258 protein-coding genes, 2 tRNA genes and 1 other RNA gene are annotated in these 343,669 nt (G+C 48.1%); 108 read left to right on the top strand and 153 right to left on the bottom strand.

Going from position 1 to position 343,669, the window contains the following annotated elements:
* Positions 1–44 precede the first annotated feature (44 nt).
* From IC229_RS06395 to IC229_RS06410, 4 genes are all read left to right on the top strand, one after another.
* Positions 45–656, top strand: coding sequence for a transposase (locus IC229_RS06395; protein WP_190886120.1), 612 nt, complete (start codon positions 45–47; stop codon positions 654–656).
* 427 nt (positions 657–1,083) lie between these two features.
* A tRNA-Gln gene (locus IC229_RS06400) sits at positions 1,084–1,157 on the top strand.
* 6 nt (positions 1,158–1,163) lie between these two features.
* Positions 1,164–1,238, top strand: a tRNA-His gene (locus tag IC229_RS06405).
* Between the two features lie 833 nt (positions 1,239–2,071).
* Positions 2,072–2,422 (top strand): hypothetical protein, encoded by a 351-nt coding sequence (locus tag IC229_RS06410; RefSeq protein WP_190886121.1) that lies wholly within the window; start codon positions 2,072–2,074, stop codon positions 2,420–2,422.
* A gap of 23 nt (positions 2,423–2,445) precedes the next feature.
* Here IC229_RS06410 and IC229_RS06415 read toward each other — a convergent pair whose 3' ends face one another.
* Entirely contained in the window at positions 2,446–2,604 is a 159-nt protein-coding gene (locus IC229_RS06415) for a hypothetical protein (protein ID WP_190886122.1), read from the bottom strand.
* A gap of 112 nt (positions 2,605–2,716) precedes the next feature.
* On the opposite strand from IC229_RS06415, the gene hisS reads away from it, so the two are divergent.
* The gene (gene hisS / locus IC229_RS06420) at positions 2,717–4,084 is read left to right on the top strand and encodes a histidine--tRNA ligase (RefSeq protein WP_190886123.1); all 1,368 of its coding nucleotides are present in this window, start codon (positions 2,717–2,719) and stop codon (positions 4,082–4,084) included.
* Positions 4,085–4,127: 43 nt separating this feature from the next.
* On the opposite strand, the gene IC229_RS06425 is transcribed toward hisS, so the two are convergent.
* From IC229_RS06425 to IC229_RS06440, 4 genes are all read right to left on the bottom strand, one after another.
* Positions 4,128–4,886, bottom strand: a complete 759-nt coding sequence (locus IC229_RS06425) for an IS5 family transposase (protein WP_190886124.1) — start codon at positions 4,884–4,886, stop codon at positions 4,128–4,130.
* 117 nt (positions 4,887–5,003) lie between these two features.
* Positions 5,004–5,405, bottom strand: coding sequence for an ester cyclase (locus IC229_RS06430; RefSeq protein WP_190886125.1), 402 nt, complete (start codon positions 5,403–5,405; stop codon positions 5,004–5,006).
* A 247-nt stretch (positions 5,406–5,652) separates the two neighbouring features.
* A complete protein-coding gene (cobA, locus tag IC229_RS06435) occupies positions 5,653–6,417 on the bottom strand; it encodes a uroporphyrinogen-III C-methyltransferase (RefSeq protein WP_190886126.1) in 765 nt (254 codons plus the stop codon).
* Between the two features lie 76 nt (positions 6,418–6,493).
* Positions 6,494–8,644: a nitrite/sulfite reductase gene (locus IC229_RS06440; protein WP_190886127.1), complete on the bottom strand. Its 2,151-nt coding sequence runs from the start codon at positions 8,642–8,644 to the stop codon at positions 6,494–6,496.
* 519 nt (positions 8,645–9,163) lie between these two features.
* Between IC229_RS06440 and IC229_RS06445 the strand changes: the two genes are divergently transcribed.
* The gene (locus tag IC229_RS06445; RefSeq protein ID WP_190886128.1) at positions 9,164–10,840 is read left to right on the top strand and encodes a GEVED domain-containing protein; all 1,677 of its coding nucleotides are present in this window, start codon (positions 9,164–9,166) and stop codon (positions 10,838–10,840) included.
* Positions 10,841–10,910: 70 nt separating this feature from the next.
* On the opposite strand, the gene IC229_RS06450 is transcribed toward IC229_RS06445, so the two are convergent.
* Positions 10,911–11,159 carry a hypothetical protein gene (locus IC229_RS06450; protein WP_190886129.1) on the bottom strand — a complete coding sequence of 83 codons (249 nt, stop codon included), beginning with the start codon at positions 11,157–11,159 and terminating at the stop codon, positions 10,911–10,913.
* Between the two features lie 8 nt (positions 11,160–11,167).
* Between IC229_RS06450 and IC229_RS06455 the strand changes: the two genes are divergently transcribed.
* Together IC229_RS06455 and IC229_RS06460 are read left to right on the top strand one after the other, a co-directional pair.
* Complete coding sequence (locus IC229_RS06455) at positions 11,168–12,142, top strand: tetratricopeptide repeat protein (RefSeq protein ID WP_394355927.1); 975 nt, start codon at positions 11,168–11,170, stop codon at positions 12,140–12,142.
* A 158-nt stretch (positions 12,143–12,300) separates the two neighbouring features.
* Positions 12,301–13,233: an ROK family protein gene (locus tag IC229_RS06460; protein WP_190886130.1), complete on the top strand. Its 933-nt coding sequence runs from the start codon at positions 12,301–12,303 to the stop codon at positions 13,231–13,233.
* Between the two features lie 74 nt (positions 13,234–13,307).
* Here the strand turns inward: IC229_RS06460 and IC229_RS06465 are convergent, their stop codons facing one another.
* The 5 genes from IC229_RS06465 to IC229_RS06485 all read right to left on the bottom strand — a co-directional run bounded on the left by IC229_RS06465 (position 13,308) and on the right by IC229_RS06485 (position 16,318).
* Positions 13,308–14,051 carry an SOS response-associated peptidase gene (locus tag IC229_RS06465; RefSeq protein ID WP_190886131.1) on the bottom strand — a complete coding sequence of 248 codons (744 nt, stop codon included), beginning with the start codon at positions 14,049–14,051 and terminating at the stop codon, positions 13,308–13,310.
* A gap of 69 nt (positions 14,052–14,120) precedes the next feature.
* Entirely contained in the window at positions 14,121–14,756 is a 636-nt protein-coding gene (locus tag IC229_RS06470; protein WP_190886132.1) for a hypothetical protein, read from the bottom strand.
* A 5-nt stretch (positions 14,757–14,761) separates the two neighbouring features.
* The gene (locus IC229_RS06475; RefSeq protein WP_190886133.1) at positions 14,762–15,253 is read right to left on the bottom strand and encodes an RNA polymerase sigma factor; all 492 of its coding nucleotides are present in this window, start codon (positions 15,251–15,253) and stop codon (positions 14,762–14,764) included.
* Positions 15,254–15,345: 92 nt separating this feature from the next.
* Complete coding sequence (locus tag IC229_RS06480; RefSeq protein WP_223833891.1) at positions 15,346–15,963, bottom strand: hypothetical protein; 618 nt, start codon at positions 15,961–15,963, stop codon at positions 15,346–15,348.
* 7 nt (positions 15,964–15,970) lie between these two features.
* On the bottom strand, positions 15,971–16,318 hold the full coding sequence (locus tag IC229_RS06485; RefSeq protein ID WP_190886135.1) for a DUF6249 domain-containing protein: 348 nt from the start codon (positions 16,316–16,318) through the stop codon (positions 15,971–15,973).
* 111 nt (positions 16,319–16,429) lie between these two features.
* Here IC229_RS06485 and IC229_RS06490 point away from each other — a divergent pair, with 111 nt between their 5' ends.
* The 6 genes from IC229_RS06490 (at position 16,430) to IC229_RS06515 (ending at position 21,043) form a co-directional block, all read left to right on the top strand.
* A complete protein-coding gene (locus IC229_RS06490) occupies positions 16,430–16,999 on the top strand; it encodes an RNA polymerase sigma factor (RefSeq protein WP_190886136.1) in 570 nt (189 codons plus the stop codon).
* Positions 16,992–17,414, top strand: a complete 423-nt coding sequence (locus tag IC229_RS06495; RefSeq protein ID WP_190886137.1) for a hypothetical protein — start codon at positions 16,992–16,994, stop codon at positions 17,412–17,414. The genes IC229_RS06490 and IC229_RS06495 overlap by 8 nt, the downstream gene beginning before the upstream one ends.
* Positions 17,415–17,490: 76 nt before the next feature.
* Positions 17,491–17,991: a DUF4385 domain-containing protein gene (locus tag IC229_RS06500; protein ID WP_190886138.1), complete on the top strand. Its 501-nt coding sequence runs from the start codon at positions 17,491–17,493 to the stop codon at positions 17,989–17,991.
* 161 nt (positions 17,992–18,152) lie between these two features.
* The gene (locus tag IC229_RS06505; RefSeq protein ID WP_190886139.1) at positions 18,153–18,845 is read left to right on the top strand and encodes an RNA ligase family protein; all 693 of its coding nucleotides are present in this window, start codon (positions 18,153–18,155) and stop codon (positions 18,843–18,845) included.
* 33 nt (positions 18,846–18,878) lie between these two features.
* Positions 18,879–20,024, top strand: coding sequence for an AAA family ATPase (locus IC229_RS06510; RefSeq protein ID WP_190886140.1), 1,146 nt, complete (start codon positions 18,879–18,881; stop codon positions 20,022–20,024).
* Positions 20,025–20,158: 134 nt separating this feature from the next.
* Entirely contained in the window at positions 20,159–21,043 is an 885-nt protein-coding gene (locus tag IC229_RS06515; protein WP_190886141.1) for a bifunctional 5,10-methylenetetrahydrofolate dehydrogenase/5,10-methenyltetrahydrofolate cyclohydrolase, read from the top strand.
* 187 nt (positions 21,044–21,230) lie between these two features.
* On the opposite strand, the gene IC229_RS06520 is transcribed toward IC229_RS06515, so the two are convergent.
* Both IC229_RS06520 and IC229_RS06525 read right to left on the bottom strand, forming a co-directional pair.
* A complete protein-coding gene (locus IC229_RS06520; RefSeq protein ID WP_190886142.1) occupies positions 21,231–21,866 on the bottom strand; it encodes a hypothetical protein in 636 nt (211 codons plus the stop codon).
* A 523-nt stretch (positions 21,867–22,389) separates the two neighbouring features.
* Positions 22,390–23,142 carry a cation:proton antiporter gene (locus IC229_RS06525; protein ID WP_190886143.1) on the bottom strand — a complete coding sequence of 251 codons (753 nt, stop codon included), beginning with the start codon at positions 23,140–23,142 and terminating at the stop codon, positions 22,390–22,392.
* A gap of 300 nt (positions 23,143–23,442) precedes the next feature.
* Here IC229_RS06525 and IC229_RS06530 point away from each other — a divergent pair, with 300 nt between their 5' ends.
* A complete protein-coding gene (locus IC229_RS06530) occupies positions 23,443–26,400 on the top strand; it encodes a DUF2723 domain-containing protein (protein WP_190886144.1) in 2,958 nt (985 codons plus the stop codon).
* Positions 26,401–26,515: 115 nt separating this feature from the next.
* Here the strand turns inward: IC229_RS06530 and IC229_RS06535 are convergent, their stop codons facing one another.
* Together IC229_RS06535 and IC229_RS06540 are read right to left on the bottom strand one after the other, a co-directional pair.
* A complete protein-coding gene (locus tag IC229_RS06535; protein ID WP_190886145.1) occupies positions 26,516–28,114 on the bottom strand; it encodes a Na+/H+ antiporter in 1,599 nt (532 codons plus the stop codon).
* Between the two features lie 231 nt (positions 28,115–28,345).
* Entirely contained in the window at positions 28,346–29,527 is a 1,182-nt protein-coding gene (locus IC229_RS06540) for an SGNH/GDSL hydrolase family protein (RefSeq protein WP_190886146.1), read from the bottom strand.
* A gap of 322 nt (positions 29,528–29,849) precedes the next feature.
* On the opposite strand from IC229_RS06540, the gene IC229_RS06545 reads away from it, so the two are divergent.
* Positions 29,850–31,076 carry a PQQ-dependent sugar dehydrogenase gene (locus IC229_RS06545; RefSeq protein ID WP_190886147.1) on the top strand — a complete coding sequence of 409 codons (1,227 nt, stop codon included), beginning with the start codon at positions 29,850–29,852 and terminating at the stop codon, positions 31,074–31,076.
* 146 nt (positions 31,077–31,222) lie between these two features.
* On the opposite strand, the gene dnaK is transcribed toward IC229_RS06545, so the two are convergent.
* Positions 31,223–33,151 carry a molecular chaperone DnaK gene (dnaK, locus tag IC229_RS06550; protein ID WP_190886148.1) on the bottom strand — a complete coding sequence of 643 codons (1,929 nt, stop codon included), beginning with the start codon at positions 33,149–33,151 and terminating at the stop codon, positions 31,223–31,225.
* Positions 33,152–33,477: 326 nt separating this feature from the next.
* Between dnaK and IC229_RS06555 the strand changes: the two genes are divergently transcribed.
* A complete protein-coding gene (locus IC229_RS06555; protein ID WP_190886149.1) occupies positions 33,478–35,190 on the top strand; it encodes a hypothetical protein in 1,713 nt (570 codons plus the stop codon).
* 115 nt (positions 35,191–35,305) lie between these two features.
* Here IC229_RS06555 and IC229_RS06560 read toward each other — a convergent pair whose 3' ends face one another.
* Positions 35,306–35,845 carry a hypothetical protein gene (locus tag IC229_RS06560; RefSeq protein ID WP_190886150.1) on the bottom strand — a complete coding sequence of 180 codons (540 nt, stop codon included), beginning with the start codon at positions 35,843–35,845 and terminating at the stop codon, positions 35,306–35,308.
* A 118-nt stretch (positions 35,846–35,963) separates the two neighbouring features.
* Between IC229_RS06560 and IC229_RS06565 the strand changes: the two genes are divergently transcribed.
* Positions 35,964–36,422 carry a nuclease A inhibitor family protein gene (locus IC229_RS06565; protein WP_190886151.1) on the top strand — a complete coding sequence of 153 codons (459 nt, stop codon included), beginning with the start codon at positions 35,964–35,966 and terminating at the stop codon, positions 36,420–36,422.
* A gap of 72 nt (positions 36,423–36,494) precedes the next feature.
* Here the strand turns inward: IC229_RS06565 and rplT are convergent, their stop codons facing one another.
* The 8 genes from rplT to IC229_RS06605 form a co-directional block, all read right to left on the bottom strand.
* On the bottom strand, positions 36,495–36,839 hold the full coding sequence (rplT, locus tag IC229_RS06570) for a 50S ribosomal protein L20 (RefSeq protein WP_190886152.1): 345 nt from the start codon (positions 36,837–36,839) through the stop codon (positions 36,495–36,497).
* Between the two features lie 217 nt (positions 36,840–37,056).
* Positions 37,057–37,251 (bottom strand): 50S ribosomal protein L35, encoded by a 195-nt coding sequence (rpmI, locus tag IC229_RS06575; protein ID WP_190886153.1) that lies wholly within the window; start codon positions 37,249–37,251, stop codon positions 37,057–37,059.
* Positions 37,252–37,377: 126 nt separating this feature from the next.
* Positions 37,378–37,932 (bottom strand): translation initiation factor IF-3, encoded by a 555-nt coding sequence (gene infC, locus IC229_RS06580; protein ID WP_190886154.1) that lies wholly within the window; start codon positions 37,930–37,932, stop codon positions 37,378–37,380.
* Between the two features lie 303 nt (positions 37,933–38,235).
* Positions 38,236–40,179 carry a threonine--tRNA ligase gene (gene thrS, locus IC229_RS06585; RefSeq protein ID WP_190886155.1) on the bottom strand — a complete coding sequence of 648 codons (1,944 nt, stop codon included), beginning with the start codon at positions 40,177–40,179 and terminating at the stop codon, positions 38,236–38,238.
* A gap of 166 nt (positions 40,180–40,345) precedes the next feature.
* Positions 40,346–41,662, bottom strand: coding sequence for a tetratricopeptide repeat protein (locus IC229_RS06590; RefSeq protein ID WP_190886156.1), 1,317 nt, complete (start codon positions 41,660–41,662; stop codon positions 40,346–40,348).
* Complete coding sequence (locus IC229_RS06595; RefSeq protein ID WP_190886157.1) at positions 41,659–42,552, bottom strand: class I SAM-dependent methyltransferase; 894 nt, start codon at positions 42,550–42,552, stop codon at positions 41,659–41,661. Before IC229_RS06595 ends, IC229_RS06590 begins: the two co-directional genes overlap by 4 nt.
* A gap of 51 nt (positions 42,553–42,603) precedes the next feature.
* Positions 42,604–43,035, bottom strand: a complete 432-nt coding sequence (locus tag IC229_RS06600) for an EVE domain-containing protein (RefSeq protein ID WP_190886158.1) — start codon at positions 43,033–43,035, stop codon at positions 42,604–42,606.
* A gap of 93 nt (positions 43,036–43,128) precedes the next feature.
* Positions 43,129–43,710: a DinB family protein gene (locus tag IC229_RS06605; protein WP_190886159.1), complete on the bottom strand. Its 582-nt coding sequence runs from the start codon at positions 43,708–43,710 to the stop codon at positions 43,129–43,131.
* A gap of 377 nt (positions 43,711–44,087) precedes the next feature.
* Between IC229_RS06605 and IC229_RS06610 the strand changes: the two genes are divergently transcribed.
* The gene (locus IC229_RS06610; protein ID WP_190886160.1) at positions 44,088–45,584 is read left to right on the top strand and encodes a capsule assembly Wzi family protein; all 1,497 of its coding nucleotides are present in this window, start codon (positions 44,088–44,090) and stop codon (positions 45,582–45,584) included.
* Between the two features lie 85 nt (positions 45,585–45,669).
* On the opposite strand, the gene IC229_RS06615 is transcribed toward IC229_RS06610, so the two are convergent.
* The 10 genes from IC229_RS06615 to IC229_RS06660 form a co-directional block, all read right to left on the bottom strand.
* A complete protein-coding gene (locus tag IC229_RS06615) occupies positions 45,670–46,272 on the bottom strand; it encodes a CAP domain-containing protein (RefSeq protein ID WP_190886161.1) in 603 nt (200 codons plus the stop codon).
* Positions 46,273–46,468: 196 nt separating this feature from the next.
* On the bottom strand, positions 46,469–47,170 hold the full coding sequence (locus IC229_RS06620) for a SanA/YdcF family protein (RefSeq protein WP_190886162.1): 702 nt from the start codon (positions 47,168–47,170) through the stop codon (positions 46,469–46,471).
* Positions 47,171–47,539, bottom strand: coding sequence for a VOC family protein (locus IC229_RS06625; RefSeq protein ID WP_190886163.1), 369 nt, complete (start codon positions 47,537–47,539; stop codon positions 47,171–47,173).
* Between the two features lie 69 nt (positions 47,540–47,608).
* Positions 47,609–50,323: a DNA gyrase/topoisomerase IV subunit A gene (locus IC229_RS06630; RefSeq protein ID WP_190886164.1), complete on the bottom strand. Its 2,715-nt coding sequence runs from the start codon at positions 50,321–50,323 to the stop codon at positions 47,609–47,611.
* 170 nt (positions 50,324–50,493) lie between these two features.
* The gene (locus IC229_RS06635; RefSeq protein WP_190886165.1) at positions 50,494–51,912 is read right to left on the bottom strand and encodes an enolase C-terminal domain-like protein; all 1,419 of its coding nucleotides are present in this window, start codon (positions 51,910–51,912) and stop codon (positions 50,494–50,496) included.
* 7 nt (positions 51,913–51,919) lie between these two features.
* Positions 51,920–52,852, bottom strand: a complete 933-nt coding sequence (locus tag IC229_RS06640) for a D-2-hydroxyacid dehydrogenase (RefSeq protein ID WP_190886166.1) — start codon at positions 52,850–52,852, stop codon at positions 51,920–51,922.
* An 89-nt stretch (positions 52,853–52,941) separates the two neighbouring features.
* Positions 52,942–54,234, bottom strand: coding sequence for an acetylxylan esterase (locus IC229_RS06645; protein ID WP_190886167.1), 1,293 nt, complete (start codon positions 54,232–54,234; stop codon positions 52,942–52,944).
* A gap of 112 nt (positions 54,235–54,346) precedes the next feature.
* Positions 54,347–55,570: a lipoprotein N-acyltransferase Lnb domain-containing protein gene (locus IC229_RS06650; protein WP_223833892.1), complete on the bottom strand. Its 1,224-nt coding sequence runs from the start codon at positions 55,568–55,570 to the stop codon at positions 54,347–54,349.
* 19 nt (positions 55,571–55,589) lie between these two features.
* Positions 55,590–56,309 carry a 16S rRNA (cytidine(1402)-2'-O)-methyltransferase gene (gene rsmI, locus IC229_RS06655; RefSeq protein ID WP_190886169.1) on the bottom strand — a complete coding sequence of 240 codons (720 nt, stop codon included), beginning with the start codon at positions 56,307–56,309 and terminating at the stop codon, positions 55,590–55,592.
* A gap of 104 nt (positions 56,310–56,413) precedes the next feature.
* Positions 56,414–56,641, bottom strand: a complete 228-nt coding sequence (locus IC229_RS06660; RefSeq protein ID WP_190886170.1) for a 4a-hydroxytetrahydrobiopterin dehydratase — start codon at positions 56,639–56,641, stop codon at positions 56,414–56,416.
* Between the two features lie 148 nt (positions 56,642–56,789).
* Here IC229_RS06660 and IC229_RS06665 point away from each other — a divergent pair, with 148 nt between their 5' ends.
* Positions 56,790–59,732, top strand: coding sequence for a TolB-like translocation protein (locus tag IC229_RS06665; protein WP_190886171.1), 2,943 nt, complete (start codon positions 56,790–56,792; stop codon positions 59,730–59,732).
* 72 nt (positions 59,733–59,804) lie between these two features.
* Here the strand turns inward: IC229_RS06665 and IC229_RS06670 are convergent, their stop codons facing one another.
* The 6 genes from IC229_RS06670 to IC229_RS06695 form a co-directional block, all read right to left on the bottom strand.
* Entirely contained in the window at positions 59,805–61,127 is a 1,323-nt protein-coding gene (locus IC229_RS06670) for an ABC transporter permease (protein WP_190886172.1), read from the bottom strand.
* A gap of 103 nt (positions 61,128–61,230) precedes the next feature.
* Positions 61,231–62,145, bottom strand: coding sequence for an ABC transporter ATP-binding protein (locus tag IC229_RS06675; RefSeq protein ID WP_190886173.1), 915 nt, complete (start codon positions 62,143–62,145; stop codon positions 61,231–61,233).
* 219 nt (positions 62,146–62,364) lie between these two features.
* Positions 62,365–62,784, bottom strand: coding sequence for an RDD family protein (locus tag IC229_RS06680; protein ID WP_190886174.1), 420 nt, complete (start codon positions 62,782–62,784; stop codon positions 62,365–62,367).
* Between the two features lie 104 nt (positions 62,785–62,888).
* The gene (locus IC229_RS06685) at positions 62,889–64,133 is read right to left on the bottom strand and encodes a dicarboxylate/amino acid:cation symporter (protein WP_190886175.1); all 1,245 of its coding nucleotides are present in this window, start codon (positions 64,131–64,133) and stop codon (positions 62,889–62,891) included.
* 227 nt (positions 64,134–64,360) lie between these two features.
* Entirely contained in the window at positions 64,361–64,957 is a 597-nt protein-coding gene (locus IC229_RS06690; protein WP_190886176.1) for a DUF2238 domain-containing protein, read from the bottom strand.
* Positions 64,958–65,220: 263 nt separating this feature from the next.
* The gene (locus tag IC229_RS06695) at positions 65,221–65,676 is read right to left on the bottom strand and encodes an SRPBCC family protein (RefSeq protein ID WP_190886177.1); all 456 of its coding nucleotides are present in this window, start codon (positions 65,674–65,676) and stop codon (positions 65,221–65,223) included.
* Between IC229_RS06695 and IC229_RS06700 the strand changes: the two genes are divergently transcribed.
* Together IC229_RS06700 and IC229_RS06705 are read left to right on the top strand one after the other, a co-directional pair.
* Entirely contained in the window at positions 65,675–69,814 is a 4,140-nt protein-coding gene (locus IC229_RS06700) for a hybrid sensor histidine kinase/response regulator transcription factor (RefSeq protein ID WP_223833893.1), read from the top strand. The two genes, IC229_RS06695 and IC229_RS06700, sit on opposite strands and share 2 nt — an antisense overlap.
* A gap of 186 nt (positions 69,815–70,000) precedes the next feature.
* Positions 70,001–70,390, top strand: coding sequence for a LytR/AlgR family response regulator transcription factor (locus IC229_RS06705; protein ID WP_190886178.1), 390 nt, complete (start codon positions 70,001–70,003; stop codon positions 70,388–70,390).
* Between the two features lie 112 nt (positions 70,391–70,502).
* Here the strand turns inward: IC229_RS06705 and IC229_RS06710 are convergent, their stop codons facing one another.
* The gene (locus tag IC229_RS06710) at positions 70,503–71,996 is read right to left on the bottom strand and encodes a glycine--tRNA ligase (protein WP_190886179.1); all 1,494 of its coding nucleotides are present in this window, start codon (positions 71,994–71,996) and stop codon (positions 70,503–70,505) included.
* A 130-nt stretch (positions 71,997–72,126) separates the two neighbouring features.
* Between IC229_RS06710 and IC229_RS06715 the strand changes: the two genes are divergently transcribed.
* Both IC229_RS06715 and IC229_RS06720 read left to right on the top strand, forming a co-directional pair.
* The gene (locus tag IC229_RS06715; RefSeq protein WP_190886180.1) at positions 72,127–73,125 is read left to right on the top strand and encodes a ComEA family DNA-binding protein; all 999 of its coding nucleotides are present in this window, start codon (positions 72,127–72,129) and stop codon (positions 73,123–73,125) included.
* 55 nt (positions 73,126–73,180) lie between these two features.
* Positions 73,181–73,942 (top strand): polysaccharide deacetylase family protein, encoded by a 762-nt coding sequence (locus tag IC229_RS06720; protein ID WP_190886181.1) that lies wholly within the window; start codon positions 73,181–73,183, stop codon positions 73,940–73,942.
* A 183-nt stretch (positions 73,943–74,125) separates the two neighbouring features.
* Here the strand turns inward: IC229_RS06720 and rlmD are convergent, their stop codons facing one another.
* Positions 74,126–75,574: a 23S rRNA (uracil(1939)-C(5))-methyltransferase RlmD gene (gene rlmD, locus IC229_RS06725; protein ID WP_190886182.1), complete on the bottom strand. Its 1,449-nt coding sequence runs from the start codon at positions 75,572–75,574 to the stop codon at positions 74,126–74,128.
* 68 nt (positions 75,575–75,642) lie between these two features.
* Here rlmD and IC229_RS06730 point away from each other — a divergent pair, with 68 nt between their 5' ends.
* Positions 75,643–77,898: a T9SS type B sorting domain-containing protein gene (locus IC229_RS06730; RefSeq protein WP_190886183.1), complete on the top strand. Its 2,256-nt coding sequence runs from the start codon at positions 75,643–75,645 to the stop codon at positions 77,896–77,898.
* A gap of 36 nt (positions 77,899–77,934) precedes the next feature.
* On the opposite strand, the gene IC229_RS06735 is transcribed toward IC229_RS06730, so the two are convergent.
* Positions 77,935–78,465, bottom strand: coding sequence for a hypothetical protein (locus IC229_RS06735; RefSeq protein WP_190886184.1), 531 nt, complete (start codon positions 78,463–78,465; stop codon positions 77,935–77,937).
* Between the two features lie 152 nt (positions 78,466–78,617).
* Here IC229_RS06735 and IC229_RS06740 point away from each other — a divergent pair, with 152 nt between their 5' ends.
* Both IC229_RS06740 and IC229_RS06745 read left to right on the top strand, forming a co-directional pair.
* Positions 78,618–79,292 carry a TetR/AcrR family transcriptional regulator gene (locus IC229_RS06740; RefSeq protein WP_190886185.1) on the top strand — a complete coding sequence of 225 codons (675 nt, stop codon included), beginning with the start codon at positions 78,618–78,620 and terminating at the stop codon, positions 79,290–79,292.
* 64 nt (positions 79,293–79,356) lie between these two features.
* Positions 79,357–80,688, top strand: coding sequence for an ABC1 kinase family protein (locus IC229_RS06745; protein ID WP_190886186.1), 1,332 nt, complete (start codon positions 79,357–79,359; stop codon positions 80,686–80,688).
* Positions 80,689–80,818: 130 nt separating this feature from the next.
* Here the strand turns inward: IC229_RS06745 and IC229_RS06750 are convergent, their stop codons facing one another.
* Positions 80,819–81,733: a pirin family protein gene (locus IC229_RS06750; protein WP_190886187.1), complete on the bottom strand. Its 915-nt coding sequence runs from the start codon at positions 81,731–81,733 to the stop codon at positions 80,819–80,821.
* 146 nt (positions 81,734–81,879) lie between these two features.
* The gene (locus tag IC229_RS06755) at positions 81,880–82,902 is read right to left on the bottom strand and encodes a Gfo/Idh/MocA family protein (RefSeq protein WP_190886188.1); all 1,023 of its coding nucleotides are present in this window, start codon (positions 82,900–82,902) and stop codon (positions 81,880–81,882) included.
* A gap of 72 nt (positions 82,903–82,974) precedes the next feature.
* Between IC229_RS06755 and IC229_RS06760 the strand changes: the two genes are divergently transcribed.
* Positions 82,975–84,105 (top strand): glycerate kinase, encoded by a 1,131-nt coding sequence (locus tag IC229_RS06760; protein WP_190886189.1) that lies wholly within the window; start codon positions 82,975–82,977, stop codon positions 84,103–84,105.
* Positions 84,106–84,133: 28 nt separating this feature from the next.
* On the opposite strand, the gene IC229_RS06765 is transcribed toward IC229_RS06760, so the two are convergent.
* The 3 genes from IC229_RS06765 to IC229_RS35705 all read right to left on the bottom strand — a co-directional run bounded on the left by IC229_RS06765 (position 84,134) and on the right by IC229_RS35705 (position 86,337).
* Positions 84,134–85,126, bottom strand: a complete 993-nt coding sequence (locus IC229_RS06765; RefSeq protein WP_190886190.1) for a DUF5018 domain-containing protein — start codon at positions 85,124–85,126, stop codon at positions 84,134–84,136.
* 240 nt (positions 85,127–85,366) lie between these two features.
* Complete coding sequence (locus tag IC229_RS06770; RefSeq protein ID WP_190886191.1) at positions 85,367–86,179, bottom strand: LytR/AlgR family response regulator transcription factor; 813 nt, start codon at positions 86,177–86,179, stop codon at positions 85,367–85,369.
* A gap of 35 nt (positions 86,180–86,214) precedes the next feature.
* Entirely contained in the window at positions 86,215–86,337 is a 123-nt protein-coding gene (locus IC229_RS35705) for a hypothetical protein (protein ID WP_262893386.1), read from the bottom strand.
* 195 nt (positions 86,338–86,532) lie between these two features.
* On the opposite strand from IC229_RS35705, the gene IC229_RS06775 reads away from it, so the two are divergent.
* The 3 genes from IC229_RS06775 to IC229_RS06785 are packed head-to-tail and all read left to right on the top strand — an operon-like array spanning position 86,533 to position 89,092.
* Positions 86,533–87,513 carry a c-type cytochrome gene (locus IC229_RS06775; RefSeq protein ID WP_190886192.1) on the top strand — a complete coding sequence of 327 codons (981 nt, stop codon included), beginning with the start codon at positions 86,533–86,535 and terminating at the stop codon, positions 87,511–87,513.
* Between the two features lie 34 nt (positions 87,514–87,547).
* The gene (locus IC229_RS06780) at positions 87,548–88,510 is read left to right on the top strand and encodes a hypothetical protein (RefSeq protein ID WP_190886193.1); all 963 of its coding nucleotides are present in this window, start codon (positions 87,548–87,550) and stop codon (positions 88,508–88,510) included.
* A gap of 30 nt (positions 88,511–88,540) precedes the next feature.
* Positions 88,541–89,092 (top strand): cupin domain-containing protein, encoded by a 552-nt coding sequence (locus IC229_RS06785; protein WP_190886194.1) that lies wholly within the window; start codon positions 88,541–88,543, stop codon positions 89,090–89,092.
* A gap of 267 nt (positions 89,093–89,359) precedes the next feature.
* On the opposite strand, the gene IC229_RS06790 is transcribed toward IC229_RS06785, so the two are convergent.
* Together IC229_RS06790 and IC229_RS06795 are read right to left on the bottom strand one after the other, a co-directional pair.
* On the bottom strand, positions 89,360–89,719 hold the full coding sequence (locus IC229_RS06790) for a hypothetical protein (protein ID WP_190886195.1): 360 nt from the start codon (positions 89,717–89,719) through the stop codon (positions 89,360–89,362).
* A gap of 64 nt (positions 89,720–89,783) precedes the next feature.
* Entirely contained in the window at positions 89,784–89,921 is a 138-nt protein-coding gene (locus IC229_RS06795; protein ID WP_190886196.1) for a hypothetical protein, read from the bottom strand.
* 65 nt (positions 89,922–89,986) lie between these two features.
* Between IC229_RS06795 and IC229_RS06800 the strand changes: the two genes are divergently transcribed.
* Positions 89,987–91,507, top strand: coding sequence for a right-handed parallel beta-helix repeat-containing protein (locus IC229_RS06800; protein WP_190886197.1), 1,521 nt, complete (start codon positions 89,987–89,989; stop codon positions 91,505–91,507).
* A gap of 219 nt (positions 91,508–91,726) precedes the next feature.
* Positions 91,727–93,070 (top strand): sensor histidine kinase, encoded by a 1,344-nt coding sequence (locus IC229_RS06805; RefSeq protein ID WP_190886198.1) that lies wholly within the window; start codon positions 91,727–91,729, stop codon positions 93,068–93,070.
* A 24-nt stretch (positions 93,071–93,094) separates the two neighbouring features.
* Here IC229_RS06805 and IC229_RS06810 read toward each other — a convergent pair whose 3' ends face one another.
* Complete coding sequence (locus IC229_RS06810; protein WP_190886199.1) at positions 93,095–93,769, bottom strand: T9SS type A sorting domain-containing protein; 675 nt, start codon at positions 93,767–93,769, stop codon at positions 93,095–93,097.
* 380 nt (positions 93,770–94,149) lie between these two features.
* Here IC229_RS06810 and IC229_RS06815 point away from each other — a divergent pair, with 380 nt between their 5' ends.
* The 6 genes from IC229_RS06815 (at position 94,150) to IC229_RS06840 (ending at position 100,018) form a co-directional block, all read left to right on the top strand.
* Positions 94,150–95,256 (top strand): sensor histidine kinase, encoded by a 1,107-nt coding sequence (locus IC229_RS06815; RefSeq protein WP_223833894.1) that lies wholly within the window; start codon positions 94,150–94,152, stop codon positions 95,254–95,256.
* 67 nt (positions 95,257–95,323) lie between these two features.
* Positions 95,324–96,373, top strand: a complete 1,050-nt coding sequence (locus IC229_RS06820; RefSeq protein WP_190886200.1) for a sensor histidine kinase — start codon at positions 95,324–95,326, stop codon at positions 96,371–96,373.
* Positions 96,370–97,419, top strand: coding sequence for a sensor histidine kinase (locus IC229_RS06825; RefSeq protein ID WP_190886201.1), 1,050 nt, complete (start codon positions 96,370–96,372; stop codon positions 97,417–97,419). The genes IC229_RS06820 and IC229_RS06825 overlap by 4 nt, the downstream gene beginning before the upstream one ends.
* Before the next feature lie 78 nt (positions 97,420–97,497).
* A complete protein-coding gene (locus IC229_RS06830) occupies positions 97,498–98,682 on the top strand; it encodes an ATP-binding protein (RefSeq protein WP_190886202.1) in 1,185 nt (394 codons plus the stop codon).
* Between the two features lie 57 nt (positions 98,683–98,739).
* The gene (locus tag IC229_RS06835) at positions 98,740–99,084 is read left to right on the top strand and encodes a hypothetical protein (protein WP_190886203.1); all 345 of its coding nucleotides are present in this window, start codon (positions 98,740–98,742) and stop codon (positions 99,082–99,084) included.
* 196 nt (positions 99,085–99,280) lie between these two features.
* Positions 99,281–100,018, top strand: coding sequence for a VOC family protein (locus IC229_RS06840; RefSeq protein WP_190886204.1), 738 nt, complete (start codon positions 99,281–99,283; stop codon positions 100,016–100,018).
* A 55-nt stretch (positions 100,019–100,073) separates the two neighbouring features.
* Here IC229_RS06840 and rnpB read toward each other — a convergent pair.
* The 8 genes from rnpB to eat form a co-directional block, all read right to left on the bottom strand.
* An RNA gene (rnpB, locus tag IC229_RS06845) (RNase P RNA component class A) lies at positions 100,074–100,553 on the bottom strand.
* Between the two features lie 138 nt (positions 100,554–100,691).
* Positions 100,692–102,341, bottom strand: coding sequence for a RagB/SusD family nutrient uptake outer membrane protein (locus tag IC229_RS06850; RefSeq protein WP_190886205.1), 1,650 nt, complete (start codon positions 102,339–102,341; stop codon positions 100,692–100,694).
* Positions 102,342–102,362: 21 nt separating this feature from the next.
* Entirely contained in the window at positions 102,363–105,554 is a 3,192-nt protein-coding gene (locus IC229_RS06855) for a SusC/RagA family TonB-linked outer membrane protein (protein ID WP_190886206.1), read from the bottom strand.
* Positions 105,555–106,182: 628 nt separating this feature from the next.
* A complete protein-coding gene (locus IC229_RS06860) occupies positions 106,183–107,679 on the bottom strand; it encodes a DUF4403 family protein (protein ID WP_190886207.1) in 1,497 nt (498 codons plus the stop codon).
* On the bottom strand, positions 107,651–108,679 hold the full coding sequence (locus IC229_RS06865) for a Smr/MutS family protein (protein WP_190886208.1): 1,029 nt from the start codon (positions 108,677–108,679) through the stop codon (positions 107,651–107,653). The genes IC229_RS06860 and IC229_RS06865 overlap by 29 nt, the downstream gene beginning before the upstream one ends.
* 167 nt (positions 108,680–108,846) lie before the next feature.
* Positions 108,847–109,638: an ethanolamine ammonia-lyase subunit EutC gene (gene eutC / locus IC229_RS06870; RefSeq protein ID WP_190886209.1), complete on the bottom strand. Its 792-nt coding sequence runs from the start codon at positions 109,636–109,638 to the stop codon at positions 108,847–108,849.
* Complete coding sequence (locus tag IC229_RS06875) at positions 109,635–111,017, bottom strand: ethanolamine ammonia-lyase subunit EutB (RefSeq protein ID WP_190886210.1); 1,383 nt, start codon at positions 111,015–111,017, stop codon at positions 109,635–109,637. Before IC229_RS06875 ends, eutC begins: the two co-directional genes overlap by 4 nt.
* A 77-nt stretch (positions 111,018–111,094) precedes the next feature.
* A complete protein-coding gene (gene eat / locus IC229_RS06880; protein WP_190886211.1) occupies positions 111,095–112,399 on the bottom strand; it encodes an ethanolamine permease in 1,305 nt (434 codons plus the stop codon).
* A gap of 220 nt (positions 112,400–112,619) precedes the next feature.
* Here eat and IC229_RS06885 point away from each other — a divergent pair, with 220 nt between their 5' ends.
* Positions 112,620–115,073: a helix-turn-helix domain-containing protein gene (locus tag IC229_RS06885; RefSeq protein ID WP_190886212.1), complete on the top strand. Its 2,454-nt coding sequence runs from the start codon at positions 112,620–112,622 to the stop codon at positions 115,071–115,073.
* Positions 115,074–115,177: 104 nt separating this feature from the next.
* Here IC229_RS06885 and IC229_RS06890 read toward each other — a convergent pair whose 3' ends face one another.
* The gene (locus IC229_RS06890; RefSeq protein ID WP_190886213.1) at positions 115,178–117,298 is read right to left on the bottom strand and encodes a VWA domain-containing protein; all 2,121 of its coding nucleotides are present in this window, start codon (positions 117,296–117,298) and stop codon (positions 115,178–115,180) included.
* 94 nt (positions 117,299–117,392) lie between these two features.
* The gene (gene fabG / locus IC229_RS06895) at positions 117,393–118,139 is read right to left on the bottom strand and encodes a 3-oxoacyl-[acyl-carrier-protein] reductase (protein ID WP_190886214.1); all 747 of its coding nucleotides are present in this window, start codon (positions 118,137–118,139) and stop codon (positions 117,393–117,395) included.
* 205 nt (positions 118,140–118,344) lie between these two features.
* On the opposite strand from fabG, the gene IC229_RS06900 reads away from it, so the two are divergent.
* The 3 genes from IC229_RS06900 to IC229_RS06910 are packed head-to-tail and all read left to right on the top strand — an operon-like array spanning position 118,345 to position 120,882.
* Complete coding sequence (locus IC229_RS06900) at positions 118,345–119,094, top strand: phosphatidylinositol-specific phospholipase C/glycerophosphodiester phosphodiesterase family protein (protein WP_190886215.1); 750 nt, start codon at positions 118,345–118,347, stop codon at positions 119,092–119,094.
* 45 nt (positions 119,095–119,139) lie between these two features.
* Positions 119,140–119,832, top strand: coding sequence for a hypothetical protein (locus IC229_RS06905; protein WP_190886216.1), 693 nt, complete (start codon positions 119,140–119,142; stop codon positions 119,830–119,832).
* Between the two features lie 27 nt (positions 119,833–119,859).
* Entirely contained in the window at positions 119,860–120,882 is a 1,023-nt protein-coding gene (locus IC229_RS06910) for a serine hydrolase domain-containing protein (protein WP_190886217.1), read from the top strand.
* A 92-nt stretch (positions 120,883–120,974) separates the two neighbouring features.
* On the opposite strand, the gene IC229_RS06915 is transcribed toward IC229_RS06910, so the two are convergent.
* The 4 genes from IC229_RS06915 to IC229_RS06930 all read right to left on the bottom strand — a co-directional run bounded on the left by IC229_RS06915 (position 120,975) and on the right by IC229_RS06930 (position 124,388).
* Entirely contained in the window at positions 120,975–121,361 is a 387-nt protein-coding gene (locus tag IC229_RS06915; protein ID WP_190886218.1) for a putative quinol monooxygenase, read from the bottom strand.
* A 99-nt stretch (positions 121,362–121,460) separates the two neighbouring features.
* Positions 121,461–122,453: an ankyrin repeat domain-containing protein gene (locus tag IC229_RS06920; RefSeq protein ID WP_190886219.1), complete on the bottom strand. Its 993-nt coding sequence runs from the start codon at positions 122,451–122,453 to the stop codon at positions 121,461–121,463.
* An 81-nt stretch (positions 122,454–122,534) separates the two neighbouring features.
* Entirely contained in the window at positions 122,535–122,969 is a 435-nt protein-coding gene (locus IC229_RS06925; protein ID WP_190886220.1) for a DUF3592 domain-containing protein, read from the bottom strand.
* Between the two features lie 255 nt (positions 122,970–123,224).
* The gene (locus IC229_RS06930) at positions 123,225–124,388 is read right to left on the bottom strand and encodes a spore photoproduct lyase family protein (RefSeq protein ID WP_223833895.1); all 1,164 of its coding nucleotides are present in this window, start codon (positions 124,386–124,388) and stop codon (positions 123,225–123,227) included.
* Positions 124,389–124,916: 528 nt separating this feature from the next.
* Between IC229_RS06930 and IC229_RS06935 the strand changes: the two genes are divergently transcribed.
* Both IC229_RS06935 and IC229_RS06940 read left to right on the top strand, forming a co-directional pair.
* Complete coding sequence (locus IC229_RS06935; protein ID WP_223833896.1) at positions 124,917–125,903, top strand: hypothetical protein; 987 nt, start codon at positions 124,917–124,919, stop codon at positions 125,901–125,903.
* A 143-nt stretch (positions 125,904–126,046) separates the two neighbouring features.
* Complete coding sequence (locus tag IC229_RS06940; protein WP_190886221.1) at positions 126,047–127,429, top strand: AAA family ATPase; 1,383 nt, start codon at positions 126,047–126,049, stop codon at positions 127,427–127,429.
* Positions 127,430–127,617: 188 nt separating this feature from the next.
* On the opposite strand, the gene IC229_RS06945 is transcribed toward IC229_RS06940, so the two are convergent.
* From IC229_RS06945 to IC229_RS06970, 6 genes are all read right to left on the bottom strand, one after another.
* A complete protein-coding gene (locus IC229_RS06945) occupies positions 127,618–128,643 on the bottom strand; it encodes a sensor histidine kinase (protein WP_190886222.1) in 1,026 nt (341 codons plus the stop codon).
* A 211-nt stretch (positions 128,644–128,854) separates the two neighbouring features.
* Entirely contained in the window at positions 128,855–130,060 is a 1,206-nt protein-coding gene (gene chrA / locus IC229_RS06950; protein ID WP_190886223.1) for a chromate efflux transporter, read from the bottom strand.
* Positions 130,061–130,174: 114 nt separating this feature from the next.
* The gene (locus IC229_RS06955; protein ID WP_190886224.1) at positions 130,175–131,134 is read right to left on the bottom strand and encodes an isopenicillin N synthase family dioxygenase; all 960 of its coding nucleotides are present in this window, start codon (positions 131,132–131,134) and stop codon (positions 130,175–130,177) included.
* A 185-nt stretch (positions 131,135–131,319) separates the two neighbouring features.
* Entirely contained in the window at positions 131,320–132,009 is a 690-nt protein-coding gene (locus IC229_RS06960) for a superoxide dismutase (protein WP_223833897.1), read from the bottom strand.
* 182 nt (positions 132,010–132,191) lie between these two features.
* On the bottom strand, positions 132,192–132,803 hold the full coding sequence (gene recR / locus IC229_RS06965) for a recombination mediator RecR (protein WP_190886225.1): 612 nt from the start codon (positions 132,801–132,803) through the stop codon (positions 132,192–132,194).
* A gap of 85 nt (positions 132,804–132,888) precedes the next feature.
* The gene (locus IC229_RS06970) at positions 132,889–133,179 is read right to left on the bottom strand and encodes an ATP-dependent Clp protease adaptor ClpS (RefSeq protein WP_190886226.1); all 291 of its coding nucleotides are present in this window, start codon (positions 133,177–133,179) and stop codon (positions 132,889–132,891) included.
* Between the two features lie 156 nt (positions 133,180–133,335).
* Between IC229_RS06970 and IC229_RS06975 the strand changes: the two genes are divergently transcribed.
* From IC229_RS06975 to IC229_RS07010, 8 genes are all read left to right on the top strand, one after another.
* Complete coding sequence (locus IC229_RS06975) at positions 133,336–134,799, top strand: sodium:solute symporter (RefSeq protein WP_190886227.1); 1,464 nt, start codon at positions 133,336–133,338, stop codon at positions 134,797–134,799.
* 116 nt (positions 134,800–134,915) lie between these two features.
* A complete protein-coding gene (locus IC229_RS06980; RefSeq protein WP_190886228.1) occupies positions 134,916–136,811 on the top strand; it encodes a TlpA disulfide reductase family protein in 1,896 nt (631 codons plus the stop codon).
* Positions 136,812–136,853: 42 nt separating this feature from the next.
* Positions 136,854–137,213 carry a cupin domain-containing protein gene (locus IC229_RS06985; RefSeq protein ID WP_190886229.1) on the top strand — a complete coding sequence of 120 codons (360 nt, stop codon included), beginning with the start codon at positions 136,854–136,856 and terminating at the stop codon, positions 137,211–137,213.
* 223 nt (positions 137,214–137,436) lie between these two features.
* The gene (locus tag IC229_RS06990; protein WP_190886230.1) at positions 137,437–137,937 is read left to right on the top strand and encodes a GNAT family N-acetyltransferase; all 501 of its coding nucleotides are present in this window, start codon (positions 137,437–137,439) and stop codon (positions 137,935–137,937) included.
* Positions 137,938–138,014: 77 nt separating this feature from the next.
* On the top strand, positions 138,015–138,746 hold the full coding sequence (locus IC229_RS06995) for an OmpA family protein (RefSeq protein WP_190886231.1): 732 nt from the start codon (positions 138,015–138,017) through the stop codon (positions 138,744–138,746).
* Positions 138,747–138,828: 82 nt separating this feature from the next.
* Complete coding sequence (locus IC229_RS07000) at positions 138,829–139,584, top strand: oxygenase MpaB family protein (protein ID WP_190886232.1); 756 nt, start codon at positions 138,829–138,831, stop codon at positions 139,582–139,584.
* Between the two features lie 205 nt (positions 139,585–139,789).
* Complete coding sequence (locus tag IC229_RS07005; RefSeq protein ID WP_190886233.1) at positions 139,790–141,172, top strand: L-serine ammonia-lyase; 1,383 nt, start codon at positions 139,790–139,792, stop codon at positions 141,170–141,172.
* Between the two features lie 475 nt (positions 141,173–141,647).
* Positions 141,648–142,727: an AI-2E family transporter gene (locus IC229_RS07010; protein ID WP_190886234.1), complete on the top strand. Its 1,080-nt coding sequence runs from the start codon at positions 141,648–141,650 to the stop codon at positions 142,725–142,727.
* Positions 142,728–142,785: 58 nt separating this feature from the next.
* Here IC229_RS07010 and IC229_RS07015 read toward each other — a convergent pair whose 3' ends face one another.
* Both IC229_RS07015 and IC229_RS07020 read right to left on the bottom strand, forming a co-directional pair.
* Positions 142,786–145,290: a PspC domain-containing protein gene (locus IC229_RS07015; RefSeq protein WP_190886235.1), complete on the bottom strand. Its 2,505-nt coding sequence runs from the start codon at positions 145,288–145,290 to the stop codon at positions 142,786–142,788.
* Between the two features lie 21 nt (positions 145,291–145,311).
* The gene (locus IC229_RS07020; RefSeq protein ID WP_190886236.1) at positions 145,312–145,719 is read right to left on the bottom strand and encodes a PadR family transcriptional regulator; all 408 of its coding nucleotides are present in this window, start codon (positions 145,717–145,719) and stop codon (positions 145,312–145,314) included.
* Between the two features lie 266 nt (positions 145,720–145,985).
* Here IC229_RS07020 and IC229_RS07025 point away from each other — a divergent pair, with 266 nt between their 5' ends.
* Complete coding sequence (locus IC229_RS07025; protein WP_190886237.1) at positions 145,986–147,206, top strand: PQQ-dependent sugar dehydrogenase; 1,221 nt, start codon at positions 145,986–145,988, stop codon at positions 147,204–147,206.
* 185 nt (positions 147,207–147,391) lie between these two features.
* On the opposite strand, the gene IC229_RS07030 is transcribed toward IC229_RS07025, so the two are convergent.
* Entirely contained in the window at positions 147,392–149,836 is a 2,445-nt protein-coding gene (locus tag IC229_RS07030; protein ID WP_190886238.1) for a TonB-dependent receptor, read from the bottom strand.
* A 241-nt stretch (positions 149,837–150,077) separates the two neighbouring features.
* Between IC229_RS07030 and IC229_RS07035 the strand changes: the two genes are divergently transcribed.
* The 5 genes from IC229_RS07035 (at position 150,078) to IC229_RS07055 (ending at position 157,339) form a co-directional block, all read left to right on the top strand.
* On the top strand, positions 150,078–151,103 hold the full coding sequence (locus IC229_RS07035) for a sensor histidine kinase (RefSeq protein WP_190886239.1): 1,026 nt from the start codon (positions 150,078–150,080) through the stop codon (positions 151,101–151,103).
* Positions 151,100–151,810, top strand: a complete 711-nt coding sequence (locus tag IC229_RS07040; protein ID WP_190886240.1) for a LytR/AlgR family response regulator transcription factor — start codon at positions 151,100–151,102, stop codon at positions 151,808–151,810. Before IC229_RS07035 ends, IC229_RS07040 begins: the two co-directional genes overlap by 4 nt.
* Positions 151,811–151,986: 176 nt before the next feature.
* Complete coding sequence (porU2, locus tag IC229_RS07045; protein WP_190886241.1) at positions 151,987–155,397, top strand: putative type IX secretion system sortase PorU2; 3,411 nt, start codon at positions 151,987–151,989, stop codon at positions 155,395–155,397.
* On the top strand, positions 155,394–156,635 hold the full coding sequence (locus IC229_RS07050) for a hypothetical protein (protein ID WP_190886242.1): 1,242 nt from the start codon (positions 155,394–155,396) through the stop codon (positions 156,633–156,635). Before porU2 ends, IC229_RS07050 begins: the two co-directional genes overlap by 4 nt.
* A gap of 71 nt (positions 156,636–156,706) precedes the next feature.
* Positions 156,707–157,339 (top strand): HAD-IA family hydrolase, encoded by a 633-nt coding sequence (locus tag IC229_RS07055; protein ID WP_190886243.1) that lies wholly within the window; start codon positions 156,707–156,709, stop codon positions 157,337–157,339.
* Between the two features lie 34 nt (positions 157,340–157,373).
* Here IC229_RS07055 and IC229_RS07060 read toward each other — a convergent pair whose 3' ends face one another.
* From IC229_RS07060 to IC229_RS07070, 3 genes are all read right to left on the bottom strand, one after another.
* Entirely contained in the window at positions 157,374–158,036 is a 663-nt protein-coding gene (locus IC229_RS07060; RefSeq protein ID WP_190886244.1) for a thiamine diphosphokinase, read from the bottom strand.
* 27 nt (positions 158,037–158,063) lie between these two features.
* Entirely contained in the window at positions 158,064–158,540 is a 477-nt protein-coding gene (locus IC229_RS07065) for a nucleoside deaminase (RefSeq protein ID WP_190886245.1), read from the bottom strand.
* Between the two features lie 123 nt (positions 158,541–158,663).
* Positions 158,664–159,449 carry a nucleotidyltransferase domain-containing protein gene (locus IC229_RS07070; protein ID WP_190886246.1) on the bottom strand — a complete coding sequence of 262 codons (786 nt, stop codon included), beginning with the start codon at positions 159,447–159,449 and terminating at the stop codon, positions 158,664–158,666.
* Between the two features lie 132 nt (positions 159,450–159,581).
* Between IC229_RS07070 and IC229_RS07075 the strand changes: the two genes are divergently transcribed.
* Positions 159,582–160,286, top strand: coding sequence for an ABC transporter ATP-binding protein (locus IC229_RS07075; RefSeq protein ID WP_223833898.1), 705 nt, complete (start codon positions 159,582–159,584; stop codon positions 160,284–160,286).
* Positions 160,286–161,368 (top strand): hypothetical protein, encoded by a 1,083-nt coding sequence (locus IC229_RS07080; RefSeq protein WP_190886247.1) that lies wholly within the window; start codon positions 160,286–160,288, stop codon positions 161,366–161,368. Before IC229_RS07075 ends, IC229_RS07080 begins: the two co-directional genes overlap by 1 nt.
* Before the next feature lie 37 nt (positions 161,369–161,405).
* Here IC229_RS07080 and IC229_RS07085 read toward each other — a convergent pair whose 3' ends face one another.
* The 5 genes from IC229_RS07085 to bla all read right to left on the bottom strand — a co-directional run bounded on the left by IC229_RS07085 (position 161,406) and on the right by bla (position 167,565).
* Positions 161,406–161,891 carry a hypothetical protein gene (locus IC229_RS07085; RefSeq protein ID WP_190886248.1) on the bottom strand — a complete coding sequence of 162 codons (486 nt, stop codon included), beginning with the start codon at positions 161,889–161,891 and terminating at the stop codon, positions 161,406–161,408.
* Between the two features lie 22 nt (positions 161,892–161,913).
* The gene (locus IC229_RS07090) at positions 161,914–164,583 is read right to left on the bottom strand and encodes an ABC transporter permease (RefSeq protein WP_223833899.1); all 2,670 of its coding nucleotides are present in this window, start codon (positions 164,581–164,583) and stop codon (positions 161,914–161,916) included.
* On the bottom strand, positions 164,580–164,915 hold the full coding sequence (locus tag IC229_RS07095; protein WP_190886249.1) for a PadR family transcriptional regulator: 336 nt from the start codon (positions 164,913–164,915) through the stop codon (positions 164,580–164,582). The genes IC229_RS07090 and IC229_RS07095 overlap by 4 nt, the downstream gene beginning before the upstream one ends.
* 290 nt (positions 164,916–165,205) lie before the next feature.
* Positions 165,206–166,516 (bottom strand): aminotransferase class V-fold PLP-dependent enzyme, encoded by a 1,311-nt coding sequence (locus IC229_RS07100; protein WP_190886250.1) that lies wholly within the window; start codon positions 166,514–166,516, stop codon positions 165,206–165,208.
* Between the two features lie 134 nt (positions 166,517–166,650).
* On the bottom strand, positions 166,651–167,565 hold the full coding sequence (bla, locus tag IC229_RS07105; protein ID WP_190886251.1) for a class A beta-lactamase: 915 nt from the start codon (positions 167,563–167,565) through the stop codon (positions 166,651–166,653).
* Positions 167,566–167,628: 63 nt separating this feature from the next.
* On the opposite strand from bla, the gene sigJ reads away from it, so the two are divergent.
* The 3 genes from sigJ (at position 167,629) to IC229_RS07120 (ending at position 169,783) form a co-directional block, all read left to right on the top strand.
* Positions 167,629–168,480 (top strand): RNA polymerase sigma factor SigJ, encoded by an 852-nt coding sequence (gene sigJ, locus IC229_RS07110; protein ID WP_223833900.1) that lies wholly within the window; start codon positions 167,629–167,631, stop codon positions 168,478–168,480.
* 68 nt (positions 168,481–168,548) lie between these two features.
* Complete coding sequence (locus tag IC229_RS07115; RefSeq protein WP_190886252.1) at positions 168,549–168,971, top strand: hypothetical protein; 423 nt, start codon at positions 168,549–168,551, stop codon at positions 168,969–168,971.
* A gap of 5 nt (positions 168,972–168,976) precedes the next feature.
* On the top strand, positions 168,977–169,783 hold the full coding sequence (locus IC229_RS07120; protein WP_190886253.1) for an SDR family oxidoreductase: 807 nt from the start codon (positions 168,977–168,979) through the stop codon (positions 169,781–169,783).
* An 86-nt stretch (positions 169,784–169,869) separates the two neighbouring features.
* Here the strand turns inward: IC229_RS07120 and IC229_RS07125 are convergent, their stop codons facing one another.
* From IC229_RS07125 to IC229_RS07145, 5 genes are all read right to left on the bottom strand, one after another.
* Positions 169,870–171,186, bottom strand: coding sequence for a gluconate:H+ symporter (locus IC229_RS07125; RefSeq protein WP_190886254.1), 1,317 nt, complete (start codon positions 171,184–171,186; stop codon positions 169,870–169,872).
* Between the two features lie 88 nt (positions 171,187–171,274).
* Positions 171,275–172,567 (bottom strand): McrC family protein, encoded by a 1,293-nt coding sequence (locus IC229_RS07130; protein ID WP_190886255.1) that lies wholly within the window; start codon positions 172,565–172,567, stop codon positions 171,275–171,277.
* Between the two features lie 7 nt (positions 172,568–172,574).
* Positions 172,575–173,228, bottom strand: a complete 654-nt coding sequence (locus IC229_RS07135) for an OmpA family protein (protein WP_190886256.1) — start codon at positions 173,226–173,228, stop codon at positions 172,575–172,577.
* Positions 173,229–173,327: 99 nt separating this feature from the next.
* A complete protein-coding gene (locus IC229_RS07140) occupies positions 173,328–174,134 on the bottom strand; it encodes a class I SAM-dependent methyltransferase (protein ID WP_190886257.1) in 807 nt (268 codons plus the stop codon).
* Positions 174,135–174,201: 67 nt separating this feature from the next.
* Positions 174,202–175,320, bottom strand: coding sequence for a glycoside hydrolase family 88/105 protein (locus IC229_RS07145; RefSeq protein WP_190886258.1), 1,119 nt, complete (start codon positions 175,318–175,320; stop codon positions 174,202–174,204).
* A 188-nt stretch (positions 175,321–175,508) separates the two neighbouring features.
* On the opposite strand from IC229_RS07145, the gene kduI reads away from it, so the two are divergent.
* The 7 genes from kduI (at position 175,509) to IC229_RS07180 (ending at position 182,976) form a co-directional block, all read left to right on the top strand.
* Entirely contained in the window at positions 175,509–176,354 is an 846-nt protein-coding gene (gene kduI, locus IC229_RS07150; RefSeq protein WP_190886259.1) for a 5-dehydro-4-deoxy-D-glucuronate isomerase, read from the top strand.
* Positions 176,355–176,496: 142 nt separating this feature from the next.
* A complete protein-coding gene (locus IC229_RS07155; protein ID WP_190886260.1) occupies positions 176,497–177,231 on the top strand; it encodes a (Fe-S)-binding protein in 735 nt (244 codons plus the stop codon).
* An 80-nt stretch (positions 177,232–177,311) separates the two neighbouring features.
* Positions 177,312–178,688, top strand: coding sequence for a lactate utilization protein B (locus tag IC229_RS07160; RefSeq protein WP_190886261.1), 1,377 nt, complete (start codon positions 177,312–177,314; stop codon positions 178,686–178,688).
* A complete protein-coding gene (locus IC229_RS07165) occupies positions 178,685–179,269 on the top strand; it encodes a LutC/YkgG family protein (protein ID WP_190886262.1) in 585 nt (194 codons plus the stop codon). The genes IC229_RS07160 and IC229_RS07165 overlap by 4 nt, the downstream gene beginning before the upstream one ends.
* Before the next feature lie 286 nt (positions 179,270–179,555).
* Positions 179,556–181,982 carry a TonB-dependent receptor domain-containing protein gene (locus IC229_RS07170; protein ID WP_190886263.1) on the top strand — a complete coding sequence of 809 codons (2,427 nt, stop codon included), beginning with the start codon at positions 179,556–179,558 and terminating at the stop codon, positions 181,980–181,982.
* Positions 181,983–182,082: 100 nt separating this feature from the next.
* On the top strand, positions 182,083–182,394 hold the full coding sequence (locus IC229_RS07175; protein WP_190886264.1) for a hypothetical protein: 312 nt from the start codon (positions 182,083–182,085) through the stop codon (positions 182,392–182,394).
* Between the two features lie 141 nt (positions 182,395–182,535).
* A complete protein-coding gene (locus IC229_RS07180) occupies positions 182,536–182,976 on the top strand; it encodes a nuclear transport factor 2 family protein (RefSeq protein WP_190886265.1) in 441 nt (146 codons plus the stop codon).
* A gap of 418 nt (positions 182,977–183,394) precedes the next feature.
* On the opposite strand, the gene IC229_RS07185 is transcribed toward IC229_RS07180, so the two are convergent.
* Positions 183,395–185,077 (bottom strand): GH39 family glycosyl hydrolase, encoded by a 1,683-nt coding sequence (locus IC229_RS07185; protein ID WP_190886266.1) that lies wholly within the window; start codon positions 185,075–185,077, stop codon positions 183,395–183,397.
* A 133-nt stretch (positions 185,078–185,210) separates the two neighbouring features.
* Here IC229_RS07185 and IC229_RS07190 point away from each other — a divergent pair, with 133 nt between their 5' ends.
* Positions 185,211–186,770, top strand: coding sequence for a glycoside hydrolase family 43 protein (locus tag IC229_RS07190; RefSeq protein WP_190886267.1), 1,560 nt, complete (start codon positions 185,211–185,213; stop codon positions 186,768–186,770).
* Positions 186,771–186,913: 143 nt separating this feature from the next.
* Here IC229_RS07190 and IC229_RS07195 read toward each other — a convergent pair whose 3' ends face one another.
* From IC229_RS07195 to IC229_RS07220, 6 genes are all read right to left on the bottom strand, one after another.
* On the bottom strand, positions 186,914–188,293 hold the full coding sequence (locus tag IC229_RS07195) for a glycoside hydrolase family 88/105 protein (protein WP_190886268.1): 1,380 nt from the start codon (positions 188,291–188,293) through the stop codon (positions 186,914–186,916).
* Positions 188,294–188,628: 335 nt separating this feature from the next.
* Entirely contained in the window at positions 188,629–191,229 is a 2,601-nt protein-coding gene (locus IC229_RS07200) for a carbohydrate-binding domain-containing protein (RefSeq protein ID WP_190886269.1), read from the bottom strand.
* Between the two features lie 186 nt (positions 191,230–191,415).
* Entirely contained in the window at positions 191,416–192,159 is a 744-nt protein-coding gene (locus IC229_RS07205) for a collagen-like triple helix repeat-containing protein (protein WP_190886270.1), read from the bottom strand.
* A 250-nt stretch (positions 192,160–192,409) separates the two neighbouring features.
* A complete protein-coding gene (locus IC229_RS07210) occupies positions 192,410–192,967 on the bottom strand; it encodes a hypothetical protein (protein WP_190886271.1) in 558 nt (185 codons plus the stop codon).
* 120 nt (positions 192,968–193,087) lie between these two features.
* Complete coding sequence (locus IC229_RS07215; RefSeq protein ID WP_223833901.1) at positions 193,088–195,499, bottom strand: TonB-dependent receptor; 2,412 nt, start codon at positions 195,497–195,499, stop codon at positions 193,088–193,090.
* 210 nt (positions 195,500–195,709) lie between these two features.
* The gene (locus IC229_RS07220; RefSeq protein WP_190886272.1) at positions 195,710–196,864 is read right to left on the bottom strand and encodes an SGNH/GDSL hydrolase family protein; all 1,155 of its coding nucleotides are present in this window, start codon (positions 196,862–196,864) and stop codon (positions 195,710–195,712) included.
* A gap of 426 nt (positions 196,865–197,290) precedes the next feature.
* Between IC229_RS07220 and IC229_RS07225 the strand changes: the two genes are divergently transcribed.
* The gene (locus IC229_RS07225; protein ID WP_190886273.1) at positions 197,291–197,710 is read left to right on the top strand and encodes a LytTR family DNA-binding domain-containing protein; all 420 of its coding nucleotides are present in this window, start codon (positions 197,291–197,293) and stop codon (positions 197,708–197,710) included.
* A gap of 237 nt (positions 197,711–197,947) precedes the next feature.
* Here the strand turns inward: IC229_RS07225 and IC229_RS07230 are convergent, their stop codons facing one another.
* Together IC229_RS07230 and IC229_RS07235 are read right to left on the bottom strand one after the other, a co-directional pair.
* The gene (locus tag IC229_RS07230) at positions 197,948–199,303 is read right to left on the bottom strand and encodes a sensor histidine kinase (protein ID WP_190886274.1); all 1,356 of its coding nucleotides are present in this window, start codon (positions 199,301–199,303) and stop codon (positions 197,948–197,950) included.
* 97 nt (positions 199,304–199,400) lie between these two features.
* On the bottom strand, positions 199,401–200,072 hold the full coding sequence (locus IC229_RS07235) for a response regulator (RefSeq protein WP_190886275.1): 672 nt from the start codon (positions 200,070–200,072) through the stop codon (positions 199,401–199,403).
* A gap of 162 nt (positions 200,073–200,234) precedes the next feature.
* Here IC229_RS07235 and IC229_RS07240 point away from each other — a divergent pair, with 162 nt between their 5' ends.
* Both IC229_RS07240 and IC229_RS07245 read left to right on the top strand, forming a co-directional pair.
* The gene (locus IC229_RS07240) at positions 200,235–201,218 is read left to right on the top strand and encodes a helix-turn-helix transcriptional regulator (protein WP_190886276.1); all 984 of its coding nucleotides are present in this window, start codon (positions 200,235–200,237) and stop codon (positions 201,216–201,218) included.
* A gap of 103 nt (positions 201,219–201,321) precedes the next feature.
* Entirely contained in the window at positions 201,322–201,753 is a 432-nt protein-coding gene (locus tag IC229_RS07245; RefSeq protein WP_190886277.1) for an SRPBCC family protein, read from the top strand.
* Positions 201,754–201,816: 63 nt separating this feature from the next.
* On the opposite strand, the gene IC229_RS07250 is transcribed toward IC229_RS07245, so the two are convergent.
* The 3 genes from IC229_RS07250 to IC229_RS07260 all read right to left on the bottom strand — a co-directional run bounded on the left by IC229_RS07250 (position 201,817) and on the right by IC229_RS07260 (position 208,203).
* Positions 201,817–203,025, bottom strand: a complete 1,209-nt coding sequence (locus IC229_RS07250; RefSeq protein ID WP_190886278.1) for an acyl-CoA dehydrogenase family protein — start codon at positions 203,023–203,025, stop codon at positions 201,817–201,819.
* Between the two features lie 150 nt (positions 203,026–203,175).
* Positions 203,176–205,008, bottom strand: coding sequence for a RagB/SusD family nutrient uptake outer membrane protein (locus IC229_RS07255; RefSeq protein ID WP_190886279.1), 1,833 nt, complete (start codon positions 205,006–205,008; stop codon positions 203,176–203,178).
* A gap of 30 nt (positions 205,009–205,038) precedes the next feature.
* Positions 205,039–208,203: a SusC/RagA family TonB-linked outer membrane protein gene (locus tag IC229_RS07260; RefSeq protein WP_190886280.1), complete on the bottom strand. Its 3,165-nt coding sequence runs from the start codon at positions 208,201–208,203 to the stop codon at positions 205,039–205,041.
* A gap of 428 nt (positions 208,204–208,631) precedes the next feature.
* Here IC229_RS07260 and IC229_RS07265 point away from each other — a divergent pair, with 428 nt between their 5' ends.
* Together IC229_RS07265 and IC229_RS07270 are read left to right on the top strand one after the other, a co-directional pair.
* Positions 208,632–211,694, top strand: coding sequence for a SusC/RagA family TonB-linked outer membrane protein (locus IC229_RS07265; protein WP_190886281.1), 3,063 nt, complete (start codon positions 208,632–208,634; stop codon positions 211,692–211,694).
* An 11-nt stretch (positions 211,695–211,705) separates the two neighbouring features.
* The gene (locus tag IC229_RS07270; RefSeq protein ID WP_190886282.1) at positions 211,706–213,391 is read left to right on the top strand and encodes a RagB/SusD family nutrient uptake outer membrane protein; all 1,686 of its coding nucleotides are present in this window, start codon (positions 211,706–211,708) and stop codon (positions 213,389–213,391) included.
* 79 nt (positions 213,392–213,470) lie between these two features.
* Here the strand turns inward: IC229_RS07270 and IC229_RS07275 are convergent, their stop codons facing one another.
* Positions 213,471–214,457: a GlxA family transcriptional regulator gene (locus tag IC229_RS07275; protein ID WP_190886283.1), complete on the bottom strand. Its 987-nt coding sequence runs from the start codon at positions 214,455–214,457 to the stop codon at positions 213,471–213,473.
* A 184-nt stretch (positions 214,458–214,641) separates the two neighbouring features.
* On the opposite strand from IC229_RS07275, the gene IC229_RS07280 reads away from it, so the two are divergent.
* On the top strand, positions 214,642–215,055 hold the full coding sequence (locus IC229_RS07280; RefSeq protein ID WP_190886284.1) for a VOC family protein: 414 nt from the start codon (positions 214,642–214,644) through the stop codon (positions 215,053–215,055).
* Positions 215,056–215,245: 190 nt separating this feature from the next.
* Here IC229_RS07280 and IC229_RS07285 read toward each other — a convergent pair whose 3' ends face one another.
* The 5 genes from IC229_RS07285 to IC229_RS07305 all read right to left on the bottom strand — a co-directional run bounded on the left by IC229_RS07285 (position 215,246) and on the right by IC229_RS07305 (position 222,194).
* The gene (locus IC229_RS07285) at positions 215,246–216,145 is read right to left on the bottom strand and encodes an SDR family oxidoreductase (protein WP_223833902.1); all 900 of its coding nucleotides are present in this window, start codon (positions 216,143–216,145) and stop codon (positions 215,246–215,248) included.
* Positions 216,146–216,232: 87 nt separating this feature from the next.
* Entirely contained in the window at positions 216,233–217,072 is an 840-nt protein-coding gene (locus tag IC229_RS07290; RefSeq protein WP_190886373.1) for a crotonase/enoyl-CoA hydratase family protein, read from the bottom strand.
* A gap of 81 nt (positions 217,073–217,153) precedes the next feature.
* Positions 217,154–218,662 (bottom strand): DUF1501 domain-containing protein, encoded by a 1,509-nt coding sequence (locus IC229_RS07295; RefSeq protein ID WP_190886285.1) that lies wholly within the window; start codon positions 218,660–218,662, stop codon positions 217,154–217,156.
* A 21-nt stretch (positions 218,663–218,683) separates the two neighbouring features.
* Entirely contained in the window at positions 218,684–220,321 is a 1,638-nt protein-coding gene (locus tag IC229_RS07300; protein ID WP_190886286.1) for a DUF1800 domain-containing protein, read from the bottom strand.
* 226 nt (positions 220,322–220,547) lie between these two features.
* Positions 220,548–222,194, bottom strand: coding sequence for a DUF1800 domain-containing protein (locus IC229_RS07305; protein WP_190886287.1), 1,647 nt, complete (start codon positions 222,192–222,194; stop codon positions 220,548–220,550).
* 139 nt (positions 222,195–222,333) lie between these two features.
* On the opposite strand from IC229_RS07305, the gene IC229_RS07310 reads away from it, so the two are divergent.
* Entirely contained in the window at positions 222,334–223,482 is a 1,149-nt protein-coding gene (locus IC229_RS07310; RefSeq protein WP_190886288.1) for a trans-sulfuration enzyme family protein, read from the top strand.
* Positions 223,483–223,632: 150 nt separating this feature from the next.
* Here IC229_RS07310 and IC229_RS07315 read toward each other — a convergent pair whose 3' ends face one another.
* Entirely contained in the window at positions 223,633–223,968 is a 336-nt protein-coding gene (locus IC229_RS07315) for a hypothetical protein (RefSeq protein ID WP_190886289.1), read from the bottom strand.
* Between the two features lie 139 nt (positions 223,969–224,107).
* Between IC229_RS07315 and IC229_RS07320 the strand changes: the two genes are divergently transcribed.
* On the top strand, positions 224,108–224,704 hold the full coding sequence (locus IC229_RS07320; RefSeq protein WP_190886290.1) for an NAD(P)H-dependent oxidoreductase: 597 nt from the start codon (positions 224,108–224,110) through the stop codon (positions 224,702–224,704).
* 35 nt (positions 224,705–224,739) lie between these two features.
* On the opposite strand, the gene IC229_RS07325 is transcribed toward IC229_RS07320, so the two are convergent.
* Both IC229_RS07325 and gldC read right to left on the bottom strand, forming a co-directional pair.
* Positions 224,740–225,927 (bottom strand): thioredoxin domain-containing protein, encoded by a 1,188-nt coding sequence (locus IC229_RS07325; RefSeq protein WP_190886291.1) that lies wholly within the window; start codon positions 225,925–225,927, stop codon positions 224,740–224,742.
* Between the two features lie 170 nt (positions 225,928–226,097).
* Complete coding sequence (gene gldC, locus IC229_RS07330; RefSeq protein ID WP_190886292.1) at positions 226,098–226,448, bottom strand: gliding motility protein GldC; 351 nt, start codon at positions 226,446–226,448, stop codon at positions 226,098–226,100.
* A 120-nt stretch (positions 226,449–226,568) separates the two neighbouring features.
* Between gldC and IC229_RS07335 the strand changes: the two genes are divergently transcribed.
* From IC229_RS07335 to IC229_RS07345, 3 genes are all read left to right on the top strand, one after another.
* On the top strand, positions 226,569–227,774 hold the full coding sequence (locus IC229_RS07335; protein ID WP_190886293.1) for an NAD(P)/FAD-dependent oxidoreductase: 1,206 nt from the start codon (positions 226,569–226,571) through the stop codon (positions 227,772–227,774).
* Positions 227,775–227,843: 69 nt separating this feature from the next.
* Entirely contained in the window at positions 227,844–228,185 is a 342-nt protein-coding gene (locus IC229_RS07340) for an arsenate reductase (RefSeq protein WP_190886294.1), read from the top strand.
* 35 nt (positions 228,186–228,220) lie between these two features.
* Entirely contained in the window at positions 228,221–228,607 is a 387-nt protein-coding gene (locus IC229_RS07345) for a group III truncated hemoglobin (RefSeq protein ID WP_190886295.1), read from the top strand.
* A 67-nt stretch (positions 228,608–228,674) separates the two neighbouring features.
* Here IC229_RS07345 and IC229_RS07350 read toward each other — a convergent pair whose 3' ends face one another.
* The gene (locus IC229_RS07350; protein WP_190886296.1) at positions 228,675–229,436 is read right to left on the bottom strand and encodes a DUF4197 domain-containing protein; all 762 of its coding nucleotides are present in this window, start codon (positions 229,434–229,436) and stop codon (positions 228,675–228,677) included.
* Positions 229,437–229,662: 226 nt separating this feature from the next.
* Between IC229_RS07350 and IC229_RS07355 the strand changes: the two genes are divergently transcribed.
* From IC229_RS07355 to IC229_RS07365, 3 genes are all read left to right on the top strand, one after another.
* Positions 229,663–230,919, top strand: a complete 1,257-nt coding sequence (locus IC229_RS07355; protein WP_190886297.1) for a competence/damage-inducible protein A — start codon at positions 229,663–229,665, stop codon at positions 230,917–230,919.
* Between the two features lie 72 nt (positions 230,920–230,991).
* Positions 230,992–232,452 carry a dihydrolipoamide acetyltransferase family protein gene (locus IC229_RS07360; RefSeq protein WP_190886298.1) on the top strand — a complete coding sequence of 487 codons (1,461 nt, stop codon included), beginning with the start codon at positions 230,992–230,994 and terminating at the stop codon, positions 232,450–232,452.
* Positions 232,453–232,613: 161 nt separating this feature from the next.
* Positions 232,614–233,141: a 5' nucleotidase, NT5C type gene (locus IC229_RS07365; RefSeq protein ID WP_190886299.1), complete on the top strand. Its 528-nt coding sequence runs from the start codon at positions 232,614–232,616 to the stop codon at positions 233,139–233,141.
* A 56-nt stretch (positions 233,142–233,197) separates the two neighbouring features.
* Here the strand turns inward: IC229_RS07365 and IC229_RS07370 are convergent, their stop codons facing one another.
* The 6 genes from IC229_RS07370 to aroQ all read right to left on the bottom strand — a co-directional run bounded on the left by IC229_RS07370 (position 233,198) and on the right by aroQ (position 237,604).
* Entirely contained in the window at positions 233,198–234,010 is an 813-nt protein-coding gene (locus IC229_RS07370) for an acyl-CoA desaturase (protein ID WP_190886374.1), read from the bottom strand.
* A gap of 108 nt (positions 234,011–234,118) precedes the next feature.
* Positions 234,119–234,778 carry a DUF4159 domain-containing protein gene (locus tag IC229_RS07375; RefSeq protein WP_190886300.1) on the bottom strand — a complete coding sequence of 220 codons (660 nt, stop codon included), beginning with the start codon at positions 234,776–234,778 and terminating at the stop codon, positions 234,119–234,121.
* A complete protein-coding gene (locus IC229_RS07380) occupies positions 234,775–235,470 on the bottom strand; it encodes a 16S rRNA (uracil(1498)-N(3))-methyltransferase (RefSeq protein ID WP_190886301.1) in 696 nt (231 codons plus the stop codon). The genes IC229_RS07375 and IC229_RS07380 overlap by 4 nt, the downstream gene beginning before the upstream one ends.
* 82 nt (positions 235,471–235,552) lie before the next feature.
* A complete protein-coding gene (locus IC229_RS07385) occupies positions 235,553–236,128 on the bottom strand; it encodes a MarC family protein (protein WP_190886302.1) in 576 nt (191 codons plus the stop codon).
* Between the two features lie 19 nt (positions 236,129–236,147).
* On the bottom strand, positions 236,148–237,170 hold the full coding sequence (locus tag IC229_RS07390; RefSeq protein WP_190886303.1) for an aminotransferase class V-fold PLP-dependent enzyme: 1,023 nt from the start codon (positions 237,168–237,170) through the stop codon (positions 236,148–236,150).
* 5 nt (positions 237,171–237,175) lie between these two features.
* Complete coding sequence (gene aroQ, locus IC229_RS07395; protein WP_190886304.1) at positions 237,176–237,604, bottom strand: type II 3-dehydroquinate dehydratase; 429 nt, start codon at positions 237,602–237,604, stop codon at positions 237,176–237,178.
* A 76-nt stretch (positions 237,605–237,680) separates the two neighbouring features.
* Between aroQ and xerD the strand changes: the two genes are divergently transcribed.
* Complete coding sequence (xerD, locus tag IC229_RS07400) at positions 237,681–238,586, top strand: site-specific tyrosine recombinase XerD (protein WP_190886305.1); 906 nt, start codon at positions 237,681–237,683, stop codon at positions 238,584–238,586.
* Between the two features lie 85 nt (positions 238,587–238,671).
* Here the strand turns inward: xerD and IC229_RS07405 are convergent, their stop codons facing one another.
* From IC229_RS07405 to IC229_RS07425, 5 genes are all read right to left on the bottom strand, one after another.
* Entirely contained in the window at positions 238,672–239,310 is a 639-nt protein-coding gene (locus IC229_RS07405) for an outer membrane beta-barrel protein (RefSeq protein WP_190886306.1), read from the bottom strand.
* Positions 239,311–239,448: 138 nt separating this feature from the next.
* Positions 239,449–241,251, bottom strand: coding sequence for a serine/threonine protein kinase (locus tag IC229_RS07410; protein WP_190886307.1), 1,803 nt, complete (start codon positions 241,249–241,251; stop codon positions 239,449–239,451).
* A gap of 8 nt (positions 241,252–241,259) precedes the next feature.
* Entirely contained in the window at positions 241,260–242,204 is a 945-nt protein-coding gene (locus tag IC229_RS07415; RefSeq protein ID WP_190886308.1) for a Stp1/IreP family PP2C-type Ser/Thr phosphatase, read from the bottom strand.
* A gap of 13 nt (positions 242,205–242,217) precedes the next feature.
* Entirely contained in the window at positions 242,218–243,435 is a 1,218-nt protein-coding gene (locus tag IC229_RS07420; RefSeq protein ID WP_190886309.1) for a serine/threonine-protein kinase, read from the bottom strand.
* Between the two features lie 138 nt (positions 243,436–243,573).
* Positions 243,574–245,271 (bottom strand): trypsin-like peptidase domain-containing protein, encoded by a 1,698-nt coding sequence (locus IC229_RS07425; protein WP_190886310.1) that lies wholly within the window; start codon positions 245,269–245,271, stop codon positions 243,574–243,576.
* A 345-nt stretch (positions 245,272–245,616) separates the two neighbouring features.
* On the opposite strand from IC229_RS07425, the gene IC229_RS07430 reads away from it, so the two are divergent.
* Positions 245,617–247,686, top strand: coding sequence for a tetratricopeptide repeat-containing sensor histidine kinase (locus tag IC229_RS07430; protein ID WP_190886311.1), 2,070 nt, complete (start codon positions 245,617–245,619; stop codon positions 247,684–247,686).
* 203 nt (positions 247,687–247,889) lie between these two features.
* On the opposite strand, the gene IC229_RS07435 is transcribed toward IC229_RS07430, so the two are convergent.
* Positions 247,890–248,543, bottom strand: coding sequence for a response regulator (locus tag IC229_RS07435; RefSeq protein ID WP_190886312.1), 654 nt, complete (start codon positions 248,541–248,543; stop codon positions 247,890–247,892).
* 174 nt (positions 248,544–248,717) lie between these two features.
* Here IC229_RS07435 and IC229_RS07440 point away from each other — a divergent pair, with 174 nt between their 5' ends.
* Positions 248,718–249,758 (top strand): MBL fold metallo-hydrolase, encoded by a 1,041-nt coding sequence (locus tag IC229_RS07440; protein ID WP_190886313.1) that lies wholly within the window; start codon positions 248,718–248,720, stop codon positions 249,756–249,758.
* A gap of 2 nt (positions 249,759–249,760) precedes the next feature.
* Here the strand turns inward: IC229_RS07440 and IC229_RS07445 are convergent, their stop codons facing one another.
* On the bottom strand, positions 249,761–250,387 hold the full coding sequence (locus IC229_RS07445) for an isochorismatase family cysteine hydrolase (RefSeq protein WP_190886314.1): 627 nt from the start codon (positions 250,385–250,387) through the stop codon (positions 249,761–249,763).
* 89 nt (positions 250,388–250,476) lie between these two features.
* Here IC229_RS07445 and IC229_RS07450 point away from each other — a divergent pair, with 89 nt between their 5' ends.
* Positions 250,477–250,845, top strand: a complete 369-nt coding sequence (locus IC229_RS07450; protein ID WP_190886315.1) for a hypothetical protein — start codon at positions 250,477–250,479, stop codon at positions 250,843–250,845.
* 123 nt (positions 250,846–250,968) lie between these two features.
* On the opposite strand, the gene IC229_RS07455 is transcribed toward IC229_RS07450, so the two are convergent.
* Entirely contained in the window at positions 250,969–251,466 is a 498-nt protein-coding gene (locus tag IC229_RS07455) for a methylated-DNA--[protein]-cysteine S-methyltransferase (RefSeq protein ID WP_190886316.1), read from the bottom strand.
* Positions 251,467–251,552: 86 nt separating this feature from the next.
* Positions 251,553–252,785 (bottom strand): PQQ-dependent sugar dehydrogenase, encoded by a 1,233-nt coding sequence (locus IC229_RS07460; RefSeq protein ID WP_190886317.1) that lies wholly within the window; start codon positions 252,783–252,785, stop codon positions 251,553–251,555.
* A gap of 231 nt (positions 252,786–253,016) precedes the next feature.
* Here IC229_RS07460 and epsC point away from each other — a divergent pair, with 231 nt between their 5' ends.
* From epsC to IC229_RS07475, 3 genes are all read left to right on the top strand, one after another.
* On the top strand, positions 253,017–253,862 hold the full coding sequence (gene epsC, locus IC229_RS07465) for a serine O-acetyltransferase EpsC (protein ID WP_190886318.1): 846 nt from the start codon (positions 253,017–253,019) through the stop codon (positions 253,860–253,862).
* 54 nt (positions 253,863–253,916) lie between these two features.
* Positions 253,917–254,825 (top strand): cysteine synthase A, encoded by a 909-nt coding sequence (cysK, locus tag IC229_RS07470; RefSeq protein ID WP_190886319.1) that lies wholly within the window; start codon positions 253,917–253,919, stop codon positions 254,823–254,825.
* A gap of 98 nt (positions 254,826–254,923) precedes the next feature.
* Entirely contained in the window at positions 254,924–255,793 is an 870-nt protein-coding gene (locus IC229_RS07475; protein ID WP_190886320.1) for a YitT family protein, read from the top strand.
* Between the two features lie 102 nt (positions 255,794–255,895).
* Here IC229_RS07475 and IC229_RS07480 read toward each other — a convergent pair whose 3' ends face one another.
* Positions 255,896–256,198 carry a winged helix-turn-helix transcriptional regulator gene (locus IC229_RS07480; RefSeq protein ID WP_190886321.1) on the bottom strand — a complete coding sequence of 101 codons (303 nt, stop codon included), beginning with the start codon at positions 256,196–256,198 and terminating at the stop codon, positions 255,896–255,898.
* Between the two features lie 191 nt (positions 256,199–256,389).
* On the opposite strand from IC229_RS07480, the gene IC229_RS07485 reads away from it, so the two are divergent.
* Both IC229_RS07485 and IC229_RS07490 read left to right on the top strand, forming a co-directional pair.
* Positions 256,390–257,298 carry a ClpXP adapter SpxH family protein gene (locus IC229_RS07485; protein WP_190886322.1) on the top strand — a complete coding sequence of 303 codons (909 nt, stop codon included), beginning with the start codon at positions 256,390–256,392 and terminating at the stop codon, positions 257,296–257,298.
* Positions 257,299–257,473: 175 nt separating this feature from the next.
* Positions 257,474–259,912 (top strand): TonB-dependent receptor, encoded by a 2,439-nt coding sequence (locus tag IC229_RS07490; RefSeq protein WP_190886323.1) that lies wholly within the window; start codon positions 257,474–257,476, stop codon positions 259,910–259,912.
* Positions 259,913–259,974: 62 nt separating this feature from the next.
* On the opposite strand, the gene IC229_RS07495 is transcribed toward IC229_RS07490, so the two are convergent.
* The 4 genes from IC229_RS07495 to IC229_RS07510 form a co-directional block, all read right to left on the bottom strand.
* Positions 259,975–260,841 carry an SDR family oxidoreductase gene (locus tag IC229_RS07495; protein ID WP_190886324.1) on the bottom strand — a complete coding sequence of 289 codons (867 nt, stop codon included), beginning with the start codon at positions 260,839–260,841 and terminating at the stop codon, positions 259,975–259,977.
* A 22-nt stretch (positions 260,842–260,863) separates the two neighbouring features.
* Positions 260,864–261,457 (bottom strand): TetR/AcrR family transcriptional regulator, encoded by a 594-nt coding sequence (locus tag IC229_RS07500; protein ID WP_190886325.1) that lies wholly within the window; start codon positions 261,455–261,457, stop codon positions 260,864–260,866.
* A 183-nt stretch (positions 261,458–261,640) separates the two neighbouring features.
* Positions 261,641–262,399, bottom strand: a complete 759-nt coding sequence (locus tag IC229_RS07505) for an SAM-dependent methyltransferase (RefSeq protein WP_190886326.1) — start codon at positions 262,397–262,399, stop codon at positions 261,641–261,643.
* Between the two features lie 112 nt (positions 262,400–262,511).
* Positions 262,512–263,423, bottom strand: a complete 912-nt coding sequence (locus IC229_RS07510) for an EamA/RhaT family transporter (protein WP_190886327.1) — start codon at positions 263,421–263,423, stop codon at positions 262,512–262,514.
* A gap of 144 nt (positions 263,424–263,567) precedes the next feature.
* On the opposite strand from IC229_RS07510, the gene IC229_RS07515 reads away from it, so the two are divergent.
* On the top strand, positions 263,568–264,239 hold the full coding sequence (locus tag IC229_RS07515; RefSeq protein ID WP_190886328.1) for a PorT family protein: 672 nt from the start codon (positions 263,568–263,570) through the stop codon (positions 264,237–264,239).
* Between the two features lie 55 nt (positions 264,240–264,294).
* Here the strand turns inward: IC229_RS07515 and IC229_RS07520 are convergent, their stop codons facing one another.
* Positions 264,295–266,001, bottom strand: a complete 1,707-nt coding sequence (locus IC229_RS07520) for a tetratricopeptide repeat protein (RefSeq protein ID WP_190886329.1) — start codon at positions 265,999–266,001, stop codon at positions 264,295–264,297.
* Positions 266,002–266,181: 180 nt separating this feature from the next.
* Between IC229_RS07520 and IC229_RS07525 the strand changes: the two genes are divergently transcribed.
* A complete protein-coding gene (locus IC229_RS07525; protein ID WP_190886330.1) occupies positions 266,182–267,390 on the top strand; it encodes a DUF6371 domain-containing protein in 1,209 nt (402 codons plus the stop codon).
* A gap of 30 nt (positions 267,391–267,420) precedes the next feature.
* Here IC229_RS07525 and IC229_RS07530 read toward each other — a convergent pair whose 3' ends face one another.
* From IC229_RS07530 to IC229_RS07540, 3 genes are all read right to left on the bottom strand, one after another.
* Positions 267,421–268,842, bottom strand: coding sequence for a DUF1593 domain-containing protein (locus tag IC229_RS07530; RefSeq protein WP_190886331.1), 1,422 nt, complete (start codon positions 268,840–268,842; stop codon positions 267,421–267,423).
* A 70-nt stretch (positions 268,843–268,912) separates the two neighbouring features.
* The gene (locus IC229_RS07535) at positions 268,913–269,620 is read right to left on the bottom strand and encodes a GDSL-type esterase/lipase family protein (protein ID WP_190886332.1); all 708 of its coding nucleotides are present in this window, start codon (positions 269,618–269,620) and stop codon (positions 268,913–268,915) included.
* A gap of 130 nt (positions 269,621–269,750) precedes the next feature.
* Entirely contained in the window at positions 269,751–270,755 is a 1,005-nt protein-coding gene (locus IC229_RS07540; protein WP_190886333.1) for a helix-turn-helix transcriptional regulator, read from the bottom strand.
* A gap of 94 nt (positions 270,756–270,849) precedes the next feature.
* Here IC229_RS07540 and IC229_RS07545 point away from each other — a divergent pair, with 94 nt between their 5' ends.
* Together IC229_RS07545 and IC229_RS07550 are read left to right on the top strand one after the other, a co-directional pair.
* On the top strand, positions 270,850–271,350 hold the full coding sequence (locus IC229_RS07545) for a hypothetical protein (RefSeq protein WP_190886334.1): 501 nt from the start codon (positions 270,850–270,852) through the stop codon (positions 271,348–271,350).
* A 155-nt stretch (positions 271,351–271,505) separates the two neighbouring features.
* Complete coding sequence (locus IC229_RS07550) at positions 271,506–271,814, top strand: hypothetical protein (RefSeq protein WP_190886335.1); 309 nt, start codon at positions 271,506–271,508, stop codon at positions 271,812–271,814.
* A 303-nt stretch (positions 271,815–272,117) separates the two neighbouring features.
* Here IC229_RS07550 and IC229_RS07555 read toward each other — a convergent pair whose 3' ends face one another.
* The gene (locus tag IC229_RS07555) at positions 272,118–283,022 is read right to left on the bottom strand and encodes an FG-GAP-like repeat-containing protein (RefSeq protein WP_190886336.1); all 10,905 of its coding nucleotides are present in this window, start codon (positions 283,020–283,022) and stop codon (positions 272,118–272,120) included.
* 343 nt (positions 283,023–283,365) lie between these two features.
* Between IC229_RS07555 and IC229_RS07560 the strand changes: the two genes are divergently transcribed.
* The 7 genes from IC229_RS07560 (at position 283,366) to IC229_RS07590 (ending at position 293,132) form a co-directional block, all read left to right on the top strand.
* Complete coding sequence (locus tag IC229_RS07560) at positions 283,366–283,509, top strand: hypothetical protein (RefSeq protein WP_190886337.1); 144 nt, start codon at positions 283,366–283,368, stop codon at positions 283,507–283,509.
* A 275-nt stretch (positions 283,510–283,784) separates the two neighbouring features.
* Complete coding sequence (locus IC229_RS07565) at positions 283,785–284,405, top strand: RNA polymerase sigma factor (protein WP_190886338.1); 621 nt, start codon at positions 283,785–283,787, stop codon at positions 284,403–284,405.
* A gap of 83 nt (positions 284,406–284,488) precedes the next feature.
* Positions 284,489–285,574, top strand: coding sequence for a FecR family protein (locus IC229_RS07570; RefSeq protein ID WP_190886339.1), 1,086 nt, complete (start codon positions 284,489–284,491; stop codon positions 285,572–285,574).
* A gap of 166 nt (positions 285,575–285,740) precedes the next feature.
* Entirely contained in the window at positions 285,741–289,073 is a 3,333-nt protein-coding gene (locus IC229_RS07575) for a TonB-dependent receptor (RefSeq protein ID WP_190886340.1), read from the top strand.
* A 23-nt stretch (positions 289,074–289,096) separates the two neighbouring features.
* Positions 289,097–290,734, top strand: a complete 1,638-nt coding sequence (locus IC229_RS07580) for a RagB/SusD family nutrient uptake outer membrane protein (protein WP_190886341.1) — start codon at positions 289,097–289,099, stop codon at positions 290,732–290,734.
* 24 nt (positions 290,735–290,758) lie between these two features.
* Positions 290,759–291,715 carry a glycerophosphodiester phosphodiesterase family protein gene (locus IC229_RS07585; protein WP_190886342.1) on the top strand — a complete coding sequence of 319 codons (957 nt, stop codon included), beginning with the start codon at positions 290,759–290,761 and terminating at the stop codon, positions 291,713–291,715.
* A 1-nt stretch (position 291,716) separates the two neighbouring features.
* Positions 291,717–293,132, top strand: coding sequence for an arylsulfatase (locus IC229_RS07590; protein ID WP_190886343.1), 1,416 nt, complete (start codon positions 291,717–291,719; stop codon positions 293,130–293,132).
* Positions 293,133–293,212: 80 nt separating this feature from the next.
* Here IC229_RS07590 and IC229_RS07595 read toward each other — a convergent pair whose 3' ends face one another.
* Entirely contained in the window at positions 293,213–298,897 is a 5,685-nt protein-coding gene (locus IC229_RS07595) for an RHS repeat-associated core domain-containing protein (protein WP_190886344.1), read from the bottom strand.
* 17 nt (positions 298,898–298,914) lie between these two features.
* A complete protein-coding gene (locus IC229_RS07600) occupies positions 298,915–308,202 on the bottom strand; it encodes a CARDB domain-containing protein (protein ID WP_190886345.1) in 9,288 nt (3,095 codons plus the stop codon).
* A 719-nt stretch (positions 308,203–308,921) separates the two neighbouring features.
* Between IC229_RS07600 and IC229_RS07605 the strand changes: the two genes are divergently transcribed.
* Both IC229_RS07605 and IC229_RS07610 read left to right on the top strand, forming a co-directional pair.
* Positions 308,922–309,248, top strand: a complete 327-nt coding sequence (locus tag IC229_RS07605; RefSeq protein WP_190886346.1) for a PadR family transcriptional regulator — start codon at positions 308,922–308,924, stop codon at positions 309,246–309,248.
* A gap of 3 nt (positions 309,249–309,251) precedes the next feature.
* Positions 309,252–311,921 (top strand): ABC transporter permease, encoded by a 2,670-nt coding sequence (locus tag IC229_RS07610; protein WP_223833904.1) that lies wholly within the window; start codon positions 309,252–309,254, stop codon positions 311,919–311,921.
* A gap of 36 nt (positions 311,922–311,957) precedes the next feature.
* Here IC229_RS07610 and IC229_RS36055 read toward each other — a convergent pair whose 3' ends face one another.
* The 16 genes from IC229_RS36055 to IC229_RS07690 all read right to left on the bottom strand — a co-directional run.
* The gene (locus IC229_RS36055) at positions 311,958–312,719 is read right to left on the bottom strand and encodes a CPBP family intramembrane glutamic endopeptidase (protein WP_190886347.1); all 762 of its coding nucleotides are present in this window, start codon (positions 312,717–312,719) and stop codon (positions 311,958–311,960) included.
* 450 nt (positions 312,720–313,169) lie between these two features.
* Positions 313,170–315,482: a DUF7619 domain-containing protein gene (locus IC229_RS07620; protein WP_190886348.1), complete on the bottom strand. Its 2,313-nt coding sequence runs from the start codon at positions 315,480–315,482 to the stop codon at positions 313,170–313,172.
* Positions 315,483–315,590: 108 nt separating this feature from the next.
* Complete coding sequence (locus IC229_RS07625; RefSeq protein WP_190886349.1) at positions 315,591–316,010, bottom strand: hypothetical protein; 420 nt, start codon at positions 316,008–316,010, stop codon at positions 315,591–315,593.
* On the bottom strand, positions 316,007–320,782 hold the full coding sequence (locus tag IC229_RS07630) for an RHS repeat-associated core domain-containing protein (RefSeq protein WP_190886350.1): 4,776 nt from the start codon (positions 320,780–320,782) through the stop codon (positions 316,007–316,009). The genes IC229_RS07625 and IC229_RS07630 overlap by 4 nt, the downstream gene beginning before the upstream one ends.
* A 23-nt stretch (positions 320,783–320,805) precedes the next feature.
* Positions 320,806–326,952 carry a CARDB domain-containing protein gene (locus IC229_RS07635; protein ID WP_190886351.1) on the bottom strand — a complete coding sequence of 2,049 codons (6,147 nt, stop codon included), beginning with the start codon at positions 326,950–326,952 and terminating at the stop codon, positions 320,806–320,808.
* Between the two features lie 53 nt (positions 326,953–327,005).
* Entirely contained in the window at positions 327,006–328,058 is a 1,053-nt protein-coding gene (locus IC229_RS07640; RefSeq protein ID WP_190886352.1) for a right-handed parallel beta-helix repeat-containing protein, read from the bottom strand.
* A gap of 274 nt (positions 328,059–328,332) precedes the next feature.
* The gene (locus IC229_RS07645) at positions 328,333–329,703 is read right to left on the bottom strand and encodes a glycoside hydrolase family 28 protein (RefSeq protein WP_190886353.1); all 1,371 of its coding nucleotides are present in this window, start codon (positions 329,701–329,703) and stop codon (positions 328,333–328,335) included.
* Positions 329,704–329,887: 184 nt separating this feature from the next.
* Positions 329,888–331,300, bottom strand: coding sequence for a family 43 glycosylhydrolase (locus IC229_RS07650; RefSeq protein WP_190886354.1), 1,413 nt, complete (start codon positions 331,298–331,300; stop codon positions 329,888–329,890).
* Positions 331,301–331,348: 48 nt separating this feature from the next.
* Complete coding sequence (locus IC229_RS07655; RefSeq protein ID WP_190886355.1) at positions 331,349–334,255, bottom strand: glycosyl hydrolase 115 family protein; 2,907 nt, start codon at positions 334,253–334,255, stop codon at positions 331,349–331,351.
* Positions 334,256–334,423: 168 nt separating this feature from the next.
* Positions 334,424–336,106, bottom strand: coding sequence for a RagB/SusD family nutrient uptake outer membrane protein (locus tag IC229_RS07660; RefSeq protein WP_190886356.1), 1,683 nt, complete (start codon positions 336,104–336,106; stop codon positions 334,424–334,426).
* Between the two features lie 17 nt (positions 336,107–336,123).
* The gene (locus IC229_RS07665; RefSeq protein WP_190886357.1) at positions 336,124–339,432 is read right to left on the bottom strand and encodes a TonB-dependent receptor; all 3,309 of its coding nucleotides are present in this window, start codon (positions 339,430–339,432) and stop codon (positions 336,124–336,126) included.
* Between the two features lie 259 nt (positions 339,433–339,691).
* Positions 339,692–340,771 carry a FecR family protein gene (locus IC229_RS07670; protein WP_190886358.1) on the bottom strand — a complete coding sequence of 360 codons (1,080 nt, stop codon included), beginning with the start codon at positions 340,769–340,771 and terminating at the stop codon, positions 339,692–339,694.
* A 132-nt stretch (positions 340,772–340,903) separates the two neighbouring features.
* Entirely contained in the window at positions 340,904–341,482 is a 579-nt protein-coding gene (locus IC229_RS07675) for an RNA polymerase sigma factor (RefSeq protein WP_190886359.1), read from the bottom strand.
* A gap of 393 nt (positions 341,483–341,875) precedes the next feature.
* Positions 341,876–342,049, bottom strand: a complete 174-nt coding sequence (locus IC229_RS35275; protein ID WP_223833906.1) for a hypothetical protein — start codon at positions 342,047–342,049, stop codon at positions 341,876–341,878.
* Positions 342,050–342,165: 116 nt separating this feature from the next.
* Positions 342,166–343,113, bottom strand: coding sequence for a D-erythronate dehydrogenase (gene denD, locus IC229_RS07685; protein WP_190886360.1), 948 nt, complete (start codon positions 343,111–343,113; stop codon positions 342,166–342,168).
* A gap of 131 nt (positions 343,114–343,244) precedes the next feature.
* Positions 343,245–343,669, bottom strand: a 425-nt coding sequence (locus tag IC229_RS07690) for a transposase (RefSeq protein ID WP_190886361.1), incomplete at its 5' end; no start/stop codon positions are given.

Genomic DNA, 343,669 nt, shown 5'->3' on the forward strand with positions numbered 1-343,669 from the left:
AGCTGGGTAATTGCCCCTAAACAAAGGCTGATTTCGTGTAGCATATGGAGCAAGTTCTAGCGGTTTACCAGCGGCCCTACAATGAACAGTTTCCGGTCGTTTGTGTGGATGAGTCGCCCAAACAGCTCATTGAAATCAGACAATATCGGTCAGCCGATGGTACACGCATTGAAGATTCGGAATACATTCGACACGGCCTAGGAGAGATTTATATGGCTTTCGAGGCTTTGGCAGGTCAGCGTTTTGTGGAAGTCAAAGACGACCATACCGCCATCAGTTGGGTGAGCGTAATGGCAAATTTACTGGATGGACCCAATGAAACATGTGTCAGGATGAGGGTAGTTGGCGATAATTTAAGTGCCCACAAACCAAGTGCTTTTTACCGGGTGTTTAGCGCAGAAAAAGCCAAAAACTATTTGGATCGGTTGGAGTTTGTGTATACCCCTAAGCATGGCTCATGGCTGGACATGGCTGAAATCGACTTGTCTATTTTGCAGCGTGATTGCCTAAATCGACACATCGCCACCAAAGAGCTGTTGGCTGCTGAAATCAGTGTTTGGCAAACGAAACGGAATCAAAAGCAAGCCAAGGCCAACTGGCAATTTACCACCAAAGAGGCCCGAGTCAGGCTGCACAAGTTATACCCCACTACTTAGTCTTTAAGAAACACTAGCAGTGTCTTTTAACACAAATCGGGCCTTGTCGGTATTGGTCTGCATACAAATATTGATCGGTGGCCGTGGTCGCGGCACTGGTTTGAACTTAACGTAAATATATAATGGGGGGACGGATTAGGGGACGGTTTTACTTAATTTCTTTTAATTATTTTTGACTAAATTTGATAAAGTAAATTAAACAATTATCTGAATATCATAATACTTAAGGTCTATTAGTATAGATATTATAAATAGTTGGGTGGTCCTTGCAGGGCCACTTAAGGGTGTCGTAGGTATGAGTTACTTCGTAGGAAAAAGCCTCATGCTGTTAGTTACCCCTTTTATTGAGGTTTCGTACATCGGTAGTACGTCAGGTTTTGGTCCTGAAAAGGGTGGTTCGATTCAATCAACCTCAACTATAATATATTGGGATATCGTTCAGAGGCAGGACGGTGGGATCTGGCCCCGCAGACGGTAGTTCGATTCTATCTATCCCAACCATTATATGGTGATTGTAGCTCAATCGGGAGAGCGGCTGATTGTGGGTCAGCAGGTAGTCGGATCGAAACCGACCTTTCACCCTTATTGGAGAATCCTTCTGATAAAAAAAAGTCAGAAGGATTTTATATTTTTAAGTAATGCAAGACCTAGCTTATGGCATCTGATAAAGGATATAAAACAAAGTGGACAAAAGAGTTTCTATAAAAAAACTGTCTATGTGGCTAAAGATATTTTTCAGGCAATAAAATTTATCGGCTCTTTAGCAATATTAGGAACTGTGTACTTTTTATTTCTCTTCAAAAGAAAGCAACAGTGATGGTATGGCATTTTTGAAACATTTTTTGCACTAATATCATGTTACATAGCTTTTGAGATTATTGAAAAGACGCTCTTTGAAATGTATATAAAACTTGCAACTTTTGCAGCTATCGGTTCAACAATATATTTGGTAGTTAAAGGGATTTCAAACATTAATGTGGTCGTAAAGCTCACTTCTGCCTAAAAAGGTATTTATAAAGTGAAAATCTAGAAAAAAGCCGCTTTACTTAAAATTTCATTTTTTAGATTTATAATTGTTGTATCGGCTATGGTGTTATTATATTGAGTATCAAATTATTAAAGGTTCAATATTATCCTGCTTGTTAATATATGTGTTTATTGAGGAGATGAAAGATATATTTAATGAACCCAAAAAGTAATAGTCAATTTATTAACTACAGTTTTCATATCAAATGTCTGCGTTAAAGAATTCCTCACTGGCAAATTGAACAGCGTTTCTCATATGCATTAGATAAATCTGTTCAATTAAATGATTTACTTTCACAAGTTTGCCCAGGTAAATTATGCCAGTATTAACGAAATAGACCAGCTAAACGTTATGTTTGTAGATAAACCTATTGACAGACACAAACAACATGGCCAAGCTTGCAAAACCACCCGGTCAGCGATTAGTGAAACGAATGAGCACACGTACCAAAGGGCTTATTGTGGCTCCACTGGGCTTGCTGATTTTTAGCGTGGGATTGTGGGTGCTCAGCGAGGCTGCTTTTATTAAACATTCGGGGGCTCCGTTTCGGCAGTGGTTTTTATGGGTTATTTACAGTCTGATTCTGGTCAATGGCGGAATGCTCCTGTTCGGGCAGGCTGTCCGGTACCGTGTCCAATTAGATTACCGTCGGTTTGTTCGTCGCGAACTCAAGAAGCGCGAACATGACTGGCGTCGGATGCTCCAAAAACGAAAAGCCTCACCCAAAGGCGAGGCTTGATTTTTCACGGCCAATCAAACAGCTTATTTCGCAGCTTTTTTCTCAGCAAACGAAGCTTTGATGGCTTCTACATCTACATTCTTGATGGTTGGTTTGCGCAGCAATTGCTTGATTGCGGACGTTTTGTTGTTAGCGACAGCCCGGTTCCGGCGAGCTTTACGCTTTAATTCTGTTACTGCCATGAGTATATCTTATTAACGTATCGATTCGATTTTGGTCCGCAAAAGTAGCGTTTTTTAACGACAAAGTAAATGCGAAGACCTTCTTTTCTTATCAGGTTCGTATTTTTGCACCATGCAAAAACCGAATTTACCGAAAGGCACCCGCGATTTCGGGCCGGAGCAAATGCGCAAACGGCTCTTTATTTTCGATACCATTCGCCGGACATTCCAGCGATTTGGTTTTCAGCCCCTTGAAACGCCATCTATGGAAAACCTCACTACGTTGATGGGGAAATACGGCGACGAAGGCGACCAACTCCTGTTTAAAATTCTGAATTCCGGCGACTTTGCCGCCAGCCTGTCCGAGCTAGATCTGGCAACCGGCTCTAAAAAACTTACGCCAAAAATTTCTGAAAAAGGCTTACGCTACGACCTCACGGTCCCTTTTGCGCGCTACGTTGTTATGAACCGCAACGCGCTGGTAATGCCCTTCAAGCGCTACCAGATGCAGCCAGTCTGGCGAGCCGACCGTCCACAAAAAGGCCGTTACCGGGAGTTTTATCAGTGCGACGCCGACGTAGTAGGCACCGATTCGCTTCTGTGCGAAGCCGAAATTGTGCTAATGATTCACGAAGTTTTTCGCAATCTGGGAATTCAGGACTTTACACTAAAAATAAATAACCGTAAAATTTTGGCGGGGATTGCCGAACGTATTGGCATACCAGGTCAGGAAGGAACGCTGAGTGTAGCAATTGATAAACTAGATAAAATTGGTCAGGACAACGTATTGATTGAATTACGGGAGCGAGGTTTTTCGGATGATTCCATCGCCAGTCTTACCCCTTTATTTTCTTTTACCCAAAACAACACGACTAACGTACTGACCGAACTGAAACAGTGGCTTCACGACTCCATCACCGCTCAACAGGGCATCAAAGAACTGGATGAAACCCTGCGACTCGTTAATCAATATGGTTTAATTGATAGTCAGGTAGAGGTCGATCCGACGCTGGCAAGGGGCCTCTCCTATTATACCGGAGCTATTTTTGAAGTAAAAGCCAACGCCGTTAATATTGGTAGCGTGAGTGGCGGAGGCCGCTACGACAATCTGACGGGAGCTTTTGGTATGCCCGGTTTGTCGGGTGTGGGCATCTCGTTCGGTGTCGACCGGATTTATGACGTAATGGAAGAGCTAAATCTGTTTCCAACGGCTACTGGTCAAGGAACACAAGTACTCATTATTCCTTTCGATGCAGAAGCACGTAGCGTCGCCCTTCCATTGCTGAATCAACTACGTAGCGCTGGCATTACTGCCGAAACGTATCCGGATTTAGCTAAAGTGAAAAAGATGCTCGATTACGCCAATTCAAAAGCGATTCCGTTTGTCGTGCTGATTGGCTCTGAAGAAGTCCAGACGGGCCAGTTGTCCGTTAAGAACATGCTAACAGGCGAGCAACAGAAAATGAGCGCAGATTCGGTGATAGAGCTAATAAAAAAATAAAAAAGGAGTCTGCTGATTTTAGAGTATGTTTTGAAATAGGTTTTCAATTTCTTGCCAAGATTAAATCCACATAAGCTACCCGTAAGAAAGCTTCCGAGGAAGCACTTGTTTTCTCATAATCCCGACTTAGACGACGGTATACGTTCAACCAGGCAAAACTACGCTCCACCTGCCAACGACCTCGTTGTGGAACAAACCCTTGAGCAGATTCGGGGCGCTGACTGATCTCAACTCGATACCCACACCAGCTAGCGGCTTCTTCAAACTCCCCGCGGTACGCTTTGTCAGCCATAATTAAGGCCAACCGCTGGTCCAGCCCATCAAGCTGCCAAAGCAGTTCTTTCCCGGCCTGGCCATCGGCTAGATTGGCCGCTGACACATAGATCGCTACGGGCAAGCCCAAGCTGTCGACGGCTAGGTGACGCTTTCGCCCATTGACCCGTTTGTTGCCATCCAAACCCGTCTCCTCGCTCACCCACAAGCCTTTGCGCACACTCTGACTGTCGACGGCCAACCGGCTAGGTTGGGCTTCTCGCCCCTGCCGTTCTCGTTCCAGTGCCACTAACTGGAGCAAAAGCTGTTGCCATCGACCATCCTGCTGCCACTGGCGGAAGTAATAATACACGGTCTGCCAGGGTGGATAGTTGGCTGTCATATTGCGCCACTGGCAACCGGTGTGGGTTAGCCACCGAATCGCATTGACGACGGTGCGTAAATTGACTCGCCGTTTGCGGCCCGAGTCAATACAGTTTTTAATAACTTGCCAATGGGCATCGGGCAACTCAACAAACTGAGTTCGCATGGTATCAAGATTAGACACCTTAATATACCACCGATGCTCTTTTTTTCAGGCAGGCGGTATAAAACTGGTAAAACTCGCTTAAACCAATCCCAAACAAGCTCTTATGGATCAGGAATTTTAAGCGGGCGTCAACTTTTGTCCTAGTTGCTGATACAGATCCAGAAAATCGTAATTATTCCAGGCTTCCGCAATTTTTCCGTCTTTAGTCCGGACCATACATAGCCCGGAGAAAGATACGGGTTTACCTGTTTCGGTGTGAATGGCGTTTACAGTTGTCCTCGCCGATTCCATGTCGTCCTGACAAATTACGTCGTCAACGTCGACTCTAACCTGGGAGAACTGTTGCCTGAAATCTCGAAAAAAAAGTTTAAAACCTTCTGCTCCTTTCGGCTGATCTTCTGTCAGTATTCCGTGCGCGAAAGAATCTGATGTCATTAGCTTATCGATAGCGGCTTCATCATCGTCATTCCAGACCTTATTAAACCACTGGTGAAGAACTGTTGCGGTAGTATTTCTCATGGTATTGATAGTAAAATGAAATTGAATAATAGATTATAGAAGGTGCAATTAATAATGAGATTTGACCATTTAGAAGCTACTTAGGCATTGGTAATTCTAATTGACCTGAATGATTAGTCGAATATATTACAAAAATTGAAAAGATAAATTATAGCTGATGCTACGTTCAAATCCATATTTATACTAAAAAGGCAGTGCCATCATCTGCTTTTAGATGATGGCACTGCCTTCCCTTGTGATGAACTAATTATCTTGACTGAACAAACTGCTGCTCAATTGCTTCCGTTATTGCTGACATCTGACCATTTGGCAAGGCTGCTACGTCGCCAACAACAATAATGGCTGGATTGTCGATACCTTGCTGATTGACACGTTCAACAATATTGTCGACGCGCCCGAAAACGCTACGTTGTTCCGGTAACGTACCATTCTGGATGATAGCAACTGGCGTTTCATTCTTGCCGTAATCGGCGAACACCTCCATAATCTGCGGCAGTTTGTGCATCCCCATCAATATCACCACCGTAGCCGACGATTGAGCGGCCAATTGCAAATCTTTGGAAAATTGCCCCGCTTTGGTCGTGCCTGTAACGACCCAGAAACTCTCCGAAATACCACGTGTCGTCAGCGGAATATTAGCCGAAGCTGGCACGGCATAACTGCTCGACAGTCCAGGTACTACGTACGTATCAATGCCGTGCTGACGGGCGTATTCAATTTCTTCATACCCCCGACCAAACACAAACGAATCGCCACCTTTCAGCCGCACTACGTGTCCGTACTGTTGAGCGTAGTGAACAATCAACGGATTGATGTCTTCCTGAACGCAGGAGTAAGCACCACGACGCTTGCCCACATAAACCTGCAAAGCATCGGGGCGGCAATAGTTCAGTAAATCAGGATGAACGAGCGCGTCATACATGACCACATCGGCCTGCTGCAACGCCCGAATTCCTTTCACAGTTATCAGGTCAGGGTCTCCAGGCCCCGCCCCTACGAGAGTAAGTTTCATGATGATGTATGAAGTATGATATAGAATATATTGGATGCGTCAGAAATACTTCATACATCCTATATCATACATAAAATTAACTATCCTTGGCCTGCACCAATTCCCGAAGTTCAGGTGCGCCTTCCAGTAGAATCTGGGTTTCGCGATAGGCTTGTACGGCTTGCAGGAAACCTTCAGCTTCTGCCATAAACCGGCGGGCGAAATCTTCAGAAGGTTCCTGCTTGTTAATGCTGAATACTAAGGCTTTAAAGTCTCCCTCGTTCTGGTGAAAATCTGGCTCACCAACGAAGTTTTTATCAAAGTCGCTGACAATGCCGTGCTGCGTATTCGTTGGTACGTCGCGACTCATTAATGCCGCTCGAGCACCCGTAATGAATACATTATACGAGTGATAAAGCGCATCCGACCAGCGGCCGTCAGCGAACGCTTCCTGTGCCCATCCAAGTTTGTCGGTGGCCTCGGTCAACGTAGTAGCCACGAGATCTATCAATACGCTGGCGCATTCGCCGATACCAACCTCCGTTACGTATTGTTCGGTATGGTCCCAATCGATGTAGTCGCTGTCGTTCAGCGTTTTCAAATCGGCGAGCGGCTTCAGGAGCTGGTAAAAATAGTTTTTCCCCTGACGAGCGTAGTAATCGCTGTAATATTCGCCGTCGAAGGCGTTTGCTTCGAAATCACGTAGCAGAAAACGTAGTGAATCCGGTCCTCGTTTGGCCGGAATCTTAATTACCTTGTCGGCAATTAAACCTTCGCCTTTACCGTTAAAACCGCCACCCAGCAACACCTGCAAAGCCGGTAATACGTAGGCGCCATTTTTCAGCGACGAACCATGATAACCAATATTCGCTACCGAGTGCTGACCGCAGCCGTTCATACACCCCGAAATCTTGATTTTGATATCGTCATTGAAAATCAGGTCAGGAAATTCGTCGTGCATCATCCGCTCGAGCGCACGAGTAATACCGTAACTGCTCGAAATGGCCAGATTACACGTATCAGTACCGGGGCAGGTGGTAATATCGGCTGTAGTATCGAAACCCGGTTCAGCCAGGCCCAACGTATCGAGCGCTTCGTAAATGGCTGTCAAATCGCTGGGTTTGACGTAACGTAGCAAATACCCCTGATTCACCGTTACCCGAATATCGTCGGCAGCGTATTTTTTCACGATTTGAGCTAATGCCCGCGCTGTGTCCGAATGCATATCACCCAGTAATACGCGCAATTGCACTGCATACCAGCCTTTTTGTTTTTGCTCGAATACGTTGGTCTTGAACCATGCCTGTTGTTTTGAACTCCAGGTTGCAGGTTCTATACTCGTATTCTCAGTCGGTTCTGCCGGGATCTGAAACTTATAATCGACGCGTGACTCCGCTGGCACCTGAAACTCCTTCACCCGAAGTGCCGGCGTTTCTTCCTCAATCCGACGTAGCAACTCCTCCAGACCGATGTCGTTGAGGAGATATTTCATGCGGGCTTTGTGGCGTTTCTGACGTTCACCGTAGCGATCAAAAACACGAATTACACCCTCGGTAAATGGAATGATACGTTCTTCTTCCAGGAATTCGAACGCCGTTTGTGCCGAGAAAGGCTGAGCCCCAAGGCCGCCACCGAGCATTACTTTAAAGCCCCGTTTGCCATCCTGAACCCGTGCCACTAGCCCCACATCATGCATGTAGCCATAGGCCGAATCCTTCTCACTCGACGACAACGAAATTTTAAATTTTCGACCCATGTCCTGACAAATCGGATTGCGCAGGAAATAGTCGAAAATGCTATAGGCATAAGGCGTAATATCGAACGGCTCTTCAGGGTCGATACCGGCTCTAGCTGAGCCCGTTACGTTACGCACCGTATTACCGCAGGCTTCTTTTAACGTAATGCCCGCGTCTTCAAGCTCAGCCCAGAGTTGGGGTGAATCAGCCAGTTTTACGAAATGAAGTTGAATATCCTGTCGGGTGGTGGCGTGAAGGTTGCCCGTGGCGTATTTGTCCGACAAATCAGCAATTCGGACGAGCTGGTCGGCCGTGATACGCCCGTGAGGCAGCTTGATACGTATCATCTGCACACCCGGTTGCCGCTGGCCGTAGACACCCCGAGTCAGTCGAAATTTACGGAACGCTTCTTCAGCAATGTCGCCTTGTTGAAAGGAACTGATTTTCGTCTGCAAGTCCAGAATATCGCGTCGGGCAGCTGCGCTTACGTTGTCGGTCAAGTAAATAGACATAGTGAGTATTGTCTATAGGATAAATCAACTAATATTTTAAAACGAAACGCCGGAACATACCGGCGTCTTATTCATTACACAAAGATAAAGCCATTCACGGCCCATTTAGTTCGCGAAGTGCCCAACTTCTGATTATGGTCGATAATAATAAGTTATGAAATGGGCTGCCTCCGGTGATCAGAAGGAGAAGTGCTCGTAAAAGCTGAACAACTGTTTGAAACGCTATCAATAATTTAACAAAAGGAGGATAACAGGGGCCAATTACGACCTCCATTCGCGGCTAAAGAAAGTGTATAGCGAACCTGGAGATACCGAGTACTATAAATTATATATCGCGCAATTTTCATATAATTAAACTTCTCACAATCAATAAGTTGTATAAAATTATACTCACTACTACTCATCCAATTAAGCTAATACTTTGAGTAGAATCGCCTAACGTTTTCATTTTCTTTACTGAAACCGCAGTGGCAGCTGGCCAAAACTGTCGTATTTCCCAAATTGAATCAACCTTCCTCTATGTCTCACATCTTCTTCCAGACGCGTACGTTAATACGCTTTTTATTACTCATTACGTCCATTTTAGCCAGTTATCTGGCAAGCTATGCCCAAAAACCAGTTCCAGTCTGCGGCACTGATTATCTGGGTCTGGTCAGGACATTACGTCAGGCCAGTACCACACCTGACAAAGCCCAAACCTCTTCCGCTCCGGCTAGTGCTACGTATACGATTCCTGTAGTTTTTGTAGTATATCACACCGGCGAAGAGGTTGGTGTTGGTTCGAACGTATCGCAGGCTAACATTCAGGGCGCACTTGATGAGATGAACCGAAAGTTCGCTGGTACGAATTCTGGCGGAAGTGGCATCGATACCAAAATCCGTTTTGTTCTGGCGAAGCGTATGCCTAATTGCACGGAATTCAATGGTATATATCGAATAAATGCCAGTTCTTTTCCTGATTATAGCAGCCAAGGAGTTACCAGCTTCGATAATGCATTTGCTTTGGCAAAGGCATTTCCACCCTTTCAGCGTTCACAACCAAATGATTTTCTCACTATCCGAGTCGTACGCGCAATGCCCTTTGCGGCTGGATTTGCACAAATGGGTGGGGGCGACATTTTTGTGGTGAGTGATGGCGTCGACGGTTCACCAGGGAATGGGCTACTTGCGCACGAAATGGGCCACGTTTTATCGCTCTATCACACGTTTGAAGGTTCCTCCCTTGTATCTGGCCAGTATACCTGCCCCCCAAATGCCAATCCGTTAACTCAGGGGGATAGAGTGGCAGATACTGATCCGCATAAAAATAACGATTTTACCTGTACCCCGACCGACCCTAACACCTGCACAGGCACTAATTATGGCGCAACACTGGCCGATAACCTAATGAATTATACTTGTTTTCGGAAATTCACGCAGGGGCAGATAACGAAAATGCGTGATTTTCTGGCCGACCAGCTCCCTGGCTTAACAACCTCGGTTTTTACCCAACCGCCTACGTCCGCAGACGTTCTGGTAACAGCCAGTTGCAGTATTTCGTTAGGCTATCCGCCGACTAATTATGTCACTGGCATCAGCCGCGTGAAATTCAACACCATCGATCGTTTCTCGGAAACCTTCCCAACCGGTAACAACACAGGAAACTACAGCGATTTTTCGTGTGGGGCCAAAACGACAGTACTTCCCAATACCAGCTATCCGTTTAGTCTAACGACCAATAGTAACCAGCAAAAAATCTACATCGATTTTAATAACGATGGCAACTTCAACGAAACGAACGAACTGGTTTTCAGTACGTCATCGAGCGTTTCATCAGGAAATATTCTAATTCCGGCTACGGCCGTAACAAATGTATATTTACGCATGCGGGTGGTGGTCGATCCTGGCTCTACGGCACCAACTGCCTGTAATCTGCCGGGTGCGCCTACTGTGGGATGTGGTGAAATCGAAGATTACGGTATACTGATTTCGGCACCCTGTACGCAAATGTATACCCTCAAATCAGGCCAATGGAATGACCCAACAGTCTGGTCCTGCAATCGCGTACCGACGCAAACCGACGTAACGAGAGTTTCAACGGGTCATACTATCTCCGTTTCAACGTCAACAGCAACTGCCCGGCGCGTTATTTATCAAACAGGCGGACGCGTTACGTTCAGCGCAGCCGGTCGTCTATCAATTGTCAATACGTTGTAAATCAACCTTAAGTAACTGATCTCAAACGGCAACGTAGCGTTTTTCGAAAAACGCTACGTTGCCGTTTGCATTAGAAGACGTCGTTACGTTCGCCGGTCTCCTGCCAGTCGATAGCCATCTCCCGAAATCGCTGTGTTACCTTTTCTAAAAACGCTACGTCGAGCAGGCTGGGCACAGCATCTGGCTGGAGCAAATCCATTTCGTTTACTTTATATGTCTGCTCATACGGCCCGGCTTCAATTTTGACAATATATTTGCCGTTCCAGGCGTACAGCCCAATTCGAAACTGAGGGTGAGGAATCTCCTGAACGAAACGCATAACTACGAATGAAAAATGAAGAATGGATAATGAAAAGTCAACGCTACGTTGCAAAGGTAATTCGCAGCCGGAATCACTCACTCGGGTGGTTATTATTCATTAGTCATTTTACAGTATTCATGACCAGTTGCACATCCAGCACCGACGAAGCGGCACAGTTTTTTCTGCGGGGGAATGTGCAGTTGCAGAAACGGGAATATAAAGAAGCCATCCGATTTTATACGGAAGCGCTAACTAAAAAGCCAGATTTTGCGGATGCTTATAATAATCGCGGTTTGGCCCGGTTCCGCAATGGTGATCGCGAAGGTGCACTGGCCGATTATACCCGCGCTATTCAGGCTGACCCCGATTTTGCTACGGCCTATCTAAATCGAGCTGAATTACAGTTGGAATTGGGGGAACCCACGGGTAGCCTGGCCGACCTGGAACGGATCAGTAAAACGTATCGCGACTCAACGTATTACCAATCTCGCCTGGGAGATGCCTATACGCAACTCAATCGGCTCGCCGAAGCCAAAACCGCCTATGACCTTGCGCTGCGTCTTGATCCCAGCAATGTCGATGCGCTGACCAATCGGGGCGCTTTGTATTTCCAGCAGAAAGAGTTCAAAAAAGCCCAGAATGACATTCAGAAAGCATTACAGCTGAACCCCAAACAGGATGCCGCACTAAATAACCAAAGTTTATTGCTGGCCCAGGCTGGGCGCTACGCTGAGGCTCTGTCCTTCATTGACCAGGCGTTACTGACTCAACCCCGCCAACCGTATTACCAGAATAATAAAGCGTATTTCTTGCTCAAGCTGAATCGAGCGACCGAGGTATTACCGCTAATTCAGGAATCGCTGCAACTCGACAACCAAAATGGCTGGGCGCACCGAACGCTGGGGCAATATTATTTAAAAATGAATCAACCCGCTCAGGCGAAAGTGGAGTTTAACAAAGCTCTAAAGCTAGGTGTGCCGGCTGATGAACTGACTAAATAGACTAAGGCTGCGCGAATAGCAAAACGTCATTTTGTTAAGTAACTTTTAATCCAATTCATGACGAACTATTGAGGTTTAATAAATTGGGTTATTTATATTTCCGCAAAAATCATAATTCCTGACCGCGACGGCAGACCGTTTGTAAATCGGTAATAAGTATGAAAACGTATTGGGGTATCGACTTGGGTGGCACTAAAATCGAGGGTATTGTCTTGTCAGCGCCTTCACCTGACGCCGTCCTTATTCGGAAACGTATTGATACAGAGGCCAAAGCTGGTTATGAGCACATTCTAAATCAGATTGTTGGGTTAATAGACACTCTTAAAGCCGAAACTGGACAGCAGCCCGAACGTATCGGTTTCAGCACGCCCGGTACGTTCGACCCCGCCCGACAGGCCATGAAAAACTGCAACACGACCGTACTGAACGGCAAACCCATGAAGCAGGATTTAAAAGAGCGACTGGCGCTACCCGTCGAGATTGCCAATGATGCCAACTGCCTGGCCCTGGCCGAAGCGACTATGGGTATCGTGCCCGATGAAGTGCCTAATTACCAGAGCGTTTTTGGCGTCATCATGGGTACTGGCGTAGGGGGTGGCATGGTAGTACGTAGTAAACATTCTAAACCTTACGGACGCCCTTTCGTGCTGAATGGACTACAGGGACTTGGGGGCGAATGGGGGCATAACGTACTGGAAGATAAGGGGAATGTCTGTTATTGTGGCAAAAAAGGCTGTGTGGAGCAGGTCATTTCGGGGCCCGCTCTGCAACGATATTACAAGCAACTCAGTGGTGAAGACCGTACGATGGAAGAAATTGCAGAACGGTATCAGCAGGGAAACGATCTGGTAGCCAGCCAAACCATCAACCGACTACTCGAATCGTTCGGCAGATCCATCTCCGTGATTATCAACATCTTCGACCCCGACGCCATCGTTATCGGTGGAGGGCTTGGTAACATCGATTTACTCTACACTGATGGCGCCGAACGAGCCCGGAAATACGTCTTCAACAGTGGCGAAATGAACACTCGTTTCCTGAAACCCAAACTTGGCGACAGCGCCGGTATTTTCGGGGCAGCGATGTTGTAGGGGTAGGGATTGCAGGGTAGGCTAAGGTACCACGATCCTTATTTACCATGCCATCCCTGAAACCCCCGCCAACTTCACGCAAACAGTTCGGATTTCTTGCTTAATTCAGGATATTCTGAAGGTTTCAGCACGTCGGCCACGTCGTTGGGTTCTGTCCGTGACGTAATGCGTTTGCTGATGCTGTAGCTGTGCAGCTTGCTAACGGGATATTGATGATTGACCAAAGCAAGGGCATCTTTTTCACTCAGATTGTCGTGCAGCCATGCCTTCTCCGCTTTAGCTGACAGCAGACAAGGCATCCTTTTTTTTGAATTATGGATGGCCGCCAGCAGCGAATTAGCGTCGGTTGTCAACAATGTGTATGTTTTGACTAACTCGCCCGTTTCAGGGTCTGGCCATTCGTCCCAAAGGCCCGCAATAGATGTGATTTTCTGATCGGTAGCACTAATATAGAACGGAAATTTCTTGCTGCCTATCGTGTGCCATTCGTAGAAGCCGGTCACGGGTATTACGCAACGTTTACCCGACTGTGCAGCACCACGAAATGAAGGTTTTTCGTAGATAGTTTCGGCACGTGCGTTGATGGTTCTCGTCCGAATTTCGTCGGCAGCATCCTGACTTTTTGTCCAGTTCGGAATCAGCCCCCAGCGAATCATCTGCAACTTGTTGGGTTCCTGATGAGTTACGATTGGCCAGGCCGGAAATGTGTAGGCGTTGGCGTGATAAACGGGCTGAAAATCGCCTGAATCCGGAAACGCTGCGTTGTAGCGCTCTTCCAGCTCAGACGCTTTGACATTGAGGGATTTATGATAACACATACGTCAGCAAAGCAAGTCGTTCGACTGCTGATTGGTCTATATAGTTAACCCATAAATACCCCCTCTGGTTTATCTATTTTGGGGTGATTCATCCAGCTCATCAACCTGTGCCCGCAACTCAACCAGATACCGATCTTTAAACATTCCAGCCAGCGATGCTAATCCAACTGAGAGCGACGTAATGACAATCGGAACGCCAACAATCAGTCCAGTATATAACCAACCATTACTGGCAAATCGACGTACTACAGTCGGCAGCATAATCATCGAACCTGCCAGCATGGCCAATATCCAGACCCACTTCATGAGCGTTGAATGGCGAATACGCAGTTGAATCAACGTAATAAGCGCCTGCCGCAGATCATGGGTCGGCAACGTAGTACGACGTAACGTAGCAAGATGCTTCATCAAAAAATAAAACCCTGTAGCAGCAATCAGAACGTAGCACCCGGCCGGAACGTACTGAATGGTATCGGTGTAATCGAACGCGTTTCCGGCGATAACGGCGACAAAAAACCAGACAAGTATGAACAGAATAACGCCCGGCAAACGTATCTCCCGAATCATTTTGTCGAGTGTGCTCCGCGACCGATTTCGCTGAACGATAGCCAGTATATGGTGCATTGATTGCTGGTTTGCGTCAAGTTTCTGTTCGTATTTCTGCCAGGCGGCTTTAAAGTCATCCAAATTCAGTTCCATATCCATGCTAATTATTGGTTGGTCAATGCGACGATACGTTTTAGTTTTCCTTTAATCCGGTTCAGTTTCACACCTACGTTCGATGGTGAAATACCCATAATCCGAGCAATTTCTTCGTATGAATTATCGTCAACGTAGAGAAAGACGAGTGCTTTTTCAATCGGCGATAAGTGGTCGACGGCGGCATAAAATTGCTCGATACGTTCATCCGGTTCCGACGTAGCAGGCGACTGTGGCTCAGTCAGAAAATTATCTTCCAGCTTAACAGGAGCAATACGTCGCCCTTCGTGCCGATACAGCGAAATAGCCGTATTCAGAGCAATTCGATACATCCAGGTACTTATCTGAGATTCACGCCGGTACGTCGGAAAAGCACGCCAGAGTTGAAGAACGATTTCCTGATACAAGTCTTTCCAGCCTTCTTCATCCCGGCCGTATAGCCGACAAACTTTCTGTATGATTCGGGGATGTGCACTGATAAATTGAATAAAGTCGGCTTCCATTCCTGATTTTCTTTCCCCGTTAGTCGCTCAACTGGTCGAAAAACTTACATCGCTCTACCAAATAATTTAGCAAAGGCACTACGTTATTTTAATTACGTCTTCACAGCAAGTGTAGACTGATCTGCTACGTAGCGTTTCGCCAAAAGTTGCCAGCCAATGTAAGCAATTGGAATCAGCAGTAGTGCGTCAGCTATATGGGCAATCAGTTCAATTCGGGAAATACGGCTGGCCGGGAAGGCAATGGCACCCAGGCAAATCAGGTAACCAACCCAGCCTGGAACCACCTTTTTCCGGAGAAAATTAATGCCCAGCACCAATAAACTCAGCGGAAAAAGCGGCCCTGACATAAATAACGTAATGTTAAAACTCACCGAATGAATGGCTGCTTCACGTAGCAGCGTTTCTTTGGAAATCCCGAAAACGTTGGCATAAATGCCCCGCATCCCGAAATTGCTGCCGCTAATACAGCCACAAATGGCTATCAACAACCCCCAACTGGCATAATTAGGTAGTTTATCTTTCAACAGACTAAAAAGGCCAAGCAAAGCCGGAATCCAGAAAGCAGTTGCCACCACCAGCAACGTACCGCCAACGACAGTGTATTCACCACGTTCCCAGTAGAACGTAGAAACGAAAAATAAGAGCGGAGCCACGATCATGGAAACACCCCATAACCGCCGTTCGGAGGACGTAGCATTCGAATAATTCATGGTCTGATCAGTTTGCATTCGGACGGGAAGAAACCAGTAGATAATACAACAGAAAGCCGATAGCCGCCGATACCATAATGACGCCATAAGCCAGGCTCGAATCGAACGTAACATCCAGAAAATGAACCACAATGAAGCCAATTCCCGTGAAAAATAAAATCAACCCCCATTTCAAACTTTCTCTCGGCGACTGGTTTTCCTCTTTCATTTGCCGATGTGCTTCGTGGCTCCACTGGCCTAATTCGAGCAGACGTCGACGTAGCAGATACGTAGTGAGTGGTCGCATGGTCAGGTAAATGCCAAAGGAGATCGACAAAATCACGTAAGCCCCCTGAATACCATATTGTTCTTCCATAGAATTGTTTCGTTTTTTGCGATGAGACAGTAGCCGACCGATGAATGTTGCAGGGCACAAAAAATTTCTGATAACTGCAACATCCCTCCTTGCTGGATTGTCTCATGAGCGATGAATGATGAGCAGGCACTGGTACGTCAGATTGTGCAGGGTAACGTTCGGGCGTATCAGACGCTGGTCGAGCGGTACCAGCGGCTGGTGCTGCACATGATTCGACGTATCGTGCAACAGCCCGCCGACGTAGAGGATGTTTGTCAGGATGTGTTTATGAAAGTGTATCAGCAACTGCCGACGTATCAGTTCGAAGCAAAACTGTCGACCTGGATAGCCACGATTGCCTACCGAACGGGTATCAACTACGTAAAGAAGCATCATCGGGAGTCGTTTCATCACTCTTTCGACCAACTGGATGATACGGATATTTTATCACAGCTACCGAATCCAGAGGACGTAGTACAACAGGATGACTGGCACGCTTTTCTGCATCGTCAGATTGATCGGTTACCCATTCACTATCGCACCGTACTTACGTTATATCATTTGGAAGAGTTGTCGTACGAAGAAATTGGACAGATTACTTCCATGCCCGAAGGCACTGTGAAGAATTACCTGTTTCGTGCGAGAAGACTCCTGAAAAACGCGCTGGAAGCGCATCAAACCCGAGAAAAAAACTATGAATAACTCAACCGACCAGCAGCTTCAGGAATTTCTGGATGCCCAGCAACGTAACGAGCAGGCTCAGCTCCCGACTACTTTCAACCAGGAAGACGTAGCAACTTACAAACGACTGTTTGAAGAACTAACTCACGAGCCACCTGATACTTATCTGAGTTTTTCGTTTTCGAATAAGGTTACGCGACAGATTCAAAGGCAAACTATGGATCGCAGTGAACGTAACGCTTTTTTGATTTACGGAATGAGTGTTCTGTTCATGATTTTTGTAGCGGGTTTTGTGCTTATCAATGCCCCCGGTGCTACGTTCGAAAAAAGTATATCTCGATTGGCACTACCAGTAGTGTTATTATTGTTCGGGCTGGGCTTTATTCAATGGGCGGATTATCGACTTTTGAAACGTAGCAGACGGCAAAAATTTTAGAATACCTCCTTCAAGTGTGCTTTTGGTGAACAAAATCGTTACGTATTCGTCAATATAACGTAGCAACGATACGTTCATGGCCCAAAATAACCGCGCTTTCAACTACGACCTGGATTACCGCCACTTAGACCTGCGTGTACAACCTGAACTCTATCGCGTAGGAAAAGGTGAGATGGGCGTTCTGTTAGTACGTCCGTATAAAGACGAAATTCTGCCGCACTGGCGATTCAAAACGCCGGAAATTGCCCGCGAATCGTCGGAGAAAATCTACCAACTCTTTCTTGATTATAAAGCAAAAGGCGATTTTATCGGTATGGACATGGCTCGTAAGTTTCTGCAAATGGGCTATACACGGTCACGGCGCTACGCCAATCACCGAACTGGCAAAAAATATGACGGCCCCGTTCCCGACGATAAAAAAGGGCAGTCGGGCGCTCATGGACGCGACCAATTACCGCGCGAAGAAGACCCAGTGAAAGCCGAATCCGCACGGATTTTTTACGGAAAATATCTGGAAGCTCGGGAAGATGATGAGTACAAAAAACTAAAAAAAGAATGGCAGCAGAAATACGGTTGAATTTCTTTTACTGAATAGCTGTATCTTTGCCCCGTTAACGTATCACTAACCGTCTAACACACTGAATGTCATGTAATCGCGCACAGGTTCCACTTCAAGGATAGCCTTCACCGCCTGGTGAAGTGCCTGTGTTTTTATTGTTCACTCAAACGCGATTTACTATGATTTCCCGCAAATACGGTCGAACGTATCATTACCCCTTTTCGCCGGGTACAACCAGCGACGACCGCATCAATCACTACGTTGACGATGACATTTCCCGCATCCAGACACTCGTCCATACCGAAAAATTGGATGGCGAAAATAACTGTTTAAACCGCTATGGCGTGTTTGCCCGCTCGCATGCGGCTCCCACGGACTCTCCCTGGACGCGCCACCTTCGCGACCGTTGGGCCATCTTAAAATACGATCTGGGCGACTTGGAGGTGTTTGGCGAAAACCTGTATGCAGTGCATTCCATCGTTTATCCCAACATCGACGCTTATTTCTACGTTTTTGCCATCCGCGAAATCGACCAATGGCTCTCCTGGGAAGAAACCCAATTTTATGCCCAACTGCTCGATTTCCCGACGGTGCCAGTGCTGGCTTTGCAATCACAGCCGTTCAATGTTAACGCGCTCGAAACGGATGTCAGGCAATGGGCCAGCGAACCTGGCGTATTTGGGTCGTATGATGCCCTGACGGGCGAACCCTGCACCCGCGAAGGTGTAGTTAGCCGCAACGCCGATAGTTTTTCGCTAGACGCTCACCGACATAACGTATTCAAATACGTTCGGAAAGGACATGTGAAGACGGATGAACACTGGACCCGGGATTGGAAACGCGCCCGTCTGCTCAATGAACAGCCTGAGTGATAACAAGCTCAGTCATTAACTTATTTGCTTATTATGTGGACATTCACCAACGATAAACAATGGGCTGCCATGGCGCGTCGCTTTCCCGAAATTCGGGATATGGCGGGCGTCGTGCAGGACCCGCGTCACCACGCCGAAGGCGACGTAGCTATTCATACTCAGTTAGTATTATCGGCTCTGACTAACTATACGTCCTATCAATCGTTACCGGTTGATTCTCAGGAATTGGTCTGGACGGCCGCCCTATTGCACGACGTAGAAAAACGCTCGACAACGGTGGTTGAGCCAGATGGCAGTGTTACGTCACGAGGTCACGCCCGCAAAGGGGAACGTACCGTTCGGGAATTGCTATACACCGGCTACCGGCTTGATACGTCGCCATCTTTTGTGGAGCGGGAGCAGATTTGCAAACTGGTCCGGTATCACGGATTACCACTCTGGATTTTCGAGAAGCCCGATCCGCTAAAAACGCTATTACAGGCAAGTCTGGAGGTTAATACGGAATGGCTCACGATGCTGGCGCGCGCCGATGTGCTGGGCCGTATCTGCACCGACCAGGCCGATTTGCTGTACCGAATCGATTTATTCGAAGAGTTTTGCCGTGATAATCAGTGTTGGGGCCAGCCTTACCCGTTTGTAAGCGACGAGGCTCGTTATTACTACTTCACGCACGAAACAGCGTATCCGGATTACGTACCGTTTCCGGAAGCGGGTTCTGAGGTTGTGCTATTATCAGGTTTGCCGGGTGTTGGGAAAGATACGTTCATCGCTCAGCATCTATCTGATTGGCCAGTAATTAGCCTGGATACGTATCGACGAAAGTTAAAAATCAGTCCGACGGATAAACAGGGTACCAGCTACGTAGTGCACCTGGCAAAGGAAGAGGCTAAGACAATGCTACGTAGTAAAACTTCGTTTGTCTGGAACGCTACAAACCTGACTCGTCAGCTTCGGCAGCAACTGATTGACCTGTTTACTACGTATAAGGCGCAAGTCCGGTTGGTATATCTTGAAGTACCTCATCAGCAGTTGGTTCGGCAAAATGAAACCCGCGAACACGTAGTGCCTGGCGACGTACTGGACCGGATGTTTCAGCGATTGGAAATCCCTGCTTTGTGGGAAGCACACGACGTACAGTATTTCGTGCCCGAACGTATCGAATCCACAATTTCGTCCTAGGGAAGCCATTTCTTTGCGTAGTTTTGCGCCACGTTCAATGAGCGAAAGAATGAACGAGTGAAACCGGGCCGCCGGAGCGGAGCGAAATATTGCTAAATCACATTTTGTTCTTTCGCCTTTTCAAACTTTCATTCATGCAACTCCTTGACGGTAAACTCCTTTCTTCTCAAATCAAACAGGAAATTGCGGCCGAAGTCACGCAGATACGTGAACAGGGCGGCAAAATTCCGCATCTGGTCGCGATTCTGGTAGGCAACAATGGGGCATCAGAAACCTACGTAGCATCGAAAATGAAGAACTGCGAGGAAGTGGGAATGCATTCCACACTCATCCGGTTTGATACGTCGGTTACCGAAGATGAACTGCTGGCTAGAGTTCGCGAAGTCAACGACAATCCAGATATGGACGGCCTGATTGTGCAGCTCCCCCTCCCCGCTCATATCAACCCTGACAAGATTATGGAAACCATCAATCCAGCTAAAGACGTGGATGGTTTTCACCCAATTAATATTGGTAGGATGGCGAAAGGATTGCCCGCCTACGTATCGGCTACTCCGCAGGGCGTACTTGATATGATAAAACGGTACGGTATCGAAACGTCTGGCAAACATTGCGTGGTGGTCGGACGCAGCCAGATTGTTGGCCTGCCCATGTCGATTCTGATGCAACGCAATACGTATCCGGGCAACTGCACCGTTACGCTCACCCACAGCCGCACCCGAAACCTGGCCGAAATCTGCCGAACAGCCGACATTCTGGTAGCGGCTTTAGGCAAGCCAGAGTTCGTAACCGCCGACATGGTAAAAGAAGGCGCTGTAGTGATTGACGTAGGTCTGGAACGCGTTCCCGACGCTACTAAAAAAAGCGGTTTTGCCTTAAAAGGGGACGTAAAATTCAGCGAGGTAGCCCCAAAAACCAGCTTCATTACGCCTGTGCCTGGTGGCGTTGGCCTGATGACGATTTGCTCGCTGATGCAGAATACGCTGAAAGCCGCCCGGGGCGAGGTTTATGGCAAATAGTGCTTTTAAATAGCCAATCTGCATTTACGTGATTTGTTTCGTTGTTTGTCATAAACCTAAGTCATGTAATACTAACTCCTTTGTACCTTCTCTGGCTGCATTTATTAATAGAATCGCGGCACTATTGAAATGCCGCGATTCTATTAATACACAATAATTAATTTGTAAAACTCACAATCAATGTTTATTAGTTTTGTGAAATCGCTGCAACTGTTGTCTGTTGATAGGCTCCAACACCTAACTGGTAGGATTGAACAACGGTTTGTGTTTCAACGCCTAACCCGCCACCGCTCATCCCAGTTGTTGTGTAGGAATAGGTTAATGTTCCACTGACATAGTAGCCACCGTTTGCCATCTGTGTCCCCTGGTTAGCGTCTCCGTAAAAGCCAATGGAATTGCCATGTTCGCCTGTTGCCTGGACAGTTACTTGCACTCCCACTACCTGGCCATTTGGCCCAGTATTCCAATCAGTAATAACATAAACAGTTCCATCTCCACCAGCAGAAAATGACTGAGTACTATGATAGCTATACCCATTTGATCCCGGAGATGCGCCAAACTGTTTAGATGGAGACGTATCACCTTCGTCAGGATTATCTGGATCACACTCTATCTCGGGATCCTGACAATTTTCTGAAGATTGAGTCATTCTTCCTGTTCCAAGGGGTTCATTAAATGGTTTAGCAGCAGTTCTGGCACCTAATTCAGTTGCTTCGTTCTTTTTACCTAAACGATACTTCTTCTTTGCTTCTAATTGTTGTTGAAGTTTGTTCGCATCTAGTTTTATTAAATTTTCAAAAGCTGCTTTGACATCAGTTGGCATAGCGTCGCCACCCTTTATCTCAGTCTTAACTTGAATGGTTTGATTAGTTAGTAATAGCTTACTTCTTGCGTCAATACCAGCTTTAAACTCTTCAATTGAATTGAGCGGTATAACTTCATTGCTTTTAAGTTGCGAAACAGGCTTTAGAATTATACCTCGATCACTAGCATATTTTATTAGATCTTCGTTTACTTTGCTTTAGTAATCCCTTTGAAAATTGTTGACACTTGAGTTACACCCGACCAAAAGTCCAACCATCATTGCAGGCAAGATTAGCGTTTTCATTTATTAGTCGTTTAAAGTGAAAGAATAACATACAAATAGCGCTACATTTTCTTAACTTTACTCGATCAAAAATGTTATGAAAAGTATCTATATTATTCTATTTACGATTTTCGTTTTTTTGCTGCTTCAGCAGCTGCACTACTGATCTTACTTGTGCTGCAAGGTCGAAAGGAAGCGAAAATGTTTTCGGTAGTTTGTATAGTTTTTACGCTCCTATCTATCCTAGTAGGCTATAAACTTAGAAAACTGAAGTAGAATCACATAAGGATACCACCGCAATAACGCCTGATACGTGAACTGCTTCGGCCAGTGAATAAGCGATAAAAGGCATTAGCAACGTAAGACTGATCGCCACCAGATTATTCTTAGGGATTCGTTTCAGAATAAACCCGACAATTCTCACCAGCACTACCCCCACCACGATTCCCCCGGCGATCAAGCCAATAAACTGCAACCCCGCTTTCCAGAAAACAAACGACCTACCAGCCACAGCCGCTACTGAAAGGCGGTAAGCAATCAGTCCAGACGCGTCGTTGATGAGGCTCTCCCCTTCCAGAATGGTCAGTGTTTTGTGCGACAAGCCAAGCCCTTTGGTGATGCTCATGGCGGCCACCGCATCCGTAGCCGACAAAATTGATCCGAGTACGAAAGCTAGTGGCCAGGTCATGCCCGGAATTAAAAAATAGGCCAGTACGGCAATACCAACCGTCGTAATAAACACCAGTGCAAAGGCCAATCCGGAAATCGTACTCATATTAGTCCTGAATTCGGTCATTGAAATATTATAGGCTGCATCGTAGAGCATTGGCGGCAAAAAAATCAGGAAAACAATCTCAGGATCAAGCTCGATTTTGGGCGTTCCTGGAATAAAACCTACAGCAATACCAGCCGTTATCAGCAGAATTGGATACGGGAGCTTGATTTTATCGGCCACCGCCGACAAGCCAATCATCACGGCCAATAGGAACAAAACGATGCTGTAATTTTCCATAGAAAGACGAACTAATTTACAGTCTTGTAGCCTCGTATGAAGGATGCGACAAGTGAAACTCGGTGCAAAAATGACAGTTTGTCGGGAATGTAAGGCAACAACTACGGTAGTAAACATTGAGCGATAACGTAGCACCATCCTGTTGTGGGCAATTACGCTTAACAAACTTTAACAGCACGTACTGGGGCGTTCGGGCTTCTTTTTGCGTATTTTTGGACCGGTTTGGAGTGACCTGGTCTGGATTGACCCGACCTGAATCGGCCGTACTTACACAAAAGCACTACGTTAATCTTCTATTGTATGCAATCATTTAAACGCCTGAACACCATTGCGGGCTGGGTTGTTTTCGTCATCGCGCTCTTTACGTACGCGAGCACCGTTGAGCGAACCGCCAGCTTCTGGGATTGTGGCGAGTTCATTGCGTGTTCGTTTAAATTACAGGTTCCGCACCCACCCGGTGCCCCTTTTTTCCTGCTTTTAGGACGTATTTTCTCCATGTTCTCGTTTGGTGATCTGACCAACGTAGCGTATTGGGTCAATATGGGGTCGGTGCTGGCGAGTGCGTTTACTATCGCCTTTCTGTTCTGGACCATCACCATGCTGGCTCAGAAGTTGTTAGGTAAGTCAGAAAGTGAGTACAGCTTCGGCGATACGTTGCTGCTTCTGGGAACCAGTGCTGTTGGCGCACTAACTTACACCTTCTCCGATACGTTCTGGTTCTCGGCGGTCGAGGCAGAAGTTTATGGCATGTCGTCATTTTTTACGGCCATTGTCGTGTGGGCAGCTTTCAAGTGGGAACGTATCGAAAATCAGGCAGCCGCCAATCGCTGGCTCATTTTGATCGCTTATCTGACGGGCTTATCCATTGGCGTTCACTTACTTAACCTCGTTACGTTGCCGGCGCTGGCTTTAATCTATTATTTCAAGAAACAGTCGAAACCAACCTTTTGGGGTGGTGTAATTGCTGCTGGTATCGGGCTGGTTATTCTGGCTATTATCAACGCTGGTATTATTCCCGGATTACCGGGTATGGCCTTTGCCGTTGAACGTTTCTTCGTCAATACGTTGGGGATGCCATTCAACACAGGCGTAATTATCTTCACCGTTGTCTTCCTGGGCGCAATTGTTTACGGAGTTATCTGGTCGACACGTACCAATCGGGTTGTCTGGAATACGTCGCTGCTATCGCTGGCGTTTGTGTTGATCGGGTACGCATCATATATGCAGGTGCTGGTACGTGCCGATTTTAACCCGCCGATCAACGAAAACGATCCGAGCGATGCGCTGAACTTCTTATCGTATTTGCGTCGGGAACAATATGGCAGCCGTTCGCTGCTGTATGGTCCCGTTTTCACCTCGCGCCCTATCGATCAGAAACAGGGAGCTGCTATCTGGAAAAAAGAGGGTAACAAATACGTAGTGTTCGATCACCAGCCTGAATACGTCTACGCACCAGGCGATGAAATGTTGTTTCCTCGGGTATACAGCAGTCAGCAGAACCACCCGGCTTTGTATCGTCAGATGCTGGGGCTAGCCGAAGGGCAGAAGCCAACGATGGGTGATAACATTAAGTTTTTGTTTAGCTATCAGTTGGGACACATGTGGTGGCGCTACCTGATGTGGAACTTCGCCGGTCGTGAGAGCGACGAAGAGGGCGCAGGCTACCTCCTCCCCTGGTCGTCAGACAACGGCGTTCCTGACTTGCTGAAGAACAACAAGGCTCGTGACAATTTCTATATGCTACCTTTTGCGCTGGGATTATTTGGGATTGCGTTCCAATATTTCCGGCGTCGGCGCGATTTCCTGATTGTGGGATTGCTATTTCTGTTTACCGGTATCGCGCTGCAAGTCTTCCTGAACTCACCCCCGTCTGAACCCCGCGAACGGGATTACATCTACGTGGGTTCGTTCTATTTCTTTGCTATCTGGCTGGGTCTGGGCGTTATGGCGCTGGCCGAAGGTTTGCGGACGTACCTTAAAGCAGACGTAGCACGTAATGGTCTGGTAGCTGGACTTTGCCTGCTGGTGCCGGTGATGATGGGCGCGAAAAGCTGGGATAATCACAACCGCGACAATCGCTACCAATCTGTCGACTTTGCGAAGAATTTGCTCAACTCCTGTGCCCCCAATGCCGTGCTCTTTACCGGTGGTGATAACGATACGTTCCCACTTTGGTACGTTCAGGAAGTAGAAGGTTTCCGACGTGATGTGCGCGTGTGTAACCTGAGTCTGTTGGGTACGGAATGGTATATCCAGCAGATGAAACGTAAAACGTATGAGTCGGAAGCGTTGCCGATTTCGCTGGAGTTCGACAATTTCAACAAAGGCAAAAATGATATTGTGCCGTTCTACGAAGTGCCGGGTGTTAAAAATGGTATCGATCTCAAGCAGTACATCAACCTGATCAAAACGAACAATCCGGCTGTGCAGGTGCCCCTGACCAGTGGCGATATGACCAGCATACTGCCATCGTCGGTGCTGTTCCTGCCCATTGATAAAGCGTCGGTCGATAAGGCGAATTTTGTGCCGCCCATGCTACGTCCGTTGATGAAAGATACGTTGCAGTGGACCATCGGGAAGAAAGATCTTTACAAGCCCGACCTGATCATGCTCGATATTATTGCCACTAACAACTGGCAACGGCCGATTTACTTCTCGAGCACACTGGCCAGCGATAATTATCTGAGTCTGAAGAATTATATGCAACTGGAAGGCTACGCTTATCGGTTGATGCCGGTGGCCGTACCGGGTGCAACGGATGGCTACGTTAATTCTGATATTATGTTCACGAACATGACGAAGAAAACGTTCTGGCGCGAGTTCGACAACCCGGATGTGTATTATGACGAAACCTACAAAGGGCCACCGGTTATTTCGGCACGTATCGCGTTCTTCCGATTAGCCGACCAGTTTATTCGTGAAGGCAACAAAGCAAAAGCTCGTGAAGTACTTGATTACTCCTTGAAGGTAATTCCCGACAAGAGCATTCCGTACGACCAGATTTCGTCGAACTACGTCCGGTTCCTCTTCGAAGTGGGCGACACTAAAAAAGCGCTCGAAATTGCCGATACAATGGCAACCCGCGCCGACCAGAATCTGACATACGATAAGAGCAGCAGTGGCAACCGCTTCGGCAGTCCAGACTCGGATTTATATATTCTGCAAACTATCGTAGAAGCCTGTAAAGAAGCCAAACAGACGGCAGCCGCTAATAAATACGACGCTATTTTCCAGAAGCATATTAACGCATTCGGTTGATTTTAGGCAGTTAAAAGTTGAAGGGTTGTAAGGTTTTAAAATTGGCTGGCGCGAAAGCAATTCACGCGCCAGTCAATTTTAAAACCTTACAACCCTTCAACTTTTAACTGCCTTTTTAATGAATTGGGTGGTTGAATTTTTCTTCTTCTAAATCAATCCGGGCTTCCTCTTTTCGGATTACTTCGTCGTCAAATTCCTGCTTTCTACGAAAATGCTGCAATGCAGTCCGTTTCACACCTAAAATGTCGGCTCTTATCTGATTGTATTGCGCCAGAATTTCACCATCACTTTCGATTGACTCCAGATGTCGTGATGTCTGGCGTAAATCACTCTCAATCCGGCTCTTCATATCCCCAACTAATTCATTCGTTCTGATTTCCTTATCATACTTTTCCTGGAGATGATTCAAGGCAGCTTTCTGTAATTTCAGACGTATTCTGGTTTCCTGTTCCTCTTCCGGTATCTGCTCATCGGGGTCTCGAAAGTTTACCAGCCGAATCACATAGGGCAAGGTTAGTCCCTGAAACACCAGCGTAACAAGGATTACTATAAATGTAATGAACAGAATCAGATTACGGTGGGGAAAAGCTTCGCCGTTTTTGAGCGTAAGCGGAACAGCCAGCGCCGACGCCAGCGATACAACACCACGCATACCCGCCCAACCTAACACAACAGGTGCCCTCCATCCAACATTTCGACGAGCCACGGTAATGTATTTACCAATAAACTGCGTGAATACTGCCGAAAACATTGAAAAGGCCATTCGGGTAACAATAAGCACTGCCGTTATGAGCAAAGCATACAAAATGGCGTCAGTTTTAGAATAGCCATCCAGTCCATTCATAATCACCGGCAATTCCAGTCCAATCAGGATAAATACGAGTCCATTTAACGCAAAAACGACGGTTGCCCACATGCCCGTTCCCTGAATTCGTGAACTGTGGTTGAGAATAACATGACTTTGGTTGGAAAGAAACAGGCCGCCACTGACAACGGCCATCACCCCAGATACGTCAAACTCTTCGGCCGCCAGATACATGATATAAGGCGCCATAAATGTCAGCAGGATACTGATTCGGGTTGATGTAGGTAGCCAACGGTGGATGGCATAAAAAACGCAGGCAACGGCCAACCCGACTACTACGCCCATCACCGTAACCATTAAAAAACTAAGGGACGCTTCCTGCCAAACGAATGAACCCGACATAACGGCAGCCACTGCGAACCGGAACACAACCAGGCTTGCGGCATCGTTAACTAGACTTTCGCCTTCCAGAATGCTGATGGCGCCTTTCGATACGTTAACCCCCTTCAGCACCGACGTAGCAGCAACGGCGTCGGGGGGCGAAACAATGCCACCTAGTACAAATCCGAGTGCGAGTGTAAAGCCAGGCATTACCGCACTCGATACGTAAGCGACAGCAGATGCGGTAACGATAACCAAACCAAAGGCCAGAACTACAATGATACGTCGCCATCGCCAGAATTCCTTCCAGGATGTAAACCAGGCGGCTTCGTACAACAATGGCGGTAAAAATATCAGGAAGATAAGTTCGGGATCTACCTCGATTTTGGGTATTCCCGGAACCAGGCTAATCGCTAAACCGCTTACCACTAAGAAAATAGGCGTTGGAATACGTAATCTCTGGCCTATCATTACCAGAAGCGAGACAATCAGCATCAAAGACAGGCAAAGAAGCAGAGTTTGGTGCATAAGTGAGCTGAAACAGTGGTGAGCGAAATTACGTAGCGAAGCCAGTTTTCCAATTCAGTTTCTGCTAACTACTCAATTATGACGTAGTACAAATAACGCATCTCTGTTTTTAGTAAAGCTTACTTCAATTATCAGCCGAGCATTATCCATCACTACGTTGGCGCTATTATAAAGTCGCAGGCCCATTCCAATTCCTAGAATCGGGATGGGCCTGCGTAAATTTCTGTAGGTTTATCGGGTGGTCTGTGATACGTAGTATTTAGCATGAAAATACGGGCCCAAATCTTCCGATACTATCTCGCTTACCTTACCGGCACCTGCCTCTGTAAAGTGCATATCGTCGTAAAAATATTCGCTGCTCTTCGGCATCTTTCGGGCCAAATCAATCAAATGTACGTGCTGGTCAGCCGCTAGGGCTCTGGTTACGTCGTTATATGATTCAAGACGTTTCCAGAATAATTCTCCATTTTCGCGTTCATTCACTCGAAATTTAGCAAGATCGGTATGGCTAACAGGGTCATTACCAAATCCAACTAGTAGCGGCTGTGTAATCAGGATGGGCTCGATTCCTTTCTGACGGCACGTACTGACCAGCTTCATCACCCGTTCGCGATACGCTGGCAGAAAGGGTTTCACCTGTGCCAGTTCTTTCTGCATGTCGGTTGGTGCTATGGCTAACGTATCACTGGGATGCACTGCCCGGTAAATGTTGTCGTGAAAATTCAGTTTCTGGGTGGTAATGCCCCGGCTCACCAGTCGAATTAATCCTACAACTTCGCTGTTCTGTGCGATGGTACGTCCCAGATTTTTCCACCAGGCGTCGCCCAAATCGACGTAGGTATTTTTCAGCATCGTATTATCGAAACCATCCATTTTGTCTTTGCCCACATCGTTGATTCCAATTAAAAATAGAATCACGTTTGGATGAAGTTTAATCAGGTAATCATCAAGCAATACCTGATGGCCAAACGTTGAATGTCCATTTAGTCCAGCGTTATTAACCCATAGATCAGGCACTTGGGAGTGGATGCGTTGCGACATGCGAGCTGGCCAGTCAGTCCCATCACCCAGAAAGAAACATTCGGTTGTACTGCCGCCAACGGTTAATACGGTCAGGTGCTTCGACCAGTCTTTAGGCGGTTCTTCGCCCCTAAAACCAAGCGAATTTTTTGTATGAATAGCTTTCCGGTCAACAGAGGGTAACCCGTCCATTGTTAGCTCATACGTTTTACTGACGGGTAGGATTATTTTTTCATTTTTAATCCTGGGATTCAATGGGTTATATATACGAAGGCAAACTTCCAGTAGAATAGCCACAACAACGGCCAGATATAACACGTACAGCCCACGGCGCAGAACTAACCGCAGAAAATTATGGCCCGAATAATTCTGTATACGCGCCAGCTTAAGCATACATAATCTGTTAAAGAAATTATTGGACAATTATAGGCAAACCACATGTCTTAACGACAATTAATCCTAAAAATTATCTAGTTAAGCAACGAATTTATGTCTAGGTTACTCTCAACTATAAAATAGATCTTAATTCAATTTAGGTCATTTTAATACCATAAGCCACTTGTAATAATAGATTAGTTAACTGTAAAAGGCCCATATTCTCATTTATCACCACTACATAAAACCTGTTCAGGGATATAGGGTATTTATTGAGCCATTACATTGTGCTTTCTATGGCATGTGTGGCGTATTTTTTCACTCAACGTTATTCAACTCAATGAAAAATCTACGAATAACGGCCTTTCTATCGGTCGTCGTTGCTACGTTATTGCTAGTCTCCTGCAAGAAGGATGACATTCTGGAAATCAATATTCCAGAAACAAATAAGAATCCTACTACGTCGGGAATTCAGGGGAATGTTTTTGAACCGGCTCTGGTAGAAGCCACCGACGCCCGAATCGCCCTACTAAAAGTGCCCTCTGGTTTTACCATTCGGAAATATGCTGATCAGCTTGGCAAACCGCGTATGCTGGCTGTTGGTACGTCGGGTAATGTATACGTAACAGACCGGGCCGCTGGAATAGTAACGCTTTTGCAGGATACCAATAACGATGGGAAATCTGACACAAAGCGAGTCGTCGCCACCATCAAAGATGTTCATGGGATAACCATTTATGCTGGTAAAATGTATCTGGTAGCGATTCGTGAGGTTTACAGGACTGATATAAACGCCGATGGTACGTTGGGACAGCCTCAAATGCTGATTAACAACCTACCCGATGGCGGTCAGCACCCTAATCGTACTATTGGTTTCGGTCCGGATGGGCTCATGTACATTACGGTTGGAAGTACCTGCAATGCCTGTGCTGAACCAAACCCCGAACACGCGACAATACTACGTGCCAATCCAGACGGTACAGGTCGCAAAATTTTCGCCAAAGGACTACGTAACACCATCGGTTTTGGCTGGCATCCACAAACCAAAGAACTCTATGGTTTCGACCACGGAATTGACTGGTTGGGCGATGAACAACAATCAGAAGAGCTGAACATCATTAAGGAAGGCGCTTTTTACGGCTGGCCTTATATCTACGGAGACGGCAACTACAACCCGCATCCACGTCCGATGGGAGACACTACGTATGCTCAGATTCTGGCTAAAACCACACTGCCCGTATTTCAGTATGACCCTCACGCGGCTCCGTTAGGTATGATTTTTTATACCAGTACCGGAGCAACCGGCAGCTTTCCGGCAGAGTACCAAAACGATGCATTCGTTACTATGCGAGGCTCATGGAACCGGACGCAACCTTCTGGTTATAAAGTGATACGTGTCCATTTTGAAAACAACAAACCCGTTCGGGCAGAGGATTTTGTATCGGGCTTTCTGGTAGACAACAACCAGGCTCAGTTTGGCCGCCCGGTCGGCATCGCTACGTTGCCCGATGGATCGTTAATTTTCACTGACGATACAAACGGGGTTATTTACCGGGTGAGCCGGTAGGGAATTCGTTTATTGTTTTATTTCAAACTCAATCAACAAAACTACTTCAAGAAAAAGCCCCTACCGTCACCGATAGGGGCTTTTTTACAAAATCTGTCTAATCCTTAAATCCGTTAAATCCGGGCCGCGTCGGCGGTCCGATCAGATTACTTAACTTCTTCGTATGGTACGTCCGATACGTTGTCGCCGGTAGGTTGGCCTTGTCCGGCACTACCGTCGGGGTTACCGGCGAAACCAGCTCCATCGGTTGGGTTAGCACCCGCACCACCAGTCGCATTGTACAATTCCTGCGAAGCCGTAGCCCAGGCTGCGTTCAGACCTTCCAATGCGGTATCGATGGCCGCTGCGTCGCGTGAGCCGTGCGCTGTGCGCAGGTTCGCCAATGCACCTTCGATGGCTGTTTTATTGCCTTCCGACAGTTTGTCGCCGTACTCTTTCAATTGTTTCTCGGTTTGGAAAATCATCGAGTCGGCCTGGTTGACTTTCTCAATTTTCTCCCGCTCAGCCTTATCAGCGGCTTCGTTGGCTTTGGCTTCTTCACGCATCCGGTTGATTTCGGTTTCGGTCAGACCGCTCGATGCTTCGATCCGGATTTTTTGCTCTTTACCCGTACCTTTATCTTTCGCCGTTACGTGCAGAATACCGTTGGCATCTACGTCGAACGTAACTTCAATTTGCGGTACGCCACGTGGTGCTGGTGGAATATCGGACAGGATAAACCGACCTAGCTGACGGTTCTGAGCCGCCATTGGACGCTCGCCCTGCAATACGTTGATTTCCACACTCGGCTGGTTGTCCGACGCCGTCGAATACGTTTCCACTTTCTTGCTCGGAATCGTAGTGTTGGCTTCCACCATTTTGGTGAACACACCACCCATCGTTTCAATACCAAGCGACAGCGGAATAACGTCGAGCAGCAGTACGTCTTTCACTTCACCCGTCAGTACACCACCCTGAATTGCAGCGCCAATCGCTACAGCTTCGTCGGGGTTAACAGCTTTCGACGGCTTTTTGCCAAATAGTTTTTCAACTTCTTCCTGCACTTTCGGAATCCGGGTCGAACCACCAACCAGAATTACTTCGTCGATCTGACCGGCCGACAAAGCAGCATTTTTCAGGGCACGACGGCAAGGCTCCAGGCTACGTTGAATCAGCGAATCAGCTAATTGCTCGAATTTCGCGCGGCTCAGTGTACGTACTAAGTGCTTCGGAATACCGTTCACCGGCATGATGTACGGCAGGTTGATTTCCGTTGAGTTCGAACTCGACAGCTCGATTTTGGCTTTCTCAGCGGCTTCTTTCAACCGTTGCAGCGCCATCGGGTCCTGGCGAAGGTCGATGTTTTCGTCTTTCTTGAACTCATCGGCCAGCCAGTTGATAATCACCTGGTCGAAGTCGTCACCACCGAGGTGTGTATCACCATCAGTCGATTTTACCTCGAAAACGCCATCACCAAGTTCAAGAATCGAGATATCGAACGTACCGCCACCGAGGTCGAATACAGCAATTTTCTGATCATGGTTGGTTTTATCCAGACCATACGCCAGAGCGGCCGCAGTTGGCTCGTTGATAATCCGTTTTACGTCGAGACCAGCGATCTGTCCGGCTTCTTTCGTAGCCTGACGCTCAGCATCGTTAAAGTAAGCCGGTACCGTAATAACGGCTTCCGTTACTGTTTGACCGAGGTAGTCTTCGGCCGTCTGCTTCATTTTTTGAAGAATCAGGGCCGAAAGTTCCTGTGGCGTATATTGACGATCGCCGATTTTAACGCGGGGCGTACCATTTGGGCCGTTCTCTACGTCATAAGCGATTGTTTTCGTTTCGTTGGTTACCTCACTATAACGTTTACCCATGAAACGTTTAATCGAGGAAATCGTATTTTTCGGGTTGGTGATGGCCTGGCGTTTGGCGGGAGCGCCTACTTTGCGTTCGCCGTTGCCGTTGTCCATAAACGCCACTACCGAGGGGGTTGTCCGGGCGCCTTCGGAATTGGGGATTACAACCGGCTCGTTGCCTTCCATCACGGCCACGCACGAGTTCGTGGTGCCTAAGTCAATACCAATAATTTTTCCCATAACTGGTTTAGTTTCTTTAATTGCTGTGTTAAAACTGACAGACATGTACCTATCTAACAATACAAATGCCAGCCAGAAAAAATGTTTGATTTGCTGTCAGATTGGCAGATTCATGTGTCTATCTGGGCCAGAATGTCGCTTTTAACGTACCATTACCTTTACTACGTGGCAGACAGTCAGGAATGTTACATTGGTTTTCAGTATAAATTCCATTCTCTTCTTTTTAGTAAGCGTATTGCAGGCCCCGACAGGCTCCGGCTGTCGGCTACGTAGTATTTATTAGATTAGACGACAGCCGGAGCCTGTCGGGCCTGAACCGGTTATCCATGAATCGACGCACGTTTGTACGTAACGGGGCTACAGCTCTTTGTTTATTACCTGTTTTCGAATCGCCCGTTTTTGCTCGGTTAAAGCGAGTAGCACCGGCCGACAAACCCACATGGCTCCTCGAACTAATTAAAGGGAATGATCAGCAACTCATTACCGTTCGAGCGCTACGTATCACCGACACTGCTAATCTGGCCTTCGGTGGTTTAAAAGACAACGACGATATTCCAAACCCGCAGACTACCGCCGATTTTGTCAGGCGAGCATCCTGCGCTATGTCGTGTCCAGAATCTGAGCATTACCGTTCGAAGGCTTTGCTGGAAGAAATAGACGTAGCATTGAAGTACTTACTGAAAGTGCAGCATTTCGATGGTACGTTGGATTTGCCTGCTACTAATTTCCACTCGACGCCCGATACCGGATTCATTGTGAAGCGATTAACAACGGGCTACTCATTACTGTCCAAATCTGGGACGCCTGCAATGGATGGGGTGCTTGCTACGTTTAAATCCTTTCTGCTCAAGGCGGGCGAAGCGCTGGTGGTTGGGGGCATTCATACGCCCAATCATCGCTGGGTGGTGTCGGCGGCACTAGCCAAACTCAATACGCTCTGGCCCGATGCCCGCTACGTTGCCCGCGTTGACCAGTGGCTATCGGAGCACATCGATATGGATGTTGATGGTCAATACAACGAACGTAGTACGTTAATTTATTCGCCACTGACCAATCGCCTGCTCATTACCATTGCCAAAAACCTGAATAAACCATATCTGCTCGACTACGTTCGTCGAAATTTGGCCATGACACTGCATTACGTCCATCCGAACGGCGAACTAGTTACAGAAGCCTCGGGACGGCAGGATAAGGCGGGAATTGGTACGCCAGAAGGGTATTGGTATGCTTATCGGTATATAGCTCTCCTCGATAAAAATGGCGAAATGGCAGCTATGTGCCGCCAGATTGAGAAAACGCTTCTTCCAAAATCGATTTACTACGTTGATTATTTTTTGGACGATCCAGCGATTTGGCGTGAGTTACCACCGAGCCAACCTCTGCCTACGAATTACGTAAGAGCTTTTCCTAAATCAGGGTTGGTACGTATCAGGCGAGGGGATTGGGACAGCACTATCTTGCAAGCAAATCCGGTTTGGTTAACGTTTCACAAGGGGAACGCTATTTTACAGGGACTACGGATAGCAGCTTCCTTTTTTGGCAAAGGTCAGTTCCAAACCGAAACAATTGACAAGCAAGGTGATACGTGGATTCTGACACAATCCCTGGATGGGCCTTATTACCAAACCTATCCACCAGAAACCGTCCCTGCCGATGGCGATTGGGAGAAAATGCTACGTTCGAATCGCAAACAAAGCGAAATTCAACGGCTTCAGACACGTATCACGATTCGCGAGGTACAACGAGGTATTGAAGCAACCATTCAGATGACCGGCACCAATAACGTACCAGTTGCTCTTGAGTTGATTTTTCGACCCGGCGGAAATTTCACTGGCGTAACAAAACATCCCAATCGCGACAATGCTTATCTAGTTTCAAATTCAGGAAGCTATACCGTTCAGAGTGATACCATTACATTTGGACCAGGATTACAGCAACACAAAAATGTTCAGTTGCGGGGCTCATTACCAGCGATGGACGCGCCGACAGTCTATCTTACTGGCTTTACACCATTCCAGCATACGATTACGTTAACATAAAAAGGCTAAATAGCAAAACATTGATTATCAGCCATATTAACAGTGTTAACTTATTGTTAAACATAAAGGACAGTTCATGTGAACTGTCCTTTATGTTTAGGCTGATATCATTGGATTAACGGCCGCCTAATAAGCCACCCAGCATACCACCTAAACCTCCGCCACCTCCCTGTTGTGAGGCTACCCGCATCAGGTCGTTCATATCGAGTTTACCATCGGCCATTGCTGATCCAGCCATACCCATCCAATCGACACCCTGCTGACCTGTGGCTGCACCCAAAATCGAGTTTCCATCAACGCTTGAGTCGTTCGGGTCCGATGCCTTATGCATCAATTTGCTCAGCACAATCGGAACAAGAGCACCTGCTACCGACATAGCAACCTGGGGCGAAATACCCAGTTTTTGCATCAGGCTTTCCTGAACGTGTTCTTGAACACCGTGCGTTACAGGGCTATTCTGCACATTTGCTCCGTTCACAACCATACCCAGCAAATTACCCAGACCACCGCCCTGCGCCTGCTGACCTAAGCCGCTCATAATGCTGCCGGCCACGGTTTCCATGACGCTATCATTCTGACTGTTCGGGATAGCGGGGTTGTTAATCACCGCCTGACCCGACTGCTGCTTTACCAGATTCATCAATGTTTCTAACATGACTGCTTGTTTTTAAAGGGTTAAGCGGGAATGGGTTTAGCCCGCGCGTTAAAATTAGACATATTCACGCTGCAAATTTCCATTGAAAAGATTAATTTGCCCGCAATCCATAACATCTATGACGAACGAAGAGCCAAAAAGTTTCGATTCGGTTGCCGATAATTCGGATAAATTAAATACGCTATCATTTGCCGATAAGATAAATCCGTTGCTGTCTAATTTACTATATCCTAGTGAGTCGGATGAACCTGTTGAAACCGTTACGTGCTATCTGAAACAGGAAGAACCGCTGACAGTGAGCCAGATTAAAGACTGGCAGATGTTTCCTCCCGAAATTTACGTAGAGGAAATAGCAGAAGCGGATTTCTGGGAGCCAGTTATTATCGATCAGGAATGGTATGGCGATGAAGAAAAAGCTCGCACAGAGAAATTTCAGCAGTTAAAACAGGCACTCGAAACAGACTTGTCGGTCCGGCAGGTGTTTCGTGTAGGCGATAGCGAAATAGAGGTTTATCTGCTGGGTCGGCTGATCGACGGGACGCGGGCAGGAATCAAAACGAAAGTTATTGAGACGTAACGTTTTTAGTTTACTGTCTTAACAAAACGGAAAACCCGGCTCATCGCCGGGTTTTCCTATTTTCAAATCTGTTTACTTCACTTGTTCTACAACAGCGGCAAATGCTTCCGGGTGGTTCATGGCCAAATCAGCCAGAACTTTACGGTTAAGTTCGATACCGGACTTGTTGAGGGCTCCCATCAGTGCTGAATAAGAAAGTCCATTGATACGCGCACCGGCGTTGATACGTTGAATCCAGAGAGCACGGAAATCCCGTTTCTTCGCACGGCGGTCGCGGTATGCGTATCCTAATCCTTTTTCGACAGCGTTCTTAGCAACTGTCCAAACATTTTTACGCCGACCGAAATAACCTTTGGCCAGCTTCATTACTTTTTTCCGACGCGCCCGTGAGGCAACGTGATTGACGGAACGTGGCATTGTATTATTAGTTGTTTTTTGACAACAGGCGGAAGGCAACTTAATGAATAATGTTGAATGAATAATGTAAAATGACCATTGTCACCTACCTATTCATTGTTAATTAACCATTATACATTCTCTTGATTTGCCTGGCATCGGGTGAAACGTGAACCAGGAACGACTTCGTTCCTTTTCGTAGACTGCTGTTGTTAAGCAGTTTACATTTTCATTCTGACTAGACGTTCAGCAACATTTTGATACGTCGCTCATCCGGACCAGCTACCAACGTATCGTGTACCAGATTACGTTTCTGCTTGGTGGTTTTTTTCGTCAGAATGTGACTGTGGAAGGCGTGCTTCCGCTTGATTTTGCCGGAACCCGTCAGCTTGAAACGCTTCTTGGCAGCCGAATTGGTTTTTACTTTTGGCATTGGAGTAACCGCTTTTTTGAGAACTTTTTCGTAAACAGGCCGCAAAGGTACAAAAAAAAGCCGATAGTCAACAGCCGTTAGTAGTTTATTCACAAGCTACTAACGGCTGTTGACTATCGGCTTTTTTTATTTCTTAGCAACCACTTTAGGCGATACGAACATACTCATTCGCTTGCCTTCGAGTTTGGGTTCGGCTTCGATTTTGCCGTAGTCTTCCAGACCTTTGGCAAACCGGTCAAGCAAATTCGAGCCCCGGTCTTTAAAGACAATGGCCCGACCTACAAACTGCACATACGCTTTCACTTTTGCACCTTCTTTCAGGAAATTGATAGCGTGTTTCAGTTTGAAATCGAAATCGTGGTCATCCGTATTCGGGCCGAATCGGATTTCCTTGATAACCACTTTGGTTGCGTTTGCCTTGATTTCTTTCTGCTTTTTCTTCTGCTCGTATTTAAATTTCGAATAATCGACAATACGGCAGACGGGCGGCACGGCATTGGGCGATACTTCCACGAGATCGAGTCCCTGGGCTTTCGCCATTGCCTGAGCCTTACTAATTTCGTGGATTCCCTGTTCCACATTTTCACCGACCACCCGTACTTCACGGGCCAGAATGCGCTCATTTACTTTGTAGGGTTCTTCAACCACGCGACGGGGTGGTCTGCGCTGGGGTAATGCCATAGATTATATTTAAGGTAACAAATGATTAAAGTGGAGCTTTTTAAGCCGTTTGGATAACATAACAGTTGTTAAAAAGTTCGGGAAACTATTGAAAATACCTATTCGGCGCAAGCAGAAATTTGTTTTTGGTTTTAGATAATGAATCTCCTTATACTTTTATTTACTAACAGTTTTGTCATGTTGAGGAACGAAGCATCTTAAAACCTCCTAACAATGTGTAAGACTACCTTAAGATACTTCGTTCCTCAACATGACAAAAGCACTCATTTTAGACTTACGCTTGAAAGTCTAATTTGAACAAACTTACACTTTCACTTCTGCTTGGAAAACCTTCACAAATTCATCAACGCTCATGCTGCCTAGATCGCCCTGCCCTTTCCGACGTACTGAAACTTTCCCTTCCGCCGATTCTTTTTCACCGACAATAAGCATGTAAGGTACTTTAGCTACTTCTGCATCACGAATTTTACGACCAATTTTTTCATCGCGCAGATCAACGAATCCTCGAATGTCATTTTCCTGAAGGGTAAAAAACAGGTCGTTGGCGTACTCTTCGTATTTCTCAGAAATGGGCAGAATCGCAATCTGGTCAGGCGAAAGCCAGAGCGGGAAATTACCGCCTGAGTTTTCGATCAGAATAGCAATAAAACGTTCCATCGAGCCAAACGGCGCCCGGTGAATCATTACGGGCCGATGTTTCTGGTTATCAGCGCCAATATATTCCAGTTCAAAGCGATTTGGCAGGTTATAATCAACCTGAATCGTACCTAACTGCCACTTACGTCCTAGCGCATCACGAACCATGAAATCGAGTTTTGGTCCGTAGAAAGCCGCTTCGCCCAGTTCTGTTACAGTAGACAAACCTTTCTCAGCCGCCGACTCAATAATAGCAGCTTCTGCTTTTTCCCAAAGGTCGTCCGATCCAATATATTTGGTTTTATTCTCCGGATCACGTAGTGAAATCTGGGCACTATAATCACTGAAGCCTAATGATCCGAAGACGTACATCACTAGATCAATCACCTTCATGAATTCGTCTTTCACCTGGTCGGGCCGACAGAAAATGTGGGCGTCATCCTGTGTAAATCCGCGCACTCGGGTTAGACCATGCAACTCACCCGATTGTTCGTAGCGATACACCGTTCCGAACTCGGCCAGACGTAGCGGCAATTCGCGGTACGACCGGGGGCGGGTTTTGTAAATTTCGCAGTGGTGCGGGCAGTTCATGGGTTTCAGCAAAAACTCCTCGTTCGGATCGGGGGTTCTGATTGGCTGAAACGAGTCTTCGCCGTATTTTTCCCAGTGACCCGACGTTACGTATAATTGCTTACTACCAATGTGTGGCGTTACTACCGGCGAGTAACCTGCCCGCAACTGCGCTTTCCGAAGGAAATTTTCGAGCCGTTCACGTAGCATCGTTCCTTTCGGCAACCAAAGCGGAAGCCCCGCCCCTACTTTCTCCGAAAAGGCGAACAGTTCCAGCTCTTTACCCAACTTGCGGTGGTCACGTTTTTTTGCTTCTTCGAGCAAATACAGGTAATCGTCAAGCTCTTTTTGCTTCGGATACGTAACGGCATAGATGCGGGTGAGTTGCTTATTTTTTTCATTCCCGCGCCAGTACGCACCCGCTACGTTCATCAGCTTGGCAGCTTTGATAAAACCTGTATTCGGGATGTGCGGTCCCCGGCAAAGGTCCGTAAAATCACCCTGCGTATAGAACGTAATGGTTCCATCGTCCAGTCCTTCGAGCAGGTCGAGTTTATAAGGGTCGCCTTTTTCCTCGAAATAGGCAATGGCATCGGCCTTACTCATGGGTTTGCGGATATAAGCCTGCTTCTGGCGAGCTAGTTCCAGCATCTTATCCTCTACTTTCTTAAAATCCTCCTGCGAAAAAGGTTGCCCACCGAGGTCAACGTCGTAATAAAATCCGGTCTCCACAGCGGGGCCAATACCAAATTTCACGCCTGGATATAGACTTTCCAGGGCTTCGGCCAGCAAGTGCGCCGACGAATGCCAGAACGTAGCTTTGCCTTCAGCGTCGTTCCACGTCAACAACTGCACGGTAGCATCCTGATCGATGGGTCGCGTGGCATCCTGCACAATGCCATTTACTTTGGCAGCCAGTACGTTACGGGCCAGGCCTTCGCTAATTTGAGCGGCAATTTCCAATCCGGTACTTCCTTTGGGATATTGCCGAACGCTACCGTCGGGTAACGTAACGCGGATTTGTTCGTCCTGCGCAATCATAATTACACGTATTTATTTGTGGTACCCGCAGCTTACCTACAACTGTAAGCCACTTAATTTAATGTATGACGTAAGATATATAATGTATGAAGTATTCGCCAGCAGAAAAAGTGCCAGTTGGCCGCAATACATCATATATCTTACGTCATACATTATACATATTAACTCAATTTATCGGTTTCACGGTTCGCTGAAGCGAATCGCTGGTTCTACTTTCCATTTGCATTCTCGGTTGAATTGTCATCACTCGAACGCGGGTCGTATCAAGGCCAGGGCGAACCCGCGAGGATACAATAGGTTTGTCGATGGTATCCGGCAAAAATAAAGAGTTATACGGGTTTTGTACATGCTGTGATCGCCATAACCCAGCCGCAGCCTGCTGATCGGTGGCATTTAACTGAGTGGCCTTGGTATAAGCCGCAATCGCCAGATCGTATTGTCCCATCTGCTCATGACAGTAACCAATATACGTATCGATACGTGGAAACTGTGGCCGGAGTTGTTGTACACGTTGATAATTGGCTAAAGCTGTATAATAGTTCCGGTATTTCTGGTTAATAAGACCCATCTGAAAATAAGCCTGATAATACCCAGCCTGTAGCTTTGCCGTCTGCTGATAATAAATCATGGCGCTATCCAGCTTACCTTCCGTATGGTAAATCAGGCCACGGCCGTAGGCCAGCCGGGGATTATTTGGAAAATAACGTAGTGCCTGTTCATTATATACCAGAGCCGAATTCAGGTCGCCTGTGGTGCGATAGATGGAAGAGAGTTGATTATAGGTTTCCAGATAGCGTGGCTTCAACTGGAGAGAATGTCGATACAGTTCCAAAGCCCGTGTGGTATCGCCCTGACGTGCTGCTATCAAGCCGTTAAAAAAATAGGCTTCTCCATCGTAGGGAGCCATTTGTAGTGCCTTCGCCAGGTAGAGTCTTGCTTTATCAAACTCGTTCTGTTGCTGTAGTAAATCGCCCTGAAGCGTATAAAGCTCTGGTGTATCAACGCCTAAAATTTCGGCTCGCTCCGCGTTCTGAAATGCTTTCGACGGCTGATTCAGCGCACGTAGTATCTGTGCACGGGTCAGATAAAACGTACCCGCATTGTCATTCCGGTCAATGGCTTCGTTAATATCGGCCAATGCCTCATTTACTCGGCCCATTACCATCAATATGGCAGCTCGTTTGGCATATGCCGACGCTGGCGACGACTGATTGATGGCTCCAGTCAGTGCCCGCAACGCACCTTCCGTACGACTACTATCACCAGGCTTCGGAAAGTCAGGAATATAGGCCGTCTGCCGGTCTTCGCTGTCGCAGGAGAAAAGAAAGAGCGAAAGAGCAATGATTAAAGAGCGAAAGAGTGAACGAGTGGCGCCATGGAGGTTGAATGAGCGAAAACCATTCGGCAGAAAACCGTCTGGCAGGCTCTTTCGCTCTTTCAACCTCCGTTGCGGCACTCGTTCACTCTTTCGCTCTTTAATCATGACGCAAACCGATAAAATACACCTAAAGGTAGACGTTTCTGGAATTGGTCCATCATGGCCAATTCGCCCCACTCGGGGTTTGGTACGTTCCCAAATAACTGACGTATCAGATTGTCTACCAATAACGATGAAAAGCCAAGCGAATACAGGTTGATGATGAAGAAAAAATTGTCGTTATCCAGCAAATCGGCGCAGGATTTGAGCAGGTCGTTCAGATGCTCTTCCAATACCCATTTTTCGCCATCGGGCCCGCGTCCGTAAGCTGGGGGGTCAAGAATGATACCATTGTACCGATTCCCGCGCCGGACTTCACGCCGAACGAACTTAACCACGTCTTCAACCATCCAGCGAATGTTTGTCAGGCCACTGTAGTCCATGTTTTCACGCGCCCACGTAATGACTGGCTTCACAGCATCAACGTGTGTTACGTCGGCACCCGCCTGTCGGGCTGCTAACGTAGCACCGCCCGTATAAGCAAACAGATTCAGTACGTTCGGGCGTGCTACGTTGGGCAACATTCCCTTGATTTTCGCAGAAATGTAGGCCCAGTTATCAGCCTGTTCGGGAAAAAGGCCTACGTGTTTGAACGTAGTGAGCGCAAGCTTAAACTTAAGGTTCAGCCCGCCCTGCCGGAACGTAACAAACCACGGGTCACGCATGTCGGGCCTGGTTTGCCAGTCGCCCCGTTCCGGCGATTGACGGTCGCGTCGAAAAACCGCATGGGCTTGCCTTTCCCAATTGCTGTCTTTCAGCGATTTGTCCCAAATGGCCTGTGGCTCTGGTCGCGACAGAATGAAGTTACCAAAACGCTCCAGTTTCTGAAAATTCCCCGAATCAATCAGTTCATATTCGGCCCAGGGTTCTGGTATTACAAGTTGGATGGCGGACATATTAATGAGTGAACGTGCCAATGAGCGAATGAGTGAATATTATCCGATAGGCTATTCGCTGGTTCGCTCATTATTTCCCTGTCCCATTTTTAAAATCAATTCAAATTCATCGGCACTGACGGGCATGACCGACAGGCGCGAATGCCGAACGAGGAGCAGGTTTGCTAACATCGGTTCAGCTTTAATTTGCGCAAGCGAAACTGGAATTTCCAGCGCCAGCATCGGTTCCAGTTCTATGGCTACCCAGCGAATATCATCAGGAACAGTGGGGTCTGGATAGGCTTCCCGTACTACCTGTGCTAAACCCACCACTGACGGACTGGTAACGCTGTGATAGAATAATACCTGGTCGCCAACCTGCATGGCTTTCAGATTGTTACGTGCCTGGTAATTTCGTACTCCGTCCCAGACGGCGCGTCCCTGTTCAATAAAGTGATGCCACCCGTACGTATCGGGTTCTGATTTTACAAGCCAGAAGTTCAAGGGAGGAAAAAGTTAAAGAGCGAACGAGTGAATGAGTAAAAGAGCGATTGGCTGCCGCTAGCTTTTCTCACTCATTCACTCGTTCGCTCTTTGTCAATAATAATCATCATGCTCGTGGCTGCTACCGAAAGGAGATCCGTACTCATCAGCGCCCGCATCTTCATCGGCATAACGAGAGCCCGCATTTTTGAAAGCAAGCGCTTTGCGGAGAATCATAATCTGGCCGGTATGATACATGTCGTGGTTAATAATTCCATGCAGCATATCGTAATACGTGTAATCACGACCGGGAACTATATCTTCCAGAAATTCATCATCGTCGCGCTTATCCAGTTCATTAATTAGCTCTTCCTGACTCAGGCTCAACTCCATTTCAAGGGCTTCCCACTCAAAATCGTCGATTTTATCAGGCAGGGCGCCGAAGTTTTTATCAGGTGTTGTAATATCGAATGTAGCATCGCCCTGCATTTTTTTGACACAGAAAATGCGCCAGCTCGTCATGTGAAATACAAGTTCGGCAATGCTATGCGTGTTGGGTGAAATGCGTCGTCCGGCGATATCGGGCGTAACGTCTCGCAACACCTCAACCACCGAGGGGCCATGCCAGGCTTCTTCCCCTTCATAGGTTGTGTTAAGTAAGTCAATGATGCGGATTAGTTCGTCATTAGGGACCATACGCAGTTAAATAAGTTTATCAAATTTATGGTTAATAGAGAAAAAGTTCGTTTTTGAAGCTATGAAAAGTTCAGTTGCTTTTCATGTATAAACAGTTATATTTCAAACTGGTTTTGCCGGTTTTCAGAAAACCGGCTATTTACTGGAATGATTGTAGATAGTCGGCCTTTTCGCAATCCATAACAAATTACAAAGGTAAGCCATTATTCATGCTCTTCCGAAAAAAACCAACGAAACATACTGACGATATCACTTTTACTACGTCTATAAGGAGTCACTATAGAGCATGGCATATTTTATGCAGGTCGTCTATCATCGCCCGTTTCTAACACACTCAGCGGTGATAAAACCCGCTTAAAATAGAATTAAAAAAGTATATGGGGTATGCTATCCGGCTTCTTGCTGGTCTGCTTGTAACAATCGGGTGTTCGGCGCAAACAACAAAACCGCTTCGTTATCATACGGAAGTAGGCGGTTATTTTTCTACACCTAACCAAACTCCTTTCTGGTTGCGAGCGAATCAGTATGGTATCGTACCTCAGGAATCCGCATTCATGACGTTACGTCACGCCATGCGGGTCGATTATCATGACAAACCCAGAACCCGGCTTGACAGTTTGCGGGCTGTGAACCGACGTATCGACTGGGGCTGGGGGGCAGAAGCCGTCCTAAATGCAGGTACTACGTATAACGTACTGATACCGGAAGCTTACGTCAAAGTTCGGTTTGGGAAAAACCTGGAAGTTTGGACAGGGCGTCGGCGGGAAATTATCGGAATAGTCGATTCAACGCTGAGTTCAGGATCGTATGCGTGGTCGGGTAATACGTTGCCGATGCTGAAGATTCAGATTGCCGCACCTGATTATTTCCCAAGAAATGCGCTCTTTGGCTTTAAGGGTTTTTATGCGCACGGGTGGTTTGAAGAAGTACGGTTCGTAAAGAACGTAATGCTCCACCAGAAGGCTCTGTATGGCCGTTTCGGTAAACCCCACTGGCGGCTGAAGCTGTATGGCGGTTTCAATCATCAGGTAATGTGGGGCGGCAATACGGAGAGTTTACCGGGGGGAGTTATCAAAAACAATCAGTTACCCAATCGATTCAGCGATTATGTCGACGTAATAACGGGTTCAACACTGGGTAATCGCACCGACGTAGATACAAACCGTATCAGCCGTTTCGACCGCGAAAACCGAATTGGTAATCACTTGGGTAGCATCGACTTAGGCCTTGAATTTCGTGCCCGTTCGTTTTCAATATTCGCCTATCGTCAGAGTATTTATGAAGACGGTTCGCTGTTTTACCTGATCAATATCAGCGATGGACTCAATGGATTACGCATTCGGAACAGACGGCAACCTAATCCCAGAGGGCTTCAGATTCAGGACATTCTGCTGGAGTATCTGTACACAGAAAGTCAGGGCGGTGCCTTATTTCTTGAAAAAACCGGGCAACAAGGTCGCGATAACTATTTCAATCACTCTCAATATCGGGATGGCTGGTCGCGGTTTGGTTTGACGATGGGCACTCCGTTCATTTCGCCTTCCAACGACAGTCAGTCTACATTACCCCGCTACGCGTTCACGAACAACAACCGCGTATCAGTCATGCACGTAGGTCTGTCGGGGCAAGTGCTCGACGTTTTACGATTTCAGATTAAGGCGTCGTACAGTCAGAATCTGGGTACGTATGAAGTACCTTTTCCGGCGCCAGTACAGCAATTTTCTTCGGTGTTCTCGTTTTCTGTCCCCCTTCCAATTCTACAGGGCATAACGGCTAATCTGGCCGTTGCCAACGATACGGGCGATTTATACCCCAACAGCACCGGATTTTATCTGGGCTTCAGGAAAGAAGGCCAAAGTCGCAAACGCGATTAACGTATCAGATTGGCAGACGTAGCACTACGTTTAATACGTTTACTACGTCTGACTATGATTGCCAAACGTAGTAAACGCCTGATACTTATCTTCTTGTGCCAAACAGAGTTACCCAGTAATAATCGTAGTTACTGTTAATATTATAGCCACACCCGACACCGAGATTCTGAAAATTGGGATTCATAATATTGGCGCAGTGACCAGGTGAGTTAAGCCACGCATTCACAACCGACCGGGAGGCAGTAAATCCGGCGGCAATATTCTCACCTGCCGCAATCCATTGATAGCCTTCCCGCGTCATGCGATCCCAGGGTTGCGATCCGTCTCGGCCGGTATGGCTGAAGTAGTTGTAATCAGCCATATCCACGGCATGTTTGTTCGAAGCTCCGTTCAGGCGAGAGTTCAAACTAAGCGCAGGAGCAGGTGGATAGTATTGGGAACCGCAGTTACAACCCTGCGCACGTGCTTCATTAATATATTGAAGTACTTCCTGCTGCGTACCAAACGAGGCATCTGCCTCACGGGCTCCGGCCGTCTCAGGCACAGTTATTTCGAGTTCCTCATTTCCACCTTCTTTATATATCGATGACATTACGGGACTAGGCGGAGGGGCACTTTCCTGTTTCGGTTGGCAGGCATTCATTACCCCTACGAGCATAGCCATACCAATTAAATAAGTGGTTTTCATAAGAATCCATATTAGGTTAGTTATTTACTGTATAATTAAACTATCTAATTGCATTATTGATATAATAATCAACAACTAATTATTGATATTTATTTATCGGTAACATTTTTTATAATGAAAATCGCTCTCACACAAATAGCTAGTATCTATTTGCTCTTCGTTGATAGTCTAAAAGAGGGGAATTTGACTAGCCGAATTAATTCCGTTTACGCTCCCAATTGCCTTTTTGGGGCTGCGGACGTATTACATATATGTCGAGCAACGCATATGGGCGAGCCAGGTACTCGCGGATGAGGGTACGGAATGAATACCCATCGGGAACATCCTGAGCGGCAAACGCGATGGCTTCTATGCCCTCGTGATTGCCGATATACAGAGCCCGGGCATTGTGGAAATTCTGAGAAATAATGGTGATTTTTTCCTGATTAAAGTAATCCTTACAACGTACCACCGAATCGAATGTGCGGTAACCGGCGTAATCCAGCGTCATCACCGAGGCCGGAACGCCAAGCTTCACAAGTGCCCGCTGCATATCGACAGGTTCGTTGTAATATTCTGAATCATTATTACCACTCAGAATCAGGTATTTGACTTTACCTTCTTTCCACAATCGGGCAGTTGCTTCCATCCGATACCGAAAAAAAAGGTTTTCCTTACCCGACCTGACGAATTTGCTGGTTCCCAGCACCAGACCAACATCATTGGTGGGTAATTCGTCGATATCGAAGTAAATCTGACTACGCGTGTTATACACCACCCACCAATTACTGATCAATACGGTAGTAGCTCCAAGAAAACTAACCGCGATCAGAACTTTTATGAAGCGCTTGGCTACACGAACACCAGCCGTCTCGGGCGGAGATTCATTACTGTAGTTGGTAGCCAAGGTTGTGTCCATTTACGCCAGACTAAAATGCGGATTTTCAATCAATCCCACTACGTTATTAAAGGGGTCCCGAACGGCCGCTACTTTAATACCTTCGCCAACATCCTGAATACTATCCCGTAACGTAGCACCTGAGTCAAGAAAATGCTGCAAACTCGTTCCAATATTCGTTACTCCCCAGTAGGTTAACGTACTACCTTCGGCAGGCTGCGCATTGGGATCGAGTCCTAGTTCGTAACCACCCACGTTGAAACCAACATAAAACGGTTCGTCAAAATAGGGCGCAGTACCTAATGCCTTCGTATACCATTCCTTGGCAGAAGCCAGATCAGGAGCGGCATAAATCACGGTCCGTAATCCTAATAACGATGTCGCTGTCATAGCATTTCACGCTGATTTCACTATTTTGTCACATGTAATACTGACATCAATTAGCTGATTATCAGATACTCAGGAGAACAAACCTAACTGCACCGAATCCTTCTCATCAACCTCCTCGGTTTCGAGCGCCAAAGGGCTAGCAGTGATCACAGGTTTAGCAGGTTCCTTCACGACTTTCGGAGCCAGCAATTTTACATCTTTAACCTTTGCAAATGGTAATTTATTGCCTAACGCTTTCCAACCGCGTACGTCGATGAATCCTTCTGGCTCAAGCACCATTTTCTCCTGTGGACCACGGTCTTTTACCTGATGCACAATTTCGATACGTGGGTAACGGTCGACCGTGACAGCCAGGGCTTTCGAACCTTTAGTATCGCCTATGAAGCTGAATTTCTTATCAATTGATGTCGTTTCGACTTTAAACCGCTTAACGTACCACGCCTTCTGATTCGCTTCGTAATACACTGCCGAAACCACAGTTTCCGGATCGAATTTTTGTAGCGAGGCAATATCGTTGGGTTCGTAGCGATTCGTCAGGTCAAAGCTGGTTAGCTCGTACTGACCATCTTTATAAACAACCAGAATATTGTCTTTAGCTTCAAAATTGCCCAGTAAGCGGCCACGTTCGTCGCGATTGAGTCGGCCCAGATGTTCGTCATACCAGATATCGACCCCGCCGAGTGTCGACGTACCGGCTGTTTTCTGCGTGATTTTCCGAACCGGATATTTCGTCAGAATATTACCTTGTGCAGCCCGGTTTTTGATCAAAATCGAGGCAAAATCAAAATCGAACTGTTTGATTTTCGCTGAACTCTGCGCCGTCAAATTCACCGTAATCACTTCCGCTTCCCCGTTATCATTCGCACTGAAATACGTTAGCTTCGACTTTGGATTTCCCATTGTCAGATCGTATTCACGATCACGTGTCACACCCGTTACCGGGAACCGTTTGGCCATTGAAATACCGGACTTACCATCCAGGTAAATCAGATTATAAATTTTCCGCTCGTCGGCCTTCTTGAACACCGAAACATATACAATATCCTTGCCGACGAACACTTTTTCCTGAATTTTCGTGACCATACATTTGCCATCCCGCCGGAACACGATGACGTCATCAATGTCGGAGCAGTCGCTTACATATTCGTCTTTCTTCAGGCCATAGCCTACAAATCCACCTTCACGGTCAACGTAGAGCTTCTGGTTAGCAGCCGCCACTACGTTCGCAGAAATGGTATTGAACGCCCGGATTTCGGTTTTACGCTCTCGCCCTTTGCCGTATTTTTTCTGCAACTCTTTGTAGTACGCAATGGCGTACCGGGTAATGTTCGCCAGATTATCTTCGGTTTCAGCCAGTTCCTGCTCCAGCCGGCGCATGAGTTCTTCGGCCTTGAACCCGTCGTATTTCGAGATGCGTTTGATTTTAATCTCTGTCAGACGTATCAGATCGTCTTCGGTTATCTCACGATAAAACTGTTTCTTGAACGGTTTCAGTGCTTTATCGATCGTTTGAAGTACGGCTTCGAACGTTTCGCACTCTTCTATTTTCCGATAAATCCGGTTTTCAATGAAAATCTTTTCAAGCGAACTATACAGTAGCCGCTCCATCAACTCACTACGTCGAATTTCGAGTTCGCGTTGCAACAAATGCACCGTCTGATGCGTGTTAACCCGCAAAATATCCGTTACGCTCACGAAATGCGGCTTATCGCCGATAATGACGCAGGCGTTAGGCGAAATGCTTACCTCGCAATCGGTAAAAGCATAAAGCGCGTCAATCGTTACGTCGGGTGAAACCCCGGGTTGCAGGTGAACCAGAATTTCAACGTCTTTGGCCGTATTGTCGACCACGGCCGCTACGTTCCGGCTGGGCGCTTTGATACGTATCTTGCCTAATTCGGCCGCTTTCACAATCGAATCGATCAATTGCGAGGTCGTTACGCCAAACGGTACGTCGCGAATAGCCAGCGTTTTCTTGTCAACTTCTTCGATACGTGCCCGTACCCGTACTTTGCCCCCCCTATGTCCATCGTTATAATTGGTAACATCAATATGGCCACCAGTCTGGAAATCAGGGAAAAGCGAAACCGGTTTATCCTTCAACATCAGGATCGAAGCTTCAACCAGTTCATTAAAGTTATGGGGCAAAATCTTGGTCGACAGACCTACAGCAATTCCTTCAACACCCTGCGCCAGCAGTAGCGGAAACTTCACCGGCAACGTAACGGGCTCTTTTTTACGCCCGTCGTAGCTCAGTTGCCACTCCGTTGTTTTGTCGTTATAAACCGTATCGAGGCCAAATTTCGACAGCCGAACTTCAATATAACGCGGAGCAGCGGCTCCATCGCCCGTACGGACATCACCCCAGCTTCCCTGGGTATCGAACAGCAATTCTTTCTGACCAATATTGACCAGCGCTTCCCCAATAGAAGCATCGCCGTGCGGGTGAAACTGCATGGTCTGCCCGATCACATTGGCGACTTTATTGAAACGACCATCGTCCATTTCTTTCAGGGCGTGCAGGATCCGGCGCTGAACAGGTTTTAAACCATCTTCAACTGCCGGAACGGCCCGTTCCAGAATAACGTAGGAAGCGTAATCGAGGAAGTAATTTTCATAAAGGCCCGACACAACCGTTTGGTCGTGAAGGACTTCTTCAGCATTTTCAATGGGTTGTTCATTCACATCAGAGACGTCCGTCAGCGCCGTTTCATCGGCCGATGCCTCGGCTTCAGGCTGCTGATTATCGTCGTCCAGGATGGGTTCATTTTCATCGTTTATCATTGACTTTCGCTCAGGGATATTCCAGTGGATGGGTAGCGGATTTGGAAGAACATAGTACGTTCGTTCGATTCCTTAAATATACGAAAATTTTTTCAAAAAACGGCTTTAGGCGTCGTTTTGCGGCAAAATTATGACTAACGTTTCCTCAAAACGACCGGCCGATATTTCAATTAAGGTTGAGTAAATAAATTTTCGTAATGGGTAGATGGCAGGAAAATTCCACCACTTTCGGCATAAAACGAATTATCTGTAGGATAGACGCCCCGTTGTGTTTTCGTCCAGCTTGCGCCTGCTTTTGGGTGATACGTTACGAGCCGGTCCCAATTCTTGAAATACTGATGCCCATTCGTTTCCTGAAGCCCGACAGTCATGCCGGGGAAAGGAGAAAGACGGGCCGCTACGTTCTTGTTCCAGTCGACCAGAATCGGATTCACAGTCAGGTCGGCGCAGAAACAGGGGACTTTTTTCTCGTAGGCCAATTGCGTGATTTTCATGGTCATACTCAGCGTTTTGGCAATCGCTTTGACTGCAATAGCTGAGTAGCCCTGCTGAATCCGAACGGCGGCATCTTCAACGGTATGCGCACTTTCGTCGGCAGCCACACGAACGCCCAGTCCACCGACAAACTCTTCGTTACGTTCTTCAAACGGCTCTTCAATCACCGCAATCTGGTCGAAAGCGCCAATTTTTTTTGCATGATCCAGGAAACGTAGCAGCGTTTCCTTTTTCTCGTAGCGACCGTTGGCGTCGAAATAATACGGTATCTTCCCGTCTTTGGTATGCGGGGTTTCGTAGCTACCAATCGCCTTATGTACCGCCGTCAGAAAAGCGATATCTTTCTCCAGCATTTCGGACTGAGTTCCAGGGGCTCCAGTTTTTAGCTTCAGTATAAAATACCCTTCATCGGCAGCCGCTTTGATACGTTCGGCGGTGGTGCCGACGCTGAACGAAGGAATACTCGCTACGTTCTTGTGACGGTAGGATAAACCAGGTCGATAGGTTTCCGGGATGATGTCGTCGAATTTAGTCAGTCCGTTTTCCTGCGCGTATAACAACCAGGCGGCATTATCGACGCTTACCAGCGCATTTAGGGCAAACGTTTTGCGAAGGTCGGGGTTACGCGTGATCGTTTTCGCATAGGTATATACGTCAGGCAAAAGTTCGTCAAGCAACGTAATCGGACTGGTGAACGACTGGCTTTTCAGCATCTGCAATGCGCGATCGCTGATGGCGTACATGAGCGCATTGCCAACCCGCTCGGAATGAGCCGAAAATACAGTTGCATCGGACCATAAAACACCCTGCGTACAAAGCCCCACTTTACGAATGCCAGACTCGCTCTCCAGCAGCGATGCGACCTGCCAGCTCTCGGTTATGGCGCTTCCCTTGAACCGATAAGGATTTAGCGGCTCCCGTTCAAAATTGGAGTCTACCTGTTTGATACGTATCGTTTTCGCTACGTTCGGTTTCTCGATACGACTAGCCACGGCGGGTAAGGACTCCCCTACTCCCAACGCAACCAACGTACCGGCAGTCTGCATAAACGTCCGGCGATTGATGCCATTCTCTTGGCTTGGTAGGTTATCCATACTTACGTCAATATCCTCGGCTCAATTCTACTACGTTTTCGAGCGGCTCTCCAGCTATAAAATGGTTTAGGTTGCGCAGAAAATGAACAACTTTCCCAGCATCTTCATCAGGTTGTCCTCCACCGGTGTGCTGCGTGAGTAATACGTTCGGTAATGTCCAAAGCGGGCTATCGGTTGGCAGTGGCTCTTGCGCCGTTACGTCCAGTACGGCTCCGCTCAACTGACCCGATTGCAACGCCTGAATCAACGCGGGCTCATCGGTGGTGCTACCCCGTCCAACATTAGCGTAAATGCTTCCGGGTTTCATGGCTGCAATCACCTCCGCCGATACAAAGCCAGTTGCCGTACCGGGCAGGCAGTTAATCAGAATATCCGTTTGCGATAGCTCCTGTTTCAGTTCTTCGACCGAGTGTAAGTCAGCCTGGGGATCGGTTCGGGCGAGCATTTTTGTCTGACACTCAAATCCCGTCAGCATCTGGCGGACAGCCTGCCCAATGGTACCGGTTCCCAGAATAACGACGCGCTGCCGACGTAGCAGTCCAGTTCGGTCGCGGATGGGTGCCCCTACCCACTCAGAACGATTCTGTAACGTGACCAATTCTGGAATACGACGGTATAAAGCGAGAATGCCTGCAACCATCGTTTCGGCGCAGGGCCACGCAAAATAATCACCCATGTTTGCGACCTGTGCGGTCAATTGGGCTTGTTTATACCCATCAAAACCGGCAGAATCCAACTGCCAGAATTTCAGATTTGGCAGCGATTTGCCAAACCAGGCCGCCGGTGGATTACCCATGACAATTTTAGACAACCGAAAAGCGGCTTCTTGCTCTTCTTTTGGCAAGTCTTGCCGAAAAATCGGCGTTACCTTGGTCGGTAGTTGCTGAAGAAGCTGATTTTTAAACGTATCGTTGAGGTTCGTATTGACAAAAAGTTGCATAGATTAATTGATAATGATTAATGCAAAATGATTAATGAATAATGAGAAATTCCACCCGCATTACTCATTTTACATTTTCCATTATTTGTTTATTTGCCCCCCTTCAACTGCCCTAGCAGCCAGGTGGTCATTTTTTCGGTTTGTTCGGGATACGTCCAGTGACCGGTATCCTTGAACGACGTGTCGAGCATTTTCTGGCCGGGTATTACGTTGTAGGCGGCATACATCGACGTTGGCGGGCAGGTTTCGTCGTTGAAACCCCACGAATAATAGCCCGGTACGTTCACCATACGAGCGAAATTCACTACGTCATAATAACCTGTGGTTTTGATGCGATCGGGTTTGTTATTGTAGGCCAGATTATCGCCCGTAAACAGATGCGGCCAACCACCAGCCCGACCGTTCAGGTAACCCGTTACGTCGGCTATAGCCGGGTAATATGCTCCCAGCCACTTGATACGGGTATCCAGTCCGGCAGTAACGATGCTCAGTGCTCCACCCTGACTTCCACCGGTAACAGCTATATTCTGCCCATCATACTGCGACATACTTACCAGAAAATCGACAGCCCGCACGCAGCCCAGATACACTCGTTTGTAGTAATACCGGTCGCGGTCGTCGAGGTTAGCAGCCTGATAACCATTAAGTGGTCCACGCGCTAAATCAACATAAACACCCGGATCCATCGTAACGGGTACGCCATGAATACCAACTTCAAGCGTAATAAAGCCTTTTTCGGCTTCGGCGATCATACCCGCGTAAGGACGTACACCCGCGCCCGGTACGCGCAGAATGGCCGGATATTTTCCTTCCTTTTTGGGAACACACAAAATTCCGTAAAATCGGGAGCTGTTGATATTCTGCAAACTCAGATGATACACGTTCGTCAACTCGGTGCAGCGTTCGGGCAAAAGCGTCATACGGGCATCGATCGGAATCTTGGCCAGATCCGCTTTGGCGTTATCCCAGAACGCTTTGAAATCGGCGGGATTGGCTACGGTTGGTTTGATTGTCAATGGTTCGAAGCCCGCTGTCGTCAGGCCCTTATAATCCTTTCCATCAAGTTCTACGATAGCGATGCACCGCAGAAAACCGGCTGTTTTCATCGTGCCACCGTCCAGTGCCAACGTTCCATTTGCCAACGTAACGGTTTCTTTTTTGGTCGGCTCCATTTTTTCCGGACCGATCTCGTAGCGCATTTTCGCCCCTTTGAACAATACGTTGTTGCGATAGACTGTTACGTTGAATTTTACAGGTTCACCCACTTTATACAACCAGTCTTCATGGTCGGGAGTGATGATAACTTTAACAAACTTCTCGGAGGGCTGGGCTACTACGTCGGCAAGCCGAATTAGGAAGAGGAGGAGAATTAGCCGTTTCATGAATGGAATAATGCTTTTAGGGCATAAAGGAAAAACGTAACGGAACTTACCTGCAACAGGTAGAACATAAGTACGATTGTAGCCGTCCAGGCTACATTACACTAGGACAACCCTACACTTCCTCAACTCGCGCGGGCGTGTGGTAGCCTCGACGAACTACCTGAATGTTGACAACGCACCGAATAAGCAGCATCAGCGGGTACACTACGTCGACGCCACCCGGTACGTTCGACAAGATCATGCCCAGAAGTATCAGGATGGACGTAACGCTGAAATATACCGTCCGCCGACGGGCTGTTGCCGATGGTCTGGTAGCCCAATAAATTAAGGGTAAATGAAGCGGCATCAGGTACAGCAGCGTTGGATTCCAGGCCGTTACGCCATGATCGGTACCAACCCAGAGCAGGTACAGAAACCAACCCAGAAAACCCGATACGCCGAACAACAACCGGTCGAGCCAGCGGTCGACTTTGCCAGCCAGCATATACCGCCGAATGGTGTACACGGCCACGGCCAGAGCCAGTAAACCAAACACTACGTTCGGATCGAGTATAAATGGAAGCTGCTGACGTATTGTCTGGCGGGCTTCGAAAAGTGTTTGATCGCTGGCAACCAATGGTACAACTCGTCCATCGCCCTGACGCAGAGTCGATTTCGCCATTTGGTCGTGTACGTTATCGGGCAGATACATGGCGTGCCAGCCGTCTGTCTGTTCATCGGCTGGATTACCAATGGCTAAATTCATGCCCAGTTTGGCCCAGGTCTTTCCACTCTTATCCAGATAATCGTTCATCCAGTCGCGATACGACTTTCCGGTCATTTTTGCCTTCGTTGGTATGGTCAAACTATCGCCACAGGCTTCGGCAATTTTGTCGCGGGGACGACTGGCGCAGTTGTCGTAGAAGAATTTGTACTGATACGTCCGGTTTTCGGGCAGCATGTTCGTCTGTAAAACGGCAAACAGCTTCTCTTTCTGTGCTTGTGACAGGTTCAATATTTGTTCGCGCACCGTACGGTTTTCGGCCTGATACGCGTACAGAAAGGGATACATGTCGTAAGCGTCGATGTAGTATGGCAGTGTTCCACGCAAAAACTTCACGTAAAAGTTATTCTCAGCAAATCGAAACCCGCCCCAGCCAAACGTTACGTCTATATTGCGAGCCGGATCATTCACTCGAATGGCCGTATGCCCAAACACCGAGTACAGGTCTTCACCCGGTCCCACGGTCAGCAAACTCATTTTGGCTGAAGGAGAAAGGTTTTGGGCAAATGATGAATGATGAATGATAAATGATAAATGCAGGATGAGCAGAATCATCCAAACCCTCTGCCCCATGCCTTTTGCCCTATGCAACTTATTCATCTTCCTTATCTGTATCAAACGTGCGCTTAGCTTTTCCACGAACAGGTTCTTTTCCTTGTACGCAAACGACAATCTCACCTTTTATAGTTTTTTGGGCAAAATACGGAATAAGTTCGGATAAGGGGCCGCGTTGAGTTTCTTCAAATAGCTTGGTGAGTTCGCGCGAGACGCTGGCTGGCCGGTCGGCTCCGAATACATCGGCAAATTGCTGAAGCGTTTTCAACAGGCGGTGGGGCGATTCGTAGAAAACCATGGTCCGCTCCTCCCCCGCCAGTTCGCCCAGACGCGTCTGTCGGCCTTTTTTATGCGGTAAAAATCCTTCGAACGTAAAGCGTACACTTGGAAGTCCTGAATTGACCAGAGCAGGCACAAAGGCTGTTGGACCGGGAAGGCACTCAACCGGTACGTCGTTTTTGATGCATTCACGCACCAGCAGAAAACCAGGGTCGGAGATGCCCGGCGTACCGGCGTCAGATACCAGTGCCAGCGTTTTGCCTTCTTTTAGTTGGCTAATCAGGCGCTGAACGGTCTGATGCTCATTGAAAATATGGTAGCTATGAAGCGGTTTGCTGATATTGAGATGACGTAACAAAACACCCGACGTACGTGTATCTTCGGCCAGAATCGCGTCGGCGCTTTTCAGTACGTTGATGGCACGTAGCGTAATATCGTCTAAGTTACCGATAGGTGTCGGCACGAGGAATAATTTCATAAAGAGTGAAAGAGCGAAAGAATGAAAGAATGAAAGAGCGAAAATAGCTTGCGCCAGTCGGAATGCCGCACCACCACTCTTTCATTCTTTCACACTTTCGCTCTTTAAATTTTATCTATCGCAGCTGCCAACTTCCGGTCTTTGTCGGTCACTACGTTACCGGCATCATGGGTCGAGAGTTTGATGGTGATTTCGTTATAAACATTTGACCACCAGGGATGATGGTCCATTTTCTCAGCAATCAGGGCCACGCGGGTCATGAAACCGAACGCTTCGTTGAAATCAGCGAATTTAAAATCGCGGACCAGTTGGTTATCTTTTTCCTGCCACATACAAGTCGAAAATTGTTAGTCTATAAGTCAACAGGAAAGTGCTGTGCTCTGTTCATTTGAATTGGGCGATAAGGTTGTGGCCTGGTCGGACTAACGTACTACGTCGTGCGAATCATTTTTCGGAAAAACTGCGTATCATTGATACTCCATGTTACGTAGCAAATTTCTCGCGGCTCAATGTCTGCTGATGGCCATTACGGCTACAGCTCAGACGCTTCCTGTTCTCGACCAGAATCCTCCGCAGTTGCGGTGGTACCAACTGAAAACACCACATTTTCGGGTACTTTATCCGCTCGGACTCGATTCGACCGCCCAACGAACAGCTCAGCGTCTCGAAAGTCTTTATGAACCGGTTAGTGCGTCGCTGGAGAAACGTCCGCGCCCGATTTCGGTATTGCTACAAAATCAGACAACCAACAGCAACGGATTCGTTACGTTGTTTCCGCGCCGGTCGGAGCTTTTTGCGGTTCCTCCACAAGACCCCGCCCTGCTCGGTACGTTCGACTGGCTCGATTTGCTGGCCGTTCACGAGTATCGTCACGTAGTACAGAATGAAAAAGCGTTGCAGGGATACGGTCGCTGGTTGTATACGCTGCTGGGGAGCGCTGGAATCTCATTGCCCCTACTGACCGTTCCCAGTTGGTTTGCCGAAGGGGATGCCGTGAGTACGGAAACCCTGTTCAGTTATTCAGGTCGGGGACGTATTCCTAATTTCGGTCTGGGTATGCGGGCGAATCTACTGGCGGAACCTCCTTTCGACTACGCCAAAGCCGTCAGCGGATCGTACCGCGACAACGTACCGAATCACTACGTATTGGGTTATTTTATGACGACCTACCTGAAACGTACGTACGGTCCTGACGTTTGGAGCCGCGTGCTGAACCGGAATTACCGCCGGTTTCCGTGGCCGTTTGCATTCTCGGCGAGTATCAAAGCAGAAACAGGTTTGCGAACGGATGATCTATACCGTAAAACAATGGACGATCTGATCGACACCTGGAAAAAACAGCAGGAAAAACTCAGTATTACGTCCGCTACGTCCTTTTTGATCAACCCCGAAAAAAAGACCGCTCGCCATCCTGTTTTCACGAACTACCAACATCCGCAGTTCCTAACCGACTCGACAGTTTTATGCGTCAAAAGTGGATTGGGTGATACACCCCGGCTGGTGATTTTGAGTAAACAGCAACGCGAGCGAACCTTGTTTGTGCAAGGGTTTCCGAACGATCCAGCCATGCTTTCGGCAACACCTTCAAGGGTTTGCTGGATTGAGTTTAGTTTCGACCCACGCTGGCGGCAACGGGTATTTTCGACCATCCGACTGCTGGATATAAACACCCGAAAGCACACTCGTCTGACGCATCGCACGCGGTATCTGGCCGTTGCGCTATCTCCCGACGGTCGAAAGTTGATTGTAGTTGAAAGCACCGAGCGTTACCAGAATCGGCTGGTTGTGCTCGATGTAAAGACCGGCCAACGTTTACGCGAAATTCCTAATTCGTCGCAGGAGCTATATCAGCATCCGCGCTGGATGGCCGATAACCAAACTATCATTAGCGTTACGTTGAAAGACGGAAAGAAAACGCTTCAGCAAATCAATACTGAGACTGATAATCGCGTCGATCTGCTGCCCCGCGTAAACGAAAATATTAGCAATCCCCAACCCTGGAGTCACTACGTTCTGTACAATTCACCACGTTCGGGAATCGACAATCTGTTTGCGGTAGATATTCAATCGAAGCAGGTTTTTCAGGTAACATCGCGACCGCTGGCGGCTTACCACGCGGCTGTGTCGCCGTCGGGAACACGGCTGGCTTTCGAGGATTTCTCGGCAACGGGATCGCGCATTTTGGATATGCCGCTCAACCCAGTCGACTGGAAACCTGCTACGTCCGATGCCGAATCCGCAGCCAGCCCGTTACGTTATTTCGGTAAATTACCCACCCTTGAACCCGGCGCAGCAAACGGACGCCGTATTCTCACTGACTCGGTATCGACACCCACTACGTATCAGCCAAGCCGATTCCGTCGATTAGCCAATGCCATCAATATTTACAGTTGGGGTCCAACGGTTGCCAGTACCGGGCAGGCATTGTCGGTCGGGATTAGTTCGCAGAATTTATTGAGTACAACGCAGGTAGAAGTTGGCTACACGTACAATCAGGCCGAGCGAGTCGGAAATGCGTTTGCCTTACTTAGTTATCAGGGTCTTTATCCGGTTTTCGACCTAAGTTTTCAGCATGGTAACCGCCGAACGTCGCTTTACGTCGATAGAGTGATTCCCGCCGATAGTTTGCGAACGGATGAATGGCAGTATAATCAGTTAACGGCTGGTGTACGCATCCCGCTCCAACTGACGCATTCCAAATACACAGAATCGGCCAGTTTGTCAGCCTATTACAATTACCTACAGGTTACGGGTTATGATTTACCCCTCCGATCTGTTACGGAAGTAGGTTCGTCGGGGGCGCTTCAGGCCATGACATATAGCCTGGGTTATACGCGCCTGTTACGTCAAAGTAAACGCGACGTAGCACCCCGTTGGGGACAATCTCTATCGATCAACTACCGGAATACACCGTTTGGTGGCAAACTGACAGCGGAGCAATGGGGTGTGCAGGCCAATCTGTATTTTCCGGGTTTAGGTCGTCATCACTCGTTACGTCTGCGTGGAGGTTATCAGCAGCAGGCGCGGGGGGAAACGTATCGTTTCAATCCTGTCGTATTTTTCACACGCGGTCAACTCTATGTCAGCGACGATCAAATTGGCGCTGGCAGTGTTGAGTATCGTCTCCCGGTAGTCGATATGCACTGGTCGATAGGGCGTTTGCTTTACGTCCAACGTATCAAAGCGGCTGGTTTTTACGACCGCGCTCAAGGGCAGAGTATAGTCGATATCCGCGATATATACGGTCGATTACGGGGCTCTGAAACTCAGCAGCATACGTATCAGACCACCGGCCTCGACGTATCGTTTGTCTTTAATGTACTACGTCTGCAAACACCTTTCGAAGCCGGTTTCCGTACAATCTTTAACCTCGGCACCCGCGAGTGGCTTATACAGCCGCTGGTGGTGGATATTGGGTTTTAGGGCAGAGGGGTAAGGGCTTGGGGCATGGGGTAGGTTGAAAGCAAATTTACCCTATGCTCCAAGCCCAATACCCTATCCCTTATAAAACACCCATTTCGACAGCTCGCGGTAGGAGACTTTTTTGCCGTACATCAGGATACCGACGCGGTAAATCCGGGCGGCTACCCAGGTGGTACCTATAAAACCAAGTATTAGTAATACCATAGATAAGGCTAACTGCCAGGCCGGTACGCCAAACGGAACACGTACCATCATGACCACGGGCGAAGTGAAGGGAAAAATGGATGTCCAGAAGCCAAGTGCGCCATCGGGTTCGCGGATTACGAACTGAGCAACGGCTATGGCCCCAATGATGGGCAAGGTAATAGGAAACATAAATTGCTGCGTCTCAGTCTCGTTGTCGACGGCAGCACCAATCGCGCCGAAGAGCGCACTATACAGCAGATAACCACCCAGAAAATAGAAGAGAAAACAGGCTACAATCAGCGGTATATTCAACGTATCGACCGCCTTAATCACGCTTGCGACTACTCCATCCTTGGCTTTACCAGTGTCGATACGTTGCCCCGGTTGGGCCATCGTTCCCGATGTCTGCATAGCCTCCCGACCTCGTTGTACTTTGTCGCCAACCAACGTACCACCTACTGTAAAGAGTCCGATAGTCAGCAGAATCCAGAGCATAAACTGAGTGAGCCCAACCAGCGCTACGCCCATAATTTTGCCCAGCATCAGTTGAAATGGCTTCACCGACGAGATAATCACTTCGACGATGCGGTTATTTTTTTCTTCCATCACCCCACGCATCACCTGCGTGCCGTAAATGAATACCGAGATGTAAATCATGAAGGCGCAGAAATAACCGATAATGGTCATGGCGATGGAATTGCTGCTCTTTTCGCCTTCGTCGCCCAGGCTGATGGTCTGCGCGTCGACGTTCACTTTGGCATCTTCGATAATTTTCTGTGTAATGCCGGCCTGCTGAAGTTTGATGGTCTCAATTTCTTTAGAAATGGCTCGTTCGATGTTGTTTTGCAGGGCCATACTGACCCCTTTTTCGGCAAAAATCTGCACAGTTTTGGGCTTATCAATTACGTCCTTAGGAACGAATACCAGGGCATCATAACCTTGCTTAATAAACTTCTTTTTGGCTTCGCTAAGTGATTCTTTCGGATACGAAAAAACGGTTTCGTTATCGCTCTTGAATTGGTCGACAAAGTGGCCACTCTCATCGACAACGGCTACTTTTTTCTGATTGATCGAACTCACTGCTGCCCAGCCAATAATAGCATAAAACCCAAAAATGAGCAATGGTCCCAGAATCGTCATAATAACAAACGACTTCTTACGCACCCGCACCAGGTATTCACGCTTGATAATGAGAAAGATAGTATGCATAACTTTAATGAGTGATTGAGCGAAAGAAATAAAGAGTGAAAGAGTGAATGAGTGAAAGAACGAATATCATCCGGCAGATTCGCTCTTTCACTCATTCACTCTTTCACTCATTGTTCTCGCCGACTGTCTGAATGAAGATGTCGTTCATGCTGGGGATATTCTCTCCAAACGATCGGATGGTAATTCGGTCGATCAGATAACGTATCAATTCGTTTACAGACGCATCGGTTGGAATCCTAATATTAGACCGAATGAAACCGTCGTCCTGTTGGGTTGTGTCCAGTATCGTAAAAGCGTCGGGCAACGTACCGATTTCGCCCTGGTAATCAATATGATACGTATGCGTCTTGAATTGCTCCTTAATGGCCCGCTTTGCTCCGTCGAGTACCTTATGCGACCGGTTTAACAGCGCAATGTAATCGCAGAGTTCTTCGACGGATTCCATCCGGTGCGTTGAGAAGATAATCGTCTTTCCTTTATCGCGAAGCTCCAGAATTTCGTCTTTAATCAGGTTGGCGTTGATCGGGTCGAAACCCGAAAAGGGTTCATCCAGAATAATCAGGTCGGGCTCGTGCATGACGGTTGCCACAAACTGCACTTTCTGCTGCATGCCCTTCGACAGGTCTTCGATGTGCTTATTCCACCAGGTTTTGATGTCGAATTTAATGAACCAGGTTTTTAGCTTATCCATCGCCTGCTTTTCGGTCAACCCCTTTAGTTGGGCCAGGTAAAGCAGTTGTTCACCAACCTTCATTTTTTTATACAGCCCCCGCTCTTCAGGAAGATAGCCGATACGTCGGATGTGGTCGGGTTTGAGGTGTTCACCCCCCAGAATAACCTCACCGGCATCGGGAGCCGTAATCTGGTTGATGATACGTATCAGTGATGTTTTGCCGGCCCCGTTCGGCCCTAGTAAGCCAAAAATGCTGCCCTGGGGCACCGACAGACTTACATCGTCCAATGCCCGGTGTTCGGCATACTGTTTAACAATGTGGTGGACTTCGAGAATATTAGTCACGTGAGTAAGTTGAAGGCGGTCGTTTCACCCATGTAAATGACGGATGATGGTCAAAGGTAAGTGCGAACGGCAAAAGTCGTGTATACCGGCGTAAACTTCGACTTACAAATCCACATTTTTTACCTCAACAGGGATAATCGGCTACTCAACCCCAGCAATGGCTATAAAAAAGCCACAACCTGCGCAGGTTGTGGCTTGATTTTTTAAGATACGTATTGATTATGCTTTCACTACGATGGTTTTTGCCCATTTATCACCAAACCGTTTGCGGTCATCGCTAAATACCATCAGGGCATCGATAATACCAAATAGGGGGATAATCAACGACACCTGGCGGGTGATGGCCGTTCCGTAATCGCCAACGAGGGTGGCCCCTGAATCTTCTTTAATGGCTTTGATACCCATCAGTTTTTTTCCGATACTTTGTCCGCCTAAAAAGCCACCCGTTGCTGGAAGCGCATCTTTGGTCAGCTGATACGCAATCGCTACAGCATAACCTACCATGGCCAGATTGTAGGATATAAGAATAAATATGTAAGCGGGAATGTAAGCGATAACGCCATCGATAAAGGCGGCAATAAAACGTTGTACTGGAGTAGCCTTAACGTAGGTACTCAGCGGAGAATAAGAGGGTTGCACAAGCGTAGAGGGTTTAGTGTTAAACAATTGATAAACATTACCCCCTAACCTACGAAATCAGGGGCAAATCCCAATGTAATCCTTCCCAAACGACAAACGATTTATTAAACGGTAACTTCGTCTGTCTCAACCGGCTGCGTCCGAAACTCGCCTTCCCATTTCGAAATGACGCAGGTAGCCACGGCATTCCCTGCTACGCTCGTTGCTGAACGACCCATATCGAGCACCTGGTCGATTCCCAGCAACAGCGCCAGTCCTTCGATGGGCAGGTTGAACAGCGACATGGTTCCGGCAATAACCACCAGTGAAGCCCGTGGCACACCCGCAATTCCCTTCGACGTAATCATCAGGGTCAGCATCATGGTAATCTGCTGCTCGATGCTAAGCGGTACGTGGTAAGCCTGAGCAATGAACGCCGTAGCAAACGTCATGTACAACATCGAGCCATCGAGATTGAAGGAATAACCCAGCGGTAACACGAACGAAATGATACGTTCAGAACAGCCAAACCGACGTAGTGCTTCAATTGTCTGCGGAAATGAAGCTTCCGAACTCGCCGTACTGAACGACAGAATAATGGCCGAACGGACTTCCCGAAGTAAAGCAAAATACGGAATCCGGGCTACCAGACAAATGGCGAACAAAATAACGAAAATGAAAAACAACAACCCCCCGAAAAAGCAGACAATCAGGTAAACATAGCCCGACAGAATACCTAATCCCTGTTTCGCTACCACGGCCGCAATAGCACCCAGTACGCCAAACGGAGCAAACGACATAACGTAGCTCGTAATTTTGAACATGATGTGCGACAGCGCGTCGAGAGCCTTAATCATGATTTTACCCTGCTCACCGACTGCACCCACGGCAATGCCGAAGAAAATACTGAAGACTACGATCTGAAGGATTTCGTTCGTGGCCAATGCATCAATAAAACTTGTTGGTACAATGTGCGTAATGAAGTTATCGAACGTTAGTTTCTGCACTTCCACGCCCGTATCGGTGCCTTTTGCGGGGAGCGGGAGGTTCATTACCTCACCTGGCTTCATAATGTTGACGACCAGCAGCCCGACTACCAGCGACAGAATGGTAGCGAAGTAAAAATAAGCCAGTGTTTTCAGGCCAATACGTCCAACTGTACCAAAATCGCCTAGTTTGGCAATGCCGACAACCAACGTAGCAAAAACAAGCGGCCCAATAATCATTTTGATGAGCCGAAGGAAAATTTTAGAGAGGATGTTCAGGTCGCTTCCTGAAAAACCGGATCCCGTGTCGGGAAAAAAATAACCAATGGCAATCCCGAACACCATGCCGAGAAAAATACGCGTAGTCAGGTTGGGTAGCTTCATGCAGTCTGTTGAAATGAACCGTAGTGAACAAATGTAACGGAATCCGGCCACATCCGAAAGTGGCAATATATACGTATCAAGGCTTTTTTAGTATGTCAAAAGCTGATTTGGCCAAAAGAAAATGGGTGATATCCTTGTGTCACTACGTTTGTAAATGGTGGCTCAAGTTCTAATCCGCTCTGGTTTTACTACGTCAAGATCTTCCTAGACCGGACTTTCGGCTTTACCTAGTTCGACTGAATTTGTTTGTCCTGAATTTTTGAGAGAAAAAGAATAAAACAGATTGCTCCTATGGTGGCGTACAACATATCAGACTGGGTATCCCAAACATAACCCTGTGTTCCTAGAAACGATTCAGCCGATTCGCCAGAGAGTTCGGCTACCAGCCATTCCAGAAATTCGTACAATACGCTGATCGTAACACATACGCAGACAGTCAGAAACGCAAGCCAGCCACCCGGACGAACAACTTTTTTCCGAATCAGCAACTCTCGGGTAATACTCGCCGGAATAAAACCCTGAGCAAAGTGACCTACTTTATCATAATTGTTCCGGCTCTGATGAAAAGCCTCCTTAATCCAGTCAAAAAGTGGCACCTCGGCATAAGTATAGTGTCCCCCGATAAAAAGAATGTAGCAATGAATGAGTATCAGTATGTAAACCAGATCGGTAAATCTAAATTTACGAAACGTAAGAGCTAAGGTCAGAAAGCCAATAATGGCCGGGGCTACTTCCAGTATCCACGTAAAATAGTCGTGAGGTTGAATCGCCGAAACAATTAATCCCAGAATAAATAAGGTAATCAGAACGTAGTACTTTTTCATACTTCTATGGTATTGCCTGTTAAATCACAGCTATCACTAAGAACACGTAGTAGCTCTATTTTTCGATACGTCGGCGACCTCTGTGTTTACTACGTTATAGGTCAATTTGACTAAAAGTCAACCCGAATCCTGAAAGCGTTACGTAGCCCTGTGAGGTAAAGTGCAAATCCTATACAGTCGAAATAAAATCAATTCTTTGTAAATTACACAGATCCGACGTAGTATGTGGTTAAATCTACCAACGTAGCAGACAAAACGGAAACTTACGTACGCTTAAAAACACGCTTGTAAACCGGTTTCCGGCACGCAAATTGTAACCAAAGAATCGGGTATACTAAATAATCCGTTAATCGGAAGGGAGTTCTGAACGTAACGTCGTCTACGATAAGCGTCTGAAGACCAGTTGCATCGTTCGGAAGCGAAATTAACCTGTGACGGTGATGCCAATACGTCAGGAAGAAAGGAAGTTTTGCCCCGTGGTCGATAAAGTAGATTTCCTGTTCGGTGGAATTCTGGTCAACAATGTGGCTTATCCAGTCCTGACGGAGCAGGAAAAAGTTTAGTTGCAGGTGAACTATATCGCCCCGTAAGCAGCCATCGAAACGTACCACCTTGACGGGCGGAAACGTGGGCGTCAGTTGCTCAAAGAGCTTGCGGTTAAATCCTGCCCAAACCTGAGTCAATTGCTGCTCAACGGGAGTTTTATGAATAAGGTGCATGAACGGTGAACGAATGGCTGAGCGAAGTACGCGAATACAAAAACATCCTTTTTCAGAAAACGGCCGCGCTACGTTGGTACAGATAGCTAAACGTAGTGTCCAATCGTTTCGTTATCAATTTCATAAAAATTCGCTACGTAATGGCCTGCGCTACATATTGCCCACTTTCCGAACAATTTTTCTAATTATCTGGCTGTTAAGCCCACTGTCCCAGGTGCGTGGAGCCTTGCCGGAACCTGAGTATCTGACCGTACGCAACGGGCTGCCACAGGGCTACATCAGTTCGTTGATTCAGGATCGCCGTGGTTTTATCTGGATGGCTACCCGCGATGGGCTTTGCCGCTACGATGGCGTTCGATTTCGCATTTACGCACACGATCCGCAGGAAGCCAGTTCCTTAATTTTCAGCAGTATTGCCGAAATCAAAGAAGACAAACGCGGATTTCTCTGGATTCGCACCGAAAACGAAAATATCGACCGTTTCGACCCGACCACTGGTCAGGCCTTACATGTTTCCAGTTCATCCGCTTTCAGTAAAGCTTTAGGTCAGGATCAACTGGTTGGTATTCAGCCCGATCCGATGGGTTCGGTTTGGGTAGCCACACGTACTGGCGGCTTTTTCCTGCTGAACTCAAACGGCACTGTAACCCACAGACACGCGACCCTTCCCGATAACCCAGACAAGCCTCTGATCAACAGCCTGTTGATCGACAAACGACACCGCTTATGGCTGGCGACTCAGGCTGGGCTTTATTCGTACGAACCATCTTCAGGGCAGTTTACTACGTTTCGAGCCGCGCAGGGATTACCGCGTGCCGATGTTTATCGGCTTCACGAACGCCGGAATGGAGAGTTGATGCTAGGATTTCCGGGCCAGTTTGCCTTATTCGACCCATTAGGTGGCCGCGTTCGGAAACTAATCAAGTTAGCAAACGCGACCGGTCTGCCACTCTTCGGCAGTGATTATCGGGGAATCGACTATGTGAATCAGAACCGCTTTAATGACGAAAGTGGTGTAGTACCGCTATTGGCTGATCCGGCTGAGGAATCGCCAAAACTAGCTCGATTCGCGGTAGTATCGCTTCTGGTCGACCGAACCAATGTATTATGGCTGGGGCTAAATGGCGACGGCATTATCAAGTACGATTTAATTAAACGGCCGTTTCAGCCCATTCCTTACACGGCCAATTTCCAGACTGACTGGTTAACTCAGCAATTAAGGATACCGCGAGATGCTATTCCAGCTCCGATCAGACTACAATCGTCGGCCCGGATCCGGTACGGGTTTGATGGACAGCGAACGCTCTGGATTAGTAGTCCGGAAACGCCACCGTACCGATATAATGCTGCCGCACAGACATTTACCACGGTTTTGCCGACTGGTATTGAAAGTCGCTGGCTGACGAATGGCCAGTTCCGGCTCACGGCTCTCTCGACCGGTGCACAGGGTGAAATCTGGGGGTTACTGGGTCCGACGAATCAGGCAGTGGTTCGTCATAATCCAGTTCAGGAAACGTTTACAGCTTTCCCGCTACCCTTACCTGCCAATCACCCTTACGTGATTACAGCTATGGTGGTCGACGGAGGGCGTGTGTATCTGGCCACCCAAAATTACGGCTTACTCCGGGCCGACCTGTCGAATAAACGACTCATTCACTGGAAGAATGCGCCCGACGACCCCAAGTCACTCCCTGGAAATTCGCTGTTGTGCCTGGCTCAGGACCCTAAACAATACAACTTTCTCTGGATTGGTACGTTCGGCGATGGCCTTTGCCGGCTCGATAAAATGACGGGACGGATTCAACGGTTTACCATCGGGCAGGGTTTATCGAATAACGTTATCTACGCCATCCGCCCCGACCGCAACGGGTATCTCTGGTTGAGTACTAACCGGGGTCTGTGCCGATTCGACGCCCGAAAACAGGAAGTGAGAACCTACATGGCCGACGACGGACTCCCCAGCGAAGAATTTCGGCAGTTTCACGACGTAACACTACCCGACGGGCGGCTCATTTTTGGAGGTATCGGCGGCTACACCGCTTTTAATCCGCTACGTATCCGGGAGGACGTAGTGAAACCCACCATAGCCCTAACGGCACTACGTATCAATAACCAGCTTGTCCGTCCGAATACGCCCGATTCGCCCCTTCAGAAAGACATTAACGAAACGCGTGAAATTGTCCTGAACCATCAGCAGAACTTTTTATCCATCGATTTTACGGCTCTGGAATTTAATCAGAGTTATAAAAATCAGTATCGCCATAAGTTAACCGGGCTTGAAGACGACTGGGTATACAGTCAGAATCTGTCGACTGCTACATATACAAATCTGCCGCCTGCTACGTATACGTTCTATGTCAATGCGTCTAATACGTCGGGAGTCTGGAGTCCTTATACGCATACGTTACGAATTGTTATTGAACCACCGCTCTGGGCAACATGGTGGGCGTATACAGGCTACGTATTGCTCGTTCTGTGCGGACTGATTCTATTTTTTCGGGTTCGTATCCACCGGATTCGTCTGAAAAGTCGCATGGAGCTACGGGAGCAGGAATCGCGTCAACTTAAGCATCTCGATGAGGTAAAATCGCGGTTCTTTTCGAACATTACCCACGAATTTCGGACACCACTCACCCTAATTCTAACACCGTTAGAAGAAGTTCTTAATGAAAGTGTCAACTCGCCCTATCACGGAAGGCTTCGACTTATCTATCAGAATGCCAACCGATTACTACGTTTAATTAATGAATTACTTGACTTAGCGAAACTTGATGCCGGTAGTCTTACCGTTACACCTACCCCTGCTGATTTGCCGGAATTTATTAAACGTACATTGGGCGTTTTTTCGGAAGAGGCCCAACGTAAACGAATTCAGTTGCGGCTTAACCAGCAATTTGATCAGCCTTACTACTGGTTTGACCCCGATAAACTCGAAAAGATACTGACCAATCTGCTGTCTAATGCCCTGAAATTCACCGATGAATCGGGCCTAATCGACGTATCGATACAGGTCGACCCGATCGATGGTAATTCAGCCAATACCGACTTAATCCAGTTGACCGTACATAACACGGGAACAAGCATTCCCGGCGATAAGATACCGCATATTTTCAATCGGTTTTACCAGGCTGATTCCATAGCCAATACGATGGTCAACGGTTCAGGAATTGGGCTGGCCCTTGTGAAAGAATTAGTGGAACTGCTCAAAGGGAAAATTTCGGTCGAGAGCCACCGCACAATGGGTACTACGTTCCAGGTCGAATTACCCTTTAGACAGGCCCACCCCCAATTGGCTAACGAGTCCAACTCACTAACTTCGCCTGACTCGTCGATGACGTCTGAAGCTCAGCAGGCAACGTTTACGGAAAATGCGCCCCGGCTTCTGCTCGTAGAAGACAATGATGGCATCGCCGACTACCTCATTTCCATTCTTACACCTGAGTGGCGAATTCGACGTGTAAATAATGGTCAGGCCGGTTTGGATGCCGCCATAGCCGACGGCCCTGATTTTATCATCAGCGACGTATTAATGCCTGAAATGGATGGTCTGATGCTTTGCCGCCAGCTTAAACAGAATCCGGTCACAAGCCATATTCCTATTCTGCTGCTCACGGCCAAAGCATCGGTCGAAAGTCGGCTGGAGGGCATTGCTGCGGGTGCCGATGATTACGTGGCGAAGCCTTTTCAGGTAGACGAATTACGAGGTCGAATTCGGAACCGGCTCGATCAGCAGCAGCGGATTCGACACCATCACCGTACACAACTCGTACGGGAAGGTTATTTGCCTGTAGCAGGTGAGAATCCGGAAGATGAGTTCATGAATCGGATTTATGCAGTGCTCGAAGCCCGGTTGGACGATCCTACGTTTGGAGTCGAGCCATTAGCCGATGCCATTGGGATGAGTCGGATGCACCTGAACCGCAAAGTGAAGGCTATGACCGATATGACGCCCAATGAATTGATACGTATCGTCCGGCTAAACCGGGCGGCTGCTCTGCTGGTTACTGGTGTTTCGGTATCGGAAGTGGCCGACCGGGTGGGTTTCGATACGCCCGCTTACTTCTCTAAAGTGTTCAAAGACCACTATCACGTAACCCCTTCTGAGTACGTTGATAAAAATCGGCATGAACTCGCCTGATTGTGATGTAAATACACGAAATCCCCGGGCCTGACTACATGACGTATTATTGATTTGAAAAACATCTAAGTATGTTACAAATTTTATAGTGCTTGTTACGAATGAGCAAGAGCAAAGAAAGTAACGGTTATAGTATTGTGTCATCAATGCTTAGCCAACTTTTAAAAACTCCCTACTCAGATGCTCATGTCTTCCTTTTCTTCGTCGACACGCACGACCACCACGGAATGGCCCCCACTCAAACTATATCTACGCGACGCCGGACGGCAGTCCTTTTCCGTAACAGATTTAGTTTATCTCCAGGCCGTTGCTAATTATAGCTGGTTAAATTGGGTAGACGGCAGCCGTATGCTGATGCCCCGAACGCTCAAATATTACTCACCTAAATTACCGTCCGAACTGTTTATCCGGCTTCATCGCAATTGCGTAGTGAATCGGCGGTTTGTTGAACGGCTGGAACGTACCGAAACCGGTGGTCTGGTTCACCTGAGTACCGGTGAAACCTTACCCGTATCACGTCGGCGATGGAGCACTGTCCGTCGACAGTTGGCCGGCGCCCGCTCTTTTATGAATTAATTGTTTGGTTTATACTTCTATCTTACATGTCTGTAACAATAATGCCCCGATCAGGCTGACGGGGCATTATTGTTATAAGTACTATGGAAAATCGCCGGTACGTTGATCTGGATTACATTTGCTCCAGCACACGCTCCATCGAAACTTCCTGACCGATATACGCTTTGAGGTCGCGTATGGGAATACGAATTTGCTCGGTTGTGTCGCGGTGCCGAATGGTAACGGTATCGTCTTCAAGCGTTTGGTAATCTACCGCAATGCAGAATGGCGTACCGATCAAATCCTGGCGGGTATACCGTTTCCCGATGGCGTCGCGCTCTTCGTAAATAACCCTGAATTCCGAACGTAAGCTCTTTATTATTTCTTCTGCTTTTTCAGGCAGACCATCCTTACGTACCAGCGGGAATACGGCTGCTTTCACAGGAGCCAACGCTGGGTGAAGTTTCAGGTAGGTACGTTCTTTCTGCTGCTCGCCCTCCCCTACAGTCTCTTTGGTGAACGCATTACAGAACACTGCCAGAAACAGCCGATCGGCACCGACAGACGTTTCTACTACGTAGGGAATGTAATTTCCGTATGGCTTTCCGGTAGCCTCGTCAATGTCATTATCGAAATATTGCTGTTTCTTTTTGCTCAGTTCCTGGTGTGATTTCAGGTCGAAATCGGTACGCGAGTGGATACCTTCCATTTCCCGGAAACCAAACGGAAACTGAAACTCAATATCAACAGCCGCGTTGGCGTAGTGTGCCAGCTTTTCGTGGATATGAAACTTCAGCTTTTCGGCGGGCAAACCTACTGCTTGATGGAATTTCAACCGCGCATCACGCCAGCGCTCGTACCATTCCATTTCGGTTCCGGGACGGACAAAAAACTGCATTTCCATCTGTTCAAATTCGCGCATCCGAAACGTGAACTGCCGGGCTACGATCTCGTTACGGAATGCTTTACCAATCTGGGCAATACCAAACGGAATCTTCATCCGGCCAGTTTTCTGCACATTCAGGAAGTTGACGAAAATACCCTGCGCCGTTTCGGGACGAAGGTAAATCAGGCTGGCATCTTCTGCCACCGAACCCACCTGCGTTGAGAACATGAGATTAAACTGCCGGACCTCGGTCCAGTTGTCAGTTCCCGAAATTGGGTCTTTAATGCCTTCGGCTATGATGAGGTTACGAAGGCCATCCATATCTTCAGCGCCTTGTAGCCGGCCGAGTTCATCACGTAACGCCTGCCCACGTGCTACGTCGCCGGCTTTTTCGTATTCTTCCGCTTTGAGTTCAAGCAGTTGATCGGCGCGATACCGCTTTTTCGAATCGCGGTTATCGATCATCGGGTCATTAAACGAATCGACGTGTCCCGATGCTTTCCAGGTAAGCGGGTGCATGAAAATGGAGGCATCGATGCCCACTACGTTGTCGTGGAGTTGGGTCATAGCCTTCCACCACAGCGTTTTGAGGTTATTTTTCAGTTCGACACCATTCTGCCCATAATCGTAAACAGCCTGTAGACCATCGTAAATTTCAGACGACGGAAAAACGAAGCCATATTCTTTGGCGTGGGCAATAATGTCTTGTAAAGATGTAGCAGGAGCTTGTGTAGTATTCATACGTGGGGGCAAAAATACGTTTTTATGCGCAAGTGCCTACTTCCTTGTTCTATTTCATGAATCCGCGCCCATAATTAGACATTTACCCGAATCCAAGTTACTTTCTCTACCTATCTTGCGTCTAAGACGCATGTTTACCCGCTTCCAAGCCCTTATCCGAGACTACTTCGGATTTTCCCATAAAGAAACCCGAGGATTTCTGGTACTGCTTTTCCTGACAATCCTTTGTCTGCTAGCTCCATTTCTATATCGGATAATCGTCAAATCAGACGTTCCTGATACGTCGGTTGCCGACCAACGAAAGCTGGACAGTCTGGTAACATTGATGCAGGCTGAAGAAGCTAAACAACCCCAATTTAACCGCCGGATTGACAATGATAAAACGACATCCGAGCGATACAGCGAACCGAAGCTTTTCCCTTTCGACCCAAATACAATCAACGTAGCAGACTGGCAACAGTTGGGACTTCCACGCTGGCTGGCTGAACGTATCGACAAGTACCGTAGCAAAGGCGGTCAGTTTCGCAAAAAAGAAGATTTGCTACGTATCTACGACTTCCCACCTGACCTGTATGACCAATTAGAACCGTATATTACGTTGAAAGAAAAAGCTGAAACGAAGAACGTAGCAGGCGATTTTGATCAGAAGGAACGTAACGAATTTACCAATAAACAACCAGTCTCTCCTGAACGTAACGGACGCTACGTTTCCGAACGTCCGGCGAAACCAGCCCTACAACCGTTCGATATTAATACGGCTGACACGTCGCAATTGATAGCGTTAAAAGGTATCGGTGCTACGTTGGCCGGGCGAATTATCAAATTTCGGGATGCGCTCGGCGGTTTTGTTTCCCCCGAGCAGTTTCGCGATATTTATGGAATTGATTCGCTGGCGCTGGACGAATTAGTCAAATTCGGCAAAATCCGCTCGGGCGTTCGTAAGATTCCGGTTAATACGGCTTCGGCTGAAGAACTTGACCGATTGCCATTTTTGTCGAGTCGGCAGGCACAGGTGATTGTGAACTACCGCGAACAGCACGGAGCATATACGTCAGCCGAGTCGTTGAAACCGATTCGAATTCTGGATGCTAAAACCATTGAGAAAATTGCGCCTTATCTTGAATTTTAACTACTGGCTATTCATGGCTCCTTTCGCTTACCGGTACACATCAATACTTCTACTTTTGTTTTTTATACGCTTTACAGGCCATGCGCAACCTATTGAGTGGCCCAACGGTGCCAAAGCGGCTATTATTTTGACGTACGACGATGGGATGTACAGCCAGGTCGAACAGGCTATTCCCGTACTGAACGCGTCGGGGCTACACGGTACGTTCTTTCTCAACTCCATCACCGAAACCCGTCTGGCTGACCAGTGGCGACAAGCCGCAAAACAAGGGCATGAGTTGGCTAATCATACATTATTCCACCCTTGCCTGGCCGCCAAAGGTTGGAAAGGCGAATGGGCGCTGGAAAATTATACTATGAGTCGCATGCTTCGGGAAATTCAATCGATGAATAGCCAGCTTTACTTACTGGATGGCCGAACTGAAAGCCGGACTTTTGCCTTTCCCTGCGTCGACGTAATGGTCGGTGGCGTTTCCTGCGTTGATACGCTTCGCAAGTCGGGACTAGTCAGTTTTGCCCGAATGGGGGGTGACGCCAACGCGATTGTCACAAATTTTTCCACCCTCGACCCAATGCAGGTACCAGCCTGGGGTGTGCAACCCAGTAATACCGCTGCCGACCTAATTGGGTTTGCCGAAAAAGCGGCTCAGCAGGGTGGGATGGGCGTTTATATGTTTCATGGTATTGGTAACCAATGGATCGCCGTACCGACTGCGGAGCACAAAAAACTGGTTGACTATCTCTCCAAAAACAAGCAGAAATTCTGGGTCACTACGTTCCGGGAAGCCATGACGTATCTTAATCAACGCAGTAAATGAATGTGAATAATGACTATTGTATCAATATGATTTATTGATAATCAGTAGTTTGGGTAAAGCTATTTTGTCATCCTGAGGTACGAAGTATCTTGAAGCGTTCTTACCTGAGAATAAAGACACTTTAAGATACTTCGTACCTCAGGATGACAAAATAGCACAAATCAATCATCCATTAAACATTGCTCATTTTTTAACCAGCAGTGCTACGTTCTCGACGTGATGTGTATGTGGGAACATGTCTACCGGCTGCACATCTGCGATCCGATATCCTTCATCCAGAATACCCAGATCACGAGCTTGCGTAGCAGTGTTGCAGCTTACATAAACAATACGTTCTGGGGCGGATTTAAGTAACTGCCGCGTAACGGCTTCGTCCATACCCGCACGCGGTGGGTCGGTAATCACTACGTCGGGGCGACCGTGCTCCTCGAAAAAACTGTCGGTTAGAATGTTGCGCATATCGCCGGCAAAAAAATTGGCGTTGGTAATTCCGTTTACCTCCGCATTGATACGCGCATCCGCTACCGATGCTTCAACGTACTCAACGCCAATAACTTCGCGGGCTTGTCGGGCTACAAAAAGGGCAATAGTACCCGTACCAGTATAAAGGTCATAAACCCGTTCATTACCTGTCAGGCCCGCCCAGTCACGAGCTACTTTATACAGGTTGTGCGCTTGTTCAGCATTAGTCTGATAAAACGATTTGGGGCCAATCCGGAAGGTTAGTGGCGGGAAATTTCCACCCGTTTCCATACGCTCCTCAATGTACGGTTTGCCCCCCCAATTAATCACTTGCTGGTCCTGATAACTATCGTTCTTCTTGGTATTCAGGATGTAATTCAATGATGTAATCTGCGGAAACTGCTGCATGAGATGACGTAGCAGCCCGTCACGCAGCTCCGGGTTATCCTGCGCCACCTGCAACGTTACCATAACCTGTTGCGTAGTATCGGCAGTGCGGATAATGAGCGTCCGCAGGAAACCTGTATGCAGTTTCAGGTTATACAACGTTAAATCATGCTCAAAAACGTAATCGGTTATGGCTTTTCGAATGGCGTTAGAGGGGTCGGGTTGAAGGTAGCAATGGCGAATGGGCAGCACCTTATCGAATCGACCGGGAACGTGAAACCCGACGGCGCGAGGGTCCAATGGTGCATCGGTACGTACTTCGGCCTGGGTCATCCAGCGTCCTTCGGCGCAGGTAAATTCTAGTTTGTTCCGATAATATTGCGTAGGGTGAGCCGCCAGAATCGGGCGGATGGGCGGCAAGTCTACTTTGCCGATACGTGTCAGGTGATCAACTACCTGCTGATGTTTAAAATTCAGTTGTTCTGCATACTCAATATGTTGCCATTTACAGCCCCCACACGTACCAAAATGTTCGCAGAAAGGCTCGGTACGTACCGTCGACCATTCGTGCACCTGTTCGGCAACGGCCTCGCGATACTGTTTTTTGCGGTTGGTGATACGTAGGTCTACTACGTCGCCCGGCGCCACACCCGGCCCACCAGTTGGATTGTCGACAAAAATGACGCCCTCGTCGGTACGTACCACGCATTTTCCCTCGGCAGCAACGGTATCAATACGAACGCGCTCCAACCGTTCGGGTATTTTATGAATCTTCCTACGCATAAGTCCTAAAAAGGTGCTAATTTAAGCAGCCGTTTTCGGACGGTCTTAATACCGAACTGTTTCAGTGTATGTGGAATGTGTACCGGACGTGGTGGTTTAGCTTATTTTTAACGGGTCTGTTACTGGTTCTGAGCCATTTGGCTGTAGCCACGCACATTGTAGGTGGCGAGTTGGAACTTCGTTATCTGGGAACGCAGAGCCGTTATACCCATCGCATCAATTTAAATCTCTATTTCGACGATATCAACGGCGACCCAGGCGCGAATGATGGGCTGGTTTCGGTCGGCATCTTTGTCAAACGAACGAATCAGTTGGTCGGCTTCGTGGCGCTTCAACGCATAAGTGAACAGATGGTTACCTATACTAATCAGACCTGTTCCAGCGGCAATCTGCGCACCCGTTTGATTCGTCATAGCCTCGATTTAACGCTCGACCCTAACATGTTTAATGACCCTGGAGGGTATTACATGTCCTGGGAGCGCTGCTGCCGAAACGGTACCATTGCTAATATTCAGAATCCTGGAGCAGCCGGTTCTACCTTCTATCTCGAATTTCCGGCCCTTATCAACGGCTCGGCCCGCGTCAATAATTCGTCGCCGGTATTTGCCATACCTAAAGGTGACTACGCCTGTATTGGCCAGCCTTTTACGCTCGATTTCAGTGCGACTGACCCAGATGGTGACAGTCTTTCTTACCAGATGGTTACGCCTTTTAATGGATACAGTACGTCAGCCGTTCCAAATCCAGGTGCTATAAATCGTCCTGTAGACCCCGTATTTTATCCCGGTCCTTATCCTGATATTCGCTGGAACAGCGGTATTGCTATTTCAAACCAGATACCCGGCCCAGACCCGCTGCACGTAAACCCAAAGACGGGCTTGCTAAGCGTAACCCCCAATCGGCAGGGTTTATACGTATTTTCTGTGGAGGTGAGTGAATATCGGGCGGGTAAGGTTATTGGAAAGGTTCGGCGCGATTTTCAGGTGCTGGTCATCGACTGTCCACGTAACGATGCGCCCCAACTCCTATTTCGTCCCGCCGGACAAGCGACTTTTTATCGGGAAGGCACAGTGATTTCCATTGCCGAAAAAGATACGAATTGCCTGAATCTATATATTACCGACATCAACCCAAATCAACGTATCACAGTCACCAACATGAGTGGTTCGCTTCCCGGACTGACCCTTGCCCCTACCGACCTCTTCACGCGAACGGCCCGTGATACGTTGCAGGCCAGATTCTGCTTTGGGCGGTGCGTTGGGGGCAATGGTACGCCTGTTACGCTCATCATTCGCGCAACAGACGATGGTTGTCCGCAGGGACTCAGCGATACGATCACGGTTCGGTTAAATATCATTCCTTCGGATAACAATAAACCGGCGGCAAGTACAAATCTGCCCAACAACAAGGCCAGTATAACGGTCGGTACGTCGATGTCGTTTACGGCATTCGGGAATGATATCGATAACGATAACATTACAATTCAGGCGGTTGGTCGTGGCTTTACGCTCGCGCAGGCGGGCATGACGTTTGGCTCAGCATCGGGCGTGGGAAAAGTTGCTCAGCCTTTTACGTGGAAGCCAACCTGCGCCCAGGCCACAAAGTCGGACTACGTCGTTGATTTCATTGTGACCGATACACGCTGTAGCCGTAACCTGCGCGATACGGTTACGGTCAATCTGGCGGCTACGGGTATACCCAGCCAGCCGCCCAGCGTTCGAACTACCCTCCCCCAACCTGTTGTTGAGATTACAGTTAGTCCGGGTGAAGCGGGTGGTCAGGCCATCTTCGACGTACTGGGAAATGATCCGGACCGTGATACGTTATTGATGACAGGTACAGGACGAGGATTCGATATGAAGACCGTTGGTATGAGCTTCACCAATAAAAATGGAGTACCAACCCTTCAATCCCCTTTCACCTGGAAGCCGACCTGCGAGCTGATGGCCGGAAAAACGGAAGCTACGTTTGTGGTTGATTTTGTGGTTGATGATCGGTCATGTCAGCCGCAACATACAGATATGACTACCGTTACGTTCGTACTTAAAAATCCGACAGCCAACGTCGATATTAAGATTCCAAACGTATTTACGCCCAACGGAGACGGCTTCAACGATTATTTCGCCATCAGTGATTTCCCGGAAAATTCGTGCGACGAGCAGTTTGTTTCTATCGAAATCACGAATCGCTGGGGGCAGGTGGTCTATAAGTCCAACGATCCGAAATTCCGTTGGTATGGTACCGATGCCTCGGTTGGTACGTATTATTATCTCTTACAAACAACGAAGCGAACCCTGAAAGGCCCGCTCACGCTGATCCGGTAAATTAGGCTCCGGCTGGCTATAACTGTCGGAGTCTGCTTAAGGCTGGCTTTTGCTCAGAGAGTCTTTTTTAGGTGCAGGTGGCCGGAATCCGCCCACTTCTTTCTGCATATCCTCTTTTTTGGACTGATACGTTTCCCATTGCTCTGGAGTGAGAATGGTTTTGAGCTTATCTTCTTTTTCTTCGTTCAGCATCAGCATCATGTCCTGAATTTGCTTGCGCGTTTCAGGGCCGGGCTTGCCGCTTGAGCCGACAATATCTTTGATGGCATCCTGCTGCTGGCTGGCGTACTCGTTGTTCAGGGTTTTCACCGCTTTCAACTGATCTTTCGTCAGCGACAGGTTTTCCTTCAGCCACTTGGTTTCTTTCTGAGCGATATCACCCGCAATATTGGGAATATTAGCCCGAGGACTGCTCGACATGGTGGGGTCCATACCACCCATCCGGCGTCCATACCCACCGCCACCATAGCCCATGCCACCTCCCGGATAATATTGACTAAATACCTGATTGACAGACAAAAGACACAGAATAATAAAAAAGAACGTACTGGTTAAAATCGATTTCATGATTTCTGAGTGGTCAGTATGCTTGCTGAACGTAACAACTGCAAAGGTACGTATAAACAGCATTTTCTCGAAGCCCCCTTTTTACCGAAATGTTTCTGGTGCTACGTTGCCAAAACCAAACTTTTCAGTCATACAGACCGTTAGCTGAGTATATGGAAACGCTCGAAAAAATCCGTAAAGCGTACACGGAATACGTTCTTGAACACGGAAAACAACCGGTTTCTGTGTTCCAGTTTGCCAAAAAACTGAAACTTTCCGAACCTGAATTTTATACCCACTACCCTTCGTTCGACGGTATTGAAGCTGATATCTGGCTGACTTTTTTTGAAGAAGCCAAAAACACAGTCGAAACTGATCCTACCTCGCAGCATTACTCGGTACGGGAAAAATTGCTGGCATTTTATTATACCTGGATCGAATTGCTGAAATCACAGCGCAGTTTTGTTGTCTACAGCTTTGGGCGATTGAAGGGCATGGAGCAGGGAGTACGGGGCAGAAGGTTGCATGGAGAATGGCGGGTTATCCAGAACACACAGGTAGTTAAGCCGTTTAAGGAAGCCTTTTTCGATTACGCCCGCGACCTGCTGGCCGAAGGTCGGGAAAGTAAAGAAGTGGAACCTCGTCCATTTATCACCGACCGCTACCCGGATGCTCTTTGGGGACAGACGCTCTATCTACTCGATTTCTGGGTACGTGATGTGAGCAAAAATTTCGAGAAAACCGATACGGCTATCGAAAAATCCGTCAACACCGCGTTCGATCTTATTGGCCGCTCCCCACTGGACACCCTCTTCGATTTCGCCAAGTTTATGTACCAAAATAAATAGCATAGGGCGGCTGTTAACGCTAGTTTTACCCTCTTCCCTTAGCCCTCTACCCCATGCATACGCTATGAAAACACAAACCTCCGTTCCGACCAGTAAAGTTGCCCGCGCCAGCCAGTTTGTGAAGGCGGGGGTGAAAGTTGGCGGAAACTATATAAAGCATTACAGTAAAAAGCTCATCGACCCAGACCTGTCGAAAGAGGAGTTGCACAGGGATAACGCAGCCGACATTTATGACGCCTTGAGCGAATTGAAAGGCTCGGCACTGAAAATGGCGCAAATGCTTAGCATGGATCGGGGGCTTTTGCCGGTAGCATACTCCGATAAATTCACAATGGCCCAATATTCGGCACCACCGCTTTCGGGGCCGCTTGTTGTGAAAACCTTTAAGACGTATTTCGGAAAATCCCCAGCGCAGTTATTTGATACGTTTGATATGGAGGCTGTCAATGCGGCCAGTATCGGGCAGGTACACCAGGCCTGGAAGGATGGCAAAAAGCTGGCAGTGAAGGTGCAGTATCCAGGCGTCGCCGATGCCGTTAGTTCAGACCTGAAAATTGCCAAACCATTGGCGGTACGTCTGCTGAACCTGAATGAGCGCGATATTGATCGCTACATGGGCGAAGTGGAATCAAAACTATTGGAAGAAACTGATTATGAGCTTGAGTTACGTCGTTCTATCGAAATTTCGCAGGCTTGCGCTCATCTGGACGGATTGGTTTTCCCGAAATATTACCCAGAATTTTCCTCGAAACGCATCCTGACAATGGATTGGCTTGACGGGCTGCATCTGCGGGAGTTTCTGAAAACAAGTCCCTCGCAGGAAGTGCGCGACCGTATTGGACAATCGCTCTGGGATTTCTATGATTTTCAGATTCATACGCTACGTCAGGTTCACGCTGATCCACATCCTGGTAACTTTCTGATGAACGCTGACGGCACGATGGGCGTAATCGATTTCGGTTGTGTGAAAGTAATTCCCGATTTCTACTACGACAATTACTTCCTGCTCGTCAATCCCGATACGCTCGACGACCCGAAGCTGACGGCTGAAATCTTCAATAATCTGGAGTTTTTAACCCCTGAAGATTCGGCAAAAGATCGGACGTTTTTCACCGATTTATTCAAGGAAATGACGCTTATGCTCGCCGAACCGTTCGCCGTTGACACGTTCGACTTTGGTGACGATTCATACTTTACAAAAGTGTACGCGTTTGCCGAAGGTCTGTCTGCGCTTCCCGAACTAAAAAATTCGAAAGTAGCGCGGGGGTCGCAGGATGGGCTTTATGTAAACCGAACGTATTATGGCCTCTACGCCATGCTCAACGAATTGAAAGCTAAAGTTGTAACGACTAAACCCGAGTGGCTACGTTCGAAGAAGCTGGCTGCTGTAACGTAGTGATTTAATTTGCTCGCGTATTGCTTTCGCGTGGGACTTCGACAGGCTCAGCCTGAAAGTCAACTTAAAATCCTAGACTCATGCTTACTGTCAGGCTGAGCCTGTCGAAGCCCCACGCGAAAGCAACCTATCATGACAACGGCTGCGGTGGTGGCATTCCCGCTGGTTTTGATTTATCCTGAGGTAGCGGCACAAATTCCTCATTATCATTAGGTGGCAAGGCGATACGTCCAGCTTCCCAATCAGCTTTAGCCTGTTCGATACGTTCCTTACGTGACGAAACGAAGTTCCACCAGATGAACCGTTCTCCCAGCGGTTCGCCACCAAGCAACATGATAGTTGACGTTTCGATAGCCGTGATTACGGGGTCAATACCCGGCGTAAAGACAAGCAACTGGCCTGCTCCATACCGATTTCCATTCACCTCCACAGTCCCTTTTGCTACGTAGGCTCCCCGCTCGGGATAGCCTAATGGGAGTCCAAAACGAGTGCTCGCTTGCAACACTACGTGGGCGTAAAACAAAGGCGAATGCGTTTTGACTTCATTCCGTAACCCAAACGCATTACCAGCGATGAGCCTCATCCAGACGCCTTTATCCGTAAAAATGGGAAGTTCGTGCGGTTGATAATTATCGAACGCTGGGGACGATTCTTCGTCGGCCTCGGGAAGAGCTACCCAGGTTTGAATCATTTCCAACGTACCACCCGCCAACGTAGCAGGGTCCTCGAATCGCTCCGAGTGCGCGATACCGCTACCGGCTGTCATCCAGTTCACTTCACCCGGCCGAATAATTTGCTGCACACCCAAACTATCACGATGCGTTACCTGACCGTCAAATAGATAACTCACCGTCGAAAGTCCAATGTGCGGATGCGGAAGTACATCCATACTTGAGATTTTTTCAGGCACCAGACTAACTGGCCCGCCATGATCCATGAAAATAAACGGCCCCAACATCCGGCGCAATCGGTATGGCAGAATACGCCGAACGTTGAATCCGTTACCTAACGAAGCCGGTCGAGCATCAATAACGAGGTCAAGCATGGAGTGATCAGATAGATTTTATAAATGAGCGAATTTGTCATGCTGACGCAGGAAGCATCTTAGTGTTTCCTGATTCACTTGTAAGGCGAGTTAAAGATGCTTCCTGCGTCAGCATGACAAAAAATAACTTCACAAGGGAACTTGATTTATCGCTCAGCCGATTGATAAATCTGTTCCACAATAGCCTGGAGTTTTACCCCTTGCTCCGCTGTACAGACATTCGATGGTTTACCGTCACAGGCATCCAGAAAAGCGGCTGTATTTTTTAATTGAATATCGGTTTCTTCGAGAAACGGAAATTGAACGTCGGCCAATTCACCCGCTAATTCGGTGTGCAGCAAGAACGGAAACAACGTAGCACCACCTTTGCTACCAAAAATTTCCAGATTTCGCTCTTTCTCGGCTTTCATATTCAGCGCAAAAGACGCCGAAAGCATAATCGAAGCTTTGTTCGGAAATGAAAGATAAGCCGTCGCCCCATCTTCAACCTCGAACGTAGCTGGATTCCAATCGCCCAGCAGCCCTTTGCCGCCGTTTTTTCCGATAAAATCATACGTATTACCAAGCACCTGATCGGGCATAGCATAATCGAGCGCGTGCAAAGCCAGGTCCAGTACGTGTACGCCAATATCCATAAGGGCACCCCCACCCTGCATTGCTTTGTTCGTAAAATAACCCCATCCGGGAATTCCCCGCCGACGCAGAAAATTCGCCTTGATGTGGTAAATATCACCGATCAAGCCATCAGCTTTACAGCGCATGAGCAAATTCCACTCGCTGACCTGACGAAGCTGGAAATTATAAGCGAGCGTTAAGCCCTTCTGAGCAGCCAGATCGGCCATTTCGCGGGCGTGTTGGGCATTCAGTGCCGGTGGTTTTTCGCAGAAAACGTGGCAACCGTTTGTCAGGGCTTCCATGGTCTGCGGGTAATGGAAGTTGTTAGGCGTACAGATAACCACTACGTCGGGTGCGGCTTGTCGATACAGTTCGCTGGTGTTATCGAAGGCTTGTGGGATGTCATATTTATCAGCCAGGGCGCGGGCTTTGGTAAGATCACGGCCGCAGACGGCTACGATCTCGACCTGTTCAGAAAGTTGTTTGAGGGCGGGAATGTGGTTTTTATCGGCAATATTGCCCCCGCCAATGATGGCTGCTTTACGTTTAGACATGCTGTAAAGAAAGCGAAAATTTAATTTCTCCTGACCACCGGAGCGATACAATTGCTTACTTGCAGCATCGCTATGAAAATTTTACTTGCTCCCGATAAATTCAAAGGCTCACTGACGGCCTCCGATGTGTGCGCAGCCATGACCCGTGGCATTCTACACGTCAACCCCACAGCTCAAATTGTGTCCGTTCCAATGGCCGACGGGGGCGAAGGTACCTCCGACGTACTAACGAAAGCTACCAATGGCCAATGGAAAACGATACGTGTTCAGGACCCGCTGGGGCGACCCATCGAAGCAGGTTACGGCATCTCTGGCGATGGAGAAACGGCCTTCATTGAGATGGCACAGGCATCGGGGCTTCGTTTGTTAAAGAATTCTGAACTTAATCCGTTTCAGGCCAATACGTATGGAACTGGCAAATTGATTCGTCATGCAATCCAGGCGGGTGTTCGGCGAATTGTGCTGGGCATTGGCGGAAGCGCTACCAACGACGCCGGCACCGGTATGGCTTCAGCGCTTGGCTGGGAGTTTAGGGACAAATCTGGTCAGTTGCTACGTCCCTGCGGGGGTAATCTGAGTCAAATTCATACGATTATTCCACCAAACGATCCCTGGAAATGGCCCGTCGACGTAGCGTGCGATGTAACAAATCCGCTGATAGGACCGCAGGGTGCTACGTATATCTATGGTCCGCAAAAGGGCGCTCAACCTGTCGATTTACCCATACTTGATGCCGGTATGAAGCACTTTGCCGACGTAGTAAAAAGCGCATTTGGCGTTAATTTGGCCGATGTGCCGGGGGCGGGTGCGGCTGGTGGGCTGGGCGCAGGTTCGCTGTTTTTTTTAGGTGGAAAACTTACCGAAGGCGTCAATCTGGTAATACGCCACACTCGGTTAGCCGAGCTGTTGCCCAACGTTGATCTGGTCTTAACCGGCGAAGGACGTATTGATAATCAAACACTTCAGGGCAAATTGATTGCGGGGATCGTTCAACTGGCCCGGGTGCAGAAGATTCCGGTTGTGGCTTTATGTGGCTCGTTGCAGCTTACGCCTGATGAACTGGATGAACTCGGTTTAACCAGCGCCTTTTCCATTATGCCGAGTCCTGTTACGTTAGATGATGCGCTGGCCAATGCCGCTACGTATCTCGAACGTAGTACGTTTCAGGTTTTCCGATTATTAACTAATCAATTTGGTAAATAATGGTTGCTCGAAACAACGTTTTATAAATTCATTTGCAAAGCGTAGCCATAAATTTTCCTTCCATATACATATCGCCGTATTTACCGTTTGATATATCTCCACCTTTAACTTTTCCCTCAACAGTTGTAGCCGTAATTTTTGTAATAAGAATTGAAGATCCAAAAAATGAAGTAGATCCTTTTATATCAGACTCATAGAAAAAAGGACCGTCGCCCGTGAATGCACCAAGTTCAAGTTTTGTCATGAAAAAAGAAGCGGGCGGTGTTCGATTTGCGCTACAGCTCATGTCAGTATCATAAAATTCAAAGCTGTAGCCCACTTCACCAAAACGTGTTTCGCGTTTGCACAAAATTGTTTTAGGACTAAATAATTTTGTGGCAGACATTTTCACCTGAATTGGCTGCTCACTAATTGTAGCAACATTTACTCTATAATTCTGGCTACTTCCATTTTCAGCGGTAACCGTATATATTACAAACTCATTAAAATTTTTGGGTACGCCTGAGGCTGGCGAAAGGCTGGCCCTATCTGATGTGACAACACTTGGGGCAAGTTTTGACAAATCGGTCCCAAGTGGTAAAATGGCTGTAATTACCTGTTTTGACGTATCGATTGAGGCTGTTACAGCAGGCGATACGCTATTGAATGTGAAGCTATTAATCGATTTAGCTGCACTTTTCAGGACACTAATGTTCACTGTATAGGTCCTACTACTCCCATCTTCAGCGGTTACTTTGTACTGTACAGGCTTTCGAAAATCCTGTGCCACACCCGTTGCAGGCGTAATAGTGGCTCTTCCCGAAATTGTAATTGTCGGTACTAGATTGATAATATCCGTAGCAACGGGCAACGTAGCTTTTATTACTCCTTGAGTGCTATCAATTGAAGCAATGACTGGTGGATTTAACGTATTAAATACATACGTAATAATACTTTTCGCCGAGCTTTTTACAGGTTCTGGATTCTCCTTCGAGCACGAAATTAGTAGTAAAATCAGACAGCAGTAATAATATTTTCTCACAAGACCCCTTAAGATTTATTGTTATTAAATTAAATATCTCAAAACATTTTTACAAATATGAATCTAAAATTTCAACTTTTAAATAGTCAATCTTCTTACAATAATTTTTAACAAAACGTATTTACAAAAATAAATTCAACTGAAATCTTTAGCTATTTATAAACTTAAAACGGGTTTCACTATTTACTAATCATAATAAATAGTGAAACCCGTTTATCTAAATATTTTTTCTAACTGCAATTATTTCCCCATCCACTTCTTGAATTCAGTGGCCCGTTCACGGCTGACCAGTACTTCGTCGTCGGCGGCTGGTTTCAGGGTCAGTTTTAATTTGTTGTTGAAATATGGGTGAATCTGCTGCACAGAATTGATGTGTACGATAAACTGGCGGTTGGCTCGGAAAAACTGGCTGGGGTCCAGCATATTTTCCAGTTCGTCGAGGGGATAATCGAGCGAGAATTTCTGATTGGTGGTTGTGCGGAACAGACTGACGCCCTCTTCCGAATAGAAAAACGCAATATCACTTACTTCCACTGGCACCCACTGTTGAAGGTGTTTCACCAGAAAACGACGTCGATAATCGGCGGGTTGAATCTGTTGACGAAGCTGCTGCACCAATGCGTCTATATCTACAGGCCCTACGTCGTTACTACGTGTTTCCACCGAATCGCCATTGCTGCCTCCTTTCGTCCGTTTGTATTTAGCCAGACTTGCTTCGAGTTCGTGGCGTTTGATGGGCTTCAGAAGGTAGTCGATACTATTGACCTTAAAGGCTTTCAGGGCGTATTCATCGTACGACGTAGTGAAAATCACCGGAGCGCCGACTGTAGTCTGCTCAAAAATCTCAAAACTCTGGCCGTCAGCCAGTTCAATATCCATCAAAATCAGGTCGGGCGCCAGCGGTTTCCCTGGACCGTTTGCCGTGAGCCAGGCCACTGACCCCCGCACACTGGCCTCCGTCCCAACAATCTGAACGGTTGGATCGACATCCTGCAGGAGTTTTGTCAATTTACGAACCGCCAGTTCTTCATCTTCAATCAGTAATACGTTCATCGGGGCAAGAGGTTAAGGCCATTTTTTGATTTCACTTACCAAAGTAATACGTATACGAGCGCATCTGCAATGCCTAACCGGCATAAATCGGCAAAATAAACCGCCGAAACGGTACGAACGTAGGATGAATTGTCATAGGGTTTTCCGTCACCAGGCATCTTAAAAAAAGCCTAGAACGGCTTGAATCAAGGTTTTAACCCTCAAATCTTTCGTTCCGGTTGATAACGCTCTTTATTCATTTCAACAGCCTGGAATGCCGTTTCAGCTATAACACAACTGGTATGGAAGACTAGCCCTATCAGTTTTGTGCCAGTTAGCAAACGCTACCATTCTCTTTTCAACCAACAAATACAATGAAAAAATTTGCTAAAATTCTTGGTCTCGTGCTGGCAGGCGTGGTACTGCTGCTGGCAGGTTTCTGTACCTATGTAGCCATAGTAGGCGCTCCCACCTACGACCCGCCAACCATCCCTGAAGTGACGGTCGAACATACACCAGCCCGCGTGGCTCGCGGTGAGGTAATCGCCCAGATTCAATGTATGTCGTGCCATGCCAACAAAGACAATCGTCTGACTGGCAAATACTTAGCAGAGGTTCCCGCCATGTTCGGGAAACTGTATTCCAAAAATATCACTCAGGACAAAGAAAAAGGCATTGGCAAATGGACCGATGCCGAACTGGTTTACTTTCTACGTACCGGACTGCGCCGTGATGGTACGTCGGGCGGTATTATGCCGCAGTATCCCAATATGGCCGATGAGGATCTGAAATCGGTTATTGCCTGGCTACGCTCCGACCGTTTGCCGGTGCAGCCTATCAACGAAGAAGCACCCGCTTCCGAATTCAGTTTTGTGTCGAAGTTGCTGATGAACACGCTGATAAAGCCTATTCCGTTTCCCGAAAAGTTCATTCCCCTACCCGACAGTGCCGATCAGATCGCGTTGGGCCGTTATACGGCGAACGCCATTGGCGATTGCTACGGTTGCCATTCGGGTGATCTCATCGATCAGGATAAAATAATCCCTGAAAAGTCTAAAGGATTTTACGGCGGTGGCATCGAGATGATCGGTGAAGGGGGTGAGAAAATCATAACGGCGAACCTGACTTTCGATGACAAAACCGGGATTGGCCGCAAATACACCAAAGAACAGTTTATTAAGGCCGTAAAAGGTGGGGTTCGTCCGGATGGTAGTATCCTGAAATACCCGATGGAACCCAAACTCTCGCTGTCAGATCAGGAAGTGGGTGCCATTTACGAGTACCTAAAAACGGTACCGAAAATCCAGAACGACATCGAGCAGAAGAAAGCCGAACTCCAGCTGGCTAACAAATAAACGTATCATTCACTCACTCTTCCTTGTTTCTATCATGAAAACGCTATTTCAATCACTCCTCCAGGCAATGTTCCTGGTTGGCCTTCTGGTCGCTACGTTAATTTGGCTGGCTGCCCGCCCCACCGACGTAATGACGGATCTGCAACTGACGACCGAACATCTTCAGAATCAGGTCATGAATCAGCTTACAACGAACGACGCTACGTTCGATCTGCCCTATAAAACTCGCCGGATTGGTCGGCAACTCTCGGCCGAAGCCCGGACATCGGCCGTAAAAGCAATGGGAGCGGTGCTACGTGCTTATGTAAAATCGGCGGATTTCCGGAGCCGTTACGACCAGCAAATGCGCGACAGGTACCACGTCAGCGATGCTCAGACCAAAGAAGCCGAACAAACTGAAAAAACCACGATGAACGACGTACAGGCGATTGCTAATCAGCAGATTGCACAAACGTCTACAGTGTTTACTCAGATGCCTCCTGCTACGTTGGCGATGATGCTTCAGCAACAGATGTTGCAGTTTCAACAGCAGATGGCAACGGCCAGTGCTCCAGAAAAAGCGGCCCTCGCCCGCGATCTGGCGGTACTACGTCAGTTACAGCCGATGGCCAGCTCGAAACCTGCCGAATTTAAAACGCAGTATCTGGCTTTTATGAATCGGTACATGGCTCAGCAGATGAACAAAGGGCTTGAGAATGAGGAAGAAAACCTGGCCGATAACAAAGCCAAAGCGGCTGATTACCGTACTCGACTGGCCGAATACAATGCGAATGCAAAACCAGAAACAGCCATTAAAAAACGACTTCAGGCATTTATCACGCTGGCTGAATCCGTTGATTTCGACGCGAAAGTTGTACCACAGGGAAGTAAAATGGAGTTCGTTCGGGCCGATTACCGCAGCCAGTCCGACGAGTGGAAATTAATGTATCGCATTGGCCGTGAACCCGTTCTAGCCGCTCGGGATGTAGCACGCACCTGGCTGAGTGAATTAAAGTAAACGTACCGGAAAATCGTTCCACGTAACGCGATGGCATTTGCTAATAAAATCATTCAAAATCCGAAAACCGGGCAACAACTTCGATTCATTCGGACCAGTAAGGACACAAACGGTGAGGTTCTCGAAATGGAATCAACGTATCGGTCACGTAGCATAGAACCAGCCCCTCATTATCACCCAAATCAGGTCGAAGATTTTAGGGTAGTTGCGGGCGAACTGACAGTTACTATAAATGGCCAGACCAACGTACTACGTCCGGGGGATACGTTGCATGTTCCTGCCAATACGATTCATTCGATGTGGAATGCATCGGACGCCAATACGGTTGTAAACTGGCAGGTTCGTCCGGCGCTGAACACCGAAGCCTTTTTTGAAACGACGTTCGGTTTGGCTAGTGATGGTAAAGTCAAAGAAAACGGTATGCCGCCTTTTCTACAGACCGTTACGTTAGCGCGCCATTTTTCGAATGTCTTTCGACTGGCCAAGCCACCTAAAGTTATTCAACAGGTTATTTTTGGTCTGCTGTCGCCTATAGCGCGTCTGGTGGGTTATCGACCCGTTTACCAAAAGTATCTGGATTAGTTACGGATAACTAGCTTACTTAACGTGAATAACGGATTGAATAGGTTGTTAACCCATTCGTTTACAGTGTATTGCTAACGCCAGGGCTTCGACAGGCTCAGCCTGACAGTCAAGCTTGACTCAGGGGAATTAAGTTGGCTGTCAGGCTGAGCCTGTCGAAGCCCTGGCGTCAGCAATACGTTGAATTAACTATTATTCACGTTAAGTATTACTCGTGTCCCTGCTTTCTCCGTATATAGAAAAGGCGGGGACACTAGCATTATTTGACTACCGTACCGTAACTGACTCCAGAGATAAATAAAAATATTTGTTACCAGCTATCCCGAAAACGGCCTTATCGTACTCATAATAGCTACCGCTAAAAGCTACCTTTAAACCCGCTTGCTGGAAATTATTGGCTAGATTACAGGCAAACCCAATGTCGTGCGAATCGAAACTATTTGGCACACGAATGAACCAGCTAACCTGCGATGAATCATAAAAGACCTCACCCCTGGCATCCCGAACACGCTTGACATACGCCCCCGCGTTGGGGCAGTTAGCCGACGGCGTTTCCTCCCGACGGCAGGACGAAACAGCGACACTTACCAGCAGGAAAGTAGACGCTATCAGTTTCTGAATGTTCATTATTGAGTGCTTTGCTGTACTACCGACTCGTTTCGTTACCGAATGGTTGTAAAACCGGGACAGATCAGTCCGACGATGATTTACCGAAGTTGAGTTGGTAGTCCGCTGGCGTAGAAATCAGGTTTAATTCCGAAATCAATTGCCCAACCAGAAAAGCCACTTCATCAGTGGCTTTTACCGTTTCAGGCACGATGCCCTTCATGGCCCGCTGCGGGGCTGATAATTTTGCCAGCGTAAACAACAAACCCCGCAGCAGCGGACCTCTTTATGAAACCAACAACATACACCCTCAATCTCCGCGTACAACCTATTTTCGATGTCGTCATTACTAAATGGCTCATTCTGTTCGCGATGGCGAGCCTGTTTTTTCTAACGGGCTGTAAAAAAGAAAACGACGTAACGCCAGTCGGCACCATTACGGCCAACGCTGGTCCAGATCAACAGGTGCAGGTCGGTCAGGCTGTTACGCTCGATGGCTCGGCTTCGGTCGACAACCAGGGAAAGCCGCTCTCTTTCCAGTGGAACATTTTGCGTAAGCCCGCGAAAAGTACCGTTACGTTAGGCGGATCTACTACGTTCAAACCGACTTTCAAACCGGATGAAGTTGGCGAATATGAAATGGAACTGACCGTAACGAGCGCTACAGGCAAAAGCTCTGACAAAGTCATTGTTGCGGCATCCGTTGCCGAACCACTCGCTATTACGGCCAGCATCACTGTAAAAACCAACCTCATCGACCGGGTTTTGAATCCCGAACTGCCTGATTACATCGTCACGAAAGGTATCGACGTAACGAATGAACTAACCATCAACCCCGGCGTGGTGATTGCCTTCGAGCGCGACGTACGTATGAATGTGAACGACAATGGAGGTATCATCATCGCGAAAGGCACTCCTGAACAGAAAATCAAATTTGTAGGCGTACAGAAAACCAAAGGCTACTGGGTTGGTATGGCCTTATATTCGGGCAGTAACGTCAACGTACTGGAAAACGTCGAGGTGATGCACGCGGGAAGCCGTCCTATCTTCAGCACCACCAAATCGGCCCTGTTTGTTAGCGGAAGCAAAGCACAGATTTCGCTAAAAAACACGCTGTTTTCCCAGAACGATGGTTATGGCATATACGTTTATGAAGGCGGTCTGCTGAACGAATTTTCGAAAAACGCATTCACAAACAATACCGAAGCCGGCCTGATGATCGACGCAGCGAACGTACCGAAACTCGACGCAACCTCTACGTTCGGTGGTGGTAACGGCCGCAACGTAGTGGAAGTAACGGCATCGGCCATCGCTAAAAACGCTAACGAAATTGTCTGGACCAATTTTACCGACAAAACAGCCTACCGGATCAATGGTGAACTGACGGTAAATGCAGGCTGGAAACTCAATCCCGGTGTTACGTTGGAAATGAACCGCGATGCCGTTATCCGTATCAACACCGACGGCTACATAAGCGCGAAAGGCACGACCACCGAGAAAGTTGTCTTTACCGGTGCGACTCGTTCGGCGGGTTTCTGGCGAGGATTGATCTGCTACTCGCAGGATAGCAAAAACCTACTTGAAAACGCTGAAGTGAGTTACGCGGGCAGCAACGTTATCGTATCGGGGAAGAAAGCCAACGTAGCAATCTACGGCACCCGGGCTGCCATGACTATCAAAAATACACGTATCAGCGGCAGCGGTGGCTACGGGGTTTATGTCGCCTACGGCGCATCGGCCAACACCGACCTCAATACCGCCAATACGTTCGAAACCAACGCGCAGACCAACGTAATGATTGAAAAGTAACCAGTCAGTAACTATTTTTTGTCATGCTGACGAAGGAAGCATCTTAAGATTTCCTCACCCATAAGTCAGGAGGTTCTAAGATGCTTCCTTCGTCAGCATGACAAAAAAGTAAAGCAAACAAATTTATAAGCAGTAAATTTTTATTCTCATATTCTACTGATCGTCAACTGCTTACTAGCGCCGAAGTTTCAGCAGAATCATTCACTACCCAATACGCCAATGACGTTCCAGTTGTGGGGAGCCGTTTTTACTGGTATGGTCCTGTCCATTATGCTGCTGAACGTAGTGCAGTGGACAACGTACCGCGACCGTAGCTACGGCCTGTACACGCTCTATATGTTCGCCTGGCTTTTTTATTTTGGCCTACGCGTTTCAGAATTCCGGGAGTGGTTTTCCGATGAAACCAATTATTTCGTTCGGGGGGCGGCTCCGATGGGGGCTTACTACGTCTATTTCGACTTTGCTGATGCTATTCTGGATTTACGCCGTCGACTGCCCCGCTTTTACCGACACTTGCAGTACGTTAAAATTGGCCTTGTCGCTTACGTTGTCTGGCAGGTAGCGCTTTGCTACGTTCTGCCTTGGTCGCCAACAGTTTACGAAATCTGGTTCATCGTTATGCGACTGGCGATGGCTGTTGTGGGCGTATATGGAATCCGACAGATGATGAGTTTAGGCGACCCGGTATCCCGCGCTTTTGCCACAGGCACGATTTTTCTGCTTATAGGCGGACTGGCGTCCATGTTTATGTCTTTTATATGGTCCGACGGAGATTGGTCGGGGCCATTCTGGAAAGTATCGCCTACCTACATGCAGATTGGCATTATTGCCGAACTGGTCTGTTTTACGCTGGGATTGAGCTACCGACAGCGGCAGGCGGCCATACGTAGCGCAATGGTTGAGCAGGAACTTACCCACGAACGCGCTCAACATCACCGCAACCAACTCGAAGCGGAACTGGCGGTGCAACGGCTCGAAAAAGAAAAAACAGAAGTACAGATCCGGGCGCTACAGGCACAGGTGAATCCGCATTTTCTGTTCAACAGCCTCAACTCGCTCAGCGCGTTGATCGACGATGACAGGCAACAGGCCAGCCTGTTTCTGGACGAGCTGAGTTCCGTATATCGGTACTTACTACGTGCGAACGATCAGGTACTGACCACCCTCGGGACCGAACTGGTATTTATTCAATCTTACTGCCATCTGTTAAAAACCCGGCATGGCGAGGCACTCCGCATTCTCCTGCATGTTTCTCCGGAACTCATAACCAGGCAGCTACCTCCCCTGACGCTCCAGCTTTTAGTCGAAAATGCGGTGAAGCACAACGTAGCACTACCGAACCAGCCGCTGACCATTTGCATCGGAACGAACAGTTATGGACAGTTGCAGGTACGTAATAACGTGCAGCGAAAAGTAGTTCGGGTTAATTCGCCCGGTGTAGGGCTGGCCAACATCTGGTCGAAATATGAAATGCTCAGTCAGCCTTCACCCAGCATCAGTGAAGAAAACGAACAATTTGTCGTAACGCTACCCCTGATCGACGACCACAAAACGATTTTTTAAGGCTGAAACCTAGTACGTTATAGGCTATTCAATCATTTGTAAGGCAAAACGCTGAACAGGATGGTCGATTACCAGACGGTATGTAAACGTGTGAGCGGGATGGCCAATCTTTAGGGTGTAATTCCCACTTTGTAACTCCTGAAGATTCAACGAAAATTTGTAGCTCAGATCGGCAAACGCTCCCTGATAATAGGTTTTTCTATTTTCGTCTTCCAGCGTTATCTGACTGATACGTTTCTTCGACTGAGCGCAGTGAATAGTTAATTTACCAGCCTGATCTATCGTCGGATCAACAAAAAAAATGGCCTTCCCTCCTTTTATAAACGATTGTTTAAGGCTTTTCCCGCTTGCGGGCATCAGATAAGCAACCGAATTTTCTGATAAATCGGTTTGATTTTCGGGCAGATAGGCCGTAGCCAGAATGCGATTATTGACCAGATTAGCTAACAATACGTCCAAAGCCCGCTGCGTCTGTCGGTTCAGATGTCGGACGTTTTGCGGAAGCTGCTCCTGATAAAGCAGTTGATGACGGGCATTATAGAACTGGACCAACGGGGTCTGGTCGGTAAAGTCGGCACTTAATTTCCAGTAAGCCCGTGCCGAATCAGGGCGGGCATAAGCCTCGGTCGACTGCGCTTTTGCTGAATAACCAACCGTCAGAAAGCCAATCATCGATAACGCAAACAGGATAGTTCTCATCGTATTTATTGTTTACAGCGTGTGCATGCTTATCGTGTTACGTTCAACTGCTGTGCCATCTTGCAAAAACGGCCTCTAAAGCCAGGAAATGGGCTTTTCACTACGTAACACTGTCCACAATCGGACGTAGCGGTGTCCGGTTTGACCGGATTCTTTATTCATGCTACGTTGGTTCATCCCTATTTTTTACCGTTTCATGGAATTTCTGATTGGGTGATACGTTTTCCATTACTTACTTGAAGGTTGCTTTCTTAATCACTACATCAAACGGCTGTTAGAAACCCTGTATCGGGTCAATTTTTGAACGTACCAGAATTTATAAGCTACTTTTCATATATAGTTCGTTGACGCTTATCTTTACTAAAAATGCCTTCCTCGTCTTGACTAACGTAAATGATAAATGGCTGCGCATCGTCGGCATTACGATGCTACTGGCGGTTAGCATCGTCAGCAATGGGTTTCATCACAAGCCGCTGACGGTTGAAATTCTGTTGCGGATTCTCATCAGCTTTGTCTCCATTACCGTTACCTGGCATGTCATCCGGGCGCTCATTTTTCATTTCCGGCGGAAGTACTTTTCCCGTCATGATATCCTCAAACGGCTATTTTTTACATTTCTGACAGGCAGCATCGCCACCACCATAATCATCTGGATTACGGCCGCATTCCGATACCTGGCCATTTACGGAAATCTGGACAATTTCCGAAGTACCGGCCACAGCGCCAGTGTTACGGTCAATAACATGACCATTTCCCTCAATATGTTTGGCTTCGACTTTGTGCAGGCCGCCACTAATTTTATTTTCTTTCAGGTCATTTACGAAGCGCTGTTTTTTGCCCGCGATTCAAGGCAGTACCAGCAAAAACTCAAGGTGGCCGAACAGGAACAGGAAAAATTACGAATGGCCAATCTGCAAAGCCAGCTCGACACGCTCAAGCAGCAGGTGAATCCACATTTTCTGTTCAACAGCCTGAACGTACTGGATTCACTCATCGAAGATGACCCCAAACAGGCCCGCGTTTTTCTGGAAGAACTCAGTACGGTATATCGGTACTTACTCCGCGCCAACGAGCAGCACCTGACCGACCTCGGCACCGAGCTTGATTTTATTCACTCGTATTACCATTTGCTGAAAACCCGTCATGGTCCGGCACTTCAACTTAATGTTACCATCGATGAGCGGTATCAATCGCACCGTATACCGCCTTTAACGTTGCAGTTACTCATTGAGAATGCGGTGAAACATAACATCATTTTGCCCGACCAACCGCTGCAAATTGATATTATAACCGATCAGGATTCCCGGTTGCAGGTACGTAACAACGTGCAGCGCAAAACGATGCGGGTTGTTTCCAACGGTGTTGGGCTCACGAATATTCTGACGAAATACAAGATGCTAGCCCAACCAGCGCCCATTATCAGTGAAAACGACGGCCAGTTTATAGTAACATTGCCCCTGATCGAAACGGCGGTTCACCAGACGTAACGTGATAATTCAGTAACTTACCAGACCAGAAATTTATTTATAACCGCCCGAACAAGACCGTTGCGCTGTGAGAACCTTCAACGACAAGACGATACGTATCATCGGCCCGTTCATCCTGTTTCTGGTAGGTACCCTGTTCTTTCGAATGAACTGGTACCTGGAGCTTTCGTCGAACAGTATCGTACGTTCCGATATTATCGCGCTGGCGGCTGGCTATACGTGCTGGAACGTAGCACGATGGATTACGATACGTTTGCAGAAACGATATCCCGGTCTGGCCAATACCCGATACCGCCTTATCTGGATGGGGGCTTTGCTGCCGGTACTAGTCAATTTCGCCTGGACGATTCGGCAGGTGGGGCATATGGTACTGAACAACACGCCCCAGCTTTCGCACACCCTGTCCAACTATACCTACGCCATTGGCATCCAGATTTTTTACCACTGCGTTTATTTTGTGATTTATGAAGGTAGTTACGTGCTACGTGCCTGGCAATACACATACGAGCAAAATGAGCACCTGAAAAAGAACAAACTGAAGCACCAGCTCGATACGTTGAAGGCACAAATTAACCCGCATTTTCTGTTCAACAGCCTCAACTCACTGTCGATGCTTATCCACGATAACCCGAAACAGGCCGAAGCGTTTGTCGATGAAATCAGTAGTGTGTATCGGTATTTGCTACGTGCCAATGATCAGGCGCTCACTACGTTATCGCAGGAATTACAGTTTATCAAATCGTATTTTCAGTTACTCAAAACCCGCTACGGGGCCAGCATTGATCTTCTGGTCGACGTAGCAGATCGTTTTTTAGAGTGCCGAATTCCACCCCTTACGCTGCAACTGTTAGTCGAAAATGCAGTAAAACACAACGTAATGCTGCCCGACCGTCCGTTAGTAGTTGAGATTTCGATACGAGGTCAATCGCTGGTGGTGCAGAACAATTTACAGCGAAAAAACACGCCTGTTTTATCGAATCAGGTAGGTTTATCGAATATTTCGACAAAATACCGATTGCTGGGGCAGCCCGACATCAGTATTCGGGAAGATAACGGCCGATTCACGGTTGTTCTTCCACTTCTTAGTGCCCAACCCGAAACCAACGTACTCTCATGAAGCCCATGAACGACGCCCGCCTTCGCGTGTTAGGGCCCATTGGGCTCTACGTGTTTGTGAGCGTATTTTTCCGGCTCGAACTCTATCAGGAACTTCCGATACGTGCCTTGCTAGTGAATTTTCTGGTGGCCCTACCTTCCGGAATTCTATGCTGGAATGTATCGCGTTGGGTGGTAATACGTTTGCAGAAGCAGTATCCGGGACTGGCCAATTCGCGGGTGCGGCTGTTGTGGTTATCGGCCCTGCTACCGGTGTTGGTCGGGTTTGCCTGGTTGATTCGTCACGTTGTCCGTTACCTCATCGAAGGTACGTTCGTTCCCTACACCACCGCCGTCGAACTGAGCCGCAATCTCGGCATCCAGATTTTTTACCACTTTATTTACTTCGTGGTGTATGAAGGCTGGTACATTATGCGGCAGTGGCAGCAGGAAACCATCGAAACGAGCACATTGGAAAAAATTTCGCTGCAAAGTCAGCTTACATCCCTTCAGCATCAGGTCAATCCGCACTTTCTGTTCAACAGTCTCAATTCACTTTCGTCGCTGATTGGGGAGAATCCGGTGCGTGCCGATGCTTTTCTGGACGAACTGACGGCGGTTTTTCGGTACCTGCTCCAGGCCAGCGAGCACCGGTTGGTTCCGCTACGTAATGAAGTTGATTTTATTAAGTCGTACTTTCACCTGCTCCAGACCCGATATCAGGCCGGACTGAAACTTGAATTAGGCATCGATGCATCGATGGAGTCATTGTTATTACCGCCACTTGCCTTACAGGTGCTGGTCGAAAATGCGGTACGTTACAACATCATTCTCGCCGACCAGCCGTTGCACATACGTATCTATACAACTCCCGATCAGCGGTTGTACGTAGCGAATACATTGCAGCGTAAAAACCTCCGTGTAGAAGCAGACGGCGCAGGGTTGACGAATCTGGCCGCCCGCTACAAACTCCTGAACGAAGGCGACGTACTCATCGAAGAAACCGGCGACTGGTTTATCATCAGCCTTCCTCTGTTGAGCGAAGGAAAACTGGCCGAAGTGGTTTAAAAGCAGTCTACCACGAAATCTAATTCTTAATTTTACTCAATATTTCCATTAATTTCACTCAATATATTGAGTAAAATTATGTTCGAACGAAGTGAGTTAAGTGTACTTAAGGCAAGGATTAATGAGCCTCGCCGGTTTGTGCAAGCGCTTATTGGTCCCCGTCAGATTGGCAAAACAACCCTGGTGCGTCAATTAATACCGCAATTATCTTTTCCGGCTAAGTACGTCTCTGCCGATGCTGTTGGTGCAGCAAACTCCGCCTGGATTGCTCAGCAGTGGGAAGCCACCCGTTTTCAACTCCGTACAAGTGGTGCCAGTGAAGGGCTACTTATCATTGATGAAATACAAAAAATTGATAACTGGGCTGAGCAGGTTAAGGCACAGTGGGACCAGGATAGTTTCGATCAAATTCATCTTAAAGTCATCTTATTAGGGTCTGCACGACTATTAATTCAGCGAGGTCTAAGTGAGTCACTAGCTGGCCGCTTTGAATTGATGCCGCTAACCCATTGGAACTTGGTTGAAATGCAGGAAGCCTTCGGTATTTCGGCTGATGAGTTCGTCTGGTTCGGTGGCTATCCGGGAGCCGCTCCTTTAATTCATGAACCGGATCGATGGCGCGATTACATACTGAACAGTCTGGTAGAAACGACCGTCTCGAAAGACATCCTGATGATGACGCGAGTGGATAAACCCGCTCTGTTGCGACAGTTGTTCGAGTTAGGTTGTAGCTACTCAGGGCAAATTCTGTCGTACACTAAATTGCTGGGCCAGCTTCAGGATGCGGGCAATACGACGACCTTATCTCATTACATTCAACTATTGGATTCGGCCGGGCTGTTGAGCAGTTTGGAGAAATATGCCGTAGATAAAGCACGACAACGTGGGTCGATTCCTAAATGGCAGGTGCAGAGCAGCGCGTTATTTAGTATTTTCTCACCTTATAATTTTGAACAGGTGCGAGCAAATCCAGTCGAGTGGGGCCGTTGGGTAGAAACAGCCGTTGGAGTTCATCTAAGCCGGGCGGCACAGACAGGCAAACTAAACTTATTTTATTGGCGGGAAGGAAATGATGAAATTGATTTTGTTCTTCAGCGCGGGAATCATGTGGTAGGACTAGAAGTAAAAAGTGGTAGACGGCAAAGCGCCCCTGGCATGACTGTCTTTAAGCATAAAATGCATCCAACTAAAGTCATGCTGGTTGGACAAAGCGGTATTCCCTGGGTTGACTTCCTACAAGCCGATCCACTTACTCTATTTTAACCTTTGGCACACATTAGCTAATCGCATTGAATTCTTTCAACCAGACATTATACCAAAATGGTAAAACGAACACTCCTACTATTGTCGCTCGTAGTGATATACACCGGTTGTGGCGATACGAGTTGTGAAGATGAGGCAGATAGCTACCGCTACCGGAAATGTTCCATTAAAGTGACAAAGAAACAGTTTAACGGGCGCTGGTTCATGATCGAAGGAACGAACGTAACGAACGGGCATCAAAATAAATTCGCGGGATTGGGCAGATGGTATCCTTTGTTTAGCCAATACATTGAGATTGGCGATACGGTTGTAAAGCACAAAGACGAGCTCGTGTTTTACGTTCACAAAAAAGATACGCTTTTAACTTTCCCGTATAAATGCGGAGGGCAGATTATCGAGTAAGCAACGTAGTATTTCCAAAAATACACTACGCACCAATCGCCCATTTACTACGTATTAAGGCGCATAAGCGCACTTCATCCCCCGCTTTTGACAGTTCATCGGATTTACCTTGATAGACGTAGCATTTTCCACGAATTTTGACTTCGTAAACAACATAATCATACGTATCGGCCGGCCGGTAAACTCTCCTCTACTAATGAAAATTCTTGACATTGAACTTCACACAACCGACCTCGACGCCACGCGCCTTTTCTACGTTCGTCGCCTGGGCTTACCCATGCTGTCACAGTCTACGAACCATCTGACTGTGTTGATTGGCTGGACACGCCTGACGTTCCGGTTGGTGCATCATCCAGTGGCGCCTTACCACCTGGCAATCAACGTACCACGCGAATCGCTGGAAGTGGTGATGTATTATTTCGACCTCGCGTACTTGTCGACCCAGGCTCCCGGCAAAACCATCGCTGACTTTACCGACTGGCGGGCCAAAGCCTGTTACTTTTACGATAGTACCGGCAACCTGCTCGAATTTATCGCCCGCACGGATCTCAGTCTGGACGACCCCAATCTGACTTTCACCGATTTGTTTCAGGGCGTGAGCGAAGTGGGAATGGCCTCAGAAGACGTAGCGTACACGGCAGAACAAATTCACCGTCGGTTTGGGGTAATGCAGTTCACCAAATCGCAACCGCAAGCCGATTTCAATGCGATTGGCGACGATAACGGATTATTTATTCTGTCGAAAGTTGGGCGAAAATGGCTCTTTTCCGATACGTCCGCCGGTCTGAACCACTGCCGGATTCAGTTCATCAGCAAGCCAGGTGGGGCGGTTCAGGAATTGTATTCGTACGAAGTCAATCGGTTGCCAATAGGCAGAACAACGGCTGGATTCACGTCCACTACGTCCAGCCCTGTCGGAACCGTTACGTATTAACGTAGCAAGCTATATAAGATTTTTAACCACCCAGCTTCATTGTTCAAAATTCCCTAGTCAACTCAGGCCTATAAGCCGGGTTCTGTCCTCCCACTACTACAGTGGAATGGCTTATCATTTATCTGGGATGCCGGTCACCCGACACCTCGTTCGACCTACCCGCGTTGGGTCCGCTCTTGCAAGCTTCTGGCAGCGAGCAGCCACGCTCCAACGCTTATTTGGTCTTTCAGCCCCTAAGGGTTACCGTGCCCCGTTGGTCGCCCAACGAGCGGTAGGCTCTTACCCCACCGGTTCGCCCTTACCAAGTTTAAAGGCGAAAGAGTGAAAGAGTGAAAGAGTGAGTTGGCTACGGTAGCCTTTCGCTCTTTCTCTCTCTCGCCCTTTCACTCGTTAAATTTTGGCGGTATATTTTCTGTTGCCCTGTCTGTCGAACGGCCGTTCCCAGCCGCCCGCCTTCCCGTTAGGAAGTAGGATGCTCTGCGCTGCCCGGACTTTCCTCATCCGATTACTCGGACGCGATAAGCCAGCCTGAGTTGTTTAGGGACGACAAAGGTACGTTTGTTCAAGCGGTTTCTCACGTTTTATCAGAATTTACAGCAACAAAAAACTCCCGGTTCAGCTGCAATGCCAATACCGGGAGTTTTGGATTCACTCAGGTAATCAATTCAGGTTGTTATTGTTTCGGATTTTTGGTTGGGGCGCTACCTGCCGCTGGCGCGTTATAAGCAATCTCGTTATCAGGCACGTCCCAATAATCCAGATAGCCGTAAGTGATGGTTGCGTTTCGGCTGACAGCCCCCGTCCGACTTAAGGCAACGGCGCCCGTCCGACCCGTTTCCAGCAAGCCCCAACGACGTGCATCGTAGAACGGCAATCCTCGGAACAATAAGCCAATACGTCGTTCGCGACGGAGTTCTTCTTTTGCGGCATCAAGCGTCAGGCTTATTCCGGCAACGGCTGCCAGACCAGCGCCCTGTGCTTTACGTACTTCGTCGATCAGAGCCAGACCGTCTTCGATTTTCCCGGTGTAAATGGATGCTTCGGCTTTCATCAACTGGTTTTCTTCGTAGGAACTGGCCAGGAATAATTCGTAACCTCCCGCATTCGTGTTTGAGAACGTAATGACCGACGCGCTACCTTCCGAACCAGCCGCGCCCCGGTTAACCAGATCAAACCGAGTAAAGAACGCATTCCCCCGCGACGTTTCGCCGATATAGGCCGACGTACGCTGTTTGAAATTATTGGTAAAACGCAGGTCTCCTGCTTTGAAATCCTGAATCAGCCGTTCCGAAATTTTGTAGGTGTTATTGGCACCCGTCGTTTTAGCCGAAACAGTTCCGGTAGTTGGCGAAAGGAAGTCGCCAGTAGCGTTCGAGCGACCTGTAAATACAAAATCCGCTGCCTGAATACCCGCATTGGTAAGCGTTAGAATCTCAGCCCATTGTGCTGCTGTCATAGCACTAACACGCGTGTTTACCAAGATATTACGAGCTTTCATGGTGTTGATGTTTCGTATCCACATGGCAGGCGTTATAACACCACCTTTACCAACCCGGTTGAAGCTCGGAATCAACCCCTGCATACTCGCCGTATAGTCGGCGTTGGCAGTCAGGCCAACCAGAATTTTAGAAGCTGCGTCGAAGTTTTTATTGGCTTCTGCAATCATCGCTTCTTTCGCTATGTAAGTCCCATTAGTGCCATTCAGGACTTCTCCGTTGGCTTTGTCATTGATAATGCCAGCGTAATACATAGACCCAATGTGCGAATACGCATATCCTTTCCACCAGTAAGCCCAGGCTTTCAGCACGCCTTTTTTCGTCTCTGCATCACCCGTGAACGTAACACCGTCGACGTTGGTCAGAATCGTATTGGACGCGTTGTTAATGTTATACATATACGCCCACTCGTAATACGTTGAGTTCTGAAAACCAGTCGAGTTTACGTTGGCCGTAATCCGGATAAAATCTATCTGTTTGTTCGGCGCATTTGGGTTGAGCAGCACCGTACCGTCGTCGAGCGTAACCTGATTGGGGCAACCAATCTGATTGATAAAGACGTTGGCAATGTCCGTTCCGATTACGTCGCCCATCAATTCGTGGTTAGCGATAGTACCCGACCAGAAATAGCCCGGAACGCCATCGTAGTATTTTACATCTCTAAAACCGGTAAGGTAAACGCCCTGACCAAAAGAGATCAATCCGCTCTCCGTTTTCAGAGCCGGAGAAGAAGGCTGGTTTGGGTTCTGAACCTCAAGCTGTTCTTTACAGGAGGCCATCAACCCGGAGAAAACCAGCGTTAACGCATATATTTTTAAGGTATTCATGTTATCTGTTTTGAAGTTCGATTAAAAACCAATGTTTAAAGCAGCCTGATACGATTTGAAGTTCGGCATCGTGCTGTGGTCAGTTCCGCGATCCCAGGCCGAGTTCGACGTTCCCGAACTGATTTCCGGATCAAAGCCCGTATACTTGGTTAAGGTCCAGATGTTACGTCCCGACAGGATAAGCTGAAGCCGCTTTACGCCCGGAATTCTGAACATGCGACCGAAATCAAGGCCAACCGAGATGTTACGTAGGCGCAGGAACGACGCATCTTCGTAGAAATAATCTTTCGTACCATTGGCCGTACGTTGCGCGTAAACACCCCGGTAGAAAGCCGTCCAGGCACCCGTTTGTCCGTCAATCGTGAATGGATTGGCGTAATCGCTGTGAATACCATCGCGGTACATCCATTCTTTCGTCTGGTTATAAAGGTGATTACCGTTTACCCAGTCGAGCTGTACGTTGAACGTCAGGAAGTTTCTGTAGGTAAAGTCGTTGATGAACGACATGTTGAACTTCGGATTTGGATCGCCAAAGCTGAATTTGTCCGCCGTAAAATAGGGCTGTTTGGTTGCCTTGTTTACTACGTATCCATTGCTGGCAACGGTGTATAACTCCTGTTCAGCCTGCGTAATAAATAAGTTTCCGTTCGGGTCTCTGGCATCCACCGCACCAATGGTTTTGTAACCGTAGAGCTGCCCGATTTTCTCACCAGCTTTCAGTACGTAGTTGGTGCTACCCGCATTCGACGTAACAACAATCGGCGCATCGCCCCGAACCGCAATGATTTTTGACGATTGCTTGCCGAAATTGACGGTTGTATTCCACTTGAAGTTCGATCCACTATATACCGTTGAATTCAACGACATCTGAAGCCCGTTCGATCCCAGCGTAAAGGCGTTGTCTGTCAATTTACCCAAACCAACCGAAGGCGCTACGTCGACCTGATATATGGCGTCTTTCGTTTTCCGATCCCAGTACGTAGCAGACAGTGCAACCGCGTTCAACCAGCTAGATCCTTTCAACAGGCTGAATACCATGTCGGTACCTACTTCAAGCTCTTCCGATACTTCCACACCCAGTGCCGGATTGCTTTGCTGGTTAGCGTAGTAAAAAGCGGTGGTTGTACCAACGGTTGTTGGGGTAATGGTAACGTAGCGGTCAAACGGCTGTGGCTGAATACCAGCCTGACCATAGGCGGCCCGCAATTTCAGCTCAGGCAAAAACCCGTTTACGGTACCGTTCTGCCAGAATCCGAGCGATGACAGACGCACATACGCGTCTCCGCGTGGGAACGTAAAGGGCTTAGCGCCCTGGCCAAATGCCGACGAATAATCGCTGCGAAAACCGCCCGATACGCCCAACCATTCACCGTACTCAAGCCGCTGGTTGACCAGATATCCATACGTAATGAATGGCTCGGCGTAATCGCGATAAACCCGCCACGATGATGCGTTCGTCGAATTGTATGGAGAGAAAGCAGCCGGCAACCCAAGTGCTACGTTGGTGTATTCGGTGTTTTTGCTGTTCCGATAATCAAAGGCAACCTGCGTAACCGCCTTGATGGGCAGGTTTGACGCAAAATCATCTTTAAAATCAAAAACTGCCGTAGCGGTTGCCAGGAAATTCTGGAACAATTTGGTGTTCAGATACTTAGTCAGATCACCATTGGCGTTCGTGTTATAATTCGAAATATAGCTCGTCGAACCCTGCGTCAGCCAGTACTTGATATTGGCATTATTCGACTGATTAAAGAACTCCAGATCACGGTTCTGAAACTGGTAGTTCAGACCATATTTCGCGTCCAGTTCGACGAACTTTGGAAATTTGTAGTTCAGGTTCAGGTTCTGAATAATGTCGACTTTGTTATCATTATTCCGCGTATAAGCCTGCCGATAGGATGTGTTCGATGCGTTGATACCAATCGTCTGGTTCATATTCAGCGGGATAGAACCGTCGGTCGTGGTCAACGAGAAATCGGCCAGTGGGTACGCGTTCAGCATGTTGTACAGAATCGTCCGGTCAACCGATTTCAGCGTGTTTTTGGTATAGGCCAACTGCGTAATGGAACGTAGCGTAAGCCCTTTCGCCAATTGCATACCGATGTTTGCCGACAGGTTGCTCCGATCCCAGTAACCATTGTTGAGAATGTTACTTTCCTGATGGCTGTTCGATACCGAAATACCAAAATCCGCTTTCTGACTTCCGCCCGAAATCGAGATACTGTTATTGAACGTATTAGCCGGTTTGAAAAAATAATTGAAGTGATCGTGGTATTGCAGGTTCGCGTTATACGGTTTGCTGTTGGTAGCAGTCGGATCGGTCGAGTTGTACTGCACGTTTTCCGTGTAAATACCATTTACGGCATCATACGTAATGGGTTTGCCTGACGAACCGATGATGTTATTGCTGGCGTCCGTAGCAAATGCGTGATACATCGCCTTACTTACGCCCCCGTTATTTAAATAGGTGTTTTGCGCGATGCTGGACGAAACATCGATGCTCAACTGGCCGTTTTTGCCTTTTTTGGTAAATAGCTGAATAACCCCGTTTGCACCCTGCGCACCATAAATTGTAGCAGCGGCAGCACCCTGCACAACTTCAACACGTTCGATAGAATTCAAGTCAATAGTTTGCAGGCTGGTAGCGCCCATCTGTATCCCATCGATCAGAATCATCGGCGACGTACCCCGGTTGATGGTGTTGATCCCACGTAGCAGAATGTTTACGTCGGCGCCAGGCGTGCCGCTGCGGCTGGTAATCTGCGCACCTGGAATTTTTCCAATAAGTGCCTGATCTACAGAAGCGGAAGGCGTTTGAGGCAATTCTTTCGAGGAAACCGATTCAACTGAGATGGCCAGTTTTCGTTTATCAGTAGCCACCCCGACCCCGGTCACGACGATTTCCGAAAGTTGTTTGATATCGGATACCAGTTGAACATTTATGGTTGAGTTGTTCCCCAATTCAACCTCTTTCGTTTGCATCCCAATAAAGGAATAAATCAACGTGCCTTTCCCCGGAACTGACAGCAAATAGTTACCCTCGCTATCCGTGACCGACCCCACCGTAGTGCCTTTCAATACGACCGATACGCCCGGCAAAGAACTGCCATCATCGACAAGCGTCACCTTGCCCGAAATTTTCCGCTCCTGCGCCCAGCTATAGGCGCAAATTGAGCATACACATAGTAAGCTCAATAGTAATTTTTGCCTCATAAGTAATTAAGCTTATTTAAGTTAAGAAAGAAGTATTTCTACAAAAGTATATTTGGCAAAATGCACATCAAAGCGAATTATTAAAAAAATTATATAATAGTTGGTATTATACAAGAACTGTATGCTTAAAATATAATTTCGTGTTTCCTTTAATTTACATTTATATTATAACGTTATTCCATAAACCATAAAATTATATATCATATTAACCTCAATTGCTAATAATATAATTTATTATTTGTCCCCATATTAAAATAATTAATATTATTTATATCCTATTTAATTTGATCGATAATGGCAATTTTACAGAACAAATTTTTAGGTATTTATAGCTATAAATTAAGCCAAAAACATGCGAAACCAAATAATAAATTTCATTTTATCCATACTTATATAGTTAATATCGGCTATATCCATCTTAATAATATTTCATTTCCATTTTTTTCATATTCACGAAATAATATAATTTAAAAATTGCATTAATGTATGTGAAAATAATGCGGCATATACGGGCTGAATTCTAGACTTGTTCTTAATCGCAAAAGACGTTGAGCCACCATAAACAAGCTCCAATTCTGCTTATGGTGGCTCAACGTCTTTTGCGGTTATCTATAGATTATAGATGTTGCTACAATCCCTCTACTCTCACATCAATTCGTCCACGAGCATTCACGACGGCCAGCAGAGCAGTAGGTGTCAGGTACACCTGGTCGGGTTTGATTTCGTCGATTTGACCGTTGATAGTCACGCCCTTGGCTAACTGGTTATTTTTAAGTTGCTGCTGTAACATCTTCTGCATATCGGCAATCTGAGAGCCAACCGGAATGGTTAGCTGCTTTTCCAGCGTTCGGGCAAACGTACCTTTTAGCAGCCAGTTCGCCGATTGAGCCAGTACGTTCCGGGTGTCCAGATCATATTCCAGATCTTTCAGCGAAATAGTCTGATTACGAGGGTCATAATATGGGCGTCCACGCAGGTAGATGTCGCCGTTAATTGTTCCTTTCAACCCTGCTTTCACGATCAAATTTTCGTTCTGGCCGTACAAATCCATGTTTGTGATGGTTATTTGATAGCGATTTTCGGCAAACGAAAACGACTTTCCGACAAACTCATCGGCGGCAATCCGGGCCACTTCGGGGTACGTAGCTTCGCTCAGGAGACCAATCTGAAAATCATCCCGAACCGTCGACACCACCGTTAAATCCGGCAACGATACTGCCGGTCTTACGTCAGGTTTGGCACCAGTTGTTGTAAGCGTATATCCTTCGATACCAATGGTTGAACGTATCAGGCGGCCCTCGAAACGTAACGGCGTGATAAGTACTCGTTTGGGGACAATCTGCAAATACGTTCGGTACTTTTCCGACAATAGATACGGCTCCCGCAACGTATTCCAGGCTTTCAGAACCGGCGTTTTCAGGTCTACATTTCGTCGAATTTGCGTATCGAGAGCTTTGGTGATGGTCCCCAAATTTTTGTCAATAGCACGCGAGACCAGACTCGTGACCGGTACGTTCATACCAACAATGTTCACGGTAGGTTTTCGCACCCAGCCGTAGCCATCGGGTTGCGTCTGCGTATGAACTGACCAATCCGGGTCCAGATCAAATTTAGTTTTAAAGCGCAAATCAATCTCGAACTCTGTTTCCTTATACTGCATAAAGCCCAGCACCGAAACGCCAGCTTTAGCCCAGATTTTCAGCGGAACGACAAGGTGAAACAGGCTATCCTGAGCACTCAGCAGAATCGCGCCACGCTTCCAGACTTTCACCATAAACTGGTCGTTATGATTGTCTTCCAGGCTGTTATCTTCATAAATAAGGCCGTTCACCTGCGCATTGATTTGCCGTTCTATATCACTCAGTGCGATGGAGACTGGTATGTGTACCGTCGACAAAAAGCGTTCATTACGAACTTCCATTTCGGTAGTAGAATAGGCTTCTTTAGGCGCTTTCGTGGTTAAGCGCGTGCCGGTTAGTTGACCGCAACTTAAGAGAAAAAAATTGGAACACAGAGCCACATAGACTAAAAGTGGAGTTACCCGAAAAAACGCTGTGAAACTCCACTTTTCTCCGTATTCCTCTGCGAAATAACGCTTACCGAATTGTAACCTTTGTGGCACCATAGCCAAACTTCTGTTTCTGGGCGTCTTCAAAAAATTTAACGTTTGAATGCTGACCTAATCGTTTATGCAATTCCGTCCGCAGGGCACCGCTTCCGACGCCGTGAATGAACGTAATATCGTTCATACCGCTGGCAATGGCGTTTTCGAGAGTGCGTTCGAACGTAGTGAGTTGCAGTTTCAGCAAATCAGCCGGACTTCGATTGCCGACGCCATTGGGTAAAAGTGCCTCAACGTGCAAATCGACCACCGCACTTGGACGATCAACCGAAACCGGCTCCTGATCTGATTTCGAACGTAGCATTTCGGCTTTTAACTCATCGGGACGTAACGTAACGGATTTTGGCTGCACCGGCCGATTACTATTCGGCAACGTAGCATCTGATTCCGACGTATCAGCATCCAGTTGTGTCAGAAAACCCGGCTGATTAAGAACCGGAACAGTTGTTTTACTCTTGAAGAACGTAGCGGTACGTGCCTTGAACCGTTTCACGAGGGGTTGCCGTAACGACGATTTCCCCGCCCGGAACCATAAGCCCTGCACCACAAACGTGGGCCAGCCTTCGAAGGAAGCGTGAAGGTAGTGGTCGTTAAATTTCTGCTGCGATCTGGCTTTCAGTACTCCGCTCTGCAATCCCCGAAACTGTGTTCCGCCCCCCGGAGCCGCTGATTCTTCGCCCACTACGTAAGGAAATTCCCAATCCGTGTTATTGATAAGATGCAACGTATATTCGCGGTCGTTGACGGCCACAAACGCCAGATAAACGCCCTGATTCGCCAGAATGGACGGCGTTGCTGGAGCAACTGTTTTCTGGGCTGCATACGGATTATTTTTCAACAGGCGTTCAGCTTCCAGTGGTGATACCGGCACCAGTTCAGAGCGCATTACCGGCACTCGAAAGCCATCTTCAATCTCAATTTCAATCATGCCATTCGGTAAAAACCGTGACACAACACCCTGCTCTTTTGCCCGGAGCAGCCGGACTTTATCGCCAATATTCATAATAAAAATTAGTCGTCAGTCGGTAGTCATTAGGCCCCGACAGGCTCTGTCTGTTGGAGTCGCAATAGCGACTAACTCCAAGCCGTCCGGCAATTCCGACAGCCAGAGCCTGTCGGGGCCTAACGCGAACTTTTAACGTATCGTTCGAGAAAATGTGTTCCGCTACGTCATGCTTCTTCAATTTCGCGATACGTATCGGCTCCGTCCAACCCGTCGTCTTCTTTCAGGGCAATACCGGTTAGTTGAAGTCGAAAGGCAGCCTGAATCAAGTGCATAATTTTATCGGCAGCCTGACTCGGTTTAAGGCCTTCTTCCCGAATATTCGATATGCAGTTTCGGCGTTCGTCGGTAAGGCCCGATTTAGGTGCATACGTAAGATAAGCCCCCAGGCTATCGAACGAGCTGAGGCCCGGACGTTCGCCGATGAGTATCACCGCCAGTTTGGGACGTAACAAATCGCCGATGGCATCTGTAATGGCTACCCGCCCCTGTTCTACCAGCAAAATCGGCGCGAGTGAATAACTAGCCAATTGCGCTTTTTCAATCAGACGACGTACCACCAAACCAGCGTTACGCATCACGGCAGTTGCCGATAAACCGTCGGCCACAATGATGCAAATATCAGCAGATGGGCTTTGTAATTGGTTAAGTAATTTAACGGACGTATCGTCCAACCGTCGGCCGAAGTCTGGGCGTTGCAGATAAATGTCACGCGATGAAGCCTGACTATGCAGTACGTGAATCGGCAAACCGGCCGGCGCTAGTTTGGCCTGTAAATCATCTATTTGCAGTTGCGAATAAACAGCATCTTTAGCGTGAGCATGAGCCAGCTTAAACGCCAGCGATTCCTTGAGCGGAACTGAAACACCCGTTTTTCCCAAAGCAATTCGAGCTTTCGTATACGTCCGAAGTGAGGCCCATTCGTCGGGTTCTACACCTGATTTTTGAGGCTCGTTCATGCCGGAAGTAACGCTGTGTATAATTTTTTGGCCGCTCCGCCCGACAATCGGTTTCCCTGGTTGTCGATAATCCCCTGCCGAACCAGCCATTCTTCAAATTCAGGGGCAGAACGAAGTCCAAGAGCTCTTCGTACATACAGGGCATCGTGAAAAGACGTTGACTGATAGTTGAGCATGATATCATCAGCGCCAGGAACGCCCATAATGAAGTTGACACCAGCCACACCTAACAGTGTTAGCAACGTATCCATATCGTCCTGATCGGCCTGCGCGTGGTTGGTATAGCAGATGTCCATGCCCATTGGCAACCCCATTAATTTTCCACAGAAATGATCTTCCAGCCCAGCCCGAATAATCTGCTTGCCATCGAATAAATATTCCGGCCCAATAAATCCAACGACTGAATTCACCAGAAAGGGCTTAAACTGACGGGCAACCGCATAGGCGCGAACTTCGCAGGTTTGTTGGTCGACGCCGTGGTGGGCATTGGCCGATAACGCACTCCCCTGCCCCGTTTCAAAATACATCAGATTCTGACCGAGCGTCCCACGTTTTAGCGAAAGTCCGGCTTCGTACGCTTCCTGCAACAGCGAACAGGTTATCCCAAAACTCGCATTGGCTTTCTCTGTCCCGGCAATGGACTGAAAAACAAGGTCGACCGGCATCTGTCGTTCCATCAATTGCAACGTAGTGGTAATATGACTCAGTACGCAACTTTGGGTAGGAATGGCAAAACGTTCGCGCAAATCATTCAGCATGAGGAGCAGTCGCGACGTAGCAGCGGGGCTATCGGTGGCTGGATTGATACCAATCATAGCGTCGCCACTGCCATACAGCAGTCCGTCGATAACGCTGGCCGCAATTCCCTTCGCTTCGTCGGTGGGATGGTTGGGTTGCAGACGTACCGACAGGTGGCCGCGCAACCCCTGCGTATTCCGAAACCGGGTCACCACTTCGCACTTTTTCGCAACCAGAATTAAGTCCTGATTCCGCATCAGTTTCGAAACAGCCGCTACCATTTCGGGCGTAAGGCCAGGCGATACTTGCCGCAGTCGTTCAGACGTAGCATGGTCGCTCAGCAGCCAGTCACGGAGTTCGCCAACTGTAAATGACTTGACGGGTGAAAAGGCCGCTACGTCGTGCGTATCAATAATCAGGCGGGTTACTTCGTCGGTTTCGTAGGGGATAACGGCTTCATTCAGAAACGTAGTGAGTGGTACGTCGGCCAGTGCCATTTGAGCAGCCACCCGTTCCTCGTAACTATGCGCCGTAATCCCCGCCAACGTATCGCCCGAACGTAGCGGACTCGCTTTCGCCAGCAACTGCTTAAGGTCATCGAAGCGATACGTAAAACCACCGACTGTGAATAAATGAGCCATAGTTTTTATATGTATGAGATAGGATGTATGAAGCATAGATTAGACGTAGCATTTTTAAATACAGCATACCCCATACTTCATATATCTTTCTTCCTGTACCATCTTGCTCCCAGAAAAACGCCCATTACAACAACTAATCCCCCGAAGAAGAGAAGACTCAGATTGCTATAAAAATAAATCATCGCGGCCAGTGCTACAACGGCAATCAGTAGTGCAACCGCCGGAAAAACTGGGTAAAAAGGCGCTCTAAACGAACGAGGCAAAGCGGGCTGTATTTTCCGTAGCTGAAATAACGACAGCATACTGATGATATAAACGACAACAGCGCCAATCGTAGAAAGAATTACCAACTTACTGGTATCCAGCAATGCCAGTGCCCCGATGCCAAACAAGGCTCCAACCAGCAACGCCCAAACCGGCACCTGTCTACTACTATTTACCACTGATAATCCCCGTGGTAAATAACCCTCTCTGGCCAGCGCAAAAATCTGCCGGGAATAGCTGATAATGATCCCATGAAACGACGCAATCAGGCCAAACAGACCAACGCTGGTAAAAAATTTCGTCAGTGGATTTTGACGACCTAACACAATAGCAATCGCTTCGGGCATGGGATAATCGAGGTGATCGAGGTTTTCCCAGTGCGTAATACCCCCCACGCTAATCATCACCGTTATGGCTAGGAAAGCCAGCGTCAACACGGCTGATATATAGCCTTTTGCAATGGCGTTTTTACTATCTTCCACTTCCTCAGCTACCATTGCAATGCCTTCGAGACAGACAAACAGCCAGATGGCAAATGGCAAGGCCGCAAAAACGCCCGACCAGCCAAACGGCATTGGATTGTGCAGGAACGTATCGAGGCTGGTATGTGGATAAACAACGCCGATGAAAAGCAGCAATTCCCCAATAGCAATAATGGTCATAATCAACGAAAACCAGGCTGCTTCCTTGATTCCCAGTAGATTAATACCTGTGAACACCACAAACGCTCCCACCGAACACCACATTACCGGCACCGATGGGTACAGAAAGTGAATATAACTTCCCAGTGCCAGCGCGATGGCGGGCGTAGCAAATAAAAACTCAATTAACGTAGCATAACCAGCTACCAGCGCTCCTACTGGCCCAAACGCCCGGAACGCATACGCAAATGGCCCACCTGCATTCGGGATGGCCGTTGTTAGTTCCGTAAAGCTGAAAATGAACGTGATGTAGAGCACCGTAATGAGCAGAGCCGCCATCAGAAGTCCTACGCTACCTGCAACACCCCAGCCGTAGTTCCAGCCGAAATACTCACCTGATATTACCAGACCAACGCCGATGGCCCAGAGGTGAACGGGACCCAATGCTTTTTTGAGTACGGGAGATTTATCCGCCATGAAATCAGGAAGTTATCGACAGGTGGTACGTTCTGGTCAAAAATACAAGCAATACGTTGTTAAAATGGCTGGATATAGACGTTAAATCTTGAGAAATTTGTTACGTTGATAAATCATCTCAAAAAACGAGCCCAATCAACGTAAAGCTACTCGTTAGTAGCTCCGACATGTAAATTATTTACACGAAAATGCTTACATTTGACCCTTTGTACGCCTTATCATGATTGCCCCCGTCAACGAAAAACTTGAACTTGCTCATCAGTTTGTACTCCACACCAACCGAAACATTTTCCTGACCGGCAAAGCGGGCACAGGCAAAACTACGTTTCTGCACCAGGTTAAACAGATAAGCGCCAAACGACTGGCGGTCGTGGCCCCCACGGGCGTAGCAGCCATTAACGCCGGAGGTGTCACGATTCACTCATTATTTCAACTTCCTTTCGGTCCACTGGTTCCAGGTTCGACGCTACGTGAAAGCCGCAAGTTTAACAAAGAGAAAATACGACTCCTACGTACGCTCGACCTGCTGATCATCGACGAAATCAGCATGGTTCGGGCCGACGTGCTTGATGGAATTGATGAAGTGCTACGTCGGTATCGAAACAACGGACAGCCTTTTGGTGGCGTGCAACTGCTGCTCATTGGCGACATGCAGCAATTACCCCCCGTTATTCGGGATGAAGAGTGGTCGTTGCTGAAACCACACTACGAAACGGGTTATTTTTTCGGGAGCAAAGCGCTACGTCAAATCCCTTACATATCGATCGAGCTGACCCATATTTACCGCCAGGCCGATGCACGATTTATCAGTCTGCTCAATAGCATCCGTGAAAAAACGGTCACGCGCGATCAGTTGGCCGACCTCAACCAGCGCCATATTCCCAATTTTGCGCCCCACGATAAAGAAGGTTACATTACGCTTTCGACGCACAATACTACTGCACAGCAAATCAACAGCAACAAACTTGCTGGTCTCCCAACTGGTTTACACACGTTCGAAGCCATTGTGGAAGGTGATTTCCCGACCAGCATTTACCCAACGGAAGCTAGTCTGGAACTGAAAGTTGGAGCGCAGGTTATGTTCATCAAAAATGACATCACCCGCGAAAAACGGTACTACAACGGCAAAATCGGACAGATAGTCGACATCGACGATGACATTATCTACGTCCAGTGTGGTGACAACGAAGACGTAATTGATGTACTTCCCGTTGACTGGACAAACTTGAAGTACACGCTAGATCCGGCTACCAAAGAAATTAAGGCTGAAGCAATTGGTACGTTCCGACAGTTTCCGCTTAAGCTTGCCTGGGCCATTACGATTCATAAAAGCCAGGGCTTAACCTTCGAAAAAGCAATTATTGATGCGTCGGCGGCTTTCGCGCATGGGCAGGTATACGTAGCGTTGAGCCGTTGCAAAACACTCGACGGCCTGGTGCTACGTTCACCGATTCCATCGCACAGTATCAAAACCGAGCAGACGCTGGAGGATTTTCACGACGAAGTACAACAGCAAACACCCACCGAGCAGCACCTGCGCGACTCTCGACGTAGCAATCAGCAGGTACTACTTCAGGAGCTATTTTCGTTCGAACGTGCCAGTTCACTAACGTATCGTTGCCGCCGTGTCGTGAATGAACATACGAATAGTTTAGATGCTGAATGTTTCCCTATCCTTACTGAGTTACGTGATTTGTTGCAGAATAAAGCCCGCAATGTAACGAATCGTTTTCAGCAGCAACTACCTGTTTATTTCGAAGAAGAGACGTTACCCGAAGAAAACGATACGTTACAAGAGCGAATTCGTAAGGCAACTGCTTATTTCCAGGCAGTGCTCGGTGACGAACTCCTACCCCTCCTCCACCGCTGTCCTACCGACTCCGACAACAAGCAGGTGCGCGAATCACTGCTGGAAGTGCTGGATGAACTGGAAAAAGAGTTGTTCGTAAAACTTCGCTCGTTTGAGAGCTGCCGGGATGGTTTTGACGCATTGTCTTATTTAAAAGCCCGTAACCACGCCGAATTAGACTTCCAGCCCGAACGTAAAAAACTTGAAAAAGAGGCAGCTACAACCACAGACAGCCCCGGTCGCGGAGGGTTATATGGCGCGTTAATGAAATGGCGTAACGATCTGGCGGGCGAACATGATACGTCGGGATACATGGTACTGCCCCAGAAAACCATCGCCGAACTGGCAAAACTTCGACCTACTACCCTTGATGAACTTTTGGCCATTAAAGGTTTTGGTAAAACAAAAGTGAAGCAGATTGGCCAGGACGTATTGGCCGTCATTAAAGACTTCCTTGAACGGCCGAAACCCACGAAAGAAACAAAAGAGAAGAAGGTAAAAGAACCGAAAGAAGCCAAAATTCCGTCTACTACGCAGACATTAGCGCTATTTCAGGCGGGTAAAACCATTGCCGAAATTGCTACCGAGCGCGGTTTCGCGGTTTCGACCATCGAAGGCCATCTGGCACAGTGCATTGGTCAGGGTGAATTATCCGTTGAAGCTGTTTTACCACCCGAGCGAATAAAACTCATTCGCTCCCACCTCGAAACGGCTCCATCTACTACGTTCACTGAACTCATTCAGACTATTGGCAACGGCGTTACGTACAGCGAAATCCGTTTTGTCAATAGCGCGATACGGGCGGAGTTGGGAGAGGCTGAATAAAAGTTGTGACGCAGCGATGCCCGGAGGGTAAAGGAGATTCACAGAGAAAAATAAAACCTTTGTGAATCTCCTTTACCCTCCGGGCATCGCTGCGTCACAACACCTTAATATCCACCATAAAACTTCCTTAACCCCCACTCAACTGATGCCAGTGTGAGCACGAGGAAAAAGAGCCAGCGCCAGTTGATTAGCTCGTTCATTTCTTCGGTGCTGGTCAGGCGTGCCGGGTGCGGGCGAGAACCCAGATTACGTACCAGATCATCAATACGATTGGCGGTGTAAAACTGGCCGCCTGATTGTTGCGCCAATTGACGTAGCATTCCGTGGTCGGCGGTGGTGTTGATGGCTTCGAGCTGGAGATCACGTACCACAAACTGCCCCGCCGACTGTTCGGAACGGTTGTTTACATTTGCCGTAGCCCTGAACCGATATGCGCCCTGAGGCAGTCGGCTGATTTCGAATCGACGATTAGCCGCAGTGGGTGTATAATTGAAAGAACGAGTTACGCCTTTTTCATCACTGATTTCCAGACGAACGGGTTTGTCGAATACTTCTTCGTAAATGTCATTGTACATTTCCGTTTCGAAGATCACCTTCTCACCGGCCACAAACTCATTTCGAATCGGATACACGCGAAGTTTCCGGCGGTCTTCCTTTACCGAAATCAACTGAATTACTTTCTGAAGCAACTCATCGACCACTTCCTGCTTATCAGTCAGCGCGTATTCTTCGAGTCGCCAACCCCAGAGTCCTTCCCCGGCCAGCACTGCCGTTTTTCGGGGACTTGTTACGTTCAGGGCTAGCAATGGCTTGGTAGTACGTACGCTACCAACTTGCTGCCATAGCACCACTTCACTGCCCGGTTGAAGTCTAAATTCGCCGTAAGGAGCCAACAGGGGCGGCAATTTGGAAAGAATATCGAGCTTAGCCGCATCCAGATTCAACTGCTTAAACTCCGGGTTGAATACGCCCGTTACTTTATCACTCTGATTCGCCTGAGCGGCAATTTGTAATACCGAATTCGACGTATTGAACGGCCCCAGCGCCGACTGGTTGCCCAGCACGAACAACGTTGGCGTATTTCTGACTAAATATTTCTGAACCAATTGATTGCCGACTCCACCATTATCCGGAATCTGGTGCAGAATAAGCAAATCGTACACTTTGTCGGGAAGTGGAGGTGCTTCGGCAGGAGTGCCTGTTAGAATACGGATATCGAGTTCGTAGTTCTGGTTTCGTTCCAGAATATTGCGGATGGCTTTTATATCGGGATGCGGGGCCAGCGCCAGCAAAAGCACTTTTTCTTTTCCATCAATTACGTCCAGATAGACGTCCTGCCGGTTGTTACGTGTGCTGAACTCGCCCGGTTGCGGCAACACTTCCACTACATAGTGCTGTACGCCTTTTTGCGTGGCCGTTGTCGTAAACGTGACCTGGTTGAATGTATCGCTCTTGCCAAAACTGATCGACTGTCGCCCTAATTCACGACCGTTCTGGCGAAGTACCACCGTAGCGCTACGTCCCTGAAAGCCGTTGCTGACAATTTCGGCCTGCACCGGAAACTGGTTACCGAGGTACGCAATTCGGTTCGCTATCACACCACGAAGCTGCACATCACGTTTCGCAACGGTATCACCCAACCCCACGGTCTGTACCGTAAATGGATACTGCCCAAAGGTTGGCGAAAGCCCCTGATTGAAAATTCCATCCGAAACCAGTACTACGTCGGTCAGGTTACGCCCTTCATAATCAGAGCGAATACGCGACAAAAGGCCCGACAAATCAGTGGTACGTTGAGTGAATGGAATCTGCGTGAGGTCGCTTTCGGTAACGGTATCGCCAAACGTACGCACGGCTACGTCCAATCCTTTATCGGCCAATTGCTGACGTAACGTTTGCAAACCCGTCAGAGCCTGATTCAGCGCCGGTCGACCGGCAGCGGCTACCGACTCGGAGTTATCGACGGCCAATACCACTTTCGGCTTTTCGGTCAGTGTGCGCAGGCTGCGAATGAGGGGATTTAACAGCAGAAAACACAGAAAGCTGACGATGACAAACCGTAATGCTGCCAATCCATACGTAGTTCGCTTATCGAACCCACCCACGGTTGTAGACCCGCCCGCCATCAGCCGCGGCAAGGGTTGATACATAGCAAAAGCGTACGCGGCACCAACCAGCAGGCACACCAGAATCCACCAGGGAGAGGTCTGAAAGATGAAATTCATGAAAAGTCGTTAGTATTCGTCAGTCAATAGTGGTTAGTCGTCAGCCGCAATAACACTTTGCTATTGACTAACGACTGATAACTAACGACTAGTATTAAGTTAACATTCCCCCATCCACTTGCAGCACCTGACCGGTGATGTAGCGCGAAAGGTCAGAAGCCAGAAAAACGGCACAATCAGCCACCTCGTCGGGCTGGCCACCCCGTTTCATGGGAATCTGTTGTTTCCAGTCTTCGAGGGCTTTCTCGTTGATTTCGCCCGTCATTTCCGTTTCGATAAAACCCGGCGCAATGGCGTTGGAGCGAATATTTCTCGACCCCAGTTCCAACGCAACCGACTTGGTAAATCCGATAATTCCCGCTTTCGAAGCCGCATAGTTGGCCTGTCCGGCGTTACCCCGAATACCGACCACCGACGTCAGATTAATGATTGACCCGGCCTTAGCTTTCATCATGGGTTTGATGGCGGCTTTGGTGAGGTTGAAGACTGATTTTAAATTAACGGTAATAACGCTGTCCCATTGTTCTTCGGACATCCGCATCAGCAGACCATCTTTCGTAATACCAGCATTATTAATCAATACGTCGAGTTTGCCGAAATCAGCAATTACCTGATTAATAAGCTCTTCAGCAGCCTGGAAGTCTGACGCATCGGAACGGTAACCTTTCACCTGACCACCAAACGTCCGAAGTTCTTCTTCCAATGCCTGCCCTTTTTCAACGCTCGACAGATAAGTAAAGGCAACTGTGGCACCCTCCTTTGCAAATTTCTGAGCCATAGCCCGGCCAATTCCGCGCGAGGCACCTGTAATTAAAGCAACTTTTCCCTGTAGTAAACCCATTTCAATGAATAAGTGAAATTAATAATGAATACTGTCATAAAAGGGTAAAGAACACGGCTGCTAGGCATTATTCATCATCCATTATACAGTATTCATTCGTAGCAGGTCAAAATTAGTGCTTTGGTCGGAAACGGCAAGGTGCCATCCGGGTTTTGGTTTCGTGAATAAGCTACGTTACTTTGTCAAAAATTAGTTGCCTACCGACATGCGCTACTACCTACTCTCTACCTTACTGTGGTTTACTTTGTCAAACAGCCTGGCGCAGAAAATCCACGCCCATAATGATTACGAAAAACCACGGCCTTTGCTGACTGCCTACGAACAACGGGCCGATTATATCGAAGCCGACGTCTGGCTTCAGAATGGCAAGCTGGTAGTCTCGCACGAACAGCCAAAAGCCGGCGCGCCAACGCTCGACTCACTTTATCTGAAACCTATTGCTGCTTTTTTTAAGCAATATAAAGATCGGCCCAGTCAGGAACGTGATTATACCTTTTCGCTGGTCGTCGACATTAAAGATAATCCGACTGATGTTCTGCCGAAACTCCTTGCCCTGTTACAGGAAAACCTGCCTTCCTTTAACCGAGCGGCTAATCTGAGGGCCATACAGGTCGTCATTAGTGGCAACCGGCCTAAAATTCCGGTTTATTTCGATTATCCGCTACTACAATTTGATGGACGGCCGAGCGAAGTTTACGATGAAGAAACACTTCAGCATATCGCACTCATTAGCGACAATTTTCGGTTATATTCACAGTGGAATGGAGAAGGAGAAATGTCGGATGTCGACAAGGAAAAGCTAAAACGCGTTATCAAACGGGCACATAGCGACAAAAAACCAATTCGATTCTGGGGCATTCCCGATACGCCCAACGCCTGGAAACAACTCAAAAAGTTGGGCGTTGACGTACTGAACACCGATAAAGTAGTCGAATGTGTGGAGGCTATGCGCTAACGTAACACCCGGACGTCGCTCAGCACGAACGTAACATCTGAATTAATGTCAGCGAAGAATTTTTACCAGACGCTTTACCAAACTGATCAGCTTTTCCGAATCGCCGACGAATCGTGGGGAATCGAAGTCGTTGACGACGTAGCACCCGCCACTACGTCCGTTTCTTCCGACTTACCCGGCGATCTGGAAGCCATCGCTCTCAACGTAGCACCCGTTACGTCGGAACCCGTTCACGTTACGTTGGTTTCTGACGTAGCAGTTACCGCCGAGCCAGCCGCAACGGTTTCAACCAACGTACCGGAACCCCTGCCCGAACCCGCACCTCGCCCGGTTGTTCCGTCGATTTTGCCGCCCATTCAACCCAAGCCCCGGATGCCGCAACTGAATCATAAAGTATTGTTGCTGGCCGACGAAGAACTGGACCCGAGCAACCTGCTCTTTCTGGAAAAAATCCTAAAAGCCGTCAATCTCAATATCGAAGGGGTCGACCTATTGAATTTGCATGGCGTGAAGGATATCAATTTTGCCGAACTGCTACGTGGCAAATACATCAACCATTTCATTACGTTCGGCGTCCCCTTCGAACGGCTTCATCTCGATATCATGATGGACCGTTATTCGCCGGTACGTTTCGAGGGCATTACGTTCCTGATGGCCGATTCACTGCCGACTATCGAAGCCGACCAGAATCTCAAAAAGCGGCTCTGGGGCGCGTTACAGCGTATTTTCCTTCGGTAGAAACTACATTTGTAGAAATGAATTCATATGCATATCCCCAAAAACGTACTTATCTACACTACTATTCTTTGTCTTTTTTTGGCATTCGCACAGGCACAACAAACAGGCACAAAAAAATCACAAATAGAAACTTATCTGTTAAATGCTAACCAGAATGGTTTGTTCAATGGTAATGTGCTGGTCATTGAAAACGGGGAAATTCTTTTTCGTAAATCCATAGGTTTCGCAGATGCGAGCAAGCAAGTTCCTCTGACGCCAGAATACCGGTTTCACATTGGTTCAATTGCAAAGGAATTTGATGCAGTGGGCGTCATGATGCTTGTAGAGCAGAGCAAACTGTCGCTCGATGACAAATTAGCCACGTTTTTCCCTGATTTACCTGAATGGTCGAAACTGATCAGCGTTCGTAACCTCCTGCAATACACCAGTGGTTTGCCAGAAATAAAGTATCAGACAGTGCATAATGATGCGGATAACTGGAAAGATTTGATGACGCTCAGGCAGTTAGACTTTGCCCCGGGTAGCCAATACGCTTACAACAACAACAATACGTTCCTGCGTCGGAAGCTGATCGAAAAGGTTAGTGGAGTGAGTTTTAAAGAGTTTGCGGAGCAAACGATGCTGAAAAAAGTCGGTATTAAAAACGGTATCGCTGACCCTACGGATGCTGATCCGCTCATGGCCAAATCCTTCAACAACGACTTTAAACAGGATAAACTACAAGCGCCAATCTCTGGCTGGACCTGCGTCAATCTGGATGATTTATATAAATGGTCGGAAAGTATCAATGCATTCACCCTGATCAGTCCCAAGTCGACAAAATTTATTCTGACGCCTTTTATGCCTGATAAACAGGCTGGACTAGGCAAAGGAACGATGGAGAATGAGCGGGTTCTTACCCACATACACGATGGAGCAGCGTTACGTTATCAGGCACTTCTGATGGTAGATAATTCCAAACGAAGAACGATTATTCTACTCACCAACCAGAAACACGATAACGTTTACGATCTGGGCAACGGTATTACAGCAATTTTGGATAAGCCTTAATTGGATGTAAGCTATGGTTTTGGTTAGGTATTAATCTCCAGTACGTCAACTGTAAGCATCTGACGTTGAGGACTATGAATGTACCAGTCTACTTATTTTATCTTCATTCCAGGTACTAGAGGCACAGTATCGACTAGTTCAAGAGCTTGGACCATATCCTTGGTCGTCGTTTTATATTTTAGAAAATGCGGTGTCTGGATGTGCGCTTTGTAGGCAGCAGTATCTGCGTAAATCTCCAGAATTGTGATGTGTGTCGGTTTCTCTTTCTCCGAAACCGCATATAACGTTAATACACCTGGCTCAACCCGCACAGACGTTTCAATTTCTTCTTTAAGCGCAGTTTTATAGCTTTCCAACTGTTTCGGATCGATCTGGAGTTTTGCCAGACGTACCATTTGCTTTTTTTGTTGGGCAGTCGCCTTGTCGCAGCAAAAAAAAGTCAGTATTGCGATAACAGAAATAAAAAATTTAGTCACCATTCGTCAGGTATTCAGTTCCAGAAATACACGCTTAACTAAGATATCTCATTAAAGTTATCACGTAGGAGCGTTTCTTCTGCAAAAAGGCATTCAGAATGGTCAGGGCTGAACAGAAGCTTTTATATGATAAAAGGTGGCCGGAAGTTGTTCGTTACGTTCTTTATACTCCTTTTCGAAATACTGTACGTAAGATTTTACTGAAGAGCCATTGGGGGCAACGTAGTGTTTATCCGCCCCACGCTGAATCAGCAGCCAGCAAACATCCCAATACCCAAACGATGACGCAAAAATGACTGGGGAGAAGTTTTCAGTATAGCGGTCATACGTTTCCACTACGTTACAATCCGCCCCGTAATCGAGCAATAACTTTACTTTATCGATAGAATCTTCGCCACCGGCCCGAATTGCATGGTAAAGTATTGGTACGTGGTTTTCCCCAATGGCGTTGGGATCGGCCCCGCGTTTGAGAAAAAATTCCAGCATATACGGAGGTGCATTCCAGACCGACGTAGTATGGGTAGCAGTCCGTTTGGGATTGGTACTGTTGATGGTTGCCCCAGCTTTGATGAGCAATTCCATGATACGTCGCGTCTTTTTCCAACCCTGTTTATAGGGGCTGTAATGACTGGCTGTGTAATCAAGAATCGTCATTTCGCCCTGTATGTCCAGGTCGTTGATGTGCGGAACGGGCTCACGTAGCAACGTTTCTACGTTCACTACGTCCTCATCGTAAATAGCCGATAGAATGGCTTTGCACTGTTTATCTGAAAAATAATCAGATCCATCGTAGTCGGATTTGGAATACGTAATGGCACTGACAATATCTTTTACAGGTTTCGCAACGCCATTCAGTACTAAAAAGGCGACTGGCAGCATCAACAGTGAAAAGGCCGAATATCTCGCCCAGTTAAATGGTAACAGATTGAGGATCAATAATACACCGAACGCAATGGAGGCAAATAGCAGAATAGCCTCCCCCATTCCGCGCCCTGCTGCATCGCCCCCTTTTGTTGGAAATACATAAGATATAGCCAGCAGAACGCCAAGAATGGCAATAGCCAACCAGTTTACAATCGTAACGATTTTAAGCATGGACGTAACGCGGATGGAAATTCGCGATTTGAGCCAATAATCGTGAGTTTCTTCCCACGTTACGTAATTCTATTCTTAGTATCAGGAAACAACCATCCATTTCCAGATGGCTGAAATTGCGCTTCCGACACCCCAGACTGAGATCAGCATGAAGACAAATCCCATGCCTCCAAATACGTATACCAGCAGGTAATCTCCTTCTAATACTACGTCATCGGGTTGCGAAGGGTTGTAATAAAGGGTTACTTCCTCGCCAATCTGGTAAGCTGGGGGATTCCGGCCCTCCGAACTGTGAAAAACCCGTTCAATCCCATCGAGTGTCCGGTAACGTATCGACGGTGCTACGGGGTATTCGCGGGGTTTTATACGATGCATACCAATGACAATACCTTTGGTAGATATGCCATTTTTTACCAATTCCTGATGACTCCGGTAGATGTACCAGGCAATGCCAGCCAGCGAAAGGCCAATCAAAAAGAAGAAAAGAACAAATAAATCGCCAGTAGGAAATTTCATAAAATGATAGTGAAGGTGGGTTTGTGGCCTAATTTTCAATCATTAAAGCCCTGAAATCCAGCATAAGTCAATAACGGGTCCGGTTGAGCCAATAACAGGCTGGTTTTTTGCGTCAATCCGCAATTGGTTCACTATCAGACAACTCAGTTAGTTATAGCAGATACTCCTGGGTTGATAGGCAAATAGCGCATTGCCTGCAAGGGTTACCCTAAAGTAATATCTTGCAGGCAATGCGCTATTTAGGAGACAGTCAGCTTACGTCCAATACAGGATTGGTGCATTTGGGAAACGATGCTGCCACTCGGCATAAAAGAAGTTTTTCATTTCCTTCATCTCCTCGGGCCGATAAACATACTTGGTGCCACCAAACTTATTGCGTTTCTGGGCGCGTGTCGCTTCGTCCATCTCCAGCGACGTGTTCGGATACCACTGCAACAGCACTTCCTTCGAACCGGGCGTAAAGCGGTGGCTGATAAATTCTACGTTCATGTCCACCAGACCGGCGTTCCGGGGAAAGTCAATAACCTCGGCGATACGGTCGAGCAGGGCGGTGTAATGCTCGCGCCAACCGGGAATGGGCATAATCGGCGCGATGACCACACCAACGGGATATCCGCCACCACCCAGTTCTTTTGGAAGAGCCAGTTTACGGAGCGCCTGCAAACGAGCTTCTACCGAAGCTGTGCCGCCCTCTAAACGACGGGCCACAATGTCGGCATTGATACTAAAACGGGCGCGGGTTTGCCCGTTGTGAGGCAGATCGAGCAGGCTGTCTACCTGATCGTACTTGGAAACAAACCGCAGCTGGCCGTGTCCACGGTGGCCCATTTGCCGTTCACCAAAATGGCGGATACACTCGGCTAAGCTACCCGTCAGGTGCTCGATGCCCAGTACGTCGGTGTAACAGCTCACTTCAAACGTAGTTGGTCGGCTGGCGTCGTTGCCCTGCCAGCTCCGGTTGGGGGGGTAAGTGCCTTCGTAAGTGGCCGTGTGGGCCAGCATTTCAGGAAGATTGGCGTAGGCCCGCACCACTGGCGGACCAGCCAAACTACCCGCTAAATAGCAGTAGTGGCAATGAGCCGGACAACCTTCAGCCAGGTTCATCTGCCAGTCGGCCGAAGGGGGAATGGGCTGAAGTTTGAAGGCACTCGGTGGAGCATTCACAATCGCTAACGTATTCTTAGCCAGGCGATACGTCTCACGCTCATCTGCTCCACGCAGACCGGTGATGCGATTATTTTTGGCAATTTCGATAGGCAGATCAAGGGCCGATATACGTTCGTAGATGGCTTGACCAAAAGGTTCGTTAATGGCATCGGCTGTAAAAACGACCCGTTTGGGCATCCAAAGGCGAGGTGATTTAACAAGAGATCGAGTAGCCGGTTTAGCCGACGTAACGGGGATTGGTTGAAGCGTCATAACGTAGTAGAAGAACGGGTAATACCAAGCAGAATAGCCCGCCACCCGTACACATTAATAACATATTTATCCCTTGGATAGCTCCCATATTATTTATATATTTTAACAATTAAACATCTGACTATCAATAATATAACCTCAGCTCCAAATAACTTTATTAGTAGATTAAAACCCCTTTATAAGCTCAACTCCAACATGCCTTTTTTGTCATGATAAAGAAGTCAGGCCGCTGGAGCGGAAGCATGACAAAAAACGCAAGCTGGTATTACGTCGGTTAGTTTAAATAGCTGCGGACAGTTTCGATACGTAGCAGAAATTTTCCTAAAAATAATTGCCCTTCATCACATTGTATTTGCATTAGTGAAGCACTATTTACGTATTTACAGCCGTTTTCTGTTAACAACCTGTGCCGATGATCGGACGTATTGTCCGAAGCTGATAATGACGCTAACCCAACGCTTTCGTGCTTTTTTTTCACGGCCTACGCCCATAAGTTCCTCATTGCCTACTCCTACAGTTCGTAGTACTATGCCAACGGACGTAGCGCCAGTTAAACAGGATGTTGCTGCTACGTTCCTGCCCGCTCTCCCTGTTACGTTGGCGCCTTCCGAACCTCTACCCGACTGGCTAGCTGATGAAGAATCTCTCCGCGACGAAGGTGTGCTGTTCGGTTTGTCAGACGCACGTCCAGACGGTAAGGTTGCCCAAATTCGGGCTTTTTTCGGGCAGCAGTCGGCTCCGCTGGAAGAATCCATCCACCAATACACCGAGCAAATTGGCGAAATCAATCAATTCATCAACGAACGAGAAACACGTATCGCCACACTACGTCATCAGTTGGACGAGTTGAGAAACGCTCAACCCGCTTCAACCAATTTGATTCGAACGGCTGCCAGTCTGCTGTTGTTGGAGGTCATGTGTGTTGGTACGTTCTTCCTGGTCGATGAAACGCTACGTCCTGCCTTCCCCAATCGCTGGGTGGCTGTAGGCGTATTTCTGGCGGGCATGTTCAATTTAGCGGGCCGGACGTCGTTTTTTTATGAGACAGGCACGCGTTTGACCGCCCGTCGTCTGATCGAAGAAGTAGGGTTGCCATTAGCGGCATCGGTGTTTATACTGGTTCAAGCGCTGGAAACCAAGTCGACAGTGCAGGCAGTTGGCTTGTTTCTATTTGTATTTTTTCTGTTTCTGCTGGGTGGGAAACTTCTGCTTACTACGTTGACTTCCCTTCAAAACGACATTAACGTAGTGCTTGCGAATCGTCGGTTACTAGTGCGTAAACAGGAAGACGTACCACGGTTAGAAGCCGAAATAAATCAGCTTGTTCGCGAAGTGGATGGCTTGCGGACTCAGAAATGGCCGTTTGTTACGTCGCTGAATCAGACCGAAGCCAGACGGGTTCAATTGAACACTCAGCGCGATAGACTTGTTAATCTATTTATAAGTGAGTTTGAACTTGCCAGAAGCCTTCGCGAACGACTTCCTGAGTCCCAACGCGAAGCCATGTTTAAATAAGAGTTGTATGATGTAGAGTTGTAGAGTTGTAAGGTTATAGGGTTGTAAAGTTGTAGAGGCATGAAACTCTGTAACCTTATAACGCTACAACTTTACAACTCTATAATTTTATAACCCTGCAACTCCATAACAATACAACCTTTATGGAGCCAACAAACAGTCCCGATTTCCAGCACGGCTACAACAGCGGAATGGAAGGTGTAAATCGGGAAACATACGAAGGATATCTCTCCAGCCAGATCAACACAGACTGGCTCACCGAGCGGATTCAGGAAAAGCGGACGGAACTGACAAATATAGATCGTCAGTTAGCCGACGCTACCGAAAACAACCGTTCCGCTTTTGCCGATTTGCAGAACCATGTGCTTCAGGTCGAGCGATTGTCGAAACAGGTAAAACAGAAAGAGGACGACCGGCAGGCTGTAGAAGCCGAACGCGATGCATTGAAAGAACGCCGGGCTAAACATGCGCCGGATTATTCATTGCTGGCTGGTTTGCTGTTTCTAATTGCGGGGATTGCCTTTCTGGCGGGTGATTTAATCATCTCGCACGAAATCGTAGCCTACGCCCTCAACATACGTAACACCAACGAAGCCTGGGCGTTTGCCTTTGGTTTGGCCATGGTTTCCATTCTGCTGAAACCTGCTTATGACCGACTGATTGAAAAACCGTATCAGGAAAATCCAGAACAGAATCGCTCGAAATACGAGAAATTCAAGATAGCGCTGGCCGTCTTCTCGGTACTGACGCTGGCAGTTCTGGGCTGGTTTCGTTACGAAGCCTACCGTACCGACCAGTTGAAAGCAGCCATTAACAAATCGGTGAAGCAACTTCAACTTAACACCGACCCATCGGCCGCGACGCAGGTGCTCACCCCGTCGACAATGAACAAGATTGAGAAACAACTCAGCGAATCCAGCGAGTTGAATCTGGCACTGGTTAACAGCCCGTGGGCGTTGCTGTCATTTGTGTTGAGTGGTATTCTCTTCGCGCTGGCGGGAGCCGTTTGTCTGGGTATTGCGTTGCCCGTACTATCGGCATTCTGGTTCCGCTGGTTGCAGGCCGATATTAAGCTGGGGAAACTACGTCGTCGGCTGAAACGTATCAATAAAGAAATCGAACCGCTCGAAGCGCAACTGGCCGAACAACGTTCGCGTCAGGAAGTGTTGCAGCATAACTTCGATCTGATCCCTTCTCTTGATGATCTGCGTGAACAGCGCCAGGCTATTCAAAACGAAATCAGCGACCTTTTGGCAGAACTGAAACTCGCTCAAACCGACAGCCGCATCAGCAATTTCAACGATGGCTACGGACAAGGCGAAGCAACGCGCCATGGCATGAGCGACGGCGAAAAACGTCAGGCGCAGAAAGAGATGGGTAACCTTCAGAACAATGGTCGCAAACGTAGCGAAGAGCAACGGCCGGCAGGGAGTACTTCCCCTACGAATGGAACTAATGGCAAAACGAACGGAAACGGATTACGCCCTTATCAAAATGTCCGCAAGTTTCTATCTGACGGACTATAAAAACGAGTGAATTCAAAGGAGAGTTTTACGAATGCCATTATTCTTGAGGAATGGCATTAATAATGTGCATAATGGTTTTTTTGTCATCCTGAGGCACGAAGGATCTTAAAGCTTCCTTAGTTGTGTGTAAAGACACTTTAAGATCCTTCGTGCCTCAGGATGACAAAAAAACCATCCACAAATCACATTTAGTTAAGCAGAGGTAACAACACCGTAAAATGGCCATCTTCGTCCCGAATGACAATATCGGTTTGTGCCAGCATCTGATATTTAGCCGCGATGTTCGCCAGACCAATGCCGTTGCTGGAACCCCGCCCATTTTTACGTTGCAGGTTGTTACGTACCTGTAGGTGCCCGTCATTCGTTGTCGCAATCTCAATCAGCAGCGGATGATCCGACAAAACTACGTTATGTTTCACGGCATTCTCAACCAGCAGTTGCAGCGTCAGCGGTGGAATCGTATAATTCATATATTCCTCTGCTACGTGCATCTGAACGTCAAGACCAGCGCCGTGACGCGTTTGCAAAAGATGCGCATACGATTCGATAAATTTCAGTTCAGTACCCAGCTGAATCAGTTCACGATCATTGGAACGTAGCAGATAACGATACATAGTCGACAACTCATCGACAAATACACTCGCCTGTGCAGGCGCTTCATCGATAAGGGCTGACAGGGAATTCAGCGAGTTAAACAGAAAATGGGGATTTACCTGACTCTTGAGCGAGTCGAAACGGGTTTGCCAATGCGCCTTAGCCAGTTCTTCTTTTTCTCGATACGTCTGCCGCCATTGCCGTACCACGTACCACCCTTCGTAAATACTAAAATAGACAGCGTAATAAAATAACTGTATCCCCAGCGATGTTACGTAATCAACCAAATCTATCCAAAGTCTTTCCCGCGAACCCAGCAGCATATGCAGTACGTAACGAAAAAAAACGGCGGCATTCACCAATAGTAGACTAAGCAAGAGCATTTGCCAAAGCCTTTTCTGAGTACGTTCCAGACCAGGAAATCGCTCCTGCAACGCGAGAATAACGTAACGGTTCAGTTCCCAGAACGTATAGCCAGCAATCAGACCAACCAGTGTAGAGTCGAAGAGGGCTTTGGGACTGGCCTCCAGCCAAAAGGAAAGGCGAAAGAAGATATTCCCAAACAGAAACAGACCAATCGGGCCAAGCCAGCGCAGGCGGGTATCATTGATACGTATCATGGCCGACGAACTTCGGGAATAAATTGAGTAAGCGTAACAAATAATTCCCAAACAGGCTGCAAACCGTATTTACGCATAGGTAGTACTACGATGTCGGGACGGTTGTGAAGTCTACTGCTTTTTGACGAAAACAACGTATTTCCTCTATTTTATTTAAATCAACAGCTACATTAATGCGACCTGTCTCTCACAACAACGCAATATATTAAAATTATTTGATAAGTAAGCCTAGGACTAATCCACCCAGAATCAGCGCATAAGGTGGAATTTTGGTATATAAAAGCATGAAGATGGTTAGGAGAACCATTCCCACCGATGGCCAGTAAGGTGCCATTGGCTCAAACAGAGCGAGTGCGGCAGCCGCCGTTAGTCCGGTGCTGGCGGCATTGATGCCTCCCAGCGAAGCCCGCACGACCCGATAGCGTTTTAGTTGCTCCCAAAAGCGGTAGACAAAAAAGATAAGGAACGTACCGGGCAGAAAAATACCAGCTGTGGCTACGCAACTCCCCCATAACTGCCCGGATACGCCCGCGTCGCGCATTGACAAAGCGCCTATGTAAGGCGCAATAGCAAATACGGGTCCCGGTATAGCCTGCGCCAGTCCCAGTCCCGACAAAAACTCTTCTCGATTGAGGTAATGTTTAAAAGCAACGAACTCGTTGTACAGCATGGGGGTAAGAACCTGCCCTCCGCCAAACACAAAGCTCCCGTTGCGGTAAAAATTTTCAAACAGACGTACCGGCAACGAGCGCGTAACTGCGCCAAGACCAGCAGCCGCCACAAAAACGCCCAGCCATAGAAAAAAATTAGCCCACTGTATACGCAGGGGCTCTTTCGGCATTCGTTGTTGTTTCTCGTAGGTTAGGGCTGTTGTGAGGCCGCCAAGGGCTATTACGATTGGTGTCATCACGGGCGACCGGAACAGATAACCGGCCAAAGCGGCAGTTAGAGCCAATGCGAGACTGATTTTGTCTTTAATCACGATTCGCCCGATTCGATAGCCAGCCACTACCAGAAATCCGACGGCCATTGGCTGAATGAAACGGGTAAATTGCAGTGACAGGTTGTGTCGTTCGAGGTAATAAATGCCGATTCCAGCGGCCGTCATAATACTGACGGCGGGCATTACCCACACAAAAAGTGTAAGATAAGCCAGATTCGGGCCACCAATTTTAAACCCAATAGCGGTAATGGTCTGAGTCGATGTTGGACCGGGCAGAACTTGTCCGAGTGCGTTCAACTCCATCAATTCACTTTCAGTAACGTAGCGTCGTTTGCGGACAAAAAGGTCGTGAAGCATGGCCAGATGTACCTGCGGACCGCCAAACGTTGTCAGCGCCAGAATCAGTACATCTTTCAAAAAGATGAAATAGCGGATTCGACGGACAGGTTTAACTGTGGTCAGATAGGGCAACATGCGTTAAGGGTCAGGTATTGTTAGGGTTAGTCAATAGCCGTTAGTCATCAGTAGTAGTCAGGCAGTATGGTTGTTGAGCAGTACCAGAAACTGACGACTAACGACTATTTTTGACTACTTTTTCTTTAATCCCAATTCCATCAGGCGTTCGTCCAGAAACTCGCCTGCCGTCATGTCAACGTAGAGTTTCGGGTGCTCAGTGTCGATACAGCTTTCCAGACTCGTTAAATCCATATCGCCACGGGGGTGCATGAAGAACGGAATCGAATAGCGCGACTGATTCATCTTTTCGCGGGGCGGATTCACAACCTGATGAATGGTCGATTTCAGTTTGTGATTCGTAAGCCGGTCTAGCATGTCGCCTACGTTCACGACCACCTGATCGGGCAGGGCTGTAATACCAATCCATTTGCCATCCCGACGTAGCACTTCAAGACCATCGGCCGAAGCGCCCATCAGCAACGTAATAAGGTTGATATCGCCGTGTGCGGCTGCCCGTACAGCGCCATCGGGAGTAGTATCAGGATCGAGGGGGAAATAGTGAAGTGCCCGTAAGATGCTGTCGCCGTTACGTACTTTATCGTCGAAATAATTTTCGGGCAAATTCAGGTAAATAGCGATGGCACGTAGCAGTTGCTTACCCGCGTTTTCGAGCGTCCGATACGCTTCCAGTGTGGATTCGCTGAACTCAGGAAATTCTTCGGGATAAACGTTGCCGGGCATATCGCCTTCAGGTTCAGGCTGGCCGATGTGGTAAAACTCTTTCAGGTCGGCCACTTTAAAACCTTTGGCGGTTTCTTTACCCTTACCAATATAACCCCGCTGGCCGTTCAGTTCAGGATGTTCGTATTTCTGTTTTATGCTGTCAGGTGACGAGAAAAACTGTTTAGCTGAATCGTACAGTTTCCTGGTCAGTTCGTCGTTCAGACCATGATTGCGGATGGCTACGAATCCAATCTGATTAAAAGCACGACCCAAATCCTGCACAAAACGGGCTTTCCGCTCAGGGTCTCCGGAGGTGAAATCAGCCAGATCGAGTGACGGGATTTCGTTGTATAATTCTTCGTTTATCATAGACGAAAGCTATTTTGACAAAAATAAGGGAAAGTTGGGTTATAAAGCTATAAAGTTGTAGGGCTATAGGGTTGTAAAGTTCATGCATGCGTATGATTTACGTCAGCCAACTTTACAACCCTATAACCCTACAACCGCACGGGCGGCCCCGCGCAACGGCGGACCGTTTTATAACTCAATACGTTCTATCCGAAATTCTTACCGACTTTGTTCCAGTCTACTACGTTCCAGAAGGCCGTTACGTATTCAGGACGGCGGTTTTGGTATTTTAGATAATACGCGTGTTCCCAAACATCGAGGCCGAGTACGGGTGTACCTTTTTTCTCGGCAAGGGCCATCAGCGGATTGTCCTGATTAGGCGTCGACGTGATTTCGATGTCGTTACCGTTTTTGATGAGCCACACCCAACCCGATCCAAAACGGGCCGTAGCAGCTTTTCCCCACTCCGTTTTGAAATTATCAAATGAGCCGAATTTCTTGTTGATGGCATCTGCCAACGCTCCTTTAGGCGCACCACCGCTGGGGCCGAGGATATTCCAGAAGAATGTATGATTCCAATGTCCACCGGCATTGTTACGTACGGCGGCTGGCGTACCGGCATTCACGCTTTTCACTAAAGCCTCGATATCCATCTTGGCCATGTCGGTTCCGGCAACGGCTTTGTTGAGATTATCGACGTAGGCTTTATGGTGTTTACCGTGGTGAATTTCCATCGTCATTTTATCGATGTGCGGTTCGAGCGCACCCGCGTCGAAGGGCAGCGGAGCCAGCTTAAACGGACCTTCGGCCTGAGACGGCGAAAATCCAAACGAGCGGAAGGCAACTATACCAGCCGAAGCACCGAAGGCCAGTTTTAAAAACTCGGAGCGATTCATGCGAATGTTGATTTTGGGAAAGAACAAAAAAGCGTCTGTGACGTACCGTCTGCCCTATAAGGGATTGAACAAAAAACCCATCTGTTGGGTAAATGTTCATCAGACGAAAAGTCACAGACACAAATAAACGAGTTTTTTGTACCCAAGCGCACGTAGCATCGCCCTATTTGGGCAATTCTGGGCTATTCGTAAGCAATTCGGCTCAGGATGCTACGTCCGAGCGTAACTTCATCGGCATATTCAAGATCACCGCCGATAGGCACACCCCGCGCAATAGTCGAGATTTTCAGATTGAAAGGCTTCAGCTTTTTTTGCAGGTAAAACGCCGTGGTATCGCCTTCCATCGTGGGGCTAATGGCCAGAATAATTTCCCGAACCTGCTCACCTTCCTGCCCCTGTAAACGAGCAATAAGCGAGTCGATCTGGAGATCGCTGGGGCCGATGCCTTCAACAGGTGAAATAATGCCACCCAGAACGTGATAAAGCCCTTTGAACTGAGCTGTGTTTTCGATAGCCAATACGTCGCGCGTATCCTCAACCACGCAAATCAGCGACTGATCGCGTTTATGACTGGCGCAAATGCTGCACAGGTCATGGTCGGAAAGATTATGGCATTTGCGGCAATATTTGACTCTCGTCCGCATGGCTGTCAGACTCTGAGCCAACAGTTCGGTTTGATCTTCGTCGCGTTTCAACAGGTGGAGTACCAGCCGGAGCGCCGTTTTCTTGCCAATCCCCGGCAGCTTCGACACCTCATTGACCGCATCTTCTATAAGTTTGGAGGGGTATTCCAAGATAATGATGAATTATGAATGATGAATTATGAATGATAGAGTACTAATTCGGCAGATCCGAACATTCATCATTCATAATTCATCATTAGTTTAAGACTTCCGCCGAGATACCCCGACGGCAGATTTCGTTACGCATCGGCACGAGTTCGTCCCAGGAGCCGTTTTTAACCGTGCACTTGCCTTTGTAGTGAATCAGCAGAGTGCATTGCTCGGCCTGTTCGGGGGTATGTTTGCATACGTCGATGAGTGTTTCGATCACATGGTCGAACGTATTGACATCGTCGTTGAAAACCACGAGGTTATGTACGTCGGTGTCCACAACTTCGTCGAGTATATCCACCTCAGTCGACCAGTCGTTTTTTTCAAAAGGTTGCATGGGAGCGAAAAGCGTGTTTACTTAGCAAATTTACGAAAAATTGACCACATAAGCGAATCACGTATGATGATTTACGTAGTAAGAATCAGAATTTTGGTCGCCCGGAAATCATTGATTTAACTTCGAAAATCGTAACCGTAACTCGTAAATTCTTACATGAATACAACACTTGCGTTAGTCATTTTAGTTGCCTACTTCGGCATGTTGATTGCCGTTTCGTTTTATACCGCTCGCGGTGCCGATACCACTACGTTCTTCACCGCTAATCGACAGTCGCCCTGGTGGTTAGTTGCTTTTGGCATGATTGGTACGTCGCTGTCGGGCGTTACGTTCATTTCGGTGCCGGGCGCTGTCGGGAAAATAGGTTTCTCTTACTTTCAGGTCGTGCTCGGGTACATAATCGGTTATTTTGTGATTGGCTCGGTACTGATGCCACTCTATTACCGACTGAACCTGATTTCCATTTACGGCTACCTCGAAAAACGCTTCGGATTCTGGTCCTATAAAACGGGGGCGGGCTTCTTTCTGCTATCGCGAACAGTCGGTTCGGCGGTACGTCTCTATGTAGCAGCGGGCGTCTTGCAACTGGCTTTATTTACACCGTTAGGGATTCCGTTCGAGGTAGCCGTACTCATCACGATTGGACTCATCTGGATTTATACGTTCAAAGGGGGCGTCAAAACCATCATCGTGACCGATACGTTACAGACAGTCTTTCTAATAACGGCGGTGATTTTGACCATTTTCCTGATTGCTAAAGAGTTAAATCTGTCGTTTGGGGGATTGGTAAATACGGTGGCGGATAGTCCGATGTCGCAGGTTTTCTACTGGGATGGTAACGATTCGAAAAACTTCTTCAAGCAGTTTATTTCTGGCGCGTTTATCGCCATCGTGATGACGGGTCTGGATCAGGATCTGATGCAGAAAAACCTGACGTGCAAAAACATCGGTGAGGCTCAGAAAAACATGTTCTGGTTCACTGTTACGTTGGTGTTCGTCAATTTTATGTTCCTTTCGTTGGGAGTACTCCTGTACGCTTATGCCCAACGCGAAGGCATCGCTATTCCCGAACGTACCGATGATCTGTACCCCATGCTGGCGTTGAATCACCTCGGACTGGTGGTAGGCATTACGTTTCTACTGGGTATTACAGCCGCTACGTACGCCAGCGCCGACTCCGCCCTGACTGCGTTAACGACTTCATTCTGCATCGATTTCATGAACGTAGAAAAACGTCCTGAGGCCGCACGGGCACGTATCAAGCATATTGTACACATTGGTTTTTCGCTGTTGTTCTACGTAGTTATCATTGTTTTCCGTCAGTTGAACAGCAAGGAAGTCATTACCGCCGTTTTCGATATTGCGGGGTATACGTACGGGCCACTACTTGGGCTATATGCGTTTGGAATTTTCAGCAAACGGCCGGTTATCGACGGTGCAGTGCCATTTATTTGCCTCGCGTCGCCAGTGCTGACGTACATTGTGAATCAGAATTCTGCGGCCTGGTTTGGCGGGTATCAATTCGGCTTCGAACGGCTTTTGCTAAACGGTCTCTTTACGTTTGTCGGGCTTCTGGCGGTGTCGAAATCCGTTAAGCAGGAGAATTCGGTATCAGTTTAATTATGGGTTTTCAGCCCACACCTAAAGCCGTGGGCTGATATTGTCGGGAATTTATAAATTCAAATAAATAATGACCGACGCATTAAAGACATTACACATTCTTGTTTAGCTCTGTTATGAAATTTACCCCTTACCTCTTCCTCTTTTCATTAATTATTTTACGTACCGCCAAAGCGCAGTTCTGCTTTACGCCGGAACGACCTCAGACTGGACAGATGGTGTCGTTTACGTACACCCCCCAATGTACACCCTTAGATGCCGATACTACGCTCGAAGGGCGCTACGTTCGTTACGGAACTCCCGCCAAAATGCACATCAGCCTCCCCACCACCGTTACGTTGGTACGTCAGGGGGGTGATTACATCGGGCAGCTCTATATCCCCAAAAAAGACGTAATGGGAACAATGTTATTCTTTCGAAACAGCGTCCAAACGCGACGTACCGATCTGAATAATGGACTGCTCTACGTCATTCCGGTTTATGATGCCGACGGCAAAATTGTACCGCACGCCGTTGGCGGTCAGGCGTCAGTGTTTACGCGAAGCCATTTTCTGAACGAGACTGGCACTCGTTTCGACCCCAATTGGGTAGTGACGCTCTATCAACACGAGTTGCTCATGAATCCTGATTTGCAACCGCATTACTGGTCTGATCTGCTGGCGGCTCAAATTAAACAACGGAAACCTGGCTATGGCCCAGTTGCGAAAGCAGGGATCGAATCATACATCGCTTCGCGGCCCGCTCCTACTGCCAATGAATTCACCTCGGCCGCCCTACTTTACGAAAGCCTGGGTGATTTCCCAAAAGCCACTGCCATGCGCGAACGGATGAAATCGCTCGACCCAGCCGGTTCACTGGTGCAGAAAGATCGGGCCAATTCCGTACGTAACGAACCCGACTGGACTCGCCGAAAAGCAGCTTATCAGGCTTTTATACAGGAATTTCCGAATTCGCCCCACCTTCAGGGGTTGGCAGTGGTCATGACCGACGGCTATTTTAAAAACAACGACATTGCGGGATTAGTTAAGTTTATTGAGCCACTTCCAGTTGCCCAAACCGACCTGTCAGTACTGAATACGATTGCGTTTCAACTGGCCGACGAAAAACGTTCACTGACCGAAGCTGAGTTTTTGATCAAACGGGCGATCTCTGTTTTTAAAGGACAACCCAAACCGCAACGCCCCGGCAGTACCTGGGAAAAAGATCAGCAAACCCGTTCTCGGCAACTCATGAATACGTATGCCAGAGCGTTGGAACAGCAGGATAAATTCGCGGAAGCGTTTCCCATTTATAAAGATGTTATTCCGACTGACGACGTCGACAATAGCGACGCCCGTACGAATGAGCGTTACCTGATTTGTGCGATACGTACCAATCAGGTGGAAGCAGTACGTCCGTATATCGAATCAGCGGTACAGATTGGCAAAGCCAACATCGGACTGAAAACCGCCCTACGCGACTGGTACGCCAAACAACCGGGAAATAACCTCGCCAAAGCTGATGCCTACGTAGCGGAACTGGAAGCAGACATCCGCGCCGATAAACGCGACGAACTGGCGCAACAACTCATCAACGAGCCAGCGCCCGCTTTTTCCCTTACCGATCTGAAAGGACGTACCATTTCATCGTCGGCATTTAAGGGGAAAGTAATTGTACTTGATTTCTGGGCTACCTGGTGTGGACCTTGCGTTGCTTCATTTCCGGCCATGCAGCAGGCGCAGAACAAGTTTCAGAGTGATCCGAACGTCAAGTTTTTGTTCGTCAATACGCGCGAAGGAGGCCCGATGCAACGTATCTATAATTTTATGGATAAGCACCCTTATAATTTTGTGGTACCCGTTGATACACAGCAGAAAGTGGCCAACGCCTACAAAGTGAAAGGAATCCCGACCAAAGTAGTGATTGGCCCCGACGGTCGGGTACGTTATCGAACAATCGGTTTCTCCGGCGACCCCGAAGCTACCGTCGAAGAGTTGGCTCTTGTTGTTGAGATGCTAAAGGAAGGGAAATAATTTTTGTCATGCTGAGACACGAATCGGGAAAGGTAGAAACGAATGGATGACAAATTGATTAGCCCCATCAGCACTCAAACCGCCGAGCATTACACGTGGGGCAATCAGTGCGATGGCTGGCATCTGGTAAAGTCAGATTCGCTCAGTATCATTCAGGAACGAATGCCGCCTGGCACCTCCGAAATAAAGCATTACCACCGGCAATCACGTCAGTTTTTCTTTATTCTGTCGGGGGAAGCAACGATGGAAATTGGCGGAAAAACACTAGTACTACGTATGCACGAAGGCGTAGAGATTCCTCCGTTCGTTGCTCACCAGATGCGAAACGAATCTGAAAACGACCTATGGTTCACTGTTACGTCTACGCCCAAAAGTCACGGCGACCGTGTCAGTTTACCTTAATAATGACGTGAAAAATGATTTAACGAAGCGCTTAACTCATTCGCTTACAACGTATTGCTGACGCTTAGGGCTTCGACAGGCTCAGCCTGACAAGCCAGCTTGAGTCAACAACTTTAAGTGGACTGTCAGGCTGAGCCTGTCGAAACCCTAAGCGTCAGCAATACGTTGATTAAGCCAGTAGTCATGTTAATAATATTTCTTAAAAAAGCACATACTACGTAGCATGACTATTCGCCAGGCCACCAACGACGATATTCCCGCCCTGTTAACCCTCCTTCAGAACGTAGTACCGCTGATGCACGCTTCCGGTAATTTTCAATGGGATGCGCATTATCCAAACGAGACGGTTTTTCGACAAGACATTACCCGCAATCAGTTATGGGTGGCCGACATCGACGGGAAAATTGCCGGTGTAGCGGCACTTACCGAAGATCAGGAACCAGAATATGCTCAGGTTGGCTTCGATTTGAGCCAACGCGCCGTGGTTACGCACCGGCTGGCCGTTGACCCTGCGTTTCAGGGAAAAGGCGTAGCAGTCGCTTTATTGAAACAGGCCGAACTACTCGCTCTTGAACGTAGTATTGCTTTCCTGCGTATCGACACAAATTCTGAAAATCAGGCCACTCAGAAGCTTTTCCCTAAACTGGGGTATCGTTACGCTGGAGAAATTACGCTTGGTTTCCGACCCGGTTTGCGGTTTCTAGCCTACGAAAAACGACTTTGAGCACGTAGTAAAATCCTCATTTCAAAAACCGGCACTTCTTTTGCGGTAAGGTTTATCTAAAGAAATAACCTACGATTATGATACGTGTTGTACTTCTCCTCCTTCTCGGTTGGCTGATGACGACTTCGCTGTTTGCGCAGCAGTTGATTAAGAAATCGCAGCAAACGGTGTTCACCATTTCGGCGGTCGACGATAAGACCTCGATTGAGTTGCCGGCCCAGTTCACCATTGAAGCGAAAAAAGCGAAGAAGACCTTCAAGGGAAAAAGCGAGCCAGGCGGCAAAACCTTTTCGTTTGTTCTCACACAGGCTGATACGTTAAACGTAATAACCAGTTCGCCAGGCTATTACGAAGTTGAAGAACTGATGACCGTTACGTGTGATACGTGTCCTGATTATGGGTACACGGTACGGTTGGAAAAGCTGGACCCAAAAGCCGATACGGTATTCCGAAATTTGCAGGTTAATCAGGCATTCCGGCTCGACAACGTGTATTTCGACCAGAGCAGCTACGTATTACGTCCCGAGTCGTATCCGCAGTTGAATAAACTCGTGAAAACACTGGCAACTACGCCAAAATTAGTTATTGAAATTGGCGGTCATACTGATAATGTCGGCGACCGACGCCTGAATCAGCTCCTGTCGGAAAACAGGGCAAAGGTTATCCGAAATTACCTCACGCGAAGTGGCATTATCGAAGACAGGCTGAAGGCATCGGGCTATGGCGACAGCCATCCGGCAGCACCTAATGATTCAGAAGAGAACAAACGAAAGAACCGACGCGTTGAATTCGTTGTATTAGCACTATAAGTCATTAGTCGATAGTTAGTAGCCTTTTGTACTGACGACAATTGACTAACGACTAGTAGCTATTGACTGACGACTTTCAACAATGTCTTTTTTTGTCAAACCCGGCTCCATTGTCCGGCAGATTTGGGGTGATGCCGATGTTATTTTGCTGGTTTTTGCGGGTTCGGCGGCTGAATTTGCGCTGAACAAGGCGGTCGACTGGCTTTTTTTTACGGGTAAACTTCCCGCCGATCCAATTGGTCGACTATTTTCAACAGTTCGGTACGCTCAGGAAATCGTTTTTCAGCCCGACGACAAAGCCCGACAAGCCATCGCACGGATGGGTAGTATTCATACCGGTGTAGAACAAAAACGTGGCTATTCGATTCCAGATTGGGCCTATCGGGATGTGCTGTACATGCTGATCGATTATTCGGAACGGGCATTCGAAACGCTGCATCGTCCGCTGACAGATGCCGAAAGAGGTGAGCTGTTCCATACGTTTCAGCAAGTTGGGGCCGGCATGCATGTTCCTGATTTGCCAACTACCTATGCCGAATGGCGTATCGACCGAGAAACTCACCTCAACCGAGATTTAGTCCATAGCGAGTTCACCGATAAGTTGTTTCGGCGATACCGGGAGGAATTAGGGAATTGGCGATATGATTTGCTACGTCAGGTGCAGGCCATTCTGGTTCCTAAACAGGTTAGTCAATTACTCGATCTACCCAAAAAACCGTTGCTGACGTATTCGCTCAGTTTATATTCCTTACTCAACGCCCTCGGACTACGTTCCTTTGTACAGCGCGTCTTACTACCCACTGAATATTTACAACAGATTCGTAGTTTAGACCGGTAATAATTGTTTCACTTAGAATATTTCAGGTTTTAAAATTGTGGGTAGTTGTTTTTGTCATCCTGAGGAACGAAGGATCTTAAAGTGTCCTTACCAAAGTGCCAAGAAACCTTGAGATCCTTCGTTCCTCAGGATGACAAAAACAACTACCCAGTTTAAGGATTACAGGTCAGCCTACATGGGACCTGGTACAACATTTCACTTCATCATGACTTCTTCGCCCATCACTACGTCTGTCTCCGACCTTTTTAAGGTGGGGCCGGGACCATCGAGTTCGCATACCATTGGCCCCATGAAAGCCGCTTTCGATTTTCGGCAGCGGCTGGCACAGCTTCAGGCCGACGTTCAACAACAGGCTGATAGCCTTCATGTTCACCTGTATGGTTCGTTAAGCGCTACCGGGAAAGGGCACGGCACCGACCGAGCTGTAGTAGCTGGCCTGCTCGGTTGGCAACCCGAAACCACCGACCCCGATGAGTTGCTAAAACTCCTGCGCGATGCCTCAGTTACGTATCCGGTTCCGGTGGGCGAACGTATCATTCAAGTTGGCGTGCCGGAGATTCATTTTGAGCGAAAACGCTATGATTCGCCTTACGCCAATACGATGGTACTGAAACTGCAATCAGGCGAACAGACGCTGGCCGAAGAAGAATATTACTCGATTGGCGGTGGCTTCATCATCCGAAAAGGCGAACCAGAAACGGCCGCCGACCCACGTAGCGTTCCGTATCCGTACAGCACAATGACCGAGTTGAAAGCTCAACTCACTATGTATAACCTATCGCTGGACGACGTATTGATGGCGAACGAAATGGCCATCACCAGACGCAGCAGAGCCGAAGTAAACCAACGTATCGACCAGATTCTGGAGTTCATGCACAAGGCTGTCCGGCGTGGATTGCGCCATAAAGGCATACTTCCTGGCTCCATTAAATTGAGTCGTAAAGCACCGATTCTGTTTCAGCAGGCTAAAGGCATGAGCCAGTCGTCCGATAGTTTTCTGATATTTCTAAATGCCTATTGTTTAGCCGCTTCGGAAGAAAATGCAGCCGGAGGAATTGTCGTAACGGCCCCTACATCGGGGGCATCAGGGGTGATTCCGGGACTAACATTTCTGGCTAAACATCATTTCCATTACGACCGCGCGACGTTACGTGCCGGCATGCTGGCAGCAGCCGCTATTGGCTTTCTGGTAAAGCATAACGCAAGCATTTCTGGCGCCGAAATGGGCTGTATGGGTGAAGTAGGGACGGCTTCTGCTATGGGGGCAGCTTTCCTGACGCGCTGTTCGCAAGGCATAGTTGACATCAGTCCGATTGAAGCGTCGGCGGAAATTGCTATCGAACACCACCTGGGCATGACCTGCGACCCAATTGGCGGATACGTCCAGATTCCTTGTATCGAACGTAACGCCATGGGAGCCGTGAAAGCCTATAATGCGTATTTGCTGGCTACGTCAGGAGCGGCTTCATTCCAAAAAATTTCGCTTGATGCGGTGATAAAAGTTATGAAAGCTACCGGCCGCGACATGTCGACCAAATACAAGGAAACCTCAGAAGCTGGTCTTGCACTTAGTGCAACAGAATGCTAAAAAATGAGCAAGCGGGAACAAAAAATTTATGCCCCTCTAAGTATACCGTTCTGAACCATCAATTACCTAGTATCATTTTTATCCCACAAAATTCACACCAAACAGCATTTATCAGAACATGATTCTGCTCTTCAGGAAACGTATACCGAGATAGGTATACAAAATCAGAAAGGTTGTTTCCAGTACTGATTCTGAATTATTTTGCGGATAAAAGCCCGTTTTAAGGCTCTGTACCCAATGAATGAGGGCAACCCAGTACCAGATAAATGAAACAAGTCCCCCTACTGTAAAGAGTAAAATAAGAAGAAATTGACGCATAGGCACCGCCCGTTTAAAGTATAGTTGGAATACGGTAAAATAAATTCGATAATCATGCCGAACGTAACGAGCGATCAGGATGAGGGTTTGCACCTGAATCAAACAATTCAGGGGTTTAATCGCGTTTTAACGTATATACCAGCTACAATTTCCAAGTATGACTAATATTTATACACCTCAGCAACAGCGTGTCCTGCTCATTACCAGTCTGCTGGTTATTGCCGGTTTTATTCTTTTCGGCCTTAGCGGATATATTTCGGCGTTTCTGGGGGCAGGAATTCTCTACGTTGTTTTTCGGCCCTGGTTTACGGCATTGGCGATCAAGCGTAAATGGAATCGATCGCTGGTGACCAGCCTATTGATTGTTTTCGCGCTGGTGGTCATTATCATGCCTTTTCTGACGCTCAGTCTGCTGCTTATCGGGCGTATTCAGTACTATAGCCAGCACACCGACGATATTATGAAACTGGTGAAGCACGCTGAAGACCTCATTGGCTATCAGATAACCAGCCCGCAAAATGTCCGCACCATTGCCCAACAGGCGGGTTCGTATGCCAGTAAGCTTCTACCGTCGATTGCGGGTGGAGCACTCGATTTTATTGTCATTATCGGCCTGATGTTCTTCGCCATGTATTTCATGTTTGTGGACCAGGAATCGTTTACAAAAGGCTTACAGAAATACTTACCCTTTAAACGCGATACGCAGAAAGAACTGGCCGAATCCCTCAAAAACAACGTCAATGCCAACGTATTAGGTCAAGCACTGGTGAGTCTGGTTCAGGGCGTATTAACTGGACTCACGCTCTGGATTTTTGGCGTACCCGATGCGGGGTTCTGGGGAACAGTCGCCTTTTTTCTGGCCTTCATCCCGATTCTTGGTACTCCCCTCGTCTGGGGGCCAGCCGGGCTGATTCAACTATCGCAGGGGAATACGTCGCAGGGGGTTGGCATTTTGTTGGTTGGCGTTATCGTGATTATCAATATCGACAATCTGCTACGTATCATGCTTGCCCGACGTATGGGCAACATTCACCCGCTCATTACGTTGGCCGGAATTGTACTGGGCGTACCCATTTTTGGAATCCTTGGCCTTGTCGTCGGACCACTCCTCCTCTCTTACTTCATCGTACTGATTCACGTATTTGAGCAGGAAAACAAAAAGCTCGAAAAAGAAGCCGCCGTGGCGGAGGAGAAGATCGAGACGGAAGCAGAACATTCAAAAAGAGCGAAAAAGTGAATGAGCGAAAGAGCGATTTGCCGGATGGTATTCGCTCTTTCGCTCATTCACTCTTTTACTACTGCCGCGTTACCTTACTGGCACCAGACGTTTCGGAATCGAGCGTGCCAACGTGGCCTAAATCGGCGTGGCTGGCTCCGGTAGCATCGACTGATGCATTGTCAATGCTCATCGACGTAGCTTCAAGTTTGGAAGCGCCGTTCAGTTCAGCATCGAGCTTATTGGCGTGACCACGTAACACGATGTTCGAAGCGCCTGACAAATCAAGTTTTAGTTGATCGGCTTCCCCATCGAAGACTGTCCGGCACGCACCGCTCATACTGATATTCAAGTTAGTATATCGTTCAAAGCCGGTTAGGCTAGCTTTCGAAGCACCTGACAGTTGAAGTTCTTCGATGGTGTTCGGAACCGTGATGGTCAGGCCAACCCGTTTGCGGTTGCGCCAGTCGAACAGGCCGCCCCGACGGTCGATTTTCACTTCCAGCGTACTGCCATTTACCCGAACGTCCATATCGCTCATGTCTTTTTCGCGTCCGTCGGCCACAACTTTATACGTATCACCTTTGCGGAAACGTACCACGAATGCGCCTGCTACGTCCACTTTCGAGAAATTAGTGACATTAAACTGACGAGTGTGATCGCCGATCCGGTCGAAATCATCACCGAGCTCGTGGGCCAGTGCATCCTGTACGTCGTCAGTCAGGTCCGTTACGTCGTTATCTTCATCATTGTCGTCGCGGTTCTTTTCGCGGGGGAAATTGATGCAGACCAACCCATCGGCACGGGTAAACTGCCAGATACTGGCTTCCATACGATCGAATTCTTTGCTACCAAACTCATTCCGAACGAAGTAGGCAAACTCTCGCGTCATGCGGAATGGCTTTTCATAAGGAATCATCAGGTCCATATCCAGTTCCTGTCCCCGGAACGGAGAGCCCGGCTTTAATTCAATCGTGTTGTCGAAACGTACCGTCGAATCCTTAATGGTGTATACGTATTTGATGTTACGGGCATTGTCCTGTGCATTGGCCCGGTTGCGGCCCTGCGCCTTGAATCGCTGCACCAGATTCATTGTGGTACCATCATAACCCACCATCTCAATATCGGGCTGCCAGGAATCATCCTGATTATTAAGCGCAAACGTCGGAATTCGGGCTGCTACGTTCAGCGTTTTCGTTTCTTCTACGATGCCCCGTCGCTGGAAACTAGTCATTAAGGGGGTAGCAGTTCCGCCAAAAATCAACAGACTGATGAGCCATACGCCAGCCAGTGTGAGGGCCGTACGGCTGCTCAGCACATTACGCATCGTAATGAGCATGACACCTAGAATGGCCAGACCAAAAGCGGGTAGAAAACCGGCCAGAAAAGCCGCCAGCACCATAGGGAACGTAATATCTTCCATGAAATAACGTATTGGCAGATCGATATCCATAAAGGCCCCACCAACAATTCCCGTACCGGCACCCAACAGAGCAAGGCAGGCAACCATCAGGCTAAAGGCAACCACCAGCATCAGTACACCCGCAAATACCCGAATCACCGCAACGACACCCGTCATCAATGGGCCAAGCGCTCGTCCTAAACCGCCAATGATGGTGGCAATAGCCCGGAAAGGAAACAGAAGAATGCGGGTCAGGGTGCTTTCGTTATTAGGCGAATCGTTGATGTTCAGGTTCTGCTTAATGCTGTTTTCGATGTTAGACAGCGTAATAGGCTGCCCCTGCATTTCCATTTTTTCGGTGAGTGTATTGGCCTGAGGGGCAATCATCCAGAGAACGATGTACAACAGAAAACCAACACCGAAAAGCACAATACCCAGTACGAACAACAGTCGGATAACCCCTGTATCGACGCCGAAATAAGCGGCAATCCCAGAAGCAACACCACCCAGTACTTTATCTTCAGGGTTGCGGAAGAATTTTTTAACCGTTTTATCATCTTCGATGGTCATGACGCCCGGCAGCGAAATCCACATGGCAATGTACACGATGAACGTGAAGCCAGAGATACTTGCGCCAAAGCCATCACCAACCGGTGGCAATGCCAGGAACAGCACGAGGAAAATCAGCCGTACCCACACTACGTCCATGTTGAAGTAATGAGCCAGCCCGGCACACACGCCACCGAGGGTTTTCCGACGCAGGTCGCGCACCAGTCGACGAGGTTCGAGGGAAGGGCCCTGGCCATAGGGCGTAGGGTTACCTGTTACGTTCTCAGTCCCTCTGCCCCGTGCCCCGTGCCCTTTGCCATTTGCCGAATTCCGTCCACCGCTGGTCACAAGAACTTCTTCTTCTTCAACGGCTTCGAAATCAGCTACGGTACCCATGGCGGCCGTCAGTTCGTTGACATCATCCAGCGAAATCGCCTGTTTATCAGCCGATTTCAATTTAGCCAGCAGTTTTTCGGCAATACGGTTTTCGATGTCGGTTACAATCTCCTGACTGTCTTCGTAGGTCGAGAAATACTGCTGGACCGTAGTCAGGTAGTTTTTCAGTTTGTCGTAGCCATCCTCTTCGATATGGAAGATGACGCCACTAATATTTATGCTTATGGTCTTTTTCATGGCTATTGGGAAGCGTCTAGGTTAAGCGTTGGCCGATGGATTGGTTGGATCAGATAATGGCGTAACGGGCGTTTTTCCGTTGGCCGGTTTTTTATGTTGCCCGGTTTTGCCAACAATGGCATTCACTGACTCGGCCAGTTCCTGCCAGGTTTCGTTGAGCGCATCCAGCGAGTCGCGCCCCAGTTCGGTGAGGATATAATACTTGCGTGGTGGCCCGGAGGTCGATTCAACCCACTTATAATCGAGCAGACCGGCATTTTTCAATCGTGTTAATAGTGGGTACAAAGTACCTTCTACCACCATGATTCGGGCGGAGGTCAGCTCGTCGAGCATATCGGAGGCATATACTTCGCCCCGCGATATGATGTGCAGAATGCAGAATTCCAGAATGCCCTTCCGCATTTGCACTTGAGCGTTTTCAATATTCATCGGTATATACGAGTTCGTTAATTTCTTAAGACAAAGGTAGCATAAGGTACTATGCGATGCAAGGTACCCTGTTTGTTTTATATCAATTTCCGTATAGATGGTAAAAATTTGAGGATGAGCGGTCGTTTATCGACTATCAAAAATTTTTCAGCGCGTTGCCTAACACCACTTGCCAACGTAACAACTGTGGTTCAATCCATTGTACCGAAATAATTGCTACTTTTCCACCTGAGAAAATAGCGAAAACCCGCCAAGCCTTTTGTACGATGAAGAAACCGGTTTTATATGTCCGCATTTTGACGAAACCCGTACGAACAGCATCCATTGTCCTGGTATTTTCGGTGATTTCGTTCGTCATAGCCGCTCTGGTTCCGGCTGTCGACCGTCCAGCAGCGCCTAAAAAAAAGCCAGCTGACTGGAAATTAGAAAATGCGTTTCCCAACCTGACGTTTCAGCGGCCAGTCGAATTTACGTACCCAAACGACGGCAGCAACCCGATTTTTGTGCTGGAGCAGGAAGGCAAGATTCGCGTTTTTGATAACAAATCCGACGTTAAGACAGCTCCGGTTTTTCTGGACGTAACGAAGAAAGTATCCGATGAAGGCGAAATGGGTCTTCTCGGATTAGCTTTTCACCCGGATTTTCGGAAGAACGGTTACTTGTACATTTACTACACGAAGCGGAAACCATTAGAAACGGTTATCGCTCGCTATCAGGCAAGTGGGTCTGGTTTAAACGTAGTAAATCCATCCACCGAAACAGTAATTCTCCGATTTGATCAGCCCTACGATAATCACAACGGCGGCAAAATCGCCTTCGGGCCCGACGGGTATCTCTACATCGCGACTGGTGATGGCGGTGCCTGGGGGGATCAGCACAATAACGCTCAGAATCTTTCTGCCTGGCTAGGGAAAATACTACGTATTGACATAAACAAGACTACGAAAGGAACTTACGGCATTCCAGCCGACAACCCGTTTGCCGGTAATAAGGAAGGTCATCGAGAGGAAATCTATGCGTATGGACTTCGCAATCCGTGGCGCTTCAGTTTTGATCGAAAAACCGGTCAGATGTGGGCTGGCGATGTAGGACAGAACGAGTTCGAAGAGATCGATATTATTACCAAAGGTGGCAATTATGGCTGGCGGTTAAAAGAAGCAACCCGATGTTATAATCCACGTAATGATTGTGAAACAGGTAAGCTGATTGACCCGATTCATCACTATGTACGTAGTGAAGGCACTTCGATTACCGGCGGTGTGGTCTACCGGGGCACTCGTAATACGTTGTTACAGGGAAAATACCTCTACGCAGATTACGCCAGCGGTAAAGTTTGGGTATTGACTTTCGAAAACGACAAAAAAACCGACAATCAATTACTGGTCAGCAACGCAGGTACTATTTCCGCTTTTGGAGAAGATGCCGCCGGAGAAGCCTATCTACTTGATCATCAGGGCACCATCAAGCGACTCAGCCTGGCGAAATGAAAAACCGGGATCTGTTCTGGTAATCTGTCAAACTAAGTAGTCAGGCGCGGAAGCTTTTTGTCAAGACTACAGGATTTATGTACCAGACTACCATTTTCAGCAACTATCGATCTGAATTATACATTCGGAAAACTCAGGGAAGTGATCAAAAAGAATAAACGCTCAATACGTAACGATGATATCGATTAATCTACCCGGTTCTTTTCGGCGTCAGCGGCATTGTCGGAATGATTTCGCTTTCGTGCAAACGTCTCTTTTCCAAATCGATACGTGAAAGTTAAGCCGATACGTTGCGTATCTGTTACATTCGTATGGAAAGCTTCAATTTGCTTCAGACTGACGGTTCGGTCGGTTGTTTTCCAGGAATGAAAAATGTCTTCGAGCGTTAATCGAATACTGCCTTTATCCTGCCAGATTTTCTTCTGCACCGCTGCGGCAATTCGGTAACGTGCGCTGGTTATCGTTTGCCCCGACAAATCGTTGGACGAATAATAGCCACTAAGCTCACCGTTCCAGCCTTTATTTAATCGAAACTGATTGAGCAGGTTTATTCGGGCGTGGTAAATTTCGGGATCAAGTTTTTGTGCATACGCGGTTCCGTTGAGCTTTAAGTGCGCCAGCATTACGTTGGCGTTCACATTCCACCATTTGGCGGGTGCAACCGATACGTTGGTGCTGAGCGCGAGAATATTCCCACTTGCTACGTTATTCGGACGGGTGATGAAAATGTCATCAATAGTCTCGGTCAATTGAAAAATTATATCTGTAAACCGACTGTATTGCAGGGAGATACCAACGTAGTGTTTGTGCTGATATTTAAGCTCTATCTGGTTGTTATACTGAGGCTTCAGATACGGATTGCCCATCGTAAACGAGTATTGATCGCGGTATGCCAGAAAAGGATTGAGCAGTTGATAATTAGGACGACTGATACGTCGGGAGAAGCTGGCCGTCAACGTATTGGCTCCAGCGCTATCGAGTTTATAACTTACAAATGCAGTTGGAAACAATCCTGCGTAGTTTCTGAAAAACGAGGTTTCCGCCACTTCAGTATTACCCAACTGTCGTCCGGCAATCTGCGTATTCTCTAACCGGAAACCACTCTGAACTGCCAGTCGTCTCCAGTCTTTCCGGAAATTCAGGTAAGCTGCGTGAATGCTTTCGCGGTAGATGAAGTGATTGGATTTACCGTAATCCGGCGATAAACTAGTACCGTTCTGGTTGAAATATTGCGCGTTATTATCATTTGTCACAATACTCGATTTTGCTCCCATTTCCAGTTTCGCCTTGTTTGGTAACGGGTGCGAATAATCAGCCTTAGCCGAGTATATCGTAATCGAATAGGGTAGTTTATACAAAAAAATACGGTTGTTGAGTAACGTACCGTCTGGCCTATTCACACTATTTTGTAGGGACTGCTCACCTTCCGAACCATACGTAATGTAGTTCAAATCGGCAGAGAACTCACGACCCGTTTTTCCGAAACTATGCTGTACGTTGCCATTCACTCCGACATTCGTCCAACGATACGTACCATTCGTAAAACCTGTACCAATGGAATCGATAACGTAGCGATTATCAAGACTTCGGCTGACGTAATTCAGCCGATCCCGTCGGGGGCTATGCTGCAAGTTGACGACAAATCCATACGTAGTATTGGGCGATGCGGCATAATCCATCCCTAGTCTGGACATTATACCATGGCTCGTAGTGTTGTACTGATTAGTAAGTTGCACCGACGAGGCTACTAACGAATTGGAAGTATAAAATCGCCGGTCATATACATCGGTTGCATAGTTTCCGTCTTTCGAATAACCAAGGCTGCCGAATAGATTGATCTTTTTATGGTTGTAATTCAGGTTGATAACGTTGTTGCTACGTCCTATCCTACCCTGATTATAACCCAACGCTACGTTCCCGGTAAAACCCTGAATCCGGTTCCGTTTCAGTCGAATATTAATGATTGAGTTGCCAGCCGCATCATATTTGGCGGGAGGATTTGTCATCAGTTCGAGCTTATCCAGCGATCCACCGGGAAGCGATTTCAGATAGGTCGCCAAATCCTGCCCCGACATGTACGTGGGTCGACCATCAACCAGTACCAAAACGTTCGCTTTGCCGTTCAAACTGATTTCTCCATTCGTTCCGATAGTCACACCCGGTGTTTTTTCCAGCATTTCCAATGTATTGCTTCCAGCACTACCAATCATCGCTTCTACGTTCACGATGGTTCGGTCGACCTCTTGCTCAATCAGCGGCTTTTTCGCCACAACTTTTACTTCGTTCAGCGTTGTTTTTGAAGGAGTTATGATAAATACGGGCAACGTAACAGTTGTATGCAGCTCATCAATCAGGATGTTTCCGCTTCGGTAATCGGTATTGCCTACGCTCGTTACGTGAATTCGATACGTATCAGCGGTCAGATCGGTGAAGGTGAACGTACCGTTATTTTTGGTCAGTTCGCCACGTACCAACGTTGAGTCAGTTGCGCGGAGAAGACGTACCGTAGCGCCGGGTAACGGTTCATTTTGGGTATCTTTCAATAGCCCGGAAATGCGTGCTGAAGGAATTTGTGCAAAACCAGAAAAACTCAGACTAAAAAGAAAAATAACTAAGAAAACAGGTCGCATGATGTGTCGTTTAAGCGTTCGATTCACTACGTTCGGGTCAAAGATTGACGTAGTGATTCGGCACTTAAAAGAATCATGGCGGATCAGCCAACCGGCCTGACAGAATGCCGATTTGAGGTGTCAAACGTATTAGTCAGCCATTTTCTTTAGTTCATCAGCCATTTTTACGTGTCTGCCACGTAGGTTTACAGGCGTCGATCTGGTTAATGAATTTTGACAGGATCAATTAGTCAGGAAATCAATGATACCCAGTAATTCCCGTTTCAAATTGTCAGGTCAGCACTTTGTCTGGGGGCTGGCTCTGATTGTGCTCTACTTTATGTTCCGCAACTATATCAAAAACATTACCACTATCTACGACGAAGAAGCGGCTCTTGTTGCTACGTTCGGCTGTTTCGTTGGTGTGTATGGAGGGCGGTCGCTGGCTAAATTATGGATATATCCGTACAAACCGATTTCCGATTGGTGGTTGGGTTTGTTACTAATTTTGTTGATAAGCTGTGCGTTCTATTGTGCGCTTTTCGCCACTAGCCTGATCCGTCAGCAGACGTTTATGTATGGCTTATTTCTGGCGTTACCTTTATTTATTTTTTGCGTTGCGTCTGGTTTGTTGGTTAGGCTGATTCAGGCGCGCATTGATAATCAGATTCAGGAAGCCAAAGTCCAGGCCGAGCACAGTCAGAGCGAACTACACCTCCTACAATCTCAGTTAAGTCCTCATTTTCTGTTCAATACGTTGAATAATCTGTACGGCATTTCTATTTCGCAACCTGACAAAACGCCAACGTTGCTGCTGAAACTTTCAGAATTATTACGGTACTCCGTGTACGATGCCAAAGAACTGTTCGTGCCTTTGACTGATGAATTGGCGTACATCAATAACTATATTGAATTCGAGAAACTACGTATCGGCGGCAAACTTGCGTTGACAACAGCCATCGACAACGTAACGGGGAGCCACATACGAATTGCGCCGATGCTGCTGATTGTCTTTGTTGAAAATGCATTTAAACACGCGAAGAATACGACCGAACAAAAAATCAGGATTGACATTTCTCTGAAATTATGGGGAAATTCGATTCTGTTTTCAACAAAAAACTCGTTTTCCAGACTGGAAGAAACGAACAACGAATTGAACAAAAACAGTGGTTTGGGTTTGGCTAACGTGCAAAAACGGCTTGATTTGTTGTACCCAAACACGTATGATTTAGCGATTCGGGAAGCCGATGGATTTTATACGGTAGAGTTACAACTTCGGATCAAATGAAAAAAGTAGCCTGTCTGATTGTGGACGATGAGCCAATTGCGCGGGAAATTATTGAAACGTATTGCCGACATTTGCCGCAACTGACCGTGGTTGCTTCCTGCGACACTACCCTCGACGCCAAAACGATGCTACAGAAACAGCCCATCGACATTCTGTTTTTAGATATCAACATGCCCGTTCTGAATGGTATTGCGTTTCTAAAAACCCTCAAAAATCAGCCTCAGGTTATTTTTACAACCGCCTATAAAGAATACGCTGTTGACGCTTTTGATTTATCCGCCTGCGATTATCTGCTCAAACCCTTTTCGCTCGAGCGTTTCATTGTCGCCATCGATAAAGCGCTGGAACGATTGCATCCCGCGCAAACACCCATCAACGTAGCAAACGACGCCAAACCGGATGACTTCACCTTTGTAAAAGCTGATGGAAAGATCTACAAAATCCGGCATGAAGAATTACTCTTCGCTGAAGCCAACGGGAATTATACCAGGATTAACACAACAAACGGTACGTTGACACCAGGTATGACCTTTTCGAGTTTTATCAGCTTGTTACCTGTAAATCAGTTCATTCAGGTTCATCGCTCGTTTGTGGTCAACAAAGCTAAAATCAGCCATATTGAAGGAAATCGGGTATTTATTGGTTCAACCGAAATCCCTATCGGCAGCAACTACCGCGACGGTTTTTTTAAAGAATTAGGTGTGTAGTAAAGGAAGCCAGTCCAACAGTTAATGAACCCAGTCTGGAAATAAATTCTGCCACTTTAGTTGCAATAGTGATACTATCGATGGTCCACTACGTCTTAGGTAAATACATGTTTGAGTCGACAGATTCAAGAGTATTATGAGCTGTAACGTCGGCTCTTACCTCCTGCGCTTAGTTTATGACCGTTCCGTTTATTAGAAGCTATCATCCTTGTTATCAGCTATTTTACCTGTTCTCATTACCTGTCTTATTGGTAAAAGGACAATCAGTAAACAACGACCCTGACCCAACGCACTGGATTAATTATGCGCAGACCTATTACAAAATTCCGATTGCCAAAGCTGGACTGTATCGCGTTTCAGTTGCCGAACTCCAGAAAGCAGGTTTTCCAGCCAGCCAGGTAAATCCGACCACGGTTCAGCTATTTCACCGGGGTATCGAGCAGTCAATTTACGTAGCCGGTGAAACCGATAAACGATTTGATCCAGCTGATTTTCTGGAGTTTTACGGACGCGGCAACGATGGTGCCCAAGACTCAGTGCTCTACCGACCTGCATCAGCCCAGCCACATACGTATTACAGCCTTTTCAGTGACACCACCGCCTATTTTCTGACCTGGCGACTCGATGGCAAACCCGGTAAGCGAATGGCTACGTATACCGATACTACGTTCGCCAGTTTATTACCAGAAACTTACCATTGGGAAGAAGAACTACGACTTTTTACCGATACGTATCCAGCAGGTACTATTTATCCGCTTGGTGCAGGTTATGATAATGGTGCCATTTTGACGAGTTACGATGCAGGTGAAGGCTGGACCGGGCCGATAGTGTCTGCCAATACGCGATTCAATCAGTCGTTTACGCTAACAAATTTTGTGGCCGATGTACATGCAAAAAATGGTACGCCTGTTCAACCAAAAGCGATATTTCTGCTAGTCGGACGTAACGCTTCCCCTCATCGCGTAAACTATTTGGCAGGAGGAACGACCAATACGTTACAATCACTCGGTACGGCAGTTTTTGACCAGTATAATTCGATACGCATCGACGCAGAATTGGGAGCCAATGCGATTTCTCCTACGGGGAACGTACTGTTTTCAGTTCAACCGAACGTAGCGGGAGAAGAAATTTCGGTTTCCTATCTGAAATTACAGTATCCACAACGTATCGATATGGGTGGTACGTCGCTGAAAGTATTTCGTTTACGGGCTAATCCAGATGGCCGCTCGCTACTCGAGTTAACTAACGTACCGGCCAACACCCGTCTATTCGACATCAGTGACCCAATTAACCCCGTTCAGATACAGGGGCGACAAACCGATGGGCAATGGCAGGGAGTCGTGCAGAATTGTCAATTGAGTCGAACAATTCTGACGACGCAGATTCCAATGAACGTACCGCCAATACGAGCTGTTACGTTCCGCTTCATCGATCCTCAGAAACCAAATTACATCATCATTACCCACCCTTCCCTGCAGCAACCGACTGGTAGTGAGGCTGATCCGGTTCGGGCTTATGCAACGTACCGGGCGTCGGAAGCGGGTGGTAGCTATGATACGTCGACGGTGTCGATTCAGCGGTTGTACGATCAATTTAGCTATGGTGAACGTCATCCGCTGGCCATCCGGCGATTCGCTGATTACATGCTACATAATGATAATAAACGAGCGAAGTTTCTGTTTCTGATTGGCCAATCGCGCGATCCCCAGGGCATTCGTAAACTAGCCAACGGCCCTCTTCTTGATCTGGTCCCGAATGCGGGCTGGCCGGGTTCAGACATAGCGCTTGTGGAAGGTTTGGCTGGCGAGCGTGCGAACGTACCAGCCATAGCTATCGGCCGACTCAACGCCAGCCGGCCGCAGCAGGTGCTGGATTATCTGAACAAGGTAAAAGCGCATGAAAACACGACTGAACCGGCACTCTGGCACAAAAACGTATTGCATCTGAGCGGTGGCCGGAGTGCCGCAGAACTGGGCCAGTTTCGTCGGTTTATTGATGATTTTACGAAGACAATCGAAACAGGCTACGCTGGTGGCCGAGTTACTACTTTGTCGAAGCAAACGGATAATCCTGTCGAAACGCTCCCCCTGGCCGAACCTGTGAATCAGGGGGTTGGAATGATCAATCTCTTTGGTCATTCGAGTCTGGATGTGTCCGATGTGGATTTGGGATTTGTCAGTAACGATCTGTTAAACTACCGAAATAAAGGCCGCTATCCGTTCGTGCTGGTAAATGGCTGTGCATCAGGCAACGTCTTTTTTGGTCGACCGACATTCGGCAACGATTGGATTCTAACACCCGACCGGGGCGCGGTACTCTTTCTGGCGCATACCTATACAGGGTTTATCGACCCGTTAAAACGATACTCCGATCAGCTTTATGCCCTACTGGCCGACAGCCAATACGTAGCGCAGCCCATCGGCCTGCTTCAACAGGAAACCATCCGGCGTTTCCTGCAAAATGCCCCTTCTGTTTTTGATATTACTACCGCTCAGCAAATGACCCTCCAGGGCGACCCAGCTATCCGTGTGTTTCCTTTTCCCAGCGCCGACGTAGCATTTGCGTCTGAAAGTCTACAGATACGTATCGATTCGCTTTCCGCCCGGCCAGATTCAGTACGTATATTGGGGGTCGTTATCAATTACGGGCGCGTTACGTATAAACCGCTTACGGTGCGTATCCGCCAGTTCAAAATTAATGGCCAGCTTCTTCAGGAGCAGTATTTTACCAGCAAGACACCCCACTACGCTGATACGTTGCAATGGGTACTTCCCCTGGTAGAGGCCGACAGTGGCACTACGTATTTTGAGTTATTCCTGGACGCTGACAATCGGATTACGGAAACCCTGGAAACAAATAATCTGGCTGTAATCAGTTCGTTGAAGACAATTGAAAAACCACCTTTTTCCGCCGACGTAACGCCACCGATTCTTGAAGTAGCGTTCGATGGAAAACAGATTGGTGATGGTGATCTTGTCTCGACCCGGCCCGTTATCGATGTATTGCTTCAGGACGAAAACCTACACTTGCTACGTACCGACACCACCGGGTTAGACCTGTACCTGCAATCGCCCTGTGCTACGTTGCCATGTCCATTTATCCGGCAGTCGCTACGTAGCAATAACGTTCGCTGGACACCGGCCGGCGCTGATAACGCCTTCCGGTTGAGTTTCCAGCCCGATACGCCTTTGGCCGATGGCCTGTATACGTTCGTCGTAACAGGCCGAGACCTGAGCGGAAATCTGGCAGCCTCTTATCAGATTCACTTCTCAGTAAAAAATTCCGATGAACTAATCTCAGTCGGTGTCTATCCAAACCCGTTCAGCCAACAGACTCGGTTCTATGCTACGTTATCGGGGCTCACTCCACCAACGCAAATGACCATCCGTATCACCGATCTTACTGGTCGACTGGTCCGAACGCTACAGGCTCCAACACGCATCGGCACCAACGAGTGGAGTTGGGATGGTACGTCCGAAACAGGCCACTCTTTACCGACCGGGTTTTATTTGTACACACTTTCTGGGGTCGATGTGCCGCTATCGGAACAAGTGCATCTGAGTGGCCGCATATTTCTTTATCGATGAATAGGGGCTGTTTGTTCTGCGCAGCTTTTGTGGCTATTTGCCTCTTACTGACGGGTTTATCATGGATACATTCAACGCATTGCACCAGCGTCGATTCGAGCTACTACCTGCAATCAGCCGCGAATATATTGACTGGCCGTGGGTACGTCGTGAATGCCAACGGTCAGTTAGTTTGGAATAGTACATTCCCAATGGGTTACCCATTTCTGATAGTCATGATAGCGGGGCTGTTTGGTATTCCGGTTTTGGTAGCATCCAAACTGGTAAACCTGATCGCTTTGTGTTTCTTTGCCTGGGTTTGGGCGCGCCGTTTGGGTATAAGTCGTGCGTTCTGGCTACTTTCCATCTGGGTATTGGGCGGGTTTCTGAAGATTGCCGCCTTTACCTGGTCCGAAACCGTTTTTCTGGTTTTACTGGCTGAATGGGTTTGGGCGCTTCATCGGTTATTGAACGTATCGTCACTACGTTGGGCTGCACGACTAATGGCACTGAGTCTCAGTTTATTTCTGGTCCGTTACGTTGGCGGCTTTGTATTTGGATTACTGCTACTTCTAGTCTTGCTACGTCAGATTTTTCCAAACTTGTTTCAAAAACGATACGTTGAAAGTCATCAAGGTTTGTTTACAAGCTGGGGGACGGATATCGCGCTGGCGGGTTTTGTATTGATGGGCGTTTATTTTTGGATTAACCACCACTTTTCCGGTACGTTTTCAGGTGGTGAACGTTTTCTCCCTACCGAATCACCTGGTGAACTGGCACTATTGTTTGGTCGCTCGCTGCTAAATGAATTCCTGCTGATTCGGGATTTTTCACCGTCGGCTCCCAACGTATTAGCGTGGATTGGACTGGGGTTACAAACAATATTGATGGGTGTTTTCTATCGACGGCACCGGTTTTTACTACCACGTAGCGTTATGTTGTTACGTAGTCATCTCCTCAGTAACTTGTTCATACTGACGGGGATTACCTACGTAGTGGTTTTGTTCACGCTACGTACCATCAGTCCATTCAGTGAGCCAAATCTTCGGCTCATGGCTCCGTTTTCGTTCTGTCTATTTTCTGCTTTTTTCCTGAATGTCGGACGTTGGCCAGTTTATTGGCAACGACGATTATTGCCGTACTGGTTAGTATTGCTGCTACTGTCCTGGCTTCAATTGCTGCCACAGAATAATCTAAGCAGTGTCATTTTATACAGAAAATTGCTCAATTCAACCGTTGACTCTTCGGTTTGGCGATGATTATGTTCTTCCGGCCAACTCATTTCGCCAACTTTGCTTCATAATTAGCCTATCCGAAGGCCTTTTCTAGTATGAACTACAAGCTGATTATTTTCGATTTCGACGGGACGCTCGCTGACTCATTTCCGTATTTTCTGCGAACCATTAATACGCTGGCTGAAACCTATAATTTCCCGAAAATCAACCTCGAAGACGTAGATCGACTGCGTGGCTTAGATGCCCGGCAAATGATGAAACGAGCTAAACTACCTGCCTGGAAAATTCCGCTCATTGCCCGGTCGTTTATTCAGCTAATGGCGCGAGATATTGCTCAAATTCAACTGTTTGATGGCATAGCTGAGCTACTGAAAAAGTTAGCCAATCAGGGAGTTAAACTGGCAATTGTCAGCTCTAACAGCGAAGAAAATATTCGTCGGGTACTCGGCCCTGAAAATGCCTCATTGATTACCTATTATGGATGTGGTACGTCGCTTTTTAGTAAGCGACATAAATTCAGGCGAGCGATGACCAGGAATAGGGTTAAACCGCAGGAAACGCTTTGTGTGGGCGATGAAGTGCGTGATATTGAAGCGGCTCAGGAAGCGGCTGTAGACTTTGGCGCAGTTGCCTGGGGCTATACCCGGCCTGATGTATTGGAAGCCTATCCAGGTATTGCTCTTTTCTATACGCCCGACGATATTGTAAAGTCAGTACTCGGGGATTAACCGTAGCTTATCTGCCCTTTCGACCGACCTCTAATCAATCCCAGCATTCCATAATCAGCAAATCGCCGGTCTCAACTTCGATCCGCACGAAACCATCCTGAGCAGCTTCATTGCTGCTGCTGGTTCGATAGCCAATGGTCAGGGTTTCGTTGTTCAGATTGTATCTCAAACCTTCTGTTTTCATTCCCGTTACGGTGCCTACGGGAATGAGTGAAAGAATCGTTCCTGCTTCGTACCATTTCTCGTAACGCCCCACCAACGGAAAGAATTTTGAGTGATCGTCGAACATGACGATACGAATCTGGTCTTTGTACCGGACAATATTGGTCATATTCGTCAGGCTGTGATCGGCACGGCGTCCGGTTGCCCAAACGATGTTAACGGCGGGGTAACCCCGTTCAATCAGGTATTCGATACCTTTTTCGAGGTCGGTTTTGTCCTGGTCGGGTGTATGCAAAATTTCAAGTGGATACTGCTGTGCCCGTACAGCTTCCACGTCAAAGTCCCGGTCAAAATCGCCCAGTAATACATCTACTTTGATACCCAATTCGAACACGCGCCAGATCGCCCGGTCGAGCACGACAACCGTCGGGCTCCATTCGAGCAATTGCCCGATTAGCTCAGGCTGGCAAGCCTCGCCGTTAGCAATGAGCAACGCAGGCTCCTGTTTTTCGCGAATAATATGATGAGACGACATGCTATAATCAGGTGTACTCAAGAATACTCAATACCGCTTTTTATCCTCCATCGAAATCCACTCCCGAAATACGGCATCGGCTTCGTCGCGGAGCAATTGGTACATGGGAATATGGCGCTGATCGCGGGCTTTTTCCAGCTCTTCATAAATAAACTGGTCGTCGAAACCGGCGCCAGCGGCATCCGAGTGAAAGGCCCCGTAAACAATCCGACTCGGTCGAGCCCAGTAAATAGCCCCCAGACACATCGGACAAGGTTCGCAGGAAGCGTACAACACGCAGCCATCTAACTGAAAGGTTTCCAGATTTCGGCAGGCATCACGAATGGCCACTACTTCAGCATGGGCGGTCGGATCGTTGGTCGACGTTACCTGATTGCAGCCTTTCCCCACGATTTCACCATCACGAACAATTACCGCCCCAAAAGGGCCGCCCTGGCCGGTCGTCATGCCTTCACGCGCCAGTCGAATGGCTTCCCGCAAAAAATATTCGTCCTGATTTGTCATTGATTCTGGTAATGTGTTTGCCATCACTTTGTCATGCTGAGGCAGGAAGCATCTTAAACTTTCATTATTTGAAGATTAGGATGCCTAAAGCTGCTTCCTGCCTCAGCATGACAAAAAGTTAAACTAAAGTGCCTGCACATAAGCTGTAACGGCTTGTTGCGCTTCCGTATTTTTCAGCAACGTAGCAGGGGCCAACGTATCGCGCAGGTTTTCATACAGACGTATCACTTCGCCCAAACTACTCAACAGAGCCTCCCGGTCGGGCGTGGCGACGGTTTGACGTAGCTGTGTCAGTTCGGGCTCCCCAAAGGTAGTCTCTGCCCGCCGAACTCCCCGCGGTAATCCGCCATTTTTGAGATGAAACATGGGTCCCAGCACTACGTTACGTACGAAACCGAAAAAATCGAAGGCTTCGAAATACTCACCCCGACCAATTTTTAGAGCCGCATAATGAATCCATATCCAGATGCGATCTTCTGTCCATTGAAAATCGAAAGGGGGATACATTGCTTCTGACTCCTGAATAATGCGTGTCAAAGTCAGATCACGCTCCCAGAGAATGACCGGATTTTCGACCCGTTCTTTAAACTCTTCAGGTGTCACAAACTTAATATCGACGTGTAACAGCGGGTCTTCATAAAGGGCAATCAGCAGACGAAGCTCACCCACATGATCGCCCCTGAACGACGCAATCATGGGTCCTAATGTAGCGGCATACGCCCGCATTTGCTCCACATCAGGCGCGATACGTTGGGTACGAACCAGCACCAGATCCAGGTCGGAGTAAGCGTCCATGCCACCCGTAGCCCACGAACCACCAGCGGCAACACCTACTGCCTCGGAATCCTGCCTGATACGTTCGACAGCCTTGTCGATAAACGATTGAAAAGGTTGTAAATGAGTTTGCATTTGTAAACCAACGTAGCGCCGTTGCGATTAGTAAATTATCGCAGAACGACACTCCATGCTGAATAGTTCGCCAATACGTCCAAAGTCTATTAAGTAAACCGTTGATCGTAATTCTCGTCCGTTGATAGAGACATGGTCCGCGCAATTCGCTACGTTGCTTATCTTGCCAACTGTATTTATTTCTGTTTACCTGTGCTGACTATTACCAATTTGACCAAAGCGTATTCGGGACGTACCGTTTTGAGGGTACCGCAACTGCATCTTGAATCGGGGGTGCACTATTTCCGGGGTAGCAACGGATCGGGAAAGACCACATTTTTCAGGACAGTGGCGGGATTACTACCTTTTTCAGGCGCGATTCTGTTGGATGAACGCTATGAAATCAATCGCGATCCGGTAGCGTATCGGATGCGGGTCAATTACGCCGAAGCCGAACCATTGTATCCATCGTTTCTGACTCCGCGCGATTTGGTTGGATTTGTCGGTAAAGCGAAACAGGCGCCCGTAGAACAAATCGACGTAGTGGCTGAACTACTGGGAGTTAATACGTTCTGGACTCAGCCAACGGGTACGTTCTCAAGCGGTATGCTTAAGAAGCTATCGCTGCTGCTGGCTTTGCTTGGCAGTCCTAAACTCGTCCTCCTCGATGAACCCCTCACTACGTTGGACGTAGCGACGGCGGCTAAACTGTTTACGTACATCCGGCAACTTCGCAGCGATAGAAACGTTACGTTCCTGCTTACCTCACATCAGGACGTTAGCCTCACTGGCCTTGAACTAACAGCAACGTGGCAGGTAGGTGACGGCAGCATTACTCCTGTAGCCCTTCCCCACTGATGCTGACCTTCCTGAACCGAATTTTTGTTGGACCGTTTTACGCCCGAAACGCCGGTACGTTTCTGGTTCTCATTCTTCTGGCATTTGGTTTTCTGAGTGGCCGTGAGCATAAAGCCCTTATTACAGCGGCCATCGGTTCACCGTTTTTACTGAGCCTGGTGTTTGTTTTATGGGGGCTTTATCTCCTGAAAACCATCTCGTTTGTTTGGCAGGAGCTGACTGCTATCGAACACTTATTTCTGCAAACATTCTGGCTGGTACCCGTTCCAGCACGAGGGCTGCTTTGGCTGGCTATCCAGTCGGCCTTACTGGCACCTGTGATTGCCTACGCGGGATGGATGGTGCAAATAGCGACACTTTACCAGAAATGGGATTCGCTCGGGGCGATTTGTGGATACGTAGCAGTTTTGACGTTGGTGGGGGCCTGGTTCAACGATTATCGGTTACGACATCCGAATCCCGATACAATCCGGCTTCCCTCGCTACGTATTAAACTGCCTTACGAATTATTTTTCCCGACGTACTGGCTTCGGCATGAACCGATTTCGCTGGTACTGACGAAAGCCTTTTCGGGATTGCTCCTGGCAGGCGTTTGCCGGCTCTACCCCACCGACGATTACGACCAGCGCCTGTTGCTCATTGGGCTGCTGATGGCGATTCTGGGACACTCGCAAGTGAGCGGGCAGGTCAAAGCGTTTGAACAACGGTATTTATTGATACTTCCCAATTTGCCCTTCAACTGGTGGCAACGATTTGGTCGATACGCGCTTACTTACGGCCTGATCTGGACTCCTGAACTGCTGATTCTGCTACGTAATTGTCCGGTTGAAGTTTCTATTTACTACGTAGTCGCGCTCTGGCTAACGGGCTGGGGTTGGTTGCTCGTCATGCACAGCCTCAACTATTGGCAAAACATACTACCCGACCGATGGCTTTCGGGCGCTTTTGTCAGTTTCATCGTTGGTTTGCTCGCTATTATGTTTGGATTACCCATAGGAGCATGGCTGATTTTTGGTTGGATAACGGCCTGGGGTTATTGGTATCGGTGTTTTACCTTATCTGGTTCTGCGGGGAATAGTTGATTAATTAACTAATACGTTAGCCGGGATATTATTCTCGTTAATTCGATTGCCAGCTTCCAATTACTTCCCGGCTGCCACTACCCTCGATTAGTAGCCCAACCAGGTTTTCGTTCACGATCCGCTTTTCTGATCTGGTCATATCTTCCCCAACTCCCTTAACAAATCCAGTCCGTTCGCCATCAGATAGCGAATAAAAAACCAACGGCTTAAATGACTCAGCCTGACTCGTTTCTTCCAGTGCGTAGGTTCTTATCGGCTTTCCAGGGGTGGCCACTTCAATTCTTGCTTTAATTGACATTAACTGACCCGATTTGAATATAAGCTGTTGATACGTAACACGTATATTTTTCTCCTTAAGCCGATTAGCTACTGTATTAAGCACTTCTTTTGAAATCGATGGCTTAATGACAAAGTAGATCGCTTCACTTGACTTAGCTGATTTCCCAAGCGAGAAAGACGCAGCTGCTAGCAACGCAGCAAGCAACAGAAAATAGGGTTGACGGATGGTTTTGGCAGTGTTCATTTGGTAGTACTTGTTTTATGGTTTATTCACTTTTTAATACGTTAGCCGGGTTTTTCCGGGCGGCTTTTATTGTCTGCCATCCGATTAGCAAACAGGCAGGGAGCATCACAATGAGTACGCACATCAATAGTTCGCTCAGGCCAATTGGCTGGTGATAAGCGAAGTTCGTCAGGACAAATTGATCGAAGAAAAGATACGTAGCGGGCAAGGCTATGATGGCCGCCAATAACAGTAATCCCAGAAATCCTTTGCTTAACAAATAAATCAGACCTTCTTCGCTGGCTCCCAGCACCTTTCGAATGCCGATTTCTTTCAGGCGGGTTTCAGTGGTGAATACCACCATTCCCAGCAAGCCCAGAAACGCAATACATATCGCCAGAAACGCCACGAAGCCCACAATTTTGATCATCACCGAAAACTGGCTATACGCTTCCTCAATCTGGTCGTCGTAGAATTTAGCTTCCAGCGGATGCACTTTGTCTATTTTCTGCCAGGCGTCTTCAATTTTTGCCATGGTAGCCGGCAAATCGGTGGAGGTTATTCCAACATTCACATACCCGAAGTCCGGCTCGGCAGTATAGCGAAACATGACGGGTTCAATCTTATTTTCCATCGTACCGTAATGAAAATCCTTGAGCACGCCGACAATATCGAGTTTTTTCCCATCTACCGTTACGATTTCGCCTAACGCTTTTTCGGGATTCTGTTTGGCAATGTTGAATCGTTTCAGAACCTGCTGATTCACGATAATTTCACTTTCCTCACCCTGTTTTGGCCGTAACCGAAAATTACTCCCGGCCAATAATTTGTGTTTATGCAGTGGCAAATACTGTTCATCAACCATGTTCAGCCATACCATTGTCGAATCATTTGGGTCTTTATATTTTATGTTGGTACCATGCGCGCTGCCCAGACTGGTAATCATCAGCGATTTGGAAATCCCTCTTATCTCCGGAATTTGGGCCAGTTCTTTCGCCAGCAGACTACCCTTATTACCCTGCAACTTGATATTCAGAATGTTTTCTGTATTATAACCCAGATCAAAAGTCAGAAAACCCCGGTATTGCGAGTAGCCGATCAACGTAGTGGCAATAAAGATGAGCGAGAAGGTATACTGAATCACAATCAGCACTTTACGCATGGTAACACGTTTGAAAACTTTCAGCACCGATACGTCCTTGATTACCTGAATCGCGTTGATTCGTGAGAAAAACAAAGCCGGGAAAAACCCAGCCAACAACCCGACAATTACGGCTAACGTAACAAAGTACAACATCAATTCCGGAGCGAGTTCCAGCGAAAATATATCGCTGATATGCGGATCCAGAGCGGTAAACTGGTTCCGAAGAACGAGAAATAGTGCAAACGAAAATACCAGCGCCAGAAGTGCAACCATTACCGATTCGGCCATAAACTGGCCTAATACATGGCCTTTCAGCGCACCAATTACTTTCCGAATGCCCACTTCACGCGAGCGACGTAGCGAACGCGCAATCGATAGGTTCGTGTAATTAAAACAGGCCGATAAAATAATGATAAATGCCAGACCGATTAATACCCAGGCAATTAGTGGTTCTGTAGTTGGCCCAATCTGGTTCGAATGTTTTGGTCCGAGCGCAATTTCCTTGAGGGGCTGCAACGATACGTTCATGGTTACATGCTCCAGTTTTGCATTTTCCTGCCGATTTAGGTTATCCAGATTAGCCTGTAACGTTTGCGGATTGGTATTCTTTGGTAACACCAGATATACGTAGTTCTGCCAGATGTTATTCCAGTTGTAAAAATTGGGGTCGCCCTTTCCAAATTTTATGTCAGCGGTGGCGAATGAAATCAACGCACTAAACTTTATATGCGAGAGTTTCGGCACATCTTTGAGCAGCCCCGTAACTTTATATTGTAACGTATCGAACCGGACCGTTTTACCGACCGGATTAACATCGCCAAAGAGTTTTTTCGCCGTTTTCTCCGTCAGGACCAGTGAATAAGGCTCTTTCAGCGCTGTAGTGGGATCACCATCAAGCATTGGGAAATTAAAGACCTTGAAAAAAGACGCATCGGCCCACATGGCATCGAGTGGAAGTGTCGTTTCGCCTACGGTAGCATCTCCTGAGAATCCGGTACGTAGCACCGTTACGTCCTCCACCCCTGCTACGTTCTTGCGCATCATATTGCCAATTTTAACCGATGTGGAAGCCATCTTCATCGGCGATTGTCCAGCGGGTTGATACGTAGTGACTACCCGATAAAGGCGGTCCTTTTTCTCGTGAAAATCATCGTAGGAACGTAAATCCGTTACGATAGCGATGACCAGTAATCCCACCGACATACTGACGGCCAGTCCAATAATGTTGATGAACGAAAACAGTTTGTTACGTACCAGGCTCCGTCGGGATGTTTTGAAATAGCTGCCAATCATGATCCAGTGAATGAAAAGGTTAATAAAATCGGGTTTACGGATGGTATATAACCGAAAGAATTTCAGCACATCGAGCCAGTAAATCAGCCGCGCCCGCCGAACGCTTTTCGTTTTCAGATTGCGTTCAAAGTATTCGTTCAGGTCGCCCTGTAAATCTTCCGCAATCGCCGGCCGACAGTACCAGTTCAGCAGTTGCTGCGCCAATTTGGGCGGTTGTGGCTCACGGTCTTTGCGCTCTGCTTCTGGCGGGTCGGTTTCGGAAGAAAATTGTTTCATATTGAGCCTTCCAGGTTAAAACCGGGAATCATGTTCCAAAGTGTTTCGCGGGCTTCGCGGGCTTTCGTCAGACCTACTTTACCGGCATGGGTAACTTCGTAATAGCGTTTGCGTTTGCCACCACGAGCGCTGGTGGCATCGCCCAGCCGACTTTTTACCAAGCCTTTCTCTTCCAGCCGGTTCAATACGGCATGTACCACACCCAGTTTAGTGGCTCGGCCGGTATGTTTTTCCAGTTCGTCGCAAACGGCAACGCTATATGCGTCATTCACCAATGCAGCAATTGTCAGTAACACCAGTTCTTCAAATTCACCCAGATTTGCTCCTTTCATAAGTTGATTTACAGGACATTGACAGTGGATAATGACTATTCAACAAATTCTTATAGTCCATACATCCCCTATCATACATTCTTCTTTAGTTTAGGTCATTCAATTTATTCATCAAATGTATGTAAAATATGTTTTATTAATTCAGTATTTGTATGTAAAATTTATTTTTATCGATTTTCGGTCTTGTTTTTCTACCGGAGCAATAGCATTGATCTTGCTCATTCTAGCTGAAAAAGAAAAGCCTGGCTGCATAGCCAGGCTTATAAGTCATTGCTCATCTGTAGTTCTAATTAACTCTTCTTTTTGCTGGCAGTAGTCTGTTTCTCAGCCATTGCCGTGATAGCAACTACCAGTCGATCAAGGTCTTTGGGTGAATGGTATACGTGTGGTGTTACGCGCACACCGTGGATGTTTTCCCACTCGATGCCTACTGTATGAATCTTGTATTTGTTGAGCAATTGTCCGTCAATTTCACTCGGCTTCATGCCATCGATGGAAAATAGTCCGACGGCTCCGGCGTATTGTGGTTTGAGAGAAGTATGAATTTTCACACCCGGTACGTCTTTGACGCGCTCCATCCAGTAGTTTTTGAGGTAGTGAGCACGGGCAAACTTACGGGCCGAACCAATACTATTGTGAAAATCGACCGCCGTACCAATCGCCATTTCCGATGCAAACGAACGAGTGCCCAGGCTCTCAAACTTACGAATGTCTGGGCCGTCGGGCTCATTGTTGGAGAGTAGCGCCCATACGTTTTTGATTTTAGGCTGACGGATATACAACATGCCACTTCCAAACGGAGCGCAAAGCCATTTGTGCAAACTTGTTGCGTAGTAATCAGCGCCGAGGTCTGGAATTTTGAAGTCGAACAGCGCGAATGAGTGAGCGCCATCGGCAATGACTTCAATGCCGCGTTTGTGCGCTTCGTCGGCGATTTTACGTACCGGCAGCACCTGCCCTATCCAATTGATCATGTGCGTTACGTGCACCACCTTGGTTTTGGGCGTGAAAGCCTTCACAAACTGCTCTACAATCGCGTCTTCATTCTCGCTGGGTAGCTCCAGATTCAGGAAAACAAGTTTGATGCCGTCACGTTTTTCGCGTTGTTTCCAGGCATTCAGCATGTTTGGGTAATCCTGTTTCGTCAGCACAATCTCGTCGCCCGGTTTCAGATTCAGACCGAAAATAACGGTGTTCAGTCCTTCCGTAGCGTTGCGGTTAATGGCCAGTTCTTCGGGCGAGCAACCCGCCATATCGGCCAGTTTCTCACGTAGCGATTCGCGGCCCTGATCCAGAATCCGCCACATGTAATACGATGGAGCCTCGTTGCAGTATTGATAAAACCGAATGTGCGCATCCTGCACCACTTTTGGTTGTGGGCAAACTCCTCCGTTATTGAGATTCAACAAGTTAGGTGAGACTGTATATTCCGATTTCACCCACGACCAGAAGTCCTCATCTTGCGCCCATTGTGCAGCCGATTTTAACGTAGCATCAGCATTGGGAATAGAATTGGCGAACGTATCAGGCAAAAATGAGGGAAGCGTGAGGGCTCCGGCGGCCGCTGCGGATTGGCGGAAGAAGTTTCTGCGCGTAGACATAGTTTAGAATGCAGGCGAAGGAATGAAACGAGATATGGTAAAACTACTGGTTTTCTTAGGTAAAGCAAAGAGGTAAGGGAAGAGGGCAAAAGGCATGTGGCAAAGGGCGTAGGGTATTTTCGACACCACTGCCCTTACCCCTTTGCCCATTCCCACACGGCTTTGGCGATTCGGGCAATGACAGCTTCTCGCGTTACATCGTCCGCTTTGGAATCGGAAACAAACACGGCAATGGCCAGATGTTGTCCGCTGGGCAACGTAATGAGTCCAATATCGTTAGTGGCAGCCGCTACGTTGTTGACCGTGCCGGAAGAACCCGTTTTATGGGCGACGGACGTCCCTTTTGGTAGAAGCCCTTTTAATCGCTTCAAACCCGTTGGCGTATCGGTCATGAGACGTAGCAGAAGTGCTCGACTTTCTGTCGACAAACCACGCCCTATTTGTAACGAGGTTAGCAATGATACAGCTTCCGTTGGCGTAGCCCAATTGCGGTATTGAACAGTATTATCGCTGCCGATTTCTTTCTCAGTATTCGCAACGTTGATACCCGTTACGTTCAATGTTTTTAGGTACGTCATAATTACCTGCGCTCCTCCGGCAATACGCATCAGTACGTCGCTGGCGGAGCCGTCACTCTCAGAAACAGCTAATCGGAGTAATTCGGCAACCGTTACGTTGGTCCCGTTCGGGAATTCGTCACGTAGTGGACTACGCTGCCCTTTTGATACGTATTCGGCAGGTTCAACACGAATCGATTGGGTGAGCTTTACTTTACCTTCATCGACCAGATGCAGTACGGCCATGCCAATCGGCATTTTATAGACACTCTGCATAGGATATTGCTCCTTACCGTGCCATTCAACCAATTCGCCCGTTTCGACAATCGCGGCCGCAACTCCTACCCTACCTTGTACATCCTGAGCGATTTTGCCAATCTGATTACGGAGTATGGTTATTGATTTATGACTGGCCTCCTGATTCAGAGGGAGTTGAGCATATAACGCAATTGGCAGCAGATAAAGTGAAGTAAAAAAAGTGAATCGGTTCATAGTACAGCATTGATTTTCCACGAAATTACCGCCGAATCGTACCGAACAAAATCTTTTGCAGCCTTGACCACCACTCAGATCGCCACTACGTTCCGCCCCACCCTACTGTCGATTGCCTACCGAATGACGGGTGAAATAATGGTGAGTGAGGATATCGTTCAGGACGTACTATTAAGTTGGATCAACGATACGCCCGAAGGTGTTCAGAATATCAAAGCCTGGTTAGCCAGAAGCGTGATGAATGCGTCGCTCAACCATCTGGCTCGGGTAAAGCGCCAACGGGAGACCTATAAAGGTACGTGGCTCCCGGAGCCGGTTTTGGCAGGTCAGCATGCCGTCGATGCCCGACTCGATATTTCCTACGGTTTCATGCTGTTGCTGGGCAAGCTCTCTCCCCTGGAGCGGGCTGTTTTTGTACTTAAAGAAAGCTTCGACGTTACGTATGCTGAAATTACCCAGGCATTCGATACTACCGAAGCGAATTGTCGGCAGCTCTATAAACGGGCCAAAGAAAAACTAGCGGGTTCCAAACGTCGATTCTCTCCAGATCCTCAACAGCAGCAGGCGCTTTTGACAGCTTTTACCTCAGCGAGTGAAACGGGAGACATTAACGAATTTATCCGGTTGCTTAAAAACGACGTAGTGCTTTATTCTGACGGAGGTGGCAAGGTTGTTGCTGCTATGAATACACTAGTCGGCCTGGATGTTGTCGGTAATTTCCTGCGCTCCGTGGAGCAAAAATTTGGGCAGAACCTGGTTGTAAAGCCAGCCCTGATCAATGGTCAGGTTGCTCTGCTGTTTACTGAAAAAGACACACAGCAATTGAACACCATTATGGTTATGGAGATGGATGATAGCGGAATACATCAGCTTTTTTCGGTTCGTAACCCCGACAAATTGGCCCACCTGCACTAAAAATTTCAGCCCGCCTGTCACAAAAGTCAAGCGGTGTTTGTCTAGCAGAAAATCGTAAAATGTTTCTTATGCAGACTAAACAACCGCGTTGGGTACAGACCCTCTTGCTGTACTTTCTGTTAACAAACAGTGTACCGGGTATCTGGGCCTTGTTCATGCCCGATGCTTTCTATAATTATTTTCCGGGTTTTGGCCACACCTGGGTTTCTGTGGATGGCCCTTATAATGAACACCTTATTCGGGATGTGGGCGCATTTTTTATGGCCCTGACTACACTTTCTTTAGTGGCTTTATTGCAACCTGGATTGGTTGACGCACGGGTAGTTGCTGTTTGTTTACTGGTATTCAACGTACCGCATTTGTGGTATCATTTGCAACATCTTCACATGCTTCTATTCGTCGATCAGGTGGGCAACGTAGTGGTTTTATCGGCTGCGGTACTCCTGGGCATTCCGCTTCTGTTTTATCGTTCTTCATCAACCGTTCGCTGATCGTCATGAAAAAAGTATTGGTAATTGGCGGCACTGGCGTACTAGGTACTTCGGTCGTTAATACATTGCAGCAACAACAAATTGAGTTTGTTATCGGCAGTCGAAGCCAGGTTAAAAAAGGTTCGTATAGTATTGTAAATCAATCAACAGACTTCCCTTGGAAACGCGTCGATCTGGCCACTGGCGAAGGGCTGGCAGAAGCATTGATAGGTATCGATACAGTCATACATTTAGCGAGTGCTCCAACTAAAATTGGCGGTGAACCGTTTGAAGTCGTAACCACCCGAAATTTGCTGAAAGCACTCAACCAATCAAAAGCTAAACACTTGATTTATAGCTCAATTGTTGGAGTTGACAAAGTCCCTTTCAGTTACTACCGAGCCAAATTAGCCGCCGAAAAACTGATTCAGCAGCAGGGAATACCTTACTCCATTCTGCGGGCTACGCAGTTTCATGATCTGATTAATTTTTTGATCCGAAAATTGCTGTTTCTGCCCATTGGCTTCGTCCCAAAGCAATTAAAATTTCAGCCGATTCATGTGGATGCGGTTTCTAGCGAATTATCCCGATTGGCGCAGGCTGGGCCGCAGCAGACTGTACTGAATCTGGGTGGGCCACAATTATTCACGCTGGAAACGATGACCCGGCTTTGGATGAAAATCCACGGAAAATTGAAACCACTCGTACCCATACCCACTATTGGTGGGCTAATGAAAAGCTTCGAAAAAGGAGAAAATACGTGTCCTGAAAAAGCTGTAGGATCAAAAACCTGGGAAGAGTACTTATTGGAAAATCAAGAAAGACTGAGTTAAACGCCTGATTTTTAACGTATTGCTGACGCGCTGGGTTTCGACACGCCCAGCGCGTCAGCAATACGTAATATTAACCCAAACCTAGCTCACACCACCAAATTCAACGCCAGTACCCCAAACAGACCTACAATCGACACGATAGTTTCCATGAGCGACCAGGTTCGGATGGTTTGCCCGATGGTGAGGTTAAAATATTCCTTGAACAGCCAGAAGCCTCCGTCGTTGATGTGCGAGAACATCAAACTTCCCGATCCGATTGCCAGCACCATTAGTTCGGGTTTGATGGGTTGATTCTGAATCAGCGGATAGATGATTCCCGACGTAGTAAGACCAGCCACTGTGGCCGAACCCACGCATACGCGGATGAAAGCGGCAATTCCCCAGGCCAGTACCAATGGCGGAATAGCGACATCGGCCAGCAGACTTCCAATGTATTTACTGGTGCCACTATCGGTGAAAATCTGTTTCAGCGCACCCGCTCCGGCAATCACCAGCAGAATCGGGGCCACAGCTTTTACGGCTTCCTCCAGATCTTTGGTCACGGCTTTCATCGACTGCCCTCGGCGGATTCCCAGAAAATAAATGGCTACCAGAACCGAAATCATCATCCCGATATACGGTTCAGCCAGCATCACAACAGTGGTTTTCAGCGGTGAACCATCAGGCAAAGCGCCCTTTAGCGGACCAAACGTAGTGAGCAGTATCACCGGCAGCAACGATACCAGAAAACTGATACCCGCTCCCGGCAGATCTTTGTTTGGTACGTCGCGAATGTCGAATAGCTCCTTATCAGGCGAAATTTTCATATTCACCAGCGTCTTACCAAACATTGGCCCCGCAATAATAATGGCCGGAATCGCAATGATAATGCCGTAAAGGAGCGTCTGGCCAATATCGGCATTCAACTGAGCAGCTACGGCCGAAGGAGACGGATGCGGTGGCAGATAACCATGCGCCACCGACAATGCCGACAGCATCGGTACCGCAACCGACAACAAGGGCAGCCGCGACGAAGCCGCGATGGTGAAAATCAGCGGTGCGACAATGATAAAACCGGCATTATAAAACAGCGGAATCCCAACAACGAAACCTGCCAGAGCCAGTCCCCAATGAATGTTTTTAATCCCGAACAGGCCGATCAGTACGTTGGTGATACGTCGGGCGGCACCGCTTTCGGCCACTAACCGGCCAAGCATGGCTCCAAAACCAATAATCAGCACCAAATCGCCGAGTGTGCTGCCGATACCCGTCTGAATGGATTTCCCCACAGCCATTACGTCCATTCCTGAGGCCAGGCCGATACCCAGTGAGACAATGACAAACGAAATAAAGGTATCTAACCGGACGAAGGCAACTAATAAAACGAGCGTCAGAATGCCGATTAATGTCAGAAAAAGTGGCATGTAGGGAGGGGCAAGTACGGTTGGCGATGAACGATGATACGTATACGACTACAACGTGGGTCTTCAGCATGACCGCAATAATAGCCGATTACTGATACGACAAAGCGTACCGGGCCAGTTTTTCTACTTCATGCACCAGCGAATTGGTCAGGTCGAAGGGTACTACGTGCAGGCGAGTGGTAGCATCGTAACCGAACACCGACAACGGTTCACGGAACGTAGCATTAGCTGGATAAATCAGAAACAGGTTATTGGCATCGTATTTTTTACCGTAAGCATAAAGTTGATATAAATCGGCTTGTTCGATACCATACGTACCGACCGTTGACGTACCACTTGCTACGTTGCCACTGATTTCTTTCCACTTCGTATCGAGCACAAACGTCTGGGTTTCATGCCGGACAATGATATCAGGGCGGAGTTTGAAGCGAGGCTCTCCTACATGTTCATCAACCAGATGAGCTGAAGATTCCTGAATCCGTACCTCATGGGTTTCAGGCCAATACGTTCGGATGCCGTATGCTACGTAATCTTCAAACACGCGCTCCATCGGAAACAACAGCGACAAACTCATTTTGCGACCCATTTCCACTCCCATTCCCTGCCCACTCAACAAGGCTTCGGCCCAGATCAATGCCTGTTCATAACGACTGAATAACCGCCCGGCGCGTTGGACAGCTTTCAGGTCAGCAGTTATCGATTCGGAAGGAGGCACTTCGTCGAGCAGGCTTAGTAATAACTGGATACGCCGTTGGTTAGCAAGTGAAATCGTCGTTTTTTTCAGATAAACTAACGTGGTTTTCAGAATTCGGTTGGACGCTACGTTCGCTGTTAACGTATCATAGACGACGGCCAGCCGTTCAGCGTGAAAGGCATTTTCGAGCAATTGGCGGGCTATCTGTAATTTACCCCGCAGGAATCGTTCATTACCTTCTTGTGCCACGTAGGCACGCTGTACACCCTGTTGTAGAACGACTTCAGCATTAGTAAGAAACGCCCCGACAAAGACCTCCCAGAGCGGTAGGGACGTAGCACCAGTATGTGTATCACGGATCATCCGAAATGGACTGTTTCGTAGGCGACGTAGCATCTTCAGCAGTACCGTTCGGGACGTAGCAACGCCCTCAATTTTAGGCAGTATTTCGAGGTAAGCGCGATTTGACAGGGGTAACAACCCCACATAATTCCGTACTCGAATCAACTCCCGATTTTTCTGCACTGAATACGTCAGCAGCGCGTCGGCCTGTTCCACCTCGAAGGCGAACCGACGTAGTGTCTGGAAAACTTCATCGGGCACCTGAATGCCATCAGGCGGTGGTTCGTGCCATTGCTGTATGCTGCCAATCAGTCCGTTTTCGGAGACAGTGTAGGTTATTGGCATTTGCGATTTAGGAGTTTTTGCCGGCGTTTGCTTTGGCGTCCTTCAGCATTTTACCAGCATCCGGGTAGTTGACAACGGAGAGAGTTACCCGACGGTTCTTCTGGCGATTTACCGGATTATCACTGCCATCCGAATTTGTGTTTGGCACTAACGGCTCTTTTTCACCTTTGCCAATTGACATGATTAAACCCTTCACTTTAATCTGCTTCTTTAGCCAGTCGGCCACCGCAACCGCCCGTTTCTGACTTAATACTGCATTATATTGATCGCTACCCTTAGAGTCGGTGTGCCCTAAAACATGCAGTTGATCGGCTCCATGCTCCGCAAAATGTTGCTTCACTTTAGTGAGTAGCGCGATGCCATCGGGGCGCAGATTTGATTTATCGAAATCAAACAGTACGTCGGTTGGCAGGATAATATCGTATTGATTTTCGTTACCGACTATCTGCAAGGAATCGCCGGAGGACGTGAATGCATAATTCTGACCTGAATCAGTTCTGACGGTTTCTGTTTGGGCAGCGGTATCCTGAACAGATGCAGATTCCGATGATGTGGCAGACGTAGTAGCTTCCGTGGTTTTCTCCTGAGACTGATTGCTTTCATTATTACAGGCTACAGAAAGACTATATATCAACGATATAATTATGGCTTTACGTAACATAGACCTATATAGTTTGTCCAGACAAAAGGGTATTAAACCATTTTACATAAAGCTCTGTACGTCAACTTATGTTTAGAATCCACAAGTTTTTATACCTTCTTATTCCTGCTGCGCTTCAACAGCCAGTAGGTAGACTGTCATGGTTTCGCCAACCGTAGCAATCCATTGGTCGTAATCGATGATGGCCTGTAGTCGCTGATCTTCAGTAACGTATCCATCCGATACCAGTTGAGGGCCACGTAGTTCGGCCACTTCGGCCCATAAACGACTGCTTGTCGCGAAAGTCGGTTCATTACGTCGGGAGATTTCGTGCTGTATTTCCGTTTGAACCGTCATGAAACCAACCTGATGCATGAGTTCGTCCAGGTGATCAGCGATGGCGTTGTCGAAACCGGCTTCCTGCCGCCATTTGAGAAATGCATCGTAAAAGAGCCGCATCGACGCGGGTGGTTCAGGCTGCCAGTTAAGTTTTTCGTGGTTATAATCGAGAATGGCTAACCAGCCACCAGGCTTCAGCAGTCGTTTCATGTTAACAAGTGCCCGTTCAGGCTCCCGCAGCCACTGAAGCGTTCGTGCACACGTAATGAGATCGAATCGTTCGGACGTATCAAACGTATAAACATCAGCCTGCTCGAACGCTACCCCCAACGTATCACCGGCATTCTGACGCGCCTGCTCAATCAAACCCGCGTTCGGGTCGATACCCAGTACCCGACCAGTCGGACCGATACGTTCGGCGAGGTCACGAGTGATGGCCCCAGAACCGCAACCAACGTCCATCACCGATAGACCGGGACGCAGGTATTTCAACAAATTCTGATTTCCGTTCGCTACAGTTCTACGTTCCAGAACGGGGTTGTGCGCAGCAGGCATGGTGGCGCGTTGCGTCAGTGTTTGATTTTCCATGTATCCAATAATTCCCTGAAAATTCCTTCGAATGAGGGGCAACAACGTAGCGAAGCAGATCTCTACGTTATTTCTTTACTAAATCCTTAAGCTTTATAACTTCGGAACCAGCCAGCAAATAAGCGCCAGATCCGTAGACTTCCCAACTGTCGGCGGAGAAATTTCGTCGTGGGTCGGCGCCAATTGGCTGCACCCACCCTACCCGTCCTTCCGGCGACACCAACGTATTGAGGCCCGTCCAGGCTTTTTCGACAAATGGCAGATACGTTTTTTTGTCCAGAATTCCCTGATTGATACCCCATGCCAGGGCGTAACAATCGAAACCAGAGCCACTTGCTTCCCCGCCCGGATACGCATCCGGATCGAGCAGGCTCGACCGCCACAAACCATCGGTCTGCTGCAAGACCACCAGTCTCGCACTCATTTCCCGATATAACTCAACGTACCAGTTATAGCTACGGTGATTTTTGGGCATTTCCTGAAGCAGAAGAGCCAATCCGCCCATCACCCAGCCATTCCCCCTCGACCAGAATAGCTTTTTACCGTTACTTTCTTTTTTGCCTTCACCTGCTGCATTCCAGAGGTAGCTGGCATCGCGCGCAAACAAGTGTTCTTCCTTATTGTATAACAGTTTGTAAGTCTGCTGAAACAGCGAATCGTTCAGCGTAAAATACGAGGGATCTTTCAACTCGTTGCCGAGTTTTGCCAGAACCGGAGGAGCCATAAACAGGGCATCGCACCACCACCACGTAATGCCGTGATTTTTGACTTCGCGGCCCGGTACACGACTCATTTTCTGCACCGTATCAATGGTCGCCTGAATCATCCGACGGTCTTTCTTGATCCTGTAAAGGTTAATATACGTCTGGCAGATGGTAATATCGTCGGCGTGGTCGTATCGGTCGCCGGGCTGCCAGTTGGTACGTTGTCCCATCGCCATCAGCGAATCGAGTACAATCGGTGATTTGGTTGTTTCGTAGGCCGCAAAGACACCCGCGTAAAAAGCGCCATTGGTCCAGTCGGTTGTTTTATGTTTGGGATTTTTGAGCTGCCAATCCACCACTTTCAGCATGGTGCTTTTGATGTATTCAGTGGTGAACACGTTGGTATCAGCCGCCGTAAAACTGGCAACGACAATACTCAAACCCAGAATAACCGACGTAGTGATTCGATATGAAGTAGTCATGAAAATTAGCACCGGTACGTTGTATCGTTTTATGAAACAAGGCTTTGTCTTCGGGAATCTACCGAGTGTAAGGTCTCCGTAAGCTTTATTTCCGATTAAATTTAGAAAGAACATTATACTACAGGAGACTTGCATAGGTACAATCCTGCGATATTGTGCTTTTGTTTACGATTACCTAATTAAGCCTCATGAGCCAACCCGCATTCTCAAGTCGATTTACGAGTTCTCCTACCGAAGTTAAGGGCATGGATACCGCCCAGTTACGCCAGCATTTTCTCATCGAAACGCTTTTCATTGCCGGCCAATGTCCGTGGGTTCTTTCATTTTATGACCGTTACATGACAGGTGGCGCCATGCCCGTAAATGGCCCCGTTACGTTAGAAACGCCCGAAAATCTTAAAGCCGCTTATTTTCTGGAACGGCGCGAATTGGGTATCATTAACGTAGGAGGCTCCGGGCAGGTTGTGGCCGACGGACAAACCTATTCGCTGGCTCGTAAAGAAGCGCTTTACTTAGGGAAAGGAACTCAACAGGTCGAATTTCGGTCGGATGACGCTGCCAATCCAGCTAAATTTTATCTCAACTCGGCCCCCGCTCACATGACTTATCCCAGCCGGAAGGTTTCGCGCGAAGACGCCGACGTAGTGGTTTTGGGCAGTCAGGAAACGGCGAATCACCGGACTATCAATAAACTATTGGTTAACAGCGTATTACCTACCTGCCAGCTTCAGATGGGCATGACTGAATTGAAACCGGGTAGCGTCTGGAACACCATGCCAGCCCATACGCACGACCGGCGTATGGAGGTTTATTTTTATTTCGATATTCCCGACGGGCAGAGCGTCTGTCATTTTATGGGTGAGCCACAGGAAACCCGGCATATCTGGATTCAAAATGAGCAGGCTGTTATTTCACCTAACTGGTCGATTCACTCGGGAGCCGGTACGTCGAACTATACGTTTATCTGGGGAATGGCGGGCGAAAACCTCGATTACGGGGATATGGACGTTTGTCCGATTCCAGAGTTACGATAATGGAGTTTGTATAGGAAAGTACAGGATGGCTTAAGCCAATGTTACCTATACATTTGTAAGCAAGGTTTAGCGTTATAATAAAGTCATGATAACGAACGTATCAGTACGTTTTTCGAGCCGTATTGATGCTGAATGATTTACTATGAAAGTCGGTTTATTTATTCCCTGCTACATCGATCAGTTTTATCCGCACGTAGCAATTGCTACGTTGAAATTGCTGGAAAGCGTTGGCTGTGAGGTCGATTACCCGCTGCAACAAACCTGCTGCGGCCAGCCTATGGCCAACTCCGGTTTTGAAAATCTGGCCGGAGGCTGTAACGAGAACTTCGTACGTAACTTTTCGGGCTACGATTACATTGTATCGCCATCGGGGAGTTGTACGCTGCACATCAAAGACCACCTGCACGCTACAAATGAATCCGAAGCAACGACCATCCGTTCCCGGATGTACGAACTGACGGAGTTTCTGACCGACGTAGTGAACGTGTCTTCGCTGAATGCTACGTTTCCCTACCGCGTCGGCCTGCACCAGAGTTGCCACGGTCAGCGTGGACTTGGATTGGCGCAGATGACGGAACGGATGCTCCCGCCTTTTTCGAAGCCGGTGCAGTTACTCAATCTGGTCGACGGCCTCGAACTCGTTCAGCTAGATCGCCGGGACGAGTGTTGCGGCTTTGGTGGTACGTTCTGCGTAACGGAGGAAGCGGTATCGGCAAAAATGGGCAAAGATCGTGTGGCCGACCATCTTCGTCACGGCGTTAATTATATCACCGGCGTCGACGTATCGTGCCTGATGCATATGGAAGGGATACTGAAACGTAGCAATAGTAACGTACAGATTAAGCACATTGCCGAAATCTTAACAGCAACGGTATAAAGCAGTCGTCAGTCGATAGTCGTCAGTCCTTAGTCATAAACTGACGGCCATCGACTAACGCCTATCGACAATAAACAACCATGAACCAGCTCAATTTAGACCACGCTACGGCCTCTGCCGTGTTCAACAAAAACGAACCCCGGGTTGACTGGCACGACGAGACGCTTTGGTTTGTACGGGCCAAACGCGACCGCGCGGCAGCCCTGATACCTGAATGGGAAGATCTACGGGAAGCTGCTTCGCAGATAAAAAACCACGTTCTGTCGAATATGCACGACTTGCTGGTGCAGTTCGAAGAAAACGCCAGGAAGAATGGTATACATGTTCACTGGGCCGCCAATGCCGACGAACATAACGACATCGTTCTGGGCATTATTCAGAAGACTGGGGCGAATCGCATGGTGAAGTCGAAGTCGATGCTCACCGAGGAATGTCACATGAACAATTTCCTCACCAGCCACGGCATTGAAGTGATTGACAGCGACTTAGGCGAACGTATCGTGCAAATGCGAAAAGAACCGCCTTCGCATATCGTGCTACCCGCCATCCACCTCACCCGGGCCGATGTAGGCGAAACATTTCATGAGCATCTTGGTACGGAGAAAGGCGCTACCGATCCGCAATACCTGACCGAAGCGGCCCGGCAACACCTGCGTGATACGTTCCTGACTCGCAAAGTGGCCCTCACGGGCGTCAATTTCGCTATTGCCGAGACCGGCGGATTTGTGGTTTGCACCAATGAAGGCAATGCCGACATGGGCGCCCACCTGGCCGACGTACACATTGCAGCCATGGGTTTCGAAAAAATCATTCCCCGCGCTGAACATTTGGGTGTTTTTCTGCGACTGTTGGCGCGGTCAGCAACCGGGCAGCCTATTACAGCATTCTCCAGCCATTTTCACAAGCCGCGTCCCGGTCAGGAAATGCACCTGATAATTGTCGACAATGGTCGTAGCCGCCAGTTGGGTAGAACTGAATTTCGGAACTCGCTCAAGTGCATTCGCTGTGCCGCCTGCATGAACACGTGTCCTGTGTATCGGCGGTCGGGCGGACACAGTTACCACAGTGCAGTAGCTGGCCCGATTGGCTCCATTCTGGCCCCCAATCTGGACATGAAACTCAACGCCGATCTGCCTTTTGCATCAACACTTTGCGGCTCCTGCTCAAACGTTTGTCCGGTTAAAATCGACATTCACGACCAGCTTTATAAGTGGCGGCAGGTGCTCATGCGCGAAGGGTATGGAACGACTGGCAAAGGAGCCGCCATGAAAGCCATGGCTACTGTGCTCGAATCGCCACGATTGTATCGGATGGCGGGTAAAATTGGGCGCGGGGTACTACGTTTCTCTCCTGCTGTGGCCGAAAATCGTTTTAATCCCTGGTTCAATCAGCGGGAAATGCCTGCTCCCCCGTCCGAAAGTTTCCGTGACTGGTACGTTAAAAACAAAAAATCATGACATCCCGCGAACAAATTCTGGCTAATGTTAAGGCCAATCAGCCCGCACTACATCCATTGCCGGAGCAGTTTAGGTTTACATCGGTTTTCCCTGACATTGTGCAGCAGTTCATGGATATACTGGCTTTTGTGGGCGGGAAAGCTGAACGTGTATCTGACTACGAAGCTATTAAAAAGCATATTCAGGAGTACTATCCCGGCATGACCAACGTAGCAACGACCATCCCGGAACTGGCTTCGCTGGCCGACACTACGTTAGCCGTTACCGACCCGCACGACCTAGCAAGCCTGAATCTGGCTATCATCGAAGGCCAACTGGCTGTAGCTGAAAACGGAGCTATCTGGCTCGATGAACGTCAGTTACCCCAGCGCGTAACGCCCATGATTACGCAATATCTGGCGATTGTTATTCGGGAATCGACTCTCGTGCCGAACATGCACGATGCCTACCAACGTATCACGGTTAATACAACGGGGTTTGGTACGTTCCTTTCTGGCCCTTCCAAAACCGCCGACATTGAACAGAGTTTAGTTATCGGCGCCCACGGCGCACGTTCGCTAATTGTGTACATGTTACCTTGATTGTTATAGGCTCCGACAGCCAGAGCCTGTCGGAGCCATATTGCTTTGGTACTACGTTGTACGATAAAAGCAGACGATGGTGGCACACTCGTATTATTTTTTTGCAATTTCGACTGGTAGATAAGCAGCTGCTAATTCTTTACCTGATAACTACACTTCATTACGTCTTTCAATCGATTCAGGCGCTTTTCAACTGTTTCCGTTAAGTTATGACTGAACCAGTTGAACGTAACGCGACAATTTCCATTCTTTTTCATCTATTGCCCCAACGAGAACCTACTCAACCATGAAGGGAATTTTTACTACGTTAAACTTATTCTTTTGTCTCCTTTTTTCAGTTTCTGTTTTTGCTCAACCCAACGCCAGTACGCGACAGACCTGGATTCGTGGTACGTTTGTCGATGAAGAAAATAAACCCGTTCCGTTTGCTTCGATTGCCCTGTATCAGAACGGAGGCTCAAAACCACTTTCGGGCGTTGTAACTGACGAAACAGGTAAGTTTGAGCTGGCGGCCAAACCAGGACATTATTCCCTTAAAATCAGTGCGGTATCTTATCAGGAGAAAACCATTTCTGACATCCACGTAACGAATCAAGATATTCAGCTTGGCGCATCTGTACTGAAAAGCAGCACCAAACGTCTGGACGAAGTAGTGGTTGTCGGCGAAAAAAGTCAGATGGAACTGTCGCTCGACAAACGCATTTTCAACGTTGGGAAAGATTTGGCTAATGCCGGTGGAACGGCTTCTGATATTCTGAAAAATATCCCTTCGGTAGCCGTCGATGGCGAAGGAAATGTAAGTCTGCGGGGCAGTAACAGCGTTCGGATTTTGATCGATGGCAAACCGTCGGGGCTGGTCAGTATTAAAGGAGCAGCCGGATTGCAGCAATTGCAGGGCAGCATGGTCGAGCGGGTTGAGGTCATTACAAATCCTTCAGCCCGTTACGAAGCGGAGGGCATGGGTGGCGTCATTAACATTGTGCTGAAAAAAGAGCGTAAAGAAGGTTTCAATGGCTCATTCGACGTAATAACAGGTTATCCAACAAACTTTGGTGCTGCGGCTAATGTCAATTATCGTCGCAAAAACCTGAATTTCTTCATCAATTATACGGCCTCGTTCCGCAATACGCCCGGCCGAAATTCGCTGTATCAGGAGACGTACCGAAACGATACTACGTTCGCCTATCGTCAAACGTCGACGAGCCAATTGAAAGGACAGAACAACAATGCCCGCGCCGGTCTCGATTATTTCTTTTCGCCTAAAAGCATTCTGACAGCGTCATATACGTGGCGAATCAGCAAAGGCAAGCGATTCTCCGATATTCAGTATCTGGATTATAGACCCAATAGCAACGTACTGCAATCGTTCACCAACCGAACTCAGGACGAAACCGAAACAGAGCCTAACTCTGAATATGCCGTGAGTTACAAGAAAACCTTCGCCCGCGAAGGCCACGAACTGACCGCCGACGTTCGCTACCTGGACAACTGGGAAAAATCGGACCAGATTTTCGCGCAACAAACGTTTTTGCCAGACGGCGCACCATCGACAACTGTTCCCAGTACGTTGCAACGGGCTATAAATGACGAAACGGAAAAGCAGTTTCTGGTGCAGGTCGATTACGTTCGTCCGTTCAAAAAAGATGGTAAGCTGGAAGGTGGACTACGTAGCAGTACGCGGAACATGACCAACGACTACGTAGTGACGCAGCAAAATCCCGATGGTACGTCGTTTCCGTTACCCGGTTTGACCAACGATTTTCTGTACGAAGAGAGCATCAACGCCCTCTACGGGATTGTCGGGAATAAGATGCGCAAATTCTCGTATCAACTCGGTTTGCGTGCCGAGTGGACCGGCGTAACTACTACGTTAAAGCAAACGAACGATGTAAATCCACGTAGCTATGCCAACCTGTTTCCAAGTGTTCATGCTACGTATGATCTGCCTAAACAACACGCGATTCAGGCCAGTTACAGTCGCCGGGTTCGTCGGCCGCAATACAACGATTTGAGCCCGTTCATGACGTTCAGCGATAACCGGAACTTCTTCAGCGGCAACCCCGACTTGAATCCTGAATTCACCGACGCTTACGAATTGGGTCACATCAAATACGTTGAGCGCGGTTCGTTCAGTTCGTCGGTGTATTACCGATATACTACAGGTAAAATTATCCGGATTCGGCGCGTCGACGCACTGGGCAATTCGACTACCCGACCGGAGAATCTGGCTACCGAAGATTCGTACGGTGCGGAAGTTACGGGGTCGTACACGTTATATAAGTGGTGGAAACTCGATGGCAGTGCCAACTTTTTCCGGGCCATTACCAACGGCGGCAATCTGGATGCCAGTTACCAGAGTGATACGTATAGCTGGTTCACACGATTGACTTCTCGTATTACGTTCTGGAATAAGACTGATTTTCAGATGCGTGGCAATTATGAAGCTCCACAAAAAACACCTCAGGGCACTCGGCAGGCGATTGCTACGCTGGATTTATCGTTCAGCAAAGACGTACTGAATAACAACGGAACCATTGTGCTCAACGTACTCGATGTGTTCAATTCGCGTCGATATCGTAGCATTACGGAGGGAGCAAATTTTTACACCGAAAGCAATTCACAAGGACGCCTTCGTCAGATTAATCTGACATTCAATTACCGGCTGCATCAGGCCAAAAAGAAAACCAAAGAGCCAACTGATGGTGAGTTCTAATAACGTAACGCGTTAAACAAACTTTGCTCCAAATCCGTTATTTCGTCAATACGATAAACGTATTCGGAGCATTGCTCTGTTAGCACTATACTCATCTGTCATGAAAACGAATTGGCTTTTAACCATAGCACTTTGCGCGGCATTGACAACCGGCGCATTTGCTCAGGACAACGCGGCTGTCCGCGCAGAACGTAAAGAAAAAACACGCGAAGATGTAAAGCGCGTGGGCGATAAAGTTGAAACGGGGGTTGCCGATGGCGCACACGCTGTTGGAACTGCCGGCAGAGCGACCGGAAAAGCCGTCGCCAAAGGCGCGAAAGCAACCGGACGAGCCGTCAAAAAAGGCGCGAAAGCAACCGGGCGAGCCGTTAGTACAGAAGCGAAAAAAGTTGAAAAGAAAATCGAAAGCTGATACGTCGGCCTTTTATACCAGCTTGAGAGCGATAACTTTACAAGGTTATCGCTCTTTTTTTGAGTATAGATTACGGTAAAAAATGAACGTTTATTCTTTTCCAAAAGGAAATGTTATACCAAATTCTTAGCACGCACGTCCATGAAAACAGTTGCGCTTACCCTTATCGCCATTTATAGTATGCTGACAACAACCAGTTTTGCCCAAAAAGATTCAAAGGATCAGTCCGATGTCGAACAGGCCGTTGAACAGTTTCGGATGTTACTGGTCGACCCCGATAAAGCGAAATTAGAAGCGATTACAGCTAAAGAATTAAGTTATGGTCACTCGAACGGCAAACTGGAAACGCAGAATGAGTTAATTGAAGCGTACGTAACAGGTGTGTACGATTTCAAATCGATTACGAACGCCGATCAGACCGTTACGGTTGTTGGCAATACCGCCATCGTTCGTAATAAGTTGATGGGCGAATCGCAGGATAAAGGCAAAGACCCGGCACAGGTAAAACTAAGTGTTTTAACGGTATGGGTGAAACAGCAGGGAGGCTGGAAGTTACTGGCCCGTCAGGCTGTAAAAATCTAACGTATCGCTACGTAACGTAACAAAAATAAGCCCATCAGAAGTCTGGTGGGCTTATCCTGCAAAACCTATGATAAAACGTATTGCCTAAAATACGTTATTGTTTCTGAACCAACTCTCCTGAACTCACCTGCTTGATTCTCAACAGTTAGTTTTTCTTAGAATCGGCTCCGTCTGTCGGGGTCGCGATAGCGGCTAATTCAACTTGAATAATTTTACATTGTATTGCTGACGCGTGGGGCTTCGACAGGCTCAGCCTGACAGTCCATGTAAATTCCTTAAATCAAGCTGGTTTGTCAGGCTGAGCCTGTCGAAGCCCCACGCGTCAGCAATACGTTGGTTAACTCATTAGTATTCAGTAGTATCCACATAAAAGACAGCCGGAGCCTGTCGGGGCCGATCACTTGACGTAACACCTCCCCTACCAATCCATTTTTAGCAAAGCAACCCCTTGTCGGGGCAAGTCAATACGTATGTCGGTAGTGCCTGACGCTACGTTCAGTTTTTGCGATTTTCCGATAGTTTCGAGTTGCCCGGCTTTTTCCAGTTGCGCTATCTGTGCGGATGTAGGCTGCTGCGGTGAACCCATTTTTTTCCAGACTTCATACGAGTTACTACGTTCGTTATCAATGCGATACTGCGTTAGTGTTACGTTGCCGTTGGGTAATCCGGTGACAGTGACCTGTATTGGTTCGGCTGGAGCCTGACGGTCTTCGTCGTGATAATTCCAGACCATAACAGCCGCTGATTTTTTGTCTTTGGTAGCAAATCCACCTACATCAGTTGAGCGGCTTCGGATACTGGAATCGACTGCCATTTTCAGTTCATACATTCGGTTACTCTCTACTTTCACCCGTTGTCCCGTCATCTTACCGAACATCCGAAACACGTTTAGCACCGGTTTATCGACGCCATTGGTAGCCAAATCGCGAAAACCGGCAAACCAGAGCTGGTTCTCAAACTCAAACGACCACGAAACGGCACCGATCAGGTTCAGCCCAAGCTGGTCCATCAACGCATATTTACGAGCAAACGAAGCAGCCGTGTAACTCGAATACATCGTACCGTTTCGATACGCATTTTCAGGATTCGTCATCATACCACAAGCGGCACACCCCTCCGGGTCCGATTCACCGATGACGATTGGAATCTGTTTCAGTTGGGGATATTTGGCAATAATCTGAAGATGGTTGGCGATGTTACGTAGCTGGGTACCCATATTCATCACTACTCTCCCATCGACCACTTTCGGTGAGCCTTTGGCGTGGAAAAGTATGAGGTCGAGCGGGGAGCCGATCTTTTTCGTTACGTAGTTGGTATCCTGTAGACAGTGTTTTAGAAAGGCATCCAGAAATTTCTGAGCGCCACCGGTTGCATCACAGCCACCCATCCGGGCTGTAGGCAATGCCCGCTTTACTGCATCGGCGGTGTAATCGTAAAGCTTTAGATATTCGGGCAACGTGCCTCGCCAGTAGCTGATATCTGGTTCATTCCAGAGTTCCCAGTACCAGCTTTCCACTTCTTTGTTACCATATCGTTCGGTGCAGTGCTTCACCCACTGGTAAACGAGTTCGGCCCATTTTTCGTAGTCTTTCGGCGGATAAGCCCAACCCGTCCAGACTTTACTGTAAGGAGCGCCGGGTTTCCATTCGTGTTTATAAGGCTGCGGGTGTGTCGATAAAGCTTCGGGCATAAACCCGATTTGTGCCAACGGCTTCATGCCCCGCTGCACATACGTATCAAAAATCCGGTCGACAATCGTCCAGTCATAAACCGGCTTTCCTGATGCATCTTCTGTATAAGCGTTGGTCGACCCCCATTTGAGGGCTGGCGTACCGTCGCCCGTTGTCAGCAAATTATGCGCCCTTACAAAAACGGGCACCGGACTCAGCGCGGCCAGTTCGGTAAGCAGCTTTTTGCCATCTTTCATGTACGTATAATTCGGTTCATCATAGCCAAACCACGCATAAATCGGTTTCATGGGGCCAATTTCCGTATTCAGGTCGACGCGCAGGTGAGCGGGTGACGTAGCGGTTTGCGCCTTAGCAATAGACGTAACCAGTAATCCAATCAGGCAGGTAATTAGTAGACGTGTATACTGCATCAGGAATTGAGTTCTTGTTCAAGATGGGAGGATTGTTACGTTGAACTTCTCAAGTACAAAATCTGGCTGGCCTACTCTTTCCATGTTTCCTGAGTTGCCACAAAACCGGCTATCTTCGCGAAACTTCAATCGAATGCGTCATATTCCTTTCCTTCTATTTGCTCTTTTACTAACGCTACCCAGTCTGGCGCAGTTGCCTAAATCAGCCGCTACGTACCAGAATCCAGTTATAGCCGGTGACTTTGCCGACCCTTCGATTATCCGTGTGGGCAACGTTTACTATGCAGCCGGTACGTCGTCTGAATGGGGGCCACCTTACCCAATATATTCCTCAACCGATCTGGTCAACTGGCAGTACGTTGGTCCAGTTTTTAAGGATCTGCCTGAGTGGACAATGGGGAGTTTCTGGGCACCCGAACTGTTTTATCATAAAGGACTGTACTACGTTTATTACACCGCCCGACGAAAATCTGACAAGCATTCCTACATCGGTGTGGCAACAACCCGCGACCTTCGACAAGGTTTTACCGATCATGGTTTGCTAATCGAATGGACTAGTGAAGCCATTGATGCTTACGTACTTGAAGACAAGGGCAAACTGTTTATTACCTGGAAAGCGTACGGCCTTGACAAAGGGAAAGACATTGAACTTTTAGGAGCTGAACTGTCGGCAGATGGATTGAAAGTGACGGGTAAAGCCTTCACCCTGATTAAAGCGGACCGCAATACGTGGGAAGCGGGCGGGGCCGAAGGGCAGGCCATTTTCAAACGAGGGCGCTATTATTACATGGTTTACTCAGGCAATGCCTGTTGCGGCTCCCGGTGTAATTATCAGGTAGGGTTTGCTCGTGCGGAAAAGCTCGAAGGGCCGTGGGAGAAATATGCCCAAAATCCAGTGATGATCGGTAGTGATAGCTGGAAATGTCCGGGTCATGGTACAGTGGTCACGACGCCCGACAATCGCTATTTTTATTTGCACCATGCCTACAGTGGTGTCGATTTTACAAATATTGGTCGTCAGGGTTTATTGAGCGAAATGGTCTGGGATGAGAAAGCGCAATGGCCTTCATTTCGATACGGAACCACTGCACCGGCTCAGGCCGAATCTCCTTTGGGAGTCGTTCAGAAAAAGGATGAGGGTATAAGCGTGGATTTCGCCAAAAAGACACCTGAGGTTCGCTGGGTGTGGGATGTAAATTCTCCTAAACCTACCTATAGCGTTAAAGATGGTCAGTTGCAATTGATCAATAACGCTACACAGTCAATTGGTACTTTTCTGGGGCTGGTTCTCCATAAAGGCACCTTCACGTTCTCCGTCGATTTCACCAATACCCAAAGCGATCTGCTGCAAAGTATTTGCGTGTATGGCGATGCCAACAATGCAACGGGATTGGGGGTACGGAAAAACTCGCTGGAACTCTGGCAGGTCAAGGAGGGGGTGAAAAACGTATTGAAAACGCAATCACTACCGGAAAACGTATCGAACGTTACGTTGCAGTTAAACAGTCGCACTGGCAAACTTCTGGATTTCGGCTGGCTTGACAAAGGCGGCAAATTCAACCCAATAATAGAAACATCCATCGAAGGTTCACAACTGCCCCGCTGGGATCGTGCACCACGGCTTGGCATCACGGTGTCTGGGCCTCAGGGAAAGACCGGCCATATTCGTTCTGTTCAACTGGAATACAAGTAGCGTAGTGTTTTGATTAACGGACAAGTATTATTTGTCATGCTGACGAAGGAAGCATCTTATAAGTATCCTTATTTGAGAAGTAGGAAATCTTAAGATGTTTCCTTCGTCAGCTTGACAAATAATACTGATTAAAACGCGTTCATTTATTTCTTCTGCAAAAGCTGTAGCGAACTGTCGTTGATTTCAAATGCATGTTTTTTGAGCATGTTAATCACCTCAGCGCCAGCCAGCAACGCCGGACCATACCCGTGAGCCGCATACGGATTAATTGGTCGGTGGTAGTAGAAAGCCGGGTCGAAGCCCATGCCTGTACCTACACAAACGCCTTCAACCTGGCCTTTGTCGTTCACTTTGGTAGCGAGGGCATTCCAGCCTAGTACCGTAGCAGGTGCATAGGCCAGCGGGTCGAGCCAGCCTTTATTGATGGCTCTGGCGAACGAATACACATAAATCGCCGTGGCCGAGGTTTCCAGATACGAATCGTGTTTATCAAGTAGTTGGTGCCAGAATCCAGAACCCGACTGCTGAGCTGCCAGCCCTTTGGCATGGGAACGTAACATGTCCAGAATGGCTGGTCGGCCGGGGTGATCTTCGGGCAATACGTCGAGAAGTTCAACGGCTGTCAGGATACCCCAGCCGTTGGCCCTCGCCCAGTGGAATTCCGGGTGTACGGTCATACCTTCGACCCAGCCGTGCATGTATAATCCTTTTTGCTGGTTGAACATGCGTTTGGAAAACTGCGTCATCTGTTTCACGGCTTCGTCGTAGTACTTGCGTTCGCCAGTGAGTTTGCCCATCTGCGCCAGCGCCGGTACGCTCATGAACAGATCATCGAGCCAGAGCGTATTGGGTTGCGGTCGGTTACGGGCCAACGTACCATCGGAAAAACGAAATTCTTTGTTCTGGATGTAATCGATGTAATGATCGATAAGTGGACGTAGTTCAGCTTTTACGCCCCCTGCTCTGCTCGCTTTAATCATGGCGGCACACATAGCCCCGGCATCGTCGAGCGCATGGGGCGCCATCACCGACCGCATAGGCGTATTGGCATTGGGGTCGGCCTGCACCTGTGCCCGAAAATACGGTACGTGTTCGGCAATGAAACGGAGTCGTTTGTTGGTATAATCGGCGTAACGGGCATCACCGGTTGCTTCACTAGCCTGTAACATACCCATGTACGTAACGCCCCATTCGTAACTAATCAGCCGAAAATCTCCGGGTTTGAAAATGGCGTTCGGATTGAACGTAGCACCTGCCGTAATATCTTTTTTCGTCTCTTTGTCAATTAGTTGCGTGGGCGTATTGGCATCCAGATACGTATGGATACGACGTAGTACCGCCGTTACGTCGGCAACACTCGGCTGACCATACGGCACAGGATAATCAGGCTTTAGCAAATGAAGGGGTGTTGTCGAATCATTCGTTTTGGCTGGCTGCGCCTGTGCTAAACTACCCGTTAGTAAACAGACCAGCAGCGCAACGTAACGAATTCGGGAGACAGAGAGACGTAGTAAATTCAACATAATGAAATTCTGAAGTTAGGTGAGTTGCTACGTACCGATGCGTCGGGTGTGCTGATCGAAATATATTACGTAGTAAATCTAAAGTTGATACGCTCGGGATTATCCTCTATCCTGTACCTTCCTGCTCCAATGTTTTTGCCGGTAGCATCATCGTTGTTACCCTTTACCACTTAACAAAAAACCGGCAAAAGTTTTACTCATGCCGGTTTTGTCATTCTGAGGAACGAAGAATCTTAATGTTTCTTAATTAGAGAGTAGGATGCTTTAGGATTATTCATTCCTCCGAATGACAAAAAGCCCGTTTTTAACCTCTTTTTAAAACCTTAAACAAATTTTCAGAAAGAAATAGTATTAATGGTACTGCTAGCCGATGTTGTTGGGCTGGATTTTAAAGTTGCGCCCACATTTGAATAGGTCCCGCCTGTATACAATCCCCATCCAGAAGAATTTCCTACAAAACTGCCACCGGTATAACTTCCGCCAACGTATATTTTATAGGCTGCACCTTTGGCTAAGCCCGGATTAGAGATATGAAAGTATGCAGAAGAACTTTTAGGCTTAAATGTTCCTAAATCCTTCCCGGAAGCATCTTCGATATGAATCATCGAAGATGTGGCCACCTGAGCACTCGATTTGATAAACAAACCGACCTGCGCAGAAGCGGTTCCCATCGCTTTGGTCATATTATTACCGGGTTCTGCTCCAAATAAAACGCCACCATTAACCAGGAAATTACCGTTAACATCAATGTCTTCATTACCGTTTGAAATGACAATTCCGCCTTTTATAGTGAAATTACCATTACTATCTATGGCATCAGAACCGGTAACTATCAATACGCCACCGCTTACAATCAGACTACTATTATCGTTTGATTCCGTACCCCCGGAAACCGTGCCATAAGAGGTATTAATCCCATCATTTGAAGCCGTTAGGTTCGTTATACCACCATTTATAGTAATGAAGACTGACTCCATCCCTTCATACGATTTCGTTACGTTTATGGTGCCATCATTTACGGTTATCGACGCGTTGGACTTCAGGCCATCATCGGTTGCAGCGATGTTGAGTTCGCCATTGTTCATGACAAACGCCCCGTCGCTTTTAAAGCCTTTTGCTTCACTGTTTAGCGTACTGCTATACGTATACGTCGCTCCAGAAGCCGTAATATTGGTTACTCCGCCAGTAACGGTAGCCGTGCCATCAACAGTGATACCTTTTCCACCAATTCCGGTGCTGGTGATGGTTAAATTTCCGCCTTTAATGGCTAGATTTTTATCACAATTGATACCCGCCGGAGCCGCAATGTCCGTATCGGCCGCTACGTAGTACGCAGCGCCTGAAGTCGAAATCTTTATCGTTCCAGCGTTTAAGGTGAAGTCTCCGGATGTTTTAATTCCTTTTGCCCCTTTGCCACTTACAGCCAGGGTTATGGCATCGGCGGTACCAATAGTGGTGTAACTTTCACTCTTGAGAGCGTTCCCTTTATCGCCCGTTGTCGTTACGTTTATTTTTCCGCCTTTGATTAAAAGATAAGGTGTAATTGTGGCGTCCGTGCCTTCGTAGGATGCCGTTATGCCATCATCAACACTATTTACGGTTAGCGTACCACCGCTTATGGTGATATAGCCTTCTTCAGCCTCGATTCCGTTGCTGGATGCGGTAATCGTAACGGTTCCGTTATCCATCATGAAATAATCGTTGGCGTGAATGCCATCTTTTGTTGCCGACTTTACGTTGATCGTTGATTCACTCACGTAGATATAATCGTCGGCCACAATGCCATGCTTGTTATTTCCCGTTACGTTCAGCGTTCCGGCGCCCATAAAACTGAGTTGGCCTTCACTGAAAAAAGTCCCCTTCTGATCTTCGGAACTTGTGGCATAAGCCGCCCCATCGACCAACGTATTGGTGGTGCCACTCACTACGTTAATAGTTCCTTTTTTGCTGGATTGGCTATTGATGGCAGGTCCATTGCTGTTCGTCAGGCTCACTCCTTTCAGAGTAATATTATACTTGTATTCGCTGTAAATCTTGAAACTACCTTTTGTGGCTGTTCCCGATAAGGCGTAGACAATTTCTTTACTGGTATTTGTCGATTTTACCGTTACGTCAGCGCCACTAACGGACACACTTACACCTGCATCCTGAAACGCATTGTTTACGCTAGCCGTTGTTCCTGAGTAAACAATCACAACCGTATCCTTGGCCGCTGTAGCTGTGCCCGTTCCCGAAGGGGCGATTACTATGGTTACTGTGACGCTTTGACCGCCCAAACTTATATTGAACGTAGCAGTACCCGATGAAGTTGGCGTTCCAGAAATCGCATAAACTAACGTACTAGCCCCATTAGCGAGTGTTCCGGCTGATACAGTTGCGGTTAGTCCTTCAACTCCTGTTGAGGTAGCCATTGACATATCGTACGTACCGCCATTTCCGCCTGTGTATGCCAACGTAACAGAACTTGAATAAGCCACGCCGACGGTTCCACTGGCCGGCGTACTCGAAGCCACTAATGTTGACATACTGGCTTTAGACACAGCTACGGGCAGCGCCAACGTACAGGATTGTCCGCCTAAACTTATTAAAAAACTGGCTGTACCTGCTGCTGCAGGAGTACCGGTAATGACAAAACTGGCATCGCCATTTCCGCTGGACAAATTCCCTGCCGATAAAGTGGCGGTCAGGCCCGTTACTCCCGATGATGAAACTGGATTTCCTTCGGCATACGCCATGCCATTTCCGCCCGTATAAGATACTGTGGCTTTAGCGGTGTAAGACGCTCCACTCGTTGCAGATGCCGAAAATGTGGCAGAAGAGCAATTCAGGGATGTAATCGTTGGGGTATTCGTTACAATTTCGTCTGTCTTACACGAAAGAGAAATTAAAACAATTGTCAGCAGTATACTTAGTACTGAGAGGATTTTACTATTCATTCTATAAGTTACAATAGGGTGTCATTTATAGTACGAGAATAGTATATAGAATGTGGCACGAGCCGCCCAAAAAGAGGTGAATCGGGCGATTTTATCGGTTAATAAGAAATTCACATAAGCCAGAAAAGCAAAAAGGCCATCGGGAAATCCCGATGGCCTGTTAAGTTATGGTGGGAATGTAGAATCTTAATCGGGCAGGTTAAACGCTTGTTTTACCGATGCATAGTTGCTAAAATCAACCGCGCCACTACGTCCGCCCGGCGTGCTTCCGTTTACGATGACGATACGGTACTGAGGCAATGTTGTAAATAAAGCCCGGAAATCGGCTGCGGTTTTTCCAACAAACTCAGGAACGACTACACCAAGTGAGTTTGTCGTAAAGGCATGCACCGTAAACCGAAGGTAATTCACACCCAGATAGTCATGCGAGATTTCATAAAGGATGTAATCGTCTTCCAGATTGGTAGTACGTCCGGGGATTTTTACATGACCCAGTGCATTTTCCTGATGAATCAGCTCCTGTAACGTAATGGTTGAGCCGTTATTCAGCTTCCGGTTCACCTTGAAATAAATGTAAACCACTGACTTGTCAAGTATGTCTTTTGTCAACGTAGCATTCGCCGTGGTGTTATCGTTGCCGATATAGAAATCCTTGTTGTCAGGGTTACGGTAATAACTGCTGCTCAGATCAACCGTTTTCCAGGCTGTATACACTACGTTCGCATTACCCGTTGCACCAGTTGCACCAGCAACCCCACTAGCTCCAGCAGGGCCAGTAGCTCCGGCAGGGCCCGTTGCCCCAGTTGCTCCTGTCGGACCGGCAGGACCAGCTGGCCCCTGTGGCCCCTCAGGCCCTTTGCAGGAAAAAACAAGCATCAGCATTCCAGCCACTACACCCAGTGCCGTCTGCGAAAAAAGGGAATTAGGCATTTTCATCATGTTAAAAATGTTAATACGCCTTATTGAGACGTCCAACTTATCAATAGGTCATTTTTAACAAGTGAGTTCGGTTACATCTAAGTCAAAATCCCAAAGTTTTAGCAACAATCAAGTTGTTTAATATGTAAAAAAATATACCGGATATTAAGTGATGAGCGATAAACGATGAGTGATGATTGGGCTGACACGTCAGCAATAATCTTGCGCCAGCCCACTCATCAATCATCTTATTACTCTTTCACTACTGAATCACAACAGAAAAATCAGTATTCAAATCGTCGGTGCCGGGCGTTTGCGTACCGTTTTTAGCGCCCGGCTGATGCCGAAGGCGTACGTTGAGCTTTCCGGTGGCTACGGCATTGGTTTTCAGGTCGAATGTAAGGCCAACCGGGTAAGGGCCAGGCGACGGATTGGTGTCTTTATCAGTAATCGTAACCGTTAGCAACGTAGCAACCGAAGGCGTGTAAACCAGCAGGTGTTCGTTCTGCTCTGATTTAATTTCGGCACTTACATCGATCGTGGGCGTTTTCGTTTTGTTAACCAATTGAATAGTGCCCGAATACGTAGTGTTTGCCTTCAGAGTAAGCGTTGCTTTGCTGAAATCAGCGCTGGTGTTCAGATTTTCGATGGTTGCTGTAACCACTTCGCTGGCGTTGGCTTTGTTAACAAGCTGCAACGTAGCAGTGGTAATCGCTTCGTTGTCATCAGTGGGCGTTACGTTCTGTTCGTCTTTTTTACAGGCTCCCGCTAATACAGACATAGCTAAAACGGCCCAGAGCGATTGTTTGATGGATTTCATAACACTTGGATTATTGATTATGTGAATTAGGATTTGCGATGGGCAACGTAGCATCCTACCCCAGCCCTGATTTCAGGGGAGGAATTTTGCATGGAATACTACGTTGATTCCCGGCATAGGTCAACTACGCTGGCTGATTGAAAAAGGGAGTTTTACTTTCAGGCTGATGTTACGTCCCGGTTCATCGGCGAAGTAGCGGAAACGATTGAGGTAATCGCGGTATGCTACGTTCATCAGATTCGAGCCGGTAAGAATTACGTTCATGGTTTGTTTTCCGACCTGCGTTGTGAAACCGAACTCAGCCCCTACCAGAAAATAAGCAGGCGGTGGCGGGGCAAAATCGCCGGTGAAAATGAGCTGACCATTCTCCTGACGAGCCATTACTTCCGGGACTCGTCGTTGCTGTGCTACGTATAAGCCACTTACTGAAACATATAGGTTCGATAAACGTGTCTGATTGGTCGTATTCCAATCGTAACGCAGGCTGTTGTCGGAACGATTCGGCGGAATAAAAACGAGGTAATCGTTATCAGTCTGGTTACGGGCAAAGAGCAATGAATTTTTGGTCGTTATTGTCAGGCGATTGCTTAGTTTATAGGTCAGGCTGGCATCGATACCCCGGAACGTAGCACGCACCTGCGTATAACTGTAGGCAGGGAAAGCGCCCCGCTGTCGTATCAGCGGAACGGAATCAGGTTTTAGATAGATATAGTTGTGTATGAGGTTATTATACGCCCCAATTTCTCCACTGAGCCGTTTTCCAGCATAAGCCAGCACCAGATTGCCGTTATAAGCCTGCTCAGGTTTTAGGTTCGGATTCCCCCGTTCATAAGCGACCGCACTCTGGTGCAATCCATTCGAATACAAATCGGCTACGTTCGGTGCCCGCCAGGCGGTACTCAGGTTAGCCGTCAACGTTAAGTCATCGCGAATTTGATACGCTGCCCCCAACGAGCCATTAACATTTTGCCAGACATGCGTTGTGTTGTAGGGCTGTTTGGTAGCTTCGTCGAGGAAGTACGCCCGTAGCCATCGGTAATCGTAGCGAATTCCACCTTCGAGCGTCCAGGGGCCGATGGCGTAGCGTTCGATGGCAAACACACCGGCACCGTAGTTCCGAAAGTTGGGAATTAGAAACAGATATTGCCGCACATTTCCCTGCGTGATGCCATTGAAACCAGCACTCCCCGACCAGTTTCCATTTCTGGCTGTTTTTATCGTTCGATGCTCCCATACCAAATCAGCCGTATGCGTAATCAGTTGCAGGTATAACTCGGGATTGAGCGAGCCGCTGAACGACACAAAATCATACTCCCGTCGCGTATTCTGCTGCCGCGCAACTGTCGCGGTCAACGTACCACCGCCCTGGGAGTGCCAATACGTTCGCAACTTCAGTAATTCGTGCTGGACATCCTGATACGGGCGTTGGAGATCGTATGAAAATTCGGGCTGGCTAAGTGGTTCAGGGCGACCAATGGCGGTATACAAATCGGCTAGACTGCCGACCTGCGCCCCTGTAAACAAGCCCACTTTTGTATCGACCCGACTATAAAACAATTCGACACCCAGACTCTTGTGCTCGTAGTGAATATCGCCCGATACGTTGTTTTCGTGGTAGCTGGTATTTTCCAGAAAATAATGGGGCGTCTGAACGTAGCCAGAACGCTTTATGGTTCCCTGAATCCGCCAGCTCAGTCCAGCTAATTTCCGGCCAAAAGCGCCTTCCAGCAGTCCCGACGTAACGCCCATTCGCCCGTTGGTAGCGCCCACTACGTTCACTTCGCCCTGTATGCCCGGTTCAGAAGGCATAGCCCTGGGTTCAATTAAAATAACGCCCCCAATGGCATCGGAGCCAAATCGAATGCTGGCTGCCCCTTTGATAACCGTCAGTCGGGACGCCAGGAACTGATCGACCTGGGGCGCGTGTTCCGTTCCCCACTGCTGATCTTCCTGCCGAACGCCATTGTTAAGTACAATTATGCGGTTGCTGTAAAGCCCATGAATGACGGGTTTTGAAATACTGGGCCCTGTCTGAATGGAATACATTCCCGCCAGGGCTTTCAAACTCTCGCCCAGTGATTGCCCGCGCGTCTGGTCCAGCGCCGAGCCTGACAAACTAACCTGGTTCTGAAGGAGTTGCTGCGCTTCGGAGCGGTGTTCCGTTACGTTGACAGGATTCAGACTAATGCTCTCCGAAGTTAGTGTTACGTTACGTACCGAATCGGCGGGAAGCTGAATGCGCTGCACGAACGTAGTGAAACTAACGTAACGGTATTCAACGGTGTACCGACCGGGGCACAAGTACGTTAATTGGTACTGTCCAAGTGAGTCGGTAACGGTACCATGGCCTGTTTCGCGGATGAAAACGGTGGCTCCCGGCAGCGGTAGCTGTTCGACTCCGCTTGTAAGGATGCCTTTCAACGTAGCACCACAGCCAGGCTGCTGCGCCCTGACCGAGTGGCTTATCAGGATCATGCAGAGTGCTACGTATCGCAATGAATAAATACTCGATAAAAAATAGTGAAAACGCATTTGACGCCAGCAACGCATCTTCTGTAATTGGCGGTTTGATCTAGTCCGGCAAAAGGAGTAGCGAGCTTTCTGGAAGCAAAACTATATTTTTTGCAACATTGTTGCAATTTTATTGACACATAAAAGAAGTCAGCCCGATAATTTCGGACTGACTTCTTTACCGAGCGAATTGAGATTGGCTCACAGGAAGCCTTCAATACCTTTTTATTGTCACTTGTTTTGAACCACTACATGTCTGAATAGTGAATCGGATTGGATCAGTTTAAAAAGATTTTCGCCTACGCGCTGATTCACCAAAGCACTGGCATGACCATCGTTCTTCCCAACAACCCGTTCAGCGGGAGACAAATCGCCGATAAATTTACTAACCTCAAGCACGGGAATATTTTTCTCACGAAAAAAGTTGGCAACTGGCGCGGTGTATTCAGCCGATTTCTCTACGTTGTTCATAAACGGAAACATCACTACGTACAAAGGCGAATTGTACTTGTGAGCGTAATCAATAAACTGATTGAGCTCGGCAAGATGTGCCTTCGTGATGGCATCGGTGCCATAGGCTTTACGTGCGTAGTTATCAAACGGTTTAAAATTTCCGTGTGGAAATTGCCAATAGATAAAATTGAGCAGATACGATTTGCGGAAAAACGGCTGTACCACACGCGGAAGGTCGGTATAAGGTGCGAATGCCGCCGGAATAACACCATAATCGCGTGCTACCTTTTCGATATCATTGGGAAAATATTGAAGCACCAATACGTTGGGTTTCACTTTAAATTCAGCCAATCGTCGGAATTCGTCGCCTGTTTCGGAGCCCAGTCTACCCAGGTTGTACGTTACGTACTGCTTGCCCAGTTTATGCCCCAGAATATCGCCAAACCGCTGATCTACCGTCTCTATTCCGTGGCCGGCCGCAAATGAGTCGCCAACAACCAGCACTTTTTTCTTACCTGCTGTATCTGTACGTATTGAATCTCGGTAGTTATCAGGTGTCACTGGCTTCCAATGCCTTTCGAACCAGATGTGAGAAGCCAGGGTAAGCCCTCCCTCCTGGCTCTGTTCGATAAACATAAAAGCCATCTCCAGAGCGAACGTCAGCAGCACCAACGGCAGAAACAATGTAAGTACGTTGGTGACGATTTTCGGCGATTTAGGGTTCTTGACAATCCCGTAATAGTACAATCGGGTTAACTCAATGGCCAGTAAAATAAGCAGACTACATTTGATGAGTCTGACATAGATGTTATCAAGCAGAGTTTTGGTTGGGTAATCGAGGCTAACGCTAAAATGATCACCGAAATACAGCATGAATGTCAGGAAACCCAGCAGAACAAGCCGGATAGTTCCTGAAGTTAATTTGGCACGCATCAGAATTGTAATAGATTAAAAATGATTCAGAGTTGATTGAATACCGGATTGATTACGTATTAAATCCACTACGTGCCTCGGATGCAGGATGGGCGATATGATGAATGAGAAGTGGGAGAAATACCGGTTCGGTTGAATTTGTAAAGTGGGAAACCAAATGGCTGCGGATACGTACAATACCATATTTAAATTATGCTACGGTCGAAAAGAAGGCACCAAATTACTGGAAATCGTGCAATTTTTCGTCTTCCTAATTTTATATTTTATATCAAATCACCCATCCTTCATGGTAAATGCAGCTTTACTTTAGTAAACGGTCGATATCTAAACAGGTTACGATGGAAAAGCTGAAAACTTAATCGATCCCCCGAAATCTAAATCGTCGATTTGTTCGTATACAACATACCCGTAACAACTCGACGAACAATGACTTTTTATTTCGAACAGCCAGCAAAGCCGTCGGCTGAGTTACTTACTTTTCCGCCCATCCGTCTTGGCCGCGCACTTTTCCCCATTGCCGACCTGATTTATATTGAAGCCCAAGTCAGTTATTCCCAATTCTACTGGCTTGACGACCAGTCGTTTCAGTTGGGTCGCTCCCTAAAATACCATCACGACAAGTTGCCTTCTTTCTGGTTCATACGGATTCACCGCAACTACGTAGTGAATCGCCGGTTTGTTGAGCGGTTAGAAAGCAGAGACGACGGCTATTGGGCGCATCTTTCCACTGATCTTACACTGCCCATAGCCCGCCGTCGCTGGCACGACGTATGTGAGCAGATGATGGGCGAAGGTCCTGTAAGTACCAGGGCTTTACGAGCCATCTTTTACGCGCCCCAGAAGTAGGAAGTAGTCAGGAAATGCCAAAAGCAGACAGAATAGCTTATTCGGAGCGGATGCGACTGCCGTCCTGCAAATCAACCCGTTTCATGAGCCATTTGAATAGGCTTCCCACTGGCTGACGTATGCCACTTACGTAGCACGAATAGAGCTTATCTGCCACGTCAAGCCGAGCTTAATCTTTAGCTTTTTTGACTGGTGTCCATAACTGTTGTTGGCTCATTAAACGGGGTAAGGACATGATTACACCTGGCTGGGCAAGCTGATTGTAACCAGAGTACCCTGATTCAGAGTAGAGACGATCTGGATAACACCCTGATGCAGGTCGATAATTTTTTGCGTTACGGTCAGGCCGATGCCATAGCCAGGCACACCCTCTACGTTTTTTCCCCGGTAAAGCGGATCAAGTATGTGAACAGCATCAGCTTCGGCAATTCCTCGCCCCTGATCTGATACGTTCACGGTGATCTGTTCTCCCTTCGCCAGCAACTGTATCGAAACTGCTTCACTCGAATATTTACAGGCGTTATCCAGTACGTTCAGAAAAGCCGTCGTGAGTAACGTAGCATTCCCTTTCACCGTGAATGACTCTTCTTCACCTGTTTTAAATCGAAGTGGCAGGTTACGGCCCGGATATTTCGTCTGCACCTGGCTAATCGCGTTGAGGAGGCAATCATCTACCTGAATCGTGGTCAGCGAAACGGTTCCGTCCGTCACTTTGGCTAAGCCAAGCAAACCGTTCGTCAGGGCAATTACTTTTTTAAGTTCATCTACAGCAACTTCCATACTATCGCGCCAATCGGTCGGATTCTGATCGTAACGTAACGATGTTTCCAGCGTTCCCAACGTATTGGTAAGCGGAGTCCGTAGTTCGTGCGATGCGTGCGAGACAAAGCTACGTTGGGAAACGAACGCGTCTTCCAGCCGAAACAGCATCTGATTGAACGTCATGGCAAGTTGGGCAATTTCATCCCGGCGATTGCCTTCATTGACCCGCTTATGCAGGTGGGTGGCAGTAATCTGCTCCACTTCATCCACAATCTGGGAAATGGGCTTCAGCACCCGCCCGGAAAAATACCAGCCAGCCAGCACAATCAACGCAAACCCCAGCAGATTGGCCAGCAACAGGATTTGCTGCAACGTACCAAGTTTAGCCAGACCAATTCGATCGTAGCCCGAGGCAAAAATGTAAAACAATTGCCCCCGGTCGCGGTATGGTAACGAGATTGACTCAAGATGGCCACTTCTGAATTCCGACAGCGACGTAGTGTCGAGCAGCGGTATTTTTTCTTTGTAATATTCGGATTCTTTTAAGTTTCGGTTCGTAAATACCAGATTGTGTTGGTCATCATAAATACTGATCTGCTCTTCCACAATGGTGAGCAAATCGGTACGTACCATATTCTTAAAAAAGTCATCGTGCAGATGCCGTCGGGAAATCAGCACCCGCCCTGCCACGCGAGCTTTTGAGAGGAGTCGGCTGTAAAATTCTTCCTGCCGATACAGCGAATAAAAATACCACACCAGCAACGACAACGTAATCTGGATGGCCGTAGCCAACAGCGTGAAAATGAGAGTTATTCGATTTCGAATGAGCATGGTAAGAGATGTAGGATGTATACTATATGAAATATGCGCCACTACGTTCAGTACATCATCTATACATCATATATCCTATTTCATATATTGTACATATTCAGCCTTCCCGTAATACATACCCCATCCCCACCATGGTATGAAGCAATTTGGGAGAGAAGTCTTTGTCTATCTTCTTACGCAGGTAGCTGATATACACGTCGATTACGTTGGTATTACTGTCAAAATTCAGGTTCCAGACTCGTTCACTGATATCTACCCGCGAAATGATTTTTCCTCGGTTCAACATCAGATATTCCATCAGCGCATACTCACGAGTAGTCAGGTCAATACGTTTGCCAGCGCGTGTTACGGTTTGCGTACCCAGATTCAGTTCCAAATCAGCCAGCCGGAGAATCTGTGTATGTTTGGGGCTATTCCGGCGGGTCAACGCCCGGACACGTAGCAGTAGCTCCTGAAACTCAAACGGTTTAGCCAGATAATCGTCGGCTCCGGCGTTGAAACCATCGGACTTGTCGGCCAGACTATCCAGCGCGGTGAGCATCAGTACAGGAACGCCTTCATTTTCCGAGCGAATTATCTGACACAACTCAAACCCGTTCATTTGCGGCAGATTAACGTCCAGTATAATAATGTCATACGTATCCTGACGGAACAGTGACAAGCCAGTACGTCCATCATAAGCCACTTCGACTTCGTAGCCCTCGGCTGACATGCCTTTACGGATAAACGACGCCAACCGTTCTTCGTCTTCAACTAAAAGGAGTTTCATGGAAAAGCTGTTGATTCGTTGATACTTTTTTTGTCATGCTTCCTGCGTCAGCATGACAAAAAGAGCCTGTCTTGAAAGGCTCTTACCCCCTTTACGTAAAAAAAGGGATGCTTGTTCAACTCTACCGTTGTAATTTGCAGCGCGTCTTTCTTTATCCTGTTTATGAATCGCCTTGATCGCCTGACAGCTATTTTGATCCATCTGCAAACCAAACGGGTTGTTCGCGCCCAGGAACTAGCTAATCGCTTCAAAATCAGCCTACGAACGGTTTATCGGGATGTTCGTTCGCTCGAAGAAGCGGGCGTTCCCGTCGGCGCCGAAGCTGGACTAGGTTATTTCTTAACGGACTATCACTTACCACCCGTCATGTTCTCTACGGCCGAAGCCAGCGCCCTGCTGCTAGGCGGCAAGTTGATCGACCAGTGGGCCGATGAATCGGTACGTACCGAGTTCGAGTCGGCGCTTTTCAAGATAAAATCCGTATTGAAAAAAGTCGATCAGGAATATTTAGACAATCTCGACGCCCACATCAACGTAGCAAAACCCCGTTTTCTGCAACCTTATTCTGACGAATTATTGAGTCATATTCAGCACGCCATTGCCCAAAATCACGTACTGGAACTTCAATATCATTCGCTCTACAAAGACGCCGAAACCCAGCGCGAAGTTGAACCCGTTGGCCTGTATCATTACCGGATGAGCTGGCATCTGATTGCGTTTTGCCGAACACGCCAGGATTACCGCGATTTCCGCATCGACCGAATTCGCCAACTCACTGATACCCAACAAAGATTTACACGCCGGGAACGATTATCGCTTCAGGAATACCTCGACCGATTGGGTGTTGAAATGCCCGTTACCGACGTAGCAGTTACCCTTCCTAAGTCGATAAGTCGGCACATGCTGGGCGAAAAATACAGCTATGGTTTTCAGCGGGAAGATGACCTGGGCGATTCCGTTCGGGTGCATTTTCAGACGCCTTACGTCGAAGGAATCGCCCGCTGGCTCCTGATGTTCGGGAGTTCCGTAACCATCGAGCAACCCGATACGTTACGTAGCATCATGCGGCAACTGGCCAACGAAATTCAGGCGCACTATGGAATGAGCGAAAGAGCGGTTGCAAAGAGCGAAAGCGTGAAGGAGTGAAAGAGCGAAAGTACCTGCCGGATGGCTTTCGCTCTTTGGAAGCCTACTGACATACGGTTGTCAGTACGTTGCCCGAATTTTGACGTAGCAAAACTCTTTAATTATGCGTCACGATCTCATTGTATCTCAGTCCATCAACATCAACGCCAGCCCCAACAAAGTCTGGAACGTATTGACCAACCCGGTCCTCATCAGCGAATATCTGTACGGCACCGAAACAGTAACGGATTGGAAACCCGGCAGCGAAGTCATTTTTCAGGGTGAATATGCGCATCAGACGTATCGCGACAAAGGTGTCGTTCTGGAAAATGTTCCGAATCAGATACTTAGCTATAGCTACTGGAGTGGCTTCTCCGGAGCCGAAGACAAACCTGAAAATTACTCGACGATTACGTATACCCTAAAACCCATCGACGACAAGCAAACCGAGTTCACCTGGACGCAGCAAGGGTTCGCCACCGAAGACGGATACAACCATTCGCTGAATGGTATGGAAGCCCTGCTTAATCAGATAAAAGGAATTGCGGAGAGGTAGAATTTTAAAGAGCGAAAGAGCGATTAACTGCCGGATGGCTTCACTCTTTCACGCTTTCGGTCTTTATTTAAACGCCGGTATACCTGTAATCTCAGCCCCTAAAATTAAAAGTTGAATATCATGAGTGCCTTCGTAGGTACTGACTGATTCGAGGTTCATCAGGTGACGCATGATGGGGTATTCTCCCGAAATGCCCATTGCGCCCAGAATCTGGCGGGCTTCTCGTGCAATACGTAGCGCGATCTCGACATTGTTACGTTTGGCCATCGAAATCTGCGCATTTGTAGCTCGATCTTCGTTTTTCAATGTACCGAGTCGCCAGCAGAGCAGTTGAGCCTGCGTTATATCGGTCAGCATTTCGGCCAGTTTTTTCTGCACCAACTGAAAACTGGCGATGGGTTTATTGAACTGAATACGTTCGAGAGCATAGCGACGGGCTATTTCATAACACTCCATGGCGGCTCCAAGCGCCCCCCAGCAGATGCCGTAACGAGCCTGTTCCAGACATTTCAAGGCGCTTTTCAGACCAAACGCATTGGGCAGCAAATTCTTTTTGGGCACCTGCACATCCCTGAAAATCAGTTCACCCGTGCTGCTGGCACGTAGCGACCACTTGTTTTTGATTTCATTCGTAGTGAACCCTTCCATGCCTCGTTCAACAATCAGTGCCCTCACTTTGCCCTGATCGTTACGTGCCCATACAATGGCAATATCGGCGATGTTGGCGTTTGTAATCCAGAGTTTCGAACCGTTCAGTAGGTAGTAATCGCTACGTTCGATGAAGTTGGCTTCCATACCACCGGGGTCGGAGCCGTGATTGGGTTCAGTGAGGCCAAAACATCCCAGCAGTTCACCTTTTGCCAGTTTCGGTAGGTATTTTTTCTTCTGTTCCTCGCTGCCAAACGTAAAAATAGGAAACATCACCAGCGAACTTTGCACCGATACGCACGAGCGCATCCCTGAATCGCCCCGTTCGATTTCCTGCGTCATCAGCCCATACGAAATCTGGTCCAGCCCTCCCCCGCCATATTCAGTCGGAAGCGTCGACCCAAATACACCGATTTTCCCAAATTTTCGGACAATATGTTCCGGAAATTCGCCCCGTTGCGCATACTCTTCGGCAATGGGCGTAATCTCTCGTTTCACAAAATCGCGCACGGCTGACCGAACCAGTTTGTGTTCAGCCGTTAAAAGATCGTCAAGACAGTAGAAATCGGGCGATTCGAACAGGTCGGCCCTATTCCGGGGAGGGGTGAGAGATTGGGTTTGCATAGTAAAGACAACTCAAAATGGGTCAGCTTGTTGGTTCAAACGCCAAAAAATCACCCGTACGTCGCCATTTTTTACGTAGCGAAATACGGGTGAATAGATTGAACGACAAGATACGTTTTTTTGATTGCGATACGTGTCGCAAACGCCCTATTATTTAGGCAATTCGGTCAGAGCCGGTACGTTCAGTTCGTAGCCAGCGTACCCCTTGTTCTGATTGATCCGGCCTTTCGAATTTCCGTCGATGGCACTTTGTGGAATCGGCCACAATACGTGGTATGGGCTCAGTTTGTATTCATCGCCGTGCCGCGTAATTACGCCCTTGTTGTAGAAATTGCTCTTCTCCATGATGCGGTCATAGAAAAAGTTATTATCCGAAAAATTCGTCAGGCTGTAAGTTTTCCCGTTGTAAGCCGGTTTGCCCGTCTGCGCCAGAATGTAGGCGATACGTGTCAACTCGGTTTTGCGGGGTTCCTCAAAATATAGCTCACGGGCACGTTCGTCCAGAATGGTACCGATGTTGATTTTATCCGACGTCAGTGGACTACAACCCGCGCGGGTTCTCACCTGATTCAGATCGTTGGCGGCATTGGCTAAATCGCCTTTCCAGAAATAGGCTTCGGCACGTAGCAGATACGTTTCGGCCAATCGGAAAACGTACCAGTCCGTATGCCCACCCGTTGCCTGAACGCGCTCTGGATCAGGAATATACAGTTTGTAATGAGGCCAGTCGAACCAGCAACGTATCGTATCGATGGTGAGCAGGGCACCGGCGTCGGTACGTAGCTGAAGTTTTTTGCCGTAATACGTATCCTTCCCTTTGATGGCCGGATTGTTATATACTAAATCCTCCATACGCATCCAGTTGCCGGGCGCGTGACGCAAATCTTTCGGATCGTCCCAAACGCTATGCGTCGAATACCGGGTCGGCCGTACCCGACCAATACCCCGGCCAAATTGATTAACCTGGTCAATTTCAATGGCATACGTATCGATGGTCCCCCGGTTTCCGTTTGGCGTATTGATGTTATTGAACCAGAACGGTACGGTGTTACGCATCAACTGAATGCCTCCATCAGCATTGCCGTCAATCAATAGTCGGTCGATCACCATCATAATTCCTTCGCGGTTGGTTGGTATCGACTTGTTTTCCGGGCGGTGCAAATCCCAGATCACGTTCCTGGTTGCATCACCACCGGTAGCCCCAAAACGAGCTTTCATCAGGCTATGCGTTCCGCCGTCGATCACGTTACTAGCCGATTTGATCGCGTCGTCGAACAGGCCGAGCGCCAGGTTTATTTTCGTAAGCAGATGACTCACAGCGCCTTTGTTCACCGTTCCTTTGTCGGCATTGGCCGGAACCCACTTTTCGGCGAACTCCAGGTCTTCCTTCATTTTTTTCAGAATAACCTCCCGCTTGGTCGATTGATAATCCAGTTTTGGCTCGGTAGCTTCGTTCAGAATCAGTGGTACGTCGCCAAACTGGTTCGTGAGCCGATAGTAGCGGGCCGCGCGGTGGAAATAGGCCGATCCCAGAATTTCGTTACGTTCCTGCTCCGACTTGTATTTAGGCTGGTCGATACGTGAAATGGCCGTGTTTGCATACTTGATTCCCTTATAGCCTTCAGTCCAGTAGAAACCAATTTTGTTGTAATCGCCACTGTTGAGCTGCGCGGTTGGCGTAATCTGCAAATCCATATTCTGCGCCGGCCCCGATTTGTCAGTAGTTCCTTCCACAGCGATGTCAGAGAAAATAGCTTCCGTTACCATCGGTGGCGCGTCACCATACCATTCGATACGCATGTTCCGCTCGCAGGCAACCAACGTAGCACGCAATCCGGCGGCATCGTTGAAGCTGTTTTCGGGGGCAAAAAAGGACAGCGGTTTCGGTTCGAGCCAGGATTTATCGCAGCTTGTCAGCGTTGTTACCAGTAACAATGCGCTCAGGCGAAAACCCCGTTTTATATTGTTTTTATCTGTTTTCATGATGTTGATTAATTCCGTTTGGAAAAAGGCTTACAGCGTAATATCGAGGCCAAGTGTCAGGATACGCGGAGCCGGTACGTTGGTTAGCGTTCCATCTTTATCTTCGGGTTCTGCATCCCAGTAATTCCAGTTAGGTGCGTAGTACCCCAGATTCCGGCACGAAGCAAACACTTTCAGGTTCTGAATGTGCGCTTTTTGAACCAGGGTTTTTGGCAGTGTGTAACCCATCGAAATGTTGTCGAAACGGATGAACGAACGGTCCCGATATACCGAAAACCCGGTAGCACCGCCTTCGCTGGAGTACAGCCGGGCGTAGTCGTTGATCGGGTTGGCTTCGGTCCAGTAGGGCAATACGTATGAACTGGTCCGATCGAGGAAACCGTCGATGTTTTTCGCCTGATTATAAGCCGCTTTGTGTCCCCAGTACGAATACAGCACGAACGATACGTCGAAATTCTGGAAGAATTTAAATTCATTACGTAGCGTCCAGCGGTAACGTGGGTTTGTATATCCCTGGAAAACCTTGTCGGCGTTGGTGTATTTTCCGTCGTTGTCTACGTCTCTGATTTTGAAATCGCCCGGGCGCACACCGTATTTGGCAGCCTGCTCTTTTTCGGCCACCTGCCATACGCCATCAACCTGGAAATTCCAGATTTCATCGATGGAATGACCAATGAACCAGCGATTTGTTACGTCGTCGATTTCTTTCCCATTCTTGTCGTAATCGCCATATAGGTGCACAATTTTATTCCGGTTCAACTGGAAGCTGGCACTGGTACGCCAGGCAAAATTCGGTTTGTTAATATTGACCGAGTTCAACTGAAACTCGACCCCGCGATTCTGCACTTCGCCCAGGTTGTCCATCACAAAACTGAAACCCACTACGTCGGGCAGCAGTCGCCGAACCAGCAAATCGGTAGTGGACGAGCTATACACCTCAACCGACCCATCGATCCGGTTGTTGAGCAGGCCAAAATCCAGACCCAGGTTCAGCGACGCGGTACGTTCCCATTTCAGGTTTTTGTTCTGCATCCGGTCAACGTACAACTGGTTCACCTGATACACCGAACCGTCGGGTTTCACGTAGAGATATTTGCCAGTCGTCAGGTTAGACAGGGCAACGTAACGACCGTCTGAACCCAGGTCGCGGTTACCGTTGCTGCCCCACGACAGACGTAGTTTACCGTAGTTGAGCCAGCTGCTTTTTAAGAATTTTTCATCCGTAAACACCCAGCCCAAAGCCGCCGACGAGAACGTAGCACGCGGATTCGCCTGACCAAACGCCGAGTAACCATCGCGCCGGGACGACAGGGTAACCATGTACCGATCTTTGAACGAGTAGAACAAACGCGCCATCAAACCGTCGCCGGTGCTGTATTCGTCATTACTGGTCACCGTTGGAGCCGTTCCTGTGCTGATACCGTGCCAACTCAGTACGTCGCTGGGCAGAAAACCCTTGTTGGTCATGGTGTTATCCCATTTCTGAAACTTCTCGGCATTCGCCAGCAGCGTTACGTCGAAATTATGCGAACCAATGTTTTTGTTCCATTTCAGGATGTTGTCGATCTGCCAGTAGTACGTTTTGGCCTGCTGACGGCTGGCGGTTCCACCCGTGGCAGCATAATCGGCGTGTTTCGACGAGATGGCGTTGTACTTCTCGTAAAACTCGAAACGGGGCGTAAAATTCATCCGATACGTAATGCCCAACGGAAGCGTTACGTTACCGAACAACGTAGTGTTCAAGGTCGTAATTTTGATACGTTGGTCAGTGAGGCTTGGCGCATAGTAGGGGTGGTTACCGCCACTGGCTTCATTGTTTGGGCGCCATTTATACGTACCATCGTCGTTCAACGGCGAACCCCAGGGCGAGAGCGTGCGAGCCAGGTTAAAATCGGCTACTACCGGACTTTCGTCACGGTCGGCAAATTGGGTCGTCATCCCAACCGACAGGTAATTAGTCAGTTTACTTTCCAGATTCACGCGGCCCCGAACGGTTTTGAAGCGGTCGCCCCAGATAATTCCGTTATTGTCCAGATAACCAAGCGACATGTAATACGACGTACCATCTTTTCGTTCCGAAATGCTCACCGTGTGGTCCTGGCGCATCCCGTTCTGGAAAATCATATCATACCAGTTTGTGCTTTTTCCCGCCTTGTAGTTTTCGATTTCAATAGGCTGCATCCCTAAACGTTGCAGCCAGATCGTCGTAGGATCGCCTTTCGAACCGTCATACGCCAGCCATTGGTCGACGGTAACGCCAGCGGGAAGGCTGTTTGGATTGTCAAACTGCCCCGGTTTATACGTAGAGTTGATGTTTTTCATTACATCACTCCGCCAGGCTACAAACTCATTCGGACCCAAAACCGGCTGATTCCGCGATACGCTGGCCGACCCGATGTTGGTATTGATGTTAATAATTGGCTTACCTTCTTTTCCTTTTTTGGTGGTAATCAGGATAACGCCACTGGCCGCTTTAGCCCCAAATACAGCCGCCGAACTCGCATCTTTCAGTACGTCGATGGTTTCAATATCATTGGGGTTGATATCCGACAATTCGCCGTAATAAATCGCCCCATCGACAACGAGCAACGGGCTGGTGGCGGCATTCAATGAGTTACGTCCCCGCACGAGCAGGCTCCCCCCACCCTTTGCCGACGGCGACATACCGACGTTCAGGCCGGCGATGTTTCCCCGAAGCATATCCTGAACCGAGTTCGGATTCTCGTTATCGAGCTTGGCACCGCTAATTTGCGACACGGCTCCCGTCAAATCGCGTTTCTTCTGCGTACCATACCCCACCACTACTACTTCGTTCAGCATTTTCTGGTCGCTGGCGAGCGAAATGTTGAACGTACTTTGATTGCCGACCGTCACTTCCTGCGCTATGTATCCCACCGCCGAGAAGACCAGAATTGTATTGTCGTCGGCCACATTGAGCTTAAATCGCCCTTCGGCATCAGTCGTCGTTCCGTTTGTCGTGTTCTTCACGACAACCGTTACCCCTGGCACAGGTGTGTTGTCTTCCTTCGAGAGAACCTGGCCTGAAACGGGTTTATCAGCAAACCACCCCGTAGTCGGATGCAAACCGAAAGTTGGGGATGTGGTAGCCCAGATGGGAAATGAAGGCAGTAACCAGCCCGCCAGCACACCACATACCAGAACCTGCCTGATAGACAAGGTAGATTGTATGTTCATAACTTATCTGAAAAATTGTGTTTGGATTAATCGGTATTAAATCACTGTTAACTCAGTTGTTGAAGAAAGGCGTTTAGTACCCATAGATCTTAGTATGATACATATAAAAGCGGTATTAATTATATACCTACTTCTATTTTTCGCCAAAATCAACGACGTAATAGTAAAGAAATGTTAACGCTGTTAGGTAATTTTTCTAAGTGAACTCCGCCGATCTTTGCCAGCAGTTTTTTGGAATTAGGTATACGCTATGTTTACTAGTGAACTACCCTGAAATTTATATTCCTTGATAATGAGGTTACAATCCATACGCAAAAATTCTCACATATTAAAAAGAATAATATTAATATTTTGTTATTAAATATACCATAGCTAAGTTGTAATTTTGTAACGTTGAGTAATTTTCCTTTTAATTTAACCAACCTATCATGCAGTTTATCTACCATTTTTCCCCTCCTCTTTTCAGGATGTGGATGCTGGTGGTCAGCCTTTTTTGGGCTTCATCAGTTTTCGCGGGCAACCCTCCATTGCCAGTTGCACCAATCAATTTACTACGTAGCGACAAAGCGCCGGCAGAGGTAACCGTCAGTGGGCGCGTTACCGATGCAGCCACCAACGAAGCTTTGGCGGGCTGTAGTGTCGTGATCAAAGGCACACAGCGGGGGACGACAGCCGATGCCAACGGAAGCTACAAAATCGTGGTGCCCGACGGTAACGCAACACTGGTTTTTGGTTTCATTGGCTTCGTTTCGCAGGAAATAGCCGTTAACGGACGGACTACAATCAACGTAGCACTTAGCGCGTCGGCTAATGAACTTTCGCAGGTAGTGGTTATCGGCTACGGCAGCGCGTCGAAAAAAGACATGACCGGCGCAGTGAAATCCATCAAAAGCGCCGATTTTAACCGGGGTATCATCAATTCGCCTGAGCAGCTATTACAGGGAAAAGTAGCGGGCGTAAACGTTACGTCGGCGAGTGGCGAACCGGGTGGTACTCAAAATATTACGATACGTGGTCCGGGTGGCGTTCGGACGGGTAGTACGCCCCTTTTTGTACTCGACGGTATTGCACTGGACAATTCGAGTACGGGTGGTGCTACGAACCCGCTTAACTTCCTGAATCCGCAGGATATTGAGAGTATAGACGTATTGAAAGATGCCTCAGCTACAGCCATTTACGGATCGCGGGGAGCCAACGGTGTGGTGCTGATTACCACTAAAAAAGGCAAATCCGGTTTCTCGACGGTCAATCTTTCATCCAGTCTTGGGATTTCTAACTTGTCCCGTCCACTGCCAATTTTTTCAGCCGATGAGTATCGCAAGCAGGTTCCGGCGGTGGGTGGTGTTCTGGAAGATTTCAAAGCATCGACTGACTGGCAGAAAGAAATTTCGCGGACGGCCTACACCTGGAATCACAATCTATCATTCAGTGGCGGTGGCGACAAGCTAACGTATTACGGGTCGTTTGGTGTTCAGAATCAGGAAGGTGTCTTAAAAGGCAGCAACCTGAAACGCTATACAGGGCGTATCAACGTATCACAGAAATTTCTGGAAGATAGGCTCAATATTGACGTTAATTTGACCGCATCATCTACGCTGAACAACCGCCCGCCCACTGATAACCCTACAAGCAGTGCCGTCACGATTGTGGGGGGTGCGATTTCGGCTAATCCCACATTGCCTGCCTACGATGCAGATGGGAATCCATTCAAATACCAGAGTGGTACAAACCCGCTCATTACGTTGGCGCTGGCCCAGGATATTACAACAATTAGCCGGGTTGTTGGTAACATTTCGCCTTCTTTTAAAATCACGAAGGATTTGGTGTACAAACTCAATCTCGGCGTCGATAATTCGAGTTCGGTACGTGATTTACAATCATTACCCAGCGCGGTTCCACAGCAAGATGGGCGACTCGAAACTATCTATCGCACCAATCGCAATACGTTGATTGAGAACTATTTCACCTACACATTAGCCAAACAGGATCACAACCTTTCGGCTTTACTAGGACATTCCTACCAGAAAATTTTTGTGCAGGAACGTAGCTACAGCATCAACAAATTCCCGATTTCGCCCATTGAGCCGATTTACAATCCGGGACTGGGTCAGGACCTGACGCTGGCGAACAACAAACCCGGCGGTTTTGCTGTTGAAAACGAGCTACAATCGTTCTTCTCGCGGGTAAATTATAATTACAAAGACAGGTATCTGGCTACTGCTACGGTACGTGCCGACGGCTCTTCTAAATTCGGAGCCAACAACAAATACGGTATTTTCCCGTCGTTCTCGGTGGGCTGGCGTTTGAGCGAAGAAGGGTTCCTGAAATCGGGACCATTCACCGATTTGAAACTTCGGGCTGGCTGGGGACAAACTGGTAATCAGGAGATTCCGTCGAAGATTACCCAGGCGCTGTTTACCTCGCAGGTGTCGGCAGCAACCAGCTATCCGTTAACGGCTACTGGTCCTTATCCCGCTGGTACGTCTTATTCGCGACTGGCAAACCCGGATATTCAGTGGGAAGTATCGTCGCAAACTGACCTCGGTATCGATTTCGCCTTGTTCAAGGGAGCACTTTCGGGATCGGTGGATTACTTCAACAAATTCTCCAACAACATTCTGCTTGAGGTGATTCCTTCAGATCCGGTGCAGCCCGCCGGTACGTTCTGGACCAACGTACCAGATATGACGATTACCAACAAAGGCGTTGAACTGGACTTAAACTACCGCTACGCTAGTCTGAGCGGTTTCCGATTCGATATTGGCGGTAACATTACGTTTATCGACAACGTAGTGAAAAATTCGCCCTACACGGTGATTCCGTCAGGGTCGGCTTCGGGTTCGGGATTGACGTCGGCAACGATAAACGGCTATATCAACGGGCAGCCGATTGGTACGTTCTTCCTCAAAGAATTTACGGGGCTCGACGAAAAAGGTATCAGTAAGTTCCGCGACACTGACGGCGACGGTATCGTGACCGACAAAGACCGGATTGCTGCGGGCAGTGCGCTACCGACAAAACAGTTTAACCTCAATACCAATTTGGCCTATAAGGGTTTCGATCTGGCTATCAATTTCAATGGCGTATCAGGTAACAAACTGTACGACAACACAGCCAACGCCAATTTCTACAAACTGCGGCTTTCGAAAGGGTTGAATACGACCCCAGAAGCCATTCAATACTCAACTGAGTCGATTAATAACTCGGCGCCCGTATCGACCCGGTATCTTAAAAATGGTTCGTTTTTCCGGCTCAACAACATGTCGCTGGGCTATAATCTCAATCCGAAAAGCATTGGTATCAAACGCTTTATCTCGGGCATTCGTCTGACGGCTACAGGTCAAAACCTGTTCGTTATCACGAAATATGACGGTTATGACCCAGAGGTCAACATCGACCGTACGATTAATGGGGTTTCGTCTTACGGCATCGATTACCTCAGCTATCCCAAAGCCCGTACGTTTGTGTTTGGCCTGAACCTCACTTTCTAGCATTAAAACCTATGAATAAGAAACTCATATCAATATTGGCGCTGGCTGGCCTGTTTGTCATAAACGGCTGTACGAATCTGGCCGAACACGTACTGGATGAAGCCTCTGTGCAGGGGCTTTCGGATCGGCAGGCGGCCGATGGTATTATCGCTCCGGTTTATGCCCGGCTGCCAGATATTTTCCAACATACGAACTACTTCGCGATTCAGGAAATCTCAACCGACGAAGCCATTCTGCCCTATCGGGGTGGCACCGACTGGGGCGATAATGGTATTTATCTGGCCATGCACCAGCACACGCATACCAGCACTGACCCCAATATTCGAAACACCTGGCAATTTATCCTTCAAGGGCTCTCGCGGGCTATTATCGCAACCAATACGTTGCCAACCCTGAACGATCCGGTTACGAAGACGTATCTGGCCGAAGCGCGGGGAATGCGGGCTTATTATAATCTGCTGACGCTGGATTTGTTTGGGTTGGTGTTTGTAAAAGATGACCTGGGTGCTACGTCCAGCATCTTGCGCGGTGAGCAAGCTGTTGACTACCTGAAAAATGAATTTCTGGCTGTAGAACCCAATCTGGAGACCACCGTTGGCCCCGGCCGATTGACGAAAGGGGCTGTTTGGGGATTGCTGGCACGCCTGTATCTGAACGCGGCCGTTTACCGCGATCGTTACGCAGCTCAGTTCACGTTCAAGTCGGAAGACATGGACAAAGTGGTGGAATACTGCGATAAAATTATCAGTTCGGGTCAGTATCAGCTTTCGAAAGATTACTTCGCTATTTTCAATTCGGATAATCATGACAACAAAGAGTTGATTTTCGCCGTCGATCAACGCGCCGACCTGAATGGACACAACCGGATGGCGTATTTCTCGCTCTCTGGCGACCAGTTCCCGATTCCGGCTTATCCAAACGCGAACGGCACCGACGGACCGGGTATTACGCCCGATTATTACCGGACCTGGGTCAACGCCTACGCGCCGGCTGACCCATCGGTAGACCCTCGTTTTTACAAGCAAAATCTACGGATTTACTCCAACCCCGCCGATTCGTGCGTAGCTGAAGCCGATTTCAATATCAACCGGGGCATTCTGCGAGGTCAGCAATACGGGCTTATTCGTCGGAACGGGGTTTTCTTAAAATGCCCTGATGGTAAATTCAAAGTGGCGAAACTTTACCACGATACACGTAACAGACCAACACAGGCTGTTGATTTCACCGAGCAAATCGACTTCACGGTTGCGGGCAGCAATTACAACACGGGCTACCGGGTAGAAAAGTATGAATTCAGTAAAAAGTCGGTGAGTGGTCGGAACTTCGGAGAAGCGGACATCATCATTCTACGATTGGCTGATATTTACATGATGCGGGCCGAAGCTAAACTACGTAAAAGCAACGATGCCGCCAGTGCGCTGGCCGACGTAAACGTAGTACGAGCGGCACGTAACGTAACGACGCCCCCACCGGCTTTATCGTCAATGTCACTGGATTTACTGTTCCGGGAACGTGGATTTGAGTTTTACTGGGAAATGCTACGTCGTACGGACATGATACGTTTTGGTAAATACGAAGGCACCTGGACCGAGAAAACGAATACAGACAAGTTCAAGCGCATTTTCCCGATTCCACAAACAGCCGTTGATGGAGCTTCGAACCTACCTGGTTATTTGAAGCAGAACGACAGTTATTAACGACTAACGTAGCACAAAAAATAGGGTGGCTTTTTCGAAAAAGCCACCCTATTTTTTGTGCTACGTTATGAAACATCTATTACGCCATTACCAACCCTTCTTTATTGTATTTATTTCGGTATTCAATGGGCGACAAGCCAGTAATTTTTTTGAATGTCGTTCTAAATGCTTTATTATCAGTGTAACCAACATCGTACATTACTTCATTGATATTTTTCCGATTGGTTTCAAAGCTTTTTTTAGCCACTTCCACTTTCACGCGCTGTATATATTCAACTACCGTATTGGCAGTTGCTTTTTTAAAGCGACGTTCCAGATTTCGGCGACCGAGTGCCAGCATATCGGCCAGCTGATCAACCGATATTCTATCCTGAAAATTCGCTTCAATAAATTCCTGCGCTTTTTTCACGGGTTCATCTTCGTGTTCCTTCTGGCCCTGGAAAATAATGAACGGCGATTGACTATGCCGATCAATATCAATCATAAACGCTTTCGCGATAATAATCGCGACGTCGCGACCGGCAAATTTTTCTATCAGATATAAAATTAAATTCAGATAGGAATAGGCTCCACCACTTGTATAAATTCCATCCTCTTCGGTCATTATTTTATCATCGACCAGATTTACATCAGGAAAAATGCTCCTGAATTCACTGGCCATCCGCCAGTGCGTAGCACATTGTTTTCCCTTTAATAATCCCGTCGAAGCCAACAAAAAAGCACCTATGCAAAAACTGGCCACTTCTGCGCCATTCTTGTAATGTTGAACGATCCAGGGAATAAATTTTCGATTTTGTGCCAATGTATTTGAATGTTCTCCGTGAATAGCCGGAATCACAATAAGATCTGTCTTTTTAATATCCTGAATTAGTGCATCGGGCGTTACAGAAAATAATCCATTTTGCTGCTTAATTTTTTTGGAAATTCCGACCAGCTGAATTGAGAACAAGGGAGGTTTCCCCATACTCATCAGGAGTTTATTTACTTCGGAAAAAATCTGGTGCGTTCCTTCAATATTCGTGAGGCTGGTATGCCCGATGGGAGTAAGAATAGATACATGTTTCATGGGTTAAAAATAACAAAATATGCTGTCGGAATCAACCCTGATTTTGGCGGATTTGCCCTTATTTTAGTCTGTGGACTAAGTTATTTTTGCATCGGTGAATAGCCTGATTTTTTGCTTCATTATCAACGAATGTAGTATTAATTATTGCCCATAAATAAAAAACAACTATACTAAAACACGTACCATGACACAAATCAATCCTTACCTAAACTTCAATGGAAACTGCCGCGAAGCCATGACCTTTTATCAGCAATGTCTGGGTGGTAAATTAAGCCTCCAGACTGTTGGGCACTCGGCAATGGCGGCTCAGGTACTGACTGAACCGAAAGAGTGCATTTTGCACGCCAGCCTGACGAGAGGTGATTTGCTTCTGATGGCATCGGATATGATTGGCCCAAGCCTGGTGAAAGGCAATTCCGTTACGTTAACCATCAATTTCAGCAGCGAAACCGAAATAAAACAGACATTCGCCAATCTGGCCAACGGTGGTCAGGTTATCGAGCCGCTTACAGATATGTCCTGGGGTGCCCTATTTGGTACGTTGACTGATAAATTCGGTATAAGCTGGATGTTCAACTACGATAAAAACCAGATGTAATACCTAACAACGACGTAAACAATAGATTAATTAATGTATTGCTGACGCGTGAGGCTTCGACAGGCTCAGCCTGACAAGCAAGCTTGAGTCAACACATTCAAGTAGACTATCAGGCTGAGCCTGTCGAAGCCTCACGCGTCAGCAATCTACTTTCATTAGTCACATTAACAAAGCGCTGGCTACATCTGGCTCAAGCTGACTCACCGCCTTCTTTTTTACTTGCCCGATTCGCTTGTTTAATGGTTTGCTCAACTGCGTCCCATTGCTCTGACGTAACGCTTTCCAGGTGACTGAATTCGCCTGCCATTAGTACCTCGCCCCCGTCAATTGTGATGGTTTCACCGGTGATAAATCCCGAATAATCAGAAAGAAGAAAAGCCGCCAGATTTGCAAGTTCGCCATGTTCGCCCACACGCTTGAGCGGGATGCGACTAACCGGATCCATGAGCTTTATTAGCGGTTCGGGAAAGAGCCGATCCCAGGCCCCCTTCGTCGGAAACGGGCCGGGTGCAATTGCGTTGAGCCGAATACCGTATTTGCCCCACTCGCCCGCCAGCGATTTCGTCATAATCAACGCCCCGCCTTTAGCAACGGCCGACGGCACTACGTAGCCAGAACCCGTAGTCGCATACGTAGTAGAAATGTTCAGTACTGTACCCGGAATTTTATTTTCAATCCAGTATTTACCGACCGCCAGCGTAAAGTAATACGTTCCTCGCAGCACAATATCTACGATGGTATCAAACGCCTTGTACGACAAGCGCTCGGTTGGGCTGATGAAATTACCCGCTGAGTTATTCAGAAGCCCGTCAATACGTCCGAAACGATCGATGGTCTGCGCAATAACGGCTTCAATCTCTTCCGGCTTTCGCACGTCGCAGGGAACAGCCAGTACCTGTCCACCCGTTTCATCCATCAACTCCTTTGCTGTAGCTTCAATAACAGCCAACCGACGACTACAAATCGTTACGTTTGCCCCAAGTTCCAGCAGGTATCGGCTGATGGATTTCCCAAGGCCCGTTCCGCCCCCGGTTACAATAATGGTTTTTCCTTTCAGCGCATCATCGCGCAACATTCCGGTAGCGTTCATAATTAAAGAGTGAAAGAATGAAAGAGCGAAAGAGTGAATTTTTCGAGAACAACGCTCATTCACTTTTTCGCTCTTTCATTCTTTAATTTAATAACCTCGATCTGACTTCTTGTTGAATTCGGCTTTGCGTTTTTCGAGTGTGGCCTGCATGGCTTCCGAGAAATCGTCGGACTGGAGTTGGCTTGAGTTCCAGACTGCTACGTATTGCAGGCCATCTTCGATGGATTTGTTCAGACTGTAGTTGAGCACTCGTTTGGCGCCCTGTACGGCTGTTGCGGGATTGTCGGCAATCTGACGGGCCAACGTAGCAGCAGCTTCGAAGAGTTGATCGGGCGTATCGTAGACATGGTTAACCAGACCGATACGTTCGGCAAAAGCGGAATCGTAATCAGCTCCCGTAAAAGCCATCTCACGTGTAAATCCCTGACCAATAATGTGTGGAAGGAACTGAAGGCCGCCAATGTCTGGTGTAATGGCCAGTTTCGCTTCGCGCAGACTAAACTTGGCTTCACGCGAACAAAGCCGAATATCGGCCGCAGCAATCATGTTTAGCCCGCCCCCGACGCACCAGCCATGCACGGCGGCAATGATTGGCTTGGGGGATTCGTGCATTTTCTGAAAACCTGACTGCATCTGGCGAATCTGCGCCATTAATTCGACCCGGGTATGCGCCAGCACCGTACCAGTGGTCATGCTACTCAGACGAGGCATCATCTGTGCTACGTGCAGTCCATAGCTGAAGTGGTCGCCACTGCCCCGGAAAATAACACAGCGGACATCGGACATTCGGTTGATTTCGTCCATGGCCAGCGGAATTTCTTCCCAGAACTCCGGCCCCATGGCATTGCCTTTGCCCGGTCCCAGCAACGTAACGGTCAGTACGCCCTGGTCGGTGGTGAATTCTAGCGATTGATACGCTTGCTTCATAACGTAGTATGCTTGCATACGGTTTGGCGTAAAGGTAGCAGAATTACCAAATACGATGCAACAGTACTACGTCCGTGTTACTTAACCCACAATTCTAACTTTATATGGTCCCGTAAATTTCAATTTACCATTCAGCTTGATATTTTTCACCATAATATTCTGCCCGACCGTGATGGTATGACCAGCATTCACTTTTACGTATTCGTTCGCAAAAGGCATCCGGCCAACCGTCCAGGTGGAACGATCCTGCCAGTTGCCTGAAGTGACAGTTTCAACGGTATCGGAGAAGAGAGAAACTGTGGGGAATTCGTGGAAGAGTAGTGAATTGGTGGTTGTGCGGTTGGTGCCGAACCAGTCGTTCAATATATCGGTATACACTCGCCGAAAATCGATTTGCATTGGGATTTCCTTGTTACCGTTCGTACCCGGTAAAGTGGCCAGATCAGGATTCTGTCCGATAGTGCGGTGTTTTACACTACTCCCAAACACAAACATAGGAGCGGCAGTCCCGTGATCGGTGCCTTTCGAGTTGTTGGAGTTGGCTCGGCGACCAAACTCCGAAAAAGTCATGCCTACCACTCGATCTTCCTTGCCCATGAGATTTAAATCCTGCTGAAAAGCGGCAATAGCATCCGAGAGTTTCCCAAGCAGTAAAGCGTGTGCGCCAATTGTTACGTCGGTATCGACCTGAGTTGAGTGCGTATCGAAACCACTGAGTGACACAAAATAAATTTTCGTATTCAACCCACCATCAATAAGGCGGGCCACAATTTTAAGTTGGTCGGCCAGGTAGTTTTTATCAGCGGCAGGCGGGTATGTGGCCCGGTTCACACCGATACCGGCAGCGTCTTTGATTTCCTTAGCATAGCCTACTGACAGCGCCTGTTGCCGCCGGATGTACGCAATCAGTTCACCAGCCTCACAGCACGGCAAATCGGCGGGTGGGGTATTATTATTTGGCCCACCAACAAGTTGATAAAAACTATTCGGGTCGCTAAGGGCTATACCCATCGATTGTTGGCTACCCAGCAGTGTTGTTGATGTCAGATACCCGATTTGAATGGCCAGTGGGTCTTTCATCTGGGTGTTGGGGTATCCTACCGGATAACCTGGAAAGCGGTTCTCCAGGTACCGACCAGCCCAACCCGAATCCGATGTCTGGTTAGCATCGACGGCGGTCATCCAAATGTCGGTGGCCCGGTAATGCGACTGGTCGGGGTTAGGGTACGAAACCGAATGGACAATTGACAACTTCCCATTGTTGTACAGATTCTTAAGCCCAGTCATAGCCGGATGCAGGCCCGTAGCCGCATTCCCGTCTAAAGTCAGCACGGAGTTTTGCGGGATAGCAATATTGCTACGTAACCCGTTATACAATGAATACTGGTCGAGTGGAATTACGGTGTTGAGGCCATCGTTACCGCCGTTCAGATAAATAATGACCAGTGCCCGATCGCTGGCGAGGGCGGTGGTTCCCAACAAAGACTGCACCAGTGCAGACTGCCCCGACATGGCTTTCAGCCCAAATCCATTCAGCATTACTGGCAATACCGATGCCGAAGCAGCCGCTAAAAAGTCTCTACGTTTCATAAGTCAAGGACTCATTCACAATTAAAACAGGTGATACTCTGCCATGCGTAGCATGTATTTCATTAGATTTTGGAAACGGTATAGCACTGCATTTTTGTAGTCTTCATTCGTGGGCGTTTTACGATAGCGATTCCATTCAAATTGCCAGGAAGAGCACTGAAGACCGTTCATCATGATGGTATTGATCAGAAAATCTTTCTGCGATTGAAACAGATCGGTCGCAAACAGATTATTGGCAAACGAATCCAGCACCTGCGTACAGGAAATAGAAGGTGTATTGGTCGTATCAGAAAAATTGGGCTGTAATGCGGTAACCCACGCCACCAAATCTATACCCATTTTATAACCGGGTTTCACCTGAAGCCAACGCCAAATATACGCATCCGTGTAATCGCTACGTAGTGCAATGGTAGTCGTATTCATCCAGATTCGTGTATAACCCGTCTGATAATACGGTTCGTAACCAAACACCGATGGCTGGTCGATGAGTGCCATCTGCAAATCACGCATCCGCCAGAACATGAAATCGAAATACATCTTAAAAGCGGCATAATCAGTAGTCATGTCAGGAACTGGCTGGTTGAAAAACCGCATCGCTCCCACCGCCAGATCCGCCGGTGATTTAACCATCGAACCAATGTTGGACGTATCAAAGAAAATCTGGCTGGTAAGCAGTTTGACGATGACGGGTCGGATGGCAAAATTGTTGGTCGGGCTGGCAAAGAAATTAGCCAGGGGAATGATGACGTTATCTTCGATGGTCTGGTCGACGTTGGGATTAACGTACCATCGATACAGTTTGCGGCAGATGAAGCGGGGGCACTGCGGATGATTCAGCAGCATGGTCACCAGATCGGTCAATTCCTCATCGCCCGCCGTAGATGTTGTGCGGCCAGTTATTTTGTTGTTTGGAGGAGAGCCATAATTTGCCGAAAACTGCTTATCGGTCTTGTCATGCTTGCTGATGTAGAACGTAGTACCAATCGATTGAGAGCCCTGGACCCAATAATTGTTGTATTTCCAGCCAGTTAGCACACGGGCAGCAGCTTTTACATCATCTTCCGTATAATTTTTGTTACCCGCAAAGTCGAAAGCACCCACCGTAAATAACTCCTGAAGCTCCCGCGCGTAGTTTTCATTCGGCTTACCTACCTCATTCTCATTGCCATTGAGGTAACGTAACATGGCTGGGTCCTTACTGATTTGCGTTACCAGCGTGCGGAAATTCCCCAGCGCGTTATTACGTAGCAGCAACAGATATTGGTTCACGAATCGGTAGTCGTCGACAACTTCGCGGGTTGTGACGAAGTGATTCTGCCAGAAAAGAGTCAGTTTATCAAGCAAACTGGGCGGAGCCGTCTGGGAAGTCATCAGCCCTAGCCACCAATAGCGCAGATAATGACCGAAATCGAAATTACGATCACCATTGAACGCCTTATCCAGATACGTCTGACCCGCCGTTGGTTTGGTACTGTCGAGGTCAACCGGTGGAGGGGGTGAGTAGTTGGCGTTGTTGATAAGCTGCTGAACAGCCACATCGGCCGTCAGTCCGGTAAAGTTGGCAATTTCGGTTTGCGTTGGACCAAACGTAGCGCGACGCAGGAGGTGAGCGGCTGTTTTAGCCGTCAAAGGTTGAGTATACTGATCCAGGTATGGCATTAATCAGTACGTTACGTTAGATAAAGCTGATTCGATACTAAGTTACTTCCGGGGAGGTACCGTTTAATCAATAAAACTACATTAAAAAAACTATCTATGCCAACATTAAATCTATTTTAATAAAAAAAAGTTTACGATTATTCAAATTTGTAAACAAATAATCCAGAGCAGAGGAGTAAGGTGACACAATTTTATCTCGTGTCCTTACCCCTCTGCCCTATGCTTCTTAGCAGATATGAAACTCAGCCATACGTAGTATGAACTTCACCAGTTTCTGCATACGATCCAGAACCGCGTAGCGATAACCACCGTTGGTTGGCTCAGACCGATACGCATTCCATTCGAAATTCCAGGAGGTTCTCGGCAACCCACCCATCATAATTGTGTCAATCAGGAAATCAACCTGCGTTGTGAATAATTCGACGGCAAAAAGATTTTTGATGAACGTATTGACAATCACCGTACACGTAACGGCAGGCGTAACAGGTACATCGGAGAAATCGCCGGTGGGTGAAGCAGCTCGCTGTAGCTGCGTAGCCCACGCCACTACGTCGATACCCATCTGGTACGTCGGGCTAACCATAAGGAAAGGTTCTGCGTAGGCGTCGGTATATTGATAGCGATAACCGATTGTTGTTGTATTTATCCAGACTCGGGAGAAACCAGTCTGATAATAAGGCTCATAGCCAAACACCGACGGCTGGTCCATGAGGGGCTGAAGCATATCCTGCATTCGGTAATACAGGAAATCGCCATAGATTTTGAAAGCCGCATAGTCAGTCGGTAAAGTGGGCACCGGCTGGTTGAAAAACCGCATCATGCCTACCGCCAGATCGACCGGTGCCTTAACCATGGAGCCAATCGTTGCATTATCAAAGAAAATCTGGCTGGTGAGCAGCTTGACAATGACGGGTTGGATAGCAAAGTTGTTGGTCGGGCTGGCAAAGAAATTGGCCAGGGGGATGATGACATTATCTTCGATGGTCTGGTCGACGTTGGGGTTAACGTACCACCGATATAATTTGCGGCAGATGAAGCGAGCGCACTGCGGATGATTCAGCAACATGTCAACCAGATCGGCCAGTTCATCATCGCCCGCCGTCGCTGTCGAGCGACCTGTTATGATCGTATTTCCGTAATGACTCGAAAACGTTTTGTTAGTTGTATCGTGTTTGTCGAGCGCAAAGTGGGTAGTGAATTCCGTTGAACCGTCTTCTTCAAAATTGGTATACTGCCAGCCGGTGAGCACGCGGGCAGCGGCCTTTACGTCGTCTTCGGTATAGTTTTTATTACCCGCAAAGTCAATTACGCCTACCGTAAGTAACTCCTGCAACTCACGGCCATAATTCTCATTCGGTGAACCAACAACATTCTCATTACCATTGAGGTAACGTAGCATAGCCGGGTCTTTCGTTATCTCAATAACCAGCGTGCGAAAGTTCGTAAGGGCGCCGTTACGTAGTAAAAGCAGGTATTGATGCAGGAATCGATAATCGCCGACCCCTTCGCGTGTGGTAACGAAGTGGTTCTGCCAAAATAGGGTAAGCTTATCGAGCAAACTGGGCGGAGCCGTCTGGGAAGCCATCAACCCCAGCCACCAGCAACGTAGGTAATGACCAAGCTCAAAATTACGGCCGTGGTCGAAGGGTTTATCCATGTAGGTCTCCCCCGCCCCAGGCTGATTACTGTCGAGATCGATGGGCGGTGGGGGTGAATAATTGGCGTTACTAATCAGCAACTGAACAGCCGCAGCGGCCGTCATCCCGGTGAAGTTGGTGATTTCGGTTTGGGTGGGTCCAAACGTAGCCCGACGCAGGAGATGCGCGGCTGTTCTAGCCGTCAATACAGATGTATACGGTTCTAAGTAAGCCATTAACAGGTAGTTTACCCCAAAAATAGTAAGAAATATGGCCTCTACAGACAATTCTGAGCCCTCACTGCCAAAATAACCGGGAGAAACCCTGAACTTGGGATGCCAAAAAATGCGCCGTTCATGCGGCAGTATACCGTCTATGCATTTTGATACACTTGCCCTCCGGGCTACACACCAGCCCGACACGACCACTGGTGCTGTCGTCCCTCCGATTCACTTATCGACAACTTACGCACGTAACGAAGCGAACGAACTGCCTGCCAACTACATCTACACCCGAACCAATAATCCTACCCGCGAAGCCCTCGAAAAGGCATTAGCCGTCCTAGAAGGCGGTGCAATAGGCATGGCATTTGGGTCAGGACAGGCGGCAACCATGACGCTACTCCAGGCACTACGTCCCGGTGACCACGTACTAGTATCAACCGATGCTTATTTCGGGACACCCGCGCTGCTCGAACAGGTTTTTCATCCCTGGGGTCTTACCTATACACGAGTAGATCTGAGCGATCTGTCGGCTGTTCAGGCATCTATTCACGAAAATACCCGGTTGATCTGGTGTGAAACTCCATCGAATCCCCGACTGACGATTCAGGATTTAGCAGCGATTAGCGAGATGGCTCACGCAGTAGGCGCGTTATGCGTCTGCGACAACACCTGGGCCACACCTGTTATTCAACGCCCTCTTTCTATAGGCTGCGACGTAGTAATGCACTCGACCACCAAGTATCTGAGCGGACATAGTGACGTATTGGGAGGTGCGTTAATTTTTAAGGAAGATAACGATTTCACTCAGCGCGTCCGGCAGATTCAGGGGCTTTCGGGCGCGGTTCCATCCCCGTTCGACTGCTGGCTGGTAAGCCGGGGAATTAAAACGCTATCCGTACGGGTTCGTGCGCAGAGTGCAACCGCGCAACGTATCGCTGAGTTTTTAGACGGCCATCCGGCAGTGGAGATAGTGCATTATCCCGGTCTGAGTCACCACCCCGATCGGGCGCTCATTGATCGGCAAATGTCTGGCACTGGCGCTATGTTATCCGTACGGGTAAAAGGTGGTGCTGCCGAAGCCCTCCAATTCATTGGCAAACTGAAGCTTTTAATCCGCGCCACCAGTCTGGGTGGAGTTGAAAGTTTAATCGAACATCGGGCCAGCGCCGAAGGACCTAATTCTACATCTCCCGTCAATTTGCTACGTATTTCGGTAGGTTTGGAACACCCCGACGATTTAATTGATGATCTCCGGCAGGCGCTGGATTGGATAATCAATCCAGCTAATAAAGCTGCTTGATCTCACTAAAAAAGTCAAAAATGAGCATTTTGTCATGCTGAGGTACGAAGCATCTTAAAGATTCATTACTCTCAAGTTTGGATACTTTAAGATGCTTCGTATCTCAGCATGACAAAAAATTGCCGAAGGAAAGCTTAGAGTACGTAGTACCTACTTCCGAAACCGACGTGGCAATATGTTAGGCATAGGTTTTATAAGCGGTGGCAAATCCTCTTTGCGAAAATGCTGTTGAAAGTGACGATAAGGACGTAGTGCGCTGTAGTACGTCGACGTATCGGGGACTTTTACCGGCATATTATCCAACGTAGCACGCACTACGTTGTTCGGATCGGAATGATAACGGTAGAAAGAGTTATTTGATCGGGCATTCGGCATTACGTCCGGCGGGAAAACCGACGGTACTGAATCACGTCGGATAAATGACGAAGACACCTGCGCATGGGCAAAACCCGACAGGAAAAGAAGTAACAACGTAACGCACTTCATAGGATTATAACCGTTTGATAAACCACTATATCAACAGACCCGCTCTACGGTTAAAACGTTGCAAAATGGGCACAATGCACGCTACGAACTAAAGATAATAGGCCGGGGTTTTGTAACCGTATTGAATAGACCTACGAAAATGAAAATTGCGCTTATTTCTACTTCATCGCGTCCAAACAGTAATTCACTACGTTTCGTGAATTACCTACTGCACGTACTGGCCGAAGAGGGTCAGCATGAAGTTTCGATTGTTTCTTTTGAGAAGTACGATATACCTTACGTTGGGCAGGGAACGCTTCAGGCGGATAAACTGACTCCGTTTCAGCAAGAATTGATTAGCACGTGGGAAGCTGCTGACCTGATCATTTTTGCCATGCCCGAGTACAACTGGACGGCTCCACCGCAAGCCACAAACACTGTTCATCAACTGGGAGGGCCTGTTTTCAAGCACCTCTTCGACAACAAAGTATTTGCGATGGTTGGTATTTCGAACGGAAGGGGTGGTCGTCAGCCCGCACTGGATATGACTACGGTAGTGAATAAACTCATCAGCTTCACCAACAGCTATTCCATTGTTTCGCCCAAACTTTACGAATCACACGAAACAGCCGTCAATCTGGACGCCGAAGGCCATTTTATCGGCCATGAGGTTTACGAACGTACCGCCCGCGCCTTCCTCAACTATACGCTCAACGTAGCACAACGCTGGATGAGCGTTAATTTGGTTGAGAAGTAGAGACAAGGCATGCCTTGTCTCTACTTCTCAACCAATCACTTCAACTTTCCCATCTGCTCTACGTTCCGGCGCGTATCGATGTGGCTGGCCTGCGCCATTTCCATTGATTTCTGAGCGGCTTTCTGTGCATCAGACGTTTTACCCGCGCGACGATAAGCTTCAGCCTGTTCGTAGTACAAATCGGCCTGCTCTTTTGGCGTTGGTTTCAACGCTATACCTTTGTTGATCCATTTTACCACCGTTGGTACGTCGGAAACATCAGGGCTACTCCGATTAAAAAGTCGCGAAATATACAGGTATTCGGGCACCGTTAACTGGTTCGAATTGACCTGGTTATCCATCCGTTCGGTTGCTTTGGCCGTTTGCCTAGCGCGGAAATACGCATTCACTTCTGGAAGAAGCGTCCGGTTTGCGGCAATTTTTGGGTCGATACCAATTTTGGCTAATCCCTGCCGAATTTCAAGAATTTTGGCCGCTGGAAACTGTGCGCCCCGACTGCTATACAATGACGACATAAGAATATTTTCGCCCACGTTCTGGACTTCCTGTGCGCCGTAGTTTTTGCGGAATGCATCCATATGGCCAAGCATATACTCGAACATTGGATTTTCATAATCGAGTACGAGTTTCTGCAAAGCCAGCCAGTTGGTCTGATTGGTATACGTAGCGGAAGATTGTTGTTTGGCGTATTCATTCATTGCCGCCATATTAGCTACGGTGTCGCGGGTGACACGGGCGAACATGGCATAATCGATTAGAAAACTAGCCGATCGTTCGCCCTGCTGAAAGCGCGATTTCATGGTCTGGCTACGTGCCTGCGGGTCCAGCGCATTGGTACCATGACGTATCACCTCATCGGTTGAGTTGTTGCTCATGGCAAAATGCACCATATTTTGCTGCGGATCGAAGTAGAGAAACAACGGCAGCGATGGCACAAACAGATGCCGACTCTCTAAAAATTGACGTGTTGTTGGCTGGCCGATGTCCAGTTTCGTGCTCACGAATTTGCTGTTGTAAAACTTCCCAACCCGACCATCTTCCAGTGTTGGAATAAAGCTCTGACAAACGTGGCAGGTCGGCGAGAAGACTTCGATAAAAACCGGTTTCCCAGCCCGACGCGCTTCCTGAAATACAGCACTAATCGGTATTTGCCGGAAGTTGACACCTCCCTTTTGCCCAAGAGCGATGTTTGCTACGAACAATAGCAGAATAACTTTTTTCATGAATAGAGAAGAATCATTATAAGCAGCCAACAGCAAATTAACGGCCAACCTGTTGACTTCGTGTTTTCTACCTGAGTGAATAATGAGAAATGTAGAATGAACAATGAGTTAGTCGCTTATAAATCAAAGATTTACTATTGCACATTACTTATGTTTCATTACTAACTCTCTTACGGCTGTTTTTCCTGTTGCTTAATTTCTTCTTCAAGCCGTTTGCTTAGCATCCGGCAGGTGTTTTCAATGTCGTTGGCCATACGTTGGTCACCGGTTGCGTTTACCGCCGTATCGGCAATACCGCTCATCATTTCAATCAGGAAGCGCTTCATATCCACCACTTCCATTTCCTTGGTCCAAAGGTCAATTTTGAGCGTACTGTTGTGGTAATGATCCCAAAGCGCAATGGCAATCGCACGCGTATCGCTTAGTCCCTCGTTCGGGTTATCGGTAGCTTCCCAATAGATTTTATCGGGGATATTCTGGTCGTCTAATTCAACCGCAAAATGAATGTCTGATTTTTTCATAGGCGCAAATTTACGGACTATGCCTCGAAACCCCTGCGTCAAATTTATCGGGATGCGCATCAAACACCTGCCTCCACTTTCTGTTATATGGGCTGGCAACCTACCATTTAGCCGTACACTATGGATTTACTGAGCGGTCAACCCTATTGGTTTTATAAAAACGGTGTTCTACACGCCTATCCATTTTTAACAGAAAATATTGACGAAGAGGTAGTTATCATGGGCGGAGGGATCACCGGCGCTCTTCTTGCCTGGTCGCTGACCGAAGCGGGCTTTCCGGTGGTTGTGCTCGAAAAACGGCATATTGGCATGGGTAGTACGTCGGGCAGCACAGCCCTGCTCCAGTACGAAATTGATACTACGTTGACGGAATTGATCGATTTAATCGGTGAAAAACAGGCCGTCCGAAGTTATAAGTTGTGCGTCGATGCAATTTACAAGGCACAGGAAATTACGCAGTCGCTGGCCGTTGATACGCATTTTTCGCTACGTAAGAGTGTGTATTATGCGTCCAAAAAAGACGATCTGGAAATGCTACGTAACGAATTTGACACACGACGGAAGCACGGTATCAACGTTGACTGGTGGGATGCCCCAACACTACGTGAACACTTTCCGCATCTGAAAAAAAGTGGCGCTATCCTCTCGCACGATGGTGCACAGGTCGATGCTTACCGACTTGCCCACGCCCTATTTCAGCACTGTATCAAAAAAGGAGCAAAGATTTATGATACTGTAGAAGTCATTGATATTCAGCACCACCAACGTAACGTAACGCTCATTTTGGAGAATGGCTTTAAGATTCGGACAAAGAAGCTGGTGATTGCCTGTGGGTATGAATCCCAGAATTATCTCTCAAAACGCGTCGTGGATTTAAACTCGACCTATGCGCTGGTCAGTAAACCCATTCCGCAATCTACACTCTGGTATCAGAACGCATTACTCTGGGAAAGTGCCAGGCCCTATCTCTATTTACGTACAACCGACGATAAGCGGGTGCTGATTGGTGGAAAAGATGAGAAATTTCAGAGTGCAATAAAACGTGACAAACTGCTACGTAGCAAAAGCCGCCTGCTTGAGCAGATTGTCCGAAAACTATTTCCTGAGCTGCCGTTTACCGTTGATTATGAGTGGTGTGGTACGTTCGCCGAAACCAAAGACGGCCTGCCGTATATTGGTACCGTTCACGAACATCCTGATACGTATTTCGCACTCGGTTTTGGCGGTAACGGTATTCTATTCAGCGTAATAGCAGCCGATATTATTACCGATTTGCTACGTGGTCGCAGGAATCAGGATGCACCCATTTTCCGGTTCGACCGCTGACAAGGTTTTATAATTTGCGGCAAAAACAGTATCATTTCTATTAATTTCACACCGAAAGAAACTGAAACGATGTATACGCTATACGCCATTCCTAACTGCGATACCGTTAAGAAAGCCCGCACCTGGCTGGCCGATCACGGAGTTGAGTATCAATTTCACGACTATAAAAAACAGGGCATCGACCAGAAAACGATTGAACACTGGCTTACCCAAAAGCCTTGGGAAGAACTCGTAAATCGGTCTGGGCAAACCTGGAAAAAACTACCTGATGCTGAAAAACCCACGGACGAAGCAGGGGCAATCGCTCTTATGCTTGACAAAACTTCCGTCATCCGCCGTCCGCTGATTGAAGAAGATGGAAAAATTGTGGCGCTGGGTTTCAATCCCGACCAATACACGGAAACGTTTTAGGTCTGAATTGAGGTTTTCTGGTAAAACGTACCGTTATGGAAAAGCGAACGCTGGATTCGCCGGAAGCCATTAAATTTCTGGTGGATTCGTTCTATGAAAAAGTGCAGGCAGATCCGTTCATCGGGCCGGTGTTTACCGACGTAGCACAGGTCGATTGGGGTGCGCACCTGCCCAAAATGTACGCGTTCTGGGAGACAATTATTCTGGGAAACAACCGCTACGACGGCCACCCGTTCCGCCCGCATTTATTGGTCAATCAGAGTTATACACTCACCACCAGTCATTTTGAACGCTGGCTACAGTTATTTTATAAAACGCTGGACGAAAAATTCACCGGAGAAACAGCCGAACAGGTTCGCCAGCGCGCTACTCAAATTGCAATCGTCTGGAGCAAAAAGCTGGGCTATATAAATAATGGATAATCAACAATGAATAGTACGTGGGTAATGCATTATTCATTGTTGATTATCCGTTGTTTTTCCTGTTGCGTTACTGTTTCGAAAATACCCGCTTCAAAATATCAGTAACACGGGCAGCCGGGTTTTCCCGGATTTTCTTCTCTTCCTGCGCTACCAGAACAAACAACCCATCGACAGCTTTATTGGTGGCGTATTCGGTCAAATTTGGGTTAGCTTTCTGCACGAACGGTATTTTGTTGTACGTATTGACCAAATCAGCGTAGTACTTCGTAGCGTTGTTTTTCTTCAACGTACTGTCAATAATTGGCGTAAATTCTGTCACCAGTTGCTGTCCCGATGTCCGGCGAAGATAAACCGTAGCGGCATCGTCGGTACCACGTAAAATACCGACCGCATCCTGAATGGTCATCGACGTAATGGCTTTTACAAACACAGGAGCCGCTTTTTTTGCCGCATCCTCAGCCGCCCGGTTGAGCGACAACTCAAACTGATCGACCTGCTTGCTGAACCCAATTTGCCGAAGCTTATTCGCTACGTTCTGCGCTTCGGGCGGAAATGCAATTTTCAAGAGTGGGTTTTTGAAATAGCCGTCCAATTGCGAAGCCTGGGTTGAGCCATTGGTCACCCCGATACGTAGCGCTTCTTTTAGTCCGGAAGCAATATCAGTACTAGTCAGGCTTCCCGACGTACCGGCCGATGGCTGCGTAACCGCGTCCAGAATCTTACCAAAAACGCTTCCACCCGACGATTTCTGACGGGTAGAATCTTGCGCAAAACTGGGTTGGCTTAATACAAAAGCCAATAGGCCGGCAGTAATTATGTGTTTCTTCATTTTCCAATTAATCAGGTTGCCATCTCATAACGGTCAATGGCCCTAAATCGTTTTTTCGTACTTTTGACAAGAATAAATGTATAATGTATAATGGTTAATGAAAATTTATTTTCACCTATCTGATTATCAGATAAATAAATTTTTCACAAACCATTAGAGAGCATCCAGCAGGCCATTATTCATTGTGTCGCACGAGCGGCCCCGATTACTCATTATTCATTAACGAATGACCAACATGATACGTGCCGAGGTCATTACCATCGGCGACGAAATTCTCTTCGGTCAAATCACCGATACCAATACGCAATGGATTGGTACTGAATTGACAAATATCGGCATCCGTCCGGTCCGAAAAACCTCGGTTGGGGACCAGGCCGACGCCATCTTAAACGTCTTACAGGAAGCCCACCAACGAGCTGATGTCATCATCATTACGGGCGGGCTTGGACCAACCAAAGACGATATCACCAAGAAAACGCTCTGCACCTATTTTGGTGTCGGTATGGTACGTAACGAAGTGGCACTGGCACTGGTAACGGGCTTTTTTGAGAAAAGAGGCCGCGCCATGACCGACATCAACCGCGCACAGGCTGACCTACCCGCCAATGCCGTCTATATGCAGAACGACTGGGGTACGGCTCCCGGCATGTGGTTCGAACATGAAGGCCGGGTCTACGTATCGTTGCCGGGCGTTCCGTTTGAGATGAAGCATCTGATGACGAACCGCATCCTGCCTAAACTTGGTTCGCACTTCCAGACACCCATTATCAAGCACAAGATAATTCGGACGGTGGCCCTTGGCGAATCGTTCCTGGCCGAACGTATCGAAGCCTGGGAAGACGCCTTACCCAATCATATCAGACTAGCTTACCTGCCTAGTTTCGGCGGGGTACGATTACGTCTGACGGCTACTGGCGATGACAACGCCCAACTCAACCGTGAACTGGCGGAGCAGGTCGAAAAAGTATTGCCTCTCATCGAAAAAAACGTATTTGGTTACGATGACGATGAACTCGAAACTGTCGTTGGCCGGTTATTAAGTGAGAAAAACCTGACGCTGGGTGTGGCCGAAAGCTGCACAGGCGGATACGTATCGTCGCAGATCACAAAAGTACCCGGTTCCTCGGCATATTTCTGGGGCGGTGTCGTCAGCTACAGCAACGTAGTAAAAGTGAACCAGTTGGGCGTACAGGCTGCTACGTTGGAGCAGTTCGGAGCTGTCAGTGAAGAAACCGTCCGGCAAATGGCGGAGGGCGTTCGGCAGGCGCTCGGTACCAATGTTGGCATCGCTACCAGTGGTATTGCTGGCCCCGACGGCGGCACACCCGACAAACCCGTTGGCACCATCTGGATTGCTTGCGCTACCGCCAACCGAACGATTGCACGCTTGCTCAAACTCGGTCAGTACCGCGACCAGAATATTCAGCTAACCACAACGTACGTGCTGAATTTGCTGCGGGAAGAGTTACTTAGTGATAAGTAATGAACGATAAGTGATGAGTTGCAGTCATTCATCACTCATCGTTCATTACTTATCACTCATCACTAAAAGAATATGGCTCTCATCGACATGGTGATGCCCAAAATGGGCGAAAGTATAATGGAATGTACGGTCATTAGCTGGCTAAAAAAGCCTGGCGACCGAATTGAAGCGGACGAGTCGGTGCTGGAAGTCGCTACAGATAAAGTAGATACAGAAGTACCCGCTTCGGAAAGTGGCATTCTAAAAGAGATTTTAGTGAACGATGGGGACGTAGTGGCTGTTGGCGCACCCATCGCCCGTATCGAAACCGAAGCGAGTATCAGTGGAGAGGATACTCCGGTTGATGCTGATCCTACAAACGAATCTACCGAAACCAGCGAGACACCTAAAGGCATCGGTGATGTTGCGAACGTAACGGCTCAGTCGAAAACAAGCGACGTAGCAGAAAGTGAAGTTGCCACTGCGGTTAACGAACTGGAATCCAATATTGCCGCACTCAGTAGTCCGGCCTCTGCCGGAAAAACCAGCCCGGCATCTGGCGGTGTTACGTTACTGGATAACCCCGTATTTGCGAATCGATTCTATTCGCCTTTGGTCCTGAGTATTGCCAAGGAAGAAAACGTTTCGCGCGACGAACTCGAACGAATTCCAGGTTCAGGTGCTGAAAATCGGGTTACTAAAAAAGATATTCTGGCTTACGTACTTGACAGGGCCGAAGAGCGTGGATTCGGGGCTAAAACGACAGCTTCTAAAACGGCCAATGGCCAGACCACCGTATCAGCTACGTTCCCGGTGGCCAAAAATCCGGTTCCTGCTACGTCGGTAAATGGTCAGACCGACATCATTCAGATGGATCGAATGCGCAAGATGATTGCGCAGCGCATGGTAGAATCGAAGCAGATTTCACCTCACGTCAGTTCGTTTGTAGAAGCCGATATGACATCGGTGGTGGATTGGCGAACCAGCGTAAAAGACCGCTTTAAACAGCAAACCGGCGAAAATCTGACGTTTACGCCCATCCTGGTCGAAGCTGTGGTGAAAGCCATCAAAGATTTCCCGATGATTAACGTATCGGTGGAAAGCGACAAGATTCTGGTCAAAAAAGCAGTTAACATTGGCATGGCGGTGGCCTTACCCAGTGGTAATCTGATTGTGCCCGTCATCCACAATGCTGATCAATACAACTTGGTCGGGCTTGCTACAAAAGTGAACGACCTGACCCGTCGCGCCCGTGAGAACAAACTCACTGCCGACGATCTGGCTGGTGGTACGTATACCATCTCTAACATCGGTACGTTCGGGAATCTCATGGGCACGCCTATTATCGTTCAACCCCAGGTTGCGATCATGGCTTTTGGCGCTATTGTCAAAAAGCCCGCCGTCATCGAAACTCCTCAGGGTGATTTCATTGGTATCCGGCAGTTAATGTTCCTATCCCACTCCTATGACCACCGCATTGTCGATGGGTCATTGGGTGGTCAATTTGTCCGGCGCGTAGCTGATTATCTCGAACAATTCAAACCGGGCTTCTGAACCGGGATTTAGCAGATTGAAGGATTCTCAAGATTTTGTTTTCGGTTCTTCGAAGCGCTTAATCAATTAGCAAAATCGTAAAAATCCTTAAATCTGCTAAATCCCGGTTCAGACAAAATCCAGTAAATCCATCAATCAGCTAAATCCCGGTTCAGAAATATATGAAACAACGAATTGCCATTGACATGGATGATGTCATGGCCGACACACACGCTAAGTTTATTAAGTTGTATCTGGAAGGCGAAATGCCCCGCTACACGCTTGAAGAGTTAAAAGAAAAATCATTCCACGAACTGTTCGACGAGCACGAATATCGGGCAATATCAAAACGGGTTTACGAGCCGGGCTTCTTCGCTGACATTCCAGTTATGGAAGGAGCGCAGGACGTAATAGCTGATCTGATGGAAAAATACGAGATTTTCGTGGCATCGGCGGCACAGGAATTTCCAAACTCATTACGTGAAAAATGGGATTGGCTTCAACAACATTTTCCAGCAATTTCCTGGCGCCATTACATTTTCATGGGAGACAAAAGTGTATTGAACACAGCTTACCTTATCGACGATATGCCCCGTAATCTCCGCACGTTTCAGGGCGAGGGCTTGCTGTTCGATGCGCTCCATAACCGCGATGAAACAGGGTTTAAACGAATGAAATCCTGGCAGGAAGTAGCAAAGCTCTTACTGTAACGCACAAAAAAGGCTCCGAATGTTCGGAGCCTTTTCTTATAAAGCTATTGCGTTTATTACGCTTCAATCTTTTCTCTCTCTTCAACGTGCCGGTCGTGACCGACTTCGTTCTGTGCCTTTTTAGCTTCTGCCGACGGTCGGAGCCGGACGATATGCAACTTGTGCAGAATGCCAATCATCGGATAGGTCGGATCGAACTCGAACCATTTTGCGCCAAAATTAGCCGAATTGGGGCGCTTATGGTGGTTATTCTGGAACAATTCACCCATCATCACTACGTCCAGAATGAGCGAGTTTTTTGATTTATCCTGGTTATCGAAGTTTGAGTAACCGTATTTGTGACCGCTCCAGTTAATGATAGCGCCGTGTACAGGCCCCATCACGAAATGAACCGGTAGCAGGAAGAAAAACGCCCAGTGCATATCCAGATAAAAGAATGCGAAGACGTAGAACAGGCTATACACCACGCCCCATCCGAGCCGCGATGCCCAGGAATCGCCTAATTTTTCAATGAAGTTCCACTCTGGATAGTTCCGGTCAAACTGGCGTTCTACAGTGTATTTACGGTGAAGAACGGCGTTATAAATATTTTTCGTCTGCCACATCATCGTGAAGATGTTTTTGGTATGATGGGGCGAGTGAGGGTCTCTTTCGGTATCGCTAAACGCGTGGTGCATCCGGTGAAGCACTGCATACGCACGTGGACTCAAATAAGATGAACCTTGTGATAAGTAAGTCAATGCATAAAAGAATCGCTCCCAGAATTTGCTCATCGAGAACATCTTGTGGGCTGAATAACGGTGCAGAAAAAACGTTTGGCAGAACAGGGACAGGTACCAATGTCCAACAAACGCGGCCAATACAAAAATCACAGTATTTCTGATTAAAGGGTGAAATGACGAGTCACTAAGAATATTACTACAAAACTAACGAATTCTTAACAGATTTGACGCTCTGTCCCCAAATAATACTTTAAATTAGTTGGTAGTTGTCGCGTATTGAAGCAGGTTGGCGCCCATACGTAACGCCTGCTGACGTAACGGCTCGGGATCATTATAAACACTCTGATCTTCCCAGCCATTGCCCAAATCGCACTCATAACTGTAAAAGCAAATCAGACGGCCCTGGTAAATCAGGCCAAAACCCTGCGGAGCCTTACCATCGTGTTCGTGTACTTTGGGCAACCCGGCAGCAAACTTGAACTTTTGCTGATACACTGGATGATTAAATGGTAGTTCAACAAAGTTGAGTTCAGGGAACACCTTTTTCATTTCACGCCGGATAAACTTGTCCAGCCCATAGTTATCGTCGATGTGCAGAAACCCTCCCGACATCAGGTATCGACGCATGTTATGTACGTCGGCATCGCTGAACGTAATGTTGCCGTGCCCAGTCATGTGCACAAACGGATAGCCAAATATGTCTGGGCTACCGGGCTCCACGATGTCCTCTTCGGGGAAGATATTCATGCGGAGATTGGCATTAGCAAACTTAATCAGATTGGGCAGTGATGTTTTGTTGGCGTACCAGTCGCCCCCGCCGTTGTATTTCAGCTTGGCAATTTTGTAGGCGTACTGCCCGTTGGCTACAAAAACCGACGACTGAAGCAGAAACAATACAATCAGTAACTTTTTCATGTATTTATAAAATTCAAAATCTGGCAGGCTGTCAGGGCAGCCGTTTCGGTACGTAGCCGATTAGGCCCAAGCGTCACCATCTGAAAATCAGCACCTACCGCCTGATCTATTTCCTTTTCCGAAAAATCACCTTCCGGACCAATCAGCACTACGTAGCGCCCTCCTAAAGTAGCCTTTTTTGCTACGTTGACTGGCGGGTCGTGGTCGGGCAGATGAGCTATAAATCGTTGCTCCTCCCCTACCGACGTCAGCAATTTCTCGAATGGCAACGCATTGTCCAATATAGGCAAAAATGATTGTAACGACTGTTTCATGGCCGATACGGCAATTTTTTCCAGTCGCTCCAGCTTCAGTATCCGACGCTCAGAGTGTTGCCCGAAAAAGAAACTGATACGTTCAATACCAATCTCAACTGCCTTCTCCACAAACCACTCAATGCGGTCGATGTTTTTTGTGGGTGCTACGCAAATTCGGATGGAAAAAGGGCGCGGCTGGGTAGTTTGGGTGGCCAGTATCCGAAATTCACAGCGCCGGGCATTGGCTACCGTAATAACGGCTAAATGCCGGTTTCCGTGCCCGTCAGTTACGGCAATTTCATCGCCTATCGACAGACGTAATGTTTTGATGGCATGACGTGAATCGTCTTCTGTCAGGAATTGTGAATCAACACCCGGCTGATAAAATAAATGCATACGTAGCAAATGTACGCGTTACATTATTTCGCCAACACATCAGTCCATAAACAACGTAGTGATTCCGGATAGACGCACTACGTTAAAAATCAGCAATCAGGTTCGTCTTGAACAGCTTAATGGCTATTGCCAGTAGAATAATGCCGAAAATTTTACGTAGCACAGCCAGTCCACCTGATCCAAGCCGCGTTTCGAGCCAACCCGACGATTTCAGCACCATATAAATCAGTATCAGGTTGAGAACAATGCCAATAATGATGTTAACGATCTGATACTCGGCACGTAACGAAATAATGGTGGTTAACGTACCAGCTCCAGCGATAAGCGGAAACGCAATCGGTACAATATGCGTTGCTCCGCCTGTATCGATCTCTGACTTAAAAATGGTACGTCCCAAAATCATTTCCAGACCAATCAGAAAAATAATCAGGGCGCCAGCTACCGCAAACGACGCTACGTCGACACCGAATAACTTCAACAGTCGTTCGCCCACGAACAGAAACGACACCATTAGCGCGCCCGATGCGAACGTAGCACGTTCAGCTTCAATTTTACCGGACTTTCGACGTAAATCGATAATAACCGGCAACGATCCTACTACGTCGATAACCGAAAACAGAATGAGCGTAACTGAGATAATTTCTTTGAAATCAAGCATAATCGTTAACGTAGCGTAGCTAATCCTGTGGTCCGGATGACCACGTTACCAAAAAGTTTTTCAACTGCTCTATTTCTTCATCAGTAATAGCCGGGAAATTGGCGATACGGAACGTAGTGTTTTTCCAGTCGCCGTAGCCATTGCCGAGCGTAATACCTGCTTGGTGGGCGGCTGTTTTTATCGCTTTGATTGCCGGCTCGCTTCCCTCAACTGCAATTACCGTATCTGACCGGGTAGCGCGGTCGTTGATGAGCAGTTTGAAACCGGTACTACGTGTATCGAAAAAAGTGTACCAGTCAGAAGACCGTTTTTTGGTCATACGGTCAATTTCTACTATGGGTTTTATCTGCTGGAGTACGCGCATGAGCAGATAGATGCCCAATCCATTAGGTGTATAAGGCGTCTGAAATTTTTCGAAATTTTCGTGAATAAACAGGAGGCTATTGTAATGTGTGTTCTCGCCAATACTATGTGCCCGTTCGAGAGCGGCTGGCGAATAAATCAAGACAGCTAATCCTGCCGGTAAACCAAAGCATTTTTGCACCGATGCAAACCAGACATCCGCCAGGTCCCAGTTAAAACGAATCCCCGCCATTGACGAAACGGCATCCACAGCAATCAAACCCGAAAAATCGCGTCGAAACTGAGCCATCGTCTGTTCACTCACCTGTGTTCCGTTCGATGTTTCATTCTGGACAAGACATAGTACGTCGGCTTCGCTCAGATTCATCGGCGGCTTAATCCGATAGGCATATTCAGCCCATTTTTTGCCAAATGCCCCACTAAAGGGGTGCAAACTAGCTTCTGCGGTTAAAGACTGCGCTACAATTTCCCAGCACTCCGTTGCCGACGATACAAACGCTACGTGGTAATCAGCCGGAACATCGAGTTTTTCATGGATGAGACGTATCGTTTCTTTCACGATGTCCATGAAACCTGCGCTCCTGTGGTTCATGCTCACAATTCCCTGACGTACCGCATCAGTCGCGTACTCAGCCACCTGCGGATATACTTTCGACGGACCTGGATAGAAGGTTATCATAGTGATCACTTATCGTTCATCACTAAATACTGTATTGCCAGTTCGTAGCCTTTTAATCCAAGGCCGACGATGACCCCTTTACATTTTGCAGATAAATAACTGTGATGCCGGAACGACTCGCGGGCGTGTACGTTAGAAATGTGTACCTCCACGGCCGGAGCAGTAACCGCGCTCAGGGCGTCGGCGATAGCGATGGATGTATGCGTGTAAGCCCCCGCATTAATGACAATCCCATCGATGTCAAAACCCAGTTCGTGAATTTTATCAATCAGTTCGCCTTCGTGATTCGATTGAAAATAGCGAAGTTGCACCTCTGGAAACAGTTCTTCGATGGTTTTGAGGTAGTCGACAAATGAGCGGTTGCCATAAATAGTGGGTTCTCGCTTGCCCAGCAGGTTTAGGTTCGGGCCGTTGATAATCAGAATCTGTTTCATGCCAGTAACCTGGACGTCTACGTCCGGGTATCGATTAATTTAGTTATGCCCAGACGTAGTCGTCCAGGTTACCATTATGTGGCAAAGTTATATAAACGCCTTTAAGAATTACCTGAAGCTGGAGCGGTCACTGGCCGAAAATTCAGTAGAAGCGTACCTACACGACGCCGAAAAACTTCACGAATACATACTCCTCACCGACCCCGCCCGGACGCCCATGCAGGTAACCGAAAAGGAGTTGATGAACTTTCTAAAATACCTGGGTGAATTAGGTTTAACGGCCACGAGTCAGGCCCGGATGCTGTCGGGATTAAAATCGTTTTTTAAGTATTTGCTGCTCGAAAACCTGATTCAGAAAGACCCAACTCAACAGCTTGAAGCCCCTAAATTGGGACGTAAATTACCCGACACGCTTAGTTTCCCGGAAATTGAAGCAATCCTGGATGCCATCGACCTTTCGACTCCCGGCGGCACCCGCGACCGGGCCATGCTGGAAGTTCTTTATAGTTCGGGATTACGTGTAACGGAGCTTCTGAATCTGCGATTGACGAACTGTTTTTTCACAGAGGGATTTATTCGCGTGCTGGGCAAAGGCGATAAAGTTCGACTGGTGCCCATTGGCGAAGACGCCATGCACTATACCCGAATTTACGTTGAACACGTCCGGGGTCATTTGCCCGTTCAGAAAGGCGACGAGGATACTATTTTTTTAAATCTACGTGGGAGTCAGTTGTCGCGTATTTCGGTGTTTACGACCATTAAAAAATTGGCTTCTGAGGTCGGTATTCAGAAAACCATCAGTCCGCATACGTTTCGGCATTCGTTTGCCACGCACCTCATCGAAGGCGGGGCCGACCTACGGGCCGTTCAGCAGATGCTTGGTCATGAGTCCATCACCACTACCGAAATTTACACCCACCTCGACCGGGATTATTTACAGCAGACCTTACGGGAGTATCATCCGAGGAGTAGTAAGAGATGAAGTTTTGGAGTTAAAAAGTTGTAAGGTTATAAGATCATAAAGTTGACTGAAGCGAACGCTGCCTGGGTTACTCGAATACTACGTACTAAAACAACTCACTCACATACACAATCACACCCAACGAAATGCGGAAGGCTGCTACGTCGGCTTTGGCAGTTTGTTCAACCCCATTGAACGTAACGGGTGATTTAGCACCGGCCTGAATACTACCGTTCAACGTAATGGCCACGGGCAACGCCACAAAATAGTTAAGGCCTGCGCCAACATGTAAAGCTCCGCCCTTAAAGATGATATTGTCGCGTCGGCCAGCGTTGTTGAGCACCTGATCTACTTTGCCCGTCTGATACGTATAACCCAGTTCGGCAAAGGGACGTAGCGCGCGGGTGGTGGCCGAAAAATTAAAGCGTAGCCCACCTGTTACGTGCGAAAACTGAAAAGCTTTAGCCTGTATATTGTCGGCATTCAGTATCGACTGATCGTATTGGGCGAAGACCTCGTACCGCTGGGTGAAACCGTAGCCAGCCCGTACACCGAAACCGGGACCACCACCGGAATTTTCGTCCAGAAATTGAAAATAATCAGACGACCAGCCCAAGTAATGACCTGAAAGCCCAAGACTAAAGCCTTCCGTTGTCGATTGCTGTCGGATGGTCTGCGCCCAGGTAGCTGTTGACAACAGAAAACCAGCGGCTAACGTCAGGAAGAAAAATCGAGAATGGATCATGGCAGTGCTTTTTAAATAGGGTGCTGTTAGTTAAATAATAAGTTTTTTGTCATTCTGACGAAGGAAGAACCTTAATGTTGCTTTATTCGCTAGTAAGGATACCGTAAGATTCTTCCTTCGTCAGAATGACAAAAATGATCAGAACGTAATGACATCGTCGCCGGTACGTACTTCGAAGGTTTGTCCGGAACGGAACTGAACCGGCTGCCCCTTGGCTTCTTCACTGATGGTGGCCGAACGTAACGGAATCCGTTTGCCATTCACCGCTTCCACTGAGTTGATTCGAAATTCGAGCAGGCTTCGTTTGCGAAACACATCGCCATCGGCCTGTTTAATACGACTGACCTCGCCGTATGCCGTAGCGCCACTTTGAATCACTACTTCGCCATCACTCATCACCGGTTCAGTAACTCGGAAACGTATCGACTGCCCTTCCCGAGCAGCATCAGATGATAGGCCGTCGACCAGACTTAGATTTACCCGTAACCGACGGATTGCGACAGATTTGTGGGCAACCGTGCGGGGTGTAACCACTTCGGGAGCCGGTTCAGACTTTGTGATTGGAGCAACTGGGTTGTTAGGCGTTTCGGCTGGTGGAGTTGTTGGAGCTGGGTCCGTTTTCTTGACAATCCCTGGAGTACTGCTATACGGTTTTTCGGTCTTGGGCTGTCTGACGACCGGCTCTGATTTCTTCTCAACAGGAACGATAGGCTCCGGACTTGATTCCCGACCTTGCGGAGTTGATACGGGCGTATTTTTTTCTTCAGTTAACGTAGTAGCTGGTTCTGGCTCTTTTACAGCCGGTTCGCTACGTTCCGTTTTTGGCGCATTCTGATTGGCCATGTAAACGGGTTCCTTGTTTTCAACGGGAGTCTCTTTTTTATCATCGATCAGAATCAGACCAATAAATAGCAGAGCAAGGAGCATTAGTCCGCCAGCTAAAAGGGTTTGCCAGTTTTCAGTAGCCCACCGTTTTATGGGATTGATACGTCCCAATTGGGTATCTGCTGAAATTACTTTCGTCTCTAAAAGCACCGTTTGCCGAACGGGCTGAATATTCATAATGTCGGCGGCTGGTGCTGCAGGCGTCAGGCTGGCCGGGTCAAGAACAGCTAGTTGCGAATAATAAGGTTGTAACGCTTTCTGAAATTCTTTGGCATCGGCAAACCGTTTTTCTGGTTTTTTATCAAGCGCCTTATGCACAATGGCTTCCAGTTCTTTCGGGATGTCACTGTTTAGTTTACGGAGCGCAATCGGTTTTTCCTGAATAATGGCCTGCATCAGGGCAAAATCCGTACGGCTGGCGAAAGGCAGTTTACCCGAAAGCAGTTCATACAGCAGAATACCGATGGCATAAATATCTGAAGACGTCGAAGGTGCTTCGCCCTGTACAAGCTCAGGAGCCATGTATTCAAGCGTGCCCACCAACCGATTCGCCTGCGTCATACGCTGATTTCCGATAACGCGGGCAATCCCGAAATCCATCAGTTTAACCTGGCCTTCGGGTGTCAGCATCAGGTTGGCAGGTTTGATGTCACGATGCAGAACTCCTTTACGGTGAGCGTGCGCTAAACCTTCCAGCGCCTGCCGAACCACCTCGGCTGCTACAGGAACTGATAAAGGGCCCGTTTTGCGGACAAGCGATTCCAGACTGTCGCCTGCTACGTATTCCATCGCCATGAAATAGTCGCTGCCATCCTGCAAAAAGTTGTAAACAACCGCAATGTTGGGGTGATTGAGCCGGGCCAGAATCATGGCTTCGTTGCGGAAACGCTCCGTGAAAGACGCCTGATTGACGAGGTGCGTATGGAGCATTTTCATCGCTACGGGGCGTTCCAGGTGCGTATCGGTGGCCTGATAAACAGTGCCCATCCCGCCCTCACCCAGCAGCGATTCAACACGGTAATGATGAATGAGTCGGCCTCGCATTGGTGGTTGCATGGTAGTAGTCATTGAGGAAGTTCAATATCACGGGTGAAGGGCACATCAATTTCGCGGGTTTCCTTTGGCAACGGGTTCTCATCAGCCATGATACGTTCGGCCAGCACAATCGTAATGTTATCGTGGCCACCACGACTTTTAGCCAGGTTAACCAACTCAGTAGCAGCATCGTGCAGGCTTTGCTGCTGTAATATGCGAACAAAATCGGCTTCCAGGCAATATTCGTACAGACCATCCGAACATAACATCAGCCGGTCACCGTTGTCGAACGGTAAAATGCAGCGGCCCAGGTCGATCTGAACGCTGGCTTTCGTACCCATCGCCTGGGTCAATACGTTCCGTTCGGGGTGACTGGCGGCTGCTTCCGGGCTTATGTCTCCCTTACGTAGCAATTCCTGAATGTAGGTGTGATCCTGTGTTATCTGAATTAACTGGCCAGCCTTGAACAAATACGCCCGACTATCGCCGACATGCGCAAAATACAATTGCTGCTCATGCACCACGATGGCCGTACACGTAGTACCCATGCCCCGGAACGTATCGTGCAAACGGGCTTCTTCAAAAATCTGGCGGTTTGCGATCTGAAACGCCCGCGAAAGGCTCTTTTCGATGTTTTCGTTATGCTGGAAATACTCCCGATTCACGAGTTCGGCGGCCATCTGACTGGCTACTTCTCCGGCCAGATGCCCACCCATGCCATCGGCTACCAGCAACAGATACCCTTTTGTCCGACGAACACCTTCATCCGCCAGACGCACAAACAGACCGGTATCTTCATTATTCTGGCGAACATTACCCAAATCGGAAACAACAATGGCATTTACTTCACCCGTAAAAATCGATTCCCCTGAGGGCGTTGGCGTCAAAACCGTTGGCTCGATAACTGATTCGGCAGTTTCGGGAAGTGCTGCGGGGTTGTTTTGCCCGAATAGCCGTTTAATGAAATTTTTCATGTGTTAGTAGTTGCTATCGGTCAAAATAACACTGATATAAATTCTGTACTTCGGGATCAATCGTAAACTGCTGCTCAACGCCCTGATGCCGAATGGTAATCGGCAAAGCTTCTCCGGGTGTCCGTTTAACCATGAAAGGCTCCTTGGTTTGCACCGTACCATCAGGCGAAACCAACTCGATATCATAGTCGGCGTTGAGTACTTCCACCTGAATCTGCTCAAATTGGGCTACAGGTGTTCCGGTTGTTACGTCTTCTTTAGTGTCATTCTTCGAGTCTGCTGTTCCCTGATTCGCTAAAAAAGTAAGTAGGCCAATACCCAGAACAAGGCCAACCAGCCAGTAACGGAATGTGTGAATAGAATCGGAAAGTTCACTCAAAGGGATTGCAAATAACGCAAAAGCATTTTGAACAAGTTGCTGTGAGTCAGCGGGTTTTCCAAGTAGTGCTGTCATGTCGGCAGCAGCGGGCCGTTTAATTGGATTAGCGTTCAGGCAACTGCTGATCAACGTAGCAAGTTCCTGAGAAAGCGCTGGATTCAGCATTTGGGGGCGGGTAAACTGGCCCCGTTCTATTTGGTGGCGTAGAAGAAGCGGATTAGCCGCATCAAAAGGTAAATGGCCCGTCGTCATTTCGTAGAGAAGGACACCGAGCGCCCATACATCTGATTTTGCATCAACCTGTCCGCGAAACTGTTCAGGAGCCATAAATTCGGTTGTTCCAACGGCGTGCCCAACTTTTGTCAGTTGAGGAGTAAAGCGTCCTTTTGCGATACCAAAATCCACCAATTTCACCTGACCGTTGGGCTGAATTCGAATGTTTGATGGTTTCAAATCGCGGTGGATAATGCCCATCTGGTGCAGGTGAGCCATGGCGTTGGCCAGTTGTTTGATGATCCGGGTAGCCTCGTCGTTGCTCAGGCGATCCCGCCGACGTATCACTTCATCAAGCGACTGACCTTCAACCCATTCAATGACTAAGGCTGGCCGTTCGTCAAGTAAATTAAATTCGTAAAGAGCGGCAATATTTGGGTGCGAAACCGAAGCCTGAACGGATGCTTCGTTACGAAACCGGGCGGTAAACTCTGGCCGGTACAACACTTTCACCGCTGCCAGTCTTCCCGTTTCGAGGTGGGTTGCCTTGAACACCTCCCCCATTCCTCCTGCTCCGACGTAGTCGGTCAGGCGATAGCCAGCAACAACACGGTAGAGAAGTGGATGAGAAGGTGACATGAGGTTATTACGTTTACAGATTTAAGTCGTTAGTCTTTAGCTTTTTAGTCAATAGTCTTCAGTTTGTGATTGATTATCAGCCAAGAGAACTATGTGTTAGCTAACTGAAACCTGTTGACTGAAGACTGTTGACTCATTTTATTCTACCACTTGCCGACGGCCCATCAGTTCCAGGCCGTATTTGATGGGGATGGCGAACGTAATGCGGGTGGCGTCATCGCGGCTCGTGCTGGCGGAGAAAATCCCGATAGCGTTGCCTTCGTTGTCGAACACCGGTCCTCCGCTGTTGCCAGCCCCCGTTGCGTTGGCCGTAAGTTGGTAGTAATCACCAAATTCGCTGTAGTAAGCTGCTGCTTTGCCCATCGTCTGACCACGTAGTATTTTACCGATGTTACCAGGTGTTACCGTTACGTCAGGCACTTTTACGATCTGCGGATTCCGATTTGAAAAGTCCGACGAATATTCACCTACATAGACGTCTGGCGAAATACCGGGGTAACCCATAACCGTGATTGGCTGACCTGGGGCAATCGTTTTGTCGGCGTCACGTAGTTTAACCGGAGTCAGTGTTTCGGCGAGGCCAATTTTGATGAGTGCTACGTCGTGTTTGCTCGATACGATGGGTTTGCCTTCGGCTGGGAAGCGTTGTTCGTTTTTATTGAACGTTACGTCCATATAGGTATTCACACCCTCGATGAGCTTACCCGACATTGGTTTTTTGCCAAAAAACTGCGTTTCAGAAGGCACCCAGCGGAATTCCTGAACAGGCTGAGCGCTGATTTCCCAGCCTTTTGCTCCTTCCACCAATAGTATTCCAGGGAACGCATCCTGCGGGAAGCTGTAGTAAGAATTCCAGGCGGCTGCTACGTGGCGGTTGGTCATGATATGCCCTTGTGGCGACACAACGAAGCCGGTTCCGCTGGCACCTGCCATCGCGATAGGCTTGCCAACTGCTACGTTACGTTTCAGACCTAGCAGCGGTTCGATTTTACCCTGGGCGGTTTCGATGTAGATCGCTTTGTTCACGATACGTCCGTCGGGCAGTTTAATCGGCATGTATTCATGGTAGATATCGTCGCCAGTGTTGGTGTGGATGAGTTTGTAGCCAAATTCGATGAACACAATTTTGCTGGTGTTGGTCGAGGCAATTTGTTCAGCCGATAAGCCATTGTTGGCAGCTTTGACTACTTCCGTTTTTTCGTGGTGATGCACATGCACCGTTTCAGGTTTGATTTTATCCTTTAACATAAATGCCAGACCAGACAGGAGCACCAACAGGGCCGATACACTTAGGAATACCGATTTGTTGGTTTTCCGACGTTCCGTATTCATCATCCGTTCTACCGTCTGCTTACCCAAACCAACTTTAGGCGGCATAGCCAGATCGTTCTCCTGCGATCCGCCAACCGGCTCGGTCAGCATCAGTTCGGTGGTAGGTTTAAACGATTCCGGAATATCGACAACGCGGGTGCTCATCATCAGTTCGGCCGGACGTGGGTTCAAATCGAACTGGAATACCGGTCCGCCCTGACCTAATTGAATTTCGTCGCCGGGCTGAATTTGAGTCGAACCAGCGATGCGGCTTTTGTTGACGAAAATTCCGTTGCGGGAATTGTTGTCGACCAACGTAAAGACAAATTGTTTACCCGACTCACGAACGATTTTACCATGTTCGCGGGAAACGGCTGAGTCGCGCTCGGGATCGAAACGTACTACGTTGGTAGCAGCCCGTCCGAAGGTCAGTTCATTGTGTTTTTTGTAATCGAACTCTTCGACTTGATTTGCTTTGGTACCGGTAAGGTGACGAATGACGTAGCGGTTAACGAGGGTTGCCATGATTTCTTATATGTTTTTGAGGTGATAAGTTGTTGTCGTTTTGACTGATACAAAGTTGGCAGATGCTACGTCGGTGGGAAATCGGGGAATGCCCGGATTTGCGGGTCGGAAAACCTATATTTTGCGTCTATAGGTTTTCCTATAGGCGTATTAAAGAGCGAAAAAGTGAGTGAGTGAAAGAGCGGTCGGAGTAGCCATAATAGAGTGATTAATAGCGGATGAGAATTTAGGTTATATCTTGCTTTTGAGGCAGTTAAATACGAATTTTAGAGTCACAAACGAGCGAAAAATAAAGCTAGCTAACCGCTCTTTCACTCATTCACTCTTTCGCTCTTTAAAACCTTCATGCGTTACGTCCTCCTCCTCTGCCTGACCTGTACGTTGGCTTCGGCGCAAAACCCAATTATTGATTCGTTACGTAATCAGCTCACCAAACTGCCCGTCGACTCCAACCGGGTGAAAATGATGCATGAGCTGGCGACTAACTTGTGGTGGAACGGATATGACTCACTGGCGCGGCAAACGCTTTATCAGGCGATGGCAGTGGCGAAGAAAGCAAAGTACCCCGCTGGCGAAATTCGTGCACGACTGGCCCTCGCCCGTATTGAAGCCGATTACTTATCCGATACAAAATCGGCGCATGCGCAACTCGATACGGCTCAGAATGAAGCGATTGCCATTAAGGATTTATCGTTGCAGGGGCAGGTGTTTCTCCGCCGGGCGCAGCTCTACGAAAATATAATGAGTAAGTTGCCCGAAGCCCGGACGCTGCTGGAAAAGGCACTGCAAAAATTTCAGCAGGCCCCCGACCGCAAATGGGAGGCCCAGGCTTACAATGAAATGGCTATTATGAAAATGGGCGAAGGTAACTACGTAGCAGCCATCAATTTATGGCTCAATGCCCGACGCATACAGGAGTCGATTCAGGACGTAAAGGGTCTACGGGCTTCTCTCCCCAATCTGGGTATGGCCTACCTAAAACTGAATCGATATGACGAAGCCATGGCTTGTTTTACTCAAGCCAAAAAGTTGGCCGACCAGATGAATGATGAAATGGTTAAAATGTTTCTGGTAGGTCGACAGGCCGAAATTCTGGAGAAAAAAGGGCAGTATACGCAGGCGTTGGCACTCTATCAGGCCCAGATAAAGGCTTACTCCAATCCGTATCAACCCGGTTCACTGGCACGCGCTTATGGGGCTTTGGGTCGGATATATATTCAGTTAAAACAATACGACAAGGCACTAGTTAACAGTCGTTTATCAGATGAAACGTACCGAAAAACTGTCGAAAAATCGCAGGATGTTATTGAACACAACGCACAGGCGAATTTCGGAAAGATTTATCTGGCACTGAAGCAGTACGACAAAGCCGTTACGTCGGCGCAGGAGGGGCTCAACTGGACTAAAGACGTGAAAGAGATGCGTCCCGAACGTACTGAGTATATACGTCAGTTGGCCGATGCCTACGACCATCTGGGTCAACCGACCAAAGCGCTGTATTATTATAAATGGTACAAAGCCGAAGCCGATACCATGCTTAACGAAGAAGCTTTGCAAAAGGCAACAGTAGCCAGCATGACCTATGATTTCGAGAAAAAACAACAGGTTACCCGGTTGAAACAGGTTGAGCAGGAAGCCCGCATCCAATCATTAGAAAATGACAAACTTGAACAACTCCGTAATTTTCTGATTGCGCTGCTTGTGGTTGGAGCAGGAATTCTGGGCTATGTATTCTGGAGCAATCGACGACTAAAAAGTAAGAACGTAGAGTTATCGCAGAAGAACGCCGAAATTGAAGCAGCCCTTTATCGGGGTCAGACGATTGAACGAAAACGGGTAGCCAGTGAATTGCACGATAGCGTAGCGGCTAAAGTATCGGCCTTAAAATGGCGATTCGAAGCCTTTGATACGGCCCGATTCGACGACGATCAGATGAAAGAACATGGCCGCCTGCTCGAACACATGGGCGAAGTCTACGACGATATACGTACCATCTCGCACAACCTGATGCCCGAAATTCTGGAGAAACAAGGTTTGCAGGCCGCACTTATTAAACTGACTGATACGTTGAACGTACAAAACCGCATAAAATTCATGCTCGAAGTCGATCAGTCAGGTGAAGATGTGCGAGGGAAAACAGCTTACGAACTATACGCCATTACGTTAGAGCTTGTCAACAACATTCTTAAACACGCCAAAGCGCGTCAGGCTGATATTGCTTTGCTACGTCAGAATGGCTTTCTAACCTTAACCGTACAGGACAACGGGCAGGGCATACCCAGCGGAAGACCACAAAACGGCATTGGTTTACAGAATATTCAATCGAGACTGGAACGGCTTGGCGGTACGTGCCAAATTTCGAACCGTGAGCAAGGAGGCACGCAGGTTAATGTACGGATTCCGTTTGCTGCGTAACATTTTCTCGAGATTGTAGCGAATGCCATTATTCTATAAATAATGCCGTTCAACGTTTAGAGCACAAGTCCACAACTGAGTGTTTTTGTCATGCTGACGCAGGAAGCATCTTAAAGCATTGAAACAAGTTAGTTAGGAAACGTTAAGATGCTTCCTGCGTCAGCATGACAAAAATCCTGTCAAAGAAAACTCTATACGGTTCTTCACAATAACCCATGTTTCACGGCATATTTAATAATGCCAATTGAGTTTTTCACACCCAGTTTCCGCAGGATATTATGCCGGTGTGTTTCAACGGTTCCGGGACTGATGAATAACTTATCAGCAATGGCGTTGGTCGATAATTCCTGCGCTACCAGCTTGATAATTTCAATTTCGCGGTCGGTGAGCGGAACCAGCGGTGCCGGGGCTTCATCCGTAGGACGGACCGACTCAACAGGCAACGCCATCAATTGACTCATTACCGATTCAGAAAAATATTTTTCACCCCTGGCCAGGGTCTTCAGTGCCCGTTCCAGTTCGGCTTTTCCGGCTTTCTTCATCACATAGCCCGAAATACCAGCCCGAAAAGCTTCCCGAATTTTATCGGCATCTTCCGACACCGTCAGCATCAACACCTTGAGCTGTGGAAACAGTTGACGTACTTGTAGCGTCAGATTAATGCCATTCAGGTCGGGCATGTCCATATCGGTTAGCAGGATATCGACTTCATTTTCCTCTATGAAACCAGCAACATCGCGGCTGTCGTTGAACGTACCAACAACCTCAACGCCATCGATACGGCTCAGGAGCAAGGATAAACTATCTAAAATAATTTCGTGGTCATCGGTTAAAACGACACGGATTGGAGCAGACATAACACGTATGGGTCAGTGTAGAGGAACAGGATTAGCCAAAGATAAGCTCTGTTTAGACGATTGACAATCCTCATGGTCAGTCTAAACCGGTAGAAACCAGCAAAAGGAGCAAACTTTCGGCGTTACGTTCCCGACTAATTTGAATTCTGTACGTCTGCTTTGTGTTTCAACGTCATGTACGCTCTTGTTCCCCTGCTTGTAATTACCGGTTTTCTGCTGACAATGTCGGCTTGCGCCCCGCACTACAAAGGTCCTGTTACGGACCATTTCGACGGAAAGAAATTCTTTAATCCAGGTATGCCAGAGCGAACGTCAGGGGGTTTGCTGAAATGGCTCTTCAATCGGGATAAAGGCCCCTGGCCCGATCAGCCCGATGCCTATGTCGGTGCGAAACCCGCCACCCGTGTTGAAGGTGATAGTCTGGTGCTTACGTTCGTGAACCATTCTACGTTCCTGATTCAGACGAGCGGCCTGAACATTCTGACTGACCCCGTCTGGTCGAATCGAGTTGGACCAACGTCGTGGCTGGGTATCAAACGGAAACGGCCGCCGGGGCTTCGGTTCGAGGAACTCCCTCCTATCGACGTCGTACTGCTGAGCCACAATCACTACGACCATCTCGATTTACCGACGCTCAAAAAGCTGGTAAAAATGCATAACCCTTTGTTTGTTACGCCGTTGGGTGTATCGTACTTACCCAAATCCGTAGACGGACGTACCACGCGCGAACTGGACTGGAACGATACCCTTACGATAAACCCAAAACTCTCGCTGAGCTGTACGCAAGCCCAGCACTTCAGCAACCGGGGGATGGGCGACCGCGACGAAACCCTTTGGTGTGGGTATCTGCTCCATACGAGTTTCGGCACTACGTATTTCTGCGGAGACAGTGGCTACGGGCCTCATTTTAAACACATTGCCACGCAGGCCGAACGTAGCAAAACCGGCCCGATAAAACTAGCCCTGTTGCCCATCGGCTCCTATCGACCGGAATGGTTTATGGCTCCCGTACACGTATCACCTGCGGGCGCTGTGCAGGCTTTTATCGATATTAACGCTAAACAGGCTGTAGGCATCCACTTTGGTACGTTCCAACAGGGAGACGATGGCCTGTTCGAACCCGCCGACGACTTAAAAAAAGCGCTTCAGGAAAAGAACGTACCACACCAGCAGTTTCTGGTTCCCAAAGAAGGTCACCCGATGGTGTTTAAATGAGATCAGTCTTCTTGAGAAACCAGGCCATATTTGCTCAATAGTTCCTCCAGATTAAGCGCATCAGCAGGCGTGGTATCGGCTTGTAGAACCCGTCTCATATATGCCAGCGCATCCTCTGAATGAGTAGTTTTTATAGCCGTTACACAGTCGGAAGGTATGCTGAGTTTCAGATCGCGCAGGAAGGCGTCGTTGGCAGTAAACAAAACACACGAATCGGTACTCATGCCTGTCAGAATCAAGTGCTTCGCTTTCAGGTAGGTCAGAAGTGTATCTAACGTAGTGGCGTAAAAAGCGGAATTCTTTGGTTTGAGCACGAAATAATCATCCGTTTCAGGTTTCAGCACTTCCGCCAGATATTGGCCCAAAACGCCATCACTCAGAACGTGGTCGATTACCTCCCGAAAATCGGACCGCCAGCGACCAAAGTTATCGTTGACGTAGACGACAGGTATACGTAGTGTTTTTGCCTTCTGTTTCAACGTAGCAATCTGGTCGGCGATACGTCGGGCGGTTTCCAGCAACTCATCCCCACCCGGAAATTCCAAGTCATTAATCATATCAATAATCAACAGCACGATCGGCGAGGAATCCGGTACGTTACCGTGCAGGTCGCCTTCTTTATTTTTCATATACGTTAGGTTTACTACGGTTCACAGCTACGAAAGTGCCCCGAACATATAACCAAAAAATATAGCATTCGGCTAAACACGGCTAGCAAATGTTAGGGAAGGTTTCTCATCTCAATGAAGATAGTGTTGACCCTGACCCAGCTGCTACAGCAGGAATCTACGTAGTAAATAGCTTAACTCATTCAGCAACAGCCGTTGCCCTACCATCCAGTGCAAATTTTGCAATGACTGTAAACCGAATTAGTACTAACGTAGTGGATATGGTATTAAAAACTGCAGCAACCGGTTCCGGCACTATACCAAACGTAACACTGACAGGAACACCTGCTGCAATTACTTTTCAAAAATCATATTCCATCACTGCTACTGGAAATGCAAATGGAGACATTACGAATGGGACACTAACCCTCAATACTGTCGAAGGTGGAGTGACTTATAAAATTGTTGCCAAAACGTGACAATTGCCTGGTTCAAACAAGTTGGACGGGTGGTTTTCAACACGACGAACGTCCTAACGTAGCAATGAGCTATCATAATCTATCAAGCCTTATAATCTTCAAACACGCTGGATCTTAATCGCTTTAAAACAACGAAAGCTGGCCCGTTCGGGTGAAAGCGCCTTCGTGTTCAAGCAACCATTTTTTTCGCCACAGACCACCCGCATAGCCCGTCAACGACCCGTCTGAACCGATAATCCGGTGACAGGGCACAACAATCCAGAGTGGGTTCCGCCCGTTGGCCGCAGCCACCGCCCGAATTGCTTTCTCATCGCCGATACGTCGGGTGAGGGTCAGGTATGACAACGTAGTGCCGAATGGTACGTTCAATAACGCCTGCCACACTGTTTGCTGGAACGCTGTTCCACTTGGGTTGAGTAAGAAATCGAACGTCTGGCGCGTAGTGGCAAAATACTCATGAAGTTGCTGAACAGCTTGTTGAACGGGTTCCGGCAACGTATCGGTTGGCCCATCTGCGGGCATTGATTCAGGAACATCGATGCAGGAAATGGATGAAACACCCTGCTCATCACCAGTGATACGTACCAGACCAAGAGGAGACTCAAATACTACAGTTGCCATACGACTCGTTACTACGTGCCGAAGATACAGAAAGCCCACTGCGTCTGCAATGGGCTTTCTGTTTGTAGCCTGGCCAAGCTACCTATCTACTGGTTCGTCGACAGTTTCAGAATCTTGCCGGAACTAAGGTCGCACAGGTATAATTCTTTCTTCTGGTCTTCACCAAAAGCAGAAATAGAACCTGCACTCCTGATTATTTCCTGATTGCCAGCCGCTTGATTGCCGTTCATCGTCAACGCCCAGACACGGCCGCTGGCGTAGTCGGCATATATGTATTTGCCCGTTAAACCTGGATTATTGGGCCCTCGGTAGACCAAACCACCAGTAATCGATACGTCGCCCTGGCTACGTCCGTATTCAAAAACGGGCGGAATAAGCTCTGCTACATTTGTGGTGCTGCCGCTGGCGTTAAAGTCTTTGCTGCCCTCCCTGATTCGCCAACCATAATTCCCTCCTTTGGTAACAATATCAATTTCTTCAAGAGACCCCTGACCAACATCGCCCACCCAAAGTCGCCCCTGATCATCGAAGCTCATACGCCAGGGATTTCGTAAGCCGTAAGCAAAAATCTCTTCGAGATAACGGCTTGTATTTCCTTTGAAAGGATTATCGGCTGGAATGCCATACTGACCTTTTTCCGTACTATTTACGTCTACACGTAGCACTTTACCAAGCCAACTCGCCCGATTCTGGCTGTTGTTTTGCGGGTCGCCCCCACTGCCGCCATCGCCAGTTGCTACGTATAAATAGCCATCTGTTCCAAATAGAATTTTTCCGCCATTGTGGTTCGTATACGGCTGTTCAAAACGAAACAGAATAACTTCCGAACCTGGGTCAACCTGCGCAGCGCTGGCCGACGACGCTTTGAAACGGCTCACAATGGTTTCGCGGGGGTTGTCTTTGGTATAATTGACGTAGAAGAAACCGTTTTGCTGAAAATTGGGATGGAAGGCCAGGCCAAGCAATCCCATTTCGCCACCCGATGCTACTTTCGAACTAATATCGAGATACGTTCCAGCCGAAGCTGCATTTATGTCGTTGTCGAAAACGCGGATACGTCCGACCTGTTCAACCACAAAAACCCGGTTGGTACCGTCGTTAGCAAACGTATATTCTACCGGCGAATTGAAGGTCAGTTTTGGGTAGGCATTAACGGTCGTAATTTTTGCCGTGCCTGTGTTTGTTGAATCGGTTATAGTAACGTCGTCCTTGCTGGTCGGTTTACAGGCCGACGCCACAAACCACGAAACTACCGACGTAGCCACCAGCGAAATGACAAAGGTGACTATAGTTTTGGTTATCATGACAATTTGGCTCATTTGACTACCTATTTTGTCTGCAAATCAGAATCCAATTGTACTTGGCGAACTTTGCGGCCTACTTTTTGTTCCAAAATCAAGGAGTTAGGCAACAGAGAAGCTGTATTTATTCGTTAAACGAATGAACGGCAGGGTGTAGTGTTTCCCCAGAACGGGGCGTGGTTTCCACGAAAAAACGTTCATCCGTTGTCTAAATTCCGTTTTTCCTGATGCCATACATTCGCTAAACGTATGACCACCGATACCAGCAGTTTTCTAGAACACCTGCAAACCCAGCGGGCCCGCTACCGTTACCGACTCCCATCGCGGCCTGATGCCGGCCGTTTTATCGACCAGCTTATGCGGCTGTTGTTCCCGGTTACGCAGGACTGTAAATCGGTTTCGCAGCATGTCGAAGAAACGTATCAGGCCCTTCACGATCAATTGACCAACCTGATTTGTCCGCTCGAAAAAAACCTGACCGAAAGTCCGGCGATAATTACTGAGCGTTTTTTCGAACGGCTTCCAGCCATTTATGACAGTCTGCTGCTCGACGCGCACTCGATTGCGGATAATGACCCCGCTTCGATTGGTGTTGAGGAAGTTGTTGCTGTGTATCCGGGTTTTTACGCCATTGCAGTTTACCGCTTCGCTCACGAGTTATTGCAACAGGGAGTTCCGCTCCTACCCCGTATGCTAACCGAATATGCCCACGGCCAAACGGGTATCGATATACACCCCGGCGCTACGATTGGCCGATCCTTCTTCATCGATCACGGGACGGGTGTGGTCATCGGCGAAACCACGATTATTGGCAACAATGTCAAGATTTACCAGGGCGTTACGTTGGGAGCTACCTACGTAGCGAAATCGATGGCGCAGAAAAAACGTCATCCAACCATCGAAAACAACGTAGTGATCTACGCCAACGCGACCATTCTGGGAGGTCATACCGTTGTCGGTCATGATTCAGTAATTGGTGGTAACGTCTGGCTCACCAGCAGCGTAGAGCCGCATTCACTCGTATTTCATCAGCACCAAACCGACGTTCGGTTGAAGTCGCTAGAGTCTCTCGAACCGATCAATTTTGTGATTTAAAACTGGAAGGCGCCGGCAGCCGGCGCTTTCCAGTTTTGACAAACGACTCATTTTATGAAAGCCTCCTCCATTCTCGCTACTATTGGCCAAACTCCTCACGTACGTATCAATCGGCTGTTTCCGGGCTATGAAGTCTGGACGAAACTGGAACGGGCTAATCCCGGTGCCAGCATTAAAGACCGGATTGCGCTGTCGATGATCGAGGACGCTGAAGACAAGGGGTTGCTCAGAACAGGAAGCGTAATTATTGAGCCGACTTCTGGCAATACCGGTATTGGTCTGGCGATGGTAGCGGCTGTGAAAGGCTACAAAATCGTGCTGGTGATGCCCGAATCCATGAGCATTGAACGGCGGAAAATCATGGCGGCTTACGGGGCCGAATTTGATCTGACACCACGCGAAAAGGGTATGAAAGGAGCCATTGAACGAGCGCATGATTTGGTAGCTTTAACCCCTGGTGCCTGGATGCCCCAACAGTTTGAAAATCAGGCCAACATCGATGTACACATACGTACTACGGCTCAGGAAATTCTGGCCGACTTCCCCGAAGGTTTCGACGTATTGATTACAGGCGTTGGTACGGGTGGTCATATTACGGGGGTGGGTAAGGTTTTGAAGGAAAAATTTCCGGCGCTGAAAGTCTTCGCCGTTGAACCCGAACTATCAGCTGTACTGAGCGGTGGCGCACCGGGACCGCACCCCATTCAGGGCATTGGCGCGGGATTTATTCCTCAGATTATGCATACTGAAATACTGGACGGCGTAATTCAGGTGAGTAAAGACGAAGCCTACGACATGGCACGCCGGTCGGCTCGTGAAGAAGGTGTTTTCGTCGGCGTATCGTCAGGAGCGTCGCTGGCGGCTGTCGCAAAGAAATTACCCGATATTACGCCCGGTGGTCGGATCTTAACATTCTGTTATGACACCGGTGAGCGGTATTTATCGATAGAAGGTTTATATTAGGCAATCTGTCTCGTAAGCAATTCAGCTTATACCTATTCCTTTATTCATCAAAGCATAAGGCCGACACCCTTCGTATCGACTTTTAATCAACGTTATTTATGTATAGACAAACAAATACCTATCGAATCATAAAAGATACAATTTTTATTGTAGCCGGTGTGTTCAGTGCAGGGCTGGGCATTAAGGGCTTTCTGACATCCAGCAATTTCATCGACGGGGGTGTCACGGGCATTTCCATGTTGCTGGCTAATCTCTTCAAAATTCCGCTGCCTTTCTGGTTATTGATGATAAACCTGCCGTTTATTGGCCTGGGGTACCGGCAATTTGGTCGTCAGTTTGCCCTGAAAAGTACGCTGGCCATCGCTGGACTTTCGATCAGTCTGGCCGTTGTTCCCTACCCAGACGTAACACCCGATTTTCTGTTGACGGCGGTTTTCGGTGGTTTTTTCATTGGCGCCGGTATTGGTCTGACCATCCGCGGTGGTGCTGTTTTAGACGGTACAGAAATTGCCGCCCTGCTCATCAGCCGGAGCAACCACACGCTCAAAGTCAGCGACGTGATTCTGGGCCTGAACGTAGCAATTTTTGGTGCTGCGGCATTTTTCCTGGGCGTCGGCCCAGCACTTTATTCGATGATTACGTACTTCGCAGCCTCCAAAACGGTCGATTTTGTGATTCATGGTATTGAAGAATATACGGCCATTCTGATTATTTCGAAAAACCCTGAACCCATTCAGAAACAAATTATTGAGCAAGGCTGGGGTATCACCATTCTTAGTGGCCAGGGTGGGTACGGCAAACACGGTAGCCACCAGGAAATAGAAAGTGTGCTGTACACTGTCATCACGCGACTGGAAATCAGCCGAATGCGTTCAATGGTCACTGAGTTAGACCCAAACGCGTTTATCATCCAGCACAGCGTAGACGACGTAGCGGGTGGCAAAGTGAAGAGCTTGCCGATGCACTAGGTGAGTCGAAGGTCAATTGTAAAATCGCTTTTCAGAACCGATTTGTTGCTTCCAAACGTAGCGAGGGCGGGTTGAACGTAGTGGCCAGTCTGACTACGATCCCTACAATGTCTCTAATTGAACAAAGACGGGTATTAACATTTTCCCTTTCTCAGACAATGTATATTCGATGTGTAAAGGCTTTTGTTTAACTACCACCCTATCCAGGTAACCCTCATCCACTAATTCTTTAAGGGCCGAAGCGAGCGACTGCTTGTTCGCTCCCTCGATTTGACGTAATAATGAGTTGAATCGGAGAGGACCGTTCAAAGCCATCCGAAAAATTTGCGGTTTCCATTTCCCCGAAAGCAACCTTAATAACTCCTCGGCAGGGCAGCCATTATCGTTTATTTGTATCTTTTCCATAGTCAACTTTTTTTGACTAATTGACTGTATGCCATAACCTGTACCAACTTTGCTGGAAAGTTATAGGCGAAAGCGAAGAACAGGCTTTTGACAAAGTTAATTCAGAATTCCTGACGAAGGCTTTTTCGAAAAATACAAAATGGATTTATCATGGATTTAACAAAATCCATTTTAAAGTAACTCAGATTAACATGGAAAATCAGAACATCAATCCGCTTCTATGCGATCTGGAAACGGGTCAGTGCCAAATCCCAGATTTCTCAACGTTCGACGAAAACAATAAACCGAACAAATTAGTAAAAGTCATTTACTATACCGATCCAATCTGTTCGACCTGTTGGGGCATCGAGCCACAATTGAGAAAACTAAAACTCGAATATGGCAACGACCTGGAAATAGAATATCGGATGGGTGGTTTACTGCCAGACTGGAGTTACAACAGCGGAGGAATCAGTAAGCCTTCCGACGTAGCACACCATTGGGACGAGGTCAGTCAATACTACGATATGCCTATCGACGGTGATATCTGGCTGGAAGATCCGCTGCCTTCTTCGTATCCGCCTTCGATTGCCTTCAAGGCCGCTCAGTTACAGGATCATGCGAAAGCGGTCAAATTCCTGCGCAGAATACGGGAGATGGTTTTTCTGCAAAAGAAAAACATTACGAAGTGGGCGCATCTGGCAGAAGCGGCTCAGGCTGTCGGGCTAGATAGTACGCAATTGAGAGTCGACTACGATGGCAAAGCCAGAACGTTATTTAAGGAAGATTTAGAACTCGGCCGACAACTAGGAGTGCGCGGGTTCCCAACGCTGTTCTTTAAGGATAATTTGGGAAGACAGGAAATTGTCTATGGATTTAAGCCTTACGATTTATACGAGAAAGCGGTTCAGAATCTGCACCCATTAGCAACGAAGGAAGTAATTGATACAAAGTGGCAAAGCCTATTCTCAACGTATCCTTCACTCACTGCTCGTGAATTTGCAGAACTGTCGGGCATCTCCCGGCAAGACAGTGAGGCTTATTTACAGAAATTGACCATCCAGGGACATCTGAATCAGCTCGACACGAAGAACGGTAGTTTGTGGAGCAATAAGAATTGAAGTAAGATGTATGAGGTATGATGTATAGAGAGAGACATCATACTTCATACCGCATTTATCGTTTTCCCCGTTGATACGCGTTTTAGGCCGCTTGTGGAGAAGTGCCGCGTTACGTTGGGTACGGTTCGTCTTTTGAACGAAATTCGTGTTTTCATCAACCTAAACGTTACTCCACATGGCGTTTTTTCTACGCGCTGGCCTACTATTTTGTGTCCTTCTCCTCCGTTTTACGACCACATTTGCCATAAAAGACCCGATTGTTTCGGGCTCTGTGCGTGACGAACATGGTGCCAAAGTCGAATTTGCAACCGTAGCACTGCACCGGGCGGCTGATTCAGTTGTCGTGAAAACCGAGTTCAGCGACGAAAGTGGTACGTTCCGATTCGATAAACTTCCGGCAGGGGAATATTTTGTGTCGGCTTCGCAGGTTGGTTTTGAACGTAGTCAGACAGCCCGTTTTGCGATTTCTTCCATCGACCAGACACTGGCCCCCATCCAACTAAGGCCCAGTCAAAAGATGCAGTTGAAGGAAGTGACCGTACAGGCTAGAAAGCCCCTTTTCGAGCGCGAAATCGACCGGATTGTAGTCAATGTAGAGGGCAGTCCGCTCAGTGCCGGTGCTACGTCGCTGGAAGTACTGAGTCGCGCACCGGGCGTTACGGTCGATCAGAACGATAACCTGGCACTACGTGGCAAACAGGGTGTATTGGTACTCATTGATGGTAAACGCGTTCCGATGACAGGCACCGAACTCGGCGATATGCTGCGGGCGTTACCAGCCAATTCGGTCGAGAAAATTGAACTCATCACCAATCCGCCCGCCCAATACGATGCGGCCGGTGGCGCAGGCATCATTTCGATTAAACTCAAAAAAGATGGTCGGCAAGGTACCAACGGCAGTGCTAACGTGAGTTATGGCTATGGCCGCTACGGTAAATTCTCGACGGGTCTTTCTTTGAATCATCGCCATAAAAAACTCAATCTGTTCGGGAGCTATAACCACAGTGACCGCAACGTATACACGCAACTGGATCTGCATCGGAATTTCTACCAGAATAATCAGTTTGCCGGCAGCAGCGATCAGGCGAATTCGGGCAAAACCAATTACGTTACGCATACGTACCGCGCAGGGCTGGATTATAGCCTCTCGAGACGAACCTTACTCGGATTCGTGGTCAATGGTCTAGCGATGGATGCCGAAGCGAAGCTTACCAACGCTACCCGGACATTCGATGAGCAGAACGCGTTACAGTCTGACTATCAATCAGCTAACCGCCGAACGCTCTCAATACCCAACCGGGCACTTAACGTCAATTTCAAACACAGTTTCGACTCGACCGGACGTAGTGAATTGACCGTCGATGGCGACATCGCCCACTACGAAACCCACCGGCTCCAGACGCTGGCCACTACGTTCGTGCTTCCGGTTCGAACACCTACTACGTTAGATGGCAACCTGAACGGTGCGCTGGACATTCGTTCGGGAAAAGCTGATTTCACGCACACGTTTTCCAACAAATTGCGGCTCGACGCGGGCGTGAAAATGAGTTGGGTTCATTCAGACAATAACGTACTGTTCAAGAACATTAGCGAAGGCATAAGCGTCATTGATACGGGAAAAAGCAACCAGTTTCGGTACGACGAAAACATTAATGCGCTCTACGTTAATCTGAACAAAACGTTCAAAAAATTAACCATTCAGGCAGGTCTGCGGGGTGAACAAACCAACGTAACGGGTTATCAGATAAGTGGGAACACAGGTTTCGAGCGGAATTATTTCCAGTTATTTCCGAGCATTTTTTTCAAACAATCGGTATCAAAACTACACGATCTGAGCCTGTCGCTAAGCCGACGTATTGACCGACCGACATACAACCAGTTGAACCCATTCCGTGCTTATATCGACGCCACTACGTACTTCACTGGCAACCCATCGCTTTTCCCGCAGTCGAGCTATAACATCGAACTGACGCATACATTCAGGCAGAAATTCGTTACGTCGTTTATTTACACCCGCACTGACCAGCCCATTGTCGACGTAATACAACCCGCTCCCGAAGGAAACCGCCAGGCCGTATCGACCTTTCAGAACTTAACTCGTTCAGATTATTTCGGGATAACACTGGCCGTTCCCGTACAACCGACTTCGTGGTGGACAATTGATAACAACGTAGTGGCCTACTACAACCGGTTTATTGGTAATCTGGCTGGTACGTCGATCAACCGGGGCATCCCTACTTACACACTCAACAGCACCAGTACGTTTACGCTGGGTCGTGGCTGGACGGCCGATTTGTCGGGGCGGTATCAATCGCGAGAGTTGTATGGGTTTCTTGATATTCGACCATTGGGGCAATTGAATGTAGCCGTTCAAAAATCCATGTGGGGTAAGAAAGGCACGCTACGTATGAACGTGACCGATATTTTCTACACGAATCCGGTACACGCTACGGCAGCTTATGCGAATTACGTCGAGCGGTTCAATCAACGGCAGGATACTCGCATTGCCACGGCTTCGTTCACGTATCGGTTCGGCAGTGATACCATAGCCCCGTCGCGCCGTCGGACGGGTGGTGCAGAAGACGAAAAACGCCGGGCTGGAGGTGCGTCGTAAACTTATAGTCTATTCGTCGTTCGTGGTCAGTTTATACTTCTTGCTAACCAATCGACTAACGACTATTGACTCAGTTTCGCAAACCGCTCAATATTGATTTCAGGTTTTCCTAAGTCAGTCCAGGTTTGAGCGGCCTCGAAGGTTTCTGGATATTTATTAATGGCCTCGGTAATGTGCCAGCCATAATTCGCCATGGCGGTGAACCATCCCGCAAATTTCATCAGCAAGGCAGGAGCCGTCAGCACACGTAGTTTTCCGTTCGGATAAGCTGCTACAAAACGTTCAGCAGCCTCGTGTTGGGTTACTGGTTCTGGCCCCTGAATTACATATTCCTGAGGCTCGCCTTCCTTCGCTATGGACAGCGCTTTAGCAACCTGCTGCCCATAATCCTGTGCTGCTACATACCACTGTTTTATGGCTGATCGACCAATCAGCAATATCGATTTGCCGGCACGTTGGGGGCCGCTGATCGTTTCCATAAAACAGGATGGATAGAAAATACTGTACGGAATACCCGATTCTTTCAAAAGACGAACGGCGCTCTGTTTGACGTCAAATGCCCACCAGTGGAATCCCTTCGTTCCCTGATAACGCATAACGATGGATGAAAGGTAAGCAATCCGGCGAATCCTCGCCTGATGAGCAGCCTGAATCAGGTTTGTAAGCCCTTCACGCTCAGTATGAAAATCGCTCTGTTTCTCCGTTTGTTTGACAGATAGGTTCAGGTAGACGGCATCCATTCCCTGCAAAGCATCGGTCAGGCTGGTTGCGTTTTCAATATCGCCTGGTACGACTTCAGTTTGCGGAAAGAGGGCTTTCGCCTTCGCTACGTCTCTGGCTATGATACGAATAGTATGCCCTGCCCGGATGAGTTCAAGCGTAACAGGATGGCCGAGCATACCCGTTGCGCCAATAATGGCGACACGCATAAAGACCCAGAATTTTTGCGCCCTAGCTTAATTGACGTACAAATCGACGCATCGTTTCGCAATAGATCTGCTCTGACTGCTCAACAGGCTGCTCATCTTTAAGCAGCATGGCCAGCGTAATCATCCCGTGAGACAACGCCCACCATTGGAAATAAAGCCGCTTTATACTCTCCTTCGACTTAGGAATGAACGAGAAAAGTGTTTGGCAGACAATATCGCTAACCGCCTGCATCATCTCAGATCGACAAACCGGCATTGTGCAATAGGCACCGGCCAGATTATACATTACCTGATAAATTTCGGGTTGTTGGCGAGCGAACTCCCACTGTACCACGGAGATTTCGTAAAGGCGTTTTTCGGGGTCGCGGTAGAGCTTGAGGATGCGGTCGTATTCCTGGTAGAGGTGGCGGAAACCTTCGTTGCGGATCTCGTCCAACAGCACATCTTTGCTGTCGAAATATTCATAAACTATGGGCGCACTGTACTCGATGGCATCGGCGATTTTACGAATCGAGACGGCCTGCCAGCCTTCTCGTCGGGCAATCGACTTCGCCGTTTTTACGATGCCTGAGCGGGTCTGCTCGCGGCTTCGCGGCTTACGTTCGATTATTTCCATAAGTAATAGGTACTCAGTCTTCAGTTAACGGTGTTAAATTGAGTGTAAACTACATATTATGTCAATATTGTCCAAAGTATCTGGAAGAATTTCAAAAAAAAACTACTTAACTACCAAATACGGGCCAAAAATTTCCATACGTATCTATTTTGTAGACAACCAGCCTAACCGATGGTCACTCCATCAGTAACTTTCTTTTTCGGCAAGTATCCAAACTGCTTCATCACCCAACTGATACGTATCACCATCAACCGTTCCGTAACAACCGATCACTGTTAGGCCAGCCTCTGAAAACAGGTGAACCAACTCAGCCAGCGTGTACACGTAGTACTGAGCACTACGTTGCTGGATCTCGCCCTCACGCACATAGGTAAGCTGGGCATCTATCCGGCTGGCAAGCGGATCGTACTGATGCTCAGCTAGAAATAATATATCATCACCTACAGGCTGCCAGTTACGTGCCTGATAATCGGGTAGAATGGACTCGGCAATCATTTCGGAATGGGCCAGAAAACGGCCTCCCGGCTTCAATAAATCGGCAATTCGACTCAGGAAAGATAGCATTTGGGGCCGGGGAAAGAAGCTAAAACTATTGCCTAAACAATACGCAGCATCGGACGAACCCGTTTTGCCAAGGTCAGTAAGCGGCACTGTCAGAAAATCACCAGCAATGGAATTAACCGCCAGTTTATCTGCCTTGGCCACCGACTCCAGTTCGGTGATGTATTCCGGCGAGATATCGATAGCTGTTAGTCGGGCCCCCATTCGGGCGAGCGGTATCGCATGACGGCCATACCCGCAGAACACATCCAGCAATCGGTCGCCGGGACCAAATTCCAGCGTTTCGACCAACAGTTCGAGGTCAAGCTGCGTCTGTTCGTCTGTTTGGGCGGCCTTCCAGGCTTCCTGCGGCAAACCGTAAAAAAAATCGTGATACCACATAAGTGAGTAATTTACAGTTTACAGTCGTCAGTTTACAGTTGTCTGTATTAAGCAATTTATCATTGACGATAAACAACTGATAACAGTAAACAGCAAACTGTAAACTCTATTTTTATCGCCACGAAATGAGTCCGATGGCAAGGATAGCGAGTACCAGACCAATTTTGTTGATGAGTGATAGTTTCTCCCGAAATAACAGGATCCCTAACAAGGCAGCCAGTAAAATGACGCCGATGTTATAAAGTGGATACACAAGAGCGCCGTTGCTCCCAAATTCCGATAAAGCCAGCAGGAGTGTATAAAAACTCAGAAAATTCGGCACACCCAACGTAACAGCCGCCAGCAGATTTTTCGCCTGAATGGTTTCTTTCCCCTGAATACTACGTACCACGAGCATCAACAGACCCGCCCCAACAGCGCCTAACACCATCGTCAACATAACCTGAATCGTCTTGTCGGTCGACGGAATGTATCGGAGATTCATGTAGTTAATCAACGTATTGGTGATGCCGTACAGCAGAAATACGGCTACCGGAAGTAATACGTTCAGATTCACTTTCCTTTGGCCGGAACGTACCGCCGTCGATTCATTTCCACTATCCGGTTCCTTTTTATACGTACTTAAGCCCACCGCCACAACGGCCAGCAACAGACCCAGGTAATTCAACGTATCGAACGTAGCAGTTCCCGTTTTAAATACGAACAGACTGAAACAGACCGGAATGACCAGCGACAGGTTATTGGCCAGCGACGTAGCAGTGATGCCGACCCGCTGTGTCGATGCGCCCGACAGCAGAAACGTAATGATAAATCCTACGCCCAGCCCCAACGCCAGCCAGGTCCAGTCTAGCGCGAAATCGATGGAAAACGTTTGACCCGCAGGCAACAGGAACCAGCCAACCAGAAAACAGACCGGATAATTGAAAACTATGGCCTGAAACGTATTGACTTCGTAACGCGGAAACAGCCGGAAATTGAGGAGTAACAGAACCGATAGAACAATGCTAAGCACTAGAAAGAGCATGGCAAATAGCAATTTTCGGGCGAAGTTAACAGCACGAACGGCTTGTCCGCGTATTTTTAGCTGGTTCCGTAACGCTTTCGACGTAGTAATACGTTCGTATCGATCGAATAGACCTTACTTTTGCGACAAGCTTATTCTCACGTTATGCGGATTTGGATACTGGTCTGGTTACTTCTCCTGTCGTTTCGGGCAATGTCAGTTTTCGGTCAGCACAAGCTAACCCTGTCGGTAGCTGGTGCGCCCACATTTGTACGTACCGACTTTAGTTACCGATACCTTTTCCCTGACAGCGATGGCCAGGTTGTTGAACCTATATTTATGAATGGAGAACGTTGGTTGCCGGGTTATCTGACCGGTCTGACTGCTACGTATACCTGGGCACCGGGCTGGTCGGTTTCGTCGGGAATCTGGTATCAACAACTCACGACGCGTCAGCCACGACTAGCCATTGCAGGTGACGGACGTAGCACTATTCGATACCGAACCATTCGCGTACCGGCGTTACTCCATTTCCGGATGAATCAGAAGCGGCTATCCCCTTATTTTTCGTTCGGCACGTTCCTCGATTTCCCGATACCCTCGCGGGTTATTGCTGAGCGGGAAGGGCTTCCTACGCAGTATCTCCGGCTCAGTGCCGATACAGGGCCAATCTTTCACATCATACTGGGAGCTGGTGGCCAGTATCGACTCAATGACCGAATCTCCCTCACTCTACAGCCGCTGGCGTCCTACAAACTTGGGCGGTTTGGTGGTGCTGGTATGCACGACCCGTCGTATGAAATCAGTATGCTGGCACAGGTAGGTTATACGTTCTGAGTTCGCTACGTTCGCTAGAGTATACGAACCATTTTCAACTTGATACGTAGTGATTTTAGTAAACAGAAGAGACAGGTATTTGCTCGGCCTTTGAGAATGCAGCCCGATAACCGGCTTCAATCGACACTAATTCTGTCGTTTTCTTTTGCCCGGCTAACGCCTGATGAAGTCCCACCATCGACCAGCCATTTCCCGGATTATGCGCTAAATCCTGGCGATAAACGGCTTCGGCTTCGGACCAGTTGCGCATCTCCAGCAAATAAGCTCCTAAAAATTGCCGGGCGGGTAATGGCCAGTCAGCCGGTTCGGTGTAAATCAATACGTCTTCAATAGCAATCGCTTTTTGTAGGGTTGCCAAAGCCTGTTCCTGCTTTTTCGCATGAAACAGAATAGAGGCATCCAGAATGTGCTCCGCAAGCTGAGCCGACGGTAAAAAGGCATTGAAGGGAATGCGTCGCTTTTTCAGTACCGGGTCTTTCAGCCGTTCCCGAAGCAGTTGCAACTGTTGCTCCGCTTCAGCCGGTTTGTTGGTACGTACTAAAGCCATTCCCCGCGCAAAATGGTCCAGCAGAGCCGCATACGTCCAGGACTGATCCGGTTTATCAGTAGCTAATACGTCGTTCCATTTCCCCAACCTGACCAGCGTGAGCGAAGGCAGCATGTACAAATACTGATCATACGGATTATCAGCAACGGGCGACACAGATCGGCGGCAACGTAGCGCATCGTTGATCCCTGTTTTGTACATGCCTCCCGTCAGTGCGCAATACGTCTGCACCGCGAAATAATGGGGCGAGTGTTTTACTAATCCCAGGTTAGCCGCCAACGAATCATATTTTAAGAGATTGTCATCGGCCAGGTCGTTGACTACCACCCCCTGCGCAAAATAGCCGTTACGTTGGTATTCATGACTCGACATGTGAACCATATGCGCCACACCCGGAAACAGCGTTTTAAGCCGATCTGCATTTGGATACGCTACTTCCGGATGCTTGGAAGCCTCGGTAAGATGGATGTAATAATGCAGGGCACCGGGATGATCAGGACTGTTTTCCAGTACGTTTTTACTAATATCAACAACCTCCTGCGTCCATGCTTTTGGCGAACCATCACCGTTCCAGAAGTCCCAGGCATGCATCAACATGACGGCGTCGACGTAGAGCATTTTGCTATCCGGATCATTAAATTCGGTAATTAGTTGCCGGGACGCATCCGCATACGCCTGATTCAATTGTTTACGCTGCGCATCCGACGGGTCAGTATTGTACCGGGCGTTCATCACCTCTATCAGCCTTTTTTCCTTTGGGCTGGCCGAAGCCGCCAACTCGTTCATACGCGCCAGAATCGTCGGCATGTCGGCGGGGACTTTATACAAATGAGCCGCATTATAGAAAGGCCCACCCGCCAACGCTTGTCCCCACCAGGCCATCGCTGATGTGGAATCGAGTCGAGCGGACTCCTTAAACGAGGCCATAGCTTCCTTCATGTGGTAGCTGTAATACATGGTCAGTCCCTGGTCAAAATAAAACTGGGCGCTATCCACGCGGGTCGAAATGGGGTAGGAATACGAACCCCAACCAGGCAGCGGTACGATGAACTTTCCGTTTCCCATTGGATAAATAAAGCCATCCGAACCCGCTCCACACACGACGATAGTATTGCTCTTTTTGCTTGTTTCGTCAGAAAAACTACGAACGTCGGTAAACGTAAAGAAGCCCCCAACAAGGAAGGGAATTATCAACACCAGTAGCACGTATTTCATATCCGTATTCTTTATGCGTTATCAGGTAGACCTTATCTCCCCGCTGAATTTACTTCGTTTCTGGCCAATGCCTCAATAAAAGTAAAAAAACATTCTGTGCAAATACGCACGTATTGAGTTTACGGCAACAAGCAGCAAATGCAGGAGACGTATTAAAAACAAATACTTATTTTTATCCCCATGCCACAGTCTACGTTTCGGTACCAATTACCTAAAAAAGCGATCAAAGGCGATTGCCCGAATTGCAGCCCGAAACACCGAAAAACGCTTAGCCGCTACGTCGACACACTAACCGGGGAACCCTTGCCCGACATCTACGGGCGCTGCGACCGGGAGAGTAACTGCGGTTACCATCTTAATCCATACCAAAAAGGCCCATCCGGATTATCCTACTATGAAGAAATAAAAGCACACTTTAGCCGTCAGCCAATACCGAAAGGATGGTTTAAAATAGCCGCAAAACAAAAACATAAAGGCGTCACAAAACAAGGCATTATCACTTTTCTGATTCAGACTGAGGGCGCTACGCTCGAACAAGCCGAACGAGTGGTGGACTATCTGTTTGAGGAGTCAACCACCAAACAGACGGCTATTGTTACGCAGTCCGAGCCTGGTCAGGTTTTCGCCATTCCGCAGGAGGTACTTGAGCAGTCGCTAGGGCATTATGAACGTAACCAGTTCGCCTATTTACTACGTCGTCATTTTGGAGTTGAAGTCGCTGATACGTTGCTGAAACAGTTTAGCATTGGTACGTCTGGATTGTGGCCGGGGGCCTGCGTGTTCTGGTACGTCGATGAGCAACAGCGCGTTCGCGGAGGGCAGATCAAATTATTCGATGATACGTTCCATACGGTTAAATACGTAGTAAAAGATGGCGAGAAACGTAGTCGAACTTCCTGGGTGCATTCAGCGTACGCGCTACGTTGCGATAGGCTGAATCTGCCCTATCCGGCCTGGCTAATGGATTATCTGGATGAGCGAAACGACGTGCAGAAATCGCCCTGTCTGTTTGGATTACCCCAATTACGTAGCGCCCCGGTTGATCAGCCGGTGGCTATTGTTGAAGCACCCAAAACGGCGGTTATCAGTACGTATTATTTTCCTGATTTTATCTGGCTGGCCGTAGGTGCCTTGTCCTATCTGAATGCCGAACGCTTAGCCCCGCTACGTGGGCGCAGAATTGAATTATTCCCCGACTTATCGAAAGATGGCAGTGCTTTTGATCGCTGGAACCGCGTGGCGAATGAACTACTTGGCCAGGGATTTCAGATTACAGTATCTACCTATCTGGAGGATAACGCCACTGAGGATGAAAAAGCGGCCGGGCTCGATTTGGCCGATTTTCTATTGGAGCAGTGGATTGAGTACCCACCTGACTGGGATAGTTAATACGGAGTTTACTCGAAACAATCTGCCATCTCATTTGATCCGTAGTAGAATGCGTCGATATTGCCGCAGTGCTGGCTGTCCACTGTCGGTCACGGTAAGCAATAAAGGGATAGTTTGACGAGCGGCTTTGGAGTGAATCTGAACAGTCAGCTGGGACGTATCGGTGCCCTGCAACTGGACAGAATTCCTTGTTGACGACGGATAGATTTGCCACTGGAAATGAAGCGCTTGCCTATCAGGATCAGTGGATTGGCGGGCATCGAAACGAACCGTTTTCCCTGGATGAACGACCTGTTCAATGAGTTGCCCGGAATTGTCGCCATTGACCACTACGTTCGGGTAATGATTTGCCTGATTGTATGGCTTTATACACCAGTCCAGCCGTGCCAGAAAATCGTCCTGCCAGGCGTCTCGCCATCGATACACCGAAGCCATGTATGGCGTTTGGTCGGTAACATAGGCTGCTGTCGAATCTATTTTATCCAGATAAAGACTCGCTCTTGTTTTAGTGAAAAGGCCACCCCAGCCACCCAATTCCGGCTGCTCTGCTACGTTCAGCCCATTCGGAATTAAGCTCAAATAAGAGGGCGTATCGCCTTCTTTGACCTCTTTCACGGGGCCAAGTTGCCGGGTCCAAATATCGCCACCCTGATAGTTTGGATATAGCATGCCCAGCGGGTTGGCCGGATTGTGAACCTGGGTAGCAACCCACAGTGAGTCATTTAATTTTGTGTTACCGCCCCGGTACGTTCCCCGATAAACGTATCGGGAATGAATAAAAAATAGCTCCGGGAATTGTTGCCGAATCCAGCCACCTGTTGAGTCCTGATCCGAAATGGCCCGAACTCTAAGCTTTCGCACAAACGTCCGCACAGCTTCTTTTGAGCGGGTTTGCTGAATTTTCCATAACGCCTGGGCCAGATCGGCGCTTCCACCCCATATACATACCCAAACCGGGCGCGAATCAGGTTGATCTACTACGTGGATAATCCAGTTTGAGGCTTCCGTATCGAGCTCCTCGCCAACACTGGTTGTTACCGGCAATTTAGGACTTGCCTTCGGTTGGCCGTCTTTGACCAACGCATGAAGTCTGGCCGCTGTTGGATACGTCGGATCATGCTGAATCAAATTTGGCTGAACCCTGGCGTATGCATCGATGACTTCATGAACAAGTTCAGGTTGGACCCGTTGACCATGCCCCAGATTGGAAGAGGCAATCAATCCTTCGACATCTAAAGAATTGGTATACAGCATCAACCGCACCATCGACTGCCCATCGTCAGGCTCCAGATGGCGAGCTTTCAAACTTGAAATATCAGTCAGAATCAGAACGCGAGGCTTTTGTTGGCGGGGAGCTAATGTATCAAACGATGCTACGTCAAAACCGAAAACAAGAAACAACCCCGCACAAATCAGGCTGATTGAGAACAAGTTAAGTACGCCATAAAACATGATTCAGTAACGTATAACATCCGAACGCCAATGGCTATAAACGTACTACTGTCCTGTTAACTAGCAGCTTTCATAATTTAGCTTTCGCGATTTCGGCCAGCACAGGTTCGATTAATTTCCTTGATCCTACAGCATCCAGGTGCAAACCATCGGGCGTCATGGTATCGATATCGAAGCCCGGTGTTTTAAAGCCATTCACAAACAGACAGCCGTTACGTTCCGCTACTTTTTTGAAGGTTTCGCTCATGGCTTTGACCCGCTTATCTCCGCCTGCGTATTTGGCGGTAGCCACTGCTTTGGTGCCGTAAGGCGGTGGCGAAATGATGACGATTTTTGCTTTATTGATCGCTGGAAAATCGCAGTTCTTAATTTTCTGAACCAGTTTCTCCAAATTGACCGATACTTCGCTCTGTCGGTCGGCAAAAACCGCTTTGGCGTCGTTGGTTCCCAGTTCAAGCACAATAAAATCAAAAGGACGGTCTTTGGTGAACTCAGTCGCTTTCCTGAGATTCTCGTCGATGACCAGTAGCGAATTCAGGGTACTGTCGCCGTTATTTACAAAACCGATTGTTCTGCCCGACTTACTGATGTTGAACACGTCTGCATTCGGTAAAGCAGTCTTGAGTTGCTGCGGCCAACTAAATGGGAACGTACCATTACTATCGCCTAACGTAAAAATGTTTAGTGGTTTATCCGACGACGTAGCAGCTTGAGAATAAGCCAAAAACGGCAAAAGCAATGCACCAATTACTACGTAACGAAGAATTATTTTACTCATTGACGATACGTTTATCAAGCGAAACAAAATTCCCTGTATTACCACAGTGCAAGCCGCGGTAGTATGCATCAAAGCAAGTAATTCCAACTCCATTTACCTACTTAGTTGAGTTGGTTCATCCCATCAGGTCCTACGTTTTTTTCTTTACGGTTTTGGGCGAATATCCAAATTTTTTCTTGAACGCATGGCTAAAATGCTGTAGGGATGAATAACCAAGATCGGAAGCAATTTCAATGGCCTTTTTATTCGTTTCCACTAAATCATTTCTGGCTATTTCCAACCTTGCCTCGGCCAGATAGCCAAAAACGGTATTATTATAGAATTCCTTGAACCCCCTTTTTAATTTATACTCGTTGATGCCGACAATCCGGGAAAGTTGAGTAAGACTGGGCGGAGCATCTAAATTTTTCATTATATACTCCTGCGCATACATGATTCTCTCCCGGTCCTGGCTGGTTTTGAGGTATTTATAGGCTGGAAGTAGGACGGCGTTACTGGCTTCAGCCTGGATAACCAGAAACTCAATGGCCTTGGCTAACAGAAACATTTTTTTCAGGCCTTCCGAATACCCACAATGAAGAATGTTGTGAATAACATTTCTCAACGAAGCTTCCAATGGGAGGTTTACAGGGGAAAGAGCCGCTGGCTTTCCGTTCAGCACATTCTCACCAAATCGGTTCAGGGCTTCATTGGCGCCCTGGGTTAAAGCCAGAAATTTTTCTTTTGTAAACTGAACGATAAACACCGTAATCCGGCTGTTCGTAGGTTTCAGCACTCCGCTCTGTTCCAGACCCGTGTTGGAATAGAACAAATTATGGTGGTGTTCCTGAAGCAGAAACGGGCAATGGGTCTTCTTATCTTCTATCAGTAAACAGCCGTTCAGATTGAGTTGTAAGGTGACCAGTTCTACGCTGATATCATAGTGCCAGTATACGTTGGTAGGTTTAGCGAACGTCCAGTCCGAATAACACATTCGGATTCCTTCAAAATACCATTCTTTAAAAAATACTTGTCCGTCAGGAAGTTGAACGTGCTGAGCGTGTTCAAGTAGGGCTGGATTACGGGTTTCGGTTAAGAAAAAATGATTCACATGCTGAAAATTGAAATCAGTCATGCCCTGAACAACGAAAGCCATAATTCCCTCTTTTGTAAGTGAAACTACTTTTTCTGTAATAACGTGGCTGCAAATCTCCCGAGTATTGTCATCACTTTAACATTCCAAGAATCCGATGACTAACACCTCTGTCTGGAAACAAATCTGTTTCCTGGTTCCTATTTGTCTGAGTTATTTTGCTGTTTTTGCCGCCAGCCAGAGCTTCGATACGTACAGAATCAGCTATGTCTGTACCCCACCATTTAACAACCAGTTAAAGGCTGCTGGCAATACCCCAAAAAAGGATGGCCTATACAGTCCTGGCCGCCATGTTCATGATTTGACCGACAGTAAAGAAATGCAGCTTCCGGATTCTTTACTGACTGAATTTTGCGGAGACTTCGATTTTGTTGATTTCCCAAGTATGCAAATCTACCTGTCGAACGGCAATCTATACGCAGAAACCAGTCAGGGGAAATCAATTTTAAAGAAACTGCCTCAAAAAGATTCATTTGAAATTGTGGATTATCAGGCCAGGTTAAAATTTAATCGCAACGACAAGGGAGCTATCCTAAACGTAGAATTAGACGCCCACGGATTCACGTCCACCGGTCAGAAACGAAAACGTTCCGAATGATGGAAGTGCCAAAATCCCTGATACGCTTTCGGAACAGCAATTAATTTTGCACCTTTCAATGGGCAGATCAATCTGGTTTCGTTGTCGAGAAGTTGGTCGGCAACGTAGCGAAACGTAAGCGTTTTTCCATCGTTACTGAATAAACAGCAATCTCCGTGAAAACCGCCTTCTACTTTGGTCTTTTACTCTGCCTTATCGGTACAGCCAACCTAATTCTGTGGATTGGTTTATCGACAAAAGACCTGTCCTTCGAGCAGACGAAAGCTTTATACCTGAGTTATTTCCCCGTTTTCTTTAGAAATGTCACCCTGATCACTCTACTCGGAATTGCTTTTGGTTGCTTTTCCGCTTACCTATTGATTCGTTCGCAAGGGTTGACAGACATTGGCTACCGGCGAGTTGGCCAACTGTTCATTGGCCTAAACACCCTGTTAATTATGTGGCAGGCGTTTAGTTTGATGTAAACCTCTCTGCCCCAAACTAAAACAACGTGAAGTATGGGTAGCTACTTTCTGTCATCCTGACGCAGCCGGGCGGCTGGTGCCGAAGGATGACAAAACCCCTCTATAAGACACTTGTAGTAAGGTAATTAGTATGAACCTGTTTAAACTTTTATTTTCTACATGTCCTTACCCCTAAAAACTAGCGTACTTATTCACTCAACGAGAAAGTGTAAACTAATTCTATATAAAATTCCCATAACTCACCTTAAAGCAACAAAGCCGAGTCTTTTAGACTCGGCTTTGAAAACTAAGCTGTTACTGATCTTAATTACCGCTCAATCTCAACCGACTGCTGGCACCAAACAGCAACCGACCACCAGCTCCGTAGCTCACGCGCAAGGCCTGCCCCTGATAACTGGCTGGTAAACTTACCGCATGATTCAGTGTCACCACATCGGTAATGAGCGGCACCCGGCCGCAGGACCATACACTGGCATCATTCCAGTCCCCGGTTTTTAACGTAAACATACTTCCGCAACCGCCTGGATTCACGACACTCAGGGGCAGAATCGTTGATACGGACCCACCTGTCGGATCGGTAGCGATTACCGTCACACTATAAAAGGCGCTGGCTGAAGCCGAAGCCATACCTCTAATGGTAGCCGGAGCGACAAAACTGAGTCCAGCAGGCAACCCAATCACCGACAGGGAGAGACTACCCGGCGTCTCAGCATCGGTGAAGGTGTTGGCCGGAATCGTATAACTAAACGCCTGACCTATCGTAGCTGACTGGGGCGGAATGGCGTTTTCTACCCTCGGATTTCCATTGGCGCAGTTAGCCAGCCAGTTATAACTAAACGTAGCTTCTCCCGGTGTCCCCAGCTGAGTGGCTTTGAAGACAATCACCGGATTGTCGGTAAATAGATTCAACTGATACGGCTCATTGATGGTGATCGTCGTGGCCTCATTGAGCACCGAAAGGCTGATAGGTTGCCCATTGGTGCCACTGTAGCTGACTATAAAGTTGATCCGCCGTTCAAAATAACTGATATGATTACAGTCCAGCATGGTTACTCCAGTGATGCCAAAGCCAAAAGGCCGCACGTTCAGCGAAAAGCTGGTGCTAGCGGATAAACCACCCGGATCAGTGACCACCACCGTTACGTTAAAGGGAGAGCCTATCGTCGTCGAGGGGGTACCAGTGATGGTGTTGGGAGCGACAAAACTCAATCCAGCGGGTAGACCAACCACTGACAGCGTGAGGCTGTTGGGCGTTTCGGCATCAGTGAACGTAGCTGAGGGAATCGTGTAGCTGAAAGACGTTCCCACCGTGGCGAATTGAGGGGGAATGGCATTGACCAAATAGGGTGCACAGTTCTGATACGTAACGCTGACACTGGCCGAAGCCGTACAGCCGTTACTAGCCGTCAGCGTCACCGAGTAGGGTCCCGCCGACGTAGCATTGATAGCTTGGGTAGTAGCTCCGTTGTTCCAGCGATACGTCCCACTACCCACCGCGCTCAGACTCACCGAAGTGGTGGTACAACTCAATATAGCCGAGCTGGGTGTAATGCTCACCGTGGGTGCCGAGGTATCCTGGAGAACCTGCACCGACGTAGTGGCGGTACACCCGTTTATCCCTGTCAGCGTCACCGAATAGGGTCCTACTGACGTAGCACTGACGACCGACGTAGTAGCCCCCGTACTCCATCGATACGTTCCTGTACCTACCGCACTCAGACTTACTGAGGAGGTAGTACAACTTAACGTAGCACTGGCAGGATTAACGCTCACCATCGGCAGAGAGTTATCCTGAAAAATCTGCACGGAGGCCGTAGCTGTGCAGCCGTTGATTGAGGTTAGGATCACCGAGTAAGTACCCGACGACGTAGCGCTGATGATAGGCGACGTAGCACCCGTGTTCCAGCGATACGTACCACTGCCCACCGCGCTCAGACTCACCGCCGGACTGCTACAAGTAAACGTAGCACCGGTCGGCGTTCCGATTGAGGGATTGATACTCACGGTGGGTACTGCGTTATCTTGACTTACCTGAATCGACGTAGTGGCGGTACACCCGTTAGCACCTGTTACCGTAACGGAATAAGGTCCCGCCGACGTAGCACTAATGGCCGACGTAGTGGCTCCTGTACTCCACCGATACGTTCCTGCACCCACTACCGACAAACTCACGGTTGGGCTAGCACAAGTTAACGTAACACCGGCAGGTGTTCCGGTGCCTGGGATAATGCTCACCGTAGGAACGCTGCTGTCCTGATAAATCGATAGACTCGTGGCACTCATACAGCCTGACGCGTTCACACTCACCGAATACACACCACTCGCATTCACCAACGCCGTACCCGAACTCGCATCCTGACTTACTACGCTCGGCCCGCCAAAGCTATAACTTGTACCTCCCATTGCCGTCAGTGTCAGCGAGGTTTGGGCGCAGGTCAGCGTTCCTCCAAAATTGGCCGACAATATAGCTGTGGGTGGAGTGCTCACCGTTACGTTGGTGACAGCCGTAACCGGCTGCCCCTGGCTGCTCACCGTTAACGTAAAGCTCTGATTGCCGGAGCCAGCCGCCGTCAGGTTCTGGCTAAAACCTGAATTAGACGTAGTACCGGTGGTGCTGACGGTCGGCGTTCCGGTACTGCCGTTGGTGAGGGTGTAGGAGTAATTACCCGTTACGTTGCCTACAGTGGCCGTGAAGCTGATTACACTCCCTACACAAACCGTACTGGTGCTGGCCGCGAAGTTCGTGATGATGGGCCGGTTGTCGACAATCGTTAGCACATACGAAACACCTGTTCCCGAACAGCCATTGGCATCAGTCGCTTGTACCGTAATAGAGAAACTACCGCTCTGGGTAGGCGTACCCGACAATACACCTGTGGGTGATAAATCCAACCCTGTAAGTAACGTACCACTGACAATACTGAAACTATAAGGACCCGCGCCCCCTGTTGCCGTAAAGGTCTGGCTGAAAGGTGTATTCAGTATTCCGTTGGTGACCACCGGACTGCTTACCGTTATCAGAGCGGTGGCACTGGTGATGGTAGTCGTGGCGCTGGCCGAGCAACCGTTGCTGGTGGAGACGGTCAACGAATAGGTACCAGCGGCATTCACAAGAGCGGTCTCACTGCTGGGGCTAGATGTCAGAATGCCGGGACCACTAAACCTATACGATGTACCGGGAGCGCCGGTCGTTCCACTAACGGAGAGGACAGCGGTGGGGCTAGCGCAGGTGAGTAGGGTGTTACTGGCCATCATCGTTACCGTCGACGAGCTATTTACCGTCAGGCTAAATGCAGTGCTTGTCAAACTGAAACAATTATCACTACTAACCACCGAATAACTGCCTGTGTCTGTGGTCTGCACATTGGTTAGCGTCAGGCTGGCGGTCGTTGCCGAGGCAATGCCCGTTAAGGCAGTACCGTTCCTGTACCATTGATACGTAGAGGCAACCCCCGTCACACTCACACTGACCACCACTGTACTTCCCGCGCACACGACCGAGCCTGCCACCGGCTGTTGGACAATAGCCAGCGTTTCCGACTGATACTCAACGGCTCCCATATCCACCCGACCACCTACGATACGTGCATTACCCGCCAGATCGGTTGGAGGGAGAGCCGTTTGGGAGTAAGGCCCCATAGCGGAAGTGAGGCTGGCTGGGTTTCCCGCGTTAATGGCCGGTGAGCATGGATTCAGGGCTACACTTGCGGTTGACGCAAAGGGTGATGTGGCGGTTGTCAGGTTGGTAGGGTCACTAGTATACCCCGTCACGCTGTTGTCGAAAAGGCTGTAGGTGGCTTTAGTCGTAGCGCCATTTTCGTTGAAAAGGGTGTTGCTGCCGCCGTTGTCGAACAGCACGCAGTTGGTCAGGGTGATGCTGGATTGGTTGGTGGCAATGGCTCCACCCTGTGGCGCCGTATTATTCTGGAAGCTACAGTTTAGTAATAGCGGATTGCTATTGCTGTCTCCATAAAAAATCCCTATAGCCCCACCGCTAACCGAGGCTGTGTTTCTTTGGAAAACGCAATTAATCAGCATCGAGTTACTGCTGGCGTTCACCAGAGCTCCGCCTTGAGAAGCCGTATTGTCCTGAAAAACACAGTTGATCACCACCGGGCTACTGGCAATATTGATCATGGCCCCGCCGAAGCTACCCGTGTTGCCCTGAAATAGACAATTAATCAGGGTAGGGCTACTATAATCATTGAGGATGCCACCACCAAAATTTTCTCCTTGATCGGCATTGCCGCCCGTAATAACAAAACCATCCAGCACAGCTGAGTTCTCGAGATACAAACCGAATGGGTTATAGATAACGTGATAGCTGTTGTCGGTGTTATCGCCCAACTTACCGATGTCGCCACTAAGAGTGGTACTGCTGGGTTGCGATGCCCCGCCGGGACCGTTAACGAGGCTGATTGGTGGCCGTTGGCTCAGGCTGGTTTCATTGCCTACAAAGCCTCCATAGATCGTCACCCCGTTCCGCATTTTAAAACCGGCGTTGCGGTCGGTTGTGGAGGTGGGTTTATAAAGACCCTGTGCCACCCAGATTTCGGTTAGGCTCTGGGCACAGACACCGCCATAGGTAAGGGCCGTTTGCAGATCGGAGAAGGCATCATCCCATGACAGGCCCGTGCCTGCTCCCGTCGCGTTGGCTCGCACGTACAGGCGGTTGGGAGGGGGCACCAACGTAACACTTGTTGTGGCCGTCGCCGTGCAACCATTGGGAGTGCTGACTGTCACGGTGAACGTTTGCACACCTGTCGGAAAACTACCTCCAGGTAAAACAAACACCCCATTTGTATTGCTGGTACCGAGGAGGGTGTAGCTGGAACCGCCTGTCGCGGTCATTACTAAGTCCGACTGGTTGCAGGTTAGGGCCGTATTGGCACGTAACGTCGCTGTGGGCGGGGTAGTGTTGCTCGTTACCAGCACCGTAAGCGAACTCTCACAACCCACCAAATTCGTGACAGTAACTGAGTACACGCCTGCTACGTTGACCACTGCCATGCCGTTTGTTACGTCCTGACTAACAATTCCTGCTGACCCACCACCCGGCCCAGCAAAGGCATACTGGATACCGCCCGTTGCGACGAGTGTCAGACTGGTCTGCGCGCAGGTGAGTATGCTACCATTGGGGCTGATACTTAAAGTTGGTGTACTTTGATAAGCAGTTACACTTACGGAAGTCGTAGCTGTACAGCCGTTGGCGGAGGTAAGGGTTACCGAGTAGGTACCGGATGCACTCACACTTCGAATAGGGCTGATCGAGTTATCGTCCCAGCGCACACTACCAGTGCCGATGGCTGTCAGGCTCACCGTAGGATTGGCGCAACTTACTGTCGCACTGGACGGGCTAATGCTTACGATTGGAGCCCCCTGGTCAGCTGTGATTGAGACTGACGTAGTAGCTGTGCAGCCATTGGCTCCTGTCAGGGTCACTGAGTACGTACCGGCCGAGTTTACTGTGCGGATAGCGTTGGTCGAGTTGTCGTCCCAGCGCACACTTCCCTCACCGCTAACTGTCAGACTTACTGAAGGGCTAGCGCAAGTGAGTGTCGCAGATGAAGGACTGATGCTCCCAGCTGATGCACCCTGATCAGCCGTGACGGAGACTGACGTAGTAGCTGTGCAACCATTTGTCCCTGTCAGGGTTACCGAGTACGTACCGGCTTCACTCACACTTCGACTAGCGTTGGTCGAGTTGTCGTCCCAGCGAATCGCCCCTGCCCCAACGACCGTTAGACTCACCGATGGGTTGGCACAGGTAATCGTGGGGGCACTGGCACTGATACTTACCGAAGGTGGATTGACGTCCTGAGTAATGGTGACACTAGTCGTACTGAAACAGCCCGTTTCGGTATTGGTTACCGTTACTGAGTATACCCCGGCTGCATTCACTACGGCTGTATTGCCTGTCTGGCCCACCACGCCCGTTCCACTAAACGTATACGTACTGCCACCTCCAGCAGTCAGCGTCAGACTCGTCTGGCTACAGGTCAGTGTACCTCCATTGCTGGCCGAGATCGTCGCTGTAGGCACAATGATATTCCGATCAATGATCAGATTTGTTGTACTGGAACAACCCGAACTAATGGTCGTCACAGTCACCGAATACGTACCGGCGACATTCACTACCGCGCTGTTGCCACTTTGGCTCGCTACTCCAGGGCCACCGAATCTATACTGATCTCCTCCACCCGCTGTCAGTATTAAACTGGTCTGTCCACAGGTTAACGTACCACCATTACTGGCGGATAACGTTGGGATTGGGAGTGGATTAACCGTTAACTCTGCTGTGGTGGTGACTGACTGGCCAGTACGGCTCACCGTTAGCGTGAAGGTTTGCGCGCCCAAGTCGCCAGCGATGATCGTCTGACTAAAGCTGGCATTACTGCTACTACCTGTGGTGGTCGAACTACCATTGGTGAGCGTATAGGTATAGCTACCCGTTACGTTGCCAAGCGTGGCGGTGAAAGTTACGGGGGCGCCTACACATATCGCACTGGAACTGGCTGAAAAATTAGACAGGGTGAGCGCTCGGACCAGTAGAATATAAGGTGAACTGGCCACTCCGATACACCCTTCGGCATCCTGAGCCTGTACGGTAATGGTGAAACTACCACTCTGAGTAGGGATGCCCGACAATACGCCCTCAGGGGATAAACTCAACCCCGTGGGCAACGTACCACTGACTAAGCTAAAACTATAGGGAGTAACTCCACCCGACGCAGTGAAACTCTGGCTAAAACTCTCGCCGAAGCTGGCTGTGGTCGTAGTTGGATTACTCACCGTTATCAGAACGGTCGTGATGGTTGTAGTTGCACTGACTAAGCAGCCGTTGCTAGTGGTCGCAGTGACCGAATAAGTACCAGCCGCATTCACCAGCGCCGTTCCACTGTCGGGGCTTGAGGATAGAATACCGGGGCCAGCGAAGGTGTAGGAAGTTCCTCCAGTAGCTGTCAGGGTTGCCGTGAGTCTATTGCAGTTCAAGGCTGTTGTAGAAGCTGTAAGGCTGGCCTGGACGGTCTTATCCACCAAAATGCTTAGGCTCTGCGTACCCGTACATCCGTTTGCATCTGTCGCTGTTACGGAATACGTAGTCGTAACTGTTGGCGTTACGTTAATCGCCGATGTAGTAACTCCGGTGCTCCATCGATACGTAGCGCCACCACTGGCCGTGAGTGTGGCTGAGGGTGTAGCACAGGAGGAATTGACATTACTGAGCGTGATAGTAACTATCGGTACGTTGCCCGTCAGCGAGAAACTTTGGGTGAGCTGTCCACCTACTGATAATTGCAGTTGACCAGTGGCAAAACCAGCACTGGTTGGGTTGTAGCGCACATAAAGTGCCTGTCTGGGCAGGTTGCCGTTAGGGGTAGCGAGCGTCAGGCTGTGGCCAAAGCCGGTGGTGGCATTCAACGATACTTCAAACTGATCGGATACACTCACTGATACGGGCTCCGATAGGCAAGGACCTCCCCACACCAAAATGGACTGAGCAGTCGAAGGAACTCCTACTGCTCCGCAGAATGTGGCCAATTTTCCGGGTGTCTGCTCATAGTGGTCAAACGTACCATTGCTTTTCCCAATGATGAGGTCTTTCCAGCCATCATTGTCTAGATCGGTTACGGTCGGAGCCGAATACGTACTTGTAACAGATATCGAAGGCAATTGGTTGAAATTGCGGGACCCTGGACCTAGTTGTTCATACCGCGCCAGCGATGCATTGCTACCGCCGATCAGCATTTCCAGTAACCCATTATTATCTAAGTCAGTAATGGTCGGGGTCGATGAAAACCCTACATCAACGCCAGCAAAGGATGGCAGACCGTCACTGACAAATCGGGCGACAGTAGGGCCTGCCTGCTCGTAGCGCAGCAATCTGCCGTCGGTTTTACCCAGGATCAGTTCGATCAAGCCATCCCCGTCAAAGTCGGCAAATGCCGGAGCAGGCTCGTCAGTAGTAATAAGTTCATTCAGAAAACCACCCCCCGTATTCCCTGGAGCCGTGAACGACAATGACCGAGGGGCCGTCTGGATGTAGTGCCCTAACCGTGGAATACCCCGCGGAAGTGGATCGTAGCTACCTACCACTAAGTCGAATCGCCCATCGTGGTCAATATCAGTCAGCGTGGGTCGCACGCTAAGGGACGTTCGTACCGAGTCAAAGTGGGTCGTAACCAACGAAAAGGAGAGGGCATTTGTCGCAGTTTGTCGGTAGTGATGCATGTACCCCCCAAACGGAATATTACCCACCGCCAGCATGTCTAATAATCCATCATTATCCAGATCGCCGAAGGTCGCCCCAGCGTTTACGCCTTCCTGTATGCCACTGAAGTTGGTACTGATTAATGAGAAATTGCCTGGATTAGAGGTAGCTATGAGTTGCGGATTCTGCACAGTTACGGTAGCGCCCGTAGCCGTTACACTGGTTCCACAGTCGGTTACTTCAAACACATAATAGCCCGTTTGCGCAGGTAGTACGTTGGTCAGCGTCAAGGTTGCACTGGATGGTGAGGCTGGCAGTGCAACTCCGTTCTGATACCAGCGATACTGCATATTGTCTGTGCCCGTAACACTAACTGAAAGCGAAACCGTATTTCCCAAACAGGTCAGCAGTTTGCCGGTGGTTTGTGCGGTAATGTCGGGGGGCAGGTTCGCCCGTACTCTGGCCGAAGCAACACCGTTGAAGGCACCTATTACACAGCTTGCCGACACAACGGTATTGGTGTTGGGCGATGGTGTGTAATTGATCGTGCGAACGTTGGTGGCTCCGGTGCTCCAGTTGACTGTGCCATTCGCACACCCCAGTGCCGACAGAGAAACCGCTCCTCCGCATATGGAGCTTAGTTCGGGCGTGATCGTGAGCGAAGGTGCGTTGCCTACTACGGGCACCGTTCGCACCAGGCCACCCGACGAAAAGGTCAGATTACCAGAAGCATTCCCGCCTGTAGCCGATACGAAACGAACAAACACCTGATCGTTCAATACTCGCCCGTTGGTTGCTGGTAGAACCACGCTGCCACCAAAGCCAGTGGTAGCACTGAGCGATACCTGAAATTGAGCTGGGGCCGCTACGGTCAAATCACCCGGCAGGCAACCATCTCCTGCCCATACTTGTACTGACTGAACGGCTGACGGCGCGTTGGCTCCACCTACAAAGCTCAACGTACCGGGCCCCTGTTGCTCCATATGTAAAATCGTTCCTGTTCCACGCCCCCACAAAAAATCGAGCAAGCCGTCATCGTCGATATCGGTGAAAACGGGCACAGTGTTGCCTGGCGCTACACTCGTATTTAGAAAATTTGTCGTGATCTGCGAAAACGTAAGCGCGTTTGGAGTTGTTTGCCTGTATTGCGCTATCGTTCCATTGCCGCGTCCGATCATCAAATCGAGCAAGCCGTCGCTATCAAAATCCGTGATCGTGGGCACCACTTGTCCTCCCGTTAAGGCAATACTGTTAAAGCTTGCGGTCACGAGTGTAAATAGTCGCGAATTGGCCGTATTCTGTTCGTAATGAGCAATGGTACCGGTTTGTGTACCGACCAGTAGATCGAGCAAGTTGTCGCCATCAAGGTCCGTTACAAACGGGGCCGATCCGTTGCCTACATCGATATTGTTGAACGTATCAGTCACAAGCGTAAAGCTGGTCGACTGTGGGGCCGACTGCTGGTAGTGGCTGATGCTACCTGCTGCTTTACCAACCAGTAAATCGAGCAGACCGTTTCCGTCCAGGTCGGTCATCGTCGGTATGGCATTACTGCCGACATTGATCCCGTTAAAATTAGTCGCTACGAGTGTTACGGTGGAGGCATTGACAGTTGCTTGTCGATAGTGGGTAATAGTCCCGTTCTGCGTACCTATCAACATGTCTTTTCGTTCGTCGCCTTCCAAGTCAGTAAACAATGGAGCGGAGTTAGCCCCGGGATTGATGCCGCTAAAAGTAAGGTTAAGCGTAGAAAAGGAAAGTGGATCTGGCAAGATGGTAAGGCCTGGGGATTGCCCTTGCAGGGGTAGAGCCAAAGTTGCCCCGGTGCCCGCCGAAAGGCTCATTACTCCCGTAACCGTACCGCTACGTGTTGGATTAAACCGTACGTAAACAAGCCCACCGCTAACCGAACCATTCGACTGCCCCAGCACCAGACTACTACTGAACGTACCATTGGTACTCGTCGACAATTCGAATGACGCTGGCACCTGGATGGTTACGTCATTTGTCAGGCAACCTCCCCGCACCCATATCTGTTGCGTTGCACTCGGAGTTCCTGGCACTCCGCAAAATGGACTAAAGTCAGCCGGATTCTGTTCATATCGGGCAATAGTACCCCCATTTGTTCCAACTAACAGATCGAGAAGCCCATCATTGTCTAAGTCGGCTGTGGCAGGACCAGCTTCATCGCCAACATCATAGGCCGGAAACGTCCATATAGGGTAGTAATTACTCGTAGGAGCATCTTGGGAAGAAAGTGTCAACGTACCGTCTGCTTTGCCTATCAGCAAGTCCCGCAGGCCATCCCCGTTCAGATCGGTCACGTATGGTACCAGATGAGTACCATAATCAAAGGGTAGAATATTAAATCGCTCCAATGAAAACGAACCCGTGTTTGATCGGCCAAAACGGCTGATGTAGAAACTATCACTCCCAGTTAACATAAACACTAATGGGAGTCCGCCGAAATACGGAAGCACCTGCTCAATAGTTATTGACGAATTAGTTGTGGCCTGGTATACAGTAGTCGATATAAACGTATCGGTCTGTAAAACGAACGTATTGCTGCTATATTCGTAGTGGTAAAAATTACCGCTGGCTTTGCCAATAAGCAGGTCTGCATTACCGTCGAGGTCAATATCTGCAAGCGTTGGAGCCGCATTGTCGCCCACATCAATTCCCTGAAAATTGGCAGCGATCACCTGATACGTCCCTCCGCCTACCTGGGCTTGTTCCAGGTACGTGATTGTTCCGTCGGACTTCCCAATCAGTACGTCCAGTTTTCCATTTTTATTAAAATCACCCGTAGTGAGTCTGGTACGGGTACCACTACTGATGCTGCCAAACTGGTTCGTGACTAAATGAAAATCGTTGGTATTGGAAATGGCTCCCAAACTTGGCTGGCATGTTTGTGCAGTTACGAACGTAGCGTGTCCGGCTAGCCGAACAAATAAAAGCAACAGAGCAAGTCGGATAAGGGTAGACGGTTGTATCATACGGAGAAGCATCGGCTAAATCGATGAAAAGCGTATCATTAATTGTCAACGGTTACTTTGTGTGCGGAATGCTTAGGTTGATACGTTGCCGATAGGATGAAATTTCTGCCTGCTGGATCTTAGGCCGGAAGTGAAGCGCCAGATGCCCTGAAACAATTAGTTCTCCCTCCCGATCCCCCTAGAGGAGCATCGTCATCTACTTTCTGGATGGGATAGAATGCTTAGGGCAAAGGTCGGTCTTTGAAACCCTAATGAACTATAACGGATGTTCCAAATACTATAACGGATGTTCCAGAACAGAAAAAAGTAGGTAGATTATGCCTGAGATGAATAGTGCAAAAGCGTGTTCAACGTAGTGTCCGACTTCCGGGATGAAACGCATGAGAACGCCTACTTTCTGGCCGAAACAACGTATTACCAGTATACATATCGGAACGTCCCGGTACGTATTGAACTGCATTATCCCATGCAGCTACTACCCGATTGATAGCCCAATATCACCGATCGACTATGCGTAAAGGCAGGCCGGATTGTATGCGGATTTTTTGCCCAGCCTGAACCCGAATGCCTACGTAGGTCTGAACACCTTTCGGACAGCGGTATTATTCAATCCCGCTTCCAGTGCGGCTGGCAGAAGTGGTTGCGGTGATACAGGCATTCTCAGGCGAGCCATTTTTTAAGTTTGTTTTATCATTTTAGCAACCATCTCTTTTTCTGGGAAAGATTTCCTAACTATGTGCCCATACTAACAGGCTATGAGCCATGTCATTGACGCAACTACCCGAAGCTATTGTTTCTGAAGAAGCGCAGCTGTGGAAATCGTTTACGGCTGACGATGAGACTGCCCTGCGTAAACTCATGGAAGGTTTCTACGCTACGTTAATGAATTATGGCAGTAAGTACACTAAAGACAAAGAGATTGCAAAAGACTGTATTCAGGAGTTATTTATTGACCTCTGGTATCAGCGTCATCAAGTTATTCAGCCCAATTCAGTTAAAGCGTATTTACTCACTTCACTACGTCGACGGCTATTCCGACAGCTTCGCAAAACTGTGTTTCTGGCGGAGCCAATTTTCTCGGGAGATGACGAGTCCTTCCGGTTTGAAAGCTCGCCCGACCTCATTTTAATCGAGCACGAAAGTATTGTCCGGCAGGCGCAGCAAATCGCTCACTACCTCAATGAACTGCCCCGAAGGCAACGTGAAATCATTTACCTGAAATACTATCAGGGCCTGAATCGGAATGAAATTGCGGAGGTGATGAGTATCACTCAGCAATCGGTTTCGAATCTTTTGCAGAAAGCACTTGTGACGCTACGTCAGGTTATCCCCTTCAATCTGAGCTCCTTTCTGCTTGTTTTTCTGATGCCGCATAGTAATTAACAAGTACCTTTTAAGGTTTTTTTCAAGAAATAGGGTATCTGATTGACCGCCGTTGCATCTCTGAATAAAGGCATAGCGGCACCATGTTCAATTACGAATTATATACCCTTGACGAATTTCTGGAAGATAGCTGGTTCCGCGAGTGGGTTTTACACCCGACGCCACCCACCGAAGCGTTCTGGAATGACTGGATGCAGCTTCATCCCGACAAAAAACCACTGATCGATCAGGCGAGGGCGGTGCTTCGGGCGCTGGAAATGCCCCACCAATCCGTTTCCAGAACAGAAATCACCGACGCCGTTGATGCTACGTTCCGTCGACTTCATCAGGAGCCACGCTACGTTGTTCGTACGTTGCCGCAACAACAGTGGGGCTGGGCCGCGGCCGCTGTGCTGTTGTTAATTGGGCTGGGTAGCTACGTCTTTTTCTACGTCAATACGTCAACAAAAAACGCTACGTCCGTTGCTGCTACGTCTGTCCCTTCAACTGATTTACTGACGCAACGTAACGATACGAAGCAGCCAAAACGATTAACCTTACCCGATGGCAGCGAAGTGGTGTTGTCGCCCAGGTCTAGTTTGTCGTATCCGGGTAAGTTCAACGGAAACGAGCGCAGGACGTATCTGAAAGGGGACGCTTTTTTTGAGATAACCCGAAATCCGGCCAAGCCTTTTCTGGTCGTGACCGATAAACTGGTAACCAGAGTGTTGGGTACTAGTTTCTGGGTACGTACAAATTCTGGCAATGCAGAAAGCCGCGTTGTGGTCAGAACTGGAAAAGTGTCCGTTTTTAAAACGGACGATCTGGCGCAGACAACTAAAAAACCAGAAGGCGTTGTGTTGCTGCCAAATCAGCAGGTTGTTTTTTTCGACGAAACAAACCGACTGACCAAGTCGATTGTGGAACAGCCCGTGCCAATTCAGAAACCCGTTCATAATCAGGAATTCAGTTATTCGGAAGCGCCCGCCAGTCAGATTTTTGGGGATTTAGCGAAAGCGTACGGGATTCTGATCGTCTACGACGAAGACGTATTGAAACACTGTCAGATTACGGCAACCCTGGGCGAGGAACCGCTTTTCGATACGTTGACATTACTCTGCAACTCCATTCACGCGTCGTATGAAGTAATTGATACACAGATAGTTATTTACAGCAAAGGATGTAAGTAAAAAGTAGAGTCGGCGATGGTACCAGCATCACCGACTCGGAAAGTGCCCGCCTTGACGACTACTTCTCCGGGTGGAGATGGCGGGATTGTTTTGCCAGTTGCGAACTAACTAAACAGTCAAAAGTATGAAAAAAAGAATACCCCGACACTCTCTTATCTATCAAATTATGCGTGTTGGTTTCCTCCAAATCATGCTCATTACGGTCCTTGCCAGTATGGCTTATGCTGGCCCCGTTACCGCACAGGAACTGCTGAATCGCAAGGTATCGGTTCAGGCCAATGAGCAGGAAATAAAACTGGTGCTACGTCAGCTTGAAAAACAGGCCGATATCCGGTTTATGTATAGTCCACAAGTGATACCATCCAGCCGGAAGGTATCACTGAACGTAACGAATCAGCCGCTGGCGGAGGTTTTGGCGATCTTACTTAAACCGATTCACGTAGTATATGAAGTGACAGGCAAACAGATTTTGCTCGATAAAGCACCGTCAACGGGGCAGATTGAGCCGCTGGCCGCTCCCAAAATAACCGAAGATCTGACGGTACGTACCATTGCGGGGCAGGTTACCGATGCTGAAAACAAACAGCCTATTCCGGGGGTAACAGTGATTGTAAAAGGTACGTCGAAAGGTACGGCTACGGACGTAAGCGGGCATTATTCGCTACGTATCGACGATGCCGACCAAACGCTGGTTTTCAGCTTTGTCGGTTACGAATCGCAGGACGTAACGATCGGGAATCAGTCTCAGGTGGCCGTTTCGCTCAAACCCGACGTAAAGGCGCTGAGTGAAGTCGTTGTTGTGGGATACGGTACCAAGAAAAAAACGTCGGTAACGGCTGCGGTTGCTACGTTGGAAGGAAACCAGTTGGTAAAATCACCCATTGCCAACGTCAGCAACGGACTCTCGGGACGTATCGCCGGTGTTACGTCGAAGCAGTCGAGCGGAGAACCGGGTAAGGATGGCGACGACATTAAAATACGGGGTATCGGTACCATCGGCAACTCGAATCCACTGGTGGTAGTGGATGGTATTCAGCGGAGTCTGAGCCAGTTGAACAGTCAGGAAATCGAAACCATTACCGTGCTGAAAGATGCGGCAGCGGTTGCTCCCTACGGTCTGGCTGGTGCAAACGGCGTTATTCTGGTGACGACCAAACGGGGCAAAGAAGGAGCTATGTCCCTGACATACAACGGCTGGGTTGGTATGCAGCGACCGACGCAGTATCCGAATTATCTCGATTCCTATGGCTATGCGAAACTGCTTAATGAAGCCAATAAAAATGTGGGCGTAGCACCGACGTACACCGACGAGCAGCTTCAGAAATTTAAAGATGGTAGCGACCCCAACCATTACCCCAACACCGACTGGGTTCGGGAAGTACTGAGTTTCAACGCGCCCATCACGAATCATAACCTTTCGCTGTCGGGTGGCTCACAAAAAGTGCGTTTTTTTACCTCGCTGGGGTATATGTACCAGGAAGGTGTTGTCCGCAACATCAACATGAACCGGTACAATCTGGCCGTCAATGTCGACGCCGATGCGACGGCAACCACTACCGTATCGCTGGATATCAAAGGAACGCTTCAGAAAAATACGGAACCAGCTGGCTTTAATGGTACGTCTATTTTTACCGACGTAACAAAAAACGCACCCATTCTGCCGCTACGTTACGACAACGGATTACCGGGCACTAATACGTTGCCGATGATTTATGAAAGCGGCTATAACCGCACGAACAGCGATATATTGTACTCGCAGATCACGGTTCGCCAGCAGCTTCCATTCATTCCCGGACTGGCGCTGAAAGGAGTAGCTGCTTATGACCGGTTCAACGATTTTAACAAACGCTGGACCCTGCCCATCACTTATTATTTGCTAAACGCCAAGGATGAATTCACTCCACTGAAGGGCGGCCCCGCTACACCGACGTTATCGGAGAGTTATGAACAACGGCAAATCCTAACCCTGCAAGGTTATATTACGTACGCTCATAGTTTCGGAAAACATACTATTGATGCGCTTGGTGTACTCGAAAAACGTACTGGCAATTCGCTGTCGTTTGCGGCCTCACGCCTGAGCTACGCCGTGCCGATGGACGAACTCTCGTTGGGTAGTACTGACAAAACGACCTTCGATAACAGTGGCGGTTCGTCCAGCAACGCACAAACGGGTCTGGTGTATCGGGTGGGTTATACCTACGCTGACAAGTATCTGCTGGAACTGGGTGGGCGCTATGACGGTCATTATTATTTCGCGCCGGGAAAGCGATTCGAGTTTTTCCCGGCGGTGTCGGTCGGTTGGCGGTTGTCTGAAGAGCCGTTTTTGCGTAATAATGCGAACTGGATCGATAACCTGAAAGTGCGGGCGTCTTACGGTAAATCGGGAAATCTGGCCGGTAATCCCTTTCAGTTCCTGAGTTCGTATGGTCTGAACAACAGCTACGTATTCGGTGGAACGAGTCCGTATCAGGTGCAGGGTGTATTTGAACGTAGCGAACCCAATCGAAATATTACCTGGGAAACGGCCTTCAAAACCGATATCGGCCTGGAAGGTTCGTTATGGCACGGAAAACTCGGCTTCGAACTGGATTATTTCTGGGAAAATCGGTCGAATATGCTCCTGCCTCCGTCAGCGTCTGTACCACTTGAGTACGGCATTGGTATTTCGCAGGAAAACGCGGGTATCATGAAAAATCACGGTGTGGACATCAACCTGACCACTGCACACCGTTTGGGGAAAGACCTGCGCCTAAATGTGGGCCTTAACTTCTCCTACGCTCAGAACAAACTGATTCAGACGTTCGAGAGTCCAGCCACTTACGACAACCCCAACCGACGCCGAACCGGCCGACCCTGGAATACGCAGTTTGGCTACCGGGCCATTGGCTATTTCCAGTCGGCGGAAGAGGTTAAAAGTTCACCGACTCAATTCGGTACGTTGCTCCCAGGCGACATTAAATACGAGGACGTGAACGGCGACGGCAAGATTGATTTGAACGATGAGGTTGTGATCGGGAATCCCTCATTCCCAGCTATTATTTTCGGATTGACACCCTCGATTAGCTGGAAAGGATTCGACGTGAACATGCTCTGGCAAGGAGCAACCAAGGTGAGCTTTTACCTCGGCGACGATGCTGCCTTCCCATTCTTCAACGGCGCGAAAGTACAGGACATTCACCTGAATTACTGGACCCCTGAAAATCGGGATGCGCCCAACCCACGTCTGACGCCTTCGCCAACGACCAACAATTCCCAGATTTCATCATTCTGGCTGCGCGATGCCAGTTACGTGCGGCTGAAAACCCTCGAAGTAGGCTACACGCTGCCTAAGACCTTACTCAACAAAGCGAAAATCGGCTCAGTACGCATTTTCGCATCCGGTCAGAACCTGCTGACATTAGCGAAGATCAAGAATTTTGACCCCGAAGTCAGTAACCTGAAAGGCCGCTATTATTTCCAGCAGCGCGTCCTTACTGCCGGACTTAACATAGGATTTTAATACCTCATTATCAGGAGTTACTCATGAAAAAGATACTTATTCTCATACTGCTTACTACCTTCTTTACGGCCTGCTCTGAAGCTGTACTGGACGTAGCACCCACCGACCAGTTGACGGAAGAAACCACCTGGGCCAGCCCGCAAACCGCCGGTTTGTTTCTGAACGATATTTACAACAGCCTCAATGCCGGTCCCTGGTCGGCGGTGTATCAGAACCTGCCCACCGAACTAAGTGTTGATCCGCTGGATAATTTCTCGGATAACGCAACCTATGGACCGCTCGGTGGGGCGCTTTCCGCTTCCTTATTCGATACGGGTTCATATGGCCCATCCAATGATATTTTCAAGCCGAACTGGGCCAAAATGTACGCCAATATTCGCAAATGTAATCTGTTCATAAGCCGGATTACGGCCTCTACGTTCGACGACGCGACGAAAAAATCGCTGGTGGCGCAGGCGCGTTTTTTACGGGCTTATTTCTACAAATCGCTGATTGATTTATACGGGGGAGTGCCGCTGATCACCAAAGTGCTGGACCGAAATAGCGGTGAAGACATTCAGTATCCCCGCAATAGCTATGCTGAATGCGTCGCGTTCATTCAGAAAGAATGTACCGAAGCTACCATTGATTTGCCTGCGAAAATTGCCGATAAAAAAGACTTGGGCCGAGCCACAAAAGGAGCAGCTTTGGCGCTGAAAGGAGAGCTTGAATTATACGCCGGAAAATGGGCCGACGCCGTGGCGACTCATACTGAAATCATGCAATCGAAACAGTACGATCTATTCCCTGATTACGCTGGACTGTTTTATTCGCAGAATGAAAACAATCAGGAAGTGCTGTTCGATATTCAGTTCGCGCCGATTGTTAAACAACGGAATATCAATCAGTACTGGGGTGTTGTCGAAGCCGCTTCCGGTGCGGGCTGGGGTGCTGTAGACCCAACGCAAAACCTGATCGATGACTATGAGTTTGCCGACGGCAAAACTTCCGCCGAAGGTTCTCCGCTGTACGACCCGCAGAATCCGTACAAAAACCGGACGAAACGTTTCTACGCATCTATTATTTACGACGGCTCGATCTGGCGGGGCAAACCCGTTTATACCCGGTTGGGCATCGCTAATAATGCCAACCAGATCAACGTAGTGGGGAAAGCCGGTAATACCGGTCGGACGGGTTATTTTACCAAAAAATTACAGGACTCTACGTTCCAGTCGACGCCTACCAATCTGGATGGCACGAATGTCATCATTTTCCGCTACGCCGAAGTGCTGCTGAACTATGCCGAGGCTAAGAATGAACTGAGTGGCCCCGACCAAACCGTATACGACGCTATCAACAAAGTTCGAAATCGAGCCGGTTTGCCCAATTTACCCACAGGATTGACTCAGGAGCAAATGCGCCAACGTATCAGACGGGAGCGCCGGGTCGAACTAGCATTTGAAGGAAAACGATTATTTGATCTGCTACGTTGGCGCATTGCCGAACAAGTGTTTAGCCAGCCCATCTACGGAATGAAAATTGAGGAAAAAGCGGGCAAGCTGGTCTATGAACGAGTGGAAGTTCGGAAGGTTAAATTCGTAGCCTCGAAGAATTACCTGATGCCGATTCCGCAGGACGTTATCGCTCAGAACCCCAAAATCACCCAAAATCCTGGTTACTAATTTCTGATCCTAAATCCATTTCTTATGAACGTATCGAATAGACAGGCTATGGGCATTTACCTGATTTTTAGTGTAGTAAGTCTCATTTCGCTGGCCGGATTTAACGTAGCACCGAAGCTCAATACCATTCAGATTAACAAGGGCAAAACGGTAAAAGATTTCTTCGCCTATTCACCCGACCGGCTGCCGTTTGTGAGCGCACACCGGGGCGGAGCCCGGAAAGGATTCCCGGAAAATTGCCTTGCTACGTTTGAGAATACGCTCGGGCAGGTGCATGCCATCCTGGAAATCGACCCGCATTATACCAAGGACAGCGCGATTGTGTTGATGCATGACCCGACGCTCAACCGAACGAGTGAAGGGCAGGGGAAAATCTCGGATTATACGCTCAAAGAATTACAAAATCTGAAGTTGAAAGATACCGAAGGCAACGTAACGCCCTACCACATGCCAACGCTCGACGAAGCGCTGGAGTGGGCAAAAGGCAAAACCATTCTGGTGCTCGATATGAAAGACGTACCGATGGAAGCCCGTGTCCGGAAAATTGAAGAACACCACGCCGAAGCCAGTGCGATTGTAATGGCATACAGCCATGCCGATGCGCAAAAGTGCTACCAGTTGAACAAAAATATTCTGATGGAAGTCATGCTCGGTACGATGGATAAAGTGCGTGAATTCGACAAAACGGGTGTGCCCTGGCAGAACGTAGTGGTTTTTGTGAGTCATACATTGGGCAAAGAGCGGGAAATTTTCGATGAGATTCACAAACGGGGCGCCATGTGCATGATTGGCAGTTCGCGGAATTACGACATCCGGTATGCCAAAGGGGAAATAAAGTCCGATGAGTTGCTGAAAGGCTACACCGGGATCATTAACGATGGCGCTGATATCATTGAAGCCGACCTCGCCATCGAAGCCGGAACGGCGTTGAAACCGCTTCAGCAGGTACGTTCGTCATCAAAAGCCTTGTATTTTCACTGATATGAAGCGATTGAAAAATGTTCTGGTAACGGTTACTGCTGCCACTATTCTGCTCCTTTTCGGATTGGCGTTACGTCCGATGGAGACGACCAAAGCCAAGAAGCCGAATATCATCTTCATTCTGGCCGATGACTTAGGCTATGGTGATGTCGGGTTCAACGGACAAACGAAAATCAAAACGCCGAATATCGATCAGTTGGCCCGCGAAGGCATGGTTTTTCGACAGCACTACTGCGGAACGGCCGTTTGTGGTCCATCGCGGGCTGCATTAATGACCGGCATTCATACGGCGCATGCTACCGTCCGCGAATTATCGGAATGGGGTCTGAACGGTAAACCCGCCGACCTAACGCCAAGCGACGTAACGGTTGCTAAAGAGTTGAAACGAGCCGGATATACAACCGGAATTATCGGCAAATGGGGACTTGACGAGGGCGGCACAACCGGCAATACGTTGACGCAGGGGTTCGATTATTTCTACGGATTCAAAACCCATCGCGAAGCTCATCATTACTACCCGGAATATATCTGGAAAAACAAGGACAAAATTCCCCTACCCAATAACAATTGTGCCGAGAAGCGGGGTACGTACTCCAACGATACGTTCGCGGAGGAAGCCCAGACATTTATTCAGCAACACCGTAGTGAGCCTTTTTTTCTCTATTTGCCGTTTACACTGCCGCATAATGAGCTGACCGTACCCGCCGACTCCAGACAGCCTTACGAAAACCTGGGTTGGCCCAAGCAACCCATGCAGGTCGCGCACTACCACCATGACCCCGACGGAAATCTGGCCTACGCGGGTATGGTTTCTCGACTGGATCGCTACGTTGGGCAACTCATGGCTGAGTTGATAAAGCAACATCTTGACGAGAACACGCTGGTAATTTTCAGCAGCGATAACGGCCCCGGTTACGACAAAGGTTTTTTTGATAGCAATGGTCCGTTTCGGGGTGGAAAGCTGCAACTGTACGAAGGTGGCATTCGTGCTCCTTTTGTCGCGCGTTGGTCAGGTACGATCAAACCCGGAACCGTTTCCGACCACGCCAGCGCTTTCTGGGATTTTCTGCCCACTGCCTGCGAACTTGCTGGCGTTCAACCCTCGGCTAAAATTGATGGCATCTCCTATGTATCGGCACTGCTTGGGAAACCGAAATCGCAGAAAGAACACGATTATTTTTATTGGGAAATCAATGAGCGCGAAGGCCCGATTCAAGCCGTTCGGATGGGTCCGTGGAAAGGCATAAAACTGTACGAAAAGCCATTTGAGCTCTATAATCTTCAGGATGACATAGCCGAGAAAAACAACGTAGCAGATAAGCATCCTGATGTAGTGGCCAAAATCCGGACGATGATGACGCAAATCCGTACGGATAATCCCGAATTTCCATTGACCAAACGTAAAGCTTTATATTAATACGACGTAGTGGTGTCGGGTTTGAGAATCACACGGGCGCCCCCACCGACACCACTACGTTCAGCTAATTCAAATTGGTATTAAGGGACTAATCGAATTTTACTTCCTGCCCCATAGATCACTTTCCCTCCAGCGCTGTATCGGATGATCAGTGCCGAACCCGTGTAACTCGCCGGAACAGTTACAAGGTGTTGAATCACCGCTATATCACCTGCCACCGGGATGCGACCACAAGACCAGGTTGTGGGGTCATTCCAGTTTCCATTTTTAACGGTGTTCAGTATGGGCCTGGAGGATGTCGCTACAGTAGCACTAGCGGTGGTGGTACAGCCACTGGCGTTTGTTAGAGTCACCGAGTACGTACCGGCTATACTTACACTGATAGTGGATGTAGTGGCTCCTGTGGACCAGCGAACAGTACCTGCCCCAACCGCTGTAAGGCTTGCCGCCGGAGTAGCACAAGTCAGCGTTGCACTGGATGGGTTAATGCTCACGGATGACACATTCCCACTCACCATTGTACTCGCCGTAGCTGAACACCCACTAGCATTCGTTAAGGTCACGGAATAAGTTCCTGCTGTACTCACGCTAATACTGGCTGTGGTGGCTCCCGTCGACCAACGAACGCTCCCCGTCCCGATGGCTGACAGACTCGCTGTTGGAGAGGCACAGGATAAAGTAGCGCTCGAAGGGCTGATACTCACCGTAGGAGGAGCCTGAGTCGAACCCACTACCGTACTAGTTGTGGCTGTACAGCCATTGGCATTCGTTAACGTTACCGAGTAAGTTCCCGCTACACTTACACTGATAGTGGACGTAGTAGCTCCTGTGGACCAGCGAACAGTACCTACCCCAACCGTTGTAAGGCTTACCGCTGGGGTGGCACAAGTTAGGGTTGAACTCGAAGGACTAATGCTCACCGTAGGAGGAGCCTGAGCAGCGCTCACTACTATACTAGCGGTAGCGGTGCAGCCATTGGCATTGGTCAGGGTTACTGAGTAGGTGCCCGCCACGCTCACACTGATACTGGACGTAGTGGCTCCTGTACTCCACCGCACACTTCCCGTCCCAACGGCTGACAGACTTGCCGTCGGAGAGAAACAGGTGAGCGTCGTGCTCGAGGGATTAATACTGACCGCAGGGGCCGTTTGGGCAGCGCTCACTGCTATACTAGCCGTGGCTGTACAGCCGTTGACAGTTGTTAAAGTCACCGAATAAGCGCCTGCTGTGCTCACACTAATACTGGTTGTGGTGGCTCCCGTCGACCATTGAAAACTACCTGACCCTACCGCCGATAAACTTGCCGTCGGAGAAGTACAGGTGAGTGTTGCGCTCGTCGGTGTAATACTTACTGTAGGCGTGACACAACCGATGGTAATTTGCGCATCGGCATTTATGGGTGGTATCTCCTTGTTGCCAACGTTATCGGAGGCCAGGGTATAGAATCGGTAATTACTTCCTGTATTCCCAACATAGGAAGTTGACAAACCTGTTAAATCAGCCTGATACAACGTAAATGGGCCATTGTTCTCCGAAACATACAGATCGTATGTCCGAAGTCCTGAACCACCTGAGTCCTCTTGTCCCTCCCATGACAAGGCAATAGCCGTTGATGTTGAGGTGGGTGGAAGAGCTGTAATTTGGCTGGAAGGAGCCCGAGCATCAACCGTATTAACCCATTTGTTCGTCTTGATGGTCTCCTCCGAATCGAAGATAATACTGGCCTGAGCCGTTACCGTATCTCTGGTTTGCGCCAGGGCTGAAGCTTGCAGCGTGAACGTTACGTATCCTTCGCCGTTATGACGTGTGGTGTCATTAACGGGCAGAAAACCGCTGTTAGCCGGCAAAGTTGCCGACAAGCCAGTAGCCGGGTCTATACTCTGAAATATCCAGAAAGCCCGTCGATTCGCAATATCCACCCCCGCCGTTACGTCGACAAAAACACCCAGACTATCGCGAACATCCAGCCGATTCGTGTAAACACTTGTGTTGGGTGGTACGCTGAAATTAAATGACCCAAACCCAAAATCGCCGATACGTAGTGACGCCGGATTCAGTTTAGGATGAATCGGCACATAGACCGTTACGTTCTGGGCAGGAGCCGTAGCAAAATCCGGGTCGTTTTCGAATAAAACTTTGTACGGTAAATTCTGCTTCAACGCCACCCACCGATACGTACTGTCATACCCAGCAGGCCCTACAATTTCGTTTGGATCAGAGGGGTTGATTTGCGGGATTCGGGTCGGATCACCGTTTGGAGAATTGGGAAGAGGGTCTTTTGATCCTTCAGGGTCTTTGGGTTTGCAGGGATCAGAAGAAGGTGCAATGGGATCAACGAATGGAATAAGCCCATAAAACAAATTCCCGGCGTAACCCAACACAGCATGTGCATCGCGAACATGTCCATAGTCCTTATTCTTATCAATGTAATCGCGAAGTGCCTGATCTGGATTATTACGCCAAAGCTCATCCGGCACATCTCTGTCTTTCTGATTATTGAATGCACAGTTGATTGCTTTTCCGAGGTCATACGCGTCTTTTGCATCGCTAGCGTAACCGGCCCATTTTCCTGCTTTTTTTGCATTGTCCCAAGTGCCCCATTTTTTTGCTTTGTCCAGGAGTGGTGAATCTTTCAGTCTGTCCCAGCGCGATGGTGGAGAGAATTTATCCGATGGTGCATCAACAATTCGTCGATTGGGTGCATCGCTAAGGTCTATGTTGTTGGTCGGATTATCATCAACATATTTATACAAGTTTGTCCAGCTACCCGGGGCCACCACTCCCACATCTTCATGGTCGCGGCTTTGAAACCGACCTGTTTCAGGGTTATATACACGCGGTCCATGATCAATTTGTTTAGTTTGGCTATCCTGGAGCCGACCACCATATAATCGCTGATTAGGTACCGATTCGCTACTATTCTTTACATTACCATATGCATCATAGGCATACTGATTCAGCACCGTTCCATTAGCACTGGTAATTTCGGTTACACTGTTCACTCCGTCCTGATTGTAGAAGAACGTGGATCCGCCAGTATTGACATGCAGCCAACTGTTTAGGCCTATTCCGGGCGTATATCGATTTTGAGTAACGTTGGTATTCGAAAGCTCACTAAGCAATCGACCTTCGTCGTAGATTAGTTTCGTAACAACTGACAGCGTATCCTCGCGCTCAATTCGATCACCGAATGGATCATATCTGTAGGCGATTTTCCGTTGTGGACTAAACTGAGTCTCAATCAATCTATTTTCGCCATCATATCGATAAACTTTATCGCGGCTATTCTGCTCCCGAGTGGTATTTCCGTTTGCATCGTAAGAGAAACTGCTGGGACCCGCCGTTTGCATCTGGTCTGCAGCGTTGTAGCTGTAGGTAATTATCGAACTGTTTTTGGTTTGCTGAAGTCGGTTGCCAACAGCATCGAGTACATAACTTTCGGTGTCTCCATTGCCATATACTACACTGGTTAACTGATTCATGGCATCATAAGTATAGGTAGTAAGCCCACGCTTATCCTGCATTGTCTTACGATTACCGACTTTATCAAATGTGTAATAGAAATACGACAGTTTCACCGTATTGTTTGCCCAGTTGATTAAACTGTCCAAACGCCCGGCGGCATCATAATGGTAGGTAGTGAAGGTAGCATTTCCATTGGTTTGTTTGGTAATACGCCCTGCATTGTCGTAGGTAAAATTGGCGGTCAGGTTAGCAGGATCGGTGAGTTGGCTAAGCCGGTTGTTCGCATCGTAAGCGTACGTTGTTACTCCACCATCCTGATTGGTCATAGTGGCCCGATTGCCCGCGGCATCATACGTATAAGCTAGTGATTTACCCCAGGTAAGAATATTCTTTCTAACTAACCGATTTTGGTTATCATATTGAAAAGTATAGGCAATGTTATTGTTGTATGCACTAATGACATTACCAGCGTCATCGTAGCTGTATTTATCTGTATTGCCGGGGTATACTTTCTCAATCAGTCGGCCAATCTTATCGTACGCATACGTCACGGTATTTCCATTAGGGTCAATCCGTTTTATAAGGTTACCACCCGAATCATACTCATACCTCACATTGTTGCTTAGCGGGTCGGTTTCCTGTATTAATCGGTTTTTCTTGTCGTATTTATACAGCATGGTGTTTCCTCTGGCATCTTTAGTGGCACTCAGCTTACCCTGCGAATTGTAATCGAATGTCCAAGCTGCGCTACCTTTCGTTATGCCGGTCAATCGACTCAGCCCGTCATACTGATAGTTGCGTTCATTTCCATTGGCATCCGTCTCCCTGGTCACATTGCCAACAGGGTCGTAATCATATTTTTTTATATTATTCAGCGGATCTTTTATCTCTTTCAACCGGTTCATCAGGTCGTAATTCATTTCCAGCGTTCGACCAGTAGCATCGATTACTTTGCTGACGCCACAACAGCTTCCACTGTAGTCGTATTGCATGGTGCCGATGGGAAACAACGTTTTCACCAAGTCTCCACTGGTGTTATATGAAAACGAAATGGGATTGTTTGTGGCCGTTTTGGCCATTAACTGTCTACCGGCAACATCATATGTATAGTTTTCAACCGCGCCACCTGGCTTTGTAAGTGAACTCACATTGCCCCGGGTGTCATAACTAATTGCTGAAAAGTTACCTCGCTTATCTTTTATAACAGCTGGCTTTTTATGAACGGCCTCATAAGTAAACTCGGTTGTACTACCGATTGGGTCAGTCTTCTTTACTACATCGCCCTGACTGTTGTACGAAATGAGGGTCGTAAAACCGTCGAAATCTTTCTGCGACACTAAGTTATTATTCGCATCATAACCTAACTCAGCCTTATTACCATCAGGGTCAGTAATACCGGATAGCCGCCCGGCCGCATCAAATGAATAGCCCGTAATCACGTTCCCCGATTCGGCTTTCTGCGTTACGTAGGTTTTTCTTGGATTGTTGAGATAGGAGAAGCGCTGCTCGGTATTGCAGGAAGTTATCTGCTTCACTTTACCCCCGTTGCCATAATAATTAATGACTACCGGGCTGTTGTTCTCGTCGTTCAGGCGGATCAGGTAATGCTTCGAGTAAACAAACGTCTTTCGTCCCTGTAGCGGGTCCAACACGGTTACTAAGTCTTTCGCTGCACTGTACTGATACGTGAATTTTTTGGTCGGTTCGCTGCTGTCTTTAGCCTCTGTCAGCAAGCCATTCGTCCAGGTCAATAGTAAACTGCGTCCGGATGAATTCGTGATCTGTGTCGGATTACCGCTCGTATAACTGATCGTTACAAAATTGCCATTGGCGTCCTGCATTCGGGTGATTTTCTTGTGAGAGGCATCGGCAAAAATGTATTGTTGACCATCTTTCATGGTCAATGTAAACTGGCTTCCCGTTTTGGTCAGTACGTCAAATACGCCTGCTGGCGAATGATACGTGTTTCCGCTAAGCAGAAAGGTATCTTTCTTAGCATCTGCGCGGTAAATAATGACCTGACTGGCTGCTTCCTGATAAAAAATATTATAGTAAAACGACCAGCCATGACCGTAGCCGTAGTTGAGCGTATCCTGAGCGGCATTGTAATAAAACGATTGATAGATACGGTATCCCGTTCCCCGAAGACTTTGTTCGTTACGTTGAACGAAAAGATTTCCGGTGTAACTATTAACAGCCAAACCTTGCGGAGCGGCAATGTTAGGGCGCGGAATGGTCTGAGCCTCAGCCAAAAGTAGCCAGCCCAATGACATGAATACGGTAAGAAAAAATAGGCGCATGGAGTAGGCGTGGATAATTACTGAGAAATAAGTAAGGCAATTGGCGCTATGGCATGGGTATAGAAATCGATATACCCGGATGTACCCGCCCGGAGAATACCCGGCGGACCATCTGTTTCTTTAAATTCCAGCATCAGTTCCTGGAGTTTCGCCGTGAAATCGGGAGTGAAACTGATCGGTGCGCCTTCTAAGCTGAGCAGCATGCGCGTTTGCGCCGGAATATCGACGTTACCCACATTAGCATAAGCCACAGTCAGCTTCACTTTCTGATTCCGACGTACCGAAGCCGGGTGAATCAGATCAAGCTGGACGTTTTCATCGAAACCAATGTTCTGGATCGTACATACGAATAATTGGGCCGCTCCTTCAGCTCCGCCGGGCGTACCCGTCACCACGGAAAACCCATTCGGTAACTGTGTCGTTGCGCCACCTGCTTTCTGTAGCTTAACTGTATACGTATCAGTAGGTGCTCCCGCCAGATTGAACGTAGCGAAAAGTTTTGACGGATCGACGTAGTAAACGGAGGTGGCTACGTGCGTTGCCGAACCGACCAGCGAAACGGTCATGCCTGGCTCAAATTTGGCACCTAGTATTTTCACCGTAACCAGTCCGGTGTTTCCTCCTTTGTTGGCATCTACGTTGCTGATACCAAACGGCACGGTCCGGGCCAGCAACGTAACGGGCTGCGCTACTTTAGCCGTGTCGGTACCCAGAGCGAGCAGGTAATACGTTCCCGCCAGTAGCGACGGCACCACAACTTCCTGATTGGCCTTGAATGCAATGGTAGCGGCAAAATCATACCGGTTAGCTGTAGGAATACTGTCTTTACGCAGGAACAATCGGTTGATTGCGTTGTTGGTCGAATCGCCCTTTAAGGTTACGGATAAGGTTTCCGCGGTCAGACTGGACGGGATTGTAATCTTGTAGTATAGAGGCTTATCTCGTATTAATTCCGTTGCGGTTGGTATATTCAAAACCAGTTCGCGCACACTAACTGTTAACTTCGGACCCGATACAGCCAGATTATTGTCGTCGTTCTGCTCCAGTATGTTATTCAGAATATCCGTTCGGACGATTACGTAATAATCTCCCATCGTTACGTTCGCCAGCAAGCCCGTCAAACTTCTGGTTAGAGTAGCCTGTGCTGGCAGGAACAAACTGTTTTCGAGCGTACCAAATAATACGTCCGACGCGTCGAACTGAGCGTCTTTTGATAAGTAAACGGCCTCCCGCAGAAATCCATTTGCAGCGTTGGCGCCCTGGTTCGAAAGCGTCCAGCCAATCGTGACCGGGCTGCCGGCGTATTGTTCTCCGGCAGGTACTGTCACCTGCGATACAGTTAAATCGCTGGGTTGCTGTGGATTGATAAAGATGTTGGCGAAGGCAGTGTTATTATCTTCTCCGTTCCGTTCAAATACTTCGTTATTGCCATCGGACTTCAGCACCAGCACATAATTACCCGATACGTTGGGCGGCATAAATAATCGATCCTGTACTGTATACGTACTGCCGGGGGCCACTGCGCCCGAATGAGCGATGCTTCCCACGAAAATGCCATTCGTCAATTGGGTATCGGTGGCCAGATAAAAATGGTCGGTCCAGTTGGCGGCTGGCGTTATACCCGTACCGTTATTTTTAACCGTATACGTAATGTTAATCGGCTGCGATACGGTGGCCTGCGTCGGTCCGAGCAGTGACTGCGGAACCAGGTCGGCGGGCGGTGGAACCGTAATAACGATGGCCTGGCTGTTGCCTGACGAATTGGTTAACGGCAACGTATTATTGCCCCGCTGGTCATCATTGTTCTGATTGTCTCTGTCGGCCGTAACCAGAATATACAAAGTTCCCTGTGCCGAAGCCGGAATAGGAATGGTAAGTGTCCGGTTATACGTAGCACCGGCAGCTAAGGGTCCGCTGACAGGCTGGGTGGCCAGCAATACGTCGCTGGCGTCCAGAACCGGATTATTACTGAGGTAAACTGCATCCAGCCACGACGGCACCAACGTAGCATAAGCACTATTGTTACGTACCGTCCATTGGATGTTGATCGACTGACCCGCAGTCACTGTTTGACTCAGTACAGCCCCGGCGGTAGTACTCAGGTCAATTACTGGTAAACTTGTAATATTCGTTGCCGAAGCAGCAATCCTGTTGTTGTTACCCTCTGCATTGTTTTCGAAAATCGAATTCGTTACGTCGGAATTGACCACAACGTAGTAATTACCCGGCGTTAAACTGGTTGGCAGCAGGAAGGCAGCTGTCTGCGTGTAAGACTGACCGCTGCTCAACGACCGGTTTTGACTGGTTGTACCCAGCAGCAATAAGGTAGCCGGATTGATGGTCGGCGTCGGAGATAGATAGATATAATCCTGCCAGCTTTTATTGACGATGGCCCCTGCTCCACTGTTAGCAGCAACGTAACGTACTGAAAGCGAAGTACCAACGGTGTCGACGGCGGGCGCCACGATACTCGTTACCTGCAAGTCTGCCCAGGGAGCCAGCGTAATTGCCAGCGGTGCTGCCTGAAGATTGTTGGTTTCATTTTTCTCGAAAACACCATTGGTGTTATCAGTAACAAGCAGTACGTAATAGTTACCCGAAATACCAACTGGTAGAGTAGCCGTTGCCTGTCGGCTATATTCTCCTCCGGCGGCAAGTAGCTGGTTCGATGATACGTTGGTCAGCTGGATATCCGTTCCTGGTTCAAACGTATTGTTGGTCGACAGATAGAGTTGATCACTCCAGCTTGCATTGTAGATACTCGCCAGACCATCATTTTTCACCGTCCATTGAAGCGTAATCGTCTGCTCAGAAGTGGCCGTGGCTGGAACCGATAAAGCCAGTGGGCGTAAATCGGGATTCTGCACCTGAATCATCGGCGAAGCGGGCGATACGTTATCCGCTTCATCTGGATTCTCGTAGATGCTATTCCCTGAATCCGTTCGAACGAATAAGTAGTAATTACCCTCTGCGGTTGTTGCTGGCAGGGTGACCGCATGTTGAATCGTACTACTGGCCAGTGAGGCTAAAGGGTCCGTGCGCTGGAAACTGTTGATAGGATAAGTAGTACCCGCTCCGAACGTAGCACTCGTCGACAGATAAACCGTTTCGCCCCACATCGGTTGGGCGGTTATGGCCCCATCATTGTTTGTCGTCCATTGCAAAGTCACCGACTGATTATTCGCCAGTAACGTACTGCTAACTGCCAATGAACTGACCGTCAGATTCGGCGTAGGTCGCTGAATGATGCTCATGGCCAAACCGGTACGAGTGTTATTGTCATCCCGCGTATACTCGTACACCTGACTGAAACGGTCGGTTATGACATGGATGAAATAGGTACCGCTGATACGTTCGGGAAGTTTTACTTTTCGCGTAACCGTATACGTACCATTCACTAATAGAACCTGAGTTCGGTTGAACGTATATAAAACCTGACCATTAGCCGGGTTGGCCTGATCCTGTCCCAGTATAATCTGATCATTCCAGTTGGCCGACGTAGTTGGGCCCGTACCCGCATTGCGGACGGTATACGTAACGGTGATGGAATCCTCCGAGAAAGCATTTAACGGGTTAACAACCAGATCAGTCACCTGCAAATCGGGCGGTGGTGCCAACGCAATGCTAATGGGAGTACTGGACGTAGTATTGTTTGTACCCGTCACTTCGGGCAGACTCCCAGATGAATTCGTTTGTACAATAACGTAGTACTGCCCCTGTACACCCTGTGGTATACGGAACGTAACATTGTTGGTTTGGTACGACTGACCCGCGTTCAGCGCACTGAAATTGGGTTGACTGATGACGTAAAAATTATCAGTTCCCGAAAAAAGCGTTGGCTGATCGCTGAGATAGACCAGGTCATTCCAACCCTGACTCTGGGTGTTACCAGTTCCCTGATTTTTTATCCGCCAGTTAATCACCATGTCCGTTTCGGACGTGGCCGTAGTCGGTACGTTTATGGCGTCGACAATCAGGTCGGGAAGCTGACGAACGGTGAAATTGAGGACAGCTGATGAAGCCCGGCAACTGGTACGTTTGGCAGCGACTTTCCATTTATAGGACGTACCATACTGAAGTTGTCCACTTGATAGCGTATAAGCGATCTGCGTCAAATTCGCAACGAGCGGCTGGGTCGGCACCGGATCAGTCGACTTCCAGACGTAAAGCTCATAACCGACAGCGCCGGCAACAGCTCCCCAACTCAGCGTCAAGGCCACATCAACGTTATTGCTGTTATCGATGGGGAGTAAATTACCGGGAGCCGCAATGCCCGGCAGATGCTGGAACGTACTCCGCAACGTATCGTTCGTGTGAAGCGAATCGAGCGGGAGATTGGTAAGTACAGTGAGAGTATACGTTCCCGTTGCCGACAGGTCGATTCGGTTCGTAAACGTATAATCCAGGCTACGTCCGGGTAATAAAGCCGCTGACGTAACAGTCTCGCTTACGACAGGGCTATTGTTCAGGCGATAGGAAACTGTGAAATTACTTTGGCTCACATTGCCGTAGTTGCTGATACGTACGCGCACGCTGTCTGTGGCGGTATGGTTGCAGTCGGTTAGGGGAGCCAGTATGGCACTAATGCCAATATCAGAGATTTGTCCGTTTTGAGGTTGCTGCTTAAAGGGGAGGAATTTGACCTTATTCGACACATTGTCGCCCGTACCCGTCGGGTTCAGGGTTGAATGATAGGGACCAGATGGTGTGCCCCAGTAACTGTTACGCGCATCTACCGTATCCGCAACGGCCGAGCCGACATTATTTATGCCATAGTCAGCGTTCGCGTAAATGTTACAGCGATTAAAAGTGGGATTTCCGCCGTTTACGTAGATCCCCGTTTTATTGCTATAGAAGTTGGAACTGGCAATAACAGCTCCTCCCACATTAGTTAACTGTAAACCAATGTTTTGAGAATTAGCAATCGATATATTGGCTACCGAGAACGTAGGGGTCGCGATATGCAGAGCAGGGAGTGCGTAGGCCGTACTGCCCATCTGGTCGAACGTAACGTAATTTAATTCAGAACCATTACTGGTTGAATGCAGGTATACCCGACCACCCGGCGTTGATGTAGTTGGCGTTTGCAGGCGAAGAAACTGAATGGGAGCCGTTTCCGTACCAATGGCCCGTAACGCACCGGCCACATACAGGTCACTATTTCCAAAGTCGACTAACGAACCAGCCTCAATCGTGAGTGTATAGGTTGGTTGTACGTAAAGCTGCCCTTCAAGGACGTAGTACGAATTTTGCCCTGGAAAAGGTAAGGTGGTATTGATCGACAGGTTTTCGTCGCGTAGCGCTATACGGGCATTGGTATTGTTCAGTACGCCCCCACAACTGCTCGGATACGTCCGAATAGCCGTTGTTCCTCCAAAAAATCGCGTGGCTGTAACGGTTGGCGTAATACCTGAACCGGTGATGTGTACACCGATAGACTCGCTGTTTCGTATGGTCGAGCGGGTAACGGTCAACGAAGACGTAAAAGTCTCTATAGCAGCACCGTATGTCTGCGTATCGCCCATCTGGTCAACACTAACGTAGTCCAGTACCGAGTTCGCACTACCGCTGGCAAAGTAGATCTGTCCTCCATGCGATGAACCGCTAACCGCCGTAGTGGAGAAGCCCCGGAAACGTATCGTGTCAGCTACGGTACCTCGCGCAATGAGCGTACCATACACCAACAGGCGGTCAGCATAGAAGGCCGAACGCAGCTCAACTCCGGACTGAATAATAGCTGTGGTGTTGGCGGCAATTGAAATGTTGGTTCCTGGCTGAAACTGATAATACGATCCAGGGCCCGGTTTTGGCACTACCATCGAATTGTTAACCGTTTCTGCACGCAACCCGATCGATACGTTGGTCAGGCTACTGATGCCGCCAACACTGGAGAGATAAGTGAGAATATCCTGACTGTTGCCCGAAAAACGGATACCGCTGATCATCGGGTTAAGCCCTGCTGATAACAAATCAAGACCTGTTCCACCAGTGGTGTGAATCCGGGAATTGATCAGGCTCACCGACGAAGCATACGTACTGACACCCGTAACTTCACTGTTGCGGATGGATGAATTCGTAATCATGGCCGTAACTGAGTTGCCTATACCGATGGCGGCACCGTAAGTATCCCGGTCGCCCCACTGGTCCATTGCTACGTAGCTCAGTTGTGAATTAGCGCTGCCGCTGGCAAAATAAAGCTGTCCCCCATGCGACGAACCATTGACGGCCGGATTGGCAAAGCCCCGGAAACGTATTGAATCGGCCGATGTTCCCTGAGCCAGTAACGTACCATTCACCATAATACGATCACCATAATTAGCTGATCGGAACTCAACGCCCGGCTGAATAGTGGTGCTGGTGCCGGCAGTGATGATTAACGTACCAGGTTGCATCTGGTAGAATGAACCCGGGCCGGGCTTAGGAATCACGCAGGATACGTTCGTATTTTCAGCCCGCAGACCAATGGCTACGTTGGTCAGGCTACTGATGCCACCCACTCCCGATGGTGGAGCGCTGATATCGATTGGGTTATTTGCAAAACGAGTTTGCGTAATGGTGGGGTTGACGCCAGCCGTGGCGATATTTATACCATTATTCTCACTATTGCGAATGGTAGTATGCGTAATCGTCAGTGATGAGGTGCGAACCTGAATAGCATTGCTGTAAGCCTGAGTGTCCCCCATCTGATCGATGCTTACGTAGTCCAATATGGAGTTCGTACTTGAGCCATCAACATAGATTTCACCTCCATGTGTAGACCCACTGACGGTCGTGTTTGAAAATCCCCGAAAACGAATCGAATCAGCCGCAGTGCCTTGAGCCAGTAATGTACCTGAAACAGTAAGATGGTCAGTGTATGACGTTGAACGTAGTTCCACCCCAGGCTGAATAATGGCCGTGGTGTTGGCAGTAATGGTAATAGTCGCTCCGGGCTGAAACTGATAGTATGAGCCGGGTCCGGGCTTTGGTACTACCGATGTGTTGATAACATTTTCCGACCGCAATCCGATTGCTACGTTGGTCAGGCTGCTGACACCACCGATACTGGACAGATAAGTGAGAATATCCTGACTGTTTCCCGAAAACCGTACTTCACTGATAGTAGGGTTTGTGCCAGCAGTCATAATGGAAATACCAGTTCCACCGTTTGTATGAATCAATGAATTGATTACACTCATTGAGGACCCATACGCAGTGATAGCCGTAGACTCGCAGTGACGGATAGACGAGTTGGTGATCATCGCCGTAACGGAGTTACCTATTCCGATTGCTGTGCCATAACTATCCCGGTCGCCCCACTGGTCCATCGCTACGTAGTCTAACACCGAATTAGCGCTACCACCGGAAAAATAAATCTGACCACTATGCGAGGAACCGCTCACAGCAGTATTGGAGATGCCCTGAAAACGAATGGAATCTGACACTGTTCCCTGCGCCATCAACGTACCATACACCATAATCTGGTCAGTATAATTAGCCGACCGGAATTCGACTCCCGGCTGGATGGTGGTCGTGGTGCTGGCAGAAATGGTTATCGTACCCGGCTGCATCTGGTAGAATGAACCGGGCCCCGGTTTGGGAATTACACAACTTACACCGGTACCTTCCTGCCGTAAGTTGATAGCCACATTGGTCAGGCTGCTGATCCCTCCTACCCCCGACGGTGGAGCGCTGATCGATATGAAATTATTCGTAAACCGACTCGCCGTGATAACTGGACTGATACCGACGGGAACAATGTAAACACCCATATTTTCACTATTGCGAATCATTGAGTGCGCGATGGTCAACGACGATGTGTACGCCCGAATCGCATGTGGGTAAGAATCTTTGTCGCCCATCTGATCGACGACTACGTAGTCCAGCACCGAGTTTATACTTGAACCGGTAAAATAAATTTCACCACCGTGTGAAGAACCGCTGGCCATGGTACTGGAGTACCCCCGGAAATAAACGGAGTCAGCCGCCGTACCCTGAGCCAGCAGGGTACCACTTATGTCGAGACGATCCAGATAGGTCGGAAAGCGCAATTCGGCACCCGCCTGAATCGTAGTGGTCGTGCTGGCCGAAACCGTAACGACACCGCCTTCAAGTTGATAATAAGACGAAGGACCCGGTTTGGGAATAATACATGAAACGCTGGTGGGCTCTGAGCGTAAATTAATAGCGGTAGCAGTCAGGCTGCTAATACCACCAACGCTTGACGGAGACGCACTGATGGCTTTTGCATTGTTAATGAAACGAGTGGTTGTGATAACAGGGCTAATACCTGTTAAGGTTATGTATATACCTACATTTTCACTATTCTGAATGGTAGAGTGGACAATAGTTAACGAAGAAGTACGGGTCTGAAGCGCATTTCCATAATACTGAGCATCGCCCAACTGATCGAAACGAACATAGTCCAGCACCGAGTTCACGCTGCTGGCGTCGAAGTAGACTTCGCCACCGTGCGAGGAACCGCTCACGGCGGTATTGGAGAAGCCCTGAAAACGAATGGAATCGGCGCCGGTTCCCTGAGCCAGTAACGTACCACTTACAGTAATACGATCTGAAAAGGATAGAAAACGTACTTCTACCCCAGGTTGAATTGTCGTGGTAGTACTGGCTGAAATGGTGACCGTTCCACCTTCAAGCTCATAAAAGGAAGCTGGTCCTGGTTTGGGAATAATGCAGGAGGATGAAGTCGCTTCAGAACGTAACCGGATAGCTGCGTTCGTTAAGTTACTAATACCACCAACGCTTGACGGGGACGAGCTGATCGCTTTGGGATTGTTAATAAACCGAGTCGCAGTGATAACAGGATTGATGCCCGTCGAAGCAATGTATATACCTACGTTTTCACTGTTCTGAATGGTAGAGCGGGAAATAGTTAACGAGGACGAACGGGTTTGAACGGCATTTCCATAGTACTGCGCATCGCCCAACTGATCGAAACGAACATAGTCCAGCACCGAGTTCACGCTGCTGGCGTCGAAGTAAACTTCACCACCGTGCGAGGAACCGCTCACGGCAGTGCTGGAGAAGCCCTGAAAACGAATGGAATCTGACACCGTTCCCTGAGCCAGTAACGTACCATAGACAGCCAGACGGTCTGAGTATGTTGTTGACTGCACCTCTACCCCCGCTTGTATTGTGAGTGTTTGCCCATTCGGAACACTAACAGATCCGTTAAGAATATATGGGCTGTTGGCTTTGGTCCATATGCCGGATACACTTCCGCTTACATTAACCTGTGCATAACAGCTTGTATATACTAATAAACATACCCAAATAGTCAAGGATAACGCACGTATCGCAGGCATTTCTATACAAATTAGATGTGGATATATAAGTACTGATATTTAACTGCTGAAATTTACTCGGAATCACATTTACATATTTACCAATCTAGAAAAATATTATCTTAAATTTATTAAACGTTACTTTACTAAGTTTCTGTAAACAATTATCTGTCAAGAAACAACGGAAAGCAATCACCTAGTTACTTATATTTCATCTTGTTTAATTATATTTAGTGACGTTTCCTACAAAACTGGGCAACTTAAGTGCAAACGATTCAGGATTTCGGTTATAGCTCAATTCCATCCTGATACAGCTTTAAGTCACGTTGAAGCAAAGAAGAATTATCTTATTAGGTACGCTATCGTAACCCTTTTCATTCAGTATTCTTACCGTGCAAGGTTCTACCGCTAATGTATATACGTTCTCCGAATAAACTCATTACTATCTGGAATCATTACATTAGTACGGTTTCTTCCCTTTTATACGTGTTCATCTGACTCCCTAATTCCAGTGCGACTGTATTCTGTTCCGATCAATTGGCTGCGTGAGGGTTTGAGGAAAATTGTTTGACTAAGGAACAGATAGTCAACCATGTCCGCTAATGAACGCAGGTTGTACGATTCCGGACATACTCTCTCCCCTATCACCCTTAAGACGCTCTGTTTAAGCCTATTTAAGGTATTGGCATTTTATTTGTTTAGCAAATAACAATCAAATCGAATCAACGTAGCAACTATTCATGGGCAGGGCTTATTTAGGAGAATTCGAGGAGTTGGTCTTATTGACAGTGGCCGTCCTGTCAGGTGCTGCTTACGGGGTAACTATAGCGGCTGAACTCAAGCAACGTACCAGCCGAACCATCAGTCTAAGTGGGGTACATATTGCCCTGTACCGGCTGGAAGAAAAAGGGTTTGTTCGCTCCGAATTAGGAGGAGCAACAACAGCTCGAGGGGGTCGGCGGAAACGACTATTCACCATTACTGCAGCCGGTAAGTCTACTCTAGCTGAGATGCGCCAGCTTCGCAACGAGCTATGGAATGCAATTCCAAATCTTTCTCTGTCGTAAGTCATGGCAAATCGGCAACTCAGGGCAACTCCGCCTACTTGGGCTGGTCGGCTGTTGAAGTGGTTCTGTCCACCTCACATGCTCGAAGAACTATTGGGCGATCTGCATGAGCAGTTTGACCAGCACGTAGCGGAATTCGGTGAAGCTAAAGCCCGGCAATTGTACTTCTGGGAAGTTATTCGATTCTGTCGGCCATATTTTATCCAACGCCGAATAACTACTGATTATCAGACACGTAACGAATACCCCCAACCTACAATGATCAGTCTTGTCATGATTCAGAACTATCTCAAAATCGCCTGGCGCAACCTCACTCGCCATAAAACCTTTGCCTCGATCAACATCCTGGGGCTTGTATTAGGAATGGCTAGTAGCTTACTGATTCTGTTGTGGGTGCAGCACGAACGTAGCATCGATCATTTTCATGCCAATGGGTCACGGCTGTATCAGATACTGGAGAATCAGCAGACAACCGGAAACGACCTGAGTACTACGCCCACAACGCCCCATTTATTGGCTCCGGCCCTGGTGGCCGAATTGCCCGAAGTGGAACGTAGCGTACATATGACACCGGGAAATATGCTCCTGCTAGCCGTAGGCACGAATTCGTACCGTGAGCGGGGTTGTTATGCCAGTCCGGATCTGTTTCAGATTTTTTCGTTTCCGATGGTACAGGGTAATCCTAAAACAGCACTGGTTGGCCCATCCTCACTTGTCATTTCTGAAGCGGTAGCCCGTAAACTCTTCGGTCGAACCGATGTGGTTGGGCGCTCGGTTCGGATCGGAAACAAAGACGACCGGCAGGTAACGGGTGTCTTTCAAGACATCCCTACGAACTCGTCGCTGAAGTTCGACTTCGTTTTGCCCTCAAAACCCTACATCAAACAAAATCCCCAGGCACCCCGGTGGTCCAGGAACGGCTGGCGGACATTTGCGCTACTACGTCCAAACGTCGATATAGCGGCCCTCAACGCAAAAATGCTCGATTTTATCCATCGTCACGATTCGACTCTGACGATGGTTACTACGTTTATGTTTCGGTTCGAGGATACGTATCTGCATTCAAAATTCACGAAAGGTCAGCCAGATGGTGGACGTATCGAATACGTTCGGCTGTTTACGATTGTAGCTGTTTTCCTGCTGCTGATTGCCTGCATTAACTTTATGAACCTGGCTACGGCTCGTTCAGCGAAGCGTGCCAAAGAAGTAGGTATTCGTAAAGTCGTCGGTGCCGAGCGGGCTTATCTAATTGGGCAGTTTACGGGCGAGGCAGTGCTGCTGACCATCGTATCCGCCATGATTGCGCTAGTGCTGGTTCAGTGCCTGATTCCCTTGTTTAACCAGTTAACCGAAAAACAAATGGCTATTCCCTACGACAATCCCATTTTCTGGGCAGGACTGTTGGGATTGGCGCTCATAACCGGTCTGCTGGCGGGCATCTATCCCGCATTTTTTCTATCGTCGCTTCAACCGGTAAAAGTGCTCAAAGGCAATAGTCCGACCGCTTTATTACGCTTTAAAGCCGGAGCTGTACTGCTGCGACAAGGCTTAGTCGTGTTTCAGTTTGCGCTGTCGTTACTGTTAATTATTGGTACGTTAATCGTTAGTCGGCAGATGCATTTCATCCGCACCAAAAACCTTGGTATTGACCGCGAGAATGTCATTTACATGCGGGTAGATGGCGAACTGACCAGGCATTTTGAACCGTTTCGTCAGGCTTTACTACAGGCTCCCGGCATTCGGTCGGTGTCATCGTCGGCTGAAGACCCCTTATATACAAACAATTCCACAACGGGTGTTTCCTGGAAAGGCAAGCCTCAGACCGACAATACGATGTTTTTTGAATTGCCCGTCAGCTATGATTTTGTGAAGACCATGAACATCCAGTTAGTTGCCGGACGGGAGTTTTCAAAGGCGTTTCCAGCCGACAGCACGAACTATATCATCAACGAAGAAGCTGCCCGGCGTATGGGCATGAATAACCGGAACCGCACCGGCGGACCGGCCGGATCGCCCGTTGGGCAGACAATGTCCTTTGAGGACGTACCGGGGACGATTGTTGGCGTGGTGAAAAATTTCCATCTGAACTCCCTGCGTGTGGCCATTGAACCACTGGTTATTCATTTCGGCACGACAAATAATACGTTGCTAGTACGCACTCAGCCTGGCCAGACCGAGCAGGCACTTGCCAGTCTGGAAAAGCTGGCGAAACAGTTTAATCCAGCCTATCCCTTCACCTATACGTTCGCCGACGAAAACTTTGAAAAACTGTACAAAAGTGAGACGCTAGTCGGCAAGTTAACCAGCTATTTCGCACTAATTGCAATTGGTATTGCCTGTTTAGGTCTTTTTGGGCTGGCTATGTTCATGGCGGAGCAGCGAACGAAAGAAATCGGCGTTCGGAAAGTGATGGGGGCCAGTGTTGGAAGTATTATAGCATTGCTTTCGGGCGACTTTTTGAAATTAGTCGCTGTGGCTATTGTGATTGCCTCTCCGCTGGCCTGGTGGGCCATGCATGAGTGGCTACAGACGTTCGCTTACCGTATCGACATAGCCTGGTGGATGTTTACACTGGCGGGAGGACTGGTGACTGGCGTAGCGCTACTGACCGTTAGCTATCAGAGCATCAAAGCAGCGCTGGTGAATCCCGTGAAATCACTACGTAGTGAATGAAATTGTGGATTTACAAAGACTGGTTAACTCTTCAAATTAAAGTAGATAAAAGATACTATATGTCATTCCCAGGTTAAAACCAGAATGACACAGAACTGCCCCTAGTATCGAACCAGAATACGTTTTGAAACGGAAAAACAACATACTTACCAAAAACATACTCACGACCCAAAGCAGGGCGGGTATTGGTAGAAAAAGCCATTGATGGTTCACAAACACTAAACCGAAATGGGCGATATGTGTTAGGGCAAAGGCTAAACTATCAACGAGTGATCCTGCTTTTGTACCGAACGATTGAGCAAAACTTGAATGGACAATTCCCCTAAAAAAGAATTCTTCGCCAATAGGGCTAAATACCATACTCGTTAGGGCTATAATGCTAAATATGACCGCTTTATCAGACTCGTTTATGGAGGCTGGTATTTTATAGGACTTACCAATATAGACGTACCAATTGCTCTCTGTATGATTGTACAAGCTAATCCCTAAATAATAAAGCAGTAAACTGAATATGATACCTGCCAATAACGCCAATACAAGTACGCTATAGCGCGTGGGTTTTGTTAACCCTATCTTTCGACGTCCATACCGAGTAAGGAAGATGAATGGACAGCTGGCGGAAATAAGCATGATAAGGCCAATGGAACCATAATTGGCAGACGAGTTGGCTTGCAGGACCAATAGGAATCGAGGTATGCATAGTACGAACAGTAATAAAATGCCAAATTTCCAGTTGAAAGCGAACAGTCTGTTCCAAACTGGCTTCAACTCACTTTGTAAACTCTGTTGATTTGGCATAAAAGCATAACTAGCATACGCTGCATTTTATATATCTAAAAATCTGCAATACGTTATCTGTCAGCCCAGCATTTTAACCAGTGCAATTACAGTGAGGCCAATTGCCAGAAAGATTATCCGCCAATAATTGTAAAACAGTGAGTTAGGTACACGAGGTATCCGAAATTTATCTTTCATCGTCGTAGTTTTAGATTACCACTAAAGTAAACGAGCTTTTACCGGAATGCAATAGGCAAAGCCAAAAGCCCTGCTTCTACCATTAACTAAACGCAACCTGACATTTAAGGAAGCTATTCATACCTTTCGAGAATAGGTCAAAAATGGGCGTTTTTGTCATTCTGACGAAGGAAGAATCTTTAAGATTCCTAGCACTCCAGTAAGGAATCTTAAAGATTCTTCCTTCGTCAGAATGACACAAGTCTCCTCTAAACAAAAGTTTAAACAGGTTCCTTAATTCCTTAATCGTATTCTACTACCTGTCCCATAAATCACTTTCCCTCCAGTCCTGTACCGGATGTTCAGTGCCGAACCCGTGTAACTCGCCGGAACTGTTACTACGTGCTGAATCACCGCTATATCACCTGCCACCGGAACACGACCACAGGACCAGGTCGTTGGGTCGTCCCAGCTACCATTTTTAACGGTGATTAGGAGAGGATTAGGCGAGGTTACCACCGTAGCGCTAGCAGTAGCGGTACATCCAGAAGTATTGGTCAGGGTTACTGAGTAGGTTCCTGCTATATTTACACTGATAGTTGACGTAGTGGCTCCTGTAGACCAGCGAACAGTACCTGCTCCAACCGCCGTAAGGCTTGCCGATGGCGGAGAACAAGTCAACGTAGCACTGGATGGGCTGATGCTCACGGAAGGCAGATTCGGAGCCGCATTCACGACAACACTGGTTGTAGCCGTACAGCCGCTGGCATTGGTTAACGTCACTGAGTAGGTTCCGGTGGAACTTACACTGATAGCGGACGTAATGGCTCCTGTCGACCAACGAACACTCCCCGTACCAACGGCCGACAGACTTGCGGTGGGAGAAGCACAAGTTAAGGTCGCACTGGACGGACTGATGCTTACTGAAGGAGCCGCCTGCGCCGAGCTCACTACTGCACTAGCTGTGGACGTACAGCCGTTGGCATTGGTTAACGTCACCGAATACGTACCCGCTACGTTTACACTGATGGCGGACGTAGTGGCCCCTGTCGACCAACGAACGCTACCAACTCCCGTCACAGATAAACTAGATGTTGGGGAAGCGCAGGTCAGCGTCGCACTGGAAGGACTGATGCTTACTGAAGGAGCCACCTGAGCCGCACTCACTACTGCACTGGCCGTGGCGATGCATCCATTGGCATTCGTCAGCGTTACAGAATAAATGCCTGCTGTATTCACACTAATACTGGACGTAGTGACTCCCGTAGACCAACGAACACCCCCTACCCCAACCGCTGACAAACTGGCCGTCGGAGAAACACAGGTGAGTGTCGTACTCGAAGGGCTAATGCTAACCGAAGGAACAGTTTGTGCCGCATTAACCACCACACTAGCTGTGGCCGTGCAGCCATTGGCATTGGTCAGGGTTACGGAGTAAGTGCCCGCGACACTTACACTGATAGTGGACGTAGTAGCTCCCGTCGACCACCGGGCACTTCCCGTCCCAACCACCGACAGACTCACTGTTGGAGAAGCACAGGTCAGCGTTGCACTTGAAGGACTGATGCTCATCGCAGGCTCAACACAGCCGACCGTGACTTGCGCATCGGCGTTTGCGGGAGGTTCCTCTTTGTTGCCAACGTTATCGGTTGCCAGCGTATAAAAGCGATAGTTATTTCCTAATGTTCCCGTAAACGGAATGGACCTATCAGTCAGCCCGGTTTTAAAAACAGAAAAGGGCGCATTGTTCTCCGATACGTACAAATCAAAATCGCGGATACCAGAGCCACCAGCATCGTCCTGGCCCTCCCACTCAACGTTGAATGTGGGCGAACTTGCCTGAGCAGGAAGGGGCTTAACGTGGCTGGAAGGAGCACCAGCATCGATAGTATTCTTCCATAAATTAGTAGCAATTGTTTCTTCAATATCAAAAATAATACTGGCTCGGGCCGACGTAGTGTCTTTGGTCACGCTCCGACTTGAAGGGATAATGGTGAACGTAACATACCCTTCGCCATTATGTTTCAGGCTATCGTTAACTGGCAGAAAACCGCTATTTGGGGGTAACGTAGCAGCTAAACCCGTGGCCGGATCGATGCTTTGAAAAATCCAGAACGCCCGTCGTTTGGCAATATCCAGCCCCGCCGTGACATCGACATAAATCCCTAAACTATCCCGGACATCCAGTCGGTTTGTATAAACGCTGGTGTTCGGTGGAACGGAAAAATTAAAACTACCAAAGCCGAAATCGCTGATACGTAATGATGATGGATTAAATTTTTCGTGAATCGGTACATAAATCGTTACGTTCTGAGCAGGAGCCGTCGCAAAATCCGGATCGTTTTCAAACAGAACTTTATACTCCAGATTCTGCTTGACCGATACCCAGCGTATCAGACTGTCATACCCCGTCCGACCAATAATTTCGTTCGGGTCCGAAGCTCTGACAACCGGGATGGAAATTGTAGGTTTAGGATTATTTGAGCAGCCTCCATTTGGACAGCCAGGTTCACCATCCTGATCGCCTGGATTGCAATTACTCGACGTTTGAGCAAAGCTCAACGACGTAGAAAAGAGTATGAATAGTATCCAATGGATATGTTTCATTTGTATTTATTATTAAACATTCGCATGATATTCATTACCCTATTAATCAAAAAATTACTAGTCTAACCTTGCATTTCTTGATAAACTAGCTGAACAGAATTAAACTTATTAGTACAGCGGCCATTCACTTAAATGTATCAAGCAAAGACGTAGAGTTTTCGCTAATTTCAGTAATTTTCTTTCTAGAGTATTTTCTGCCAAACAATTCGAAAAAAATTCATTATTCGCATTAAACTCACTGTTATTAATCTTTGGAATAATAAAAGCACTAATCCTATTCAAATTTATTGTTTTTGTGCTATCGTCGTAATTTGGCAATTCGCCATTTTGAAGTAAAAAAATATTTACCAATAAATAATCTTCTATATTCTCATAGGAAATTGATATAACCTTTGCCATATTTCGATATTGAACATCATAAAATGTATTACCTCTTATTTCTTTATTTACTAAATCAAAATCGAATTCAAGTATTAAAAATTCAAAATAATTACTTACCCTTTCTATGTAGAGTGCACCTTCAATCATGGTCTAACAATATTTAATGAGCCAGGGTGTAATTTTTGATAGTTTTTTAACATATTTTGTTCCATCTGGTAAAAAATACTTGGATTAACTCTATTCACATCTTTTCCAATGTCTAATATTGTACGACCGCTCCGCATTTCATTTAGTATCCATTTACGATTATATTGCATCATTTGGCTTGTTATTTGGTCCTTTGAACCAATAAAATCAGGCATATCATTTAGAGTTTTCGCCCCTGGGATTTTTGATGCAGCAACCTTGACCCGTTCCATAGTTTCTCCAATTATTGTTACTCCTTTTTTAGGTATAAAATTTATTTCATTTTTAGAGATTGAATTCACTCCGTTTTTAGCAAATCCACTAGGACCTACAAAACCTTTCAGAAAATCAAAAGCTTCAGCTGCTAATTGGTAATTGCCATTACATGGATCAACCGCTTTAGCGATGTCCTTTGCCAAGGAGCCTGTACTACTGACATCCAGATCATTTAAGGACTTCAAAAGGTTATCAAGATTCGCAAAAAGTTCATAGCTTGAAATACCCGCTAAAGGAATCCCAATTGTAGCGCCTAGTCCGGTACTGCTTAAAGCTATCCCTCCAGCAATGCCAAATCCACTTTGAACTAGTCCGCCAATTGCACTCCCAACTCCGCCCCAATTCACTAACCCCAACGGATCAGTTGCATTCGTTACGTTGTTATTGACATAAGCATAATTATTAAGTCCATCTATATATTCTAACGGGTCTCTTTGGGCAAAACGACCCAGAATTGGGCTCAGCTCCCGGTTGCGGTAGTGATACGATTCGAACGTAAACTCGTACGGTCTGCCGGTGTATAAAAGATTGTTAAGTGTAGAAGCGGCTAGCTCAACATCTGCCGGACTAAAAATGTGAGGTGTACCAAAGGGATCGTATGTGTAATATTCCAGTACGTTGCCAGAAGCATTGGTAATATTCTGTACCGAATTCAGATCATCGGTCTGGTAGTAATAGTCATTGGCGCCAGCGTTGGCATAGAGAATTTGATCAAAGTCCGAGCCGTAAACGAAGCTCTTAATTGTGCTGTTGGTAGTTTCTTCAATGACATTGTCCAGATCGTAGTAATAGCGGGTGGTCGTTCCGTCCTGTGTTCGGCTGACCCGGCGGCCTAAGGCATCGTAGGCATACGTAACTCTGGCTGTACCATTCTGAATGGCGAGTAAACGGTTATCAGGGTCATATTCGTACGTATTGCTGCAATCAGTAAGTAAGTTACCATTGCGATCATAGGTAGGGAGCGCATTGCTACCGTTGATTGTAATGGCGGTGTACTGATTGACGTAATTGGAAGCATAGGTTTTCTCCGTAGCGCCTTCTTTTGCAATGGTCCGGTTACCCAGTGCATCATAGGTATATTGATGCGATACAGAAGGAGTTAGCTGGTTATTACTGTATTGGCCCGAAGCAAAATCCTTGAGCTGAAACGTAGCATCATACGTATACGTCTCCGAGCGTGTCGGCTTGTGCAGCCGTTCGGTCAGTGTGCGCTGGTCTGAAGGATCGTATTGATAGCGGATATTTAGCTGCGATGCGGGAGTGGCAGTCAGACTGAGCAGGTTGCTCATGGCGTCGTAGCCGTAATTTGCCGTCGTACCGTTTGAGAACGTCTTTTTCGTGAGCCGGTCCGCGCCATCATATTGCAGCCCGGCCAACGTAGTATTGTTGCGCTTGACTTCAATCAATCGGCTACGGTTGTCCATCTGCCACACGATCTTTGTACCGCCCGGATAATCAATGGATTTGGTTCTGGCCGACGTATTATATGAATAGCTCGTTGGCTTGCCATTATTGTCTTCCCTGATCAATCGGCCCAACGCATCGTAGGAAAGTGTAATCGTAGCGTTGGCGTTTATCGCTTTCACCAGATAGCCAGCCGCATCATATTCAAGCGTTTCCTTTACGTTGGCCGGATATTGTCGCTCAGTTAGCCGATTAAGCGCATCGTATTTATACTGGATTTTCGTTCCTGTTCCAGTCGTTTTTTCGGCTAAACTTCCCTGCGCATCATAGGCAAACCGCTTGGTCGACCCGTCGGCATAGGTTTGCAACGTGAGTTTATTCCGGTTGTCGTAGGTGTAAGAAGTGGTATTGTTCTTGGCGTCAATGATATTGATGAGATTCCCTTTGGCGTCGTAAGTAAACCGGTTATTCTGTCCAAGCTGATCGGTAATGGTATTTGTCCGATTCAGCTTATCATACGCAAGGAGCATTACGTTACCTTTCTGATCGGTTTCCTTGATTTTATTCCCATTGGCATCATAGGCAATCTGAATCGTAGTCTGATTAGGGAAGGTCGTTTTGATAAGCTGGTTACGAGCATCATACTGGAAGGACGTAGTATTGCCAGCTCCATCCTTTTCCGTGCTTACATTTCCATTACCATCATAGGTATACGTAACGACGGTTCCGATCTGATCCGTCGTTGTCAGCAACTGACTATTATCGTCGTACGTATGGGTTTCTAACTTGCCATTGGGGTGGGTAACTGTTTTTTCATTACCAATCGCATCGTAGGTATACGTAGTGACCTCATTAAGCGCATTAGTCGCTGTAACCAGCCGGCTATTGTTATCATAAGCATACGTAGTGATTCGATTTAAGGGGTCTTTTTCGGACGTAAGTCGGCCATTGGCATTATACGTGAAGCTGGTTACACCACCCAACGCATTGCTAACCGTTTTCCGGCGATTCAGCTTATCGAAAGTTGTGGTCGTTACGTTAGTATTCTTGTCTTTAACGGTCAGTCGATTACCGGCTGCGTCGTAGGTGTATTGTTCCGAATAATTGAGTGGATCGGTGGTTTTGGTCAATCGCTGCAACGCATCGTAGGTATAGGTGGTCGTGTTGCCGTTGGGATCGATTTCGGCAGTACGGTTACCCATCGCGTCATAGCTATAGGTGGTTATGCCTCCCAGCGCATCCGTAACTTTAACCAGGCGATACAGATCGTCGTAGGCAAACCGGGTCGTATTTCCGTTTTTGTCTGTCTCACTTAACTTGTTCCCGGCATCATCATACTCGTAAAAGACCGTTTTTCCCAGCGCGTCCGTAACAGACAGTGGTTGCTTCCGACTGTTGTACGTATAGGTTGTTACGTTACCATTTCCATCCGTCTCCTTAACAATATTTCCCTGTCCATCGTATTCCATAGACATGGTATTACCAAGCGGAAGTGTCGTTTTGATACGTCGTCCCAAGCCGTCATACGCATAGCTCGTCACCTTGCCTAGTGCATTGGTTTCCGAAGCCAGTAGTTTGAGTTTATTGTAGGTGTAATTCGTTATTTGCCCCAACGCATCCGTCATTTTGGTACGTTGGTTCAAGGCATTGTATTGATACGTTGTCGTATGGCTTTCAGGATCGGTTTCTGTGAGCTGGTTCCCAAAACAATCATAGGTAAACGTGCGTATACCAGCCTCCGGATCGGTTATTCTGGTGAGATTCCCATTGCTATTGTACTCATAACTCGTCGTAAAATTGTTAGCGTTGGTATAGGTAATGCGATTCCCTTTCGTGTCATACGTCGATTTCTCGATTACGCCCAGCGGCTTATCGATTTCCGTGAGATTACCCTTGGCATCGTATTTAAACGTAGTGGTATTTCCTCTTTTATCGATTAAACTCGTGACTTTATTAAAAGTCGATTCATACGTATAGGTTGTTACGTTGCCAGCCGGATCGGTTTCTTTTAGTACGTTACCATTGCTGTCGTACGTATAAACCGTCGATTTCCTGTTACCATCGGTCAGACGGGTAATGTTGTTGTTTGCATCGTAGTTATATTCCAGATTGTAGCCGCAGCAATTCCCGCGTTTTGAAATAACTCGCCCTTTATCATCGAATGTATAGGTCGTCACCACCGTCTGACCGTTCACCTGTTCGGCCACAAATGTTTTCAACTGCCGTGATACGTAGCTGAATACATGGCTGGTAGCGCAGGAAACGACTTTAGAAACGGCCCCATTCCGATTATAAAAAATACTCATGTTGTTGCCGCCTTCGTCCGTATAGCCGACGATACGTGCCGTTGTGTCAGCGTAGTACTTCACAAAATCACCGATGGGGTTCGTGACCTGGGAGGGGTTACCTTGGGCGTCGTATTGATACGTGATTTTGCGCTCCGGCAAACAACTGTTATCCTTGATTTCGGTCAGACGTCCGCTCGTCCAGCTAAAGTTCACCGTATGGCCAGAACTGTGCGTCAAGGTAGTCAGCAACGTATCGGTATATGCCAAACTGATCTGATTTCCGTTGGCGTCCTGCATACGGGTCAGGCGCTTGTGGCTGGCATTTTCAAAGTAATACCGCAGACCGTCTTTCGTCTGAACATAGAATTTGCCGGATTCATACTCTTTCAGGGCATCAAAGACGCCCGTTGCGGGTATGTAATTCGCGCCTGATTTTTGATAAAGCTCCCGACGCCCATCGGCCCGTTCGACCCAGACGCCCGAGTTGTCGGCATAATAGGCCATATTATAGGTAAAGGTCCAGCCCTTACCCATGCCCCAGTTTCGACTCCTACGGGTTGCATTGTAGGAGAATGTAATGTCAATAGGTAACCCCTGGCTCGGAATCATTAAATCCGTTCGCCGATGATAGAGGTTACCCGTATAACTGTTGATTTCAAAACCATTAGGTACAGGTACGGTAGGCCGGGTCCTGTTCTGGGCGAAGAGGAACTGACCTGACGATCCCAGAAAAATGAGTATCGAAAAAAACAGTAGGCGAAACATAGTCGTGGTGTGGTAAAAGATAATCAATCAGTAATCACAATGTCGATCGTTGGAACTGCCCGGTTTGTAGATACCGTATAGATTTTAAAGTACCCACTGGCTCCGGGACGTAAAATTCCGGGCGGGCCACCCTCTTCCTTACATTCGAGCACGAGGTCACTTTTGTTGTCTTTCAGTTCGGGGATTGAAAACGCAACCGGGACGTTTTCGCTGAGCGAGAGCAGGTATTTTGTCGGTACGGGAATATCGACCGTTCCATTATTCTGGTAACTGACAATGAAGGACGTAATAGCCGAGAGCCTTACGTTGGCTGGGGCTACTACGTCGGTTGTGAATTGATCTTCAAAACCGACATTCGTAATCTGGCAGACAAACCCTGAACTGCCAGGTTCACCCGTATTTCCGGAGACAAACACGCTACCGGTTCCCTGACGAATCGTAAAACTCTGTGGAAGCACGGCGGTGGCCCCGCCCGGATTTGTGGCTTCTACGTCGTAAGCCCCTAATGGTTTGTTCAGCAGATCGAACGTAACAAAGACGACCGTCTGGTTAACGTATTGAATGCGATACGGTTGTATAGTTTCAGTGCCTGTTTTTTTCAGCCGGAAAACCGTACTGGCTTCAAATCGGGCTCCCGTTATTTTTAACGTAGCGAGGCCAGTATTACCGCCCTGCGACGCGTTCACACTTTTGACGCCAAACGGAATAACTTTTGCCAGCAAGGTAATCGGCAGGGACGGTGTTGTTAAATTTCCACCCGTTACCATCAGGTAATACGTTCCGGTCTGTAAGGAAGGAAGTACGATCTCCTGATTCGCCTGAAATGGCAGATTTCCTACATAATCATATTGGTTAACGGTCGGCACCAATCCTTTACGGATAAAAATACGATTGACGGCGTTGTTGGTAGAATCTCCTTTTAAGGTAACAGCCAGCGTTTCACCCGTTAAACCAGCAGGAACTTCAATGCGATAATACAGAGGGTTATCTTTTTTTAACGTAGCGGAAGTCAGTACGTTAATAGGAAGTTCCCGAAACGTCACAACAAGCTTACTAACTGATATAGCCTGGTTATTCCCTTCGTTGTGTTCGACAATGTTGTTCAGGATATCCGTTTTGATGATAACGTAGTACTCGCCAATTGACAGGTTGGCCAGTGGTTTTTCCAGCGTCTGGATGGCCGTTGCCTGAATCGGCAAATTAACGGTACCTTCCAGCGTACCGAGTAATACGTCGGTTGCATCTAAGGTCGTGTCAGCCGATAGGTATACGGCATCGCGTCGAAACGCATTGGTTGCATTCGTGCCTATATTGGCGAGTACCCAACTGATAAGTGCGGTTTCGCCAGCGTACTGGGGAGTGGCAGGAACTGTAATCTCTTTTATAACCAGATCGCTGGGTTGCTGGGGCGAAATGAAAAGACTTGCGACGGCGATGTTGTTCCCCTCGTTTCCGCGCTCGAAAACAGTATTCGTAGCGTCGGTCTGCTGAAGCAGGTAATAATTACCCGATACGTTTGGCGGCAGCATGAGTTGAAGGGTATCGGTATATTCTGCGCCAGCAGCAAGTGCACCGTTGTGCGCATGGCTACCTAGCGACACATCATTACCTAGCTGTAAATCGGTCGATAAATAGAATTGATCAATCCATGAACTGGCCGGGGTAGGCCCAGTACCATTGTTTTTGACTTTCGCGCGAACCGTAATGGGTTGCGAGGCAACAGCCTGGGTCGGCAACGAAACCAGCGAAGGAACCAGATCGGCGGGCGGAAGTGTAACAACCTGTACGCTTGTCCCCCCTCCGCTGAGTGTCATCGCCAGCGTATTATTGGCTCGATTCGGGTCATTATGCTGACTGAAGCGATCCACGTTCACAATAAAAAATACGGTTCCTTCGGCTTCCTGAGGAACGGTAACGGTCAGACTTCGGGTGTACGTATTGCCCGGCCCTAGTGGCGAATTAATGGCTGTACTGCCAATTAACTGATCGCTGAAATCGAGAACAGGATTCGTACTCAGGAATACTGCATCTGTCCAGGATGGGATTACCGTTGACTGCGTACTGTTATTTTTAACCGTCCATTGCAGGCTAACCGGCTGACCAGCGGTTACGGTACCGCTTAAAATCTGACCGGTCACTACCGACAAATCTGTCTGTGGTAAAGCAACCAGATTTACCGTACTGGTAGCGGTTTTCAGGTTGTTTGCCTCGGCGTTGTTTTCGAAAATAAGGTTTCCAGCGTCCGTTTTTACAATAATATAGTAGGCGCCGGGTGCCAGATTTCCGGGGATTGGGAAAGCCGTTTGCTGGGTATACGATTGGCCGGCAGCCAGTGACCGATTCAGGAAGGTGGTGCCAATATTAACCTGAGTCGCTTCGTTCAGTGTCGGCGTGGGCGACAGATAGACACCGTCTGTCCAGCTCTTATTCGTAATTGGCCCCGCTCCACTATTTTTTACCGTATACTGAATGGCAATCGCAGTACCAACGGTATCGGTGGTTGGTGTAACAAGCGAAGAAACCTCAAGATCAGGTGAGGGGGCAAGGGTAATGCCAATTGGAGCCACCAGTACGTTGTTAGTCTCTAGCCGTTCGAAAATAGTGTTATCGGCATCACTAATCAGAATCAGGTAATAATTGCCTGAAATCTGGGCGGGCAGTGAAACAGACGCATTTTTAGTGTATTCGCCCGTTGCGCTCAGAAACTGATCCGTTACAGTTTCCGTCAACAGAACATCGGTTGGATCAAAGCTCTGATTCGTTGATAAATAGATACGATCCGTCCAGTTGGCATTGTAAATGGCGGCCGGGCTGTCATTTTTCACTTTCCATTGAACCGATAGGGTTTCTTCCGACAAGGCAGTTGCGGGAGCCGTCAGGGTAAGTGGTTTGAGGTCCGGATTGATGACGGTGATTTTGTCGACCGCCATCGACGTATTATCGGTTTCGTCGGGATTCTCGTAAATCTGATTGTTGGAATCCGAAAAGACGAATACGTAGTAGTCGCCCGCCTGAAGTGAACGGGGTATCTGAACACTTTGCTGCATCCGGCTGCTGCTCAAGGAAAGCAAATGTTCCTGACGGGTAAAACTGCCAATAAAACGGTCGGTCGACGCATTGAAGATTTGATCAGTCGACAAGTAAATGCCTTCGACCCAGGGTTTAATGGCTACCTCTGAGCCTTCATTGGCGGTTGTCCATTGAACCGTTACGTTTTGGCCGTTCGATACGGTCGTCGATGACACGCCCACATTACTAACCACCAGATTGGGAGTTGGCCGTTGAATAATGGTCATAGCAAGGCTGTTCAGGCTATTGTTGTCTTCCCGGGTATACTCAAAAACCTGGCTATACCGATCAGTGATTACATGTATGTAGTACTGGCCTGAAATTTGGGCCGGGAGTATGACTTTTTGCGTGATCTGATACGTACCGTTGGGAGCTATTACCCCTTGCTGGCCGACGGTTTTCAGCACTCGGTCTGTAGCCAGATTGACCGACTCCGACGTTCCAATTGAAATCTGATCAGCCCAGTTTGTTGCCGTAGTCGGGCCCGTGCCTTTATTCGTAACGGTATACGTAACGGTCACTTCACTTTCGGAAAACGTATTCAACGGTGAGACCGTCAGCGCCGTTACCTGTAAATCAGGGGGTGGAGCCAGCGAAATATTCAGGATAGTACTGCCGCGCTCGTTGTTGGTTAACGAAGTCTCGCGCAGCGATTGTGATGCGTTTGTAGTAACAACAACGTAGTAATTACCCTGTATACCTTGTGGAATTCTGAACGTAAAGTTTGCCGAACGATAGGATTGACCAATGGGCAGCGAACTAAAATTACTGACAGCACCGATATAATATTTTTCAGCACTTGCACTCAAAACCGGATTGTCGCATAAATAAACCTGATCGGTCCAGGGGCCATTTGTATCGCCTTCACCCTGATTTTTCACGACCCAGCTTACAGAAACATCTGTTTCTGAAATACCGGTAGCAGGGGTCGAAATGCTTTCAACAATTAAGTCGGGTAAATGGCGCGTTCGGAATGTTCGAACAGGGCTGGCCAGCTCGTAGCAGGCGCGTTTGGCAACAATCTGCCACTTATAGCTCTGATCGTACTGAATAATAGTGGTATTCGAGATCGTATAATTAATGGCGGTGATGTTGGCAGCCGTTGGGGTATTGGGTCTGGCTGACGTAGCGGGCCAGACGTAAAGATCATAGGTAACAGCCTTGGGGATTGGCGACCAGGTGAAGACAACCTGTATGGGCTGATCGGTTTCGTTATCCTGCGGCAGAAGGTTCTGAAACGTACCGGTTAGCGGTTGATTCGTTACGTTAACGGGTACGGTTTTTACAGAATCCTGACCGGCACAAACGCCCGTGTATTTTACCTTGATTGTGTAGTTTCCGACTGTAGCCCAGTTAATCGTTGCCGTTACGTTATTCGCCTGGAGGCTTCCTCCGCCGGAGAGCGACCATATGTAGTTATTGCTGCCCGATACGGTATTCTCCAGGTTATACGTCTTTGTTCCAACACAGGAAACGGTATCGCCCGCAATGGAAAATACGGGTGGTACCCGATGAATACTCAAGGGTGTACTGTTCGCCGTACTGACCCGGGACGGATTACTCGCCGAAATACGGATACGGTAGTTTGTTCCCTCTGCCACAGAAGGAATAGTGACCGTGATGGAGCCAGAACCTGTTCCGGTTAAGGTTCCTATTGGGCGGGGCGATGTGAAACTGCCATCAGCATCAGACAGTTGAGCCGTAAAAATATTGCCTGCCGTGAAGGGGCTGTTAACCGTAAATGGAATACTGACTGTATTGCCAATGCATAAAGTCTGTTCGATCTGACCTATTGTGACAAACGTGCCTGAAGGTGGTTCAAGCCTGAACGAATTTTTGTTGGTGATGCTCCAGTGCCCATTTCTATTTTTGGCTCTAACGTAAAGGATATGATCGCCCAGCAGAAGATTCTGTGAATCAACTTCAAAAGCGATGTTATCAATTGTCGTTCCCGACGTAACTGTTATCTGCTTCCCCTGGCCAAATCCAGGATCGGTGTCCACAAAATACTCAACCTGAGTAATGTCGGCTAATGGCTCAGCCTGAGTAATCGACTGTTTATAAAACGTACGGGTGTTTGTCAGACTCCATTGCTGTTTTTCATCTTTGAAACGAGTATACAGTTTATGAAAACCGTCAGAGAGAGACGTAATGTTAAAATCAAAAGTAATGTTCGAAAGATCAGAGCCCGCCGTAATGGCTATGGATGTGGCTTTGTCAAAACCAGGATCATTATCAATGAAATATTCGCCTTTAACAATGTTTGGAAGCGTATTGCCGGTTGGCTGAATGGCCTCTTTATAAAATGTTCTTGTAGGGGTATGCGACCAGTTACCGTTACTATCCCGGAAGCGGATGTACAGATTATGAAAGCCTGTTGCCAGAGCCGTTACGTCAGCCGTAAACGAAATATTGTTCAGATTGGAAGCTGGTGAAACAGCAATTGCCGTACCACTTCCAAAACCGGGGTCAGTGTCGAAGAAGTATTCAGCTTTGACAATATTCGCCAGAACTGTGGGGGAAACCGTCAAATTTTGTTTGTAAAACAACCGTTTTTGCGTAAGCCCCCAGCTTCCATTGGCATCCCTGAAGCGGACAAAAAGTTGATGAAATCCGGGCGTAAGGGACGTAATATCGAATGTCAACGTAACGTTGCTCAAGTCCGATCCGGACGTAACGGGAATAGTAGTGCCGCTTCCAAAACCGGGGTCAGTATCAATAAAATATTCACCTTTCACTACGTTCGGCAAGGTGGTACTCGCTGCAATAAAATCCTCTTTATAGAAGATTCGCACGTTTGTAAGCGACCATCCGCCTTTTGTGACAGGGGTGCCATTTTCCTGTACCTGATACGGCGTTACGAAAGACCGTATGAATACCTGATGAAAGCCAGCGGGAAGACTGTTTATATTGATCGCAAAAGAGGCTGTCACATCCAGACCTGCCGTAATCGGCACGTTTACCCCCTGACCAAAGCCAGGATCGGTATCGACGTAGTATTCGATCTTCGATACGTTCTGAGCCTGAATTCCGGAGCAGATAAGGCAAAGCCATAACAGGACCGCGAAAGCCGGGAAATTGCGGAGTGTAAACTGTTTCATAACAGACGTATTTAGCCGTTATCGACTCAGTCGGTGATAAAAGAAATACGCTGTTAATTGTTGGACCTTACTTTGACCGTAACATCAATCGGGTCGGCAGAACTACCGACTGGCTGATTTTCAAAGAAGTAAACGGAAGGGATGGGTGGAATACCCGATAAGACGTAAGGCGTTTGACCGCCAAACATACCGGCATCTACCGGATTCTGGGCGGTGCTGCCATAACCCGCACCGATGGCCGGCGAACCTGATTTTAATTTGAAATATCCGTCGGGAGAGCCAGTAAGCACGAATACAGTGCTCATATCGATGTTCGATTTATTATTGTTGGCTGTACCGAATTGAGTTCCCGAACCAATATTATTAGACAGTAAGTTATCTGTACCTTCAAATGTGCCAACGTACATAATATTATTGGTTAAGGTACTAGTATACGTTCTCACTTTACCCCGTCTAAAAACATTATTTTGAATCAATGTGACGGCGTTTACACTGCTATTTATGCATAGACTTTCTGTTTGTTCTCCTTGGCTAGAACCTACAAACATGTAATTATTGGTAACTAGTATTCCAGTTGAAGGCTGTTGTATAAACAGGACAAACCCAAAATTTTGGGTTATAATAATATTGTTAACGGGAATAGAAGAATCATTTTGTTTATAGTACAAACCAATTGTTCCTGACTGCCACTCCGGATCTGAATTACCAAAAGAAGAAAACTTATTTCGTTTAATGATAATATCATTACAGAATACATTAATACTATTCCCAGAAAAATCCATACCCAAAACAACTGACCCTTCAGAACCTACATAATAGGTGATACCACTTATTCTGGCTGTTTGTGTAAAGGCCTGTAGATTGGTATTGGCATCCAGAAAGAAGCCGGGCCCAATTATCGTTAATTTTTTTGTCGAGGTTAAAGTACCATATGAATTCGGTGAGCCCTCTACATGAATAGTGTCACCCGAAGCGGCCGCATCATGGGCAGCCTGTAGGGTTGTGAGACCGACGTTTATTCCGCTGTTATTATTAACACGCCATATTTTGGCATAAGAGGAACAACAGAAAAGCAGGCAGTAAACGGCCAGAAGTAAAGTTTTCATTATAAATTATAAGTATGGAGTGGATAATTACTGAGTAATAGTACCTGTATTGTTTCCTTTATCAAAATTTTTTTAATATAAAACTGGCTGGTATATATCTATTTTTATTTAACGGTTTGTTTTTAAAGGATAAGTTTATTTCAATGACATTTTAGCAACTTAAGGGAGTTATCGGTAGTAACATAACCCGATTCATCGATAGTATGAAAGGGATTCTTAACAGGCATAAGCGGAACGTATTATAGGCTTGTTGTCGAAATGCAATATTGATACGTTAATTCAACACACTGGCTCGTAATACGTTCTCGTGAATCTGTTTTTTGTCTTCGACCTTACTAACGACGACACGTTTAAGTGATATGTTCTCGACTGGAAGTTCTTTCTGCCCTAATATCCGGGAGATAAACCTGACATCGGTGGCCGTTACGTTGTCCAGAAATACGTCTTTGATTGGGGTAAGTCGACGTTCATACGTAGGCACCAGGGTACGCCATTGATACAGTACGTCGGTTTCGATGCCCAATACGCCCAGGTCAATTTTCCCGGCCGCTACGTTGGTCATGTGAATATTATGTACGTATCCACCCATCCGTTCGTTGGTTTTTATGAACAGCAGATGGTTCAGTTTAGCGCCATCCACTACCCGACAGCTATCGACAAACACATTTTCAATGCCGCCCGAAAGTTCACTGCCAATCGCAACCAGCTGATGGCCGTTTTTCACCGTGCAGTTGCGAATAACAATATTTTTCGAAGGCGTTTTTAAGCGCCATCCTTCGGGGTTTCGACCGGATTTGATGGCAATCGCATCGTCGCCCTGATCGAACAGACAATTCTCGATCAGTACGTTCTGGCTCATTTCCGGATCGACGCCATCATTATTATGACCATGTGCATAGACTTTTATCTTACGGATCACTACGTTCTTACACAGATACGGATGGATTGTCCAGAACGGGCTGTTGGTAATGGAAATCCCTTCGATCAGAATGTTTTCGCTGCGGTTAAACTGAATAAACTGCGGACGCAGGTGAGCCGTATCATTGACCATCTGTCGCTGCTCAACCGGAGTCCGATTCCAGGCTAAATTGTAGAGTCGTTTGATGCTTTCCATGTGCGATTTTGGCCGCGCGTACCATTTCTGCCACACATCCAGTTTAGCCTTTAGCTCCCCTTCGCCGGTAATGGCAATATTTTTACACCCATATGCATAGATCAGGGGCGAATAATTGTAGCATTCCAGTCCTTCCCAGGTAGTATGAACCGCAGGTAAATAGTCGTCTGGATTTTCGGAAAATAGCAGCACGGCACCTTTGTCGAGATGCAGTGCTACGTTACTTTTCAGATGAATTTTTCCCGTTAGCCACTCACCTTCCGGAATAACGACCACTCCCCCGCCCTGTTTACTGGCTTGATCGATCGCTTTGGCAATTGCCTGCGATGTTTTCGCCTTATCGCCCTGAACAGCGCCAAAATCGTTGATGGATAATCGTTTACACTTGCTAAAGTCAGGTACTTTAATTTTTGGAATGACAAACGGGGCTTTAACGCTTATCTCCTGAATCGTCAAACCCGGCTCTTTCCTGACAAAGCCGTAAACAACGATCGAATAAACGGCCAATAAACAAACGATAGTTGCTTTCATAATTTAGCTTTCGCGATTTCGGCCAACACCGGCTCGATTAATTTCCCTGATACCACTGCATCCAGACGCAAATCATCGGACGTCATTTTATTGATTGCTAACCCCGGCGTTTTAAAGCCATTTATAAACAGCTAGTATACGTTCTGCGTATTTCGCCGTAGCCTCCGCTCTGGTGCCATTTAGCTTAATCATTGATGATAAACTTATCGAGCGAAACAAAATTGCCGGTACTGCCATACACGCTTTTTCGCTTATCCGACCAGTTGCCACGTTCACCCATGACCGAAACGGTCAACGTATAACTGGCTTTTGGCAGACTGGCACTCAGGAAACTAAGCGATGCTACCGGATAACTGCAATACATATCCACCAGGGCTGTGCGCACAATTTTCCCCTTGCTATCCTGAAGAACGATACGTGCATAGCCGCCATCAGGACCCGCTTCACCAATCAAGCCGATTTGCGTACCCGTAAATTTCAACGAAAACGAAGCGCCCTTTTCGGCCGAGCGGCTCACCGATGACGTATCGGATGAAGATTGACTCCAGTTTCCAGTGAATGTTATCCGAGATTTATCCGTGTTTTCAATAAATTTCTGACCAGCTTTTGCCGGAGAAGCGGCACCTGTCGACGTATTGATTTGCCAGGCTTGCTGGTACGTTGCCAGTGAAAGCGAATGGCCAGAAACCGAAAGTGGCTGCCAGACATGCGTAGCGGCTGAAGCCTGTTTTGGAAAAGCCCATCGATCGCCCATGAACAGATACGTAGTGCCTTTCGATCCGGCAATGGGCAGAACAAACGTGGTTTGGGAATTCCAGGTTAAGGTGCCTTTCGGCGCGAAGGTGCCTCTGAATGTCCACGGGCCGTTTAACGACGTAGCGGTATAATATTCATTATCGTTACGTTCCCAACTGGTCAGATGAGAACCCAGAAAATAGTAGATACTGTCTTTTCGGAAAATAGCAGGTGATTCAAAACCTGGGGTCATGCTTTTGTTAACCTGCTCACGCACAGCCTGATAATCATCGCTGAGTTTGTAGATTTCCCCGCCGTGAATCAATACGTATCCCGAACCATCCTGATCCTGAAAAGTGCCCATGTCCCATTTCCGAATCGGCTTATCGTTGAAAAGAATTGGGCCTTTAAACGTATATGGTCCAGTAATGCTATTCGACGTAGCATAACCGACAAACTGGTCTGTGTAACCCAACGTATCGACGTGCATAAACATAACGTATTCGCCGGTTTTTGGGCATTTCATTACTTTCGGGCGTTCCCCCACCCGGTTTGGGCCTAACTTTCCCGATGGCTGAACCGGTAATGCCACCCGCTCGAATTGCCAATTGTACAAATCTGTCGAGGAGTAACAGTTGACGCCCGCAAACGCGTTACTGGTATCCGTATGAGCTTCGCCAAACAAATAATAACGCCCCTTATCCAAAACAATATTCGCACCGTGCGCACTGACAATCTGACCTTTATCATCAAACCAGGGAACACCCGAATAAATCGCGTTGTAAGCTTTTTGCCGCTGGGCATCAGCATAATGATACGTTAGCGAAAGGAGAGCCACGAACACAATTTTGGCCAGGCGCATAGGAACCGTCAAGGTTATTTTGAGTAGTTGGTAGACAAGCGAAACGCTTTATTTGGAGAAGCTGTGAGCCGTTTCTGGCACGGCGCCGTACTGAGATTGTTGATTACCCAGATTGATAAAGATGCGATCCAGAATGACGCCCGGGTCAATCTTATAAATGGTCAGCGTATGTTTTCCAGCGGGTAACGAAGCCTGTTTGATGGTTCTGACTGCTACGTTGCTGAGTACGTTTTGCTTCCATTCGTCGGTACGTCCCACCGTTTTGAAGTTAAGAACTGTAAGCGCACCGCCATCAATGCAAACCGCGTAGCGCATTTCCTGCTCGTTATTGAGCGGAAAGGTTGGCAAGGTGTAGACACTGAAATCAGCCGGTGACGGGTGAAACGTATAAAAATCATACGTAACGGAAGGATTCGACCGGATCAACGTAGTATCACTCAACTGTGTCGTTGCCTGAACCGACAAGGGCAACGCTTCCAGCGCCTTGCCCGCAGAACCTAATCCGTCGACAACTTCCCATTGAGTCCCTTTCCCGCCTGTGCGGGTTGATGTGCTCGCGGCATCAATGGCAATAAACCCGGCTGCTTCAACAAAATCTTTATACTGATTTAATTCTGGTACGTTAGCATTATTAGCTTTTACGCTAACGCTGATAGTCTGGCTTCCACCGACGACGCTGACCGAACCCGATAAGGCTTGTTTCGGAGCCTTGACCCAGTCGATTTCAACCCACAATTGAGCCTCACTTTGGCCTTCTTTCGGAGTGAGCGTACCCTGCATCTGGCTCACTTTGATCCAGTTAGCCGACGTAGTGATTGTAAACGGAAGGCTGATTTCCCGGCTGAGAAAAACATCAATAAAATAGCGTTGCTTATTCCATTGATCAAATTCGGGAAGCGCTAACGTAGCATCCGAATCCACTTTTGAATACCCTTCGGGAGTAACTTGCCAATCCCTACCTGTAGATTTAGTCGTAAAATTGGTAGTAGGCAGTTCATAAACAGGCAGCTCACGCGGATTCATCGACATCATTCCCTTCCATTTCCCTTGCGCCAATTGGTTGTTGAAATAATCCGTTTCTCTGACAATAGCCTCGTACGCCTGCTTCGACAACGTAGCATAGTGATGGGCGGTGATACGTCCCTGTTCGGCGTAAAGGTTCGCTTTATCCCGGTATAGAAACTTTTTGTTCATCAGCGACGCGCCCACAATCGGGTATTCGACCAGTTCGTAATACGCATTTTTGAGGTGAGCAGGCATGCGTGAACTTATCGTCCGAACTTCTTTTTCCAGTTCATCATACCGATCCAGCCGACGTTGGGCCTGATCATTAAAAAAATGATGGTTATAGGCCGTCAGCGGCTTAACAGGTGTAGTCGGCTCGGTTTGGCTCCAGCCCATGTATTCAGGCTTTCGCTCGAAGGCTAACTGAAAATAATCCCACAAATTTTTTGCAACAGACGTAGCAAACTGACTCCCAAGTAATTGACTTACCCAGTTTTGCAGGTGCTGCCTGGAGTAACGGCTATCCATAAACGGTTCGACCTGGTAGGCCATGTCCATAAATAGCTGTAAATCGTATTCACCGGGTTTTATGTCGCCAACGTTGAGTACCCAGATTTGCCGGGCGTTCATCGTATACGCTTTGGTCATTTCCTCACGCATCAGAGCGGGGTGAGTTGTGGAAAGCCACAGATAATCATGCGGTCGTCCCCAATAAGACGCATGGTAATAAACACCTGATCCACCCGAGCGTTTCGTTTCGTCGGCATTGCTTAGTTGGTGGATATAGCCATAATTATCGTCGGGCCAGATCAACGTAACATCGTCCGGAACCTTAAGGCCATTGGCATACACATCCAAAACCTCTTTGTACAGCGTGAACACCTGGGGTACTTTCGTTACGTCGGGGTTGATGTGTTTTTGGAGTAAATCGCGTTGGTCGGCAAAAATCTGCTCCAGTAACGGAACGGCTTCTTTCGTGCCTTTAACGCCTTCCATACCGCTATCGTGCACCCCGCGCATACCGATGGTGTACATTACGTTGGCCACACCCGCCTGTTTCACCCGACTTTCCCAGTAGCTATAAACCGCCGGTTTGTTGGTGATGTAGTTAAAAGCACCCATGCTTTTTTTGTCCCATTCGCGAACGTTGTTACGTAGCATGGGTTCGGCGTGAGAAGTGCCGACAATAATTTCATAGGCATCCGCTACGTCTTTATTGCCCGGAATTGTGTAAAACGGTTTCGTGCTGGGATGCATGCCCGGCCAGATCAGGTTGGCCCTGAGTCGGAGCAACAATTCAAACACCCTGGCGTACGTTTTTGGACCTATATCTTTTGTTTCTGGCTCAAACGTTTTGGCTGCCCAGGGCTGCAATCCCCAATCTTCATCATTGATAAATATGCCCCGGAATTTCACGGAAGGTGGGTTTGACGTAGTCGACTCGATTGCAATTGACAACTGAGTTTTCGTTGTCGGTGTTACGTCAGCCCACCAATACCAGGGCGAAACGCCAATCTTTTCCGACAGGTTAAACACGCCATACGCTGTCCCCCGGCTATCACTGCCGGTAATCACCAATACCTGATCTGCGTTTTTGAATGGCTTATCTAAAACCTTCTGAACGTAGCACTCCCACTTTCCATTCAAAGAAGCAAACGAGTTGTCTCTCAGCGATTTAACCAAGCTAGAATTGACCGTTCCAATGAGAATCAGATTGCCACTGGCGTTATTTACATCCGTATAAACGTGCGGCAGATAACCCGTAACCCGCTGAATATCCTGCGCCAGCAGATGGGCTGCGATTGAATCCAGTTTTCGATCATCGGCAGCATACACAATCGATACCTTTGTCTTTGGCGTGACCAGGTCAAAAGGAATTGCAGTTGCATTCAGAGCGCCGTTTAACAAAAGGGTTAACGTAATTAGCAGCAATCGTTGAACGTTAATCATGTTTTCTGCTGGAAATAGCCCGCAGATTCTTAAGCTCAATTTGAGGTAGCCTGATTATCAGGCTACGCCAATCAAAAGTAGCTTAAGAACCCGTGGACTATTTGTTTCTAAGAAATTGGGGTTGAATACAGGCATAGAAGCGCCCTCACCGACAAGCCTAAACTCCGTTTAATAGCCTGTATTTTGAGGATAACCTTCCGAATCCCGATCAATGACCGACTGCGGAATCGGGCGTAGGTAGTATTTGTCTACGTTAGTTACCGCGCCGTTGGCCAGGAACGTTAAGTTGTTGTATTTGAAAGCCCGATCCAGTTTACGCGTACGCTTCAGATCGAGCCAACGCTTGTACTCCCCGGCCTGCTCACGCGCTTTTTCGTCCAGAATGAAATCAAGTGTTACTTCCGATGCCGTAATGGCTAAACTCTGACCTGCTTTGGTCGCCCGAGTACGTACTGCGTTCAGCTTGGTAGCCGCGTCGGCTGACTTACCCAGTTTGAAATACGCTTCAGCAGCTACTAGATACGTTTCTGCCATACGGAACAGGAAAATATCCCGCGTACTGGCATATAAGAGCTCATTATTACCCGGAAGGGGCGCATTGGGATCATAAAACTTGTTGATCATGGGAAACTTCTCTACCCCGCCCACATTGTTGAAAGCTTGTTTCCACTTCTCAAATCGGATGATTTCTACGTTCGGATTGGCTTTCTTTAGTGCCGCCGAATCAGCCGCTGTAAAGAGTTGATCTGGATAAGGAAAATAGAATCGCAGGTCGCCTTTTTTAATGATGCCATCATCTTTGGTAGCGTAGAGCTGGCTCAAAAACGTTACGTCATAGCGGGCATCCTTGGCCGTGTTATAGAGCGTGTAGAGAAACTGGGTCGGCATGAAATCAGACCGCCGACGGTTGTAATCTTTCGTAGCCGTGACCTCATCAAAGCCTTTTTCCCGCCAATACCGCCAGCCGAACAGAATATTCTGCCCGTGTCCCGGAATAGATGCACTACCGGCCTCATACTGCATCGATAAGATAATCTCTTTACTACGTTCATTACCTGGTTTGAAAACATCGGCAAACGAGGGCAGAAGACTGTAGGTGCCGCCTTTGATGATTTCTTCAGCATACTGGGCAGCCTTCTCAAAGTCGCTGCTGGCCCCGAACGATTTGTATCCCCTGGTCAGATACACCAGCGAAAGCAGATGCTTGACGGCGTCCTGCGTAACCCGGCCAAAATCAGCCGTTGTTACGTCAACCGCAGGCAGGGCGGCCGTCAACTCCGTGATCATGAAATCGTAGACCTGCTGTTCAGTGTTGGGTACAAAGTGGGTGACTGCCGAGTTGATCTCATCCTGTACGATGGAAACACCCCCGAAATTTTCCACCAGCAGGTAATAGTAATAAGCCCGAATGAAACGTACCTCAGCGATACGTTTGTTTTTGAGGCTTTCGGCTAATCCCGGAATCGAGCCACCCCGATTGATGGCCGTGTTGCAGCGCTGAATACCAGCATAAGCAGCCGAAAAGAACGTACTGCCGGGACTGTTATCGGAAGTCAGGGTTTTATATTCATTGAGCTGAATGGCGGGTACCTCGTTGGCCTGTCCACTGACTAATTCAATCTCGCCCCGCGTCGTGAGGTCGGTGCCCCACTCGAACAGGCTGGGATTGAGATTATAGATGCTACGTAGTGAAGAATAGCACGAATTGATCAATGACTCGTAACTGGCGGCATCCTTGAAGTAATTTTCGCTGGTGATGCCGCTGAGGTTTTGTTCCGTGAGGAAATCATTGCAGGAGACCAAAGCTGTTGTGAGCAGCAGGGTCAATAGTTTATAAATTGTCTTTTTCATGAGTTGACAGGTTTCGGTTAAAAAGAAAGGTTTACGCCGAACAGGTAGGTAGCCGTGCTGATGGCGGTTCCATACGTATTCTGGCTTGTCCACTCGGGATCGAACCCATCGTACTTGGTAAATAGAAACGGATTGGTGGCCGTTGCGTAGAGCCGTAAGCTATTGATATTGACCTTTTGAAGCAATTCGCGGGGAAAAGTGTAGCCTAAGGTGATGTTATTCACCCGAACGAAATCCGACTTCCTGTAATAGATGGCGTTCACGAAGGAACCAGGGTTACCAGGTTGGAAGTGGGTCGTCGACGGATTGGTTGGCGTCCAGTAATCGACGTTCATTTGCTTGTAGATCTGGTTGTAGTTCATAAAACTGGCGTCGAATGAACTGCTATATTGCTCACCCTGTCGCGAGTAAACCAATACGTATAAATCCAGATTGCCGTAACGAAACGTATTGCCAATTGAGCCGGTCCAGGATGGTACTCGCTTACCAATGATTTGCCGGTCACTGGCATTGATCACGCCATCGTTATTGATATCCTTCACCCGCACCTGACCTGGCTTCTGGTTGTATTTGGCGGCCAAATCGGCTTCGCTGGTTTGCCAGATGCCATCAAATACGTAGTCATAGTTAACCTGCACCGGCTGGCCGATGAAAAACAGACTACCTACGTCGTCCTTAGCGCCATTGGCCGTTTCCCGGATCTGGTTTTTGTTGGCATCAAAGACGTAATCGGTTTTCCAGGAAAACTTTCCCTTCTCAATATTGATGGTAGAAAGCCCTACTTCAATTCCCCGGTTACGCAAACGGCCCAGGTTGGCTTTGATTGAGTTGAAACCCGCCGGAGCTGGCAAGTTTTTGTCTACCAGGATATTACGAATATCGCGATTATAGACATCGATCGAGCCATAGAGACGGTTGTTAAACAGGCTGAAGTCCAGTCCAAGATTGATTTCCTGGGTAGTTTCCCAGGTCAGGTCTTTATTGGCAAGCCGGTTGGGGGAGTAACCCTGAGCCAGCGCGCTACCAAAGTAGGTAACCGAAGAGCCAAGTGTAGCTTGCGTTGTATAGGGATCAATCCGGTCGTTGCCCGAGGCTCCGTAACTGAGTCGGAAGCTGAGGTCATTGACAGGTGTGAAGGTTTTCATGAAATTCTCCTGACCCAACCGCCACTTGATAGCTGCCGATGGAAAGAAGCCATACTGATTACCTGCGGCCAAATGAGAAGAGCCATCATAGGTACCCGAAACAGTGAGCAGGTATTTGTCTTTATAGCTGTAGTTCACGCGGCCAATAAGCTCGGTTAGGGTATACAGACTAAAGTTGGAACGTACCGTTGGGCCAGAATAGACGCCAGCGGTGGTCGTGTTAGTGGCCGATCCCAGGTTGTACCACAGCGAGTTATAGGGCAAATTAAAGACATCCGCTCCGCTCGACTCAAGTCGTTCCAGCTGCATACTCTGGACCAGCGTAGCGGTGATTTTGTGAACTCCTCCGAAGTCAGCTTCGTAGATCGCCTGGTTATCCCATCGCCAGTTCAATTGCTCACTGTTATCGTATGTCGCTTTGTTATACCCCCCCGCCCCAGCGCCTTCTTTCGATAGCCCGCCTATAAACCAGGCTGTTCGGGTGGTGTAGTAGTTAGGAGAAAAGGTAGATTTCAGGGTCAGGCCCTGGGTGGGCTGCAATTGAACGTAGATATTACCGAATGCCCGAAAATACCGGTTCATCCGAATGTCATTATCCCGGTCGAATAAGGGATTGATCACACCATCACCGCCCAGTACCCGAAACACAGGAGTGCCGTTGTTGTCGTATGGCGAAACCGTGGGAGGTAAACGGTATGCGGAACGTAGTGCCTCATAACTGCCCTGATTTTGCAAGTCCTGAGAGATGTAAAAGTTAATGCCCGCTTTCCATTTCTCAGAGATTTGTCGATCTACGTTGCCCCGGAATGAATAACGCTTAAAGCTTTCCGGACTTACGTTGCCATCTTCCTGCAGAAAACCGGCCCCCAACGAAAACCGGGTCTTGTCATCGCCCCCACTCGCTGACAGGTTGTGATTCATCTGCAAGCCATTTTTCAAAAACAACGAAGGCCAGTCGGTGAACTTCCCCGCGTCAATATTGGCCCATTGTTCAGGGGTAAAAAAAGCGGTATTGGTGCGTGAAATGTCCCGGCCCTGCGCCTGAAACAACTGCGTGCGAAAAGCGACGTAATCTGGACCATCCATCATGTCGGGCAAATGGATGGGAACCCGGGAGCCTACATATCCATCATATGAAATGGTCGTTTTACCCGATTTACCGCGTTTGGTGGTCACAATCACTACCCCTTTGGCGCCCCTGGAGCCGTAGATAGCTGTTGCCGAAGCATCTTTTAATACGTCGATTTTGTCAATATCCGCCGGGTTGATATCGTTCAACCCCGAGGTAGTAGGAATGCCGTCGATAACAAACAGTGGGGAGTTGGAGCCACCGAATGAGCTGGTTCCCCGCACGTTGATGCTATATCCGGAGCCGGGTTTTCCCACGTTTTTGACCACAACCACACCCGGTACGTTACCTTGCAGGGCGCCGGTGGCGTCAGTAGTCGAAGAGCGTCCGATAATCGCTGAGTTGACAGAGGCAATGGAACCGGTCAGGTCCGATTTCTTCTGTGTACCGTATCCCACCACCACGACTTCGTTAAGGGTTTTGTTGTCAGGCTGCAACTGAATGTCCAACGTAGTGCGCGTACCGACAATAATTTCTTGCGTGGTATAACCCACCAGCGAGAAAACGAGGGTGCTGGCAGCGCCTTCCGGTACGTTCAGGCGGTAGCTTCCATCAGCGTTCGAAGTCGTTCCACGCGTCGTTCCTTTAATCACTACGTTGACCCCCGGTAATCCCTGCCCTTTTTCATCTGTTACGTTTCCCGAAACAGATCTGTCAACAGGTTTATCCATATCAACAGCGGCCATATCAGTCGACGAAGACGTAGCGTGACCCGACTGATTCGTGTCGGTTGGACTAGGCTCGCGATTCAGAATAATATAGCCACCCGATACGGCATATTGAATACGTAGCGGCCGGAGGAGTTTAACCAGTACGTCCTCCAGCGGCTGATTGTGCATGGTCAGACTCACTTTTCGATCACGAATGAGCGAGGGCGTATAGGAAAAACGAACTTTAGCAGATTTTTCTAACTGATTCAGAATGGTCTTCAAGTCGCGCTGTTCGGCCTCAACCGTCACGGAGCGTTTGAGTAAATCCTGCGCCAAACCGTCCCGGCCGTAGGTCAAACTGGCCACTAGCACGATAAGCATCAGGGATACACTGGTTCTCATAAGGAGCGCAATCAATTTGCGTTTGGTAATCCTTTTTTTCATAATTTACCAACTGTTTTTGAGTTTAAGAAAACAAAACCCTCCCCGGCTCCCCTAAAGGAGCTGCTGTTTGCCAAGACATGGAGGGAAGTAACGACAGTCGCGGGGCAGAAATGAACATGGGTCCAAGCAGGTTCATTTTGGAAGCCCGGCGACTTTTTTTGGGGTTTTAATTCATCAGAATATATTGGGTTAAGAGATTAGGGACTTGTTACGTTGCTTATTCATCACAACCAGCACTGCTGATAACCACCTGAGTGCCATCTACTTTATAACTGGCGCCAATGGTTCGGCAGATAATATCTAACTTGGTAAAAAACGGTTCTTCGCCCATAGGAACCGTCAACCTACAGTTTTTCATAACCGACTTGTCGTAAACAATAGACACCCCATACGCCATTTCCAATCGGGTGAATACGTGGGCAATCGGTGTATTATCGAATTGGAAACTAACCATTTCCTGTTCCGAAGCAGATAAGACTTTAGGTTCGTTGGCTAGAGTACGGGTAATTTGCTGATTGTCAATCAGGAACGTAGCTTGCTGATTAGGAGTCAGTAGCGACGTTTCATCGATTTTTTCAGATTTATCGGTTTCCTTCATCGGGTAAACCGCCACACGTCCGGTTCGTACCACTACAGATACTTGCTTGTCTCCGGTCTGTACGTTGAAACTCGTTCCGACCACGCGGGTGACTAACCCACCGGCATACACGAGAAAGGGGTGTTGGGGATTTTTCGTTACGTTAAAAAAAGCTTCACCCGTCAGAAACACTTCCCGGTTGGCTCGTTTGTCAAGATCACGGGCGTAACTAACCCGGCTGTGGCTGGCCAGCGTTATCTGACTCCCATCTGGTAGCAGGACTAGCTGAGATTTATTCTGCGTATTGGCTACTTCCGTCAGTGGCAGAGTTGACGTTTTCACCAACTGATCGTAAGCGTAAGCCGATAAAGTTGATTGAGTCTGCCAGATTCCCCAGCCAATACCCAAAAGCACAACAACCGCAGCCGCAGCCTGCCACCACTGAAAACGGTTACCTAATTGACGTATTGGTACGTCAGGTGCGGTGCTGGCCAGAATCCGGTTGATTTCCTGGGTTAACTCAGCATCGGACAACGTACCACCTGCCAGTGTTTGCAGAATAAACGTACGGGCTTCTTCCAGGTCCGCTTTTTTATCTGGATAAGTCGTCAGTAGGTCCCGCCAAACCGCTACGTTGGGCGCAGCCCCTGCCCGAACCCACTGGACAAAATCGTCATCGATCAGAAAATCATTTACCTCATAATCCTTATACTGCTTCATGGCTGAACACCATATCAGGGTGTATATAAGGAGGATAGAAAACGTATCAGATTATAATGAAAAAATATCAATTTTTTTTTCATTAATCGCTAACAGACTCTTTTCTAGCGACTTACAACTAACAAATAATAATTAAAGAAGGATGTAGAACGCTACGAAGAGTAGCCCCCATTGCTCGCGAAATGATTTCAGCGCCTGCGATAGCAGGTTGGTGGCTGCGGGTTTGGAGATATCCAGAACCTGAGCGATTTGATCGTTCGTCAGATTCTCATAAAATTTCAAATGAATGACCTCCTGCTGACGCTTCGATAGTTGACTGATCGATTTCTGGAGTTGCGCACGCTTATGAACATCCATTTCCTCGGCAATGATCCGGTTTTCGGCATGGTGATTATCTTCCAGTTGATTTTCACCAAAGTCGTCAGGCAGTTCACCCCACAAGGCATCTTTTTGGTGCTTCTGAAAAATGAGGTTACGAAGCGCTATGAACAGGTAGATTTTGAGATTAGTAACAGGACCTAAAAACATCCGGCGTTCCCACAGATTGACAAACAGGTCATGCACATGATCCTTTAATTGATCACGATCTTTGAGGAATTTGGTGCCATATTCGAACAGAGGCCGATAGTAGATACGTAACAATTCCTCGAAGGCTTTGCGGTCTCCTTCCCGAAATGACTGCCAAAGTCCTGTATCCTGTTCGACTACCAAAAATGTAAGAGTGATGTACTAACTAATTTATCGTCAACCCAATTAAAGTACAAAAAAAGCGACAATAATTCTATTCTGGAGAAATTTCTTATTGAAGGCTATCTGCTACGCTGGTACTTTGAACCAGTTTAAACATTTAAAAATTGCCCCTAAATGAGTGGTTTTGTTATTCCGACGAAGGAAGAATCTCAAGTATCCTTGCTGATGAGTAAGGATACTTTAAGGGAAGTGTGGTGATCTCCAACTGTTCGACTAGCTATCATTTAAATACAATTCTGGGTTGCATTTAGAAGGCATGCGCTGCTCTCTATCCCCTTTACTTTTATAACTTCGGGAAGCCAGTTTAATGTCGGTTATGGAAGCTAATTGGGGGCTGTTTGGGTCAAGCTCGCCCTAGGCTTTCCCGCACAGTTTTTCGTAGGCACCCACCGTTGCGAACACTTTTCCCTCAAACGTAGGCGATTGTCGGCTGGTAATCTTAATACGTTTAACACGTGCCTGTGCCGCTAGAATGAATAGAAAAAAAAGGGCAATGGATAAACATAGGCTAGCTTTTATCCGGTTCATAGGGCCTAAAGGTTTAGATTGATTTGACAAGCCATGTAGATTCCTGGTCCAAGAACCAACAGACCAGGAATTGCCCATCAGTTTAAAATAGCGATGGCTATACGCTTCGCACAACGCTACTGCTGATTGCTGCGGATGTATTGGATGATAAACTCATCAAAATCGGTATCGACCTTGAACCCTAGCTGGAGCGCCCTCGTATTATCGGCTGCACTAGGCCAACTCGTCACGATCCGATTGATCGCCGGGTCAGGCTGAAAGTGTACCCTTGCACGAGTCTCTTTTCCAGCAATACGTTCCAGTGAATCGAGCATTTGCTGTACAGTAACCCGAATCCCCGGTAAGTTTACCGTACGCCATGGACCAAAAGCTGCTCCGTCCAGTGTGGCTCCTGTCAAGATATTTTGAATAACGGCATCCGGACTAGATACCCAGACGGCTAGTTCTGGCGCTACGGGACAAATTGCCTGTTCTCCGTTAAGAGGTTCGCGAATGATACTGCTGACAAAGGAAGAAGCCGCCAGGTTAGGCCGACCCGCTCGCACGCAAATGGAAGGGAAGCGTAATACGCGCCCATCGATAAAGTTTTTTCGGGTGTAGTCATTGACCAGCAAATCGCCGATCGCCTTTTGGGCCCCGTAAGAGGATTGCGGAGTAACGATGGTCGAATCGGTAACCACCGCAGGCAAATCTCCTCCATATACGGCCATAGAACCCGCAAATACAAATCGGATACCCGGTCGCTGATGACGGCAGGCTTCCAATAACGCACGGGTTACATCCAGGTTCACCTTCCAACCCAGGTCAAAATCTGCTTCCGCATGGCTGCTGACGACAGCGGCCAGATGAAAAACCAGCCCGGTTTGGTCCGTAATGATGGCTTTAGCTGCACCTTCCTGGGAAAGGTCCATCTGCTGGCAGCTTATCCTGGTATCCTTCGCTGGCTTGGCAGGCATGACAATATCGACCAATACTATTTGATCAAAGACGAGCGAACTCGTCAGGAGTGCTTTTGCCAGTTGCTGCCCCAGGAATCCAGCTCCGCCTGTGATAAGTATTTGCATCGATGTAAATTTGGCTATCGTATGCTAAAGGAAAAAGCGTGATTAAACTCCTGATGATTCAGAAAAGTGGGCTAGCTATAACCTGACACTTTATTGGCTGATTTGTATTGGTTAACAGTCTATTTAAGGGGTTAAGCAAAATTAATGGTGTATTCTTGGCCGACCTGACTCAGAATCCGCTCGACCGCTTTACGCAGGCTTTGGCTGCTGGCATAATCCGCCAACCTCAACCACTCATGCTTCAAGCGATGCCAAAGAATCTCGATCAAATTCAACTCCGAGCCATAGGCAGGCAGATATTGCAAATACACCTGCTGAGTGGCCCAATGTTTTTGGCGAGCCATCACTTCGGCACTCCGATGGAAACTGACATTATCCAGCACCAACACCGGTTTGCCCTGGGGTGGACACTGACGAATCCAATCATCGACAAAGTGGATAAAGGCCTGAGCCGTCGTGGGGCCACTATAGCTGTAAGCTTGTAGGCGATTCTCTAGCGTCAGAAAGCCCGCCACCGTGAAGCCCTGGCCTCGCTGGGCAGGTAAACTGACGGGCA

Source organism: Spirosoma profusum (assembly GCF_014699005.1).
GTDB classification, from domain to species: domain Bacteria; phylum Bacteroidota; class Bacteroidia; order Cytophagales; family Spirosomataceae; genus Spirosoma; species Spirosoma profusum.

Coding starts and splice junctions, on each gene's coding strand:
- IC229_RS06395 (WP_190886120.1), top strand. CDS start 45: ATGGAGCAAGTTCTAGCGGTTTACCAGCGGCCCTACAATGAACAGTTT.
- IC229_RS06410 (WP_190886121.1), top strand. CDS start 2,072: ATGGCCAAGCTTGCAAAACCACCCGGTCAGCGATTAGTGAAACGAATG.
- IC229_RS06415 (WP_190886122.1), bottom strand. CDS start 2,604: ATGGCAGTAACAGAATTAAAGCGTAAAGCTCGCCGGAACCGGGCTGTC.
- hisS (WP_190886123.1), top strand. CDS start 2,717: ATGCAAAAACCGAATTTACCGAAAGGCACCCGCGATTTCGGGCCGGAG.
- IC229_RS06425 (WP_190886124.1), bottom strand. CDS start 4,886: ATGCGAACTCAGTTTGTTGAGTTGCCCGATGCCCATTGGCAAGTTATT.
- IC229_RS06430 (WP_190886125.1), bottom strand. CDS start 5,405: ATGAGAAATACTACCGCAACAGTTCTTCACCAGTGGTTTAATAAGGTC.
- cobA (WP_190886126.1), bottom strand. CDS start 6,417: ATGAAACTTACTCTCGTAGGGGCGGGGCCTGGAGACCCTGACCTGATA.
- IC229_RS06440 (WP_190886127.1), bottom strand. CDS start 8,644: ATGTCTATTTACTTGACCGACAACGTAAGCGCAGCTGCCCGACGCGAT.
- IC229_RS06445 (WP_190886128.1), top strand. CDS start 9,164: ATGTCTCACATCTTCTTCCAGACGCGTACGTTAATACGCTTTTTATTA.
- IC229_RS06450 (WP_190886129.1), bottom strand. CDS start 11,159: ATGCGTTTCGTTCAGGAGATTCCTCACCCTCAGTTTCGAATTGGGCTG.
- IC229_RS06455 (WP_394355927.1), top strand. CDS start 11,168: ATGAAAAATGAAGAATGGATAATGAAAAGTCAACGCTACGTTGCAAAG.
- IC229_RS06460 (WP_190886130.1), top strand. CDS start 12,301: ATGAAAACGTATTGGGGTATCGACTTGGGTGGCACTAAAATCGAGGGT.
- IC229_RS06465 (WP_190886131.1), bottom strand. CDS start 14,051: ATGTGTTATCATAAATCCCTCAATGTCAAAGCGTCTGAGCTGGAAGAG.
- IC229_RS06470 (WP_190886132.1), bottom strand. CDS start 14,756: ATGGATATGGAACTGAATTTGGATGACTTTAAAGCCGCCTGGCAGAAA.
- IC229_RS06475 (WP_190886133.1), bottom strand. CDS start 15,253: ATGGAAGCCGACTTTATTCAATTTATCAGTGCACATCCCCGAATCATA.
- IC229_RS06480 (WP_223833891.1), bottom strand. CDS start 15,963: ATGAATTATTCGAATGCTACGTCCTCCGAACGGCGGTTATGGGGTGTT.
- IC229_RS06485 (WP_190886135.1), bottom strand. CDS start 16,318: ATGGAAGAACAATATGGTATTCAGGGGGCTTACGTGATTTTGTCGATC.
- IC229_RS06490 (WP_190886136.1), top strand. CDS start 16,430: ATGAATGATGAGCAGGCACTGGTACGTCAGATTGTGCAGGGTAACGTT.
- IC229_RS06495 (WP_190886137.1), top strand. CDS start 16,992: ATGAATAACTCAACCGACCAGCAGCTTCAGGAATTTCTGGATGCCCAG.
- IC229_RS06500 (WP_190886138.1), top strand. CDS start 17,491: ATGGCCCAAAATAACCGCGCTTTCAACTACGACCTGGATTACCGCCAC.
- IC229_RS06505 (WP_190886139.1), top strand. CDS start 18,153: ATGATTTCCCGCAAATACGGTCGAACGTATCATTACCCCTTTTCGCCG.
- IC229_RS06510 (WP_190886140.1), top strand. CDS start 18,879: ATGTGGACATTCACCAACGATAAACAATGGGCTGCCATGGCGCGTCGC.
- IC229_RS06515 (WP_190886141.1), top strand. CDS start 20,159: ATGCAACTCCTTGACGGTAAACTCCTTTCTTCTCAAATCAAACAGGAA.
- IC229_RS06520 (WP_190886142.1), bottom strand. CDS start 21,866: ATGCCAACTGATGTCAAAGCAGCTTTTGAAAATTTAATAAAACTAGAT.
- IC229_RS06525 (WP_190886143.1), bottom strand. CDS start 23,142: ATGGAAAATTACAGCATCGTTTTGTTCCTATTGGCCGTGATGATTGGC.
- IC229_RS06530 (WP_190886144.1), top strand. CDS start 23,443: ATGCAATCATTTAAACGCCTGAACACCATTGCGGGCTGGGTTGTTTTC.
- IC229_RS06535 (WP_190886145.1), bottom strand. CDS start 28,114: ATGCACCAAACTCTGCTTCTTTGCCTGTCTTTGATGCTGATTGTCTCG.
- IC229_RS06540 (WP_190886146.1), bottom strand. CDS start 29,527: ATGCTTAAGCTGGCGCGTATACAGAATTATTCGGGCCATAATTTTCTG.
- IC229_RS06545 (WP_190886147.1), top strand. CDS start 29,850: ATGAAAAATCTACGAATAACGGCCTTTCTATCGGTCGTCGTTGCTACG.
- dnaK (WP_190886148.1), bottom strand. CDS start 33,151: ATGGGAAAAATTATTGGTATTGACTTAGGCACCACGAACTCGTGCGTG.
- IC229_RS06555 (WP_190886149.1), top strand. CDS start 33,478: ATGAATCGACGCACGTTTGTACGTAACGGGGCTACAGCTCTTTGTTTA.
- IC229_RS06560 (WP_190886150.1), bottom strand. CDS start 35,845: ATGTTAGAAACATTGATGAATCTGGTAAAGCAGCAGTCGGGTCAGGCG.
- IC229_RS06565 (WP_190886151.1), top strand. CDS start 35,964: ATGACGAACGAAGAGCCAAAAAGTTTCGATTCGGTTGCCGATAATTCG.
- rplT (WP_190886152.1), bottom strand. CDS start 36,839: ATGCCACGTTCCGTCAATCACGTTGCCTCACGGGCGCGTCGGAAAAAA.
- rpmI (WP_190886153.1), bottom strand. CDS start 37,251: ATGCCAAAAGTAAAAACCAATTCGGCTGCCAAGAAGCGTTTCAAGCTG.
- infC (WP_190886154.1), bottom strand. CDS start 37,932: ATGGCATTACCCCAGCGCAGACCACCCCGTCGCGTGGTTGAAGAACCC.
- thrS (WP_190886155.1), bottom strand. CDS start 40,179: ATGATTGCGCAGGACGAACAAATCCGCGTTACGTTACCCGACGGTAGC.
- IC229_RS06590 (WP_190886156.1), bottom strand. CDS start 41,662: ATGATTAAAGAGCGAAAGAGTGAACGAGTGCCGCAACGGAGGTTGAAA.
- IC229_RS06595 (WP_190886157.1), bottom strand. CDS start 42,552: ATGTCCGCCATCCAACTTGTAATACCAGAACCCTGGGCCGAATATGAA.
- IC229_RS06605 (WP_190886159.1), bottom strand. CDS start 43,710: ATGGTCCCTAATGACGAACTAATCCGCATCATTGACTTACTTAACACA.
- IC229_RS06610 (WP_190886160.1), top strand. CDS start 44,088: ATGGGGTATGCTATCCGGCTTCTTGCTGGTCTGCTTGTAACAATCGGG.
- IC229_RS06615 (WP_190886161.1), bottom strand. CDS start 46,272: ATGAAAACCACTTATTTAATTGGTATGGCTATGCTCGTAGGGGTAATG.
- IC229_RS06620 (WP_190886162.1), bottom strand. CDS start 47,170: ATGGACACAACCTTGGCTACCAACTACAGTAATGAATCTCCGCCCGAG.
- IC229_RS06625 (WP_190886163.1), bottom strand. CDS start 47,539: ATGACAGCGACATCGTTATTAGGATTACGGACCGTGATTTATGCCGCT.
- IC229_RS06630 (WP_190886164.1), bottom strand. CDS start 50,323: ATGATAAACGATGAAAATGAACCCATCCTGGACGACGATAATCAGCAG.
- IC229_RS06635 (WP_190886165.1), bottom strand. CDS start 51,912: ATGGATAACCTACCAAGCCAAGAGAATGGCATCAATCGCCGGACGTTT.
- IC229_RS06640 (WP_190886166.1), bottom strand. CDS start 52,852: ATGCAACTTTTTGTCAATACGAACCTCAACGATACGTTTAAAAATCAG.
- IC229_RS06645 (WP_190886167.1), bottom strand. CDS start 54,234: ATGAAACGGCTAATTCTCCTCCTCTTCCTAATTCGGCTTGCCGACGTA.
- IC229_RS06650 (WP_223833892.1), bottom strand. CDS start 55,570: ATGGGGCAGAGGGTTTGGATGATTCTGCTCATCCTGCATTTATCATTT.
- rsmI (WP_190886169.1), bottom strand. CDS start 56,309: ATGAAATTATTCCTCGTGCCGACACCTATCGGTAACTTAGACGATATT.
- IC229_RS06660 (WP_190886170.1), bottom strand. CDS start 56,641: ATGTGGCAGGAAAAAGATAACCAACTGGTCCGCGATTTTAAATTCGCT.
- IC229_RS06665 (WP_190886171.1), top strand. CDS start 56,790: ATGTTACGTAGCAAATTTCTCGCGGCTCAATGTCTGCTGATGGCCATT.
- IC229_RS06670 (WP_190886172.1), bottom strand. CDS start 61,127: ATGCATACTATCTTTCTCATTATCAAGCGTGAATACCTGGTGCGGGTG.
- IC229_RS06685 (WP_190886175.1), bottom strand. CDS start 64,133: ATGAAGCTACCCAACCTGACTACGCGTATTTTTCTCGGCATGGTGTTC.
- IC229_RS06690 (WP_190886176.1), bottom strand. CDS start 64,957: ATGAAAAAGTACTACGTTCTGATTACCTTATTTATTCTGGGATTAATT.
- IC229_RS06700 (WP_223833893.1), top strand. CDS start 65,675: ATGAACGGTGAACGAATGGCTGAGCGAAGTACGCGAATACAAAAACAT.
- IC229_RS06695 (WP_190886177.1), bottom strand. CDS start 65,676: ATGCACCTTATTCATAAAACTCCCGTTGAGCAGCAATTGACTCAGGTT.
- IC229_RS06705 (WP_190886178.1), top strand. CDS start 70,001: ATGTCTTCCTTTTCTTCGTCGACACGCACGACCACCACGGAATGGCCC.
- IC229_RS06710 (WP_190886179.1), bottom strand. CDS start 71,996: ATGAATACTACACAAGCTCCTGCTACATCTTTACAAGACATTATTGCC.
- IC229_RS06715 (WP_190886180.1), top strand. CDS start 72,127: ATGTTTACCCGCTTCCAAGCCCTTATCCGAGACTACTTCGGATTTTCC.
- rlmD (WP_190886182.1), bottom strand. CDS start 75,574: ATGCGTAGGAAGATTCATAAAATACCCGAACGGTTGGAGCGCGTTCGT.
- IC229_RS06730 (WP_190886183.1), top strand. CDS start 75,643: ATGTGGAATGTGTACCGGACGTGGTGGTTTAGCTTATTTTTAACGGGT.
- IC229_RS06735 (WP_190886184.1), bottom strand. CDS start 78,465: ATGAAATCGATTTTAACCAGTACGTTCTTTTTTATTATTCTGTGTCTT.
- IC229_RS06740 (WP_190886185.1), top strand. CDS start 78,618: ATGGAAACGCTCGAAAAAATCCGTAAAGCGTACACGGAATACGTTCTT.
- IC229_RS06745 (WP_190886186.1), top strand. CDS start 79,357: ATGAAAACACAAACCTCCGTTCCGACCAGTAAAGTTGCCCGCGCCAGC.
- IC229_RS06750 (WP_190886187.1), bottom strand. CDS start 81,733: ATGCTTGACCTCGTTATTGATGCTCGACCGGCTTCGTTAGGTAACGGA.
- IC229_RS06755 (WP_190886188.1), bottom strand. CDS start 82,902: ATGTCTAAACGTAAAGCAGCCATCATTGGCGGGGGCAATATTGCCGAT.
- IC229_RS06760 (WP_190886189.1), top strand. CDS start 82,975: ATGAAAATTTTACTTGCTCCCGATAAATTCAAAGGCTCACTGACGGCC.
- IC229_RS06770 (WP_190886191.1), bottom strand. CDS start 86,179: ATGAACGTATTACTGATTGAAGATGAAGAACTGGCGGTTCGTAAATTG.
- IC229_RS35705 (WP_262893386.1), bottom strand. CDS start 86,337: ATGCCTGGTGACGGAAAACCCTATGACAATTCATCCTACGTTCGTACC.
- IC229_RS06775 (WP_190886192.1), top strand. CDS start 86,533: ATGAAAAAATTTGCTAAAATTCTTGGTCTCGTGCTGGCAGGCGTGGTA.
- IC229_RS06780 (WP_190886193.1), top strand. CDS start 87,548: ATGAAAACGCTATTTCAATCACTCCTCCAGGCAATGTTCCTGGTTGGC.
- IC229_RS06785 (WP_190886194.1), top strand. CDS start 88,541: ATGGCATTTGCTAATAAAATCATTCAAAATCCGAAAACCGGGCAACAA.
- IC229_RS06790 (WP_190886195.1), bottom strand. CDS start 89,719: ATGAACATTCAGAAACTGATAGCGTCTACTTTCCTGCTGGTAAGTGTC.
- IC229_RS06795 (WP_190886196.1), bottom strand. CDS start 89,921: ATGAAGGGCATCGTGCCTGAAACGGTAAAAGCCACTGATGAAGTGGCT.
- IC229_RS06800 (WP_190886197.1), top strand. CDS start 89,987: ATGAAACCAACAACATACACCCTCAATCTCCGCGTACAACCTATTTTC.
- IC229_RS06805 (WP_190886198.1), top strand. CDS start 91,727: ATGACGTTCCAGTTGTGGGGAGCCGTTTTTACTGGTATGGTCCTGTCC.
- IC229_RS06810 (WP_190886199.1), bottom strand. CDS start 93,769: ATGAGAACTATCCTGTTTGCGTTATCGATGATTGGCTTTCTGACGGTT.
- IC229_RS06825 (WP_190886201.1), top strand. CDS start 96,370: ATGAAGCCCATGAACGACGCCCGCCTTCGCGTGTTAGGGCCCATTGGG.
- IC229_RS06830 (WP_190886202.1), top strand. CDS start 97,498: ATGTTCGAACGAAGTGAGTTAAGTGTACTTAAGGCAAGGATTAATGAG.
- IC229_RS06835 (WP_190886203.1), top strand. CDS start 98,740: ATGGTAAAACGAACACTCCTACTATTGTCGCTCGTAGTGATATACACC.
- IC229_RS06840 (WP_190886204.1), top strand. CDS start 99,281: ATGAAAATTCTTGACATTGAACTTCACACAACCGACCTCGACGCCACG.
- IC229_RS06850 (WP_190886205.1), bottom strand. CDS start 102,341: ATGAATACCTTAAAAATATATGCGTTAACGCTGGTTTTCTCCGGGTTG.
- IC229_RS06855 (WP_190886206.1), bottom strand. CDS start 105,554: ATGAGGCAAAAATTACTATTGAGCTTACTATGTGTATGCTCAATTTGC.
- IC229_RS06860 (WP_190886207.1), bottom strand. CDS start 107,679: ATGGTGCCACAAAGGTTACAATTCGGTAAGCGTTATTTCGCAGAGGAA.
- IC229_RS06865 (WP_190886208.1), bottom strand. CDS start 108,679: ATGAATATTGGCGATAAAGTCCGGCTGCTCCGGGCAAAAGAGCAGGGT.
- eutC (WP_190886209.1), bottom strand. CDS start 109,638: ATGAACGAGCCTCAAAAATCAGGTGTAGAACCCGACGAATGGGCCTCA.
- IC229_RS06875 (WP_190886210.1), bottom strand. CDS start 111,017: ATGGCTCATTTATTCACAGTCGGTGGTTTTACGTATCGCTTCGATGAC.
- eat (WP_190886211.1), bottom strand. CDS start 112,399: ATGGCGGATAAATCTCCCGTACTCAAAAAAGCATTGGGTCCCGTTCAC.
- IC229_RS06885 (WP_190886212.1), top strand. CDS start 112,620: ATGATTGCCCCCGTCAACGAAAAACTTGAACTTGCTCATCAGTTTGTA.
- IC229_RS06890 (WP_190886213.1), bottom strand. CDS start 117,298: ATGAATTTCATCTTTCAGACCTCTCCCTGGTGGATTCTGGTGTGCCTG.
- fabG (WP_190886214.1), bottom strand. CDS start 118,139: ATGGGTTTACTACAGGGAAAAGTTGCTTTAATTACAGGTGCCTCGCGC.
- IC229_RS06900 (WP_190886215.1), top strand. CDS start 118,345: ATGCGCTACTACCTACTCTCTACCTTACTGTGGTTTACTTTGTCAAAC.
- IC229_RS06905 (WP_190886216.1), top strand. CDS start 119,140: ATGTCAGCGAAGAATTTTTACCAGACGCTTTACCAAACTGATCAGCTT.
- IC229_RS06910 (WP_190886217.1), top strand. CDS start 119,860: ATGCATATCCCCAAAAACGTACTTATCTACACTACTATTCTTTGTCTT.
- IC229_RS06915 (WP_190886218.1), bottom strand. CDS start 121,361: ATGGTGACTAAATTTTTTATTTCTGTTATCGCAATACTGACTTTTTTT.
- IC229_RS06920 (WP_190886219.1), bottom strand. CDS start 122,453: ATGCTTAAAATCGTTACGATTGTAAACTGGTTGGCTATTGCCATTCTT.
- IC229_RS06925 (WP_190886220.1), bottom strand. CDS start 122,969: ATGAAATTTCCTACTGGCGATTTATTTGTTCTTTTCTTCTTTTTGATT.
- IC229_RS06930 (WP_223833895.1), bottom strand. CDS start 124,388: ATGACGCTTCAACCAATCCCCGTTACGTCGGCTAAACCGGCTACTCGA.
- IC229_RS06935 (WP_223833896.1), top strand. CDS start 124,917: ATGCCAACGGACGTAGCGCCAGTTAAACAGGATGTTGCTGCTACGTTC.
- IC229_RS06940 (WP_190886221.1), top strand. CDS start 126,047: ATGGAGCCAACAAACAGTCCCGATTTCCAGCACGGCTACAACAGCGGA.
- IC229_RS06945 (WP_190886222.1), bottom strand. CDS start 128,643: ATGATACGTATCAATGATACCCGCCTGCGCTGGCTTGGCCCGATTGGT.
- chrA (WP_190886223.1), bottom strand. CDS start 130,060: ATGTTGCCCTATCTGACCACAGTTAAACCTGTCCGTCGAATCCGCTAT.
- IC229_RS06955 (WP_190886224.1), bottom strand. CDS start 131,134: ATGATAAACGAAGAATTATACAACGAAATCCCGTCACTCGATCTGGCT.
- IC229_RS06960 (WP_223833897.1), bottom strand. CDS start 132,009: ATGAATCGCTCCGAGTTTTTAAAACTGGCCTTCGGTGCTTCGGCTGGT.
- IC229_RS06970 (WP_190886226.1), bottom strand. CDS start 133,179: ATGCAACCTTTTGAAAAAAACGACTGGTCGACTGAGGTGGATATACTC.
- IC229_RS06975 (WP_190886227.1), top strand. CDS start 133,336: ATGAATACAACACTTGCGTTAGTCATTTTAGTTGCCTACTTCGGCATG.
- IC229_RS06980 (WP_190886228.1), top strand. CDS start 134,916: ATGAAATTTACCCCTTACCTCTTCCTCTTTTCATTAATTATTTTACGT.
- IC229_RS06985 (WP_190886229.1), top strand. CDS start 136,854: ATGGATGACAAATTGATTAGCCCCATCAGCACTCAAACCGCCGAGCAT.
- IC229_RS06990 (WP_190886230.1), top strand. CDS start 137,437: ATGACTATTCGCCAGGCCACCAACGACGATATTCCCGCCCTGTTAACC.
- IC229_RS06995 (WP_190886231.1), top strand. CDS start 138,015: ATGATACGTGTTGTACTTCTCCTCCTTCTCGGTTGGCTGATGACGACT.
- IC229_RS07000 (WP_190886232.1), top strand. CDS start 138,829: ATGTCTTTTTTTGTCAAACCCGGCTCCATTGTCCGGCAGATTTGGGGT.
- IC229_RS07005 (WP_190886233.1), top strand. CDS start 139,790: ATGACTTCTTCGCCCATCACTACGTCTGTCTCCGACCTTTTTAAGGTG.
- IC229_RS07010 (WP_190886234.1), top strand. CDS start 141,648: ATGACTAATATTTATACACCTCAGCAACAGCGTGTCCTGCTCATTACC.
- IC229_RS07015 (WP_190886235.1), bottom strand. CDS start 145,290: ATGAAAAAGACCATAAGCATAAATATTAGTGGCGTCATCTTCCATATC.
- IC229_RS07020 (WP_190886236.1), bottom strand. CDS start 145,719: ATGAATATTGAAAACGCTCAAGTGCAAATGCGGAAGGGCATTCTGGAA.
- IC229_RS07025 (WP_190886237.1), top strand. CDS start 145,986: ATGAAGAAACCGGTTTTATATGTCCGCATTTTGACGAAACCCGTACGA.
- IC229_RS07030 (WP_190886238.1), bottom strand. CDS start 149,836: ATGCGACCTGTTTTCTTAGTTATTTTTCTTTTTAGTCTGAGTTTTTCT.
- IC229_RS07035 (WP_190886239.1), top strand. CDS start 150,078: ATGATACCCAGTAATTCCCGTTTCAAATTGTCAGGTCAGCACTTTGTC.
- IC229_RS07040 (WP_190886240.1), top strand. CDS start 151,100: ATGAAAAAAGTAGCCTGTCTGATTGTGGACGATGAGCCAATTGCGCGG.
- porU2 (WP_190886241.1), top strand. CDS start 151,987: ATGACCGTTCCGTTTATTAGAAGCTATCATCCTTGTTATCAGCTATTT.
- IC229_RS07050 (WP_190886242.1), top strand. CDS start 155,394: ATGAATAGGGGCTGTTTGTTCTGCGCAGCTTTTGTGGCTATTTGCCTC.
- IC229_RS07055 (WP_190886243.1), top strand. CDS start 156,707: ATGAACTACAAGCTGATTATTTTCGATTTCGACGGGACGCTCGCTGAC.
- IC229_RS07060 (WP_190886244.1), bottom strand. CDS start 158,036: ATGTCGTCTCATCATATTATTCGCGAAAAACAGGAGCCTGCGTTGCTC.
- IC229_RS07065 (WP_190886245.1), bottom strand. CDS start 158,540: ATGACAAATCAGGACGAATATTTTTTGCGGGAAGCCATTCGACTGGCG.
- IC229_RS07070 (WP_190886246.1), bottom strand. CDS start 159,449: ATGCAAACTCATTTACAACCTTTTCAATCGTTTATCGACAAGGCTGTC.
- IC229_RS07075 (WP_223833898.1), top strand. CDS start 159,582: ATGGTCCGCGCAATTCGCTACGTTGCTTATCTTGCCAACTGTATTTAT.
- IC229_RS07080 (WP_190886247.1), top strand. CDS start 160,286: ATGCTGACCTTCCTGAACCGAATTTTTGTTGGACCGTTTTACGCCCGA.
- IC229_RS07085 (WP_190886248.1), bottom strand. CDS start 161,891: ATGAACACTGCCAAAACCATCCGTCAACCCTATTTTCTGTTGCTTGCT.
- IC229_RS07090 (WP_223833899.1), bottom strand. CDS start 164,583: ATGAAACAATTTTCTTCCGAAACCGACCCGCCAGAAGCAGAGCGCAAA.
- IC229_RS07095 (WP_190886249.1), bottom strand. CDS start 164,915: ATGAAAGGAGCAAATCTGGGTGAATTTGAAGAACTGGTGTTACTGACA.
- IC229_RS07100 (WP_190886250.1), bottom strand. CDS start 166,516: ATGTCTACGCGCAGAAACTTCTTCCGCCAATCCGCAGCGGCCGCCGGA.
- bla (WP_190886251.1), bottom strand. CDS start 167,565: ATGAACCGATTCACTTTTTTTACTTCACTTTATCTGCTGCCAATTGCG.
- IC229_RS07115 (WP_190886252.1), top strand. CDS start 168,549: ATGCAGACTAAACAACCGCGTTGGGTACAGACCCTCTTGCTGTACTTT.
- IC229_RS07120 (WP_190886253.1), top strand. CDS start 168,977: ATGAAAAAAGTATTGGTAATTGGCGGCACTGGCGTACTAGGTACTTCG.
- IC229_RS07125 (WP_190886254.1), bottom strand. CDS start 171,186: ATGCCACTTTTTCTGACATTAATCGGCATTCTGACGCTCGTTTTATTA.
- IC229_RS07130 (WP_190886255.1), bottom strand. CDS start 172,567: ATGCCAATAACCTACACTGTCTCCGAAAACGGACTGATTGGCAGCATA.
- IC229_RS07135 (WP_190886256.1), bottom strand. CDS start 173,228: ATGTTACGTAAAGCCATAATTATATCGTTGATATATAGTCTTTCTGTA.
- IC229_RS07140 (WP_190886257.1), bottom strand. CDS start 174,134: ATGGAAAATCAAACACTGACGCAACGCGCCACCATGCCTGCTGCGCAC.
- IC229_RS07145 (WP_190886258.1), bottom strand. CDS start 175,320: ATGACTACTTCATATCGAATCACTACGTCGGTTATTCTGGGTTTGAGT.
- kduI (WP_190886259.1), top strand. CDS start 175,509: ATGAGCCAACCCGCATTCTCAAGTCGATTTACGAGTTCTCCTACCGAA.
- IC229_RS07155 (WP_190886260.1), top strand. CDS start 176,497: ATGAAAGTCGGTTTATTTATTCCCTGCTACATCGATCAGTTTTATCCG.
- IC229_RS07160 (WP_190886261.1), top strand. CDS start 177,312: ATGAACCAGCTCAATTTAGACCACGCTACGGCCTCTGCCGTGTTCAAC.
- IC229_RS07165 (WP_190886262.1), top strand. CDS start 178,685: ATGACATCCCGCGAACAAATTCTGGCTAATGTTAAGGCCAATCAGCCC.
- IC229_RS07170 (WP_190886263.1), top strand. CDS start 179,556: ATGAAGGGAATTTTTACTACGTTAAACTTATTCTTTTGTCTCCTTTTT.
- IC229_RS07175 (WP_190886264.1), top strand. CDS start 182,083: ATGAAAACGAATTGGCTTTTAACCATAGCACTTTGCGCGGCATTGACA.
- IC229_RS07180 (WP_190886265.1), top strand. CDS start 182,536: ATGAAAACAGTTGCGCTTACCCTTATCGCCATTTATAGTATGCTGACA.
- IC229_RS07185 (WP_190886266.1), bottom strand. CDS start 185,077: ATGCAGTATACACGTCTACTAATTACCTGCCTGATTGGATTACTGGTT.
- IC229_RS07190 (WP_190886267.1), top strand. CDS start 185,211: ATGCGTCATATTCCTTTCCTTCTATTTGCTCTTTTACTAACGCTACCC.
- IC229_RS07195 (WP_190886268.1), bottom strand. CDS start 188,293: ATGTTGAATTTACTACGTCTCTCTGTCTCCCGAATTCGTTACGTTGCG.
- IC229_RS07200 (WP_190886269.1), bottom strand. CDS start 191,229: ATGAATAGTAAAATCCTCTCAGTACTAAGTATACTGCTGACAATTGTT.
- IC229_RS07205 (WP_190886270.1), bottom strand. CDS start 192,159: ATGCCTAATTCCCTTTTTTCGCAGACGGCACTGGGTGTAGTGGCTGGA.
- IC229_RS07210 (WP_190886271.1), bottom strand. CDS start 192,967: ATGAAATCCATCAAACAATCGCTCTGGGCCGTTTTAGCTATGTCTGTA.
- IC229_RS07215 (WP_223833901.1), bottom strand. CDS start 195,499: ATGCGTTTTCACTATTTTTTATCGAGTATTTATTCATTGCGATACGTA.
- IC229_RS07220 (WP_190886272.1), bottom strand. CDS start 196,864: ATGCGTGCCAAATTAACTTCAGGAACTATCCGGCTTGTTCTGCTGGGT.
- IC229_RS07225 (WP_190886273.1), top strand. CDS start 197,291: ATGACTTTTTATTTCGAACAGCCAGCAAAGCCGTCGGCTGAGTTACTT.
- IC229_RS07230 (WP_190886274.1), bottom strand. CDS start 199,303: ATGCTCATTCGAAATCGAATAACTCTCATTTTCACGCTGTTGGCTACG.
- IC229_RS07235 (WP_190886275.1), bottom strand. CDS start 200,072: ATGAAACTCCTTTTAGTTGAAGACGAAGAACGGTTGGCGTCGTTTATC.
- IC229_RS07240 (WP_190886276.1), top strand. CDS start 200,235: ATGAATCGCCTTGATCGCCTGACAGCTATTTTGATCCATCTGCAAACC.
- IC229_RS07245 (WP_190886277.1), top strand. CDS start 201,322: ATGCGTCACGATCTCATTGTATCTCAGTCCATCAACATCAACGCCAGC.
- IC229_RS07250 (WP_190886278.1), bottom strand. CDS start 203,025: ATGCAAACCCAATCTCTCACCCCTCCCCGGAATAGGGCCGACCTGTTC.
- IC229_RS07255 (WP_190886279.1), bottom strand. CDS start 205,008: ATGAAAACAGATAAAAACAATATAAAACGGGGTTTTCGCCTGAGCGCA.
- IC229_RS07260 (WP_190886280.1), bottom strand. CDS start 208,203: ATGAACATACAATCTACCTTGTCTATCAGGCAGGTTCTGGTATGTGGT.
- IC229_RS07265 (WP_190886281.1), top strand. CDS start 208,632: ATGCAGTTTATCTACCATTTTTCCCCTCCTCTTTTCAGGATGTGGATG.
- IC229_RS07270 (WP_190886282.1), top strand. CDS start 211,706: ATGAATAAGAAACTCATATCAATATTGGCGCTGGCTGGCCTGTTTGTC.
- IC229_RS07275 (WP_190886283.1), bottom strand. CDS start 214,457: ATGAAACATGTATCTATTCTTACTCCCATCGGGCATACCAGCCTCACG.
- IC229_RS07280 (WP_190886284.1), top strand. CDS start 214,642: ATGACACAAATCAATCCTTACCTAAACTTCAATGGAAACTGCCGCGAA.
- IC229_RS07285 (WP_223833902.1), bottom strand. CDS start 216,145: ATGAACGCTACCGGAATGTTGCGCGATGATGCGCTGAAAGGAAAAACC.
- IC229_RS07290 (WP_190886373.1), bottom strand. CDS start 217,072: ATGAAGCAAGCGTATCAATCGCTAGAATTCACCACCGACCAGGGCGTA.
- IC229_RS07295 (WP_190886285.1), bottom strand. CDS start 218,662: ATGAAACGTAGAGACTTTTTAGCGGCTGCTTCGGCATCGGTATTGCCA.
- IC229_RS07300 (WP_190886286.1), bottom strand. CDS start 220,321: ATGCCATACCTGGATCAGTATACTCAACCTTTGACGGCTAAAACAGCC.
- IC229_RS07305 (WP_190886287.1), bottom strand. CDS start 222,194: ATGGCTTACTTAGAACCGTATACATCTGTATTGACGGCTAGAACAGCC.
- IC229_RS07310 (WP_190886288.1), top strand. CDS start 222,334: ATGCATTTTGATACACTTGCCCTCCGGGCTACACACCAGCCCGACACG.
- IC229_RS07315 (WP_190886289.1), bottom strand. CDS start 223,968: ATGAAGTGCGTTACGTTGTTACTTCTTTTCCTGTCGGGTTTTGCCCAT.
- IC229_RS07320 (WP_190886290.1), top strand. CDS start 224,108: ATGAAAATTGCGCTTATTTCTACTTCATCGCGTCCAAACAGTAATTCA.
- IC229_RS07325 (WP_190886291.1), bottom strand. CDS start 225,927: ATGAAAAAAGTTATTCTGCTATTGTTCGTAGCAAACATCGCTCTTGGG.
- gldC (WP_190886292.1), bottom strand. CDS start 226,448: ATGAAAAAATCAGACATTCATTTTGCGGTTGAATTAGACGACCAGAAT.
- IC229_RS07335 (WP_190886293.1), top strand. CDS start 226,569: ATGGATTTACTGAGCGGTCAACCCTATTGGTTTTATAAAAACGGTGTT.
- IC229_RS07340 (WP_190886294.1), top strand. CDS start 227,844: ATGTATACGCTATACGCCATTCCTAACTGCGATACCGTTAAGAAAGCC.
- IC229_RS07345 (WP_190886295.1), top strand. CDS start 228,221: ATGGAAAAGCGAACGCTGGATTCGCCGGAAGCCATTAAATTTCTGGTG.
- IC229_RS07350 (WP_190886296.1), bottom strand. CDS start 229,436: ATGAAGAAACACATAATTACTGCCGGCCTATTGGCTTTTGTATTAAGC.
- IC229_RS07355 (WP_190886297.1), top strand. CDS start 229,663: ATGACCAACATGATACGTGCCGAGGTCATTACCATCGGCGACGAAATT.
- IC229_RS07360 (WP_190886298.1), top strand. CDS start 230,992: ATGGCTCTCATCGACATGGTGATGCCCAAAATGGGCGAAAGTATAATG.
- IC229_RS07365 (WP_190886299.1), top strand. CDS start 232,614: ATGAAACAACGAATTGCCATTGACATGGATGATGTCATGGCCGACACA.
- IC229_RS07375 (WP_190886300.1), bottom strand. CDS start 234,778: ATGAAAAAGTTACTGATTGTATTGTTTCTGCTTCAGTCGTCGGTTTTT.
- IC229_RS07380 (WP_190886301.1), bottom strand. CDS start 235,470: ATGCATTTATTTTATCAGCCGGGTGTTGATTCACAATTCCTGACAGAA.
- IC229_RS07385 (WP_190886302.1), bottom strand. CDS start 236,128: ATGCTTGATTTCAAAGAAATTATCTCAGTTACGCTCATTCTGTTTTCG.
- IC229_RS07390 (WP_190886303.1), bottom strand. CDS start 237,170: ATGATAACCTTCTATCCAGGTCCGTCGAAAGTATATCCGCAGGTGGCT.
- aroQ (WP_190886304.1), bottom strand. CDS start 237,604: ATGAAACAGATTCTGATTATCAACGGCCCGAACCTAAACCTGCTGGGC.
- xerD (WP_190886305.1), top strand. CDS start 237,681: ATGTGGCAAAGTTATATAAACGCCTTTAAGAATTACCTGAAGCTGGAG.
- IC229_RS07405 (WP_190886306.1), bottom strand. CDS start 239,310: ATGATCCATTCTCGATTTTTCTTCCTGACGTTAGCCGCTGGTTTTCTG.
- IC229_RS07410 (WP_190886307.1), bottom strand. CDS start 241,251: ATGCAACCACCAATGCGAGGCCGACTCATTCATCATTACCGTGTTGAA.
- IC229_RS07415 (WP_190886308.1), bottom strand. CDS start 242,204: ATGAAAAATTTCATTAAACGGCTATTCGGGCAAAACAACCCCGCAGCA.
- IC229_RS07420 (WP_190886309.1), bottom strand. CDS start 243,435: ATGTCACCTTCTCATCCACTTCTCTACCGTGTTGTTGCTGGCTATCGC.
- IC229_RS07425 (WP_190886310.1), bottom strand. CDS start 245,271: ATGGCAACCCTCGTTAACCGCTACGTCATTCGTCACCTTACCGGTACC.
- IC229_RS07430 (WP_190886311.1), top strand. CDS start 245,617: ATGCGTTACGTCCTCCTCCTCTGCCTGACCTGTACGTTGGCTTCGGCG.
- IC229_RS07435 (WP_190886312.1), bottom strand. CDS start 248,543: ATGTCTGCTCCAATCCGTGTCGTTTTAACCGATGACCACGAAATTATT.
- IC229_RS07440 (WP_190886313.1), top strand. CDS start 248,718: ATGTACGCTCTTGTTCCCCTGCTTGTAATTACCGGTTTTCTGCTGACA.
- IC229_RS07445 (WP_190886314.1), bottom strand. CDS start 250,387: ATGAAAAATAAAGAAGGCGACCTGCACGGTAACGTACCGGATTCCTCG.
- IC229_RS07450 (WP_190886315.1), top strand. CDS start 250,477: ATGTTAGGGAAGGTTTCTCATCTCAATGAAGATAGTGTTGACCCTGAC.
- IC229_RS07455 (WP_190886316.1), bottom strand. CDS start 251,466: ATGGCAACTGTAGTATTTGAGTCTCCTCTTGGTCTGGTACGTATCACT.
- IC229_RS07460 (WP_190886317.1), bottom strand. CDS start 252,785: ATGAGCCAAATTGTCATGATAACCAAAACTATAGTCACCTTTGTCATT.
- epsC (WP_190886318.1), top strand. CDS start 253,017: ATGACCACCGATACCAGCAGTTTTCTAGAACACCTGCAAACCCAGCGG.
- cysK (WP_190886319.1), top strand. CDS start 253,917: ATGAAAGCCTCCTCCATTCTCGCTACTATTGGCCAAACTCCTCACGTA.
- IC229_RS07475 (WP_190886320.1), top strand. CDS start 254,924: ATGTATAGACAAACAAATACCTATCGAATCATAAAAGATACAATTTTT.
- IC229_RS07480 (WP_190886321.1), bottom strand. CDS start 256,198: ATGGAAAAGATACAAATAAACGATAATGGCTGCCCTGCCGAGGAGTTA.
- IC229_RS07485 (WP_190886322.1), top strand. CDS start 256,390: ATGGAAAATCAGAACATCAATCCGCTTCTATGCGATCTGGAAACGGGT.
- IC229_RS07490 (WP_190886323.1), top strand. CDS start 257,474: ATGGCGTTTTTTCTACGCGCTGGCCTACTATTTTGTGTCCTTCTCCTC.
- IC229_RS07495 (WP_190886324.1), bottom strand. CDS start 260,841: ATGCGTGTCGCCATTATTGGCGCAACGGGTATGCTCGGCCATCCTGTT.
- IC229_RS07500 (WP_190886325.1), bottom strand. CDS start 261,457: ATGGAAATAATCGAACGTAAGCCGCGAAGCCGCGAGCAGACCCGCTCA.
- IC229_RS07505 (WP_190886326.1), bottom strand. CDS start 262,399: ATGTGGTATCACGATTTTTTTTACGGTTTGCCGCAGGAAGCCTGGAAG.
- IC229_RS07510 (WP_190886327.1), bottom strand. CDS start 263,423: ATGCTCTTTCTAGTGCTTAGCATTGTTCTATCGGTTCTGTTACTCCTC.
- IC229_RS07515 (WP_190886328.1), top strand. CDS start 263,568: ATGCGGATTTGGATACTGGTCTGGTTACTTCTCCTGTCGTTTCGGGCA.
- IC229_RS07520 (WP_190886329.1), bottom strand. CDS start 266,001: ATGAAATACGTGCTACTGGTGTTGATAATTCCCTTCCTTGTTGGGGGC.
- IC229_RS07525 (WP_190886330.1), top strand. CDS start 266,182: ATGCCACAGTCTACGTTTCGGTACCAATTACCTAAAAAAGCGATCAAA.
- IC229_RS07530 (WP_190886331.1), bottom strand. CDS start 268,842: ATGTTTTATGGCGTACTTAACTTGTTCTCAATCAGCCTGATTTGTGCG.
- IC229_RS07535 (WP_190886332.1), bottom strand. CDS start 269,620: ATGAGTAAAATAATTCTTCGTTACGTAGTAATTGGTGCATTGCTTTTG.
- IC229_RS07540 (WP_190886333.1), bottom strand. CDS start 270,755: ATGGCTTTCGTTGTTCAGGGCATGACTGATTTCAATTTTCAGCATGTG.
- IC229_RS07545 (WP_190886334.1), top strand. CDS start 270,850: ATGACTAACACCTCTGTCTGGAAACAAATCTGTTTCCTGGTTCCTATT.
- IC229_RS07555 (WP_190886336.1), bottom strand. CDS start 283,022: ATGATACAACCGTCTACCCTTATCCGACTTGCTCTGTTGCTTTTATTT.
- IC229_RS07565 (WP_190886338.1), top strand. CDS start 283,785: ATGTCATTGACGCAACTACCCGAAGCTATTGTTTCTGAAGAAGCGCAG.
- IC229_RS07570 (WP_190886339.1), top strand. CDS start 284,489: ATGTTCAATTACGAATTATATACCCTTGACGAATTTCTGGAAGATAGC.
- IC229_RS07575 (WP_190886340.1), top strand. CDS start 285,741: ATGCGTGTTGGTTTCCTCCAAATCATGCTCATTACGGTCCTTGCCAGT.
- IC229_RS07580 (WP_190886341.1), top strand. CDS start 289,097: ATGAAAAAGATACTTATTCTCATACTGCTTACTACCTTCTTTACGGCC.
- IC229_RS07585 (WP_190886342.1), top strand. CDS start 290,759: ATGAACGTATCGAATAGACAGGCTATGGGCATTTACCTGATTTTTAGT.
- IC229_RS07590 (WP_190886343.1), top strand. CDS start 291,717: ATGAAGCGATTGAAAAATGTTCTGGTAACGGTTACTGCTGCCACTATT.
- IC229_RS07595 (WP_190886344.1), bottom strand. CDS start 298,897: ATGCGCCTATTTTTTCTTACCGTATTCATGTCATTGGGCTGGCTACTT.
- IC229_RS07600 (WP_190886345.1), bottom strand. CDS start 308,202: ATGCCTGCGATACGTGCGTTATCCTTGACTATTTGGGTATGTTTATTA.
- IC229_RS07605 (WP_190886346.1), top strand. CDS start 308,922: ATGGGCAGGGCTTATTTAGGAGAATTCGAGGAGTTGGTCTTATTGACA.
- IC229_RS07610 (WP_223833904.1), top strand. CDS start 309,252: ATGGCAAATCGGCAACTCAGGGCAACTCCGCCTACTTGGGCTGGTCGG.
- IC229_RS36055 (WP_190886347.1), bottom strand. CDS start 312,719: ATGCCAAATCAACAGAGTTTACAAAGTGAGTTGAAGCCAGTTTGGAAC.
- IC229_RS07620 (WP_190886348.1), bottom strand. CDS start 315,482: ATGAAACATATCCATTGGATACTATTCATACTCTTTTCTACGTCGTTG.
- IC229_RS07625 (WP_190886349.1), bottom strand. CDS start 316,010: ATGATTGAAGGTGCACTCTACATAGAAAGGGTAAGTAATTATTTTGAA.
- IC229_RS07630 (WP_190886350.1), bottom strand. CDS start 320,782: ATGTTTCGCCTACTGTTTTTTTCGATACTCATTTTTCTGGGATCGTCA.
- IC229_RS07635 (WP_190886351.1), bottom strand. CDS start 326,952: ATGAAACAGTTTACACTCCGCAATTTCCCGGCTTTCGCGGTCCTGTTA.
- IC229_RS07640 (WP_190886352.1), bottom strand. CDS start 328,058: ATGAAAACTTTACTTCTGGCCGTTTACTGCCTGCTTTTCTGTTGTTCC.
- IC229_RS07645 (WP_190886353.1), bottom strand. CDS start 329,703: ATGAAAGCAACTATCGTTTGTTTATTGGCCGTTTATTCGATCGTTGTT.
- IC229_RS07650 (WP_190886354.1), bottom strand. CDS start 331,300: ATGCGCCTGGCCAAAATTGTGTTCGTGGCTCTCCTTTCGCTAACGTAT.
- IC229_RS07655 (WP_190886355.1), bottom strand. CDS start 334,255: ATGATTAACGTTCAACGATTGCTGCTAATTACGTTAACCCTTTTGTTA.
- IC229_RS07660 (WP_190886356.1), bottom strand. CDS start 336,106: ATGAAAAAGACAATTTATAAACTATTGACCCTGCTGCTCACAACAGCT.
- IC229_RS07665 (WP_190886357.1), bottom strand. CDS start 339,432: ATGAGAACCAGTGTATCCCTGATGCTTATCGTGCTAGTGGCCAGTTTG.
- IC229_RS07670 (WP_190886358.1), bottom strand. CDS start 340,771: ATGAAGCAGTATAAGGATTATGAGGTAAATGATTTTCTGATCGATGAC.
- IC229_RS35275 (WP_223833906.1), bottom strand. CDS start 342,049: ATGAACCGGATAAAAGCTAGCCTATGTTTATCCATTGCCCTTTTTTTT.
- denD (WP_190886360.1), bottom strand. CDS start 343,113: ATGCAAATACTTATCACAGGCGGAGCTGGATTCCTGGGGCAGCAACTG.